The organism is Acinetobacter sp. ABJ_C5_2 (assembly GCF_044538485.1).
GTDB classification, from domain to species: Bacteria; Pseudomonadota; Gammaproteobacteria; order Pseudomonadales; family Moraxellaceae; genus Acinetobacter; species Acinetobacter nosocomialis_A.
Map to the genome: position 1 here is coordinate 173,015 of NZ_JBIUCS010000001.1, position 391,283 is coordinate 564,297.

The 391,283-nt window shown below is 38.2% G+C and carries 347 protein-coding genes, 9 tRNA genes and 6 pseudogenes (1 of these 362 cut by a window edge); 199 read left to right on the forward strand and 163 right to left on the reverse strand.

Annotated elements, in window-relative coordinates; genetic code table 11:
- From ACH8JV_RS00845 to rapA, 3 genes are all read left to right on the forward strand, one after another.
- A protein-coding gene (locus ACH8JV_RS00845) for an acyl carrier protein (protein ID WP_396519209.1) crosses the window boundary here: on the forward strand, window positions 1-104 show its 3' end. 601 nt of this gene lie to the left of the window's left edge; only the last 104 of its 705 coding nucleotides appear in the window; its start codon lies off the left edge, out of view; the stop codon is at window positions 102-104.
- Between the two features lie 132 nt (window positions 105-236).
- Window positions 237-875 carry an RluA family pseudouridine synthase gene (locus tag ACH8JV_RS00850; RefSeq protein WP_396519211.1) on the forward strand — a complete coding sequence of 213 codons (639 nt, stop codon included), beginning with the start codon at window positions 237-239 and terminating at the stop codon, window positions 873-875.
- A gap of 144 nt (window positions 876-1,019) precedes the next feature.
- Window positions 1,020-3,857: an RNA polymerase-associated protein RapA gene (gene rapA / locus ACH8JV_RS00855; protein WP_209048392.1), complete on the forward strand. Its 2,838-nt coding sequence runs from the start codon at window positions 1,020-1,022 to the stop codon at window positions 3,855-3,857.
- A 55-nt stretch (window positions 3,858-3,912) separates the two neighbouring features.
- On the opposite strand, the gene ACH8JV_RS00860 is transcribed toward rapA, so the two are convergent.
- Together ACH8JV_RS00860 and fabR are read right to left on the reverse strand one after the other, a co-directional pair.
- Window positions 3,913-4,929: an AI-2E family transporter gene (locus ACH8JV_RS00860; RefSeq protein WP_343569171.1), complete on the reverse strand. Its 1,017-nt coding sequence runs from the start codon at window positions 4,927-4,929 to the stop codon at window positions 3,913-3,915.
- 168 nt (window positions 4,930-5,097) lie between these two features.
- The gene (fabR, locus tag ACH8JV_RS00865) at window positions 5,098-5,793 is read right to left on the reverse strand and encodes an HTH-type transcriptional repressor FabR (RefSeq protein ID WP_002052794.1); all 696 of its coding nucleotides are present in this window, start codon (window positions 5,791-5,793) and stop codon (window positions 5,098-5,100) included.
- A gap of 140 nt (window positions 5,794-5,933) precedes the next feature.
- Between fabR and ACH8JV_RS00870 the strand changes: the two genes are divergently transcribed.
- Both ACH8JV_RS00870 and ACH8JV_RS00875 read left to right on the forward strand, forming a co-directional pair.
- Window positions 5,934-7,004: a ferredoxin reductase gene (locus ACH8JV_RS00870; RefSeq protein WP_396519213.1), complete on the forward strand. Its 1,071-nt coding sequence runs from the start codon at window positions 5,934-5,936 to the stop codon at window positions 7,002-7,004.
- A 12-nt stretch (window positions 7,005-7,016) separates the two neighbouring features.
- A complete protein-coding gene (locus ACH8JV_RS00875; protein WP_212511055.1) occupies window positions 7,017-8,111 on the forward strand; it encodes an acyl-CoA desaturase in 1,095 nt (364 codons plus the stop codon).
- 32 nt (window positions 8,112-8,143) lie between these two features.
- Here ACH8JV_RS00875 and ACH8JV_RS00880 read toward each other — a convergent pair whose 3' ends face one another.
- Window positions 8,144-8,608, reverse strand: coding sequence for a hotdog fold domain-containing protein (locus ACH8JV_RS00880; protein WP_396519215.1), 465 nt, complete (start codon window positions 8,606-8,608; stop codon window positions 8,144-8,146).
- 118 nt (window positions 8,609-8,726) lie between these two features.
- On the opposite strand from ACH8JV_RS00880, the gene ACH8JV_RS00885 reads away from it, so the two are divergent.
- Window positions 8,727-9,359, forward strand: coding sequence for a TetR/AcrR family transcriptional regulator (locus ACH8JV_RS00885; protein ID WP_396519217.1), 633 nt, complete (start codon window positions 8,727-8,729; stop codon window positions 9,357-9,359).
- A 55-nt stretch (window positions 9,360-9,414) separates the two neighbouring features.
- Here the strand turns inward: ACH8JV_RS00885 and ACH8JV_RS00890 are convergent, their stop codons facing one another.
- Complete coding sequence (locus ACH8JV_RS00890) at window positions 9,415-10,116, reverse strand: SIMPL domain-containing protein (RefSeq protein ID WP_396519219.1); 702 nt, start codon at window positions 10,114-10,116, stop codon at window positions 9,415-9,417.
- A gap of 466 nt (window positions 10,117-10,582) precedes the next feature.
- Between ACH8JV_RS00890 and ACH8JV_RS00895 the strand changes: the two genes are divergently transcribed.
- The 3 genes from ACH8JV_RS00895 to ACH8JV_RS00905 all read left to right on the forward strand — a co-directional run bounded on the left by ACH8JV_RS00895 (window position 10,583) and on the right by ACH8JV_RS00905 (window position 15,208).
- On the forward strand, window positions 10,583-11,956 hold the full coding sequence (locus ACH8JV_RS00895; protein WP_263614313.1) for a diaminobutyrate--2-oxoglutarate transaminase: 1,374 nt from the start codon (window positions 10,583-10,585) through the stop codon (window positions 11,954-11,956).
- A 2-nt stretch (window positions 11,957-11,958) separates the two neighbouring features.
- Window positions 11,959-13,491 carry an aspartate aminotransferase family protein gene (locus tag ACH8JV_RS00900; RefSeq protein WP_346788974.1) on the forward strand — a complete coding sequence of 511 codons (1,533 nt, stop codon included), beginning with the start codon at window positions 11,959-11,961 and terminating at the stop codon, window positions 13,489-13,491.
- A gap of 286 nt (window positions 13,492-13,777) precedes the next feature.
- Complete coding sequence (locus tag ACH8JV_RS00905) at window positions 13,778-15,208, forward strand: aldehyde dehydrogenase family protein (RefSeq protein ID WP_396519222.1); 1,431 nt, start codon at window positions 13,778-13,780, stop codon at window positions 15,206-15,208.
- A 65-nt stretch (window positions 15,209-15,273) separates the two neighbouring features.
- On the opposite strand, the gene ACH8JV_RS00910 is transcribed toward ACH8JV_RS00905, so the two are convergent.
- Window positions 15,274-15,759, reverse strand: coding sequence for an Lrp/AsnC family transcriptional regulator (locus tag ACH8JV_RS00910; protein WP_000357090.1), 486 nt, complete (start codon window positions 15,757-15,759; stop codon window positions 15,274-15,276).
- Window positions 15,760-15,893: 134 nt separating this feature from the next.
- On the opposite strand from ACH8JV_RS00910, the gene ACH8JV_RS00915 reads away from it, so the two are divergent.
- From ACH8JV_RS00915 to blp2, 9 genes are all read left to right on the forward strand, one after another.
- Window positions 15,894-17,615, forward strand: a complete 1,722-nt coding sequence (locus tag ACH8JV_RS00915) for an alpha-keto acid decarboxylase family protein (RefSeq protein WP_396478345.1) — start codon at window positions 15,894-15,896, stop codon at window positions 17,613-17,615.
- Between the two features lie 139 nt (window positions 17,616-17,754).
- Window positions 17,755-19,134 (forward strand): amino acid permease, encoded by a 1,380-nt coding sequence (locus tag ACH8JV_RS00920; RefSeq protein ID WP_368568111.1) that lies wholly within the window; start codon window positions 17,755-17,757, stop codon window positions 19,132-19,134.
- Window positions 19,135-19,590: 456 nt separating this feature from the next.
- Complete coding sequence (locus ACH8JV_RS00925) at window positions 19,591-20,622, forward strand: substrate-binding domain-containing protein (RefSeq protein WP_002052826.1); 1,032 nt, start codon at window positions 19,591-19,593, stop codon at window positions 20,620-20,622.
- 100 nt (window positions 20,623-20,722) lie between these two features.
- A complete protein-coding gene (gene pstC / locus ACH8JV_RS00930) occupies window positions 20,723-22,102 on the forward strand; it encodes a phosphate ABC transporter permease subunit PstC (protein ID WP_002052700.1) in 1,380 nt (459 codons plus the stop codon).
- Window positions 22,099-23,496 (forward strand): phosphate ABC transporter permease PstA, encoded by a 1,398-nt coding sequence (gene pstA, locus ACH8JV_RS00935; protein ID WP_396519224.1) that lies wholly within the window; start codon window positions 22,099-22,101, stop codon window positions 23,494-23,496. Before pstC ends, pstA begins: the two co-directional genes overlap by 4 nt.
- Before the next feature lie 13 nt (window positions 23,497-23,509).
- A complete protein-coding gene (gene pstB / locus ACH8JV_RS00940) occupies window positions 23,510-24,412 on the forward strand; it encodes a phosphate ABC transporter ATP-binding protein PstB (RefSeq protein ID WP_004700130.1) in 903 nt (300 codons plus the stop codon).
- A 146-nt stretch (window positions 24,413-24,558) separates the two neighbouring features.
- The gene (gene sohB / locus ACH8JV_RS00945) at window positions 24,559-25,521 is read left to right on the forward strand and encodes a protease SohB (RefSeq protein WP_077169542.1); all 963 of its coding nucleotides are present in this window, start codon (window positions 24,559-24,561) and stop codon (window positions 25,519-25,521) included.
- Between the two features lie 136 nt (window positions 25,522-25,657).
- On the forward strand, window positions 25,658-26,275 hold the full coding sequence (locus ACH8JV_RS00950; protein ID WP_396519226.1) for a cytochrome b/b6 domain-containing protein: 618 nt from the start codon (window positions 25,658-25,660) through the stop codon (window positions 26,273-26,275).
- Between the two features lie 197 nt (window positions 26,276-26,472).
- Window positions 26,473-28,656, forward strand: coding sequence for an Ig-like repeat protein Blp2 (blp2, locus tag ACH8JV_RS00955; RefSeq protein WP_396519228.1), 2,184 nt, complete (start codon window positions 26,473-26,475; stop codon window positions 28,654-28,656).
- Between the two features lie 47 nt (window positions 28,657-28,703).
- On the opposite strand, the gene ACH8JV_RS00960 is transcribed toward blp2, so the two are convergent.
- From ACH8JV_RS00960 to ACH8JV_RS01000, 9 genes are all read right to left on the reverse strand, one after another.
- Entirely contained in the window at window positions 28,704-29,345 is a 642-nt protein-coding gene (locus ACH8JV_RS00960; protein ID WP_396519230.1) for a DUF2238 domain-containing protein, read from the reverse strand.
- Between the two features lie 80 nt (window positions 29,346-29,425).
- Window positions 29,426-30,814 carry an adenylosuccinate lyase gene (gene purB, locus ACH8JV_RS00965; protein ID WP_077169540.1) on the reverse strand — a complete coding sequence of 463 codons (1,389 nt, stop codon included), beginning with the start codon at window positions 30,812-30,814 and terminating at the stop codon, window positions 29,426-29,428.
- A 54-nt stretch (window positions 30,815-30,868) separates the two neighbouring features.
- Window positions 30,869-31,603 (reverse strand): high frequency lysogenization protein HflD, encoded by a 735-nt coding sequence (gene hflD, locus ACH8JV_RS00970; RefSeq protein ID WP_000229973.1) that lies wholly within the window; start codon window positions 31,601-31,603, stop codon window positions 30,869-30,871.
- A 13-nt stretch (window positions 31,604-31,616) separates the two neighbouring features.
- On the reverse strand, window positions 31,617-32,750 hold the full coding sequence (mnmA, locus tag ACH8JV_RS00975) for a tRNA 2-thiouridine(34) synthase MnmA (protein ID WP_031981789.1): 1,134 nt from the start codon (window positions 32,748-32,750) through the stop codon (window positions 31,617-31,619).
- Window positions 32,751-32,754: 4 nt separating this feature from the next.
- Entirely contained in the window at window positions 32,755-33,243 is a 489-nt protein-coding gene (locus tag ACH8JV_RS00980; protein WP_174722977.1) for an NUDIX hydrolase, read from the reverse strand.
- Window positions 33,244-33,363: 120 nt separating this feature from the next.
- Complete coding sequence (locus tag ACH8JV_RS00985) at window positions 33,364-33,909, reverse strand: gamma carbonic anhydrase family protein (protein ID WP_004707665.1); 546 nt, start codon at window positions 33,907-33,909, stop codon at window positions 33,364-33,366.
- Between the two features lie 89 nt (window positions 33,910-33,998).
- Window positions 33,999-35,147 carry a D-alanyl-D-alanine carboxypeptidase PBP5/6 gene (gene dacC, locus ACH8JV_RS00990; RefSeq protein ID WP_174722975.1) on the reverse strand — a complete coding sequence of 383 codons (1,149 nt, stop codon included), beginning with the start codon at window positions 35,145-35,147 and terminating at the stop codon, window positions 33,999-34,001.
- A gap of 126 nt (window positions 35,148-35,273) precedes the next feature.
- Window positions 35,274-35,696 (reverse strand): MCR_0457 family protein, encoded by a 423-nt coding sequence (locus ACH8JV_RS00995; protein WP_263614302.1) that lies wholly within the window; start codon window positions 35,694-35,696, stop codon window positions 35,274-35,276.
- 147 nt (window positions 35,697-35,843) lie between these two features.
- Window positions 35,844-36,215 carry an MCR_0457 family protein gene (locus tag ACH8JV_RS01000; RefSeq protein ID WP_263614301.1) on the reverse strand — a complete coding sequence of 124 codons (372 nt, stop codon included), beginning with the start codon at window positions 36,213-36,215 and terminating at the stop codon, window positions 35,844-35,846.
- Between the two features lie 102 nt (window positions 36,216-36,317).
- Between ACH8JV_RS01000 and surE the strand changes: the two genes are divergently transcribed.
- The 3 genes from surE (at window position 36,318) to ACH8JV_RS01015 (ending at window position 39,073) form a co-directional block, all read left to right on the forward strand.
- Window positions 36,318-37,085, forward strand: a complete 768-nt coding sequence (gene surE / locus ACH8JV_RS01005) for a 5'/3'-nucleotidase SurE (protein WP_174724179.1) — start codon at window positions 36,318-36,320, stop codon at window positions 37,083-37,085.
- Between the two features lie 114 nt (window positions 37,086-37,199).
- Window positions 37,200-38,042: a peptidoglycan DD-metalloendopeptidase family protein gene (locus tag ACH8JV_RS01010; RefSeq protein ID WP_311069369.1), complete on the forward strand. Its 843-nt coding sequence runs from the start codon at window positions 37,200-37,202 to the stop codon at window positions 38,040-38,042.
- A 101-nt stretch (window positions 38,043-38,143) separates the two neighbouring features.
- Window positions 38,144-39,073 (forward strand): LysR family transcriptional regulator, encoded by a 930-nt coding sequence (locus ACH8JV_RS01015; RefSeq protein WP_263614299.1) that lies wholly within the window; start codon window positions 38,144-38,146, stop codon window positions 39,071-39,073.
- Window positions 39,074-39,127: 54 nt separating this feature from the next.
- Here ACH8JV_RS01015 and ACH8JV_RS01020 read toward each other — a convergent pair whose 3' ends face one another.
- Window positions 39,128-41,746 (reverse strand): Lon protease family protein, encoded by a 2,619-nt coding sequence (locus tag ACH8JV_RS01020; RefSeq protein WP_396519233.1) that lies wholly within the window; start codon window positions 41,744-41,746, stop codon window positions 39,128-39,130.
- Window positions 41,747-41,912: 166 nt separating this feature from the next.
- Between ACH8JV_RS01020 and ACH8JV_RS01025 the strand changes: the two genes are divergently transcribed.
- The 4 genes from ACH8JV_RS01025 to rpmE all read left to right on the forward strand — a co-directional run bounded on the left by ACH8JV_RS01025 (window position 41,913) and on the right by rpmE (window position 46,029).
- Complete coding sequence (locus tag ACH8JV_RS01025; RefSeq protein WP_396519235.1) at window positions 41,913-44,102, forward strand: AmpG family muropeptide MFS transporter; 2,190 nt, start codon at window positions 41,913-41,915, stop codon at window positions 44,100-44,102.
- Between the two features lie 2 nt (window positions 44,103-44,104).
- The gene (gene gloA, locus ACH8JV_RS01030; RefSeq protein WP_002052709.1) at window positions 44,105-44,506 is read left to right on the forward strand and encodes a lactoylglutathione lyase; all 402 of its coding nucleotides are present in this window, start codon (window positions 44,105-44,107) and stop codon (window positions 44,504-44,506) included.
- A 133-nt stretch (window positions 44,507-44,639) separates the two neighbouring features.
- Window positions 44,640-45,611, forward strand: a complete 972-nt coding sequence (locus tag ACH8JV_RS01035; protein WP_006580654.1) for a bile acid:sodium symporter family protein — start codon at window positions 44,640-44,642, stop codon at window positions 45,609-45,611.
- A gap of 193 nt (window positions 45,612-45,804) precedes the next feature.
- A complete protein-coding gene (gene rpmE / locus ACH8JV_RS01040; protein ID WP_001200845.1) occupies window positions 45,805-46,029 on the forward strand; it encodes a 50S ribosomal protein L31 in 225 nt (74 codons plus the stop codon).
- Between the two features lie 62 nt (window positions 46,030-46,091).
- Here the strand turns inward: rpmE and ACH8JV_RS01045 are convergent, their stop codons facing one another.
- The 3 genes from ACH8JV_RS01045 to epmB are packed head-to-tail and all read right to left on the reverse strand — an operon-like array spanning window position 46,092 to window position 50,974.
- A complete protein-coding gene (locus ACH8JV_RS01045; RefSeq protein WP_396519237.1) occupies window positions 46,092-48,200 on the reverse strand; it encodes an EAL domain-containing protein in 2,109 nt (702 codons plus the stop codon).
- Complete coding sequence (locus tag ACH8JV_RS01050; protein WP_396519586.1) at window positions 48,197-49,942, reverse strand: GTPase; 1,746 nt, start codon at window positions 49,940-49,942, stop codon at window positions 48,197-48,199. Before ACH8JV_RS01050 ends, ACH8JV_RS01045 begins: the two co-directional genes overlap by 4 nt.
- A gap of 15 nt (window positions 49,943-49,957) precedes the next feature.
- On the reverse strand, window positions 49,958-50,974 hold the full coding sequence (gene epmB / locus ACH8JV_RS01055; RefSeq protein ID WP_151739151.1) for an EF-P beta-lysylation protein EpmB: 1,017 nt from the start codon (window positions 50,972-50,974) through the stop codon (window positions 49,958-49,960).
- A 73-nt stretch (window positions 50,975-51,047) separates the two neighbouring features.
- Here epmB and efp point away from each other — a divergent pair, with 73 nt between their 5' ends.
- The 10 genes and pseudogenes from efp (at window position 51,048) to ACH8JV_RS01105 (ending at window position 60,537) form a co-directional block, all read left to right on the forward strand.
- Window positions 51,048-51,617 (forward strand): elongation factor P, encoded by a 570-nt coding sequence (efp, locus tag ACH8JV_RS01060; protein ID WP_263614294.1) that lies wholly within the window; start codon window positions 51,048-51,050, stop codon window positions 51,615-51,617.
- Between the two features lie 164 nt (window positions 51,618-51,781).
- Entirely contained in the window at window positions 51,782-53,878 is a 2,097-nt protein-coding gene (locus ACH8JV_RS01065; protein ID WP_343569195.1) for a carbon starvation CstA family protein, read from the forward strand.
- A gap of 2 nt (window positions 53,879-53,880) precedes the next feature.
- A complete protein-coding gene (locus ACH8JV_RS01070) occupies window positions 53,881-54,183 on the forward strand; it encodes a YbdD/YjiX family protein (RefSeq protein ID WP_002052430.1) in 303 nt (100 codons plus the stop codon).
- A gap of 168 nt (window positions 54,184-54,351) precedes the next feature.
- Window positions 54,352-54,428, forward strand: a tRNA-Val gene (locus ACH8JV_RS01075).
- A gap of 111 nt (window positions 54,429-54,539) precedes the next feature.
- Window positions 54,540-55,133, forward strand: a complete 594-nt coding sequence (locus tag ACH8JV_RS01080; protein WP_396519240.1) for a DUF6714 family protein — start codon at window positions 54,540-54,542, stop codon at window positions 55,131-55,133.
- 114 nt (window positions 55,134-55,247) lie between these two features.
- On the forward strand, window positions 55,248-55,406 hold the full coding sequence (locus ACH8JV_RS01085; RefSeq protein ID WP_396519242.1) for a hypothetical protein: 159 nt from the start codon (window positions 55,248-55,250) through the stop codon (window positions 55,404-55,406).
- 186 nt (window positions 55,407-55,592) lie between these two features.
- Window positions 55,593-56,360 (forward strand): hypothetical protein, encoded by a 768-nt coding sequence (locus ACH8JV_RS01090; RefSeq protein ID WP_396519244.1) that lies wholly within the window; start codon window positions 55,593-55,595, stop codon window positions 56,358-56,360.
- A 293-nt stretch (window positions 56,361-56,653) separates the two neighbouring features.
- Window positions 56,654-58,536, forward strand: a pseudogene (locus tag ACH8JV_RS01095) (potassium transporter Kup).
- Window positions 58,537-58,796: 260 nt separating this feature from the next.
- Window positions 58,797-59,948 carry a hypothetical protein gene (locus ACH8JV_RS01100; protein ID WP_396519246.1) on the forward strand — a complete coding sequence of 384 codons (1,152 nt, stop codon included), beginning with the start codon at window positions 58,797-58,799 and terminating at the stop codon, window positions 59,946-59,948.
- A gap of 1 nt (window position 59,949) precedes the next feature.
- Window positions 59,950-60,537, forward strand: coding sequence for a hypothetical protein (locus tag ACH8JV_RS01105; protein ID WP_396519248.1), 588 nt, complete (start codon window positions 59,950-59,952; stop codon window positions 60,535-60,537).
- Between the two features lie 418 nt (window positions 60,538-60,955).
- Here ACH8JV_RS01105 and ACH8JV_RS01110 read toward each other — a convergent pair whose 3' ends face one another.
- The gene (locus ACH8JV_RS01110) at window positions 60,956-61,198 is read right to left on the reverse strand and encodes a hypothetical protein (protein WP_396519250.1); all 243 of its coding nucleotides are present in this window, start codon (window positions 61,196-61,198) and stop codon (window positions 60,956-60,958) included.
- Window positions 61,199-61,254: 56 nt separating this feature from the next.
- Between ACH8JV_RS01110 and ACH8JV_RS01115 the strand changes: the two genes are divergently transcribed.
- Complete coding sequence (locus ACH8JV_RS01115; RefSeq protein ID WP_396519252.1) at window positions 61,255-61,815, forward strand: TetR/AcrR family transcriptional regulator; 561 nt, start codon at window positions 61,255-61,257, stop codon at window positions 61,813-61,815.
- Window positions 61,816-62,433: 618 nt separating this feature from the next.
- Complete coding sequence (locus ACH8JV_RS01120) at window positions 62,434-64,053, forward strand: phosphodiester glycosidase family protein (protein WP_396519254.1); 1,620 nt, start codon at window positions 62,434-62,436, stop codon at window positions 64,051-64,053.
- A 308-nt stretch (window positions 64,054-64,361) separates the two neighbouring features.
- Here the strand turns inward: ACH8JV_RS01120 and ACH8JV_RS01125 are convergent, their stop codons facing one another.
- Together ACH8JV_RS01125 and ACH8JV_RS01130 are read right to left on the reverse strand one after the other, a co-directional pair.
- A complete protein-coding gene (locus ACH8JV_RS01125) occupies window positions 64,362-64,979 on the reverse strand; it encodes a nitroreductase family protein (RefSeq protein WP_396519256.1) in 618 nt (205 codons plus the stop codon).
- A gap of 40 nt (window positions 64,980-65,019) precedes the next feature.
- A complete protein-coding gene (locus ACH8JV_RS01130) occupies window positions 65,020-65,892 on the reverse strand; it encodes an EamA family transporter (RefSeq protein ID WP_396478387.1) in 873 nt (290 codons plus the stop codon).
- A gap of 70 nt (window positions 65,893-65,962) precedes the next feature.
- Between ACH8JV_RS01130 and ACH8JV_RS01135 the strand changes: the two genes are divergently transcribed.
- A complete protein-coding gene (locus tag ACH8JV_RS01135; RefSeq protein WP_396519258.1) occupies window positions 65,963-66,493 on the forward strand; it encodes a MarR family winged helix-turn-helix transcriptional regulator in 531 nt (176 codons plus the stop codon).
- Window positions 66,494-66,560: 67 nt separating this feature from the next.
- On the opposite strand, the gene ACH8JV_RS01140 is transcribed toward ACH8JV_RS01135, so the two are convergent.
- Together ACH8JV_RS01140 and ACH8JV_RS01145 are read right to left on the reverse strand one after the other, a co-directional pair.
- On the reverse strand, window positions 66,561-67,472 hold the full coding sequence (locus tag ACH8JV_RS01140; protein ID WP_396519260.1) for an ornithine cyclodeaminase family protein: 912 nt from the start codon (window positions 67,470-67,472) through the stop codon (window positions 66,561-66,563).
- 113 nt (window positions 67,473-67,585) lie between these two features.
- Window positions 67,586-68,554, reverse strand: a complete 969-nt coding sequence (locus ACH8JV_RS01145; protein WP_396519262.1) for a threo-3-hydroxy-L-aspartate ammonia-lyase — start codon at window positions 68,552-68,554, stop codon at window positions 67,586-67,588.
- Window positions 68,555-68,809: 255 nt separating this feature from the next.
- Between ACH8JV_RS01145 and ACH8JV_RS01150 the strand changes: the two genes are divergently transcribed.
- A complete protein-coding gene (locus ACH8JV_RS01150) occupies window positions 68,810-69,445 on the forward strand; it encodes a transcriptional regulator (protein ID WP_396519264.1) in 636 nt (211 codons plus the stop codon).
- Between the two features lie 319 nt (window positions 69,446-69,764).
- Window positions 69,765-69,929 carry a hypothetical protein gene (locus ACH8JV_RS01155; RefSeq protein ID WP_396519266.1) on the forward strand — a complete coding sequence of 55 codons (165 nt, stop codon included), beginning with the start codon at window positions 69,765-69,767 and terminating at the stop codon, window positions 69,927-69,929.
- Here ACH8JV_RS01155 and ACH8JV_RS01160 read toward each other — a convergent pair.
- Together ACH8JV_RS01160 and ACH8JV_RS01165 are read right to left on the reverse strand one after the other, a co-directional pair.
- On the reverse strand, window positions 69,926-70,612 hold the full coding sequence (locus ACH8JV_RS01160; protein ID WP_019457751.1) for a pirin family protein: 687 nt from the start codon (window positions 70,610-70,612) through the stop codon (window positions 69,926-69,928). The two genes, ACH8JV_RS01155 and ACH8JV_RS01160, sit on opposite strands and share 4 nt — an antisense overlap.
- 185 nt (window positions 70,613-70,797) lie before the next feature.
- On the reverse strand, window positions 70,798-72,042 hold the full coding sequence (locus tag ACH8JV_RS01165) for a L,D-transpeptidase (protein ID WP_263614277.1): 1,245 nt from the start codon (window positions 72,040-72,042) through the stop codon (window positions 70,798-70,800).
- Window positions 72,043-72,347: 305 nt separating this feature from the next.
- On the opposite strand from ACH8JV_RS01165, the gene hemE reads away from it, so the two are divergent.
- From hemE to ACH8JV_RS01185, 4 genes are all read left to right on the forward strand, one after another.
- The gene (hemE, locus tag ACH8JV_RS01170) at window positions 72,348-73,421 is read left to right on the forward strand and encodes a uroporphyrinogen decarboxylase (protein WP_396519268.1); all 1,074 of its coding nucleotides are present in this window, start codon (window positions 72,348-72,350) and stop codon (window positions 73,419-73,421) included.
- Between the two features lie 6 nt (window positions 73,422-73,427).
- On the forward strand, window positions 73,428-74,222 hold the full coding sequence (locus tag ACH8JV_RS01175; RefSeq protein WP_396519270.1) for a DUF817 family protein: 795 nt from the start codon (window positions 73,428-73,430) through the stop codon (window positions 74,220-74,222).
- Between the two features lie 143 nt (window positions 74,223-74,365).
- Window positions 74,366-74,836, forward strand: a complete 471-nt coding sequence (locus tag ACH8JV_RS01180; RefSeq protein WP_000914197.1) for a DUF3015 family protein — start codon at window positions 74,366-74,368, stop codon at window positions 74,834-74,836.
- 61 nt (window positions 74,837-74,897) lie between these two features.
- Entirely contained in the window at window positions 74,898-76,790 is a 1,893-nt protein-coding gene (locus ACH8JV_RS01185) for a DUF4105 domain-containing protein (protein WP_396519272.1), read from the forward strand.
- 68 nt (window positions 76,791-76,858) lie between these two features.
- Here ACH8JV_RS01185 and blaADC read toward each other — a convergent pair whose 3' ends face one another.
- The 5 genes from blaADC to trpD form a co-directional block, all read right to left on the reverse strand.
- Window positions 76,859-78,010 carry an ADC family extended-spectrum class C beta-lactamase gene (gene blaADC, locus ACH8JV_RS01190; protein WP_396519274.1) on the reverse strand — a complete coding sequence of 384 codons (1,152 nt, stop codon included), beginning with the start codon at window positions 78,008-78,010 and terminating at the stop codon, window positions 76,859-76,861.
- Between the two features lie 160 nt (window positions 78,011-78,170).
- Window positions 78,171-78,719 carry a GTP cyclohydrolase I FolE gene (folE, locus tag ACH8JV_RS01195; RefSeq protein ID WP_002118643.1) on the reverse strand — a complete coding sequence of 183 codons (549 nt, stop codon included), beginning with the start codon at window positions 78,717-78,719 and terminating at the stop codon, window positions 78,171-78,173.
- Between the two features lie 89 nt (window positions 78,720-78,808).
- Window positions 78,809-79,498, reverse strand: a complete 690-nt coding sequence (locus ACH8JV_RS01200) for a Smr/MutS family protein (protein ID WP_396519276.1) — start codon at window positions 79,496-79,498, stop codon at window positions 78,809-78,811.
- Window positions 79,499-79,507: 9 nt separating this feature from the next.
- Entirely contained in the window at window positions 79,508-80,314 is an 807-nt protein-coding gene (gene trpC / locus ACH8JV_RS01205; protein ID WP_311086855.1) for an indole-3-glycerol phosphate synthase TrpC, read from the reverse strand.
- Window positions 80,315-80,323: 9 nt separating this feature from the next.
- Window positions 80,324-81,373: an anthranilate phosphoribosyltransferase gene (gene trpD / locus ACH8JV_RS01210; protein WP_009498528.1), complete on the reverse strand. Its 1,050-nt coding sequence runs from the start codon at window positions 81,371-81,373 to the stop codon at window positions 80,324-80,326.
- A 357-nt stretch (window positions 81,374-81,730) separates the two neighbouring features.
- Here trpD and ACH8JV_RS01215 point away from each other — a divergent pair, with 357 nt between their 5' ends.
- Window positions 81,731-84,463, forward strand: a complete 2,733-nt coding sequence (locus ACH8JV_RS01215) for a TonB-dependent receptor plug domain-containing protein (RefSeq protein WP_396519279.1) — start codon at window positions 81,731-81,733, stop codon at window positions 84,461-84,463.
- A gap of 13 nt (window positions 84,464-84,476) precedes the next feature.
- Window positions 84,477-87,241: pseudogene (locus ACH8JV_RS01220) on the forward strand (M1 family metallopeptidase).
- A 96-nt stretch (window positions 87,242-87,337) separates the two neighbouring features.
- Here ACH8JV_RS01220 and ACH8JV_RS01225 read toward each other — a convergent pair.
- Both ACH8JV_RS01225 and ACH8JV_RS01230 read right to left on the reverse strand, forming a co-directional pair.
- Window positions 87,338-87,922 carry an aminodeoxychorismate/anthranilate synthase component II gene (locus tag ACH8JV_RS01225; RefSeq protein WP_005307201.1) on the reverse strand — a complete coding sequence of 195 codons (585 nt, stop codon included), beginning with the start codon at window positions 87,920-87,922 and terminating at the stop codon, window positions 87,338-87,340.
- Window positions 87,923-88,128: 206 nt separating this feature from the next.
- Window positions 88,129-88,779 (reverse strand): hypothetical protein, encoded by a 651-nt coding sequence (locus tag ACH8JV_RS01230; RefSeq protein WP_396519281.1) that lies wholly within the window; start codon window positions 88,777-88,779, stop codon window positions 88,129-88,131.
- 113 nt (window positions 88,780-88,892) lie between these two features.
- Between ACH8JV_RS01230 and ACH8JV_RS01235 the strand changes: the two genes are divergently transcribed.
- The 3 genes from ACH8JV_RS01235 to ACH8JV_RS01245 are packed head-to-tail and all read left to right on the forward strand — an operon-like array spanning window position 88,893 to window position 91,122.
- A complete protein-coding gene (locus tag ACH8JV_RS01235) occupies window positions 88,893-89,327 on the forward strand; it encodes a hypothetical protein (RefSeq protein WP_396519283.1) in 435 nt (144 codons plus the stop codon).
- 9 nt (window positions 89,328-89,336) lie between these two features.
- On the forward strand, window positions 89,337-90,653 hold the full coding sequence (locus ACH8JV_RS01240; RefSeq protein ID WP_396519285.1) for a LysM peptidoglycan-binding domain-containing protein: 1,317 nt from the start codon (window positions 89,337-89,339) through the stop codon (window positions 90,651-90,653).
- Window positions 90,643-91,122 (forward strand): hypothetical protein, encoded by a 480-nt coding sequence (locus ACH8JV_RS01245; RefSeq protein ID WP_002052431.1) that lies wholly within the window; start codon window positions 90,643-90,645, stop codon window positions 91,120-91,122. Before ACH8JV_RS01240 ends, ACH8JV_RS01245 begins: the two co-directional genes overlap by 11 nt.
- Window positions 91,123-91,249: 127 nt before the next feature.
- Here the strand turns inward: ACH8JV_RS01245 and ACH8JV_RS01250 are convergent, their stop codons facing one another.
- Together ACH8JV_RS01250 and ACH8JV_RS01255 are read right to left on the reverse strand one after the other, a co-directional pair.
- Window positions 91,250-93,052, reverse strand: coding sequence for an aminopeptidase P family protein (locus ACH8JV_RS01250; protein WP_396519287.1), 1,803 nt, complete (start codon window positions 93,050-93,052; stop codon window positions 91,250-91,252).
- A pseudogene (locus ACH8JV_RS01255) lies at window positions 93,049-94,610 on the reverse strand (peptide MFS transporter). Before ACH8JV_RS01255 ends, ACH8JV_RS01250 begins: the two are co-directional and overlap by 4 nt.
- 704 nt (window positions 94,611-95,314) lie before the next feature.
- Between ACH8JV_RS01255 and glnA the strand changes: the two are divergent.
- The 5 genes from glnA to ACH8JV_RS01280 all read left to right on the forward strand — a co-directional run bounded on the left by glnA (window position 95,315) and on the right by ACH8JV_RS01280 (window position 99,974).
- Window positions 95,315-96,730, forward strand: coding sequence for a type I glutamate--ammonia ligase (gene glnA, locus ACH8JV_RS01260; RefSeq protein ID WP_171057781.1), 1,416 nt, complete (start codon window positions 95,315-95,317; stop codon window positions 96,728-96,730).
- 125 nt (window positions 96,731-96,855) lie between these two features.
- On the forward strand, window positions 96,856-97,365 hold the full coding sequence (locus ACH8JV_RS01265; RefSeq protein ID WP_396519289.1) for a chorismate--pyruvate lyase family protein: 510 nt from the start codon (window positions 96,856-96,858) through the stop codon (window positions 97,363-97,365).
- Complete coding sequence (gene ubiA / locus ACH8JV_RS01270) at window positions 97,362-98,240, forward strand: 4-hydroxybenzoate octaprenyltransferase (RefSeq protein ID WP_396519291.1); 879 nt, start codon at window positions 97,362-97,364, stop codon at window positions 98,238-98,240. The genes ACH8JV_RS01265 and ubiA overlap by 4 nt, the downstream gene beginning before the upstream one ends.
- A gap of 115 nt (window positions 98,241-98,355) precedes the next feature.
- Window positions 98,356-99,663 (forward strand): alpha/beta hydrolase family protein, encoded by a 1,308-nt coding sequence (locus tag ACH8JV_RS01275; protein WP_396519293.1) that lies wholly within the window; start codon window positions 98,356-98,358, stop codon window positions 99,661-99,663.
- Between the two features lie 104 nt (window positions 99,664-99,767).
- The gene (locus tag ACH8JV_RS01280; RefSeq protein ID WP_396519295.1) at window positions 99,768-99,974 is read left to right on the forward strand and encodes a hypothetical protein; all 207 of its coding nucleotides are present in this window, start codon (window positions 99,768-99,770) and stop codon (window positions 99,972-99,974) included.
- A 3-nt stretch (window positions 99,975-99,977) separates the two neighbouring features.
- On the opposite strand, the gene ACH8JV_RS01285 is transcribed toward ACH8JV_RS01280, so the two are convergent.
- The 6 genes from ACH8JV_RS01285 to ACH8JV_RS01310 all read right to left on the reverse strand — a co-directional run bounded on the left by ACH8JV_RS01285 (window position 99,978) and on the right by ACH8JV_RS01310 (window position 102,573).
- Window positions 99,978-100,421 carry a DUF2726 domain-containing protein gene (locus ACH8JV_RS01285; protein ID WP_396519297.1) on the reverse strand — a complete coding sequence of 148 codons (444 nt, stop codon included), beginning with the start codon at window positions 100,419-100,421 and terminating at the stop codon, window positions 99,978-99,980.
- Window positions 100,422-100,477: 56 nt separating this feature from the next.
- A tRNA-Asn gene (locus ACH8JV_RS01290) sits at window positions 100,478-100,553 on the reverse strand.
- Window positions 100,554-100,734: 181 nt separating this feature from the next.
- Window positions 100,735-100,810: transfer RNA gene (locus tag ACH8JV_RS01295), tRNA-Asn, on the reverse strand.
- Window positions 100,811-100,818: 8 nt separating this feature from the next.
- A tRNA-Asn gene (locus ACH8JV_RS01300) sits at window positions 100,819-100,894 on the reverse strand.
- Window positions 100,895-101,040: 146 nt separating this feature from the next.
- Window positions 101,041-101,667 carry a superoxide dismutase gene (locus ACH8JV_RS01305; RefSeq protein WP_000208083.1) on the reverse strand — a complete coding sequence of 209 codons (627 nt, stop codon included), beginning with the start codon at window positions 101,665-101,667 and terminating at the stop codon, window positions 101,041-101,043.
- 147 nt (window positions 101,668-101,814) lie between these two features.
- Window positions 101,815-102,573 carry a Nif3-like dinuclear metal center hexameric protein gene (locus ACH8JV_RS01310; RefSeq protein ID WP_396519299.1) on the reverse strand — a complete coding sequence of 253 codons (759 nt, stop codon included), beginning with the start codon at window positions 102,571-102,573 and terminating at the stop codon, window positions 101,815-101,817.
- 194 nt (window positions 102,574-102,767) lie between these two features.
- On the opposite strand from ACH8JV_RS01310, the gene ACH8JV_RS01315 reads away from it, so the two are divergent.
- Window positions 102,768-103,943 carry a S1C family serine protease gene (locus tag ACH8JV_RS01315; RefSeq protein ID WP_151817802.1) on the forward strand — a complete coding sequence of 392 codons (1,176 nt, stop codon included), beginning with the start codon at window positions 102,768-102,770 and terminating at the stop codon, window positions 103,941-103,943.
- Window positions 103,944-103,993: 50 nt separating this feature from the next.
- On the opposite strand, the gene ACH8JV_RS01320 is transcribed toward ACH8JV_RS01315, so the two are convergent.
- The 6 genes from ACH8JV_RS01320 to ahcY all read right to left on the reverse strand — a co-directional run bounded on the left by ACH8JV_RS01320 (window position 103,994) and on the right by ahcY (window position 113,850).
- Window positions 103,994-105,232, reverse strand: a complete 1,239-nt coding sequence (locus ACH8JV_RS01320) for a multifunctional CCA addition/repair protein (RefSeq protein WP_396463047.1) — start codon at window positions 105,230-105,232, stop codon at window positions 103,994-103,996.
- 91 nt (window positions 105,233-105,323) lie between these two features.
- Window positions 105,324-107,594 carry an NADP-dependent malic enzyme gene (locus tag ACH8JV_RS01325; protein WP_151817803.1) on the reverse strand — a complete coding sequence of 757 codons (2,271 nt, stop codon included), beginning with the start codon at window positions 107,592-107,594 and terminating at the stop codon, window positions 105,324-105,326.
- A 236-nt stretch (window positions 107,595-107,830) separates the two neighbouring features.
- Window positions 107,831-110,683, reverse strand: a complete 2,853-nt coding sequence (locus ACH8JV_RS01330; protein ID WP_396519301.1) for a putative bifunctional diguanylate cyclase/phosphodiesterase — start codon at window positions 110,681-110,683, stop codon at window positions 107,831-107,833.
- Window positions 110,684-110,817: 134 nt separating this feature from the next.
- Window positions 110,818-111,540 carry a 16S rRNA (uracil(1498)-N(3))-methyltransferase gene (locus ACH8JV_RS01335; RefSeq protein ID WP_311069336.1) on the reverse strand — a complete coding sequence of 241 codons (723 nt, stop codon included), beginning with the start codon at window positions 111,538-111,540 and terminating at the stop codon, window positions 110,818-110,820.
- Between the two features lie 18 nt (window positions 111,541-111,558).
- Window positions 111,559-112,395 (reverse strand): methylenetetrahydrofolate reductase [NAD(P)H], encoded by an 837-nt coding sequence (metF, locus tag ACH8JV_RS01340; protein ID WP_396519303.1) that lies wholly within the window; start codon window positions 112,393-112,395, stop codon window positions 111,559-111,561.
- 72 nt (window positions 112,396-112,467) lie between these two features.
- Window positions 112,468-113,850 (reverse strand): adenosylhomocysteinase, encoded by a 1,383-nt coding sequence (ahcY, locus tag ACH8JV_RS01345; protein ID WP_263614252.1) that lies wholly within the window; start codon window positions 113,848-113,850, stop codon window positions 112,468-112,470.
- A 222-nt stretch (window positions 113,851-114,072) separates the two neighbouring features.
- Here ahcY and ACH8JV_RS01350 point away from each other — a divergent pair, with 222 nt between their 5' ends.
- Window positions 114,073-114,609: a cysteine peptidase family C39 domain-containing protein gene (locus tag ACH8JV_RS01350; protein ID WP_396519305.1), complete on the forward strand. Its 537-nt coding sequence runs from the start codon at window positions 114,073-114,075 to the stop codon at window positions 114,607-114,609.
- Between the two features lie 41 nt (window positions 114,610-114,650).
- Here the strand turns inward: ACH8JV_RS01350 and ACH8JV_RS01355 are convergent, their stop codons facing one another.
- The 3 genes from ACH8JV_RS01355 to lipA form a co-directional block, all read right to left on the reverse strand.
- A complete protein-coding gene (locus ACH8JV_RS01355) occupies window positions 114,651-115,031 on the reverse strand; it encodes a carboxymuconolactone decarboxylase family protein (protein ID WP_396519307.1) in 381 nt (126 codons plus the stop codon).
- 103 nt (window positions 115,032-115,134) lie between these two features.
- A complete protein-coding gene (locus ACH8JV_RS01360; RefSeq protein ID WP_396519309.1) occupies window positions 115,135-117,600 on the reverse strand; it encodes an acyl-CoA dehydrogenase in 2,466 nt (821 codons plus the stop codon).
- Window positions 117,601-117,881: 281 nt separating this feature from the next.
- Window positions 117,882-118,895, reverse strand: coding sequence for a lipoyl synthase (gene lipA, locus ACH8JV_RS01365; protein ID WP_001289255.1), 1,014 nt, complete (start codon window positions 118,893-118,895; stop codon window positions 117,882-117,884).
- A gap of 196 nt (window positions 118,896-119,091) precedes the next feature.
- Here lipA and sthA point away from each other — a divergent pair, with 196 nt between their 5' ends.
- Window positions 119,092-120,504, forward strand: coding sequence for a Si-specific NAD(P)(+) transhydrogenase (gene sthA / locus ACH8JV_RS01370; protein ID WP_004700414.1), 1,413 nt, complete (start codon window positions 119,092-119,094; stop codon window positions 120,502-120,504).
- 243 nt (window positions 120,505-120,747) lie between these two features.
- On the opposite strand, the gene ACH8JV_RS01375 is transcribed toward sthA, so the two are convergent.
- The 4 genes from ACH8JV_RS01375 to map all read right to left on the reverse strand — a co-directional run bounded on the left by ACH8JV_RS01375 (window position 120,748) and on the right by map (window position 126,046).
- Window positions 120,748-121,962, reverse strand: coding sequence for an MFS transporter (locus tag ACH8JV_RS01375; RefSeq protein WP_396519311.1), 1,215 nt, complete (start codon window positions 121,960-121,962; stop codon window positions 120,748-120,750).
- 170 nt (window positions 121,963-122,132) lie between these two features.
- Entirely contained in the window at window positions 122,133-123,479 is a 1,347-nt protein-coding gene (locus ACH8JV_RS01380) for an MFS transporter (protein WP_396519313.1), read from the reverse strand.
- A gap of 411 nt (window positions 123,480-123,890) precedes the next feature.
- Entirely contained in the window at window positions 123,891-125,015 is a 1,125-nt protein-coding gene (locus ACH8JV_RS01385) for an OmpW family protein (RefSeq protein ID WP_396519315.1), read from the reverse strand.
- Between the two features lie 206 nt (window positions 125,016-125,221).
- Entirely contained in the window at window positions 125,222-126,046 is an 825-nt protein-coding gene (map, locus tag ACH8JV_RS01390; protein ID WP_004707758.1) for a type I methionyl aminopeptidase, read from the reverse strand.
- 209 nt (window positions 126,047-126,255) lie between these two features.
- On the opposite strand from map, the gene rpsB reads away from it, so the two are divergent.
- The 6 genes from rpsB to ACH8JV_RS01420 all read left to right on the forward strand — a co-directional run bounded on the left by rpsB (window position 126,256) and on the right by ACH8JV_RS01420 (window position 130,625).
- Window positions 126,256-127,008: a 30S ribosomal protein S2 gene (rpsB, locus tag ACH8JV_RS01395; protein WP_001982118.1), complete on the forward strand. Its 753-nt coding sequence runs from the start codon at window positions 126,256-126,258 to the stop codon at window positions 127,006-127,008.
- Window positions 127,009-127,147: 139 nt separating this feature from the next.
- Window positions 127,148-128,023, forward strand: a complete 876-nt coding sequence (tsf, locus tag ACH8JV_RS01400; protein ID WP_396519317.1) for a translation elongation factor Ts — start codon at window positions 127,148-127,150, stop codon at window positions 128,021-128,023.
- Window positions 128,024-128,089: 66 nt separating this feature from the next.
- Window positions 128,090-128,572 (forward strand): DUF3465 domain-containing protein, encoded by a 483-nt coding sequence (locus ACH8JV_RS01405; protein WP_396519319.1) that lies wholly within the window; start codon window positions 128,090-128,092, stop codon window positions 128,570-128,572.
- Window positions 128,573-128,670: 98 nt separating this feature from the next.
- On the forward strand, window positions 128,671-129,495 hold the full coding sequence (locus tag ACH8JV_RS01410; RefSeq protein ID WP_396519321.1) for a helix-turn-helix domain-containing protein: 825 nt from the start codon (window positions 128,671-128,673) through the stop codon (window positions 129,493-129,495).
- Window positions 129,496-129,589: 94 nt separating this feature from the next.
- Window positions 129,590-130,306 (forward strand): AzlC family ABC transporter permease, encoded by a 717-nt coding sequence (locus ACH8JV_RS01415; RefSeq protein ID WP_396519323.1) that lies wholly within the window; start codon window positions 129,590-129,592, stop codon window positions 130,304-130,306.
- A 1-nt stretch (window position 130,307) separates the two neighbouring features.
- Window positions 130,308-130,625 carry an AzlD domain-containing protein gene (locus ACH8JV_RS01420; RefSeq protein ID WP_396519325.1) on the forward strand — a complete coding sequence of 106 codons (318 nt, stop codon included), beginning with the start codon at window positions 130,308-130,310 and terminating at the stop codon, window positions 130,623-130,625.
- Window positions 130,626-130,664: 39 nt separating this feature from the next.
- On the opposite strand, the gene ACH8JV_RS01425 is transcribed toward ACH8JV_RS01420, so the two are convergent.
- From ACH8JV_RS01425 to ACH8JV_RS01475, 11 genes are all read right to left on the reverse strand, one after another.
- Window positions 130,665-131,117, reverse strand: a complete 453-nt coding sequence (locus ACH8JV_RS01425; protein ID WP_396519327.1) for a DUF962 domain-containing protein — start codon at window positions 131,115-131,117, stop codon at window positions 130,665-130,667.
- Between the two features lie 573 nt (window positions 131,118-131,690).
- Window positions 131,691-132,308 (reverse strand): septal ring lytic transglycosylase RlpA family protein, encoded by a 618-nt coding sequence (locus ACH8JV_RS01430; protein WP_002052473.1) that lies wholly within the window; start codon window positions 132,306-132,308, stop codon window positions 131,691-131,693.
- Window positions 132,309-132,598: 290 nt separating this feature from the next.
- Window positions 132,599-133,600 carry a lytic murein transglycosylase B gene (gene mltB / locus ACH8JV_RS01435; protein ID WP_396519329.1) on the reverse strand — a complete coding sequence of 334 codons (1,002 nt, stop codon included), beginning with the start codon at window positions 133,598-133,600 and terminating at the stop codon, window positions 132,599-132,601.
- 19 nt (window positions 133,601-133,619) lie between these two features.
- Window positions 133,620-134,762: a rod shape-determining protein RodA gene (gene rodA, locus ACH8JV_RS01440; RefSeq protein ID WP_019457155.1), complete on the reverse strand. Its 1,143-nt coding sequence runs from the start codon at window positions 134,760-134,762 to the stop codon at window positions 133,620-133,622.
- Between the two features lie 126 nt (window positions 134,763-134,888).
- The gene (locus tag ACH8JV_RS01445) at window positions 134,889-135,539 is read right to left on the reverse strand and encodes a hypothetical protein (RefSeq protein ID WP_004700442.1); all 651 of its coding nucleotides are present in this window, start codon (window positions 135,537-135,539) and stop codon (window positions 134,889-134,891) included.
- A gap of 23 nt (window positions 135,540-135,562) precedes the next feature.
- Entirely contained in the window at window positions 135,563-136,375 is an 813-nt protein-coding gene (queF, locus tag ACH8JV_RS01450) for an NADPH-dependent 7-cyano-7-deazaguanine reductase QueF (protein ID WP_396478454.1), read from the reverse strand.
- Window positions 136,372-137,145, reverse strand: coding sequence for an ABC transporter permease (locus ACH8JV_RS01455; RefSeq protein ID WP_077165428.1), 774 nt, complete (start codon window positions 137,143-137,145; stop codon window positions 136,372-136,374). Before ACH8JV_RS01455 ends, queF begins: the two co-directional genes overlap by 4 nt.
- Window positions 137,142-138,077: an ABC transporter ATP-binding protein gene (locus ACH8JV_RS01460; protein WP_004700452.1), complete on the reverse strand. Its 936-nt coding sequence runs from the start codon at window positions 138,075-138,077 to the stop codon at window positions 137,142-137,144. The genes ACH8JV_RS01455 and ACH8JV_RS01460 overlap by 4 nt, the downstream gene beginning before the upstream one ends.
- 117 nt (window positions 138,078-138,194) lie before the next feature.
- Window positions 138,195-138,271 (reverse strand) — tRNA-Arg (locus ACH8JV_RS01465).
- Between the two features lie 101 nt (window positions 138,272-138,372).
- Entirely contained in the window at window positions 138,373-138,996 is a 624-nt protein-coding gene (locus tag ACH8JV_RS01470) for a hypothetical protein (RefSeq protein WP_396478457.1), read from the reverse strand.
- A gap of 153 nt (window positions 138,997-139,149) precedes the next feature.
- A complete protein-coding gene (locus tag ACH8JV_RS01475; protein WP_396478459.1) occupies window positions 139,150-139,836 on the reverse strand; it encodes a 3'-5' exonuclease in 687 nt (228 codons plus the stop codon).
- 247 nt (window positions 139,837-140,083) lie between these two features.
- Between ACH8JV_RS01475 and ACH8JV_RS01480 the strand changes: the two genes are divergently transcribed.
- Window positions 140,084-141,313, forward strand: coding sequence for an alpha/beta fold hydrolase (locus tag ACH8JV_RS01480; RefSeq protein WP_396478461.1), 1,230 nt, complete (start codon window positions 140,084-140,086; stop codon window positions 141,311-141,313).
- Window positions 141,314-141,421: 108 nt separating this feature from the next.
- Here ACH8JV_RS01480 and ACH8JV_RS01485 read toward each other — a convergent pair.
- Window positions 141,422-141,499, reverse strand: a pseudogene (locus ACH8JV_RS01485) (hypothetical protein); the annotation flags it as partial.
- A 60-nt stretch (window positions 141,500-141,559) separates the two neighbouring features.
- Here ACH8JV_RS01485 and glyA point away from each other — a divergent pair.
- Window positions 141,560-142,813: a serine hydroxymethyltransferase gene (glyA, locus tag ACH8JV_RS01490; protein WP_191028968.1), complete on the forward strand. Its 1,254-nt coding sequence runs from the start codon at window positions 141,560-141,562 to the stop codon at window positions 142,811-142,813.
- Window positions 142,814-142,857: 44 nt separating this feature from the next.
- On the opposite strand, the gene adeH is transcribed toward glyA, so the two are convergent.
- From adeH to adeF, 3 genes are read right to left on the reverse strand one after another with little or no spacing between them, the layout of a single operon-like run.
- On the reverse strand, window positions 142,858-144,306 hold the full coding sequence (gene adeH / locus ACH8JV_RS01495; RefSeq protein WP_396519331.1) for a multidrug efflux RND transporter outer membrane subunit AdeH: 1,449 nt from the start codon (window positions 144,304-144,306) through the stop codon (window positions 142,858-142,860).
- A gap of 11 nt (window positions 144,307-144,317) precedes the next feature.
- Window positions 144,318-147,497 (reverse strand): multidrug efflux RND transporter permease subunit AdeG, encoded by a 3,180-nt coding sequence (adeG, locus tag ACH8JV_RS01500; RefSeq protein ID WP_396519333.1) that lies wholly within the window; start codon window positions 147,495-147,497, stop codon window positions 144,318-144,320.
- Window positions 147,498-147,503: 6 nt separating this feature from the next.
- Entirely contained in the window at window positions 147,504-148,727 is a 1,224-nt protein-coding gene (gene adeF, locus ACH8JV_RS01505; protein WP_396519335.1) for a multidrug efflux RND transporter periplasmic adaptor subunit AdeF, read from the reverse strand.
- A gap of 197 nt (window positions 148,728-148,924) precedes the next feature.
- Here adeF and ACH8JV_RS01510 point away from each other — a divergent pair, with 197 nt between their 5' ends.
- From ACH8JV_RS01510 to ACH8JV_RS01530, 5 genes are all read left to right on the forward strand, one after another.
- Window positions 148,925-149,953 carry a LysR family transcriptional regulator gene (locus ACH8JV_RS01510; protein WP_396519337.1) on the forward strand — a complete coding sequence of 343 codons (1,029 nt, stop codon included), beginning with the start codon at window positions 148,925-148,927 and terminating at the stop codon, window positions 149,951-149,953.
- 176 nt (window positions 149,954-150,129) lie between these two features.
- On the forward strand, window positions 150,130-150,915 hold the full coding sequence (locus tag ACH8JV_RS01515) for an ABC transporter substrate-binding protein (protein WP_002049251.1): 786 nt from the start codon (window positions 150,130-150,132) through the stop codon (window positions 150,913-150,915).
- A 91-nt stretch (window positions 150,916-151,006) separates the two neighbouring features.
- Entirely contained in the window at window positions 151,007-151,696 is a 690-nt protein-coding gene (locus ACH8JV_RS01520) for a histidine ABC transporter permease HisQ (protein WP_311086896.1), read from the forward strand.
- Entirely contained in the window at window positions 151,693-152,406 is a 714-nt protein-coding gene (locus ACH8JV_RS01525; protein WP_065709337.1) for an ABC transporter permease, read from the forward strand. The genes ACH8JV_RS01520 and ACH8JV_RS01525 overlap by 4 nt, the downstream gene beginning before the upstream one ends.
- Before the next feature lie 9 nt (window positions 152,407-152,415).
- Window positions 152,416-153,192 carry an ABC transporter ATP-binding protein gene (locus ACH8JV_RS01530; RefSeq protein ID WP_013197223.1) on the forward strand — a complete coding sequence of 259 codons (777 nt, stop codon included), beginning with the start codon at window positions 152,416-152,418 and terminating at the stop codon, window positions 153,190-153,192.
- A 75-nt stretch (window positions 153,193-153,267) separates the two neighbouring features.
- Here the strand turns inward: ACH8JV_RS01530 and abeS are convergent, their stop codons facing one another.
- The 4 genes from abeS to ACH8JV_RS01550 all read right to left on the reverse strand — a co-directional run bounded on the left by abeS (window position 153,268) and on the right by ACH8JV_RS01550 (window position 156,990).
- Window positions 153,268-153,597 (reverse strand): multidrug efflux SMR transporter AbeS, encoded by a 330-nt coding sequence (abeS, locus tag ACH8JV_RS01535; protein ID WP_003650669.1) that lies wholly within the window; start codon window positions 153,595-153,597, stop codon window positions 153,268-153,270.
- Window positions 153,598-153,842: 245 nt separating this feature from the next.
- The gene (locus ACH8JV_RS01540) at window positions 153,843-154,094 is read right to left on the reverse strand and encodes a YfhL family 4Fe-4S dicluster ferredoxin (protein ID WP_267530801.1); all 252 of its coding nucleotides are present in this window, start codon (window positions 154,092-154,094) and stop codon (window positions 153,843-153,845) included.
- 2 nt (window positions 154,095-154,096) lie between these two features.
- Window positions 154,097-155,467 carry a tRNA 5-hydroxyuridine modification protein YegQ gene (gene yegQ, locus ACH8JV_RS01545; RefSeq protein ID WP_396519340.1) on the reverse strand — a complete coding sequence of 457 codons (1,371 nt, stop codon included), beginning with the start codon at window positions 155,465-155,467 and terminating at the stop codon, window positions 154,097-154,099.
- A 56-nt stretch (window positions 155,468-155,523) separates the two neighbouring features.
- The gene (locus ACH8JV_RS01550) at window positions 155,524-156,990 is read right to left on the reverse strand and encodes a PLP-dependent aminotransferase family protein (RefSeq protein ID WP_396519588.1); all 1,467 of its coding nucleotides are present in this window, start codon (window positions 156,988-156,990) and stop codon (window positions 155,524-155,526) included.
- A 229-nt stretch (window positions 156,991-157,219) separates the two neighbouring features.
- Between ACH8JV_RS01550 and ACH8JV_RS01555 the strand changes: the two genes are divergently transcribed.
- On the forward strand, window positions 157,220-158,089 hold the full coding sequence (locus tag ACH8JV_RS01555; RefSeq protein WP_396519342.1) for a PhzF family phenazine biosynthesis protein: 870 nt from the start codon (window positions 157,220-157,222) through the stop codon (window positions 158,087-158,089).
- A 53-nt stretch (window positions 158,090-158,142) separates the two neighbouring features.
- On the opposite strand, the gene ACH8JV_RS01560 is transcribed toward ACH8JV_RS01555, so the two are convergent.
- The gene (locus ACH8JV_RS01560) at window positions 158,143-158,922 is read right to left on the reverse strand and encodes a ferredoxin--NADP reductase (RefSeq protein WP_002118187.1); all 780 of its coding nucleotides are present in this window, start codon (window positions 158,920-158,922) and stop codon (window positions 158,143-158,145) included.
- A 104-nt stretch (window positions 158,923-159,026) separates the two neighbouring features.
- Between ACH8JV_RS01560 and tsaA the strand changes: the two genes are divergently transcribed.
- A complete protein-coding gene (tsaA, locus tag ACH8JV_RS01565) occupies window positions 159,027-159,755 on the forward strand; it encodes a tRNA (N6-threonylcarbamoyladenosine(37)-N6)-methyltransferase TrmO (protein WP_396519590.1) in 729 nt (242 codons plus the stop codon).
- A gap of 9 nt (window positions 159,756-159,764) precedes the next feature.
- On the opposite strand, the gene ACH8JV_RS01570 is transcribed toward tsaA, so the two are convergent.
- Window positions 159,765-161,033: an MgtC/SapB family protein gene (locus ACH8JV_RS01570; protein ID WP_396519344.1), complete on the reverse strand. Its 1,269-nt coding sequence runs from the start codon at window positions 161,031-161,033 to the stop codon at window positions 159,765-159,767.
- A gap of 288 nt (window positions 161,034-161,321) precedes the next feature.
- On the opposite strand from ACH8JV_RS01570, the gene ACH8JV_RS01575 reads away from it, so the two are divergent.
- The 4 genes from ACH8JV_RS01575 (at window position 161,322) to ACH8JV_RS01590 (ending at window position 165,635) form a co-directional block, all read left to right on the forward strand.
- On the forward strand, window positions 161,322-163,079 hold the full coding sequence (locus ACH8JV_RS01575) for an ATPase, T2SS/T4P/T4SS family (RefSeq protein ID WP_311086898.1): 1,758 nt from the start codon (window positions 161,322-161,324) through the stop codon (window positions 163,077-163,079).
- A 75-nt stretch (window positions 163,080-163,154) separates the two neighbouring features.
- Window positions 163,155-163,514, forward strand: coding sequence for a NirD/YgiW/YdeI family stress tolerance protein (locus ACH8JV_RS01580; RefSeq protein ID WP_263614171.1), 360 nt, complete (start codon window positions 163,155-163,157; stop codon window positions 163,512-163,514).
- Window positions 163,515-163,617: 103 nt separating this feature from the next.
- Entirely contained in the window at window positions 163,618-164,280 is a 663-nt protein-coding gene (locus ACH8JV_RS01585; RefSeq protein ID WP_263614170.1) for a response regulator transcription factor, read from the forward strand.
- Window positions 164,277-165,635 (forward strand): sensor histidine kinase, encoded by a 1,359-nt coding sequence (locus tag ACH8JV_RS01590; RefSeq protein ID WP_396519347.1) that lies wholly within the window; start codon window positions 164,277-164,279, stop codon window positions 165,633-165,635. The genes ACH8JV_RS01585 and ACH8JV_RS01590 overlap by 4 nt, the downstream gene beginning before the upstream one ends.
- A 65-nt stretch (window positions 165,636-165,700) precedes the next feature.
- Here ACH8JV_RS01590 and hemP read toward each other — a convergent pair whose 3' ends face one another.
- Window positions 165,701-165,871, reverse strand: a complete 171-nt coding sequence (gene hemP, locus ACH8JV_RS01595) for a hemin uptake protein HemP (protein WP_396519349.1) — start codon at window positions 165,869-165,871, stop codon at window positions 165,701-165,703.
- Window positions 165,872-166,007: 136 nt separating this feature from the next.
- On the opposite strand from hemP, the gene ACH8JV_RS01600 reads away from it, so the two are divergent.
- Entirely contained in the window at window positions 166,008-166,910 is a 903-nt protein-coding gene (locus ACH8JV_RS01600; RefSeq protein WP_396519351.1) for an NUDIX domain-containing protein, read from the forward strand.
- A gap of 22 nt (window positions 166,911-166,932) precedes the next feature.
- Here the strand turns inward: ACH8JV_RS01600 and ACH8JV_RS01605 are convergent, their stop codons facing one another.
- Window positions 166,933-167,484: a tetratricopeptide repeat protein gene (locus ACH8JV_RS01605; RefSeq protein ID WP_396519353.1), complete on the reverse strand. Its 552-nt coding sequence runs from the start codon at window positions 167,482-167,484 to the stop codon at window positions 166,933-166,935.
- 20 nt (window positions 167,485-167,504) lie between these two features.
- Entirely contained in the window at window positions 167,505-169,901 is a 2,397-nt protein-coding gene (mrcB, locus tag ACH8JV_RS01610; RefSeq protein ID WP_311069310.1) for a penicillin-binding protein 1B, read from the reverse strand.
- 185 nt (window positions 169,902-170,086) lie between these two features.
- Between mrcB and ACH8JV_RS01615 the strand changes: the two genes are divergently transcribed.
- Window positions 170,087-170,995, forward strand: coding sequence for an NAD(+) kinase (locus tag ACH8JV_RS01615; protein ID WP_002049094.1), 909 nt, complete (start codon window positions 170,087-170,089; stop codon window positions 170,993-170,995).
- Window positions 170,992-171,264: a YeaC family protein gene (locus tag ACH8JV_RS01620; protein ID WP_004643467.1), complete on the forward strand. Its 273-nt coding sequence runs from the start codon at window positions 170,992-170,994 to the stop codon at window positions 171,262-171,264. Before ACH8JV_RS01615 ends, ACH8JV_RS01620 begins: the two co-directional genes overlap by 4 nt.
- A 197-nt stretch (window positions 171,265-171,461) precedes the next feature.
- Here the strand turns inward: ACH8JV_RS01620 and ACH8JV_RS01625 are convergent, their stop codons facing one another.
- Window positions 171,462-172,472 carry a glycosyl transferase family protein gene (locus ACH8JV_RS01625; RefSeq protein WP_396519355.1) on the reverse strand — a complete coding sequence of 337 codons (1,011 nt, stop codon included), beginning with the start codon at window positions 172,470-172,472 and terminating at the stop codon, window positions 171,462-171,464.
- Between the two features lie 499 nt (window positions 172,473-172,971).
- On the opposite strand from ACH8JV_RS01625, the gene ACH8JV_RS01630 reads away from it, so the two are divergent.
- Both ACH8JV_RS01630 and ACH8JV_RS01635 read left to right on the forward strand, forming a co-directional pair.
- On the forward strand, window positions 172,972-174,327 hold the full coding sequence (locus ACH8JV_RS01630) for a dicarboxylate/amino acid:cation symporter (RefSeq protein ID WP_002049312.1): 1,356 nt from the start codon (window positions 172,972-172,974) through the stop codon (window positions 174,325-174,327).
- 159 nt (window positions 174,328-174,486) lie between these two features.
- A complete protein-coding gene (locus ACH8JV_RS01635; RefSeq protein WP_396519357.1) occupies window positions 174,487-175,632 on the forward strand; it encodes an acyl-CoA dehydrogenase family protein in 1,146 nt (381 codons plus the stop codon).
- A gap of 50 nt (window positions 175,633-175,682) precedes the next feature.
- Here ACH8JV_RS01635 and ACH8JV_RS01640 read toward each other — a convergent pair whose 3' ends face one another.
- Complete coding sequence (locus ACH8JV_RS01640; RefSeq protein WP_396519359.1) at window positions 175,683-176,309, reverse strand: hypothetical protein; 627 nt, start codon at window positions 176,307-176,309, stop codon at window positions 175,683-175,685.
- 426 nt (window positions 176,310-176,735) lie between these two features.
- Between ACH8JV_RS01640 and pheA the strand changes: the two genes are divergently transcribed.
- The 4 genes from pheA to ACH8JV_RS01660 all read left to right on the forward strand — a co-directional run bounded on the left by pheA (window position 176,736) and on the right by ACH8JV_RS01660 (window position 182,342).
- On the forward strand, window positions 176,736-177,845 hold the full coding sequence (gene pheA / locus ACH8JV_RS01645) for a prephenate dehydratase (RefSeq protein WP_002049199.1): 1,110 nt from the start codon (window positions 176,736-176,738) through the stop codon (window positions 177,843-177,845).
- Between the two features lie 108 nt (window positions 177,846-177,953).
- Window positions 177,954-180,200, forward strand: a complete 2,247-nt coding sequence (locus ACH8JV_RS01650) for a bifunctional prephenate dehydrogenase/3-phosphoshikimate 1-carboxyvinyltransferase (protein WP_396519361.1) — start codon at window positions 177,954-177,956, stop codon at window positions 180,198-180,200.
- A gap of 127 nt (window positions 180,201-180,327) precedes the next feature.
- Window positions 180,328-180,711 carry a hypothetical protein gene (locus ACH8JV_RS01655; RefSeq protein WP_005068294.1) on the forward strand — a complete coding sequence of 128 codons (384 nt, stop codon included), beginning with the start codon at window positions 180,328-180,330 and terminating at the stop codon, window positions 180,709-180,711.
- 170 nt (window positions 180,712-180,881) lie between these two features.
- Complete coding sequence (locus ACH8JV_RS01660) at window positions 180,882-182,342, forward strand: aminoacyl-histidine dipeptidase (RefSeq protein WP_396519363.1); 1,461 nt, start codon at window positions 180,882-180,884, stop codon at window positions 182,340-182,342.
- 19 nt (window positions 182,343-182,361) lie between these two features.
- Here the strand turns inward: ACH8JV_RS01660 and rtcA are convergent, their stop codons facing one another.
- The 5 genes from rtcA to ACH8JV_RS01685 all read right to left on the reverse strand — a co-directional run bounded on the left by rtcA (window position 182,362) and on the right by ACH8JV_RS01685 (window position 187,090).
- Window positions 182,362-183,423, reverse strand: coding sequence for an RNA 3'-terminal phosphate cyclase (gene rtcA, locus ACH8JV_RS01665; protein ID WP_396519365.1), 1,062 nt, complete (start codon window positions 183,421-183,423; stop codon window positions 182,362-182,364).
- A gap of 259 nt (window positions 183,424-183,682) precedes the next feature.
- Complete coding sequence (locus tag ACH8JV_RS01670) at window positions 183,683-184,141, reverse strand: DIP1984 family protein (protein WP_396519367.1); 459 nt, start codon at window positions 184,139-184,141, stop codon at window positions 183,683-183,685.
- Complete coding sequence (locus ACH8JV_RS01675; RefSeq protein WP_151749774.1) at window positions 184,138-184,587, reverse strand: hypothetical protein; 450 nt, start codon at window positions 184,585-184,587, stop codon at window positions 184,138-184,140. Before ACH8JV_RS01675 ends, ACH8JV_RS01670 begins: the two co-directional genes overlap by 4 nt.
- Window positions 184,588-184,591: 4 nt before the next feature.
- On the reverse strand, window positions 184,592-185,860 hold the full coding sequence (locus tag ACH8JV_RS01680; protein ID WP_002115268.1) for an RtcB family protein: 1,269 nt from the start codon (window positions 185,858-185,860) through the stop codon (window positions 184,592-184,594).
- Between the two features lie 255 nt (window positions 185,861-186,115).
- Window positions 186,116-187,090, reverse strand: coding sequence for a ribonuclease Z (locus ACH8JV_RS01685; RefSeq protein WP_396519370.1), 975 nt, complete (start codon window positions 187,088-187,090; stop codon window positions 186,116-186,118).
- A 67-nt stretch (window positions 187,091-187,157) separates the two neighbouring features.
- Between ACH8JV_RS01685 and rtcR the strand changes: the two genes are divergently transcribed.
- Window positions 187,158-188,756 carry an RNA repair transcriptional activator RtcR gene (gene rtcR, locus ACH8JV_RS01690; RefSeq protein ID WP_396519372.1) on the forward strand — a complete coding sequence of 533 codons (1,599 nt, stop codon included), beginning with the start codon at window positions 187,158-187,160 and terminating at the stop codon, window positions 188,754-188,756.
- A 59-nt stretch (window positions 188,757-188,815) separates the two neighbouring features.
- Here rtcR and ACH8JV_RS01695 read toward each other — a convergent pair whose 3' ends face one another.
- Window positions 188,816-189,448: an alpha/beta hydrolase gene (locus ACH8JV_RS01695; protein WP_016805219.1), complete on the reverse strand. Its 633-nt coding sequence runs from the start codon at window positions 189,446-189,448 to the stop codon at window positions 188,816-188,818.
- Between the two features lie 125 nt (window positions 189,449-189,573).
- Between ACH8JV_RS01695 and yaaA the strand changes: the two genes are divergently transcribed.
- Window positions 189,574-190,347, forward strand: coding sequence for a peroxide stress protein YaaA (yaaA, locus tag ACH8JV_RS01700; protein WP_396519374.1), 774 nt, complete (start codon window positions 189,574-189,576; stop codon window positions 190,345-190,347).
- Between the two features lie 19 nt (window positions 190,348-190,366).
- Complete coding sequence (locus ACH8JV_RS01705) at window positions 190,367-190,990, forward strand: metal-dependent hydrolase (protein WP_396519376.1); 624 nt, start codon at window positions 190,367-190,369, stop codon at window positions 190,988-190,990.
- Window positions 190,991-191,125: 135 nt separating this feature from the next.
- Here ACH8JV_RS01705 and ACH8JV_RS01710 read toward each other — a convergent pair whose 3' ends face one another.
- The 5 genes from ACH8JV_RS01710 to ACH8JV_RS01730 form a co-directional block, all read right to left on the reverse strand.
- Window positions 191,126-191,911 (reverse strand): thiazole synthase, encoded by a 786-nt coding sequence (locus ACH8JV_RS01710; protein ID WP_001154366.1) that lies wholly within the window; start codon window positions 191,909-191,911, stop codon window positions 191,126-191,128.
- Window positions 191,912-191,924: 13 nt separating this feature from the next.
- The gene (gene thiS, locus ACH8JV_RS01715) at window positions 191,925-192,122 is read right to left on the reverse strand and encodes a sulfur carrier protein ThiS (RefSeq protein ID WP_004700562.1); all 198 of its coding nucleotides are present in this window, start codon (window positions 192,120-192,122) and stop codon (window positions 191,925-191,927) included.
- 13 nt (window positions 192,123-192,135) lie between these two features.
- Window positions 192,136-192,501 carry a DUF423 domain-containing protein gene (locus ACH8JV_RS01720; RefSeq protein ID WP_114154511.1) on the reverse strand — a complete coding sequence of 122 codons (366 nt, stop codon included), beginning with the start codon at window positions 192,499-192,501 and terminating at the stop codon, window positions 192,136-192,138.
- 111 nt (window positions 192,502-192,612) lie between these two features.
- The gene (rpoH, locus tag ACH8JV_RS01725; protein WP_002049311.1) at window positions 192,613-193,479 is read right to left on the reverse strand and encodes an RNA polymerase sigma factor RpoH; all 867 of its coding nucleotides are present in this window, start codon (window positions 193,477-193,479) and stop codon (window positions 192,613-192,615) included.
- A 133-nt stretch (window positions 193,480-193,612) separates the two neighbouring features.
- Window positions 193,613-193,858, reverse strand: coding sequence for a sulfurtransferase TusA family protein (locus ACH8JV_RS01730; RefSeq protein ID WP_396519378.1), 246 nt, complete (start codon window positions 193,856-193,858; stop codon window positions 193,613-193,615).
- A gap of 374 nt (window positions 193,859-194,232) precedes the next feature.
- Here ACH8JV_RS01730 and ACH8JV_RS01735 point away from each other — a divergent pair, with 374 nt between their 5' ends.
- Window positions 194,233-194,445, forward strand: coding sequence for a cold-shock protein (locus ACH8JV_RS01735; RefSeq protein ID WP_000126912.1), 213 nt, complete (start codon window positions 194,233-194,235; stop codon window positions 194,443-194,445).
- 109 nt (window positions 194,446-194,554) lie between these two features.
- The gene (rhlB, locus tag ACH8JV_RS01740; RefSeq protein WP_396519380.1) at window positions 194,555-195,706 is read left to right on the forward strand and encodes an ATP-dependent RNA helicase RhlB; all 1,152 of its coding nucleotides are present in this window, start codon (window positions 194,555-194,557) and stop codon (window positions 195,704-195,706) included.
- 38 nt (window positions 195,707-195,744) lie between these two features.
- Here the strand turns inward: rhlB and ACH8JV_RS01745 are convergent, their stop codons facing one another.
- On the reverse strand, window positions 195,745-196,125 hold the full coding sequence (locus ACH8JV_RS01745) for a hypothetical protein (RefSeq protein ID WP_042077025.1): 381 nt from the start codon (window positions 196,123-196,125) through the stop codon (window positions 195,745-195,747).
- A 203-nt stretch (window positions 196,126-196,328) separates the two neighbouring features.
- On the opposite strand from ACH8JV_RS01745, the gene ACH8JV_RS01750 reads away from it, so the two are divergent.
- The 12 genes from ACH8JV_RS01750 (at window position 196,329) to ACH8JV_RS01805 (ending at window position 208,687) form a co-directional block, all read left to right on the forward strand.
- Window positions 196,329-196,904 (forward strand): nitroreductase, encoded by a 576-nt coding sequence (locus tag ACH8JV_RS01750; RefSeq protein ID WP_396519382.1) that lies wholly within the window; start codon window positions 196,329-196,331, stop codon window positions 196,902-196,904.
- A 34-nt stretch (window positions 196,905-196,938) separates the two neighbouring features.
- A complete protein-coding gene (locus ACH8JV_RS01755) occupies window positions 196,939-198,012 on the forward strand; it encodes an NAD(P)H-dependent glycerol-3-phosphate dehydrogenase (RefSeq protein WP_002049214.1) in 1,074 nt (357 codons plus the stop codon).
- A 56-nt stretch (window positions 198,013-198,068) separates the two neighbouring features.
- Window positions 198,069-198,524 carry a SixA phosphatase family protein gene (locus tag ACH8JV_RS01760; protein WP_396519384.1) on the forward strand — a complete coding sequence of 152 codons (456 nt, stop codon included), beginning with the start codon at window positions 198,069-198,071 and terminating at the stop codon, window positions 198,522-198,524.
- A 22-nt stretch (window positions 198,525-198,546) separates the two neighbouring features.
- Window positions 198,547-199,686: a type II secretion system protein GspL gene (gene gspL, locus ACH8JV_RS01765; RefSeq protein WP_396519386.1), complete on the forward strand. Its 1,140-nt coding sequence runs from the start codon at window positions 198,547-198,549 to the stop codon at window positions 199,684-199,686.
- Window positions 199,686-200,165 (forward strand): type II secretion system protein GspM, encoded by a 480-nt coding sequence (gspM, locus tag ACH8JV_RS01770; protein ID WP_396478520.1) that lies wholly within the window; start codon window positions 199,686-199,688, stop codon window positions 200,163-200,165. The genes gspL and gspM overlap by 1 nt, the downstream gene beginning before the upstream one ends.
- An 89-nt stretch (window positions 200,166-200,254) precedes the next feature.
- Window positions 200,255-201,259, forward strand: a complete 1,005-nt coding sequence (locus ACH8JV_RS01775) for a quinone-dependent dihydroorotate dehydrogenase (RefSeq protein WP_396519388.1) — start codon at window positions 200,255-200,257, stop codon at window positions 201,257-201,259.
- Between the two features lie 6 nt (window positions 201,260-201,265).
- Window positions 201,266-201,853 carry a CvpA family protein gene (locus tag ACH8JV_RS01780; RefSeq protein WP_263614145.1) on the forward strand — a complete coding sequence of 196 codons (588 nt, stop codon included), beginning with the start codon at window positions 201,266-201,268 and terminating at the stop codon, window positions 201,851-201,853.
- Window positions 201,854-201,878: 25 nt separating this feature from the next.
- Entirely contained in the window at window positions 201,879-203,420 is a 1,542-nt protein-coding gene (gene purF, locus ACH8JV_RS01785; protein ID WP_019457102.1) for an amidophosphoribosyltransferase, read from the forward strand.
- A 78-nt stretch (window positions 203,421-203,498) separates the two neighbouring features.
- The gene (locus tag ACH8JV_RS01790) at window positions 203,499-205,388 is read left to right on the forward strand and encodes a M48 family metalloprotease (RefSeq protein WP_396519390.1); all 1,890 of its coding nucleotides are present in this window, start codon (window positions 203,499-203,501) and stop codon (window positions 205,386-205,388) included.
- A 100-nt stretch (window positions 205,389-205,488) separates the two neighbouring features.
- Window positions 205,489-206,139 carry a hypothetical protein gene (locus ACH8JV_RS01795; RefSeq protein ID WP_396519392.1) on the forward strand — a complete coding sequence of 217 codons (651 nt, stop codon included), beginning with the start codon at window positions 205,489-205,491 and terminating at the stop codon, window positions 206,137-206,139.
- An 11-nt stretch (window positions 206,140-206,150) separates the two neighbouring features.
- On the forward strand, window positions 206,151-207,116 hold the full coding sequence (locus ACH8JV_RS01800) for a 2-hydroxyacid dehydrogenase (protein WP_396519394.1): 966 nt from the start codon (window positions 206,151-206,153) through the stop codon (window positions 207,114-207,116).
- Window positions 207,117-207,259: 143 nt separating this feature from the next.
- Window positions 207,260-208,687 (forward strand): M48 family metalloprotease, encoded by a 1,428-nt coding sequence (locus ACH8JV_RS01805; protein WP_396462906.1) that lies wholly within the window; start codon window positions 207,260-207,262, stop codon window positions 208,685-208,687.
- A 101-nt stretch (window positions 208,688-208,788) separates the two neighbouring features.
- Here ACH8JV_RS01805 and ACH8JV_RS01810 read toward each other — a convergent pair whose 3' ends face one another.
- Window positions 208,789-209,235, reverse strand: a complete 447-nt coding sequence (locus tag ACH8JV_RS01810; RefSeq protein ID WP_004700591.1) for a GatB/YqeY domain-containing protein — start codon at window positions 209,233-209,235, stop codon at window positions 208,789-208,791.
- Window positions 209,236-209,261: 26 nt separating this feature from the next.
- Complete coding sequence (rpsU, locus tag ACH8JV_RS01815) at window positions 209,262-209,477, reverse strand: 30S ribosomal protein S21 (RefSeq protein WP_001136722.1); 216 nt, start codon at window positions 209,475-209,477, stop codon at window positions 209,262-209,264.
- Between the two features lie 145 nt (window positions 209,478-209,622).
- Here rpsU and tsaD point away from each other — a divergent pair, with 145 nt between their 5' ends.
- The gene (gene tsaD / locus ACH8JV_RS01820; RefSeq protein WP_039254781.1) at window positions 209,623-210,633 is read left to right on the forward strand and encodes a tRNA (adenosine(37)-N6)-threonylcarbamoyltransferase complex transferase subunit TsaD; all 1,011 of its coding nucleotides are present in this window, start codon (window positions 209,623-209,625) and stop codon (window positions 210,631-210,633) included.
- A gap of 2 nt (window positions 210,634-210,635) precedes the next feature.
- On the opposite strand, the gene ACH8JV_RS01825 is transcribed toward tsaD, so the two are convergent.
- Together ACH8JV_RS01825 and ACH8JV_RS01830 are read right to left on the reverse strand one after the other, a co-directional pair.
- The gene (locus tag ACH8JV_RS01825; protein WP_396519396.1) at window positions 210,636-211,730 is read right to left on the reverse strand and encodes a DUF6670 family protein; all 1,095 of its coding nucleotides are present in this window, start codon (window positions 211,728-211,730) and stop codon (window positions 210,636-210,638) included.
- A gap of 103 nt (window positions 211,731-211,833) precedes the next feature.
- Window positions 211,834-212,715: an ATP-binding protein gene (locus ACH8JV_RS01830; protein WP_000190819.1), complete on the reverse strand. Its 882-nt coding sequence runs from the start codon at window positions 212,713-212,715 to the stop codon at window positions 211,834-211,836.
- A 178-nt stretch (window positions 212,716-212,893) separates the two neighbouring features.
- Between ACH8JV_RS01830 and ACH8JV_RS01835 the strand changes: the two genes are divergently transcribed.
- The 6 genes from ACH8JV_RS01835 (at window position 212,894) to ACH8JV_RS01860 (ending at window position 215,762) form a co-directional block, all read left to right on the forward strand.
- Window positions 212,894-214,402 carry a DUF3336 domain-containing protein gene (locus ACH8JV_RS01835; protein ID WP_004700599.1) on the forward strand — a complete coding sequence of 503 codons (1,509 nt, stop codon included), beginning with the start codon at window positions 212,894-212,896 and terminating at the stop codon, window positions 214,400-214,402.
- Entirely contained in the window at window positions 214,389-215,195 is an 807-nt protein-coding gene (locus ACH8JV_RS01840) for a protein kinase (protein WP_396519398.1), read from the forward strand. Before ACH8JV_RS01835 ends, ACH8JV_RS01840 begins: the two co-directional genes overlap by 14 nt.
- Window positions 215,196-215,297: 102 nt before the next feature.
- Window positions 215,298-215,382, forward strand: a tRNA-Leu gene (locus ACH8JV_RS01845).
- A gap of 53 nt (window positions 215,383-215,435) precedes the next feature.
- Window positions 215,436-215,509, forward strand: a tRNA-Trp gene (locus tag ACH8JV_RS01850).
- 27 nt (window positions 215,510-215,536) lie between these two features.
- A tRNA-Leu gene (locus tag ACH8JV_RS01855) sits at window positions 215,537-215,621 on the forward strand.
- Between the two features lie 67 nt (window positions 215,622-215,688).
- A tRNA-Trp gene (locus ACH8JV_RS01860) sits at window positions 215,689-215,762 on the forward strand.
- A gap of 81 nt (window positions 215,763-215,843) precedes the next feature.
- On the opposite strand, the gene ACH8JV_RS01865 is transcribed toward ACH8JV_RS01860, so the two are convergent.
- Window positions 215,844-216,386 carry an RNA 2'-phosphotransferase gene (locus tag ACH8JV_RS01865; RefSeq protein WP_396519400.1) on the reverse strand — a complete coding sequence of 181 codons (543 nt, stop codon included), beginning with the start codon at window positions 216,384-216,386 and terminating at the stop codon, window positions 215,844-215,846.
- 156 nt (window positions 216,387-216,542) lie between these two features.
- Here ACH8JV_RS01865 and ACH8JV_RS01870 point away from each other — a divergent pair, with 156 nt between their 5' ends.
- The 17 genes and pseudogenes from ACH8JV_RS01870 (at window position 216,543) to ACH8JV_RS01950 (ending at window position 236,563) form a co-directional block, all read left to right on the forward strand.
- A complete protein-coding gene (locus tag ACH8JV_RS01870) occupies window positions 216,543-217,073 on the forward strand; it encodes a hypothetical protein (protein ID WP_396519402.1) in 531 nt (176 codons plus the stop codon).
- Window positions 217,074-217,386: 313 nt separating this feature from the next.
- Window positions 217,387-217,770, forward strand: coding sequence for a hypothetical protein (locus ACH8JV_RS01875; RefSeq protein ID WP_396519404.1), 384 nt, complete (start codon window positions 217,387-217,389; stop codon window positions 217,768-217,770).
- Between the two features lie 655 nt (window positions 217,771-218,425).
- Window positions 218,426-218,986, forward strand: a pseudogene (locus ACH8JV_RS01880) (TetR/AcrR family transcriptional regulator).
- Window positions 218,987-219,190: 204 nt separating this feature from the next.
- Window positions 219,191-222,040, forward strand: a complete 2,850-nt coding sequence (locus ACH8JV_RS01885; protein ID WP_396519406.1) for a type VI secretion system Vgr family protein — start codon at window positions 219,191-219,193, stop codon at window positions 222,038-222,040.
- A 2-nt stretch (window positions 222,041-222,042) separates the two neighbouring features.
- Entirely contained in the window at window positions 222,043-223,722 is a 1,680-nt protein-coding gene (locus ACH8JV_RS01890) for a polymorphic toxin type 15 domain-containing protein (protein ID WP_396519408.1), read from the forward strand.
- The gene (locus ACH8JV_RS01895; protein ID WP_396519410.1) at window positions 223,719-224,405 is read left to right on the forward strand and encodes a GAD-like domain-containing protein; all 687 of its coding nucleotides are present in this window, start codon (window positions 223,719-223,721) and stop codon (window positions 224,403-224,405) included. The genes ACH8JV_RS01890 and ACH8JV_RS01895 overlap by 4 nt, the downstream gene beginning before the upstream one ends.
- 68 nt (window positions 224,406-224,473) lie before the next feature.
- Complete coding sequence (locus tag ACH8JV_RS01900; RefSeq protein ID WP_396519412.1) at window positions 224,474-225,160, forward strand: GAD-like domain-containing protein; 687 nt, start codon at window positions 224,474-224,476, stop codon at window positions 225,158-225,160.
- A gap of 75 nt (window positions 225,161-225,235) precedes the next feature.
- On the forward strand, window positions 225,236-226,381 hold the full coding sequence (locus ACH8JV_RS01905) for a hypothetical protein (RefSeq protein ID WP_396519414.1): 1,146 nt from the start codon (window positions 225,236-225,238) through the stop codon (window positions 226,379-226,381).
- 108 nt (window positions 226,382-226,489) lie between these two features.
- A complete protein-coding gene (locus ACH8JV_RS01910) occupies window positions 226,490-227,641 on the forward strand; it encodes a hypothetical protein (RefSeq protein ID WP_396519416.1) in 1,152 nt (383 codons plus the stop codon).
- 1,103 nt (window positions 227,642-228,744) lie between these two features.
- Window positions 228,745-229,311: an ester cyclase gene (locus ACH8JV_RS01915; RefSeq protein WP_396463620.1), complete on the forward strand. Its 567-nt coding sequence runs from the start codon at window positions 228,745-228,747 to the stop codon at window positions 229,309-229,311.
- 209 nt (window positions 229,312-229,520) lie between these two features.
- Complete coding sequence (locus ACH8JV_RS01920) at window positions 229,521-230,414, forward strand: DMT family transporter (RefSeq protein ID WP_396519418.1); 894 nt, start codon at window positions 229,521-229,523, stop codon at window positions 230,412-230,414.
- A 78-nt stretch (window positions 230,415-230,492) separates the two neighbouring features.
- A complete protein-coding gene (gene ada, locus ACH8JV_RS01925; RefSeq protein ID WP_343568274.1) occupies window positions 230,493-231,560 on the forward strand; it encodes a bifunctional DNA-binding transcriptional regulator/O6-methylguanine-DNA methyltransferase Ada in 1,068 nt (355 codons plus the stop codon).
- Window positions 231,561-231,682: 122 nt separating this feature from the next.
- Window positions 231,683-232,447, forward strand: coding sequence for an SDR family oxidoreductase (locus tag ACH8JV_RS01930; protein ID WP_396519420.1), 765 nt, complete (start codon window positions 231,683-231,685; stop codon window positions 232,445-232,447).
- A 329-nt stretch (window positions 232,448-232,776) separates the two neighbouring features.
- A complete protein-coding gene (locus ACH8JV_RS01935; RefSeq protein WP_396519422.1) occupies window positions 232,777-233,385 on the forward strand; it encodes a paraquat-inducible protein A in 609 nt (202 codons plus the stop codon).
- On the forward strand, window positions 233,382-234,191 hold the full coding sequence (locus ACH8JV_RS01940; RefSeq protein WP_396519424.1) for a paraquat-inducible protein A: 810 nt from the start codon (window positions 233,382-233,384) through the stop codon (window positions 234,189-234,191). Before ACH8JV_RS01935 ends, ACH8JV_RS01940 begins: the two co-directional genes overlap by 4 nt.
- 7 nt (window positions 234,192-234,198) lie before the next feature.
- A complete protein-coding gene (locus ACH8JV_RS01945; protein ID WP_396463648.1) occupies window positions 234,199-235,866 on the forward strand; it encodes an intermembrane transport protein PqiB in 1,668 nt (555 codons plus the stop codon).
- Window positions 235,856-236,563 carry a membrane integrity-associated transporter subunit PqiC gene (locus ACH8JV_RS01950; RefSeq protein WP_396519426.1) on the forward strand — a complete coding sequence of 236 codons (708 nt, stop codon included), beginning with the start codon at window positions 235,856-235,858 and terminating at the stop codon, window positions 236,561-236,563. Before ACH8JV_RS01945 ends, ACH8JV_RS01950 begins: the two co-directional genes overlap by 11 nt.
- A 60-nt stretch (window positions 236,564-236,623) precedes the next feature.
- On the opposite strand, the gene uraH is transcribed toward ACH8JV_RS01950, so the two are convergent.
- On the reverse strand, window positions 236,624-237,025 hold the full coding sequence (gene uraH, locus ACH8JV_RS01955; protein WP_000167346.1) for a hydroxyisourate hydrolase: 402 nt from the start codon (window positions 237,023-237,025) through the stop codon (window positions 236,624-236,626).
- A gap of 11 nt (window positions 237,026-237,036) precedes the next feature.
- The gene (locus ACH8JV_RS01960; protein WP_396519428.1) at window positions 237,037-237,525 is read right to left on the reverse strand and encodes a heme-binding protein; all 489 of its coding nucleotides are present in this window, start codon (window positions 237,523-237,525) and stop codon (window positions 237,037-237,039) included.
- 104 nt (window positions 237,526-237,629) lie between these two features.
- Here ACH8JV_RS01960 and ACH8JV_RS01965 point away from each other — a divergent pair, with 104 nt between their 5' ends.
- The 10 genes from ACH8JV_RS01965 to ACH8JV_RS02010 all read left to right on the forward strand — a co-directional run bounded on the left by ACH8JV_RS01965 (window position 237,630) and on the right by ACH8JV_RS02010 (window position 247,946).
- Entirely contained in the window at window positions 237,630-238,301 is a 672-nt protein-coding gene (locus tag ACH8JV_RS01965; RefSeq protein ID WP_311069649.1) for a heavy metal response regulator transcription factor, read from the forward strand.
- Window positions 238,298-239,701 (forward strand): heavy metal sensor histidine kinase, encoded by a 1,404-nt coding sequence (locus ACH8JV_RS01970; RefSeq protein ID WP_396519430.1) that lies wholly within the window; start codon window positions 238,298-238,300, stop codon window positions 239,699-239,701. The genes ACH8JV_RS01965 and ACH8JV_RS01970 overlap by 4 nt, the downstream gene beginning before the upstream one ends.
- A gap of 96 nt (window positions 239,702-239,797) precedes the next feature.
- Entirely contained in the window at window positions 239,798-240,361 is a 564-nt protein-coding gene (locus ACH8JV_RS01975; RefSeq protein WP_311088048.1) for a lipocalin family protein, read from the forward strand.
- A gap of 120 nt (window positions 240,362-240,481) precedes the next feature.
- Window positions 240,482-241,453: an acyl-CoA desaturase gene (locus ACH8JV_RS01980; RefSeq protein ID WP_396519432.1), complete on the forward strand. Its 972-nt coding sequence runs from the start codon at window positions 240,482-240,484 to the stop codon at window positions 241,451-241,453.
- On the forward strand, window positions 241,450-242,712 hold the full coding sequence (locus ACH8JV_RS01985; RefSeq protein WP_396519434.1) for an NAD(P)/FAD-dependent oxidoreductase: 1,263 nt from the start codon (window positions 241,450-241,452) through the stop codon (window positions 242,710-242,712). Before ACH8JV_RS01980 ends, ACH8JV_RS01985 begins: the two co-directional genes overlap by 4 nt.
- A gap of 21 nt (window positions 242,713-242,733) precedes the next feature.
- Window positions 242,734-243,525 carry a DUF1365 domain-containing protein gene (locus ACH8JV_RS01990; RefSeq protein WP_396519436.1) on the forward strand — a complete coding sequence of 264 codons (792 nt, stop codon included), beginning with the start codon at window positions 242,734-242,736 and terminating at the stop codon, window positions 243,523-243,525.
- Window positions 243,522-244,721, forward strand: a complete 1,200-nt coding sequence (locus ACH8JV_RS01995; protein ID WP_396519438.1) for a class I SAM-dependent methyltransferase — start codon at window positions 243,522-243,524, stop codon at window positions 244,719-244,721. Before ACH8JV_RS01990 ends, ACH8JV_RS01995 begins: the two co-directional genes overlap by 4 nt.
- Before the next feature lie 29 nt (window positions 244,722-244,750).
- Window positions 244,751-245,530: a DUF1295 domain-containing protein gene (locus ACH8JV_RS02000; protein ID WP_396519440.1), complete on the forward strand. Its 780-nt coding sequence runs from the start codon at window positions 244,751-244,753 to the stop codon at window positions 245,528-245,530.
- A gap of 8 nt (window positions 245,531-245,538) precedes the next feature.
- Window positions 245,539-246,588 (forward strand): SAM-dependent methyltransferase, encoded by a 1,050-nt coding sequence (locus ACH8JV_RS02005; protein ID WP_396519442.1) that lies wholly within the window; start codon window positions 245,539-245,541, stop codon window positions 246,586-246,588.
- A 29-nt stretch (window positions 246,589-246,617) separates the two neighbouring features.
- Window positions 246,618-247,946, forward strand: coding sequence for a sensor histidine kinase (locus ACH8JV_RS02010; RefSeq protein ID WP_396519444.1), 1,329 nt, complete (start codon window positions 246,618-246,620; stop codon window positions 247,944-247,946).
- Here ACH8JV_RS02010 and ACH8JV_RS02015 read toward each other — a convergent pair.
- The 4 genes from ACH8JV_RS02015 to yddG form a co-directional block, all read right to left on the reverse strand.
- Window positions 247,943-248,635 (reverse strand): response regulator transcription factor, encoded by a 693-nt coding sequence (locus ACH8JV_RS02015; protein ID WP_396519446.1) that lies wholly within the window; start codon window positions 248,633-248,635, stop codon window positions 247,943-247,945. The two genes, ACH8JV_RS02010 and ACH8JV_RS02015, sit on opposite strands and share 4 nt — an antisense overlap.
- 17 nt (window positions 248,636-248,652) lie before the next feature.
- Window positions 248,653-249,147: a chalcone isomerase family protein gene (locus ACH8JV_RS02020; protein ID WP_396519448.1), complete on the reverse strand. Its 495-nt coding sequence runs from the start codon at window positions 249,145-249,147 to the stop codon at window positions 248,653-248,655.
- Entirely contained in the window at window positions 249,114-249,686 is a 573-nt protein-coding gene (locus ACH8JV_RS02025) for a nuclear transport factor 2 family protein (RefSeq protein WP_213066062.1), read from the reverse strand. The genes ACH8JV_RS02020 and ACH8JV_RS02025 overlap by 34 nt, the downstream gene beginning before the upstream one ends.
- Window positions 249,687-249,972: 286 nt before the next feature.
- Window positions 249,973-250,884, reverse strand: a complete 912-nt coding sequence (yddG, locus tag ACH8JV_RS02030) for an aromatic amino acid DMT transporter YddG (RefSeq protein ID WP_396519450.1) — start codon at window positions 250,882-250,884, stop codon at window positions 249,973-249,975.
- Window positions 250,885-251,233: 349 nt separating this feature from the next.
- On the opposite strand from yddG, the gene ACH8JV_RS02035 reads away from it, so the two are divergent.
- A complete protein-coding gene (locus ACH8JV_RS02035; RefSeq protein ID WP_396519452.1) occupies window positions 251,234-252,580 on the forward strand; it encodes a PQQ-dependent sugar dehydrogenase in 1,347 nt (448 codons plus the stop codon).
- 193 nt (window positions 252,581-252,773) lie between these two features.
- Window positions 252,774-253,925 (forward strand): sterol desaturase family protein, encoded by a 1,152-nt coding sequence (locus ACH8JV_RS02040; RefSeq protein ID WP_022575474.1) that lies wholly within the window; start codon window positions 252,774-252,776, stop codon window positions 253,923-253,925.
- 40 nt (window positions 253,926-253,965) lie between these two features.
- Here the strand turns inward: ACH8JV_RS02040 and ACH8JV_RS02045 are convergent, their stop codons facing one another.
- Entirely contained in the window at window positions 253,966-255,168 is a 1,203-nt protein-coding gene (locus ACH8JV_RS02045) for an MFS transporter (RefSeq protein ID WP_396519454.1), read from the reverse strand.
- A 137-nt stretch (window positions 255,169-255,305) separates the two neighbouring features.
- On the opposite strand from ACH8JV_RS02045, the gene ACH8JV_RS02050 reads away from it, so the two are divergent.
- Both ACH8JV_RS02050 and ACH8JV_RS02055 read left to right on the forward strand, forming a co-directional pair.
- Window positions 255,306-255,866, forward strand: coding sequence for a TetR/AcrR family transcriptional regulator (locus ACH8JV_RS02050; protein WP_396519456.1), 561 nt, complete (start codon window positions 255,306-255,308; stop codon window positions 255,864-255,866).
- Window positions 255,867-256,346: 480 nt separating this feature from the next.
- Window positions 256,347-257,645 carry a dicarboxylate/amino acid:cation symporter gene (locus tag ACH8JV_RS02055; RefSeq protein ID WP_019458359.1) on the forward strand — a complete coding sequence of 433 codons (1,299 nt, stop codon included), beginning with the start codon at window positions 256,347-256,349 and terminating at the stop codon, window positions 257,643-257,645.
- 240 nt (window positions 257,646-257,885) lie between these two features.
- On the opposite strand, the gene ACH8JV_RS02060 is transcribed toward ACH8JV_RS02055, so the two are convergent.
- The 11 genes from ACH8JV_RS02060 to ACH8JV_RS02110 form a co-directional block, all read right to left on the reverse strand.
- Window positions 257,886-258,089, reverse strand: coding sequence for a hypothetical protein (locus ACH8JV_RS02060; RefSeq protein WP_000758190.1), 204 nt, complete (start codon window positions 258,087-258,089; stop codon window positions 257,886-257,888).
- Window positions 258,090-258,448: 359 nt separating this feature from the next.
- Complete coding sequence (gloB, locus tag ACH8JV_RS02065) at window positions 258,449-259,180, reverse strand: hydroxyacylglutathione hydrolase (protein ID WP_068933226.1); 732 nt, start codon at window positions 259,178-259,180, stop codon at window positions 258,449-258,451.
- 147 nt (window positions 259,181-259,327) lie between these two features.
- Window positions 259,328-260,023 carry a methionine ABC transporter permease gene (locus ACH8JV_RS02070; protein ID WP_022575478.1) on the reverse strand — a complete coding sequence of 232 codons (696 nt, stop codon included), beginning with the start codon at window positions 260,021-260,023 and terminating at the stop codon, window positions 259,328-259,330.
- The gene (locus ACH8JV_RS02075) at window positions 260,020-261,045 is read right to left on the reverse strand and encodes a methionine ABC transporter ATP-binding protein (RefSeq protein WP_004708029.1); all 1,026 of its coding nucleotides are present in this window, start codon (window positions 261,043-261,045) and stop codon (window positions 260,020-260,022) included. The genes ACH8JV_RS02070 and ACH8JV_RS02075 overlap by 4 nt, the downstream gene beginning before the upstream one ends.
- 75 nt (window positions 261,046-261,120) lie before the next feature.
- Window positions 261,121-261,993 (reverse strand): MetQ/NlpA family ABC transporter substrate-binding protein, encoded by an 873-nt coding sequence (locus ACH8JV_RS02080; RefSeq protein ID WP_396519458.1) that lies wholly within the window; start codon window positions 261,991-261,993, stop codon window positions 261,121-261,123.
- Window positions 261,994-262,464: 471 nt separating this feature from the next.
- The gene (gene purD / locus ACH8JV_RS02085; RefSeq protein ID WP_396519460.1) at window positions 262,465-263,751 is read right to left on the reverse strand and encodes a phosphoribosylamine--glycine ligase; all 1,287 of its coding nucleotides are present in this window, start codon (window positions 263,749-263,751) and stop codon (window positions 262,465-262,467) included.
- 125 nt (window positions 263,752-263,876) lie between these two features.
- Window positions 263,877-265,451, reverse strand: a complete 1,575-nt coding sequence (purH, locus tag ACH8JV_RS02090; protein WP_263614060.1) for a bifunctional phosphoribosylaminoimidazolecarboxamide formyltransferase/IMP cyclohydrolase — start codon at window positions 265,449-265,451, stop codon at window positions 263,877-263,879.
- Between the two features lie 88 nt (window positions 265,452-265,539).
- Window positions 265,540-265,809 (reverse strand): DNA-binding transcriptional regulator Fis, encoded by a 270-nt coding sequence (gene fis, locus ACH8JV_RS02095; protein WP_001086304.1) that lies wholly within the window; start codon window positions 265,807-265,809, stop codon window positions 265,540-265,542.
- Between the two features lie 376 nt (window positions 265,810-266,185).
- Window positions 266,186-267,028 carry a zinc-ribbon and DUF3426 domain-containing protein gene (locus ACH8JV_RS02100; protein WP_396519463.1) on the reverse strand — a complete coding sequence of 281 codons (843 nt, stop codon included), beginning with the start codon at window positions 267,026-267,028 and terminating at the stop codon, window positions 266,186-266,188.
- A gap of 13 nt (window positions 267,029-267,041) precedes the next feature.
- Complete coding sequence (gene prmA, locus ACH8JV_RS02105) at window positions 267,042-267,947, reverse strand: 50S ribosomal protein L11 methyltransferase (RefSeq protein ID WP_343568217.1); 906 nt, start codon at window positions 267,945-267,947, stop codon at window positions 267,042-267,044.
- 155 nt (window positions 267,948-268,102) lie between these two features.
- Entirely contained in the window at window positions 268,103-268,387 is a 285-nt protein-coding gene (locus ACH8JV_RS02110; protein WP_396519465.1) for a hypothetical protein, read from the reverse strand.
- 232 nt (window positions 268,388-268,619) lie between these two features.
- Here ACH8JV_RS02110 and mnmG point away from each other — a divergent pair, with 232 nt between their 5' ends.
- Entirely contained in the window at window positions 268,620-270,500 is a 1,881-nt protein-coding gene (gene mnmG, locus ACH8JV_RS02115; RefSeq protein ID WP_200027568.1) for a tRNA uridine-5-carboxymethylaminomethyl(34) synthesis enzyme MnmG, read from the forward strand.
- 386 nt (window positions 270,501-270,886) lie between these two features.
- Here mnmG and ACH8JV_RS02120 read toward each other — a convergent pair whose 3' ends face one another.
- Complete coding sequence (locus ACH8JV_RS02120) at window positions 270,887-271,894, reverse strand: YafY family protein (RefSeq protein WP_200027567.1); 1,008 nt, start codon at window positions 271,892-271,894, stop codon at window positions 270,887-270,889.
- A gap of 225 nt (window positions 271,895-272,119) precedes the next feature.
- Between ACH8JV_RS02120 and ACH8JV_RS02125 the strand changes: the two genes are divergently transcribed.
- The 4 genes from ACH8JV_RS02125 to ACH8JV_RS02140 are packed head-to-tail and all read left to right on the forward strand — an operon-like array spanning window position 272,120 to window position 275,822.
- Window positions 272,120-273,670, forward strand: coding sequence for a circularly permuted type 2 ATP-grasp protein (locus ACH8JV_RS02125; protein WP_396519467.1), 1,551 nt, complete (start codon window positions 272,120-272,122; stop codon window positions 273,668-273,670).
- A gap of 22 nt (window positions 273,671-273,692) precedes the next feature.
- Complete coding sequence (locus tag ACH8JV_RS02130; RefSeq protein ID WP_396519469.1) at window positions 273,693-274,289, forward strand: alpha-E domain-containing protein; 597 nt, start codon at window positions 273,693-273,695, stop codon at window positions 274,287-274,289.
- A gap of 2 nt (window positions 274,290-274,291) precedes the next feature.
- Entirely contained in the window at window positions 274,292-275,071 is a 780-nt protein-coding gene (locus ACH8JV_RS02135) for a transglutaminase domain-containing protein (RefSeq protein WP_396519471.1), read from the forward strand.
- 16 nt (window positions 275,072-275,087) lie between these two features.
- A complete protein-coding gene (locus ACH8JV_RS02140) occupies window positions 275,088-275,822 on the forward strand; it encodes a proteasome-type protease (RefSeq protein WP_263614053.1) in 735 nt (244 codons plus the stop codon).
- A gap of 59 nt (window positions 275,823-275,881) precedes the next feature.
- On the opposite strand, the gene alr is transcribed toward ACH8JV_RS02140, so the two are convergent.
- The 12 genes from alr to ppsA form a co-directional block, all read right to left on the reverse strand.
- Window positions 275,882-276,952, reverse strand: coding sequence for an alanine racemase (alr, locus tag ACH8JV_RS02145; RefSeq protein ID WP_396519473.1), 1,071 nt, complete (start codon window positions 276,950-276,952; stop codon window positions 275,882-275,884).
- A 32-nt stretch (window positions 276,953-276,984) separates the two neighbouring features.
- Complete coding sequence (gene dnaB, locus ACH8JV_RS02150; RefSeq protein WP_263614051.1) at window positions 276,985-278,430, reverse strand: replicative DNA helicase; 1,446 nt, start codon at window positions 278,428-278,430, stop codon at window positions 276,985-276,987.
- A 200-nt stretch (window positions 278,431-278,630) separates the two neighbouring features.
- Window positions 278,631-279,077, reverse strand: a complete 447-nt coding sequence (rplI, locus tag ACH8JV_RS02155) for a 50S ribosomal protein L9 (protein WP_000382591.1) — start codon at window positions 279,075-279,077, stop codon at window positions 278,631-278,633.
- Between the two features lie 8 nt (window positions 279,078-279,085).
- Window positions 279,086-279,313 carry a 30S ribosomal protein S18 gene (gene rpsR, locus ACH8JV_RS02160; RefSeq protein WP_000090661.1) on the reverse strand — a complete coding sequence of 76 codons (228 nt, stop codon included), beginning with the start codon at window positions 279,311-279,313 and terminating at the stop codon, window positions 279,086-279,088.
- 11 nt (window positions 279,314-279,324) lie between these two features.
- A complete protein-coding gene (gene rpsF / locus ACH8JV_RS02165; RefSeq protein ID WP_002049107.1) occupies window positions 279,325-279,708 on the reverse strand; it encodes a 30S ribosomal protein S6 in 384 nt (127 codons plus the stop codon).
- Window positions 279,709-279,889: 181 nt separating this feature from the next.
- Window positions 279,890-280,768: a heme o synthase gene (gene cyoE, locus ACH8JV_RS02170; RefSeq protein ID WP_151761964.1), complete on the reverse strand. Its 879-nt coding sequence runs from the start codon at window positions 280,766-280,768 to the stop codon at window positions 279,890-279,892.
- Between the two features lie 10 nt (window positions 280,769-280,778).
- A complete protein-coding gene (locus ACH8JV_RS02175) occupies window positions 280,779-281,108 on the reverse strand; it encodes a cytochrome o ubiquinol oxidase subunit IV (protein WP_000094534.1) in 330 nt (109 codons plus the stop codon).
- On the reverse strand, window positions 281,108-281,728 hold the full coding sequence (gene cyoC, locus ACH8JV_RS02180; RefSeq protein WP_002049203.1) for a cytochrome o ubiquinol oxidase subunit III: 621 nt from the start codon (window positions 281,726-281,728) through the stop codon (window positions 281,108-281,110). The genes ACH8JV_RS02175 and cyoC overlap by 1 nt, the downstream gene beginning before the upstream one ends.
- A gap of 4 nt (window positions 281,729-281,732) precedes the next feature.
- Window positions 281,733-283,724 carry a cytochrome o ubiquinol oxidase subunit I gene (gene cyoB / locus ACH8JV_RS02185; RefSeq protein ID WP_039251505.1) on the reverse strand — a complete coding sequence of 664 codons (1,992 nt, stop codon included), beginning with the start codon at window positions 283,722-283,724 and terminating at the stop codon, window positions 281,733-281,735.
- A 3-nt stretch (window positions 283,725-283,727) separates the two neighbouring features.
- Complete coding sequence (cyoA, locus tag ACH8JV_RS02190; protein WP_311087361.1) at window positions 283,728-284,780, reverse strand: ubiquinol oxidase subunit II; 1,053 nt, start codon at window positions 284,778-284,780, stop codon at window positions 283,728-283,730.
- Between the two features lie 317 nt (window positions 284,781-285,097).
- Window positions 285,098-285,853 (reverse strand): RDD family protein, encoded by a 756-nt coding sequence (locus ACH8JV_RS02195; protein WP_396519475.1) that lies wholly within the window; start codon window positions 285,851-285,853, stop codon window positions 285,098-285,100.
- 64 nt (window positions 285,854-285,917) lie between these two features.
- Window positions 285,918-288,305 (reverse strand): phosphoenolpyruvate synthase, encoded by a 2,388-nt coding sequence (gene ppsA, locus ACH8JV_RS02200; RefSeq protein WP_263614048.1) that lies wholly within the window; start codon window positions 288,303-288,305, stop codon window positions 285,918-285,920.
- 147 nt (window positions 288,306-288,452) lie between these two features.
- On the opposite strand from ppsA, the gene ACH8JV_RS02205 reads away from it, so the two are divergent.
- The 5 genes from ACH8JV_RS02205 to pgaD all read left to right on the forward strand — a co-directional run bounded on the left by ACH8JV_RS02205 (window position 288,453) and on the right by pgaD (window position 295,651).
- Window positions 288,453-289,289, forward strand: coding sequence for a pyruvate, water dikinase regulatory protein (locus ACH8JV_RS02205; protein WP_263614047.1), 837 nt, complete (start codon window positions 288,453-288,455; stop codon window positions 289,287-289,289).
- Between the two features lie 386 nt (window positions 289,290-289,675).
- Window positions 289,676-292,114: a poly-beta-1,6 N-acetyl-D-glucosamine export porin PgaA gene (pgaA, locus tag ACH8JV_RS02210; RefSeq protein WP_396519477.1), complete on the forward strand. Its 2,439-nt coding sequence runs from the start codon at window positions 289,676-289,678 to the stop codon at window positions 292,112-292,114.
- On the forward strand, window positions 292,114-293,943 hold the full coding sequence (gene pgaB, locus ACH8JV_RS02215; RefSeq protein WP_396519479.1) for a poly-beta-1,6-N-acetyl-D-glucosamine N-deacetylase PgaB: 1,830 nt from the start codon (window positions 292,114-292,116) through the stop codon (window positions 293,941-293,943). The genes pgaA and pgaB overlap by 1 nt, the downstream gene beginning before the upstream one ends.
- Entirely contained in the window at window positions 293,943-295,190 is a 1,248-nt protein-coding gene (gene pgaC / locus ACH8JV_RS02220; RefSeq protein WP_396519481.1) for a poly-beta-1,6-N-acetyl-D-glucosamine synthase, read from the forward strand. Before pgaB ends, pgaC begins: the two co-directional genes overlap by 1 nt.
- Complete coding sequence (gene pgaD, locus ACH8JV_RS02225; RefSeq protein WP_396519483.1) at window positions 295,187-295,651, forward strand: poly-beta-1,6-N-acetyl-D-glucosamine biosynthesis protein PgaD; 465 nt, start codon at window positions 295,187-295,189, stop codon at window positions 295,649-295,651. The genes pgaC and pgaD overlap by 4 nt, the downstream gene beginning before the upstream one ends.
- 40 nt (window positions 295,652-295,691) lie before the next feature.
- On the opposite strand, the gene ACH8JV_RS02230 is transcribed toward pgaD, so the two are convergent.
- The 4 genes from ACH8JV_RS02230 to ACH8JV_RS02245 form a co-directional block, all read right to left on the reverse strand.
- Window positions 295,692-296,255: a flavoprotein gene (locus ACH8JV_RS02230; protein ID WP_343568198.1), complete on the reverse strand. Its 564-nt coding sequence runs from the start codon at window positions 296,253-296,255 to the stop codon at window positions 295,692-295,694.
- Window positions 296,256-296,402: 147 nt separating this feature from the next.
- On the reverse strand, window positions 296,403-297,407 hold the full coding sequence (locus tag ACH8JV_RS02235; RefSeq protein ID WP_396519486.1) for an LLM class flavin-dependent oxidoreductase: 1,005 nt from the start codon (window positions 297,405-297,407) through the stop codon (window positions 296,403-296,405).
- Between the two features lie 134 nt (window positions 297,408-297,541).
- Entirely contained in the window at window positions 297,542-298,042 is a 501-nt protein-coding gene (locus tag ACH8JV_RS02240) for a hypothetical protein (RefSeq protein ID WP_396478729.1), read from the reverse strand.
- A 235-nt stretch (window positions 298,043-298,277) separates the two neighbouring features.
- Entirely contained in the window at window positions 298,278-298,697 is a 420-nt protein-coding gene (locus ACH8JV_RS02245; protein WP_002049123.1) for a glycine zipper domain-containing protein, read from the reverse strand.
- 398 nt (window positions 298,698-299,095) lie between these two features.
- Here ACH8JV_RS02245 and prfA point away from each other — a divergent pair, with 398 nt between their 5' ends.
- Window positions 299,096-300,184, forward strand: coding sequence for a peptide chain release factor 1 (gene prfA, locus ACH8JV_RS02250; protein WP_002049300.1), 1,089 nt, complete (start codon window positions 299,096-299,098; stop codon window positions 300,182-300,184).
- On the forward strand, window positions 300,184-300,999 hold the full coding sequence (gene prmC / locus ACH8JV_RS02255; RefSeq protein WP_396519488.1) for a peptide chain release factor N(5)-glutamine methyltransferase: 816 nt from the start codon (window positions 300,184-300,186) through the stop codon (window positions 300,997-300,999). Before prfA ends, prmC begins: the two co-directional genes overlap by 1 nt.
- A 2-nt stretch (window positions 301,000-301,001) precedes the next feature.
- On the opposite strand, the gene ACH8JV_RS02260 is transcribed toward prmC, so the two are convergent.
- From ACH8JV_RS02260 to ACH8JV_RS02270, 3 genes are all read right to left on the reverse strand, one after another.
- Complete coding sequence (locus ACH8JV_RS02260; RefSeq protein WP_396519490.1) at window positions 301,002-301,841, reverse strand: ABC transporter permease; 840 nt, start codon at window positions 301,839-301,841, stop codon at window positions 301,002-301,004.
- A gap of 3 nt (window positions 301,842-301,844) precedes the next feature.
- Window positions 301,845-302,819 (reverse strand): aliphatic sulfonate ABC transporter substrate-binding protein, encoded by a 975-nt coding sequence (locus tag ACH8JV_RS02265; RefSeq protein WP_396519492.1) that lies wholly within the window; start codon window positions 302,817-302,819, stop codon window positions 301,845-301,847.
- 240 nt (window positions 302,820-303,059) lie between these two features.
- On the reverse strand, window positions 303,060-304,088 hold the full coding sequence (locus ACH8JV_RS02270; RefSeq protein WP_396519494.1) for an AraC family transcriptional regulator: 1,029 nt from the start codon (window positions 304,086-304,088) through the stop codon (window positions 303,060-303,062).
- A 166-nt stretch (window positions 304,089-304,254) separates the two neighbouring features.
- Between ACH8JV_RS02270 and ACH8JV_RS02275 the strand changes: the two genes are divergently transcribed.
- From ACH8JV_RS02275 to ACH8JV_RS02285, 3 genes are all read left to right on the forward strand, one after another.
- Window positions 304,255-305,025 carry a 3-hydroxyacyl-CoA dehydrogenase gene (locus ACH8JV_RS02275; RefSeq protein ID WP_396519496.1) on the forward strand — a complete coding sequence of 257 codons (771 nt, stop codon included), beginning with the start codon at window positions 304,255-304,257 and terminating at the stop codon, window positions 305,023-305,025.
- A gap of 18 nt (window positions 305,026-305,043) precedes the next feature.
- Window positions 305,044-306,180 carry an acyl-CoA dehydrogenase family protein gene (locus ACH8JV_RS02280; RefSeq protein WP_000602467.1) on the forward strand — a complete coding sequence of 379 codons (1,137 nt, stop codon included), beginning with the start codon at window positions 305,044-305,046 and terminating at the stop codon, window positions 306,178-306,180.
- 220 nt (window positions 306,181-306,400) lie between these two features.
- Window positions 306,401-308,044: an AMP-binding protein gene (locus tag ACH8JV_RS02285; protein ID WP_396519498.1), complete on the forward strand. Its 1,644-nt coding sequence runs from the start codon at window positions 306,401-306,403 to the stop codon at window positions 308,042-308,044.
- 46 nt (window positions 308,045-308,090) lie between these two features.
- Here ACH8JV_RS02285 and ACH8JV_RS02290 read toward each other — a convergent pair whose 3' ends face one another.
- Window positions 308,091-308,669, reverse strand: a complete 579-nt coding sequence (locus ACH8JV_RS02290; protein WP_396519500.1) for a flavin reductase family protein — start codon at window positions 308,667-308,669, stop codon at window positions 308,091-308,093.
- A gap of 173 nt (window positions 308,670-308,842) precedes the next feature.
- On the opposite strand from ACH8JV_RS02290, the gene ACH8JV_RS02295 reads away from it, so the two are divergent.
- The 9 genes from ACH8JV_RS02295 to ACH8JV_RS02335 all read left to right on the forward strand — a co-directional run bounded on the left by ACH8JV_RS02295 (window position 308,843) and on the right by ACH8JV_RS02335 (window position 319,822).
- Window positions 308,843-309,619, forward strand: coding sequence for a HesA/MoeB/ThiF family protein (locus ACH8JV_RS02295; protein ID WP_396519502.1), 777 nt, complete (start codon window positions 308,843-308,845; stop codon window positions 309,617-309,619).
- Between the two features lie 58 nt (window positions 309,620-309,677).
- On the forward strand, window positions 309,678-310,976 hold the full coding sequence (locus ACH8JV_RS02300) for an AarF/ABC1/UbiB kinase family protein (protein ID WP_151761082.1): 1,299 nt from the start codon (window positions 309,678-309,680) through the stop codon (window positions 310,974-310,976).
- 15 nt (window positions 310,977-310,991) lie between these two features.
- Window positions 310,992-311,372 (forward strand): dihydroneopterin aldolase, encoded by a 381-nt coding sequence (gene folB, locus ACH8JV_RS02305; RefSeq protein ID WP_000338781.1) that lies wholly within the window; start codon window positions 310,992-310,994, stop codon window positions 311,370-311,372.
- A complete protein-coding gene (locus ACH8JV_RS02310) occupies window positions 311,329-311,781 on the forward strand; it encodes a 2-amino-4-hydroxy-6-hydroxymethyldihydropteridine diphosphokinase (protein ID WP_396519504.1) in 453 nt (150 codons plus the stop codon). The genes folB and ACH8JV_RS02310 overlap by 44 nt, the downstream gene beginning before the upstream one ends.
- Window positions 311,782-312,024: 243 nt before the next feature.
- Window positions 312,025-313,734 (forward strand): potassium-transporting ATPase subunit KdpA, encoded by a 1,710-nt coding sequence (kdpA, locus tag ACH8JV_RS02315; protein ID WP_396519506.1) that lies wholly within the window; start codon window positions 312,025-312,027, stop codon window positions 313,732-313,734.
- An 8-nt stretch (window positions 313,735-313,742) separates the two neighbouring features.
- The gene (gene kdpB, locus ACH8JV_RS02320; RefSeq protein ID WP_396519508.1) at window positions 313,743-315,782 is read left to right on the forward strand and encodes a potassium-transporting ATPase subunit KdpB; all 2,040 of its coding nucleotides are present in this window, start codon (window positions 313,743-313,745) and stop codon (window positions 315,780-315,782) included.
- A gap of 13 nt (window positions 315,783-315,795) precedes the next feature.
- The gene (kdpC, locus tag ACH8JV_RS02325) at window positions 315,796-316,401 is read left to right on the forward strand and encodes a potassium-transporting ATPase subunit KdpC (RefSeq protein ID WP_396519510.1); all 606 of its coding nucleotides are present in this window, start codon (window positions 315,796-315,798) and stop codon (window positions 316,399-316,401) included.
- A gap of 38 nt (window positions 316,402-316,439) precedes the next feature.
- Window positions 316,440-319,094, forward strand: coding sequence for an ATP-binding protein (locus ACH8JV_RS02330; protein ID WP_396519512.1), 2,655 nt, complete (start codon window positions 316,440-316,442; stop codon window positions 319,092-319,094).
- A gap of 11 nt (window positions 319,095-319,105) precedes the next feature.
- Window positions 319,106-319,822: a response regulator gene (locus tag ACH8JV_RS02335; protein ID WP_005128364.1), complete on the forward strand. Its 717-nt coding sequence runs from the start codon at window positions 319,106-319,108 to the stop codon at window positions 319,820-319,822.
- Window positions 319,823-319,896: 74 nt separating this feature from the next.
- Here ACH8JV_RS02335 and ACH8JV_RS02340 read toward each other — a convergent pair whose 3' ends face one another.
- Window positions 319,897-321,321, reverse strand: coding sequence for a glutamine synthetase family protein (locus ACH8JV_RS02340; protein WP_396519515.1), 1,425 nt, complete (start codon window positions 321,319-321,321; stop codon window positions 319,897-319,899).
- 407 nt (window positions 321,322-321,728) lie between these two features.
- Here ACH8JV_RS02340 and ACH8JV_RS02345 point away from each other — a divergent pair, with 407 nt between their 5' ends.
- Complete coding sequence (locus tag ACH8JV_RS02345; RefSeq protein WP_032050808.1) at window positions 321,729-322,277, forward strand: DUF2799 domain-containing protein; 549 nt, start codon at window positions 321,729-321,731, stop codon at window positions 322,275-322,277.
- A gap of 43 nt (window positions 322,278-322,320) precedes the next feature.
- On the opposite strand, the gene coq7 is transcribed toward ACH8JV_RS02345, so the two are convergent.
- Window positions 322,321-322,956, reverse strand: coding sequence for a 2-polyprenyl-3-methyl-6-methoxy-1,4-benzoquinone monooxygenase (gene coq7 / locus ACH8JV_RS02350; protein WP_396519517.1), 636 nt, complete (start codon window positions 322,954-322,956; stop codon window positions 322,321-322,323).
- Window positions 322,957-322,959: 3 nt separating this feature from the next.
- On the reverse strand, window positions 322,960-324,282 hold the full coding sequence (locus tag ACH8JV_RS02355) for an MFS transporter (protein WP_396519519.1): 1,323 nt from the start codon (window positions 324,280-324,282) through the stop codon (window positions 322,960-322,962).
- 165 nt (window positions 324,283-324,447) lie between these two features.
- On the opposite strand from ACH8JV_RS02355, the gene ACH8JV_RS02360 reads away from it, so the two are divergent.
- The 6 genes from ACH8JV_RS02360 (at window position 324,448) to ACH8JV_RS02385 (ending at window position 337,696) form a co-directional block, all read left to right on the forward strand.
- Entirely contained in the window at window positions 324,448-327,171 is a 2,724-nt protein-coding gene (locus ACH8JV_RS02360; RefSeq protein WP_396519521.1) for an autotransporter assembly complex family protein, read from the forward strand.
- A 26-nt stretch (window positions 327,172-327,197) separates the two neighbouring features.
- Complete coding sequence (locus ACH8JV_RS02365) at window positions 327,198-331,703, forward strand: translocation/assembly module TamB domain-containing protein (RefSeq protein ID WP_396519523.1); 4,506 nt, start codon at window positions 327,198-327,200, stop codon at window positions 331,701-331,703.
- A gap of 256 nt (window positions 331,704-331,959) precedes the next feature.
- Complete coding sequence (locus ACH8JV_RS02370) at window positions 331,960-333,195, forward strand: lactonase family protein (RefSeq protein WP_396519525.1); 1,236 nt, start codon at window positions 331,960-331,962, stop codon at window positions 333,193-333,195.
- 132 nt (window positions 333,196-333,327) lie between these two features.
- Window positions 333,328-333,690: a hypothetical protein gene (locus ACH8JV_RS02375; protein WP_263614020.1), complete on the forward strand. Its 363-nt coding sequence runs from the start codon at window positions 333,328-333,330 to the stop codon at window positions 333,688-333,690.
- A 257-nt stretch (window positions 333,691-333,947) separates the two neighbouring features.
- Entirely contained in the window at window positions 333,948-336,587 is a 2,640-nt protein-coding gene (locus ACH8JV_RS02380; protein ID WP_263614019.1) for a bifunctional aconitate hydratase 2/2-methylisocitrate dehydratase, read from the forward strand.
- A 98-nt stretch (window positions 336,588-336,685) separates the two neighbouring features.
- On the forward strand, window positions 336,686-337,696 hold the full coding sequence (locus ACH8JV_RS02385; RefSeq protein ID WP_396519527.1) for a hypothetical protein: 1,011 nt from the start codon (window positions 336,686-336,688) through the stop codon (window positions 337,694-337,696).
- Window positions 337,697-337,741: 45 nt separating this feature from the next.
- On the opposite strand, the gene ACH8JV_RS02390 is transcribed toward ACH8JV_RS02385, so the two are convergent.
- Window positions 337,742-339,199 carry a DASS family sodium-coupled anion symporter gene (locus ACH8JV_RS02390; RefSeq protein WP_396519529.1) on the reverse strand — a complete coding sequence of 486 codons (1,458 nt, stop codon included), beginning with the start codon at window positions 339,197-339,199 and terminating at the stop codon, window positions 337,742-337,744.
- 653 nt (window positions 339,200-339,852) lie between these two features.
- On the opposite strand from ACH8JV_RS02390, the gene ACH8JV_RS02395 reads away from it, so the two are divergent.
- Together ACH8JV_RS02395 and ACH8JV_RS02400 are read left to right on the forward strand one after the other, a co-directional pair.
- On the forward strand, window positions 339,853-340,287 hold the full coding sequence (locus tag ACH8JV_RS02395; RefSeq protein ID WP_000920876.1) for a hypothetical protein: 435 nt from the start codon (window positions 339,853-339,855) through the stop codon (window positions 340,285-340,287).
- Window positions 340,288-340,425: 138 nt separating this feature from the next.
- The gene (locus ACH8JV_RS02400) at window positions 340,426-341,409 is read left to right on the forward strand and encodes an ion transporter (RefSeq protein ID WP_396519592.1); all 984 of its coding nucleotides are present in this window, start codon (window positions 340,426-340,428) and stop codon (window positions 341,407-341,409) included.
- Between the two features lie 27 nt (window positions 341,410-341,436).
- Here ACH8JV_RS02400 and ACH8JV_RS02405 read toward each other — a convergent pair whose 3' ends face one another.
- Window positions 341,437-342,636 carry an MFS transporter gene (locus tag ACH8JV_RS02405; protein WP_396478770.1) on the reverse strand — a complete coding sequence of 400 codons (1,200 nt, stop codon included), beginning with the start codon at window positions 342,634-342,636 and terminating at the stop codon, window positions 341,437-341,439.
- Between the two features lie 226 nt (window positions 342,637-342,862).
- Between ACH8JV_RS02405 and ACH8JV_RS02410 the strand changes: the two are divergent.
- Both ACH8JV_RS02410 and ACH8JV_RS02415 read left to right on the forward strand, forming a co-directional pair.
- Window positions 342,863-343,290, forward strand: a pseudogene (locus tag ACH8JV_RS02410) (hypothetical protein).
- A 271-nt stretch (window positions 343,291-343,561) separates the two neighbouring features.
- Complete coding sequence (locus ACH8JV_RS02415) at window positions 343,562-344,482, forward strand: LysR family transcriptional regulator (protein ID WP_263614015.1); 921 nt, start codon at window positions 343,562-343,564, stop codon at window positions 344,480-344,482.
- A gap of 62 nt (window positions 344,483-344,544) precedes the next feature.
- Here ACH8JV_RS02415 and ACH8JV_RS02420 read toward each other — a convergent pair whose 3' ends face one another.
- Window positions 344,545-344,997 (reverse strand): DUF441 domain-containing protein, encoded by a 453-nt coding sequence (locus ACH8JV_RS02420; protein ID WP_002049035.1) that lies wholly within the window; start codon window positions 344,995-344,997, stop codon window positions 344,545-344,547.
- Window positions 344,998-345,251: 254 nt separating this feature from the next.
- Here ACH8JV_RS02420 and ACH8JV_RS02425 point away from each other — a divergent pair, with 254 nt between their 5' ends.
- Window positions 345,252-345,470: a hypothetical protein gene (locus ACH8JV_RS02425; RefSeq protein ID WP_396519531.1), complete on the forward strand. Its 219-nt coding sequence runs from the start codon at window positions 345,252-345,254 to the stop codon at window positions 345,468-345,470.
- Between the two features lie 101 nt (window positions 345,471-345,571).
- A complete protein-coding gene (locus ACH8JV_RS02430; RefSeq protein WP_311069708.1) occupies window positions 345,572-346,276 on the forward strand; it encodes a pseudouridine synthase in 705 nt (234 codons plus the stop codon).
- Here ACH8JV_RS02430 and ACH8JV_RS02435 read toward each other — a convergent pair.
- The 3 genes from ACH8JV_RS02435 to ACH8JV_RS02445 form a co-directional block, all read right to left on the reverse strand.
- Entirely contained in the window at window positions 346,269-346,712 is a 444-nt protein-coding gene (locus ACH8JV_RS02435; protein ID WP_002049009.1) for a GNAT family N-acetyltransferase, read from the reverse strand. The genes ACH8JV_RS02430 and ACH8JV_RS02435 overlap by 8 nt on opposite strands.
- Before the next feature lie 97 nt (window positions 346,713-346,809).
- Window positions 346,810-347,118, reverse strand: a complete 309-nt coding sequence (locus tag ACH8JV_RS02440; protein ID WP_396519533.1) for a type II toxin-antitoxin system RelB/DinJ family antitoxin — start codon at window positions 347,116-347,118, stop codon at window positions 346,810-346,812.
- A 111-nt stretch (window positions 347,119-347,229) separates the two neighbouring features.
- Window positions 347,230-348,138, reverse strand: coding sequence for a pseudouridine synthase (locus tag ACH8JV_RS02445; RefSeq protein ID WP_396519535.1), 909 nt, complete (start codon window positions 348,136-348,138; stop codon window positions 347,230-347,232).
- Between the two features lie 119 nt (window positions 348,139-348,257).
- Between ACH8JV_RS02445 and tsaE the strand changes: the two genes are divergently transcribed.
- The 5 genes from tsaE (at window position 348,258) to ACH8JV_RS02470 (ending at window position 353,218) form a co-directional block, all read left to right on the forward strand.
- Window positions 348,258-348,731, forward strand: coding sequence for a tRNA (adenosine(37)-N6)-threonylcarbamoyltransferase complex ATPase subunit type 1 TsaE (gene tsaE, locus ACH8JV_RS02450; RefSeq protein WP_311069711.1), 474 nt, complete (start codon window positions 348,258-348,260; stop codon window positions 348,729-348,731).
- Complete coding sequence (gene mutL, locus ACH8JV_RS02455; protein ID WP_396519537.1) at window positions 348,724-350,679, forward strand: DNA mismatch repair endonuclease MutL; 1,956 nt, start codon at window positions 348,724-348,726, stop codon at window positions 350,677-350,679. The genes tsaE and mutL overlap by 8 nt, the downstream gene beginning before the upstream one ends.
- Window positions 350,680-350,685: 6 nt before the next feature.
- Window positions 350,686-351,630, forward strand: a complete 945-nt coding sequence (miaA, locus tag ACH8JV_RS02460; protein WP_263614008.1) for a tRNA (adenosine(37)-N6)-dimethylallyltransferase MiaA — start codon at window positions 350,686-350,688, stop codon at window positions 351,628-351,630.
- Window positions 351,631-351,724: 94 nt separating this feature from the next.
- The gene (hfq, locus tag ACH8JV_RS02465) at window positions 351,725-352,231 is read left to right on the forward strand and encodes an RNA chaperone Hfq (RefSeq protein WP_000033651.1); all 507 of its coding nucleotides are present in this window, start codon (window positions 351,725-351,727) and stop codon (window positions 352,229-352,231) included.
- A gap of 129 nt (window positions 352,232-352,360) precedes the next feature.
- Complete coding sequence (locus tag ACH8JV_RS02470) at window positions 352,361-353,218, forward strand: EamA family transporter (RefSeq protein ID WP_396519539.1); 858 nt, start codon at window positions 352,361-352,363, stop codon at window positions 353,216-353,218.
- Between the two features lie 38 nt (window positions 353,219-353,256).
- Here the strand turns inward: ACH8JV_RS02470 and nfsB are convergent, their stop codons facing one another.
- Window positions 353,257-353,910 (reverse strand): oxygen-insensitive NAD(P)H nitroreductase, encoded by a 654-nt coding sequence (gene nfsB, locus ACH8JV_RS02475; protein ID WP_396519541.1) that lies wholly within the window; start codon window positions 353,908-353,910, stop codon window positions 353,257-353,259.
- Window positions 353,911-354,049: 139 nt separating this feature from the next.
- Here nfsB and ACH8JV_RS02480 point away from each other — a divergent pair, with 139 nt between their 5' ends.
- Window positions 354,050-354,268 carry a hypothetical protein gene (locus ACH8JV_RS02480; protein WP_396519543.1) on the forward strand — a complete coding sequence of 73 codons (219 nt, stop codon included), beginning with the start codon at window positions 354,050-354,052 and terminating at the stop codon, window positions 354,266-354,268.
- Here the strand turns inward: ACH8JV_RS02480 and ACH8JV_RS02485 are convergent, their stop codons facing one another.
- Together ACH8JV_RS02485 and ACH8JV_RS02490 are read right to left on the reverse strand one after the other, a co-directional pair.
- Window positions 354,269-354,988, reverse strand: coding sequence for a UDP-2,3-diacylglucosamine diphosphatase (locus tag ACH8JV_RS02485; RefSeq protein ID WP_396519545.1), 720 nt, complete (start codon window positions 354,986-354,988; stop codon window positions 354,269-354,271). It abuts the gene before it with no gap.
- Window positions 354,989-355,003: 15 nt separating this feature from the next.
- Window positions 355,004-355,513, reverse strand: coding sequence for a peptidylprolyl isomerase (locus ACH8JV_RS02490; RefSeq protein ID WP_004700945.1), 510 nt, complete (start codon window positions 355,511-355,513; stop codon window positions 355,004-355,006).
- A gap of 168 nt (window positions 355,514-355,681) precedes the next feature.
- Here ACH8JV_RS02490 and ACH8JV_RS02495 point away from each other — a divergent pair, with 168 nt between their 5' ends.
- Entirely contained in the window at window positions 355,682-357,409 is a 1,728-nt protein-coding gene (locus tag ACH8JV_RS02495) for a glutamine--tRNA ligase/YqeY domain fusion protein (RefSeq protein ID WP_396519547.1), read from the forward strand.
- A gap of 544 nt (window positions 357,410-357,953) precedes the next feature.
- Here the strand turns inward: ACH8JV_RS02495 and ACH8JV_RS02500 are convergent.
- From ACH8JV_RS02500 to ACH8JV_RS02520, 5 genes are all read right to left on the reverse strand, one after another.
- Window positions 357,954-358,676 carry a glutamine amidotransferase gene (locus tag ACH8JV_RS02500; RefSeq protein WP_396519549.1) on the reverse strand — a complete coding sequence of 241 codons (723 nt, stop codon included), beginning with the start codon at window positions 358,674-358,676 and terminating at the stop codon, window positions 357,954-357,956.
- 165 nt (window positions 358,677-358,841) lie between these two features.
- The gene (eutC, locus tag ACH8JV_RS02505; protein WP_396519551.1) at window positions 358,842-359,654 is read right to left on the reverse strand and encodes an ethanolamine ammonia-lyase subunit EutC; all 813 of its coding nucleotides are present in this window, start codon (window positions 359,652-359,654) and stop codon (window positions 358,842-358,844) included.
- A gap of 10 nt (window positions 359,655-359,664) precedes the next feature.
- Complete coding sequence (locus tag ACH8JV_RS02510; RefSeq protein ID WP_396519553.1) at window positions 359,665-361,050, reverse strand: ethanolamine ammonia-lyase subunit EutB; 1,386 nt, start codon at window positions 361,048-361,050, stop codon at window positions 359,665-359,667.
- 13 nt (window positions 361,051-361,063) lie between these two features.
- Window positions 361,064-362,500: an ethanolamine permease gene (gene eat, locus ACH8JV_RS02515; RefSeq protein ID WP_396519555.1), complete on the reverse strand. Its 1,437-nt coding sequence runs from the start codon at window positions 362,498-362,500 to the stop codon at window positions 361,064-361,066.
- A gap of 220 nt (window positions 362,501-362,720) precedes the next feature.
- The gene (locus ACH8JV_RS02520; protein ID WP_078225063.1) at window positions 362,721-364,232 is read right to left on the reverse strand and encodes an aldehyde dehydrogenase family protein; all 1,512 of its coding nucleotides are present in this window, start codon (window positions 364,230-364,232) and stop codon (window positions 362,721-362,723) included.
- A gap of 142 nt (window positions 364,233-364,374) precedes the next feature.
- Between ACH8JV_RS02520 and ACH8JV_RS02525 the strand changes: the two genes are divergently transcribed.
- Window positions 364,375-365,565, forward strand: coding sequence for a helix-turn-helix domain-containing protein (locus ACH8JV_RS02525; RefSeq protein WP_005068630.1), 1,191 nt, complete (start codon window positions 364,375-364,377; stop codon window positions 365,563-365,565).
- Here ACH8JV_RS02525 and ACH8JV_RS02530 read toward each other — a convergent pair.
- Both ACH8JV_RS02530 and ACH8JV_RS02535 read right to left on the reverse strand, forming a co-directional pair.
- Entirely contained in the window at window positions 365,562-366,530 is a 969-nt protein-coding gene (locus ACH8JV_RS02530) for an alpha/beta hydrolase (protein WP_396519558.1), read from the reverse strand. The two genes, ACH8JV_RS02525 and ACH8JV_RS02530, sit on opposite strands and share 4 nt — an antisense overlap.
- A gap of 196 nt (window positions 366,531-366,726) precedes the next feature.
- Window positions 366,727-367,899, reverse strand: coding sequence for an iron-containing alcohol dehydrogenase (locus ACH8JV_RS02535; RefSeq protein ID WP_396519559.1), 1,173 nt, complete (start codon window positions 367,897-367,899; stop codon window positions 366,727-366,729).
- Window positions 367,900-368,129: 230 nt separating this feature from the next.
- Here ACH8JV_RS02535 and ACH8JV_RS02540 point away from each other — a divergent pair, with 230 nt between their 5' ends.
- The 3 genes from ACH8JV_RS02540 (at window position 368,130) to ACH8JV_RS02550 (ending at window position 371,178) form a co-directional block, all read left to right on the forward strand.
- Window positions 368,130-369,842, forward strand: coding sequence for an AAA family ATPase (locus ACH8JV_RS02540; RefSeq protein WP_174725196.1), 1,713 nt, complete (start codon window positions 368,130-368,132; stop codon window positions 369,840-369,842).
- Window positions 369,843-369,885: 43 nt separating this feature from the next.
- Entirely contained in the window at window positions 369,886-370,245 is a 360-nt protein-coding gene (locus ACH8JV_RS02545; protein ID WP_396519562.1) for a 5-carboxymethyl-2-hydroxymuconate Delta-isomerase, read from the forward strand.
- Window positions 370,246-370,326: 81 nt separating this feature from the next.
- Entirely contained in the window at window positions 370,327-371,178 is an 852-nt protein-coding gene (locus tag ACH8JV_RS02550; RefSeq protein ID WP_396519594.1) for a GyrI-like domain-containing protein, read from the forward strand.
- Between the two features lie 28 nt (window positions 371,179-371,206).
- On the opposite strand, the gene thiM is transcribed toward ACH8JV_RS02550, so the two are convergent.
- From thiM to ACH8JV_RS02565, 3 genes are all read right to left on the reverse strand, one after another.
- Window positions 371,207-372,034 carry a hydroxyethylthiazole kinase gene (gene thiM, locus ACH8JV_RS02555; protein WP_396519564.1) on the reverse strand — a complete coding sequence of 276 codons (828 nt, stop codon included), beginning with the start codon at window positions 372,032-372,034 and terminating at the stop codon, window positions 371,207-371,209.
- 31 nt (window positions 372,035-372,065) lie between these two features.
- The gene (locus tag ACH8JV_RS02560; RefSeq protein ID WP_311070547.1) at window positions 372,066-373,223 is read right to left on the reverse strand and encodes a hypothetical protein; all 1,158 of its coding nucleotides are present in this window, start codon (window positions 373,221-373,223) and stop codon (window positions 372,066-372,068) included.
- A 151-nt stretch (window positions 373,224-373,374) separates the two neighbouring features.
- Window positions 373,375-373,632: a hypothetical protein gene (locus tag ACH8JV_RS02565; RefSeq protein ID WP_004700972.1), complete on the reverse strand. Its 258-nt coding sequence runs from the start codon at window positions 373,630-373,632 to the stop codon at window positions 373,375-373,377.
- 319 nt (window positions 373,633-373,951) lie between these two features.
- On the opposite strand from ACH8JV_RS02565, the gene pepN reads away from it, so the two are divergent.
- From pepN to ACH8JV_RS02615, 10 genes are all read left to right on the forward strand, one after another.
- Window positions 373,952-376,558 (forward strand): aminopeptidase N, encoded by a 2,607-nt coding sequence (gene pepN, locus ACH8JV_RS02570; RefSeq protein WP_263613993.1) that lies wholly within the window; start codon window positions 373,952-373,954, stop codon window positions 376,556-376,558.
- A 500-nt stretch (window positions 376,559-377,058) separates the two neighbouring features.
- The gene (locus ACH8JV_RS02575) at window positions 377,059-377,595 is read left to right on the forward strand and encodes a spore coat U domain-containing protein (protein ID WP_311087401.1); all 537 of its coding nucleotides are present in this window, start codon (window positions 377,059-377,061) and stop codon (window positions 377,593-377,595) included.
- A gap of 75 nt (window positions 377,596-377,670) precedes the next feature.
- Complete coding sequence (locus tag ACH8JV_RS02580; protein WP_396519566.1) at window positions 377,671-378,375, forward strand: molecular chaperone; 705 nt, start codon at window positions 377,671-377,673, stop codon at window positions 378,373-378,375.
- A 9-nt stretch (window positions 378,376-378,384) separates the two neighbouring features.
- Window positions 378,385-380,844: a fimbria/pilus outer membrane usher protein gene (locus ACH8JV_RS02585; RefSeq protein WP_396519568.1), complete on the forward strand. Its 2,460-nt coding sequence runs from the start codon at window positions 378,385-378,387 to the stop codon at window positions 380,842-380,844.
- Window positions 380,835-381,857, forward strand: a complete 1,023-nt coding sequence (locus ACH8JV_RS02590) for a spore coat U domain-containing protein (RefSeq protein ID WP_396519570.1) — start codon at window positions 380,835-380,837, stop codon at window positions 381,855-381,857. Before ACH8JV_RS02585 ends, ACH8JV_RS02590 begins: the two co-directional genes overlap by 10 nt.
- A 153-nt stretch (window positions 381,858-382,010) precedes the next feature.
- Window positions 382,011-382,883 (forward strand): DUF4882 family protein, encoded by an 873-nt coding sequence (locus ACH8JV_RS02595; RefSeq protein ID WP_396519572.1) that lies wholly within the window; start codon window positions 382,011-382,013, stop codon window positions 382,881-382,883.
- 251 nt (window positions 382,884-383,134) lie between these two features.
- On the forward strand, window positions 383,135-383,821 hold the full coding sequence (locus ACH8JV_RS02600) for a glutathione S-transferase family protein (RefSeq protein WP_396519574.1): 687 nt from the start codon (window positions 383,135-383,137) through the stop codon (window positions 383,819-383,821).
- Window positions 383,822-383,828: 7 nt separating this feature from the next.
- Window positions 383,829-384,590 (forward strand): SDR family NAD(P)-dependent oxidoreductase, encoded by a 762-nt coding sequence (locus ACH8JV_RS02605; protein WP_396519576.1) that lies wholly within the window; start codon window positions 383,829-383,831, stop codon window positions 384,588-384,590.
- A 9-nt stretch (window positions 384,591-384,599) separates the two neighbouring features.
- Window positions 384,600-385,283: an SDR family NAD(P)-dependent oxidoreductase gene (locus ACH8JV_RS02610; RefSeq protein ID WP_396519578.1), complete on the forward strand. Its 684-nt coding sequence runs from the start codon at window positions 384,600-384,602 to the stop codon at window positions 385,281-385,283.
- 78 nt (window positions 385,284-385,361) lie between these two features.
- Entirely contained in the window at window positions 385,362-385,919 is a 558-nt protein-coding gene (locus ACH8JV_RS02615; RefSeq protein WP_396463495.1) for a chorismate mutase, read from the forward strand.
- Window positions 385,920-385,947: 28 nt separating this feature from the next.
- On the opposite strand, the gene ACH8JV_RS02620 is transcribed toward ACH8JV_RS02615, so the two are convergent.
- The 3 genes from ACH8JV_RS02620 to ACH8JV_RS02630 form a co-directional block, all read right to left on the reverse strand.
- Window positions 385,948-386,433, reverse strand: a complete 486-nt coding sequence (locus tag ACH8JV_RS02620; RefSeq protein ID WP_031944456.1) for an Lrp/AsnC family transcriptional regulator — start codon at window positions 386,431-386,433, stop codon at window positions 385,948-385,950.
- Window positions 386,434-386,680: 247 nt separating this feature from the next.
- The gene (locus ACH8JV_RS02625) at window positions 386,681-387,298 is read right to left on the reverse strand and encodes a LysE family translocator (RefSeq protein WP_009392922.1); all 618 of its coding nucleotides are present in this window, start codon (window positions 387,296-387,298) and stop codon (window positions 386,681-386,683) included.
- A gap of 73 nt (window positions 387,299-387,371) precedes the next feature.
- Window positions 387,372-388,202, reverse strand: coding sequence for a sugar phosphate isomerase/epimerase family protein (locus tag ACH8JV_RS02630; protein WP_311070571.1), 831 nt, complete (start codon window positions 388,200-388,202; stop codon window positions 387,372-387,374).
- A gap of 1,147 nt (window positions 388,203-389,349) precedes the next feature.
- Between ACH8JV_RS02630 and ACH8JV_RS02635 the strand changes: the two genes are divergently transcribed.
- Window positions 389,350-389,688 carry a hypothetical protein gene (locus ACH8JV_RS02635; protein WP_343568135.1) on the forward strand — a complete coding sequence of 113 codons (339 nt, stop codon included), beginning with the start codon at window positions 389,350-389,352 and terminating at the stop codon, window positions 389,686-389,688.
- 165 nt (window positions 389,689-389,853) lie between these two features.
- Here ACH8JV_RS02635 and ACH8JV_RS02640 read toward each other — a convergent pair whose 3' ends face one another.
- The 3 genes from ACH8JV_RS02640 to ACH8JV_RS02650 form a co-directional block, all read right to left on the reverse strand.
- Window positions 389,854-390,333, reverse strand: a complete 480-nt coding sequence (locus ACH8JV_RS02640; RefSeq protein WP_396519580.1) for a hypothetical protein — start codon at window positions 390,331-390,333, stop codon at window positions 389,854-389,856.
- Between the two features lie 61 nt (window positions 390,334-390,394).
- Window positions 390,395-390,922 carry a hypothetical protein gene (locus ACH8JV_RS02645; RefSeq protein WP_396519582.1) on the reverse strand — a complete coding sequence of 176 codons (528 nt, stop codon included), beginning with the start codon at window positions 390,920-390,922 and terminating at the stop codon, window positions 390,395-390,397.
- A 282-nt stretch (window positions 390,923-391,204) separates the two neighbouring features.
- A partial coding sequence (locus ACH8JV_RS02650) for an IS3 family transposase (protein ID WP_146050574.1) occupies window positions 391,205-391,283 on the reverse strand: 79 nt, incomplete at its 5' end.

The window sequence follows — 391,283 nt, forward strand, 5'->3', positions numbered from 1 at the left end:
ATTATTTGGTGGAATTATGGCGTGCGAACGGTGCGAGTCTAAGCGCTGAAGAGCTGATGCAAACACCTACCTTGCAACATATTATGCAGTTATTGAAGCACTAATCGGCTTTAGCCATAAACTGAATCATAATATTTGCAAATTCTGTCGTTAATTTACCCGAACGGCATTGTAATTCGGACGTAAGCTTTTTATTATTGCCCGCTTGTTTTTCATCTTGCCTTGGGAATACAACTTTGAGTGATTTTCTAAGTGAACATCTGATCTATCGTGATGATGATTTTATGGTGATTCATAAACCTTCGGACATTTTGAGTGTGCCAGGGAAAGGTGATTTACATGACAGCGTTTTGACAAGACTGGTGGCAATTGAACCACGAACTTTGCTCATTCACCGCCTTGACCGTGATACCTCAGGTATTTTGGTTTTTGGTTTATCTAAGCGTGGACAAAGTACGATTGCACGCCAATTTCAAGACCGTCAAACTTCGAAAATATATGAAGCGTTAGTCGCAGGCCATCTAGACGGAGAAGGGACAGTTGATATCCCTGTAGTCTATGACCCGAGTCGACCACCTTTACATATTGTCGATGCTTCTCATAACAAACCTGCTTTAACACATTGGCAGGCGATTGAACATTTCCAGATTCAGGGACAACCGGTTACGCGTGTCAAATTAACACCGATTACCGGACGTTCTCATCAACTCCGTGTACACATGCAATATCTGGGACATCCGATTGTAGGTGATACATTGTATGCAACACCGGAACAATTACTTGTTCCTCGTCTGTGCTTGCATGCCAAACAGTTAAGCTTTAATCACCCTGTTACAGGGGAATCATTAACGTTTAACTGTCCTGTACCGTTTTAATGTAAAAACTTTCAATGAGTAATTTTTGTAGCGAAACAATTTAATTGGTTTCCGCTGCAAAATTTTGCTTTAAAGACTACATAAAAAGATGCAAAAATAAGCTAATTTGCATCGTACAATATGTAGTGCGAACTTGAGAAAAAGGTGGAAAAATTGCAGCAGTATGCTATTGGTCAACGTTGGCTATCAGATACAGAGACTGAGCTCGGTTTAGGCGTTCTTATTGATGTAGATGAAAGATCTGTCAGCATTTTATTCCCCAAAAGTGATGAAACGCGTGTCTATGCACGTAATAACGCACCGCTATCTCGCATCATCTTTAACACAAACGATGAAGTTCAAGATCAAGAAGGCCAGAAGTGGATTGTTGAGTCGGTTGAAGACCGCCATGGGGTTTTGCGTTATAACGTCGTTCGTACTTTAGAAAATGGCGAACAAGAACGTAAAGCGCTCAATGAAACTCGTATTGGTGCACAAATTCAGTTGTCAAAACCTTTAGATCGTTTGTTGGCAAGCCAGATCGATTATAAAGAGTGGTATGACTTACGCATTGAAGCCATGCTCATGCAATCGCAAATGCAAACCAGCCCTTTACGCGGCTTGGTCGGTGCACGTGTAGGTTTAATCCCACACCAGCTTTATATTGCGCATGAAGTAGGTAAACGTTTTGCACCACGTGTTTTACTTGCCGATGAAGTAGGTTTAGGTAAAACAATCGAAGCTGGTTTAATTATCCACCAACAGCTTAAAACTGGCCGCTCTGAACGTATCCTCATTTTAGTCCCTGATTCATTGCAATATCAGTGGATGATTGAAATGCGTCGTCGTTTCAACTTGCAATTTTCTCTGTTCGACTTAACCCGTACTGCATCTATTAAAGAACATGATCCAGAGCTTAACCCGTTCTTAACTGAGCAATGCATTATTGCCAGCGTAGATTTGATGGTGGACCATGATGATTTACGTGAGCAAGCATTAGAAGCTGGTTTCGATTTACTCGTTGTCGATGAAGCGCATCACTTGATGTGGAGTGAAGAAGAAGGCGGTAATGATCGTTATGATTTAGTTGAAGAACTTGCTGAAAATACAGCGGGTGTATTACTTCTTACAGCAACACCTGAACAGCTTGGTGTAGAAAGCCACTTTGCACGTTTACGCTTGTTAGATCCACAGCGCTTTAGCAGTTTAGAACGTTTCTTAGATGAAGAAGCGCAATATCAGCAAACTGCTCAAGTTGCAGAAGTGCTTATGTCGGATGAACCTTTAACTCAAGAGCACTTAACAGCTTTAGAAGGTTTATTGGGTCATTCAATTGAAGATCAGCCTGAGCAACGTTTCAGAGCGATTCATGAGTTGTTAGACCGTCACGGTACAGGTCGTATTCTATTCCGTAATACACGTGAAGCGATTCAAGGCTTCCCAGGCCGTGATTGCCAACCGGCACCTTTACCAGCGCCAGAAGATTGGTCAAAAGACGGTAAATTACGTGAGCAAATGTGGCCAGAAGAAGCACAACTTGATGGTTCATGGATGCAAAATGACCCACGTGTGCCATGGTTAATGGAAATTCTACGTAAAGAACTTAAGCACAAAAAAGTTCTTTTAATTGCACGTAGTGGTCCTGTTGTTGAATCTTTAGAAAGTGTACTTCGTTTGCATGCTGGTATTCGTACCGCAATGTTCCATGAAGGTATGAGTTTACTTGAGCGTGACCAAGCGGCTGCTTACTTTGCAGAAGAAAGCTATGGTGCTCAAATTTTACTATGTTCTGAAATTGGTTCAGAAGGTCGTAACTTCCAGTTTGCAAGTGATCTGATTTTATTTGATTTGCCTGCAAACCCAGATGTCTTAGAGCAACGTATTGGTCGTTTAGACCGTATTGGTCAAGAAAACCGTATTCAAATTCATGTACCTTACTTAATGGGCACCGCGCAAGAGCGTATGTTCCGTTGGTACAATGAAGCGTTGAATATTTTCAGCAATATTTCTCCAACAGCTCAAACGCTGCAAGAAAACTTTATTGTTGAATTAAAAGACTGCCTACTTTCAGACCAAGGTCAAACATTTGAAGATTTACTCGAAGAAGTAAATGTTCAACGTCAAGCTTTGGAAACAGAGTTACAAGCTGGTCGAGATCGCTTGCTTGAATACAACTCATGTCGTCCTATCGTTGCACAAGAAATTGTGCAAGCCTTAGAAGACTACGATGACAACACAACATTACCTATGTTTGTGAAGCGTTTTATGTCTTCAACCAATATTGATTTTGATGAGCAAAGTAACGGTACTGTTATTATTCGTCCGACAGACCAGATGCAAGTACAAGGTTTGGCATTAGACGAAGAAGGCATGACTGCAACGTTCTATCGTGATCAGGCACAAATGCGTGAAGATGCTCAATATCTAACTTTAGAACATCCGTTCATTGAAAGTGTCATGGAAATGATCCGTACACAAGCGTTCGGTAGTACCAATGTTGCTGTTCTTAAGTCAAATGCATTAAAGCAAGGTTCTGTATTACTTGAAGTTTGGTTTAAAGTTGATGTCGTTGCACCAAAAGCTTTGAACTTGCCATCAAGCTTGCCGAAACAGCTCATTCGTGTGTTGTTAAGTGAAAATGGTCAGGACTTATCTGAAAAGATTGATCCAACCATTTTAAAACCATATTTGCATCATTTAGATGGCAATAGCTGCCGCCAAGTGGTTAAAGCTCGCCGAGAAGTGATTGAAGAGCGTTATAGACAAGCGCTTGATATCGCTAAAGTAGGCTTGCCACAGCTTCAACAGCAGGCAAAAGAGCATTATGGTAGTAAATGGCAATACGAGATTGATCGTTTAACTTATTTAAAACAGTTCAACCCAAGTATTCGTCAAGACGAAATCGAGCGCTTACAGAAGTTGCAAAAAGAAGGCTTGAGCTTGCTTGATGGCTTAACGGTAACTCCGGAAGCAATTCAAGTACTCGTAGTGGTTAAACCATAAGTGATGAAATATAAAAAAGCGCCTTTAAGGCGCTTTTTTATTGAATAAATTTTAATTAAATCATTCGGGCATCTTTTAATTCTAGTTTTAAATAGGCATAAAAGATTGGTGCTGCAATTAGGCCACCTAAACCAAAAATTGACTCAAAAATTAACATTGCCAATAAAATTTCCCATGCGTTGGCATTAATTTTATGACCAATAATTTTCGCATTAATAAAATATTCTAACTTATGTACTAATACGAGGTAGAGCAGAGCAACACCTGCTAGGCCGAGTGAAACCGTAAGTGCAGCAATAAAAGTAAGCGTATTTGAAATTAAGTTGCCTAAAATTGGAATGAGACCAAACAAAAAAGTAAGAATGGTTAAGGTTTTGGCGAAAGGTAGGTGAACACCCCAAATCGGCAATAGTACAAACGCAAATAAGATAAAGAGCAGGGTATTAATTGCCGAAATTTTAATTTGGGCAAAAACTACATTCCTAAAAGAAATTGATAATTTTTGAATACGTTGAATGAGTAACGACTTAAAAATAGGCTGTGGTGTACGACGGTGAAAGCCATGAATAGCCACCAAAATACCAATAATAAGGCCCATAATCATGGTTACAAAGTTATGTAAGATATCGGAACTGGCATTTTTTAATGTCGTCACGTTATCTTTCATAAACGCGAAAATTTCATCTTTTAGTTCTGTAACACTATCTGGAATATAACCTGGAAGATATTTGCCAATTTCGCTTTGTAAGTGTAATAGCGTTTGATCGACTTTATTGTTGATATTATGGATACCTACACCCTTTAAGTCATAAACGACAAAGCTAATTAAACTTGTAATGAAAAAGGCAATAAGTGAAACCGTGATAATACTGAGTAAAATACTAATAAAAATGCGGGCTCTTTGACCATCAATATAACGTTCAACAATAGAGCTTAAACTAATAATAATTTCATAAATGAGAAAGCCAGCAAAAAAACTTGCTAAGAGATGCAAGGGGATAACCGAAAGCAAAAAAATGCCCATCAGAATATAGCTTGCAATCAGGCTTTGACGATTACTCAAACTTTGCATGTGAATCCCTAAATATCGTGGGGAAAAATGGGTATGTATTGCTAGAATAATAATTACTTATACTCTTGCATGTTGGTTGCTTCAATCTGTGAATTATATTTTTATCAAGAAATAGGTATGTCTGTATAAAAAATGGCTTGTAAAATCACAAACCATTTTATGTTGAATTTATCGTATTTTTGCTTCGTCTAGATGACGGGCACCTTCTAAAATCATTCTGATCATGATCATGGTTTGTTCAGCGACTTCCGCACGTTGATGAACTGGAAGATCGATCACCTTAGCACCCATGTGAAATACCAGTTGCGTAATTGCTTTTGCAACAAGTTCCGGATGGTATAGGTGGTTGTTATTTAATCGCTCTAGACGGATTAAATCTTCTTGTAGCTCTTGCTGGAAAAAGTTGAGCTGACGGTCTACCGCAGCTTTATAAGAAGCTGAACCTGTAAAGCCTTCGCGTAATAACAGACTTAAATTACCTTCATCTGCATCAAGCTGTTGAAGAAAAATTTCTACCGAACTACGAATAATGCTGTCTTGAAAAGATGCACGCAAACGAGCTTGACGAATAATCTTACGTAAAACGATACCAGCGCGGTCAATGAGTGAAATGGCTAATTCATCAATATCTTTAAAGTGGCGATAAAAGCTATTTGGTGCAATACCAGCTTCTCTCGCAACTTCACGTAAGCTTAATGAGGCGATACTTTTTTGTGGACCAATCAGGTTAAGTGCAGCCTGAAAAAGTTCGTCTTTCGTAATAGTCGCTTTTCTTCCAACAGAACGCGTTGCTGTTTTTATTTCAATGACATCTTGTGAAGAGGCTGTGTCATTTGGGCTCTGAGAAAGTGAGGTTTGGGTCATGCTTTTCAATATGTTCTTAAACTGTCTGGATTATAGCGTTAGACAGGGAACTTGTGAAATTGTAATTAAAAGTACAGGTGTATATACAAATATATATACATGTGTATAATAATTAAAAAAGAGCGACAGAGCCCTCAGTTATGCAAGCAATCGAAAAGAGAAATTCTCTATTCAATTCATTAACACAAGCTGTATTTGATAAAGATATAGCGAGTTTCTGGCTACAAAAAATAAATCCTTTATGGTCTGTGCAGCATGGACTAGTTCAAATTGTAAAAAAAGAATTCGTAGCTCATGACACTGTGAGCCTTACTTTAAAATGCAACCGTTTGGTTAAAATGGGAGCAGCAGGTCAGCATCATCCAGTGATTGTTGAAATTGCAGGCCGCCGTTATGAACGTACTTATAGCTTGACGCAAGTAGACGCAGAGCACTTACGTTTAACCGTTAAAAAAGTTGCTGATGGTATTGTCAGTAACTGGTTCATTGCCGAAAGTAAAATTGGTGATATTTTTGAGCTTGGTCAGCCTTATGGTGACATGCAACAAAATATCCAGACACCGAAATTAATTATGTTGGCTGCGGGTAGTGGTATTACACCAATGTTGAGCTTAATTACAGCAATTAAGCAAAGCCAGCAGTTAGAAAAAGTACAGGTTCAGCTTTTATATTGGGTAAAACAGCGTTCTGATGCTGCTTTTACAGAGTTTTTCGAACAAGTAGCAGAGCAAAATCCAAACTTCAGCTATCAGGTGTTTTACACACAAGAAACACCAAATGATGAGCGCTTAAATGCTGAACATCTTGCATTGGTTGATGATATTGAAAACAGCACGGTCTACGCATGTGGTCCATCTGGCTTTGTTTCAACTGTCGAAGAGCTTTTTGAAAAAGCGCCAGCCGTGTTTACTGAAGCATTTAGTTTAACTAATGAAAGCTCTGCAGATGACGTTGGTTATGTGAATGTCACATTAACACAGTCTAATAAAGTGATAGCAATTCCTAAGGGTCAATCAATTTTGGTGAGCCTAGAGCATGAAGGTGTTAAGCCAACACACGGTTGCCGTATGGGAATTTGTAATAAATGTGTTTGTAGTAAAACGCAAGGTTCTACACGTAACTTACTCAACGGTAGTCAAAATACAGAACCAAGCCAGTTACTCAAGATTTGTGTGAACTCAGCACAATCCGATCTAGTTATTGATCTTTAAGAGAGACCTCTTATGAATATGCCAGTGAAAGTCGAATATTTTAAAAATCCTAAAAATCGCGATTTGACTCCAGCGGAACTTGAAGCATTTGCAAAAGAGCTTGATCAGATCAAACAAGAAGTATTGGATGATTTGGGTGAAAAAGACGCAAAATACATCCGCCGTGTTTATGCAGCAGTTCGCTATAGCGGTCTTTTAGGCCGTGCATGTCTATTTGCAGGTTGGTTCCCGCCAGCATGGATTTTAGGTACAGGTCTATTAGGCTTCTCTAAAATTATGGAGAACATGGAGCTCGGTCATAACGTGATGCACGGTCAATATGACTGGATGAATGATCCTAAGTTTAATGGTCAAACTTATGAGTGGGACACAGTAGGTACATCGGATAACTGGCGCCAAACGCATAACTATAAGCATCATACTTATACCAATATTAAAGGTATCGATGATGACATTGGTTATGGCTTACTTCGCTTATTCCCAGAGCAACGTTGGAAACCAGGTTTCTTGCTTCAACCTGTTTATAGTATTCCGTTTTGCTTATTGTTCCAGTGGGGCGTAGCAATCCAGAATCTTGAAATTGGTCGTGTTCTTTATAAACGTAAGACTAAAGCAAAATTTTTGGAAGAGTTAAAACCAGTGAATAAAAAGATTGGTAAACAACTTTTTAAAGACTATGTTTTCTTCCCACTCATTGCAGGACCTGCTGCATTACCTGTATTTACAGGAAACTTGGTTGCAAATGGTCTTCGTAATATTTGGACATTCAGTATTATTTTTTGTGGTCACTTCACAAAAGATGCAGAAGTGTTTCCAAAAACAGTTTTACAAGATGAAAGCCGTGGTCACTGGTATATGCGCCAAATTCGTGGTTCTTCTAACTTAACTGGTTCGGAAGCATTCCACATTTTATCTGGTCACTTAAGCCACCAAATTGAACACCACTTATTCCCAGATATTCCTGCTCGTCGTTATCGTCAAATGGCTCCAAAAGTTGAAGCAGTTTGTAAAAAATATGGTTTGAACTATAACAATGCTAGCTTTGTTAAACAGTTCGGCCAAGTGGTTGGGCGTATTGCAAAATATGCTTTCCCATTTAAAAAATAAGATAAAAAAGCCCTGAAATTTCAGGGCTTTTTTTATTTCTTTTTAGAAATCCACATTGTAATGACCGCATGAAACACTTTGTCTTTATGAGTGTCGTAAACATCTACACTTACTAAATATTCTCCTGCTTTTTCCCAGTCATAATTAGTTTGTACAGGCGTCGCAATAGCGATGAGGTCTGTTTCTGCCTTTTTTAAATATTCAACTGTCATACCTTTAGGAATCCAGCGGTGTGTAGAAGGGACGGTAACTTCTGTCATAGTACCACCTGCGAGTTCTGCCATATTGCACATGGCAATTGCATGGATCGTCCCAATATGGTTAAGCACAGAGCGCTTCTTCTTAATAGAAATTTCGCAATAGTTCGGTTTTAACTCAATAAAAAGAGGGGAAATGCTACCGAAATAGGGCGCTTTTAGACACAGCATACGAGAGAATGTCCACTTTCCTTTAGGAAAAGCAGTCACTTTTTTCCAAAGTTCTAAGGTAGTTGGCATAATTTTACTTCCTATAATTTTAAATACAGAATATTATTCTGTTAAAGAATATAGTTCTGTTTACAAATAGGCGTCAAGTCATTCAAAATATCTCCGATGACTGGTCAGAGAATACAAAATGGTATCTGCTCAAAACTTATTAGAACGTTTGTATCCCGGAAGAAGGGCTGTTTTAAAACGACAAATATTGTTAGATGCTTTAGTCTGTTTTTTAGAGCATGGTATTGAAACGACCAGTATAGAAATGATTCGTGCCAAATCAGAAACGAGTGTTGGAGCGATTTATCATCATTTTAAAAATAAAGAGGGTATCGTCGCGGCATTATTTTTTTCAGCTTTAGATGACCAAACAGCTCTAAGAGATGAATACTTAAAACAGGCCAAAACGCTACAAGATGTGGTATTTGCTTTAATTCATAGTTATGTGGACTGGGTAAGTGAGCAGCCTGAATTTGCAAGATTTTTAAATTCAGCAAGTTTTAACATGATGAAAGGTGAAGAACACCAGCAGCTCGTCCAAAGAAATAAGAACAGAAACCAAAATATATTTAGTTTGATTGCAAATTTTGAAGAATTTAAAGCATTAACTTTAATTCCAAATGAGCTTTTGCTTTCATTGGTGATTGGTTCTACAGAAAGCTATTGCCGTGCGTGGTTATCGCAACGTGTAAAGTCCGACCCTAAAGTTTATAAAGATGTGTTAGCTAAAGCAGCTTGGAGTTCATTGCAGGATTTACGTTTGGAATCTTAATATCGAACAATAAAAAACCGCATTCTTATGCGGTTTTTTTAGTTTGAAAGATAAATTATTTAAACTGGATTGAACCGTTTGCATTTACGGTAATTTTAGACTCACCAGCAGCCATGTCTTGAGCTGGTACCGCTTCAGCAGCAGCGAACTTAGCTAGGCTGGCACGCATAACAGGTTGAGGGAAGTAATTGTTGGTATTCAAGTTCAGATTCACCAATGTGTATTGGCTTTTATTCCAAGCTTGAGTCAGCATTTGAGCACGTTGCTGGAAGCTTTTAGATGCTTCAACCATTAACTCATTTTCAACTTTTTTACGTTGCTCATCTGAAACACTAAAGTTAATTGATTGGGTTTGGAAGTTTTGCTGTAACTCATTAATCAATTGGCTTGCTGCTTTAAAATCTTTACTTTCTAAACGGATTTCTGCACGGCCACGCCATTCTTTTAACTTATTACTGTCATTGTCATAAATTGGATAAGTGCTTTGAGCACCAGTTTCCACTTTTACTTGCGGGTATTTACGTGAAGTCGCAAGTGCTTGATTCATTAACTGGTTAATTTGATTTGAAAGTTCAGCAGGTTGCTTGTTACTTTTTTCAATATATAAAGTTGCATGCATTTCATCGTTAGATACCTGACGAGAAGCTTCAGCTTGTACATTTACGATATTGTAGTGAAGTGCATTATCATCTTGGGCAAAAACCATAGGGCTGAGTACCGTACCAAGTAGAAGAGTAGATATTGCTAAAGTACGCATAAATTTATCCTTTAAAAATTAATATAAATTTAATTTTTTTCATTAAGAAATGTTAAACATAAGTTATGCATAACTTTTGCAGATTTTGTGGGGTATTTGTAATATTTAAATCAATTTTTTTAATTTTTGGTGCAAATAAAAGCTTTAAAAAATAAAAACTTAAAAATAAAGTATTTCAATGTAACTTAAAAAATCAAACTAATATAAAAAAAGAATATTTTCTTTAGGTTGTCACATAGTATGATGATAATTCATCATAACTATTGGGATAATACATTTTTTCAATAAGATTAGATGAGTAAAGTACACAAAAGACGTTTTTTTTCTTGCAAAATTAGGTATCATCGCGCTCCTAGTTACAAGATATAAAATATGTGTCTTCGCTAGTTCTATAAAGCACCGAGTCAAAGGACCAAAAGTCACCAGACTTATTTCTTTCTACCCTTATCAGAGATGGTAATCCGATATGAGCGTTACTTCTGTCAACCCTGCCACTAATGCTACCAACGAATATTATTTGACTCGCCAAAGTCAAATGGAATCGAATGTTCGTAGCTATCCACGTAAATTACCGTTAGCGATAGCGAAAGCACAAGGTTGCTGGGTTACTGATGTTGAAGGTACACAGTACCTTGATTGTTTAGCTGGGGCAGGTACATTGGCTTTAGGTCATAATCATCCTGCGGTGATTCAAAGTATTCAAGACACATTGGCAAGTGGTTTGCCATTGCATACTTTAGACTTAACCACACCTTTAAAAGATGCGTTTACTGAAGCGTTGTTAGCATATTTACCAGGCGGTAAAGAAGAGTACTGCTTACAGTTCTGTGGTCCTGCTGGTGCAGACGCGACTGAAGCAGCGGTTAAACTTGCTAAGACTTACACTGGTCGTAGTTCAGTAATCAGTTTCTCTGGTGGTTATCATGGGATGACCCATGGTTCACTTGCAATGACTGGTAACTTAAGTGCGAAAAACTCGGTTAATGGTTTAATGCCAGGCGTACAATTCATGCCATATCCGCATGAATATCGCTGTCCACTTGGTTTAGGTGGTGAAGCTGGTGTTGATGCTTTAACTTATTATTTTGAAAACTTTATTGAAGATGTTGAAAGCGGTGTAACTAAGCCTGCAGCTGTTATTCTTGAAGCAATTCAAGGTGAAGGCGGCGTTGTTACTGCTCCAGTAAAATGGTTGCAAAAAATCCGTGAAGTGACTGAAAAGCACAACATCGTTTTAATTTTAGACGAAGTTCAAGCTGGCTTTGCACGTTCAGGCAAAATGTTTGCATTCGAACATGCAGGTATTGAACCTGATGTTGTTGTAATGTCTAAAGCAGTAGGTGGTGGTTTACCACTTGCAGTATTAGGTATTAAACGTAAATTTGATGCTTGGCAGCCTGCTGGTCACACGGGTACTTTCCGTGGTAACCAACTTGCTATGGGTACTGGTCTTGTCGTATTAGAAACGATCAAGGGACAAAACCTTGCTCAAAATGCTCAAGAACGCGGTGATTTCTTACAAGCTGAATTGAAAAAATTAGCTACTGAATTCCCATGTATCGGTAACGTACGTGGCCGCGGTTTAATGATCGGCGTTGAAATCGTTGACGAGCGTAAACCTGCTGACCGTATCGGTTCTCATCCTGCTGACTCTCAGTTAGCGGCTGCGATCCAGACTGCTTGCTTTAACAACAAGTTATTGCTTGAAAAAGGCGGTCGTAACGGTACAGTAATTCGTTTACTTTGCCCGCTTATCATCACTCAAGACGAGTGTGTTGAAGTAATTGCCCGCTTCAAGAAAGCAATTGCAGAAGCATTGGTTGCAGTACGAGGCGCGTAAGAATGGTGGATTTTGCAGAACATCGTAAAGCGTTACTCTGCAATGATGCACAATCCATTGCTGACTATGAGTCAGCAATGGGCGAAGCGGTAAAAGCCGTTTCAGCATGGTTGCAAAATGAAAAAATGTACACAGGCGGTAGCATTAAAGAATTGCGTTCAGCAATTTCTTTCCAACCTTCAAAAGAGGGTATGGGTGTACAAGAATCACTTCAACGTATGATTGAGCTTTTCTTAAATAAAAGCTTGAAAGTACACCATCCACATTCATTAGCGCATTTACACTGCCCAACTATGGTGATGAGCCAAATTGCGGAAGTGTTAATCAATGCAACTAATCAGTCTATGGACTCATGGGATCAAAGCCCGGCAGGTTCATTAATGGAAGTTCAGCTTATTGATTGGTTGCGTCAAAAAGTAGGTTATGGTTCTGGTCAGGCTGGTGTTTTCACTTCTGGCGGTACTCAATCTAACTTGATGGGTGTATTGCTTGCTCGTGACTGGTGTATCTCGAAAAACTGGAAAGACGAAAATGGTAACCCATGGTCTGTACAGCGTGATGGTATTCCAGCTGAGGCAATGAAAAACGTCAAAGTCATTTGTTCTGAAAATGCGCATTTCTCTGTGCAAAAGAACATGGCAATGATGGGCATGGGCTTCCAGTCAGTTGTGACGGTTCCTGTGAATGAAAATGCACAGATGGATGTTGATGCTCTCGAAAAAACGATGGCACATCTTCAAGCTGAAGGTAAAGTTGTTGCTTGTGTTGTTGCGACAGCAGGTACAACCGATGCTGGTGCAATTGATCCATTGAAGAAAATTCGTGAAATCACAACGAAATATGGTTCATGGATGCACATCGATGCTGCGTGGGGCGGTGCACTGATCTTGTCAAATGACTATCGTGCAATGCTTGATGGTATTGAGTTGTCTGACTCGATCACTCTCGATTTCCATAAGCATTATTTCCAAAGCATTAGCTGTGGCGCGTTCTTGTTAAAAGACGAAGCGAACTATCGTTTCATGCACTACGAAGCTGAATACTTGAACTCTGCTTATGATGAAGAACATGGTGTACCAAACCTTGTGTCTAAGTCATTACAAACGACTCGTCGTTTTGATGCATTGAAATTGTGGATGACCATTGAATCACTAGGTGAAGACTTATATGGTTCAATGATTGACCATGGTGTAAAACTGACTCGTGAAGTTGCAGATTACATCAAGGCAACTGAAGGTTTAGAGCTTTTAGTTGAACCACAATTTGCTTCGGTATTGTTCCGCGTTGTGCCAGAAGGCTACCCAGTTGAGTTTATCGATAGCTTAAACCAAAACGTAGCAGACGAATTGTTCGCACGTGGTGAAGCAAATATTGGTGTAACAAAAGTGGGTAATGTACAGTCATTGAAGATGACAACATTAAGCCCTGTTGTAACATTCGAAAATGTTAAAAACCTTTTAGGTCAAGTATTGGCTGAAGCTGACCGCATTAAAGATGCAATTGCTTCTGGTAACTATGTACCACCAATCGACTAATTAAGTTGATAACAAAAAAAGCTCGGTTTATTGCCGGGCTTTTTTATTACATATTATTTTTATTAAAAGTGTGCATCGCAAGAGAATGAAATGCACAAAACATGCATATTTTCAAAAAACATAAATAATTATGCATGATTTATGGGGAGCAAATTTCTTATTGTATTGGTATGTTCCCGATATTTTGGGTCGCATTGATATATCAATATCGTACTCACTTTAAATAATCCCGCTTTAACTGAAAAAAGTAAGTGGCTGTAATTACAATTAAGACAAGGAAGAAGAAATGCAACAAGCGAATATGCTCAATGAATTTAAACTCATTATTGGCGGTCAACTTTGTTCAGGTGAACAAGGTGAACTAGAAATTCTTAACCCTGCTACTGGCTTAACTGCTGCACGTTGTGCAAAAGCTTCGGTTGCACAGGTAAATCAGGCAGTGAGTGCAGCCAAACAAGCATCTAAAGCTTGGCAACAAGTTTCTCATGATGAACGTAAGTCGATCTTAAATAAGATTGCAGATGGAATTGAAAAGCACGCTGAAATGCTCGCAGAGTTGGTAGTGCTTGAACAAGGTAAGCCACTCGCGCTTGCACAAATGGAAGTGCAGGGCGCAATTGGCTGGACGCGTTACGCGGCTGCTATGGATTTACCAGTTGAAGTAATTGAAGACAGTGAAACCAAGCGTATTGAACGCCATCGCCAACCATTAGGAGTAGTAGCTTCAATTACTCCTTGGAACTGGCCACTCATGATTGCGGTTTGGCATATCATGCCTGCTTTACGTGCAGGTAACGTTGTCATTAGTAAACCTTCTGAATACACGCCACTCTCAACTTTGCGTTTATGTGAAATCATTCAGCAAGAAGTTCCGGCAGGTGTGATCTCAATTGTGGTTGGTGCTGGTGAGATTGGTGAAGCATTATCTTCTCATCCAGATGTGCAAAAAGTCGTGTTTACGGGATCAACTCGAACAGGTCAGCACATTATGGCTGGTGCAGCTCAGCAGTTAAAACACTTAACTTTAGAGTTGGGTGGTAATGATGCGGGTATTGTATTGCCAGATGCAAATATCGATGAAATTGCAGCCAAGATTTTTAATATGGCGTTCTTAAACGCTGGTCAAACATGTGCAGCTTTAAAGCGTCTATACGTGCATGAAAGCCAATATGAGGCTTTATCTCAAAAGTTAGCTGATATTGCCAACGCTCAAGTTGTGGGTGATGGTATGGCGTCTTCTACAACATTTGGTCCAGTACAAAACCAAATGCAATATAACAAGGTAAAAGCTCTGATTACTGAAGCGATTGGACAAGGTGCAAAAGCACTGTCTGGACAACAACAGCTACCAGAGCAAGGCTACTTTATTGCGCCAACAATTCTGACTGAAGTTTCTGACTCTTGCCGCGTGGTACAAGAAGAGCAATTTGGTCCAGTGTTGCCTGTTTTAAAGTATACCGATATCAACGATGCAATTGCCCGTGCCAATGACAGCGAGTTTGGTTTAGGTGGATCAATCTGGTCTTCTGATATTAAAGCTGCTCAAACTTATGCTAATCAGCTTCAATGTGGCACTGTTTGGATCAATACCCATGCAGAAGTCTTACCTCATGCACCTTTTGGTGGTTGGAAAATGTCAGGCTTAGGTGCTGAGTTTGGTTTAGAAGGTTTACTTGAAAATACGATTGGGCAAACGGTTCATATCAGTAAAGTCTAAATATTAATTTTAAGGCGGATCTAGTATCCGCCTTTTTATTTTTATGGGAGAAAAGCTTCGCTTACTTATTGGGAGTGATGATAGCTCATGCTTTTAGGTTTGATTAAAAAATGATTCTGTTCTTTAATTTTTTTAAGAACAATGTAAGACTTTATGTGCCCTATAAAATTATAAGAAAGTAATCTTTCAGTCACAAATTGAGAAAGCTGTTCTAAGTTTTCAGCAACGACTTTTAAAATAAAATCCGCATCGCCACTAATTGAAAACGCATCTTGAATGTTGTCTTCAGCTTCAATGAGCTCTTGAAAAGCCTGTTGTGATTTTGCCTCGTGTGTCCTTAAATTAATGTGAATCATTGCTGTAACTTCCAGCCCTAGCGCCTGTTGTTGAATGCGCGCCGTGTAACCGAGAATCACACCTTTTTGCTCGAGCAATTGACGTCGTCTTGAACATTGCGAAGCAGATAAACCGATTAAGTCTCCAATTTCCTGATTGGTGAGCCGTCCATTCTTTTGTAGTGCCTGAATGATTTGCCAGTCGAACTTATCCATTGCATAAAATCCTTTTATGATACACAAATCATGTATTTTTATTAAAATGCGTTTTCATTATGCACGAAATCTAAAAGATAGATGAAATATTATTTTTCTATGGAATAAAAATTGGTCTCAAAGGATATAGAGCAATGTTCATAGAAATTGGTGAATTTTTAAATCTTCGTCTAAAACAAATGGGTATCCAACATCTTTTTGGTGTACCTGGTGATTTTAACCTCTCATATCTAGAACAAGTTGAAGCAGACCCACAACTCGAATTTATTGGAAATTGTAATGAATTAAATGCTGCCTATGCAGCAGACGGTTATGCACGAATTAACGGTTTTTCTGCCTTGGCAACCACTTATGGTGTAGGTGACTTAAGTGCCATTAATGGTATTGCAGGTGCCTATGCAGAAAATGTACCGCTTATTCATATCTCAGGTATTCCACCTTTACATGCAGTTCAAAAGGGCACTTTAATTCACCACACGCTTGTCGATGGTAACTACGACAACATTATGAACTGTATGAAAGAGTTCACTGTTGCCCAAACACGTTTAACTCCAGCAAATGCAGCCTTTGAAATTGACCGTGTGCTACGTCAGTGTTTCCTTGAGCGTCGTCCTGTACACATCCAACTACCAGGCGATATTACTCACGTTAAAATTGAAGTATCTGAGCGTCCGCTCGACCTAAGCTATCCAGCAGTTGAACCTGAATTATTGCAAAGTGTGGTAAGCAAACTTTGTGACATTATTGAGAATGCTCAAAGCCCAGCACTTCTTATTGATAATGAAGCTTCGGTTTTTGGTGTAACGTCGCTTTTAAATGATCTATCTCAAAAATGCTCAATCCCATTTGCAGGTATGAATACTGCAAAAAATATTATGGATGAAGGCTCGCCTCGTTATATCGGGACTTATGTAGGTGGGGCAAGCCAACCGCATGTAAAAAATATCATTGAGCAATCTGACTGTCTAATTGGTATTGGTGCACGCTTTACCGATGTTGGCTCAGCTGTATTTACTCATCAAATTGAGACCAAGAATTACATCGAAATTAAATCTTATGGTCTGAACATTTTCGGGCAAGATTTTCCGGGTATTGAAATTGGCCAGTTACTTGTTGAGCTAAATAAAAAAGTTGCACCACGTAAATCTTCAACCCCTCTTCTTGAAAAACAACCTCAGAAAGTAGTTGAAGCACCAGCTCAACAAAAGCTAAGCCAAGATGTGCTTTGGAATTATATTTCAGGGTTCTTAAAAGAAGATGATGTGATTATTGGTGAAGTAGGAACATCAAACTCTGCTTTGTCAGGTATAAAGCTTCCAGCGACAGCTAAATATATTGCTCAGCCGCTTTGGGGCTCTATTGGTTATACCCTGCCGGCTTTGCTTGGTAGTTTGTTAGCTGCTCCTGAACGCCGCCAAATTTTGTTTATTGGCGATGGTTCTTTCCAGCTTACGGTACAAGAGCTTTCTACAATTATCCGTCATGGTTTAAAACCAATTATTTTCTTGCTGAACAATGGCGGTTACACCATTGAGCGCCTAATTATGGGTGAAACTGCTGCCTATAACGATGTACAAAACTGGAAATACACTGAAATTCCAGCGGTATTTAACGGTAAGAAAGGCCATACAACTTATGTAGTTGAAACCGCAGGGCAGCTAAAGAGCGTTTTAGACAACGTTCAGCAAAATGACCAGTTAACTTTTATTGAATTAAAACTACCGGCAATGGATGCGCCAGTAAGTTTGAAAAAATTTGCTTCCGTGATTGCACGTTTTGACTACGGCGATCGTGGCTACGAAATTTTAAAGGAGCGTTCCCAACCGATTAAATGTAAGGATGCAAGCTCGTTTTAAATAGAAGATAGGACACGTCTTCTCAAAATTAAATGGACTCATATTAAAGCAACTTATGTCCGAAGGTCGGTTTCTGGCCTTCGGATATGGTGCTGAATAAAGGTGTACAGGAAGTGACACCAACATTGGAGATAATGTTATGGATGCAAACAATAAGCACGAGTTAAAACAAGGCTTATCCAATCGGCATATTCAACTCATCGCACTCGGAGGGGCGATCGGAACAGGGTTATTCTTAGGTCTTTCTCAAACAATTAAATTGGCTGGTCCTTCAATTTTATTAGGATATGCAATTGCTGGGGTGATTGCCTTTTTAATTATGCGTCATTTGGGCGAAATGGTTGTTGAAGAACCGGTAAGTGGTTCTTTTAGTTATTTTGCGAACAAGTATTGGGGCAAAATGGCTGGTTTTATGTCTGGCTGGAACTACTGGGTATTGTATGTGCTGGTGAGCATGGCTGAACTGAGTGCAATTGGTACTTTTATACAGTTTTGGTGGCCTGAAATTCCGACATGGATGACTGCATTATTTTTCTTTATTTTAATTAACGGCATTAACTTGGTAAATGTCCGCTTTTTTGGGGAATCCGAGTTTTTATTTTCCTGCATTAAAATTGTTGCCATTTTAAGTATGATTGGCTTTGGTGCTTATCTTTTACTTTCAGGCTCAGCAGGTCCGCAAGCGGGTGTTGCAAATTTATGGCAACACGGTGGTTTCTTCCCACATGGTATTCATGGCTTTATTATGGCCTTGGCTGTCATTATGTTCGCATTTGGTGGCTTAGAGCTTATTGGTATTGCTGCGGCAGAAACCAAGAAACCAGAAACAACAATTCCAAAAGCAGTGAACCAGATTGTGTACCGCATCCTGATTTTTTATATCGGTGCAATCGGTATTCTTTTATGTCTTTACCCTTGGAATATGGTGGCAGAAGGCGGTAGCCCATTTGTCATGATTTTCCAGTCACTCAATAGTAATGGCGTAGCGAATGTTCTGAACTTTGTAGTCTTAATTGCTGCTATTTCGGTTTATAACAGTTGTATCTATTGTAATAGCCGTATGCTGCATGGTTTGGCAGAGCAGGGTAATGCTCCGGCAATTTTGAAAAAAGTAAACAGTCGTGGTATTCCGGTTCCAGCAGCAGTTGTTTCTGCATCAATCACAGCAGTCTGTGTGGTGGTGAACTATTTAATCCCTGGTCAAGCTTTTCAGCTCTTTATGATGTTGGTTGTGGCTGCACTTGTTATTAACTGGCTTATGATTTCAGTCACACATTTGAAATTTACCAAAGCAATGAAATTACAACGTCGCCAAACCAAGTTCCAAAGCATTATGAGTCCATGGAGTAATTATTTAACTATTAGCTTTGTATGTTTCATTCTTATTATTATGGCAATGACGCCAGATATGAGACTGGCTGTAATTTTAGGTCCAATCTGGCTTGCTGTTTTAGCCATCATGTATTTCTTCAAGTACCGTAAAAAAATGGTTCCTATGCCAGAAGTACAATCAAACTAATACGCTAAATTGACAGTGATATTGCGGTTATCTGACAAAGAGCAGGTAACCGTTTATCTTTTTGTCATAATATTTTCATGTTAGAACGAAATAATTTTTTAAAAATAAATATGACATGTAAAAATCTGAGAAATATGTCAATAAATTAACTTTGTAATATCAATTTATTAAATTCTTTAAGCTTTTATAATTTAAGAATAATTGTAATTTTATCAATTTGGGTGATTGTCATATTTAATATAAAATTGAGGTAACACAACCCTTATAAAATAAGATTAAATGATTGATATAAAATAGATTTAGAAATGTGGCAATGAACATTATAAAAATCATGAAAGCGTCATAATACTGTAACTTATTTGTCATATTTTCTATTCACAATGCAGCTATCGAAGAGCGTACAAGCACTCAACAAAAAGTGACGTACAACCTATTGCATTAATGAGAGAGAACAGAATGCGCTTAAATCCACGTCAAATCGCAATTGCGTTAGCAGTAACTGGGGCCGCTGTAACAACGACTGCAAATGCAGCTCGTGATACGATTCAAATTGCTGGTTCTTCAACTGTATTACCGTTTGCCAGCGTTGTAGCTGAAGAGTTTGGTAATACATTCCCTCAATTTAAAACTCCTGTTGTAGGTTCTGGTGGTTCTTCTGCTGGTTTAAAACAATTCTGTCAAGGCGTTGGTGACAACACGATCGACGTTGCAAACGCTTCTCGTAAAATTAAAACTACAGAAATTGAAGCTTGTAACAAAGCTGGCGTAAAACAAATTCAAGAAATCAAAATCGGTTATGACGGTATCGTATTTGCGTCTAGCTCACACAAAGCAGCTTATAAATTAAAACCTTACCATGTGTTTGCTGCTTTAGCTGCACAGTTACCTTCAAAAGGTAAATTGGTTCCAAACCCTTATACAAACTGGAACCAAATTGACAAATCACTTCCTAACGAACCTATTACGCTTGTAATTCCTGCGTCTAACCACGGTACGCGTGAAGTTTTCCAAGAAAAAATGGTTGATGCTGGTTGTGAATCATACGAATACTTCAAAAACCTAGATAAAGATGCTCAGAAGAAAGCATGTTCGACTTTCCGTAAAGATGGCCGTGTAATTGAAATTGCTGGCGACTATACAGAAACTCTAGCTCGCTTAAAAACTTCTCCAAGTGCAGTAGGTGTATTTGGTTTAAGTTTCTATGACATGAACCGTGACAAGTTACGTGTAGCATCAGTAAACAACGTTCTTCCTTCTGAGAAAACTGTGTTAAATGGTACATACCCTGTATCTCGCCCATTATTCTTCTATGTGAAAGGCGAACACTTAAAATCAGTTAAAGGTTTACCACAGTATGTAGAATACTTCCTAAGCAAAAAAGCAACAGGTAAAGGTTCTAAAGCTGAGCGTGATGGTTTAATCGCGATGTCTGACGCAGAACGCGCTAAAGTCTTAGCTGACTTTAAAGCAGGTAAAACTGTTAAATAAATTGTTTTGAATAGGGGCTGGTGATCCCAAGTGATCATCAGCCTTTTTGTCTAACACGTTTTTCCCAAATTATGACAATTGAGAAAACAGTGGAGAATACATGAATCTGCTACTTATCGGTGTGTTGTTAGCCCTTGTGGCAATTGCATATCAACTTGGGCTGAGAAAAAGCCGTAACCTAGCAGGTAAGGGAAGCAACTCGGCGACATTACATTCTCGTCCTGGTTATTATGGCGCACTGGTTGGACTTTGGTGCGGTATCCCTGCTTTTTTAATTTTGATGATTTGGAACTTAGTTGAACCAAATATTTTAAATCATATTATCTTTAATAATGTTCCAGCTTCTGTGTCAGCTTCTCTTGATGAAGCAGCAAGAAGTGTACTTGTTGATCGAGTTCAAGCGATTGCTTCTGGTTTTGGGGTAAGTGATCATCCGGCAGCTTATGAGTTGGCTGCTGCTCAGCAATATGCAAAATTTCAAACGATTGGCTCTTTTGCCAAATTTGCCGTTGTTGTATGTGCTGCATTATTAGGTTTAGTCTGGGCAAAGAAAAAAATCAGCCAAGAATATCGTGCACGTAACCAAGTTGAACGTGCCATTAATGTTGGTTTGATCTTGTGTTCTGGCGTAGCAATTTTAACCACAATCGGCATTGTAATGTCGATGTTTGGTGAAGCAATGCGCTTCTTCCATTTTGTAAGTCCAATCGACTTTTTCTTTGGTACAGAATGGAACCCTGGCTTTAGTACTTCAGGTAATGCTGAAGGTAGTTATGGTTTATTACCATTGCTATGGGGTACGCTCATGGTCAGTGGTATTGCTTTATTAGTTGCTGTACCTGTTGGCTTAATGATTGCCATTTATTTAGCTGAATATGCTTCACCATGGTTACGCTCATGGGCAAAACCAACGATTGAAGTTTTAGCGGGTATTCCAACAATTGTTTATGGTGTTTTTGCCATGATGATTATTGGTCCATTCTTTAAAGCTGTGGGTGCTCATATTGGTATTGAAATTAACGCAACCAGTGCACTGACTGCTGGTTTCGTAATGGGAATCATGATTATCCCATTCGTTTCATCTTTATCTGATGACATTATTACTCAAGTTCCTCGTGCACTTCGTGATGGTTCACTCGGACTTGGCGCAACCAAATCAGAAACAATTCGCCAAGTGGTTTTACCAGCCGCTTTACCGGGTATTACGGGGGCATTTTTATTGGCTGTATCGCGTGCCGTGGGGGAAACCATGATTGTGGTTTTGGCAGCGGGGAACAGTCCACTTCTACATGCAAATCCGTTTGAAGCTGTTTCGACAGTGACTGTAACCATCGTAAAACAGTTAACTGGCGATACCGATTTTGCAAGCCCTCAGGCCTTGGTGGCATTTGCATTGGGTTTAACACTCTTTGTAATCACCTTGGGACTAAACATTGTTGCACTGTACATTGTGCGTAAATACCGTGAGCAATACGAATGAGTACATCAAATACATCGTCTCCTATGGATCAGAACGTATTTGATCCACAAGCTGCTGCTCAAGCACGTGATCGCCGTAAAAAAGTGATTGAAAAGTCACTGGCTAAACGTCACCGCAAAGAAAAAGCTTTCCGTTTTGCTGGTTTATCGGCAGTGGTTATTGGTCTTGCATTCGTAGCGTTATTATTTGGCAGTATTTTGGCAAAAGGTTTACCTGCTTTTTGGCAAACCAGTATGAATGTACCAGTTTACTTCGATCCTAAAGTGATTGATGCTGGTCCATTGCCAGCACGTACTCAAGGTGAAACACCTGCGCATTACCAAGAACGTTATGTAGCTTGGCAAACAAAAATGGGTATGGTGGATTGGGATAGCCTGATTGTAAATGGTATAGTCGCTAAAGACCCTTCACTTGAGTCGCAACGTGATTCTTTACGTAGCCTTTATGCAAGCTCAGAAGCTTATCGTTTGCGTGACATGGTATTTGCCGACCCATCGCTGATTGGTAAAAAAGAGAACCTTACTTTCTTGGGTGATGCTAACGTAGATGTATGGTTAAAAGGCAATATTGACCGCTCATTACCAGATGACCAGCAACAGCTTGATCCGGAAATCCGTAAGCTTGCAGATGATTTGAAAGCAAAAGGTATTCTCGAAAATACGTTTAATACCAACTTATTTAAAAATCCGGACTCTCGTAGTTCACCAGCAATTAGTGGTCTTGCAGGTGCATTCATGGGCTCGTTATTCATGATGCTGATTGTGATCATCATTTCGATTCCAATTGGTGTGGCGAGTGCTATTTATCTGGAAGAGTTTGCTCCAAAGAATGTCCTTACAGACATTATTGAAGTCAACATTAATAACCTTGCAGCTGTTCCTTCAATTGTGTTCGGTTTACTTGGTGCAGCCATTTTCATTGGTTGGATGCATTTACCATTGTCGGCTCCATTTGTCGGTGGTTTGGTATTAAGTTTAATGACATTACCAACAGTCATTATTACAACCCGTGCATCTTTAAAAGCTGTTCCACCATCAATTCGACAAGCTGCACTTGGTTTAGGTGCTTCTAAAGTACAAACCGTTTTCCATCATGTTTTACCTTTGGCGATGCCGGGCATCATGACAGGTTCAATTATTGGTGTGGCACATGCGCTTGGTGAAACTGCACCGTTACTTTTAATCGGAATGAGTGCATTCGTTGCAAGTATTCCAACAACTCCATTTGATCAAGCAACTGCTTTACCTGTTCAAGTTTACTTATGGCAGGGTAATGAGTTGCGTAACTTCTTCGAAGGCCGTACTGCTGCTGCGATTATCGTACTTCTTGCATTAATGATTGGTTTAAACAGCCTTGCAATTTGGTTACGTAAAAAGTTCGAAGTGCGTTGGTAATAGAGGATAAATAATGAATACTATTGATATTACGAATTCCTTAGAAAAGGATAAGTTAGTGAATACTGAACAATCTCAATTTACAGATAAGCCGCTGAATCATGGCACTTCATATGTTTCGCATTTTGAACCGCAAACTTCAAAAAAGCAGAACTCAACTGAAATCAAAATTAGTGCACAAGATGCCCATGTTTATTATGGCGACTTTGAAGCGATCAAAGGCATTGATTTAGATATCTACCAAAATGAAGTGATTGCATTCATTGGACCATCAGGTTGTGGTAAATCAACTTTCCTACGTACTTTAAACCGTATGAATGACACGATTGATGGCTGCCGTGTAACAGGTAAGATCACTTTAGATAATAAAAATATCTATGATCCAAATCTGGACGTTGTATTGCTACGTGCTCAGGTGGGTATGGTATTCCAAAAGCCAAACCCGTTTCCTAAGTCTATTTTTGATAACGTTGCATATGGACCAAAGCTACATGGTTTAGCACGTGACAAATATGACCTAGAAGAAATTGTTGAAAATAGCTTGCGTAAAGCGGGCTTATGGGAAGAAGTGAAAGACCGTTTGAATCAGCCGGGTACAGGCTTATCTGGTGGTCAGCAACAACGTTTATGTATTGCACGTACGATTGCGGTAAGTCCTGAAGTCATTTTGATGGATGAACCATGTTCTGCACTTGACCCAATTGCAACAGCAAAAGTGGAAGAGCTTATTTCAGAACTTTCTGATCAATATACGATTGTGATTGTAACGCACTCAATGCAACAAGCAGCACGTGTTTCAGACCGTACAGCTTACTTCCATTTAGGTGATTTGATCGAAGTAAACTCTACAGAAAAAGTATTTACGCAACCTGACCATCAATTGACAGAAGCGTACATTACTGGCCGTTTCGGTTAATTTCTAGCTGTAAAAGAAAAAGAGCCTTGTGCTCTTTTTTTATTTAATAAATGAAAATGAATCTATTTTGCAAAATCGCTATTGAATTTTAATCAAAAGAACCACATCTTAAGGCTATAAAGACAAACTTATGAGCATAGAATTTTATGTTATTCCATTTGCCTAAACTCCCTGCGGAAATACGTGTTAGTCATTTAAATGCACGTGTAAATGAACAGAGAAAAAAAATTGCACAAACGACAGCAAGCCGTTTAGAGCTTTTACAATTGGCTCAACAACTTGCGAAAGAAGCTAAAATCCGCCGTAAGAACAATCAGAAAATTTTTGTTTTAGATTTTAAAGGTGATATTCAAGCATCTGCGGTTGAAAACCTTCGTGAAGAAATCACACTTATTTTAGCTACAGCTAAAGCTGGACGTGACCGCGTAGTGGTACGTCTTGAAAGTCCGGGTGGTATGGTTCATGGTTATGGACTAGCAGCAGCTCAATTAGTTCGTTTGCGTGATGCAGGTTTTCATTTAACGATTTGTGTCGACAAAGTCGCTGCAAGTGGTGGCTATATGATGGCTTGTATTGCAAATGAAATTATTTCTGCACCATTTGCTGTTGTTGGTTCGATTGGTGTCGTTGCTCAGGTTCCAAATTTCAATCGTCTTTTAAAAGAGCATAACGTTGACTTCGAACTTTATACAGCTGGGCAATATAAGCGTACTGTGACTATGTTCGGTGAAAATACGCCTGAAGGTAAAGCGAAGTTTGAAGAAGAGTTACAACAAACACATATCTTGTTTAAGCACTTTGTAGAGAAGTACCGTCCACAGCTTAATGTAGACAAGGTTGCTACAGGTGAGCATTGGTATGGACAAGATGCGCTTGATTTAAACCTTGTAGATAAACTAGAAACTTCTGATGAGTATCTATTAGCGTTGTTACCTCAGCATGATGTCTATGTGATTAACACACGTAAAAAGGCAACTTTGGGTGAAAAGTTAGGTCTACAAGCGGCCCAAATGGCAGATAGTTTGATTCCGGCGGTAATGAATAAAGTTGCAGATACATTGGCAAAAGCGAATTCAACTTTAGTGCAAATGCGCGATACGAAGTTTTAATTAAGATATATTTTTAACGAAAGAGTACCTTTATAGGTGCTCTTTTTTTATGGGGGTGATTAAATAAATTTGATTAATATTTGTTTAAGTTTCAATTGCCAAAGTTGTGATTATTTTTGATTTTTTGAGTTTTGTAATGTCAAAAACGTTATCGCATATTGATATTCTTATAAGAATCTTACACATCATTATTATGGTTGCGTTTGTTGGTGCTTATTTTACGGGAGATAGTGAGGACTTACATCAGGTGCATATGATGTTTGGTTATATCCTCCTGATGAGTATTACCACACGGGTTATCTGGCATTTTTTAAGTCCACGTATTTCAAATACTGCGCCATTTGGCATAAAGAAGCGGAGCAGTATGGCATTCAACGCAATTAAAAAGTCGTTTAGTCATGCAAATTCAGTAAGTATTTTTTCGAAAAATTCAATTCAATTATTCAGTATTGGGCTATTTCAAGCTTCGATTGTATTTATTTTCATACTCATTCCTGTTGTTGTAGCACTTGGATACGGAACAGAGCACTTTACTTATTCTTTGAGAGACTTACATTCATTTTTCGCAAACTTATTTTTAGCTTTGGTTATATTGCATCTTTCAACGCTTATTTTAAATAGCATTCTTGCTAAACGCTTTCAGGGCTGGACTATGCTTAAAATGACATGGGAAGATAAAAAAATAACTAAATTTATGACATTGTTGGTGTTAGTTCTTGTCGGAGCTTTTAGCTTTGTTTATTTAAGAATGTAATATATAAGGTGCATATAAATCCTGTTTGAAGTTATATTTTTTAATGAGAATTCAAAAAATATTGTTGATAAATATACTTATTGAATTGTGATAGATAAGTGATTTTGATATTTTAGGCAACAATAAAATAGCTTTTAGATGTTTCATTTAAAAAGTTACACATTTAAAAATATAACTGAAATTCAGGATAGGAAATAATGACAAGAATAATTGTGGCATCCAAAGAGGGTTTGGACGTTCTGCAAGATGGTCAGCTCGATAAAGTAATTTTAAACCAGCCTACTATTATTCAAATTGGTGTAAGTCAAAAAGATATTGCATCGATGGAAAAACAGGGTGGACGCTTAGTCCTCCACTTAAAGAATGGCGAGACCATTGTTTTAGAAAATTTCTTTAATGAAGCAACGAATACAACAGAGCATTCACTTGTTTTTCCAACAGAGCAAGGAAAGTTTGTTGAAGCACAATTCGATGCCCAAGGCAAAGTGATCGATTATAAAGGCTTAAATCACGTTACAGATTTGGGCTATGCCAGTGCGAGTTCAACAGCTGCAACTATGGCAGTTGATGGTGATCCAAGTTTTTCGATGGGTAATGTACTCAAAGCAGGTCTAGCAGTTCTAGCTGTGGAAGGATTATATCTTTGGGCTTTTAAGAAAGATGATAAGGATGACTCAGCAAGTGCACCTGATTTAATCGCACCTGCTGCTCCTACCGCTACGCTTGCTGATGATACCGTGACAGTGACTGGTAAAACTGAAGCAAATGCAAAAATCTATCTTAAAGATGCTGCAGGCAATACAGTCGCATCGGGTGTTGCAGATGCAAGTGGTAACTACACGATTAAATTAGATAAGCCGCTAGTGAATGGGGACAAATTAAATGTTATTGCCCAAGATGCGGCTGGAAATAGCTCTAAAGCTACGGTTGTAACAGGTACAAAAGATACAATACCTCCAGATACTCCACAGGCTCAATTGAGCGATGATGGTTCATTATTGACTGGTAAAGCAGAGGCAAATGCAAAAATTACAGTTTATGATGCCACTGGCAAAGTACTAGGTTCTGTTTTTGCAAATAAAGATGGTATTTATTCTTTAAAACTTACTCCGCCATTAACTGGTGAGGCGGGCGGTAAAGTTATTGCTGAAGATGCTGCAGGTAATAAATCTGAAGAAGTTAAGATTATTGCGGGTAAAGACACCGTGCCACCAGCTTCTCCTTTTGCTGAAGTCAACAAAGAAGGGTCGGTAATTCATGGTAAAACTGAAGCCAATGCAAAAGTTCAAATCAAAGATGCCGATGGCAATGTCATTGGATCTGGCATGGCGGATGCCCAAGGTGACTTTCAAATTACGCTTTCACCTGCTTTAAAAGAGTCTCAAAAAGGCACCGTAGTTGTTGAAGATGCAGCTGGTAATACGTCTAAGCCTGTCGAAATTAAGCCAGGTTTTGACTCGATTGCACCAGATAAACCAACGGCTCAAATTAATACAGATGGTACTTCGGTAACTGGTACAGCTGAAGCCAATGCCAAAATTGAAATTAAAGATGCAACTGGTAAAGTAATTGGTACTGGAACAGCAGATGCGAATGGAAAATTTACCATTACTATTTCGCCAGCATTGACTGACAATAACCACGGTGCTGTTTCTGCGATTGATAGCGCAGGAAATAGATCTGAAAGTCTGGATATTGTGGGTACAAAAGATACTATACCTCCGACCAAACCTATCTTAAACAGTGTAGAAGATGATGTAGGTGACATCAAAGGCGCTATTGCGGCAGGTTCGGAAACTGATGATGCTAGGCCAAAACTTACGGGTTCAGGTGAAGCAAATGCGACACTTACGATTTATGATAATGGTGTTGCAATTGGGGTGGTGACTGTAACGGCTGGTAGATCTTGGTCATTTACTTTTGATAAAGACTTAACTCTTGGTAAGCACAGCATTACTTTAACCCAAACCGATGCAGCAGGGCTGACCAGTGAAGCAAGCTCTCCATTTACTTTTTATGTGGTTGCACCGAAGGTCGCGAGTCTGGCCGATGCTTCAGTCAATACCTTAAGTACAGAAGCTCCATCTTTGGCAGATAGTGTTGGGTTACATACTTTAAAGGTTGCGCAAACTACGACAACTGAGCCGACTAGTCAGCAGAAAACTGTTCCTGTAGATGATTTGCTAAAAAGCTCTTCTCTAAACGAATCAGATCCTGTCTCAAAACTTCTATCATCGACAGCATTAAAAACGACTCAGACTCCTGAGCAAAATGATGTGAATACTTCAATTGATCAGACAACAAATCTTGATCATCTTTTGCCAAATACGACCTCTTCACCTTTGCAAAATATTTTAGAGCAAACCTATCCGGTTGTTTAACAGGCCGTTTGGTAACAAATAAAAAGCGCTCAATGAGCGCTTTTTATTTACGGTTTATTGTCTAATTTGGGTGATGTTATCAAGGCGAAAAGCCCATAGAGGATTGCGCCAATTGTGGCGAGTAACATATCTTTATGAGCATCCCACATATCACCTTGTTGCCCATTATAGTTTTCTGCTTGTTCAGGTGATAACCCAATTGCGATTGCCCATTCAATTAGTTCATAAAAGACACTTGATGCCATCACGAATTGGACTACAAGTAAGAATAAAGAAAAAGGACGTGCAGTGGGTAACCATACTTGGAATACACGATAAATAAGAGGGTAGAGCAACGCACCATATGAAAAGTGGACAAGTCGATCATACATATTACGAGACCAGCCCATGTACTCATCTAAGTTAAAATGAAAGATGTGTTGAATCCAGTCATTATACGGAACGTATGAATAGAGATAATGAGCACCAATTACGTGGATTAAAAGAAACAGTAAATAAAAAGTAAAACTTAAAAAATCGAGTCCAATTTTTTTGAAAATAATAAAAAGCAGAATCACCATAAAAACAGTGCCAGCTTGATGAAGTAAGTAAGCTTCAAACTCCAGAGGGTTGATACCTGAAACAATAATGGCAATCAAAAGCAGGCTGATTGCAATATAGTGTTTAAGTTGAAAATTTTTTTCGATCATTTTATGGAAAACTTTATTTTGATGAGTATAAGTGTAATAAAAAAGCGAAGCCTAGGCTTCGCTTTTGATTAACTTTTTAATTAGATTTTACTAATTAATTCATTAATTTGTTTTGCTTGTTCAGCTGCGTTACCCGTATAAGTTGCAGGAGTAAGCTCAGCTAAACGAGCACGCTCTTCGCTTGGTACTTGAGCAAGTTCGTTACCATTTACGAAATCAACCATCATGTCGCGAGTCATTGCTTGACCACGAGTTAAAGCTTTTAACTTCTCATATGGTTTTTCAATGTTGTAACGACGCATAACTGTTTGAATTGGCTCTGCAAGAACTTCTTGAGCTTGGTCAAGATCTTCATTTAAACGATTTGCGTTAAGCTCAAGTTTACCAACACCTTTTAAGCAAGCATCAAAAGCAATTAAGCTTTGAGCAAAACCAACACCCATGTTGCGAAGTACAGTTGAGTCAGTTAAGTCACGCTGCCAGCGAGAAATTGGTAATTTTTCGCCTAAGTGAGCCAACACTGCATTTGCAATGCCTAAGTTACCTTCAGAGTTTTCAAAGTCAATTGGGTTAACTTTGTGTGGCATAGTTGAAGAACCAACTTCGCCTTCTTTAAGTTTTTGCTTGAAGTAACCTAAAGAGATATAACCCCATACGTCGCGGTTAAAGTCGATCAAAATTGTATTGTAACGACGTAATGCATCAAACAACTCAGCCATGTAGTCGTGTGGCTCGATTTGAGTTGTGTATGGGTTAAATGTTAAACCTAAAGATTCAACAAAAGCTTGTGCGTGAGCAGCCCAGTCAACATCTGGATAAGCAGAAAGGTGAGCATTGTAGTTACCTACCGCACCATTGATTTTGCCGAGTAACTCAACATTTTCAAACTGTTTGATTTGACGAGCTAAACGATACGCAACGTTTGCCATTTCTTTACCCAAAGTTGTTGGGCTAGCAGTTTGACCATGTGTACGAGACAACATCGGTTGTTCAGCATGAGTCGTTGCTAAAGCAGAAATTGCATTTAAAATTTGCTTCATGCTTGATACTAAAACTTCACGACCGTTTTTAAGCATAAGCGCATGAGACAAGTTGTTGATGTCTTCTGATGTACAAGCGAAGTGAATGAACTCACCCGCATTTTGTAATTCAGCAATACCAGCAATTTTCTCTTTCAAGAAATATTCAACTGCTTTTACGTCATGGTTAGTTGTACGTTCAATTTCTTTAATGCGATTCGCATCTTCTTCAGAGAAGTTGCTTACGATTGCATCTAGAGCTGCATTTGTTTCAGCTGAGAAAGGAGCAACTTCAATAATTTCTGGACGGTTAGAAAGCGCTTGTAACCAACGCACTTCTACAGTGACACGAGCATGAATTAAACCAAACTCAGAAAGAAAAGGGCGTAGCGCATCACATTTGCTGGCATAACGTCCATCTAATGGTGATAGTGCGGTTAAAGCGTTCATAACGATTCCTTAATGCTGGAATAAACATAAAACAAAAATAATCTCGTTACAGACTTAGATAACTTGGTACTGTAAGCGAGCAAGTGCTTGAATATCCTGTAGCAATTTACGTTTGCTAAAAATCATGTTCCATGAACTACCGCCGAGTTGTCGCCATAAATGAGCCATTTGTAGCCCTGTAAACAGACAAGCACGAATACGGTTGGTATGGTTGGTATCTTTAAATGCCTCAGCATTACCACGAACTAAAATGCGTGGATTAATTTGCCCAGCAGTATCAACATAGGTTTGCGCCAAATTGGCTAAAATACTTGGGTGTAAATAGTTATTATCGAAAAAAGAAAGCTGTTTTAAAATCTTCTGCTGCGCTTTTTCAATAATCGCCACATATTCAGGATTGCTATAGACCTTCTTTTCTAATTGCAAAAGTGACATTGCGTAAGACATAGGAAGCTTTGCACTACGCATTTTAGGTAAACGAGACTTAGGCGCATTGGTAAAAGGCTGGGTAATACAATTTTCGAGTGTTTTAAGACCTAACGAAATATCAGCCAGTTGATTAAAAAAATCTAAAGTCTGGACGGTATTATTATTTGTTGTCGGGCGAATATTTAAACTCGCCTTTATTAATAACTCAAAATAGAAGTTACCACTTTCACCAATACTTTGCTGACCTGTCATAGCAGTCATATGTGTAAGCTGGGTCGCTTGGAATACCCCAGCCAAAGCAAGGGCACGGTTTTGGCGAACATTCAAAGCTTGTGATTGTTGAAAGGGTAACTCCACCATGCCACTCATTCCCTTAAATAAAATTTGGTGTAGGGGCATTTGTATGGTGAATCACACCCCCGCCTAGGCAAACTTCATCTGAATAAAATACAACACTTTGACCCGGTGTAACTGCGCGTTGAGGTTCATCAAACTCAACACGAATACCGTGTTCACTATTTTCATCAATAAACACTGTGCAAGCCTGATCAGGCTGGCGGTAGCGTGTTTTAGCGGTACAACGTAATCCTTCAGCCGGAATATGTTGTTCACCTGCTACCCAGTCAATGGACTCACTCCAAAGCTGTGTACTTTGCATCAGTGGGTGTTCATGTCCTTGGCCTACAACTAAACGGTTATTGGCAACGTCTTTATGAAGTACAAACCATGCACCTTCTGCTGCACCTTTCATACCGCCTAGACCAATACCACCACGCTGACCGAGCGTATAGTACATCAGACCGTGATGTTCACCAACTTCTTTACCGTTATCCAATACAATTTTACCTGGTTGAGCGGGTAAATATTGTTTAAGGAAGTCATTAAAACGGCGTTCACCGATAAAACATATACCAGTTGAATCTTTTTTCTTCGCAGTTGCTAAGTCCAGTTCTTCAGCAATTCTACGAACTTCCGGTTTTTCAATTTCGCCTACAGGGAAGAGGGTTTTATTAATTTCACGCCCATGCACTGCATGTAAAAAATAGGTTTGGTCTTTGTTGTTATCTAAACCACGTAATAAAGGTGCATATGCTTCACCTTTAGAGTTGTAAGCAGTTTCAGCACGACGAGCATAGTGACCTGTTGCAATGAAATCTGCACCTAAAGTCATGGCATGGTCTAAAAATGCACGAAACTTAATTTCTTTATTACACAAGATATCTGGGTTTGGGGTGCGACCCGCTGCATATTCAGCCAAGAAGTGTTCGAATACACGATCCCAATATTCCATAGCAAAGTTTGCAGTATGGAGTTTAATACCGATTTTATCAGCTACTGCTTGAGCATCGGCTAAATCTTCCATTGCTGTACAGTATTCCGTGCCGTCATCTTCCTCCCAGTTTTTCATGAAAAGACCTTCAACTTGATAACCCTGTTGAAGTAAGAGTGCCGCAGAAACAGATGAATCTACGCCACCAGACATACCGACGATGACACGTTGTTGCATAGGACTAGGCATCCAAATGAGAAGTTAATGAGGGAGAGAAAGGGTGCTCATAAATAAGAGCTAAAGGATAATGGTGGCCTTTTATAGCATCTTCAATGGCTTTAATGACTAAAGGACTACGAGCACGGGCAGATTCTTGAAGCTCATCTAGAGTCATCCAGACAGCAGAAACAATACCTGTATCAAGTTTAGGGTCGCTTTCGACTTGAGTGACATGTGCTAAAAAGCAGAAGCGATAGTAAGTACGGTCCGGAAACATGGGTGGGGTATATGTATAAATACCAAGTAAGGCATCTATCTCAACATGATGACCCGTTTCTTCAAGTGTTTCACGAATAGCAGCTTCTGTTAGCGTTTCACCACATTCCACATGACCAGCAGGTTGATTAAACACAGTGTGTACAAAACCTTCGCTATGTTCTTCGACAAAAAGATAGCGTCCATCTTTTTCTACGACTGTAGCGACAGTGACATGAGGAGTCCATGCGGCCATAAAAAAGCACCATGAATTTAAAAGTCGTATGATACGAAATTTAGGGGTTTTTGGCTACGGTGATCTTACAAACGATAGAGCACTCTAAAAACTCTATCGTTTGAAAAACTAACTACGTTTTTAATTTGTTTGGTTATCTTTATGGTTATTTTGCACTTTTACATAATGTCTTGCTGAATAAGGTAAAAATGCCAATTCTTTTTCAGTTAGAGGACGTACTTGCTGTACAGGGCTTCCAACATATAGATAACCACTTTTTAAGACTTTACGAGGTGGAACTAAACTGCCCGCACCAATCATTACATCATCTTCAATAACGACATCATCTAAAATGACGGTATTAATTCCGACTAGTACGCGGTTGCCAATCGTACAGCCATGTAAAGTAACATGATGACCTACTGTCACATCTTCACCAATAATAAGAGGTGAACCATTGGGTTTCGCATCATTTTTATGGCTCACATGTAACATACAGTGGTCTTGTACATTACTGTTTTTACCAATTTGAATGCTATTTACATCTCCGCGAATGACTGCAAAAGGCCAAACCGAAACATTTTCGGCCAATTTAACATCACCAACAACCACTGACATTTCATCAATGTAACAGCTTGGATCAATTTGTGGATGATGATCTAAATAAGGACGGATGTTTTTTGTCATGAGAAGCATCAAAATAAAATTTAATCGAATTATAAAATAAAAAAGCACTCAAGCTAATAGCATGAGTGCTTAATCCAACTACTCTAAACTTAGAATAAGTTGCTGAAGAATTGTTTGATATGGTCAATCATACGTGCGAAGAAACTTGCTTCTTCAACTGGTTTTAATGCAACAAGAGGTTTTTCAGCAATGACTTTGCCATCTAAACTTGCAACAAGTTTACCCACCACTTGGCCTTTTTGTAGAGGTGCATTAAGGTTTGGTTGTACAACTAATTGAGTCTTAATGCCGCCAGCTTTGCCTTTAGGCATAGTAACGTTAAAGTTCTCTGCTAAACCAATTTGAACTTCATTTTCTTTACCGAACCATACTTTCGCTTTTGCAAGAACTTGGTTTGCAGGTTGAACATTTGCAGTTTCAAAGTTCGCAAAGCCCCAAGACAACAATGAACGAGTTTGATTAGCACGTTCATTAACGCTGTCGGTACCGAAAATCACTGAGATTAAACGCATTGGACCACGTTTACTCGAAGTCGTTAAGCAGTAACCAGCTTCATCTGTATGGCCTGTTTTTAAACCATCAACACTTGGGTCAGTGTAAAGTAAAGCATTACGGTTACCTTGCTTGATACCGTTAAATGTAAATTCTTTCTCAGAGTAAATTGGATAGTATCTTGAGCTATCTTTAATAATATGCTGAGCTAAAACTGCCATATCTTTTGCAGTTGAATAATGACCTTCAGCAGGTAAGCCTGTAGAGTTCATAAATTGGGTATTTGTCATACCAATACGTTTTGCTTCCTGATTCATCAGGTGAGCAAAAGTACCTTCATTTCCGGCAATGTGTTCAGCCATTGCTTTTGATGCATCATTACCAGACTGAATGATAATACCTCGAAGCATTTCTAAAACAGTTGCTGTGCCATTTAATGGTACATACATACATGATTCAGCGCTGCTTCCTTTACACCAAGCTGATTCGTTCATACGAACCTTTTCGTTCTCGGTAAGTTCACCTTTTAATAATTTTTGTTCAATGATGTAGCTTGTCATCATTTTAGTCATAGAAGCAGGAGCAAGCTTTTCATTTTCATTTTTAGAAGCGAGAATTTGTCCTGTCTCGTAATCCATTAATACATAAGACTTATTATTTAATTCTGGCGGAGCTGATAAGACAGTTGCTGCATAAGAAAAACTTGGTAAGAGGAGGAGTGCAGCAATAGCGCTTTTTCGAGTCATTCTAGGTAATTCCAATATCTTGTGTGAAGCAGAAGAGCCTAGCATTTTAGGACAAAGCAAAGCCGACTTCTATGGGGGAAGTCGGCTTTTTCAAACAGTATTGTAACTAGAGAGTTTTTAACTAATTTAGTTTTGCGATTGATAAGCTTTTACGTCTTGACAAACTAACGTATTTTGCTCGTTACCAGCAGCTTTTGCATCATTACGTGCTTCTTTTAAGACTTTCTTGAAACTTTTGTCTTTAGTACGTTTTTCTAAAGCTGCAACTGGATCTGCTTCATTTGGTAAATAGTCTTTAACAAGACGCTCATAACCTTGAGCAAATTCTGCATCTTTTTTACCAATCAAACTTGGGCAAATTTCAGAAAGTACTTGAATTGCTGCTAATTCTTCCGGTGTAGTACCTTTGGTCGGTGTAACTTCAACAACATTTTCATTTTCAGTTTTCTTTTCAGCTGTTTTTTTCTTGTCAGCAGCATAACCCACTGTTGCCATTGTCATGAGTAAAACAACAGAAAGTGATTGAACTAAGCTTTTTTTCATAAACATGGATAACCTGAAACAAAAATTTGAAATATGCCGATAGCTTAAACAATTTAAACGCTAAAAAAATGGAAAAAATGTATTGTTATGTAGGTTTTCTGCTTTACATAAACAGAAAACCCTCCAAAGAAAAGCGTATTGAACGAATTAAGCTTAGTCTTTGTAATTTACAACTTCTTCACAAAGTTCATGTTGCTCATGATGATCCATTTCTTTTGCAGCTTGGCGAGCTTCATTTAATAAAGTTTTATACTCTGCATCATTTTGCAGTGCAGAGAAGGTAATTGCTTTATTGGAATAACCGCCGAGGTACATCGCAATAATCTTTTTAGTATTGGTTTCAAGATTTTTATTTGCGCCAACAAAAGTCGGGCAAATTTCTTGTAAAACTTGAGTAGATGCAATGTCATCTTTAATTAAGCTGTCAGCTTCTTGTGTCGAGATACCCTCATCAGCAAAAACCGTTTGCGTACACAATGTGATACTGATCCCCAATACTTGAAAAAAAGGAGCGAAAGTTTTCATTTTTTCACAATTTTATAATGCTATGGAGGCATAAATATATATAATTCAACAAATAATTCAATTGAGAAAACCTTCGGGTTTATTTGTCGAGAAAGATTTTTTGTGAATATTCTAATTGCCAATGATGACGGTGTATTTGCACCAGGTATACAAGCTTTAGCTGAAGCGTTAAAACCACTAGGCCGTGTTGTCGTGGTAGCTCCAGAAAGTGAAAGAAGTGGATTTTCGAGTGCGTTAACGCTAGATCGTCCGTTACGTCCTATTCAAATTGCTGAAGATGTATGGGCAGTCAATGGAACACCAGCTGATTGCGTCTATTTATCCATGAATGGATTATTTGATTTCGAATTTGACTTGGTGGTGAGTGGAATCAACAGTGGCGCAAACTTAGGTGATGACGTTCTGTACTCAGGAACAGTCGGCGCTGCATTTGAAGGACGCTTAATGAAACAGCCAGCAATTGCGGTTTCTTTGGCTGGATCGGATGTACGCTCATACAACCATAAAGATGATTATGCTCAAGCAGCCAAGTGGGTGCATGACTTTATTGCCAAAGGTTTACCTGCGCTACCGCCGCGACATATTTTTAATATTAATATTCCGGATGTGCCACAGCTTAAAGGGACTCAAATTACTTACCAAGGCCGCCGTGCTCAGTCTAAGCCAATCACAAGTCATGTTGACCCAAGAGGAAGACAGGTTTACTGGATTGGTCTAGCAGGTGAAGCGGTTACGGACCCACAGCGTATTGCCAGCCAAGTTCAGTCTGACTTTTTTGCGGTTGCAAACGGTTTTGTAAGCGTAACCCCAATTCAGATGGATGCAACAAACTATGCGGTTTTAGAAGATTTGCAGGCAAGTCTGGGCTAATAATCTGGGTCAAATGTTATAACTTTGTGAATAAAGAAAAAGAGGAACATGTTTCCTCTTACTTTTTTGGTACTCTTAGCCGAAATGATTTGTAGCATTTAGTGAGGGAGATCGATGCATTTAACTGGGCAACAAAGCAGATCGCATATTCAAAGAGACAATATAATGAAAATTATGATGTTGTCTGTAGCTGTAGGTTTCACTGTTGCAATGGCAGGGTGTGCTTCTAAACCACAAATTAATAATAGTTCTCGCTATTCAATGGCTCCTAACTATTACACCGTCCGTTCCGGTGATACTTTAAGTGGTATTGCAATGCGTTATGGTTTGGACTACCTCAGTGTTGCAGAGATGAATGATATTGCTCCGCCATATCGCATTTATGTCAATCAATCACTACGATTGAAGAAATCTTCTTCACCAAAAACCGTGTCGACACAAGTCATGGCGCAACAAGAACCAATTAAGCGTCAAACCATTGCATTACCGACAACCACAACAACTCCACCAAAAACGACGGTGACTACACCGCCACCAAGAACGGTTGCACCAACCACCAATACTACAGTGGGTGTCTCTGTTCCAAGTTCCAGCTTGCGTTGGGTGAAACCAAATAGTGGTCCAGTGATCCAAGGATTTAATTTGGCGAATAATGTCAAAGGAATTCGTTACGGTGGTAACCAAGGTGACCCGATTTATGCCGCAGCTGATGGTCAAGTTGTATACGCAGCCGATGGTTTAAAAGAATATGGTAATCTCGTTTTGATTAAACATATTGATGGCTATATCAGTGCGTATGCCCACAATAGCAAGATGATGGTGAAGAGTGGAGATAATGTAACCGCGGGCCAAAAGATTGCTGAGATGGGGTCTTCAGGGGCTTCTCGTGTCATGCTTGAGTTCCAAATTCGCCTTGACGGTAAACCAATCAATCCAGCAAATCTTTTACCAAATTAGCTAATGCAATAAATATAGGTTTCCTCGTATAATGCAATTGGTTGCTTTCATTACAACAATAAGCATTTTTTATAAATTTAGAATTAGATTTGAGGAAACCTATGTTAGATCAGCTTCGTGCGATGGGTGTTTTTGCTTGTGTGGTTGAAAAAAGTTCATTTAGTGGTGCGGCACGTGAATTAGGCATTACAACAAGTGCTGTAAGTCAGCAAATACGTTCTCTTGAAAATGAAATGGATGTAATTTTATTACACCGTTCTACTCGAAAACTTAGTTTGACAGAGGCTGGACAGGCTTTTTTCTCAAGTTGCCAAGAAATGTTGGCAGCAGCAGAAAGAGGCAAAATCAGAATCAATGAATTGCGAGATGACTTGATTGGTGATTTGCGTATAGCAACTACACCTGATTTAGCAGTTCAGCACATTATTCCTGCGTTATCTCACTGGATGTCTGCCCATCGTGGTTTATCTGTTCATTTTGAAGTGGGGCATCGTTATATCGACCTAATTGAAGAGCGAATTGATATTGCAGTGCGCATGAGTTCTACACCAGTAGAAGAGAGTAGTACTGTAGTTCCTATGGCGTTTGTTGATCAGATTTTGGTAGCCTCTCCCAGCTATCTCAATCAATCAAGCCCGATTTTGCATCCGAATGATTTAAACAACCATGAATTGCTTTCCATCAATGCAATGAATGAATCACGCAGTTTTAGTTTTCAACATGCTAAAACCGGTGAAAAATTACATATAGAGATGGTAAGCCGTTTGCAAAGTAATAATTTGCAAGTTGCTAAAGCCTTATGTCAGCAGGGACATGGTATTGCCAGAATCTTATATTTAGATGCTCAAAAAGAACTTAAGGCTGGTTCTTTAATTGAAATCCTTCCAGATTGGAAACTCCCAGCTTTCACTTTATATGCAGAGATCGCAAAACACGATCAACAGCCAATGAAGATTCAGCGTTGTGTTGAAGCGCTTAAACAGTACTTTAGCCAATTGGCAGGCGGAAGAGCCATGCAAATTGTTCGCTAATTTTATCTTATTCATAAAAAAGGGCTTGTCATTACAAGCCCTTTTTTATTGAGGTTATTTTTGCTTCAGAGTCGCAACTTCTTCTTGAGTCTCTTGTGGAAGATCATCAGCTGTGAGCTCTTCATGCTTTTTGATTTTTTTCTTATTTTTCTTTTTCTTCTTTGGCTCCTCTTCAATTTCTGCACCATCTTCAATGGCTTGCCAATATTCGAGTTGTTCCATTACAGCAGCATAAATAGAGTGTTTACTGTACTTACCTTTTTTGTCGAGTGTACCGACAGGGCGGGCCATTAAAATCTCAAGCGCTTGATCAATGGTATCAATCGCATGGATATGGAATTGGCCACTTTGCACCGCATCAATCACATCTTGACGTAACATCAAATGTTGCATGTTTTGACGTGGAATAATGACACCTTGTTTGCCAGTTAAACCTTGTAATTTACACGCATCATAAAAGCCTTCAATTTTGGAATTTACACCACCAATCGGTTGAACTTGACCTAACTGGTTCATAGAGCCAGTAATTGCCCATGATTGATCAATTGGTATTTGGCTAATTGCTGAAATTAATGCAGAAAGCTCGGCAACTGTTGCACTGTCGCCGTCCACTTGTCCATAACTTTGTTCAAATGCAAGCGCAGCAGAGAAATGTAAAATCTGTTCACGGCCAAAGTGAGCTTTCAAGAAGCTAGACATGAGCAACACGCCTTTAGCATGTAGTGAACCACCAAGTTCTACACTACGCTCAATATCAAGAATATCGCCGCCACCTTGATAAACTGATGCAGTCAAACGTGAAGGTAAACCAAACTCAACATCTGCATAGTGAATGACGGAGAGGGCATTGATTTGACCTAAACGATGACCAGAAGTTTCGATTAACTGAGTTCCACGCGACAGATCTTGCCAGTAAAGCTCTCTTAAATAGCCTAAGCGATATTGTCTATGTTGTAGTGCAAGGTTAATGTGCTGGTCGGTTACAATCTTTTCATTGGCTTTAAATGCATGATGATGCGCTTCGCGAATGAGGTCACCCAAAGTTGAAGCATGTAACGACAACGAGCTTTGATCTTCTGCCTGACGGCTTGAATCGGTAAGTAAAGCTGCTAAAGCACTGCGATCAAACGGAAGCAATTTATCCGCTTGTACATAGTCAGCAATTAGCTGCATGTAAGCTTGTTCATTTTCGTCATTACGTTGTAATGTATCGGTAAAATCTGCACGAATTTTAAATACACTACCAAGCTCTGGTTCTACTTCTAAAATTTCATAATAAATTTCAGGTTCCGCCATAAGGACCACTTTAATATCAAGTGGAACTGCAGCAGGTTCTATCGAGATAGAGCCTGTTAACGTCAACATATGTTCAAGAGAAGACAGCTTGAGTTGGCCTGATTTTAAAGCACGCTTTAAACCTTGCCATGCATAAGGCTGTTCAAGTAATTGCTCGGCCTCAAGCATTAAAAAACCACCATTCGCTTGATGTAGAGCACCGGGGCGAATGAGAGTGAAATCTGTGGTAATTGTGCCGTTGTGAGTAAGTTGTTCTACATGACCAAGCAAGTTGTAGTGCGTTGGGAAATCTTCAAAAATAACCGGTGCACCGCTGTTTGGTTTGTTTGAGACAATCACATTGGCTTGATAGCGTGCTGGCACACGATTGAACATAGCTGGAGCAAAGTCATCTTCTTCTTGCTCTAAAATGAGCTCAACATTGTCAATTACATCTTGCGCATACTGTTTTAAATAATCTTCAAGGCCTTTGACTTGGCCATATTTATTTAAAATCAAATCCATGCGTGGCATAACCACTTGAGTTGCGATGTCTCGATTTAACACAGACACTTTGTCACGTGCGTCATCTTCTAAATCGCCTAAATGCAAACCAAGACGCTCGAGCTTTTTATCCATGTAACGAACATTAGCTGCGATCTCAGCACGCTGCTTGGTATTTAAAGCATCAATTTCTGTTTGAGTCAGTTCTTGCACCTGATCATCTTTTACTTGTACAGGTACAAAACCATGTTTCTCATTTCGAGAAATCAATTTTAAATCGAGCTCTTCGCCTTCTTTTGTTAACTCAACCAGCGCTTGTTGTTGTTCATCTCCAGTTTCTTCACGGATACGCTCAATACGGTTATGGTAAGTCTCGGCACTAAAACGGCGCTCAAGCTGTTTTAAAATAATTTGCCAAGTTTGGTGAAGAGTATGCTGAAACTTCGTTCCTTGCCCAGCAGGGAAGCGTAGAGCAATTGGTTGGCGTGCTTGCTTAAAATTATATACATATACCCAATCATCTGGAGTAGGCATTGTTTTCGCATGTTGTTGGAGTAAACGCTTAATCATGGTGCGTTTACCCAAGCCTGCTGTTCCTACTGCAAAAATGTTATAACCAGAGTAGGGTAAAGAAATGCCTGCTTCTACTGAAGCTTTGGCACGGTCTTGCCCTAAAAAGTTATTAAGCGGTTTTATACGTTTTGTAGAAGCTGGGATATTTTCGAAATTTGGAATATGCGTAAGTTGTTCGGGTTTTAAGGCTGTTTTATCCAAAGTCATTTTTATATCAGGTTGCTCAAAAGCTGAAGGAAATGCATTTATTGTGACGTTTGTGGTGTTTGTTTTAGCGAGTGATAAAGTTGAAGTTGTCACTTGATCAAGTTTTTGTGTCACTGTTGATATCCAGCAAAAGAAAACGAAGGTTGAAGATTAAAGGTATACAGGTTTAGCATAAAATATCAAGCAAACTTGCTGCTTTTATCACCAAAACAAAACTTGATTGCAGAAAGAATCTTGAAAGCAATTGTAAGAAGCGATTGAATAGGCGCATTTATAATTTATGGAAAATAAAAAACGAATGACCACACAAACCTCTGGTTGGGTCTCGGCGTTTAAAGCATTTTTAGACCGTCGTGCATTAATTATGCTATTTCTGGGTTTTTCTGCCGGAATACCTATTTTATTGATTTTCTCTAGCCTTTCTTTATGGCTAGGTGAAGCGGGTATCGATAAAAGTGCAGTCACTTTTTTCAGTTGGGCAGCTTTGGGATATTCCTTTAAGTTTGTTTGGGCACCCTTAATTGATGAGTTGCCAGTACCAGTCTTAACCAAGGCTTTAGGCCGAAGACGCGCTTGGTTGCTAATCGCGCAGTGTTTAATTGTGCTTGCGATTTGTACCATGGCTTTTGCCGACCCAGCTTTAGGTCATAGTTACCTTGTTCAAATGGCGGCAGGTGCAGTGTTGCTTGGGTTTTCGGCGGCAACACAAGATATCGTGATTGATGCTTATCGTATTGAGTTAGCTGAAACTGAAATGCAGACGGTGTTAGCATCTACTTATAATGCGGGTTACCGTATTGGTATGATTGTAGCGGGTGCTGGTGCATTATTTTTAGCAGCACATTTAGGAACAGCTAAAGGCAACTATATTTACGAGGCTTGGAAAACCACCTATTTAACGATGGCAGCAGTCATGTCGGTAGGTATTATTACAACCTTGCTTGTCCGTGAACCTAAGGTTAATCGCGTATATAAAAACTATAAAACCACAGATTATTACCGTCTGGTTCTAGTCTTCTTTGTAGCGGTCATTTCGTTTGTCATAACTTATATTTACTCAGGTCAAATTACTGAGGCAATTTCTAAAGCTGGCGATATTCAAGACAGCGCAGCTTTATTTGGCTTAGAAGCTTTAAGATTTTTAACAGCAACAGGTACTGCCATTTTAGTCGGTTACATACTGGTGAAAATAGGCGTGGTCAACCAACAAATGGCAAAAGAAACTTGGATTGCACCAATTCTTGATTTCTTTAAACGTTATGGTGTCAAACTTGCGTTAGTGCTTTTATTCTTGATTGGTTTCTTCCGTATTTCAGACATTATTGCGGGTGTAATTTCAAACGTCTTTTATCAAGATTTGAACTTTAGCAAAGAGCAAATTGCCGAAGCTGTAAAAGTTTATGGTGTTATCTTTAGCTTGGTTGGTGGCTTCTTAGGTGGCCTACTCGCGCAGCGTATGAACATCATGAAACTGATGTTTGTTGGTGCTGTATTAGCAAGCTCTACTAACCTCATTTTCATTGGTTTAGTAAAATCTGGCAAACCGCTTGATATGGTTGATGTTCAAGTGGGTGATAAACATTATAAAGCTCAGCCAGATGAAGTGGGTTATTGGAAGATTAAAGTCCCGAGTTCCACTTTTGATGGGACTAAACAAGTTGATGTAAAAGCTGGCTATGCTTTGCAAGGTCAACAAGCAGAGACCATAGTCCGAGTTCAACCATTAGTAACAACGCATGCTGAACATGTTCCTCTACAGATTTTACCTTTAATGGGAAGTGACCAAATCACTGCTAAATCTTCTGAAGGCAGTGTGGTTGTTCGTGGTCAGTACTTTGGCAAAGCTTTATCGCCTAACCAAAAAATTGTGGTGAATCTTGATGGACAAAATTTTGATGCAAAAATGACAGATCAAAAAGGCGTGTTTAACGCTGCAATTGATATGCAAAAATTATTGTCATCACCAAGCAAACAACTTACTGCTTCGGTGGTTGAAGGAAACCAAAAAGTATTATCAGTTTCACATCCATATGAAGTCGCCTCAAACTCTGCACCAAAAGCTGAATTAGATGTGAACATCGAACCTCTACCATACATTGACACCAAGTCAGGTCAAGAAGTTGAGATTAGCGGTAAAGTCATCAAGCCTTATAGTTCACTGTGGCTCTACTTCGCAATTGTTGTAGATAATATGGCTTCGGGTCTTGCTGGTGCAGCATTTATTGCATTCCTTTCGAGTCTAACCAGTGTGTCATTTACTGCTGTTCAATATGCGATCTTTAGTTCACTCATGACCCTTACACCAAAACTTTTAGGTGGATATTCAGGTACCATAGTGAGTAATATTGGGTACCCAAACTTCTTTTTGATGACCACACTGATCGGGATTCCAATCTTAATTTTAGTGGTTTGGGTTGGAAAACTACTCAAAGATCATCAAACACATGAAACAGAAAAGGCAGGTGAATAAACATGCGAATGCTTCATACAATGTTGCGAGTAGGCAATTTAGAACAATCTTTAAAGTTCTATACCGAAGTATTAGGGATGAAGTTACTTCGTAAGCGTGATTATGAAGAAGGTCGTTTTACACTGGCATTTGTTGGTTATGGCGATGAAGAAAATAATACCGTGCTTGAACTTACTCATAACTGGGATACATCAAGTTATGATTTAGGTAATGCTTATGGTCACATCGCAATTGGTGTCGAAGACGCTTACAAAGCATGTGAAGAAATTAAAGCACGTGGCGGTAAAGTTGTGCGTGAAGCTGGCCCAATGAAGGGTGGCGTTACGGTGATTGCCTTTGTTGAAGATCCAGATGGCTACAAAATCGAGCTCATTCAGCAAGATGCAAATGCTAGAAATAATTAAATAATTGACTTAGGTGCTTTAAGATTTAGGTCTTAAAAGCCTAGCTTTATTTTTATAGCCCAGTATGATGAAGGCTTGACCAAATGGTCAATTTATCAACTGGGTTTTTATTTGTCTAAAATAATCATAGGATGTGAACATGCTGAAGTTCTTGGCACTTGATCGATTTACAATTTTGTTGGTTGGTATGGTGCTACTAGCAACATTTTTTCCAGTCAGTGGTCAAGCTGCGCAGTATTTCAATACATTAACTACAGTCGCGATTGCAATTTTATTCTTCCTACATGGGGCTAAGTTGTCTCGTGAAGCTGTAATTGAAGGTATTTTGCATTGGAAAATGCATTTACTGGTATTTGCAATTACGTTCTTTATTTTTCCTGCTCTTGGTTTATTGGCTAAACCTATTCTTTTACCTTTATTGGGACAGCAGCTCTATTGGGGCTTTCTGTTTATGTGTTTCTTACCTTCTACGGTTCAGTCTTCTATTGCTTTTACTTCAGTGGCAAAAGGGAATGTGGCAGGGGCGGTATGTAGTGCATCTTTCTCAAACTTGGTCGGTATGTTCATTACGCCAGTTTTAGTCAGTTTCTTTATTTTAGGGCAGAGTCAGCACGGGTTTGATCCTACATCGTCCATTATAGAAATTACGCTGTTGCTATTAGTGCCATTTGTTTTAGGGCAATTGCTTCGTCCTTATGTTTTTCCATATATGGCAAAAGTACCAAGCATTGTAAAAGCATTCGATCAAGGTTCAATTTTGATGGTGGTCTATGGTGCATTTAGTGGGGCAGTAGTTGCTGGACTTTGGCATCAAGTGAACTGGAAAACCTTACTTCTTTTGGCACTTGCTTGCTCTGTATTACTGACTATTATTATGTTGCTTGCACTGTATTTACCACGTGCTTTTGGTTTTAGCCGTGCCGATCAGATTACCGTGTTCTTTTGTGGCTCAAAAAAGACCTTGGCGAGTGGGGTCCCAATGGCACAAATCTTATTTATTGGTCAGCCTTTGGGAATGATTGTATTGCCAATTATGATATTTCACCAAATACAGCTAATGGTGTGTGGAGTAATCGCAAATTACTGGGCTAAATCCCAAGATTAAGTCGCAAAAAAAAATTATATGGCGTATAATACTGTCCACTTGTTGTGCTTAGCTCTAACCCTAGAGGTTTCGGTGGGCCAAAAGAATGGTCTGTTGTGGTGTTGATCTGCTTGAAAAAGCCTGCCTCAATTTAATTGAGAGTGATCAATTGCGATGACAGCTTAAGCCTTTCTTCAATTAGGAGTAATCGACGATGCGCGCCGATATTCACCCAAAATATGAAAAATTAGTTGCAACTTGCTCATGCGGTAACGTAATCGAAACTCGTTCTGCTTTAGGTAAAGAAACTATTTACCTTGACGTATGTTCAGCTTGCCACCCTTTCTACACTGGTAAACAAAAGAATGTAGACACTGGTGGTCGTATCGACAAATTCAAACAACGTTTTGCTGGTATGTCTCGCTCTATCAAGCGTTAATACTTCAAAACGAAACAAAAAACGGGCTTATGCCCGTTTTTTGTTTTTAGCGTACAAGACCATTATTGGTCTTGCACATCTGTTAAGCGATCAAGCTTTTTCTGAAAATAATCACCTTGTAAGAAACGTGCTTCCACATTCCATGCATTAGCAAACAAGTTCATATCATTTAAATTAGCCAATAAAATTCCAATCGGTTTTACAGTCAAATAGTTCAGTACCTTTTCTTGCAAGCTATTAAGTCCTTGGTCTGAGCTTAATAGGTCAGTTTTGCTGGACTGTAATTTTACAAGCTGAATATCAAGCTGCTGCAAAATTGAATCGCTATATATAGAAGAAGCAAAGTCTCGGATTGAAACTTCCGCACCATGTTGACGTAAACGACCAATCAGCGGCTGAGCTGTTGGGAGGTAGTGCTGAAGTGCTTGTTCCGAAAATTGCAAAATTAGCGGGCTTTCAAGTTTGCTACCAATGATGGTAAGCAGTTTTGAAATCAGTTCAGGGAATGACTTATCTTTCAGCAAAATATCAATATTAAGGTTAATAATGAGTCTTGCTTTAGGATACTGAGCAATGAAGTTATGAAGCTGTTTACATGCTTCTACCAATATCCAGCGGTCTAGTTGAATTGATAGTTCAGCATCTTCTTTTAAGTCAGCTAAGTCATTTAAATCATGCCATTGTTCATCAGCAATAAAGCCACTCGTCACTTCATAGTTATGAGTTTCTTCATCATGCTTGTCATAAACTTGCTGATACTTCAGGTGTATTTGGCCCTGAGCTAGTTTTTGTCTTAACTGCTGCAGCAAAGAAGACTGCGAAGTCGCCTCAAAATGTTCAATCGTTAAATCAAGAGGAACAGCTTCCATGCTCGGCGAAACTGTTTTTTCTACGATAGGCGTTATTTCAAGCTGAGGGGTAACTTGAGGTAGGTTCTGCTTTTCAGCTTCATTAAGTAATGAGCTAAATGAAACCTCAGTGAGTGGTTGATTAAGCGGAGCATAGCCAAGCTTTAACTGTACCGAAAAGTTTTGCTCATTCACTTTTAACAAGTGCTCTTTTTGCAAAGTTTGCAAACTCGTCAACTGAGAGTTTAAAACTGTACTATTTTCAGCTTGTAAAATGCCTACATACGTACCCAAATCGACTTGGTAAATCGGCATTTGAGCATGGTCTTTTAAAAAACCATGTAGCTGATTGAAATACTGCCCCAAAGTCTGCCAACCCTGTTGAAAGAGACGTTCTGGGCACTGCGCAAGTCTAAATAGAACTATGGCATTTGCTTGGGCAGGGTGGGTCGATAAATGTCGGTTAATCTGCGGCCAAGCTGTGCTTAACCCAGTCGTTTTCTCGGACGGTGCCGTATTTGCTGGTGTTTTTAAATCAACTTGATAGTCGATGGTCAGCTGTACAGCATCTTCTTCTTGGCTTGGAATAAATTCCAGTTTTAAAGCATTATTACCAGAAATGGCTTGATGCTGACTTTGGATTTCGAAGCGTGCTTGATCAAACTGTCCTAAAGAAATTTTCTTAAAACGCTGTTTAAAAATATTTAAATCGTTGGGTTGTAAGACATCTAAAATTGGCAAACCAATAATATCTTCTTCTTGCTGAAAGCCAAAAAGATTCAAATACTCGGTATTTGCCTTAATGTGGATGCCTTCTTGAAAAATAGCGACCGCTTTATGGCTGTTATCGACCAATGTTTGCGTATGCGTATGAATGGTATCAAGCTCCGCCAAAAGGCGTTGTTCCTTTTGTAAAAGGCGGCTGTATGACAGTGCTCGAACAAGCGTAATATAGAAATAGTCCAGAGGTTCTAGCGGGACTACATCATAAATACCTTTTTGAATATAGCTTTGATATTGCTGCGCTTGGTAATCATCTGGTTGTAAAAGTAAAATTGGTAGCTGTGGCTGTTCTGAGGCTTGAACAAGGGAGAGAGTTTGTTCAATTTTCAAATCATATGCGCGACCAAAAATAATGACATCCCACGATGTATTGAGCTGCTTTTCAAAACTTTTTAAATCATCAAGTAATAAGGCATTAACTTGATAATCATTCCCCGATAATAAATTTAAAATTTGGTTATAACGTAATTGGTTATCATCAATAATGAGTAAACGTATTTCAGTACGTTTTAACCTTTTAGATAGTAAAGAGTTTCTCACTTTAATGCTTCCCATAAATCTTGGCTATTCACGTTACTATTCTTTTTCAGCATGAACTGATCAAGCAGGTGTTGCTGCTGCTCATTCAAAAGTTCAAATTGAAATTGAATAAAACTTTGAGTAATGAGTTGTGCTTTGAGTAGATACACTTTGATTTCTTCTGTCCCCAATCGTAAATGAATTGTTTGTTGCTCTCTAAAAATTTGAGACCCCGGTAAAATAAGCGTGTTTTGTATTTCTTCTAAGTTTTGAGTTTGTAGTAATAGTGCAGGGTGGTAATTACGAGTATGGCGCTCTGCCTGAATATGTACAGCACAAGGGAACATGGCTTGTGAAAGAATTTCTAAACCCAGTTCCAGACTTTTTTCTGTTGATTGTTTAATCCAGCGAATCACACCACCACGCCACTGACCATGCAGTGTTTCTTTGACTAAAATATATTCGCCAGTTCTTAAGTTTTTAGGCGCTTCACCAGACCATTTAATACGATAGCCATTAACACTAATATCAAGCACAGTGGTTTGATAAATGGTTTTACTTTCACGGCTTAAGCGTTGGTAAGATGAGGTTTGTTGCTCTTTTTTCTCTAGGTTTGATAAAACTTTCGATTCGCTTTGTAGATTATAGTTATTGTTAAGCTGTAGCGTTTCTTCAAAGTTTTTTGCTTTAGATAAGTAAAAATGAGCAGTACTTAACCCGAAACAGATTTGTAGTGCAGCATTATATTCATAACGTTCATGACGGCGTTGTGCTGTTGTGCCCAAAATGGTTTGAACGTGAAACTTTAACGCTGGGCTCAAATAAATCTTTTCGTTTTTAGACATGTATTGAGCATTTTTATGCATGGTAGCAGTGACATGCTCAAGCAATGCTTGCGTGCTAATAAAAATACTTGGATTGAAGTTTGAACTTTGCTTTTTGTTATATACAGGTGGGTGGTCTTTAGTTGGATCGACCACATACTTTGTTAAAGCAGAGTCTTTAGGCAAGATCTGAATCATGCGTGCCCAGTCGAAACTACATTGAAACAAAGCCTGAATTTCTGATTGACGAATCTGATTGGTATTAAAAATATCTAATAAAATAAGCTGTGCATAAGCCTGCGTAATATTCGCTAACGGGTGTTGCACGCCTTGAATATGATTAATATTGGTTAAATGGTATTTGTGCTGAACGGCTGTTTCATAAAGTTGATGTGCAATTAACCATTGGCCTTTTACAGGTTCGCTATAGAGCATATGCTGTTGGTATAAAAGATTGGTCAGTTGCTGCAACGCATGGAATGTCGCCAAAATACGCGCAGTTTGTAAGTTTTTCTTTTGTTTAAAAGAAAACAAAGAGAACTTCTGTTTTTGCAGCTGTTCGTGGCTGGTTTGCGCAATATTTAAATAAATGCTGGCAAAATAACAGCGCAACAGCATTGCCAGCTCAATAATATGCTCGTTGCGGTCTGTACTAATCACACCTTGGTTAAAGAAGTTCTTTTCTAAACTTGCCAAAACATTATTAATGGTTGGGTGAAGCGTTTGAATTAAGTCAAAGCGAAGCGTTTCACTGCAATTTAATTCATTTAACTCCAAAATTGCGGTAAATAGCGCTTTTGAAGTATCACCCAATTGCATAATAGAAAGGGTAGTGACCCATTCATTAAGGTCTTTAATGTTGGCTTCACAAAAGCTTAACCGTTCACGAGTACGTGCGGTTTGATTGTGAAAAATGTCCGAAAGTGCATTATTCATCATCACTTATTATATAACTCAAAAAGTTGTAGCCCCAAAAAGCGGTGTTTTATTCTTTTCGCCCGCAATTTCCCTGACGAGTTTAGGAACCAGATATCCAGGTAGGCTCGCTAACACGTCTTGATATATCGCATCTATTTCAGATGGCATTAAATCAAAATGTTGTGCACCTTTTACTTTATCTAATACGTGTAAGTAATATGGCATAACGCGAGCTTCAAATAGACGATAACTTAAATCAGTTAAAGTTTGAGCAGAATCATTGACACCTTTTAGCAATACCGCCTGATTTAGTACAGTAATGTGGTGTGAAGATAACTCTATCAACTTTGAACAAGTAAAGTCATCGAGCTCAGAAGCATGGTTCGAGTGTACCACCAGAATAATACGCAGCCTACTGTTTTTTAATAAAGAAATAAGCTCTTCGTCGATTCGATTTGGAATGACAATAGGAACTCGTGAATGAATTCGCAAAATCTTAACTTGTTTGAGAGATGATAAACGTTCTAGCCAAAGTGCAAGCTTACGGTTAGAAAGTGTAAGTGGGTCACCTCCACTTAAAATCACTTCATTAATGTCAGGATTGGCTTCGATATAGTTTTTAATATTGAGCCAATCATCATTTTTTGGCAGATTTTCCTGATAAGGGAAGTGACGGCGGAAACAATAACGACAATGCACAGCACATGCACCCGTCAAAGTCAGTAAAAAGCGCGATTTATATTTATGTAAAACACCCGGTAACTGGTTGGCTGCTTCTTCACCTAAAGGATCTGTAACAAACTCAGGATGTTCCTCAAGCTCTAAATGATGAGGTAATACTTGTAGTAAAAGCGGGTCAAGCGGGTTTTTAGCGTTCATTTTTCCGACGAACGCACGAGGAACACGCAATTTAAACTTTTCAGAAGCCAGAATCGCACCTGATAATAGCTGATCTGAGGATAACTCGAGTAGGCTTAGCAATTCAGAAGGATCAGTAATAAGGTCACTGAGTTGTGATTGCCAGTTTTGCTCTTGGTATAAATAGTTTATCATTTGACACGATTAAGATAATGCAACAACGCATTATATCGCATAGTTGACTTGTTAAGTTTGGAGTGTGCCTTTCATGGCCTATTATTCTACAAATGATTTCAAAGCTGGCCTTAAGGTTATGCTTGATGGTAACCCATGTTCTATCATGGAAAACGAATATGTAAAACCAGGTAAAGGTCAAGCGTTCAACCGTGTAAAATTACGTAACCTTAAAACTGGCAAAGTATTAGAAAAAACTTTCAAATCAGGTGACTCTTTAGAAGCGGCTGACATCGTTGAAGTTGAAATGGAATACCTATACAACGACGGTGAAATGTGGAACTTCATGGATCCTGTAACTTTTGAGCAAATCGCTGCAGACAAAATTGCAATGGGCGATGCTGCTAAATGGTTAAAAGACGATTCAAATGAAAAATGTACAATTATGTTGTTCAACGGCGTACCTTTAACAGTAAGCCCACCGAACTTCGTTGTATTAAAAATTGTTGAAACTGATCCGGGCGTACGTGGTGATACATCTGGCGGTGGCGGTAAACCAGCTAAGCTTGAAACTGGTGCGGTTGTTCGTGTTCCGTTATTTGTTCAGCAAGAAGAAAGCGTTCGTGTAGATACTCGTACTGGCGATTATTTAGAGCGTGCATAATAGTTAAAAAATAAACTATTATCGAAGGGATGATGTCAATCATCCCTTTTTTTATGCGAAAGTATAAGAGGAAAAAAGAAAAAGGAGGAGTAGAGTCACAGGGATTAAGAGAAACAGTACATAACAATATAAAAATGCTGTAGTTATTTATTGAGAGGTTAAGAATGGACACAATGCAAGCGAAATCTACGCTTCCCTCCAAGCTGGTCTGGAGCCTAGTGGCAATTATAGGTGCAATTTCTTTTGGGATGCTGGCACTCAGTCGTGGTGAACATGTTAACGCGGTTTGGCTTGTACTGGCTGCAGCATGTGTATATAGCATCGCATATCGATTTTATAGTCTATTTATTGCAACTAAAGTATTTGAATTAAACCCAAGACGTTTAACCCCAGCACATCGTTTAGCCGATGGTCTGGATTATGTACCCACCAATAAATATGTGCTTTTCGGTCACCACTTTGCTGCAATTGCAGGAGCAGGGCCGTTAGTTGGACCAATTTTGGCTGCACAAATGGGCTTTTTACCAGGCACGATCTGGTTATTGGTCGGTGTGGTTCTGGCAGGTGCGGTACAAGACTTTTTAGTCTTATTTATCTCAACACGCCGTGATGGTCGTTCACTTGGTGAAATGGCAAAGCAGGAGCTTGGTTCTTTTGCTGGTATTGTCGTAATGCTCGGTGCGCTTGGGGTAATGATTATTATCCTTGCAGTACTGGCGTTGGTGGTTGTTAAAGCACTTGCACATAGTCCATGGGGTGTCTTTAGTATTGCAGCAACCATTCCAATTGCATTGTTCATGGGCGTTTATATGCGCTTTATCCGTCCGGGACGTATTGCAGAAGTTTCAATTATTGGCTTTGTTTTAATGATGCTGGCAATTGTCTATGGTGGACATGTTGCAGCAGACCCGTACTGGGGGGAGTTCTTCACTTTAACTGGTACACAACTGACTTGGTGTCTCATCATTTATGGTTTTATCGCATCGGTATTGCCAGTTTGGTTGTTATTAGCACCACGTGATTATTTATCAACCTTCCTTAAAATCGGGGTGATTCTTGGTTTGGCAGTGGGTATTATCATTGCATTACCTGAATTGAAAATGCCAGCTGTAACTCACTTCATTGATGGTACAGGTCCAGTTTTCTCAGGTAGTTTATTCCCATTCCTATTTATTACCATTGCCTGTGGTGCCATTTCTGGTTTCCATGCACTTGTATCTAGTGGTACGACACCAAAACTCGTCGATAACGAAGCTGATATTCGTGTGATTGGCTACGGCGGTATGCTTATGGAGTCTTTTGTCGGGATCATGGCAATGATCTGTGCGACAGTTTTAGACCCGGGTGTGTATTTTGCGATTAATGCGCCAGCGGCAGTACTCGGTACAACTGTAGAAACTGCGGCAGAAGCTGTACGTAATTTAGGCTTTGTGGTTACCCCAGAAATGTTAACCGTATTGGCTCAAGAAGTAGGTGAAAGCTCGATTCTTTCACGTACGGGTGGTGCGCCTACCTTTGCTATTGGTATGGCTCATATCATTTCTGAAATTTTTAATAGCCGCCAAATGATGGCATTTTGGTATCACTTTGCCATTTTATTTGAAGCGTTATTCATTTTAACTGCTGTAGATGCGGGTACTCGTGCTTGTCGTTTCATGGTGCAAGACACGGTAGGTATTGTTATTCCTGCGGTTAAAGCATCAGGTTCATTCTTTGGTAATTTGGTTGGTACAGCCGTTGCAGTTGGTGGATGGGGCTTCTTCGTCTATCAAGGTGTGATTGACCCATTAGGTGGCGTTAATTCATTATGGCCTCTGTTTGGTGTTGGTAACCAAATGCTGGCTTCTATGGCACTCATTTTAGGTACAGTCATTCTGTTTAAAATGAAAAAAGAAAAATATGTATGGGTAACGATTATTCCAACTATTTTCTTGTTCGTGACCTGTATGACTGCTGGTTGGCAAAAGATTTTCCACGAAAACCCAAAAATTGGTTTCTTGGCGCAAGCGCATAAGTTCTCTGATGCGATTGCTCGCGGTGAAATTATTAAACCAGCCAAAACTATTGCTGAGATGCAAAACATTGTGATGTCGAATCAGATTAATGCTGCGCTTTGTGGCTTCTTTATGATTGTATCGATTGTCATGATTATTGCCTCAATTGGTATTGTTCGCCGTGCTTTAGCGAGTCGTACTCCGACTGTAAATGAAGCACCTGCGGTATATGCCGATCCTGAAGTGGTTACCACTCGAGGAGAATAAAGATGAATTTTAAATTTGCAAAAAATGGAACTGTCATTATTGCGAAAATCATCAAAATGACAGTGCTCTCGCAAAAAGAGCTATTACTTTCTCCAAAGAACTGGTCGCGTATAGCAACCTTGTGGCAGCGTTTGCAGCAAAGCTTTCGTCTCATGGTAGGCGTGCCGGACTATCAAACGTATTTGGAGCACATGAAAGCTCATCATCCTGATTTAACACCTATGGATGCGAAGACTTTCTACCGTCATTGTGTTGATGTGCGTTATCCATCGGCAGGCGGTACTTTAAAGAAATGCCCTTGTTAAATTGAGAGTTAAATTCAGCTAAACAAAACGGTATGTGGTTGAACCATGTGCCGTTTTATTTTTTTTGGAAAATGAAAAAAGTTTGCTTAAAGTCTGCTCATTTGTATTTTTTTCAATGGCAAATCTCTTGTTTTGCTTTTGAAAAATGAATATTATGCTTTCCATTCTAGGTGTATAGCTCAGTTGGTTAGAGCGCTACGTTGACATCGTAGAGGTCTCCAGTTCGAGTCTGGATATACCTACCAAGATTTATAAAGGGTTTACATCGTTTCATAACATGTAAGCCCTTTTTTTATGCCTGTTTGTCGCATTCTATATTTGGTAGAGTCGGAAACTAGGGATTTTAGGACAATAAAATGAATATCGATACTTTAAAGAATCAAATAGAGTTTGAATTTAAAAATGTTACTTTGGGGAATGCTTATACTCTGCCTGAGGAAGACTATGCCGATACAAGCTACTGGTACTTTGATAAAAGGCGCACCGATTTAAACTTAACTGAGGAAGAATGGGTAAAGCAGGAACTTTTCCTTCTTGAGACTGGTAATTGGTTTAGAGAAGACTTTAAAGAGGCTGTAAATGCAATTAAAGAAAAGAGGAAAATGAATAATAGGTACAGTAATCCTTTTGAAATACCTGTTTCATATTTAGACAACTACCATACGGGTTTTGGTTTTTTAGAACCTCAGGGATTTCTGTTTTATACCCCAGCTATTATGAGTTCTGTTTTAAAAGACGCCGAAGTTCTATCTTCACCTAGTTTTTTATCTTGGTTTTATCGTTTAAGAAGTTTAAATACTTTTGAAGAAACTCCTAAGTTATTAAATTGTTTTACCAAAGCACAAATAGAAATGTTAAAAGACTTTCTGTTATTTATTTCCACTCTATCTCTAGAGATGAAAGAAGGAGTAGATAAGTGTTTAAATAATATAAGTTTATTAGGATTCTGAGTGTAACGATAAAGGGGTTACATCGTTTTAATAACATGTAAGCCCTTTTTTTATGCCTGTTTGTCGCATTCTATATTTGGCAGAGTTGGAAACTAGGGATTTTAGGAAAATAAAATGAATATCGATACTTTAAAGAATCAAATAGAATTTGAATTTAAAAATGTTACTTTGGGGTATGCTTATACTCTGCCTGAGGAAGACTATGCTGATACAAGTTATTGGTATTTTGATAAACAACATTCAGACTCTAATTTAACATTGTACGAGGTATAGCGATTCGTGAATTAAGTTTGACGATTTAATTTTACTATCTCGCTATTTCTTATACAGTAAATGTCAGCAGATCCATATTAACAATATGGATTAATGCTTATAATAAACTCCCATAAATTGATCAAAATTTATTGGAGTTAGGGTAGTTGTACATCAAATATTGGATGCATAAAAAGTTGCTTGAAAATGATGAATAATAAATATAGAGCCATGCTATTACTACTTTTGTTGATTGTTGGCTTGAATGCATGTAGTAGTCCGCATTCACCTGAGGGGAAAATGGTTGTTACCGGTATATTGTTATCCCCAGTTCTTATTCCTATTGCTATTGTTAAGGGAACAACAAAAGCCACTCGTGAGACTTGGAACACAACAAAAATTTCAATAAAACATAAGTCTGCAATCAAAGAAAGTAATATAAAAGGCTTAATTCAAATTTTGGACGTCTATTCTACACATTCATCCAAAACTGATATTGAAAGTGCTGCAAATAAGATGGTGGAACTTTATCAAAATAATAAACTTGATATGACACAAATGGATCAAGTGCTCTATTTAGCATATTCATATTCAATATTAAGCAGCAAGGAAAATAAATATGGGTATTCAAAAATTGATAAGGAAAAAATATCAAAAGCTTGGGAAATCATAAAAATTTATAGTAAACAAAAACAGTTATATGATGAGGAAATAAAAAAACTAACAGCTTCGGGTAAACAGAAGGATTGTTTGTGTGATAAATATAATATTATTGGAGATAGTGAAATTTTTGACTCAATTCGCATCGGGTTATATCTTGCGGATTTAAATGACTTTGATGATGAAAAAAGAAAAGAAGTTGTTGAAAAATGTGAAAATAATATTCCAAACTATGAAATTATTTATATGGATAATGGCGGAATTAACGCTTATTTATTCTGCTCAAAGGTAAAGCACGCGTTATTATGGTTTTAGGAATGATTCAACAAATGTATATGAAATAGTCGTATGCGACTTTCTAAAATTAATTTTTATAAAGTGACATAGCTATCTACCTCATAAGTAGAAGAGGTAAAGTTGATAGAAGTATTCTGAATTCAAATACTATGAGAGTAGACTAATTTTGTGTTTATAGTCCCCCTTATTATAGGAAGTAATATCTTATTGATTATTAATGCTCTTGATTTTTATATTTTGATCAATGATATTGGGTTATAGGTGTTAGTACTTCTATATAAGAATAATAATTTCATATCAAGGAGATATGGATGAGTTCACATGAGATTGGACGTCAAAAAATGTCAGCAATGACATTGGGTGCTTTAGGGGTGGTTTTTGGTGATATAGGTACTAGCCCACTTTACGCTTTTACCCAATGTTTTCATACATCACATAATGTTCCTATAAATGAAGCGAATGTTCTAGGCATTTTATCCTTGATTTTTTGGGCACTGATGATCGTGGTGTCCTTGAAATTTAGTATGTTAATTATGCGTGCTGATAATCATGGTGAGGGCGGCATTTTAGCTTTATTAGCTCTTAACATGCACAATAAGCAAATTGGGCCTAAAGTGCGCTTTGGGTTAATCACGATAGGGTTATTTGGTGCTTCATTATTTTTTGGTGATGGCATTATTACCCCCGCTATTTCAGTATTGTCAGCAGTAGAGGGATTGTCCGTAGCAACCCCTATTTTTACACCGTATGTGATACCAATTACGATTGTGATTCTAATTGGATTATTTATGATCCAGAAGAAGGGAACTGGATCCGTAGGCCGTTTTTTTGGACCTATCATGCTAATCTGGTTTTTATCATTAGGTTTTATTGGCCTATCTCACATTATCAAGAACCCTTATATCTTGAATATGCTTAATCCGTATTGGGCTCTTCCTTTCATTGAAAATAACCCCGTGACTGCATTTGTAGTTATGGGAGCAGTTGTATTGACGATTACAGGTGGAGAGGCTTTATATGCGGATATGGGCCATTTTGGTCGTAAGCCAATTCAATTAGCTTGGTTTTTGGTTGCGCTACCGTGCTTGGTATTAAACTATGCAGGACAAGGTGCGTTGATTCTGCAAAACCCGCAGGCCATCGAGAATACTTTTTTCATAATGGTACCTAAAATAGCATTATATCCTATGATTGCTTTAGCAACTGCTGCGACAGTAATTGCCTCTCAAGCAGTTATTTCAGGTGTGTTTTCTATGGCACGTCAAGCTATCCAATTAGGTTATTTACCACGTTTTGCTATTGATCATACCTCTGAATCTGAAATTGGTCAGATTTATATACCAGCATTGAACTGGATGTTGCTTGGTATGATTATTGGTTTAGTGCTTATGTTTCAATCTAGTGCTAATCTAGCTTCGGCTTATGGTATTGTGCAGTAACTTTAACTATGTTCTGTGACACTATTCTAGTTGCTTTCATCATGTATCACTTATGAAAATGGCCTTCGTGGGTCATGTTGTTAATTGCGATACCTTTGCTAATTCCAGATCTCCTCTTTATTGCTTCAACTTCATTAAAAATTGTAGATGGCGGCTGGTTTCCATTAATGATGGGCGCAATCACTTTTATAATTATGACAACATGGCGCCGTGGACGTGAATTACTACTGCGCAAGTTGCAAAGTGACACTATGCCATTAGATTTATTTATTAAGAGCTTGGAGTCTAGTGCTTATATGGTGAGTGGAACGGCTGTATTTATGACAAGTAGTCCAAAAGTTGTTCCTCATGCTTTATTACATAATTTAAAACATAATAAAATACTTCATGAACGTAATATTTTGATCACCATAAATACTCGTGACATTCCATATGTAGATGAATCGGAACGTATTGATGTCGAAGTGTTAGATAAGCACTTTTTACGTGTCACTGCTTATTATGGATTTAAAGAGCAGCCAAATGTACCTCAAGCATTAGAACAAGCTTTAACTAAGTTGAATCAACCATATAACATTATGGACACAAGCTTTTTTGTATCACGTGAACGTGTAATTCATAACGTAGGTGATGGTATTGTTTCATGGCGTGAAAAACTGTTCATTTCTATGCAACTTAATACGAGTCCTGCTAGTGATTTCTTCCAGATACCAGCTAACCGAGTGGTGGAAATGGGGAGCCAAGTAGAGATTTAGGGACGCCTTGATTGATTTTATATGTGCAGAAATGAGAGGCTTTTAAAGGCTTAAATTTAGAAGATTTAAGCCTTTTTTTTTGCCTTTTTGTCGCATTCTATATTTGGCAGAACTAGTGATCCAAACTCGATTATTAATCGTTCCTTGACTGAGAATACAATCACAAGAAGAAGTCGATAATTTAAAGCCATTTAGTGGATTATTTTTTGTAGTTTTTAATCAAAAAGTAAAATAAAATATTTGAAAATAAGGGGAAATAAATGAAAAAACTATTTTTAGTAGCAATATTATTGGGGTTGACGGGATGTGGGGATAATAACCAGAGCGATACGTCTCAATCTGATACAACACAGACGACACAATTACAAACAACCGAATTAGCATTGCCAACAACATCTAATTACAAGTTAGCAGCTTCATCACTAATGATGAGTCCAGCAATATCACCTTTAGGTGGTTGGTCAATTACTAAGTCGACAACTATGGGGGCATCGACATTAGTTGATGCAGTTAATGATACTAGAGTTTCCGCAGCACTAATAACACCAAATGCGAAGCAAGTAGCAGAAGTATTACGTGGCGGGGTAGCTGGAGTTGCCTTAGCTATTGCAGTTGATCAATTACTTGATGCAGTAGACTGGGTTTTGGATCCTGCGAATAATAGTATTAAGTATAAGGAGCAACTACCCAATTACCCTACAGTTCCATGGATGTGGGCAACTGGTGCTGGTCAACAATCAGACTACATTTATCCTACAGCTGAAGCCGCTGGCCGAGCCATTTGTTCATATTACGGTGAAGGTTATAAAGAAATTTACTGGTACTCCCATCCTGTTAATGCACCTGTTGCATATGTTTGGTGTGTTACATCAGATGGTTATAGAGATCTTTGGGACATTCGTGGAAGAGCAAATCCTGCATATAATCCAAATGTAAAACTTGAGGAAAAATATCTCCCTCTCGAAGCCGTTGCTGAAAAAGTCATTTCCAACGCAGATACTGGTAGTTTAGACGCTCAAGTAGCAACTAATGCTGCAACGCAAAATATTTTAAATGATGCTATTCAGGCTGAACCTATTGTTCAAGAGCTTGAGAATAATGCTAATAATAACTGTCCAACTGATATGATAAATAATGGAAGTTGTTGGATATGTTCTAAAGAATCATATGTACCAATTAGGAGTAGAGTTGTTTATGCTAAAGAGGTTGTCTTTGGATTAACCAAATGTTCAGTTGCAATGAATTCTAGTCAATTATTAACTAGATATAAGGCATATTCTGAGCTTGGTTCAGCGCGTGATGCAGAGAATGCGTGTTGGTCTCCTTCAGATCCAGACCATTTAAATGAGGCGATAAAAGCTAAAGCTACAGCAGCAGAATGCAACACGTATTTAGGTGCGCTTGGTCAGTAGAATGAAGAACGAAAATTTATTACAGCTAATTGAGCAAGAGTATAAGGATGTTACTTTAGGTGATAACTATACTCTTGCAGAAGAAGATTATGCGGATACCAGTTATTGGTATTTTGATAAACAACATCCAGACTCTAATTTAACAGCAGAGGAATGGGCGAGCCAAGAGCTTGGTTTTTTTGAAACATGTGGGTGGCTTGCAGCAGATCAGGAAGAGGCTATTCAAGCAATCAAAGAAAAAAGGAAGATGGCTAATAGATTTAGAAACCCTTTAGAAATACCTTCATTATATCTAAATATGCACTTTACAGGTTTCAGTTACTTAGCTCCTCAAGCATATTTATTTTATACTCCTGCGATTATGAAGCACTATTTAAATGAACCAGATTTTTTTTATAATAATAGCTTCACATGGTGGCTTCATCGATTAGAAAGAGCTAATAGTCCTGATTTGATTAAAGCATTATTAGAATACTTTGATGTACAACAAGTTGATGTACTTGAAAAATTCTTATTGTATGTTTTTAAATCAAGTAATGAATACAAAGATATCAATATCGCTTTAGATAACCTAAGGCTTATAAAATAAATGTAGAGACTTAACCAGTAAGAAAGTAAAGCCCCCTCTAAATTAGACTATGAGTGTCCAACTTTCGGGGGGCAGTTCACTACTGATCATTTCCCACTTTATAAACCCTCATTTAACAATCACTTATCTATTATTTATTCTTACTTTTTAATGATCTAATTTAAAACAAATGTCATTTTGTGTGCTTGACTGCAACAGGGTTGGGCACTATTCTTTGCCTGCTGGCCACATTGCCAGGCAGTTTTGACAGACTGCTCATGAACTTCCGCATCAGAGTTATTCTTTCTGAGGTATAACTTTGTGTGGTGACTACTCGTCCCTTTGCCGTAGCGGTAGGACGGGAGAGGGACACCCTCGGGTGTGCTAGTCTGAGTTCATGCTAGTCTGTCAACCTTCTTCCGTTCTGCCACCATAATTCTTAAATGTCTGGCAGAACTCCCAATAAAAAAGGAGTTGGCTTTGCACATCCATTATTTCTTGGCCGCCGTTGCCAAAAGCTATAACGACACAACTTAAAATTTAAAGCAGCTTGATCACCTTTAGGGTTTTCAGGCTTTAAGTCATTACGGCTCAAAAAACTTGCATCAACTATAAAACTTGAGATGTGCCAAGCACAGTCTTTATAGGCTTTGCTGTACTTTTTTTCTCCCAGAAAGGGCACAGGCTTTTTTTATCTCATTTATATACAACAAAAATTTATTTTATAACGGTAAAACTATGCCAAATTTAATTCTCCCAACACGTGCTTTTGAAGTTGTAAAAAAAGGGATTAATCTGTTCCATCACGGTGGGTTTCACATGGTCGGTGTCGACAAAATTGTGAGAGAAACCGAAGTGAACAAAATGACGTTTTATAATTATTTTCACTCTAAAGAACGCTTCATTGAAATCTGTCTAATTGTGCAAAAAGAACGTCTTCAAGACCAAGTGATTGCAATGGTCGAGTACGACGATGACACCAGTACACTCGATAAACTCAAGAAACTTTATGTATTACATACCGACTTAGAAGGGCCGTATTACTTATTATTTAGAGCTATTTTTGAAACTAAAAATACCTATTCAAAGGCTTATAAAACCGCGGTGAGATACAGAACGTGGCTCACCAATGAAATTTATAGCCAGCTTAGACAACTCAAAACAGATGTTTCCTTTACCGATGCCAGAATCTTTTTATATATGATGGAGAGCGCCATTATTCAGCTTTTAAGCTCGGATGGGACAGATGAAAGTGAGACGGTGCTTGAGTATTTTTTGCGAAGGTTGGTTTTTGGTTAAGAAAAATTACTAGCTTTACATGACTTAAAAAGCCATAAACTATGAAGCTTCAGTGATATTTTGAAAAAGCCACGTTAACGAGTCTAAGAAAAGTTGGATCTTTTTGATTGATAAGGTGTTGTGGCATAAAAATGAAGTTTTGATGAAAAGATGTGTTTTGAAAAATGAATAATAAATTCGTCATTTTCATTTTTTTGCCAAAAAAAATCAGGGATAAATAAAATATGTTTTTTTTCTTACATAGATCAAAAAGGATTTCTAGATTATTGCAGATGAGTGGAGTGGGGAATTAATTTTTTAAATCTGACCTTGAATATTATAATTTTTTAATTATTTTGGGGTTTTATTTTATTCAAAAAACTAAATTTTATTATGTAAGTAACTGAAAAATGTTTTTTTATTTTTCAGCGCCTGTGGGCGTAATACTCATTTGACTCTCATATTGTTAAGTATATCTTATTTGTTTAATTAATGGTTGGGAATATATAATGTGGATAAAATATTTTTACCGTTTTATATATTACAAAAAAAGAATATAAATTCTTCTTTATATTCTTTTTTTTAAGTTATTGTTCTTTTTCTAATAATATAGCTCGACCAAAAGGTTTTATTTATTTCATGAAAAAATTTTTTATTTTAGGTGCATTATTCATTTCTAGTAGTTCTATTTATGCTGTTTTACCGCCTTTTACAACACAAAACTTATTGAAATATGAAGGTAAAAAAGTTGACCATCTATCGCGTTTAAGAGTTAACCTAACTGTTTCAAGTAAGACAGATACTGGTGAAATTAATGTTTCAGATTTAATTCTTTGCTCAGCCTCTTCATGCTGGAAAGCTGAAGTTAATAAGTACATACCTGTAGCTAATAGTAGTACTACTAGAGGTCAGCTCATAGCTGATGTACTCATTCCTGAAAATGAACAAATTAATCAAATTATCTTTGAACCGACTACGGGCAAACAATCAATAGAAGGTGAGCTCAAACTGGTTCAACCAGTAAAAATTGATTCTGAATATCAAGGAACTAATCTTTATATTGTTTTGAATAAAATAGATAAAGGTAATGGGGTAGCAAGATATCAACCAATGGCTGCGACGGCACTCCCTTATAATCCTGAAGCTAAATATTATTTAGTTGATCCTAAGTTTAATCAATCAATCAATTTAAATAGTAAAAGTTCAATTACTTTTCCTTCAAGTTTTCTAAATCATCCCCAACTTTACATAATCACTGAACATAATGTTGGCAAAAAATTTCCTATGCTTGATATTTATCCTTATGTGAAAGGAAATGGAAGTTTAAATATTAAAATTGCTGAAAAAGATAAAAAAGTGACTACCACAACTTTAAGTAGTAATACAGCAACCCCTATAGCTTACTCAGAAATTTCCGAGTCAAGTACTCGTGTAATTGAAGGCTCAGACTATCCCAGTAACGCCGCACAAAAAGTCACTATGGCTGCGGCTGCTACAACTTGTTCATCTACGATAACTGCAAATTTAGCTTCTTATAGAACTACATTACAATCTACTGGAGTAGCACGAATTTCAGCTTGTGAGAATATTGCACCTAATATTCATATTGCATTGATTAATGCAAAAGATACTCGGATCAAATATGCCTTGCCAGTATCAGTTTCAAGTACAGCATCTGTTCCCCATCAACTTAATCTAGTACGTATGACAAATTATGGAGGCATCGCATTAGTTAATGGTTTTATGTGGGATGGGGATGCTGGTGCTTTAAGCGGCGGTAAAGGCACAGCTAAGGGTTTTCTCAATACTGATAATGTTATAAGGGCTAAAAATACTGATGGCGGAAATAAATTAACTTTTGGAGTAAGTAGCACGAAAGGGTTAGGTTTCTTTGAAACGAGTAGTCCAACTTATAACTTCCAAAGTTATGGTTATAATTTAATTAGTAGCTCAACATCTGTGGTTAAAAACGGTGTTTGTACAACAAGTACTGAAAATAATAGATGGTCTGCAATAGGAGCTAACTTATCTACAGGTGAAATTGTTATGGTTTCATCTACTTCATCAGGAACAACAACAGCTGCTGATCTGTGTTCTGTATTTAAAGCATTTGGTATCAATTATGCAATTCGTTTAGATGGAGGACCTAGTGCAGCAATGATTATTAGTGGTACACATCTTAATCCTTTAACAGGAGCTTCTTATTTGAAATACGGAAGTATGAGATATATTGCTTATCCTATTCAAATCAAAAACTAAATTTTTTGATAGATATATAAAAAGCGTAATTCTATTATGCTTTTTATATATTAAATGATGATGAAAACTACTTTAGATTTTGTCGATCATCGAATGTTTAAATATTCAGTAAAAAAGAACTTGGACTGAGAAAATGTTAGCTCTATTTAAAATCTGATAGTCACACAAAAAATGATAACTATCAGATTTAAACGAGAGCAGTTCTATATGCTATTCATGTTCTATATGCTATTCATTAAAAACTAATGACTCATGACTATCTATAGAATGAACAACAACAGATACTTTCCATTGTAGTTATAGCTTTACTAAACAATAGTAAGAACTTCGGTTACAGGCTTACGTATTTTTTGCGCCCAATTATTGGTTGTTGGATAACCCACCGCAACAATCATGACAGGCAATTCATTCGCTGTAAGTTCAAAATCTTGAGATACTTGTTTTGCATCAAATCCACCCATGGCACAAGTTCCTAAACCCATTTCTTGTGCTGCGAGTATTAAAGTCATTGCAGCTAAAGATGCCGAGCGAATAGCCTCATCGCGCTGTAATATAGCGTTATCTTGATAAGCATGAGTCGCTTGTCTTACCCAACTATCAATCACTTTATGTCCCATAATATTATTTTCTAGGGATGGCTGAAGTGCGTTATGCAGTTGATGATGCGCATCAAATGTGCCGCAGATTATAAAGTTTACGGAAGCATCGGTAATTTTATCTTGTCCGAACGCTGCCGCTTTCAACAATTGTTTTGACTCTTCAGAACGTACCGCTATAAAGCGCCAATTTTGTAAATTATAAGCCGACGGAGCTTTAGTTGCTAATTCGACTAATAACTTGATGGTCGCTTCATCTAATGAGCGATTTGGCTGAAAGTTATTAATTGATGTGCGAGTTTCGATAGCGTGTTGTATAGAGATGTTCATATAAGCCTCAGAAAAGAGAAAATAATTTTAAAGTTAATCATTAATTACGACGTGCTGTGGTCCATTGCACTACGAACACACTAATGAGTACGATGACTAATCCTAAAAGGGCAGTTCCTGAAATTGACTGTGATAACAAAGCCCAACCCAGTACCACCGCAGTAAGGGGACTAAGTAATCCAAGGGATGCAACAGCTACACTCGGCAGACGGCTTATGCCTCTAAACCAAAGCACATAAGCCACTAAAGCACCAGCCAAGCTCAGATAAGCGTAAGAAATATATTGGACAGGTTTTAAAGTAGGGAGAGGTGCATCTACCATCCAAGCTATAGGTAGAAGAATTAAGCCCCCAATCACAAGCTGCCAACCCGTAAGAGCGAGTAATGGCATATCTAATTTCCAGCGAGATGTGAGCCACACACCACACGCCATACAAATAGCACCTAATAGGGCAGCTAAGATTCCAATCGGTTCAAATACGGTATTAGGCGATAACAGTAAGATTGCCATTCCAAACATACCTATGACGGCTGCCCATAATGTAGATCTGAGCGGTGACCGACCATCTACTACCCAAGCGATTACCATTACAAGTAAAGGCTGAATTGCACCAAGTACAGCTGCCAATCCACCCGGTAAACGATAGGCTGCTATAAACAAAAAGGCTTGGAAAAATCCTATATTGAGTGCCCCAAGTATGATGAGGCGCCACCAATCATTTTTTGCAGGCATGCGACGAGTCAACAAAAGTAAAAGTAAGCCTGCTGGTAATACTCGTATAAGTGCAGAGGTAAATGGACGGTCGGATGGTAAAAGCTCCGATGTCACAATATATGTGGAACCCCAAATGAGAGGAGCTAATGCGGTGAGTAAAATATCTAACCCGCGTGATGTTGGTAATGTATTTGACATATTGTTGTAATTTATCTTCAATTCAAGATATTATTATGTTGTCACACTAATTAGCTTGAAGTCAAGATAAATGAAAAATCAGAACGATAGTCTTGAAAAAGATGAAGTTGATAAAATTTTAGAACAATGGGCGAAAGAGCGACCAGATCTTGATGCCAGTCCTATGGGGCCTATTGGTCGCATTAAACGCTGTGCGACTCTGTTAGAACGGCTTTTAGAATCTACGTTCTCAACCTTTGACCTGAGTCTTTGGGAGTTTGATATGTTGGCTACCCTTCGACGTTCGGGATCCCCATATAGGCTAAGTCCAACTGAATTGTTTTCAGCATTAATGATTACTTCTGGGACAATGACACATCGTTTAAAAAAACTAGAGCAGAGGAACCTTATTGAGCGTATCGATAACGAAGAAGATGCTCGTAGTATGCTCGTTCAACTTACCAGTCATGGATTGGAACTCATCAATAAGGCAGTTGAAGCACATGTAGAGAATGAACGTCATATACTTTCGGTACTGTCGAATAATGAAATAGACAATATCAATACTTCTCTATCAGTACTGCTTCAATCTTTAGAGAAGTCTTCAAAAAAGGTTAAGTAAAAATATAAAAAAGAACTCTTTTAAATTTAACTGCATCAGCCTGAATGATGCAGTTAAATGATAAATATTAAGAAATTTCTAAAATTTTCTGGGCGATATATAAATCTTGTATAGATAAGCCTGAACTATCATAAATTGTGATTTGGTCTGGTGACTGCCTTCCTTGAGCATTTACTAAAAGCACATCACCTATATTTGTTAAAGTTGCAGACATAGGCGCATGTTGAAATTCACCAATGAGTTTAGACTGAACGTCAAGATCACAAAATAAACCACTATGTGAAAATAACTCTGGCGGAAGTTCTTGTTTGCCTTGTTTATCTGAACCCATAGATGAAATATGAGTACCAGCTTTAACCCATTCTGCTTTGAAAAGAGGAGTGTGGGAGGACGTGGCTGTCACAATAATATCGGCTTGTTCACAGGCTTCTTTTGCACCGGTAATGTTAAGCTTAACGCCTAACGGTTTGAGGTCTTCTGCCATTTTTTCAGCTTTCGTTAGGTCACGTCCAACTATCAAAATCTGTTCGAAATTTCTAATTCTCGCTAAAGCCTCGCATTCATATTTGGCCTGATTTCCTGTACCAAATATGACTAATACTTTTGAATCTTTTCTTGCAAGTACCTGGGTCGCAACAGCATTAGATGCCGCTGTTCGAAACGCGTTGACTTTGCCTGCTTCGATAGCTGCTGCCATTTTTCCATTGGCTTGATTAAATAATAAAATGAGTGCGTTATGGCGAGGCAAACCATTTTTAGGGTTATCTTCCCAAAAAGAACCAACTTTAAGACCAGCTAAGTGCTGAGTCGCCGATGACTTAACACTAAAGGTATTTTTGCTATCGGAACCTTGACCGTGAACCACAGGAAAACTTTTAGTGTCAGGTTGAGTTGCAGCAATTAAAGCTTGGTAAATGGCATCATAAGCCAGTTCATGATTGATGAGAGCAGAAGATTCAGACTCAGAAATAAATCTCATCACCATCTCCAAAAGTTTATTTAAATTAAGACACGAGCAAGTCGAGAGACGAATAGCATGTGATACCTATCTATGACGCATTAACGGACATCATAGATAGACATTGGCTTTTATTAAGCGGATAAAAACTCTACATATTTAGAAATATCGACATTCCCGCCACTAATAATGATGCCTATACGTTTGCCTTTTAACTCATGCTTTAAATTACGTGCAGCAGCAAATCCGAGACATCCTGTCGGTTCAACCACCATCTTCATTCTTTCAGCAAAGAACTTCATACAGCTAATGAGGTCTTCATCTTCTACTGTCAAAATATCATCTACATTCTTTTGAATAATAGGGAATGTTAGTTTGCCTAAATATTGCGTTTGAGCACCATCGGCAATGGTTTGTGGCGTGTCAATATGAACAATTTTTCCTTTTCTAAAAGACATTTGTCCATCATTTCCTAGAGCAGGTTCAACACCATATATTTTACAGTTAGGCGAGAGCTGGCGAGCAGACAGGGCAGAACCTGCCAATAAACCACCACCACCTAAACATACAAACAGATAATCTAGGTTACCCACTTCTTCAAATAACTCTTTAGCAGCCGTTCCTTGACCCGCAATTACATGAGGATGGTCATAAGATGGAATGAGTGTCAGGCCATTTTTTTCGGCGATCTCTTTTCCAATTTTTTCCCGATCTTCTGTATAGCGATCAAATTCAACAATATCGGCGCCGTATTCTCGCGTTGCTGCCATTTTTGCCGCAGGAGCATCTTGTGGCATAACGATTATGGCTGGAATACCCAGAGTTTTTGCTGAAAGTGCAATCGCTTGTGCATGGTTTCCCGAAGAGAAAGCAACTACACCCGCTTTTTTTTGAGCTTCACTAAATTGCAAAAGCGCATTCATTGCACCACGAAATTTGAAGGCGCCAACACGCTGAAAGTTCTCACATTTAAAAAATACTTCTGCTTCAAACTCATTGTTCACAGTACGTGAAGTTAAAACAGGAGTCTTATTTGCAAAACCTTTTATACGTTCAGCAGCGGCTGCGACATCTTCATAAGTGGGAAGGGTTAAATTTTTCATAATTAAACCTAATTCTATTCAATGTTTTCGGATGCAAGATTTGCTATTGCTCAAGTGACATACAATATATGGACCTTGTTTAGATAAAATATATAGATTTAGATAAAATGTCTAATTTTATTTTCTAATGTGATAACAATGAGATATAAGATTTTGATTTACATTAAGTTTAAAATTAGATAAAAAGTCTAAATTACTATTGCATGCTTTACGCTAGGACTTGAAATAGTAACTAAGTCATTTGGAGGAAATACCTTGGGCAATCGTGATAAACATTTACTCACTCAACTAGATACTATCGCGAAAGGGCTAAGTGAAACGCTATTTCCTTTTTGCGAAGTTGTTGTCCATGACTTAACAAATCCTGAGCATGCCATACTCTCTATACATAACAATTTATCTGGTCGAAAAATTGGAGATCCTGCCACTGAGCTGGGCTTGGCTAGAATCATGTCTCCAGAGTTTCCAAACCTCATTTCAAACTATGCAAACCAGTTTGCAGATGGTCGTCCTGCCAAAAGTACATCTATTGGGATTAAAGATGAAGATGGGCAATATGTAGCTGCTTTATGTATGAACATAGATTTAACCCTATTTAGGGGAATGCAAAGCGCTCTAGATCAGTTCACTAAAATTGAAACTGATAACATTATTGAAAATCTGGAACCGAATGGTACAGAAGCAATTCGAAGATATATCGATCAATTTGCCTCAAAACATGCTACGACACCGCGTATGTTAAAACTCAATGAGCGCAAACAATTAATACATGAACTCAGGAATAATGGCTTATTAGACATTAAAAAGGCTGTCGAGACGGTTGCTCAGCATTTGGGTATCTCTAGAGCAAGTGCGTATTTATATGTAAAGGAAACTCAAAACGATTTTTAATAATTTATAAAATGAGGGTGGTTTTATTTAAGCTATGTTGAGAGTGGTAGTGTGTAACCTTCGAGTTATTTTGAAAGGTTACTCATCCAGTTTTTTGCTTTAAAAGTTTTATAGTATTTATCAAAAAATAACTTGTTTAATCCTTATGGCTCATTTAAATAATTGAATAGACATAAATCAGGTTTGTTATAGCTGTACTAAGGAGGTGGTTATTTGAAGGTATTTATTATTGTATTTATTACCATTTTTTCCAGTGTGGGATTATTTCTGTTAATTGCAGCTCTTCGCTATCGAAAGAATTATTCATCATCGGGGGAGCATGATTATTCATCTTCATCAAGCCATTATGTTCATGACAATAGTAATCATCATAGCTCAAGCCATTCAAATGATTGTTCGTCATCTTCAGACTCAGGCAGCTGCGATAGCGGCGGTGGCAGTGATTAAAAAGCCCTTTTATATAAAAGGGCTTTTAGCTTTTTAAGGTAAATCAAACCAAATAAATTGACTGTCTTCAAGTGCATGAATCACGGCGTTATCTTCAAACACTAAAGCATCACCAGCTTTAACTTCTTGATCACCAATACGAATTACACCTGAAATTACATGAACGTAATTTACCCGTTTTGATGTTTCAACAGGAAGTTCATTTCCTTTTTCCAATACAGCAGATTTTACTTCTGCATTTTGGCGAATGTGCATTGGTGCATTTGCATCAGGTCCTGCAATTAAATGCCATTTATTTGGATCTTTACGTGGGTCCAAATTAATTTGTTGGTAATTTGGCTCGGCTTCTTTTACGTCTGGAATAATCCAGATTTGTAATAGATGTACGGGTGTATCAGTGTTGTTGATTTCACTGTGCGCCACGCCTGTACCAGCACTCATGAGTTGCCATTCACCAGCCTTAATTTGGCCTTCATTTCCCATGGTATCACGGTGTGAAATTGCACCATCGAGCACACAGGTTAAAATTTCCATGTTGTCATGAGAGTGCGTGCCGAAACCGTTATGGGCATCAATTCGGTCGTCATTAATAACGCGTAATGCACTGACACCCATATATTTAGGGTTATACCAGTTACCAAATGAAAAGCTATGGTAAGACTCTAACCAACCCGCTTTAACATGACCACGATCTTCACTACGATGCAAAAAAGCATTCATGATTTGATCTCCTCAAATTATTATTGATCTCTTGAGGACTATGTTAAACCTGTAGAATCAAGCTAAAAATAGAGTAGATGCAACATATTGTTGCGTTTTTAATATGATGAAATGTCTATAAATATTCGTTTTAAGTTTTAGATATAAAAAAAGCCTGCATAAAGCAGGCTTTTTTTTTTTAAAGATTATTCTAAGAATTTAACAGTAACACCAGAACGTACTTTATTACCTAAATCGTTAGCATCCCAGTTGGTTAAACGGATACAACCGTGTGATGCAGTTTTAGAAATTAAAGACGGGTTTGGTGTACCGTGAATACCGAATGACTTTTTACTTAAACCAATCCAGATATTACCTACAGGAGCGTTAGGACCTGGTGGTAAAGAAAGTGGTTTTAAGTTTTTACCTTGTACGAAGTTCGAAGGTGAATAGCTATACCAAGGGTTACGCGCAACACCAACTACCTTATAAGTACCGGTCGGAGATGGCGTATCAGTACTGCCAATTGTTGCAGGAAATGAGGCAATCATTTGATTGCGGCTATTAAACAGATACAACTGTTTAGCACCTTTATGCGCAATAATTAAATGAATGTCTTCTGGTAAGTCATTGCGTACGTTTGGAACGATAACTTTCTCACCAACTTTTTTGAAGGTTGCTTTCGGGTTTAATTTCTTTAAGAAACCTTCATCAATATGGAACTTTTCGCCCAACATTTCAGTCACACGCGTGTAGTACAAACCTTTCATTTTGGCTTGTAATGCGTAGTCAGAAGGAATTGACTCAGCATATGGACCTTTTAGGTCTGCATCTGTAATCGTGTATTCAATAAATGCTGGTTTTGTTTGTTTTGCAACAAGCGCATCCCAAGTTTCTTTAGTTAACTCGCCAGTAGGAGATAAACCATTCATTTGCTGGAAAGATGCAATTGCTTTTAGGGTATTTTTACCGCTCATGCCATCAATCGCACCCGGTGAAGCATGCGCGTTATTGAGCATGACGTGGGCACGTGCATAAACTGGTAATTGACCTTTACCAATATTTTCATACCACTCAGCATTATTTAAGCCATCTAATGTCCATGAAACAGCTGGAGCAGAAGTAGTAGACTTAGATGCTGTTGTTGTTTTAGCTGGTGCTGTCGGTTCTGAAGCAGCAATGCCTGAGTCAGCATTTGGGTCTTCAGCTTTTTGCAAATTTTGTAATGTTGTAGACGCTCGATTTAAGTCATTTTGTTCTTGAGCAGTAATCTGTGTCTGAGCTTGAGCTTTAACAGTTGAAGCAGCATCTACAGCAAGCGGATCAATCGGATCTTCTACAGGAGCAGATACTTTTTTAGGAGTGACTGGTTGCTCAGTTGTTGACGCAGCCAAAGCAACATTAGCAATAATACAACTTAAACTCATAGCGAGTAATGAGCGAACAAACATGTAATTCAACCTTAAGAATTTTCATATAAGCAATAGGGTAAGAAGACTGATCCTAATGTTTATAAAATCACCAAAAACGCAATGTGTGCGTATTTAAGTATTGGTGAATTTAAGCATTAAAGGAATATCAATAAACCCGATGTAACATGTTGCAAGTATTGCAGAAAACCGAGCTACTTGCAGTAGACTTTTGTGTAAATATGCATTTTTTAGTAGATTGACAAGTTTTTTGTATGAAATTGAAATTATAAAAACATTCACCTTTTTGATATGATGCTGCCACATGAAAAAGATAGAGATCGGCAATGACGACACTTAAAAATGATCGTTTCTTACGTGCTTTATTACGTGAGCCTGTAGATACCACTCCAATATGGATGATGCGCCAAGCAGGACGTTATTTGCCTGAATATCGGGAAACACGCTCAAAGGCAGGTGATTTTCTATCTTTATGCAAAAATACAGAATTTGCTTGTGAAGTAACTTTACAACCTTTGCGTCGTTACGATTTAGATGCAGCAATTTTATTTTCAGATATTTTAACGATTCCAGATGCTTTAGGACTAGGCCTTTATTTTGAAACAGGCGAAGGCCCTAAGTTTCATAAAACGGTTCGTACTGAACAAGACGTAGCAAACTTACCTAAGTTAAATGCTAAATCTGATCTTGATTATGTCATGAATGCAGTAAGCACAATTCGCTCTGCTTTAGGTGGTCAAGTTCCACTGATTGGTTTTTCGGGTAGTCCTTGGACACTGGCGACTTATATGGTTGAAGGCGGTTCAAGCAAAGAGTTCCGTTTTACCAAGCAAATGATGTATGCGCAGCCGGAAGTTTTGCATGCGTTGCTCGACCATTTAGCAGATTCAGTGATTGACTATCTAAATGCTCAAATTGATGCAGGCGCTCAAGCCATTCAGATTTTTGATAGTTGGGGTGGGGCTTTAGCACACCGTGAATATGTAGAGTTCTCACTGAACTATATGAAAAAGATTATTGCGGGCTTGCAACGTGAAAAAGATGGACGCCGTATTCCAGTGATTGTATTCACTAAAGGTGGTGGTCAGTGGCTAGAGCCAATGATCACAACAGGTGCAGATGCTTTAGGTTTAGATTGGACAACACCATTAAATACAGCTCGCACTACAGTGGCCGGACGTGTCGCTCTGCAAGGGAATCTTGATCCGGCTGTTTTATACGGTTCGGCTGCTTCAATTGAGAAAGCAGTGAAATTGATGATAGACGATGCCTACGCAAATGGCGAAAAGACCGGTTACATTGCTAACTTGGGCCATGGGATTACTCAGTGGGTAGATCCAGCGCAGCCAAAAATCTTTGTAGATACAGTACATGAGTATAGTGCTAAATATCTAGGATAGTTTTTTGTGCAATATCTGTTTTTACCTCTTCAATTTATTGGCAAGGCTGTTTCGGCAGCCTTGTTTGGTATTTTGCTATTAATTGCTTTTGCTCTGACAGCGCCGATGGGAAGCCATGAATATATGGGTTTTTATCGTTATGATTATTTACTCATCTATGCGCTCATTATTCAAATTTGCTTGCTGTATTTAAAGCTTGAGTCATGGCAAGAAGCCAAAGTCATTGCTTTATTTCATATCATGGCAATGGTAATGGAAATCTTTTTAACACATCCTGGCATTGCTTCATGGCAATATCCGCAGCCGGCTGTGTTTAAAATTATGACTGTGCCTTTATTTGCAGGCTTTATGTACTCGGCTGTAGGCAGTTTCTTTGCTCGCTCAATCCGTTTATTTCAGGTTTCGTTTGAGAAACTTCCAAGTTTTGGAAGCATGCTTTTTCTCGCATTTTTCTCATATATTAATTTTATGAGTAAATTTTTTATTCCTGATATCCGCTATATTTTATTTGCTTTTAGTGTTTATATTTTCTGGAAAACTACACTTTATTTTCAAATAAATGAACATAAATTTAAAACCCCGATGCTCCCAGTGTTGTTGACACTTGCGTTTGTTATCTGGGTTGCTGAAAATATTAGTACCTTTTACAAAATTTGGGTTTATCCAAGTCAGATTAATGCTTGGCATATGGTGGGATGGGGAAAACTCGGTTCATGGTATTTATTATTATTACTAAGTTTAGTATTAGTTCTTAAAATATTAGGTCATCGAGATAATCAAGGTAATTGGAATTTAAGATAAAAATTTCCTTTTCTCTTTTTATCATATTGTTTAATTTTTAATTGCTAAAAGACAAGCTTATCGTTATCTTTGAAGGGTGTAATAATAATTACACATAACAATACATAAGAAACAATCAATAATGATTTTTGGAGATATTCATCATGTTAAAAAAATTAGCTTTAGCTGCTTTGTTAGCAGCTGGTTCAAGTGTTGCTATGGCTGATAATGATGTAGGTTGTGGTGTGGGTACGCAAGTATGGGCAGGCAAAAAAGGAGTAGCGCCTAAAATTCTTGCTGCAACAACAAACGGTATTTTTACTAACCAATTATTAGGTATTACTTTCGGTACTTTAGGTTGCCGTCAAGGCGGAACAGTAACAGCTCAAGTTGTTACATTCACAAATGAAAATGCAGAAGCTTTAGCGCGTGATATGGCTGTAGGCCAAGGTGAAAGCCTGAACGTTCTTGCTGAGTTAATGCAAATCAAACCACAAGACAAAGACCGTTTCTTCAAAGTTTCAAAAGCAAACTTTGGTGAAATCTATTCAACAAATAACCAAAACACACTTCAAGTATTGGCATCATTACAAAACGTAATGGCTAAAGATGAAGTTTTAAAAGCTTACGTATAAGTTTGAAATTGAAAACCCTGTCATTTGGCAGGGTTTTTCTTATATTTAATGATAAAAATTGATGAGCTTAATGAAATCAGTTGTTTTAATTTTTGCCTCATTGGCAGTTAATATTGCGTATTCAGCAGAAATAAATCCATCTATTCAAAACTACTGGTCAGTTGCAGAACAAAAAAAATTAGACCAAGACATTACATGGCAAAGGCTCATGTATGCCAATAAAAACCATAACAGTGAAGTGAGTTATTCGGGTTATTTTATTGCAGCAAATGGAAAAAATAATTTAAAAGAAGAGTTAAAAGCCGATATTGCGGCATTGTTTACACCTGCACCAGATAACCAGTCAATTCGCTGTAAGTTTCCAGCTCGTAGTCAGTGGCTTATAAAGCAATTAGGCATTCAAGAAAATGAATTGCCGCAAGTAAAATGTCCTGAGTTTGAAAACTGGATTGGCCAAATTAAGCCTTATAAAGCGACCTTAATTTACGCGACAGATTTTATGGGGAACCCAAGCTCGATGTTCGGGCATACCTTATTGCGCCTAGACCCTAAAGATCAACAGCAGTTAAACCTCGTTTCTTACGCCGTAAACTACGCAGCAACTGTAGCAGGTAACGATAACTGGTCATATGCATGGAAAGGTTTAACAGGGCAGTATCCGGGTGAATATTCACTTATGCCTTACTACCGTAAGGTAAAAGAATATGGTGATTTCGAGAGCCGTGATTTATGGGAATATGAGTTAAAACTATCCCCTGAAGAAACACGCTTTTTAGTGAGTCATATTTGGGAAATGCAACATGTAAGCTTCCCTTATTACTTTGTGAGTGACAACTGTGCTTATCGGTTATTAGGCTTAGTTGATTTAGTTAAACCTAAGTCTAACCTCCAAGAAAAGTTTAATTACGCTTCTATTCCAATGGAAACCATTAAAGCGATGCATCAACAAGGGCTAACCAAAGCACCTGTGTATCGACCCGCTTTAGAAACTCAATTATTGGCCCAAGCTCATCAGCATGGTGCGTCTTTAGCAAAAGTTGCTCATAAAGTTACAATGATGCCAACAAAGCAATCTTTCGAAATACTTAAGTCATATAGTCAGCCAGATCAGGCCAAAATTCTTGAGATGGCTTACGATGATTTATATTTGCAATTTATTAGTCGCAAAGTTGAAGAAAGCGTTGCTCAACCACAGTTACGGCAGCTTTTGGCTTTAAGAAGCCAGATTGATTTAGATAAACAGCGTCAAGAACCGAAACGACCATCGACTGAGCCAACACAAGGCCATAATGCACGTAATGTTTCGCTAAAACTGGGCGAAGTGCAGGGTGATCAGTTTATCGAAATTGGACATAGACAGGCTTACCATGACTTGATTGATCCTCAAGGGGGGTATCGAGCTGGTACCCAATTGCTCTTTTTAAATGGTAGTGCGCAGTGGCGTAACGATCATTTAAAGCTAGAGCATCTTGATGTTCTAGAAGTGAACTCTTATAACCCGATTCAACCCTTTAAAACACCGCTTACTTGGGGATTTAACTTAGGTTGGCGTCAAGAAGCAGTTCATGACGGCGTTTATAGTGATGAAAAACAGCACGGGGTAGCTAGTTTTAATACCCAAGTCGGCTACAGTGTTGCAGACTATGAGCGTAAACATGTGTGCTATGGACAAGTTCAAGCTTATGTTCAAGCGGGTTCAAATTTAGATAAAGGCTGGCGTGTGGGAATGGGCCCAACTTTGGGCTGTATGAACCAATGGTTTGAAAAGTTTAACTCAGTGGTACAAGTTGAACTGCCATATTGGGAAGACCAAAACCAATGGAACTTACGCTTAAATACACAGTGGCAATATGCCATTAATAGCAACAATGCGATTCGTCTTAATTGGGATTATGAAAAACAAAATCATCTGGACTGGATGAAATCAAGTCTAGGATATGTTTGGTTCTTTTAAAGAATACGCCCATAAAAAAAGAGAAATGAGCAAGCTTATTTCTCTTTTTTTGTGTTTAGCTAAGGCGATTATTTCTTTATTGCATTCAACACAGCATAAGCCGCTTTAATGCGTTCTTCGTTTGGAATACGTTTATTGGTTAACATGACTAAGCCAATATTTTCTTTAGGAATAAATACGACATAGGTTCCAAAACCGTTGGTAGAACCTGTTTTATGGTACATCTTAACTGAAGGTTCTTTTGAAATAGCAGTCACTTTATTAGGCTTCATCACGATTTGTTCTGAATTACTGTCTAATAAAGTTTGTAAGGTTGCAGGATAAGAAAACTCTTCCCAACCAAGTGCCTGATACATGGTGCCCACTTGATAGAAACCTTTGTGAGTTTCATTAATTGCGCTTTGAATATCTGTCGGATATTTCTGTGGGTTCAGGTTGGCATGAATAAAACTTAGCATGTCAGGCAAGGTAGATTTAACACCGTATGCTGGAGCATCGAGTGGGCCAGGGGTAACTCGAATCGGCTGATTTTCTGGGTTGTAGCCAAATGCATAGTTTTGCATTTGAGATTTGGGCACATTGACATAGCTATGCTTTAAGCCAAGGTCTGGAAAAATTGTCTTTTCTAAGAACTGACTAAAAGGCTGATTCATCGATAGGCCTACAATTTTTCCAAATAGGCCAATACTTGGGTTTGAATATTGTCTATATTCACCAATTGGGTTTTTAGGTTTCCAATCTTTGAAAAAAGTTAAAACTTGTTGATCTGTTTGTACTTCATCTGGAAATTGCAGGGCAAGGTTACCACTGGTATAGGTGGCAAGTTGAAGTAGGTTAACTTGGTCAATCGGTGTATTTTTTAGTTCTTTCCAGTATTTACTTGGTGTGTCTTCAAAAGAGATTTTTCCTTTATTTTTGGCATAGGCACCTGCGGTTGCGGTAAATAATTTACTGACAGAACCTAGCTCAAAAATGGTATTACTATTTACAGCTTTTTTATCTTGAACGGACTGCAAGCCATAATACATTTCATACTTTTTATTATTTTGAATAACACCAACTGCCATACCGGGCACATTATATTTTTCTAATAAGGGTTTAAAGTTATGATCTACCAGTTGTTTAATTTCTTGGTCTTTAGAGGTGGTGCCTGCATAAATTGAGGTGTTAAAAATAAAGAGAGAAGGTAAAAGTAAGCAAGAAACTTTTTTAAATCGCATGATTAACTCATAAATTATTTAAAAAGAAAGATGCGTACTTTTATAACAAAAATCATCTAATTTAATTGTTATCTTTTATAGAGTTGGATTTGAACTTGATAAAATTAACCTATAAAAAAAGCCCAACATTGTCGGGCTTTTTTGTGCATTAACAACCAGATTAGTAGCTTTCTGGTACAGCACTTAAGAATTCACGGCGTGCTTCTTTATCGGTTTTAAAATCTCCGACAAATGAAACTGTACGGGTGGTAGATTCCTGTTTACCTACACCACGCATCATCATACACATATGTGCTGAATCGATGACTACAGCAACACCACGAGCACCAGTCACTTCAGCGACAGCTTCAGCGATTTGCTGAGTTAGGTTTTCCTGAATTTGCAAACGACGAGCAAACATCTCGGTAATACGTGCAAATTTAGATAAGCCAAGAACTTTGCCTTCTGGTAAATAGGCAACATGAACACGGCCATAGAAGGGAAGAAGATGGTGTTCGCAGAGCGAATAAAATTCAATATTCTTCACCAATACCATTTCATGGTTATCTGATGGGAAAACAGCATTATTGGTGACTTCTTCTAAAGTTTTACTATAGCCAGAAGTTAAATATGAAAAAGCTTTAGCCGCACGCACAGGCGTATCTTTAAGGCCGGGACGATCAAGATCTTCACCGACGGCAGTCAGAATATTTGCGTACGATTGCTGCATAGACATAAGAATGTTCACTTACACTGGTTGAACAAAACGGCATTCTACCAGAAAACTATCAAAAGACTGAATTCTGTAGAAAAAGCCGATTATTGTTTGTACTTGGGATTTTTTTCTGCTCGTTTAAGCAGAACGAGAACAGCGCCGGTGCCACCTTGATTTTCAGGTGCACTTACAAATGCCAAAACATCGCGATGTTGGCGTAGCCATCCGTTTACATAGGTTTTTAAAACGGCTTCAGGGCCTTTACCATGCACAATTTTAATGACATTTTGATTTTCATCTTTTGCCATCTGGATGATTTGTAAAACTGCTTCACGTGCTTGTTCAATGGTACAGCCGTGTAAATCCACTGCTTCAAACCAGCGCATTTTACCAGCTTTTAAGTCTTCAAAAACTTTATGCTGAAGAGTCGCTATGCGATAGCTTAAAGTGGCTTGGCTTGCGACCGGATTTAACGCTGCTTGAGTATCTGATAACTCGGCATGTTCAGCATCACGTCCGCCTTCAGCGGCTGCGCGTTTTGCTAGTGTTTGAGCATCAACTTTTCTGGCACGAGGTGGTTTTACATCAGCCACATTACTATTGTTGATGCGTTTAACACCTGCAACAGCCTGTTGAAACAGGTGTGTATCTTCCAATTCTTCAGTCTCAACCTGAGATTTTTTAGTCTCAGGCTGATTTGCGATTTTGCTTGAATGAGGATTGGAGATTTGCTTTTTAAATTGCTTCAATAACTTTTGTTGCTCTTTAGAAAGCGATGAATCTTTATTACTCATATATCTTCATTAAACCGTTTGAGGTTGTCCAAAAAGGGCAGTAAAAGCTTGATCTGGACGTGGTTGTTTCATAAAACTCTCGCCAACCAAGAAGCTGTGAATATCATGTTCTTGCATCATACGCACATCATCTGGTGTCGCAATACCGCTTTCAGTGATTAATAAGCGTGAAGACGGAAGTAACTTTTTCAAACGGATAGATGTATTTAAATCTACATCAAACGTTTTTAAATTACGGTTATTCACACCTAATAAACATTGTTCAGAAAGCTTTAACGCGCGTTCCATTTCTTCTTCGTCATGAACCTCAACTAGTACATCGAGTTGATGTTCAAACGCAGTTTTAGACATTTCTTCGAGTTGCTGGTCAGACAAACAAGCAACAATCAATAAAATACAGTCCGCATGCAAAGCACGGGCTTCAACTACATTATATGGATCGATCAGAAAGTCTTTACGTAAAGCAGGTAGGGCACAATGATTGCGAGCAATCGCAATATTTTCATCTGCACCCTGAAAGAAATCAACATCGGTTAGTACCGATAAACATGCTGCTCCAGCTTGCTCATATTGCTGGGCAATTTCAGCAGGATTAAAGTCCGCGCGAATAATCCCTTTTGATGGAGATGCTTTTTTAATTTCAGCAATTACACCCGGACGTTTATGTTTTAAAGCATTTGCAAAACCTCGAACTGGCGTTGCAGCTTTTGCGAGTTCTTCAACATCTTGCAAATTACGTTGTTTTAAACGTGCAGCAAGTTCCTCATGTTTACGGTCAACAATTTTACCTAAAATGGTATTTTGAATATTAATCATGAGAAGTCCTTAATCTGCCTGAGATTGTTTTAATGTTTTGGTAAATTCAGCCAAAACACTCATTTTTTCTAATGCTTGTCCGCCGTAAATAATATCTTGCGCAAATGTAACAGCCTGAGCATAAGTCTTGGTAATGCCTGCTACATAAATACCTGCGCCTGCATTAAGCGCAATCATGTTTGCAGCTTTTTCGCCAATGTCAGATTTATTTTTGCTTAAAGCATCTTTAATGAGCTTTAGACTTGCCGATGCATCAGCAACCACTAAACCATTTAACGTTTGTGACTCAATTCCGACATCTTCAGGGTTAAGTGTCCACTCAGTAACTTCGCCATCTTTGAGTTCGGCAACAGTGGTAGGTGCTGCAAGACTAATTTCATCAAGACCATCTCTTGAATGAACAACCATCACATGTTCGGCACCAAGTTGTTTCATTACTTCGGCAATTGGGCGACATAGTTCATCTGAAAACACACCAATCACAAAGCGTTTTACCCCAGCTGGGTTGGTCAGTGGGCCAAGTAAATTAAAAATACTACGAATACCAAGTTCACGACGTGGGCCAGCAGCGTATTTCATGGCTTTGTGGTGGTTTGGTGCAAACAAGAAACCTACACCCATTTCACGGATGCAGCGTTCGGTTTGTTGCATATCTAAATCAAGGTGAATACCCGCTTGTTCAAGTAGGTCTGATGAGCCTGATTTACTTGAAACGCCGCGGTTACCATGTTTTGCAATGGTTGCACCTGCTGCTGCAATCACAAAGCTAGACGCTGTAGAGACGTTAAATAAATTTTGTCCATCACCGCCAGTTCCCACGATATCAACTAAATGTTTGATATCACTCACATCAATTTTAATCGCAAATTCACGCATGACACGTGCGGCTGCCGTCATTTCGTCAATGCTTTCACCTTTCATGCGTAGGCCCATCATTAAAGCACCAATTTGTGCCTCGGTTGCCTCACCTTGCATGATGCTGCGCATAATTTCTTCCATTTGAGGCTGAGTCAAATGAATGTTCTTAGTAATGTGGTTGAGCGCCTGTTGGATATTCATAGTCATGATTTACAGCATTAATGATTAAAATTTTTAGGTGAAGTTGATCAAGAGTGGAAGGTTCGGCTTGTTGCGTTCCATGATTCACTAGCTATGGGGAGCTATGTTAGCAGAAAATAACCAAAGATTTTTGCTGTTCGATAAGAGATTTAAAAATTTTGCTCAGTGAAGATTTTGAGTCTATTCATAAACAAAATTTATTTATTGAAAAAGGTTTTAGTTTGTTGTGAGTTTTTATGATAAATAATTAACCATTTGGTATATATTAAACATAAATATATCTAGAAAAAATGTGTATAAATCAACCAAATAAAAGTAGATATAGTAGGGCGATCTTTATTTTGTCTACTAATAAATATGTATTTAAATAACTTGAAATATCTAGGGACGTTAAAAAATAAGCGCTCATTTATTTTTGTATTTGTTGCACTGTTTCATCCATTAGAAAGCTATGCACAAGAAACTGTAGAGCAACCACAAAACCAAACTAAACCAGATAAAGTAGTTCGTGTTGCTGTGACAGGATCTCGGATTTCAAAAGCACAAAAAGATGGCCCGACCAGTGTGACCGTTATTACCGCAGCCGATATTGAAAAACAAGGTTTTAGTAATGCATTTGATGCACTCAATAACTTGACGCAGAACACGGGTTTTGTGCAAGGTGCCGATTATGGAAATACTTTTACACCTGCGGCTAATGCCATTAGCTTACGAGGCTTAGGACCGAATCATACTTTAACTTTAATTAATGGACATCGGGTCGCAGACTATCCCGTACCTTATGATGGGTCTGTCAATTTCGTAAATTTAGCCAATATTCCAACTGCTATTATTGACCGTATTGAAATATTAAACGGTGGTGCTTCTGCAATTTATGGTTCAGATGCAATTGCAGGTGTGGTGAACATTATTCTAAAAAAGAAAACAGATGGCACACAATTTAATATCAAGGCAGGCGGAACCAAAGAAGGTGGTGAAAACTTACGTTTACAACTAAGTGGTAGTAAAACTTTAGACAAGCTCAGCCTTGTTTATGGGGTTGAACTCAGCGGCCGTGAACCGATATGGGCAGCCGATCGAGATTTTATGAAGAGCCGAACTCGTTTAGGAGAAAAACCAGACACGGTTGTGGGTCGTAAAAATGCTGATACTGGTAAATATCTTTCAATTGGTGGATGTCAGGCCTTTAATGGTTTATTTAACGGATCAGTCAATAATATTGGACAAGCAGGGGCGGACAATTGTGCCAGTGGTTTGGCTCGACCGACTTATTGGACTGTTCAAACTCAAAATCGCAGTCAAAATGGTTATCTCGGTTTAGATTATGAGTTAAATGATAAAACTCAATTATTTGCAGATTTTTTAATTGGGGCAAATCAAATTGAAAACAATACCCGTAGTCCGATATGGACTTCTCTTGGCGCATCAAGTGGTTATTTCCTAAATCAAGATTCGGGAAATTATGAAATTTGGAATCGCCGCTTTGCACCTGAAGAATTAGGCGGAGTAGAACGAATAAATAAAAAATGGAAAGAACTTTCTTCGAACTTAAACTTCGGAATTCGAGGCGATATTGGAGAAACGAGCTGGAGTTATGAGGCAGCCTATAATGGTTCCATCTATACCAGTCAGCTACGCCGCCAAGGCTTATTACGTTCGAATGTTGATGAGTACTTCTTAGGTCAGCAACTTGGTACAGATGCAGATGGTATTCCTATTTATTCACCTCATTTAGATCGTTTAAGTCGACCACTCACAGCAAGTGAATTTGAAAGTATTTCGGGCACAACAAAAGAAAAAGATAAGTCGTGGGCGCAAAGTTTAACCTTAAGCGCGAATGGTGACGTATTTAAGTTACCTGCAGGAACGGCCAAACTTGCGGCTGTAGCCGAAATTGGGCGTCAAGGTTTTTCAATTAAGCCAGATGAGGCGGTCGAAAATGGTGAATATTATAATTTAAGCTCTAGTGGTGAATATGGGGGAGCACGGACCCGTCAAGCGCTCGGTGCTGAATTATTCTTACCCTTAGCAAAACCGTTAAATTTAACCTTGTCTGGACGTTATGACCGTTATGCTTTGTCAGATAACAGTATTGATAAGCTAACTTTCGGTTCGGGTCTCGAGTTTAGACCACATCCGACTTTATTGGTGCGTGGTAACTACGCGACCAGTTTTCGTGCACCAGATATGAACTATCTGTTCTTAAATAAGCAAAAAGGTTATTTCGCAAGTACGACTGACTATTTACGTTGTAGCCAAACGGGACAACCTTTAGATAAATGTAGCTTTAAAGATTACGCACCTGGGGCGAACTACACTTTAACCGGAAACAAAGAATTGAAACCTGAAGAGGGTAAATCTTATGGTGCAGGGTTTGTTTGGTCGCCAACCAATAAATTTGATATCAGCGTCGATTACTGGGATATCAAAATTGATAATCTTGTGACCAACTTAAGTGCGGACAAAATTCTACGTTTGGAAGCAGATTGTCGTTTAGGCAACCAAGATATTAACTCTGCAGCCTGTATTGATGCATTAGCACGTGTGGAGCGTAACCCTGCAAATGCAGTTGTCGACCCAAATGTGATTAAGAATATAAATATCGTTCCGATTAATGCTGCATCCGACCATACCCGCGGGATTGATTTCACTAGCAGATGGCGCTGGAAAACAGACAGCTTTGGTAACTTTCTCTGGACGATCAATTATAGCCGTGTACTAGAACATGAATATCAACAATCAAAAGATGGCGAGAAAGATGACTATTTAAAAGATTTAACTATTCCGGATTGGCGTGACCGTTTTAATACCAGTCTCAGCTGGAGCTTTGGTGATTGGGCATCAACAGTATTAGTTAATCGTTATGGCAAAATTCCAAACGGCGACCAGACTGCCTATTTAAGCCCAACGTATTTGGTGAACTGGAGTGGTACTTATCAAATCTCTCCAAAAGCGTCTGCTTCAATCATTATCAATAACTTATTTGACAAAGTGAAACGAGATGACACAGGCGGTTGGCCGTATTATCCGATAGGATCATATTCACCATTCGGCCGTCAAGGTTGGTTGGAGTTTAACTATAAATTTTAAGAATGATGTATGGATGCAGCGAAGTGGTACAGCAATTGCTGCATCTTTTTATTTAAAACTACAGAGGATAGATCCCTTATGTCGGTCAAGCCTTCATTTAAAAAAAGATTACTACTTACAACATTATTATCTTTATCGGCAACACAGATTTTTGCATCGAATAACAGTGAACAAATCCCGATTGGTAAATTACCCGAGTGGGTCATACCCGAATCTTATGATTTAGATTTTAAGATTGATCCCGCACAAAAAGGCTATACCGGTAAAACCACTATTCATTTAAAGCTGGCTCAAGCTACAGATCACATCTGGATTCATGGTAAATCTTTGACGGTGAAAGATGTGAATATCACATCGGCTGAAGGTGCTAAAACGAAGGCGAAATATGAGCAAGCCTCCGAGGTTGATGGGGTAAGTAAAATTAAATTTGCCAAGACCTTGCCAGCAGGCCAGTATCAACTCGTTCTAGATTTTAATGCAGCGTATGACCAGCAGCTCGATGGTATTTATAAAATCGAGTTTGAGGGTAAACCTTATGTGATGACGCAAATGGAAGCAATTAGTGCACGCCAGTCATTCCCGTCATTTGATGAGCCACGTTTTAAAACGCCGTTTAATATTCGTTTGACGATTCCAAGCAAATATTCAGGGTTTGCCAATACCCAACAAACATCCGAGCAAGCCGAGAAATCGGGTTGGAAAACACTAAGTTTTGCACAAACTAAACCACTACCAACGTATTTACTTGCGCTGGCTGTTGGACCGTGGCAATTACAAAAAGGGCCAGATATTGGGACAACTTCATGGCGTAAGCAGCAGATTCAGTTACGTGGTATTGCGCCTGATGCTAAAGCTGAAAAAATGCAGCATGCCTTATCTGAAACGCCAGCCATTTTAAAAACTTTAGAAGATTATTTTGCCTTTGGTTATCCATTTGACAAGCTCGACTTACTTGCAGCACCAGACTTTGCTGCTGGGGCAATGGAAAACCCAGGGCTAATTACTTTTAGAGACTATCTAATGTTGCTAGATAAGGACTCGCCAGTCTCTTTTGTACAGAATTCATTTAATGTCAATGCACATGAGTTGGCACATCAATGGTTTGGTGATGTGGTCACGATGCCATGGTGGGATGATCTGTGGCTTAATGAATCTTTTGCCACATGGATGCAAAGTAAAATCACTCAAAAACTACATCCCGAATTTAATGCTGACCTAGAACGTATTGCAGATACTGCTGATGCGATGAAAAGTGACAGCTTGGTGAGTGTACGTCGTATTCGTCAGCCTATTTTAAGCAATGCCGATATTCAAACTGCTTTTGATGGCATCACTTACCAAAAAGGTGCGGCTGTTTTAAATATGTTTGAGAGCTATTTAGGCGAAGAAAAATTCAAACAAGGCGTACGCAATTATATTAATAAGCACCAATATGGTAATGCGACAGCCAATGATTTAATTAGCGCTTTAGCAGAGCAGTCTGAGCAAGGTGAGCGTTTTGCCAAAGCGATGAAAAGTTTCCTTGATCAACCGGGTGTCCCTTTAATCAATACTTCACTACAGCAAGAAGGCAATAAAGTCTTTTTAAATGTGAAGCAAACTCGTTATTTACCTGTGGGTTCAAAAGGTGATGCAAGAAGCCTTTGGGGCGTACCGTTATGTGTACGTTATGAAGTTCCAAATGCAGCCAGTAAGGTTCAGTGTGAGTTGGTAGACCAAGCAGAAGCCAAGATTGAACTCAAAGGTGCTAGCCTTGGTAGTTGGTATATTCCAAATGCAGATGCGGCAGGGTATTACCAATTTAGTTTGCCTCAAAAAGAATTTACTCGTCTGACTGCTGCTACAGAAAAGCTTTCTAACACTGAACAGTTGGCCTATGCCTATGCAATTTCAGCGGCATTTAACCATGGGGATATTAATTTGTTGGCTGTCGTAGATGCTGCGAAGAAATTTGCTAATTCGAATAGCCGACAAATTAGTACAGCTTTGTTTTCCCAGTTAAGTACCATTCATCGTCATGTGTTGAAAACAGATGCTGAACGTGAACATTTTAGAAAAGTCTTAGCCAATTTATATTTACCTAAATTAAATCAGTTGGGTTATGTCAGCAAAACAGGCGAATCAGCTGAAGACAGTTTATGGCGTAGTGAGTTAGTTAGATTTCTTGCTTTAGATATTCAAGTTCCTGAAGTTCGTACACAACTGTTAAAACAGTCAGATGCTCTCTTTGCTCAAAAGCAGCTTAATTTTGCGCAAGTAACCCCTGAATTATTGCCAACCATTTTAGCTGTACGTGTACAAGAAAAAGGTCAACCAGCTTTTGACCGTTTATCTGGTGAGTTACAACGCGTGACTCAACCGACACAACGTCTTGCAATTCTTACGGCCTTAGGTTCAGCAAATCAAGAAGCGACACGCCAACAAGCACGTCAATTGATTTTAAACCCGCGTGTTAAAGTCGGTGAAGTTCGTACCGTGGTTAACTCCATCAATAATTATGGAGATGAACAAGGTGGCTTATGGTCTTGGTTTAAGGTAAATCATGACGCTGTGTTTGATCGTTTAGGTAAATCTTCGGCTGGGCGTTTCCCTGCAATGTTTAGTGGGGCAGCATGTACCCAACAACAAGCGGTACAGTTAAATGACTTTTTTGCACCTCGAACTAAAGAGTTGGTCGGGGTAGAAAGAGGATTGAAACAGACTAAAGAGCGTATTCAACTCTGCGAATCGCTGGTAGCAAAACAAGATGGGTCAATTGTGCAACAGTTAAAGTTGTAATTGATTCAGCCATAAAAAAAGCCAACTGATCGTAGTTGGCTTTTTTATTAAGGGTTCTTATCAAATTACTTTAAAAACAATCTATTGATGGCTGGCTTATGCGTAGATATCTAAAAAGTTTTTAAAGATTTGATGGCCATGTTGGCTCAAAATGGATTCCGGATGGAATTGCACGCCTTCAACAGGAAGTGTTTTATGTTTAACGCCCATAATTTCTTCCATTGAACCATCTGCTTCATTGGTCCAGCACGTTACTTCAAGGCAATCAGGCAGTGTTTGCTGATCGATCACCAAAGAATGATAACGAGTTGCCGAGAATGGGCTAGGAAGATTACTGAAAATACCTTTATTGCTGTGGTACATATCAGATAAACGTCCGTGCATCACCGTTTTGGCTCTTACAATTTTTCCGCCAAAAGCTTGCCCAATACTTTGATGGCCTAAACACACGCCAAGCAAAGGAATTTTTCCGGCAAAATGATTAATTGCAGGAATTGAAATACCTGCTTCACTTGGAGAGCAAGGGCCAGGACCAATCACAAGATATTTTGGTTGCCATCGTTCAATATCCTCTAATGTGACTTGATCATTGCGAACAACTTTTACTTCCTGATCCAACTCGCCAAAATACTGGACGATGTTGTAGGTAAAAGAGTCGTAATTGTCGATCATTAGAAGCATTTTAGATTCAACTCGCTAATAAATAAGGGGATTCTATTTTGATGTGGTTTTTATACTCAATTTAGTACCCAAGATTGCTAAAGTACTCATGTATAAAATAAAGCCACCATCAATAGATGGCTACTATATCAGAATTTTTATATTCTTCGACTTTATCTTTTACATAGAAGCATACCAAAATAAGTACTTCTAAATTAGATGTTTAGTCATTTAAATATAATAGATGAAATTAAAAGCGGATTTTCAATATGTAAAGCAAGCCTTTGACCTGTCTGGCAAGACTGTAAATATAAATCAAATGCAGAAGTAACACTGGGATCAATTGAAGCTTGCATCGCAAAGATTTGTTTTAGTTGTTCAACATAACACATAAGGAATTGAACATTGCTATCGAAACTATTAAGACTCCGTAAATTACTTTGAAAGTTTTTTAGATACGATAAATCTGGAGGAGTATGTAGACAGCACACTTCAACTGTTCCTGGTTCAACTTTATTAAGGTAAGTATTAGACAGTTGTTTTTCAAGAAATGCGCTAATCGGTATTGAATATAATAAGGAATTCACACCATTAAAAATAGAAAATACAATTGTATTATTATTAATAAAATCTATAGGTAATCCTTCATATAATCTTCTATTTATTTCCTCAGCAATTATATCTATTTGTTTAATCTTTTGTTCTTCAATAGAAATATCAGCGAATCGCTTCATTATTCTGTTTATAAATACAACATCACCTGTTCCCGCAATTGCACCTCTGCACCATAACTGTATTTTATTTTCATTATTATGTGATACGCTTAATTCATTAGTCTCAACATTATAATTCATTGCCCTCTTATCTGCTGCAATCATAATAACATCACCTAAGTGAGCAGAAACAATCATGGTCATTGGGTTTAATTTTTAGATTTAATCAGATTATGCTAGTATAACTTTATATTCTAATATTAGAGAATAAAAAAAGTATGGCTGGTGGTACACGTATTGTAATTAATGATAAAGGTATTAGTTTGATAACAGGGGGTAAATTTGAAGTTAAAGCTGGTCAGCATATCTTTAATGATGGACAGCGAGTTAAAGCGGAACTTCCTAATTTACCTGTCGTTAATGAGATTAATAATTATACAAATAAATGGGATTTTTATGATTTATTTTATGAATCTAATTTCTCAAATGTGAAATACAAATTAATTAATAATAAAAACAATACTTATATTTCAGGAACGCTAGATGAACATGGTCGAACTCAACGTATAAATACTTCTACTAATGAAGGTTACGATATGCTGATTGGTATAGATGAGGGTTGGACTGTTTCAGTTGAAACTGGCAATGAAGATGATGAACATGATTATGAATGTAAATGTGGTTCACACGAAAATCATGAATATGGGGGGTGAGATATAATCATGGATTGTCTAGCCAATATAAAATTCTTAGATGCCCTGGGCCAACCAATAAATGGGTTAGCTCATCAACTTTGGGTTGGTTCCTCATTAATTTCTGAGTTTGTTACTACTGCCAATGGCGAATCAGTATGGATTAAACGTCCAGTTGGAACAGTTATTGATGTTCGAGTTAGAAGTATAGCCACTGGAGAGTACAACTCTAAAGTTAAAATACAACTAATTGGCGAAAAGACTATTTTTACTATACGTAGCCCTAAAGTCTTGCTTAAAGGTTTAAAGCTAACTACTAAAGAAGTAGCACAGGGAGGATATGTTAGATCAACTTATATTGTTGCTGAAGGAGATTATTTATCTCGAATCGCGAAAGACAACAATACAACTACGGATGAGTTAATAAGAATCAACAACTTAAAAAATGACCAAGATATTCATGCTGGGCAAGTCTTAAAGATACCTACCAATAAAACTGAGGCTTCTTCGCCTGCGCCTGAAAACAAGCCAAAACCCCCTGTACCACAGCAATATCAGGCAGAGAAAACTAAGATTATCGTAGCTCAGCGAACCGATACTTTGCCTTTAATTGCTAAACTTACTGGTAATAGCATTGACGAAATTAAGAAACTTAATGGATTAAGTGACGGTAAAATCTCACAAAACCAAACGATAAAAGTCTATGATCGTCAAATTAAGTCTACTGTGCCTAAACCACATACTGAGAAGAAAAAAGACGAGAATCGGCCTGTAACACCACCTAAAGTTGTTCAGGATGCCTCACAAAATAAGGAAAAGACACCAGTTGCAAAGGTATCATCGTCAACCTCTGCATCTTCAAAAGTTTCTGCAAAGAATGAGAGAGCTATAGCTAGATTACATCCACAAGTAAGGGACTTAATCAGAAAGTTCATCAATGAAGTGTATGTAAAGCACCAGGTACAACTTGTTATTGTTCAAGATTATCGTACCTATGCACAGCAAGATGCTTTGTACGCCAAAGGACGTACAACACCTGGAAGTATTGTAACAAGAGCACGAGGTGGTCAAAGTAACCATAACTTTGCTTTGGCTGTTGATGTTTTTCCATTATGGGAAGATGGTAAACTTCACATGGATGCAAAGTCGGATGCTAAAAATATTCAAATACTGAGAAAAGTCGCCCCTGTCGGGAAAAGTATTGGATTAGAGTGGGGTGGAGATTGGAAATCAATAGTTGATAATCCTCACTTCCAACTAAAAACTGGAAAAACTATGTCGCAGCTTAGACAACTAACCAAAGATGCAGGCGGTGATCCATTAAAGGTAGTATATAATGTTAAATAAACAAGGCACGATAATAAAACTTATTATTAGTTTTTTCTTTCTCTTAACAGGATGTAACTTATCCGCTAAAACTAACATGTCTCCAAAGAAAATCTATGAGCTGGATTTAACTGATCAGGGAATTAGTCCTGAAGGTGGCGGGATCGAATTGAAAAAAGAGAAAAATTATTGTTCTCTTATATTGAGTCTTTATGGAGAATCGGGACAAGAAAAATATAAGTTCAATTTTAAGAAGGATAATTTGATTAATACAAATTACCTAAAATATAGATATAAGAATGGTTTGATAGAAGCTAATGATGACTTAGATGACCTTATTGCTGATGATAGTAAAAAATCAAATAAAGGTGCTATGGAATTAATAGCAAATAAGTCATTTGTTGGAAACAAAGATAGACAAATTACAAAAAAGTTTGAACTCTATAAGAAAAAAGTTCCTAAAATTCTATTAGACAGAAACTGTAACTAAATAAAAAATAATAAACGGATTAGAATAAGTATTTAGTATGGTTTTTGATTCTTTACATATCTTATAGGATTTAAATCAAAGCCTTGGCTCTTTCAAGGCTTTGATTTGGTTTAATGCTATTAAATATTTAAATCTTACGTGTGTTATAAATCAACCAATCTAAAATATCGCCAGATAAGTGTTCAGCGAGTCTTTCTTGAACAATTTGATGATAACCATTTAACCAGTCTTTCTCTTCATTCGTTAGCATGTCAACGACAATACAATCTAAATGAATCGGGCAAAGGGTCAGCGTTTCAAACTCTAAGAAATCGCCGTAGGTTTTCTCAAACCCTGAGTGAAGTCTGTTTGCAACCAGATTCTCAATACGAATACCGTATTGTCCCTCATGGTATAAGCCCGGCTCGTTAGAAAGAATCATACCTTCACGCAACTTACTATAGGCATGTATAGGCGCGTAATAAGAAAGCACTTGTGGTCCTTCATGCACGTTAAGCGCAAAGCCTACGCCGTGACCTGTTCCATGACGATAATCTAAACCATGTTGCCATAAAGTATTACGACAAATTGAATCGAGTAGCGGTGCAGCTAAACCTTCTGGATAAATGGTTTTTGCCAAAGCAATATGACATTTTAAAACCAGAGTATAGTCACGTTTTTGTTGCTCTGTTGGTGTGCCGACGGGAACAACACGAGTAATGTCGGTAGTGCCGTCTACGTATTGTCCACCAGAGTCAATCAGTAATAGACCATCACCTTTAATGAACGAGTAGTGCTCTTCAGTTGCACGGTAATGGGGTAGAGCACCATTCGCATTAAAGCCAGCAATCGTTGAAAAACTTGGGCCTATAAAACCCTCTTGCTGAGCACGGAAAGCTGTAATTTTCTCATCAATGGTGAGTTCTGAAATACGTTGACCTTGATGAAGTGCTTTTTCTAACCAGTGGAAAAAGTGGCAAAGAGCGACTCCATCTTTAAGCATGGCATGGCGGATATGAGCTATTTCAGTTTCATGTTTACGCGATTTAAAAAGTGTACTCGGGTTGATGTCATATACAACCCGAATATCTTTTGCGATGGCTTGTTCATGAAAAATCGAGACTTTGGCTGGATCTAAAAGTACCGAGGTATCAGAAATATTCGATAAAAACTTAGCTGTATCTTCGTAGTCACGAATCTCAATGTCATCCGCTTTGAAAGCCTGTTGGGTAGTTAAATCAACTTTGTGGCTATCAATGAATAAAACAACCTGTTGAGTACTGATATATAAATGCGAAAGGAATACAGGGTTGTATTCTACATCTTGTCCACGTGCATTTAAGACCCAAGCAATATCATCTAAAGATGAAATGAAATGCCCTTCAATCGCCTTAGTTTTTAATGTTTCGCGAATTGCTTGTATTTTCTCTTTACGAGATAAGGCATTTAAGCCTTTAGGCATTAAATGAATCTGCTCTAAAGGAAGTTCTGGACGATTAGACCAGATTGAATCAATTAAATCTTGCTGTGTTTCAAGCTTAAAGCCACGTTGCTTTGCTGTATTTTCCAAGGCTTTAAATTGCTGGATTGAAAGCGTTTGTCCATTTACTGAAATAACCGAATCAGTTGATAAATTTTTCTCAATCCACGCGAGATGTGTTGAAGACTCATCACTGGTCAGTTTTTGTAATTGAAAGCCAGTTCCAACAAGTTGTTGTTCAGCTTGTACCCAATAGCGGCCATCAGCCCAGAGTCCTGCAAAGTTTTTGGTCACGACTAGAGTGCCAACAGAGCCACTAAAACCGCTTAACCACTGCCTTGCTTTCCAATAGTCTGGTAAATATTCAGACATATGGGGGTCTGCACTCATCACAACCAAAGCATCAACGTGTTGATTGGTCATGAGTTCACGAAGTTTTGCTAGTTTTTCTGGAACAGTTAAGTCGTTCATATGGTTTCCAAATCAGGTTGAACTTTGTTGGTGCTTTTGCCCATTAATTTATTCATTGGTTTCTTTAATAAAAATAACACGATTGCGCCAATAACCAAGGCCAATACACAGCGCATAAATAGGCTAGGTAAATGATTAATACCATCTGCCGATACATGTCCGCCAATCAAACCTGCCATGAGGTTGCCTAAAGCTGAACCAGTGAACCATAGGCCCATAATTTGACTGCGTATGACATCAGGTGCAAGTTTGGTCATGGTTGATAAGCCAATCGGGCTTAAGCAAAGTTCACCTATGGTAAGAAGAAATAAAGTGCCGACTAACCAAAATGGTGAAACTACTCCGCCATGAATAGCAAAATGACTGGCTAAAGTCATAAGCAAAAAGCCACCTGCTGCGAATAACAACGCAATAATAAATTTGCTGATATAGCTTGGATCTTTATTTGCTTTACCTAGTTTAGCCCATAGCCAAGCTGCAACTGGAGCAAAGATAATAATAAAAAGAGCATTAATTGATTCAAACCATACAGTTGGGATCTCAAATCCGAAAACAATACGGTCCGTATAATCTTGTGCAAATAAAGTAAAAGTTGTGGGTTTTTGTTCAAAAGCTGACCAGAATAGAGCAGATGCTGCTAATAAAACGAAGCAAATAACGATTTTAAATTTTTTATGTTGCTCTAAATTCAGGAAAAGTAGTAAGTATGCAAAATAAGCAATAATTCCAATGCTAATTCCTACAGTTAAGTAGGTTGCAACAACGACTGGGTTGATGTGAATAATCCCAAAGAAAGTTAATCCAATAACCACTGCAACAGCGAATAAAAAGCTAAATACAATTTTAGGCGCATTTTTATTTTCTACGACAGGTTTGCTACAGCTATTGGCTTCTTGGCGTAGCTCATTAAAAGTTTGGAGCTGTGGGACAGCCAAAAAGCGGAAAATTAATAAAGCAATGAGCATCCCAATGCCGCCAATACCAAAGCCTAAGTGCCAGCCATAATCGCGAGCTAATAGACCTGTAATGAGCGGGGCAATAAACGAGCCTGTATTAATTCCCATATAAAAAATGGAGAATCCGGCATCTCGTCTACTATCTTGAGCTTTGTATAAAGTTCCTACAATGACTGAAATACAAGTTTTAAATAAACCTGAGCCAAGAACAATCAGAACTAGACCGAAATAAAAAAAGAATTGATCAAAAATGGTGGTGAGGGCAATTGATAAGTGACCTAAAGCAATAATAATTGAACCGTACCAGACAGCACGCGCCTGACCTAACCAGTTATCGGCAATCCATCCACCAAAGACGGTCATTAAATACATGGAACCTGCAAATAATCCCACAATGGCGGCGGCAGTTGGTCGATCAAGTGCTAGCCCACCGTCATTCACCATAGCAACCATATAAAGAACGAGTAAAGGCCGAATTCCATAATAAGAAAATCTTTCCCAAAGTTCTGTAAAAAATAAAGTTTTTAGTGGTTTTGGATGACCGAAAAATGCTTTATCAGATTGTTCAAGTTCATGTTTCATTATTCAAATCCTTGAATGATTTTATGTTTTTTATAAACATAACTTTTAGTTTGTTTATTTATAACCAAAATTTATGTTTTTATTTTTTAGTTATTTTTAACAATAAAAGCAAATTTACCTTGTATAAAAACAGTGAATGAAAAAGAACATGAATAGTAGAGTTTGTTATTAGATAAATAACAGAAAGGAGCGTTCATTTGACAAATCGAAGAACTGTTAAGAAGCGAAATGATCTATAAGAATTCATAAAAATGAAAAGTATTTGGTAGATTGTGGATAAGCAATAAAGAACTTTTCAAACTTGCTTAGTCAAGAAACTTGAGTCTTTAAGAAGCGTAAAAAAGGGCGAAATCTGTAGCTTTTTAAGAGGTGTAAATATTTTTGTGTAATCTCATAAGAATCTCAACATTATATATAAGAAAGTATTATGATCAGGAACGACTGTTAGAAATTGATGCAGCGAATTATATCAGTGCAACAATTTTGCACTAAATTAGGGCAATAATGAGCTGTTTAAATATGCCATAATTTGAAAATGTGTGAATATGGTGCATTTGCACAAGCAAACAGTATAATGGGTTCAAGACAAGGGGCCTAAATCATGAATACTTATAAGTAATTCAATGTTTTAGGTAAGTCTTATAAAGTTGGTATGAGAATTGCTTAATAAATACCAGCAACTAACACGCACTTAACAAGTGCAACAAAATTTCATTGGAGCAAAATGAGCATGGCGAACAAGGTCCTTCAACTCATACAAGAAAGTGGCGCAAAATGGGTCGATTTTCGCTTTACTGATACTAAGGGTAAAGAACAGCACGTAACTTACCCAGCTGATTCTATTGATGAAGATACTTTTGAAGACGGTAAAATGTTTGATGGTTCTTCAATCGCTGGTTGGAAAGGCATTGAAGCGTCTGACATGATCTTACGTCCAGATGCAGAAACTGGTTTCATCGACCCGTTCTTTGCTGAACCAACTGTAGTTGTGACTTGTGACGTTATTGAACCTTCAACTGGTCAAGGTTATGAGCGTGACCCACGTTCGATTGCTCGCCGTGCGGAAGAATACTTAAAATCTACAGGTATCGGTGATACTGCATTCTTCGGTCCAGAACCAGAATTCTTTGTATTTGACGAAGTGAAGTGGGACATCGATATGTCTGGCGCTCGTCATACATTAATCGCTGAAGAAGCTGCTTGGTCTACTGGTAACAGCTATGAGTCTGGTAACTCTGGTCACCGTCCACGTGTGAAAGGCGGTTACTTCCCAGTTCCTCCAGTGGATTCTTCACAAGATATGCGTGCAGAAATGTGTGCAAAAATCGAAGACATCATGGGCCCAGGTCGTGTAGAAGTACATCACCACGAAGTTGCTTCTTGCCAGTTAGAAATTGGTGTGAGCTTCAACACTCTTGTTCGTAAAGCTGACGAAGTTCAACAGTTCAAATATGCTGTTTGGAACGTTGCACATCAATATGCAAAAACAGCTACGTTTATGCCTAAACCAATGGTAGGTGATAACGGTTCTGGTATGCACGTTCACATGTCTATCTCTAAAGATGGCAAGAACTTGTTTGCTGGTGATGAATATGCTGGCCTTTCAGAAATGGCGTTGTACTTCATCGGTGGTATCATCAAGCACGCTCGTGCATTGAATGCAATCACAAACCCATCTACAAACTCGTACAAGCGTTTGGTTCCTCACTTCGAAGCACCAATTATGCTTGCTTACTCAGCGCGTAACCGTTCTGCATCTATCCGTATTCCATACGTTTCTAGCCCTAAAGGTAAGCGTATCGAAGCTCGTTTCCCAGACCCAATGATGAACCCATACTTAGGTTTCGCTGCATTGTTAATGGCTGGTATCGACGGTATCCAAAACAAGATCCATCCGGGCGAAGCTGCTGACAAGAACTTGTATGATCTTCCTCCAGAAGAAGAAGCAAAAATTCCAACAGTTGCTCATAGCTTAGATATGGCTCTTGAAGCACTTCAAGCAGATCACGAATTCTTGTTAAAAGGCGGCGTGTTCACTAAAGAAATGCTTGATGCATACATCGAACTTAAAACTGAAGATGTACGTCGTCTTAACACGACTACTCACCCAGTTGAATTCGATATGTACTACAGCTTGTAATACGTATTTCATAAAAAAGCCTGCTTATGCAGGCTTTTTTATTGCTTAGAGTGTTGATTGAATTCTCTACGTTTTTTATCAAAAATTTGGGGTAAACTAGGTGCGAGTTTTCATGTGAGCAGATTATGCGTAAACGACAACCAGTACTTAAACAGGAACAAGTTTTAAATCCTGCATTGAAAACATGGTTGTATGCGTCTGGTTCTCTGACCCAACAATTGACTGAACTTGGCGGCGGACAGTTCAGCGTAAAGCCTTTTAAAGAACACTTTCAACGTTTAACTTTTGCAGACAGTCAATGGATGAGTATGCCTCATATCCACACTTCATGGGTGAGGGAAACCTATTTATATGGCTGTGAAGTTGAGCCATGGGTAAAAGCAAAAAGTATTTTTCCAATTCAAAGTTTACAAAAAAAAGCCCGTATATTTCAGCATATTGGTTCTAAACCGATAGGCCGTTTTTTATTTCAAAGAACAACACCTCTGTGTGATCGCCGTGTTATTCGCTTACCAGAAGGCTGGACGCGACAAAGTTGCTATACTTGGCATGGATGTAAATTTATTGTTCAAGAAACATTCTTACCGGCTTTTGAAGCTTTTTTATATCAGCAGCACGACAAGGAATTACTATGACGACTGCAACAGGCACAACATGGCGTCAGCGTTTAGAAGCTTATTATTATCTATGTCGATTTGATAAGCCAATTGGCACTGAACTGGTGTTCTGGCCAACCATGTGGGCACTTTGGGTTGCATCAAAAGGAATACCTAATTTAGGTGTTTTATTCGTCATGATTTTAGGCGTCATTTTTATGCGCGCTGCTGGTTGTGCGATTAATGACTTTGCTGATCGTAAAGTAGATGGTCATGTAGAGCGTACAAAAACTCGTCCTTTAGCAACGGGAGTTATTCGCGCAAGGGAAGCCGTATACGTATTCTTGGGCCTTGTTTTAGCAAGCGCATGTCTTTTGTTCTTTTTGCCTATAGAAACTTTTTATTGGTCATTTGGCGCATTATTTTTAGCGTTTATTTATCCATTTATGAAACGCTATACCAACTTGCCACAGGTATTTTTAGGAGCGGCATTTTCATGGTCTATTCCTATGGCTTTTACTGCGGTAGGTAAAACTCCCGATCTAACTTGTTGGTTGCTCTATTTTGGAAATTTGGCTTGGACAGTGGCTTATGACACTCAATACGCAATTACAGACCGTGAATATGATTTAAAAATTGGCGTGAAATCTACCGCTATTCTTTTTGGGCGTTATGACATCCAAATTATTGCACTTTTACAAGTAGCCAGCCTTGTTTTGATTGGAAGCGCATTATATTTAGAAAATATTTTATTTCCATGGGCGATCATTGCTTTAATTGTTGTGGCATTCGATTTTATATATCAAACAATTAAAACCAAAGACCGCAACCCTCAGGTTTGTTTCTGGGCATTTCGTCACAATCGCTGGGTTGGATTAATCATTTTTCTAGGAATATTTTTAAATTTCATATAGTAAAAATGACCGTGAGGTTGAAAAGTGTTCTATGCAGAGCACTTTTTTTATGTCTTAATATTTGTGCATAAGAAATATGCGGAATAAATAACACATAACATAAAAAGGATATTGTATGAAACGGTCAAACATTGCTTTAGCTATAACATTAACAGCTTCAACTTTTTTTCTTGCAGCCTGTGATGACAATGATGATGACTATACTGGTGTAAACCCTGATAAAACTTATATTTCAGAAAAAAACTATTCTCAGGACAGTTTAAGTGGCGCTGCATCTATCAAAGTGATGACCTATAACATGGAGAATGTACAAGGGAAAACTGCTCAAGCAACGGCACTTGTCATGTTCCCTAAAATTGCTCAACCTAAAGATGGTTATCGGGTCGTGGTCTGGGAACATGGAACAGTAGGTGTAGGGGATGGTTGTGCACCAAGCAATAATACAATTAATCCACGTTTCAAAATTTTAGCAGATACTTTATTGGCAGCTGGCTATGTTGTGATTGCCCCAGACTATGAAGGTTTAGGTACGCGAGGAATGCATCCATACCTTAATTTGGGAAGTGAAGCTAAATCTGCAATTGCAGCGGTTAAGGCTGCAAAAGATCATTATGGTAATCAGCTAAACGGTGCGTGGATGTCGATTGGACAGTCTCAAGGTGGGCATGCTTCACTAGGTACTGCAGAGTTTGCAAATAACGACACTAACTATAAAGGTGCAGTTGCAACAGCACCAGCTTCTAGCCTTGGCTATATTATTTCTACAGTTGCACCACAAGCAATCCAAGATATTCTTAAAAAAGAGCAAGCTGGTACAGCACCTATTGGTACGGCTGTAGAAGTTTATGCTGAGCTACTTGCATATGCTGCATATACCACGGTAGGTATTACGGCTTATGAGCCTAAATTTAATTATCGTGAAATTTTCCAACAACGTTCACAAAGTATAGCTGAGTTCGCAGAGGGTACTACAGGCGAAAATGGTATGTGCTTAACCGATTTACATAATAAATTTGCAGCTGATATTCGTGATTATCTTGCGACTAATGTTGGTAAAACAGTTACTGATTATCCTGGTTTAGCGGGTAATTTCCAAGAAAACCCAACTGTGAAAAAATTCTTGGTAGATAACCAACCTGCTACTAAAAAAATTAATTCACCTGTCATGATTGTTCAAGGTACTGCTGATATGGCTGTACCATATCCAGTCACGGATGCCCTGCAAAATGGTCTTAAAAAAATGGGAACTGACGTAACATTTGTGCCTGTTAACGGGGCTGCTCATACTCAAGCGATTGTATGTAGAAATGCTGAAATTTATCAATTTGTTCAATCTAAGATGCCAGCTAAAACCAACATAGTGCTCGATCCATCAGTAATAGATGCGAGTAAGAATTTCGAATGCACTGGTGTAGCACAATAATTTTTGTATTTAAAATATTCAATTTAAAAGAGTCCTAAAAAGGGCTCTTTTTTGTTATATTGTTACATATCTTAAAATTAACGATATTCGAGTTTAAAGCACTTATGAGCCAGCAACCTGTTGAAAAGAAATCTGTTCCTTGGTTATTAATGGGATTAGGTTTACTGATTCCCTTTTTGATTATTGCAATACTTTTCTTTGCTGCAAAGAGTGATGCTGAGAATAAAAAGCAATATGAGCAGCAACGTTTAGAAATGGAAAAAAGAATAGCTGAAAAACAAGCTACAAATTCTGAAAATAGACAACAGTAGCTTTTAATGAATATCTCTTTGTAATTGGCGTACGCTAGGAATGCTTGTATATCGTTTTACGATATAACCTGCTTCCGTAAGCATTTGATCACGGATACGGTCTTCTTCTGCTTTCTCAAGATGGGTAGGGTCATCTAATTCAATAATTGCGATGACTTCCATTTTGTCGTTTAGCACGACAAAATCGGTAACTTTGCGGTTGAACTGACTACGAATTTTATAGTCATTACTGGTAATTAACGCGCTAAAGGCCACTTGAGCTAAAACATGGTAACTTGGGAAACTCTGTTTTAAACGTATAAACATTTGAGTTTCAAAATTAGTAATGACAGGACGGGCAAAGAATTTTTGTTTTGGAAATAAATAGGGACGTAAACAAACAACAAGAAAAATGCAGGTGCTTAAGCAACCTAAAATAATAAAAAATAAATGACTCGATTCGAACATGGGATAACATCATACAAATAAAAACCCACTCGTAATGAGTGGGTCTTTAAGAATCTTGGCTCTCCCACCTGGGCTCGAACCAGGGACCTGCGGATTAACAGTCCGTCGCTCTACCGACTGAGCTATGGGAGAATCTGGAAAAGGATTTTAGGCAGGAAAGGGGGCTAGGTCAAGGGTTAATAAGAGAATTAAAGCGAATATCTAACTGATTGGCTTAAAAATACTCGAAACATTGATTTTATTCAAAATAATAGAAAATTATTAAATGATTAGAAAAGAAAAAGCCCGCAATAAATGCGGGCTTTTAGAATCTTGGCTCTCCCACCTGGGCTCGAACCAGGGACCTGCGGATTAACAGTCCGTCGCTCTACCGACTGAGCTATGGGAGATTAGTAGATGGCTCTCCAACCTGGGCTCGAACCAGGGACCTGCGGATTAACAGTCCGTCGCTCTACCGACTGAGCTATTGGAGAATCTGATGCGCATTTTATGGATGAAATCTAAAAGCGTCAATAAGAATATTAAAGAAAATGAATCGTTTGCTTGATTAATATGCTTTTGTTGTACTAAAAATAAAAAAACCACCCTAAAGAGGGTGGTTTTTTATAAAGAAATAAACTTATTTCTCTACACCAGCTGGTTGACCTGCAAGTTTTGCATTTGCATAGTCCCAGTTCACAAGGCTTTCTAAGAAAGTTGCGATGTATTTAGGACGTAAGTTACGGAAATCGATGTAGTAAGCATGTTCCCATACGTCAATTGTTAATACAGCAATTTGACCATGTGCAAGTGGAGTGTCTGCATTAGAAGTTTTAGTAATAGAAAGTTTACCGTTTACTTCATCAGCAACTAACCAAGCCCAACCTGAACCGAATTGAGTCGTTGCAGCAGCAGTAAATTCTTCTGCAAATTTTTCATAGCTACCAAAAGCTTCGTCAATTTTAGCAGCGATTGCACCAGTAGGCTTACCACCACCGTTTGGCTTCATGCTGTTCCAGTAGAACGTGTGGTTCCAAACTTGAGCAGCGTTGTTGAAAATACCCGCTTTAGATGCATCACCAGCAGTTGCTTTAATGATTTCTTCTAAAGTTTTACCTTCAAGGTCAGTACCTTTGATTAAGTTGTTTAAGTTAACAACATAGGTATTGTGGTGTTTGTCGTGATGGTATTCTAAAGTTTCTTTACTGATATGTGGCGCTAAATCATCATAGCCATATGGAAGTGCAGGTAAAGTAATGGTTGTCATGTTCCTATTCCTTGCATTTGCTGGGTTATACAATATTAAGTGGCTCTATTGTAAATGATTCTGTTCACAATAGGGCATCGTTTTAAAGAACTATACACAATAAAGATCTAATTAATACGCATAACACAGATTGAAAAAAAGACTTAATTAAATCGGATTATTCAATTCAAAATATTCACTTTCAACAGAGAACTGTTTTGAAATAGCTTGTGCCAAACGTTGAACACCATAACGTTCAGTTGCATGGTGGCCACAGGCAAAATAATGAACACCTAATTCTTTTGCTTCATAAAAAGTTCGTTCACTGACTTCACCTGAAATGTAAGCATCGCAGTTTTGCAAAGCTGCTTTAGCAATAAAATCTTGAGCGCCCCCTGTACAGAAGCCTACTTTTTGAATGCTTTGTTTTTCAGCTGGTAAGTGAATCACCTTAAAATCAAAACTGTTTTGCAGTTTTGCTTTAAATTCATCTACAGAAAGCGCTTGTTCTAAATAACCAATATTACCAATCGGATGTTTCTCGGTTAAATCAAGGGGTTCTAAATTTTGTAAGTTTAGTTTTTCTGCAATAGCGATATTATTACCTAAACTTAGATGCGCATCTAAAGGTAGATGGTAAGCCACTAATGAGATATTATTTTGAATAAGTTTTTTAATGCGATTGCCTCGCATACCAGTAATTGGATACGGTTCGCCCTTCCAAAAATAACCGTGGTGTACGAGTAAGAAGTCTGCATTTTGAGCAATCGCTGCATCAATTGCATCTTCAGAAGCAGTTACTGCACAAAGAATACGTTTTACTTCAGTTGAACCTTCAATTTGCAGGCCATTTGGTGCGTAATCTTTAAACTCTGCTGCTTTTAAGGTTTGGTCGCACCACTGAATAATTTCATGCAAATTCGCCATGATATTTCCTGAATTGAGTAGTAAATAGTTGCTAAAGCTATAGAAACATATTTTGTTGTGTAACTAAAGCTAGACAAATCTTTTTTGAGTTTTTTGTGTATATCGACATATTTAATTTAAAATGCTTAACTGAAAACTCTTTTTGTTCAATATATTAATTTAATTAAAAACTTCTTTGCGTAGAGGATATGAACGTGCGCCGCACCTTTACATGGTTACCTTGGGTGTTACTTATTATTGTAATTGCCAGTTTTATTGCATGGCAAAAATACCATCAGCCGAAACCAACTGTTGCAGTTGATGGGGTGCAAATGCCTGCTGAGAAAGTTGAGCCACTGGTGGATACTTCTCGAACGGGCGGGGTGGTGTCTTATAGTGCTGCGGTAAAAGTTGCAGCGCCGGCAGTTGTTAATATTTTTACGACCCAGAAAGTTAAACAAAATCATCCTTTATTAAGTGATCCAGTTTTCCGTGAGTTTTTTGGAAATCAGGTTCCCGAACAACAACAGCAAAATGAAAATAGCTTAGGTTCAGGGGTTATTGTTCGTGCTGATGGTTATATCCTTACCAATAACCATGTGATTGCTCAAGCTGACCAGATTGTAGTTGCTTTACATGACGGGCGTCGTGCAGAAGCTACAATTGTTGGAACTGATCCAGATACCGATTTGGCAGTCATTAAAATCGATTTAGATAAGCTGCCAGTATTGCCATTTAAGTTAAGTGGTAATGAGGTAGGTGATGTTGTTTTAGCAATTGGTAATCCGTTTGGTGTTGGGCAAACGGTAACCCAAGGTATTGTTTCAGCAACAGGTCGCTCAGATTTAGGTATTAATACCTATGAAGACTTTATTCAAACTGATGCAGCAATTAACCCTGGGAATTCAGGTGGGGCTTTAATTGATGTGGCTGGTAACTTGATTGGTGTGAATACGGCTATTTTTTCACAATCAGGTGGCTCTTTAGGTATTGGCTTCGCAATTCCTGCTAAGGTTTGTCAACAAGTACTCAACTCAATTTTAAAAGATGGTCGTGTAGTTCGTGGCTGGTTAGGTATTAGTTTACTTCCACCTACACAAGATGATGTATTGGCACCAAAACCACCAGTAGGTGTAGTTGTTGCTGATGTATTAAAAAGTGGTCCAGCGGCTTCAGCTGGGATTAAAGTTGGCGATAAAATTGTTCAGGTAAATAATGAACCGATTACTTCGGCTTCTCATTTGATTAATTACGTGGCTTTACAAGCGCCAAATAGCGAAATTAATGTGTTGGTTGAACGAGATGGGAAACAACAAAACTTTGTTGTGACTGTGGGCGAGCGAAAAGCGCAAAATACTCAATCTCAGTATATCCCGCTTCCTAAACGTTAAAACCTCATAAAAAAAAGCCTCACGATGAGGCTTTTTTTTATGACTACTGATTAAGAATGGCTAAGACTTTGATGTTGGTTTTTAAACTCAGCTAAAGCCTCAATTCGATATTGAATGAGCATTTCACCAATTTCCGCACCTTTAATGTTCTCTGGTAAATCCTGAACTTTAATAGAGCGAACAATCTGCATGGCTTCACGCATATATTGAGCTTGAGGATACGGACGATCTTCTAGTCCTAATCTTCCTTTTGCATCACACTCACAGGCTTGGACAAAAGCCTCGACTCTTTCTGGGCGACGTAAAACATCTAGGCGTTGTAATAGACGCCATAAAGTGCCTGGTTTTAATGACATAATCTGGTGGCATTTTAAATGTTCTTTACACACTGATAATGCCAATTGCTTGGTTTGTGTTGGAACTCTTAAACGCTCACATAATTGAGTAACCGGTTTAATTCCACGTTCTTCATGCATGATATGACGAGGAAGCTCATCGGCTGGAGTAAGCGCTTTACCCAGATCATGTACTAAAACAGCAAAACGTACATCGAGTGAATAATTCGATTTACAAGCTTGTTGCAGAGACATAAGGGTGTGAACACCACAATCCACTTCTGGATGATATTCAGGGCGTTGAGGTACACCGAATAAAGCATCAATCTCTGGGAAAAGATGTTTTAATGCGCCGCAATCACGCAAAGTTTGGAAGTAAATATCAGCATGAGTTTCCATTAAAGCGCGAGAAGTTTCTTTCCACACACGCTCTGGTGTTAATGCATCTAGTTCACCTGACTCTGCCATGGTGTGCATAAGCTGCAAGGTCTCAGGAGCAATTTGAAAACCATATGGGAAATATCGAGCTGCAAAACGAGCGACACGTAAAACCCGTAAAGGATCTTCAGCAAATGCTTCCGAAACATGACGCAAAATTTTATTTTCTAAGTCGCTTTGGCCACCATATGGATCGTATATTTTGCCGTCTTGATCCATGGCTATTGCATTAATAGTTAAGTCACGACGAATTAAGTCGTCTTCTAAACTTACAGTTGTATCAGTAAAAAATTGAAATCCGTGGTATCCCTGACCAGACTTTCGTTCGGTTCGTGCAAGTGCATATTCTTCTTTGGTTTGGGGATGAAGAAACACAGGGAAATCTTTGCCTACAGGTTGGAAACCTTGGGCGAGCATGTGTTCCGGCGTTGCACCGACCACAACATAGTCTTTTTCTTGATAGGGATGCCCAAGTAAATAATCTCGAACAGCACCGCCTACTAAATACACTTGCATGAAAAAACCTCTATTCTTCAAGCAATCATGCTACAGAATAGAGGTTTTCTCAAGTCATTAGAAAGGCTTTTCGTAAAAAGCGGTTTCTAAATTACTTTTCTTGTTGTTGAATCTCAGCAACTGTTAAAGCAGTCATATTGATAAGACGGCGAGTTGTCGCTGTAGGTGTCAAAATATGAACTGGTTTAGCAGCACCTAGCAAAATTGGACCAATTGTAACGTTGTTACCAGAAGTTGCTTTTAACAAGTTAAATGAAATGTTTGCTGCATCTAGGTTCGGCATAATAAGCAAGTTTGCAGAACCTTTAAAACGTGAACCTGGGAAAGCATATTGACGAATGCTTTCGTCTAATGCTGCATCACCATGCATTTCACCTTCAACTTCAAGCTCTGGAGCTTGCTCAGATAAAATACGATAAACTTCACGCATTTTTTGAGCGCTTGAATCAGTCTGGTCGCTACCGAAGCTTGAGTGAGAAAGTAAAGCTACGCGTGGTGTAATACCAAAGCGACGTACTTCTTCAGCTGCTAAAATTGTCATTTCAGCAAGTTGTTCAGCAGTAGGATTAGTGTTTACATACGTATCAGCAATAAACAAGTTACGGTCTTCAAGCATTAATGCATTGAGCGTGAAGAAGTTGTTCATACCTTCTTTAAGACCAATAACGTTACGCACGAAGTCAAGGTGAATGTTATAGCTACTGTAAGTACCACATAACATACCGTCTGCTTTACCAAATTTAACCAGAAGAGATGCGATTAAAGTTGAACGACGGCGAGCTTCACGTTGAGCATATTCAACAGTAATGCCTTTACGTTGCATTGTTTGATAGTAGTCTTTCCAAAACTCTTCATACATCGGGTTTTGTTCTTGATCTACAATCTCAATATTTACGCCGTGTTGTAAACGTAGGCCTAATTTTTTGATGTTTGCTTCAATGACTGCAGTACGACCAACTAAAATTGGTTTAGCTAAATCTTCATCAACTGCAATTTGAACAGCACGTAATACGCGCTCATCTTCACCTTCAGCGTATGCAATACGTTTAGGATCAGTTTTTGCTTGAGCAAAGATTGGTTTCATCAAGAATGCTGAGTTATAAACAAACTCAGAAAGTTTTTGACGATATGCAGAGAAATCTTCGATAGGACGAGTTGCAACACCTGAGTCCATTGCAGCTTTAGCAACAGCAGGTGCAATTTCTAAAATCAAGCGTTGGTCAAGTGGGCGTGGAATTAAGTAGTCACGACCAAATGAAGCAGATTTTTCACCATAAGTTGCTGCATCAGCTTCTACATGAGCCATACGTGCAATTGCGTGTACACATGCAATTTTCATATCTTCGTTAATGGTTGTCGCACCTACGTCAAGTGCACCACGGAAGATATAAGGGAAACATAAAGCGTTGTTTACTTGGTTCGGGTAGTCCGAACGACCAGTTGCCATAATGACATCAGGACGTACTTCATGTGCGTGTTCAGGTAAAATTTCTGGATCTGGGTTTGCCAAAGCAAAGATAATTGGATTTTCAGCCATTTGCTTCACCATATCTTTGGTGAGAATACCCGCAGCTGAAAGACCCAAGAACATATCTGCACCAGCCATTACTTCATGTAATTGCGTCGCTTTAATGTCTTGTACATAACGTTTTTTAGATTCATCTAAACCTTCACGTGAAGTCGTAAGTAGACCACGAGAATCGGCAACAATGATATTTTCTTTATTTACGCCTAGAGCGCAAAGTAAATCTAAACAAGAAAGGGCAGCAGCACCTGCGCCTGAAGCAACAATTTTGATTTCTTCAATTTTCTTGTTAACCAGTTGTAGAGCATTTAATAATGCTGAACCTACAATAATACTTGTACCGTGTTGGTCATCATGGAACACAGGAATTTTCATGCGTTCACGAAGTTTCTTCTCGATATAGAAACATTCTGGCGCTTTGATATCTTCAAGGTTAATACCGCCGAAAGTTGGTTCTAATGAAGCAACAATATCAACGATTTTATCTGGATCGTTTTCAGCAATTTCAATATCAAATACGTCAACACCAGCGAACTTTTTGAACAGAACGCCTTTACCTTCCATTACTGGTTTAGAAGCTAATGGACCAATGTTACCTAAACCAAGAACCGCAGTACCGTTACTTACAACAGCAACTAAGTTGCCACGTGCAGTGTATTTTGCAGCAGCTGAAGGATCACGTTCAATCTCTAAACATGGAGCAGCAACCCCTGGTGAATAAGCTAGAGCCAAATCTCGTTGGTTGACGAGTTGCTTACTAGGCGTGACGCTGATTTTCCCTGGATTTGGATATTCGTGGTAATTTAAAGCGGCCTGTTTTAAAGATTGATCGTCCATCTGAGTCTCTATTTGATACAAAAAAGCAAACTAGTCAAATCACTCATTTAGGGGGAGACAACTCAGTTCTTTTACTATGCTTTAATTTTTACCAATTAAGAGAATAGTAGACGAATTGCCAATAGCCCCGTAGTGAGCTAAATGCTAAAGAATATAACACTACTTCTTTATTTCTCACAGTCAAAAACGCTCATTTTTGGAAAAACCAGCGCATGTAAAATAGACTGTTAAAACAATTATGAAATATACGTATTTGATTGTAGATATTGAATAATCTGATTTGGATGGAGCGGGCGACTAAAGAAATAGCCTTGTAAAAAATCACATTGTTGTTTTTGTAGATAAATAACTTGCTCTTCAGTTTCAACACCTTCAGCAACCAGTTTAAGCCCCATACTTTTGCCCATTGCAATCATGGCATTGACAATAGCTTCTTGTTTTTGATCACCGATTTTCGAAATAAAGGCTCGATCAATTTTCAAAACATCAATTGGGTATTCGGTTAGATAAGCTAAAGATGAATAGCCAGTACCAAAATCATCAAGTGCGATCGAAATGTTGCGCTCTTTAATTGAGTGCAATAGTTTCTTCACATTATCGGTGTTGTCTAATAAAGCCGATTCAGTAATTTCTAGTTCTATATTTGAGCCATCTAGCTGATATTGCTCTAAGAATTCATCTAAGTCATTAAGTAACAGGCCTCGATGAATTTGTTGAGCTACAATATTTACAGAGACTTGAATATCTGTATAACCTGCATTTTTCCACTCTTGTAATTGTTTGCCGACTTTATCTAAAACAACTTTACCGATATCGGAAATAAGACTACTACGCTCGGCAAAAGGAATGAACATATTTGGCATAACTAGTCCTTTTTCAGGATGCTGCCAGCGAATTAAAGCTTCAAAGCCCTTAACCGATTTATCATTTAAATTAATTTTCGGTTGGTAATAAACCACAAATTCATCATTTTGAATGGCTTTACGTAGCTCTTGTTCTAAATCTGCTGTCTTATATGGATTTGTTGTTTTATTACAATAGTAGCTAATAGTATTGCCGCCCAAACGTTTTGCTTCGGATAATGCTTGTTCTGCGTGGTTGTTGAGATGGTCAATTTGTCTGCCGTGCTCAGGAAAACAAGCAACTCCAATAGAGGCTGTAATAAAATATTCTTGCTGATCAATATAAAAAGGGGCATTTAATGCTTGTAATATATTTTGGCAATATTGCTCAATATTTGGATGAATCGGTGATATTTCATAAATGATTGCAAAATCATCCCCATTTAAATAAGCAACTAAAATGGCATTAATATTGGTGAGTCGTAGACGCTGCGCAAATTGTTTTAGCAGTTCATCACCACTATCATTATTTAGAAATTCATTAAATGCTCTAAATCTATCAATATTAATTCTTATTAATGCCAAATTTTTAAAACTATAAGAGGGATTGACTAAATACTGATGTAATTGATTGTAATAGTAAAAACGGTTAGGAAGGTGAGTTAAACTATCATAATTTTTTAAATAAGATAAATGTTGCTCTTGGCGTTTTTGCTCAGTTAAATCACGTGCAAAACCAATATAATTAATAACTTGGTTGTGTTCATCTTTCACTGCATTAATATGAAGCCATAAATAAACACTCTTACCTGATGCAAACTTTTCATCAAATTGGCCCATATATTCGCCAGTTTTTAGAAGTTGTTGAGTAATTGAGTCATGAAACTGTTGTTGCTGTAATTTCTGATTTATTGCGATGCTAAATAGCTGCTGATTTAATAATTCAGACTTTGAAAAACCAGTTAATTTTTCATAATAGGGGTTAACATCAATATAATTAAGTTTTTCATCTAGAATAAAAATTCCTTCAGCAGCTTGTTCAAGCACAATAGCGCAGAGTCTTAGATGCTCTTGATCTTTTTTTTCCTGATGAATATCTCTGGTCATTCCAACCATGCGTAAAGCTTTATTGGTTTTAGGATCACGGCTAATGACACGACCTACATCATGAATCCAACGCCAAGAGCCATTACGACGTAAGATACGGAAAGTAATATTGAAATGATCAGATTTTCCTTCCAAGTGTTCTTTTAAACGCTCATCAAATAATTGTCGGTCATTGGGATGAATACGCTCTAATATGGTCTTGAGATGTAAAGACGTATTTTGCGTTTGTTTTTGCTGATCAAAGAAAGTGATTTCTAGTTTTTGTTTTTCAATATCCCAGTCCCACGGTCGAATACCTGCGGTTTCATGAGCAAATGCTAAATTATGATGATTGCTTTCAAGCCTCTCATTCATTTTAGTTAAGTCATATGTTCTTTCACGTACTTTTTGTTCGAGTAAATGATTATTAAATTGAAGCTGTGCCTCAATATCTTTAGATTTATTTACTTCTTGCTGAAGCTGTACACATAATTCTTCAGCCCATTGTGTATGCTGCTCTGCGACTTGTACGAGTTGTTTATTTTTAAATAGTAGTTGAGAGATTTTTTGATAGTTACGTTGAGTTGCATAAGCACAAAGTAAAGTTGCTACAAAGGCTAAGTTATAAGCAAAGTAAAAAGGAAGTTGCGTGATTTGAGAATGGGTAAATTGACTAATAATGAGTGGAACTGTACTTGGAATAAACAGCAAATAAAAATATCGGGGCTGCTGAGTCAGAAAGGTTAGGCCAATAATGTGTGCTGAGGTAATAAATAGGGCAATTAAGATATGAACATCAGAGACGGATATTAATGTAACTGGAAGCGAAAAATGAAGAACAATGATATTTATTCCCATTAAAATTCCAGAGAGCAAACAAATACCTTGCAGCGTTAAATCAGTTTTCTTAATAAAATTAATATCACGATACTGGGTTAAAAGTTTTGGAATAAATAATAGACAAGTAAAAGTTAAAACAGTAAAGCCAATTGACCAAATAAATTTAGTAATGTAAGAAATAAAGTAACAAGAGAAAATAATGGCTGAAATCAGACAAAGTAATATTAAGCTAATCAGATACCAGCGAATATATTGAATTGAGAGCCGGAGCTGTTCAATTTTGGTTTGATGCTGTAAATATTCTTCCTGAAGGCCAGACATAAGATTTTTCTATCCTATTTTTTTACATTTATACAGAAAGAATCTGATTTATCAGTGGAAAAAAATTTAAATTAATATTCATACAGTAAAAGTAAGTTAACTTTAATTGTTGATTTAATCAATGTTCAATTAGTTTATATGGATAAAAACCGATAATTTAAAATAGATAATGCAACAACAGGGGCAGTTTCAGTGCGTAATACACGGTCTCCAATGCACCAGTTCATAAAACCTGCTTGATTGGCTTGCGTAATTTCATTTTCACTTAAACCACCCTCTGGACCAATTAAGAGAGCAAGTTCGGGTTGGATCCCTGCCAATACATCTTTTTGTTCTTTTTCCGGAGCTAAAACAAATTTAGATGCAGGAAGATCAGAAGAACTTAACCATTCATGAAGAGAAACTGGCGCTAAAACTTCTGGGACTAAGTTAAGCCCACATTGTTCGCATGCTGCAATTGCAACGGCTTGCCAGTGCTCTAATTTTTTTTGATCTCTGTCATATTTTAAACGCATTTCACAACGTTCACTGGTTAAAAGCTGAATTTTGCTTACACCAAGTTCGGTGGCTTTCTGAATGGCGTAATCCATTCGGTCACCTTTACTCATGACCTGACCAAGAACAGCTTTAAAAGGGGCATTACGGTTTGCAGGATTAAAATTCTCAATGGTGACAAATGCATTTTTTTTATTAATTTCGGTCAGAGTTGCGAGATATTCGCCACCTTGTCCATTAAATAGAGTCGCTTGTTCTTGTAGTTGTGCGCGTAAAACACGCACCCAATGATGAAATACCGATTCAGTCAGTTGAATTGTTGAGCCAACTGTAAGTTCAGTTTCGATAAAAAAACGATTCATTGGGTACGCCTTACAAAATTAATTTAAACCAAGATCAACAACAAGTTGACGGGTTGGTTCGACTTGATTCATTGAATAGAAGTGTAAGCTTGGTGCACCACCTGCAATCAGGCGCTCGCATAGCTTAACAACAACTTCATGACCGAAAGCTTTAATACTTTCACTGTCATCGCCGTAGGCTTGTAATTGCTTACGAATCCAACGAGGAATTTCAGCACCAGTACCATCTGCAAAGCGAATTAAGTTACTTGCATTGGTAATTGGCATGATACCAGGAGCTACCGGAATGTTAATTCCTGCACTCTCCAAGCGCTCTATAAAGTAAAAGTACGAATCTGGATTAAAAAAGAATTGGGTAATTCCTGCATTAGCGCCAGCTTGTACTTTTTCAATAAAACGTTGGATATCTGAATCAAGGCTTTCAGCTTGAGGATGCATTTCTGGATAAGCTGCAACTTCAATATGAAAATGATCACCTGAGTGCTCACGAATAAAACGTACTAAATCTTGAGCATAAGGAAGCTCGCCAAGTCCAACCTGACCAGATGGTAAGTCACCACGTAAAGCGACTATACGGTCAATGCCTTGTGCCTTGTACAAATCAAGTAGTTCAGCAATACGCGTCTTATCATCGCCAATACAAGAGAGGTGAGGAGCAACAGGCGTGCCTTTACCGTTGAAATCATCAATGGCAGCAAGCGTACGCTCACGAGTAGAACCACCAGCACCATAAGTAATTGAGAAAAACTCAGGGTTTAATAGCTGTAATTCTTGGTGAACAATACGAAGTTTTTCAGCACCAGCATCAGTTTTTGGCGGGAAAAACTCAAAAGAAATAGGTGTACGTTTAGTCATGTCAAATCCTTGTAAACAGCGAAACATTATTTAGAAAAAAGGGCAGTCGGTTCACCGTCTGCCCTTAAATTCTTAGTATTTGTAAGCGTCAGACTTGAATGGTCCCTCAACAGCAACACCTAAGTAATCTGCTTGCTCTTGAGTTAACTGAGTAAGTACACCACCGAAACCTGCAACCATTGCCGCAGCAACTTCTTCGTCAAGTTTCTTAGGAAGAACTTCTACACGAATTTTTGCAGCTTTTTCACTTGCAGGAAGGTCAGCAAATTTCTCTTGGAATAAGTGAATTTGACCTAAAACTTGGTTAGCAAAAGAACCATCCATTACACGTGATGGGTGACCAGTTGCATTACCTAGGTTTACAAGGCGACCTTCAGAAAGAAGGATAAGGTAGTTGTTTTCGTCTTCTGAACGATAAACTTGGTGAACTTGTGGCTTAACTTCAACCCACTTGTAACCACGTAAATACGCAGTGTCGATTTCTGTATCGAAGTGACCGATGTTACATACAACTGCACCAGCTTTTAAGCTGTCTAACATTGCTGCATCACACACGTGGTAGTTACCAGTCGTTGTTACAACAAGGTCAGTGTTACCAAGAAGGTCGTGGTTAATATCTTCTTTTTTACCTGTTTGTACACCGTTTTTGTATGGAGATACAACTTCATAGCCGTCCATACATGCTTGCATTGCACAAATTGGGTCAACTTCTGTTACACGAACAATCATGCCTTCTTGACGTAAAGATTGAGCAGAACCTTTACCTACGTCACCGTAACCGATCACAAGCGCACGGCGGCCAGATAACAACATATCTGTTGCGCGTTTGATTGCGTCATTTAATGAGTGACGGCAGCCATATTTGTTGTCGTTTTTAGACTTAGTAACTGAGTCATTTACGTTAATTGCAGGTACTTTCAAAGAGCCGTCTTTCCACATTTCGATAAGACGTTGAACACCTGTAGTTGTTTCTTCGGTAATACCGTGAATACGTTCTAAAAGAGCAGGGTATTTGTCGTGAACAAGAGCAGTTAAGTCACCGCCATCGTCCAAGATCATGTTGGCATCCCAAGGTTGACCATTTACATTGATTTGTTGTTCAAGACACCATACATATTCTTCTTCAGTTTCACCTTTCCAAGCAAAAACTGGAATACCGCGAGCAGCAATTGCAGCAGCAGCGTGGTCTTGAGTCGAGAAAATGTTGCAAGATGTCCAGCGAACTTCAGCACCTAATTCAACAAGCGTTTCAATAAGAACCGCTGTTTGAATGGTCATGTGAATACAACCAAGAATTTTTGCGCCAGCAAGTGGTTTAGATGCTGCATAGCGTTTACGTAAGCCAATCAAAGCTGGCATTTCTGCTTCAGCAAGTTTGATTTCTTTACGACCGTAGTCAGCAAGTGAGATGTCAGCAACTTTATAATCTGTAAATGAAGCATTAACCGCGTTCATCAGGATCTCCTAGGAAAAAAATAGTATTGATCATTCTGTTCGCGGATGCCGTTGTTGGTTAAAACGAGTGTTTAACCGATCGTCGAGCCTGGCAAAATGATCTTTAGTGCCGATCATTTGTCGCAGCATCCCTCGACTAGCGAAACATTGTACTTGGAAAAGCTTTTAGTGCCAATCCAGTTTTGTTTATTATCTGCTTAATTACGACTTTAGATTTAAATTATGGCCTTAAACATTCCCGAATCTTTGGCAAACCTCGAGGCAAACAGTGGTGTTTTTGCAGTTTGGATGGTGCTAAAGCATTATGGGGTTCAAGTTGATATTGCTGAATTGATTAAAGTTTGCCGATATGAGCAAGATGGTACCTATACCATTGCTTTAGCTGTTGCTTTAAAAAAGTTTGGCTTTGATGTTTCATTTCACTCAGATAATGATCCTAACATTAGCCCAAGTGAACGCATGAGTTATAAAGAGGCAAAGATATTAAAAATACCAACTGGGCCAGCGCTGAGCTATCAAGATATTCAAACAGAGACGCATAATGGGAAAATGGTGATTGTGTACTACGACACTTTAGAAGGGGTAGGGAATCAGTCGCTCATTTATTCTATAGATCAAAATGAAATCTGCTTTTTTGATAGTTTTGAGCCGATGTCCGCAGCAGTTTTTGAGAATCAACGTAAAGCAGAAGGAATTTGTCGTCAGGCTATTGTAATTGGTGATCGTAATTTAAATATTCATTCGACTAAATTAAACTAGATCAAAGTGAGCCAGTAAAGTGCTGGCTCATACTGAAGTTATTATTGTTGATATTCTTGAATGACTTCTAAGGCAGTACGGAAAGCTTCTTGAGTAGCGGGAGCGCCGCAATATGGCAGACTGTGTAATAAAGTTTCTTGAATCTCTTCGACTGTACAACCATTGTTGAGTGCACCACGAATATGGCCTTTAAGTTCAGTTGGCGATTTAAGTGCGGTTAGCATAGCCAAAGTAATTAATGAGCGATATTTACGTGGAAGTACACCTTCACGTTGCCAAGTCGATCCCCATGCATGTTCGTTAATCCAGTCTTGTAAAGGCTGAGTAAAGGGTACGGTATTTTCTTGGGCACGTTTTACAAAAGCTTCTCCCATCACTTCTGTGCGTACTTTTAATCCATTTTCGTAATCTTGCTTAGACATTAATTTCTCCTAAAAATAAAAGCGTCGAGTGACGCTTTTATGGCTATTTATTAATTAATGCGAATCAAAAATGATTGCAATAGTGAATTGGTGGAGGCACCAGTCACACTATTTGATGAGGGTTTGACAAAGGTAGATCCTTATCGAGTTTTTCATCAAAAACATCGGTAAGCATGCTGTCAAATCGAATTGCGTTGTACTGCAATAATTGTTGAGCTTCGCTTTCAGAAATAAAGCCTTCTTTTATCGCTTGTGCAATATTCTCTTCAAAAGTAAGACCCGTAAACTTGCCTTTGGATTCAGCTTTCTTAAACTTATCCCAAAGCGGTTCAATGGTTCTTAAAATCTGGAATGTATGCTCTAGACGGCCAGTGACATCATTAGGTTCAGTTGAATAGTACACATGGCGTTTGAGTTGCTCTCTAAACGGATGTTCTTCCATCATGAGTTCAGCAACTTGCTGTTTTAACTCATCATCTGGTTTTGAAATCACGCGACCTAGCGGGAAACATATCCATTTTACAAATGCTGCTGGAAGCTTGGCTGGGAAGTTGTCAAATAATCCCCAAAATGCTTCCTGAATATTTAAGAATGCTTTTTGTAGTGCTAGTTTTGCATGCAGTTGTTCAGCTTCAGTTTTTTGCCCAGCCTCATAAAATTTTAAAATCGCAGTTGCAATAAACAAGTGTGCATGAATATCAGCTAAACGTCCCGATAGCATTTCTTTGCGTTTTAAATCTCCTGCAAGTAAGCCAAGCGACATATCAGAAACAAGGGCGAAGTTGGCACTAAAACGGTTAATGGTTTTATAGTAACTTGCCGTGAACTGATCTGATGATTGAGGTGCATCACTTGAACCACCAGTCCAACCATAAGCAAATGATTTTGCGCCACGATTAAAGGTATAGGCTAAGTGTTTAAATAACAGATCATCGAATTTTTGAACTGCATTGGCTTTGTCTTCAGACTGAAGTAATTGCAGCTCTTCAAAAAGATAAGGGTGACAGCGCATCGAACCCTGACCAAAGATCATGAGTGAACGGGTTAAAATATTTGCGCCTTCAACTGTAATTGCAATCGGAATGGCTTGATAGGTGAGTGCAAGGAAGTTACGAGGCCCCAGCTGAATACCACGTCCACCAGCGATATCCATGCCGTGATTAATGACTTTACGCATGGTTTCTGTTGCATAATATTTTGCCATGGCGGTCATCACGGCAGGGGTTCCGCCTTGATTTAAACCACATGTCACTAAATAACGGAATGCTTCAAGCATATAGGCATCACTGGCAATTTCACTGCTGGCTTCTTGTACACCTTCAAATTTACCAACAGAAATATTGAACTGTTGGCGAATTCTCGCAAAAGCACCGACAGTGAGATAACTCATTTCACCTGCGGCTGTGGCTAATGCTGGAAGGGAAATACCACGACCGACGCCTAAGCATTCCATCAGCATGCGCCAGCCTTTACCAGCATTTTCTTGTCCGCCAATAATCCAGTCAATTGGAATGAAGACATCTTCACCCTCTACTGTTCCATTCATAAATGGAGAGCCGGGATAATGGCGTGCTCCTATTTTTACACCTGCGTGGCTTGCAGGAATGAGGGCACAGGTAATACCGTACTCAGTTTTAGTTTTATCGCCGAGTAGACCTTCAGGGTCATATAGTTTAAATGCTAGGCCAACTACTGTGGCAATTGGAGCAAGCGTAATCCAGCGTTTAGAGAAATTCATGCGGAGTCCAAGAACTTGAGCTCCTTCATATTCGCCATAGCAGACTACACCTGAATCTGGAATTGCACCTGCATCTGAACCTGCTTCAGGACTGGTTAAACCAAAACATGGAATTTCTTCACCTTTAGCAAGGCCCGGTAAATATTGCTGCTTTTGCGCATCAGTACCGTAGTGCATGAGTAACTCACCAGGTCCTAAAGAGTTCGGAACCATACAACTTACTGCTGCAGTTAATGAGCGTGACGCAATTTTGCTCATAATACGGCTTTGAGCAAATGAGCTAAATTCTTTACCACCAAAGGACTTGGGGATAATCAGGCCTAAGAAACCTTTATCTTTAATGAACTGCCAAACTTCAGGAGGAAGGTCTTTTAATTGATGATGAATTTCCCATTCATCAAGCATACTACATAGCACTTCAACTTCATTATCGATAAAACTTTGCTCTTCTTGCGAAAGTGTAGGATAAGGATACTTTTCAAATTGCGACCAATCTGGTGCACCCATAAATAATTCTTTTTCCCACCAGCTTGTTCCTGCTTCCAATGCTTCTTGTTCGGTTGTACTGATGCTTGGCATTGAATTTGCCAGAGTTTTATAAGCAGGTTTTGTAATTAAGCTAAACCGTAAAGGCTTAAACAAAATAATAATGCTAAGAGCAATAAGAGGAATCCCTAAAAGCAGTGACCATGGCGTTAAAATGATTGCGGTAAGTATAGCTACCGCAATCATAAGAATGCTGCCAATGACTCTGTTTAGGTTAAAAAAGAAAATTGCCCATATTGCAGCGAGCTGAATCACAATACTTAAAACAAAGAGTAGGAAAATCATACTTGCTCCTTGCTAGATAAGCCCTCAAGTTGGAAGTTACAAAAAAGCGAGGAGAGATTTAAGGCTTAACTAGCTAATTTTTTAATGCTGTTTAAATTTAATTTTTTATGTCGCAATTGATGTATATGCTAGAGCAGGGATATATCGTGCTTTTAGATATAAGATATTTTTAAATGAATGTGTAATAGCTTGTTTTATCGATTTGTCAAGAAATGTTATTGATTTTCTTATACAAATAAAAAGCCCTCTAGTTTAGAGGGCTTTTAGAGATATTCAATTTATTAGGCTTCGACGACCTGAACCGCGATTTTTTTAGCAGGATCTACTTTACGACGAACTTCTGGAACTGGCTCACCGTGATATTGACGATCAGCAAAGTAACTTGAACGAACCATTGGCGCAGACCAGATATTTCTAAAGCCAAGTTTACGGCCATGCTCTGCATAACGTTCAAACTCTTCTGGTGTTACAAAGCGGTCAATTGGCGCGTGTTGTTTAGAAGGTTGCAAGTATTGACCAATAGTCACATAGTCGACATCGTGAGCACGTAAGTCATCAAGTAATGCAATCACTTCTTCTTCAGTCTCACCAATACCTACCATCAAACCACATTTTGTTGGGATGTCAGGACAGTATTCTTTAAACATTTTCAATAAGTTTAAAGAATGTTGGTAATCTGAACCTGGACGCATCGCTTTATATAGACGAGGTACAGTCTCAATATTGTGGTTGAAAACATCTGGTGGACATTCAGTCATAATGCGTAAAGCAATATCCATACGTCCACGGAAGTCTGGCACTAAAATTTCGAGTAATGTATTTGGACTAAGCGCACGAGCTTCTTTAATACAATCCACAAAATGTTGTGCACCGCCGTCAAGCAGGTCGTCACGGTCAACCGAAGTAATTACTGCGTATTTGAGTTTAAGATTGGCAATGGTCTCTGCCATGTGACGAGGTTCATCAGGGTCTAACGCATTTGGACGACCATGTGCTACATCACAGAACGGGCAACGACGTGTACAAATATCACCCATAATCATAAATGTTGCTGTACCACCACCAAAACATTCTGGTAGGTTAGGGCAAGCTGCTTCTTCACAAACGGTATGGAGTTTTTGAGCACGTAAAGTGGTTTTAATACGCTGAACTTCTTCTGGTGCCGTCATCTTGACACGAATCCAGTCAGGTTTACGCGGCACTTCAACCGTAGGTACAACTTTTACAGGAATTCTTGCGACTTTTTCTGCGCCACGAAGTTTTACACCCTGTTCAGGTTTACGGTGTTCTGACATATTTAACTTTTCCACTCGTTTATAGAGACATTGACATTGTATTATAGCGGAGTTCTTTGGTTAATAGCGGAAAATAACTATTCATATAATAAATGTGGTTATTCAGAAATATAGGGTTGAGAAATACATAAATTCACCGCATATTAGTCATAATCTATTATAAAATATGGTCATTCAAGAGAGGAAGGAGCTTTCAATGCCACGTAAAAAAGAGGTCGTTAGTGGGAATTTCGTTAAGTACGATGCGGTAGTTCTCGGTTCTGGACCTGCAGGTGAAGGCGCGGCAATGAAGCTTGCAAAAGCGGGTAAGCGTGTTGCAATTGTAGATGTACGTGATCAACTCGGTGGTAACTGTGCTCACGTAGGAACGATTCCAAGTAAAGCATTGCGTCAAACAGTTTCTAGTATTATTCGTTATCAGCGTGATCCAATGTTTCAAAAAGTAGGTGAATGGAAACAGTTCACCATGAAACAGGTGTTGCGTAACGCACACAAAGTGATTCAACAACAGGTTGATACGCATACACGTTTTTACGATCGAAATAAAATCGGCGTATTTCATGGCCGTGCATATATTCAAGATAAAAATACAGTTTTAGTTTTTAGCCATGAAGGCATTAAAGAAACAATTATCTGTAAGCAAATCGTGATTGCGACAGGTAGTCGTCCTTACCATCCGCAAGGTCTCGACTTTGACCATCCTCGTGTATTTGATTCGGACAAAATTCTTGATCTTGATTACTCAATTCAAAAAATCATTATTTACGGCGCAGGTGTTATTGGCTGTGAATATGCTTCGATCTTTATTGGTTTAGACCATAAAGTTGACTTGATTAATACTCAGCAAAAACTCTTAAGCTATTTAGATGATGAGATTGCTGATGCTTTGTCTTATCACTTACGTGAACAGGGTGTATTGATTCGTCACAACGAACAAATGGACCATCTTGAAACCTTTGATGACCATGTTGTATTACATTTACAAAGTGGTAAAAAGATTAAAGCCGATGCGATCCTTTGGTGTAATGGCCGTTCAGGTAATACAGAAGGTTTAGGTCTTGAGAATGTTGGGTTAGTACCAAACAACCGTGGTCAGCTTTCTGTAAATGACCAATACCAAACTGAAGTTGAAAACATCTATGCTGCTGGTGACGTGATTGGTTGGCCATCACTTGCTTCTGCTGCTTATGACCAAGGGCGCTGTGCTGGCGCAAACATGAGTGGTGAAGATGCGAAGCCAGTACGTGATATCCCAACGGGTATTTACACCATTCCGGAAATCTCATCAATTGGTAAAAATGAACAGGAATTAACGGAAGAGAAAATTCCGTATGAAGTAGGCCAAGCTTCTTTCCGTCATTTGGCTCGTGCACAAATTACGGGTGATACAGTGGGTGAATTGAAGATTCTTTTCCACCGCGACACTTTAGAAATTTTAGGTATTCATTGTTTTGGTAATAACGCTGCCGAAATTATCCACATTGGGCAAGCAGTTATGCACAGCCCAAACAATACCTTGAAATATTTTGTTGAAACAACGTTTAACTATCCAACCATGGCTGAAGCTTACCGTGTAGCTGCACTTAATGGTATGAATCGCTTGTTTTGATTTTAAATAAGTTTTTCATAAAAAAGCCCGCAAACTTGCGGGCTTTTTTATTTTCATTAGACCATACGATTTTTATATTTTTATGACAATGTACAGAGCGATTTTAGCGCCTCATCTCTCTAGTGTGCACAAAATGCTTGATTGAAATATTCAAATAAATCAGGTGTCTGTTTCCATAAAATAATAGAAAGAACCAGAAGAGCTATAATGAAGAAAGTCATAATTGTTTTCAAAAGTAAGGCATTATGCGTCATGAATAACAGCCTCCTCATTTACAAAGAAATGTACAATTACCCCTAATATACTCAAAGCTATTGAACATAGCCAAATCGCATTGTAATTCCCTGTTAAGTCATGGTTAACACCGCCAAGCCAACCGCCAAAGAAAGAACCGACTTGATGGGTGAAAAACACGATTCCGCTCAGCATTGAAAGATATTTAACACCAAACATATTTGCGACAATGCCGTTTGTAAGCGGAACTGTAGAGAGCCATAGAAGTCCCATGATGATGCCAAAAGCATATACTGTATAAGTGCTTAAAGGTAATAGTAGAAAGGCAATGATTGCGATGCCACGGCTGCCGTAAAGTGCCATTAATAATTTAGGTTTTGAGAAACGATCTCCTAACCAGCCTGCACCGTAAGTTCCTACAATGTTAAATAACCCGACCAAAGCAAGAAATACTGTACCTATGGCTGCATCAAAGCCGTGATCGATTAAATAGCCTGGTAGGTGGACACCTAAGAAAACAACCTGGAATCCGCACACTAAAAAACCTAAAGCTAACCACCAGAACGGCTTATGTTTTCTAGCAATATTTAGTACTTGTTTAAAGGTGAGCTGAGGTTGAGCAATTGCTTTTGGGGCTTGGTTGCTTGGCCCTTTTAACATCCATGCTAAGGGGATAATAAGAGCGATTAACAGCGCACTTACCATTAAAGCTGAAGACCATCCCACTGTTTTAAGTAAGAGAAGGGTGGAAGGCAGCATAATAAATTGGCCAAAAGAACCAGCTGCACTGGCAATGCCCATTGCCATACTTCTTTTTTCTGGTGGAGCAGCTCTGCCTACTGCACTCAGTAAAACCGTAAAAGAGGTTGCTGATAAAGCTAAACCAATAATAAGACCTAAGCTTAAATTTAAAATGAGTACACTTGAACTAAAAGCCATTAAGAGTAAGCCAAGGGCATAAAGTAACCCTCCAACAGTAACCACAACTTTGCTGCCATATTTATCTGCGACTGCGCCAGTAAAAGGCTGCACGGCTCCCCAGATTAAGTTTTGCATCGCAATTGCGAGACTAAAAACATGCTGTCCCCAACCAAATTCATGACTCATTGGGACCAAATAAAGTCCAAAACCATGACGTACCCCTAATGAAAGAGCCAAAATAATGGCACTACCAATGAGCATATAAATAAGTGATTGAGAAAACTGGTTGCTTGTTTTAGTCATTGTGAGTGGAAAGTTATAAGAATGTGATGAATCATTGTAGAAGATATATCGAATAATATCGATATATCTATAAAAATATTTAAGAAGAATTAAAAAGTTCGAAAGAAGCGTGGGGCATTATAAAAAAGTAAACAAGCAAAAATCATTTTGATTTCTGCTTGTTATAAAAGTTAAGCTGCAGAATTACGTTCAAGTAAAGCCTGTTCAAAAAGTACTTTTTCCTTTTCTTTATGCTCGGTTGTGAAGCGAATCAAAATTACGCTACAACCTGCAACCATAACCAGTCCACCTAAAATAAATAGACAGGTTTGAACATCAAGTACACCTTTTAACAAGAATCCTGCTGCAACTGCACCTGCATTACCACCTGCACCAATAATTCCAGCAACACCGCCTAATGCATTGCGGTCAATAAATGGTACAAGAGCATATGTTGCTCCGCAGGCCATGTGGGTAAATAGTGCAAAAATAGTCATTGAAAGAATAGCGAGAGTGACGCCGTTCATTTGAGAGAAAAGAATTAAGAATAAACCTTCGCACAAAATCATGAGTACAAGTACTTTAGTGCGTCCATCTAGTCCTTTTGTAAGTGCGACTTTATCGGAAATAATGCCGCCAAGCGCACGAGCGAATAATGCGAGAAGACCAAATATTCCGGCAGTTAAACCAGCAGTTTTTAAATCCATTTTAAACTGATCAACATAGTACATGGCTGCTACATTATGGATAAAAATTTCGATACCAAAGCATGCGCCATAAGCCAGAAATAAAATCCAGACGCGGTAGTTACGAGCAGCCTGCATTAAAATTGCCATACCGCCTTTTTTACCACTCCCAACTTCAATGCCTTGTGCACGAGCTTCTTTAAAATTTCCTTGGGGGCAATCTTGAGTGAGTTTCCAGTAAAGGATTCCAACAATCACCATCATTACACCAGGTACGATGAGTGCAATGCGCCAACCCATAGTCTGCTCAACACCAAACATGACAATTGCACCGAGTAATAAAGGCATTAACGCTTGAGTTGCACCGCCACCAGCATTGCCCCAACCAGCTGCTGCTGCATTTGCAGTGCCTACAACGTTAGGTGCAAACATAATACTTGTATGATATTGCGTAATGACAAAGCTTGCGCCAATTGCACCAATGAGCAAGCGGAAGAATAGAAAAGATTCATAACTGTTAGCAGCAGCGACACCAAATACTGGAATACTGCCGAGTAAGAGTAGGGCTGTATAGGTAATTCGTGGACCATATTTATCACAAAGTGGTCCAACAGCGAGTCGTACTAAGATCGTAATCGCAACGGCGGCAATATTAATATTGGCAATTTGATCTTTTGTTAAGCCAAATTCGCCTTTAATAACAGGCATTAATGGAGCGCAGGCAAACCATGCGAAGAAGCAGACAAAGAACGCGAGCCAAGACATGTGAAAGGCACGCATGGCTGGAGTTGAGAAACTAAATAATTTAATCTCAGTTGCTTTTTTTGCATCTAGATTGATATTTGAAGACATACGCCGTCCCCCTGAACTGAACGAAATTTTAATTTGCATGACAAAATAAATTGTCTATCTGCATACCGATCAGAGCGGACGTCATTGGCCGTCTTGGTTTATCCATTGAATCGCCATTGATTCATCATGATATAAATAAAGCAAAGGACGTGCCAAAAAATAATTTTTACTAAAAGGAAAACCTTAGTTTTTAATTTTATTAAATTAGTTAGAGGCTAAGAAAATGAATCATAAAATAAGCATGAAACGCAAATGCTAATAAGAATGATAGAAGCTAAATATTGCTAGAGTATTCATAGAAAGTGCTCATTTTTTTAGCATATTGGTTTAAAAAGAAGCAGGATTAATCTGCCTAATAAAAAAGCTATAAAAGCTTCAGTAAAGCTTTTATAGCTTAGGTTCTTTTAAAAATTAGAAGCGGTAACCTACACCTACATAGGTAATGAGTGGATCAATATCAATTTTGGTATTCGCTTTAATAAGCTCTTTACCTGTATTTTGGTCAGTAACATAAATTTTTGCTTCATTATTCATTTTTGAATAAGAAACGGAACCAACGGCAAACCAGTTCGGGTTGAAGTCATACGTTGCACCGACAGTAACAATAGGTGCAAAAGTATCGGTCGCTTCTAACTTCACAATAGGATTTGCTGAAGATGTTTTACCGTCTAATGCTGCGCCCGCTTTACCATCATGAATATTTTGAATCATATGACCAGCTTTAATTAAATCTGACTCAATCCCTGAATTCATTTTTAAGTCATTGAAATAGGCATACATGACGCCCGCACCTACATATGGGCGGAACTTATTCACTCCAGATTTACCAAACTGATAGTGCAGTTCTACAGCAGGTAACCAAGCACGTGCTGTAGCTGCTTTATCACCTTGCGTGAGATCAGTGATAAAAATATCTTGTTTTAAAGGGATATCACCAAGAATAGTACCAATACCACCAGGTTTATCTATTCCAGATAATGGAGCATAAATATTGCCTTTACCTTTTATATTTACCTTTGGAGGAACACCAGCTTTAATTTCCAGAGATAAATTATCTGTAAAATTATAATTCGCCATGATACCTACAGTATCAACACTCTGAGCTTCTAAACCAGTTCCTTGAGCTTGCCAGTTAGATAATCCATTAATTGTGGCATTACCTGCAATATTCGAATTTAGATATGTTTTTCCATCATCACCTTTATGGGTGATAAGAGGACTTATAAGTGGATTGCCAGTTAAGCTTTTTAAAGTATCATATTTTCTTTTACCATCCGCTGTAGACTGATCTATTGCACCTAAAACAGAATCAACAGTTACGTCGCCTACTTTAGAGGTGGTTCCTTCTGCAACACTGGTATTAATGTTGAATGGATTTGCGCTTCCTTGTGGCATGGCATGTAACCAGCCGGCAGAGACCGAAAAACGTTTAAAACCATCACCATCTTTTAAACTAAAATATGGTGAAGCAGCGAAAGTGACTGTAGGCAGAGCAAAAAAGGCGGCTGTCATACAAAATAATGACTTTTTCATCATAAAGGACTCCATGTCCGGACATTTGTTTACTGATTTTTATTGAGCCCACCATAACGCGTTTTATTAAAATGATTGTGTAATAAAAATTAATAATTGTAATGTTTTTGAAATATTTGTTTATATTTGGAAAGATTTATTAATAAAAAGTACAAAATAAAAAATAAAAGGCTACATAAAGTAGCCTTTTATTAAATTTAATTAAATTATTAATTGAAGCGTGAGAGGTCTTCTTCAGGACGAGCGGTTAACACTTCAATACCTGTTTGAGTGACCAAAATAGTATGTTCATATTGAGCTGAGAGTTTATGGTCTTTGGTTACAACAGTCCATTTGTCACCAAGTAATTTGGTTTGCCATACACCAGCATTGACCATTGGTTCAATCGTAAAAGTCATCCCAGCTTCTAAGCGCATGCCTGTACCAGGTTGTCCATAGTGCAATACTTGAGGTTCATCATGGAACACAGTACCAATACCGTGACCACAATATTCACGTACTACGCTAAAACGTTCTGACTCAACATATTTTTGGATGGCATGACCAATGTCACCTAAATATGAACCATCTCTAACTGTTGCCATTCCACGATACATCGCTTCTTGAGCAACTTTACATAAACGGTTTGCCAAAATAGAAGTCTCACCACCCACGATGTACATCATGTTCGTGTCGCCGTGATAGCCATCTTTAATTACGGTTACATCAATATTAAGGATGTCGCCGTTTTTTAAGATTTTATTTTCAGATGGAATACCATGACATACAACATGGTTAACCGAAGTACAGATAGAATGTTGAAAAGCAGGGCGTCCTGGAGCACCACCGTAACCTACGCAAGCCGGAATAGCATGCTGTACATTTTCAATATGATTACGACAAATCGTATCAAGCTCAAGTGTGCTTACACCGGCCTTAATATACGGCTTGATCATCTCTAGAACTTCAGCCGCCAGTCGTCCTGCAATGCGCATTTTTTCAATTTCATCTGGAGTTTTGATTAATCGACGTGGAGCTGTATAAGTACTGTTCATGATCTCTAAAAACTTTTGGTAATTTATAAGTGTATATGGTATAAATAGCCGCCCATTTTATCAAATGCTTTTCGTGAATATCTTTTACGAAGAATATTGATAGATGGAGTAAAAATCCGCACATATATCGTCACATTACTCTGGGTGCCCGTAAAAAGGTGGAGAATGCGGATATATGGAGGCCTAACCCAACTTTTAAGGTAAAGAAAATGGCAGATTACAACGTAAGCATGCGCGACCTTCTTCAAGCAGGTGCGCACTTTGGTCACCAAACTCGTTTCTGGAACCCAAAAATGCGTCAATACATTTTTGGCGCGCGCAACAAAATTCACATCATCAACCTTGAGCACACTGTTCCTGCGTTAAATGATGCTTTGAACTTCGCTAACCAATTAGCAAGCAAAAAGAACAAAGTTTTGTTCGTTGGTACAAAACGTGCTGCTTCTAACATCATCCGTGAACAAGCTCAACGCGCTGGTCAACCATATGTAGACCACCGTTGGTTAGGTGGTATGTTGACGAACTGGAAAACACTTCGCCAATCTATCAACCGTTTAAAAGATCTTCAAACTCAATCTCAAGACGGTACTTTTGCTAAGCTTACTAAACGTGAAGCTTTAGAACGTACTCGTGAGATGGAAAAACTTGAGCGCTCTTTAGGCGGCGTTAAAAACATGGGTGGTTTACCTGACGCATTATTTGTAATCGACGTTGATCACGAAGCGATTGCAATTAAAGAAGCTAAGAACTTAGGTATTCCAGTTATCGGTATCGTTGATACAAACTCTAACCCAGACAACGTTGATTACGTTATTCCTGGTAACGATGATGCGATCCGTGCAGTAACTTTATATGCTTCAGCTATGGCTGACGCAATTCTTGCTGGTAAAGAATACGCTCAATCTCAAGCGAACGCTCAAGCAAAAGGCGATGACGCTGCGAAAGACGCTTCTGAGGCTTAATGCGTTTTTTGACGCAGGCTTGTCATTTTTGCGACATGTAATGGTGGCAAATTAAGCGTCGAGAGTGCAAACGGCCCAGAGTTTCTTTGGGCCGTTTTTGTTGAACAGATTTATTTTCTACCGATTTTAGGAGATCAACATGACTGCAATTACTGCAAGCATGGTAAAAGAATTACGTGACCGTACTGGTCTTGCAATGATGGAATGCAAAAAAGCATTAACAGAAGCGAACGGTGACATCGAACTTGCTATTGATAACCTTCGTAAATCTGGTCAAGCTAAAGCTGCTAAAAAAGCTGGCAACATTGCTGCTGACGGTGCAATCACTATCGTTCAAGACGGTAATAAAGCGATCTTAGTTGAAGTAAACTGTCAAACTGACTTCGTTGCTAAAGACGAAAACTTCTCTAACTTTGCACACGCAGTTGCTGCTGCTGCTTTAGCTGCTGGCGAAACTGATGCTGCTAAAATCGCTGAATTAAAATTGGCTGATGGCCAATCAGTTGAAGAAGCTCGTATTGCGCTTGTTCAAAAAATCGGTGAAAACATCCAAGTTCGTCGCGCGAAAATCGTTGAAGGCGAAAACTTGGCTATCTACAAACACGGTTTAAAAATCGGTGTTGTAGTTTCTTACACAGGTGATGCTGACACTGGTAAAGGTATTGCAATGCACGTTGCTGCATTCAACCCAGTAGCAGTAAGCGCTGAAGCTGTTCCAGCTGACCTTATCGCTAAAGAGAAAGAAATTGCTGAAGCGAAAGCGTTAGAATCTGGTAAGCCAGCAAACATCGTTGAGAAAATGGTAACTGGTTCTGTTGAGAAATACTTAAACGAAGTTGCTCTTGATCGTCAAATGTACGTTATCGACAACGACAAAAAAGTTGCTGACGTATTAAAAGCGACTGGTACAACTGTTGCTAACTTCGTACGTTTCGAAGTTGGTGAAGGTATCGAGAAAAAAGCAGAAATGAGCTTCGCTGAAGAAGTTGCTGCTGCTCAAGCTGCTGCGAAGTAATTCGTATCACAATAAAAAAAGCCCCTATGGGGCTTTTTTTATCCCTATTGAAATCGGAATATAAAGATGACAAATAAAAAAAATCTAAGTATTGGTGGCATTATTGTCTTATTGATTGCTGCATATTTCGGTCTAGATTCATCTGGGCATAAGAAGAACCAAACATCATCACCCATTCCTGGCACTCAGCATACTGAAACGGCGCTTTCAAATGATGGGATAGATACTATAAAAGCTGCTTATGACCGCAGACAAAGTAATGTTCAAGTGCAGGGAAGTGGTCGAGTAAAAGCAATTTTAAGAGAAGATAATGATGGGACAAGACACCAGAAATTTATTCTTGTATTAAAAAATGGTCTTTCAATTTTGGTCGCATATAATATTGATTTAGCACCAAAAATTGAAGATTTGCACAAAGGGGATATTGTCGAATTTAATGGTGAATATGAATATAACGAGAAAGGTGGTGTATTGCATTGGACGCATCATGATCCACAAAACCGTCATGAGAATGGTTGGTTGAAACATAATGGACGTATTTACCAATAGAAAAAGGGATATTCATTTCGACCCAACAGCAATTTTGTTCTATGCATCTTTTTAAAACATGGTATGTTTTTTTTCAGATAAATAGATGAGATGTATATATGCACCGGGAACAGGCTGACTACTTGCATTTGCGAGAGTTAGGCGGTTTAGAATTATTAAAAGCACATTATCACCAAACGCAATTTTCAAAGCATACCCATGAAGGGTATTGTATTGGTGTGATTGAAGAAGGTGCACAGTCTTTTTTTAGGACGGGTCAACTACACGTTGCTCCTAAAGGTGACATTATTTTGGTGAACGCAGATGAAATTCACACAGGTTCATCTGCTGTCGAATCGGGTTGGCGCTATCGGGCAATTTACCCTACACCTGAAATGCTTGCTGAAGTGAGTCAGGATTTTTTTGAAAATTTTCATGGTGCACCTTGGTTCCCTCAAGCAGTTATTCAAGATTTGGGTTTATCTCAACAACTTTGCTTATTATTTGATTTATTAGAACAAAAAGATAATTTTCTGCTTAAGGAAACCATGTATTTATCAACATTAGCATGTTTGATGATGCGTCATGGGAAGTCGAGACATACCTTTTGTGAGCTACCAGAAGCTTATTCGAAAGTCTTAAAGATTAAAGATTTGTTGGCCGATATGCCTGAAAAGAATTTTTCTTTACAGGAATTGGCTGACATGGTTGGATTAAGTGCTTGGCATTTTTTAAGGCAATTTAAAAAACATGTGGGTTTACCACCTCATGCTTGGTTGGTGCAGGCACGTTTGCAAAAGGCGAGGCAGCTATTAAAACAGGGTATTCAAATTGTAATGGTTGCACAGCAATGTGGATTTTCTGATCAAAGTCATTTTAACCGTCACTTTAAAAAGGCGATGGGTGTTACACCTACCCAGTATGTAGCAAGCCTTAATCTCTAAAATTTATTTTCATTTCTAAATGCAATTTTGTTCAAGAGAAGCTAACCTGTATAGAAGAAAATCTATAAATATTTAATGTTATAGATGTCTAGAGATGAATACTCGTTTAAATCAATCTATTAGATTTTCTAAAAACCAACCTTCGTATCTTTTTTTACGAGGGGCGGTAGATATATTGCCATTGTCTATTTCGGTTATTCCGTGGGCTATTTTGGCTGGTTCAATGGCAATTCATGCAGGTTTATCATTTTATAAAGCATTAGCAATGTCAGGAATTGTGTTTGCTGGTGCTGCACAATTGGTCAGTTTGAGTATGGTGATGGAAGGTGCATCATTATTAACGATCTATGTCACGATTTTCTTTCTTACTGCACAGCATTTTATTTATGCATTAACTTTAAGAAATGATATTTCTATTTTGTCTTTACCCAAACGATTAAGTTTAGGCTTTCTATTAACAGATGAATTATTTGCGCTAAGTGCTCCGAACGAAAAAAGACACCCCCACTATTTATTAGGGGCCGGTATAAGTTTTTATTTATTCTGGGTAGTTTTTAGTCTAGTTGGAATTTTGTTGGCTACGGCGATTCCTAATTTATTGTCTTATCACTTAGACTTTTCGATTGTTGCTATTTTTGTGGCCATGATTGTTCCTATGTGTAAAGGAAAACCTGTCATAGCAGGAGTTTTAACAACTTGTGTTAGTGGTTTTGTTCTCAAATTTTTTCACATAGAAGGCGCCATTCTGATTTCTGGTTTATTGGGAATGCTTATTGCTGTTGTTGTAGAAAATAGAGTGGGAGAGAAATGAAATGTCATGGTTCATGATTTTAGGTGTGGCAGTAATTGTCTTTTTTAATCGTTATTATTTTTTAGAACCTAATGTAAAAGTAAAATTACCAGTACTGATGAATAAAATGTTGAATTATTCAGCGCCTTGTTTATTGAGTGCTATTTGTATACCGGTAATCTTTTTTGAAAGAAATGAATTGAGAGGGACTTTAGATAATCCATATTTATATGCGACAGTATTTTGTATTGTAGTTGCTTTCTATTTCAAAAAAGTTTTGCCCAGTGTTCTGCTCAGCCTAGCATTTTTCTATTTTATAAATTTTCTAATAAATCAGTAAATTTAAGCTGAATCTAAAAAAGATTCAGCTTTTTAAAAATTATTGAGTAATCAATTTATTTTGGCGACTTTTCCACTTAGGTAATATTTTTGCAAGATAGGCATCCATACACCAGACTGGGCCAATCAATAAAAATTGTAAATCTTTAAAGAAGGAAGGTTTTTTTCCTTCAACTTTATGTCCGTAAAATTGTCCAATCCAAGCAATTACAAAAAGAGCAATATAAAATCCCACCCCTACAGGTAAGACATAAATAAGCCAAGCCATCACAACGAGAAGTGCAGTCATTGCTACTGCAAGTACAAGATCGAGTCGAGCATAGAAAATTAGAGTCAGTACAATGAGTAAAGCAGTGAGTAAGGCGCTAAAGTGGGCAATGATTCCGATAATAGAAAATAAAATAGCGGGAACGCATACCCAGTGGATTTTTTTATTTGTTGGATTTTGATGACTTTCACTATATTCATCAAACCATTCATCAATAGATTTCATAGACCTTGTTCTCCGTGTCTAATTTTGAGTCATTCTTTTTATGTCTATATTTTATCCTGTTGTTAGGTGGATAGACAAGAAAGTCGCAAACTTCCTTCTCGTTCATTTATGTATCTTTAAAAATTTAATGACTCATTGTTTGGAAAAACAGGAGGGAAAAAGTTCAAAGTTGGACTTAAAAAAGAGCGAGATTTATTTAAGGAAAATCAGGTTAGTTATTTTTGGATTTTGAAGTGAGGAAATGACCCAGAAAAGCACTTTTTTATGAGAAGTGGGAAAATAATAGAAAAAGACTCAACTCAACTTGTCTTAAAACGCGATAAATAGCTCTTTTTAGACTAAAGTGGTACTAGGGTAGCGTAATTTTTTTAAAATGGCTGTAATCGAAAAATATAAGCAAAAAAAGATGGGTAAGAAAATGATGTGTTTTTGGGTTAAAAAATAATCAATTTTGTAATTGGAAAATGAGTAGAAACATAAAATTTTTGAACATAATTTTTTTATCGTGAACTCCAAAAATTAAAAAGCCACAAATTAAATTGTGGCTTTTTCATGAACTCTAGGAGTAAGCGCTTATGAAGTAGGACCGTCTACACGTTCAATACTTACTTTTGCAGTGCCTGCATTGGTAATACCAAGGCGTTTTGCTGCACCGTATGATAAATCAAGTACACGATTTGCATGGAATGGACCACGGTCGTTTACTTTTACAACCACACTTTTACCATTGTCTTTGTTTGTAACACGGATATAACAGTTCAATGGCAGACTACGGTGAGCAGCAGTAAGTGCATTCATGTCGAATGTTTCACCACTTGCAGTTTTACGACCGTGAAATTGACGACCATACCAAGATGCCATGCCAGTTTGGCTAAACTTACGAACAGTATTTGAAGCTACTGTGTTAAGTTTTTCAATCACTGAAGGCTCATCTTCAGGGATTTCAATTTTAGCTGCGATAGCTTGACGACGAATTTGATCGCCAGAACGTTCAGTGATTGAAAGACTGTTAATGTTAGAAAAACGAGAATTAAAGCTTTGAGTATCTTTACTCAACACACGGGCAGCTAAATTAGCATTTGGGCCATCTACATCACTGTTTAATGATGATGACTGCATCATTTCAGCGTGCAGCGGGGCCATACTTAAACTAGCCGTCAGTGCAAGAATGTATTTCAGCGATAACTGCATTTATATAAACTCCTGAGAACATGCTCTTTTTCTTTTAGCCGGCAGGCTAAAAATTGAAGTGAACATGCCTAATTATTCACTTTTGCAATTGCTTGATTGGGGTGGATAATATTCATCGCTTACGGAGAGTGTCTAGTCTTTAACGAGAAATAGTTACAAAAAGGGCAAAAACTTACAGTTTTAGATTAAAAAATAACCAAATATGTAACAAGGTATTTAAAATGTGTGTATTGTGATCGATTTAACAAAAATATTTATTGACTTTTACATAAACTAATCAAAAAGCTAGCCTATCGGCTAGCTACTTCTGTGCCTAACAACCATACAGCAGTCGCATACATTCGGCTTTTGTTATAAGTCGTAATTACTTGAAAATTCGGATAGGTTAAATAATAAATTGGACCATTATAGTCTTGTAATTGAATAACATTTACCATATCTAGGTCATCAATTTTAACTAAAGGGTTTAATGGAGAAATCCCTTGATTTTTAAGTACGCCATATGGAGAAGGTTGGGTCAGGTCTTTAGCAATAATACTTTCTGGATTTGAACCTGTGTAACGTGCCATAAAACCAATCGGCTGATCGCGCTGCCATCCTTGTTTTGCTAAGTAATTTGCGATTGACCCAATCGCATCTTCCGCAGAGTTTCGTAAATCAATGTGGCCGTTACCATCAAAATCGACTCCATATTTACTAATATTGCTTGGCATAAACTGTGGATAGCCAATTGCTCCAGCATAAGAGCCAACAATACTACTAGTTGGGTAGCCTTCTTTATACGTCCATGCAATCAGAGCAGCTAATTCATCACTGAAATAATCAGCACGGCGCGGATAGCCAAACGCTAATGTCGCAAGCGCGTCACGAGTGATGAAAGAACCTTTATTGGCTCCATATCCTGTTTCAACACCTAAAATACCCAAAATGACAGCTTGAGAGACACCAAATTGCTGTTCAGCTCGGTTAAGTGCATCTGCATATTGGTTTTTAAAACGGACACCACGCTGAATAGTGCCTTCAACTAAAAACATAGAGCGATAGTCGTACCAAGGCTTACTTTCACCTGGGCGAGTCATAATATTTATAATGTTTGGTAAATTTTTTGCACCGCTCATTGCGGCATCAATTTGTACACTACTTAGACCATAAGTGTTCATGGCTTTTTGTTTAAAATTTAAATAATTAGGATCATTTACAAAATCATTGGCCTGAGCAAAATGACTTGTGCTCACTAGGCCAGTACACAAGGCGAGTACTTTTAAAGTTTTATTAACAAATTGAGACAACATATCTTTTTAAAATTCCAAATTATCGATGTGTATGAATAGACATAACTAAACCAAAAGTGGCCATTAAAGTAATAATAGCGGTACCGCCATAACTCATAAAAGGCAAAGGAACACCCACTACAGGTAAAATACCACTGACCATTCCTGCGTTTACAAATACATAAACAAAAAAAGACAAACCAAAGGCGCCAGCAACCAAGCGGCCATAATTATGAAAGCTCTGTAAACCAATTTGGAATGTTCTAAAAATAATAGCTGAATAAAGAATAACTAATATAAGTACGCCAATCAGGCCAAATTCTTCGGAATAAGCCGCAATAATAAAGTCAGTATGACCTTCGGGTAAAAAGTGTAAATGTGACTGCGTACCTTCAAGAAAGCCTTTACCTGAGAAACCACCAGAACCAATAGCTGTTTTAGATTGAATAATGTTCCAGCCCGTTCCTAATGCATCTGCTTCTGGGTCAAGTAGTGTTAGAACCCGTTGACGTTGATAGTCGTGTAAAAGAAATTCCCACGCAATTGGAATAACAATAGCAGCACAGGCTGCTGCTGCGCCGATCATACGCCAAGATAGACCACTTAAAAATAGTACGAAAATACCACTCGCTAATACGAGTAGGGATGTTCCTAAGTCAGGTTGTTCTGCAATCAGTAGAAATGGAACACCAATTAACATTAATGATAAAACAACTTGAGAAAAGCTAGGGGGAAGTGGTTTGCGTGCTAAAAACCATGAAATCATCATTGGCATGCCAATTTTCATGAATTCACTGGGTTGCACACTTCCGAAACCCGGAATATCGATCCAGCGTTTAGCCCCCATACGAACTTCACCAAAGACCATAACTCCAATTAAGGAAAATAGTGCAAATAAATAAAAGTAGGGTGAAAAAGCTTGATAAACCTTAGGGGGAATTTGAGCAAGACCAATCATGACTAAAAAGCCAATACCAAAGCTCATGGCCTGTTTACTGACTAAGCCTACATCTTGCGCAGATGCACTATATAGTACCGTTAAACCTAACAGAGCATTTAGGAATAAAAATAGGCATAACCAAGGGTCAATATGAAGTTGCTGCCAGCGTGATGGTTGCATGGCAGTACTAAGACCATCTCGAGGAGCTTGGCGTAAAAATTTATATTGTGGACTAGGAGACATGCGGCTTTAACTAGGTCAATCAGTGCTTGGCGCATGCTAACATAAACCTGATTTATGGCAATGTATATCAATATTTTGCAATAAAAAAACCTGGCTCTCGCCAGGTTTCCGATAGTCTATTTTCTATTAGTTAAAGAATAGACCATCATGATATTCAGCCATCGCTTTTAGTTCAGTGCGATTTAAACTTGGAATGAGTTTATCGATCGCGATATGAACCGCTTTAGTAACAGCAGCAGCACCAATATCGGCTGCTTTACGCTTAATCATGCCTAAATCTAGTGTCTTGTTAAAATCAGACATAAAGTGTCTAACCATAGCATCGCCAAACTGCTTATATAGTTCCGCTAATGCTGCTTTATTAATGTCATTACCTGCTTGAAGCTCAGCAAAATTATGCTTCAAATTAGTCACTAAGCTAGCATCTAAAGCTACACCAACTTTATATTGACCTTGTGGATCTTTAAATAAGCTTTTCTCTGAAAACTCAACTGACTGTTTAACAACGTCATTTGGTGCTTTACTGAGTAATTGCTTTAAAAGTACGGCAACTGTAGATTTGACATAACCAGCAAGTTTTTCGGCAGTATCTCTTTTTTCACTCGCTGGGAAATGTTGTACTAACTGAATCAGTACATTATCAATAATTTCTTCATTGAGTTGTAAAGCAATTTTGTCTCGAAGTGGATATAGCGGTTCACTAGAATTTTTATTCGCAATTCCAGTCTGCATATCGTTCAATAAGCCTTCAGAAGGGGTAAAACCAAAAAACGGCATGGTGTATCCTCAAATTATTCGTTTTATTGTCGTGCCAATCGAATCGGTTTTGGCATCCATGATAGATCCGATACTCGGCAAGGATTGATATCAAGTCCACCGCGGCGAGTATAAGTTGCATAAACCATCAGCTTTTCAGGTTGCAAATTTTGCCAAACATCTGCAAAGATTTGCTCAACACACTGTTCGTGGAAACCGTTATGCTGACGGTACGAGATAATATAAGCTAAAAGACTACGATAACAAGGTTTTTTGCCCTTAAAACGGATAAAAACTGTACCCCAATCAGGTTGTCCCGTGACTGGACAGTTACTTCTCAAAAGATGAGAATACAGTTCAATTTCAACTTCTTCACCAGACTCATCTAATTTTAAAAGCGATGCATCGGGATGTTGTTCTAAACGTTCAGGTGTTAGATCATCAATACAAATACCTTGTGGCTTGGAAATATCGAGATCATCTACTTGAAATAGCGTTAGCTCAACTTTTGCGCCTGCCGCAGCCGATAAATCTTTTTCAACTGTTTCAATGAATAACGCTTTAGAGTCAAACTGAGTGAAGTTAAGACTATTGAAGTAAAGTTTTAATGACTTTGATTCAATCAAATTTGGTGAAGAAGCTGGCAGGGTAATTCTACCAATAGCAACCTGCGGAATACCGTCCGAGTTTAACCAAGATATTTCAAAAACATGCCACCAATCTTTACCTTGGGTAATGCCTTCAATATGTGAATAGTTTTCACGAGATTGAGCACGTGCGATTGGAAATAACACATCGGGTTGATAGCTGGTTGGATACTGGGTTTCTTTACCCAATAAAGACTGTTCGACACTCATTCACGCATTCCTGAACCACGAGCAAGTAAATAGTAAGCAACTCCGTAAAGTACAACACAACATAATGTCACAACGATTAAAGAGAACGTAACGTTCACGTCGCTATGACCTAAAATGCCAAAACGGAAAGCATTAACCATATACACAATAGGATTAATTAAAGAAAGTTTTTGCCAAAAAGGACCAAGTGCACTAATGGCATAAAACACACCACCTAAGTAGGTGAGTGGAGTAAGTACAAATGTTGGAATAATAGAAATATCATCAAAAGATTTTGCATAGACCGCATTAATAAAGCCGCCTAAGGAAAATAAAACAGATGTAATTAAGACTGTATATATAGTTACGAACCAGTTATGTATAAAAAGGTCAGTAAAGAACATACTCATCGCGGTAACAATGGCCCCAACTAGAACACCACGACAAATACCACCAATGACATAGCCCCATAAAATAATATGTAATGGCACAGGGCTCATAATGAGCTCTTCAATGCTTTTTTGGAATTTCACACTAAAGAAACTGGAAGAAACGTTCGCATAACTGTTGGTAATAACAGCCATCATGATTAGGCCAGGCACAATAAACTGCATGTAGCTTACGCCGCCCATTTGTCCAATACGTGAGCCAACCAAATTACCAAAAATGACAAAATACAAGCTCATGGTAATCGCAGGTGGTAATAAGGTTTGGGGCCAAATGCGAAGAAATCGGCGTACTTCTTTACGAACTAAAGTCCAGAGGGCAATTTGCAGTTGGTTAAAGTTCATTTTGCCTCTCCTTCAAGATTTTTCTCAACCATTTTGACAAATAGCTCTTCAAGGCGATTTGATTTGTTACGCATACTACGAACACGAATGCCTTGTGACTCTAAAAGTTGGAATAAGTCATTTAATGTATGTGCCTTATCCATTGTTACTTCTAAAGTGCTGCTATCAATTAAATTGAACTTCACACCAATAATATTTAACTGGAGTGGGGCAATCGGTTCTGCCAAATCGAAAATAAAAGATTCTTCACTCAGCTGGTTTAAGAAACTTTTCATGCTGGTATCTTCTTTGATAACACCACGGTCAATGATAGCAATTTGACGACACAACATTTCTGCTTCTTCGAGATAATGTGTAGTCAAAATAATAGAAGTACCGCTTTCGTTCATTTCGGTTAGAAAATCCCACATAGAGCGGCGTAATTCAATATCTACACCAGCAGTAGGTTCATCTAAAATAAGAAGTTTAGGCTCATGCATCATGGCGCGGGCAATCATTAGACGGCGCTTCATACCACCAGACAGCATACGTGCTTGTATATTGCGTTTTTCCCACAAGCCAAGTTTTTCTAAATAATGTTCGGCACGTTTTTCGGCAATCTTTTTGTGAATGCCGTAATAGCCAGCTTGAGTGACTAAAATATCGAATGCTTTTTCAAACTGCCCAAAGTTAAATTCTTGAGGAACAACGCCAAGCTGTTGTTTTGCCAAGGATGGATGAGTGTCGAGATTATGCCCAAAAATCTCAACTGTTCCTGAGGTCTTTTTTGTGAGGGAGCTGATAATACCAATGGTTGTTGATTTGCCGGCACCATTTGGGCCTAACAACGCATAAAATTCACCTTCAGGCACAGTGAGGTTAATACCTTTTAACGCCTGAAAACCATTACGATATGTTTTGGACAAATCTTTTAATACCAAAGCATCAGTCATGAAATTCTCACATTATGAAAGAGGGGTATATTTTGAGCGATAATGATTAATAAACCAAGTAAAATAGTCGGAATTTTATGAAATTGGGATAAATTTATGAAGTTATTATATATAAATTGGTGCGCCCGGCGGGGATCGAACCCACGACCCCAGGCTTCGGAAACCTGTACTCTATCCAACTGAGCTACGAGCGCACATGTGTGGGGCACATCATAGGAAAAAAACACTGGTAGGTAAAGCACGAAATACGTACCAAGTGAGTTTAATGCTTAATTAAACAGCAGCTTGTTCTATTTTAGACGCGTTGTTGAATAAGCTGAATTGAATAATTAATAGAATGAAGCGTATGTGCTAGCTCACGAGGAGGAATACGTGACTCCTGTAAACTGGTAATCCATTGCATTTGGCACATTTTAAGTTCTTGAAGCGTTTTTATTTGCTCTATTTTGTGAATAAGTGGTTTTGCCATAAGGCCACAGTACTGGCTCAAGCTTTGTTTCATTAATAGTTGTATTTCTTCAAAAGACAGTTGTTGAACTGGAATAGATGGCTGGCCATTTTCTATATTTGAAGACGTCTCAGATGTTGAGTGAGGAATCTGAATTTCTCCAACTAAATCATTATTTTTATTCTCATCAATATTTTTCTGATGTACTTCTTTAGTCGTTACAGATGACTCTGGGGGAGATATTTGTTCGGTCAACTCTAAATAACTTTCGTTAGAAGTAGCAATGAGTTTTAAATCAATGAGCTGTTGAATTAGCTCTGGTGGGGCAATCCGTTTCTTAAACTCGGGATCGAGGCTTTGAAAATCTTCATGGTCTATTAATAGAAGTAAACGTCTTTGTTTTGCATTTAACGTGATATTACGTTGTTGAAGCGCAACTCTTCCCAAATTGGTTCTATAAAAACCAGACATTGTATTTCCCCAATATAAAAAATGAAGCAGCCTGTTTGAATTTTTCTATCAAACAGTACTGTTCTTAATAAAATATAAATGGGGTTAACGATAAAACTCAAAAATGACAATATGATGAAGAATTTATGAATATCATCTATTTAAGTTAAGTCTTTAAAATGCGCTTTCTAGAGCCTTACGTAAATAGACATCTAGCTCGTCTTGACGTAGAAGCCATTGAATATAGTCTTTTGGCAGTTCAGAAATTGCCGTACCTTTATGCTTGCCAAAATTAATAGTCGTGGGGATGCGGGCTTCTTCAGAAACTTGGTAAAGCTCTTCAATATCTTGAATATTTAAATGATAGATAATATGCATCAAAATATTGGCAGTTAAAATAATGTCCGCATCGGCACGGTGTGCACCTTTGAGTAATTCTCGCGCTTTACTGCTGCCTTGAGAAATCATATAAATGAGAGCCGAAATATTATGAGCTTCAGCATCTGGCCAAGCTTTACGTGCTAAAGCTAGAGTACAAATCGGTTTGATATGAGATACATCAACGCCACAACGAGCAATGGCAGCAATATCATAATCAATGTTATGACCAATAATATAAGTCGTGCTATCAGGTAATTTAAAGGTTTTATAGTGAGGCTGGTTTTCTAGGTCAGACTCCAAGATGTGGTGGACCGCCATTGCAGCATAAGAGATCGGAGCTCCCACCTGATAGAGTTGATCAAACAATTTGCTTTTATCTAAAGTGAGTTTACCCACATTAAGTTCAATGGGAGCGTATGCAATTTCAATAGGCAAACCATTTAGTGTATGAGTTTCTGTATCTAAAATAATGGCTTGCATCTTTTGAACCTTTAAACAATTACAAGTAACCATCAATGTTAACAGTTGGCTATCTACTTTAAAACATGGAGTAAGGCTAGATGAGCTATCAAATGCAATTTATGTTAAAAAAGTAGAAAATTTAGCTGCTCATTTTGATTAAATATCACTTGCGAAAAATGAAGATTAGGCGTAATTGTTTGTAAGACATTTAAAATGTTCATTAAAAAGTAAAGCACAACAAAAATCGAATTTAAGGGATATATCAATGAAAATGAAACTGTTCATGACCAGTGTTCTTAGTACAAGTTTATTGTTGACGGCATGTGGAGATGGAAGTAGTGATGACAGTCCGGCAACTACTGATCCATCTGGTGCACCAGCCAATAATATTCAAAACCCAGTGGTTAAGGTAGATGCTTATACAAGTACTAACTTAGGATCAGTTGCTGCTGAAAGTAGTATTTTAACTTATAAAATGTTAGGTCAAAGTGGGCAAGAGGTTCAGGCAACCAGTTTAGTATTTACACCAACGACACCACCACCAGCAGGCGGTTGGCCAATTGTGGTTTGGGCACATGGCACGACGGGGGTTGCAGATGCATGTGCACCGAGTAAATCGGCATTAACAGACAGTACTAAAGATTTAATTAGTAAACTTCTTGCGGCAGGTTATGTAGTGGTTGCTCCAGATTATGAGGGCTTAGGAACCGCAGGCATACATCCATTCTTAAATGTTAAAAGTGAAGCTTATTCAATTACTGACGCCGTGGTTGCAACACGCAATTATTTATCTCAGCGTAATTTATTGACTTCGAACAAATGGGTCACCGTAGGTCACTCCCAGGGTGGGCATGCTGCATTGGGCGCTGCACAATATGCAAGCCGTGCACAGCTAAACTATAAAGGTACGGTAGTGGTAGCTCCAGCTTCTAATTTGGGATTCATTTTAACTGCAGGAGAACAAGCTGTTGCCAATGCAACTTTGGATAAAAAGATTCCGATGTATGCACAGCTTGATACATATACTGCTTTAGTTACAGCGGGTATTCGAAATACACAGCCAAGCTTTGATTACTCACAGGTATTTACTTCACAAACAGCAAGTACTGCACAGCAGGCAGAAACGATTTGTGCAGGGCCATTGGGCCAAGCCTTGGCAGTTAATATGCAAACCTACGCAGCAACACATGGCGGCACACTAGATGGTTTTACGCGTACACAACCTAACTTTATGGCTGTGCCAACCGTAAAAACATTCTTAGATAAAGATTCTCAACCTCTGCAGACAAAAGTATCTACCCCAATTATTATTTATCAGGGGTTAGCTGATACAACGGTTCCTAAAGTAGCGACTGATATTTTGATATCTAATGCCACTGTCGTGGGCACAAAAATTAATAGCTATGTAACGGGTAACTGGGACCATGAGACGGCTATGAGCAATAATGTAGATAACATTGTTGGGAATGTGCAAAACTTGTTGTCAGCTCAATAAGAGTAGTTGATATTTAAAGTTTTTTTGTTGTTTAGAGAAGTTAAATTTAACTTTAGAAAATTATTAAATAAAAGCTTTTTAAGTGTTTATAAATTATTTTAGATTTGATGGCTCATTTTTTATAAAAATTGAGCCATTTTTATTTAAAACTGAGCTAACTTGATTCTGTTTAATTATAAAGTTCATGCTACAATATGCCGCAATCTTAGCACGGCTTAAAAGCCCTAATTTATAGGACCCCCGCTAATGTTTGCCAATATTTCCATTTCTGAATTTGATCCAGAATTAGCTCAAGCTATTGCTTCTGAAGGTGAGCGTCAAGAAGCACATATCGAGTTAATTGCATCTGAAAACTATTGCTCTCCTGCTGTGATGGAAGCGCAAGGATCAAAACTTACTAACAAATACGCAGAAGGTTATCCAGGCAAACGCTATTATGGCGGTTGCGAGTATGTAGACGTTATTGAGCAAATGGCGATTGATCGTGCTAAAGAACTTTTTGGTGCCGATTACGCAAACGTTCAACCACATGCTGGTTCACAAGCTAACTCTGCTGTTTATTTAGCACTTCTTAACCCAGGCGATACAGTTTTGGGTATGAGCTTGGCTCACGGTGGTCACTTGACTCACGGTGCAAAAGTAAGCTTCTCTGGTAAAACTTATAACGCTGTTCAGTATGGTTTAAACTCTGAAACTGGCGAGATCGATTACGAAGAAGTTGAACGTTTAGCGTTAGAGCACAAGCCACGTATGATCGTTGCTGGTTTCTCTGCTTATAGCCGTGTTGTAGATTGGCAACGTTTCCGTGACATCGCGGACAAAGTTGGCGCTTACCTTTTTGTTGATATGGCTCACGTTGCAGGTCTTGTTGCTGCTGGAGTATATCCAAACCCAGTTCAAATTGCTGACGTAACGACAACGACGACTCACAAAACACTTCGTGGTCCACGTTCTGGTTTAATCCTTGCGAAAGCGAATGAAGAAATCGAGAAAAAACTTCAATCAGCTGTATTCCCTGGTAACCAAGGTGGTCCATTAATGCATGCGATTGCTGCTAAAGCAATCTGCTTCAAAGAAGCAATGTCTGATGACTTTAAAGCTTACCAACAACAAGTTGTGAAAAATGCTCAAGCAATGGCTGAAGTATTAATCGCACGTGGTTATGATGTTGTTTCTGGCGGTACAGACAACCACTTATTCTTGTTATCTTTAATCAAACAAGACGTAACTGGTAAAGATGCTGATGCTTGGTTAGGTGCTGCTCACATTACTGTGAACAAAAACTCAGTTCCAAATGACCCACGTTCTCCATTTGTGACTTCTGGTATCCGTATCGGTACTCCAGCAGTAACAACTCGTGGTTTTGGTGAAGCTGAAGTTCGTGAACTTGCTGGTTGGATCGCTGACGTGATTGACAGCAAAGGTGACGAAAAAGTTATTGCTGATGTAAAAGCGAAAGTTGAAGCTGTTTGTGCAAAATTCCCTGTATATGCAAAATAATTTGTATGTATAAAAAAAAGCGCCGTAAGGCGCTTTTTTTTATATCAATTATTCCAACCCCCACCTAAAGCACGGATTAAGTTTACACTTGCAATGATTTGGCCACCTTTCAGCTGGGCTGCCAATTGTTCTTGTTGCAAAATAGTCCGGTCGGAGTCAATCACATCAAGATAGCTAATCGCACCTTCTCGATAACGTAAATGAGACAATTGATTTGCATGGCGAGACGATGAGAGTGCTTGGTTTTGAGCCTGAATTTGCTGATCGAGAATTCTTTGATCAGATAAACCATTTTCAACTTCACGAAATGCGTTTAGTACAGTTTGTCTATAGTTGGCGACGCTTTCTTCATAAGCTGCTCGTGCTTGAGCAACGCCTGCTTTACGTTGTCCGCCATCAAATAATGGTAAAGACAAAATAGTGCCTGCGACTGGACCAAGCAAGAATGTACGGCTCGACCATTTACCCAACTCGCTTAAACTTGAAGATTCATAACCTAAGGCACCCGTTAGATTAACTTTCGGGAAAAAAGCTGCACGGGCAATTCCAATACGCGCATTATCTGCTGCCATAGCACGTTCAGCAGCGGCAATGTCAGGTCGTCTTTCAAGTAAACTTGAAGGTAAACCAGCTGGAAGACGAAGACTATTTGCAGTTAAAGGTTGAACAGCCAAGCTAAAGTCAGCTGGTGTTTTGCCTAATAATACTGCAAGCGCATGCTCTGCATTGGCTCTACTACGAGCAATGTTCAGTGCATTGGTTTGAGCTGTTGCAAGTTCAGTTTGTGCACGAGAAACATCTAATTCACTGACCAAACCATTCTTAAATCGGGTTTGAACGAGATCTCGTGTCTCACCAAGTAACTTAATAGTACGAGTATAAATTGCTTGTTCAGCATCAAGTTGGCGAATGAGAAAATAACCTTGTGCAACATCTGCTTGTAAGGCTAAAAGTGCCGACTGATATAAAGCTTCTTGCTGTTGTAGATCCGCTGTTGCTGCATTAACACTACTGGCGATACGACCAAATAAATCGAGCTCATATGAAACATTGGCTTGAGCACGCCATAAGGTTTGTGCAGATGTATGGGCATTGTCATCTAAACCCAATGAAGCAGGAGAGGGTTTTTGACGAGTTGGGCCAAAGCCAGCACCAATACTTGGCAAACGTTCAGCTTGTGCTGCCGAACGTATTGCACGTGAAGCCTGAATATTGGCTGCCACCGCTTTAAGATTTTGGTTGCCGGCAATCGCTTGTTGTTCTAGCTCGTTCAATTGAGCATCATTAAAAACACGCCACCATTCACCTCGAACTTGTTGGTCGGCAGGTTGGGCAATTTTCCAGTTGTTATCTTCAAGTTTAGGGTCTGACTCTTTAAATTTGACAGGAACTATCACTTTTGCAGGTTGATATTCTGGAGCCAAAGAGCAGCCTGCAAGGAGCAGGCTTCCCATGAGTGAGGACAATAACAAGCTTTGTTTTGCTGTAGTCATCAATGTCCTCCTTAATGATCATGTGGGGTGGATAAAGGCGCTTCATGAACTGCCGCCGAATGCAATTTATGTTTGCTGTTCAGTGTACGAATCAGGACATAAAAGGCAGGAGTCAGGAATAAACCAAAGAAAGTTACCCCGATCATTCCGAAGAACACTGCAACACCCATGGCATGACGCATTTCAGAACCTGCGCCAGTTGAAGTAACCAATGGGACTACACCCATAATGAATGCAATAGACGTCATTAAAATTGGACGTAAACGAAGACGACTTGCTTCAACGGCTGCTTTAAAAGCAGTTGCTCCTTGCATTTCGAGTTCCCGCGCAAATTCAACAATCAAAATGGCATTTTTACAGGCCAGCCCGACCAGTACCATCAGACCGATTTGGGTAAAGATGTTGTTATCTCCACTGGTGAGCCAAACCCCAGTGAGGGCAGCTAAAATTCCCATCGGCACAATTAAGATGACTGCTAAAGGTAAAGTTAGACTTTCATATTGAGCGGCTAAAACTAAGAACACCAGTAATACACTAATTGGGAATACCCAGAGTCCTGCATTACCAGCCAAGATTTTTTGGTAAGTTAAATCTGTCCATTCAAACTTAATACCACGTGGTAGAGTTTGTGCAGCAATACGTTCAACTGCAGCTTCTGCTTGGCTAGATGAATAACCCGGTGCAGGGCCACCGTTAATATCGGCTGATGTGTAACCGTTATAACGAACTACCATTTCTGGACCATAGGTTTGAGTTACATTCACCAATGAAGATAATGGCACCATTTGTCCCGCACTGTTGCGAGTTTTAAGCTGTAAAATATCTTCAGGGTTAGCACGGAAAGGGGCATCTGCCTGTGCTCGAACCTGATAAACACGTCCAAAGCGGTTAAAGTCGTTAACGTACTGAGAACCTAAATAAATCTGCATGGTGTTGAAAACATCTGTCACAGCAACACCTTGCTGTTTAGCTTTTACACGATCCAAATCTACGTTTAGTTGAGGCACATTAATTTGATAACTTGAGAACATTGGGCCAAGTTCAGGAGCTGATTGTGCTGCTTTCATAAAGTTTTGAGCAGCATCATTCAAGGCTGAATAGCCTAAGGCACCTCGGTCTTCAAGTTGAAGTTTAAAGCCGCCCATAGTTCCTAAGCCCATTACGGGTGGTGGTGGGAAAACCGCAATATAAGCATCTTGAATAGCTGAGTATTTCTGGTTGAGCGCACCAGCAATTGCATTTGCAGATAAGTCTTTAGCCTTACGTTCATCGAATGGCTTTAAGGTCACAAAGACAATACCGGCACTTGAGCTGTTGGTAAAACCATTAATTGATAGGCCAGGGAAGGCAACTGCACTTTCTACACCAGGCTGTTTAAGAGCAGTGTCACTCATTTTACGAATGACAGCTTCGGTACGATCTAAAGACGCGCCATTTGGTAATTGAGCAAAGCTAATCAAATATTGTTTGTCTTGAGCAGGTACGAAGCCACCCGGAACAATATAAGAAATACCAACGGTTAAACCTAGAAGTGCAGCATATACACCCATTGCCGATGCTTTATGAGAGATAACACGACTTACGCCTTTACCATAGTTGTTTGACGCTCTGGTAAATACGCGGTTAAACAGTGCAAAGAAACGTCCGAATACACGGTTCATAAGGCGTGTTAATGCATCAGGTTTGGCGTCATGTCCTTTTAGTAACATGGCTGCTAAAGCAGGAGATAGAGTAAGGGAGTTAAATGCCGAAATAACAGTTGAAATGGCAATGGTCATGGCAAATTGTTTATAAAATTGCCCTGTTAAGCCTGTCATAAAGGCAAGAGGTACGAATACGGCAACGAGCGTTAAAGCAATCGCAATAATCGGTCCGCTCACTTCTCGCATCGCGCGATAAGTTGCATCTCTTGGGCTTAAGCCTGCTTCAATATTCCTCTCGACATTTTCGACGACGACAATAGCGTCATCGACCACAATCCCGATGGCAAGTACCATCCCGAACAGTGAAAGTGCATTGATTGAGTAACCAAAAGCAAGCATGAGCGCGAATGTACCAATAATTGAAACTGGTACGGCAAGTAATGGAATGATTGAAGCACGCCATGTTTGTAAGAATAAAATAACAACCACAACAACCAGTGCAATCGCTTCAAGCAAGGTATGAACAACCGCTTTAATACTGGCACGTACGAACTGAGTCGGATCGTAAACAATGTCGTATTTAATTGAAGATGGGAAATCTTTTGAAAGTTCTTTCATCGTGCTACGCACTTGATCAGAAACTTGCAAAGCATTAGCGCCTGGCGCTTGGAAAATTGGAATGGCAACCGCTTGTTTATTATCGAGTAATGAACGTAAGCCATATTGTGAAGCTGCAAGTTCAACACGAGCAACATCACCTAAGCGAGTGACAGCGCCATCTGGTGCAGTTTTTAAAATGATATCTGCGAATTCTTGCTCAGTGGTTAAACGACCTTGAGCGTTCACTGAAAGTTGTAGAGGAGAATTTGTTGGCGATGCACCAATGGTACCTGCTGCAACTTGAATGTTTTGTTCGCGGATTGCACTCACAATTTCAGTGGCTGTGAGATTACGTTGCGCTACTTTTTGTGGGTCGAGCCACACACGCATTGCGTAGTCACCCGAACCAAATAAACCGACTTCACCTACACCTTGTAAACGAGCCAAGCGGTCTTTTACGTTGAGCACCGCGTAGTTACGCAAGTAGGTCATGTCATAGCGATTATCTGGTGAAGTCAGATGCACAACCATGGTTAAGGTAGGTGAACTTTTTAACGTAGTGACACCTAAACGCTGTACGTCTTCAGGTAAGCGAGGCATGGCCTGAGACACACGGTTTTGAACCAATTGCTGAGCTTTGTCTGGGTCAATACCAAGCTTAAAGTTCACCGTAATGGTTAAGTTACCGTCACTGTTTGCCTGAGACTGCATATACAGCATGTCTTCAACGCCGTTGATGGATTCTTCAAGCGGAGAAGCAACAGTTTCAGCAATGACTTTCGGGTTTGCACCCGGATATTGAGCACGTACCACCACAGATGGTGGAACAACTTCGGGGTATTCCGAAATCGGTAATTTAAATACCGACAGTAAACCGGCAAGTAAAATCAGTACTGATAACACACCAGCAAAGATCGGCCGATCAATAAAAAATTTAGAAATATTCATATGTGATTAACCTTTTGCCGGAGTTGATGTTTTATCTGTTGGCTGAGGTTGAGGAGGAGTAGTGCTGCTCGCAGTAATTTGTGCGTTTGGCATTGGAACAAGATGAGGTGTAACAGGGTCACCCGGACGAATCCGCTGTAAACCATTTACCACAATACGATCACCCGCTTGTAATCCGCTATTCACGATTTGCAAGCCATCTTGTTGGGCACCGAGTTTTACTTCGCGGTAAGCAGTTTGATTTTTCGCATCAACTACTACGACAAAACGTTTATCTTGATCGACTCCAACTGCGGTTGGGCTAATCAAAATTGCTGAACGAGGTTGACCACCACCTAAACGGATGCGTGCATATAAACCCGGCAATAAAACTCCGTTTGGATTGTCAAAGGTTGCGCGGACACGAATCGTACCTGAGGTGGTATTTAAGTTATTGTCGATTGAATTGATCGTACCTTCGCGAGTAAAACCTGTTTCATTGGCAAGTCCCATATAGACAGGAACTTGTGCTGAGTTACGCTGGTTGCTGATGTATTTTAGGTAAGTTTGTTCATCAACATCGAAAGATGCGTATAGGCGTGATACTGATACTAAACTTGTTAAAACCTGTGCGCCGTTACCTGCAGAAACCACATTACCAACGGTTACTTCGGCGCGGGAAATTCGGCCGTTGACTGGTGCAGTAATACGAGTGTATTCCAGATTTAAACGTGCAGATTGAACGGCTGCTCTAGCGGCTTGAAGGTTAGCATTGGCTGATCGTGCATCATTTTCTGCCAAATCTAACTCTTGGCGAGAAACAGCATTACTCTGAATTAAACGTTGAATACGAGAAAGGTTAGAACCCGTATAGGTTACTTGTGCCTCAGCCGAAGCAAGTTGAGCTTTGGCTCGATTGAGTTCTGCTTCGAAAGGACGCGGGTCAATGGTAAATAGTAAATCGCCTTTTTTAACCAGACTGCCATCTTTGAAGTGTACGGAAATGAGTTTACCTGAAACCTGTGGCCGAATATCGACTTGATCGATTGCTTCTAAGCGACCGGAATATTCTTGCCAATCGGTAATGGTTTTGCTGATGACATTAGAAATATCAACAGTTGCAGCTTGTTGGGCACTGGTCTGTGCAGCTTTTGCATCGGCATTTTCATGTAAAAACATAAAACTGCCCCCTGTAGCCAAAATGGCGACAAAGATGGCAGACAGTGCGAACTGTTTGCGAGAAAATGACATGAGGTGCTCCTAGTTATTTGGATACCTGTTTTCAGACTTTTAGTTTTGGTCCGTATGGGAGAAACAGGGTTTATGGGATGGACGGAGCATAAAAGTTTGTCAATCACGAATAAATATATTAAATTCGATAACACTATTCGTATTTTTATAACAATTGATGTGTTTGATTAAATAAATGCATTGATAGGAGTGTGCGTGTGGATCTATTTCATGCGATGAAAGTCTTTAACAAAGTTGTCGAAACAAATAGTTTCAGTTTAGCGGCTGACAGTTTAGGCCTACCGCGTGCTTCTGTAACGACAACCATTCAGGCTTTAGAGAAACATTTACAAGTTCGCTTATTAAACCGAACCACCCGTAAACTCAGTCTCACACCAGATGGTGCGGTTTATTATGAACGTACTGCACGAATTTTAGCCGATGTCGAAGACGTTGAATCGACTTTTCATGATTCGGAACGAGGACCACGAGGCCGACTACGTATTGATGTTAAAGCTTCAATCGGGCGGTTGATTCTGATTCCGATGCTGTGTGATTTTCATGCCAAGTACCCCGATATTGATTTGGTGATTGGCATGAGTGATCGTCCAGTCGATTTAGTTCAAGATGCGGTGGACTGTGTCATTCGTATTGGTCAATTGAAAGATTCAAGTTTAGTTGCACGTCGTATCGGAACAATTCAGTGTGTGACAGTAGCTGCGCCACGTTACTTGATGGAACATGGCGAACCAAGAACCATTGAAGACTTACAAAAACATCAAGTGGTACATTATTTTAACAGCCGTACCGGACGCAATATTGACTGGGATTTTATGGTTGATGGGGAAATTCATAGCGTTGGTGTGAAAGGGCGCGTTTCTGTCAATGACGGTGATTCATATATTGATTTGGCAGTACAAGGTTTTGGCCTCATTCAATGTCCATATTATATGGTGGCAAAACATTTAGAGTCTGGTGCTCTTAGAGAGGTGTTGACTGAATGGTTACCTGCGCCTATGCCAATATCAGTCGTTTATCTACAAAACCGTCATTTATCGCCTAAAGTCCGTGTATTTGTCGATTGGGTAGCCGAATTATTTGCAGGTTGTCCATTGCTGAGTGGTTGTTCAATGTCATTAGATCAAAAATGTGAATTTGCCAGTGCCAAAGAACATAACCATGAATACACCATTCGGACATTGGTTGAAAATGAAAATATGGCAGAGGCTTACACACTCAAAAACTAAATTAAAATTTGAGTGATTTTTCAACATTTAATGAGGTAATACGATCAGCTGTTTTGATAGTTTCATAAATCCTTAATTTACTGGTATAGAAATTGCAATTATTTCGGTAGAAGAGTAATTTAGAAATTGCTCAAGTTTTTTATCACCTTATTTGGATTTTAAGGAGAAGCTTCAAGATGGCAAGCTTTATGAAAAAAATGTTCGTTTCAACAACCTTGGTTTTGGCTGCTGTTGCAACGAATGTTCAAGCAAAGGATTGGAAGGTGATTCGTTTTGGTACTGAGTCGTCTTATGCTCCATTTGAATATAAAACACCAGATGGCAAGTTAACTGGTTTTGATGTTGATTTGGGTAATGCAATTTGTGCAAAACTCAAAGCTAAATGTGTTTGGGTTGAAAACTCTTTTGACGGAATGATTCCGGCACTTAAAGCGAAAAAATTTGATGGCATTCTTTCATCAATGACGGTGACTGATGAACGTGCAAAACAAATTTTATTTAGTAGCAAAATCTACAATACGCCAACGCGTATGGTTGCAAAGAAAGGCTCACCGTTATTGCCAACGCCTACTTCATTGAAAGGTAAGCGTGTAGGGGTACAACAGGGCACAATTCAAGAAACATATGCTAAAACCTATTGGGCTCCAAAAGGTGTGAGTGTTGTACCTTATCCAACTCAAGACTTGATTTACCAAGACATGATGTCTGGTCGTTTGGATGCAACTTTACAAGATGCAATCATGGTTGATGGCGCTTTCTTAAAACAACCAAAAGGTAAAAACTTCAGTTTTGCTGGTGGCAATGTGGTTGATGTCAAAACACTAGGTGTAGGCGCAGCTATTGGTTTACGCAAAGAAGATGCAGATTTGAAAGCGAATATTGACAAAGCTTTAGCTGCAATCATTGCTGATGGCACATACAAGAAACTCGAGAAAAAATACTTCTCTTTTAGCATTTACTAATGATGTGAAAAATGTCGGCTGAGTGCCGACATTTTTAAATCTATTCTCATCTCATCAATATTAGATATTGTTTTTAAGGAGAAGATGAGTCATGTCTTTTTCTGGCTATGGGCCACTCCTTCTCAGCGGAACATGGATGACCATACAGCTTGCGCTGTTATCACTCTTGCTTTCTGTCATTATTGGCTTAATTGGTGCGAGTTCAAAACTCTCTAATATTAAAGCCTTACGTTATATTGCGACCGGCTATACCACGCTCATTCGTAGTGTGCCTGACTTAGTGATTATGCTGCTGTTATTTTATAGCTTGCAGTTGGGGCTAAACCAAATTACTGAAGCACTGCAAATGGACCAGATTGATATCAACCCGTTTGTGGCTGGTGTGATTACTTTAGCGTTCATTTATGGTGCATATTTTACCGAGACCTTTCGTGGTGCATTTCAATCGGTTCCAACGGGTCAAATTGAAGCAGCAATGGCCTATGGGATGACGCCGTGGCAGGTTTTTCACCGTGTATTATTCCCTCAAATGATGCGTTTTGCACTGCCTGGCATTGGTAACAACTGGCAAGTTTTGATTAAGGCGACCGCACTGGTTTCTATTATTGGCCTGACTGATATTGTAAAAATTACACAAGATGCGGGTAGAAGTACCATGCAACTGTTCTTTTTCAGCATCGTCGCTGCTGCCATTTATTTGGCAATTACCACCGTGTCCAACCTGATTTTAATGTGGCTTGAACGTCGTTATTCTGCTGGTGTAAGGAAGGGACAATTATGATTGAAATCCTTCAACAATATTGGCAGGCATACCTTTGGACCGATGGCCTACAAATGACCGGTGTCGCGATGACTGCTTGGTTATTGGTGCTTTCTATTGGTATTGGCTTTGTGCTTGCTGTGCCTTTATCACTTGCACGAGTATCAGAAAATCTTTGGTTGCGTGGTCCAGTTTGGTTGTTTACCTATGTTTTTCGTGGCACACCACTGTACATCCAACTGTTAATTATTTACTCGGGCATTTATAGCTTTGATTATGTCCATGAACATCAAGCACTCGATGCATTCTTTCGAGAGGGCATAAATTGCACCATTTTGGCATTCGCGCTCAATACTGGTGCATATACAACTGAAATCTTTGCTGGAGCGATTCGCTCTATTCCACATGGTGAGATTGAAGCCGCCCAAGCTTTTGGAATGTCAAAATGGAAACTCTACACACGTATTATCATCCCATCGATGTTACGCCGTGCTTTACCGTTTTATGGTAACGAAGTCATTTTGATGTTGCACGCGACAACCATTGCATTTACAGCAACTGTTCCTGACATTTTAAAAATTGCGCGTGATGTAAATGCTGCAACCTATGACACTTTCAATGCTTTTGGAATTGCCGCGGTGTTATATGCAGTGTTGGCATTTATTTTGATTTGGATATTTCGTAAATTGGAAAAACGTTGGTTGGCATTTTTAAAGCCATCGAATCATTAGGAGACATAAATGGAACACGTTGCAAAACTAGTGATTCGTGATTTACACAAAACATTTGGCGATCATGAAGTACTAAAAGGGATATCACTTGATGCAAATGCAGGTGATGTGATTAGTATTATTGGTTCATCTGGTTCAGGTAAAAGCACCTTGCTGCGTTGTATCAACTTTTTAGAACAACCGAGCAATGGCACCATTAAACTCAACGGTGAAAAACTACGCACTGTCTTTGATAAAAAAGGCAATTTAAAAGTGGTTGATCCAAAGCAACTCCAAAAAATGCGTACCCAACTGATGATGGTGTTTCAGCATTTTAATTTATGGTCACACATGACAGTGCTTGAAAATGTCATTGAAGGACCAATTCATGTGCTTGGGGTAAAACGTGCTGAAGCAGAAGAGTGTGCACGGAAATATTTACGCAAAGTTGGATTGCCTGAAAGTGTTGAGAATAAATATCCGGCATTTTTATCTGGTGGCCAGCAGCAACGTGTAGCAATTGCTCGTGCTTTGGCAATGGAACCGGAAGTGATGTTGTTTGATGAACCAACCAGTGCACTTGATCCGGAATTGGTGGGTGAAGTACTCAAGGTTATGCAGAGTTTGGCTGAAGAAGGCCGTACCATGATTGTGGTGACACATGAAATGGGCTTTGCACGTCATGTGTCTAATCAGGTGATTTTCTTGCATCAAGGGAAAATTGAGGAACAGGGCCATCCTGATGAAGTACTCAACAATCCGAAAAGTGAACGTTTAAAACAATTTTTGACGGGCAGTTTGAAATAAGCTGTTTATACCGAGTAAGGTGAAACTTTTTAAAAAAGGATTCGCATCTTACTCGGTTGCTTTTTTAATTATATTTTATAGATGAGTATTTTTAGAAAACACATTAATAATGATAATACCTGCAATCATTAAAGTAAGACCAATACAGGCCGCCAAATCTAAATGCTGTTTGTAAAATATCCAGCCAATTGCAGAAATTAAAATAATACCCGCGCCCGACCAAATGGCGTATGCAATTCCGATCGGAATCGTTTTTAGCGTAAGAGACAATAAATAAAAAGCAATTGCATAACCCACAACTGTAATGATGGATGGAATAGGAACAGTAAAACCTTGAGATGCTTTTAAAGCTGAAGTTGCAATGACTTCACAAGCAATCGCAATTGCTAAATAAAGATAAGACATGGGGAGCTGCGCCAGAATGAGTTTTAATCAATCTACATGAAATGTTGAAATGGTTTGGCAGTTTTAACGATTGTTTAATTTTTTTGGTACAAAATTACCAGTAAATCAAACTGAACTGATAAATTGATTTTATCACTAGCAAAGTGTTCTCAGCTATTTATTCATTTATCTAATCATTGATCTGTATAGTCATTTAAGAGGATCAGTGACTTTAGCTTGATCCTCCATAGACTTTTAAAGATAGATTAGCCGAGTAAATTTAACCCTTTAAATTTCTCTAGCAGTTGCTCTTTGTTCTCAATATGCGCAGGGTCTGTTTTTATGCAATCGATAGGGCAAACCGCCTTACATGTTGGTTCATCGTAAAAGCCTACACACTCGGTACAACGGTGTGGATCAATTTCATAAACTTTGCTCCCTTCAAAAATAGCGATGTTGGGGCATTCAGGTAAGCACATATCACAGTTGATGCAGTCACTGGTAATCAAAAGAGCCATGTTTAACTCGCTGAATAAGCCAATGTAGATGCGGTAATACTTTCTTTCGCATGAGGCAAATTGCGTACGAGTAGGGCATAACTGATATCAACATTTTGTGAGAGTGGAATTTCAACAAAATACCCCGAACCTTTAGCATCTGTAATCGGGTTACCTTTTAAATCACGCATTGCGGCTAAGGTAAAGGTGATGTTGCCTTGAGGCGTCATGAGTTCTAGTGAGTCGCCAACCACAAAACGGTTTTTAACTTCAATACGAATATAATCGCCGTGACGTTCTAAAACCTCTCCACAAAATTGTTGATAGTCAAAATGTGATGAACCATCAGCATAGTTTTGATATTCGCTATGGACATGACGTCTTAAAAAACCTTCGGTATAACCGCGATTTGCCAACCCTTCGAGCTGAGTCATTAAGCTTGGGTCAAATGGTTTGCCTGCTAAAGCATCATCAATGGCTTTTCGATAAATTTGAGCAGTACGCGCACAGTAAAAATACGATTTAGTACGGCCTTCAATTTTCAGTGAGGCAATGCCCATTTGGGTTAAACGATCTACATGCTGTACCGCACGTAAATCTTTAGAGTTCATAAAATAAGTACCGTGTTCATCTTCTTCGGCAGCAAACATTTCTTCATCATTACGTTGTACAAGCAAAGTTTGAGGCGAGGTTTTTTCTGATTGTGCTGATGAGCAGCAAGACTTTTCTGAGGTGTTGAGTTGAGTGACTGGAATCACATCGCCGTTTGCATCTTCTTGGGCTTCATGCAACTTATAGTCCCAACGGCAAGCATTGGTACAAGCACCTTGGTTGGCATCACGTTTGTTCATATAACCAGAAAGTAGGCAACGGCCTGAGTAGGCCATGCATAGTGCGCCATGTACAAAAACTTCGAGTTCAATGTCTGGTACGTGTTGCTGGATTTCTTCTATTTCTTCTAATGACAACTCACGAGATAAAATCACACGGCTTAAACCGTAATCTTTCCAAAATTTAACAGTGGCCCAGTTAATGGCATTGGCTTGAACAGATAGATGAATTTGTACTTCTGGAAAATGCTCACGCACCATCATAATTAAGCCTGGGTCAGACATAATAAGAGCATCTGGTTGCATCGCTATAATCGGTTCAAGATCACGAATAAAGTTCTTTAATTTGCTGTTATGAGGCTGAATATTCACCACAACATAAAACTTTTTACCCAAAGCATGCGCTTCATCAATTCCAATTTTTAAGTTGTCATGGTCAAAAGCATTGTTACGCACACGTAAACTATAACGTGGTTGGCCTGCATATACGGCATCTGCTCCATAGGCAAATGCATAGCGCATGTTTTTTAGTGAACCTGCGGGAGATAGGAGTTCGGTTTTCATAAAATAAAAGGCATAAAAAATATATGGTTTTATTTTATTAACTCTGTATTTTTGATTCAACCTACTGAATTAGTAGGGATTTGATCTAAATCTCTTTGCGTGGGTAGCATATTTTTTGCTAGTTCTCCTAAGCGCATCAAAGCATTTAACATTTTAGGATTTAATTCGAAACACGCAGCTATACGTAAGCAGTGACTAAAACGTTTATCAGCCGAGCACAAAATTCCCGGCATACATAAGATTTTTTCATCCATTGCTTGGTGAAAAAGTTCTAATGCATCAATAGATTCGGGTAGTTCTAACCATAAAATAAATCCTGCTTGCGGTCGACTGACTCGAGTACCGAGTGGAAAATAACGACATATATAAGATTTGATGGTGTCAATTTGTTGTTGATAGCGTTTTTTAAGATGCCTTAAGTGTAGATCGTAACCACCATTTTCTAAAAAAAGTCCCAACGTTTCTGTGAGTAAAGCTGGCTCGGCAACAGTGGTTGTAAATTTAAGCTGCTGCACAATATTACGAAAGCGCCCAGCTTCTAGCCAACCAATTCGATAGTCGGGTGCTACGGTTTTTGTATAGCTACCACATACCAAAACCCATCCATTTTGGTCAAATGCCTTAATGTTGGGTAAGAGGGGCTCAGTCAATTGCAATTCGGCATACATTGCATCTTCAATGACGGGAATTTGAAACTGATTAGCAAGCTCTGCTAAACGACGACGGTTACATTCAGGTATGCTAAAACCGAGAGGATTGTGTCCTGTGGGAATAGTTAATATGGCTTGTACACTTTTAGATTTTAACAGTTCTTCAAGAGCATCTAGGCACATACCTGTATGCGGCGAAGTCGGCACTTCTACAATTTTTCGGCCTAAATTATGAAGAAGCGGGTACAGGTTATGAAAAGTAGGAATCTCAAGAGCAATGCTGTCACCTGCTTGGGTGGTTGCCATAATCGCAAGACTCAAAGCTTCCATTGTGCCATGAGTCAGCACAATGTCATCTGCAGATAGAAACATGCCAAGCTGTAAGCCTCGCCTCGCAATTTGTGTACGTAAACGTATAGAGCCGGGCGGTAAAGTATAGCTTTTAAAAATATCCGGCTGTGTTCGTAAAACCTGAGCAGTTAAACGTTTTAAGCGTTCAATTGGATAGAAGTTTTCTCCGGTAGGACAAGCCAGAGCCAAATTGACATAGTCGGGCTCCATCTGTTTTTTAACAATTTGTGCGAGAAAACAGCTAATTCCTGAAAGAGATACTTTTTCTTCACTGACATAACGCTCTTCGAGCTCTAGTAAGTTTGAAGGTGCATGACAAACATAGTAACCAGACTGTGGACGAACTGAAATTAAACCTTGATCTTCAAGCTGACGATAAGCTTCTTTTACGGTGTTAATGCTGACCTGATAATGATTTGCGCATTCGCGAATTGATGGTAAGCGTGACCCAATAGGCTGCCTTCCATTCTGAATTTGCAGGGTGAGGTCATCACTCACTTTTTTATATTTGTACATGTCAATTCATTAAAAATCCAAAACAATGGATACACTTTATCGTGATCTTTTATTCAACTCAAATATTGTGATTACTTTAGATTGGTCGATTTATTCATAATTTGAAATTAGAAACTGTGTCTATTATTTTTCATATTAACTGATACTGTGACCATTAAAAATAAAACAGTAAGATCAAAAAATGGTGAGGATTTAAAACCATAATTTTTAATTACAAAATCAGTAGGAGTGGTCTATGTCTGTTGTTGCATTTAAACAAGTTGATGTTTTTACTTCACAAGCATTTAAAGGTAATCCTGTCGCAGTCATTATGGACGCCAGTACCTTAACGTCTGAGCAGATGCAGGAAATTGCGAATTGGACGAATCTTTCTGAAACGACATTTGTGCTCCCTGCGACCGATTCTCAAGCTGACTATCAGGTTCGAATTTTTACTCCGCAAAGTGAGTTGCCATTTGCAGGACATCCTACAATTGGTACTGCCTATGCTTTGCTTGAGGCGGGCCTCGTGACAGCCAAAGACGGTAAGCTGGTACAGCAATGTGCTGCAGGTTTGGTGACTCTGACTGTAAGTGACTCAAAGCATATTTCATTTGAACTACCTAAGCCTAAAATTACACCATTAGATGCAATGCACACTGAGAAATTAGCAGAAATTTTAAAATGTCAGATTAATACTCAATGGAATGCCACATTGGTTGATGTAGGGGCGCGCTGGATTGTATTACAAGCTGTTAATGCTGAGGCTGTTCTAGATAGCCAACCAGACTTTGCCGCTTTAAAAGAACATGATTTAGAAATGAAAGTTACGGGTGCGACAGTTTTTGGTTTTCATGAAAATAATGATGAACAAAAACACATAGAAGTTCGTTCATTTGCCCCTTCATGTGGAATAAATGAAGATCCTGTTTGTGGTAGTGGTAATGGTAGCGTAGCTTCATTTATTCGTTATTATGGGATTCTTCCTGCACAAAATGATGTGGTGCTTTCTTCACAAGGTCGGGCTTTAGGCCGTGATGGACACCTGAAACTTGAATTGCATCAAGATAAAATTTTGGTGGGTGGAACCGCTGTTACCTGTATCGATGGCAGTATCACCTTATAAAAGAGGTATTAAAAAACCGAGGACTTAGCCTCGGTTTTTTATTTAGAAAAATCTTATTTTTCTACGAACGCACGCTCAATCACGTAGTCACCCATCTCACCCATACGAGGTGATTCAACTAAACCATGTTGGTCAAGTAATGCAGCAACATCTTTTAAGAATGCAGGGCTACCGCAAAGCATTGCACGGTCAGTTTCACGGTTGAAACGTGGCAAACCAATTTTTTCAAATAAAGCACCAGTTTCAATTGCTGTGGTTACACGGCCTTGAGTGTGGAAAGGCTCACGAGTAACAGTAGGGTAGTAAACAAGTTTGTCTTTAATACCTAATTCTTCAAAGAATTCATGGTTTGGTAATTCGTTTAAGATTAGGTCTTGATACGCTAATTCAGAAATATAGCGTGTACCATGAACAACGATGACTTTTTCAAAGCGTTCGTAAGTTTCTGGGTCACGAATAATTGATAAGAATGGCGCAAGACCAGTACCAGAAGATAAAAGGTATAAGTTTTTACCTGGTAAAAGGTCATCATGAACCAATGTACCTGTCGGTTTTTTAGAAACTAAAATTTCGTCACCAACTTGTACTTTTTGCAAAATCGAAGTTAAAGGACCGTCTTGTACTTTAATTGAGAAGAACTCTAACTCTTCTTCGTAGTTCGCACTTGCAATCGAATATGCACGCATTAACGGTTTGCCATTCACTTCAAGTCCGATCATTACGAACTGACCATTTTTAAAACGTAAGCTGGTGTCGCGTGTAGTTTTAAAACTGAAAAGGGTGTCATTCCAGTGGTGCACATGAGTAATGCGTTCAACGTTAAAAGCAGCCATTAAAGGTCTCGATCACGATTAAAAGAAAACAGATAGCTATTCTAATATAATTTCATTCCCGATAAACTGAATATATTTAATTGTGTTTATAAGAAAAAGTGATGATGAATTCTGTCACTCTCCCAATAGTCGGGCACATGTGCTCACCTTTTCGAGAAAAATTTGGTATTCCACGTCAGCCCAACTTGGTCATTATCGAGTCTTATATCGAAATGGTAGAACCTTATAATGACTTATTGGCTTTTGAGGGAATTGAACAATTTACCCATCTCTGGCTCATCTGGCAGTTTCATGACAATAAAAATCAGGAGACAGCAACTAAGTTTCGGCCTCAGGTTCGCCCACCACGTTTAGGGGGCAATGAAAAAATTGGTGTGTTTGCAACACGCAGCATGTATCGTCCAGCGCCTGTGGGTTTATCTGTAGTACGTTTAAAAAAGATTGAAAAAGTCGGTAAGTCATTAAGAGTGTATGTTACTGGCAGTGATTTATTAAATGGCACGCCAATTTTAGATATTAAACCTTATATTCAATACTCAGATGCCATTGTTGATGCTCAAAGTGGCTATGCACAGGCTGAACCAGAACGAAAGTCAGTCATATGGTCGGAAAGTGCACTCACTACCCAGCAATATCTTCTAAAAAATAAAAAAATTAACGGGCAATATCTGGATGAATTAGAGCAAGTTCTAGCTTTAGACCCTAGACCTGCCTATCAAGAAGACCCTGAACGAGTCTATAAAATGCAATTTTCGAGTTTTGATATTCATTTTAAAGTGAATGATAATGTAATTACAGTTGTTGATATGGTGGAAGATACTTCGTGTGTTTAAAAGTAAGATTTAAAACCAATGTATGTTCATCCATAGCAGGCTAATCAATATTGCCATATGAATCAGTTGGGCAGGAATAAAAGCAAGGGCGTAGTGTATTCCACCTGAAATAGCTGAGTTAATACTCTTAGCAATCGCATGCACAGCAAAACCGCCCATAAAAGCAATGAGTAGTGAGGTATGAGCGTTATTCGGTTCTCCTTGTACAATCACTGCTGCAATTGCTGCATGTATTTCGAATAAAGAGGCAAGTAAGGTCCCTGCAATTAAGCCCGCATCTCCTAAATATAGACTTAGACCATAAACACTTACCTGAATGAGGGTGAGTGTGCCGGCAATAATGACCGCTTCTTTTAAGCTGAACATTCTGGAGTCTAGCTCGGGTGAAGTCGTACTTGGTTCTGCCTTACGTAATAAAATAAAAGCCCACACTGCTAAAAAAGCCAATGCAATGAGTGTGGGAAATATAATGAATTTGAACCATGCTAAGCTAATTCCAATCACAATAATTAAGGTCTGAATGAGTGTGGAAACGCACGACATCAAGGCTGCACCTGCATTTGTTTTTGCATTTGCACGACCAGAACGGACTTCTAAACCTAGACTTGCGATAGTGGCTGTACTTGAAACGAAACCAGAGGCTAAGGAAGAGAGTAATAAAGCATTTTTAGAGGATAACAACCGCTTTGCAATATGTGCGAGCGCTTGCACAAATAAAATTAAAGTCAGTAATTTTAAAATCACATGTGGGTTTAGAACTGGCCCCCAAAAAGGTTTATTGGGGACTAACGGTAAGGCAATTAGAAGTAGAGCAAGTAAAAAAATCCCGTCACGCAATTCCAATTCGGTAATCCACTGACTGGCAATACCATGCATAGATTGTTTTGCTAACAAAATAATCGTCATGATGACGGCGAGTCCCGCAGCTAACGAGATATTCCAAATACAAAGTGCCCCTATAAAGTAAGTCATAATAAAGGCGAGTTCGGTAGTTACACCGGGGTCATTCGGCTGATTTTTAAGAGAGACAATACTGATTGCGCCAATAAGTAGAGCGCCTACAATTCCAATTTCAGTACCAAATAAAAAGCAGATTGCACCGAGTAGCGAACTAATTGCAAAAGAACGAAAACCTGCAAAAGTCTTATATTCGTGTTTGAGCTTGCTTCTTTCACGTTCCAGACCAATTAATAACCCGCAGCCTAATGCAGCAGCAATGATAGTAATAAATTCTTCAAAAGATGTGGTTTGTAATGACATGGTCATTGGAAGATTCATAATACTTCCTCTTTGGTTTATTGTTATATACAGAAGTTAATCATTTTTAAATCATATATTCATGTCCAGTTTATGCTTTTTATTGTATTGAGCCTAGTCTCTTTTTTAATCAAACTATCACAATAAATATTTTTATAAATATGATCTACGACACAAAAAAATACCAAGTTGAGAATTGGTTTAATTATTTGAAGTTAAAAGATATTTAAAAGCTAAATTTGAAGATTTTAAGGCCAGTTAAATCTAAAACATCTCTGCTATATTATAAAAATATATTGGGGATAACACATGAATGCACATGTAGAAATAGACGCACATTGGTGTCTAGAACAATTATTACAAGAAGGTCGTATTACTGAGCGTGACAAATTACTAGTACAAACGACAAATAGACAAAAAGATCAACTGAAATGGCATCCATTACAGTGGATTGCACATTTTAATTTAAAAGACCAACACCACGTACAAGCGCATTTAAGTTTAAACCGTCTGTGCCAATGGTTTGCCGATCGAGCACAATTACCTTTATTTGTGATTGATCCTTTAAAAGCGGATGTCAGCGCTTTAACTCAAGTCATGTCACAAGAGTTTGCGATTCGAAACCACATTTTAGCTGTAGAAGTCCATGCGGACCGAATTGTGATAGGAACAGACCAGCCTTTTCAAACAGACTGGCTAAACAATTTGGAACGGAGTCTGGCACCGAAAAAAATTGAACGGGTATTTCTTAATCCCGAACAGTTGCAACGTTATTTGCGAGAATATTATCAGGTTAGCCGTGCAGTAAACTCAGCTCAGAAAGACGCAGCTCATGACCGTGATAACAAAGGGGTAGAAGCGCTTTTACAACTTGGAGATAGCCAAAACCCTGATGCCAATGATCAACACATTGTAAAATTGGTGGACTGGATTTTACAGTTTGCGTTTGAACAAAGCGCCAGTGACATTCACATGGAACCACGAAAAGACAATGGTAAAGTTCGGTTCCGTATAGATGGCGTTTTACACACCATTTATAACATGCCTTCAAATACTCTGACCGCTGTGATTTCCCGAATTAAAATTTTAGGGCGGCTAAATGTAGCGGAAAAGCGTAAACCGCAAGATGGTCGCTTAAAAACACGCACACCTAAAGGTCAAGAAACTGAACTCCGTTTATCTACCTTACCAACAGCATTTGGTGAAAAACTGGTTATGCGTATTTTTGATCCAGATGTGTTGGTACGTTCTTTTCAGCAATTGGGTTTTGATCAGTCTTTATTACAACAATGGCAGCGCATTACACAAAATAGTCACGGCATTATTTTAGTTACTGGGCCCACAGGTTCTGGTAAAACCACCACGCTATATTCTTCTTTAAAGCAACTCGCAACTGATCAAGTCAATGTCTGTACCATTGAAGACCCGATTGAAATGCTAGAGCCTAGTTTTAACCAAATGCAGGTCAATAATGCGATTGATCTAGGTTTTGCTGATGGTGTGCGTGCTTTAATGCGTCAAGACCCCGACATTATTATGATTGGGGAAATTCGTGACCAAGATACTGCGAATATGGCCATTCAAGCTGCACTCACAGGCCATTTGGTATTATCAACTTTACATACCAATGATGCACCGTCTAGTTTGACCCGTTTACACGATTTAGGTGTACAACCCTTTTTAACAGCCGCGACTATTTTAGGTGTATTGGCACAGCGTTTAGTGCGACAGCTTTGTCCGCACTGTAAGCAACAGACTCATATTAATGAAGATGAATGGCAACACCTAACCTTTGACTACATTATGGAAATGCCCGAAAAAGTTTATCAAGCAGTAGGGTGTGAGCAGTGCCGACATACTGGTTATAAAGGTCGAGTCGGTATTTATGAGTTTATGCCTGTTAGTCTTGAGCTGAAGCATTTGATTGGTAGTCATGCGACATTAAATGAATTAAGAAGCCAAACAAAAAAAGAAAGTGTAGAGCCTTTGAGAATTGCCGGAGCGCATAAAGTCATAGAAGGACTTACCACTTTAGAAGAGGTACTACGCGTTGTGCCTTTAAATTAAATTTTTCTTAAGATTCACCTCATCTATGCTTGTTGTACTTATGTCATTCCAAGATGTAATCAAATAGGTGATTTTATGAAAATATTTAAAGTGATCTTGATGACTGCTGGTTTGGCAACTGCTGGCATGGTTATGGCAAATATACCCTTGAACCATGCAGCAATTACTCCAGCAACTGTAACGACTGTTAAGCAAGCTTTAACAGCAAAAGACAATACGCCTGTAAAACTGCATGGCCAAGTGGTGAAATCTTTAGGGGATGAAAAATATCAGTTCCGTGATAAAACGGGCACTATTACCATTGATGTAGATGATGAACTTTGGCAAGGTCATCCTATTTCCCCAACGACTAATATTGGTCTGGTGGGTGAAGTCGATATAGACCTTAAACCGTTAAAACGTGTAGAAATTGATGTAGAACAAGTCCAGTTCTAACACTGGATTTTACTTATACGATTTATAGCCGCACAAATGATGCGGCTTTGCTTTTTTAATAAAGGCTTGGCAAGATCAGGTCAGAATATAACAGGAAAAATAGATGAGAATTTTGCTTGCAGAAGATGATCGCTCTCAAGCGGAAAGTATTCAATCTTGGTTAGAGTTAGATGGTTATCAAGTCGATTGGGTTGAAAGAGGCGATTATGCCCTGACTGCCATTGAGCAGCATGACTATGACTGTATTTTGCTTGATCGAGGCCTACCGCAACTCGCGGGTGAAAAAGTTCTAACCACAATCCGTTATAAACAAAAAAATGTACCTGTCATTTTTATTACAGCACGTGACAGCATTCAGGACCGAGTAGAGGGGCTAGATTTAGGTGCAAATGACTACTTAGTTAAACCTTTTAGCTTAGAAGAGTTATCAGCCCGTATCCGCGCTCAATTACGCAAACAAACTTTGAGCCAGCAATCGGTTTTAACATGGGGAGATTTACACCTCGATACTCAAGCGAAAGTTGTATTATTTGCTGGCAATTCGATCGATTTAACAGCAAAAGAGTTCCAAATCTTACGCAAGCTGATGGTTCATCCTGAACATATTATTACGCGTGATCAGTTAGAAGAAGCGCTCTATGCATGGGGTGACGAGATTGAAAGTAATGCGATAGAAGTTTTTATTTATCAACTTCGAAAAAAAATCGGAAGTAGCAGTATTAAAACCATACGGGGACTAGGCTACCGTATGGGAGATTTAAAATGAAATCGAATCGTTCCTCTTTGCAATCCCAACTGGTTAAAACCACGATGTGGAGTAGTGTGGTGGTGGGGTTATTGGCATTAAGTTTACTCACCATATTTTCGATTTATCACAACATGTCAGTGCAAGATGAAATCATGGATGAAATTTCAGATACCTTGCTGGTTTCTGATCTCTCTAAACATTCTATGAAACAGTTTGACGAGCTCAGTGATGAATTTGATATTCAATATGAATTATTAAACTCTGGTCAATTGCTTACTCATTCTCATACCTATCAACACGAACTTTTTGAACAAGGCAATTTATCAAAAGGTTTTTCATACTTTTGGTTTGATGGTCAGTTATGGCGTAGTCTGGCCACACAACAAAAAGATTCAGAGTTGCAAGTTGAAGTCTTTCAGCCCATGAGTACTCGTGTAGAAGAGGTACTTAAAGCTCTTGCTGGATATAGCGGTCTTATGGTTTTGTTCTGGTTATTACAATGGGTGATTGTAAGTTGGCGTACCGAACAACAATTGGCAGCTCTCAATCTACTCTCTAAACGTATTGCTCAAAAAACTGCATCAAATTTAGAGCCTATTCAAGACCCAGATGTCATTACAGAAATCCAACCTGTTATAGATGCTTTAAACCAGTTACTTGCAAGACTTCAAAGAGCACTTGTTGCTGAACAGCGCTTTACCGCAGATGCTTCGCATGAGTTACGTTCTCCGTTATCTGCCATACAAATGCGCCTTCAGGTTTTACAACGCAAATATCAGCATGTTCCAGAGCTTGACCAAGACTTTGAACGCATCCAAGAAGACGTTTCAAGAAGTACAAAAATTCTTGAAAATTTACTCCTTCTGGCACGTTTGGAGCCTAATGAAACAGAGCAGCCCGATCTTTTTAAGAGTGTGATTGATTTAAACCATGTATTGGCTCGAGTAGTTGAAACTGTAAATATTGATGCACAAGCCAAACAAATGGTGATTGAGACAAATATTTTGTCAAATGAAACTAAAATGTTGGCGAACGAAGAATTACTGTTTATTGCTTTTAGAAATCTATTTGATAATGCTATTCGCTATAGTTCTACTTTGGGATTTATTCATGTTGAACTCAGTCAGTTCCAGCAACAACTGAAAATTTCTATAGAAGACACTGGAAATGGTGTAGATGATGAGGTTTTAAGACGTCTAGGACAGCGTTTTTTTCGTGTATTAGGTACACAGCAGCAAGGCTCAGGATTAGGGCTGTCAATTACTAAAAAAATTATTCAACTCCATGGTGGTGAACTGCAATTTATGCATGCAAGCCAAGGTGGTTTAAAAGTTGAAGTGACATTGCCTTTTAATCATGAAATACAAAAATAGCATGGTTGCCCATGCTATCCATTTTTTGTTTTCCCACGAATATTATTGAAACGCGAGGATCGTTTTTATTTAGTTAAAATGAGACGGTTATTGCGAGTAAGGCGTAAGCGGTATTCCTCGCCAGCATGCATAATTCGAATTTCACGACCTAATACAAATAGGTTGTTAGAATGCAGCATTGGTAAGGCATGAGCTGAGTCAGTGTTACGAGTAAATAAGCTAAAAGGTGCGTTCATTTGTTGTGCTCCGTGGTATATTCTTGAACGATTTAAATGATAATCATTATCGAATAGATCTGTCAATGAGATTTTAAAGAATTTATAAATTGATAAAATTTGCTTACACTTGGGAAAAATTTGAGTGAGTAGAAAAATGCCTAAACCGATAGTCGATGTCGCAATAGCTATCTTAATTCATCGCGGAAAAATATTAGTTGGATGGCGTGGAGAACAGCAGCATCAAGGTGGAAAGCATGAGTTTCCTGGAGGAAAGGTTGAGCAGGGTGAAACACCAGAAGAAGCTTGCCGCCGTGAAATTTATGAAGAAGTCGGCATTGGTTTAAAAGATTGGCATCAATTTGATTATATTCACCATGAATATGAAGACATTATCGTCAACCTTCATTTATTTCATAGCTATGTACCTGATGAGTTACTAAATCTTATTCATCAGCCTTGGGCATGGTATACACGTGAACAGCTAGTTAACTTAAACTTCCCGACAGCCAATAAAGACATTATTAAAAGATTGTATTGGCCGCATTTTATTAAAATTAACTCTACGCTGACACCAACCGAAAATGATGAAACTTTAATGTATTGGCGTAGTGAAAAAGATAATGTTAGTGAGGATAATCTAGAAAAATTAGCTCTTTTAGATACAGATCAGCTTTCAAAATTAATCGTGAATATCGATGTTTGGCACCAGCTAAAACCTGTGTTAAAAAATCATATAAAAACGGTTCATCTTAAGCAGTCTCAATTAATGAGTTTGCATAAAGGTGACTTAGAGGTGGGAGTACGTTTTATTGCCGCTTGCCACGATGCAGTTTCTTTACAGCATGCTCAGCAAATTGGCTGTGATGCTGTTTTTGTAAGTCCTGTCAAAGTAACAGAAACCCATCCAGATGCGAGCGCATTAGGATGGGATCGTTTAACTGACTTGATTGAGAAATGCCAGATTCCCGTATTTGCTTTGGGAGGCATGAGTCCTGATGATTTAGCCACAGCACAACAACATGGTGCGTATGGCTTGGCAGGTATTCGTAATTTTTAATAAGACATAAAAGCATTAAAAGCTAGAGCACTTTTAATGCTTGCTGTGCTTCCTGAACAGTTTTTGGGTTATTGCGTTGTTGCCCAGCTTTTAAAATGGTTAGCCAAAGCTGTTTTTTCATTGCTTGGCTTTGAGCAAAGCTTAAACCACGTCTAGCAAGAGATTCAGCATTAGCATATTGCTGTTTATGATTTGCCGTGAGTGCAAGAAATAAATAAGTCTCAGCCGCCTGTGGTGCTAAACGCTGCGCTTGAAGGGCATAGCGCTCAGCCTCCGACCATTGCTGGTTTTTGTAAGCTTGCTCAGTTTTTTGCATTAACGTTTTAAAAGCAGGTAACTGGCTTCCATCATCATTAAAGCGTTGGGACTTTTTCTGCTGAGGAACAATCACTTGTAAACTTTTACGTTGAATATCTGGATGATCATAAGGTGTAATTTTTACACCAGACGGCGTCTCAGTATTCTTTTTCTCGGTAACAGGCGGTGTTTTCTCTTTGGGAGCTGAATGATCCGGTAAAGTTGTACAGCCGACCATAAGTACAGCACCAATATAAAAAACACCTTTCTTTAACATATCCTGTTTCCTGTCAACGCTTAGTTGTTATAACTACCACTAGAAATCACATGTGAGTTATTCGACAGATCTTGTTCCATCTGATTTTCACTCTCACGAATATAGCTATCGCTATTATCCGGTTGAGAAGCTGGTGCTGTGTTATCACTTTGTGGTGCGTATGTTGGATCAACTTGATAATACGGTGCTCCACATGGCGTAGCACGATGCGGCACTGTATGCGTCAGCATAGGGATATACATCGCACCAGCACAAGCCTGTGCTGATAAATCACCTGTTGCATGGTCAATCCATTGCCACTGTACAGTGTCTGGCTGACGTAAATTTACCGGTGTTTGACGTAATTGTTTCATCACATTAATCCATACCGGTAATGCACCAGATGAACCTGTTAAGCCAGTCACTTTGTTGTCATCTAGACCTAACCATACTACAGCGACATGGTTACCCGAATAACCGGCAAACCATGAGTCACGTGTATCGTTAGTCGTACCTGATTTACCAGCCAATTTTAACGCAGGAGGTAAGCTATTGTACGCTGCACGGCCTGTACCTGAAGACATGACCTGTTGAAGGCCGTAGTTCATGATATAACCAACAGATGGATCAATCGTTTGTTGTACATTTAGACCATAACGATCAAGTAAACGGCCATTGGCATCTACCACAGAGCGAATCGCACGAGTTGGATATTTGAAACCACCTGTAGCGAAGTTTTCGTAAATACCGAGCACTTCCATTGGCGACATATTAACTGCACCAAGGAAAATAGAGGGGTAGGCAGGAATTGGTGATTCAACGCCAAATTTTCTTAAGTTGTTGGTAAATGTAGATAACCCAAATTCTTGACCTATACGAACAGCAGAAAGGTTATAAGAGTTTGCTAAGGCTTCACTTAAACTTACAATGCCATGACCACCGCCACTATAGTTTTTCGGTGTCCAGCTTTTACCGCCGTCTACAGGAATACTGATTGGTGCATCTTCAATTTTACTTGCCCAGTTATAACGTCCAGACTCAATCGCACTTAAATAAATCACTGGCTTCAATAAAGAACCGACTTGACGTTTTGCATCTAAAGCACGGTTAAAACCAGTAAAGTCTTGAGTTGAGCCAACGGCTGCAATTAACTCACCATTTTCAGGATGTGCAATCAGTACCGCACCTTGCAAGTTTTTCAAGCGGGCAGGGTTGCTTTGAGTCAGACGTTCTACAGAAGCTTTAAATGCATCTTGAACCTGAGTTTGAGCAATAGGGTCCAAGGTCGTAAAAATACGTAATCCTTGATTGGTTAAATCACTTTCTTGATATTCGGTACGTAACTGACGACGCACAATATCTAAGAAGTCAGGGAATTTTGCAGGACCTAAGCTTGGTTTGCTTAGCACATTTAAAGGACGCGCGATTTCAGTTTCATATTCTGCTTGAGTTAAATAACCCATTACACGCATGTTATTTAATACTGTATCGCGACGATTTTTTGCTCCTTCAGGGTTTTTCCAAGGGTTATATAAAGATGGACCTTGAACCAAACCGACTAAATAAGCTTGTTGCGCGACATTCAGTTCACGAAGTGGTAAACCAAAATAAAACTGTGAAGCTAAGCCATAACCATTAATTGAATAGTTACCGTTTTGGCCTAAATTTACTTCATTTAAATAAGCTTCTAAAATTTCATCTTTGCTGTAATGCAACTCAATGAGTAAAGCCATTAGAGCTTCATTTACTTTACGTTTTAATGTGCGTTCAGGTGTAAGGTAGAAGTTTTTAACTAACTGTTGTGTCAGGGTTGAACCACCTTGGCGACGTCCTCCAGTTACATTACTCACCAAAGCACGGGCCGTACCACGAATTGAAATACCGTGGTGGTGGTAGAAATTACGGTCTTCTGTAGAAATTAAAGCTTCAATGAGGGGTTTAGGAACATTATTGAGTTTGATTAGAACGCGGTCTTCATTATGCTGAGGATAAATTCCCCCAATCAGCATAGGTTCTAAACGAGCCACACCTGTTGAAGAAGGCTTGGTACTGCGTACCTCTGCAACTTGGTCGTTTGCAAAACTAAGTTCTAAAACTTGTTCAGGTTCTACACTATCACCATAGTCGAAACCGCGAGTATGTACATACATGTTGCTACCTTGAGCAACAAAGGTTCCAGACTTGTCATAATTACTTGAAGTTTTGTAACCTAATAATTTTAATTCTTGGGTAAAATTTGCTTGAGTAATAGGTGCATTATTATAAATTTCCAAAGGCCGAGCGAACACTTTGGCAGGAATGTCCCAGCGCTGTCCTTCAAATTTTTCACGGATAATATTATCTAAACGAATCAGATAGATACTAAGAGCAATAAAAGCACCAATCACCAATATGGAAAAAATTAGTGCGAAGAAACCGATACCACGTTCAAACTTCATATAAATGAGATAAAACCCTAAACAATACGTTAATGATGCGATAGCTTGTCATCAATTTGCAATGATAAAACTGTGAATAAATGGAAAACTTAGATTGAATTTTACAGCATCTTGTTGTTATGTTTTTTTAAATTAATCAGGTTAATGTTATGATAGCGTAGAATCGCAGCGGAGCTTACTCATTCGTGCAAATTTCACATAAGTCCTTCAGAAACGTCGGGTTAATTGGTCGACCGGATAAATCATCAGTTGTAGAAACACTATGTTTAATTCATGACCATTTGCTAAGTTTAGGCCTAAACCCCATTTTTGATCAGGAAACTGCCGAATTAGTGCCCTATGATCATGCACAAGTTGTTAGTCGTCACTTATTAGGTGAAGTTGCTGATCTGGTGATTGTAGTAGGTGGAGATGGTTCTTTGCTTCATGCAGCTAGAGCTTTAGTTCGCTACAATACACCTGTCATTGGTATTAACCGTGGGCGTTTAGGATTTTTAACTGATATTAAGCCTGCGGAAGCTATTTTTAAACTTGATCAGGTATTACAAGGTCATTTCCAACTTGATCGCCGTTTCTTGCTTGAAATGGAAGTACGTACCAATGGCGAAGTCATTTATGACGCAATTGCTTTAAATGATGTCGTACTACACTCAGGTAAGTCGGTACATATGATCGACTTTGAACTCAATATTGATGGTCAATATGTTTACCGTCAGCATAGTGATGGTTTAATTGTGTCGACACCGACAGGATCAACTGCTTATGCATTGTCGGGTGGTGGTCCAATTTTACATCCGAGTATGGATGCGATTGCATTAGTCCCTATGCACCCCCATACATTATCTTCACGCCCAATCGTAGTCGGTGGGCAAAGTGAAATTAAAATTGTTATTCGCGAAAATCGAGTGTTACCGATGGTGAGTGCAGATGGTCAACATAGCGTATCGCTCAATGTTGGCGACAGTTTGCACATCCGTAAACACCCATTTAAATTAAGTTTATTACACCCACCAGGTTATGATTTCTATATGGCTTGTCGTACCAAACTGGGTTGGAACCAAGATTTTGAATCTTTTCAAAGAGATGAATCATGAATATTGAACAAATGCTATCTGTTTTAAACCCTGAAATTGTAGAGCGTTTAAAAACAGCAGTAGAAATTGGTAAATGGCCAAATGGTGTTGTTTTAACGAAAGAACAGCGCGAAACATGTATGCAAGCTGTGATTGCTTGGGAGTTAAAGAACTTACCGGAAGAGCAGCGTAGTGGTTATATTGACCGCGGAACGAAAGAAGAGGGTGAAGAGTGTGATGATGATCATCACAAGCATGAACCTGAGTTTAAACCGATTCGTTTTGTTTAAAATCACTTTTCAAATAAATCTTAGTTAGTATTTGCTATCGAGTGGGCGACATGGATGTCGCCCGTATCACTGCGATACAAGGAAGTATCGTCAGTGATACAGAGGATTTTTGGTTACTTTTGATCCTTCAAAAGTAATAAAAGCCTATATGCAGTGATATAGGAAAAACATGCTATATAAGGCTGAATGGGCTATATTTAGCCTTCTGAGTTTGTATTTCGTGTTTCCCATAATACTTTTGCTTTTTGCATCGCTTCTTCAAAATTAGCAACAACACCCATGGTATATAACGCAATACCCATGGTTTCTGTTACTGCCATTTCACCATATTCATGATGCTGCTGACCAAGCCAGACAGCTTTAAACGTTGCTAAATCTAACTCTTCTTCAATTGGGCTACGTTCAGGGGTAAGCTTTGGTAACTCATGTTCATAGAGTTCACCATTTTTAATACCGCAAATGAGTGTTTTAGCATCTGGGTTTCGCTCAAATTCACCGCCTTCACCTTTAATGACTGCACTATTTTGATAGCCTAAGCGAAGCGCACTATGCTGATGAGAGGTTCTATAAGCCGGATGGAATATCGCTTGTAAGGTTGCTTTCGCATTAAATGGGTTAATCAGACGGGCTAAAGTATGAATAGGAGAGCGTAAACCCATGACATTTCTTAAAGAAATTAAATCACTTAAAACGGGTGAAATCACCTCTAAAGGTAAGTAAGCAAAATTCCGTTCTGCTAACTGTGTGCGTACTTCTTGTTCAGAATGGCAAATTTTATAATCTAAATATTCCAAAACTTGTTCGGTATAGACTCGGTTAATCGTATGTCCAGAAGCGCCGTGCATGACGATTTTATAGCCGTGATGAGCAAGTGTCAGGGCAGCCAATAAAAACCAAGGGTAATGTTTACGCTTGCCTGCATAAGATGACCAGTCTAGGTCAACGTCTAAAGGTTGAAAATTAAGTTGGTCTTTGGTGGCTTGTACAAAGCCCGCAAGCTCATCAATGGACTCTTCTTTAACACGTAGTAGCATTAAAAAAGCACCCAACTGAACATCAAGAACTTCGCCTTTTAAAATCATGGTAAAAGCTTGATAGGCTTCTTCATAACTCAGTGATCGAGATCCGGTTTTCCCCTTACCTAAAATACGGACATATTGCGCAAAGGGATGTTCAGCATCTTTATAGATATTACGTTTAGTATTCATGGCAATTCAAAACAGTAAAAATAAGGGGTAGGCAGCTCAAAATGAAATGTCTACAAGGACTTATCAATATGACATAAAAATCTGCTGAAAAAATATCAAAAGTGTTTCTCATACTAAAGTCTTAAGGCTGCATGAGTATTTTTTGTGCGTATTAGCCAAAATTTTAACCGAATCGTGATTTAATTCGAGTAAACTTTCATGTGCTTTTTTGAGCACTCATATCATAATTTTCTGTGATTCTCCTATATCTTCAGCTTTTTATTGAAAAAGTAAGAGGTTATTTCTGGCTACTCAAAGTGGTTGGAAACTTCAGGTATTCTCCTGTTTTAGAAAACAGCTTTTTTGTTTTCGTTGAGGTAGTAGGAAGGTTTTTTGTTATTAAAAAACCATTTCCCTTTTGCGGTGTTCATGTGAAAGGTTAGGGCTGTGTATTCGTAAAGAATAGACGTTTCATTTTGATATTTCCAACGGACTTGGAAATATAGATTGAAGTAAAGTTATGGCTAAAAAACCGATTTATAAATCACTTTATTTTCAAGTGATTATTGCGATTATTGCGGGTGTTTTGGTAGGGCATTTCTCACCAAGTACAACGCAAATTGTTAATGGTGTCGAACATCATATTCCAGGTTTAGGTGAGCAACTCAAGCCATTAGGTGATGCTTTTATTCGTTTGATTAAAATGATCATCGCACCTGTTATTTTCTGTACAGTGGTCAGTGGTATCGCTGGTATGGAAAGTATGAAGTCAGTTGGTAAAACTGGCGGTGTTGCGTTGTTATACTTCGAGATCGTTTCAACAATCGCACTTCTGATTGGCCTTGTGGTGATTAACATTGCAAAGCCAGGCGTAGGAATGAATATTGATCCTGCGACTCTGGACACTTCAGGTATCCAAAAATACGTCACTTCTGGTGAGTCACAATCTACCGTTGATTTCTTAATGCATATCATCCCAGATACAGTGGTGGGTGCATTTGCAAATGGTGAAATCTTACAGGTCCTTCTTTTTGCAATTCTATTTGGCTTTGCACTGCATAAGTTAGGTGATGCAGGACGTCCAGTATTAAAGTTAATTGATCAAATTGCACATGTGTTCTTTAACATTGTAAATATGATTATGAAGCTTGCTCCACTAGGTGCGTTCGGGGCAATGGCGTTTACCATTGGTAAATATGGTGTGGGTTCACTGGTACAGCTAGGTCAGCTCATCCTCTGTTTCTACATTACCTGTTTATTATTTATTTTCTTGGTATTAGGAACGATCAGCCGTTTAAGTGGATTTAGTATTCTTAAGATGGTGCGTTTGATTCGTGAAGAACTCTTAATTGTACTCGGTACATCTTCTTCTGAGTCGGTCTTGCCACGTATGCTACGTAAGCTTGAAATCGCAGGTTGTGAAAAGTCTGTGGTTGGTTTAGTCATCCCAACAGGTTATTCATTTAACCTTGATGGTACTTCAATTTATTTGACGATGGCTGCAATTTTTATTGCTCAGGCAACAAATACGCAGCTTGATATCCAGCATCAAATTACTTTGCTTTTGGTACTTTTAATTTCATCTAAAGGTGCGGCGGGTGTAACGGGTTCTGGCTTTATTGTTATGGCTGCAACTTTGTCTGCAGTAGGTCATATTCCAGTTGCAGGTTTGGCATTGATTTTAGGTATTGACCGTTTCATGTCAGAAGCACGTGCTTTAACCAACCTTGTTGGTAACTCTCTAGCAACGATTGTGGTTGCAAAATGGGTTGGTGCATTAGATAAAGATAAACTAAATGATGCACTGAATAATCCAGATGAAGTAGATAGAAAAATGCTTGAGCAAAAAAGTGTAATTGCTGAGGCATCTCACTAATCATTTATCGTAATAAAAAAGGAGGCTAAGCTTCCTTTTTTATTGGCTGACTGAAAAGTACAGTTTAAATGAGCAGCTATGCCATGACAGTAACTAAAAAAATGATTAGCATGCACAGCAATGAGATTCGATAAAACAATAAAGCCGAAGGAAAATATTATGTTGGCATATGATGCAGATTTAGAATTATTCCGTGATAATTTTAAACGTTTTATGAATGAGCATATTGCTCCACATTACGAGCAATGGGAACGTGAAGGAATTATGCCGCGTTCAGTGTGGAATCAACTGGGCGAAAATGGCTTTTTATGTGTAGATGTTCCAGAAGAATACGGTGGTTATGGCGTTCCAACTTACTATTCATTAATGTTAGTTGAAGAGTCTGCTCGAGCCGGTTTTTGTGCATTATCAACGGCTATTTCTTGTCACTCTGAAATTGCTGCACCTTATATTTTACATATTGGGACAGAAGAGCAAAAGCAATACTGGTTGCCGAAAATGGTAACTGGTGAAGTGGTTGGGGCAATTGGTATGACGGAACCGGGTGCTGGTTCAGACTTACAATCAATGCGTACCAGTGCCATTTTGCAAGATGACCATTATTTGCTAAATGGTTCTAAAACATTTATTTCAAATGGGCAACATGCTGACCTTGTGGTGCTTGCAGTAAAAACTGATCCTCAAGCGCGTGCGAAAGGGGTGTCGTTATTATTGGCAGATACTCATCTGGAAGGCTTTAAGAAAGGTACCAACCTAGACAAAATCGGTCTGCATTCTCAAGATACTTCTGAGCTATTTTTTGACAATGTTAAGGTTCCTAAAAACCAGTTACTCGGTCAAGCTGGACAAGGTTTTGCTTATTTAATGCAAGAGTTACCACGTGAGCGTACCGCTATTGCATCTACCGCAATTGGCGCTATTCGTGGTGCAATTGATTTGGCAACTGCTTATGTAAAAGAGCGTCATGCATTTGGGCAACCTATTTCACAGTTCCAAAATACGCGTTTTGTTCTGGCACAAGCAAAAATTGATGAGCTTGCTACAGCTGCTTTTTATGAGAGAAACGTTGCTCTATATCAAGAAGGTAAACTTGATGTTGAAACTGCAGCGGCGCTTAAAAGCTTCAGTACAGATATGCAAATGAAAGTGGCTGACAACTTGCTGCAACTTTTTGGTGGTTATGGCTATATGACCGAATATCCAATTTCACGTTTCTTTGTAGATGCTCGTATTCAGCGTATTTACGGTGGTACAAATGAAATTATGAAAGAAATCGTAGCGCGTGGATTAATTGGCAAAGCCTAATTAAATAGTTTCAAAAAAAGCCTACCTTTGAGTAGGCTTTTTTATATTACCTATTTGTTAGTTCGATGAATGACAGGATAGTCTTGTTGTTTGGGTAACTGATGTAAGGCCTGATTGATCTTTCTTAAAAACTCATCGGCTTCATCTTGATGAAATGAATCTTCAGTGTATTCACTACGTTCTTGAAAGACGACACCACAACCCGTTATTTTCATATTTTCAGGATTAAATGACCAGTCATTTGAATTCTTTAAGTTAATGTTTAAATCACTTTCACAGCTTTTCCATAGACGTAAAAACTCGTTTGATAATTCTGCTTTAAATCCTCGTGCTGGATAGACCGAAAAGCCTTTCATTTCGGGATTAGAAAACTGTATAAACATGTCTACTGGCATGCCACCCCAAATGATTGCTGTATTTTCTGGTAAAGTAATGCCGGATAAATTTTTCTCTTTTAAAGCATGTGTTTGCTCAAATTTCTGCCTGAAGTGTTGCGACTGATAGGTCAGCTTAGTTTGGGCTGGGATTGGAATACCACGAACTTGATTGTTGATAGTCGTCATATAGTACGGAGAATTATCCCTACCATTGCATCCGGCGATTATTGGACAACCGCCACAAGCCGTTAAACTAAAACTCATAAGGCTCAATAAGCCTAAAACAATAATTTTATTCATTCTATTTTACTGTTGTTATGACATATTGGGTCAGTATAACCAATCTATGCATTAAGAGGTCTATCTTTAAGAACAACGAAATAATCGTTTTAAAAGTTGAGTAATTTTTTATTCAGTAGTCTTGTGCTTCTACTCATCAATTAAAGATTTATAGCTTTCTAGGTTTTGACATGAAGCAAACATAAGTGCTTATGAGAAAAGCGGATACAGATTTGTCATCTATTGCTGAGTAGAGTTTTAAAAATACCGATAAGAAATAGAGTAAGTAAAATAATAAATGAAAATCATTATCAAATAAAGTAATCTTATAGACAGGTTCGAGAGCGATTAACGAAAAAAGCCAATACACCGATATTGCCTAACAAATCAAAGCCGACTATTGTTATACTCTCGTTTAAAAGATGATTTTGCTGAGGCTGCATTCCAATGATCAACGATGATCAAAACAAAACGACTTCTCTTAGTTTAGAACAAATTCGCGAAGATATTGATAGCGTAGATCAACAGATTCAAGAATTATTAAATCGCCGCGCAAGCCTTGCTGAAGCTGTTGCTAAAGCTAAATTTGCTTCCGAAGAGAATCCTTTGTTTTATCGTCCTGAGCGTGAAGCGCAAGTTTTACGTAAAGTTATGGAGCGCAATCAGGGGCCTTTATCTGATGTCACTATGGCGCGTCTGTTCCGTGAAATTATGTCTGCTTGCCTTGCTTTAGAAGCGCCGCAAAGCATTGCATTTTTAGGACCAGAAGGTACTTTTACTCAATCTGCTGTACTTAAGCATTTTGGTAAAGATGCAGTTGTTCGTCCATTACCAACAATTGATGAAGTGTTCCGTGAAGTCGAAGCGGGTAGTGCACATTATGGTGTGGTTCCGGTTGAAAACTCATCTGAAGGTATTGTGAACCATACTTTAGACTGCTTTAAAACATCGAATTTAAATGTAATTGGTGAAGTTGAATTGCGTATTCATCATCAATTCCTAGTCTCTGAAAATACGCGTAAAGACAGTATTAAACAGATTTATGCACACCAACAAACTTTGGCTCAATGCCGCCAGTGGTTAGATGCGCATTATCCAGGTGTTGAACGTGTTGCTTTAAACTCAAATGCAGAAGCTGCACGCCGTATTCGCAACGAATGGCACTCAGCAGCAATTGCATCTGATATTGCAGCAGGTATGTATAACCTTGAAATCTTACATAGCAATATTGAAGATAATCCAGAAAATACCACTCGTTTCTTAGTGATTGGCCGTGAAAAAATTCCACAAAGTGGCAATGACAAAACATCGTTATTAATTTCGGCACATGACCGTGCAGGTGCTTTATTAGAAATTTTAGCGCCGTTTGCAAAACATAATATTAGCTTAACAAGTATTGAGACTCGTCCAGCATTACCTGAAAAATGGGCATATGTATTCTTTATCGATTTAGAAGGTCATATCGATCAAGAGAATGTTGCTGCTGCAATCAATGATATTCGTCCAATGGTGAAAGAGCTTCGTATTTTAGGTTCTTATCCTGCTGCTGTTCTATAAACACTCATGTTGGAATAATGACATGTATCAAATAGAACATGTCATTATGCTTAAAAAACAAATTGCTCAAAGATTTAAATAAGTTTGAGCAAAAGCAAAGTTGAAGTTATGTCACAACCCCTATTTAAAAAAGTTGCATTTATTGGTTTAGGACTCATCGGGTCGAGTTTGGCGCGCGTTATTGTTGCAGAAAATTTGGCGACAACTATTGTGGCATCTACACGCTCACAGAAAACTTTAGAAGATGCAAAATCACTTGGCTTAATACAAGAAGGATTTTCTGATCCTATTGAAGCCGTGAAAGGGGCAGATTTAGTTGTTTTAGCCTTGCCAGTACGTGCGACACAAAAAGTGCTTGAGCAAATCAAACCTTATTTGTCAGAAACCACGGTTGTAACAGATGTGGGAAGTACAAAAGGTAATGTGGTTGATGCAGCAAAAGCTGTATTTGGTGAAGACTTACCAGCAGGTTTTGTGCCGGGACATCCTATCGCGGGTAGTGAGCACACAGGTGTTCATGCAGGTAAGGTTGATCTCTTTGCAAATCACAAAGTAATTTTAACGCCGTTGCCAACAAGTGCAGAATGGGCAGTTGAGAAACTGATTCAACTTTGGTCAGCTGCTAAAGCTGAAGTTATTTGTATGGATGTTGTCAAGCATGATGAGGTTTTGGCGCATACGAGCCATTTACCACATTTGATGGCATTTAATCTGGTCGAGCAACTTGCAAACCGTGAAGATAATCTTGATATTTTCCGCTATGCAGCAGGTGGTTTTCGTGACTTTTCAAGGATTGCGGCTAGTGATCCCCAAATGTGGCATGACATCTTCTTTGCCAATAAAACAGCAATATTAAATGCTGTAGATGGCTTCGAAAAGCAACTTACCGTACTTAGAAAATTGATTGAAAACGAAGATTCTCATGCATTAATGGGTTTACTCGGCCATGCTCAGGCAGCACGTCAGCATTTCAATCATATGTTAGCCAAAAAACCTTTAATGGAGAAAAATAAGGTGACACAGCAATTCAGTATCTTACCGGGAAATAAGGCATTTAAAGGTAAATTTACCGTACCGGGTGACAAATCTGTGTCACATCGCTCCATTATGTTTGGTGCTATTGCCGAAGGCACGACTCATGTCACTGGCTTCCTTGAAGGTGAAGATGCCTTGGCAACTTTGCAAGCATTCCGTGATATGGGCGTAAGCATTGAAGGCCCTAAAAATGGTGAAGTGACCATTCATGGCGTAGGCATGCATGGTTTAAAAGCACCAGCGAGTGCCTTGTATATGGGTAACTCTGGAACGAGCATGCGTTTGCTTTCAGGCATGTTGTCAGCACAAAAATTTGATTCAGTGATGACAGGCGATGCATCACTTTCTAAACGTCCAATGGAGCGTATTGCTAAACCATTGCGTTTAATGGGTGCGCAAATCCAGACAACAGGTGAGAAAGGTACACCACCTGTCAGCATTACGGGTAGCCAGCAATTAAAGGGCATTCAATACGATTTACCTATGGCATCTGCTCAGGTGAAGTCGGGTATTTTACTTGCTGGTTTGTGGGCTGAGGGTGAAACTTCAGTCACTGAGCCAGAACCAACTCGTGACCACACAGAGCGCATGCTTCGTGCTTTTGGTTATGATGTTAAAACCGAAGGCAACAAAATCTCACTCGTTGGTGGCGGGAAATTAGTTGGTACTGATATTCAGGTTCCCTCTGATATTTCATCTGCTGCTTTCTTTATGGTGGGTGCTGCAATTACTGAAGGTGCAGATGTTGTGCTTGAAGCGGTTGGTATTAACCCTACACGTACTGGCGTAATCGAAATTTTAAAACAGATGGGTGCTGACCTGACTGTTGAAAATGAACGTATTGCTGGTGGCGAACCTATTGCTGATATTCATATTAAAGGTTCACGCACACTTAAAGGCATCCATATGCCTGAAGATCAAGTACCTTTAGCAATCGATGAATTCCCTGCTTTATTTATTGCAGCGGCTTGTGCCGAAGGCCAAACAGTATTAACTGGTGCGGCAGAACTTCGCGTGAAAGAGTCTGACCGCATTCAGGTTATGGCTGATGGCTTAAAAATCATGGGCATTGACTGCACACCAACTGAAGATGGCATCATTATCGAAGGTAAAGGTAAATCTGGCGATTGGTCACCAATCTTTGCTGGTGGTGAAATCGAATCGCACCATGACCACCGTATTGCTATGAGTTTTAGTATGGCAGGTCTTCGTAATTCTGGTCCGATTACAATTCATGGTACTGAAACTGTGGCGACAAGCTTCCCGACTTTCACTGAGTTGGCGAATCGTGCAGGCTTAACAATCGAAGTTAGCCAATAACTTTTGACCTAACACATTTTATAATTGCTAACACAATAGCAACGGCAGCAGCGGGCTAAAGGCTTGGCTGCTGTTTGTTTATTGCTTATGCTAAGTGCAGATAATGATAAAAGTGTTAGGACAAAGGATGAAAAAATTACAATTTATTGCCAGTTGCCCACAACATGGGGTGCTTGATCATCCACCAAATGAATGCCATATCACTCAAGAATATGTAGCGGCTTTACTGTTTAAGCAATTGGGGCATTATGGTTTTGATGCGCAGCACATTGTGCATGAACATGAAAAAGTAGAAGTGAGTATTGATAATCATCTTTTGCCATTATCGATTACTTGCCAGAAAACAGACCATGAAGGGCATTTGATGTGTGAAATCTCTGCCAATCCTGATGAAGAACAAGACTGGTTTGAGAAAATCGAAACACAAAGCATTATTCGTCAGCTTGCACAGGCCGTTGAAAATAGTTTAAAGGCCGATCACAGCTTTTCAGCATTTGAATGGAAAAACTAAGCACACGATTGTTAAGACTTATTTATGAAGTACGGCTTTTTAGAAAAGTCGTACAATCTCTTTAGATTAAATATAAAAATACAAAATCTTTCCCTAAATCGCTACCTATCTTTAATGCATTGTGTATATTGAAATTATTACGATATTTACATAATTAGAGTGTAGTTTTCATGACACAAGTTGATATTGCAGCGTTATCTCCTCAAGTGGTTTGGCAGCATTTTCAAACACTTTGCACTATTCCTCGCCCATCGAAGCATGAACAGCAACTTCGTGAGTTTTTAAGAAACTGGGCCGAAAGTCGAAATTTAGAAACTTACGTAGATGAAGTGGGGAATTTGATTATTCGTAAGAATGCGACTCTGGGTAAAGAACATGTGTCTGGCGTTATTCTGCAAGGCCATTTAGATATGGTCACTCAAGCCAATACTGGCACAGTACATGACTTCTTTAAAGACCCGATCCGCCCAGTTCTTGAAGACGGCTGGTTGATTGCCAAAGACACTACTTTAGGTGCAGACAATGGCATTGGTGTAGCTTTAGCTTTGGCAGTTCTAGACTCAAATGATATTGCTCATGGCCCAATTGAAGTTCTTTTAACTGTTGATGAAGAAGCAGGGATGAGTGGTGCACGGCTTTTACAGGCAGGTGTGCTAAAAGGGAAATGGCTATTTAATATTGATACAGAAGAGTGGGGCGAGCTATATCTCGGATGTGCTGGCAGTATTGATGTTGAAGTTGAGCACCCACTCACGTATGAGACAATTCCTGAAAATCTGTATATTGTGAATATTCAGGTGGCTGGCCTTAAAGGTGGTCACTCTGGTGTAGATATTCATTTAGGACGTGGCAATGCCAACGTTATTCTGGCCCGCTTTTTAAATGAGTATTTAGCAAAGCTGGGTGGACACCTTGTTGAATTTACAGGTGGTACAGCTCGTAATGCTTTACCTCGAGAAGCATTGGCAACCATTGCTATTTCGTCTAACCAATTGCCTGAATTAGAAAAATTACTCGCTGAATATCAAACGGCATGGAAAAAACAGCTACAGGGTATTGATGACAATCTGCAATTAACTATTCAGCCTAATAGTACTGAAGTGACCGAAGTGATTGCTCAACAACAGCAAAATGAATGGTTGCAAGCTTTAGCAACAAGTCCTTATGGCGTTGCAAGTATGAGTCAGGTTCTATCAGATGTAGTTGAAACCTCAAATAACATTGGGGTGGTGAGACTAAATCGAGAAAGTGGAAAAGCTGTCTTAATGGTCCGTTCAATGGTGAACCAAGAAGCTCAAGACTTTGCAGAAAAAATTCAAAAACATTTCAGTCAATTTAATATCGGCTCTACACTTACGCCGTTAGTGTCGGGTTGGACACCAAATCCAGATTCGGCTGCTCTAAAGTGCTTACAGCAGGCCTATCAAAATGCATTTAATATTGAGCCAAATCTCAAAGTAATTCATGCAGGCTTAGAGTGTGGGATTATTGCTGAACATTATCCACATTTACAAATGGTTTCTTTTGGACCGGATATTCAAGGTGCGCATGCACCGGGTGAACGAGTCAAAGTTGATACTGTAGAGAAATGCTGGAAGTTGTTGGTGACAGCTTTGGCATCTGTAGAGTAATTGTTTAGGTTTAAGAAGCTCAGTCATGAGCTTCTTGAACTTTAACCTTTATATGAAAATGATCTGGATTTAACTCGATAAATTCGATTTCACAATCAATAAATTTTTCAATCATGGCTGCTTGAGTACGAGTGTGTTCGCTAATACATTGTGCGGTGAATTCACCACCTTGGCCTAATGCCAATGGTAGCAGTAACTGGTCTGCCAAATATTCATCTACCACAGCCTGTGAAGATAAATATAATTTTACATCTTTTGCTAAATGATCAGCTATTTGCTCTGCACTTTTGCGCATCTCACCTAAAGCTGTAAACAGTTGAGTGTGATATTGATGAGTAACTTTCACATAGACTGTATTGCCTTGGCTAATTCCATTTAAATGAAATTGTTGCTGAGAGCTTAAGTTTAGCTTTTTACTTAATGTGGTTAATTCACGTTGAGCAATTTGTGCTTCCTCTGAAAGATTTAATACTGCTGCAAAAGCTTCATTGCATTGCAAAGCACCACGATCTAATAAATTTAGCTTGTTTCGATTTTGCCATGGTTGAACGGTAATCTGAATTTCACCTGCACCAATTGGAAAAAAGCCAGCTTTATTTAATCTAAAATCGACGTTAATTCCAATCTTCGCTAGAGCTGGTAAAAAGCAGTGTTCAATAAAATCTGCTGTTGGTGCAAGTGGGTTATGTGTACCCCCTGAAATGGTGAGTTCGGTAGCTTCATTTTGTAACAACAAAACAGGTAGAAGCGTTTGTAAAACCAGTGTTGTACTACCCGCTGAACCGATTTGAAATTGATATTTACCACTTTGAACATGCTGAGGTGCGAAATATAAACGTTGACTATGTAATTCAGCACCCTCTACATAAGCTTGGCTAATTTGTTGAGATGCTTGTACACAAACCAAATGTTGACGCATTAACCCTGGTTTTTTACGTCCTGCACGTATATTAATTAATTCAAATGGTTGGCCTGTAATCATTGAAAGCGCAAGGGCAGTTCTTAAAATCTGTCCACCACCTTCACCTTGTGATCCATCAATTTGAATGGCTTTTGGCATATTTGCCAAAACTGTATTCACTTCTATTTTCCTTATTTTCTAATTTAATGAACATACTGTCAGTACATGGTAATGCGAAGTAACGTGTGACTTTGCTTTTGACAAAGGTTTACTAGGTGCATAGTGCTGAGCCTGATAAGTGAATATCGATGCACGGCTCACATGCTGCCATAGCCGCCTGAATTATTTTCAATCCCTCAGATCGGAGTAATGCAGGATCTTGTACTCGCCCAGTATGTCCAAACTTTGATTGTGAAAATGATTTCACAAAATTTATTGTTTAATCGATTAGATCAATTTGCCAATTAGCAGCCTGAATTTTTACGTTTAAGTCACGTAGTTTCGCACTGATATCATCCGCCTGCTTTTGTAAGCTAGAAACAGGAATGACTTTCTTCCACTTAATTTCACGTGAGCTATAACGATCAGGTTCTCGATGTGTATTGGCAATCGCATCGATTAAAATCTTATGCTGTTCAGCATAACTATCGCGCAAGCTTAATAGGGACAACAATACTTTGCCATCTTCCAGTTTTGCTTTTGCATTGGTCAAATGAATACGACAAATCAATTGATTGCTTTCTTGAGTTAAAGCAAATATCTGTTTGATCAGTTCATTTGGATCTTCACTAGGTTCATCACCGTCTTGTACCAATACATTGGCATTGATTCGTTGTTTTAACGAAGCGAGCTTTTTTTGTTGATCGCTTCGAAGTAAAAGTGCTTCTGCGAGTTTCATTCTTCTATCTCTATTTTATTCCAGTCAAAATTATCATCGGGTAAGAAATCTGAATAATGGGTTTGAGTATGCTGCATAAATTTAATAAACAAATTACTCATGTAATCAGGTTTTAAATGAATTAAGGCTGTTGCAGCAATAATGATTCGACTGATTGCAGCCTCTGTAAACTCTTGCTCACTTAGCTCGGTAAATGATTGATGACAACTCCCATGCTTTAACCAATTTCTGACTTTATTAATTTCTTTAGAAACTAGTTTTACTTGTAAGTTGTTTTTTATGGCAATATTTTCACTGACTTGATGAAATATATAGCCACTTTTAATTTCACCAAAAATACCTTCCGCAGCACCAGCTAAAGTAATAGCTGGTACAAATGCATTTTCATATAAATAGAGTTTTATTGCCCATTCAAATTGCACAATTCCAGTTTCAATTTGGTTCATTAGATCACCCTTTAACACACACTACTTGTCTTAATGTATAAACCACTTCAACCAAATCGCTTTGGGCTTTCATTACATCTTCAATCGGTTTATATGCCGATGGAATTTCATCAATAACTGCTGCATCTTTACGGCATTCCACACCTTCAGTTTGTGCAATCTGATCTTCTACGGTAAAGCGTCGTTTTGCTTCAGTACGGCTCATAACACGTCCAGCACCATGCGAACATGAACAGAAAGATTCCTGATTTCCAAGTCCACGGACAATAAACGACTTCGCACCCATTGAACCTGGAATAATTCCATATTCACCTAAGCGCGCACGGACTGCACCTTTACGAGTGACCATTACTTCTTCGCCGTAATGTTCTTCCTTTTCCACATAGTTATGGTGACAGTTCACTGCTTCCAAACGTGCCTGAAAAGGCTTTGGTACAATTGTAGCCAAGGCTTTAATCGCAGATTGCATCATGATTTCTCGGTTCTTCATCGCAAAGCGTTGAGCCCAACCTACCGCAAACCAGTAATCATCAAAGTGTTCAGTTCCTTCTACTAGGTATGCTAAATCTTTATTTGGCAAATTAATGAAATGCTTCTGCATGTCTTTACGGGCAAGTTCGATAAAATGATTACCGATAGCATTTCCTACACCACGAGAACCTGAGTGCAACATAATCCAAACATGATCATGCTCATCTAAACAGATTTCGACAAAGTGGTTGCCAGTACCTAAAGTCCCCAAGTGCTTGCGGTTATTGGTGTTTTTTAAGCGTGGATGTTTTGCACAAATGTATTCAAAATCTGCAACAAGATCGGTCCAAGCTTGATCTACCATTTCTGGTGGAGTTTCCCATGAACCACGATCACGTCCGCGCTTTGTCATTCCATGTGGAATTAATCGTTCTAGTTCAGTACGTAGAGCATGTAAGTTATCTGGTAAATCTGAAGCAGTTAAGCTTGTACGGGTTGCCATCATTCCACACCCAATATCTACACCCACAGCAGCAGGAATAATTGCCCCTTTAGTTGGAATTACGCTACCAATAGTTGCTCCTAAACCGAAGTGTACATCTGGCATGACAGCCATCCATTTATAAATAAAAGGCATTTGGGCAGTTTGCAATAATTGTTGTTTTGAGTTGTCATCAACAAGCACGCCTTTAGTCCACATTTTGACTGGCATACTTTTTTCATTTTGCAGAACTTCATAAGAACGTTGTTGCTGCTTTTGTTCAAATTGAGCTTGTTGGTTAATTTCTTCAATGACAGACATTTTCTTTTCCTTTCAAAGCCTGCCTGCCAAGCGTTTGCAGGCAGGTGTTATTCACAAGATCCCAATGATGTTGTGTGCTTTGTACTATTGCACTGAGTGTGCCAACTTTTAAAAATACACTTAATTGAAAATATAACTTATTGAAAATAATATATAAAAATAATTATTCTTTCTGCGCAACTAATTTCTGTTGGAAATTTTAATATTTAAAAGATATCTAAAAATATATTTAAATATCTTTTTGGATATATGTATTTAATGGATCTTCCTGTTTCTATCGATTTTTAAAAGCTGTCCAGCTTCACTTAAAGTAAATTCATCAAAATCATTGGCTAAATAAAAATGACCTTTATAAAACTGGCGAACTTCTTCGGTAATAGCTTGCTGCCCAGCTTTATCCTGATGTCTAGGGCTAAAGTGTGTCAGAATTAGATTACTTAAAGATTGCTGTTCTGCAAAATTAGCCACCATTTTTGCTGAGCTATGCATTGGACCTTTGCCGACTTTATCTAAAACCGTTTGTAAGTAAGTCGATTCGTGAATAAGGAGTTGGGCATCTTTGCAAGCGTCTGCTAATAGTTCTGGTTGGTCATTATCTCCACCTATAATTGCATGAACTTGTTGATTTTGAATTTTGATAAAGTCTTGAGCTTTTAAGGTTTGTCCTTCAAATTCAATATTGTAGCCTCGTTTCAAATGACCCCACATATCGCCTTGAGGTACGCCAAGCTGAGTTAGAGCTTGGGTATCTAACTTTTTCTGAATAGATTTGATATAAATGCTAAAAGCAAAACTTGGAACACGATGGTTTAGTGGGTGTGCTTGAACAATGAATTCATCAGTGATCTGTTGTGGCTGCATTGCTTCATTTACATCAATAAATTGTAGTGAATAGGGTAAATGTAAATCTGTAAGCTGGGCAGTGATTTCAAACCATTGCTGAATTTCTTTCGGTGCAATCACGATTAAGGGTTTGCTACGGGCATTCATGCCTGCACTTGCCAATAAACCAACTAGACCATAACAATGGTCGCCGTGAACATGTGTAATACAAATGGCAACTAGGTTTTGTAGTGAAAGTTTAGCTTGTTGAATGCGATGCTGTGTCCCTTCACCAGCATCAATTAAAATCCAGTCCTTATTCTTGCTATTACGAACTGCTAATCCTGAAACATTACGTGTCAGGGTAGGTACACCTGAAGATGTGCCTAAAAAAGTAAAATGAAGCATATTCTTGGAATTTTTTGGTTAAATGCGTATTGTATATTATAGACACTTATAAAATTTTATAGAAATTATGGCGGACGCAAAGAAAACAGTCGTTATTGGCTTTGTCGGTTCTACACTTGATCAGGGGAGAAGGCCAGATCGCTGGCAGCGTTGGCGTCCTACACTTAGCCTGTTAATGCATGAAGATTTGCTTGTAGATGAATTGGTACTTTTACATGATCGACAGCATCATAATTTAGTTAAATCTATAGCAGCAGATGCTAAAGAAATCTCTCCACAAACTGAGGTTTCTGGACATAAGATCAGTATTAAAGATCCTTGGGATTTTGCTGAAGTTTATGGTGCACTCTATGACTTTGTAAAAACCTATCCGTTTGATGTCGAAAAAAATAACTATTTACTGCATATCACGACAGGAACCCATGTTGCTCAAATTTGTTGGTACTTATTGGTAGATGCACATTATTTGCCAGCTCAACTCATTCAAAGTTCACCGAATCAACAAAAGACACCAGAAGGTGAATATAGAATTATTGATCTGGATTTGTCTCGATACGATGTTTTAAAGCAGCGATTCGATGATGAACAAAAACAAAATTGGCAACAACTTAAAGCCAATATTTCTACTCATAATAAAGCGTTTAATCAACTTATTCAGGAAGTTGAATTAGTTGCAACCCGCTCTAGTGCACCTATTTTAATTATGGGGGCAACAGGGGTTGGTAAGTCTCATTTGGCAAAACAAATTTTTCAGTTAAAGAAAGATAAATTTCAATTAAGCGGCCGTTTTATTGATGTTAACTGTGCAACCTTACGTGGTGATAGTGCCATGTCGACCTTATTTGGTCATATAAAAGGTGCATTTACAGGAGCAGCTGCATCTCGTGTTGGTTTATTAAAAAGTGCTGACCAAGGCATTTTATTTTTAGATGAAATTGGTGAATTGGGACTTGATGAACAAGCGATGCTGCTAAAAGCGCTAGAAGACAAAAGTTTTTTTCCTGTCGGAAGTGATAAGGAAATTCAGGCCGATTTTCAGCTAATAGCGGGTACTAACCGTGATTTGCGTAATGAAGTTCAAGCTGGCCGATTTCGTGAAGATTTATGGGCTCGTTTGAATACGTGGACATTCTTTTTACCTAATTTAAAAGATCGTGTAGAGGATATTGCACCCAATATTGATTTTGAGCTACAGCGTTTTGCTGCAATTCATCAAAGACAATTACGTTTTCAACGTGATGCCTTAGAAACATATTTAAAGTTTGCTAAATCGGCAGACGCATCATGGCAAGGAAATTTTAGAGATTTAGCAGCGAGCGTAACTCGTTTAGCAACTTTATCTCAAGGTGAGTTAATTCGTCTTGAAGCTGTAGAAAAAGAAATTGAGCGCCTAAAGCAACTTTGGCTTATTCAGGGTGAATCATACAAAGATAAAGATGCAGATATTCTTTTGAGCTATTTAAGCCCTGAGCAATTACAACAAATAGATGAATTTGATCAGATTCAATTACGAGGTGTGCTCAAAGTCTGCGAAAATTCAAAATCAATGGCAGAGGCTGGAAGACAACTCTTTTCGGTATCTCGCCAACAACGTAATACAACAAATGATAGCGACCGAGTGAAAAAATATTTGGCCCGTTTTGGGTTAAGTTGGAATAATTTTTAGCAGTTACAGCACTTATGAAATGATGGACACAGACTCAATCTATGCCCATCAAATACACTTTATTTCATGATAATAAAGCGTGTAATGATTTGACGAAGCTGTTTTAAATAACCTGTAAAGAAGTGATTAGCGCCCGGTAAAATCGTAATTGGATGCTTCTGCGGTTTTGCCCATGCAATTGCATCTGAAAGTAAAGTAATATCATCTTGCTCACCATGAATGAGTAGAATATCACCTTGAATTTCAGGGGTTTTATAGTGGCGTAAACCTACTACAGTAGCTGTTGGTAAGCCGCACAAAATTAACTGTACTGGTTGTAATTCTGGACTAAGCTGCGCATGACATTTTGCCAAAACATGTGAGCCGAAGCTAAAACCGCCTGCATAGAATGGCAAGCCTTCATGAAGCTTACGAACGTGTTCAATCACAGCTAAAATATCTTCAGTTTCGCCATGACCTTCATCATGAACACCTTCACTGCCGCCTAAACCACGGAAACTAGGACGGTAAACGATACAACCATATTCATTAAAGATTTGGGTTAAAAGAGCAGGGACTTTATGTTGAGGGGTTCCACCTTGCAATGGATGCGGATGGCAAACAACCGCAAAGCCTTTGATTTCACCTTCAGGGCGGTCTACAAAAAGTTCAATTTTACCAACTGGACCCTGAATGAAAATTTGCTCAGACATATAAGAATCGATAAATAACAATACGTATCTCTATTTTACCGATAGTCGTCATTGAAAACACGAGTTAGCATTAAAAAATATCTACTGTTATAGTTGGTATTAAGAATAATTTTTTCAGGTTATGTATGCTTGCTTTAATTTCTCCTGCAAAAACTTTAGATTATGAAACAGCGTTACCTACAGATGAGTTTACTCAGCCTCGCTTGTTAGAAAACTCAGCACAATTAATTGATGTTTGTCGCAAACTTTCTGCTTCGGAAATTGCGACTTTAATGAGTGTTAGTGAAAAAATTGCCACACTCAATGCAGATCGTTTTAGAGACTGGACTCCCGAATTTAATTTCTCAAATGCTCGCCAAGCAATCTATGCATTTAAAGGTGATGTCTACACCGGTTTAGATGCTTATCATTTAAAAGACAAAGATATTAATTTTGCACAGCAGCATTTGCGTATGCTCTCTGGTCTATATGGTTTATTGCGTCCTTTAGATTTAATGATGCCTTATCGTTTAGAGATGGGGACTAAATTAAAAAATACGCGTGGCCATAATTTGTATGAATTTTGGGGTGATATCATCACTAACCAGATTAATGAAGACTTGGCCGCAATTAAATCTGAGTTGTTGGTAAATCTAGCTTCAGATGAATATTACAAGTCTGTGAATGAAAAGAAAATTAAGGCTGAAATTGTGAAGCCTGTTTTCCTTGACCAGAAAAATGGCAAATATAAAGTCATTAGTTTCTATGCGAAAAAAGCACGCGGTTTAATGGCTCGTTTTATTGTTGAAAACCAATTAAATAAAGCTGAAGACATCAAAGCGTTTAATACCGAGGGTTACTACTTTTATGCTGATAACTCATCGGCAAAAGAGTTGGTATTTAAACGTGATGAGCAATAATCTTAAGCGTGGTTAATAGATGATGATGCAGCTTTATTTATCAAAACTAAAGCATGCTTGGTTTGAGCTGCATCAGCATTATGATTTTTCTGAACCGCACAAAATCTATCATGAACTTATTGCGATTTATAGTGAAAAGCAACGAGCCTACCATACCGTCCAACATTTATATGAATGTTTGAGTTTAATGGGGGCGGTTCAATACGAATTAAATGATCCGTATGCTGTTGCATTGGCTCTTTGGTTTCATGATGCGGTCTATGATCCAGAAGCTAAAGATAATGAACTTAAGAGTGTTGAGTTATTTGAACAAGCGATGGTGCAAGATTTATCATCCGATACTCTAGAGAAAATAAAGCGTTGGATTCTTGCGACTCAAAAGCATGCATTAACCGATGAAACAGATTTGCAATTTTTATTGGATATTGATTTAGCTATTTTGGCAGCAACACCTGAACGTTTTATGCAATATGAACAGCAAATTCAGCAGGAATATGCTTGGGTTGATCCAGAAGTATATGCAATTAAGCGAAAACAAGTTTTAATGCATTTTTATCAGTCTGAGCCGCTTTATCAAACTACATATTTCCAAAAGAATTTTGAGTTAAACGCCAAGCAAAATTTAAAGAAAATATTGGAATAGCCTAAGCTAAATATAAAATTTAGATCTGTTGATTGAATAAAGTTATATAGATTTTTAATCTTTTTTGAAAAGTGAAAATGGTTACATGAGAGGAGAGAGGAACCACTGAAAAAACAGTGATTCCTTAGAAATAAATTATTTAAAGAAATACCCTGTTTCTGGTGAGCTTGCATTTGCCATACGTTTGCGTGGCATACGACCCGCTAAAAATGCTTCACGTCCAGCTTCAACAGCTTTTTTCATTGCAGAAGCCATCAAAATAGGGTTTTGAGCAGCTGCAATGGCAGTATTCATCAGTACGCCGTCACAACCAAGTTCCATCGCAATAGCAGCGTCACTTGCTGTACCAACGCCTGCATCGACTAAAACTGGTACTTTCGCATTTTCTTTAATAATTGAAATGGTGTGGGGGTTTAAAATACCTAAACCTGAACCAATCAGACTACCTAAAGGCATAATTGCAACACAGCCCATACTTTCAAGTTCTTGCGCAATGATTGGGTCATCAGAGGTGTAGACCATAATCTCAAAACCATCATCAATCAAAGTACGAGCCGCTTTTAATGTCTCGGTTACATTTGGATATAAGGTTTTTTCATCACCCAACACTTCAAGCTTTACTAGGTTATGACCATCGAGTAACTCACGCGCTAACATACATGTACGTACTGCGCTGTCAGCATCAAAACAACCTGCGGTATTTGGCAAGATAGTATATTTTTCTGGTGGAATAACCGAGAGTAAATTCGGTTGATCTGGATTTTGTCCAATATTCACACGGCGGATTGCGACGGTTACAATTTCTGCACCACTGGCTTGAATAGCTAAATCCGTTTCATTTAAGTCTTTATATTTGCCAGTTCCTACCAATAAACGAGATTGAAAAGAACGTGAACCAATAATGAGAGGGGTGTCTTGCATGGATAACTCCGACTTAGCCGCCGCCAACAGCGTGAATAATTTCGATACGGTCATGTTGAGCAATCGTAATTTGCTCTAATTTGCTTTTAGAAACGATTTGCTGATTGTGTTCGACAGCAAAACGTTTTCCTTCAAGTGCCAACTCCTGAATGAGTTGCAACAGGTTTTGGCTAGGCGTGTCCGTTAATTCGCCATTTAAATAAATTTGCATGATCACATTCCGATTATTTTGCGTATTTGAAAGCATTCCAAGCCAAGATCAGCCATCCAGCAATCATTAAAGCTCCACCGATTGGCGTAATTGCACCTAATATTCTTGGTAATCCCAGCGCCATGATATAAAGCGAACCACAAAAAAATAGAATACCAATCTGGATAAATAAGAAAGATAACTTGATTGGGAAATGGGGAAGAACCTTACTTAAAATACCAAGTGCTAATAGGCCTAGAGCATGATAAAAAAAGTAGTCGGTTGCAGTCTGCCACCAAGCAAGTTGCTCGGGACTCGCGTGAGCTTTAAGACCATGTGCTCCAAAAGCACCCAACATGACTGCAAAAGCAAGATTAAGGGCTGAAATGGCAATCCACATAACAAAAAACGCAACTGAATAATGAAAGGCAACGTTACCATAGAATAGGTTGGCTAAACATAGCCAGATAAAACAAAAGGGCTTATCGCCCTTTTATTTTTTTCATTTACTTTAGCTTGCCGACATAGCGACTTTAATTTTTTCCATCGCATTTTTTTCAAGCTGACGAATACGTTCTGCCGAAACATTATACTCAGCAGCAAGCTCGTGTAGGGTAGATTTATCATCATCTAACCAACGGCGCTGCAAAATATTACGCGAACGATCATCTAACTGGTCCATGGCATCATGTAAAGCAGATGTACTTTGCTCTTCCCAGTCTTCATTTTCAACTAAACGAGCCGGGTCGTAGCGATTATCTTCAAGATACAACGCAGGGGCGGTATGTGGCGTATCATCGTCATCATCACCTTGCGCTTCAAAAGCAGCATCATAAGCAGTTAAACGACCTTCCATTTCCAGAACTTGTTCTGGAGTTACATTTAAGTCGTTGGCAATAGATTGTGCTTCTTCGAGCGTTAATTTTTTACTCGATTTTTTTAAACTACGTAAGTTGAAGAAAAGTTTACGTTGAGCTTTAGTTGTTGCAATTTTTACGATACGCCAGTTGCGAATAACGTATTCGTGAATTTCTGCCTTAATCCAGTGGACGGCAAAAGATACTAGACGTACGCCCATATTTGGGTCGAAACGTTTTACGGCTTTCATTAAGCCTAAATTACCTTCTTGAATAAGGTCGCCTTGTGGTAGGCCATAACCTGCATAGCTACGCGCAATATGAACGACAAAACGTAAATGCGACATTACCAGCATTTTTGCGGCATCAAGATCTTGGTCATAATAATAACGTTCAGCAAGTTCTTTTTCTTGCTCGGCCGTTAAAATAGGAATCTGATTGACAGTACTGATATATGCACCAAGGTTTACACCGGGCGCAGACAATGACAGGGGCATCAATTGATTGCTGCTGTCACTCATGAGTTCTCCTTATAGGATAGGATGGATTAACCAATAAATTCATCTTAATTTGAATTGCCTTCATAATTAAGGAAAATTGGGTAGAAAAATGTAAAATTTTATGCAGTTACTAATCTTAGATTTTAACAAAGAATCATTGAGTTTCAATTAAATAGTGAAATTCTCTTTCTGAAATTTGCATGGTTTGACATATAAAATGATGTAAATTGCAGTAACGCGTTACATCAATTTCACTATGAGGGTCAGATGATTTCAATAAAAATAGCTGCTTTCCTGATACTTTCTTAAGTTCACGTTTCAACATTAATAAAGGCATTGGGCATGGTTGACCAAGGGCATTAATTTCAATAGGCGTTACAGTAGAAGAGGTAGTGCTCATTCATTATAAAAACAACTAAAAAAAATATTCTAACAAATTTTTTGATGAACTCTAGGTGTTTTATAAAAATTAAAAGGTAAAGGATTATATAAAAATTATTGTAATAAGCTGTTTAAAAAAAGAGCTAAAAATAGGGGAAATATTTGAAAAAAATTCTATTAATTGTCATAAACCCGTGTTAAGCTCGAACCGTTTTAGGGATTACCACACAGTTAAATTGTTTTAATAACCTATAACAAATGGATGTAACCGGAAATTGTTGATAGTTTTACAGAATGATTACAAGCTTTAAGATTATAAAAATTTTAAATACTTGTTTACTCTGCTGTTTGCAACACCGGAAGGTCCTTTTTTCATCATCTGAGGATTGACTTATGACAGCTCGTGAACAAGGCGTAGTAAAGTGGTTTAATGACACTAAAGGCTTTGGTTTTATTCAACGTAACGGCGGCGACGATGTATTCGTTCACTTCCGTGCAATCGTAGGTGACGGTCACCGTTCTCTACGTGACGGTCAACGCGTAGAGTTTAGCGTTGTACAAGGTCAAAAAGGTTTTCAAGCTGAAAACGTTCAGCCTTTAGACTAAGACTAATTCATCTTTTTGATGAATGATGGACGCTCCAATTTTTGAATTGGGGCGTTTTTGTTTATAATGATCTTCTCATTCGAGAGATTGTTTGTTAGAGCGCGTATTTATGACATCTGGTTTTGAAACCTTGAATTTACATCCGCAACTTAAAAAGGCGATTGATGCTTTAGGGTTTACTCAAATGACCCCAATTCAGCAAAAGGTTTTAAAATATACATTAGCCGGGCATGATGCAATTGGGCGAGCACAAACAGGAACAGGTAAGACCGCTGCCTTTCTGATTAGTGTAATCAATGATTTACTCAATAATCCGATTAAAGAGCAACGTTTCCGTGGCGAGCCTCGTGCTTTAATCTTGGCGCCTACTCGTGAGTTGGCATTGCAAATTGAAAGTGATGCAAAATTCCTCACAAAATTCTCTAATTTACATGTCGTGACCCTATTGGGTGGTGTTGATTTTGATAAGCAGAAGAAGCAACTTGATGCTAATTTTGTTGATATTATTGTCGCTACACCTGGGCGTTTAATTGATTTTGTAGAACAAAAAGAAGTTTGGCTCGATCAAATTGAATTTTTAGTGATTGATGAAGCTGACCGTTTATTAGATATGGGCTTTATTCCTTCGGTAAAACGTATTGTTCGTTATTCACCGCGTAAGGAACAGCGCCAAACTCTAATGTTCTCGGCGACATTTAGTTACGATGTCTTAAATTTGGCAAGACAGTGGTTATTTGAACCTGTAACAGTTGAAATTGAGCCTGAACAAAAGACCAATAATGATGTCGAACAACGTGTTTACGTTGTGGCTAAACAAGATAAATATCGTCTTTTACAAGATATTTTACGTGAAGAGCCAATTGATAAAGTCATGATCTTTGCTAACCGTCGTGATCAGGTGCGCCGTCTTTACGATCATTTGAAAAAAGATGGATATAAAGTAGGGATGCTATCTGGCGAGATTGCTCAAGATAAACGTATGAAAATGTTGGAGCAGTTCAAACAAGGTAAGCATAACATCATGATTGCAACGGATGTCGCTGGTCGTGGTATTCACGTAGATGGCGTATCTCATGTAGTCAACTTTACTTTACCTGAACAATCTGATGATTATGTTCATCGTATTGGGCGTACAGGCCGTGCAGGGGCACAGGGTGTAAGTATTAGTTTCTTATCTGAAGATGATGCTTTCTATTTGCCGGAAATTGAAAAAGCAATTGGTAAGAAATTACCGCTTACCCGATTAGATGGCTACTGCTAATAAAAAAATCCCAATCAATTGATTGGGATTTTTTTTACTTAATTAATTTTGCAATAAAAAGTAAGGGTAGTTTGGTAGTCATCATCTTTAGCCAAAGACGCATTTTTACCGGTTAAAGTACCAATGACACCCGCAGCAGCTTCTACCATTTGACCAGTCTTTTCACTGACCACATCTTTTAATACGCCGTGATAAGAGGTTTTTTCATCTACAATAACTGGGCTTGTACTTTTAGAGCATGTTTTTTGTGCCGCAGTAACTGCATTATTCTTTGCAATTAAATTAGTTTTACCAATACCAGTCACTTCAAACTGATTATTTTCTTTTTGAATTGCTAGAGTATTTTTAGGGGTGGTTGCACAAGCACCTAGTAATAAAACAACGCCGCTCATTGCGCTCGCTAAAATTATTTTTTTCATGATTCACCTAAGTTAATCGCCAAAAGACATAGCTATTTGAACATAAGTTTTCTAATTGATTTTGAAGACGTTGTATGAGTTTTGAAGTTTTGTATTAAAAAATGTCAAACTATAAGTTCACTAGGTTTATAAGCTAGATTCAATGGTGGATTAACGGTAGATTATGCTAATCTATTTCGAATTTTTGAGTTAGATCAATATTAATGACGGATTCAGCAATACAAATAATTCACCAAAATATTCATCAGCGTCAGTCTATTGGCCAATTAATTGAACCAGCTCCAAACTCAGAGCAACTAGAGTTAGCTTTTCAGGCTGCTTTAACGGCTCCAGATCATCATAGACTTAAGCCAACGCGTTTTGTAGTTATTCCAGGTGAGCAACGCGGTGCTTTCGGTGAGGTTCTAACAAAAGCTTTGGCAGATTTAGGTGAAACTGATCCCGCTCAACTTGAACGTGTTAAGCAACATCCTTTTCGCGCTCCGCTACTTATTTTAGCGCTGACTCAGTTACAAGATCACCCAAAAGTACCACATTTTGAGCAAATCTTAAGTACAGGTGCGGCAGTACAAAATCTTTTGTTATCTTTGCAAGCTCAAGGGTTTTCAACCATGTGGCGTAGTGGAGCTGTTGTTGAATCAAATTGGTTAAAACAGTATTTAGGACTGCAACCACATGATTTAATTTCAGGTATTATTTACGTTGGCACTGCAGCTAAAGCAATTGCGCCTCGTGCAGATATTGAAAGTAAAGAATTCGTAAAAATTTGGCAGGCTTAAACGTCTGTAAAAGTAAGAAATAGGATAATAAAGCATGGCTGAATTTAAGTTTACAGATTTGGTGGAACCTGTTGCGGTCGATAAAAAAACGGCATTACGTATTACCGTTTTAGGGGGCGGTAGCTTTGGTACAGCCATGGCGAATTTAGCTGCTCGTAATGGCTGCGATACCATGATCTGGATTCGTGATGCCGAAACAGCAGAAGAAATTAATAAAACCCATATTAATAAACGTTATTTACCAGACTTCACTTTAGAATCTTCATTACGTGCAGTTTCTGATTTGGAACAAGCTGTATGTGATCGAGATATTATTTTGGTTGCAATTCCTAGTCATTCTTTCCGTGATGTCTTAAAACAAATTGCTCCTTATATTACTGCACAAGCGGTTGTTTCTTTAACGAAAGGCGTTGAAGCTAAAACGTTTAGTTTCATGAGCGATATTATTCGTGAAGAGTTACCAGAAGTTCCATATGGAGTATTGTCAGGTCCAAATCTTGCCAAAGAAATTATGGCGGGCATGCCATCTGGTACAGTGATTGCTAGTGATTCCGAGCTTGTTCGTTATGCTGTGCAGCATGCGCTTCATAGTGCGTTATTCCGCGTTTTTGGTAGTGATGATGTGCATGGAGTTGAATTGGGTGGAGCGCTTAAAAATATTTATGCAGTTGCAATGGGAATTGGTGCAGCATATAAAATTGGTGAAAATACCAAGAGTATGATTTTAACGCGTGCTTTGGCTGAAATGAGCCGTTTCGCGGTAAAGCAGGGTGCAAATCCACTTACGTTCTTAGGTTTATCTGGTGTGGGCGATTTATTTGCGACTTGTAATAGTCCATTAAGCCGTAACTACCAAATCGGATATGCGCTAGGTTCTGGTAAGACATTGGATCAAGCTAGTAAAGAGTTGGGTCAAACTGCTGAAGGGATTAATACAATTGTTCAGGTGCGTGGTAAAGCACAAGAACTGGACGTATATATGCCAATTACCAATGCTTTATATGAGGTGATTTTTGAAGGCGCTCCGCCATTAAATATTGCACTTTCTCTTATGAAAAATGGGCACCGTAGTGATGTTGAGTTTGTTTTACCACATCATGAAGTCTGACGAATAAATGTCATAAATTGTGGTTATAATGCAGGAATTATTAACAAGGAAATTTTATGCAACTGACATTAGTTCGTCATGGGGAAGCTGCTCCACCAGTAAATGGTAATGATATTAAACGTCCACTTACTGCGCGTGGACATGCACAAGCTGAACAAACAGCAATATTTTTAAAAGATATTGTAAAACCTGATATTTTTGTAGTCAGTCCTTTGTTGCGTGCTCAAGAAACATTGGCACATATTCAGACATATTTTAAAGATGTGCCTGTATTACTGTGCGATAAAATTAAGCCAGATGATGATGCAAAAGAAGCAATTGAGTGGTTGTCTCAAATTCCTTATGAGTCGATTGTGATGGTTTGCCATATGAATGTTGTAGGTCATATTGCAGAGTTGCTTACTCATGAAAATTTCAATCCATTTGCGCTTGCTGAAGCTAGAATTTATGATCAAGCTGTGATTGCAAATGGTTTATCAACACAAAAAAATCGTTTTATACCCACAATATAATTAAAAAGGTTATTTAGCCGACATGCTGTATATATGGATGCCTGAAACCAATGGAACATGGCATTGGTCTAACGGAGAAAGCTGGTTGCAGGCTGCGAGTCTCGATCAATTAATACAAGACTTGCAAATACATCAAGGAAAAGAAGCTACGGTCTTTTTTCCGAGTCGCCATGCTCAAATGCTTCAGCAATCTATGGCGAAGTCCCACTATAAACAGCTGGGGGCTGATGGGGTTAAATATCTACTTGAAGAGTTTGTAACTTTACCTATTGATCACATGAAAGTGGTCCACCATTTTCATGCGGATCAGTTAACTGTCTTAGGTGTTGCTCAAGGTATGGTTGAGACATGGCAACATTCCTTGGCTTTACTGCCAAGCAAACTTGTTGCTTTGTTACCTGATTTTCTGATTTTGCCTGAACCACAAACTGAGCAAGTTATTCTGTGTAATATTAACCATCAACTTTTGGTACGTGAAAATAAGTGGTTAGGTAATTCAATTGATGATTTGGGGCTTTTTTTAGAATTTCAGCCAGCTGAAATACATTATCAATATAGCAGTTTAACAGCAGAGCAACTAGAGAGTTTAGAAGCTGCCTCAAGCGCAGAGCAACGTTCTGAGTTTGTTTATCAATTTCAGTCTCTAGATAAAACTAAGCAGCATCCTTTTAATGTTTTGCCAAAATCAAAAGGTCAGGAGCGTACTTTCTCTGGTTATTGGAAAGCTTGCGCTGCTGTTGTTTTAGCAATTATTGTGGTGCAGTTTAGCTATGATTTATTGCGTTGGGTCAAATTGAAAAAAGTGGCGAATCAAACTGCTGACCAAACGATTGAACAATATAAATATTGGTTTGGGCCATCTAGTCGTGTAACTGAACAAAACATTAAAGGCCAATTTGAAAGCCATTTAAGAATGAGTCAACAAGGTGATACACAAGCACTTTCTTTATTGAGCCGTGTTGGCCCAATTTTAATGCAAAGACAGATTTTGGCTCAGCAACTTAATTATGATGCTTCAATTTTAACGATGGCATTAAAAGCAAAATCGGCCGATGATTTACAAGCTTTGACACAACAATTAAATCAGCAAGGATTTAAAGCTGAGCTAGGTAATGTCCAAGCAAATGGTGGTGGGGCAATTGGAGTGGTGAAAATACAATAATGAAAATGTTAGCTCAATTGCAAAATCGTTTTGATCAGTGGATTGAACAAGTTGTTCAATACCTAGATCGTTTAACTGTCCGTGAACGCATTATGGTGGTCTTTACTACAATTTTTGTTGTAGTCGCTATTGTTGGATCTTCACTTTGGAAAATGCATTCCTTGGCAGAACAACAGCAAAAACGCTTAAATGATTTAAAAGATTTGATGGTGTGGATGCAGAGTAATGCGGTTACTATGAAACCCGCAAATGAGCTTGAACTTGATAAGTCTGGAAAAATACAAAGGGTGGCTCAACAGCAAGGTTTAACTGTGACTTCTCAGCAAAATGGAGAGCAGTTACAAATTGTTGTAACACATCAGAATTATGCGGTTTTAGCTAACTTTTTAACACAACTTGCACAGATGGGCCTTAGTATTCAGAAGATGGAAATGGTTTCAAGCGAAGGTCAGATTAAATTAACAGCGACAGTTCAATAACATATTAAAATATGCTTATGTCAGGCATGGTGTTTTGCGCTGCCTGTGCCTATAATATGCATACCTAAAATCAGTAGACTGTGATTGGTATGTTATATTCACTTGCTCGCCCGATGTTGTTTAGTTTAGCACCAGAGCGTGCCCATGAATTAACATTATCCATGCTTGATAAAGCACATAAGCTAGGCATGATGCGTCAGGCTGTAGAAGCAAAACCTACTACATGTATGGGAATCGAGTTTCCTAACCCTGTAGGTTTGGCAGCAGGCCTAGATAAAAATGGTGCTCATATTGATGCCTTAGCTGGATTAGGTTTCGGTTTCATTGAAATTGGCACAATTACACCTCGCCCACAATCGGGTAATCCAAAACCACGTTTATTTCGTATTCCTGAAGCTAAAGCCATTATTAACCGCATGGGTTTTAATAATGATGGTGTTGATAAGCTGATTGAAAATGTTAAAGCTTCAAAGTTTAGAGGCATTTTAGGAATCAATATTGGTAAAAATGCTGATACGCCTGTCGAAAAAGCAGTTGATGATTACTTAATTTGTCTTGAGAAAGTTTATAACTACGCGTCATACATTACAGTTAATATTTCATCTCCAAACACTAAAAACTTGCGTAGTTTACAAAGTGGCGATGCGTTAACTGAATTACTGCAAACTTTAAAAGCGCGTCAACTTGAGTTGGCTGAGCAATATAATCATTATGTTCCTTTAGTTTTGAAAGTCGCTCCGGACCTAACAGCTGAAGATGTTGAGTTTATCTCTGCTCAATTATTAGATTTTAAAATTGACGGTCTTATTGTGACCAATACGACTTTATCGAGAGAAGGGGTGGAAAACCTGCCTTACGGTAATGAGTCAGGTGGTTTGTCAGGCGCTCCTGTATTTGAAAAAAGTACAGAATGTTTACGTTTATTTGCTCAATCATTAAAAGGACAAATTCCTTTAATCGGTGTGGGTGGTATTTTGTCTTGTGAGCAAGCTTTAGCGAAACAACAAGCTGGGGCAACACTTGTTCAAATTTATAGTGGTCTAATCTACACAGGACCAACACTTGTAAAGCAATGTGTTGAAGCTATGACCTAATTGAACATGAACACTATTGATATCATCATTCTAATACTTTTGCTCATTGGGGGGCTAAACGGTTTGCGACAAGGATTTATAAAAGCCTTTGCGAACTTGGTAGGATGGATTTTTGCATTAATTATGGGTGCAAAATATGCTGTTCTTCTAGCTCCATCAATGTCTGGTTTAAGTCAGGATCCGGTGGTTCAAAAGATTGCGGCTTTTGCATTTATTGCACTTATTATTGTTGTTTTAACTTGGATCGTCACTGCACTTTTAAATGGCCTCTTGAAAAGTTTGAAATTGGGGCCATTAAATCGTTTAGCAGGTGGTGCTTTTGGTTCGTTGAAAGGTTTACTGGTCGTTCTTATTACCATGCAAGGTGTAGGACCTTGGGTTGAAGGTTCAGCAAACTGGAAACAGTCCATACTTATACAATTTTTACTGCCTTATGCGCCTTTAGCTACAGAGCTTTCTAAAGACGCAGCAAGTGAGGCATATCATCAGATAACATCTGGAGGCGGTGTGTCTCGCACTTCTCCAAAACCAATGGACGAGTCGGAAGAATCAGAAATCCGACCCGACCATTCAACAAAGAATCCTTTTTATTAATTCCTAGCTTGTCTGCGAGGTTGCTATGTGTGGAGTTGTTGGTATAGCCGGTAAATCGCCAGTGAACCAAATGTTGTTTGATGCATTAACGATGTTGCAGCATCGTGGGCAAGATGCAGCTGGAATAGTAACCTGCCATGAAGGCCGTCTTTTCCTTCGTAAGGATAACGGTATGGTGCGTGATGTCTTTCATACTCGTCATATGAGAGCATTACTTGGTAATTACGGTATTGGTCATGTGCGCTACCCAACTGCGGGTTCTGCTAGCAGTGCTGAAGCTCAACCATTTTATGTGAACTCGCCATACGGGATTACACTTGCACATAATGGTAACTTGACCAATGCAGAAGAAATTCATGATGACCTGTTTAAAACAGATTTACGTCACATGAACACTGATTCTGACTCAGAAGTTCTTTTAAACGTTTTTGCACATGAGTTGCAAAAGAAAGGAACACTAAACCCTACAGCTGAAGATATTTTCCATACGGTTTCTCGTGTTCATGAGCGCTGTCAAGGTGCTTATGGCGTAGTGGCTATGATCACTGGTCATGGTTTGGTTGGTTTTCGTGATCCAAATGGTATTCGTCCACTTATTTACGGTTCGCGTGAAACTGAACAGGGCGAGATGGAATATATCATTGCATCAGAGTCTGTAGCGATTACTGCACTTGGTTTTAAAATCGAGCGTGATATTGCACCAGGTGAAGCAATTTTTATTGATTCTGAAGGTCAGTTATTCACTAAACAGTGTGCGGCAGAACCAAAATACCGCCCATGTATTTTTGAATATGTTTATTTTGCTCGTCCAGATGCAATTATTGATGGCATTTCAGTTTATAAAGCCCGTTTAAAAATGGGTGAAAAATTAGCGCATAAGATTTTGCGTGACTGGGGTGAGGACCATGATATTGATGTGGTTATCCCAATTCCAGATACAAGCCGTACTTCAGCATTAGAACTTGCAAATATTCTTGGTGTGAAGTTCCGTGAAGGCTTTATGAAAAACCGTTATATCGGTCGTACCTTCATTATGCCGGGTCAACAACAGCGTAAAAAATCTGTACGTCAGAAATTGAACCCTGTTGAGTTAGAGTTTAAAGGCAAGAACGTTCTATTGGTTGATGACTCTATTGTACGTGGTACTACGTGTAATGAGATCATTCAAATGGCGCGTGACTCAGGTGCGAAAAAAGTATACTTTGCTTCAGCAGCACCAAAAGTAATGTATCCAAACGTTTATGGTATCGATATGCCTGCTAAGACTGAGCTTATTGCTTCAGAACGCAGCGTAGAGGAAATCCAGGAAATTATTGGTGCTGATCGTTTAGTATTCCAAGATTTGGAAGACTTGAAGAACGCCGTACGTACAAGTAAGGTTCCTACATTGACTGAGTTTGATTGCTCTGTTTTTGATGGTATCTATGTAACTGGTGGAATCGATGCAGACTATCTGAATAATTTGGAGCAGAAGCGTAATGATTCTGCGAAAAAGAAAAAAGATGGTTATATTGATGTCAATATTGATGCAGCGTCAGTAGATTTGACGGGTATTAAAGAAGAATAGAAATAGCCGAAAAAAGCGGGTGTTTCCCGCTTTTTTCTTTTATGATGAAACTTAACAATGTAATTGGGATTATTTACATTGAAAGAAGTAAGCCACTATTTAATCGAAAATAAAAATATGGCATGGTCCATCACTATGTGTTTGGTCGCTGTGCTTTTAACTATTTTTATTTTAAATCTCATTTTAGGTTTACTTGTTCATTTTTTTGATTATAGCCAACCGATTTGGTGGCATGCTTTAAGTCCATATTTTGTTGCTCTTTTGCTTTTTATTATGGTTTGGTCTGTAGTGACCGAGCTTTATATTTTGCGTAAAGGTGGACACTCCCTTGCTAAACAGCTTAAAGCACGTCGTTTGGTGAAAGGCGAGAGTACACCAGAAGAGCATGCGGCATTAAAAATTACAGAACATTTGGCGCAAACATTTTCTCTTAACGTTCCAACTCTCTATGTTTTGCCTGATGAAGTAGGTGTAAATGCATTAACTGCAGGTTTTCACTCAAATGATATTGTCATTATTTTGACTTGGGGCGCTTTACAGAATCTGGATGAACTGGAGCTCTATGGTTTATTGGGCCATGAGTTTAACCAAATTTTATCGGGCGAAGCTGTAGAAAATACTAAATTAAAAATTTTATACAGCGGTTTAACGACTTTCAGTCAATGGGGTAGTAAACTCGCCAAGCAAGGTTTTAAACGCTATAGTCCCGGTTATAAGCATAAATTTGAAACGGTATTTGTAGCTGTCGGTGGTGTAATCTGGTTGGCGGGAAGCTTGGGTGTATTAATCACTCGTTTTATTAAATATTTAACATTAAGTGGCCGTACATTTCGCAATGACCAAAAAACCATGCGATTATTAAAAAATAGTACGAATACCCAAACATTATTACGTATTTATGTTCACCATTCAGGATCACAAATTCATAGTGCTTATTCTGAATCAATCGCGCATATGTGTTTTGCAAACTCACTTAGTCCCCAAAGTTGGATGAATATTCATCCAAGTATTCGTGAGCGCATTTACGAACTTAACCCAACTTTACTGCAAGATTTACAATTAGAAAATCTAAAGAAACTTCGCAATAGGCCTTTATTTAGCCTTTTCCGCTCATTGGAAGAATCTGAGACTGAAATTTATATTCCGTGGTCATCACCACAACCTTTGCCATTATTGCGTCTTTCTCCAATTAGTTTTGCATTAAATGATGCGATCAAGCCTTTGAGCATCGATATCCGACGTAATAAAAAGCGCCCAGAACTTATTCAGCGTGCATTGCAGACAGCTACTGGTTCGCGTGAGGTGATGGTTGCAATTTTAATGATTCGTCAATATCGAGAATTTATTCCGCAAGAAGCTCCGGTAAGCCATTCGATTGTCGATGCTTTGCTTAATCTGGATGGTCGTATTCATATTCAGATATTTCACGACGCTTGTAAAAATATTGGCCACATGCCTGCAAGTATTGCACGTCAATTTTTGACAAAACTGGCACTGATTATTCAGGAAGATGGCGAAATAGGACTGCTTGATGCGTTATTACTAGAGCGGGTCAAGTATGAATTGAATTTGATGCCACTTCATTTGCCAACAGCATTTGAAGAAGTGAAACCTCAAATAGTCCGTTTGATTGATGCATTGCTTCATGTGCAGCAAATTAATAGTCCAAACCAGTTGGAAGTCCGCGAACGTATTTTGCGCTCTTTACTTAACCCAGATGAAATGCATATTTATGATGAAATTTCGGATGAGCCTTTAGATTTGGCCGAAATTTTAAATGACATTGCTGGGCTCTTGCTTCGTGATCGTTTAAGTATTTTGGCCATTGCTGAGATGTGCTTATGGAGTGACCGAATTATTACGCAAGATGAACTGGATGTGCTTGAATTGCTTTACTGGCGATTTGGTTTCGAGTCTGATGAAATTGTAGAACAAATGCAGAAGAAAAATAGCGTTATGATTATTTAAGAAACATATGTGGTTTCCAATAGGGATCATTAAAAGAAAACGCTGAAAAAAAATCAGAAGCCCGTTAGAATGTGTGTAGATTAGAGGTACTGATTTAAACATGATTGGGCAGCAAAGAAATATACTGGCAACCTTAGGAATCGATGTATGGATTCCTAGAACACAAGTGTGCCAAAAAAATAATGCCCATACTGTATGGCGAGATCAGGTTGTCGAATCTCAAGCACCAATTATCGCACCTACAATAGATGTTCCTACTTTTGAAAAAAAGCCATCTAAGCCTGTGCTGCCTGAAGTTCCTAAAGTCGTAGAGGAGCCTTCAATAGCAATTGTAGATGTTCCACAGTCTGAAGTGGTTGTTGAGAAACCTATAGTTGTTGAGCAAGAGGCAATTGCTCCATTTGAGATGCAAGCTTATTGCCTTGAAAAGTGTGTAATCTTTGTTGATGTAACTGCATTAGAAAAAGAAGAAAAACAACTTTGGGCAAATATACAAAAGGCCAAAGTCGGGCACTATGCTGAATTAAAATGGCCTTTCCCGTTAGCTGCTTATCAGGATCAACGCGGCGTAGGTTCATATATTCAAGGTTTTTTAGATGCTGTGGCGGCAGAAAAAAAGATTTTATGTTTGGGTAAATGTGCCTATATTCAACATACAAATATTATTCATTTAGCTAGTTTAAAAGAAATGTTAGATAAGCCTCTCCTTAAAAAAAGGTTGTGGCAACTTATGCAAGATAACAATGAGTAGTAGGGATATACATGAAAAAGGTTGTGGTTTTTAGCCAAATCGATAAAGAAATTTTGTCACGGTTGCAGCAGGACTATCATGTTGTCGTATTAAACCCTAAATTGGGTGATATTAATGAACAGATACGACAAGAAGTGGTAGATGCTGATGGAATGATTGGGGCGGGCCGCTTGCTTAATGAAAGTAACCTTGCTCCAGCACAAAAATTAAAAATTATTTCATCTGTGACAGTCGGCTACGATAATTATGATGTTGCTTATTTAAACCAAAAGAAAATCTGGTTATCAAATACACCACATGTTTTGACTGAAACTACAGCAGATCTTGCCTTTACTCTATTGTTAAGTGCAGCTAGAAAAGTACCATTTCTAGACCATTGGACTAAACAAGGTGAATGGAAAAGAACTGTTGGGCCACAACAGTTTGGTCTGGATGTTTTTGGTAAAACACTAGGTATTATTGGATTGGGTAATATTGGTGCTGCAATTGCACGTCGTGGTTTTTATGGTTTTAACATGAATATTGTTTACCATAATCGACGTGAAAAGCCTGAATTGGCTGAGCCATTGAATGCTCAATACCTAGGTTTAGATGAGTTGTTACAGCAGTCTGATTTTGTAGTCACAGCAGTTGATTTAAATACAGAATCTAAAGCCTTAATGGGTAAAGCTCAATTTGAGCTTATGCAAAAGCACGCTATTTTTATTAATATTGCGCGTGGTTCAGTGGTTGATGAGCAGGCACTTATTGAAGCTTTACAGCAGGAAGTTATTTTTGCTGCAGGTTTAGATGTATATGAAAAAGAGCCTTTGCAAGATTCTGAACTTTTCAAATTACCAAATGTAGTTACTTTGCCTCATGTAGGTTCTGCTACAGCTGAAACACGCAAAAAAATGGCAAACTTAGCATATAAAAATTTGGTAGAAGCATTGGAAGATAAAACACCAAGATATTTGGTGAATCCTAATTTCGTATAAATATTGAATAACACTTCATTGCAAATATAGTCTATTTTCAATGTTATAGTGAAAGCCTGTTCATATGATGCAGCAAACTCAAGCATTCTATGAATGGGCTTTTTTGTTAGTTTAATTTTAATAGAGAAGAACTTTTGAAATTTTTGCCAGTTATTTTAAGTTTGGCTTTTATAACAAATGCCTCTTATGCTGACCCTTTTGATCCAAAGCCCGCTTCTGGACAAGTCGAAATTCCCAATATTGGTAGTGGAATAGGATTGCTTGACCAACAGAAAGAAAAATTTATTGGTGAAAAAGTTTTCCGTGAAGTTCATAAGCAAATGCCAGTCATACAAGATGTGTGGCTGGAAGATCAGTTTTTCCAAGTCTTCTCTAATATCTTGGGTGAAACACAACTTGGACAACCTATTGGGCTGGTTGTAATTAAAGATCCTCAAATTAACGCATTTGCTGTCCCAGGTGGGTTATTTGCACTAAATACTGGCCTTATTTCATCAGCTCGAAATATTGATGAGATTGCTGGTGTGATGGCACACGAAATTGCTCACGTTTCTCAGAGGCACTTTAGCCGTTCAGAAGAGGCTTTTAAAGGGCAGGCACTTTTAAGTTTGGCTGGTTTACTAGCAGGAGTGGCTCTAGCTGCTCAGGCAGGCGGAGATGCTGGAGCTGCGGTCATGTTAGGTACGCAAGCTGCGCTTCTTGATAAACAGCTCACTTATAGTCGTAATCAAGAGCGTGAAGCTGACCGGATTGGAATGCAGTATATGTATGCCGCAGGTTATAACCCACAAAGTATGGCAGATTATTTTGAAACAATGCACAGAGCAACTAGCCATGTAAGTTTCTTGCCAGATTTTTGGCTTACGCATCCCTTAACGACTGAACGTATGAGTGAAGCTCGTTTAAGAGCCAATCAAATGCCTAAGGTTAAAAGCCGAATATATGATGTCGATTTTGAAATTTTAAAATGGTACACCATGGTGGTCGCTGGAGAAGCTACAGAAAATCAGCTGCAGAGTTTAGCTTCGCAAAAAAATCTGGCAGGGATATTGGCTTTGTCGGCGTTTTATCTTAAACAAGGAGATTACACACAGGCTCAAACGACATTAGATCAAGTGAAATCTAGTGGTAAGCCACTAGTTACTCTAATTCAAACAGATATTTATTTGGGCCAAAATAAGCTTGATCAGGCCTATAATTCGATTGCCCCATTGCAAATGACCATACCTGAAAATAAGGCGTTTAGCTATAAGTTGGCTGAGGTGTTGTTGCGTCAGGGAAAATATGCGCAAGTACAGACGCTCGTGCAGCGTTTTATTAATAAAAATGCTCGAGATATTCAGGGCTGGCAACTATTACAGCAGGCTGCTAATTTAGATAAACAATCGCCATTAAGAGCGGTGAATGTATTGCGATATCGTGCAGAAGCACAGTATTGGTCTGGCAGTGAAGAAAATGCAATTAAATCTATGTTGCATGCGCAAAGACTAGCGAAGGGCAACCAAGCTATGTCGGCTAAAATAGATAGTCGATTAAAGCAAATGCAAGATGAGCGACGAATGAAAATTTAGTAGATTTAGTTTGATCTTAGGATTTTCGCAGATACAAATGTACTTAAACTAACAAATAAATGAAAGCTTAGTCTAAGAATGTATAAGGAAAGAGGAGGGAATTAAGCTAACTTAGCTTTAATTTTTGCTGAAACTTGAGCAGGATCGGCACGCCCGGCTATGATCGGACGTAGAGAATTCATCACCTTACCCATATCTTTCATGCTAGTTGCTTCTTGAGCAGCAATCGTTTGCTCAATGATAGAATCAAGCTCTTCCTCAGTCATAGCTTCTGGTAGAAACTGGGAAATAATCTCAGCTTCGGCTTGTTCTTTACTAGCTAAATCATCACGACCAGCACCTTCAAAGGCTTTGATCGATTCTTTACGTTGTTTAATTTGCTTTTCAATGACCGCAAGAACCTGAGCGTCGCCAAGCTCTATGCGCTCATCAACTTCGATTTGCTTAATTGCTGCTTGTAGACTACGCAAAACCGTCACTGTTGCCATATCTTTGGCACGCATAGAAGTTTTTAATGCATCAGTAATTTGGTCTTTTAAAGTAGTCATAATTTCAGCAGTCAATCACAAATTAATTAGTAAAGGCGAGTAGTACGTACAGATTCGCGAGCCAATTTCTTTTGGTAGCGTTTAACTGCAGCAGCTTTTTTGCGCTTACGTTCTTGAGTTGGTTTTTCGTAGAATTCACGCTTACGAACGTCAGCTAAAACACCAGCTTTTTCGCATGAACGTTTGAAACGACGGATAGCTACGTCAACTGGTTCGCCTTCTTTCAACTTAACTTGTGGCATGTAAAATCCTCTAGATTATGGATAAGATCAGGCACACCATTGCGCCGGATCACAAGTGAAGGTCAGTATTTTACTCATTTACAACTCATATCACAAGTCTATAATAGCGATTGCAATATTTTGACTCATATAAAAGGCAGTTTTGATGATTGTTTTAGGCTTGGAAACTTCTTGTGATGAAACAGGGTTGGCACTTTATGATAGCGAACTCGGCTTACGGGGACAGGTTCTTTATAGCCAAATAAAACTTCATGCTGAATATGGTGGGGTAGTACCTGAACTTGCTTCTCGTGACCATGTTCGTAAGCTCATTCCTTTAATGAATCAATTGCTTGAACAAAGTGGTGTAACAAAACAAGAAATTGATGCAGTCGCTTATACACGTGGCCCCGGTTTAATGGGAGCATTAATGACAGGTGCATTGTTTGGAAGAACTCTAGCTTTTTCTTTAAATAAGCCTGCGATTGGTGTTCACCATATGGAAGGACACATGTTGGCTCCATTACTTTCAAGTCAGCCACCCGAATTTCCATTTGTAGCATTGCTTGTTTCAGGTGGCCATACACAATTGATGGCAGCTCATGCAATTGGTCAATATGAGCTCTTAGGTGAGTCTATTGATGATGCTGCAGGTGAAGCTTTCGATAAAGTTGCGAAAATGATGAGCTTGCCATATCCGGGGGGGCCAAATATCGCAAAACTAGCGTTATCTGGTGATCCGTTAGCATTTGAATTTCCACGACCAATGCTTCATCAAGGCCTAGATTTTTCTTTTAGTGGTTTAAAAACGGCAGTTTCTGTTCAATTGAAAAAGTTGAATGGTGAAAACCGTGACGCAGATATTGCTGCTTCATTCCAAGAAGCCATTGTAGACACATTAGTAAAAAAATCAGTGAAAGCTTTAAAGCAAACTGGACTTAAGCGTTTAGTGATTGCTGGTGGTGTAAGTGCAAATTTACGACTACGTGAACAGTTAGAAACTTCATTGGCGAAAATTAAAGCTCAGGTTTACTATGCAGAACCTGCTTTATGTACTGATAATGGTGCAATGATTGCTTTTGCTGGTTATCAACGTTTAAAAGCAGGCCAACATGATGGCTTGGCTGTCACGACTACACCACGTTGGCCAATGACTGAATTATCTATTCCTGAATAAAATTATTTATCTGCAAAGGCTTGTTGGTTTTCAATATCTATATATTCGATATAACCACGGCCTTGCACTTCCTTACCGAAATAATTACCCGTAAATCTATAGCCACTTGCATAACCTCGCCCATGACCGTAACGAAATGGGCAATCAATTTCTGCCTGAATATTTAAAATAATTTGCTTTGCATCATTTCGAGCAATCCAAGAAAAGTATTTAGGAAGTCGCATCTTTTGCCCACTAGGTGAAACGAAGTCATCAACTTGATGCGAAATAATATCAAAACTGACATCTGTGTAAATTTCAGATAGCTGGTCCAGATGTCTAATATGCAGGGTGTATGTAGCTGTTTGTCCTGCAATATCGGCTTTGGTAAGAAGAAGTTGAGTGGTCTCATTTAAATTAATGATTTGATAAGTAAAAAAATCAAGGGGCAGCTTATAAGCATCAGGAATAAGTTTATTTGTGAATGAGTGGGGGCCAACTGCTCGAGCATATTCGTAAGTGCAAAGTCCTTCGCTTTCAATGTATTTATCTTGATAGTTTAAAAAACCTTTAAACTTTGCCAATAAACTCAAATGATCATAAACAGGCGTTTTTACAAACCATGAAACATGTGAGGTCACATCAATATCAAAGTCAAAATCTAGACTTTCATAATAGCCATTAATATGGATGTGTGGAAATTTTCCTTGAATTGAAATTTCCTGACCAAGTTCTATCAAACTTCCATCTGTATTAATTTTTGTATCTTTGGGAATGATATAGGCTTTCAATAACGCTTGTTTTAGAGCAGCTGTGCTTGACGCTGTTTTTCGAGGATTTCCATGAATTATGTCATCATGATCAAAAGCAAGCGCACCAGGTGTGCCTAATAAAATCATAATATTTAAATAGCGATGCGGCTCTGGCAAAAGTGGGAAAAAGATTCCGTAGTGGGTCCAGCTATAATATTTTTCATCAACTCGGGGCTGAATGATATGAGGCTGAGAAAAAGAAAGAGTTGAGTATTTTTCTGCTTTATCTATAACACTTTGCGCGAGCAATAAGCTTTGACCTAAAACTTTGCTGCCTATAGAAATTTTGGGCAATTGTTTTTTCATATATAACCTTAAATGAGTACAATCTTGGTTTTAGGTTATGAAAAACAACTGCCAAAGCTAAGCGGTTTACAGGCCAAAGCTAAGGCTTTGTGGGACATTTTACTTAATTGTTAGACAAATCTTTTAAGGCGTTTAAACCAATCCAATGCTTAGAAAACTGATAAGCAGCTCGACCAGAGCGCTGACCCCGCATTTGGCACCAACGCAAGCTTTCAGCACGAACTTCATCATTAAAAGGCATGTTTGCTTTATCTAGATAATGCTCTACGATTTCTAAATATAAGTTTTGATCCATTGGATAAAAAGATAACCACAAACCAAAACGGTCAGATAAAGAGATCTTTTCTTCAATCGCTTCTTGCGGATGAAGCTCGGTATATTGAGGCACATCTACTTTGGTTACAGGGGTGTTTTCATGCATGAACTCAGGTAACAAGTGACGACGGTTACTGGTTGCATAAATAATAAAATTTGTTGAACCTGACTGTAAGGAACCATCTAATACGCTTTTTAAACTACGGTAATTTTCATCTTCAGCATTAAATGCTAGATCATCACAATAGACGATGTATTTTTCAGGTCGGTTTTGGATAATTTTTTGAATTTTAGGTAAGTCTGCTAAATCATCACGCTCAATTTCAATTAAACGTAATCCTTGAGGCGCATATTCAGTGAGTAAAGCACGCACTATAGAGGATTTACCTGTACCACGTGAACCCGTTAACAGTACATCATTTGCAGGTAGGCCATTTAAAAACTGCAAAGTATTCTGAATGATTTTTTCTTTTTGACGTTCGATGCCTTTTAAGTCATCAAGATAAATATTCTTAGGCGTATAAATGGCTTTCAGTTGCTGGTTTTCCCATCTAAAAGCGGGTGCAGTAAAATCAGTTTCTTGTTTAGGTTCGGGTAAGACTTGCTGTAACTGATTTAATACAAGTGATAAGGTTTGAACTAAATTGTCGGGTAAATCAATGGTAGCCATGGTTAATCAATCATGTTAAACAGTAATTTACTAGGATACTAACACCGAAATTTGCATGCTGACAAAAAAGATACTGCCAATGCAGTTTATCGGTTTTGCAATTGATTGAAATGTTCAGACCGCGCATAGTGTTGTCATGTCTATTCAGTAAAATCATCTGTGAAGATGAGGACGAAATATGTTTGAAAAAATACGAAGTGATATGAATCCGCATCAGGCTTACCGTATCAAAAAATTACAACGTCAGTTAGACATGGCTGAATCTTATGAAGAGTGGAAGTCTTTTGCATTAAAACTGGATGAAGAAACAGGTGCACAAGAGTGGAAGTTCGATAATAGTTCACCTTATTTTGATGCTGAGCTTATTTCTTATCGTTACACTTTACTGAAAAGATATCGTCAGCAACATCGTACTTTAGATTTGATTTATCTTTTAAAAGAAGGGTTGACCTACGATATTGCAAACATTGGCCACCCTATGTTGTTTGCTGCAACCCATGTAGGTACAAAAAAGTTAATTGAAGATTATATTGAAGAAGTCAGCCAAAGCTTGGCTTATATTGCTTCTAGTGAATGTATTACCTTTCAAAGAAAAGAAAAAATCGAGTTTTTTGAAAATTGTGAAAAAGCATATGGACAGCCCGCGCTTATGTTTTCGGGTGGTGCAACTTTAGGTCTTTTTCATACAGGCGTATGTAAAGCTTTAATTGAACAAGACTTAATGCCCAAAGTCCTGTCTGGCTCAAGTGCTGGCGCCATTATGACAGGTATGTTGGGGACTTCTGCGAGTGAAGACGTTCAAAACTTATTAAATGGCGAGCAATTTTTTAGTGATGCGTTTCACTTTAGAAAGCTTCGTGAACTCATAAAAGGGAATGGGGGCATTGCGGATGTCCATTATTTGAAAAAATTCCTTATCGAAAACTTAGGTGATTTGACTTTTGAAGAAGCATTTAAAAAATCGGGTTTAAATATTAATGTGGCAGTTGCACCGTACGATGCAACAGAAAACCCAAGAATTATGAATGCAATTATGACACCCAACGTTTTAGTTTGGAGTGCTGTATTGGCTTCTTGTGCTGTGCCAGTTCTATTTCCGCCTGTGCGATTAACCAGTAAGCGTTATGATGGTGAACATACGCCGTATATGGCAAACACTAAATGGGTAGATGGCAGTGTGCGCAGTGACTTTCCACAAGAAAGAATGGCAAGGCTTTATAATTTAAACTACACCATTGCCAGCCAAGTAAATCCGCATGTTGTGCCATTTATGCAAGATGATGCACACCGTTTCCGTAAAGATCTTTTAAGTTGGCCTGAACGAATTTTAAGACGCCAAGGTAAAGTCTTGTCGATGGGAGTAATGGACTTCACTCGTCAAAGACTCGGTGCTATTTCTCCAGTAAGAAGATTGCTTGATCATGGGTATGGAGTAATAGGGCAGCGCTATTATGGCGATGTCAATATTATTGCCAAATATGGCCTAAAACATTATGCCTATACGTTACAAAACCCTCGTCCGCATTTATTTAAGCGTTTACAACGAGAAGGTGAGCGGGCGACTTGGCCGAAAATCTCTTCTATAGAAACTCATGCGCGTATTGGTAAAACAATTCAGCATTGTTTAGAAGTTCTACGTTTTGAAGAAAAGAGACAACAACCAGAGTCTTATTATGCTGAAGCATGATTTTGCTTCTCATATAGAAAACCTAAAATGCGTAACAAAACCTAAAAGTGCAGCTTTAGGGCGGCATCTATGGACATGTACTATAGATGCTCATCACTACTGGCTAAAATACCATTTGCCGCATGTACATGCTCAAAGTGAGCAAGATTTTTTGCATGAATTGCAATTCTATGAAGATATTCAGCATAAAAAAGTGAACTGGCTTTTGCCATTTAAAATATTTGATGTCAGTACTATTTCCGAATTACATGAGTTCGAAGGGAAAGCATTAATTTTGCCAGACACCGATTGCTGGTTTGGTGATTTAGATCAAAAGCAAAATTTAAAAGATATTCGTGAGATGATCTATACCTCGCTTATAGCTTTAGCAGAGTTTCATGAGCTAGGGTGGATTCATGGAGATATAAAAAGGGAGCACTTTCGAAATTTTGATCAAGGGCTCTATTTAATTGATTTTGAAAAAACACGGCGTATATCGAATCCTGATTCAATCATTGATGCTACGCCAAGATATATGGCACCTGAACTGTTCCATGGAGCCAGTAAGAGTATACAAAGCGATTTATATGCTTTTGGAATTGTGTTGTATGAATGGTTAATTCAAATACGTTTACAAGCAAATACTTATCATGATTGGGCTGTATTGCATTGTCAAAATTTAAACATTCAGTTGCCTGATTCAGTTCAATTTTTTTACCCTTTACTTGTAGGGTTATTGCAAAAACAACAGAAAAACCGTTTTTCAAATGCATTTGAAGCAATCAATTGTTTAAATGCGCTCTCAAACTTATAAAAATCATTGATCTAGTATCTGTATACAATTTACACGGTCAGTTTTTTTTAGAAAAAAAACACTTGTCACTGTTAGATCTTATCGCTAATATACACAGCCATCGGGGGCGTGGCGAAATTGGTAGACGCACTGGATTTAGGTTCCAGCGCCGCAAGGTGTAAGAGTTCGAGTCTCTTCGCCCCCACCACTTTAAGTTAAGTCTTAAAGTTGATTTGAATGTTAAGTCATTTAGATCTTGGAAGAGGATTGGTGTAATGGTAGCATGACGGTCTCCAAAACCGTTCGTCAAGGTTCGAATCCTTGATCCTCTGCCACATTTATTTTAAATAAATGTCCCAGATGGGGGCGTGGCGAAATTGGTAGACGCACTGGATTTAGGTTCCAGCGCCGCAAGGTGTAAGAGTTCGAGTCTCTTCGCCCCCACCATTGAAAGAAGCAAGACGATGATCTTGCTTTTTTTATGATTAAATCTAAAGGGTTTAATTGTACATATAGAGGATTGGTGTAATGGTAGCATGACGGTCTCCAAAACCGTTCGTCAAGGTTCGAATCCTTGATCCTCTGCCAAGATTCAAAAAAGCTCCTGTTATAGGAGCTTTTTTTATGTCTAGCTGATTTTTATAAAGTTGGTTCTTAGCTTGATACTATTCATTGAAAAACAATAAACTCTACTGGTACATGTTTAACCAACCATACTCCATTTTCAGCTTGGAAAAATTCAAATCCATTCTTATGCATTTCTAAAGCATGAATAATTAAAATCTCAGGTTTGCCATAACGTGTTCCCACGGATAGAGCAGTGTCTTTGTTTTCTGTTAGATGTACATATTGACGATCTTTAGAGATTAAACCTTGTTCTTTTATAGAGTTTATAAACCTTTGAGCTGTACCATGATAAAGAGAAATTGGCGGCACAAGCTTATTTAGAGTGATATCGACATTTGTGGTTGAGTGGCCTTGTACAGCGCGAATATATTTTCCATCATCAGAAATTTGAAAGCGTTTTTTATCGCTATTGCTCACAATTTTCTTAATAATTTCTTCGTCTAAAGCTACATTCTTGACTGGTTGTGACTTGGAAATTAAGTCTTCAATATTTGCCCAACCTTCACGATCTAATGTTAGATCAATTTCTTCTGGTTTGTGTCTTAGAATAAAACTTAAATATTGGCTAATTGCTTTTTCGTTCATATATCTACAAGATTATTAGTATTTTATATATTTTAGTGATTTTATTAATTTAAGGATAGTTTGTGGAATAGCTAAAAGATGCCAGCTATAAAATGAGGCTTATTTTGATGAATAGAGATGAGATACAATAGAAAATCATTAAATATTGAGAATAAAATGAATCACTTAGTGCCAGATTTCTATAAAGATATCGTTCCTCTGCAGGAAGCAGCAGGAATCTCATTAGGAATGAATTATGATGAATTCCGAAGTTTGGCACTTTGCCTTGATGCAGGAGAGGAAGAATATGAATCAGATCAAGAGCAAAATATTTGGTTAGTTTCTTATAGATGTGAGTTATTACCGTGGCAGGAGTGGATTAACGAAATTTACTGTTCATGGGAAAGTACTGTCACCTTAACATTTGATGGAAATTCAAAAAAATTAATACGAATTTTTGTTAGTGAAGGATATAAAGGAAAATTATTAGGTCTTTTAGAGATAGGTGACCGTTTAGATAGAGTTAAGGCTGATTTTAATTTCTATTTTGAAGGTGATGCACATTATTTAGAATATAAAGAAGATAGTGAAATGTCAGGTGAGCTTATTCCAGCAGAAATAACAACAAATTATAGGACCGCATATTCAGAAGAATATCCTGACCAAATTATTGAAGGTATTATGATATATGAGTTAAAAAAAGAATAAATAATTTAGATTATTAAAAGTTAGACGTATTACTTAATAGCTGATTCTTAAATATAAATGGACAAGTTTTAGAATAGTCATGGAGCGAATTAAATAAAAGAGTGCCTGCTGGCTCTGGAGGGGAATATATGTACTTTAAACGTAGTTTAATTACATTAGAAAGAATTGATAAAGAACATTTCAAGATTTTAGATTTAAGTATATTTTAAATGGTATAGGCTGGTGTAAAGTTATTGAGAACTCTATATATGCGGAACCAAATCCTAATTTGTGGGATACGGATCCTGATGAATATTAAAGCTATGGATAAAACATGAATTCAATAAATCGCAGTAGTAAGTTCTTTCTTGCAGTTTTTCTGATGATGAGTCTTTCAAATACATATGCAGCAAAGACACAGGTTGAAGAGGTTGATGCAATGGAAGCTGCTGGAGCAGAAGTGGCAGAGGCGAGTGGAGCGGAGATTGGTAGCGTAGAGGTTGGATGTCATGTTGATGAAGCTTGTGATGCGGTAACTTCTGTAGCTCCTGTTTCTGAGGATGAAATGTACGGTGGTATTGAACAGGAATATGTTGTAAAAGGCTGTAAAGTAACGGTCTATAATGATGGGCCAGTGAAAATGGTTGATGTAAAGACGGATCAACCATGTGATGCTCCACTTCCTAAAGCTCATAAATTCTCTAAAAAGAACCATTAATTATTTTATGTAGCATCTTTAAACGGGTGCTATTGAAATGAATTTACCAAGCCTCAAGCCAACTGAGAGTACGAGGCTTATTTTTCATATCCATTCTAATTGGGTACTACATAAATAGCCCAATCTTTTATTGCTGAACGCAATTATTTTTTAAAAAAACTATAGAAATAACAACATCTGACTTTACTCGTAGATTTTGTAGTTCATCTTAAAACCCACTGATTTATCAAATACTTTGTCTGATTTATTTTAAAACAGTTGTCACTTTTTGTGCTTGACGATAAATATACTGGCTATTATCCTTTGTATGCTAGGTCTTGAAGCCAGTCTGCGAACCCCTTTCGTTTCGTTCTGCCACCATAATTTTAATGTCTGACAGAACTCCCAATAGAAGGAGTTGGCTTTGCACATTCATTATTTCTTGGCTCTCGATGCCAAAAGCTATAACGACACCACTTAAATCATCTTTAAAAAGCTTGATGGCCTTTAGTGTTTTCAGGCTTTAAGTCATTACGGCTCAAAAATTTGTATCAACAATAAAATTTGAGATGTGCCAAGCATAGTCTTTATGGCTTTGCCGTGCTTTTTTTCTCTCAAAAAGGGCACAGGCTTTTTTCTCTTTTAGAAACAACAAGAATTTATAACGGTAAAAACTATGCGAAATTTAGAAACCTCTTCCAAAAAATTACACATTATCCGTACGTCTATTCGTCTATTTACAACTTATGGATTCCACACAGCAGGCGTAAATCTGATTGCTAAAGAGTCCGAAGTTCAAAAGGCTACGCTTTACAACTACTTTCGTTCAAAAGAGGGTTTGATTGAAATGTGCATTGCCTTTCAAAAACGCTTACTTAAAGAAGAAGTGCTCGCCATTATTTATTCGAGCCATTACCGCACGCCTATCGATAAACTAAAAGAAATAGTGGTACTACATGTTAACTCTAATAGTCTGTATCACTTGTTACTTAAAGCCTTTTTTGAAATTAAAGTAGCTTACCCGCAGGCTTAGCGTATGGCAGTTGAATATAGGAAATGGTTGTTTCATGAGATTTTTGATTTGATTTTTAGCTTAGAAATACATGCGTTAAAACCAGATGCTGAGATGGTTTTAAACCTGATCGATGGCTTAATATTTGAGTTTTTAAGTACAAATAGTTTGGAGAACAGGGATGTAGCCGTGGAGTGTTTCTTTAAGCCTATCTGTTTAACATAAATGAATTTTTTAAATTAATGGTAGAGCTTTGGATTACTGAAGTGCGAGCATTGTAGGTGAGTAGTGCTCACCATTAATTTAGTATTAATTGAATGTAATTCATCAGTATGTAAACAAACCTATTTTTAAATAGCATAAAATAGACAGATCTGTACGTATTTTATAAAATATAATAAATGAAGTCCTAAATTTATAAACAAAGTAATGTTTAACAATATTTCCCAAGTTTTAGAGAGTATTGGTTTTCTCTCACAACATCGTTCGGTGTATCTCCAGTTTTCAGATGCATCACTGAATAGTCAAGTTTTTTTACAACGTATAGATGGGCAACATTCTCTTAATCAGGGTATGACAGCCGAGCTGATTTGTTTATCAACCCATGCCCATATTGCACTCAAGACATTTATTGGAGTGCGGGTTGCTGTTGACCAAGTAACAGACCGAGGAAGCTTTTTCCGTACTACAGGTATTATTACAGGAGCATCGCAGGGGCAAAGTGATGGTGCTCTAACCTTATATAAACTCACCATAAGTGATCCAACTTATCTCTGGCATAAACGCAGAAACAGTCGTGTGTTTATGAACAAGAGTGTAAAAGAAATTAGTGAAATTCTGTTTCAGGAATGGCAGGGGAAAAGTCCATTATTTGCATCTAGTCTGACTTTAGATTTGAGCGGGTTGAAACAGACCTATGATGTCCGTCCTTTTGTTATGCAGCTCAATGAAAGTGACTACGACTTTTTAACTCGTTTATGGCGTAGTGAAGGCATGAGCTGGCTGATTGATGAAGCTGAGCTTACTGTAACGAGCAATACAAATCATATTCAGCCACAAAAACTACGTCTTATTGATGACAATAACCAATATCAAGCGTTAACAAGAAGAACAATTCGCTACCATCGAAGTCATGCAACTGAACAATTTGATAGCATGACCAGCTTAATGGCTAACCGTAGTTTACAGCCCACTTCTGTTTTTGTGCAGCGTTGGCAGTCAGATGTATTAGAGCAAACTGATGGGGTAGGCAGTGTCCAAAGTAAACATCAACATAGCTCTAACTATGACAACCAAAGTTTAAGCCTTGAAGATGCATGGCACTTTAGCCCGGCATGGATGCAAGATTTAAAAGGTGAAGATGGTGCAACCTCAGCAAGCAATCAACAATTAGAAAAGTTCAATCAGAACCTAAGTGCTTATTATGATGCCCAGTCTAAACAGTTTGTTGCTCAAACCACAGTACGAGATACTCAAGTCGGCTATTGGTTTGAGCTGAATGAACACCCTGAAATTGATCTTCATACCGGTGCGGATAAAGAGTTTCTAATCATTGGTAAGCATTACTATAACCAAAACAACTTACCGAAAGACTTAAACCAACAAATTCAAGCCTTAGTCCAACAAAGCCATTGGCAAGCGAGTCAAACAGATGAGCGCCAAGGCAATGAACTGATTTTACAACGTCGTAATATTAAAGTCGTTCCAGAGTATCAACCTTTGGAAAATCGACCTAAAGCCTCTGTACAACGTGCGCGTGTAGTTGGACCAGAAGGCGAGCAAATTCATGTTGATCAATGGGGACGCATTAAAGTTCGTTTCTTGTTTACCCGAGCTGATGACCACCGCCATGATGGTGGAGCAGGAAGTAACGACAATGACACGGATTCGGCTTGGGTTGATGTTTTAACCCCGTGGGCTGGAAAAGGTTATGGGGCACGGTTCTTACCACGCGTGGGTGAAATCGTTGTAATTGATTTCTTTGACGGTAATGTTGACCGACCATTTGTGGCGGGACGTATTCACGAAGCTGAACGCTACCCGACCCAGTTTGATCAGAAAGGACACCTACCCGACACTAAAAAGTTGAGTGGTATTCGCTCAGAAGAAGTAGGTGGCAAAGGTTTTAACCAGTTACGTCTTGATGATACGACTGGACAAATTAGTGCTCAGCTACAAAGTAGCCATGCGGCTAGTCAGTTAAACTTAGGTAACTTAAGCTATCCAAAAGACAAAGCGCAAAGTGATGGTCGTGGCGAAGGTTTTGAACTGAGAACTGACCAGTGGGGTGCTGTTAGAGCAGGTAAGGGTTTACTCATTACCACTCATAAACAAGACCAAGCTCAAGGCACACATTTAGACGTTGCCGATGCCAAGCAACAAATAGAAGGTGGTCTTAATAATGCTAAGGCACTTAGCGAAGTGGCTAAAAACCAGCAAACTGACCCATTGGAAGTATTAGATAATCTAAAAACTTTCTTAGAACAGATTGAACAGCAAGATAAAGACAAAGCGGCCGCTTTCAAGCAAGCCTTGATGGTATTAACCGCACCTAACAGTATTGCTGTAGCGAGTAATGAAGATATACACCTAAGTGCAGATGGTCAATTAAACCAAAGTGTCGGAGACAGCATTAATATAAGCACTCAAAAGAACCTGATTGCACATGCTCAAAATAAGTTAAGTCTATTTGCTGCCCAACAGGGAGCACGGCTGTATGCGGGCAAAGGAAAGGTTGAAATACAAGCTCAAGGCGATGGAGCAGATTTAATTGCCCGTAAAGGCATTCAGATTATTTCAACAGAAGACAAGATTGCTATTAGTGCTTCTAAAGAAATTGTTATTACAGCAGGTAGTTCTCAAATCAAGATTAATGGCTCAGGCATTTTCCCTGTCACTGGTGGTAAGTTTGAGGTGAAAGCTGGGCAGCATGTGTTTATGGGGGGAAGTTCATCAACACAGAATTTACCAATTTTACCTGCTTTCTCGATGCCTAAGAAACAGCTTGAATTTAGAAAGGTATATGCAGATGGTACACCTAGTCCAAATATTCCTTATACAATTCATTTGCCTGATGGAACTACACAAAAGGGTAAAACTGATTCGAATGGTATGGCGTTTTATAATGACCAGAAAAATGGACGTGCTGTCATTGAATATGGGGAGGATCGCAACCCATTAGGTTCAGCGTTAGAAATGAGGTTCGAGCAAGAAATAGATAACTTATTTAAAACTGAAATTTTTGTACTCCCTCTTGCAGATGATCAAGCAGAAGATTAATTATGGATATGTTACAGACATTTATTGGTTATCAAAGACAGCTTCAGAAAAGTTTTAATCAATCTGTCAATAGTTTGCAATCCAATTTTAATCAGACAGCGACATGGATAGAGAAAGAGCTTAATGAGCTTATTGCACAGTATAGTAAATCTTTAGACGGTGCTCAAAGTTGGGTTAAAAGTTTTATTTATGGGGAATTCAATACCGATGAGCGTCCTGTTTCTGTGATTGTCACAGAAATGCTTGCAGGTTTTGTTCCTGGGACGGTTCTTGTATTTAGTGCTCGTGATGCGGTTGCAGTTATTATGAGAATGCTAAATGACCCCAAGAAACAAGATGATGTACAGGAATGGATGTTATTAGCTGTTTATCTGCTTCCATTTGTTTTAGTTGGTGTGACTGCTACAACAGGTGCGGCAACTGGTGGAGCAGGTGGGGCTGTTTTTGGTGGTGTTGGCGCAGCTCCCGGAGCTGGTGTGGGCAGTCTTATTGGTGGGGCTGTTGGTAGTGAAATAGGTAATGTAGTTAAATGTGTGGGATTATTCCTTATTAAAAAAACACCTCATTTAGCGACGATAGTCTCTAAACTAAACGGTTTTATGAAAGGAAATATTATTCCGACACTGAAAAGGATAAAGTATTCAGATTACGCTACCTCTGTTACTAATATTATCACCTCAATACTTAATCAATTATTAGGTTTGGTAAAACGTGTTAAGTCACTGTTAAGCTATGGAGCTAAAATTAATTGGATGGGTTTAGGATGGGCTAAATCTATTTATGTGAGAATGGAGAGATTTGAAGCCGCTTTAGTTTCAATGATTCATAAATCAGCCATAAAAATTAAACAAGGCTTTAAAGAATTTGATGAGCATTTGCAAAACTTATTAAAGCAATCAGTTAAGTATGAACCTGCTTATGCTACTGTGGGTACAAAGGTGAAGCCTGTTTCTGCGCCTACCCAAACAGTTAGACCATCTTTCCCTCAAACTGCTCAGGCAAATGCTGCACATAGTGCAGGCACAGCTTCGAGTGCTGCGAGAAAAACACCTGAAAATGTACATCAGCCAAAAGTAAAAGAACCTATTACTAAAAAAATGAAGGAAACAAAGGTAAACTGTTTCAACCCTGTAAATACGGATAGCGCAAGAAAAAATGCAGCTAAAATGATTAAAGAGGATTATCCAAAAGGCAGTAAGAATTTAACAGTTGATGAATACTTAAAAAAAGAGACCGATTGGCAATTGGCGAACCAGCAAAAAGGCCTCAATGAAATGAGCGTAGAGGATTATCTTGAGGGGCGCAAAGCCTTTGATGATAAAGGAAGAGGTGGTGGAGGACCAGCAGCTGAAGCACGAGATAAATATGAAGAAACATTAATTAGAAAATATCAAAAAGAATATGAAAAACAAGGCATAGGGCCGAGAGAGGCGAAGAAACTAGCCTCTGGTAAATCCAGCCGTATTATGAATGAAATGGCAGCATTGCATAATCCAGACCAAATTGTAGGTGGGAAGAACAAAGTCGCATCAGATGCTATAGGTTTAAAAAATACTAATTCTTCAATCGGTAGCCAATGGAAAACGAGGGTTGAGGTATTAGATGATGCTGCGAAAAAAGTTCCTGTAGGTGAAAGAAGTAAAACAGGTATGAATGCAAAATTGGAAAGGTGTAAAAAATGAGTGAATTTATGATGGATGAAAATTTTGAAATTTTCTATCAGGATGAGGGTTTTGGTCCACCAATCTATTCAGAAAAAGTTTCCGAAGCAACCATAAAAAAATATCAAGGGAAATTACCTAATCAATTACTCGAATATTGGAAAGCTTATGGTTTTTCAGGATGGGGTAATGGATTGTTTTGGTTGGTAAATCCAGAGGATTACCAAGATGTTTTGGATGCTTGGTTAGAGCATATTGAACTCCCTCCTCACGAAGAATATTTTGTGATTGCCCGAACAGCCTTTGGTGATTTAAGTGTATGGGGGACTATACATGGGCAATGCTTTACTATTTCGCCACTTGTAAATCAAATATTTCCAAGTATGGAAATTATGGAAAAAGATGAGGGAGATTTACTAATAAGAATTTTTATGTCTTCTAAAGAAAAAAGATTTATAGATATAAAAGACTACAAAAACAAACCATTATTTGATCGGGCCGTTAAAAAATACGGTGAACTGACCAAGAACGAGATGTTTGGCTTTGAACCTGCATTAGTTTTTGGGGGTACAGTTAAGCTTGAGAATGTACGTAAGTTGCCAATTATTTCACATCTACAATTCTTAGCATCTTTAGATACACCACGAATGATGCTGGATATTGGCAAGTTTGTGGATGAACAAGGCCTAGGAAAGGATGATTAAAGCCCGTAAGGGCTTTTTTTTTATTCTATTTTTTTATTTTCTAAAAGTATGAATACGAACGTGGAAAAATGAGTGAATTTACGATGGATGAGCATTTTGAAATTTTCTATCACGATGAGGGTTTTGGACCACCAATTTATTCAGAAACTGTTTCCGAAGAAATTATAAAAAAATATCAAAAGAAACTGCCGAATCAATTGCTTGAGTACTGGAAAGCCTATGGATTTTCAGGATGGGGCAATGGATTGTTCTGGCTGGTAAATCCTGAGGATTACCAAGATGTTTTGGATGTTTGGTTAGAGAATGTTGAACTCCCCCCTCACGAAGAGTATTTTGTTTTTGCTCGTAGTGCATTTGGTGACTTAATTATTTGGGGAACTATACATGGTCGTTGTTTAAAAATATCTTCTGTCACGAATCAAATATTTCCAAATATGGAAGAAATGGAGCAAGGAGAAGAAGATTTTATATTACGAAATTACATTTCAACTCCAAATAAAAAAACATTTGATTTTAAGGACTGGAAAAATAAGCCTTTATTTGATCGAGCAGTAAAAAAATATGGAGAATTGAATAAAAATGAAACGTTTGGTTTTGAACCCGCTTTAATTTTAGGTGGTGAAGCAAAACTGGAAAATGTTCGCAAGTTACCGATTATTTCACATTTACAATTTCTAGCTTCTCTTGATACACCACGAATGATGCTTGATATCGGGAAATTTGTGGATGAACAAGGCCTAGGAAAGGATGATTAAAGCCCGTTAGGGCTTTTTTATTCTATTTTTAAATATATGAATGCAAAAGTGAAAAAATAGTGAAGTTATTGGGATATGAAAAAAACACCTATTACTTTTAATTCAGGATGTGCTATCTCAGATGATATGGTATATGTAGCAAGCTCAAGCTCACTGGATAACTTTGATGAAAATCAGCAATTTAGTCGATTGTTTATGTACGATTATACAGAAGAGAATGGAGGTGGATGGTATTATCATGATGTTAATTTTATTGTAGTTGATGTATGTTTTTATAATGTTGAAAATAATAAAAAGTTAATAGCATTAAGTGATGAAGGTGAAATTGAAGAGTTTGATGGTGAAGATAGTAATTTTAAACACATAGATGGAGCTGGTTTAAATCAAGAGTGGAGCAAAGATCGTGGTTATCTTTCCACAATAAAATTTCAAAATAACAAGTTATTTGCTTGTGGCTATGATGGGCAAGTTTATATTAACGAATTTAACTGGTTTGACTTATCAAATGGTCTAAGTCTTAGTAATAATCAAATACTAGATTTTGAATATCTTGAAAATGAGGATGATATTTCTGTTATAGATATATGTGAAATAAATGGTAATTATTTCTGTGTAGGTCGTATCGGAGATAATGGATTAATTGCTAATTATGATGGTAAGCGATGGAATGTATTGAAAAAAGTTACACCTGCTACATTATATTCAATTATTCCCAAAAAAGATGGAAAATTAATCGCTTGTGGAACATATGGAAATTTAATAGAAATTAATCAGGATGCTACTCTTAATCGTAAAACAAACTTAAGTATAAAAGATGATTTTTATTCTTTAACTGAATTTAATGATATTCTTTATATAGGTTCGGCATGCGGTTTATATAAATTTTATGAAAATGAAATTGCTAAAGTGTATATTCATGAGGAAATAGATAATAACCTTGTTTTTAAAGTAGATTCTACTGAAAATACATTATGGATTTTTACTAATAAACTTATAGGTAGATATGATGGAAATTTTTGGAAAATTTTTGATCATCCAGATAATAAAGAATATAAAAAAATATCTTTAACTGTGAGGGCAAATGAAAAATGTCCTAAAACTGGATATTGGTATACAGTTGCGAAACCTAATTCGAGAGCTTATTTTAAACAAGGCGATGCTTTTCCTCAGTTAGTAACTGATTGGGGGGAAGTTTATTGGTCTTGGGATGGTGAGAATTAATTGAATGCCTACAAGGGAATTTTATAAAGCACAAGATTTTTCTTTATCCTATTTTGTATTTTCCAAAGATATCAATGAAAATTTGGAAATAAGTGAAGTTATTGGAATATGAAAAAAATACCTATTACTTTTAGTTCAGGATGCGCTATTAGTAATAACAACTATTACCTTTCTGCTAGTATTGATGAATTAGATACATGGGATGCTTTTAGCAGAGTATTTATTTATCGACATGAATCCGATATAAATTGGTCTAGCCATGATTTAGATGGCTGGAAAGTTATTTCAGTGGCTTATTTAAATTTATTAAATAATAGATCTCTAATCTCGCTTGATAAAGACGGAAATGTAGAAATTTTTCAGCAGGCTGGTGAAGAGTACCAACAAATATGTCCTGATACTAATGAGCAGTTTATATATGGACAATTTAATCGATTACGTGTAATTCAAGATAATATTTATGCTTGTGGAGATGGTGCAAAAGTTTATATTTATGAAGAGAAAAACTGGAAGAGTATCGCCAATAACTTAGAAGAGAAACCTTTAGAAATTCCTAAAAATGATGAATTTTTTCTAAATAATGATCAAGATTTAGCTTTTAAAAAGAATTTTTACGATATACATGGTTTTGATAAAAATAATATTTATGTATGTGGAACACAAAATGATGAAGGTTTTATTGCATTTTTTAATGGCTTAAAATGGATTGAAGTTGATCGTATCACACCTTCTGCACTATATACGATAGTTCCATGTCCAGATGGAAAAAACATTCTAGTTTTGGGTCAGTATGGTACTCTTTTAAGAGGTAATATAGATGATGGATTTAAAAATTTAAAAGATATAAGTATTAATTCTACATTTTATAATGCTGCTTTTTATAATAATAAAATTTATATAGCTTCAGAACAAGGCCTTTATCAATATGACGCGGGAAGATATTCTTTAGTCTCTGAGTTAGAAGTAGTTCAAGGAGTAATATCGGTTGAGGTTAAAGAAAATATTCTTTGGGTGCTAACATATAAAAAACTTATACGTTTTGACGGAAATACTTGGGAAGTAATTAGCCATCCTGATAATGATGTGTTAGAAAGGCAGTTATTAAAGTGTGATGCTGGAGATGTTTGTCCACGCTCTGGAGATTGGTATAGTCCAGCTAATAATATGCAGAAGAGATATTTTACTAAAGGTGAAATTATGCCGGACATTAAAGACAATGCTTGGGGTGAAACTATTTGGTATTTAGATATTGAAAAATAATAACATTTTTATTTAAAAATATATAAGGCCTATCCAATAGATAGGCCTTTTCATGTATGGAAGTTAAATTAAGATGCAGTCAGTAGTAACATCTAAAGGATCAGTACAGGCATACCTCTATATAGTATCGAAACTTGAATTCTTCAAAACATGTTGAACATTACCAAAGATTGATTGTTTAATGATCTGTTAAAGAGGACAAAATGTGAAATTAAGTATTAAACTGAGAGCTAATTAAATTTGTTGATATATTAAAAATATTAAATAAAATTCAATCTTATAAAGTTTATCTAATTAATTGTAATTAACTTATTGATTTATAATTATAAATAGAGGAGTGCCTAAATTTTAATTAAAAAATATCATAGATAATATGTTTTATACTGAATTTTGCATTAACTATATAATAAATAATTAAATTATTTGATTTTATTAACCTTGAATGATGTATGTAACACCGCTATGAATTTATTTAAACCATCGAAAAAGGTTAATAATGTTTATTTTCGCTTTGGAGAACATCAGTTTGTTTTATTAGCAGTCTTTATTTTTGCTGCGTCCAAACAGAATTGGTCTAAAAGTGACATTAGTAAAGTTATAGAAGAAGCTTGTAGCAAGGATTATAAGCATTTAGTACATATACTTAGACATCATTCATAGCTCCTGTCAGATTGAAAAGGGTATAACCTCATATATCCTTTATACAGTACATTTGCAAAATGGTTAGATATTTGATTTTTAATTAATACTTAAAATATATTGAATAAAATAGAGTGGAAGGCTTTATTTTTAGTGGTTTTTTTTACTTTAAGTTCATAATAGGTTTATTTTGATCTAAAAAATGAGTTTAAATAAAAAGCAATCATGTAATTGAATTATTTGATAAAAGCTTTTAATCATTAAATTATTTTTTCATTTCACCTTTTAGGTGGCATACAAGTTTTTATGTATTTGACTGCATAAATCATCCCAAGCATACTCTAAAAAGCTACCCATTCATTAATAAATAGGTTTGGTAAAGCTTGTAAATAATAAATTGATAATTAAAAGAGTGTGAAAATTGTTTAACTACAAACCCACTCAAATTGTTGCCAGGAAAATATATGATGAAAAAATTAGGTGTATTTACACATATTGCTTTAGGCTTAGTCATGACATTGGGTACTACTGCTAGTCAAGCAGATTCGGTATTGTCAAAAAAAGATGCAAAAGAGCTAGCTCAATATAGAGAAGCAGAACGTATTGGTAAGGAACATCTCATTAAATTTGATACCTTAGATTTTGATGTTTATAGCAATCAAAAATGGGATCGTTTGAAAGAAAGCCATGCTGCTAACATTCGTGTGCATTATCCAGATGGAAGTACGACGGTTGGAATTCCAGACCATATTGTTGAACTAAAAAAAATGTTCGTTTTTGCCCCTAATACCAAAATCAAAACACACCCTATACGCATTGCTTCTGGAGAGTGGACAAGTGTTATTGGTGAGATAGAAGGTAATTTTAGTCAACCTATGCCAATTGGTAATGGCAAAACCATTCCACCTACAGGTAAAGCATTTAAATTTAAAATGGTGACGGTAGGTCATTGGAAGAATGGCACGATGGATGAAGAATATTTATTTTGGGATAACCAAGCATTCATGAAGCAAATTGGTTTAGAAAAATAAGAGTGTATGAACATTAGTAACAACGCTCAATTCAGTATGTTTTACAAGAAATTAGACTTTTGGGCTTAAGTTATTAAAAACCTAGTTTATTCAAATAGACTGGGTTTTATTTCTATTGAGATTCAAAGTCATATTTTAAGAAACTCTGGCCGACTAGATAAATATAAATAAGTCAATTAATTAACGATATAAAGGTATTGGAGAAAGTTGTGGACGATCACAAGTTAAAAAGAAAAGTCGGCACACTTGAAATGGTTGTAGCCATGCTGCTTTCAGGGAGTATTGGTCTATTTGTGATTAAATCAGGTCAATCGCCAATAAACATTGTATTTTTTCGCTGCCTTATATCAGCACTATGCCTAATACCTATCTGTTTGTTTTATGGGCACTTTAAAAAAGTATACTTTGGCAAAAAAGAACTATTTTTAATGGTGACTTCGGGCTTACTTATTATTTTTAACTGGGTTCTGCTGTTTGCTGCTTTCCCTAAAACCTCTATTTCTTTAGCCACGATTGTTTATCACGTAAACCCGTTTGTGATTTTATTTTTAGGGGCTTGGGTCTTTCATGAAAAGCTAAATAAAAATGATGTGCTATGGACCATAGTCGCTTTTATTGGGCTCATCGTAATTATAGGTTTGGGCAGTGCCTCGGTGAACTCTAATCAGTTAGTCGGTTTGGGGCTGGTTTTAGTTGCTACTACACTGTATTCAATATCTGTTCTAATGACTAAAAAACTAACTAACACACCGCCGTTATTAATTGTGCTTATACAAACCTTAAGTGGGGCTATTGTTATGGCTCCATTTATATCGGTTTTTACAAACCCACCAATAGGTCAACAATGGCTCTTTGTACTCGGGCTTGGAGTTTTACATACGGCATTTCTTTACTATTTAATGTACTCGGCATTTAAGAAAATACCTTTAAATAACATTGCGATCTTATCTTTTATTTATCCTATATCGACCATAGTAATTGATTATTTCTTCTTTGATCATGTGCTGACTAGTACTCAAATTTTAGGTGCAGGTTTAATTTTATTGGGTGTGCTGGGAGTAAAGTTGCATTGGAATGTTTTTGCGTTGAAAAGATTAAAATAGCAATACCAAGAGTTTTGCTTATCAACAAAGTTGCGAAAATGAGTCATCAAAGATTAAATTGCAATTGAGGTGAGCAAAATGAAAAATCAGTGGATAACAGACGAAGATAGATGGCAAGCAATTGTAGATCGAAATGCAGAAGCTGATGCATATTTTGTTTATGGCGTGAAAACCTCAGGTATGTACTGCCTGCCATCAAGTACAAAAAGGCTGCCTAAAAAAGAAAATGTAGTTTTCTTTGAGAGTGCTGCGCAAGCCGAGAAAAATGGTTATCGAGCAAGTCAAAAAATACAAAATAGACTCTCGAATGCACACGATCCAAAGCTTGTAGAAAAAATCGAGAAAGCTTGTAGATACATCGAACTACATGAAGAAAACTTGTCTTTATCGGACGTGGCAGATCATGTGGGAATGAGCGCATACCATTTTCATAGAGTTTTTAAGCAAATTACTGGTCTAACACCTAAAGGCTATGCCGATGCCCATAAAAGTAAAAAGCTAAGAGAAAACCTAGATGAAAATATCAGTGTGACTGATGCAATATTTAATGCAGGCTTTAATTCAAATAGTCAGTTCTATGAAAATTCAAATTCGCTATTAGGTATGACAGCGAAAGAATGGAAATCTGGCGGTAAAGGTGTACGTATTTTTTTCGCCATAGGTGAGTGCTCTTTAGGAGATATTTTAGTTGCTCAAAGTCAAAAAGGAATTTGTGCAATTTTATTAGGTGATGACCCTGAAAAGCTTTTAAAAGATTTACAAGATAAATTTCCAGAAGCCGACTTGATTGGGTGTGATGATGAGTTTGAGCAATTGATTGCGCATATTGTTGGGTTTATTGAAGCGCCACAAATCGGATTAGATTTACCATTAGATATTCAAGGGACTGCATTTCAACAAAGAGTATGGCAGGCCTTAAAAGAAATTCCTGCGGGGCAGACTGCGAGTTATTCTGACATAGCCCAAAAAATAGGTTCACCTAAAGCGGTTCGTGCTGTCGCAGGGGCGTGTGCAGCAAACATGTTGGCAGTTGCTATTCCATGTCATCGTGTCGTTCGAAATGATGGTTTTATTTCAGGGTATCGGTGGGGTGTTGAACGTAAACGTGCATTGTTAGAGAAAGAAGCAGAGCTGGCACGGAACTAAATTTGTTTTAGTTGGCTGTTTTTATAGAGTTAATTTTTTCAAAACAGCAAGAATCAGAGAGTCTCTTTTTATCTGTTTATTCAAAATATATCCATCAATTTAATCAAGATGGAATTGTGAGTATGACCAGATTAAAAGACAAAGTGGCTATTATTACGGGTGCAAGTTCAGGTATAGGCCTAAGTGCGGCATCGCTATTTGTAGCGGAAGGCGCGAAAGTTATTCTTGTTGCACGTCGTGAGCGTGTTTTAAAAGAGCTTTGCGATAGTTTGAATCGAGACGGAGTCGTTGCTCATTTTATCGCAGGTGATCTTAATGACCCCACAACCATGCAAAAAGCAATTGATATAGCTACGCAATATTATGGAAGGTTAGATATTGCATTTAATAATGCTGGCCTGTTGGGAGAGTATCAACTTACTCACGACACAACCGATGAAAATTGGAATTATGTTCTTCAGAATAATTTAACCAGTGCGTTTCAGTCGGCTAGAGAGCAGCTTAAAGTCATGTTAAAGCAGGGCTATGGCTCAATACTGTTTACATCTTCTTTTGTTGGTCATCATATCGGGTTCCCTCAAATGGCGGCTTATGCTGCAAGTAAAGCGGGACTCATTGGGCTAACCAAAGTGATGGCAGCAGAATATGCAACCTCAGGCATTCGAGTAAATGCACTTTTACCTGGTGGAACAAATACTTCAATGGGTCAAGAAGCGGCACCTTCTCCAGAAGTTTTAGAGTTTATAAAAAGCATACATGCCATGAAACGTTTAGCAGAACCTGATGAAATTGCGAAAGCGGCGCTCTTTTTAGTAAGTGATGATGCAAGCTTTATTACAGGAAGTGCTTTACTCGCCGATGGTGGAGTGACTATTTGTAAAACCTAGATAGGAATGAATAGATAGGTCGTAAAAAAGTGAGGCTGCTAGAGCCTCATTTTTGGATTTCAAATAAAGATCTGCTCGTTGTGCTGTCATATGCTGCTTACTTATGAGTGTAATTCTGTTAAATTTTGGTTTCTATTTCAATTCCACCACACAATCTCTACATATTATTTAGCAGTTTCAACAATATATTGAACACCACCTACGGTAATTTTTATTCTAAAATTTCCATTGTCTGATATAGCTTTTAGATTGATTTATATTTTAATTTATCTTAGTAATAAAAAGAGCGATATGTGACACAGTAAAAAGATAAACCTTAGAGTATAACTATGAAGCTTAAAGAATTAGCAGGTTGTGAGGAGTGCGATACCGTCTATCGTAGAGTCCCGCTTGCTTACGGAAAAAGAGCTTATTGTGTCTGCTGTGGTGCGGAACTTTATCGGCATACCAAACCGTTTACCACGTTGTTAGCTTTAATTTTAACGGCCTTAATTGTATTTGTTATTGCCAATAGCTTTCCGATTGTAAAAATTGAGTTGCAAGGCAACATATCCGAAACCACTTTATTGGGCGCTGTCTGGGTCATGTTTCATTATGATCGGGCTTTTGTCGGTGTCCTCATTTTAATCACTACATTTATAGTGCCGCTTTCATATTTGTTATTAATGGCTTATGTCCTTGGTACAGTCAGTATATTTAAAAGACGACCAAAATTTTTAGTTGGCGCCCTCCGAACACTGTACTTTATGAGAGTGTGGGGAATGGTTGAGGTATTCCTGATTGGAATTTTGGTCACCCTTGTAAAGTTAATGGGTATGGTGCTCGTTATTCCGGAAATTGCCTTATGGGCATTTGCAGTCTTAAGCCTATTGATGGTTTATATTACATCCATAAAGGTCAGTGACATATGGAATGAAATTGATAGGTCACCGTTATGAAAAAGATAAAAAACGTGACTGCACCGAAAAATGAAAACACTGATATGGTTCTAAAGCAGTATCCAAGGGCCAAAGATCTTTCGCTTATATTGTGTCACTGCTGTGGTTTATTAAACTCATCAAAACTAGATAAAACAGCCACTGGTAAAAAACATCAAGTTTTACGCTGTGTGAGATGCCATAGTGTATTGCATGAGCGTAAGCCGGGAAGTTTAAACCGTACCTTTGCGCTGGTGGTGGCTGCAACTATTTTGTATGTACCGGCAAACGTGTTGCCCATGACGATAACCGACTCACTTTTAGGTAGCCAGAAAGATACCATCATGAGTGGGGTGATTTACTTTTGGCAAAATGGAGACTATTTGGTGTCGGTGGTCATTTTTATGGCCAGTATTTTTATTCCGATGCTTAAGCTATTTATTTTGTATTTCCTGTTATTGGTTGTATATATACAGTCATCGGCCGCATGGAAATTTACCCCAGAGCAATGTATCAAATTGTACCGTATCGTTGAGTTTGTCGGGCGTTGGTCCATGATTGACGTGTTTGTGGTCGCTTTATTAACCGCACTTATTCAGATTCAATCGCTTGCGACGATTTTAGCAGGGCCGGGTTCTATTGCTTTCGGTGCAGTTGTGGTTTTAACCATGTTTGCATCTTTAAGTTTTGACCCGCGTATTATTTGGGATAATTTTTATGCGTCTCAAAATACCAACAAGCCCAACCGTTTTTCTACGGAAAAAACCACAATTATTCAAGACGAACACTCGCCGTTGAATAATGATTCCATTAATCCCAGTCAATAAAAGAACAATGAGTATGTCTGAAAATAAAACAACCGGCGATACCTCAGATCACCATGAGACAGATGTTGAACTGGAAAACATGAATGATTTACCCGAACCGCAAGAAAAGAAAAATCGGTGGAAACCTCTATTAATTTGGATAGTTCCGCTGGTTGCACTTTTAATTGCACTTTCACTGGCTGTAAAGGCGCTGCTGTCTAATGGACCAACCATTGAGGTGTCTTTTCGCACAGCCGAAGGCTTAGTCGCAGGTAAAACAACTGTGCGCTATAAGCAGGTTGATATTGGTGTTGTACGTCAAATTGATCTAGCCGATGACCGATCACATATTATTGCGCGTATTGATTTGCGTAAAAATGCAAGCAACTTTGCCGCGCAAGATTCACGTTTTTGGGTAGTACGACCGCGTATTGGGACAGGTGGCGTTTCAGGCATAGACACCTTATTGTCAGGTTCATATATTGAAGTAGATGGCGGTAAGTCACCCGAGAAAAAACTTGAATTTACGGGTTTAGAAATACCGCCAGTGATTACTTCCGATGTACCGGGTAAAGAGTTTTTCTTAACAGCCGATGATTTGGGATCTTTGGATATCGGTTCACCGATTTATTACCGCCGAATTAACGTTGGACAAATTACTGCTTATAAGCTAGCTGACGACGGTAAAAGTGTGCAGCTTCAGACTTTTATTCGTGCACCGTATGATAAGTTTGTGACTACAGATGCACGCTTTTGGCAAGCTAGTGGTATTGATGTAAGTTTGAATGCTTCAGGCTTTAATTTAGATACACAATCGCTTGCGAGCATTGTTGCTGGCGGTATTGCGTTTGGTTTCCCTGAAAATTCAAATGCGACTACTGCTGCCAATAAGAGTAGTTTTACGCTTTGGGATTCAAAATCTGAAGCTCTCAAAGAACCAGACGGGCAGCCGCGTGGTGTGATTATGTATTTTGATCATTCATTACGTGGGTTAGCAGCGGGTGCACCAATCGACTTCATGGGCATTGAAATTGGTAATATTAAATCCATTAATGCAGAGTTTTATAACAACTATAAGCAGATTCGTATGCGTGTTGAGGCGGTTATTTATCCGTCACGTGTTGAAAATGGCTTAGCACTCAATCCAAACAGCACTATCTTCAAAGATTTTGTTGAGCATGGATGGCGTGCACAAATGAGAACGGGCAACCTCTTAACGGGTCAAAACTATATTGCTTTAGATAAGTTCCCTAAAGCGAAACCGGCAAGTTTACAAGTCTTGAAAGATGGCCGTGTAGTGATTCCAACTACGCCAACAGAGTTAAGTGGTTTACAGGCACAGGTTTCTCAAATTGCTGACAAGTTAACCAAATTCCCACTAGTTGAAATTGGGCAAGATGTGCGTAAAACGCTTAACAATATGAATACTGCCATTGAATCTACAGACAAGCTGGTTAAACAGTTAGACGGTAAAGTCGCACCTGGTTTACAAGCAACCTTAGATGATGTTCGTAAAACTGTAAGATCATCCGAGTCTATTTTGTCGAGCGATGCGCCGTTGCAACAGGACGTCCGTAAGGCACTGCAACAAATGACCCGTGCGGCTGCTTCTTTACAACTCATGTCAGATTATATTGAGCAACATCCTGAATCTATTATTCGTGGTAAGAGACCAGAGGCCAACGATGAAAAATAAAAAGAACCAACTACTTCAACACTCTAAAGCAGCCAAATGGTTGCTTGGGAGTGGGGTACTTTTAACAGCAGTTGCCATGACAGCCTGTTCTAGTTCGCCAACGCCAAATTACTATACGATTAGCCCTAAAATTACTCCAGCAGTTAGCTCCAGTATTCGAGTCATTGAAGTTTTACCGGTTGGACTGCCAGACCGTTTAGACCGTGCGCCTTTGGTGCTCCAAGACAGCAATGGTAAATCGACTGTACTTGATAATGAACGTTGGACATCAACCATGAGTACGCAATTACGCGATACCTTATCGGCGGGTTTGCAACAAAAATTAGGAGCAATTGACAGTTATAGCAGCGGGCTGGCTGGAAACAATCAGCCTTTATATCGAGTTTCTACAGACTTCTCTCATTTTGATATTGTAGATAAGCGTGATATCAATATTGCGGTATCTTGGGTGGTGAAGCGTCAAATACCGCCGACTCAATTAGAGTCAAATAATGCAAAAGTCATTACCAATGCTGGATCTCAACTGAATTGTCGAATTGCTTTTAAGCAGCCGATTGATCAGAAAGCTAAGAAAATGGATGCGATTGTGAATGCTTCAAGTGAAGCGATGACTCAAATTATTAATACAGTGTCCGCTTCAATTGTTGCACTCGATTCGAATAAAAAATCAATTATTAGCAATGGTGTTTGTTCGTAAAACGAATCGCTTTTAACCAACCCCTTTATTTGTGTACAACAGATAAAGGGGTTTTCTATTTTAGTTGCCTCGATAGGTTGAGTAACCGTAAGGGCTAAGTAATAAAGGAATATGGTAGTGATTTACGCTTCCATCCACTTTAAAAATGACAGGTACTTCGGCAAAAAAAGTTTGCTGTTTGTTCTTTTTGAACCAGTCCTCAGTTTTAAAGGTCACTTTATAAATGCCTTGCTCTAGTTTTTTATTTTCTGGATAGAGTGCTGTAATACGACCATTTGAATCAGTCACTTGCTGGTTGAGTTTAACCCACTGGTTATTGGTGTTTTTTTCTAAAACTACTTCAACCTGAGAAGAGGGTAAACCCGTTTCTAGATTTAACACGTGCACACTTAGCGGATTAGTTTGTGCAAATGTAGCCGAAGCAATAAATAACGAAGATAAAGCAATAAATGATTTAGTCATGATGAAGCTCCTTATGAGTTAAAAACGGTTTCAATAGCTTTGCTTGCGCATTGATTGTCATTTTGTGCGCCGCCAGCACCCGCAACTCCAATCGCGCCGATCACTTGGTTTTCAAAACGAACAGGTACGCCACCGCCTAACAAAAGTAAATTTGCTACGGTGGTTAAATTTTTTGTATCGGGGTTTTGGTTACTGTTTTGGCTTAAAACTAAGGTCGATGTTTTGGTCGATAACGCGGTATACGCTTTTTTCTCGGCAGCCATTAAATTATGCGGGCCTACCAACTCATGCCGCTCGGCAGTTAAAGTATTACCGCCACGATCTACAACAACGACCGCAATATTTTGATTTAGTTGTTTACATGCCTGTTTAGCACTGTCGGCTAGCAGATGGGCAGTTTTAAGATCTAACGAATAAACTTGATTCAAAGCAGGGGGCTGTGCAAAAGTACTATTTGCAAATAGCACTGTTGTGAGTAGCAGCCAGTTTATTTTGTTCATAATGATTGCCTCTATGTCGCTTTGAAAATCTTAAACAAATTGCCTAATTTCAAGCATGACAATCACATTACAAAGTTGTCATTTTTCTAATGAGTCTCTACAAAATGCGTATTCTTATTATTGAAGACGAGATCAAAATCGCCACTTATTTGGTCAAAGGGTTAAAAGAATCCGGATACCAAGCCGAGTGCGTACATTTAGGGCTACAAGGTTTGGAAATGCTAAAGAGAGATCAATATGACTTGCTTATTCTTGATGTGATGTTGCCGGACATAGACGGCTGGAGCGTATTACAAGTACTACGTCAGTTTTCAAAAATTCCGGTGATTTTCTTAACGGCAAAAGATCAGGTCATGGATAGAGTGAAAGGGTTAGAGTTAGGTGCAGATGACTACTTGGCTAAACCTTTTTCCTATATTGAACTGTTGGCACGTATTAAAAGTCTGTTAAGACGACAGCAATATCTGCAAGAAAACGAGCTAGCTATTAGTGATTTAAAAATGGATGTGGTCAATCATAAAGTATGGCGTAATGGAAACTTAATTGAGCTGAGCAAAACCGAATTTAATTTGTTGCGTTATCTGTTACTTAACAAAGAGCAAATTGTGACGCGTAGACAAATTGGTTCCGAAGTTTGGAATATTAACTTTGACACCGATACCAATTTTATTGATGTCGCTGTACGCCGTTTACGAAGCAAAATTGATGAAGGCTATGAGTTAAAACTCATTCATACCATACGTGGCTTGGGCTATAAAATATCGGTTAGCTTATGAACTTTAAATTTCTACGTTCGCTTGAAGTCCGTATTACATTATTGGTCACGCTTTGTTCTGCCTTAATTTTATGTTCCGTCGGCTTTATGACCTATTTAGGCATTAACCAGATTTTATTAAAGCAGCAAGATAAAGCTTTAGCGGAAAGAATTAACCGTTTGGAAATTTTGCTGCAAGATAGCGAAAATGTAGAGCAAATCATTGCGCGGCCTAAGCTGTATCAAAACATGCTTGGTAACCAAGACAACTTGTTTCTGCTTATTCATAAAGGCAAAACTTTAATTAATATCAATCCGCTCCATATTCAGCTACCACAGCTTGCACAGCGTAATAACCTTCAGTTTCAAGATTTAGCTAACAACTCATATCCAACGCGCATTGCTTGGAAAACCATAAAAATTAATAACGAGCCCTATTTGCTCATTGCAGGTAAACAATGGTCGGAACGCATCAATATTCTTTTACCTTTTCAAGAAAATCTCTTGATGTATGTGGTCGGGGGCGTGTTTGCAATCTTTGTGCTTTGCATTTTAGTGTGTCATTTAGGTTTACGGTCACTACAACAGCTTCGTAAGCAAACTCATTCTATTAACGTAAATCAGCTCCAGAAAAGATTAAACCTCCCAAATTCACCTTTAGAAGTTGAGCTGCTTTCTAAAGATATAAACCATATGCTTGAGCGTATCGAAAAGGGCTATACGCAGCTCAACCGTTTTTCTGAAGATATCGCTCATGAGTTTCGTACGCCTTTAAATAATCTGATTGGGCAAACCGAGATTGCTTTAACTGGCGAACGCTCGGTTGAGCAATATGAAGATTTGCTGGTGTCTCATTTAGACGACTACCACAGATTAAAACGCATGATTGATAGTATGCTTTTCTTGGCAAGAGCCGATCAGAAAATGGTGCTTGTAAACAAACAGGAAATAAACCTCCAAGACGTTATAAATGGCCTATGCCAGATTTTTGAATATCAAGCTGAAGATCAAGACTGTCATTTTAGTTTTAACTTAGAAGCTCAAACGTTATTTGCAGATCCTGAGCTATTTCAAAGAGCCGTTTATAACCTTGTGTTAAATGCGCTGGTTCATGGTGGTAAAGGGCGGACTATTTATATCGCAACTAAAAAACAAATGATTGAACATACGCAATGGGTGAGTCTGACTGTGGTAACGGGTGGGGTTTCAATTGCTGAACATCAACTTGAGCATCTTTTTGAAAGATTTTATCAATGCCACTCAAGCCGAACTGATGAGAGTCAGACTGGTGGTTTAGGTCTTTCTATTGTGGCTTCTATTATGGATTTACATCATGGCTCATACCGTGTTTATAACACGCTCAAGGGCGTGTGTTTTGAGCTTGATTTTCCAGTTTTAAATACATCAAAGACTCTAAATTAACGATTTAATAGTACTTCTTAATTTTTAAAATTCACACTTTGTTCACAACCCTCTGGCGTATGTTTAAACATATGAAATAAATAGAAGAGGGTAATGATGAAATTATTATTTAAATCACTGGTGATGAGCAGTGGTCTGGCCGTAGTTAGTCTAGCAGCCTCTTTGAGTACTTATGCAGGTCTAACGACTAACCCAGTGGCTGTTGATTCTATCGATATTAATCAATACGCAGGTAAGTGGTATGAAATTGCACATTTGCCTATGTTTTTTCAGCGTAATTGTATAGCCAATACAACAGCAACCTATTCGATTAACGCAGATAAAACCGTGGGCGTTTTAAATAGTTGTACGACTAAAAAAGGTGAAGTGATTTCATCTGAAGGTGTAGCTTATCCGCAAAATGAAGGTAACAGTAAATTAGAAGTAAGCTTTTTACCTTCTGGCCTCCGATGGATTCCTTTTACCAAAGGTGATTATTGGGTGTTAAGAGTTGATCCAGATTATCAAGTCGCTTTAGTGGGCGGACCAAGTACAGACTATTTATGGATTCTTTCTCGTAGTCCTCAAATTGATCAGGCGACATATAACTCCTATTTGCAAACAGCAAAATATTATGGCTATGATGTGTCCAAACTCATTAAAACAAAACAAACGAACTAATGAAGTTGCTGATTATGTTGGTTTTTAGATTTAGCTCATAATCTTGTGATCTTCACATAAAATTCATTGTGCATTTTCTAAATTAATAAATAAAGAAATGCTTTAGATCAGGAAGAATCAATGTCTAAATTTTTTCTACGCTGGATCGATAGCTGGTCAGATTCAGAAAATGCGCAGCTTACTAGTTCGGGTGAATATATCATTGAAAAGAAAATTCAATGGTTAAGAATCATACCTTTTATTTTATTGCATATCGCTTGTTTAGCCGCTTTTTGGGTGGGGGTGTCTTGGTTCGCTGTGGTCTTCATGCTTGGTTTTTATTTTCTTCGCATGTTCGCAATTACTGCTTTTTTCCATCGTTATCTTTCGCATAAAACTTTTCAAACCTCCCGTGTTGTCCAATTTATTTTTATCTTGATTGGAACCATGAGTGCACAGCGCGGACCGTTATGGTGGGCAGCACACCACCGTTATCACCATCACTTTACCGATACCGATCAGGACCCGCATTCAGCGAAAGCAGGTTTTTGGTATTCGCATGTAGGCTGGTTTTTGAACGAGCAGAATTTTGCCACTCGAAAAAAGGTCATTAAAGACTGGTTGAAGTATCCGGAACTGATTTGGCTTGACCGATTTAGCTTACCTATTGTGATTTTGACGGCCTTAGCAATTTACGGTTTAGGTTCATGGCTGGCGCAGCGTTTCCCTGCGTTGGGTACCAATGGCTTACAGCTTTTAGTGTGGGGATTTGTAATTTCCACTGTTCTGTTAACACATGCAACCTTATGTATTAACTCACTTGCTCATCGTTATGGCTCACGAGAGTTTAATACTCCAGATGATAGCCGTAATAATTTCTTTCTCTCTTTAATTACCTTGGGTGAAGGATGGCACAACAACCATCATTTTTATGCGGGTAGTGTTCGACAAGGTTTTCATTGGTGGCAGATTGATATCACCTTTTATATTCTCAAAGTCATGTCTTTATTTGGTTTGGTATGGGGGTTAAAACCCGTACCGAATAAAGTTTACCAATATAAAAAAATTAAAGATCTACCGATAGAAAAAATTGAAAATGGGGAAGTGTTATGAAGATTGCCATTATTGGTTCAGGTATATCGGGGCTTTATGCTGCTTGGAAATTGTCAAAACAGCATCAAGTTACGGTATATGAAAAAAATAACTATTTTGGTGGTCATACTGACACTCACGAGCTAGAGATAGAAGGTGCTAAAGTCGCGGTAGATAGTGGTTTTATCGTGTTTAATGACTACAACTATCCGTTATTTACCGACATGCTTAAAAAATTAGGCGTCGAAACTCAAAGTAGCGATATGAGTTTTTCGGTAAATAATCTGGTCAGTGGACTTCAATATAATCCTTCAAAAAAGTGGTCGCTGTTTGCGTGTCCACAGAACTTTTTAAACCGTAAATTTCTGCAAATGCTCTCAGATTTGCTACGTTTTTATGATGACAATAAAGATATAGACGTGGCAGATATTGATCCTAATTTATCGATTGAAGAATATTTAGACCTCCATAAATATAGTCATGAGTTCCGTTATGAGCATCTTTATCCGATGTGCGGCGCATTATGGTCGGCTCCCGTTGAGCAGGTAGGCCAAATTCCATATCGATTTGTGGTGAGTTTTTTTCAACATCACCGCATGTTACAGCTAAAAGAGCGGCCGCAATGGCAAACAGTTAAACATGGCTCGGCAAGTTATATCCATGCTATTCAAAAGAACTGCCCATCCCTTGAATGGAAATTTGCAGAAGTAAAAGCTGTGAGCCGTTCACCAGAAATAGTGTGGATCGAAACTTCAGAAGGGCGAGCACAATATGACTGGGTAATTTTTGCCAGCCATGCTGACGATAGCCTAAGTTTAATTAAAGATGCGTCAGAACTTGAACGGGAAATATTAAGCCAATTTGGTTATCAAGATAATCGAATGGTGGTTCACCGTGATCTTTCCATTATGCCTAAAAGCCGTTTGCAGTGGGCAAGTTGGCATGTACATGTAACGCCAATATCACAAGCTCAAAACGATGAGTACGACATACATTATGGTTTTACCTACTGGATGAATAATTTGCAGAACTTACCCTGCAAAACTCAGATTTTTTGTACTTTAAACCCGAATATGAAAATTAAAGCTGAAGACGTCTTGGTTGAGCGTAAATATCGTCATCCTGTATTTGATGCAAAAGCGATTCAAGCTCAATCTCGTTGGCACGAAATTAATGGGCAAAATCGGACTTCATTTTGTGGGGCATATTGGGGTTGGGGCTTTCATGAAGATGGGGCCCGTAGTGCAGCACGTGTTGTAGAGCAACTCTTAGCGTTATAAAAATAAATAAGGAGCTATCAAATGTTATTAAATAAACTTGCTATCGCTCCTGCGTTTATTCGTCATCGGCGTTATAGCCCCAAACCACACCAATTTACCTCGACCTTAAATTATTTGTGGTTCGATCCAGATCAACTAAATGAAATTACAAAAGATTGTTCACTCTGGTCGACGGATCACTGGAATGTATTAAAACTATCCGAAAATGATTTTTTAAATATGTACAGCGGTTCTATTAGGGAAAAAATAGAAAAAGCATTATTGCAAAATAACAACTTATATATGGGTTCAGATTGGCAAATCAGAGTATTGGCTTTGCCTCGTTGTTTGGGTTTTCGGTTTAATTCAGTCGTATTTTATTTTGTTTTAAGTCAAACAGGCCAACCGCTTTTTATTCTTAGCGAAATTACCAACACCCCGTGGAATGAACGAAAAGTCTATACACACGACTGTATAAAACAACAAGGTCAGGTGGGTGATTATCAGAGTTTCGATTTTAACTTTGAAAAGTCATTTCATGTATCGCCGTTTATGCCCATGCAACTCACATATAAATGGCGATTTAGTTTTTCCGACTTTCAAAATGTTATTCATATGCAGCTTTTTGAGGAACAAAAACAAGTCTTTGATGCCACTATGCGTTTTGAGCTTAATGCCATCACATTTCCTTCACAGCAATATCGATATGCTCTTATCAACAGCCTAGCGCCTTTTAAAATGCTGTTTTCCATATATTTAGAGGCATTTAAGTTGTGGCGAAAAAAAGTTCCATTTTATCGTCATCCTAAAAAGATCAAGGTAGATAAGACATGATAAAAACATTTCTTTATGGTGAAGATGACTCACTACCGTTACTGCTCAAGAGTCTTCTCAAACTACGTCATGGACAGATCACTTTTCAGGGCACGTGGAATGGGACGGTCGGTGAAGTTTCAGACTTACATGCTGTGATTGAAGTTCACAATCCTTTATTGATGGATCTTATTTTAAAAAATGGTGTTTTGGGAGCAGCAGAAGGCTACATTCGTGGTGACTGGAGCAGCGAGCACCTTGTCGAGTTGATTCAGATCTTGGCACGTAACCGAGCTGTATTGGACCAAATCAACCAGAATGTTATTGCTCAAGCGAGCCAGTTTTTGCTCAAGGCTTGGTATAGAAATAGAAAGAATTCTATAACGGGTAGCCGTAAGAATATTGCTGAGCACTATGACTTAAGCAATGACTTTTTTAAACTCTTCTTAGATCCATCTTTAATGTACTCAAGTGCAGTTTTTGAACATGAAAATATGACACTTGAAGAAGCATCTGACTTAAAAAAAGACATTATCTGTAAAAAGCTCGATTTAAAACCATTAGATCATTTGGTTGAAATTGGAAGTGGGTGGGGTGGTTTTGCAATTTATGCAGCTCAACACTATGGCTGTAAAGTGACCACAATTACTATTTCGCAAGCGCAATATGATGAAGCTGTTACTCGTGTAAATGAAGCTGGCTTGGCACATCGAATTGATGTGCAACTCAAAGACTACCGTTTGCTTGAAGGAAAGTTTGATAAGTTAGTGTCAATTGAAATGGTTGAAGCAGTTGGTGCGCAATATTTGTCGACATATTTTGATCAGTGTAAGGCATTGTTAAAACCGAAAGGTTTGGCATTTATTCAAGCTATCACCATTGAAGATTTTCGCTATAAAAAAGCACTAAATACAGTCGATTATATTAAACGCTATATTTTCCCTGGTAGCTTTATTCCTAGCATAGCGATATTGACCCAAACCGCCTCTGAAAGTGGTTTGAGGTTAAAACATTTAAATGACATTGGTCTAAGTTATGCACAAACAATTCATCACTGGAGAGAAAGGTTTTTAGCAGCCCGAGAACAGGTTTTGGCTCTGGGTTTTGATGAAAACTTTATTCGAATGTGGGATTTCTATTTATGTTATTGCGAGGGTGGCTTTAAAGAAGGCGTAATAAGCAATGTTCACTTGTTGTTTGAAAGTACCAGTTACTAACCCAAACACATCAAGCAAGGAGAATGCTCATGTTATGGAATTTACTGATTCTGGATTTACTCATCATGTTGCTGAGTTGGCTACTCGCCACTGCAAATGGTCGTGCTGGGATTGTGGACGCCGCATGGAGTTTCTGTCTGGCAGTAAACATTATTGTGTCTTCTTTACTCATTTCAGTTGCTCCTGTTGAAGTACGAATTTTTATTGGTCTTTTTAGTGGCCTATGGTTTTTAAGATTATTTTGGCATCTGTTAAGACGTTATCAATCTGAACAAAAAGAAGATGGCCGTTACGCGAGTATGCGTAAAGCGATGGGAAAGTTTCAGTATTTTGGCTTCTTCTTATTTTTTATCTTTCAAACACTTTTAGTGCTTTTGTTCTTCTTACCAATGTGGATGCTCCTCAATGTAGAAGCAACTGAATGGAGTAGTGGATATAAAGTCACTTTAGTGATTGCGGCCGTCATCATGGCGATTGCCTTTATTGGAGAGCAGCTCGCTGATCAGCAACTATACCGATTTAAATTAAATCCAGATCATCATGGCAAAACCATGGATCAAGGCTTATGGCGTTATTCACGTCACCCCAATTATTTTTTTGAATGGTTACATTGGTTTGCCTATCCAATCATTGGTTTAGCTGCGGGCCAATATGTATTGTGGATTTATCCGTTATTGATGTGGCTATTTTTATACTACGTCACAGGTATTCCATTTAGCGAAAAACAGGCAATTAAAAGTCGCGGTCAAAATTATCTTGATTATCAACAGAAAACATCAATGTTTATTCCGCGAAAACCCAAAAAATAGGTGCGCATATGGATTTTATCGTTCATCAGTCTTTGAAAATTGTTGAAAGTGGTGTTGTTCCAGACCATGCAATCAGGGCTGCAATTCGTGCTTTAAGCAAAAAGCGTTTAATTCAAGAAGGCCGTTATGACCCTGAGCAAGGGGCACAGCGCTATATGGATGTGCTTAATATGCTGAAGAAGAGCGAAATCGCTGTTGAAACAGACAAGGCAAACGAGCAGCACTATGAATTACCGACTGAGTTCTTTCAGGCGGTGCTTGGAAAAAGACTCAAATATAGTGCATGTTATTTTCCGACTAAAACAACAACTTTAGATCAGGCAGAGAAGCTTGCACTTCAGCTTTATTGTGAACGTGCACAACTCAAAAATGGTCAACACATTTTAGAGCTAGGCTGTGGATGGGGTTCTTTAACCTTATGGATGGCAGAAAACTTTCCACATTCACAGATTACGGCTGTTTCAAACTCTGCAACGCAGAAGAAGCATATTCTTGGGCAAGTAGAATTGAGAGGTTTGACTAATGTTGAAGTGCTCACCTGTGATGTAAATGTACTTGAATTAGATAAAGGCCAATTTGATCGTGTTGTATCGGTCGAAATGTTTGAACATGTCCGAAACTATCAACGTCTATTTGAGAAAATTCAGGGATGGTTAAAGCCTGGCGGCTTACTCTGGTGTCATATTTTTTGTCATCGCTTTTTGCATTATCCTTTTGAAGTAAAATCAGACTATGATTGGATGTCCAAGTATTTCTTTACTGGCGGTTTAATGCCTTCAACTTCAACTTTTCTACATTTTCAAGAGCATTTAGAGTTGGCTCAGCACTGGCAGTGGTCCGGTGAGCATTATATGAGAACTGCGAATGCTTGGCTTGAAAATATGGATAATCAAGAGCAAGAGCTTAAGCCGCTATTTAAAAAAATCTATGGAAAAGATGCCAATATTTGGTGGCAACGCTGGCGTATTTTCTTCATGGCTTGTGCCGAGCTTTTTGGTTTTGAACAAGGACAAGAGTGGGTCATTGGTCACTATTTATTTAAAAAGCGATCATTGTAATTTTGACAGCCTATTCCGGCGATAAAGATATGATAAGAACTCGAAACGATGGCAAAGCTAGTCATCCATTAGCCCAAATGTTCAATCGATATTATTGGTTGCAGATAGGTCTAATTGCCTTATCAATCGTGGTCGGGTTGGCATGTAGTGCTTGGGTGATTAAAGGCTCTTTACTTAAAACGGCTTTAGAGCAGGAAATGGAGCATTATTGGTTGCGTATAGATCGCAATCCCAATGCAGACCTGCCAGACACTAAAAACTTATATGGATATCGGTGGAATACACAGATCGCTCCTCAACCCTTTAAAGATATGCATTTAGAGAGTGGGGTACATCGAATCTTTATTGATGGTAAAGAACGTATGACTGTATACGGTGAGCGAAACGGCCAGCATGTACTGTTGGTGTTTGGCGAAAGTAATGTCAATAAGTTGGTCTGGTTATTTGGACTTGCCCCGCTCATGTTCAGTTTGTCTGTTTTATATAGCTTTTTGTGGTGGTCAAATCGAAGAGCGAGGCGCTATTTTTCTCCTATTACACGTTTAGCAAATGCGTTAGAAAATATTGATTGGGCACATCAAGACACACAAGCATCTCCATTTAAAGATATAAATACCAATGGCAATATGGAAGCAGAGTACTTAAAACAGGCTCTGGAAAAATATCATCAAGTTTTAAGTGAATTTATTCGGCGTGAAAGAGAGTTTACCGGCGATGTTAGTCATGAACTGCGCACGCCACTCACCATTTTGAAGGGTAATGTGCAACTTTGTCAGACCAAATATGGAGAAGACAAAGCTTTAACTCGTCTTCACAATACAATCGAAGATATGCAATTGCTCGTCGACACTTTACTTGCGATTGCGCGTAATACGGTAAAAAGTTTACCGTCTGAAAAGAATTTATTGTCTGAAATTGTGGAGGACTTAGTCGAAAGTTTAGAAGGCGTAAGTGTGAGTAAAGGTATACATATGCATATTCACCCAGACTCAGCCGAACAACCACGCTGGTTATATCCATCTATGACCAAAATGGTTTTAAGTAATATTTTGCGTAATGCTCTTAATTATTCCCAAGGTTCACAAATCGATATTATCCAACAAAAAAACAGCCTAATTATTGCGGATAATGGCATCGGAATTTCGTTACCAAATGATATGAAGGTTCAGGAACTTAGTGATTCACAACTCTCTTTAAAAGCTAAAGGTCATGGCATTGGGTTACAACTGGTACAGAAGCTTTGCAAACAATTAGGTTGGCGAGTGGAATTGTTTGATCGGCAATATTACTTAGCGACCCATCCTGATCTGGACTTAGAAATGACTACGGGTTTAATAGTTGTAGTTTATTTAAGTTAATCAGCATCATCTAAAGCAATTTTTAAACCGACACCTGCTACCGTGTGTAATAGTTTAGGGTCAAAAGGTTTATCTACCATTTTCCTTAAATTATAAATATGACTACGTAAAGCATCGCTTTCGGGCTCTTCATCTCCCCATAGTTCCATCATAAGTTCTTGTTTGGTTACCACTTTCGGAGACTGGCGCATCAAAATTTTTAATAGTTTAAATTGGATAGGTGGCAATTCGATACTGTTTCCAGCACGAACAACTGTTTGAGTTGCGCTATCAAGAATTAAGTCGTGAATCTGAATTTTATGATTGGCGACTTCACCCGCGGCTCTTTTAATTAAGGCACGAATACGCATCACTAATTCATTAAAATCAAAGGGCTTAACTAAATAATCATCTGTACCAGCAGTAAATCCTTTAAGTTTGTCGTCTAAGGTGTCTCTTGCTGTCAGCATCAGCACAGGAATATCAACCCCTTGTTCAGTACGTAGCCAATTACATAGGTCATAACCTGAACCATCGGGTAAGTTTATATCAAGAAGTAAAAGATGATAGTGCTGCGATTTAAGAAAAGAACGTGCTGCATCTAAATTACGGGCATGATCAATGACATAACCGTGTACTTCAAGAAATTCGCAAACGGTTGCCGCCAGTTCAAAATGGTCCTCAACCATGAGGATAAAGTGATTACCCATAAGATTTTATTAAGCCATTAATTTAATAGTTGTTGTTTTAATTTAGCATTAAATGGTTCAGCACCAAACCAGATTTTAAAATATTGATTTGCATTTGGATTATTTATAGAACCCAGTAGCTTCTGGTTTAATTTTAGCTCTAGTTTTTGATTTTCATGTTGATAAGAGAGACTATATAAATCTCCGCTCTTAATTGGTCTATAAAGGTCATTAATGTGATTAAGCGGAGATTTTGTATCAAATCCACTAATATTTTTCTTCAAATAATGGGCTGCTGCTCGTTTAAATGCCCATTCGGGAATATCTCGGTTATAGCTAAAATCCATTTTTATGCTTTGTTTTTGCCAATTTTTTAGGCAATCCTCAGCAAAGTAACTGACATTTCCTACTTTTTGACTCGTTACTGTTAAAGGTGCTGAACTACATTTTTTCAGTTCAGCCGCATTTGCGTGGGATGCAATTAAAATACCCAGAAGTATTAAGATTCGGCTTTTTTGAACGGCAATATCCATTTATAAACTCCTCCAAATACAGGTAAAGAACGATAAAGACCGTTTGCTGGGTCCCAGAAATCTTGTTGGAAAATAATTTTTTGTTGATCATTAATTTTGATTTGACTAATTCCATAAGAAGCCATGGTTTTTGAGCGCCCTAGCATTTTAAAGTCATAGGTCATGTACCAATGGATGTAGGCGCTATCTTGATGATGAGTTGCACTTATGAGTTTGACTGTGACGTTACTGACGCGTGTGTTCATACCCTCAAAGTGTTTAATCAAATCTTTTTTCTGAGAAAACTGTGAGAGGGTATCGTTGATATACAGTTGATCTGCATAAAGATCGCTTGCATTCTTTACAAAAGATGGTGTGCCCAAAGTGTTAAACGCAGCAACAAAGTGATTACCAATCTCTAGTGCTTGCTCATCATTTAATGTAACACCAGTAATTTGTTGTTCGGCTTTACCATAATCACCTGAATAACTAGGCACACTTTTGCATGCTGTTAGACCTACTAAGGTAATCAGCCCTAAGGCAGTAGTTATAATTTTCATGTATAAATCCTAGCCAACTTTATAAGATTAAATTAAAGAGCTAGTCGTGAAGTTTGCGTGAATTCTTGAGTTTTTCACGTTGAAGGGAAAATCACTGATTATTGTTCGCTTGTTTGAAGATATTTTGAGGTTCTAATATTTTTTAATATTAAAAATAACTAGGCTAAGAAAAGATAAACAGCAATTTTCTTCTAGTCATGCAAAAGAAGCTGTAAATTTTGCTTTAGAGCAAAAAACTAAAACTAACTCTGTTGCTGATAAGTCTGTATCAGTATGACCTAAGCTTTTAATTCTTTTTGAAGTAAGTACTGATAACTGCCCAATTTGTTGAAAGCCAGCAAATGAGAGAACCTGCTGTAACCATAGCCGTTCCTTGCCAAAAGCTGATTGATAACTCTGTTTGTAAAACCAACATGGCAAGCAAAGAAGAGATAATGGGCGTAAAGTAAGAAGCAACCACCAGCATGGTTGTGTTGCCATGAATAATGCCAATATTCCATGCTGCATAACCTAGCCCAATTGCAGTGGATGCGAAGACTAGAGATAAAGTTGTATTTAAATCGAGTGATGGCAAAACAACTTGACCACTAAAGAACAACTTTAGCCACAAAGTTGCAGCAACGCCAATAAAGAAAATAGAAATAGGGTTTTGCCCTTTACCTATTTTCTTAGTCAAAACGCAGTAAAAAGCCCAAATTATGGCACCTATAAATGCCAAAATATAACTTAGAGGATTGCTATAAAAGTTTTCAATAACTCGGCTTAGACTAAAACTTCCGTTTCCAGTTTGAATAAAAATAATACCGAAAATTGAAATGATTAAGCCTAAAATAATAAAAACATTAAATTTTAGCTCTCTAAAAATGACAAAAGCTAATACCGTCAAACTTGGCCAAAGGTAGTTCACGATACTTACTTCAATCGCTTGTTGTGCCGTCTTTGAATAAGCAAGAGCAAACGAAAAACATAGCTCATAAGCAATAAATAAAATGGCACCTAAAATTAAATATTTTTTAGAAATTAACTTAAAATTTGGCACTCTAAAAATAATAAGGAGTAGCAACGCACTTAAGGAGTAGATCAGTGTAATTCCAATATCTGGTCCAATCACGGTCGTGATATGTTTTACAAAACCCACCATTGAGGCCCACATTAGGATGGCACTTAGACCAATCAATGTTGCTAATTTTTTTGACATAGGAAATAAATGAACTTAATTAAACGCCTGAGCTACCGTGAAAGTTAAAAATAGTTAAAGTAGGTCAGGTTAAAGGAATTTTTAATTAAAAAATAGGCGAGATCGACAAAATTAGCTAATAAGTTATTATCAGTCAACATAAATACTTTACGTAATAATCCTAATGCGAAGTTTTAATTTGTAGTTATGATGAAGGGGATTTAAGTGCCTAGAAAACACTCGGTTATGTATTAAAATTTTTAAAATATAGACTGTACTGCTCAGCACAGTTAAATAAATAAACTATAAGTCTCTCTTCTAAAGCATTACCCTGTGCATATTGCGAAAAAATAAGAAATGGAGATAAAAGATGCTTACACGTTTTTTACTGCCGATTTTAGGCACGACCGTTGTAGTTCTAGTTACAGGGCGTGCTTCATCCTCTCAATATCCGATTGCCGAGAGTTATGGCCCCGAACCAAAGTTACCCGAACCAAAAACGAGCTTATTACCAACCGTAAATATAGCACCCGCGCAAGGGTGGCCAAGTGGTGTTATGCCAACTCCAGCAGAAGGCTTAAAAGTAAAAGCATTTGCTAAAGGACTTGAACACCCACGTTGGCTCTATGTATTACCAAATGGTGATGTGTTAGTTGCTGAAACAGATGCTCCTCCTAAACCCGAAGACAGTAAAGGCATTAAAGGTAAAATCATGACGTTTGTGATGAGACGGGCAGGGTCATCTCATCCGAGTGCTAACCGTATTACTTTACTCCGTGACACTAATGGAGACGGAGTTGCCGATCAGAAAACTGTATTTCTTCAAAATTTAAACTCACCATTTGGTATGGCGCTAGTCGGTAATAATTTATATATTGCCAATACGGATGCACTTGTGCGTTTTCCTTATCAAGAAGGCGAGACAAGAATTACTGCGAGTGGCACTAAAGTATTGGACTTACCTGGCGGTCCTTTAAATCATCATTGGACCAAAAATGTTATTGCTAATCGTGATGGGACAAAGCTCTATATTACCGTCGGTTCTAACAGTAACGTTGCTGAAAATGGTCTAGATCAAGAAAAAGGCCGTGCACAAATTATGGAGTTTGACATCGCAAGCGGGCAGTCACGTCCATTTGCAACTGGACTGCGTAATCCCAATGGTATGGCGTGGCAACCTCAAAGCGGTAAACTCTGGACGGTTGTTAATGAGCGTGATGAAATTGGTAGTGACCTAGTACCCGATTATATGACATCGGTTCAAGATGGAGCTTTTTATGGCTGGCCTTATAGTTACTATGGTCAACACGTAGATGTGCGAGTCAAACCACAAAATCCAGCAATGGTCGCTCGTGCAATTAAACCTGACTATGCACTAGGCAACCATACGGCTTCTTTAGGTCTTACATTTTATGCAGCCGAGCTGATGCCACAATTTAGAGGAGGTGCATTGATCGGGCAGCATGGTTCTTGGAACCGCAAGCCGCACAGTGGGTATAAAGTCATTTTTGTTCCATTTAGAAGTGGTCAGCCTTCTGGTCCACCGCAAGATATTTTGACTGGATTCCTCAGCGATAAAGGCAAAGCCTATGGACGCCCTGTGGGGGTAGCAATTGATTTTTCAGGAGCTGTTTTAGTCGCAGATGATGTCGGTAACACAATTTGGCGTGTTTCACCTGTTGCTGAAACAACCTATGAGACTCCATATAAAAAATAAATAGCCTATTTCCACGTTCTGAAATAGATAAATATTTATAATAACTAACCAATTAATCCTATTTTTGGGTTGATTGGTTAGTTTTATTTATATATTTATTTTTAGTCTGAGTTAAATAAGGTTCTTTTTACAATTAATAATTAAATTTTGTTAGCATGCGCGGCATAGAGAATAAGAACTGTTGATATGAATTATGACCGATCAATTAAGAGCAAGATTTGAAAATTTAGAGCTTAATGCGGGTTTAGGAAAAATTAGTGCTTTTATATCCATGGCATTAAGCTTACTTTGCTTATTTGGAGCTTTATGTTTTTTGTTTCCCAGTGTGCTGACAACTCCTGAGTTACGTCCACTTTATGCAAAGCACTATAGTCTTTTTTATTATGGACTGATCACAGGCATTATTATTAGCGCAGGTTTTGGAGCATTTAGTGCAATCATCCGACAAAATCGATATGGCTTTTATGGTTTATGCTTTGCACTCATCGCAGCAGTATTAGGCTGTGGTGTTATTCATGCTCCAGTCATTCCAAGCGTACCATTTTATGCAGGCATTGATTATTTTGTACTTACCCTAGTCATCTTGGCTTTTATTTTTATACCCCTTGAAGGCTTTTTTGCTAAAAACCCTGAACAAAAGATCTTAAGAGTGGGCTGGGTGACCGATATGAAATATTTCATGGTCAGCCATATTGGTATTCAACTATTTAGCTTCTTAACGGTTATGCCAATTCAGTATTGGATTACGCATTTACCTGATAACCCAATTGTGCCGTATGTTCAAGCTCAGCCAATTTGGCTGCAATTCATTGAATTGCTTATTGTGGTTGATTTTACGGTGTATTGGTTACATCGAGCCATGCATGAAGTTAACTTTTTATGGCGTTTTCATGCGATTCATCATTCGACTGAATATATGGATTGGCTAGCATCTTCCCGTTTACATGTTGTTGAAGTTTTAATGACTCGCTTTATTGCTACCCTACCAATTTTTCTTTTAGGGTTTCATACTTCTGCTGTTTTTGCCTATTTAATTTTTATTTCATTTCACGCTATTTTTATTCATTCCAATGTACGTTTTCGATTTCCATATTTACGTTGGTTTATTGCAACACCGGAATTCCACCATTGGCATCATTCTTCTGAAAAACCTGCGATTGATAAAAATTACGCTGCTTTTATTCCACTTTATGATGTTATTTTTAAAACCGTATATATGCCAAATCACTTGGCGAGCGTGTATGGAACGGTTGGCTATAAAATTCCAAATAGTTTTATAAAACAGTTTACTTGGCCATTTAAAAAGTATGTAAAACGTTTTTTAAAACGCTGGCGTGACCAGTAAATGTTAAAAAAAAGCCTCAGTTCGAGGCTTTTTTATATAGTTATTTATTTTTAAAATTTTTAAAAATCATGAAAAGGGCAACAAGTGATAGTAAGACAATAAAACAGATGTAGCTATTTGCTGTATGCATCAGTCCAAGCTTACCCACAAAATAGCCAGCTAAAATTGCAGGAATACTAAAAGCCAAATAACTTTCAACGAAAAATGCTGCCATAAGTCCAGCACGTTCTTCTGGAAGAGCCAGCGGCATTACACTACGAATGGCTCCCATAAAAGCCGTACCAAAACCAACGCCAGTAATAATAGAACCTAAAAATAAAACTACAGCATTAGTTAGGTTAATGGCGATGAATAAGACAATGGCACCAATAGCAATCGAGAGCGTACCGGTTAATAAAATACGAAAATTTGTCGACTTTCTAAGCGTTAATATACCTGCCGCACCGGAAAGGGCGAGCGCCATAAACATAATACCGTTTAGCCATGCCGATGAAGTATGGAAAATTTTTGCTAGTAAAGATGGCATGAGTGACAAGAAGAAACCACTGACCATCCAAAGTGCAATATTAATTGGGCTAATAGTTAATAAAGCACTTTTCGTTTGCGTAGGAATAGCCATCGCAGGCTTTAAAGAAGCAAGCGCACCAGCTCTTTTTTGTGCAGTCTCTGGGGTAAGAAAACTTAAAATGAGTTCACAAATAAGAAGAAAGCATAAGAATTCAAAAACAAGCTGTAAGGGGTGAGCGGAAAGCTGCAAAATAGAACAAGTCAGGAAAATCCCAACAGCCATACCTATCATTGGTGCGATACTATTAATCAGTGAGCCATGGAGCTTACTAAAATCTAAAATGGCTGCTCCTATAGCTGAAACAGCAAGCCCTGTTGCGATTCCTTGTAAACCTCGAGCGATAAATAACATCGAAACATCTGAAGCAAATAAGAAGAAGCTCATTGAAATAATTTGCAGAGAAATGGCTGCAATAATGACTGGTCGACGTCCAATATAGTCAGACAAAGAACCAATAATCAGTAATGATCCCAGCAGCGTAAAAGCATAAGTTGCAAAAATTAAAGTTAATGTGACCGGTGAAAATTGCCATATCTGTTGGTATAGGCGGTAGAGCGGCGTTGGTGCACTAGATGCAGCCATAAATGTCATAAGCGTAATTGTATTGAGTGTCAAAGCGCTTACAGAATCTAATTGAAAAACAGCTCTTGACCGTTTTGAACTTGAATTGTTCATAGAACATGAATAACATAAAAGCGAATATTTAGCTTTTATACATTATTTTGACACTAAAGCAAATCCTTAGCTTTAGTGTATTTTGTATATAGATATAAATATTTATAAATTTTTTGATCCCTTTACAGAGTTTATAAATGGCAAAAGTTGTTACTGGATTACGCCCTGGTGGTCGCAGCGAGAGAATACAAACTGCGGTACATAATGCTGTAAAAGAATTACAAAAAGATTTCCAGCAAAGCCAAATTACAATTCCAATGATTGCAGCACAAGCAGGAGTAACACCTTCAACCATTTACCGTCGATGGGGCGATATCAATCAGCTATTTTCAGATGTAGCTTTAAATGAACTCAAACCAGACATGGAGCCCAAAGATTTGGGTTCATTTGAACGAGATATCACAGCATGGGTTGAACAATATTTTGAAGAATATGCTTCTGAAGTTGGGCAAGATTTATTACGAGACGTACTCTATACGTCAAATTCGGATTCTAATAATGCGCGTAAATGTGAAACCTTAATTATTCAACAACTCGACATTATTCAAAATCGAGCAAAATTACGTAATGAGTTCACTATACCGAACCAAGAAATAATCGAGACTGTAATCGCACCTATGCTATTTCGTATTTTATTTACCAATCAGGAATTAAGCCTAGATTACATACATGGTCTTTTAAAACGCCTATTTGTTTAAAGTAATAGGCGTAACTCCCTATTTTTAGATAAAAAATAGCTCATTTAAATAGCTCACCAAATAGGGTTTTGTTTTTATTAAATAACTATATATCAATATTTCTTATTATTTAAAAACTAAATTCTCATAATTCAAAATAAACATGAAATTGTTTTAATCATTTATTTTAAAAATAGTGATTTTGTTGAATTAAAAACAAAAGATAAAAGTCCTTAAAGAAGTGGTTAATAAAATTAATTAAATAATAAACATGTGGTTAGGTGTGTTTTTAAAGTTTTTATATAAATTTTAATTTTAAATAATGTAGGAAAAGACAGACTTTATATATGAAAATATACATGGTTTTTAAATTTTACATTTTCTAAATTTATAACACAGGGTATTTTTTATTCTTTACAATGGCTTCACTTCCTTTAAAGCAGCTTGTGGTGCACGCTTTATATTTTATTTTTTTATCCCCATCGAACAGGTATTTAGATAATGGATTTCAATACCCTTGACCAAGAAACCGTACAGAAAAAACAGAAATTTCACCAAATTTTGTATGTACAGGTCATCTTTGCAATTATTTTAGGCGTTTTAATTGGTCATTTTTACCCTGAGCTTGGACAGAGCTTAAAACCGCTCGGTGATGCATTCATCAAAATCGTTAAAATGATTATTGCTCCCGTAATCTTTTTGACTGTGGTTACCGGTATTGCCAGCATGACGAACATGAGTCGGGTTGGACGCGTGACTGGTAAAGCAATGCTGTATTTCATTACTTTCTCAAGTCTTGCACTTGTGGTTGGTATGATTGTGGCAAACATCATTCAACCGGGTAAAGGTCTAAACATTGACCCAGCAACCTTAGTCAGCGATAAGGTAAATACTTACGTTGAGAAGGCTCATGCCACCAATATTACTGACTTCTTCATGAATATTATCCCGCAAACATTGGTAAGTCCGCTTGCTGGTGGTGAAATTTTGCAAGTTCTATTTGTGGCAGTACTATTTGGTATTTCTTTAGCTGCTTTAGGCGATCGTGCACGTCCAATCACTGATTTCCTAAATAACTTAACGGCACCAGTTTTCTACTTGGTTGGCATGTTAATGAAACTTGCGCCAATTGGTGCTTTTGGAGCTATGGCATTTACTATTGGTGCTTATGGAATCGAATCAATCGGTAATTTATTACTGTTGATTATGACTTTCTATATCACGGCTGTACTGTTCGTATTAATCATTTTAGGTGCTGTAGCGCGTTACAATGGCTTTTCAATTATTGCTTTAATACGCTACATCAAAGATGAGCTTTGGTTGGTTTTAGGTACAAGTTCATCTGAAGCAGCTTTACCGTCTTTAATGGATAAAATGCAAAAAGCAGGCTGTGAAAAATCTGTAGTGGGCTTAGTTATTCCTACAGGTTATTCATTTAACCTTGATGGCACTAACATTTATATGACTATGGCTGCTTTATTTATTGCGCAAGCATGTAATGTGGACTTATCTATTAGCGAACAACTTGCATTACTTTTAGTGGCAATGGTGAGTTCAAAAGGTGCGGCAGGGGTAACGGGTGCAGGCTTTATTACACTCGCTGCTACTTTGTCAGTTGTCCCATCTGTACCTGTGGCAGGTATGGCGCTCATTTTAGGTATTGACCGCTTTATGTCTGAGTGTCGTGCATTAACTAACTTAATTGGTAATGCATGCGCAACAATTGTTGTTGCTCGTTGGGACAAAGCTCTGGACAAGGATGTTCTAGATAAAGCATTAGGTAAATCTAAAACGAATTAATTATTTAAAATTTTAATTCGAAATAAAAAACCTGTAGCAATTGGCAATTTGGGAGAGGCGCCATGCTACAGGTTTTATTTTATCTAGTCGAAAATTTAATTTAAAAAACTATCTTGTATGTAAATGCTTAATTATGGGAGGCCAATATAAAATTTTCACAAACTCTCATATAGATCTACTTTGAAAGCAAAACTTTTAAGTTGCCTATACTGAAAATAGTATATGCAAAACAGCTCAAGCTTACGCTTTTAAGTGATCCTCAAACTCTTCACCTAATTGCATCGCTAAGGCGTTACCAGCCAAATCACACGTGACTAAGCCATACTCTTTTTTAAAACTGAAAGTGAAACCTTTTCCATCGGCCAAGTTTTTAACCGAATACCCTAATTTTTCTAACCAAATACGGAACGCAATTAAATTTTTAGCTTTAACAACCTTTTTCACGTGAGAACTCCTTCTTCTATCCGTGTCTTACACCTTATTTATTAATAGGGATTTACCTAGATTTTTTAAAGGGGGAAAACTTTGTTTTATTTTGCAACTTGTAAAAAAAGTAAAAGAGATAAAGTAATCTTCTTCATTTTATAAATTTATTCAGTTTTTATGTAATCAATTTTTGTACTAATAAAATGTAAGTATTTAATTTTTATGGTTATTTAAAAATAAAAAGATTAGGATAAAATTTAATCAAAATAAGTTAATTTAAAATCAATAAATGTAAAAAATAATTTCATGAAACATGCTTTATTCAAAAAGATACAGTTCTTAAAATGAAACTGTATCTTTCTATAGAGCCCATAAATTTAGAAATTATCTTTTAAACTACGTAAATGAGCGAACTCATCTACACTTTCAGCACGTAAAAATGGATTAGTTGCCAATTCAAGTTCAATACTACTTGGTAGGGTAATTTTACCTTCTGTGCGAAGCTTACGAACTTGTTCTGCACGTTCTTGTAAGGCATGATTTTCAGGTTCTACGCTTAAAGCAAACTCAGCATTAGAAAGTGTATATTCATGCGTGCAATAGACTTTGGTTGTGGTTGGAAGGGCTGCAAGACGATTTAATGAGTGATACATTTGCTCTGCCGTACCTTCAAATAGTCGGCCACACCCCATTGCAAACAAAGTATCTCCACAAAAGAGCGCATTCAACTCTTCAATAAAATACACAATATGTCCCAGGGTATGACCTGGTGTGGCAATAATCTCTGCCTTTAAATCATTAAATTTTAGATGGTCATCATGTTGAAGGGGATGAGTAATACCAGGAATTTTACTTAATTCATCTCTTGGACCATATACAGTCAGAGTAGAGTTAGCCGTTAAATCTGCAACGCCACCGATATGATCTTTATGCCAATGTGTAAGCCAAATTTGCTTTAAGGTTAAATGATGGTCATTGCAAAATTGAGTGACTAACTCAGCTTCTGTTGGATCAACTGCAACGGCTTCATGAGTTTCAGTATCTTCTAAAATCCAGATATAGTTTTGTAGGGCATTTTGCACATCAATAAAATGAATTCTATAACGCATTGTTTTATCCTGAAACCAAATCCAAAGAGTAACCACTAATTTTGATAATAACAGAAAATGGCATTAAGCCATGCACTCAACTTTTTAATGACAAGAGCTTATAAAAACAAAAAAGCCCCCGTTTAGGGAGCTTTCTATATAAATGACTTAACGAATCTTAGAGAGCCAGTTGCCCAAAGTCTGTACAATTTGGACTAAAAGCAAGAGGATAATGACTGTTAAAATCACAACGCTTGTATCAAAACGTTGATAGCCATAAGAAATGGCTAAGTCACCAATACCACCAGCACCAACTGCACCAGCCATAGCAGTCGCACCAATAAGGCTAATCGTGGCAGTTGTTAAGTTCAAAATAAGAGAACTACGAGCTTCAGGTAAAATAAAGCGTGAAATAATCTGCCAAGGTGTTGCACCCATTGCTTGAGCAGATTCGATAATTCCTTCATTTACTTCAAGTAGGGAAGTTTCAATAAGTCGGCCCATATATGGTCCAACATAAATCGTTAAAGGAACGATTGCCGCCCATGTACCAATCGAAGTACCTACCAAGAACTTGGTGAGAGGAATAACTGCAATAAGCAAAATAATAAATGGGAGAGAACGCAGAGCATTTACAATTGGGTTGAGTAAATGATAAATGAATCTGTTTGGTAAGATCCCTTCTGGGCGAGTTACAAGCAGAATAATGCCTTGGATGAAGCCCCAAATACCACCAAATATAAGCGCAAAGAACACCATATTAAAGGTTTCTTGTAAGGCAGTTACAAACTGGTCCATAGAAAGGGAACTGTGCCAGAAAGGCTGAGTAAGTTCAGTTAACCATTGTACGATTAAATCTCTCATACTTGATCTCCTGATTGAACTACGCTCACTTCATTTTTCTCTAAAAACTCAATCGCTTGACTGATCAACTGCGGGTCACCTAAAAGCTGTACAAACATTTGACCAATCACTGTGCCATTAATTTCAGTCATATTGGCAAATAAGATATTTAAACTAATATCATATTGTTTAATAAGTGACTGAATCACAGGTTCTTGAGCCGAACGTCCTAAGAATTGTAGGCAATAAATGCTGTGGTGATGTTGATTTTCTAATTGATTTAGAATGTTAACTGGCAACTGTTGATGTAAAACAGTTTGTATAAAGTTTTTAGTTGTTGGATGCTGAGGATTACTAAAAATATCAATAGTTGAGCCTTGCTCAATCACTTTACCAGCTTCCATAACTGCAACATGGTCACAAATAGATTCAATGACATCCATTTCATGTGTAACCATAACAATTGTGATTTTCTGTTCTTGATTGATTTTCTTTAAAAGCTCTAGAACTGATTGAGTGGTTTGCGGATCTAGTGCAGATGTGGCTTCATCACATAATAAAATTTTAGGATGATTTGCCAAAGCACGAGCAATACCCACACGTTGCTTTTGACCGCCAGACAGTTCATCTGGATAGGCATCTTTTTTATGCTTAAGATCAATAAACTCTAATAATTCATTTAAACGCTTTTCACGTTCTGCTTTTTTGTAATTTAGCAGGCGCATTGGCATTTCGATATTTTCAGCAACTGTTTTGGTTTGAAGCAAATTGAAATGCTGAAAAATCATACCAATATTTGCACGCTCCTGACGTAATGAACGTGCATCTAAAGCAGTGAAGTCCTTTTGATTAATAATAATCTGACCTTCATTTGGTCGTTCGAGTAAATTAATCAGGCGAATTAAAGTACTTTTACCTGCACCACTATAGCCAATAATGCCGAAAATACTGCCCTCTGGAATCTCTAAATTGATTTGATCGAGTGCGCGTATGGTTTGGCTTTTGAGCTGATAGTGCTTTGAAATGTTTTTAAATTGAATCATATCGTCAGAAACTATGCTTGAAAGAAAAAACAGGCAAAGATAATTTGCCTGTTTCACGTTTGGGCTATTATATTACTATTTAGCTTCTGAGAGATAGCTGATTGGTTTGTCTACGTCAACTTTTGTTCCACCAAAGTGTTCTTCAATGTATTTTTTAACAGCTGCAGTGTGGTAAAGCTTACCAACTTTTTGCAAGACAGGATCATTTTTACGTGATTCAGTAGTTGCTAGAACGTTTACACTAATTTTTGAGATTTGATCAATAGATTCATAGAACATAGAATCTTTGAGTACGTTTAAACCTCCCTCGAGTGCTATGGTATTATTTAATACAACTGCATCAAATTCATTTTTAAGACGTAATGCAGTTTCCATTTTGATTGGTTTGATGTTGATCTTTTTAGGATTTTCGATAACATCAATTGGACTGCCCTGAACAGGATTATAGTCAGCTTTAAGCTTGATTAAGCCAGCAGTTTGTAACAAGAGTAGCGCACGAGATTCGCTGGCAGCATCATCCGGGATTGAAATAATTGCACCTTCAGGAAGTTCTTCAATTTTTTTGTATTTACTTGAATAAATCCCCATTGGCTCAATATAAGTGGTAGAAACCGCTGCAATCTTATCCGGGTTTGAATTATTAAATACAGTAAGATAAGAATAAGCTTGGAATGCGTTCAAATCTACTTCTTTATTTGCAACTGCTGTATTCATTGAAACGGAGTCTGAGAAGTTTTTTACTTCTAACTTCAGTCCAGCAGCTTGGGTTTCAGGTAAAGATGCGATATAACGCCAAATGTCAGCATCCGAACCTGTAGAGGCAATTACTACCGTTTGTACTTTGGTACTATCATTGTTTTGTTCGGCTTGTTGAGCATTTTCTTGTTTGCTACATGCTGTCAATAATACTACTGACATGCTTAAAAAAAGGCTGATCAGCTTTTTCATTTAAAAAAGTCCTGATTAAGATATAGAACAATAACGATTGATCTATATCAATATGAAAAGAGAGGAGTTGGAATTACAACTAGTCTAAACTCTGTGATCTTTTTCTGGGGTTCCATAATTTGCTTGCATATTTTGGCTATAACAGAGGGTAATTGTTTAATAAACAAAAACTGTTTCCCCAAACAGTTCATCCCCAACAGTAGCCAAACGAGCATTCATAAATTTAGAATATTAAAAAACTCTCTACAGGCATAATTTGTAGAGCAAGTCTTTATGGAAATTATTAAAACAGCAGTGTCTGATGACAGTTACAACTATGTACTAATGATAGCAATAAAAATGTAGTTGATATAGAGGGCTTTTTTCTATTTGTTGATATCTTAATAAATCTTATAAAAATTTATATCATTTTCTTTTATTGGTGTACAAAATAAAAAAGCTCCCTAAATAGGAAGCTTTTTTTGCTAACTTTTATTCAGCTTTTTCACGTGCAATCGCGCGGTAACCGATGTCACTACGGTATTGCATACCTGTGAAAGTTACTTGGCCGCATACTTCTAAAGCATTAATTTGTGCTTCAAGAACGCTGTCACCTAAAGCAGTTACGCAAAGTACACGTCCACCAGAAGTCACAATGTGGCCATCTTCACGAGTTGCAGTACCTGCATGGAAGATTTTAGTATCTTCAGGTGATTGGCCGATACCAGAAATCACATCGCCTTTACGTACGCTATCTGGGTATCCTTCTGCTGCAAGTACAACACCGATTGACTTACGCTCATCCCACTCAGCTTCTTTTGGTAAATTACCTGCAATACCTGCTTCAACCAAATCAACAAGAGATGACTTTAAGCGCATCATGATTGGTTGAGTTTCAGGGTCACCAAAACGGCAGTTAAATTCAATTACGCGTGGTTGACCTTGTTCATCAATCATTAAACCAGCATATAAGAATCCAGTGTAAACATGTCCGTCAGCAGCCATACCATCAACAGTTGGACGCATAATTTCCGTCATTACACGTTCAAAAACATCTGGAGTTACAACTGGAGCAGGAGAGTAAGCACCCATACCACCAGTGTTTGGACCCTGATCACCTTCAAAAATACGTTTGTGATCTTGTGAAGTTGCCATTGGTAAAATATTTTTGCCATCAATCATACAAATGAAAGAAGCTTCTTCACCAGCAAGGAACTGTTCAATTACAACACGCGAACCAGCATCACCAAACTTATTACCTGCAAGCATGTCATCAATTGCTGCAAAAGCTTCTTCGTTGGTCATTGCAACGATTACGCCTTTACCAGCCGCAAGACCGTCAGCTTTAATAACGATTGGTGCACCATTTTTTTCAACGTAAGCTTTAGCTGCATCAACTTCAGTAAATACATCGTAAAAAGCAGTTGGAATGTTATGGCGTTTTAAAAAGTGCTTAGCAAATGCTTTTGAGCCTTCAAGTTGTGCTGCATATTGAGTCGGTCCCCAAATTTTTACACCAGCTTCACGTGCAGCATCTACTACACCATTTACTAATGGTGCTTCTGGACCAACAACAACGAGTTCAACATTATTTTCTTTAGCAAAAGCAATAATTGCTGGGTTGTCTAAAATATCAAGTTGAACGTTAACGCATTTTTCTTCTGTTGCAGTACCAGCATTACCAGGTGCAACAAAAACTTGAGTAACTTTGGCATCTTGCGCGATTTTCCATGCTAAAGCATGCTCACGACCACCGCTACCTAAAACTAAAATATTCATTTTTAATTTGTTCCTTAACTTTAATCCTTTTTCATCCCCCTCTATTTCTCGAAGTGGAGAGATAGTTCCATTATTGTGGAAAACCCTCCTGAATAAAAGGAGGGTTAGGGAGGACTAAATTTAAATTAGTGGCGGAAATGGCGCATACCAGTGAAGACCATTGCAATACCAGCTTCATCAGCTGCTGCAATGACTTCTTCATCACGCATAGAACCACCTGGTTGAATAATGCATTTAATGCCAGCTTTAGCCGCATTATCAATACCGTCACGGAACGGGAAGAATGCATCAGATGCCATAACAGCGCCTTCAACAACCAAACCAGCATGTTCTGCTTTAATTGCAGCAATACGCGCTGAGTTAACACGGCTCATTTGACCCGCGCCTACACCAATAGTTTGACGGTTTTTTGCATAAACAATAGCGTTTGATTTTACATATTTCGCAACTTTCCATGCGAAAATAAGGTCATCAATTTCTTGTTCAGTCGGTGCACGTTTAGTAACTACTTTAAGATCATCTTTAGTGATCATGCCCAAGTCTTGGTCTTGAACAAGTAAGCCACCGTTAACGCGTTTATAGTCAAGTTGTGGAGCGCGTGCATCAATTGCAGGTAATTCGCCACATACTAAAACACGAACATTTTTCTTCGCACCAGTTACTTCAAGTACGCCATCAGCAATGCTTGGAGCAATAATAACTTCAACGAATTGACGATCAACAATTGCTTGAGCAGTTGCAACATCTAACTCGCGGTTAAATGCAATAATGCCACCGAAAGCAGATTCTGGATCTGTTGCATAAGCTAAATCATAAGCAGCTTTAATGCCGTCTAAAGAAACCGCAACACCACAAGGGTTAGCATGTTTTACGATTACACAAGCTGGTTTAGCAAATGATTTAACACATTCAAGTGCAGCATCTGTGTCAGCAATGTTGTTATAAGACAATTCTTTGCCTTGTAATTGTTTTGCTGTAGAAACAGAAGCTTCTTTTGCGTTTGCTTCAACATAGAAAGCAGCAGATTGGTGTGGGTTTTCACCGTAACGTAAATCTTGTGCTTTGTTTAATTGAGTGTTGAACGTACGAGGGAATAAATCAGCTTCACCTTCGGTCTTACCAACGCGAGCGCCTAAGTAAGAAGCAATCATGCCATCATATTGAGCTGTATGTTCAAATGCTTTAACAGCTAAATCGAAGCGTGTTTCATAAGAAAGTGAACCAGCAGCTTTTAATTCGTTAATCACTGTATCGTAATCTGAAGCATTTACAACAATACCCACAGAAGCGTGGTTTTTAGCAGCAGCACGCACCATTGTTGGACCGCCGATGTCGATATTTTCGATAGCATCAGCAAGTGAACAGTTCGGTTTAGCAACTGTAGCTGCAAATGGATAAAGGTTAACTACAACTAGATCGATTGGATCAATGTTGTGTTCTTGCATAACTGCTTCGTCTAGACCACGACGAGCTAAAATGCCGCCATGAATTTTTGGATGTAGTGTTTTTACACGGCCATCCATCATTTCTGGGAAACCAGTATGTTCAGATACTTCAACAACAGCAATGTTATTATCTTTAAGCAACTTATATGTGCCGCCTGTAGATAATAATTCTACCCCTAAAGCTGCAAGGTTTTGAGCAAATTCGACAATTCCTGTTTTGTCTGATACAGAAATCAAAGCACGTTTAATAGTCATGATGTTCAAGTCAACAATTTCAAGTCTACGGATTAAAACCAATTAGAAGCATAAAAAAATGCCCACGACGTCGTGAGCATTTTATCATTTATTCACTCATTAAACCGTGAGCTTTTAACTTTTTGCGTAAAGTGCCGCGGTTTAGTCCAAGAATTTCTGCGGCACGTGTTTGGTTGCCACGAGTATATTCAAGAACTACAGATAAAAGAGGTTTCTCCATTTCTGCTAGCACCATGTCATATACCTGAGATGGTTGCTCACCTTGCAATTGTGCAAAATAATGACGAACTGCGCGATCCACGTGGATGCGAAGAGCAACATCAGATTGTGCAGTAAAAATAGGAGATTTGCTATTCATGCGAGTTAATCCGAAAATCAAATACTAGCTTGGGTAAAGTAGTATATAAATGTGGTCTAAAAATACGGAGTCCTGTTTTAGATCCTAAAACAGTGACTCTAAAACATAAGAACAATTAGCTTGCCATAATTCTTCGTATTGAGTAAAAAATAAGCGTAACAATAGTTAAATATTTGTTACAGCCCCCTCAAAAACAAAAAAAGTTAGGCTATGTGCTTAATGTAGAAAAGCACACATGCTTAACAGTATATTTTTTGAATTGAGAGCGAGGAGTATATGAGTCAAAGCTTTCGTGGCGCGTATCATACCATTGTCTAGGAAAAAGTGAGCAAATTAACTGCATTTTTTTTTAATTTTTTTTCACTTTTTTTACAATTTAGGGGTGGACAATTTCTAATCGATAATTTACTAGGCTTTTTTTGCTTTTATTTAAATCAAATTGAAATCTAAAAGGTGTATTAGTGGGGATGCGTTGAATGCCACGTAAATTCTCAACCAAATATTCCTGCGGTTGAAAAATGATTTCTTCTTGCTCGTCTTCTTTACCAAAACTTAGTTTTAGATTAGGCAACTCAATACTTTTATTATTTTGATTGATTAGAACACCAGAAAATTGGGTATGTTCTGTATCAACTCTACGTAGTTTTACCTTTTCTATATAAAAAAGTTGATATTGTTCAGCTGACTTACTGCAATGCAATATTTGACAGACATAATTAAATGCATGACTAATAGCAGGACTCTGCTGCATGAGTTTCGGGTTGAACCAGAGAATCTGAAAAGTAAAAACCAAAATCAGTATCAGATTCGCAAAACTCCAAAGCGTATAGTACAACCAGCTATGCTTTTTACCATTATCTTGTTCAGGTGAAGTTGCTTGTTCAGCTAAGTTGAGGTTGGGGAGTGCATTGATTGGCTCGTTATGAAAGTAATTTAAATTATTTAAATACGTCAAAAGATCAATATTAGAGTTTTCAACTTTTTGATCAAAGATATCTAACACATGTGAATGAGTCATATATCGTGTTTGAATCGAGCCGTCAGCTAAAACAGATGAGTTTGTTGCTTCTGGAAGTTCAACATTAACTAAGTTGGTTAGAGCATTAAAATTTAAATTACATTTAGGGCAACAAACCATGCCCTGAGCAACAGTTAACTGGGTCAGAGAAACTTTATAAACTGTTAAACATTTAGGGCAGCGGGTTTGTTTTTCATTCATGAGTTAAATAGTCTCAATTTATTGTTTTGCGTTTTCCTGATATGCGACACCAGTTTTCTTCGCGCTTTTCGACGTCTAATATATCAAAAAATTCAGAATAAACACCTGAAACATCAGCTACTTGCTCTTCAATTACACCAGCAAGTGCGAACTCACCATCAGATTTAAGTAATTTTGCAAACTCTGGCGCAAGTGCCATTAATGGTCCCGCTAAAATATTTGCCACCAAAACGTCTGCTTGTTGAGGTTTGAATTCTTGATCAAACTCTTCAGGAAGGCCAACATATAGGCGATCTAATACCCCATTAAGTTCAGCATTTTGTTTTGTTGCTAAAACTGCTTGTGGATCGATATCTGTCGCAAATACTTTTTTAGCGCCTAATAATAAAGCTGCAACACCTAAAATGCCTGAACCACAGCCATAATCAATGACGATCTTATCTTTTACATCGGTTTTACCTAACCATTGTAAGCATAAGAATGTACTTGCATGGTTGCCTGTACCAAAAGCAAGGCCTGGATCAAGTTTAATATTGGTAGCATCTGCTTCTGGTGGTTCTAACCATTCTGGCACGATCCAGAATTTTTCCCCAATTTGAATCGGTTCATAATAATCCATCCATGCGCGTTCCCACACTTGGTCTTCAAGTTCTTCATGACGCATAGGTACATTTGGAAGCTGAGCTTTTAAGAAAGCTTCTAAAGTGTCAACATCAATTGGGTCTTGTTCGTCTTGTTGATAGATACCTGTAACAATGACTTTATTCCATAAAGGTGTTTCACCTGGTAATGGTTCAAGTAGAGCCTGATCTTCGGCATCATCCAGAGTTACGCTTACCGCACCTAGAGACATTAATAGTGTTTCTGTGAATTCAACTTGTTCTTGATCAACGGTAATGTGTATTTGTAACCACTTCACGAAAAGGACCTAAAATTTTATTTAAAGGCATATTGTAGCTGACTAGGAGGCTTTAAAAAAGAAAACGGCCCATCTTTAATGGACCGCTTTTGAAAATGATGATCTGGTATAGAAGAAAACAAAGTGATTTCTTTATACCTTAAGTCAAAACTATATTAAGGAGCAGGGGCTTTAAATTGTAATTTGCCATTTTCATTTGGTTGGCAAGTACCATTAAAGGTTACCCCATTATGGCTGTAAGACACCCATTCGCCCTGACGTTTTTTAGCACAAGCTCTCAGTTCTTTTTGCGTTACTGATGTACCTGACTCTGTAGCATGCTTAGTTGTTTTAGCAGTATGAGTCGATTTAGCCGTATGATTAGTCGCAGCGTGGGTCAACGTTACGCCTGAAAAGCAAAGGAGAGATGCGGTTAAGATTTTTAACATGGTACTTTTCATTTTGTGTTCCTTCTAGTTGCGTTAGTTTTAAAGTCATAGAAGTGCTGTACAATTTTTATTCTAAAATGAAATATTTGAAAAAACATTCACTTTGTATTGAATTCATGCAACAAAATGTCAAAACATGTGGTGTAGCGTAAATCATGTGATGACAATTTTGTAATTATGTACATCAATAAGCAGATAATTTTGCTATAATGTTCCGTCTTTTTTTTCTGGTGTTTTTGTACTCATGCACTATCCTAAAGTTTATGATGTTATCGTTATCGGTGGCGGTCACGCAGGTACGGAAGCGGCACTTGCTGCGGCGCGTATGGGACGACAGACTTTGCTTTTGACCCATAACATTGAGACTTTGGGTCAGATGAGCTGTAACCCAGCAATTGGTGGTATTGGTAAATCACACTTAGTTCGTGAAATTGATGCACTTGGCGGCGCAATGGCTTTGGCTGCCGATAAAGGTGGTATTCAATTCCGTATTTTAAACTCGCGTAAGGGTGCGGCAGTACGTGCAACGCGTGCTCAGGCTGACCGTGTTCGCTATAAAGCTGCGATTCGTGAGACTTTGGAAAACCAAGCAAATCTTGATATTTTCCAACAAGCGGCCGATGACCTGATTGTTGAAGGTGATACTGTTAAGGGTGTTGTTACCCAAATGGGTATTCGCTTTGACGCAAAAACTGTTGTGTTGACTACAGGTACATTCTTGGGTGGTGTTATTCACGTTGGTTTAGAAAAATCAAGTGGTGGTCGTGCAGGAGATCCTCCTTCTATTGCTCTTGCTCAACGTCTGCGTGAATTAAAACTACCAGTAGGTCGTTTAAAAACAGGTACTCCACCGCGTATTGATGCCCGTTCAGTTGATTTCTCTGTCATGACACCACAACCAGGTGACTTCCCGTCTCCAGTAATGTCATTCATGGGTGACGCTTCTATGCACCCTGAGCAAGTAAACTGTTATATTACTCATACAAATGAAAAAACCCACGACATTATTCGTGGCGGTTTAGACCGTTCACCAATGTATACAGGTGTCATTGAAGGTGTAGGTCCACGTTACTGTCCTTCAATTGAAGACAAGATTCATCGTTTCTCTGATAAAGACTCACATCAGGTATTTTTAGAGCCAGAAGGCCTAGATACACATGAGCTTTATCCAAATGGTATTTCAACTTCATTACCATTTGATGTTCAGTTTGAGCTTGTACGTTCAATTCGTGGTATGGAAAATGCCCATATCTTACGTCCGGGTTATGCAATCGAATATGACTATTTCAATCCACAAGCATTGAAATTTACCCTAGAAACCAAAGCAATTAACGGTTTGTATTTTGCTGGGCAAATTAACGGTACTACCGGTTATGAAGAAGCGGGTGCCCAAGGTTTGCTTGCAGGTTTAAATGCTGCGCGTCGTGCATGGGAACAAGAAGAATGGACACCTAAACGTGACCAAGCTTATATGGGCGTATTGGTTGATGACTTGATTACTTTGGGCACAAAAGAACCATACCGTATGTTTACTTCACGTGCGGAATATCGTTTGATGTTACGTGAAGATAATGCCGATCAACGTTTAACAACTATTGGCCGTGAGCTTGGTTTGGTTGATGATGTTCGTTGGGCTGCTTATTGCGAAAAAATGGAAGCAGTTGAGCGTGAAACATCGCGTCTACAGCATTTGTGGGCAGCGCCTAACAACCCAATGGGTAAAAAGTTTGTCGAAATGACTGGTGCTGACTTGAGTAAAGAATGTAGTGCGATTGATTTACTCAAACGTCCTAATATTAATTTTGCTCAAATTGCAGAGCTTACGGGTTCAGAAGTCTCAGAACAAGTTGGTGAGCAAATCGAAATTGCTGTTAAATACGAAGGTTATATCAACCGTCAGCATGAAGATGTAGCTCAATTAAAGCGTCTTGAAGAAACTAAAATTCCTGCCGATTTTGATTATGATGTCGTTTCTGGTTTATCTCGTGAAATTACTCAGAAGTTAAAAACTGTTCGTCCGGAAACATTAGCTCAAGCGAGCCGTATTCCTGGTGTTACTCCAGCTGCTGTTCAGCTAGTAATGATCACGATTCGTAAAAATAACATGATGAAAAAAACAGCTTAATCATTTAAGTATATAAAAAAGCCCAGTTAAGACTGGGCTTTTTTATTTTCTGATCAAAAAATATATTAAAACTTCCTAAGGAAGAAAATAGATTTCACTTCCTTTTTTTCTTATTTCACATGTTTAAAAGCGAAGGTTATATTGAATTCACGTTCAAACAAGAGGGCTTTAAACATGACAATGAAATCAATTCGCTACAATGGATATGATTTGGCATGCCAATGCTCATGTTCAATATAGCGCAAAAGAAGAAGCAGATCAGTTTTGGTGGGGGAGAACATATTGATCTGAAAATAAATAAAAGTATAAATGCCAATATAAAATTAAGAAAATTACAATTCAAAATCTAAAGAGAACCATATGGTTCTCTTTTTTATATCTACTGATTATTTGCTCTCAGTTTCGATTTCTCGTACTGCATTGTGTACTTGAACTGGTTCAATATGTAGCAACTTTTTACCGAAACTTCGTAACCACCAGACGAGTTGAGATGTAAAAGGAACAGTCGCCGTAACTTCGACAATGTTTTCTTCAATTGGAGTAATAGTCTGGTCTTTACTTAACTGACTTTCATAAAAAGTTTTGGCAGTTTGTTCGGTCATGGTTAAGGTGAGTTGAATAGACTCCGTAGGCTGGTTGTAATCTACTCTAAAGCCTAAAGCACCCGAGTCAATATAATGGTCAATATCAAAATTAACGGGATGGAGCGCACGACTTTCTAAAACCTTAGCGGATTTGAAGCGGTGTAGAGCAAAGGTTTGCACTTCAGTTTTGTCGTGTCGGGTGCAAATTAAGTAAATAACAGCACCTTTTTGGACCAGCGCGAGTGGATTTAAAATATAAGTTTTATCTTCACCTTGATTTACGCGTGCCTGATAAACACATTCAATTTGTTTGTCTTGTAATAAACCTTCATAAATTGCCTGTTGAGCAGCACGGTCGACTACAGGTGGAATGAGTGGTTGGCTTGCTGGCACAATCCGCACACGATTAATCCATTGCCTTACATTATTTTGTGTAGAAAGACTGCGTTTTGCTAAATCAAACCAAGGTCCCATCTCATCAAGTAGGCTTGGTGGGAGCAAATGTTTAAGATGTTCTTCAACCATCATAAAGGTTACTGCTTGAGAGCTTGTCATATGTGGTAAGCTTTGAATTGGTGCATCTGATTGCCAACGCCAGCCTTGAGGCACAGCTTTGTTACTTTCAATTGGAAAACGCTGAGCAATTTGATTTAAATCACGCTGAATTGTCCTTAAACTGATTTCAATACCTTCACGCTCAAGCATTTCTTGCAATTCTCGAGTCCCGATCCATTTACCGGTAGGAAGGCGAGATAGAATCTGCCACTGGCGATATAAACTATTTGAAGTTTCTTTTTCTATTACAGACATAAGCGTAATACATCTATATCCAATTACTTTGGTGTCAACACAATAAAAAAACTTTACACATTTAGCAAGTTTGTCAGATTCGGTTTATGGCTACTTTTACAATCAATGCTAAAATTTAGAAGAAAGTTATAACAATGAAAGCCAATAAGCATTATAGATATATAAGTGGCACTGAAATTGCTTATTTAAAAATGAAATATAGATAAATGATAAGACGAGGTTGCTATGTCAGAACAAGAGAAAGACCTACAAGCCGATATTGATTATTTTTTACAAGAGCAGGCGACCAACGCATTACTTAACCAAACTTCGTTTATAGAAAATCTTTCGGTACAGACGAACTTATTTGAACAGCTAAAATCGCAGTTTTTTAACGAAATGCTAGATGATGTGACATCTAACGGTGCCGCTTCTAAAAAAATTGAGCAATGGTTGAGCATTCGCACTTTAGATGAGCTTAAACAGTTAAATACGGAGGCCAAACAACATTTTCTCTATCACGGTATTACATTTAATGTTTACGGTGATAAAGAGGGCGCAGAGCGAACAATTCCTTTTGACTTAATTCCAAGAGTAATCGAAAAAAAACAATGGGAGAAAATAGCCGCTGGCTGTGCACAGCGAGTGAAAGCTTTAAATTACTTTTTAGATGATATTTATCATGGGCAGCATATTTTAAAGGAACAGTTAATTCCAGAAAGTCAGATTATTTGTCATGAAGCTTTTCAGCCGCTTATGCTCAAGCATACGCTCAAAGGTAAAATTTATTCTCAAATTAGTGGGATAGACATTATTCGTGACGGTGAAGGTGAGTTTTTTGTACTGGAAGATAATTTAAGAACGCCTTCTGGTGTATCGTATATGATTGAAAGTAGAAATATTAGCCAACAACTTATGCCAGAGCTTTGTGCTGCTAATAATTTACAAGGAATTGAACACTACCCAAACTTATTAAAAGAAATACTTCAAGAAAATTCAGATATTGATCGACCTTTCATTGTGGTTTTGACCCCAGGGCGTTTTAACAGTGCTTTTTATGAACATGCCTTTTTAGCACGTGAAATGGATGTGCCACTGGTCACTAACCGAGATTTATTCGTAGAAAATGATCAAGTATTTGTAAAAACAATTCGAGGACGTCAAAAAGTTGATGTGATTTATCGCCGTTTAGATGATGATTTTTTAGATCCGCTTGCGTTTAGACCTGATAGTGCTTTAGGTGTAGCGGGCCTAATGTCTGCTTATTTACAGAAAAATGTAGTGATTGCTAACGCACCCGGTACTGGAGTAGCTGACGATAAGTCGATTTATCCATATGTTGACCAGATGATTCAATATTATTTGGGAGAAACACCAATTCTGAAAAATGTACCCACTTATCAGTGTCGTGAAAAAGAACATTTAGACTATGTGCTAGCTCATCTAGATCAATTAGTGATTAAGGAAGCTCAAGGATCTGGTGGGTATGGCATGTTAATTGGTCCTAAGGCGAGCTCATGTGAAATTGATGAATTTAGACGAAAACTGATTGCTACACCGCATGAGTATATTGCACAGCCAACTTTAGCTTTATCTGTTGCACCGACTTTAACCACATCAGGAGTGGCTGAGCGCCACATCGACCTACGCCCGTTTGTATTGAGCTCTCCATATCGCACAGAAATTGTGCCCGGAGGCTTAACCCGAGTAGCCATGCAGGCAGGATCTTTAGTCGTAAACTCCTCACAAGGGGGAGGTATTAAAGATACATGGGTCGTTGAAACGCTACATTCCTAATGGCTGGTTAAAGAGGACATTTATGGTTTTACTCAATTCGAGTGCGCACCACATTTATTGGTTGGGCCGTTATTTAATGCGGATTAAATTTGCTGTATCACACTTGCCATTTACAGATGATGAAAAAGCAACTCAATTTGCAGCAGCATTTGGGCTGGTCATTGATCAAGCAGAATTACTGAATTGCTATATGTTAGATACGAAACAAACATATTCGTTACTGAACCAATTCGTTATTGCTAAAGATAATATTCAGGAATTAAGAGGAATATTATCTTCGAGCGCTTATGCGGAATTGAATCATACGATTAAGTCTATTCAAGCTCATCCTAATTCATTAAGACAGGCTCTAACTAAATGTAAGCAAATACTTGATGCTGAACATGAAGATATAGCGTTATTCTTACATTTAGGACAAAAGATAGAACAATTCGATATACAACTACGTTTTCAGCAAGATCTTACAGGTCTTTTACAGGAGCTAGATAAATTACTTCAACGGTTGAATGATTTAGAGTGGAATAGACTTAATCAATCGTGGCAATTATTAAAAGATCATCCGACTTGGGATGCTTATTATAATTTTACTCAGCAGCTGGAATATATGTTCGAGGCATGATTATGAAATTGATGGTTAATCATCAAACGCATTATAACTATACTGAAACTGCGAAAAACAGCATTCAGTATATTAAAATGATGCCTCAAACATCGCTGCATCAACATGTTGTAAATTGGGCAATCAGTGTTCCTGGTGATAAAACACTGAAAAGAGATATTTTTAATAATGTCTGGTTAACTGCTACTCAGCGTTATGAATATCAACATCTCACTTTCATGGCGCAGGGTATTGTAGAGCTTCTAAATACAGAAATAGGTGGGGTAGATGTACCTATACCAACCAATCTATTTCTTCAAAGTACAGAAGTGACTAAATATGATTCTGAAATGTTGGATTTTGCCCAGAAAATTGTAACTGTTAAAGATCGACAGCATATTGCCTTGCTTAGCGAAAATATTTTGCAAAAGATGCCATATCAACCAGATAGTACATCTGTTCATACCACTGCTACACAAGCTTTTCACACAGCTCAAGGGGTATGTCAAGATCATGCACATGTTTTAATCGCTATGTGTCATGCGTTACAATTACCAGCACGTTATGTCTCTGGTTATCTATTTGATCAAAACTATCCGCACCTAGCCAGTCACGCTTGGGCGGAGGTATTTTTAGATAATCAGTGGTATTGTTTTGATGTAAGCAATCAATTGTTTACGCCAAAGCATCATATTTATCTGGCAGTTGGTCGGGACTATCTTGATGTTGCCCCAATTCGGGGGGTGCGAGAGCAAGGTGGTATTGAAAATATGATGTCTGTGGTTCAAGTGCTGGCTTGTTGAATGTAAAGAGAACGAAATGACCTATTGTTGTGCGCTGAGATTAGAACAGGGTTTGGTGTTTATAAGTGACACTCGAACTAATGCCGGGGTCGATCATATTTCTGTGTTTCGTAAATTGCATACTTTTGGTGTGACGGGAGAGCGGTTTATTGCACTGCAAACAGCAGGTAATTTGGCAACGACACAAGCGGTTATTGGACATTTGCAAAATGCGCTTACTTTGCAGCAAGAGCCTAATTTATACAGTATCAATACCATGTTTGAAGTGGCCGATTTAGTCGGTAAAACTTTAAAAAATGTTTTAGAAGATATTAGCTCAGATACTCAAGAACAAATGAATTATGCTTGTAGTATTTTGGTGGGTGGGCAAATTAAAGGCGGCGATATGCAGCTTTATAATGTTTATCCGCAAGGCAATTTTATTTGTGCTACAACGGATACACCTTACTTTCAAATTGGTGAAAGTAAATATGGTAAGCCTATTTTAGATCGTGCTTTATATTATGCGATGCCGTTGGATGATGCACTGCGTTGTAGTTTAATCTCGTTTGACTCAACACTGCGTTCTAATGTTTCGGTAGGTTTGCCATTAGATGCGCTGGTCTATAGCAAAGATAGTTTTGTGATCCCTATGGGTAAACGAATTAGTGAAGACGATCCGTATTTTTCACAAATTAGTCGTCAATGGTCGGATACTTTGCGCCGTGGTTTACAAGAAATGCCAAAACCTACAGATGATTACTGGCGTTAAAAGTGATTTCAAATAAAAAAAATCCAAGCTTGCTTGGATTTTTTTTATTTATTCAATTATTAAGAGCTTTGACGGACTGGACGAGTACTTAAGCGGCAAAGTAGTTCATAACCAATTGTGCCGTTTGCTTCAGCGACATCATCAACCAAACGTTGATTGCCCCAAAGTTCAACTTGGGTACCAAGCTTTACTTGAGTATTTGTGACATCAATTGCAATCATGTCCATACTTACACGACCGACCACTGGACAAAGTTTGCCATCAATAGCAACAAAGTTTTGCTTTACATAAGCTCGTGGATAACCATCCCCATAACCAATAGAAACTATTGCGATTTCCATAGCCTGTTGAGCGCAAAAAGTAGAACCATAACCAACGTGTTCACCAGCTTGAATGTGGTTTAACGCGATAACTTCTGCTGTGAAAGTCATGACTGGTTTTAAATCAAGCTCATGTACTGTTTTATCTGCAAAAGGTGAAGCACCGTAGAGCATAATACCCGGCCGTACATAGTCAAAATTCAGTTCTGGCCATTTAAAAATAGCAGCTGAATTACAGCAAGATGCTAAAACTGGATCACAAGCTTGTTTAACATGCAAAAATTGCTGTTTTTGCTGCTCGTTTAATGGGTGGTCTACATCTGCGTTTGCAAAATGCATCGCGAGTACACATGTGAAACCTTCAGATTTTAAAGTTTTAATCACTTCAATAATTTCAGGATTTTTAAAACCTAAGCGGTTCATACCGCTATTTAGTTTAACCCAAACTTTTAAGCCTTGAGCGATATAGGTTTGTTTGTGTTTAATTAACCACTCAAACTGTTGTTGATGGTGAATTACACATTCAAATTTTTCTTCAATTGCGATAGGCATTTCATCTTCAGAAAATACTCCCTCAATTAAAGTCACGGGTTGCGTGAATCCGAGTTGTCGGATTTCTAAACCTTCTTGTAGACAGGCGACACCAAAGGCATCTGAGGCATTTAAGGCTGCTAAACAGTCTTTGACTCCATGTCCGTAAGCATTAGCTTTTACCATACTTACAATTTTTGAATTTGCTGCGAGTTGTTTGACACGGTTTAAATTATATTGAAGCGCTTGGCGATCAATATAAACTGTTGCTTGACGCACCCTCATTTACTCCTTTGGGCTAGAGATAGAGCTTATTCTTCATCATCATATTGGCTGTAATACTCAGGAGAGAGATTACTAAATCGGGTATATTGGCCTTCAAAGGCAAGACGAACAGTACCAATTGGACCATTACGCTGTTTACCGATGATAATTTCTGCGGTGCCTGCTTCTTTAGATTCTTTGTTATAGACTTCGTCACGGTAAATGAACATGATTAAGTCGGCATCCTGTTCAATCGCACCCGATTCACGTAAGTCAGACATTACTGGGCGCTTGTTTGGTCGGTTTTCCAGACTTCGGTTAAGCTGAGATAGTGCAATCACAGGGCAGTTCATTTCTTTAGCTAAAGCTTTTAAGCTACGTGAAATTTCCGAGATCTCGCCAACACGGTTGTCACCCATACCCGGAACTTTCATGAGCTGTAAATAGTCGACCATGATACAGCCGATTTTACCATCATGCATTTTGGCAACGCGGCGAGCACGGGCGCGGAGTTCGGTTGGAGGTAAGGCTGATGAGTCATCAATATACAAATGCATTTGCTGAAGTTGCAGGATGGTACCTGTAACTTTAGTCCATTCATCAGCATCTAAGTTACCTGAACGTAAATGTCCTTGGTGAACTTTACCCATTGCCGAAATTAGACGCATTGCAATCGAGTCTGCTGGCATCTCCATAGAAAATACCAGAGCAGGGAGTTGGTTGTATTGTAAAACACTTTCAACCAAGTTCATTGCAAAGGTAGTTTTACCCATAGATGGACGTGCAGCGACAATAATTAAATCTCCAGGTTGCATACCGGAAGTTTTATTATCAAGTTCTAAGAAGCCAGTCGTTAAACCGGTAATATTTCCATCGAGTTTTGAAAGCTCATCAAGTTTGCTAATAACGTCAGCAGTTACAGAGCTAATTGCTTTAGGGCCAGAATCTTTCTTATTGTTATTATGCTGTTCTGCTAAAGAGAAAATACTGGTTTCAGCCAAATCTAAAATTTCACTAACACCTCGACCTTTTGTGTCATAAGCATTCTGTAAAATTTCCGTACTGACTTTAATCATGCTACGTAAGGTGGAAAATTCTTTAATTTTGGTTGCATAAGTTTCAAGATTATAGAAACTCGATGGTGAGTCAGCCATAAGCTGCATCAAATATTCTTCGCCACCGATTGCACTCAGTAAATTTTGTTTTAAAAGCCAGTCATTCACTAAGACCGCATCGTACGGTGAATTTTCCTGTGCTAGTTTTTCAATCGCGCGATAAATATATTTATGACGAGTGGCATAAAAATCATTTTCTTTGAGTAGATCACTGACTTGCTCAAAAGATTCAGCAACCGTCATCAGCGCAGCAAGCACAGCTTGCTCGATGGCTAAATTGTGTGGGGGAGTGCGAAACTCTTTAAGTTGGCCTGATTCACTCGTCTTATTTTCTGTTGGAGATGAAAGCGTTAAAGAAGTGGCATTCGCCTGAGACATAATTAGACCTGATGATAAAATGTGTGCACAAAAAGGGTTTTAAGCCGAGAACTATCTTAAAACAAAAATAAATAAACTACCTAATTAAAAAACCAATTAAACTGAAGAACTGATCAGGAATTAATATATCTAATTTTATTGCATAAATTTAAGAGATAAAAAAAGAGCATGCGTGAGCATGCTCTTTTTTTGATGAGAAATTACTCAGATACGATAGTAACGAGAACTTCTGCAACAACATCATGATGCAATTGGATTGCGATGTTGAATTCACCAGTGTGACGAAGCGCACCGTTTGGTAAACGAACTTCTGCACGGTCAACTGTAAGACCAGCATTCGTTAACGCGTCAGCGATGTCACGAGTACCGATAGAACCGAAGAGTTTACCTTCGTCACCAGCTTTAGCAGTGATAACGATGTTAACTTCGTTCAATTGTTCAGCACGTGCTTGAGCAGCAGCTAAAACTTCAGCTTCTTGCTTCTCAAGTTCAGCACGACGAGCTTCGAAAGCAGCAGTGTTAGCTTCAGTAGCTGCAACTGCTTTACCTTGAGGGATAAGGAAGTTACGGCCGTAACCAGCTTTAACTGATACTTTATCGCCTAATTTACCAAGGTTCTTAATGCGTTGTAATAAGATAACGTCCACAGATCACCTCACTTATGGTTGTCAGTGTACGGAATCAAAGACAAATAGCGAGCTTGTTTGATAGCAAGTGCTAATTGACGTTGATAACGAGCTTTAGTACCAGTGATACGGCTAGGAACAATCTTGCCGTTTTCAGTGATGTACTGTTTTAAAGTGTCGATATCTTTGTAGTCGATGTACGCAACATTCTCAGCTGTAAAGCGGCAGAACTTGCGACGACGGTAAAAACGTGCCATTGATGTTCTCCTTATTCAGCTTCTTGAGCAACTTGCTGTGCTTCTTCACGTTGAGCTTTACGCGCACGCTTTTCTTCAGCACTCTTAGCAAGCAATGACTCTTCAGTGATTGCGTGTTCACGACGGATGATAAGGTTACGAATGATCGCGTCGTTATAACGGAATAATTCTTCTAACTCATCAAGCGTAGTTTGACCACATTCAACATTCATAAGAATGTAGTGCGCTTTGTGAATTTTGTTAATTGGGTAAGCCAATTGACGACGGCCCCAATCTTCTAAACGGTGAATTTGACCATCAGCTTCTTTGATCTGAGAGATATAGCGTTCAACCATACCTACAACTTGATCGCTTTGGTCTGGATGTACCAAAAGTACGATTTCGTAATGACGCATTGTCAGCTCCTTACGGTTTAAACAGCCCCTAAAAAATTAGAAGCAAGGAGTCATAGCTAAAATAATAGTAGCTACGTCGCAAAAAATGCGAAGGCTGAATTATAGGTAAAAATTAGACTAAAAACAAATCTTTTGATAAGAAATATAAAAAGTTGTTTTTGAGGAGGAAATCCTCCCTTAATTAAAAGAGAGGAAGATTTGGAGCAGGGGATTGATAGGTAAAGCTAAAGCTCAAACTTAACAGGGTAATTAATATGACCGAGTAGAGGAAAAAACGTTTAGCCCATAGTTGGTCGTTTTCGGCTTTGAATCCAATAATCGATAAATAGAACCAGTATGCAGTCAAAGCATTAAAGGTAATTAAAAAGAATACATTGGTATAACCAAAACAATATAACCCATTCAAAACAGCTGCAAATAACAGGATATATATTACACATTCAATTTTCGTACGATAAATAGAACGTGCTACAGGCAAGATTGGAATTCCCGCATTTTTGTAATCATCAAAACGATAAATTGCAATTGCCCAAGAGTGGGGCATTTGCCATAAACCGTATGCTAAAAACAAAAGCAAGGCTGCCACATCAAATTGATGAGTTACTGCTGTATAACCAATAACAGGAGGACTCGCTCCGGAGATACTACCAATAACGGTTTGATGGATTGAGGTACGTTTGGTCCACAAGCTATAAAAACCGACATAGACAACAAAACCAATTACTGCAAACAAAAATGCGTAGCCATTTACACCAAACCACAAAATGCCAAAACCAATTAATCCAAGTACGAATGCATATATAAGTGCAACAGTAGGAGAGATGGTTTTTTTAACAAGGGCGCGGTTTTGAGTGCGCTGCATCTTTGTATCAATATCTTGATCAATAACATTATTGACGACACAACCTGAAGCAACAACTAACGTTGTTCCAATAAGAGTGAGCAATAATAATAAGATGTCTATAGAGCCTTGGGCGGCTAAGAAGAAGCCGCCCAAGGTGGTAATGAAATTACCGAAGAGAATTCCTGGTTTAGTCAGGAATAAATACTTTCTCAACATGACAATCAGTTTAGATCATCATATTGTAGTGAAGGTAATTCATAATCCACACAGAACCGATTAAAAGTACAGCGATACATAGGATTGTGTAGATAAATGCAATCATATTCCAACGTTGTTCAGATGATGTATTCATGTGTAAGAAGTACACAAGCTGTACAAGAACCTGAGCAACGGCAGTAATTGCAATCACTGTAACTAAAAGACCGCGGCTAAAACCACCTGCCATCACCATCCCGAATGGGATGATGGTAAGAATAACAGATAGAATAAAACCTACAGTGTATTGCTTAAAGTTACCGTGTGACGCACCAGCAGCATTATGCTCATGACTACTCATTAGAGAACTCCCAGTAAGTAAACGACGCTGAATACACAGATCCAAACGATGTCAAGGAAGTGCCAGAACAAGCTTAAACAAGCAAGACGACGTGTATTCGGTAAAGTCAAACCTTTAGTTTTGATTTGATACATCAATACTAACATCCACACTAAACCAGAAGTTACGTGGATACCGTGCGTACCAACCAAAGTAAAGAACGATGACAAGAATGCACTGTGAGTTGGACCATGACCTTCCTCTACAAGGTGATGGAATTCATAGAGCTCCATACCGATGAAGGTTGCACCAAAAAGGAATGTAATAAATAACCAAGTGATCACTTGATTTACATTCTTTTTATAAGATGCAAGTACAGCAAAACCGAATGTTACCGATGAAATCAATAAGGCAAATGTTTCAGTTAACACATAGCCTAATGAGTTATGGAACAGGTCATATGCACTTGGAGTCCCTGCTGGAACATGACTGCTTAATACAGCGAACGCAATGAAGAGTGATCCGAAAAGAATCAAGTCACTCATCAAGTATGTCCAGAAACCAAAGACCGTTAAATCTGTATCATCATGTTCATGATGACCATCGTGGCCATGGTTGTCGTGATGAAGTACTTCAGCCATTTCCTTAGTCCTTCTTCAAGTGTTTTTCAAGTAAAGCATAGCGTTCGTTTTCAATACGCTCAACTTCAGCAGCTGGAACATAGTAATCAACATTCTTAGTGAATGAGCTTACGATCAAGCTAATAACAGCTGAAGCGAATGAAACAACAACGAGCCACCAAATATGCCAGATGAGTGCAAAGCCAAGAAGAGTAATGAACATTGCAATGACAAAACCAGCAGCACGATCAGTCGGCATGTGGATGTCTTCATATTTAGTATTACGTGCGTATGCTACACCATTTTCTTTGTCAGTCCAGAAACGGTCAACACCGCTTGCATCTGGTTCATGCGCAAAGTTATAGAATGGAGCAGGGGAAGAAGTTGCCCACTCAAGCGTACGAGCATCCCATGGATCGCCTGTAAGGTCCATGTTGTCTTTGCGTTGTAAGAAACCAACGATGATTTGCATTAAGAAACATGCAATACCAATAGCAACAAGAACAGCACCAAATAATGCAATTGCAAGGTATGGGTCCCATTCAGGGTTGTCATATGTATTCAAACGACGAGTCATACCCATGAAACCAAGGATATAAAGTGGCATGAATGCAAAATAGAAACCAAAGAACCAGAACCAGAACGCAGCTTTACCCCATGCTTCATTGAGCTTCCAACCAAACATTTTCGGCCAGTAGTAAATGATGCCGGCAAACATACCAAACACCACACCACCGATAATTACGTTATGGAAGTGAGCGATCAAGAATAATGAGTTGTGTACTAAGAAGTCCGCAGGTGGAACAGCCATAAGTACACCAGTTAAACCACCGATACCGAATGTTACAAGGAAGCCAAGCGTCCATAACATTGGAGTAGTAAAGGTGATGCGACCTTTATACATGGTGAATAACCAAGAGAAGATTTTCACACCAGTAGGAATCGCAATAACCATGGTCATGATACCGAAGAACGCGTTAACGTTCGCACCAGCACCCATGGTGAAGAAGTGGTGAAGCCATACAACGAACGCAAGAACAGTAATCGCGATAGTTGCATACACCATAGATTTGTAACCGAACAACGCTTTACGAGAGAAGGTTGCAACGATTTCTGAGTATAGACCAAATGCTGGTAATACCAAGATATATACTTCAGGGTGACCCCATGTCCAGATCAAGTTCACATAAAGCATTGGGCTACCGCCAAGCTCATTTGTGAAGAAATGGAAGCCGAAGTAACGGTCGAGAGTAAGCATTGCAAGTGTACCTGTTAATACAGGGAATGATGCAATGATTAATACAGCCGTACAAAGTGAAGTCCACGTGAAAATAGGCATGTCCATTAATTTCATGCCAGGTGCGCGCATTTTAATGATGGTAACGAAGAAGTTAACACCAGATAAAAGTGTACCTAGACCAGAAACCTGAAGTGCCCAGATATAGTAGTCAACACCTACACCAGGAGAATATTGAATGCCAGATAGAGGAGGGTAAGCCATCCAACCAGTCGCAGCAAATTCACCTAATACAAGTGAAAGCATCATTAAACCAGCAGCACCAGCGAATAACCAGAAGCTTAAAGAGTTTAATAATGGGAAAGCAACGTCACGAGCACCAATCTGTAAAGGTACAGAGATGTTCATCATACCTACAACGAGACCCATTGCTACGAAGAAGATCATGATTACACCGTGTGCGGTGAAGATCTGGTCGTAGTGGTCAGGATGTAAATAACCTTCGCCGCCGCCTTTAGCGAGGAAAAGTTGTAAACGCATCATGATCGCATCGGCGAAACCACGCAAAAGCATGACAACAGATACGATGATATACATGATACCAATTTTCTTATGGTCTACTGTAATAAACCACTCATTCCACAAATATCCCCATTTTTTGAAATAGGTGATACCGCCAAGCACTGCAATTGCACCAATTGCCATAAGGACCATGGTGACAAGTACGATTGGCTCTGTCGGGATAGAGTCCCAACCCAGTTTACCAAAAATCATATCCATGTCTTATTCCCCTTGAGCAGCGTGTTCAGCTGCAGCATGAGTGTCAGCTGTTGCATGTTCAGCAGAGTGGTCAACACCATGATAGTTACTCATATAATGGTTGATAACTGTTTCAAACAGTTTTGGTTCAACTGAAGAGTAATAAGTCACAGGGTGCGGCTTAGTCGGGAACGGTTTCATCGCTTCTGCTTTAGCAAGCGCTTCTTGGTCACCAGCAGCTTTAGCACGATTTACTAAATGCTCGATTTGGTGCTTAGAACGATCGCCATCACGTAAGGTTGCCAATTCAGCTTGGTCAAGCGTAGCTTTTTGAATTGCTTCTGGATTAATGGTTGAACCATTACCTGCTTTAACAGCTGCTACCCATTCGTTGAATTGTTGCTCTGTAACGCTATGCGCTTTGAAACGCATTTGAGAGAAACCATAGCCTGAGTAGTTAGAAGAGAAACCACGATATACACCAGTTTCATTTGCTAACAAATGAAGGTGAGTTTGCATACCTGCCATTGCGTAAATCTGACCGCCTAACTGTGGAATGAAGAATGAGTTCATTGTGAAGTTAGAAGTGATTTTGAAGCTTAACGGAGTTTTTTCTGGGAAACGTACTTCGTTAACAGTCGCAATGTTTTGTTCAGGATAAATAAAAATCCACTTGAACTGTTCAGCAATAACCTGAATAGTTAAAGGTGCTTTATCTGATTCTAAAGGACGGTATGGGTCATACTTGTGGGAACCCCACCAAGTTAACCAAGCTAAAATACCAATAATAATGACAGGGATACCCCATACTACAACTTCAATTGCAGTTGAGTGTGCCCATGTAGGTTTATAGTCTGCATCTTTATTTGACGCACGATATTTCCAACCAAACCATAATGCCATGATGATTGAAGGAATCACCACAAGTAACATTAAATAGATCGCAGTCATCATAAGGTCACTTTGACCTTGACCAACTGGACCTTTAGAGTTTAGAAGTACCATATCACCACCACACCCAGTCAAAAGTGCGGCAAGCGTTGATAAAGACAATACAGCTAAAATCGTTTGTCTCATTTTACAACCTCGGTGAAGAGTCCCATTCCCTAATTAAATATGGGATAGCGATTAAAGTGTCGCATGATTGAGAATGCTAGTCTTAAAAAATTAGACTTCTCAATGATGCGACACCGCTACGTTGTAGGGCATTATGCCTCATATCGACAAACTAAGCTACACATAAAGCAGCTTGAAATAATTGTTTTAAAACCCGATTTTTTTTGTAGGGTATCGAATCGCGATAGAGCTTTTATTTAAATATCAACTCTCTATAGAAAAAAAGGAGGCGGGGTGCCTCCTTTTTTTTAGACATTAAATGAATGAGTCATTCACTATCATTTGATCACTTTTGTTCTTGCAATTTTGTCATGTAGAGCTTGACGCTTTTGACCTAATGCAAAAGCATAGTCAATAATTGTACTAATTGGCATAAACAGTAAGTTTAATATAATGAAAACGATACTTCTGAGTAAGAAGATACGCGTTAAATTAACTTTGCCATTCGTTTCAGCATCGACAATCTTAATTCCGACAATTTTTTTGCCAATGCTTTGTCCAAATTTGGTCAACAAAAATGCTTGAATAGCGAGCATTATTACTACATATAGTAACATTGTATGCCACGCTTCAATTGGAATAAGTGTAAAAAACTGCTGTTGAAGTTCAGCTGCTTTAGTTGATGCAACTTCTGCAGACTGCATTTGTTTTTGTAGCTCAAAAAGTTGTTTATATTGAGCTTCGTTAAAGAAAAAAGATGGAATGGCTGCAATAGGTAACCAAAGTAATAAATCAATAATTTTTGCAAGCGCACGAGATGAAATTGAAGCAAGCTCATGTGGTTTAGCTTCAACACGAATTTGCTGAATTGTCTCGTTATAAGGCGTATTTGTATTTGCTGAAAAAGCAGAATAACCCGTAGGTTGATATACAAGTTTACCTTGGGTTAATTCTCCTAAAGCTTTCCATTCTGTCATGCCTTCATGCCAAGCTAAATCAGTGAGTAAAACTTGTTGGCTTGCCAACATTTGATTTAGTTGTTCTAAGGTATAAGGCCCAGCTTGTTGATTATTACGTGCCAAGTAAATTTGCATAAGTAAAAATTCTCTATTCTAAAGATGAAAAAAGACCCACGGATGGGTCTTTTTCTATAACAAATTAGATTTGCTTGATTTTTTCTTCAGCAAGGAAGAACCATGTATCTAAAACTGAGTCAGGGTTCAGAGATACTGATTCAATACCTTGTTCCATTAACCATTTCGCAAGGTCAGGGTGGTCAGATGGTCCTTGACCACAGATACCCACATATTTACCAGCTTTACGACAAGCATGAATTGCCATAGAAAGAAGAGCTTTTACGGCTGCATCACGTTCGTCAAACAAGTGAGAAACAATACCTGAGTCACGGTCAAGACCAAGTGTTAATTGAGTTAAGTCGTTAGAACCGATAGAGAAGCCATCGAAGTGTTCAAGGAATTGTTCAGCTAACAATGCGTTAGTTGGTAATTCACACATCATGATAACTTTTAAGCCATTCTCACCACGTTTCAAGCCATTTTGAGCAAGTAATTCAATTACGCGTTTTGCTTCAGATACGGTACGTACGAAAGGAATCATGATTTGGATGTTAGTGAGACCCATTTCATCACGAACTTTCTTAAGTGCACGACATTCAAGTTCGAAGCAGTCACGGAAGTTGTCCGAAACATAACGGCTTGCACCACGGAAACCAAGCATTGGGTTTTCTTCTTCTGGCTCGTATAACTTACCGCCAATAAGGTTTGCATATTCGTTTGACTTAAAGTCAGACATACGAACAATGACTGGTTTGTCAGCAAAAGCGGCTGCAAGTGTTGCAATACCTTCAACTAGTTTTTCAACATAGAATTCTACAGGTGATGCATAGCCAGCTGTACGTGTCATTACAGCAGCACGAGTTTCACGAGGTAAGCTTTCAATGTTAAGAAGAGCTTTAGGGTGAACACCGATCATGCGGTTAATAATGAACTCTAAACGAGCAAGACCAATACCTTCGTTTGGAATTTGAGCAAAGTCAAAAGCACGGTCAGGGTTACCTACGTTCATCATAATTTTGAATGAAAGTTTCGGCATAGACTCAACAGAGTTACGTTGAACTTCAAAGTCTAACGCACCTTCGTAGATGAAACCGGTATCACCTTCAGCACAAGAAACAGTAACTTCTTGACCATCAGTCAATACTTCTGTTGCGTTACCACAACCTACAATTGCCGGTACACCAAGTTCACGTGCAATAATTGCAGCGTGACAAGTACGGCCACCACGGTTAGTAATAATAGCAGCAGCGCGTTTCATTACTGGTTCCCAATCTGGGTCAGTCATGTCTGATACAAGCACATCACCATCTTGTACTTTGTCCATTTCTTTAATTGAGTTAACAATACGGACTTTACCAGAACCGATACGTTGACCAATTGAACGACCTTCACAAAGTACTGTACCTTTTTGCTTGAGAAGGTAACGTTCCATTGTGCCAACATTTTGACGGCTTTTTACAGTTTCTGGACGAGCTTGAACAATATAGATTTGACCATCGTCACCATCTTTTGCCCACTCGATATCCATTGGGGCGCCATAGTGCTGCTCAATAATAAGCGCTTGTTTAGCTAACTCTTGTAATTCGTGGTCATTTAATGCGAACTGTTGACGTTCTTGTTTTTCAACGTCGACAACAACAACAGATTTACCTGCTGAACCTTCTTCACCATAAATCATTTTCTGGTGTTTAGAGCCTAAGTTACGGCGTAATACCGCATGTTTGCCCGCATTTAATAATGGTTTAGATAGGTAGAATTCGTCAGGGTTAACTGCACCTTGTACAACCATTTCACCTAAACCGTAAGATGCAGTAATAAATACGACATCACGGAAACCAGACTCGGTATCAAGGGTAAACATTACACCCGCAGCGCCAGTTTCAGAGCGCACCATACGCTGAACACCTGCAGACAATGCGACAACATCATGATCGAAGCCTTGGTGTACACGATAAGAAATAGCACGGTCATTATATAAAGAAGCAAATACTTCTTTGATGGCGATAAGAACGTTATCAATACCGCGAATATTCAAGAAAGTTTCTTGTTGACCCGCGAAAGATGCATCTGGTAAATCTTCAGCAGTTGCAGATGAACGAACGGCAACCGCGATATCAGGGTTGCCGTTAGAAAGTTCTGTAAAAGCGGCGCGAATTTCTTGTTCTAAGGTTGCAGTGAGTGGAGTCTCTACAATCCATTGACGAATTTTAGCGCCTGTTTCTGCAAGTGCATTTACGTCATCAACGTTAAGCTGTGCAAGTTCTGCTTGAATTCGAGCGTTAAGACCGCTTTGGTCTAAGAACTCACGATAGGCCTGAGCAGTAGTTGCAAAACCACCAGGTACCGATACACCAGCATTTGATAAATGGCTGATCATTTCACCCAAAGATGAGTTTTTCCCACCTACGAGTTCGACATCGTGTTTCCCTAATTTTTCTAGACCGATTACGCGCGCTTCCAAAGTTTTCACTCCACTTTTGCAGTATTAATGTCTATCTTGGCATGAAATTATAAAAATAAAGTGCTTAGTTGAGAATTATACTAAGCGACAGTCATGTAAGATCAGTTTACTATAAAGATTATATAGCACTAAGACAAATGTTTAAGGAGAATTTTAATGTCAGAAAGTAAACAGTTTAGACGGAGCGTTTTTTTTATTTCTGATGGAACTGCAATTACTGCCGAGACTCTTGGACATTCGTTATTAGCCCAATTTCCTAATGTGGATTTTGATATTCACATCATGCCTTATATCACAACTGAAGAAGCGGCAATGGCGGTTGTGGTTGAGATTAATAAATGCCAAACCCGAGATGGATGCCTACCATTAGTATTTGATACTTTAGTTGATCCGCATGTGCGAGAAATTATTAATACGGCTAAAGCGGTTAATTTGGATGTGTTTGAAGGATTAATTAGTAAGCTAGAGCAGGAACTTGGCACACCACCAACGACACTGGTTGGGCAAACACATGCGGTAACCGATTCAGAATATTATAAGGCTCGTATTGATGCCGTTCATTTCGCGCTTGATAACGATGATGGTGCACGCACCCGCCACTATGACAAAGCTGATTTAATTTTAATTGGCGTGTCTCGTTCTGGAAAAACACCAACTTCTATTTATCTGTCTTTGCAGTTCGGTATTCGTGTTGCTAACTATCCTTTGACCGAAGAAGATTTAGATGATAACCGTCTACCAGCGGTATTAAGAGAACACCGTAGCAAGCTTTTTGGTTTGATGATTGATGCGGAACGTTTAGTTGCTATTCGAAGCGAGCGTAAAGCAAATAGTCGATATGCGAGTTTTAGTCAGTGTCAAATGGAATTAAGAGCAATTGAAGGTATTTATATTTCAGAAGGTATTAAATATTTAAATGTCACTGAAATGTCAATTGAAGAAATCTCTACTCGTATTTTACAAATGACTGGTTTAAAACGTCGTATCGGTTAATTAAATCAATTATTTATTTTAACCATTCAATTCGAATACTATTAATGTAATCGGATTGAATGGTTTAAAATTTATGAACATATTAAAAATAAAAGTTTTAAATATAAAACGCTAAGTTAATAAATGGTTTCTAATTAGTTAACAGCACGTAGACTTTTTACATGGGGTTTGTGAAATAAAATAAGCTTTTTGAAAAGAAATGTATGGAATTGATATTGCCTAAAAATCCTAATTGTTTATTTTTGCTAAATATTTATTAAAAAAATTAACTTAATTCATAAAAATTAAAAAATGTTAAATAGATCACACTATTTTGTATTTGTGTGACTTAATTTTTATATGTCCTATAATTTTCCATCTCGATATGGGACTATCCGATTATCAAAATGCTAAAAAAATGTGTTTTTTCATTGGTATATCTCTTGCCAATTCATTTATACGCAGCTCAAGTTGATGTATTACGTGAGCAAGCTATTCAAAATTATAGAGCAGGGCAAACTCAACAAGCTGTTTCTCAATTAGGTCAATTGTTAAAACATTATCCATATGATCAAAAACTGCTTGCTGATTATTTAGTTATTATGTCAAGTGAAAAAAGAGACCTGACGAATTTTACAGAATTTTTGGTAAATGTGAATTATGTGAATTTTCCAGAATATGCACAGTTACCTTTAATTCAAAATTTTCGTGATTTTAAACACTTTAAAACTGCAATTGATTGGTCAAATAAATTCAATATTCAAAAATCAGTCGAAGGACGTATTTTATTATCAGTTTTGTATGCTGAAGCTCAAGATACGGCAAACGCGAAAACTCAATTATCGAATATCAACATTAAAAGTTTAAATGCTGATCAGCTGGTGCGGGTTGCCTATGCTTACCGTTTGATAAATTTACCCGTAGACGCTTTAGCTACAGTTGAGCATGCTTATCAGCAACAGCCAAAGTCGTCAGCTGTTTTGCAAGAGTATTTTTATGATTTGGTTGCTATTGGAGCATATCAAAAAGCTCAGCAATTACTCCAAGCAAGCGAAAAAAATCAGCAAACTGAGCAATTACAACAAACTTTACAAGTCAGTGAATTTTCTCAGCATGTTAATAATGCAATTGCTCGCTATAAATATTTAAATCGTCAAGGTTTATCAGATGCAGAAAGCTTTGCTGAGTTAGATAGCGTGTTGGAACAAGGGCAAAAGATACAAAAGCAGATGAAACCTGATGACCCTAACTATTTAAGGTTTCATTATGATTATTTATATGCATTAGATTTCAGAGGACGAGCGAAAGCAGTTTTAGAGAATTTTACTCAATTAAATATTCCACTTGAAAAATTACCTGCATATGTACGTCATGCAATTGCCGATAGTTATTTGGCTGAACAAAAACCGAAGCAAGCTGAACTTGCTTATAAGACGCTTTTAACCGAAAAAAATTATCCGGATATGATCGTCTATAGCGGGTTGTATTATTCTTATATTGAACAAGAAAAATATAAGGAAGCTGAACAGCTTTTGGCAAAAGTTGATCACCTTATTCCGACTTATAAATATAGTCAGGCAAAGGGTGTAGATAAAACTAGCCATCCTGACCGAGACGATTATATTGCATTAAAAGGGATGCATTTAGCTTATGCCAATCATTTAGATCAAGCTGAAAAACACTTTCAAAAAACAGTAGAACAAGCACCTGCAAATGAGAGTTTGATTAATAACCTTGCCCGTGTAGAGCGCTGGAGGGAAAAGCCTCTAGAAGCAAAAAAAACAATTTCTCGTTTAAATGGTATAGATCCGATTGCTAAAGATACTCGCATTAATGAAATGCAAAATGCTCAGGCTTTAGGTGATATCCAGACATGGCGTAAAACAACTCAAAACCTAGTGCAGTTTTATCCTGATGATAGTGGCGTTATTAAAAGCCGCAAAGAGTTGGATGATCGTAATAGAGCTACGATTTCACATTCAACGACTTGGGGCCAAAGTAAAGCTAATAATAGCGATTCTGTAAGTGGACAAAACGGTTTAAAAGACCGTGAGGTGGAAACTCGCCTTAATAGTCCGTGGATAAAAGATAATTATCGTTTATTCGCTTGGCATCAAGATCGTTATGGCGAATACAATTTTGGTGATGTCCATAACCAACGCTATGGTGTTGGGGCCGAATGGCAAGCTAATCGTAAGGCATTGTCGGCGATTTTGTCGCAAAGTACAGATGGCGGACAAGCTGGTGTTCGGCTTGATTGGTCACAGTGGCTAAATGATCACTGGCAGTATCAATTGCAATATAACAGTCAGGCTGACATTCCTTTACAAGCGATTGATGCAGGAGAAGATGGTCAATCTTATAGAGCTGCATTGACATGGCAAAAGGATGAATCACGTCAAATTGGCGCAAGTTACGGTTTGACTGATATTAGTGATGGCAATAAACAACAAGAATTTTCAACTTTTTGGCGTGAAAGACTATTTGCAGCGCCGCATCACATTACTTATGGCACTGTCCGTGGTTTTTACGGCAGTAATAGCCAAGATCAAACCGCTTATTTTAGCCCAAGTTCGCATTACAGCGCCGAGTTAAACTTAAGTCATGACTGGGTGACTTGGCGTGAATATGAACGTTCATTTAAACAGCATTTCGAGGCTGGGGTGGGCCTTTATAAACAAGCCGATTATTCCACTAAGCCAACCTATTCTTTGCAGTATCAACATCAATGGCAGCTATCACGTACATGGCAACTCAATTATGGAATTGGCTGGCAATACCATCCTTACGATGGACATGCTGAACAGCATACCTATGGTATTTTCGGATTTGAAGGGCGTTTTTAATGAATAATTTATTTTCGAAAGTGTTGGGCTTTGCTTTGGCCTCGACATTGTTACCTCTGCAATTTGCATATGCCCAAATAGAAAAAGATTTACCAAAAAATCGCACAGTTTCTTTAACTTTTCATGACGTCAGAGATGATGTTTTAAAAGAGGGCGATCGGGATATATATGCAATTCAAACTAAAAATTTAGCGCAGTTCTTTGACTGGCTCAGTCAATCTGACTGGAAGCCAATACGTTTGAAAGATATTGAAGAGGCTCGTAAGCAAGGCAAAGAGCTACCTCATAATGCCATTTTGTTAACCTTTGATGATGGTGCTTTAAGTAGCTACAGTCGTATATTTCCACTGCTTAAGCAATATCAGATTCCGGCAGTTTTTGCACTCCCAACCAGTTGGCTAAATGGTAATACAAAAGCTGGCTATGAAGCCTATGGACAAGGAAACTTGGTCAATTGGAAGCAAGTACGAGAAATGCAGGCTTCTGGCTTAGCTGAGTTTGCAAGCCATAGTGATGATTTGCATCATGGTGTGCTTGCTAATCCTCAAGGGAATGAACAACCCGCGGCAACTTCTTATATGTATTTAAAATCACAAGCGCGTTATGAAACGGACGCGGAATATCAACAACGTATTTTGAATGATTTAAAAAAATCTCATAATGTCTTAAAAAAAGAATTGGGTGTAGAGCCGAAAGCAATTGTATGGCCGTATGGTGCGGTAAATCAGCAGTTAGAGAAGCTAGCTCAACAAGCAGGTTTCACTTTTTCCTTTAGTTTAGGGCGTGATGGCGTAAATCAGATTAATGATCTGACCTTTAAGCGTAGCCTTATGGTCGACAACTCTACCGCTGAACAGTTGACTGAGACGTTACTTAATATTTTGAATTCGGCCGAGAAAGATTTATATAAGCAGCCAAAACATTTTGTAAGTATGGACTTAAAGCAATTAGCTGCTTCAAGCAATACTCAGTCAGATGAAAAACTAGGGTTATTGTTATCCAAACTTTATAGCTTAAAAAACAATACGCTGATATTGAAGCCTTTAGATGACCAAGATGGAGATGGGCAATATGACGTTGCTTATTTCCCAACAACTCAAATGCTAGTTAAGCAAGATATTTTGAACCGTAGTTTATGGCAGGCACAAACTCGTGCAGGTCAGGCGGTTATTTTAGAACTACCTATTTATCCTCAAAAAAATAAACCATTTTTGGTGGCAGATTTAGCTAAAGATATTGCGCGTTTTAATAGCAATTTAAGTGGTATTCAGCTTAATGCCGGAACTGCTTTAAATTGTGCAATGCAAAACACAACGCTGAACGAAAGTAACTGTGTTGAACAAGTAAAGCAATTATCACAACTGAGTCAACTGACTCAAAAAGCTGCAAAGCCTTATTTGAATATGAGTAATCAGGCCCAGTTTAGTTTGTTGCTAACACCAGACTTAGAGCATATTGAACAGTTACCAGTGCTTTTAAAATCACTATTAACCCAACATGATTTAGTGAACCTAAAATTTAATATGGTGGGTAAGCAAAAACAATTTAAACAAGCCTTAGAACTTTTAAATACTCTTGATGCGAAATACAAACAACGAATTATGCTGACATTAACATTGCCAGAAAATGACCAGAGAAATGCTTGGCAAGAAGTAAAACAAGGCCTTTTCGATATTCAGCGCATAGGTATTCAGAAATTTGGTGTTGAGGGCTATAACACTGAAAATGCAAAAAATGTTCATGAGTATTTATATAACCCAATGAGCTTGAATTCGAGTTCGGTGATGTATCAGCCCTTTGCAGGTTTAGCAACGGAGGGGAAAAAGTAATGAGAGTATTACTCGATATTCTATTTGCTTTTGCCTTTTTATATCCGCTGCTTATGGCTTGGACATGGATGGTAGGTGGCCTTTGGTTTTTCTTTAAGCGGGAATACCATGAGCAACAGTTACCTGAGCCGTCAGGTGAAGGGTGCAGTATTATTATTCCTTGCTTTAATGAAGAAGCCCAAGTACGGCAAACCATTCGTTATGCCTTGCAAACAAAATATCCAAATTTTGAAGTCATTGCTGTAAATGATGGTAGTAGTGACAGAACTGCAGAAATTCTTGATGAGTTAGCAGCACAAGATGCTCGTCTGAGGGTCGTTCACTTAGCAGAAAACCAAGGTAAGGCAGTCGCTTTAAGATCTGGAGTATTGGTCAGTAAATACGAATATTTAGTTTGTATTGATGGGGATGCTTTACTACATCCTCATGCTGTACTTTGGCTCATGCAGCCATTTCTAAAATTTCCGCGTATTGGGGCTGTCACTGGTAACCCTAGAATTTTAAATCGCTCAAGTATTTTAGGAAAATTACAGGTTGGAGAGTTCTCTTCAATTATTGGATTAATTAAACGTGCGCAGCGAACATATGGTCGTATTTTTACAGTATCGGGGGTAATTGTAGCGTTTAGAAAAACTGCTTTGGTTCGTGTCGGTTTTTGGTCTGATGACAAAATTACTGAAGATATTGATATCTCTTGGAAACTTCAAATGGATCACTGGGATATTCAATATATTCCTCAAGCTCTTTGTTATATCTACATGCCTGAAACTTTTAAAGGTCTTTGGAAACAGCGGTTACGCTGGGCACAAGGTGGGGTAGAAGTCTTATTAGAATATATTCCTAAAATGTTTAAAGTTCGCTTGCGCCGTATGTGGCCAGTCATGCTTGAAGCTTTAGTCAGTATTGTTTGGTCATATGTGATGATTATGATCTTTATTTTATTTTTTGTGGGATTATTCCTCGACTTACCTCAACAGTTTCAAATTAATTCACTCATGCCGCAGTGGTATGGCGTGATATTAGGTGGAACATGTCTCATCCAATTTTTAGTCAGTTTATGGATCGATCATCGTTATGACCGTGGGCGTCTTTTTAGAAATTACTTTTGGGTAATTTGGTATCCATTGTTTTTCTGGCTACTAACGTTATTTACCAGCGTGGTTGCGGTACCTAAAACTATATTTAACACGAAAAAACGTGCTCGCTGGGTAAGTCCAGACCGAGGATTCCGTGGAGATAATTCATGAAAAATGAAGAAAATACTGACGTAGAAGTTTTAGATATACCTGAATATATTGATCAGCCTGAATATGTAAAAAATAAGACCGCGAACTATACCTTACAAACAATAGGTTGGTTTTGTTTAATGTGGTTACTTTTTCCGCTGGCTTCTTTATTTTTGTGGTTTTTTGAAGGACATCTTATTTATGACTATGTGTGGGTAGATCATATTTCGGAAGTGAAAACCTTATTACATTTACTCCTTTTAATTGGTCTAAGTGCTTTAGTTTTAATTCTATGGGCGAGTTATAACTGGCTTAGATTTCATGGCGATGACCGTCGTAGTAAAGCTCCGAATAGTTCTGTTGAGTTATTGGCTTCACAATTTATGGTAAATACAGAATCTTTATCAGAATTACAAAATGCACAACGTGTGGTCTTACATTACGATGATCAGGGCCATTTAAAACAGTATGATTTGAAATGAGTGAAAAAAGCATGGTCGATCAACCATGCTTTTTTTATTTTTAAGATGTTGTTCTAATAATGATATCAACAGGATGTTGAGTACCATCCATACTATAAATAGCGGTTTGAGTAACTTTGATAATTGGCCAAGTTTGCAATTTACAATTTGATCTTTGCAAGGCTGAATAGTAGCTATCAGATTTAAAAAAGGTTTTATTGGCTTGTGCTGTATTAGGCATTAAAAGTCGTCTCAGCCATGTTTCATTTACTTGAGTTTCAAGAAAACGTAGAGCTAGGATGCTTTTAACTCGATTGTTAAATAACCTCCGGTTTTTGGCAATAAGCGGGTGGGTAATGAGGCGATGTATGCCGATTTGACTATGGGGTAAAATAAAATGTGGTGTAATTTGAAATACAGTTACAAATTTTGCTTGTTGGCAAATTTTTTCTAAGTGCGTGACAGTTTCCTGATCTGTTCCAATAATCGCTACATTTAAATTAGAAAAATCATATGCTTTGATTGTATTTGATAAAAGAATTTGCCCAGTAAAGGCGTCAAAATCCTGAACTGCATTTTGAAAAGTAGCTGATTTGGCAACATTATTTTTAAGTTCAATACTCATTTTCCAAAAGTCCTTTTGGTTTTCATTTATGATGATTTTTTATCGTTTTAATATAAATAACCAAGCAAGTAGTTTGGGTAAAGTATTTTCAGATAGGTGGTTATCTCATGCTTGAAACCTTTTCAAGCATGAGACTTTGTGTATATATTAATTATTTGATTTTAATTGCATTAATTGAGTAAAGCTGTCTAAACGTTTATTTGTATCATAGACATCACAAGTAAAAATAAACTCATCGACTTCATATGTAGCCAAAAGCTTTTCTAAACCTGAACATACTGTTTCAGCAGAACCGATTTGTGCCATCGTATAGAAATTTTCAACTGAAAGTTGTTCTGCTGTGTTCCATAGTCCTTGCATTGAATTAACCGGTGGCTTCAGTTTCAAACTTTCACCACGAATTAATCCTAAGACACGTTGGTATGCGCTTGTTGCTAGGAACTGAGCTTCTTCATCTGTATTGGCAACCACAACAGGTACACCCATGGAAACATAAGGCTTGTCCAAATATTCAGAAGGCTCGAAATTTTCACGATAAAGTTCGATCGCTTGACCAAGCATGCGTGGTGCAAAATGCGATGCAAATGAATAGGGTAATCCTAGTTTCGCAGCCAATTGCGCGCTGAATAAGCTTGAACCTAATAACCAGACAGGCACATGAGTATTTTGTCCTGGAGTGGCAATAATTCTTTGGCCGGGTTGAGGTGCTTTAAAATATTGCAAAATCTCAACAACATCTCTTGGGAACTGATCTTCCGTTTCCTGATGCCCGCGACGTAAGGCACGCATAGTGACCTGATCTGTACCTGGAGCACGACCTAAACCTAGCTCAATACGATTTGGATATAAGGTTGCTAATGTACCGAATTGTTCTGCAACCACTAACGGTGCATGATTTGGTAGCATGATACCACCTGAACCTAAGCGAATGCGCTGGGTATGAGCCGTGATAAAACCAAGTAAAACAGCGGTTGCTGAACTCGCAATTCCATCCATATTATGATGTTCTGCAAGCCAAAAACGGTCATAACCTAATTTTTCTGCATGTTGGGCGAGCTCTAATGCATGACGTAATGAAAACTCGATTGTTTTATCATCACGTATAGGAGCAAGCTCCAAAATTGAAAATTTGGTGTCTTGAAGTGATCGCATGCGATATTCTCAAAAAACGTTATATCGAAATAATACGATATAAATGGAGTGATGTATATCGGTTTTTTTCGATATAAATTTTACTCCCAAATAAAAAAGCACCGCTAGGGTGCTTTTTAATATCTGTATACCAATTAGTGGTGTTTATACCAACCACGGTGTAAGCCATTATCATGACGATAATAAGCACGATCATCACGATCATAGCGACGATCGTAACGGCGGTCGTCACGATCATAACGACGGTCATAACGGTCATCATAGTTACGGTCTTGACCAACTTTACGACCTAAAGCAGAACCACCAGCTGCACCTACTGCTGCACCGATGTATCCACCGTTTGTACCACCCATGTTTTTACCAACGGTATAACCAGCACCACCGCCTAAAGCACCACCAATAGCAGCTTCTGTACGGTTACGACGGTCACTTGCTGCAGCCGCACCACCAGCACCACCTAAAGCAGCACCAATTGTTGCGCCAGATGTACCACCGATACTTTTACCAATTGCTGTACCTACTACACTACCTAGAGCAGAAGTTGCCGCTACACGGGTACCATTATCTGCATGTGCAACTGACACCATAGAGGTTGTTGCGATTAATGCACTTGCTAACCAAATATTCATTTTCATTTTGGAACTCCATGCTCATTTTGCTGAAGAGCAATCTTTATATCTTGAGCTAAATGTAATTAAAAATTTCGTGAAAATTATGGAGAAGGGCCATGCTGATACGATAGTTTTGTGTCTGCTTTGTATGGTTTATATTAAGATGTGAATAAATCATGAACGATATATTGGAGGATGGCAAAATTTTGACTATAAAAAAACACCCGAAGGTGTTTTTAAGTCTATGTCTTTACTGTGATTAGTGGTGATGACGGTGTTTTTTCTTCCAGTGTTTAGAAGATCGATCATAATCGCGGTCTTTAGAAATTTTATTACCTAAAGCACCACCACCTGCCGCACCTAAAGCAGCACCGATGTATCCACCGTTTGTACCACCCATGCTTTTACCAACAGTATAGCCAGCACCACCGCCTAAACCACCGCCAATTGCAGATTCTGTACGGTGACGACGATCACTTGCAACTGCTGCACCACCAGCACCACCTAAAGCAGCACCAATTGTTGCGCCAGATGTACCACCCATGCTTTTACCAATTGCAGTACCAGCAACACTACCTAAAGCAGAAGCAGCTGCTACGTGAGTTGTGTTGTCTGCATGTGCTACAGTCATCATAGAAGTAGCTAAAACAGCACTACATAATAAAGTATTTAATTTCATCATTTACTCCATGTCCCAAGTTGCAGGACCTTATATCTTTCGTTACGGCAAATGTAACAAAACACTTCTCTTCAAATGTGGAGAACCCTCACTCAATTATTGGAGTTTAGTGTCTCGTTTGTATGCTTTCTATTAAAAAAGAATGAAAAACCATCAATCTTATCTAAAAACTGAACAATAAAAATTAGTGAACGTAAGTCATAAGTGTTTGAGAGGGACAATATATAATTTAATAGGTTTACAGATGATGGATAGACCTTTCTAAAGTTCAGGAATTGAAGGATTACATATGTCATTTAATCAGCATAATCTGTAAACTATGCGCTATTTTTATGATTTGGCTTATCTTCTTATATTTATCTAGATAAGTTTTTTGGACTTTTGAGATATTTCCTCTTATGAAAGCGTCACTCCGTTTACGACTTGATCAACTCTGTGATCGTCATGAAGAACTTACCGCATTGCTTGCTGATGCTGAAGTGATTTCCGATAACAAACGTTTCCGTAAACTGTCTCGTGAACATAGTGATTTAACTGAAATTACAGAAGTTTGGGGCAAATACCGTCAAGCAGAAGAAGACATTGAAACTGCTGAAATGATGAAGTCGGACCCTGACTTTAAAGATATGGCAGAAGAAGAAATTCAAGCGAATAAAGCATTGCTTGAAGAGCTAGAAAGCCAGCTCAATATCTTGATGATTCCAAAAGATCCAAATGACTCTAATGCTGCGTATTTAGAAATTCGCGCTGGAACGGGCGGTGATGAAGCTGCAATTTTCTCAGGTGATTTGTTCCGTATGTACAGCAAATATGCCGAGACACAAGGCTGGCGTATTGAAGTCCTTTCTGAAAATGAAGGCGAACATGGTGGCTTTAAAGAAGTCATTTGCCGTGTAGATGGTGATGGCGTGTATGGCCGCTTGAAGTTTGAAAGTGGTGCTCACCGTGTACAACGTGTGCCAGCCACTGAATCACAAGGTCGTGTACATACTTCAGCTTGTACGGTTGCGATCTTGCCTGAAATTGATGTTGATACTAATGTTGAAATTAACCCAGCAGATTTGCGTATTGATACTTACCGTGCGTCAGGTGCCGGTGGTCAGCACATTAACAAAACTGATTCGGCAGTGCGTATTACTCACATTCCAACGGGTACAGTCGTTGAGTGTCAAGAAGAACGTTCACAGCATAAAAACAAAGCCAAAGCGATGGCCTTGTTAGTATCGCGTTTAGAAAATGCGAAACGTGCAGCAGCCGATGCAGCGACTTCTGAAATGCGTCGTGATTTAGTGGGTTCTGGTGACCGTTCTGAACGTATCCGTACGTATAACTACCCACAAGGTCGTATGACGGATCACCGTATTAACCTAACTTTATATAAGTTAGACGCGATTATGGAAGGTGATTTAACTGAATTGCTCGATAGCTTACATCGTGAATATCAGGCAGATCAGCTTGCAATGCTTGCACAGGAAAATGGCGGCTAATGAATATTGCTCAAGCGCTTGCAATTCGTGGTGAGCCTGACAGTTATGAACGACAAGAAAATGCTTGGTTACTTGAGCATTTTCTAAAAATCAATTCGCTTGAATTAAAGTTTAGACTTGAGCAAGAGTTAACAGCCCAACAAGAACAAGATTATTTGGCTGGTCTTGAGCGTATCCAAAACGGTGAACCTTTAGCTTATGTGACGGGTTCGCAACCATTTTGGACGCTCGATTTAAAAGTAACATCTGATACTTTAGTACCTCGTCCGGATACTGAGGTTTTGGTTGAAACTGTTTTAAATCTAAATTTGCCAAATAATGCAAATATTGTTGATTTAGGGACGGGGACAGGTGCAATTGCACTTGCATTAGCGAGTGAACGTCCGGATTGGTTCGTCACAGCAACTGATATTTATGCGCCTACTTTAGATGTCGCAAAAGAAAATGCACTAGCTCATAATTTGCAACGTGTAAAATTCGCTTGCGGCGCGTGGTTTGAGGCACTAGAGCCACAAAAATTTGATTTAATTGTTTCTAATCCGCCGTATATCGACCCTGAAGATGAACACATGCAAGCTTTGGCAACAGAACCACGCCGTGCATTGGTTGCAGAGCATCAGGGACTGGCTGATATTGAAATTATTATTGCTCAAGGGAAAAACTGGTTAAAACCACAAGGCTGGATTGTACTAGAGCATGGTTATGATCAGGGGCAAGCTGTTCGCGATCTTTTCACAGAGCATGGTTTTAGCCAAATTAAAACTATTCAAGACTATGGCCAAAATGATCGAGTCACTTTGGCATGCTGGATTTAAAATTACTTTTGAAGTGTATCCCGCCAACGTAATAACCAGTTTTCAATAAGTTTCATAAAGGTATCGGTTACTTTACCCAATAGGGCTAATAAAATAATTGCAATGATAACAATATCTGGTCGAGAGGTTTCTCGGCCATCACTGAGTAAATAGCCAATCCCTTGAGTGGCTGCAATCAGTTCAGCTGCAATCATAAACATCCAAGATAAGCTTAAGCTGTTGCGTAAACCTGTTAAAATGCCCGGAGATGCTGCTGGTAAAATAATAGATATAATCCGCTGAAAAGCATTAAGCCGATAAACTTTTCCAACTTCAATGAGCTTTCTATCTACATTATGAATTGCTGCAACTGTATTGGTATAGGTTGGAAAAAATGCTCCAATTGCAATAAGCGTAATTTTTGAACCTTCGTCAATTCCTAACCAAAGTAATAGCAGGGGGATCCATGCAAGACTTGGGATCGACTTAATTGCTGAGAAGGTCGGTTCTAAATAAGCTTCTGCTTCTTTACTTAATCCCACCCAAATCGCAAAAATTAAACCTAAACCGCTTCCTATAATAAAGCCCAATAGAACACGCCATGTACTAATATAAATATGAGCAAATAGGTCACTATGAGCTAAATCTAAAAAAGATTGCCATAAACTAGTCGGTGCAGGGAGTAGATAAGCATCGATATAGCCATTTCTGACTAAAAACTCACAAGCTGCTAAAAAGATGAGGGGAATGAGTAGCGCTTTAAACCACCGTGTGAATTTGTTGTTTAGATGCTTTTTCTGGGATTTTAAAGCCTGCTGAGCTAAGAAATGATTTAGCTCAGCTTTGTTAAGTGAATCACTCATATACTATTTCACGACTTTTTGAGCAAAACGTGGGTCTAACAACTGATCAACCACTTGATTGACATTGGTGCCTTTTCTAACCAAGTCTTCTTCTGTCAAAATTTTTCCAGAACGTTTTAGCGCTTGTGCTTGAGTTGCCGTTGGAATGCTTTGATCAAAGTTGGTTCGGCTCAGTTGTAGTTTAGCCACAGGTAGAGGGAGTTTTGATTCTTGAGCTAAAAGTGCTGCCACTTTATCTGGATTGGCTTTTGCCCATTTTCGGGCTTGTTCGTAGGCTTTAATAACGGCTTCTACCGCTTCAGGGCTTTGCTTTGCAAAGTCTTCTTTAACACTCAGTACGCTATAACTATTAAATGCCACATTACGATAAAGTAATTTCGCACCCGATTGAATTTGAGCTGAAGCCATTAATGGATCAAGCCCCGCCCAAGCATCTACTTGGCCACGTTCTAATGCGGTTTTGCCATCTGGATGTTGTAAATGGACCAGTTGTACATCGCGTTTGCTTAAGCCTACTGTTTCTAGTGCTTGTAGTGTAAATAAGAATGGATCGGTTCCTTTTGTCGCTGCAATTTTTTTACCTTTTAAATCTTTTAAGCTTTTAATTGGTGAGTTTTTTGCGACAACAAGGGCGGTCCACTCCGGTTGGCTTTGTACATAAACTGTTTTAATTGGACTACCATTCGCTCGGCTTAATACAGCAGCCAATCCAGCAGTAGAAGCAAAATCGATGCTGTTACTATTGAGATATTCTAATGAGCGGTTGCTACCTTGACTGAAAACCCATTTAATTTGAGTATTTGGGAGTGCTTTTTCAAGAAGCTTTTGATCCTTTACTACCAAACTGGTTGGTGCGTAGTAAGCGTAATCAAGCTTAAGCGTAGTCGGAATTGCTGCGAAAGTAGATGAAGCAAATACAAACCCCAATGTTGATGCCAACAAAGTCTTTGGTACAGAAAATTTTGATTTTAAAGACATGATAAAAATGAAACCGAAATAAAATAATAAATCATCCTTTCATGTGTTTAGAGGCTTACAAACTTAGTTATTTTGATTTGTAAATCAGTTTGAAAGATAAAAGTTTAGATAAAATTATAAGTTAATGTTTTATAGGCATTATTAAGTTTTATATAATGCGTTATATGAAATATTCAATTTAAAAGACATAAATATCATAAGCTTAAGCCCTAATGCCTTAAACTTCAGCCGATGTATATGTTATTGCTTAAATGTTGTTAAGTTATCTCGGTAAGCACCTGGGCTGATACCTGTCCATTTTTTAAAAGCACGGTGAAAAGCACTCGGGTCATGGAAATTTAAGTCTTCACTAATGTCTTGTATTGAATCATTGCTTTTACTTAAGCGTTCAATCGCAATATCACAGCGAATTTCATTTTTAATTTGCTGATAACTTACTCCTTCATGTTTGAGGCGTCGTTGAACAGTAGCTTCTGAAATATTGAGTTGCTGCGCGACATCTTTGAGTTCAGGCCATTCGGCTGGGTGAAGTTTCAATAAATGACGCCGAATAAGAACGCTCAAGGCATTTTCATTTTTAAAGCGAACTAAAAGATTTTGTGGAGTTTGCTCTAAAAAATCATAAAGCGCTTTTTTATCTTTTTTAATTTTAATATCTAGATAGTGGGCATCAAACTCAACCTGATTTATCTCGGCATTAAATTGTATATCCTCACAGAAACGAACTAGATAATCTTGAATATCGTTTGGTTTTGAACAGCGTACAGCAATACTGTTTAAACTAATTCGCTGGTCTATTAACCAGCACATAAGCCCATGTACCAACATTAAAAAGGTTGCGTAAGTAAACATACGTTTAGGTTGTTCACGATCACGAATGACCAAATAAGCTTTTTCTTGTTCTCGAATGAGTTCTCCACGTATATCATCAAGCACAAAATTAAAAAAATTCAAAATATCGTAGAGAGCCTTTTCTAAAGTTTCAGCCGTACTGACGAGTTTTGTAAGTAATTTATAGCTGCCACGACGCATAGGGTGGCTATCCATCCCAAAAAACTCGTCATTCATGGCATTAGCAAGTTCTATCCATAATTGTGCATACGTTGCTACCGGAACACGGGCTTTGGGTGTCATGAGCAATTCAGCAGGAATGCCAGCTTTATTCAAAATGATTTGAGTATTTAACCCTTTGGTATAAGCCGCACTTAATGCTTCATGTACCAGTGCAATCGAAATTGTTCCTTTACTTAAAGAAGATTGGACAACCATGTCAAAGACTCATTTTTTTACGTATTTCAAGTGAAATATTTCATATTCAAAATTTGGATTGATCAAAAGCTGCAAGCATTTTGAGGTTTTTTGAAATTGTATCGGAAAAAAACAACTTTTACTCTCACTACTAAGGTTAAAGAATATTTCTATAGGACGTTACATAATGAAAATTCAAGGAAAACATTTCGTGATTACAGGTGGTGGCTCTGGTTTAGGGGCTGCAACTGCTGAGTATTTGGTAAAGCAGGGTGCCTCAGTCACATTAGTAGACATGAATGTAGAAGCAGGTGAACAGCAAGCAAAACAGCTAGGGCCAAAAGCTGACTTTGTAAAACTTGATGTAACTGATGAAACTGCTGCTGAGCAGTTCTTTAAAGATGTCTTAGTCAAACATAGCCATTTACATGGTTTGGTGAATTGTGCTGGTATTGGCCCTTCTGCGAAAGTAGTTGGCCGTGAGGGTGTTCATGACTTGGGGTTATTTGCAAAGACTTTAAATATTAATGTCACAGGTACATTTAACATGCTGCGTTTTGCAGCAGATGCAATGAGTAAAAATACAGTTGAAGCAGGCGAAGAGGACCGTGGTGTCATTGTTAACACTGCTTCTGTTGCAGCATTTGACGGTCAAATTGGTCAGGCAGCGTATTCTGCATCAAAAGGCGCTATTGTGGCGATGACTTTGCCGATTGCTCGTGAGTTAGCGAGACATGCTATTCGTATTATGACCATTGCACCGGGAATTATGGAAACTCCAATGCTTAAGGGTATGCCACAAAATGTACAAGATGCTTTGGGGCAAATGGTTCCGTACCCATCTCGTTTAGGAAAACCAGAAGAGTTTGCTCGTTTGGTTGCGCATATTGCTGAAAATTCCTATTTAAATGGTGAAGTTATCCGTTTGGATGGTGCAATTCGTATGGCAGCAAAATAATAAAATAAGGATGTTGAAATGATTCTAAATGCTGAACAAAGCATGGTTCAGGAGATGATGCGTAACTATGCGCAAAATCAGTTAAAACCAACAGCTGCACATCGCGATAAGACCCATGAATTTCCGGCTCAGGAGTTAAAAGATTTAGGTGCACTAGGCGCTATGGGAATGACTGTGCCCGATGAATGGGGCGGTGCCGGAATGGATTATGTATCTTTAGTACTCGCAATTGAGGAAATTGCTGCAGGTGATGGTGCTATTTCGACAATCGTCAGCGTACAAAACTCTTTGATTTGCGGTATTACACTGGCATACGGTTCAGAGCAGCAAAAACAAACCTATTTGCCAAAATTTGCTTCTGGTGAATGGCTAGGGTGCTTTTGTTTAACTGAACCACATGTTGGTTCCGATGCGAGCGCGATTTTATGTAAAGCCGAGCGAGATGGCGACCATTGGGTACTCAATGGCGTAAAGCAATTTATTACCAGTGGTAAAAATGCTCAAGTAGCTTTGGTGTTTGCGGTTACAGATAAACAAGCTGGTAAAAAAGGCATTTCGTGCTTTCTTGTACCGACCAATACCCAAGGCTACTTGGTGACTCGTATTGAAGACAAAATGGGTCAACATGCTTCAGACACCGCAACCATTACGTTAGAGGACTGCCGGATTCCTTTAGAAAATTTGGTAGGGCAAGAGGGTGAGGGTTATAAAATTGCGCTATCTAATTTAGCGGCTGGTCGTATTGGTATTGCGGCTCAATCTGTTGGTATGGCAAGAGCGGCTTTTGATGCTGCTGTCCAATACGCAAATGAACGTAAGGCCTTTGGTGTAGAGCTGGTTCAGCATCAGGCGGTTGGTTTTCGCTTAGCTGATATGGCAACTCAGATTGAAGCTGCACATCAGCTAGTTTTGCATGCTGCAACTTTAAAAGATGCGGGACTACCTTGTTTAAAAGAGGCCTCAATGGCGAAACTCTTTGCATCCACCATGGCTGAGCGAGTATGTTCGGATGCAATCCAGATTCATGGAGGTTATGGATACGTCAGTGATTTCCCTGTTGAGAGAATTTATCGGGATGTTCGTGTAAGCCAGATTTATGAAGGTGCTTCTGATATTCAACGCTTGGTGATTGCTCGTGAAGTGGCTCAAGTTTAGATCATAAGATATTGAGTTTTTAAACTTAAAACTGCAAGAAGCCGCACACTATGTGCGGTTTCTTGCAATTGAAATGATGTATTTTTGCTATTAGTTTTGTTTGAAATAGATAGGAAAGTTGAAGAAATATTCTTCGAGCTTTAGCTAAAACAATAACAGTCAGGACAGATTTTGTGGCCTTACACAAAATCAATCATCAAACGGAATGAAGGTGAGCATCATGAAAACTTTGGCAGAAGCTTATCAGCAATTTGATCTTGAAAAACTCATTGAAGAGCAACTTGTTGGGCACCCCCAAGCGATAAATGCTTATGTTGAGTGCTGTGAGCGTTATGTAGGAAAAAATAAAACAGCGCTCTTTTGGGAAGGAAAAAACGGACAGGCAGAGCACTATACGTTCGAACAACTTGCTGAACTTTCTGGAAAACTTGCTAACTTCTTTAAAGCACAAGGAATTCAAGCTGGAGATTGTATTGCAGGGCTTTTACCGAGAACGCCTGAGTTATTAATTACAATTTTGGCAACGTGGCGCATAGGTGCTATTTATCAGCCTTTATTTACTGCCTTTGAAGCAAAATCGATTGATCACCGTATTACGACTGCTCAAACTAAATTGATTGTGACCAATGATGAACAGCGCCCTAAACTGAATACTTTAAATGTTCCGGTTATTGTCACTGTTCATCAGACTGGTCCTTTATCTGAACATGACTTCGATTTTTGGCAATCTTTACAACGCTATTCTGAGCAATGTGAACCAGTCAGCCGTAGCTTTGACGATGACTTTTTAATGATGTTTACCTCTGGTACAACTGGTCTTGCCAAGTCCGTACCAGTTCCTTTAAAAGCAATTTTGACATTTAAAGGTTATATGACTCATGCTGTCGATTTGCGTGAAGAGGATATGTTCTGGAATTTGGCAGATCCGGGGTGGGCGTATGGTTTGTATTATGGCATTACAGGCCCTTTAAGCTTGGGACATAGCATTATTATGGATGAGCGTTCGTTTAATGTAGATCAGGCAATTGAGTTAATTAAAAAGTATAAAGTAAGTAATTTAACTGGTTCGCCTACAGCATTTCGTATGTTCTTTGGATTTAAGGAAAAATTTGACCCTTCAATTAAACAACATTTACGCGTAGTGAGTAGTGCGGGTGAGCCATTAACACCTGAGGTTGTGAACTGGTTTAAACAGGATTTAGAGGTCAATATTTTTGATCAATATGGACAAACTGAACTCGGCATGGTGATTGCGAACCACCATGCGCTTGAGCACCCATTAAAAGTAGGTTCAGCCGGTTTTGCAATTCCTGGGCATCGTTTTGCTGTGTTAGACCAAAATTATCAAGAATTACCAACAGGTGGTGTTGGTATTTTGGCAATGGACTCGGAGCAATCCCCACTAATGTGGTTTAAAGGTTATGGTGGCAATAATCGCAAATCATTTGTTGGTAAGTATTATTTAACAGGAGACACGGTCACTTTAAATGAACATGGCGGCATTGATTTTGTTGGACGTGCTGACGATGTCATTACAACATCGGGCTACCGAGTTGGACCATTCGATGTTGAAAGTACTTTATTAGAGTGTGAGGCGGTATTAGAGTCAGCCGTAATTGGTAAGCCAGATCCGGAACGAACCGAAATAGTAAAAGCTTTTGTGGTACTTAAGCCTGCTTATCAAGCATGTGAAACATTAAAAGATAAACTACAGCAATATGTTCGTAACCGTTTATCTCGTCATGCGTACCCAAAAGAAATTGAGTTTGTGGATAGTCTACCGAAAACCACGAGCGGAAAAATTCAAAGAGGATTATTGAAGCAGCAAGAAATTGCAAAAATGCAGCAAGCCTATGCAAGCTAAATTGAACAAAGGGAAATATTTAAATATTTCCCTTTATTTTTTTATATTAGAGATCGGCTTTCACTTCTTCACCAATTAAGTAAAACGTTCCACCTGCAATATAATGCAGGCTTCGAAGTTCTTTTGGCGCATCTTGAAAATACCAGTGCCCATCTCTAAAAACGCGACTATCTGCCCATGCACCTACAACAGAACCAATAAATAAATCATGAGCTGACTGATTGTGCGGTTCAGGAATAAGTTTACAAACCAGCCATGCGATACAACCTGATACAAGCGGGCTACTCAGGCCTTCTTGATAAAACAGTTCAACATCGCAGTGTTCAAGTTTTTGTGGGTCATCCAACTTACTAATGGTGCCAAGTTGCTTGGTCATATTGAGCTGTGCATAGCAAGGAACTTGTAGGGTGAAGTAACCGCTTTGCTCAACAAGCTGTCGAGTTTTCGTACTTTTATCTAAAACTACAGACACTTTGGCAGGTTTAAACTCTAATGCACATGCCCATGCGGCAGCCATTACATTGCGGTCATCACCATGTTGTGCAGAAACTAGGACAGTTGGACCATGATTTAACAACCGATAAGCTTTTTCTAACTCTACAGGTGCAATATATGATTGCGTCATATTTAGCCTAAGTAATAAAGAAAATAGATATTTCTATTGTTGCAGAAAGCTTGATAGATGCAATGTTGGTAAATAAGCTTTATTAGAATAAAAAAGTTGTTTCTATTTTATAGCTTTCATAATAACGAACTTAGTCATAAAATCATTTCGCTTCTAAGTGAAAGGATTAACGCGTGACCGAGCTTCAAGATATCGATTTTGTAGAGTTAAGTGATGAAGAAATGCATCTCTATAGCCGTCAGATTTTACTTGATGGATGGGATATTGAAGCTCAGGAAAAACTCAAACTTGCCAATGTACTGATTGTCGGTGCTGGAGGAATAGGCTGTAGCAGTGCAGAGCTACTCGCACGAGCAGGAGTTGGAAAAATTACACTCATTGATGCAGATACCATTGAGATAAGTAATTTACAGCGTCAAATTGCATTTGGTCATGAAGATATTGGTCGTTATAAAGCTGAAGTTCTGGCAAAACGGTTACAGAAAATTAACCCTTATATCTGTGTTGAATACTTTAATGAACGTTTAGACGAACATAACATTGATAGACTTGTTGAACACCAAGATGTAGTGCTGGATGGCTGTGATAACTTTACAACTCGCTATTTAGTAAATAGTGCTTGTAAGAAGCATCAGGTCGCATTAATTAGTGCTTCTGCAATTGGCTTTCAGGCGCAAATGTTTATGGTAGAAGATGATTCAGCTTGTTATGAATGTTTGTTCCCAAAAGAACAGCATGACAATGAAGGCCTGCGCTGTGCAGAGTCAGGAGTGCTTGCAACAACTCCTGTAATGATAGCGTCATTACAAGCACATCACACTTTGTTATATTTAGGGCTTAATCACACTCCTTTGAAACAAAAACTGTTACTTTGGGATGGATTAAATATGACACAACGTATTGTTAATTTTGATAAAGATATAAATTGTCCACTTTGTCAGGCAAGCTAATCAGCAAATAAAGCAAAATTTGCTACACTTGAGACGAATATTCTGGTTCTAAAGAAATATGAAAAAAAATATTTTATTTGATGGATTGCGCTCAGTTGCCCGTATCGGTGAAACCGCAGTGGTTGCTGCTAAAGCTGGTATTAAGTACGCAACTGATAAGCCAAGTAATGCCAAACTCATGCGTGAGACTTTTGAGTCGCTTGGCTCAACATATATTAAGCTTGGTCAGTTTATCGCGAGTACACCATCGCTATTTCCGCGTGAATATGTAGAAGAATTTCAAGGTTGTTTAGATCAGACACCAACTCTGCCATTTAGTTATATTCAAGGCGTACTTGCTTCTGAATTTGAAGGGCGTGATTTAAACCAGATTTTTAGCTACATCGATGAAAAACCTTTAGCTTCTGCCTCAATTGCTCAGGTTCATGCAGCTAAACTGACGACCGGTGAAGATGTCGTTATCAAAGTACAAAAACCTGGTGTTGAAACCATTTTGTACACTGACTTAAATGTGGTGCATTGGGCAGCCAAACTACTTGAGCGTGCAGTACCTAAAATCAAGTTTGCTGCTCTTTCTGATATTGTCGATGAAATTAAAACCCGTATGGTGCGTGAAGTCGACTTTATTGAAGAAGCCCAAAACTTAGATGACTTTATAGAATATTTAAATATTTCTCAAAACCATGCTGCGACTGCACCTAAAGTTTATCATCAGTTTTCTACACGCCGTGTGTTGACCATGCAGCGTTTATACGGTGTGTCTTTGACAGATTTTAGTGTGGTAAAACAATATGCTAAAGACCCATCACAAGTGCTAATTACTGCCATGAATACATGGTTTGGTAGTCTTATGCTCTGTAAGAGTTTCCACGCTGACTTACATGCTGGAAACCTAATGTTGCTTGAAGATGGCCGAATTGGTTTTATCGATTTCGGTATTGTGGGTCAGTTAAAACCAGAAGTCTGGACAGCATGTATTGCGTTTATGGATGCGTTGCAAAAGACTGATTATCAAGCAATGGCTGAAAATATGCTGAAGATGGGCATGACCCATAACAAGGTCGATGTTGATGTATTGGCACAAGATTTGGAGCGCTTATTTAATGGCGTATTAATGGCCGATCCACAGCAAATTCTGTCTTCAAATCCAGCCGATTTAAATGACATCATGATGGATATGGTAGGGGTTGGTGAGCGCCACGGTATTAAATTCCCTCGAGATTTTGCCTTATTATTTAAGCAAATGCTTTATTTTGATCGTTTTATGCGCGTACTCGCACCATATACTGATATTTATGCAGACCAACGTTTGAAAATGGTTCAAAATATGGAACCTGCTTCGTTGTTAAAGCACTAAGGTCAGTTTAAATTTATGGATGCCATTATTATTGAAGGCTTGAAGGTTGAGACAGTAATTGGCTGTTTCAACTGGGAAAGACAAATCATTCAACCTTTAATGTTGGATTTGACCATCCATAATGATTTGAGCCGAGCTGCAGCGTCTGACAAGCTTGAGGATACACTCAACTATGCGCAGATTTGTGAGTTATCGGCTCAAACCATTCAGCAAGCTAAACCTGAGTTAATCGAGCACGCAGCTCATCTGGTTTTGCAATGTTTATTTGAAACCTTTCCAACAATTGAAAAAATTACCATAACCATCCGTAAGCCAGCCATCATTGCAGAAGCAAACGCTGTAGGAATTCGTCTTGAACGCACCAGAAACAATTTTTGCGCTCGCCCTAGCGAGTAATTTAGACGCAGATCAGCACTTTACTTTTGCTTATACGCAATTAGCAACTTTGGGGAAAGTGCAGTTTTCATCTGTTTATCAAATTCCATGCCGAGATGGTATTGGAGATGATTATTGGAATTCAGCATGTCTATTAAAAAGCACTTTATCATTTGAACAAATTGAATCTTTTCTCAAGAAACTTGAGTCAGATTCTGGACGTGTTCGACCATCGCATCATATTTCTTTAGATGTAGATTTGATTGCATGGGGAAGTGATTTGGACCATATGCAATTTAATTCTAAAAAATTACCTTTGGCGCTCGATGTAAAAATTCCTTTATATGAACTTTGGCATTGTGAAAAACTAAAGGCTGATAGTACGCTTTACCCAGTTGTTAATTTTAAATTTCAAGGTCTTTCAAACTAAAATTTACGCAAAATTTACGCGGCCTTTGAGTTCCTCAATAGAGAATTTACGAGCATTTTATCCATACTGAAATTCACTAAATTAGTGTTACTTCAGGACAATAAAGATGCTTATAAATTCTCAAATGCGCATCTTGCATCAGTCTGGCATAGCCTTATGCGGACTCAAAAAAAGTGATATTTCTTCATCTCTCCTTATTTCCATTTTGGCAAATCAAGCCAAGGGGTATAGAGGAGAATAGCCATGTTAGAACTTATCCTTGTTTTATTTATTGCTATTTTTTTAGCATGGTGTCTCAGCAAATATCTATCCAAAGTGATGACAAATCAGCCGATGGTTGGCGATGGATTATTTCGTTGGATTGAAAATCCTGTATATCGCTTGTTAGGTATATCTCCACAACAACAAATGAACTGGAAACAATATTCTTTAGCATTTGTTGTTAGCTGTGTTTTTCTAGCTATAGCCGTTTTTGCTATTTTTATGACGCAAGCATGGCTACCATTAAATCCAAATCATGCACCAAATATGAGTTGGGATTTAGCGTTACACACGGTTATTTCATTTTTAACAAACACAAACCAGCAGCATTATTCTGGTCAGGCTCAGTTATCTTATTTGTCGCAAATGACAGGTATTGTGGGGCTGCAAGTCATTACTCCAATGATGGGGCTGGCTTTGGTTGTTGCGACATTAAGAGCTTTCTTTTATCAGCGCCCAAGCCATATTGCGGCCGATGTTGCCGAGCAGCCAGATCAAATTTTAATTGGTAACTATTGGGCAGATGTAATTCGTCCTACAGTCCGATTCTTGCTTCCGCTCTGTTTTGTCTGGTCTTTATTGCTCAACAGCCAAGGTGTACCAGCAACTTTCCAAGGCGGGCCAGAAATACAGCTGATTGATAAAGCCAATACATTACAAACCCAAAAAATTCCTTTAGGGCCAGTTGCGCCAATGGTAGCGATTAAGCAATTGGGTAGTAATGGTGGCGGTTGGTATGGTCCAAATAGTTCTGTGCCTTTAGAAAATCCAACACCATTTTCTAATTTACTAGAAATGATTGCGATCTTACTTATTCCAATCACAGTCATTTTTATGGTCGGGCATTTTACTCAGCGTAAAAAGTTTGCTTACTTTGTGTTTGGTAGCATGCTTTTGATGTCGGTTATTTCAGGTGCGGCAGCTGTCTGGTCTGAAAGTATGTCATCGACCGCATCTCAAATTGCAGTAATGGAAGGTAAAGAGCAACGTTTTGGACCTGCAGCATCAGCAGTTTGGGCTGCGCTGACTACACAAGTGAATAACGGTTCGGTCAATATGATGCACGATTCTTCTGCGCCGCTTACTGGGCTGGTTGAACTCATTAACATGTTGATTAATGCCATTTGGGGCGGTGTGGGCTGTGGTCTGCAACAGTTTATGATTTATCTGTTACTCGCTGTATTTATTGCAGGCTTAATGACAGGCCGTACACCTGAATTGTTTGGACGCAAAATTGAAGCAGCAGAGATCAAGTTACTTGCGATTATTATCTTAATTCAGCCTCTTATTATTCTGGCTTTTACAGCATTGAGTCTTAGTATTCCGGGATTATCAGGTATCACAAACCCTGGACCACACGGTATTAGCCAAGTGTTCTATGAATATGTTTCTGCGTTTGCTAATAACGGTTCAGGTTTTGAAGGCCTTGGAGACAACACCGTATGGTGGAATGTCACTTGTAGTCTTGCTCTTCTTTTAGGACGCTTCCCGACATTAATTTTGCCATTAATGATTGCGACACGTTTAGCAGCAAAAAGAAAAGCACCCGAAACAACAGGTAGCCTTCAGGTTGAAACGCCAACCTTTGCCTTAACGCTGATTACGATTGTTGTATTGCTTACCTTATTACAATTTATGCCAGTTCTTGTCCTTGGGCCAATTGCCGATCAACTGTTGTTGGTTAAAGGCTAAGGAGGCGAGTGAAAATGAATACACAAACTCATGTAAATAGCCATAAAACAACTGTGGCAGTACCAAGTTTTGAAGTTTGGAAAAATGCTTTTATAAAATTGCTACCCCAGCATGCAATTAAAAATCCAGTCATGGCAATTGTATGGCTTGGAACAGTGGTTACTGCGCTAAGTACCGTAATGGGATATGCCACACTGTTGTTTGGTTTGGTCGTCACAGCAATTTTGTTTATTACAATTTTATTTGCTAACTATGCTGAAGCGGTTGCAGAGGCTAGAGGTCGTGGACAGGCATCTTCATTGCGTGCAGCAAGAGAAAACTTGACTGCCCGAAGACTTAATTCTTTGACAGACCGTCAAACCACTCAAATTGCAGCTACTGAACTTCATTTAAATGATTATATTGAAGTTCATGCAGGTGAACTTGTTCCAGCCGACGGTGAAATTGTAGAAGGCTTTGCCACCATTAATGAATCGGCGGTTACAGGTGAGTCAGCACCCGTGTTACGTGAAGCTGGAACTGACCGTTCAGGTGTTATTGGCGGGACTAAAGTTCTTACAGATCGTATTGTTGTGCAAGTGACCGCTGAATCTGGCCAAAGTTTCTTAGACCGTATGATTGCTTTGGTTGAAGGTTCAAATCGTCAAAAAACACCGAATGAGATTGCACTTGGCTTCTTGTTAATGGTGATGACACTTACATTTTTAATTGTGGTGATTAGCCTACCATTTATTGCTCATTATTTGCATATTGAGCTCGATCCAGTTGTACTCGTGGCGCTATTGGTCTGCTTAATTCCAACAACGATTGGTGGCTTGTTACCTGCGATTGGTATTGCAGGTATGAACCGTGCACTCAAAGCCAATGTTTTGGCGAAATCAGGTAAAGCTGTCGAAGTTGCAGGTGACATTGATGTGCTTTTACTCGATAAAACAGGAACCATTACTTATGGTGACCGTCAAGCAACTTCATTTTATCCTTTAACTTCGGTAACCGAATCTGAGTTGAGAGCTGCTGCTTGGGTGAGTTCACTTGCCGACCCAACACCAGAAGGGAAATCGATTGTTAAGTTAGCAAAAGAACAAGGTTTAAAACAGCAAGAACCTGAGCAAGCCGAATTTATCTCTTTTAGTGCTTCGACTCGAATTTCTGGTGTGAATTTACCGAATGGTGAGCAAATTCGTAAAGGTGCTTTAGATGCAATCTTGAAATTTGTAGATGAAGATTATTCTCAAGATCTAGAGTTAAAAGCACGTGTTGAACAAGTTGCCAAAAAAGGTGCAACACCATTGGTTGTCGCAAATCAACATCATGTATTAGGTGTGATTGAACTTTCAGATGTGATTAAACACGGCATTAAAGAACGTTTTGCCCGTTTAAGAGAAATGGGCATCAAAACTGTCATGGTTACAGGTGATAACCCATTAACTGCTGCTGCGATTGCTGCTGAAGCGGGTGTAGATGACTATATTGCCGAAGCAAAACCAGAAGACAAATTGGCTTGTATTCGCACCGAACAACAACAAGGTCGTTTAGTTGCAATGGTCGGTGACGGAACCAACGATGCACCAGCATTAGCACAAGCCGATATTGGCTTAGCCATGAACTCAGGTACACAAGCTGCAAAAGAAGCCGGCAATATGGTCGATTTAGACTCAGATCCAACCAAACTTCTTGCTGTGGTTGAGATTGGGAAACAGCAGCTGATTACCCGTGGTGCTTTAACAACATTTTCGTTAGCAAACGACGTCTCTAAATACTTTGCCATTTTGCCTGCATTGTTCGCTGCTGCGATTCCACAAATGCAAGTATTGAATGTAATGCACTTAGCAAGTCCAAGCAGCGCGATTTTATCTGCATTAATTTTTAACGCGATTATTATCCCGCTATTAATTCCAATTGCATTACGTGGCGTCAAATTTAAACCTTCAACTGCAACTCAGTTACTACGTCGAAATATGTTGATTTATGGGGTGGGCGGTGTGGTTCTACCATTCATTGCCATTAAAGCGATTGATGTTGTGATTGTTCAATTATTTGGTTTGTAATCTGGAGTTTGAAATGAAAACTTATGCACAAAATTCAGAAGCAAATTTGGGTCAGACCTTAAGAGCATCTTTCGGACTTCTAATTTTTACCCTTGTCGGTTGTGGTGCTATTTATAGTGCGATCGCTACAGGCGCGGGACAGGTTTTATTCAACAATCAAGCGAATGGTAGTTTGATTGAAATAGATCATAAAGTTTTAGGGTCAAAATTAGTCGCTCAGCCATTTGTTGGAGAGGCTTATTTTCATCCGCGTCCTTCAGCAGTTGCTTATGACCCGATGGCGATGGCAGGTACAAACTTAGCTCGTACTAATCCTGAACTACAGAAACAAATTGATGCTCAGATTCTTGCGGTGATAAAACAAGACCACACGGGCAATACACCGATTCCAAGTGATTTGGTGACTAAATCAGGTAGTGGTATCGATCCACATATTAGCCCTGAATCTGCTCAGTTGCAGGTTGCCAGAGTGGCTCAAGCGCGTCATTTAGCCCCTAAAGTTGTAGAACAGTTACTCCAAAAGCATATTGAACCAGTTCAGTTTGGTGTACTAGGGCAAGCTCGTGTTAATGTATTAGAGTTAAATATCGCTTTAGATCAATTACAATCTACACATTAACTTGAAAATAAAATTGTTAGTTTACCGGATGATATCAAGTGCAAAGCAATCGCGAAAATCAGGCTGAAGCCTTATTAAATCATGTGAATAGATATCAAGCCGGTCGACTAACGGTCTTTCTCGGTGCAGCGCCTGGTGTTGGAAAAACCTATGCCATGCTCGCCCGCGCTAAAGAACTATTTCAACAGGGCACAGATGTTGTTGTTGGTATTGTTGAAACCCATGGAAGAATCGAAACTCTAAAAATTTTGGAAGGTTTGCCTCAGATTGCTAGAAAGGAAATGCAATATCAGGGGCATACTTTAGAAGAAATGGACCTGGATGCTATTTTACTCAGGCATCCGCAAATCGTTTTGGTTGATGAACTGGCTCATCGCAACGTCCCAAATAGTCGTCATGAACGGCGGTGGCAAGATGTTAATGAATTGCTAGACGCAGGTATTGATGTATTTACGACCATTAATATTCAGCATTTAGAAAGCCTAAATGATGTGGTCTACCAGATTACGGGGATTCGAGTAAATGAAACGGTACCAGATCGGGTATTTGATCGTATTCGAGACATTCGTTTAATTGATTTACCAGTCAGTGAGCTTATTGAAAGGCTCCATCAAGGAAAAGTCTATGTACCAGAGCAAGCAAATCTGGCATTACAAGGCTTTTTTAGCATTTCAAATTTAACAGCATTACGTGAACTCGCAATGCAATGCGTTGCTGAGCATGTCGATTTAGATTTAAAACAGAGTTACACCTCTAAAGGTTTGAAGTCTATCTCGCTACAAAATGAATTGATGATTGCGATAGATGGACAAGGTTCTTCTGAATATTTAGTGCGGGCAGGTTGTCGATTAGCTGAACGCTATGGGGCAACATGGACTGTAGTGAATGTTGCTAAAAGTTTTGACTTTGGACAGAGCTCAGGAAATTCATATAAAAAAGAATATATTGAGATTGATCGGGCATTTGAGCTGGCTCGACAACTCGGGGGGCGAACAGAAGTTTTATATGGGCATAGAGTTGCGTCAGTATTAATGGATGCCGCGGTTGACCGAGGAATTTCGAATCTGGTCATTGGCAAAAGTATTTCGCCGTGGTGGTTAAAGTTATTTAAGAAAAATTTAGCTCAGCAATTATTAAATCAAGAAAATTCGATTGCTTTAACGATTTTGCATCCAGAACAGGGCACTAAAAAGACAACTCAACTTGAAAAGCCATCATTTTTATCATTAAAAGAAAGTGTTTTTGTTTTAGCGGTTACTTGTGTCAGTATTTTTATAGCTCACTTTGCCGAAGTTCTATTGGGTATTGAAGACTTTTCTGTCATTTTTATTATTTCAGTTTTAATTGTAGCAACGAAAACGAGAATGCTCGCTGCAGTAGTGGCAGCCTTAATCTGTTTCTTGGCTTATAACTTTTTCTTTATTGCACCACGTTTTACATTTCAAATTTCAGCACACCAAGGGGTGGTTACCGTTGTTGCTTTTTTTGCGGCAGCTTTAATCGCTGGGCGGTTGGCTTCTCAGTTACGTCAGCAGGTTTTGTCTTTAAAAGCTGCGAATGCCTACACCACAGTGATGCAAGACTTGGCACGTAAGCTTTCTAGTGCGGTGAATCTTGAAGAAGTCATGCAAACAGGACGTATGACTTTAGAAACCCAGCTGCAAACTAAGGTGTGGATTTCTATTCAAGATAGAGTCATTTCATCTGATATTGAGCTAAATGATAAAGAAAAAGTAGCCGCAGAATGGTGTTTAAAACATCAACAACCGTGCGGGCGTTTTACCGATACTCTTAGTCAATCAAACTGGTGGTTTTTACCTCTTTTAGAGCAGAAAAATAGCCTAGGTATAGTGGGAATTTACTTTAAGGATGACGTAGTTTCTCTAAATTTTGAGCAAAAGAAATTGACGGAAAGTGTAATTGAATATATTGCACAGGCAGCACTTCGAACCCAATTGGTCAATGAACTTGAACAAGCAAAAGTCACCAGTGAGACAGAGCGTTTACGTTCTGCTTTATTATCTTCGGTATCGCATGATTTACGTTCACCACTTGCTTCTATTATTGGCGCAGCAGACACACTTGCGAATTTTAAAGCTGATATGTCAGAACAAGACCAGCAAGATTTACTTGAAACAATACATTTAGAAGGTGAGCGTTTAGACCGTTATATTCAAAACTTGCTTGATATGACGCGCTTAGGCCACGAAGGTCTAACCTTGAAAAGAGACTGGATTGGGGTAGATGAGTTAATTGGTTCGGCAACCCGCCGTTTAAAGCGCTATAAACCAGATACGCAAGTAGTGATTCAGTTACCTGAGCAACCGATTAGTTTGTATGTTCACCCTGCACTGGTAGAGCAAGCTATTTTTAATGTTTTAGAAAATGCCGCAAACTTTTCACCTCCCGATGAACCAGTCATGATTCGTGCTCACCTTTCATCAGAAGATGAAGTAAAAATTGAAATTGAAGATAGAGGTGCGGGAATTCCTGAAGACGAAAGACATCGCATTTTTGATATGTTTTATACGATGGAACGAGGAGACCGTGGAAAGTTTGGTACTGGTTTAGGGCTTACAATCGTAAAAGCGATTATTGGTGCTCATATGGGTACAATAGAAGCATTTTCAGGGCGCCAAAATAAAGGTACTTTAATTCAAATCAGATTACCCATTCACCCAGTAAAAGAATAAGTTGTAAATTCATGATAAGTTCAGAAACATCACCTGTAGAAACACGTATTGTGATTATTGATGATGAGCCTCAAATCCGTAAATTTTTAGACATTGCTTTAAGAACTCAAAAATACAAAACCACGCTCTGCGAAACGGGTTACAAAGGCCTAGAGGCTTTGGCAACCCAAGGGGCTGACTTAGTTATTCTAGACTTAGGCTTACCCGATTTAGACGGGAAAGAAGTCCTTCAAGAATTACGTAGCTGGTCAAATGTGCCAGTTATAGTCCTATCTGTACGCGCTGATGAATACGAAAAAGTTGCTTTGCTAGATGCTGGCGCAAATGACTACATGACCAAGCCTTTTAGTGTTCAAGAGCTTTTGGCACGCATACGTGTCATCTTAAGAAATCAACCAATCCAGCAAGAAGCACATGTATATGACGATGGTTATCTTAAAGTCGATGTCACACAACGTTTGGTTTGGGTCGAGCAGCAGCCAATTACTTTAACTCGAAAAGAGTTTCAACTTTTAACGCTATTAATGCGCTATCAAGGACAGCTTTTAACACAGCCACAGCTCTTAAAAGAACTATGGGGGCCAACTCATCAGGAAGATACGCATTATTTGCGTATTTTGGTAGGCAAGTTGCGCAGTAAACTAGGAGATAATGCGATTCAACCACGTTATATTGCTACTGAACCTGGTGTTGGATTGCGTTTTTTAGCTAAACAGAAAAATAATTAATGAGATATAAAAAACCTTAGGGTATTTCTCCCTAAGGTTTTGCAAAGTGGTTTATAGTTTTTTTGCTTTTTTATTTATATATCCCAATGTTGTTCTGCTTCAGTCATTTGGCTGTAAATATTTTGATATTCAGCTTGTTTAACTGTGTACCAATGTTCGACAAAGTCAGTTCCTAAATACCCTTTTAAAATAAGACTTCCTTTAAATATTTTTAAGGCTTCCGGCTGATTGTTGGCTAATAAAATGTGCTCATCTTGAAATTTTAAAAGATGTGCAGGTTTTGGTAGCGGTAACTTATGAGATAAGCCGTAAGATACGCCAGCTAAAATAGTCGCTGTAACGAGATAGGGGTTACAGTCAGCTCCAGCAACCCGATATTCTAAGCGTTGATTTTGTACATCTGAGCATGGAATTCGGATTGCAACATTACGATTATTGGTATCCCAATTGGCTTCTAATGGCACGTGATGACCAATTTTAAAACGTCTATAAGAATTAATATTAGGTGCTAAAATCGCCATAGATGCAGGCATTAACTCAATTAGGCCACTAATCGCGCTCAATAATTTGGCTGAAAGCTCATCTTTTTGTACTTCTGAGCTAAATATATTTTGATGGTATTGATTAAGCAGACTCATATGAAAATGCATACCACTACCAGCCTTTGCCAAGTTCGGTTTCGCCATGAAACAAGCGGTTAGGTCATGCTTTCTTGCAACTTGTTTTACAATTCTTTTTAAGGCATTAATTTGATCGCATAGCTTTAAAATGTCATGGCTGTGTTGAAGGTTTAATTCATATTGTCCAGGTGATGATTCTGCAACAATAGCGGTAATTTCAATTGATTGTAGTAGGGCAGCTTTTTCAACTTCATCTAGGACTTGCTGATAGTTATTTGGCGCATCTATATCAAAACATTGGTTTTCTGAACATATTTCAGATTGATGCTGAGGTGAGAAAAGATAAAACTCTAGCTCGGCAGCCATGACAGGGAAATAATTATTAGCATGTAACTGATTTAATAGTTTTTTTAATATATTGCGTGGTTCATAGCGACAGTCTGAACCATCTTCTTCTTGCATGGATAGGTAAAGCTGAGCATTTAATTCTGGGGATAAGGCATTGGGTTGCAAGCTGCCTAAAATGGGCAGGCAAAGTCTATCTGGTTCACCAATATATTTTCCCAGTCCTGTTTCTTCAATCACTTTTCCATCAAGGCTCATGGCATAAACAGAAAGAGGAAAATAACATCCATTCGATAGATTTTTGAGGCTCTTAACGTCAATTCGTTTGCCACGAATATGCCCGTTTAAGTCATGTAGACAAATATCAATGTGCTGAGTGTGAGGATATAAACTTAAATATTCATCAACTTCTTTCAAAAAAAGCTCTGATTTGAACGTATGAATTTGCATTTGTGGAATAAAATCATCTGATATTTTAAATGCCTTAAAGTGAGAGTCTTTTAAGTTTAAACTTGGGTAAATAAGCGTACTCATTATAAAAAACCTTGGTGGTTATTTAGCTAAAATCCTACCTTAGCCTTTGAAGTTAATCTCGTAAAAAAAGAGTAAAAAGACAAAGGGTTTTTTATAAATAATTTTGGATTTTTATTTTAATAATTAAAAAGTTAATTGGTGCTTTTATGATAAGTCTTTAAGTAAAATTAACGTATAAGGGCCATCAAAGAGTTGTCTGATCGTTCATGATTTCGCTTTTAAAAATTAAACATAATTAAGAATTGTGATCCTTAAATTTGGTGAGATGGTCAAACTGCTTTAAACTTAAAATCTTATCCAGTTAAACATTTATGTATAAATCTTGAATTGAGCAAGACTTATATCGTGTATGTACTGGAATTTTATTTTTTGCGTTTTTTTAATTTTTATTTTTGAGTTCTCTTAATATGAAAAATATCGGTTTAGCCATTTTAGTAATCAGCCTTTCAGGTTGTGCTGCAATGAGCGTAGAAGAATGTAAGACTGCGAATTGGTCATTAGTGGGTGAGAAAGATGGTTCGAAAGGTTCTTCGCCACGTTTAGATCAATATTACAAAGCATGTGGAAAAGCCAATATTGTTCCAGATCAAAAGTCATATGAACGTGGGTATAAAGAAGGCCTAGGTTATTATTGCCAGCCAGCAAATATTTTTTATAACGCTTTAGAAGGTAACGGTAATATTAATGTATGCCCAGTTGAGCAGCGTAATCGTTTAAGACCTTATTATCGAGCTGCCTCAGATTACTACAATGCAAAAGCTGAATATGAGCGTTATGATGAGAAGTTTAAGCAATATTCTGACAGTGCTTATAACGAAAAATTAAAGCCAGAAGAGCGTGAACGTTATCGTAAGCTTTTAAGAGAACTACAAATTGATCGTGACCGTATTAATCGCAACTATTGGAACTCAATTCGAGATATTGAACGTTTCAAATATGATCATGGCTTAAAATAATATTTGAAAAGGATTGATCTAAATGAGATCAATCCTTTGTTTTTTAAAGATAATAACTCGTTTTAGTCATTAACTTTGAAATAGCGGTCATACTGATTTTTACTGCATAAGGTAATTCAACACCACCTGCTTCAAGCGCTGTATGGCGATGATGTAATTCATCTTCATTCATTTGCTCTAAAATTTTACGAGAACGTTCATCTTGAGCTGGTAATTGGTTTAAATGGTCTTGCAAATGCATGCTTACCTGACGCTCAGTTTCAGCAACAAAACCTAAGCTATATTTATCACCAGCAATACCAGCAAGAGCGCCCATACCATATGAAAGGCCGTACCAGATTGGGTTCAATAAACTTGTATGGCTATTCAACTCTTTTAAACGGTCTTCGCACCAAGCTAAATGATCTTGTTCTTCAATCGCTGCCTGTTGCATTTCACGGCGTACGTTCGGTAATTTCGCCGTTAATGCTTGTCCATGATAAAGCGCTTGAGCACATACTTCACCACTATGGTTAACACGCATGAGGCCTGCAACATGGCGAGCATCTTCTACACCAAGTTGTGTTTCAGCCGATTCGGCCGGATTTTGGCGCTGAGCTGCTGTTGCACCCGGAACAAGACTACGTAATGCTTGATCAAAGGAGTTAATAAGTTGATCAATTCCCGTGTAGTGGCGCATAAATTAGTCCTCCAAAGAAAGATGTGCTGTGGCAAGCATTGGTTTTAGTCGGGCAAGAAGCCAGATACTAAAGATTGCACTAAGTACAGCTGTAATAATAAATAGTATTTTAATATCAATTTTTAAAACACTTAATATTAAGATTGAGAAAATTGCAGAAGAAACCATGAATACAGCATTTAAAATGTTATTCGCTGCAACTACTCGGGCACGATGGGAGCGTGGCGAATAAGCCTGCATCATGGCATACAAAGGAACAATATAAAAACCACCACTAATACCCAATAAAGTCACAGCAATCATGACGTGGTAGTAAACCCAACCTTGAGTAAAAATATCTTTTAAAGTCAGTAATGCACCAGTTCTTTCGGGTACAAAAGCTAGACTGGCTGCAAGATAAAGCGCAAAAACAGTAAGGCCAATTGCACCGATTGGTACCATTTTAATATTAATTTCTGAACCACCAATTTTGCGGCAAAGTAATGAACCGACACCAATTCCGACTGAGAAGAACGTGAGTAGTAGGCTAACCACATTTTCTGATGCATGGAGGTTTTGCTGAGTCAGCTGCGGAATTTGCGTTAAATAAGTCGCCCCATAAAACCAATACCACGAGTTACCTAATAAAATTGTGAACACTAACGGTAAGCTTTTGGCATATGTAATGGTTTGGAAGCTTGTACGAATAAAGTTCCAATCAATATCTAAATCTGGCGCAGCAACTTTTTGAGGCAGAATAAAATGACTAAACACATAGCCTATACAAGCAATAGTGACTACAGTCAGACTAATCCACAGTAAATTACCTTCTGATGATGCAATTACGGCACCACCTAAGATCATTCCGAACAAGATTGCCATCGATGTACCTGATTGAAATAAGGCATTGCCCGACATGAGTTCATTCGGTTTTAAAATCTCAGGCAAAATTGCATATTTAATAGGTCCGAAAAATGTGGAATGAGTTCCCATTAAGAATAAAGCGAGAAGAAGCAACCATAAATGGCCCAATAAAAAACCAGCAGAGCCAATGAGCATAATGATGATTTCTAATATTTTTATACCACGCACAAGCTGTGCACGTTCATATTTGTCTGCAATTTGCCCAGCTGTTGCCGAGAAAAAGAAATATGGCAATATAAACAGTAATGCTGCTAAATTATTGAGTGTACTTACTGGGGCAGATTGTTGTTGAATCCAACCATACGTAATGACTAACAATAAAGCTTGCTTAAAAACATTGTCATTTAATGCGCCAAAAAACTGTGTAAAAAACATCGGTACAAACCGACGTGATGTCATCAGGGATTCATCTTGTTTCATCATGTGCAAGCTTCATTGAGTTTTATTAAAAAATGTGACGGAGTGTTAATTTGCATCGAAAACCATGTATGATATTTTTAACGCTTGATTAAATGAAAAATCAATGGTTTCGAGTGAGTTTTATCCTCATATTGGTGCGTTTATTAAAAAATAAGTTTAGAGTTTTCCATGCCTTCTAAAATTAAGTTTAAACAGTCAACTCTTTCTCACTCTATGCATTTAATCTTGAAAATGCAGAGTATACCTAAACTTATTTGTAGCAGCCTATTGTTAAGTTTATGTGTTAATCCTTGTTATGCTCAAAGTTCGGCTGATACTGTAACACCAGTCGCAAACCAGACGGTAGCTGATTCATCATTACAGCAAACAAATACAAATAACCCAAACGATGTTCCGATTACTGATATTGCTACGCTGGTAACTCAAGCACAGCAACAAGATAGCTTGGCTATATTGCAACAACAAGAACAATTTCCAAATCAGATTGAAGAATTTAAGCCAATTACGCTCGATAACCTTGAAGACTTACCGGTTATGCCTGTTGACCAGAACATGGCAAATGAAATTTATCGGGTAGCAGAAGAGGCAAAGACCGAAGCTCAGAACTTCCAAAATGGAACGCAAAAACGTCCAGAAATGGTGGTCAATGATGCATCTCAAGCAGAACTACATGAAATTACTCAAGCACCTGTAAATATTGACCAACTCATGAGTGAGATTCAATCGGATAGTAAGATTGTAGTCGAAGCCAATGAAACAGGGAAAACTTTACCCGAGCTTACAGCTGCGACTGAAGAACCACCCGAAGAAAAAGGTTTCTTTAAGCGAATAATAAATAAAATCCGTCCACCGCGTGTGATTCCGATGGAACAAATTCCTCGTATTACTGCTGAGGTCAGTGGAGCTCCAGATGATCTCGCTAAAAATATTAAAGGTAAATTATCTACATTTACCCAAGAATCATTTGAAGATTTTAATTCCGCGTTACCTCAGCTTAGAAGTTTAAGTAACCAAGCTGCCCAAGCTGTGGGTTATTATAATGCTGAGTTTCGTTTTGAAAAATTAAGTGCAAGCCGCGTTCGTGTTAACGTTACTCCAAATGAGCCTGTACGAATTAATGAACAAAACATTGAATTTAGTGGAGCTGGTGCAAAACAGCCACAGTTTCAGGTTATTCGTTTAGTGCCTGACCAAGATGTAGGTGATATTTTTAATCATGGTCTGTATGAAACAACCAAAAGCCGAATTGTCGATGCTGCATCGAATAACGGTTATTTTGATGCATACTGGCGTTTACACGACGTGAAAGTAAGCCAACCTGAAAACAAAGCAGATATTAATCTCAAGTATGAAACAGGTGAGCGCTATAAGCTTGGTAAGGTTGAGTTTCGTATGAGCGATCCTTCAAAACCATTGCCAATCAAGTTAAAAATTCTGGAAAGTATGGCACCTTGGCAAGAAGGTGATGACTACACATTTTGGCGTGTAAATGCTTTAGCCAATAACCTAACTAACTCGCGTTATTTTAACTACACGCTGGTCGATTCAATTAAACCTGATCCAATTGAAAAACCACTTGAATTACCGCCAGATTTGCAAGCATTGGTCGATCAGCAAAATGTCACTATTGATGAATCGAAATTACTTTCTCCGGAGCAACAACAGCTTGCTAAAGCACGACAGTTAGCTTCATCTAGTAAAGAAGTTACTCAAAATGTCGTGGACGAAAAACAATTTGCCGGAACTGAAAATGCACAATTAGCTGCGGCGCCCGCTGCTTTAAAAACTGCTGCAGTACAACATGCAGAGCAAGAATCAGAACAAGACCGTTTACAAGCCCAAGCACGTGAAGAAAAACGAATTCCTGTGATTGTGACTTTAAATGCTGACAAACTAAATAGTCTGGAAACGGGTGTTGGTTATGGTACTGACACGGGAGCTCGTTTACGTAGTCAATATCGCCGCTCGATTGTCAATGAATATGGTCATTCATTTGACGCCAACTTTGAACTTTCCCAAATTCGCCAGTCCATAGACGGCCGTTATAGTATTCCTTATAAACATCCATTAAATGATTATTTTAATATTGTGGGTGGTTATGAGCGCGAGACTCGAAATAATATTGGTCCCGATGTAGGTTTGCTAACTGAATCGGCTGTATTCGGTGGTGAGCGAGTTATTAAAAAGCCATTAGGCAACTGGCAACATACGATTGGGGTACGTTACCGTCTGGATCGTTTAACTCAAAAAGGGGATGTTGATATTTCTGAGTTACCAGATGCTTTTAAAGCTGCTGCATCAGAGCAAGAAGCCTTGTTATTCGGTTATGAAACATCTAAAACTTCAAGTAATACACGTTTAAACCCAACAAAAGCATTTAAACAAAGCTATAAGATAGAACTGGGAAGTAGTAGTTTACTTTCCGATGCTAATATGGCGATTGCAACAGCGGGTTGGAGATTTATTTATTCTTTAGGTGAAAACGATAACCATCAGTTTGTGGGGCGATCTGATCTTAGTTATATTTTTACCGATGAATTTGATAAAGTTCCCTATAATTTAAGATTCTTTACTGGTGGTGATCAGACAATTCGTGGTTTCGATTATAAAAGTCTTTCACCAGAAGAAAATGGATATAAGATTGGTGGACAAGCTTTAGCTATTGGCTCTTTGGAATATAACTATCAATTCAAAGAGGGATGGCGAGCAGCTGTTTTTTCTGATTTTGGTAACGCTTACGATAAGAATTTTAGTAATCCGAGTGCTTATAGTGTTGGTGTCGGTATTCGTTGGAAGTCACCAATTGGACCAATTCGTTTAGATGTGGCTTCAGGTATTTCTGATGATAATCATCCGATTCGTTTGCATTTCTTTATTGGTCCACAACTTTAAAAATAAAATTTTATTAGGTTTATTTTATGGCGGAAGTAGAACAGCAGCCCACTTCGGCACCTGACTCTCCTAAGAAGCGACGCATTTTGCGTAGCTTCTTGCTGACGATATTAATCATACTTTTATTACTTGTTGCTTCTATCATTATTATGATGTCGACTGACCGTGGAAGCCGTTTCTTATTAGACCGTGTTTTACAGGCGCAGCAAGTTATTAAATATGAATATGAAGGGGGTAATTTACTAAAAGGAATTATCCTTAAAAATATTATTGTTCAGTTAGCAGAAGTCGATGTTACTTTAGATAGAGCTGATGTTCGCTTAGGGTGGCGTTCTTTAATCTTAGAAAAAGAAGTGCATTTGAGTAATGCAGATGTACGTAACTTAATCATTATTAATAAAGCTCCGCCATCAGATAAACCATTTGGATTTAAACCCATTAAATTGCCATTTGTGCTGCGGGTAGATCAGGCAGATGTCGATCATTTAGAAATTAAAAATTCAGGTTCTGTTGTAAATTTCCATGATGTTCATCTAAATGATGCGTTGTGGTCAGAGACAAAGCTGAAGTTTGAAAATTCAAGTATGGATATGGGGTATCTTTCTGTTCATAACGCAACAGGAAATATGGACTTTAGAGGTAAATATCCACTTAATGCGACTGCAGATTTAAGAATTCCTTCTTTAAAAAGTTTAAACATTCAAAATATTAAAGTGGCAGCTCGAGGAAGTTTAGACACTTTACAAGCTGGTGTAGCAACGACAACACCAGATTTATTAACAGGTTGGGTCGTTTTACATCCTGTTCGTCATGAAGTACCTATGCAAGGTGCATTGTTATTCAAAAACTATCACTTGCCTTTACTGGTCGAACAAAAATTATTTGCTAAAAATGGTGTGATCAAGTTTCAGGGTGATGTGAAACAACTGAACTTAGCACTTGATACAGATTTAAAAGGTGAGAATTTACCTGAAGGCCAATACAACGCCTTAATGAATACCGATCTGGTTCACCAGTTGAATATTACTGACTTTAATGGTCAGGTCATGAAAGGTGCAATTAACCTTAAAGGGTTAGTGAACTGGAAAGATCATGTCACTTGGGATGTAAAAGGTCGTTTAGATCATATTAATCCTAAAGATAAAGCGATTCCTCAAGTCGTTCAGGATTTCTTGCCACCAAGTTTAGATGCAGCCGTTTCTTCAACGGGTTCTTTAGAAAAAGGCACTGAAGTATTAGCTAATGTAGACTTTGACCGATACGAGTCTTGGAAACTTAAATTAAACCAAGCTCCTGAAAAGAATAAAAAACCTCAGCCAATGTTTATGAATGTGGCTTGGTCAAAAATAGACCGTGCTATGCCATATATAGGTTGGTTAAGCAGTGATAGTGGTCAAGTTGATCTGACTTTGCGAGATGGTCAGCAAGATATTAAAGTCTCGACAAAAGTATATCAGCATGAACAGACTTTATTACCAGCAGGGCAATATCTGGCAACGTTGAATGTTAAAGATAATATTCTTAATGTTCCTAGTTTTAATTTTGTGGCTCAAAAAGGTAGCCTCTCAGGTCAGGCCAAAGTTTTCTTGCCTACTGAAAAACGTCAGCTGGCATGGAATGCCTTATTAAATGCAAAAGACTTTAATCCACAAAGTATTCATGCAGCTGCACCGGTTAACCTACTCAATGGGTCAATCAAAGCAAATGGCTTTGCGAAGCCAAATCAACAAATTATTCAACTTGAAAAAATTGATTTAAAAGGTCAATTGGCTCAAGCAAACCAAGAAAGTGTTGCGCTAGCTGGAAAAAGTACAGCAGCTTTATTATTTAATGATGTTAAAGCTGGTGGTGGTTTTAAAGGTTTTGCCGTTAATTATGATGGATCTTTAAAAGCACTTAATCAGGCTAATGGCTTATTAAAGTTCTCTATTGCAGGTACTCCAGAATTTATTCGAATTAACCAGTTACAACATGATGGTGTTGCTGGAAAAATCTATGCGACTGGATCATTAAATTTAAAAGATCGTATTGCTTGGGATATCAATAGTTCGCTTGTGCGTTTTAAACCTCAATATTTTGTTTCTAGTGTAAAAGGCGAAATTTCAGGAAATGTAAAAACGCAAGGTGTTTGGTCTGATAAGCTAAAGCGTATTGATATTCAACAATTGAATCTTGCAGGATTTTTGAATAACAAGCCAGTGAGAGGTAAAGGTAACTTATCTGTACTTATGGATTCGAACCAAAAGGGCTTTTTACCTCAACAATTTGAAGCGAATAATCTATTTTTAGTGTATGCACAGAACCAGTTGCAAGCGACTGGTAATGCGCAGAATTTAAAAATTAAGCTCAATGCACCTGCACTTTATGAGTTGTATCCTGGTTTAAGTGGCCGTGCGTATGGAGATTTGAGTGTCCAATCTCAACCTCGCCTAAAAGCTACAGCTAATATTGCAGTTGATAACTTTGCCTACACTAATTTAGTGAGTATTAAAAAACTGCGTGTACAAGGTGAACTTCCTACTTCTGAAACAACACCGACTCAACTCACCGCAAAACTAGATAATTTACGTAGTGGTAGCCGTCTAATCCAGTCTGCTGAGCTAAATTTGGCTGGAACACGAAAAGCGCACTTATTAAAAGTGCAGGCGAATAATAATGTTTCTAAGTTCTATGTGCAGTTAGCAGGCGGTTTTAACCAGAATAATGATTGGTTAGGTCAAATTCAAAAAGGTAGTTTTGATTCACGTCGAATTCGTTTAGCACAAAATCAAAACGCACCTGTTGTTTTCTCATCAGCACGTTCTGAGCTATATGTGGGACAACATTGTTGGCAAAGTAGAAACAGTCAATTATGTCTTGACCAACCTGTACGTGTAAGTAAAGCACAGGGCAATATTTCATTTGTTACCCAAAATCTGGATTTAGGCGATTTTGCTGCGTTCATGCCAGAAGGTTTGGCAATGACGGGTCAACTCAATGGCTATGCAAAAGCTTCTTGGGTAAATGGTGGACATCCTAAACTTGATGCACGTTTAGTGACACGAAAAGGTGAGCTAGGTCTAGCAGCAGAAGACCCTCAAGACCCACCAACCACGTTGACTTATGATGAACTGAGCGTAATTGCGAAGAGTATTTCAGAAGGTTTATTATTCCGTGTCGATGTAAAAACACCTGATATTGGTACTGGCTATGCAAATGTCATTATTAATCCATACCAACCTTCTATGCCAATGCATGGTGAGGTGGCCTTTAACGATGTACAGTTAAAAGTTTTAAAACCATTCATTCAAGATGTGCGTTCAATGAGTGGTACCTTAGCCTTAGCAGGTAAAGTGAATGGTACTTTAACCCAACCGCAGTTTACGGGTGAAATGCGTTTGAAAAACGGGGCAATCAGTATGATTTCCCTGCCAGTGAACTTAACCAACGTACAAGTGTACTCGTCTATTCGTCAGGATATGGCAACAATTGATGGTGCATTTAACAGTGGACAAGGGGTAGGTTTACTTAAAGGTAGTTTCGACTGGAAAGATTCACCACGTCTACAGTTGAACTTAAAAGGTGATAACCTACTGGTACGCCAAGCACCTTTAATTACCGCAATTGCAAATCCGAATTTGTCACTCGATATGTATCCTTTCGATAAACGTCTAAGTTTGAAAGGGTCTGTAGATGTTCCTCGTGCACGTATTTCAATGCCTGAAACAACGGCACCTGTCATTAATACATCTTCAGATGTTCGTATTGTTCGTCAAGGTCAAGATCCACTTGCAATTTTACGTGCAGCAAAACCGTGGGATATTCGTGCCGATATTTCGGTAAATATTGGTAATCAGGTTATCTTCCAAGGCTTTAACAGTAATATTCCTTTAGTAGGTCGTTTGAACTTAACTCAGCGTGGTTATGAAACTGCAATGCGCGCAATGGGTGCTATTGGTGTGAGCCAAAAAGTGAAAATTGAAGCCTATGGTCAAAGCTTGGATTTAAACCGTGCAATTGCTCGTTTCAATGGTCCGTTGGCAAACCCGACTTTAGATATTGATGCGAATAAGAATGTTCAGGGCAGTATGGTGGGTGTTCGTGTCACAGGTACTGCATCATCACCAAACATTCAAGTTTATAACGATGCAGGCTTATCTGAACAAGAAGCATTAAATGCATTGGTAACAGGTCGTATTAATGAAGGCTCTAGCGGTTTAAGTAATTCAGAAGGTTTTAAATCTGATGTAAACAATACAATCGCTGCGGCCGGTATTAGTATGGGCTTGGGCGGTACTCGTGCTTTAACGAATCAAATTGGTCGTACTTTTGGTTTAAGTGGACTTGCATTAGATGCTCAAGGTACAGGGGATGATACTCAGGTAAGTTTAACTGGATATATTACCCCTGACTTATTTATTCGTTATGGTGTTGGTGTATTTACGCCAGTTAACAAGCTTACCTTGCGTTATCAAATGAACCGCCGTTTATATTTAGAAGCAAGTCAGTCTTTAGAAAGAGCAATCGACTTATTCTACAATTGGCGCTTCTAAATGTATGAATTAAGAGCTCACTTTCAGTGGGCTCTTATTTTATTACATCCTTATAATGTTTTTTTAAAGTTGGATATTAATCAAATAGATCATCAATTTTTTGACAGGAGTCACGCTTTAAATAGGTTTTTTATTAAAGAAAATTCACTTGAAAACTGCAGTTTTATAAATTAATTTTCAGAATCATTAAATGAAATTAGATAGATAATGCCTTGTTGATCATTGCAAATAAGGTGAGTTTTCCAAGGAAATGCCAGTGAAAAAAGATACTTGTGTTGAAATTAAAGAGAATAGGGATAACGAGCCAAATGTTAAATATCGTGGGCTAATTCAAAAATTAACAACAACCTTATCAGTGACGTTTTTATCACTTGGTTGGGGTAACGCTGTGAATGCTGCAGATCAACAAATCGCTTTAGTTGGAACTTGGACATCAATTCCTAATGCACCACTTGTGCAAAAACCAAAACAGGCCAGTGAAGGTTTGTACCAGCTTCAAGTGCATAGCGATGGGACTTTGACTCCTGTTAAAGTATTAAAAATGAAAAGTCCTTCATGGATTGTGAAATCGAAAGATGGCCGTTTTGCATATACAACAAATGAAGAAAACTCAGGGGAAGTCACTGCTTTATCAGTTCAAAACGGAAAGGTAGAGGTACTGAACACAGTGGATAGCCATGGAGGACATCCAACACACGCCTCAATCAGTTTAGATGGTAAATTCCTGTTTGTATCGAACTATTCTGCATTCGATAAAGGTCGTGGTGGTGTAGCTGTTTTGCCAATTTTGCCAAATGGACATTTAGGTGAAATGGTACAAAATATTGTTTTCTCAGAAGGTTCTGGCCATGTCAAAGGTCGTCAGGAAAGTGGTCATGCACATTCGACAACTTTCAGCCCAGATGGTAAGTATTTATATGCGAGCGATCTAGGAAATGACAAAGTCTATGCCTTTCGTTATAACCCAAGTAAAACGCAACCACTTGAAGCGGATAGTAGCCGAGATGTGACGTTTATTCATGGGTCTGGTCCACGTCATATGGTCTTTTCACCAAATGGCAAGCATGCATACATTACCGCAGAAATGCGAAGTGAAATTGTGGCGTTTAATGTACAAGATGGACATTTGAAAAAAATTGCTGAGCTAAAGCTGGTACATGAAGATAAAACCCCCGAATTTAAAAGTGCGAGTGGAATTATCCTTAGTCCAGATGGCAAATATGTAATTGCTGCCAATCGTGGTGCAGACAACAAACTTTTGGTATTTAAAATTCAACAAAATGGCTTGCTAGATCAACCAGTCGTTTATAACGCTAATGGTATTGAACCACGAGCTTTCTCATTCGATGCGACTGGTAAATATCTGTATGTGACGAATGTATACAGTAATAATATTAGTTTGTTCCGCTTTGATGCAAAAAGCGGTAGCTTAAAACCTGCTGGCGATGCTGCAAAAATATCTACGCCTACTGATATTAAATTTTTTAATTAATCTGAATTGATAAATCAGTATTTCTAACACTTCCTATAAAAGACCGAGAATTTCTATCTCGGTTTTTTATGGCAGTTTTTGCAAAGTTTGTCAGATTCAGTATGATGTGGGCAGCTTAGTCTGTGTAGAGTAATGATGAAAAAAGTTTTATTTGTTTTGATGGGTATGTTGTTAGTCGGCTGTACAGAGAAAAAACCTTTAACACCTGAAGAACAATGGCATGGCTTTTGTACAAGTGTTGGAAATGCAGCTAGAAGTATTGTGTTTGATCGTCAGCAAGCAATTGAAAAGACTCAAGCGGTTGAACATGCAAATAAAATTGAAGATGAGATCACCAAAAAATTCATCTTGAATATTATTGAAAAAGTTTATGCTATTCCACAAGATGAACTAAAAACTAACCCAGAAGCCCTACAAGAAAAAATTAGAAAACAAATGGCAGATGAGTGCTTAGTTACACCACACGACAAAATGCCAAACTACAAAAAGTTCTAAGTGTACAAGACATCGTCAACACTCCACTAAGGTGGAGTGTTCTTTCAAATCAAAATATCGCATGATAAGTCAGTCATTAAGATCATTATTTACACAGGGGTATTTAGTTACAAAATAATGGGCATCACGGAGAAACACCCCGCGCGCATTAACTTTTAGCTTGAACTCTAGTAAAATTTTGTAGTCCATATTACTTGTGAAGCTTTGTGAAAGCTGGAATTTACAAGTAATTTTTTAAAAAAAGAGGAATGAACACCGTGCTAGAAGCTTACCGCCAACACGTTGCTGAACGTGCCGCACTCGGAGTCCCACCGAAGCCACTTGATGATGCTCAAACTGCTCAACTTGTTGAGTTATTAAAAAACCCACCGGCAGGTGAAGAAGCATTCTTGGTTGATTTGCTTGAAAACCGTGTTCCTGCAGGTGTTGACCAAGCAGCTTACGTAAAAGCAGCTTTCTTGGCAGCGATTGCAAAAGGCGAAGCGACATCTCCGCTAGTTTCTAAAGAACGTGCAGTTTATTTACTAGGTACTATGCTTGGTGGCTATAACGTAGCACCTTTAGTTGAGCTTCTAGATGATGCTGAATTAGCGAGCTTAGCTGCTGAAGCATTGAAAAAAACTTTACTTGTATTTGATGCGTTCCATGACGTAGCTGATAAAGCTAAAGCTGGCAATGTTAATGCAAAAGCTGTTTTACAGTCTTGGGCTGATGCTGAATGGTTCACTAGCCGTAAAGACGTACCAGAAGAAATCAAAATCACTGTGTTCAAAGTAACAGGTGAAACAAACACTGATGACTTGTCTCCAGCTCAAGATGCGTGGAGCCGTCCAGACATCCCATTACACGCAAACGCAATGTTGAAAAACGAGCGTGACGGTATCAACCCTGAAAAACCAGGTGAAGTTGGTCCATTAAACCAAATTAAAGAACTTATTGCTAAAGGCAACCAAGTTGCTTATGTAGGTGACGTTGTTGGTACAGGTTCATCTCGTAAATCTGCAACAAACTCTGTGCTTTGGTTCTTTGGTGATGAAATTGCTCACATTCCAAACAAAAAAGACGGTGGTGTGTGCTTAGGCGGTAAAATTGCTCCGATCTTCTTTAACACAATGGAAGATGCTGGTGCATTACCAGTAGAGATCGATGTTTCTAACATGAACATGGGTGACGAAGTTACTCTTAAAATCGATCATGCTGCTGCAAAAGTTACTGCGTTCAAAAATGGCGAACAAATCGCTGAGTCTGAACTTAAAACTCCAGTACTTTTAGACGAAGTACGTGCTGGTGGTCGTATTAACTTGATCATTGGTCGTGGCTTAACTGCTAAAGCACGTGAAGCTTTAGGTTTAGCTCCATCTACATTATTCCGTACTCCAGTACAACCAGCTGACACTGGCAAAGGTTTCACTTTAGCTCAGAAGATGGTTGGTCGTGCATGTGGTCTTGCAGAAGGTCAAGGTATCCGTCCAGGTACTTACTGTGAACCTAAGATGACTACAGTTGGTTCTCAAGATACAACTGGTCCTATGACTCGTGACGAGTTAAAAGACTTAGCTTGCTTGGGCTTCTCTGCTGATTTAGTAATGCAATCTTTCTGTCACACTGCTGCTTATCCAAAGCCAGTTGACGTACAAATGCAACATACACTTCCAGACTTCATCATGAATCGTGGTGGTGTATCTTTACGTCCAGGTGACGGTATTATCCACTCTTGGTTAAACCGTATGCTTCTTCCAGATACAGTAGGTACTGGTGGTGACTCGCATACTCGTTTCCCAATTGGTATTTCGTTCCCAGCAGGTTCTGGCCTTGTAGCTTTCGCTGCTGCAACTGGTGTAATGCCACTGGATATGCCTGAATCAGTTCTTGTTAAGTTCAAAGGTAAAATGCAGCCTGGTATCACTTTACGTGACCTAGTACATGCGATTCCTTACTATGCAATCAAAGAAGGCGATCTTACTGTTGAGAAAAAAGGTAAGAAAAACATCTTCTCTGGTCGTATCTTAGAAATCGACTTAACAGAAATGGAAACTGACTTAACAGTTGAGCAAGCATTCGAACTTTCTGATGCTTCTGCTGAACGTTCAGCTGCTGGTTGTGCAATCACACTTTCTGAAGAGAAAGTTGCTGAGTACTTACGTTCTAACATCACAATGCTTAAGTGGATGATTTCACAAGGCTATGGTGATGCTCGTACGATGGCTCGCCGTGTTGAAAACATGGAAAAATGGTTAGCAAACCCAAGCTTACTTAAAGCTGATGCTGATGCTGAATACACTAAAGTGTATGAAATTGATTTGTCAGACATCAAAGAACCTATCCTTTGCTGCCCGAACGATCCAGATGATGCAAAACTTCTTTCTGACGTTCAAGGCGACAAAATTGATGAAGTATTCATCGGTTCTTGTATGACTAACATTGGTCACTTCCGTGCTGCTGGTCAGTTACTTGAGAAAGTACCAAGCGGTTCATTAACAACTCGTTTATGGTTGGCTCCACCAACACGTATGGACGAACATCAGTTAATGGAAGAAGGCTTCTATAACACTTATGGCCGTGCTGGTGCACGTACAGAAATGCCTGGTTGTTCATTATGTATGGGTAACCAAGCACGTGTTGCGCCGAACACAACTGTTGTATCGACTTCTACACGTAACTTCCCTAACCGTTTAGGTCAAGGTTCTAACGTTTACTTAGCGTCTGCTGAGCTTGCATCTGTTGCTGCTGTACTTGGTAAATTACCAACTCCAGAAGAATACCAACAATATGCAGCTCAAATTGACAGTATGTCTGCTGACATCTACAAATATTTGAATTTCGACCAAATGGGCGAATATACAAATGCTGCTGATAAAGTAGATACTAAGAAAATTGCTGCTGCTCAATTGACTTAATTGACTAATTAGCCTTAAGAAAATCCCACATAATGTGGGATTTTCTTTCTTTTATAGAATATTCTTGATAATAAAACTGTAATTTAGAAATTAGATTTATGAAACTAAAGAATTTATCTCTTATATTATTAATATTTTTTTCTACACAAACTTTTGCACAAGTAGCATATACAAAGTTAGCTCACATAAAGTTAGTAGATCAAAGTACTTATCCTAAAAAAAATGAAACTTTGTCTGATGTTGAAGACTTGATTAAAGAAAAAAAATTCCAAGAGATTTCAAAGAAAGCACAACAGCTTTTAAATAGTGAGGAATATAATTATGACGGTAAATTTAAACATACTAGCTATTTGGATTCTTTTCTTGGTATTGTAAATAAATATAAAGTAACTTCACCAAACTATTTTAAAGATAATATCGTAGTTGCTCGACAATGGATTCAAGCTGAACCGGAATCTCCATTGGGTTATATTTATTATGCACTTTGGATTAGAAAACAGGCCTGGAGTGTTAGAGGGGGTAATTATACTTCACAAATCGCAGAAAAGAAGTTGCAATATTTTTCTGAACAATCTGTTCAAAATTTGAATTTTTTATTGGAAAATTATGAGGTTGCTTCTAAAGATCCATTTTATTACTATGTTGTTCTAATAATTTTACGTGATTTAGGACTTGAAGAAGATTATTTAAAGGCATACCAAGATGGTATTACTAAATATCCTAAACATAGATTAATTTATAATACTTTTATGGAAAGCTTTGAACCAAAATGGTTCGGAGAGAATTATGATGCAATAAAGATGATTGTTGATGATATTCAAAGGTTGAACCCTAAGGAAAAGAACTTTTATTATTATCATATTATGTATACGGCAAATCGTAATAATTATGATTTAAGAGAACTTAAAGTTGATTGGAATAGAGTCGAACAAGGTGCGGTTGATTCTTTAAGTAAACTTGCTTCATTAAGTAAAATTAATGATATTAAAGAGTTATATTGTTCATACCCTGGAAATAAAAAAAGGTTAGAAAAATTATTTAATGCTTTTAAAGACGGTCAATTAGACCCGAACTATGTACAAATCAATATCGATACCTGCCAAGAATAAATGAAAAGCCCCATCACAAGGGGCTTTTTTAAAACTAAAATAATTCTACCAATACCCCAACACTTTCCACCAAAGTCCGCCAATCACCACAAAGATGATGATATTAACAACGCTCATGACAAAGCCAGCTTTCCACCATTCACCAAGTGTGGTGTAACCCGAACCGAACACTACAGGGGAAGTGCCAGTGGCATAATGGGTTAATGTCATCATAATACTTGAGGCTGCAGCCATCATTAAAGCAAATAACATTGGCGGTGCGCCGAGTGCAAGTCCTGCTGTATAAAAGGCTGCAAACATTGCGGTAATATGCGCCGTGGTGCTAGCAAACATATAATGTGCGTACAAATAGGCGAGCATTAATAATAGACAAGCAGGCATCCAGCTTAGACCTAAATGACCAATACTAGTTTCTAAAACACTCGAGAACCACGTGATTAAACCGAGCTTATTTAAATAAGTCGCCATCATGACTAAAGCAGCGAACCAAGTAATCGTATCCCAAGCATTTTTCTGCGCAAGAATATCATCCCAAGTTAAAACACCTGTAAGCAGCAATAATCCTAAACCAATAAAAGCAGTTGTTGTTGGATCAACAGCCCAAGCGGAGCCAAAAATCATGGCGGGAACACCTGCCCATAGCATCAATAAAATTCCGAATACACCAAGCATGATGATTTCATTTTTACTGACAGGACCCATTTCTTCTAATTTAGTTTTAGCAAACTGAGCTGCGTTAGGCGTTTCTTTGACTTCTGGTGGATACATCAAATACATAATCAAAGGCATAATAATTAAAGCAATCAAACCAGGCAATAACATGGCCAATGCCCAAGTGCTCCAACTTAATGAAATTTCACTATTGGTTGCCTTTGCTACTAAATCAACTACTAATGGGTTAGGGGCAGTTGCCGTAATGAACATTGCAGAGGTAATAGGGTTAGCTTGGTAGTTAACCAATGATAGATATTTTCCCATCCGACTTTCTGTACCTTTAGCAGGATCAGAATCATAACTAGTAGAAATTGCCAGTACAATCGGATGAATAATTCCGCCACCACGAGCCGTATTACTTGGTGTTACAGGGGCGAGAATGAGTTCTGAAAGTACCATGCTATAGCCAATCCCGATGGTTTTTTTGCCCCAAACTGCGATAAATAAATAGCCTAAACGTGCACCCAATCCAGTTTTTTGCAAACCTTTAGAGATCATGATGGAGATACCAATCAGCCAGATTAGTGGGTTAGCAAAGCTACTAAGGGCATCTTGAATTGCACCGCTTGGGCTGGTGTTAGTCACACCAGTAATAGCGACCAAAGTTATTGCGATAATCGCAATAGCACCAATTGGCATAGCTTTACCAATGATTGCAGCAATTACACCGACAAACATCGCTAACAAATACCATGCATCAGGATCAACACCAGTGGGCACAGGAACTACGAACCAGATTAACAATGTAATAAATAAAGATATAAGTGTAGGGAGGGCTTTAAATCCCATGTAATTTCCCCTTGTTTTCATATGATTAAAAAATAAAGTTCTTTATGGGTAAATCGCTAAAGACATAAGTATTAAAGTTCTATTATCGATTAAATGATTTAAAAATTCAAAACACAAGAGATAAGTACTAGTATTTCTTTCAATGAAATAGATCATTCTTCTAAGTTAAGTTTTTCTTAATTTAAACATTAATCGTTAAGTTTATCTGAAATTTAGTTCTAGAATTGATAATCAAATTATGAGTTTTCTGTACAAATATTACTCTAATAAATGGTACTTACTATGGTTAATTTTAGAAAAAGCTATAAGGATAACTAATTAAATATATATTCTAATAGTAATTTTTAGAAAATGTTAAAGGTCAAAAAAGAAATTATGTATCTGGATTAAGATATGAATAGCGTGAAAATTATTAAATAAATTAACTTGTATATAATAATGGATAAAAATTAGTCTTTCTAAATTGTTATTTTTGCATGAGGTGCGAATCAAGTCATGGTTTTCTTTTAAAATGCAAAATATATCATTTTTAAATTCGATGTATAAAAATTAAATATAATAGTAGAAATTAACGGGTTTTTTGCTTTAAAATGTTTCCATGAACTTAAAAATAATTAAAAAGAACATGGGTATTTTATATATGGAACTTAAAAATGCTAAAGACAATTGTTGAATTTAAATTTGATGATTATCATCTATATGATCAAAATTTATCAGCAGAAGACGGAAATACGTTAGTACAGAAAACTGAAGATATTGCACAGTATATTTATAGTATATTGAAAAATAGATATCACTTAAGTATTGAATTAACTGCTGAACGTTGGGGCTGGGAAATAGAAGTACCATTACCTGAGATCACCATGTATATCGGTATTAGTGTGTATGAAGAATACAGTAATGGCTTTGCGATATTCATTTCACCAAATACACCAATTTTGAGAAGATTTCTTTTTAGAAAGTTAGATATTACTCACCATATTATGCTGCTTCAAAATTATATTAATGTCATTTTGAAGTCACATGCGGGTATTTATGATGTGCAATGGTGGGAAGAAAATGAGTTTAGATATGTCGCTGCTCATTAAAATATAATTAGAAAATATGAAATATTATTTATGATTGTTTAGTTAATACAATTAATAAAATATTCTATTGGTCACTGTAGTGGTGAATTTACGTATGTGAGCTTAATATATGTTCAATATAATGTGGCTCAGAACCGTATGCGAATTTTAGCTTGGAAGACATTACGTAAGTTCTTCTATAACAACCTTCATGACCATGATTACGAAACAACAGTGAGTAGGTGTATTAACTACTTCTTGGTTTTCTTAATTATTGGGAATGTCATTGCGGTATTGCTAGAAACTGTAAACGATCTGTATTACAGCTATCGTATATGGTTTGACTACTTTGAAAATATTTCAATCACGATTTTTAGTGTTGAATACTTCTTACGCCTCTGGAGTGTAGTAGAGCGTGATCCTACACAAGCTGCATGGAAGCAGCGTTTAGCGTGGATGAAAAGCGGAGAGGCGCTGATTGACCTCATGGCAATTTTGCCTGCATATCTAAATTTCTTTGTACGAATAGACCTTCGTATGCTCAGAATTTTACGATTACTTCGACTATTAAAATTAACTCGCTATTTTATCTCTTTGCAAATATTGCTATGTGTCATTAAAAGAGAAAAAGGTTCGTTTCAGGCAGTGATTTTTATTTTAATCATTATGATTATTATGACTGCCTCTGGTATTTATGTGGTTGAGAATAAAGCGCAACCGGAAGCTTTTAGCTCTATTCCTAAAGCAATGTGGTGGGCGGTCGTTACCTTAACCACAGTCGGATATGGTGATGTCACACCTGTGACCAGCTTAGGAAAACTACTAGGGGCTTTAATTACAATTTTAGGGGTAGGGATTGCTGCTTTGCCAGCTGGTATTCTAGCTTCTGGTTTAGCCAATGAACTTAACCAGCGTAATCAGCGCCTTGAACAAGAGTTCCGTGAGTTACTTCAAGTGCGTGGTATTGATATCTTGCATGATGAAGTTGAAATAGAACGTATTCGGCAAAAAGTAGGGCTACCAAAAGAACAAGCGCATAATTTGATTATCCAAATTATGCGAGAAAAGGTATTAGAAGAAAAAGAATCTGCGAGAGAGAAGAAATGCTATTGTCCGCACTGTGGCGAAAAATTAACAGACTAGTATTTCAGCAAAAAAGCCTGACGAGAATCAGGCTTTTTGAGTTGCTTTTTCTACAGCAAATGCAATGAGTAAGATAATAAGACCACCAAGGCTCAGTACGAAACCTACCCAAATCGGTGCAATCCAACCCATTTGATGACTCAGTACCCAACCACCTAAAAATGCTCCTAATGCATTTGCCATATTAAAGGCAGAGTGATTAAGTGAAGCTGCTAGCGTTTGCGCGTCGCCTGCAACGTCCATCAGGCGTGTCTGTAAAGCCCCACCTAAACCCATTACAGTTAGTCCGATTAAGAATAAAGAAGCAATCGCAGTATAGATATTACTCATTAGGAAACTTGCAACAACAAAGGCAATTGCTGAGCTAATGAGTACGCCGACAATGGTTTTATTGAGATTTTTATCTGCTAGCCAACCCGCGGCTAAACCTCCAATCACCATTCCGATTCCCCATAACGCTAGCGCAATAGGAACAATTTGGATATTAACTTTTGTGTATTCTGTGAGAATGGGTGAGACATAGCTATATACCGAGAACATACCTCCAAAGCCAATTGCACCAACTGCAAGAGTTAACCACATATTTATATTTTTAAGCCCAGCTAATTCTGTTTTTATGCTAGCAGTAGCTTGAACTGGGATATTGGGTACAAAGCAAGCTACGGCAATTAAAGTAAAAAATGCAATCGTTGCTGAAAATTCAAAACCTGCTCTCCAACCAAAATGTTGACCTAACCATGTGGCTAAAGGTACGCCAATAACAGTAGCAACGGTTAAGCCCATCATCATTTGTGCAACCGCTGAAGCTCTGCGTGATGGGCCTGCAAGTTCGGCAGCTACGAGGGCACCGACCCCAAAATATGCGCCATGAGGTAAACCTGCAATAAAACGAGAAACTAAAACGGTCTCTGGTGTGTGCGCTAAAGCGGTACAAGCATTAGCAATACCATAAAACAGCATTAAACCGAGTAATAACGTTTTTCTAGGAACTTTGGCACCTAAAATAGCAATAATAGGGGCACCAATAACCACACCTAATGCATAAGCACTAATAAAATGCCCAGCTTCAGGTACTGTAATGTTTAAGTTATGAGCAATTTCTTGAATAAGTCCCATTGCGACAAATTCTGTAGTTCCGATACAAAAACCGCCTACTGCGAGTGAAAAAATTGCTAAAAAGAGTGAATAATGCCGATGTGTGGATGAAGAAGATTGGGGTGACGCCATAATAAATTAAAAAAGAGACTCAAAAATGAAAGTATAAGGGAAAAGAGATCAAAATAATAAAAAACTAAAATATTGAGAGTATGTTTGCACATCTTAAGCAAAAGCATTTTATCTTTATTTTGAATAATTTATCGAAATTTCTTAATAAATTATATATGATGATTGAGTAATACTTTAAGTATTACAACAAGTTGTATAAATATTTAAAAAATAGAGAATCTAAAGCGTGAGAAAATTAAGTATTGCCTGCCTTATGGGGTTGGTTATTTTATCTATGTCTGGTTGCTCAGTCTTTATGGCGGGTAATCAACCAAGTAAAAAAATTTAAATGTTTTAAATCCGGGTAGTTCTCGCAATTATGTTATTGCTGAGTTTGGAGCACCTGTACTTTCTGAATATCGTGATGGTACAAGAGTCGAAATTTATACTTTCCAGCAAGGTTATCCAAAATGGGCGAAAGTCAGCCGTGCATTTGGCCATGGCATAGCAGATGTTGCCTCATTTGGGCTATGGGAAGTATTTGGAACACCAACTGAAGCATATTTTAGTGGTAAACCAACTTCTTACGAAGTAACGTATGGACAAGATGACTTGGTGAAAAGCTTTAAGCTTATCGATTTTGAGCAGGCATTTCCCAAAGCAAAAGCACAATGATGAAATGAAAAGGGCCATTAGGCCTTTTTCTTTGTCTATATAAAAGGTTTACTAGTTTCTATTTAGAAAGAATACTTAACTTTAAAATTATGAAAATTCACTTCTTATAAAAATAATGAAGCACAGTTCATGTTGAGGTAAATTAATTAATATTGTGATAACATGAATACTGTTCATTAATAATGATTTATCTAAACTGACTCTATTTGCTGCTAAATAACAGATGAGTTTAAAAATTAATAGATAAATCAATTTGTTCAGGCTTTTGCCCATGTTAGAAATTCGTCATCTTAAAACTTTAGTTGCTTTACGTGAACATGGTTCACTTGTTGCGGCTGCTAATGATCTGTGTTTAACACCGTCTGCTATTTCTCACCAATTAAAAGAATTAGATCATTGGTATGGTGTGGAAGTGGTGAATCGACGAAGTAGACCTGTTAGCTTTTCGAATGTTGGGCAACGTTTACTCAAATTGGCTGACGATGTATTACCGCAAATTCAGATCACACAGAGTGACATTACGCGAATTGTTCATGGACAAACAGGCAGAATTATTTTTTCCTCAGAATGTCATAGCTGTTTTGACTGGCTAATGCCTTTGTTAAATCAATATCGACAACAGTATCCAGACGTAGATTTAGATTTTGCTTCGGGCTTTGAAGCAAATCCACATGAGCTTTTACAAAACGGTGAGTTTGATTTACTTATTACAGCCGATCCTATTGCATTAAAAGGAATCGAGTATTTTCCAATTTTTGAATATGAGTCACGTTTGGTTTTATCAAATACTCATCGATTGGTTCGTGCTGAAAATATTACAGTTCAGGATCTTGCAGAAGAAGTTCTCATTACTTATCCAGTTGATAAGCACCGTTTAGATATTATGTCGAAACTTTTTATACCTGCAAATATTCAACCAAAACAGATTCGAACAACAGATTTAACTCAAATGCTGATTCAACTTGTAGCAAGTGGCCGCGGTATTGCTGCTTTACCAGATTGGGTCGTGAATGAATATGAACAAAAAGGTTGGGTGACTAGCCGCCGTTTAGACTGTGTTTCTTCAGTTGGTTTAAGACGTACATTATATGCAGGCTACCGAACTGAAGAAAAAGAAAAGAGCTATTTTGAAGGATTTTTAAAGCAGTTAGAAAAGTTCTCGTTGAAACGAAATGCCTATTATTCTGGATAAAACAAATAATTTAGCCTAAGTATCGAAAAGGTGCGATTAAGCACCTTTTTAATATCTATGATTTATTTACCAATGAATAAAGACAGCAGGCCGGCAGCAATTAGTGGACCAACAGGTACACCACGGAGTAAGGCAACGCCCGCAACTGTTCCAATAAGTAAGCCTGCAACTACATCAGGTTGGCTTGACATAAGTTTCACACCACGACCACCTAGCCAAGCGACAAGTAGACCAATAGCAATAGCCAACAAAGATTTAAAACTAATAAAGGATTTTAAAATACTCTCTCCACTAAGCTTACCACTGGCAATGGGAGTCAGTACGCCAATGGTTAAAATGAGAATTCCTAAGTTGAGACCATGAGCTTGAATATAAGGAAAAAATTGATTTAAAGGTGTGATTTTAATGACGATTAAGATGCCTGCGGCGATAGTTACAGCTGCATTTTGACTTAGTAAACCGCAGATAAGTAGAACTAATAAAACCACTAAATTAACATCGAATTGGGCAAGCATGAGAGGCGGCAAGAAAAGCAAATAATTTGAATTGTATAATAATTGAGAGCCAAAATGTGAGAGCTTTTCAAAAGCGATAAAGTATAAAAATGGCCTTTTTAATAAGAATTTTAATGTATCTGCCTCAATGATAAGAAGTTTTATTTTTAGTTACGCTTGGACACAATGTTATATAAATTAACAACTTAAAAAACCTTCTTTTGAGAGAGTATGATATAAAAATAATCACTACTCATGATTTCGGAGTTAGTCGTATGGATATTATAGATATCAAGATTAAAGATCAGTTCGACAAAATTCATGATGCAAAAGCTCAATTAAAGACAAATTTAGTTGAACATGGAAATGAGCCTTTAAAGCTAAGTCAGCGTATTGAACATATTATTGTGGATAATGAAGTGATCTTACCTACCACTGAATTATTATTTGAAAGTGAACAAAACGAAAATATTTATCGCGTCATTGAAGAATAACTCAAAATTAATGGACATTAAGTACAAAGATGAACAAGCAAAAAGTAATAAAGCTCTGAAACTGCGTTAAAATAATGGTTTCGTTTTAAAGAGAAAGCTTTATGCTGCTGGAAAAAATTTTGCAATCACAAGGGTTTGGTTCACGTAAATATTGCCAGCAGTTAATAAAAAATGGTTCTGTAAGTATTAATGGGGAGGTAGTGAGCGATCTTAAAAAACAGTTTTCCCCTGAAAATTTAGAGTTTTCTCTGTTTGGGGAAACCTATCAATATCGAGAAAAAGTTTATATTGCTTTAAATAAGCCGCAAGGTTTTGAATGTTCACACAATCCTCAGCATCATCAAAGTGTTTTTAGTCTACTCCCTGAAATCATGATTCAACGTGGCGTGCAAGCCATTGGTCGTTTAGATCAAGATACAACGGGCTTACTCTTACTCACAGATGATGGTAAATATCTTCAAGCTTTAACTCATCCTCGTAAACATGTTCCAAAGGTTTATCATGTTACGACGATAGATCCAGTGACACCTGAGCAAATTGAAATGCTTACTCAAGGTGTTAATTTACACCAAGAAAAGGGTACATTTGCTGCGACAGATGTGGCGCTATTAGGAACTCATCAGTTAACAATGACCATTCATCAAGGTGTATATCATCAAGTCAAAAGAATGATTGCAGCTGTTGGCAATAGAGTCGAAAAATTACATCGATATCAAATAGGTCAATTGGTTTTACCTGAAATTGAGGAAGGGGATTGGATGTATTTGTCTGAGCAGGAGAAACAACTCGCTCAAAATATTATTTAAGAAAACAGTGGAAAGTCTGAAATTCACTGTCTCGAATAAATCCCATTTTTTCATAGAGACGGTGAGATTCATGATTATTCGTTTGAGTCTCTAGGCTAATACGTAAAGCATTTTCTTGTTTTGCAAATAAAATCGCTGTATCTATGAGCTGTTTTGCTGAACCCTGACGACGGAACATAGGGGTAACATAGACATCATCTAAGATATAGTAAGTTGAGCAAGCAACTGAAGAAAAGCCTAAATAAAGTAAAACGAAACCTGTGATTTTTTCATCCTTAATATGGATAAAAAACACGCTTTCTTTATTCTCAAAACGTTGTTTTAAAAAATGATGTGATTCATCAAGATTAGAAGATGCACCATAAAATTGACGGTATTCATCAAATAGAACAGCAAGTTGACTTAGATCTTCATAGGTCGCTCGTCTTACAATCATTAGGCGCTCCTTGTATTTATGTTTATATTTTTACAAAGAGAGCATAACTAAAAAACCAACCAACTGACGTTAAAAGTTGTTTAAAAATGCAACACCGTTAAGTGTTGTCACTTTCACCTAATAGAGCATTTAGCTCTTCAAATAAATCTTCATGGTCATCATCTTCATTTAAAGTTGAAGAGTTCTGATTTAATGAAGATGCTTTCGCTTTTCTCAGTTTTAATAATTGTTCCATATTAATGTTCTGATTTTCGATCGCAAAAGGAATAGATTTAGTTAAGACGACTTGTTTAAAGAACAGTCGCACTGCTTGGGCAGGGGTAATCCCCAATTGTTTAAAAACAGCAAAAGCCTGTTTTTTCTCTTGGGAGTCAAGTCGAACCTGATAAACTTCTGTTTTTCGCATGAATAACAAAACCAAATGATTTTTAATTTTTAGGGATTTATTTTAAACCATCGCAATGTAATTTCAATGTCTTTCAGCATAAAAAATAATCTTTTTGTCATTACGGCGTGATTACAGTGTCAATTCAGACTGAGAACTGAACACCATTTCCTGTTTTGTCAGTGGATCTATGAAAGAAATTTGTTTAGCTAAAAGCTGTAGTGGCTGAGAAAAATCATCATCGGCTTTATGTTGAACTACTGGATAAAAAGGATCATTTTTAATCGGAATTCCCAAATAGCTTAAATGCACACGGAGTTGATGTTGTTTTCCTGTAGTGGGTGTTAAACAGTATTTAGCCCAAGATTGGTTATGCTCAAGCAACTCAATTTTTGTTTCTGTATTGGTTTTAGTATGGGGGATAACGCACATTGTATAAAAGGGGGTACCTTTATCTAAATATAGTTTTAAAGTCTGAGGAAATTTTAATTCAGCTTTATATTGAGCGATTGCGTGATAAATCTTATGAACTTGACGATCTGCAAATAACTGTTGGTAAACCCCGCGTGACTGTGGTCGTTTGCAAAATAAAACGACTCCCGCAGTTTCACGGTCTAATCGATGGATTGGAGTTAAAAACTCATTGCCCGTTTGTTTTTTTAATCTGACTAATAGCGTTTCTTGTACATATTGCCCTGTTGGGCTAATGGTTAAAAAATGAGGTTTATCTATAACAAGCAAGTCATCATTTTCAAATAAAATTTGATGTTCAAACGGAACATGGGCTTCATAGGCAAGAAATCGATAATAAAAAATATGAGTGTTTGCTATATAAGGGCTGTCTAATGTTAATTTTTCGCCATTTGCCGCGTAAATAAGCCCCTCTTGAAAACGTTGCTGCCACTCTATTGCTTTTATATGAGGAAAATTTTCACAAAGAAATTGATAGATGGTTTGTGCTGTTGTTTGCGATGGTAGATAGACTTGGCTTGCGCTTACGCCATCAATCATAGGTGGGAAAAATTCAATCGGACTAGACATAAAACTGTGTCAATATTTAATAAATGTGGTGTAAAAAAAGCCAACTTTAAGGACTTAAGTAGGCTTTAAAGCAGGGCAATGGTATCATATCGATTATTTTGAATCATGTTATGTGTGTTATGTCGTATTCATTGAAAATGGTCTTAAATCATGAAGAAGATACCCAGCGTTTAGCTCAGGCATTGGCGCAGCATGTTCAAGCTGGCGTTATTTATCTGATTGGAGATTTGGGTGCCGGTAAAACGACATTGACCCGTTATTTTTTGCAGGCTCTAGGGCATAAAGGCTCGGTTAAAAGTCCAACTTATACATTGGTTGAACCCTATAAAATTAATAATAAAGAAATTTTTCATTTTGACTTATACCGTCTCAATGATCCGTACGAACTTGAATTAATGGGAATCCGTGATTATCTAGATATTCAGGATGCTCTATTTTTATTTGAGTGGCCATCGAAAGGTGGAGACGAAATCCCTGAGGCAAATATCGTTATTGATATTCAAAAATCAGATGATGAACTCAATCGTTTTGTCACCTTAACTTTACCAACAGAGCATTTGTACCAGACTTTGCAGGAACAGCTTCATGACTGATGAAAAGCTAACACAACGTCGTATTCATACATTAGACGCCGCGTTAGCCAACCAGATTGCTGCCGGTGAGGTGATTGAACGCCCTTCATCGGTTGTAAAAGAATTATTAGAAAACTCAATTGATGCAGGTGCAACGGAACTCATTGTGCGGATTGCACAAGGTGGTTCAACACTAATCGAGATTATTGACAATGGACATGGGATTCATCCTGATGATTTACCATTGGCAGTGATGCGCCATGCAACAAGTAAAATTAAAACAGCAGAAGATTTACACGCGATTGTTAGCTTAGGTTTCCGTGGTGAAGCACTTGCTTCTATTGCAGCAGTTTCACGATTGACTTTAACCAGTAGCCAAGATGAAAGCGGAATTGGTCATCAGGTTGAGGTGAATGGTACAGCCTTTGATCATCAACAAGTCCAGGCTGTTGCTGCACAAAAGGGCACTCATATTCGAGTTCAGGACTTGTTTTTTAATGTACCTGCTCGCCGTAAATTTTTAAAAAAGCCAACCACTGAATTTGGGCATATTGAAGAAATTGTACGCCGTTTGGCTTTAACACATTTTGATATACGTTTTGTACTTGAGCATAACGATAATATTCGAATTAATTTACCAATAGCAGATAGCGGTGAATTAAGATTTCAGCGTGTACAGCAATTATTGGGTCAACAGTTTGTTCAAAATGCTTACTGGATTGATGCAGACAGTATTAACATACGTTTGTCGGGTTGGTTAGGACATCCTTCAGATGCACGTGCTCAAGCAGACTTGCAATATGTGTATGTAAATGGCCGAATTGTTAAAGACAAAACGATTTCGCATGCTTTAAGAATGGCTTATGACGGAATTTTACATGGTCATCAGCATTCATCTTATTTACTTTTCTTAGAAGTTGATCCTGAAAATATTGATGTTAACGTTCACCCAACGAAACATGAAATTCGTTTCCTAAATCAACGCGAAGTACATGAGTTTGTAAGACATTACGCTAAAGAAACACTAGCACAATTTCAGACAGCGAGTGCTGATTTAGCACAAGCCATGAAAGTGGATGATACACAGGCTTCATTTGTACAGCCTCAGCCTAAATATCAAGAACAATTCACCTTGCATCGCACAGAGCAAGCTGTGGATACAACACTAGACAAGCCTAGTAGTTATCAGCCCTCTACTGAACTTTTAACTGATTTTAATGACAGTCGTCCACAAGCTATTCACTATGCAGAACAACCCCCCAAATATAATGGTTCTGCGCAGTTAAATAATGCATTAAAGACTTACTTGGCCCCGTTACGCGATCAACCTGCTACCAATTTTTCAGTTAATGAAGATATTGAGCCTGTCGCTAAGGTAGATGAATTTCCATTAGGTATTGCCATTGCTCAGCTTCATGGAATTTATATTCTGGCGCAAAATACTGAAGGTCTGATTATTGTTGATATGCATGCGGCACATGAACGTATTTTGCTGCAACAAATGAAAAATGCTTGGGATAAACCTGAGTTTTGGACATCTCAACAGTTGCTTATACCTAAAGTGATCTCAATTAGCCGTATGCAAGCTGTACGCGTTGAAGACTTAAAACCTCAACTTGAGCGTTTAGGGTTGGAAATTGATTTGTATGGCGATGAGCAAGTCATTGTGCGTGGTGTACCAGCTATTTTGCAAAAAGCAGATTTTGAAAATCTTATTCCCGAGCTTCTAAATGATTTAGATCCAAATGATGAAGCTCAAGGTTTACTACAAAAGCGTGATGAGCTATTGGCTGGTATGGCATGTCATGGGGCAGTGCGAGCGCATAGACAACTCAGCCTTTCAGAGATGAACGCATTATTGCGTCAAATGGAACAAACCGAATTTGCGAGCCAGTGTAACCATGGTCGTCCAACTTGGCGTGCATTTCCATTATCTCAATTAGATAAATTATTTGCTCGAGGAGAGTAGTTTTACATGTCAAATCAATTGCCCGTCATCAATTTAATGGGACCAACTGCAAGCGGAAAAACCGCTTTGGCATGTGAACTTTACGAGCGTGGAAATTTTGAGTTAATTTCGGTTGATTCTGCACTTGTTTATAAAGATATGGATATAGGTACAGCTAAGCCAACTCGCGAAGAGCAGGAATTATATCCACATCATTTAATAGATATTATTACTCCACTTGAGGTCTATTCGGCTGCCCAGTTTGTTGAAGATGCTTGTGTTCTAATTGACGAGATGCATTCACGTGGCAAAACTCCTATTTTGGTAGGAGGAACCATGTTGTATTTCAAGGCGCTGTTAGAAGGCTTATCAAGCAACTTGCCAAGTGCGGATGCAAATGTCCGTGCAGCAATTGAAGAAAAAGCAGCGAATGAAGGATGGCAGGCTGTTTATGATGAGCTGGTTGCTGTAGATCCAGCCGCTGGAGTGAAGTTTAAGGTTTCTGATAAACAACGAATTATTCGGGCGCTGGAAGTTTACCGTATTACTGGTGAACCTATTACCAAATTGCAGGCAGAACAACCAAAAAACGTACCATATCGATACATATTTCATAACTACGCTTTACTTCCAGATCGGTTAGAATTACATCAACGCATTGAGCAAAGATTAAGCAAAATGTGGGATATCGGTTTTTTGAGTGAAGTTGAATCTCTAATTGAAAAATACGATTTAGATGAAAATTTACCCTCTATGCGTTCTGTTGGTTATCGACAAGCTCTCGAATTTCTATTAAAAAGTGATATGAGTCTCAAAAAAAAGCAGGAAATGGAGGATAAAGCCTTATTTGCAACACGACAACTTGCCAAACGTCAATATACGTGGTTACGTTCTTTGCAAGAAATACACGATTTTAAAACTTACTTGACGATAAAGCAGGCGAAAGAAGACTTGCGAAACTCTTATGGATAAAGCAAAATTTGCACACTGTCTTTTTATAATTTTTAGTTGAAAAATAAAGATAGTTTTTTTGCGCTGATTTAAAAATTTTTTTTTGGAGTTAAAAATGTCTAAAGGTCAAACTTTACAAGATCCGTTCTTAAATTCTCTCCGTAAAGAACGTATCCCAGTTTCTATTTTCCTTGTTAACGGTATTAAATTACAAGGTCATATTGAATCTTTTGACCAATATGTTGTTTTATTAAAAAATACTGTAAGTCAAATGGTTTACAAACACGCAATTTCTACGGTTGTTCCAGCTCGTAACCCACGTCCAGCAGGTGCACAAGGTGCAGGTTTCCCAGCTCAGGGTGGTAGTCAAGGTGGCTTCGGTGGTCAAGGCGCTGGCTTTGGTGGTGCTCAAGGCGCTGGCTTCGGCGGTCAAGGCGGCTTCGGTGGTCAAGGTGGCTTCGGTGGTCAAGGTGGCTTCGGTGGTCAAGGTGGCTTCGGTGGTCAAGGCGGCTTCGGTGGTCAAGGTGGCTTCGGTGGTCAAGGCGGCTTTGGTGGTCATCAAGGTGGTTTCGACAACGATTCTAAATTTGAAGATGGTCAAGACGACGAAAATAATCGTTAATTGATTAGCTTAGAAAAACCAGTCAGTGATGACTGGTTTTTTTATGGCTTTAAAAATATAAAAAGTATATTAAAGCTATCTGTGGTTGATCTCTCTTTCTTATAATTTAGGTTAATAGGTTCTTTGCAAATGATATTAATATTTGCTGCAGCACTGTGCAGTGTTCTGGTTTCTGTACTACTAAAAAATTTAAAGAAAAAAGGATATCAACCCATGCAGATGATTGCATGGAATTATGCAAGTGCTAGCTTGTTATGTTATTGGTGGTTTAAGCCAGATATTCAGCATATTTCTATACAACACACGCCTTGGTGGCTCATTGTCGCTTTAGGAATCATTCTACCGAGTATTTTTTTGTGTCTTGCTAAATCATTAGAATATGCCGGTATTGTTAAAACAGAAATTGCGCAGCGACTATCTGTGGTACTTTCTTTATTAGCAACGTATTTCTTTTTCCAAGAGCAGTTTACTTCTCTTAAATTATTAGGCATAGGTTTAGGAATTTTTGCTGTTCTTTTAATTGTATTTGGGCAATTCACTGCATCTTCTGGGCATCAATCAAAAAAAGCAATTTTCGCATTGATGAGTGTCTGGTTTGGTTATGCAGCAGTAGATATCTTATTAAAATATACGAGTAGTTTAGGTTTACAGTTTACATTGGCTTTGAATCTAATTTTTATAATGGCCTTTGTTTTATCAATTATTTATTTATTACTCCAAAAAAAGCCAGCATGGCATTTTAAAAATACATTGGCTGGATTAATGCTTGGCGTTTTGAATTTTTCAAATATAGCTCTATATGTTAAAGCACATATTTTACTTAAAGACTCTCCAGCAATTGTCTTTGCCAGCATGAATATTTTGGTCGTATTGCTTGGGATGGCTTGTGGTGTAGTTTTATATAAAGAAAAATTAAAACTGCCAACAATGTTAGGAACAATTTTAGGAATAAGTGGTCTAGTGTGTTTAGCATTTACCATGAAATAGGAGTTCAAGAGAAAGTTCTTTTGAACTCCACTAAGTTCTTATAAATGTGTAAAAATAACTTCATCCGGCAGGCGAGATTTTGGCAACTTGGCATTGAAATCATTTTCACTTCTGTAGCCAAGTGAAACAATTACAGAGCTACGTAAGCCTTTTTCTTTTAAGCTAAATTCTTCATTTAAAATATCTTCGTCAAAGCCACCCATAGGTGTTGCATCTATTCCTTCTAGACCAGCTGCAAAAAGTAGTTGTCCTAAAGCAATAAAAGTTTGATTTTCCATCCAACCAAATAAGTTTTTTTGCTCATTACGATAGAACTCGACGTAGCCATGGCGAGTATCTTTTTGGCCGAGTTTTGCTTTTTCATCTTTGAATCGGCCACTTAAATCATCTTGCTCAAGTAACTGGTTTAAAAATTCAGGTGAAATATCTGTTCTTGTGCAAAATACAAGTGTGTGTGATGACTCAAGAACTTTTGGTGCATTATAGGCATATCGCCCTGTTAAAGCCTTAGCAATACGTTCTTTAGCCGCAGGATTGTCAGCAACCAAGAAGTGCCAAGGTTGAATATTCACTGAAGAAGGGGTAAAGCGTAAAATTTCTAATAACTTATTGAATTTTTCTTGAGGAATTTTTTTCTCAGGATCATACGCTTTTGTGGTGTAGCGACTTTTAACCGTACTTAATAAATCCATACTTTACTCCATATTAATCTTATTACAATGGAAGGGTTCTAATCTTTGGCATCATACGCGATTTTAGAGAAAAACATCTGCATTTTAATGTGATAAAGAAATATAATACTTATATAAATTTTTTAATAATTTATTGAGAATGTTTGATTTAATGCCCAAAGATGCAAAGAGTAAGCTGCGAGAAATTAGAATTGTTAAAGCCTTTCTAATTTTTGCATTTGTATTGTGTCTTTTAATTTTATACATCGAATATCAAAAATATGGACATATAAACTGGAAATTTGTATTCCTTACCTGTCTATGTATGATCTGGGATTTTGATTTAAATAAACAATCTAAGTATTTGGAAAATAACTAATTAATAATTCCAATCAGTTAGTTTGATTTGCTGCAGATGTGAGGAGGGATCAATTTCTAAAATTTGTGCATGATCTTCTTTCCAGTCACCTAGTACAATCCGTTGTTTGTGCTGTACTTCATGAATAGCTGGACGGTGAGTATGGCCATGAATAAGTATGTCGACATCTTTTATGGCAGAGAAAACAGCTTGTCTATTCACATCCATAATCTCATAACTTTTGTGTTGTTTGTCCGAATGACTTCTTTTGCGGAAACCATTGACAAGTTTCGTACGGAAACTTAGAGGTGTTCGTCGTAAAAAAGCGACTAAAAGCGGGTTTCGAATAATTTTTCTAAATTTTTGGTAGGAAATATCATCTGTGCATAACGCATCGCCATGTTCTAGGCGATATTGGTGACCTGCGATATTAAGATAATAGATATCAGGGAGTAATACACCATTAAACTTATTGAGGAAAACCTGATTTAAAGCAAAGTCTCGGTTACCCACTTGGAAATAAACGCGATTACCTTTTTGGTTAAATACTTTTAAAGCCTCGACAATTTCGTCGAGCCAAGGCGCTGAATAGTCATCACCAATCCAAGCATTAAACCAATCACCTAAAATATAAAGCTGTGTTTGTTTATTTTGATAATGTACCAACAAATCTAAAAACCCTCGAACGAGTCGAGGGTGTTCAGGTGACAAATGTAAATCTGAAATAAACAGATAGGTCACAGCTTTATCCTGAAATTATTCAGAAATAATTTTAGCAGATTCGATAACAACGTTTTCTAAAGGAACGTCAGCGTGATAACCACGGTTACCTGTACGTACGCCTTTGATTGCTTCTACAACGTCCATACCTTCAACAACTTTACCAAATACAGCATAACCCCAACCTTGAGCAGTTTTTGAAGTATGGTTCAAGAAAGAGTTGTTTTTTACGTTAATGAAGAATTGCGCAGAAGCAGAGTGAGGAGCTTGAGTACGTGCCATAGCAATCGTACCAACATCGTTGCTTAAACCGTTGTCAGCTTCGTTTTCAATCGCATCGCGAGTTGCTTTTTCTTTGAAGTTTTCATCCATCCCGCCGCCTTGGATCATGAAACCATCAATGACACGGTGGAAAATAACGCCGTCATAAAAACCGTCACGTACGTATTCTAAAAAGTTTGCTACTGTTTTTGGTGCTTTTTCAGTATTTAGTTCAAGAACAATACGACCTTTATTGGTGTTTAATTCGACTTGAGGAAAACTCATTACATTAATCTCCTAAACATGGGCTTATGACCATGGGTTTTTTGGTTGAGAGAAGCATAAGCAAACTGTAAACTACAAGGCAAGTAAAAAACGTTAAAATCTTTGTGAAAAATGAAGATAGCGTTTATTTTTTCGAAATTTTATCTACAAAGAAGTGATTGATACACTATGAAGCCTAATGATGTTGTCTCGAACCTGCCAAACAACCCGACACCGAATACTCATGCCTCTGTCGATTCTGCGCAGCAAGAACAACAGGCTGGATTAGATTTTGTTCGCCAAGTCATTACTGATGATTTGGCTGCCGGACGTGCAAAACAAATCGTAACGCGTTTTCCGCCAGAACCAAATGGTTATTTACATATTGGTCACGTAAAAGCAATCTGTCTAAACTTTGGTGTTGCTGAAGAGTTTGATGGTCTCTGTAATTTACGTTTTGACGATACGAACCCGGATGCAGAAGAACAAGAATATGTTGATGGTATTGCCAATGACGTGAAATGGCTTGGTTTTAACTGGAATGGTGAGCCACGCTATGCTTCTGGTTATTTTGATCAATTATATGCATGGGCTGTTCAACTCATTGAGCAAGGCGATGCTTATGTTGATTTGCAATCTCCAGAAGAAATCAAGTTAAACCGCGGTAGTTTTGTTGAACCAGGGAAAAACTCGCCATATCGCGATGCTTCTGTAGAAGAGAACCTTACTCGCTTTGAACAAATGCGTAGTGGTGAACTGAAAGAAGGTGAAGCAGTTCTACGTGCCAAAATTGATATGGCAAGCCCGAACGTGCATATGCGTGATCCAATTTTGTATCGTGTCTTGCATTCAGAGCATCACCAAACTGGTGATAAATGGAAAATCTACCCAATGTATGACTATGCTCATCCATTGTCTGATGCAATTGAAGGAATCACTCACTCACTTTGTACATTGGAATTCCAAGATCATCGTCCGTTTTATGACTGGATTGTTGAAAAGGTTAAGTCTAAAGCCGTTCCACACCAATATGAATCTTCTCGTTTGAACGTAGACTACACCATTACTTCTAAACGTAAATTGCGTAAGTTGGTTGAAGGTGGTTATGTAAATGGTTGGGATGACCCACGTATGCCAACGGTTGTTGGTATGCGCCGTCGTGGTTTTACACCGGAAGGCTTACGTGATTTCTGTAAACGTGTAGGTGTATCTAAAACTGACGGTATTGTTGATGTTGCAATGCTTGAGTTCTGTATTCGTCAATCTTTGGAGAATACTGCAGCACGTGGTATGGCGGTGTTAGATCCTTTAAAAGTAACACTTACAAACTTGCCAGAAGATTTAGATCTTAAGCATGCTCGTCATCCAAATGTTGATATGGGTGAACGTGTTATTCCATTGACTAAAGAAATCTATATTGACCGTAAAGATTTTGAAGAAGTGCCACCAAAAGGCTTTAAACGTTTAATTCCTGATGGTGAAGTGCGTTTACGCCATGCTTATGTGATTAAATGCGATGAAGTCATTAAGGATGCTAATGGTGAAGTGATTGAGCTGAAATGTTCAATCGATCCTGAAACTTTAGGTAAAAATCCGGAAGGTCGTAAAGTAAAAGGCGTAATTCACTGGGTATCTGCTACTAAAGGTATTCCTGCTGAAGTACGTATTTACGATCGTTTGTTTACTGAAGCAGCACCTGATGCAGATGATGACTTTTTAGCGAATTTAAATCCGGATTCTTTAAAAGTTGTTCAGGCTGTGATTGAACCTGCTTTAGCTCAAGCGAGTCCTGAAGACCGTTTCCAATTTGAACGTGAAGGTTATTTTGTTGCTGATCAACATGATCACACTCCTGAAAAACCAGTGTTCAACCGTGTTCTTGATTTGAAAGACAGCTTCAAACCTGAGAAAAAGTAAGAGATTGATTATCTCTTACTTTTTCGCAAGACGAGCAACATGTTGTGAGTAGAGAGCAGAGATTGATTATCTCTTACTTTTTCGCAAGACGAGCAACATGTTGTGAGTAGAGAGCAGAGATTGATTATCTCTTACTTTTTCGCAAGACGAACAACATGTTGTGAGTGAACAGCAGATATCAAAAAAGCCCAACTGTAAGGTTGGGCTTTTTATTCGGAGGTCTTCTCATAATATTCTTTTTCTTTATGATTCCACTTCCTTGGCAAAAGAGCTTAGGTAGGATTAATCACATAAAAATAAAGAACTAATAATATGAGAAGCATACTTGAAAGCATTAAATAAGTATTGACCGTATTAAAGCTTTTAATAAACTTCCAGATATCCATAGTAAATCAGCGTATATTTTATGTTACAAATTAATAATACACTGAAATTTTTCTGAAATGTTTCTAAAAATAAAATATAAAGCTTTTTTGTTTAAAAAATAATCAAAAAATGCGAGATGATAAAAAGCTATATTCGATGCAGATTAGAAACTGTTCATTTATGCACTATAACCAATTCTTTTCAAGAATTTTTGAATTACTTCAAATGCAGCTTGTTCAAGTGCAGATGCATATTCGATATTTTGCTCGCGCAATTTAGGAATTGAAATTCCGGCATGGCGAAGTTCACATGTATGACCAATGAGCCATTTTTCAAAATTTTCTTGAGTCGTTTCAATGTGAAATTGTAAAGCAAGAATATTATTACCGACTTCAAAGGCTTGATTGGTATAAATATCTGAGCTAGCCAAAAGGGCAGCATTTTCAGGAAGATTGAAAGTATCGCCATGCCAATGTAAAACATGAACATTATTAAGCAAAGGAGATAATACCTGATTAGGGCGTAAACTTAAGCTGAGTGGACTCCAACCGATTTCTTTTTGATGACCAGCATATACTTTGGCACCCAGTGCATGAGCAATTAACTGTGCACCCAAACAAATACCAAGTGTAGGTTTATCCGCTGCTAAACGTTGTTTAAGTAAAGCAATTTCATCTTTTAAAAATGGATAATCTTCAGTTTCATAAACCCCGATTGGACCACCTAAAATAATAGTTAATCCATCGTGTGCAAAAGCAGCTGTTAAATCATCAACACCCGCTTCAAAATAACGGACGCGAAAGCCAAGCTGATAAAAGACATCTTCTAATGAACCTAAGTCTTCGAAAGCAAGATGCTGAATGGCATAAATAGTTTTAGGGAAGGCGTTTGTTGTGCTCATACAAATGATTCATAGAAGATCAATAGGTGGAGTATAGCGATAAATATAAAGAAGAAAATATCCATATAAATCGTCAATACCTGAAAATTGATATTTTTCGTTAAGATAATATTGTTATGCATAAGTATCTTCTATTTATCACCATAGCTATGCATAACGTGCCTATTAAAATAAAAGTTTAGGTACCTCTGCACAGTCTATATTTGAGAGTTGATGTTCATCTTTTAAATTAACGCCTGAAAAGCCAAGTTGTTTTGATTTTTTCATGAGTGCCATTAAACGTTGTACTGCCACAGGAATACTTAAGCCTGCCGAACGGACATTGGAAATACAATTACGTTTGGCATCGAGGCAACCTGAATATGCATTCCATGTGTAGTAAATTCCCATACTGTCAGGAGAGCTTAAACCTGGACGTTCTCCAATAAGCATCACTAGCATGGGGGCTTTAAAGATTTCTGCGACTTCATCACCTAAAGCAACCCGACTACCTGTTGCCAGTGCAATGGGCGCAAGAGTCCAGTTTTCTTGCTGAACTTGTTCACTTAGCGTTGTAATGAATGGGATGGCATTCGCTTCAATCGCTCTTGCTGAGAGTCCATCACCGACCACAATACAAACATCGTATCGTTGAGGGTCTTCTGCATACTTCTTAATTAAGCCTTTTGATTGATCTGAAAGCTGACGACCTAAATCTGGACGTTTAAGATAGATTTCCTTATTAGGTGCGTTGCTGTGGACATGAAGACTTTGTAGCTGTCTTTGCGCTAATTGCTCAGATAAATAGGAAACATCCATATCTTGATAAACCGCATCTTTTGCTTGCGCATGAGACAACTGGAACTCAAGTAAGGCTTGTGTTGGGATGCTACAACCAGCACGGCCCAGAGCAATACGGGCATCGGTAAACTGTTTGAGTTTTTCCCACTGGTCTTGATGAGTAGAAGATGGATATTGAATATCACGGTTCAGTATCATGGTGTTCTCCCTAGTTCATGAGCAGACGAGAGAATTGGTCAGGCATGTGGTCTGCCCAACAAATTTGAGAGTTTTGCTGTTTAAAAATACCTTGCTGTTCAAGCCAAGCTGAAAACTCTGGGGCCGGTTTTAAACCGAGGAGTTGTCTTAAATAGAGGGCGTCATGGAACGAGGTCGTTTGATAATTGAGCATGACATCGTCTGAACCCGGAATTCCCATAATAAAATTAATGCCCGCAGTACCAAATAAAGTAAGGAGAACATCCATATCGTTTTGGTCGGCATCTGCATGGTTGGTATAGCAAATGTCGCAGCCCATTGGTACTCCAAGTAACTTGCCGCAGAAGTGATCTTCTAGTCCCGCACGTATAATTTGTTTACCGTTAAAAAGATATTCGGGACCAATAAAGCCAACGACTGTATTCACTAAAAGCGGATTGTATTTACGGGCCACTGCATAAGCACGTGTTTCTAATGTTTGCTGATCGACGCCGTGATGTGCATTGCTGGATAAGGCACTGCCTTGACCCGTTTCAAAGTACATGACGTTTTGTCCAATGGTTCCACGCTTGAGTGCGAGTGTGGCTTCATATCCTTCTTGTAGTAAATCGAGAGATATTCCAAAACCTTCATTAGCCAGCTGTGTACCAGCGATTGATTGAAACATTAAATCAATTGGCACATTTTTTTCAGCTAGTTGAATGCCTGAGCTGATATGGGTAAGTACACAAGATTGCGTCGGAATTTGATATTCCTGAATGACATGGTCAAGTAGTTTCAGTAGTTCTGATAAATTATGAAGATTATCAGTGGCAGGGTTAATGCCAATCACGGCATCGCCATTGCCATACATCAAACCATCTAAAATACTGGCAGAAATACCGAGCACATCATCGGTGGGGTGGTTCGGTTGTAAACGGGTAGAAAGATGACCTTTTAAACCAATCGTGTTGCGAAATTGGGTGATTACTTCACATTTGCTGGCGACATAAATTAAATCTTGATTGCGCATAATTTTGCTGACAGCAGCCACCATTTCTGGAGTTAAACCTGATGCTAATGCTTTTAAACTTTGAGCAGTGGCTTCTTCTCCAAGTAACCAATTTCGAAAATCGCCTACTGTAAAGTGTGAAATAGGGGCAAAAGCTGCCAGATCATGTTCATCAATAATTAGTCGTGTAATTTCATCAGTTTCGTAATCGACCACAACCTCATTCAAAAAAGTTTTAAGTGGTACATCGGCCAAAGTCATTTGTGCCGCAACATGTTCGGTTGCATCTCTGGCCGCTACACCTGCTAATTCATCGCCAGAACGTAACGGCGTTGCTTTTGCCATCAAGGTCTTCAAGTCAGCAAAGTGATACTGTTGATTGGCGATAATATTGCGATAACTCATAGTTACATCCTTTTTATAGTTCTTGTTCTGCGGCTTTAATATTTGCAAACTCTTCTTCTGGTGTGCCTTTAACTAAATGATAACGGCTATAGAGTAAAAAGTAAGCAATAAATACGACATAAATAGCGGCAGCAATAAACCAAACTTTTGGATTAACAACAAAGCCCGCAACTACAGCAGCGACTGCTAGAACTAAGGCAATACTTGAAGTAACGATTCCTCCAGGAGTTTTATAAGGACGAGGCATGTCGGGTTTAGATAGGCGTAGTTTGATGTGGGATAAAAGAATCAACACATAGGAAATGGTGGCACCAAAAACCGCGATTAAAATCAGTGAATCACCTTCTTTGGTCAGTGAAAGCAAGAACCCAATAATGCCTGGAATAATAATTGCGAGATAAGGCGCTTTATTTTTATTGGTTAAAGAGAGTGAAGTAGGTAAGTAGCCAGCACGAGAGAGTGCGAAAATTTGACGTGAATAGGCATAGATAATTGAAAAGAAACTCGCGATTAAACCTGCTAAACCAACAAAGTTAACAAAAGTCGCAAGCCAAGTATTGGTACCATAAACTTTAACCAGAGCATCGACGAGGGGAGCGCCTGAGTTTTGCAAAGTACTTGCACCAGCTGCGCCCGCACCCAAGAATAAAATGAGCATGGCAAACGCCGTTAAGATGAGCATTGCACCGATTAAACCGCGTGGGAGAGATTTTGCTGGATCTTTTGCTTCTTCGGCGGCTAATGGCACACCTTCAACTGCAAGGAAAAACCAGATTGCAAAGGGAACTGCGGCCCAAATGCCTAAATAGCCATGAGGTAGAAAACGACTTGCGCCAGCTGCTGTGCCAACAGGAATATCGAACAGGTTTTGTGTATTAAAATGTGGAACCATTGCGACAATAAACACAACCAGAGCAACTGCTGCGACAAGCGTAATGGCAAACATGATTTTTAAGGCTTCACCAGCACCTTTCAGATGTATGCCCATAAAAATAGCGTAGCAGGCAAGGTAAATCATCCAGCCATTAATGCCAAATAAAGATTCGCAATAACCGCCAATAAATACGGCAATCGCCGCAGGAGCAATCGCGTATTCAATTAAAATAGCTGTTCCTGTTAAATAGCCGCCAAAAGGACCAAAAGCAGCACGTGCAAAACTATAACCGCCACCTGCCGTCGGCATCATGGTGGACATTTCTGACATAGAAAGACATAGACATAGGTACATCAAGGCGGCGAGGGCAGTGGCAATAAACATCCCACCCCAACCACCTTGAGCAATACCAAAGTTCCAACCGGCAAAATCACCTGAGATCACATAAGCTACGCCTAAACCAATCAGGAGTAACCAACCAACCGTACCTTGTTTGAGTTGACGCTGAGCAAAATATTCTGCTGATGAGACTTCTGTGCTTGAAGAAATGACGGAAGCTGTTTCTGGTTGATTCATACAATACTCCTGCGAGTGGGTTTGTATGAATCAATGCAAAAGCAATGCCTAAATGAAGCACTTCAGAGAGTAGATGGCACTTTTTTATTCTAAATGATAAAAATTCAAGCTTAGCAATCATAAATAAAGAAGCCAGCAATCTAAATTACTGGCTTCTTATACAATTAATGATCTTACTTCTTTCTAATGTTGATAATTTGGTATCAACTTGGTGCGAAACTTAGAAGAAGCCCATAGGTTTAGTTGAATAACTCACCAACAGGTTTTTGGTTTGTTGATAATGATCTAGCATCATCTTATGGTTTTCGCGACCAATACCAGACTTCTTGTAACCACCAAATGCAGCATGTGCAGGGTAAATGTTATAGCAGTTTGTCCAGACACGGCCCGCCTCTATAGCACGACCAGCACGATAAGAAATGTGAGCTGAACGTGACCAAACACCTGCACCTAAACCATACATGGTGTCATTGGCAATTTTAATTGCATCGTCAAAGTCTTTGAACGTTGTCACAGCAAGTACTGGTCCAAAAATTTCTTCTTGGAAAACTTGCATGCCGTTGTGGCCTTTAAAAATAGTTGGATCAACATAGTAACCATCGCCTACTTCTTTACGGCCGCTACCGCCAAGTAAGAGTTCTGCACCTTCTTCACGACCAGTGTTAATGCAACGCAAGATTTTCTCTTGCTGTTGTAGAGATGCTTGAGCACCAATCATCGTTTCAGTATCAAGTGGATGACCAGTTTTAATACGTTTTACACGCTCGACAGCCATCTCTAAGAACTGATCAGCAATGCTTTCTTGTACTAAAGCACGAGAAGGGCAAGTACATACTTCACCTTGGTTTAAGGCAAACATAGCGAAACCTTCAAGCGTTTTTTCTAAGAAGTCATCTTCTTTATCCATGATATCTTCAAAGAAAAGGTTTGGTGACTTACCGCCAAGTTCTAAGGTAACTGGAATAATATTTTCAGTCGCATATTGCATCACCATTTGTCCAGTTTGAGTTGAACCTGTGAACGCGATTTTTGCAATACGTGGGTTTGTCGCTAACGGGCGGCCAACTTCTGAACCGAAACCATTAACAATATTAAGTACACCCGGTGGTAAAATGTCTTGGATCAATTCAGCCACCAACAAAATACCCACTGGCGTTTGCTCAGCTGGCTTAATCACAACACAGTTACCAGCAGCTAAAGCAGGTGCAAGTTTCCATGCCGCCATCAAAATCGGGAAGTTCCATGGAATGATTTGACCAACTACACCGAGTGGTTCGTGGAAATGATACGCAATGGTATCTTCATCAATTTCAGAGATGCCGCCTTCTTGAGCACGAATACATCCAGCGAAATAACGGAAATGGTCAATCGCAAGCGGAAGGTCAGCTGCTAAAGTTTCACGGACTGCTTTACCGTTATCCCAAGTTTCTGCAACCGCAAGCATTTCAAGATTTGCTTCTAAACGATCGGCAATTTTTAAAAGTATATTTGAGCGTACCGTTGGAGATGCTTTATTCCATGTTACTTTGGCTTTGTGCGCTGCATCTAGCGCGAGCTCAATATCTTCGGCACTAGAGCGTGGAATACGTGTAAAGGCTTTTCCGTCAACGGGAGATACATTGTCAAAATACGCACCCTTTACAGGTGCGACCCATTCACCGCCAATAAAATTTTCGTATTGTGATTTAAATTGAACTTTTGAGCCTGGTTGATTTGGATCGATATAGCGCATATAAATATTCCTTTGCTTTTTAGGACTAAAGACTAACAAGAACCCTGTCAGTAGGTACTTTCGTACTTTGTATAATTAGGATATAAAGAAGAAGGTTGGAGAAAGGTTGGAATAGAAATGTGGATATATAAGGAATTTACAAATGTTCACAAAAAAGGATTTATTGCAGCAACGGACGTTGATTGATCAACTGCGCACGCAAAATAGTCTCTCTCCTCAAAACGCTGCCAAACTCGGCCAAAGTATTGCAAGCTCGTGGGAACGATCAGCTTCTGCTGCGATTCCTAAAGAACGTTTTGCGGCTCCATTAGTCGAGAAAAAAACTGCTTCACAAAATGCCTTAGATATGGCTTTAAGCCAATGTGCCGATGACTTACGACATATTGCAGAACAGTCTTCAATGGTGATTGCTGTCGGTGATATCGGCAGTACGATTATCTGGACGGCACCAAGTGCTCAAATGCAAAGTGCTGCTGAACGTGTACATTTTGTACAAGGTGGGCAGTGGCGTGAAGAATTTGTAGGCACAAATGCCTTGGCTTTATCCTTAAAAACTCAACAATCAAGCTGTGTTTTTTCAAATGAACATTATATGGAATCGATTCATGATTGGGTGTGTTATGCCGCGCCGATTATCGATCCATACTCGAAACAAACTCTTGGTGTCGTTGATTTATCAACTACATGGAAGAACCATAATAGTTTAGGAATTCTGGCTGCTGAACGTTGTGCATCAATTATTCAATCTGCTTTGCTAGAGCAGCAGCGCCAGCAATTACATATCCGTGCATTTTCGACGCCGCAAGTTAAATTTAACGGCAAAAGCTTGCTATTAACACCGCGTCAAATTGAAATTTTAACCATATTGGCATTATGTCCACATGGTTTAACCTTAGAGCATCTTTATCAGGCACTTTATGGCGAACGTAAAGTCAGTATGGGTACGCTTAAAGCTGAAATGTCTCAACTACGAGATATTTTGGGTGGTTTACTTGGTTCACGTCCATATCGTTTGCTGGTTCATGTTGAAGCTGATTTTTTACAAGCTGAACAAGCGCTCGATGCGGGATATGCAGCCTCGGCTTTGCAGCTTTACACAGGTGTATTTCTAGCAAAAACGGAAAGTCCGTTTTTATGTGCATGGCGTGACTGCCTTGAATCACGTTTAAGCGATGCCATTTTTAAAACCCAAGAAACAGATTTATTACTCAAGCATTTAGCTCATTTTCCTGAAGCAATTGATGCGGTAGAACGTCTGATGGAACTCTTACCGAGTGAACATCCTGCGCATCAACTACTAGTGAAATACCTTGACTCACCTAAGCTGAGTTAAGTAATTTTTTGATCCAGCCACTGAAACAATTGTTGATAGGCTTGTTCTCGTACTGGCTGGGCCGAAAGGACCAAATCATGCAACCCATTATGAATAGAGACAACAGCGACATCGCCTTTGATTTTTTTACCAAATTTTTCAATGTCTTTAACGTCTAAAATTACATCGCTTTGAGTCGCATCTGGCCCCCATTTTTTAGGGTTTTTAGTCTGATGAGAATGCATAATCAGCGCGGGAACATTGAGTTTAACCCCGCGATGTATCTCTTTTTGTGCTGTATGAATCGCATGTACAAAGCTGAGTTGAACTGTAGGGGCAGAGGTCGGTTTCCAGTCCAGATTAAAGTCCCATTCGCCCTTGAGCTGTTTGTGAAGGCTCGCGGTGTACCACTTGTTTAATTGACTTGGGAATTTAACTTTTGGCAGATATTTTCCTACTCGACTGAGTACTGGAATACCAAATTTTTTCTCGACCAAGCTTAAATTAAAATCGTAAAACGGGCTGTTTGCCCAAAGTCCTTTAATCAGAGGGTGGTTTGGGTTATGGGCAGCATAAAGCGTTGCTGTCAAACCGCCAGTCGAATGTCCTGCAAGCAAGACTTGGGTGTGTTGTTCTTTGCCAATAATCTCTAATGCTTGAGTAATTTCAGCATCGTATTCATTTAAATCAAGCACATTATAGAAAATTTGATGAGGCAGCTTTGAACGGCCGTATTTTCTTAAATCCAAGGCATAGAAGTCATAACCATGTGCATTGAATTGTTCAGCCATTTCGGTTTGAAAGAAATAATCTAAAAAACCATGAATATACAGCACGGCTTTTTGAGTCGATTGAGCTGCCTTTTTACGCACTAAGGTAGCTACAACTTTTCCTTCGTAATCATTAGGAAAGTTGAGTGTAAGCTGTTCGTAGCCAGCACCTAAAATATCTGGGACATAAGTTTGATTAGCTAAAGATGTATTCATTTTTATCGAGCTATTGTAATTAAGACATGCTGAGTATCCTTCAATGAAATGGGAGAATTGTCAATTAGGTTTGGAAAAGGTTGGAGTATAGGTTCTAAAAAAAAGGGAATACCGCTGGAGCTAAGTATTCCCCAAAAAAGTAAGTCAACGGTCGGAGGGATTTGACTTACTACAGGAACATACCATCAGGCTCGTATTAGAGTGCCGCTTTAAAAATCTCCACAACTTGTGCATGATTTGCTTTACGAGGGTTGGTTAACATACACGCATCTTTTTGAGCATTATCTGCCATCACTGCAAGGTCTTCGGTTTTTACGCCAAGTTCGGTTAAGCCCGATGGGATACCAATCGATGCAGACAGTTTACGAATGGCGTCAATTGCAGCATATGCAGCTTCTGTTAGAGTCAGCCCTTGAGTATTTACACCCATTAACTCAGCGATTTTTGCATAGCGATCTGGGCAAGCAATTAAGTTAAATTCGCATACGTGTGGTAACAAGATGGCATTACACACGCCGTGAGGTAGGTTGTAGAAACCACCCAACTGGTGAGCCATTGCATGAACATAACCTAAAGATGCGTTGTTAAATGCCATACCAGCCAAGTACTGTGCATAGCTCATCGCATCACGCGCTTCAATGTTTTCACCATTTGCGACAGCAGGTTGGAGCCATTGGCTAATCATGGTGATGGCTTTTTCTGCACACGCATCAGTAATTGGGTTTGCCGCCGTAGAAACATATGCTTCAACTGCATGGGTTAATGCATCCATACCTGTTGCAGCGGTTAAACCAGCCGGTTTTGCGATCATGAGTTTAGGGTCATCAATGGCAATGAGTGGGGTACAACGCCAGTCAACAATCGCCATTTTTACGTGAGTGTCTGTATTGGTAATAATACAGAAACGGGTCATTTCAGATGCAGTACCAGCTGTTGTGTTCACTGCAATCAGTGGTGTCATTGGCACTTTGCTTTTATCAATACCTTCGTAGTCACGAATATGACCACCACCAGCAGTAACTAGGCCAATCCCTTTTGCACAGTCATGAGATGATCCGCCACCTAGAGAAACAATAAAGTCACAGCCATTTTCGTTATAGGCATTTACACCGTTATGAACATTAATATCGGTTGGGTTAGGTTCTGCACCCGGGAAAATATGGCTCGCAACGCCTGCTTCAGTTAAATAGTTTGCGATAAGGTCTGCAACGCCAAATTTAAATAAGCCTTCATCGGTCACAATTAATGCTTTTTTTGCGCCGAGGTTTTGCGCCTTCGTACCAATTTCTTTGGCACATCCTGGTCCAAAGAGTGATACGCAAGGAATATAAAAACCGTTTGTTTGATCTGCAATATTTTTAAAAGCCATGGAGTGATTCCTTCTTCCATAAATCCATTGTTTGTTATTACAGGTGAGCCTCACCATGGGCTTAGTATTGTGATCTGAAGATTATTTTCCTACCTACCAAAAACCTACCAAATATCACTTAGGATTTAATTATTGATTTTTAATGACTTTATATAAAATTTGGCACATTCATTTAATTTTTTCGGGAAAATCGTTAAGCTATGGGCTGTTGAAGATGTACATATGAGATTATGAAACAGGAAACTGCGCTTAAACTGCTCAAAGCAGGTGAAAATGTTTTTTTAACCGGTTCGGCTGGTGCAGGGAAAACCTATACACTTAATCAGTACATCCAATACCTAAAAGCACGTAAAGTGCCGGTAGCTATTACAGCGTCTACAGGTATTGCGGCAACGCATATGAATGGTATGACCATTCATACGTGGGCGGGCATCGGTATTAAAGATCAGTTAACTGATGACGACCTAAAACGTATGAAAGAGCGTAAATACCTCAAGGAACACCTTGAAAATGCGCAAGTTCTTGTCATCGATGAAATCTCAATGTTGCATGCAAAGCAGCTTAATCTGGTCAATCAGGTTCTAAAATATTTTAAAGAAAGTGATGAAGCTTTTGGCGGTATTCAAGTCATTGTGGCTGGAGATTTCTTCCAGTTGCCGCCTGTAGGACGTAACGGTGAAGCCAACCGTGACAAGTTCTGCTTTATGTCAGATGCATGGGTCGAAGCCAAATTCCGCGTATGTTATTTAACAGAACAACACCGTCAAGACGATGAAATTCTTAACCAGATTTTAAATGCTATTCGTGCGCAAAATATTCAAGCAGATCATTTGCAAGCACTGCGACAATCACGCTCGCATGATATTGGCGAAACCTTTACTCGTCTTTATACGCACAATATGGATGTCGACAATATCAATTATCAGCATTTAAATGAAATTGATAACGAAGGGCATCAATTTAATGCTGTTTTAGATGGTAATGAAAAACTACTAGAAACTTTAAAATCTTCAGTTCGTGCACCAGAAGAACTAACTCTTAAAAAGCATGCGAAAGTCATGTTTGTCAAAAACAACTTTGATATGGGCTATATCAACGGAAGTCTAGGTGAAGTCATCGGCTTTGAAGAAGATGACGAAAATGGCTTATTGCCGAAAGTAAAACTGACTGATGGCACGACTTTGCTGGTTGCTCCTGAAACTTGGTCCGTTGAAAATGAAGCAGGCAAAGTGATTGCAAGTTTTCAGCAAATTCCGCTTCGTTTGGCTTGGGCGATTACCATTCATAAAAGCCAAGGGATGACTTTAGAAGCCGCTGAAATTAACCTGATGAATACCTTTGAAAAAGGTCAGGGTTATGTTGCATTGTCGCGCTTAAAATCTTTAACTGGGTTAAAGCTATTAGGGATTAACGAGCAAGCTTTAGAGTTAGATAGTTTAGCTGTAAAAGCGGATCGTCGTTTCCAAGAACTTTCAAAAGAGGCCGAAGACAACTTTGCAGATGTAGATTTAACTGCTCAGCATAAAGCCTTTATTCGTCACTGTGGCGGCACTTTAAATGAAACCGAGATTTCTCGTAATGAGAAGAAACTCGCAAAAGGTGGCAAGCAAAATTATGCTACGGCAACTTTAGACGAGACACGTGCCTTGTTTGAAGAAGGCTACGAGATTGAAGATATCGCGCATGAACGTGGTCTGACGCCAGCAACGATTATTAATCACTTGGCTCGACTTCATAAAGAACAAAAGCTGGATATTTCGGTTGCCCATCCGGGTGAAGAAGTGGTCGAAGAAGTCCGTAAAATTTATAAAAAATTGAAAAAACGTCAAAATCCAGATCATTTTTCTGATGATGGTTCGATCAAACTAAGACCAATTGTTGAAGCAACCAGTCCTCGAATGGGATATGATCAGGTTCGATTAGCTTTATTATTTATTGAATAAAGTTTAATTGGCTTAATTACTTATTACATAAATTGAGGTGGCTATGCCGCACGTAGTAGTCGATTATTCAGAAAATTTAACTGGATTGAACGCAAAACAATTACTTGAAGAAATTAATAGCACACTGATTGAGACAGAGTTATTTAGTCCAGAAGACATTAAAAGCCGTGCGCGTAAAGATGATGTTTTCCTCATTGGCTTAGGGGCTGATCAAGCTTATATTCATGCAAAGGTCTATATTTTGTCTGGAAGAACGGCTGAACAAAAACAGCTTATGGGTGAGCAGTTATTAGCGGCACTTAGCAACAAAAAATATTTACAACAAGAGTTTAATAAAGAAATTCAATTGTGCGTTGAGCTTGTCGACATGCCAAGAGAAGATTATTTTAAGCAAGTTGTATAACTATAAAAAGCGCAATTTCGATCAAGAATAGAGATCAGCACTATGTAAAAGTAGTGCTATCGAATGAACAGACATGAATGTATGGCTGTATATACACAAAAGCTGCAACTGGTTTGCGACTATATTCAAAGACATTTAGATGAAGATTTAGATGTTGATCGATTGAGCCAGATTGCGGCCTTATCTAAGTTTCATTTTCATCGTATTTTTGCCATTCATATTGGCCTAAATGTGATGAAATTTATTCAACTTTCTCGTTTGAAGCGAGCCTCTTTTCAATTGGCTTTTGAACCCGATCTCAAGATTATTGAGATTGCATTGCAAGCAGGGTTTGATAGTCCAGAGGCATTTACTCGTGCATTTAAGCGTTCATTTGATCAAACTCCTCGGGCTTTTAGAGATAAACCAGACTGGGAATCTTGGCACCAGAAGTTTGTTTTTACACTTCCAAAAAGTGAGCTAAAAATGAATGTAAATATTGTTGAGCGTCCTGCTGAAAAGATTGCCTATCTATCGCATTTAGGAAGTCCCGATAAAGTCTTGGAAACGGCTGCGCAGTTTATTGCTTGGCGTAAAGAAACTGGCTTATCGCCTGTAACCAAGTCTAGAACTTATGGTATTCCGTTTGCTGACCCCGATCAGACACCAGCAGACGAATTTCGGTTTGATATAGCAGGTTCAATTGAAAAAGATGTACCTGAAAATCGTTACGGCGTACAGACAGGTGAAATTCCTGCGGGGCGCTATGCAACCGTAAGACATTTGGGTAGCCATGAACAGATTAAAGATAGCGTCTATTACATCTTTAGAAACTGGTTACCTGAGCAACCAGAAGAAGCAGGGGATTATCCGGTTTTCTTTCACTATCACAACTTTGTGCACGAAGTGAACGAGTGCGACCTTGTTACCGACATTTACTTACTTTTAAAGTGAGTCTAGGGTGATACAGGCATAGCTTAGGTTATGCCTGTATGTTTAAAAGTTTGATATCTGCATATTGTTCAATCAGGTTGTCATCTAACATATGGATATAATCCATAAAGATGCTACTAAAGCTTCCCATAGTTTGTGCCTGATTTGCTGCAAGTTTACCTGCAATTGCAAAATGTACATGAGCTGAAAGAGCAGCAATAGTTGGTGTTGTCACAGCGCTATATGCTGCAATTAACGCACCTAAAGCACAGCCTGTTGCAGTAATTTTTGGTTGTAAAGGACTTCCGCCGTTTACTTGAATCACTTCATCTATTTCATGAGACAAGATATAGTCTGACTCGCCAGAAATAGCGATACAGCTTGCATGTGTTAAGAGAGAAAAAGCTTGTTGATAGGCTTGGTTGCTACTTAAAGTACTGTCTACACCTTTTGATTGAACCTGATTGCCTGCAAGCGTACTGATTTCTGAGGCATTACCACGAATAACGCTTGGCTTGAACTGTAAAAGCTCGTCTGTCATTTGACTGCGCCAAGCTAATATTGGTCCATAACCGACTGGATCAAGTACCCAAGGAATATTGTTAAGCTGTGCTGTTTTGGCAGAGATTTGCATGGCTTGCATTTGTTCTGAAGTAGGTGTCCCCAAATTAATGCTTAAAGCTGATGAGATCTTGGTAAAGCTTTCTGCTTCATAAGGATTATCAATCATCGCAGGTGAAGCACCGGAAGCCAGTAATACATTGGCTGTATAGTTGGCTGCAACAATATTGGTGATGCATTGTACAAGAGGCGCTTTTGCCTGCATGTTTTGCCAAGCTTCAATCACCTGTTCAATGAGGTTTGATGTTGAAGTCATCTGATTATCCTTATTAAGCCAGAGATAACATTTAACGGGTAAAATAGTGGTCTTGATGCTTACATCTTTCGCAAATCAAAGAAACATAATCTGCTGCATCATAATCAACACTTAAATCATTTGAACCACAATGCATACAACGTTTAACTGAGTAAAAGTTTAACCGAGGTTCAATTTTCCGCCATGCTTTCCATACAGGTTGTACAAAAATTTGCTCGTCATAACCTAAAAAGCGGTTAAACAAAATGTGGCTCATTTTACTGTAAGGAATATTGTAAGGGCGTGGCAACATCGAAGTTTCCCACTTTTCTGCCAAAGCTCTTTCCCGATATTGCTCTAAAGTTTTCTTTAATAAATTAGTATTAATAAACTTTTCATTACGTGGCTGTAGAGCTTTTTGCTTATAAAGATATTCAAGCGCGGTTTGAATCAAATAATAAATTTGACCAATGGCCAATGAGTCCATTAAACGATAGCAAAAAGTTTGAAAGTTAGAGCTACCAGCAATTTGAATACCCCATGTTCGGCAGTAGAACTGCATAAACTGGATAATTTCTTGATAGAGCACCTGAAACAAGACATCTTTCACTTCATCGGCACTACGGAACGGAATACCAAGACTTAAGTTTTCATAAAACCAGTGGCGTAATTGCTGGGCTACACTAAATAAGCTTGGGTCACTATAACCATCTAAACGAATGTTTAAATAAAAGCACTGTGGTTCGTCAGATTGATCCTGTGCATTTAAAATCCCATCTTTATGAAGCTGTTTAATGAGATGGTTTTGGAACATCCAGTTGGGTGTAATAGGTTGATATTTTATTTGATCCCAGTGAATGTATTCGTCATGCGCAACATCGTCACGTGCATAGTCATCAAGCAGGCTAAGCAGAAAAAGTTTATTTAAAAAACTCAGTTGCTCCAAACTGCGCTGAGGTTGGTCTTTTGACTTAAACTGGCGTTGTTCTTGTAGGCGGGTTTGCTGTAAAAGCTTTTTTCTTTGTTTAGTGCATTGGTCACAATGGCACGTCATTTTTGTGTCTTTAAATACACGGTGCTGGCAATGACTGCATTCATGAAACTGAATGTCTTGCTCAAATTGTTCGGCATCTACCCAGTACATTGAAGCTTGGCAGAGTGGGCAATGGCTACTTTCATCTAGCTGTTTCTGTAGAATTTGTAAGGCCATTTCGCTCCGAACACTTAAATCAATCATGATTGACCTATTATACACAGCCGCATTGCCGATAGCTGAGATTGTCTTTTTGTTTGGTGCAAAAATAGAAAACCTAAAATCTTTATTTTGATTTTAGGTTTTTATAAGGGGTTAAAAGTTAAGATTAAACAGGGCACGGCAAGCTCTCATCATGTTGTCCAAGTTTTTTAGCATTGATAAGCGCCTGTACTTTTTTGCTTGGTAATTTCACTTTACCTAATGCGTCATAAGTATTAACGATAGTGGTCACCTCCTGAGCAGTCATTGAAATACCTTCGGCAGTTAAAAACACGGCAATCACATGATGGTCGAGTCCTGCTGCGTCTAGATCATGAATAGCTTTAATATTTTCTAAGCGATGTAAATAAGTTTTTAATTCCATAGCGGCTACCTCTTGTTCTAATTGAAATACTTATACTGGTATATTAGTTAAGGCAAGAACCATGCCCAAAATGTAAGCAGCTCCTAAAAAATGTTAAAAGCGAAAGGAGTTTTATTTTTATTGTATAGATTGATTATATAAACAACGATTATCGTAATTTTGGTCTAATCTGTGCTAATAAAACCAAATTCTAATTTGAAATGTATAAATGAAGTCCCATTAATTTTATAAAGGTAAACAAACACAGTATGTATGAATGTGTATGATCAAGTTCATAAAATTCGTACTACGGTTTCCGAAAAGTATATAAGGAATAAAGATGAATATTGCGGCACAGCCTCCAGTTCAGGCAGATCAAACAGTTTATTTAAAAGATTATCAAAAACCTTCGTTCTTGGTTGAATCCATTAATCTTGATATTCAAGTCTATGACGATAAAACAATTGTTGATTCAACTTTAGTCATGAAGCGTCAAACTGCTGGAGACTTGGTGCTGTTAGGCCGTGACCTTGAGTTGCAATCTATTCAGCTCAATGGTCAAGAGCTTACTCCTGCACAATATTCACTCGATAGTGAGCAGTTGGTGATCACTAACGCACCAGATGAAGTCATTTTACAAACTCAAGTGATTATTCATCCTGAAACCAACACTCAGCTTGAAGGTTTATATAAAGCTGGCGATTTGTTTGTTACGCAAAACGAGCCTGAAGGCTTCCGCAAAATTACCTTCTATCCAGACCGTCCAGACGTACTTTCAGTCTTTACGACTCGTGTAGAAGCAGACAAAAAATACCCAGTATTACTTGCTAATGGTAACTTGCTTGAAACAGGTGAAGCGGGTGAAAACCGCCATTTTGCGATTTGGCAAGACCCAACTAAAAAGCCAAGCTATTTGTTCGCTTGTGTTATTGGTGACTTAGCTGTACTGAAAGATCGCTATACGACTTCTGAAGGACGTGATGTTGCTTTAGAAATCTATGCCATTGAGAAAGACATTCCAAAATGCCATATCGCAATGGAAGCTTTAAAGCATTCAATGCGTTGGGATGAAGAACACTACGGCCGTGCGTATGACCTCGACAACTATATGATTGTTGCGGTAAGCCAGTTCAACATGGGTGCAATGGAAAATAAAGGTTTAAATATCTTTAATACGTCATGCGTGCTTGCTGATGAAGAATACACGACTGACGCAGCGATTATGCGTGTACAGTCGGTGATTGCCCATGAATATTTCCATAACTGGACAGGTAACCGTATTACTTGCCGTGACTGGTTCCAACTATGTTTAAAAGAAGGTTTAACGGTATTCCGCGATCAGTCTTTCTCGGAAGATTTACAATCTGCTGCGGTTCAACGTATTGATGACGTTGCTGTACTTAAATCACACCAGTTCCCTGAAGACGCAGGTCCTTTGTCGCATCCACCACGTCCAGACCACTTTGTAGAAATTAATAACTTCTATACAGCGACAGTCTATGAAAAAGGTGCGGAAATTAACCGCATGATGTCGACCTTACTTGGTAAAGAAAAATACCGTAAGGGAACAGACGAATACTTCCGCCGTCATGACGGACAAGCCGTAACTGTAGAAGACTGGGTTGCTGCATTATCAGCAGGTTCGGGTGTCGATTTATCTGCATTTTTAACTTGGTATAACCAACCGGGTACACCAAAGCTTGAAGCAAAAGGTGAGTACGATGCAGCAGCACAAACTTACCGTTTAAGCTTTAAACAAAGCCTAAAAGCACATCCTAAATATCCAAATTTAAAAGCTGTTCCGATTCCTGTGGCTTTAGCGCTATTTAATGCTAAAACAGGCGAGCAATATACATTGCACAGTGACAGCTTATTCGTAAATGATGTTAAAGATGGCGTGTACTTGTTTGATCAAGACGAGGCAACCATTGAGTTTACAGGCGTGACTGAACAGCCAGTTGTTTCGTTACTCCGTAATTTCTCTGCGCCTGTAAATCTTGTATTTGACTATACCGATGCAGAATTAGCTTTCTTAATTCAACATGAAACAAATGGCTTTAACCAGTGGCAAGCAACGCAAACCTTGCTTGAGCGTATTTTGTTAGAAGACCATTCTGCCGATGCGTACATTCAAGCTATTCAGAGCACTTTGCCTGAACTAGTTGGCCGTGATCCACTTTTAGCATCTCGTTTGTTTGATGTACCAAGTGAAGGTTATTTAGGTAGTCGCATCGATCAGAACTATGCACCAGCCGATGTTCATGTAAAACGTGAGGCCTTGCTGAATCGATTAGCACAAGAGTTAGGTTCTTTCTGGAAAGATACTTACCTTACCCTTGACCCAGACCAACAAAAAGAATTTTCTTTAGCGATGGGTGTACGTGCATTAAAAAATATCATGCTGATGATGATGGCTCGTCAGGGCGACCAAACTGCATTTGAATTAGCACATGTGCAATACCAAAACACAGGCAATATGTCTGAACGTTTAGGTGCGTTACGTGTATTGGTTTGGCAAAATGCACCTCAAGCTCAAGATGCCCTAGCTGATTTCTATGACCGCTTTAAAGATGAAGCATTGTCTTTAGATCAATGGTTTATGATTCAGGCAGCAAATCCAAATGCTACTGTTGAGACGATTGAATATCTCACTCAACATCCTGATTATGACCTCACGACGCCAAACCGTATTCGCGCCGTAAGTGGGGGCTTGTCAAATAACCCTGAAAATACTTGGGGCTTTGGTGTAGTGCACTTTATTAATCTTGCACAATATCTTGATGAGAAGAACCCGATTTTAGGTTCACGCCTATTACAGGTATTGTCACGTTGGTACACACTTGCAGAGCCTCAGCGCACTCAAGTACAACAAGCTTTAGAGGCATTGCAGCCTAAAGTGAAATCTAAAAACGTTTCTGAAACTTTAAATAGTATGTTAAGCGTTTAATTATTTAAATATACTTAATAAAGGCCTCGTATGAGGCCTTTATTTTTACCCTTATTTTATATTTCTTTAAATTATGTCCTTTATTAATTTATATTAAATGTATTTTTTAAATATATTAAAGAATAAATCAATTTAATTTTAAGTTGAAGCATTGCATAAAAAAGCTATTTTTTGTGATTAATTACCGGAAAAGAAAGATGACACATTTACTTAAATTTCTATGAATAAATTTTTTGATAGAATGGTTAAATTAATTTAAATCAAATGCTTATGATTTGTTAATGTTGGTTTTTATATTTGTGGAGTAACTTTAAGTAACTATATTTTATTAAATAGAAATAAAAATAATAACAAGTTTATGCATTTTAATTATTTTTATGTATGATATTTAAAATAGGATAAAAAATAAGCTTTAAAAGAGCAGTCAAATAAAAAATGATTGTAAGAATAAGAGTTAATTTTTTTATATCTATTAATTCGACAATTTAATTTAAAAGGTTTTGGCCATGAAAAAGACTTTTTTTTATTTATCGGCAATAGCTGTAGGGTTATTTTCCCTGAACGCAGCAAATGCCGCTACAGCGACGGGGACATTAACTGTTAAGGCGACAGTAACAAATAGTTGTGTCCTTAATACCTCTGCAACAGGTACTACAACAAATGCGGTTTTGGACTTTGGTACTTTGAGTTCTCTCACTACTAATGTTGATGCAGATACCTCAACTACAGGTGGTACTTCAATTAAAGTTCTTTGTAACAATACTGTTCCATGGACTTTGTCGTTTGATGGTGGTCAAAATGTTTTATCAACCCAACGACGCATGATTGGTGGGGCAGCAAGTAATGAATATATTCCTTATAACCTGTATTCGGATACAGGACGTGCCACTGCAATTGGTATAGCAACAACCGCTTATAGCGGAACAGGTAGTGGTGCAGTACAAACAGTGAATGTATATGGTCGTCTTCCTGCTGGCTCAGCACTGCCGAGTGCGGGTAGTTATGTTGATACGGTAACAATAACGGTAACTTATTAAGTTGTATAAATTAGAAAAGCTGTTAGCCCTTTTGAAAGGGCTAATATATTAAAAAGATATATATTTGAGTAAAACATGAAAAAAAATATTTTTATTATTACGGGATTATTCTTATCTTTATCTAGCACTATTCACGCCGCCACAATCCGCCTTTCACCAGTAAGTGTAGAAATTTTAAGTCATCAAAAAGCTTCTTCAATTAGTCTATATAATCAGTCAAATGAAAGTGCTGATTTGCAGGCACGTATATTTGAATGGACTCAAAATAATGGACAAGATCAATTAACACCTACAGATGAAATCACTATTAGCCCACCTTTTCTAAAGTTAAAACCTAGCGAGTCTTATAATTTACGGGTAGTCCGAATTAATCCGGAACCAATTTCTGGTGAAAAAACCTATCGTATTATTATTGATGAATTACCAAAACCAGTTGATAGCCGTAAAGCTTCTCAAGGTGTAAATGTATTACTTCGTTCGTCATTACCTGTATTTGTAGTCAATAAAGATGCGATTACTCAACTGAATTGGAAAATTGATACTCATCAAAAGGAAGCTTTCTTAAATATTAGTAATATTGGCAACAGACATGCACTTTTAAATGACTTAACACTTGTAGATAACACCGAAAATAAAAGTTATCCGATTAAAGTGAATACAGTGAATGGCTATATTCTTGCAAACCAAGCACGAAGCTATTCAGTTAATAATTTTACATATCAGCCCAATCATAAATACAACATTTCTCTGACAGTTAATGGTAAGAAAACCACACTTTAAGAGGCTTATATGAAATATATTATAGGTGTCTTATGTGTTGCGTATTTTCCAACGTATTCTTTTGCTGAACAGTTACTAGATCATACAAATACTGCAGTTCCTAGTGTTCCTAAGTCTATAGGAAGTAATAATAAATATATGCATGAAAAGACGAATGGACAGCAGCAAGAACATGATTTTACTCAGCTATTTTTAAATATTTCTATTAATTCAAATACTTCTGAAGATTTGTTTTCCGTAAAACAATCTAAAGATGGAAAGTTATATATTCGTTCTGGTGACTTAAAAACGCTAAGAGTGAAAATGGATGAACATATCCCTGATAGCCAATGGGTATGTCTTAACGAACTTAAAGCAATTCAGTTTAAGTACTTAGAGAATGAGCAGTCTCTGAACTTACAAGTTCCGTCAAACATGTTAATGGGTTACTCAGTTGATTTAACTGGTCAACAGATCACTAGCTCTAGTCTGCTAAAAATGAAACCCTTAAATGCTGCACTCCTGAATTACAGCCTGTATCACACCATAACCAATGATGAGAGTATTTTCTCGGGTTCGGCTGAAGGGATTTTTAACAGTGCCATCGGTAATTTTTCATCAGGCGTTTTATACAACGGTAGTAATGAAACGAGCTATAGCCATGAAAAGTGGGTACGACTGGAAAGTAAATGGCAATATGTAGACCCTGAAAAAGTCAGGATATATACCCTAGGTGACTTTATTTCCAATAGTTCTGACTGGGGCAGTAGTGTGCGTCTTGCCGGTTTCCAGTGGTCGAGTGCTTATACCCAGCGTGGTGATATTGTTACCTCGGCATTACCGCAGTTTTCCGGTTCAGCGGCACTGCCTTCAACACTAGACTTATACGTTAACCAGCAAAAAATTTATTCAGGCCTTGTTCCTTCAGGTCCATTTGATGTTAAACAGCTGCCGTTTATTTCTGGAAATGAAGTCACGCTGGTGACCACCGATGCTACAGGTCAGCAAACCATTACCAAAAAGCCTTACTATTTTTCATCGAAAATTCTGGCAAAAGGCATCAATGAATTTTCAGTAGATGTTGGGGTTCCACGCTATAACTATGGGCTGTATTCAAACGATTATGATGATGCCACCTTTGCGTCGGGTGCGATTCGATACGGCTACAGCAACTCACTGACTTTAAGTGGTGGTGTAGAAGCTTCAACAGATGGCCTGTCGAATCTAGGCACAGGTTTTGCCAAGAATGTTTTTGGTGTTGGAGTAATTAATGCCGACATTGCAGCAAGTCAGTATAAGGATGAAAACGGCTACTCGGCTCTGGTCGGTTTAGAAGGGCGTATTAGTAAGAATATTTCGTTTAATACCAGTTACCGCAAAGTATTCGATAACTATTTTGACTTAGCCCGTGTGTCTCAAATTCGATATTTAAAAGAAAACCAGATTACTTCTGAGCCACAAAATTATTTGAGCTACAGTGCACTGGCAGATGAGATTATTAGGGCAGGGATTAACTATAACTTTTATGCGGGCTATAGCGTTTATGTCGGCTACAACCAAATTAAATATAGTGATAACTCGTATAAGTTGCTATCTGCTAACTTAAGCGGGAGTCTGAACAAGAACTGGGGCTTTTATAGTTCAGCTTATAAAGACTATGAAAACCATAAGAACTATGGCATTTACTTTGCGCTGCGCTATACGCCATCTACCAGAGTGAATGCTATTTCTAGCGTATCTAACGATAGTGGCAGATTGACTTATCGACAAGAAGTATTTGTTCTATCGGAACCACAGATTGGTTCATTTGGATGGGGCGGATATGTTGAGCGAGATCAGGATGCACATAACAATAATGCATCGATCTATGGTTCTTACCGAGCACGGGCTGCATACCTAACAGGTCGCTATAACCGAATTGGAGATAACGATCAAGTTGCAGTTTCAGCGACTGGATCATTGGTTGCAGCGGCAGGCCGTATATTTGCGGCCAATGAAATTGGAGATGGTTATGCTGTTGTTACCAATGCCGGACCGCAAAGCCAGATTATCAATGGTGGGATAAATTTAGGAACAACTGATAAGTCCGGAAGGTTTCTTATTCCAAGCCTCATGCCCTATAGAGAGAACCATATTTATTTAGATCCATCTTATTTACCTTTAAATTGGAATGTTAAATCTACAGATCAAAAAGCAATGGTGGGATATCGACAAGGGACTTTAGTTGACTTCGGTGCACATCAGGTCGTTTCTGGGTTAGTGAGACTCGTTGATAAAAACAATTCACCATTATTACCGGGTTATAGCGTTCGAATTAATGGGCAGCAAGATGCAATAGTGGGCTACGATGGTGAAGTATTTGTTCCCAACCTATTACAACAAAACAAATTTGAAGTAGATCTTCTCGATCATGGTTCATGCCAAGTTGACTTCACTTATAACAGTAATCAGTACTCAACTAAGAAATTGGGACCTTATATATGTCATTAAATATTATGAATAAGGCTCAAATAGAGAGCTATAAAAAAATTTTCTTATCTTTAAAATACTTTATAGGCATTTGCTTACTTTATCTCGTTTATGCGTTTTTGAGTCCAACGAATGCTGCCTGTACGGTAGCTGGAACGACCAATAATACGTTTACTTACACGGCAGCAAATATTAATAGTGATGCAACTGTAAACTTTTCAGGAACAATTACTTGCACGAATGGAGGACTAATACCTCAAATCTCTCCGTTTATGTGTATGAAGACAGTATTTACAGGAGCAACCACTACAAATAATAGCGTATCGTTACCGTATACAGTCACTGCAACTGTTGGTGGAGCCGGTTCTTCTACCACCAACCAAACTTCCAATGTTTGGTATGGTCCAGTGGTAACTGTCGCTTCAAATAATATTCTTAGTTACTCGGTAAATGTGAAGGTACCGGCACGTACAGGATCATTAATTGCCTATCCTCAAGGAACCTATACCGCTACGGTTCAACTCTTTTGGGATATGGATCTTCTAGCGGTGTTATGTTTAGGTGATTTACTCAGCTGGGACTCTGGAAATGTAACGCTAACAGCGAACTTTGTGGTACCGACGCTTTGTCAATTAAACTCAACGTCAAACGTCGATTTCGGCAATATTAATGATATTGGTATTACTAAGCGTGACTACACGACTCAAGGTGCTGTAAATACGACATGTAACTCTGGAACGCCATATTCGATTTATTTAGGGGATGGCAATAACCGTATAAGCGGAGGGTTCAGGCGTATGGCCAATAGTAATAATGAGTTTATTCCCTATCAGTTATACAAAGATGCTGCTTATAGTTCGGTGTGGGATGCTACGGGTGGAGTGAATAGCGTTGGGGGAACGGGAGGAGTATCTGGCACTGGAACAGGTAATGCTCAAACCACTACAGTTTATGGAAAAATTCCGCAAGGTACTACGATTGCAAGTAGACCCGGTAGCTACTCTGATAGTGTTGTTGTTACAGTGACTTATTAATTGCCTCAGGCACTATTTCTTCAAAAGAGATAGTGCTTTTTTAGAATTAATAAATATATTGTTGTCCTATTAAAAATGCCGTTTATCAGATTTAATCAAATTATTTATGTATTTATATATACTAAACGTTCAAATATAAAAAAGGATAATGACGTGAAAAAGATAATATTAGCAACAATAATAGGTATGTCGGGTATGAGTAACTCTTTTGCTGAGTGTACCTATAGCTTTGATGCTAGCTTACAAGACTTAAAAGCTTTTGAAACGGCAAAGGCTGGTACCTCAACTAATTATCGTTATGTAGAGCAAGTCGCTAATATAAATAATGCAAATCAGTCAGGTTATGATGTTATACGTTATTACTCAAATAAAGATGTCGATACACTTTTAGCTTCTAAAAAATATATTCAGTTTAAAACCCAATATCCATTTGATACACCAGACAATGTTGTCATAGTTGATAAAACAATTGGTAGTTCAGATATATTTGCTCAGGAGTTTATTTTTGATGTGAATAACTTAAAGGTTAACCTCGGCAATAATTCCCAGATGTATGAGTATGGTTTTGTTATTACTGGATCTTCAGAGTCTAAGGTGGAATTAACACTAAATTTAATGTTTGCAAAAGGTAATAACTATTCTGGTGTTCTAAATGGAGATGCAATCGCTTCTTTAGGCGCTACATATAAATCTGATGGAAATGGTCATTTAACATATTTAAGTGCCAATAGAACTAATAACCCAGTACAAGTTCCAACTGATGGAAAAGTTAGAGTAGGTATTTATGTAAATCAAAATACTAAACAGATTGGATATATTGTTAATGGTGTGAATTATGGCTACTTGAACCTTACGATGGAAAATAAATTAAAATATATCAGCTTCATGGGAGCAATTAACCAAGATCATTTCGCTAACTCTGCCTTAACTGGTAAAACAGTGGGTCTTCAATTAATTACAGATAAATCAAAAATGCAGTTTACTTACCCAACAGGGGCAAAAGATATTTGTGGTATAGCTTTATAACAAAACATCACTCAAAGCTATGTATCTTAGTTTTTTAGAGTACATAGCTTTGCGAAAGACTATAAATTAAAAGATAACGTAAACACTCAAAGCTCTTTTTAATCATAATAAAAATCAAATAATTCTTAGTTTTAGAAACTTGACCGTCATCAAAAATGGTTTGACTTAAAAAGGTATTCTGTATATTTATTGATTAGTTCTAAAAAAGAACTAGTAAGTAAAACAGGCAATTAAAAATAAAGGATGAACCAATGTCGGATATTATTTTGCACCAGTGGGAAATTTCTCCGTTTTGTCAAAAAGTTGCAAGGGCTTTGAAATTTAAGGGTATCTCATTTGATACAGTAAATTATAACGGCATTCTTGGTGCCAAAGTTCCTTTGCTGAGTAAAGTGGGCAAAGTACCTGTCATTGACCATAAAGGACAACGTATACAAGACAGTACTCGTATTGCTCGCTATTTAGATGAAGCATATCCAGAAACACCGCGACTTTATCCCGCAGATCCAAATCAAAAAGCACTTGTCGAACTGTGGGAGGACTGGGCAGATGAGTCTCTTTATTTTTATGAAGTGTATTTAAGGGTAAATGATTCGGAAGCTTTAGAGGAAGCCATCCGTATTAGTAGCATTGGTCGCCCAGCGTATGAAAAGCCGATGGTGAAAGCTTTTATTCTAGCCGAATTAAAAACACAGCTTTTCTTTCAGGGCTTGGGCCGAATGAAAGCCGAGGATGTTGAAGCAGAGTTTATTAAACACTTAAACCGTATTGAGCAGGTCTTATCACAAAGTGAATGGTTGGTGGGAAATAACCAGACGATTGCAGACATTGCCGTGGTTGCCCAACTTGGTGAAGTCGTTCGTACAAGTAAAAAGTTTAGTAAAGAAATTTTGAATCGTCCGTTTATTGCTTTATGGTATAAAAAACAAACAGGGTGAAACGACTATGTCATTAGCAACACAGGATAAAACACGAGATTGTGCAGTTGTTATTGGTGTCGGGGCTTCACAGGGGATTGGTGCAGCTGTTTGTCATCGTTTTGCAAAAGAAGGCTTAAAAGTTTACGTTGCTGGGCGAACTTTCCAGAAAATTGAAGCAGTCGCTGCCGAAATCCATGCAAAGGGTGGTGAAGCTGTTGCGTTTCGTTTAGATGCCGAAGATATACATCAAGTACAGGCCCTATTTGACACCGTTACTAGTCAAAACGAACGTATTACCGCTGTTATTCATAATGTTGGGGGGAATATTCCCTCAATTTTTTTACGCAGCCCGCTATCGTTTTTTAATGATATGTGGCAATCCACATTTTTATCGGCTTATTTGGTTTCTCAAAGCTGTCTAAAAATTTTTAAAGAGCAAAAACACGGTACGCTTATTTTTACGGGAGCGAGTGCTTCTTTACGCGGAAAACCCTTTTTTGCTGCTTTTACGATGGGTAAATCTGCGTTGCGAGCTTATGCATTAAATCTAGCTCAAATATATAAAACACAAGGCATTCATATTGCTCATGTCATTATTGATGGAATGGTAAATGGTGACAGAATTAATAAAGCTTTATTTGGTCTGGGTCGTTTAGCGCGTCTTACACGGGGAACGGGTGGACTTAATCTTGATGCAATAGCAGAAAACTATTGGATGCTTTATCTGCAAGGCCCTGAGCTTTGGACACATGAGTTAGATTTACGCCCATACCAAGAAAAATTTTGAGGGACTCCTATGCTAAAAACAATATTTCAGAAGTTTCAAAAAAAGCAGGGCTGTGTGGTTGTGGCTGGTCATGATATAGAACTACTCGACCATGATTTTGTAATTTTGGATAAAAACCATCAAGCTCCATTACATGTTTATCAAGTCATACATGATTCTACTGTTCGAAACATACAAGTAAGTTACATAAATGATGGCATGACGAGTGTCCGCTTAAACTTGATAAAAACTAAGCATTTAAAAAATCTGCTGAAATATATAACAGAGCATCGTCATACCATTGAGTTATGCGTGTTTCAGCCAAATTTTTCATCTGCACCAAATATTGAAGCTTTATCTTTAGAAGAAATTGAGCACAGTTGGCAGACCACAGGTTTAAGTGCTGTGAGCGTGTCGCAGTTAGTACTTAAACCCATGTTAAAGCAGCAGCGGGGTACAGTTATTTTTCTTGGAGCGCCATCTCATCATTCTGCTCACCACGATGTATTAAGTCAAAGTATGTTTGCGAGTATTCGAGCGTTATCGCAGTCGTTGGCAAGAGAATTTCAGCCCAAAGGCATACATGTCACGTATTGCATGTTGGAAAAATGGGATGGACAAAACCCGCACTTTATTTCATCTGTTAAACAAGTGTGTCAGCACATCTATCACCAATCTGATTCTGCATGGAGCCAAGAGCTCAGCGTATCGTGAGATTTTACTTTCGAGTGTTCTTAAAATAGAGTACTGCTTTGGAATGACAGCACAACAATAATTTCGATAGGTACTCAAATGTTAAATATTAAGAATGCTCAACAAACGGTTAAGGTAGCGACTACAGTGGCAGCTTTGATGTGTTTTTCTTCACTGGCACAAGCATATCAATATGATCAAACCGCACGTTTAGTTAACGAGCGCTTATCTTATATGAAAGATGTTGCAGGCTATAAAGCAGAGCAGCATTTACCGATTGAAGATTTAACTCAAGAAAAGAAAGTACTCGATCAATCACTTTCTGAGGCCGAATCTTTTGGACTGAACAGTGAAACGGTAAAGCCGTTTATAGTGACGCAAATGAATGTAGCGAAAGCTATTCAGTACCGATATAGAGCAGATTGGTTGTCTAGCCCTGAAACCAACTGGAAGCCTCAAGACTTAAGCGAAGTGCGTTTAAAAATTAGTTCTTTAAACACCGAGCTTCTAAAAAATATTGCCTATGAACTCAAGAAAAATAATAACAAGGCGCCTCATGGCTGTAGCTATATGTGGCCAGTTCAGCACCCTCAACTTAAAGAAGCCGATAAAAAGGCTTTATGTGTAACATTGAATAAAATCAAATTAAAACAATGAAACACCTAAAGCGGTTTATATAAGTCAATTATTCAATCAACATTAAGTCGGCAGTATTGGCAGATTTAAGTGGTCGTAGGGCAAAGGTTGAACGCGTATGCCGAATACCTTTAATCGAATAGAGCTTTTTACGTAAAAAGCGTTCGTAATGTTCAGCATCTTTTACGGCCACTTTCACCAAGTAATCATAGTCACCGGTAACTAAATGTGCCTCGACTACTTCGGGAATGTCTGCCAAAGCTTCACTAAAGTTTTCTAGCATTTCATCGTCGTGGCGTTCTAGCGTAATTTCAATAAAGAACAACTCGTGAATGCCAATCGCTTTTGGGTTTACGTTTACCGTATAGCCCTCAATAATTTTTAGAGTTTCTAAACGCTTGAGTCGAGTCCAGCAGGGCGAAGATGAAAGCCCAACTTCTTCAGCGAGCTGCGCAACCGTTAAGCGTCCATTTCCACGAAGGGCAGATAATATTTTCCGATCTATGCGATCTAGTGTGTATTCTGTGCTGTTCAAAATATAAACCAAAGAAGATTCTTCTGTTAATTTTTAATATACGTGATTTTTATGCTGAGATCATTTAAAAAAACTGAAAATACAGTAAACATTTTGAGGTCGACAGCCATACACTATTTCTATGCATCGAACTCTACTGGATAGGAGTTGTGATGAAGCAAAGAGCACTGTTTCAGTAAGGGTGACTAAACAGTGCTCTTTGCGGATCTTATAAAGAATTGATATTAAGACAAAATCGTAAGTTTACTTATTGAACAATTAATAAAACAGCGAGAATGAAAAATATACAACCACTGATTTTATTTAATCTGGCAAAGTTATTTCCAGATAGCATTTTTTCTTTAAAGATTGAGGAAAAATTAGCATACACCAGATGGATTAAGAATCCGATCAGGCAAAAGGTTAAAGATAATACTAGAAATTGATTTATTATTTTTTCTTTTATATCAATAAATTGTGGAAAAAGAGCAATAAAGAAAACAATAGTTTTAGGGTTTAGAAGAGAAGCGAATAAACCTTGATAAAATAATTTGGACTTTCTAACCGTTTTTTCACTTGTTTCGGTATCTAATAAGTCTTGAGAAGGGGATGTTTTTACAAAGTTCTTATAGCCTAAGTACATTAAATAGAATGCACCTATAAATTTTAAAACAGTAAAAATAGTGGGATTACTAGTAATAATTAAACCAACGCCACTAGCCGAAATGACTGCAATAACAAACATACCAATAATTAAGCCAATAATGCCAAATAATGCGGTACGGACACCGTAATTTATTGAATTTGTCACTGTAAATAAGACACCAGGTCCTGGGCTTGATAATGTAAGAAAGGCAATTGTTATGAAAACTAGTAAACCACTCACTTAATATATCCTTTTAAAAATGAATTCTTTATATTTAAAAAGCCTTCTGGTGTTCCTCAGAAGGCTTTTAATTTTATGCGCTTGCTAATTCTTTAACTGAATCTAAAGTACTTTTATCTCTTACCTCAAAGGCAACAAGACCTTTCCAATTATTTCGATTAATAGTCTCGATAAAATCAGAATAATTTACAGTACCGCGGCCAATACTAAAGTGTTGATCTTGCTCACCATTGTTATTGCTAAAAGAAATACCCTTAATTTTTTGGTGGTATTTTTCTACAACAGCAATAGGGTCACCTTCGCCCACATTTGCATGGCCTGCATCTAAAAAGAAATAGACATTTTTATGATCAATTTTGTTGAAAACATAATCGTATTCTTCCATATGGGTAAAGACATAATGGAACGGACGATAGTGTTTATAGTTTGATAAATTCTCTAAATAAATATCAACTGATTTTTCAGCCGCATATTCAGCGAGTTCTTTAATAGACAAAATATAGTTATCTAGAGCTTTTTGTTTTGCGAGGACAATTTTTTTAGGTTCAACAATACCGCCGCCATGAATCACTAAAGGTGCACCAATCTTTGCAGCAATATCAATTTCTTGTTTAACATATGCCACAGCAGCTTCACGTAAATAATCTACATCGCTACCTAATGGGGCTTTAAAATTACCGTGGAAAATAGGTTGAACATTATATTTTTTTATTAAGTTATTTAGATTTTCAATTCGTTCAGAAGACCAATCTGGAACCATTTCTCCATGTAAACTTCCATCTACATACCAGTGAGTACAACCATCATTATATGCCTTAACAATCCCTTCTTCGGCTGGTAAATACTGCTGATGTGCAATTCCAGATGCAAAGTTAAGATAATTATTCATTAAAGGCGAAGTCATTGTTATGTTCCTGATTTATTAAAGATATTCTGGGTATAATTATTTATTCACTGTCTACCCAGCCGCCATCTTATTTTTATTCTGCTATAAAAACATCAGACTAAAGTCGAATTTTTATAAGGCATATAAATCTCTATATGGACAGAGCCGTATATTGCACAAATGATCAAAATATTTGGATTTTCCCTTTTTATTATTCTTTAGTCATACTAAATTATATTAAAAATATTGTATATTTTAATATAATTTGTCATTAATTATCATATTGGGGATTTAAAATAATTCCTTATAAGTGGCATTAGATTACAAAAAATTATTTGTATAATTAATGAACTAATAGAATTTCTAGTTATCTGTTAGTTTAAATTGTATTCATAAAACCAAATATTATATGATCTACCAAAGTTGAATTATTAAACTATAGTTTAAAATTTGACCATAAATTAATATGAGTTTTTATTTTTTAGGGGTGAATATGAGAATTATTTTCTTATCTATATTAGTTTTATTACAGATAATATTTTTAACTCAGGCCGAGGCGCGGGGAGGTCGTGGCGGAGGAAGATCATTTAGTAGTCATAGTTACTCATCTAGTAGTCATCATTACTCTTCAAAAAGTAAATTATCCCACGGACGAAGTAGCTATGGGAGTTCTAGTAGTAGCTCTTCTAGTAATAGTTCTTCCGAGTGTCCTTGTAGTGGATCAAATAATTGTGTTGGGCCTCGTGGAGGGACTTACTGTATTACACCAAGTGGTAATAAAAAGTATCGATAATCAGTAAAATTGCCGAAATGATAAAAAAGCTCTTGTTACTTAAAGAGCTTTTTTATATTCAAAGGTTTGTTTCTTTAGTCTAAACATGGAAAATTCAAAGTTGCTATCAATCAGCTTTATTGAAAATAATAAGAGCACATTCTTTACTAATGTTTAAAGATGGGCATAAAACAAATCAAATATCATCTATTTGATAAAGGCCAATCCCATTTATTAAACTTAATTCCATAATTTTAATAAGGTGATGAAATATTCAAAAGATAAGAGGATTTATCTAACTTTCTTATTATTAATAGACACTTATAAACAATTATTATTTAATACACCCGCAACATTGCCACTTATACTTTTAATAATTTTATCGGGGAAATAATGCGTAATTTTTTAGTAACAGCTTTCACTTTATTGGTAGGTTCATCAGTTTATGCTGCTCAAGAGCCTAAAACTTATCTACAGCGAACAACTTGCGAGAGAACAGTACAACTACATGGTTTTTTAAGCCGTGCTCAACTTGATTGTAATTATCACTATACTTCACAAGAATTAGTTCATGAATCTGAAAAATGTACCAAACATGAACTAGGTGAAAAGTATGGTAGAGAGGTGATGAGATTAGGTATGGACCAATTTGAAGCACGCAAACGTGAAGATATGAAAGGCCAATTATGTAGCACGGTTTTAAAAGAGTTTCCAAACTATATTAGAAAATAAAATGGAATCTTAAAAAGCCTCTGTAGGCAAGCCGATAAAATGGATTTAATTATTCATTTTATCGGTGTATCACAGTATATAACTATCAATTAAATCAGAAAATAATTATTAAGAATGTAATCAATATAAAAATTAGCTAATTGGGGATCTATTAATGATCATATTTTAGGTATGAGAATGAGTCGAAGATGAGAGGTATTCTTTTAACTCTAATTTAAAATTTTCCCATAATGTTTCAGGCTCTAATTGTGAGTAACCTAGAAATGCCACATCTAGTTGACTCTCATATGAGCGAATTAACAAACCTAGTTCTGCATTTTCTAAATAATGAATCAGGTAATGAGTATTCTGAAAGAAAGAATCTATCTGATCTTTATAATTCCAAGTATTTAAGTGCTTAAAAATATAATTTTCCAAAACTTTTATTGCTAAGCGATCTCGTGAATAAGAACAAAATTCACTTTTTTCTGTGAGTCTGAAGTATTCTAATATTTGATCAGTGTTTGATAAAAAACAGATGTCTAAAGCTAGCTCATTTGTTGGATCATTCTCTAGTGCATGCACGGCCCAGTTCTGTATCTCTTCAGGCGTAACTAATTTTAGATCTAGCTCCATTTTTAATTGAAATTTATAACTATTAGACATTTATATAACCTAAATTTATTACATGATATTTAGAGAAAGTAAGAGCAGCATCTTTCAAAAACTAAATAAAACCTTCACTCCATTTTTTGTCTAATTCTTTTAAATCATTATATGCTTTTTCAAATTCACTCAACGAAAAACTTAATTGAGGAACAGAAGTCGAGGTTTTCCAGACTACGGATGTCACAACATCGTGAATATGGTTAAATGCGTAACCAAAACGAGCCCATACGACTTGATCTGCTGAAACAATTTGTTCAACCATAATTACGCTACATGTTAGATCTAAATCATCAGGGCAAATTAAGATTGGAACCACTGTTGAAATAGCTACATTTTCATAAGCTTCTGGTTTAAGAAGTTTCCATGCGTTACTTAATGCTAACTCACTATCATGATCATATAACCAACCTTGCGCTGGAACTAAATCATTCATTTCGTCAATAACGCGCGCATTTTGATGCATCCATATATTTAATGGAATATTATCAATTGCGAGAATAGGAAATGGTTTAAAATTACCATTTGCATCTTTTATACATCCTTCAATCAGATGTTCACGTAAAAGAGTAGCTGAGATCGTATTCATATTTATAATTTAAAGTGCGTTAAGCAAATATAATATATTCTATTCAATAGATTAACGAATCTAATCTAATGAAAAACAAAAAATTATTTATCCATTTTCTAGCCAATATCACATTGACACCCCAAATCTCTCCGATTATCCTTTGCCTGCTGGCCTACATTGCCAGTCGACTTTGACAGGTCGGATAGCCAACGCACACGAAAAAGTCTCTCTTTTTTGTGGGCATCCCTGCCTGCCCCCTCTGCGGTGGAATGATCTGACCCCATAAAGTTGGACAGTTAGTTAAGCAGTTTTTATAAACTGGTTTCTATATTGTACAGGGGATAAACCTTGTAGCTTTACCTTGATTCTCTCATGATTA

Excerpts from the sequence above, each read along its gene's own strand:
- ACH8JV_RS01675 (WP_151749774.1), bottom strand. The coding sequence starts at position 184,587 with ATGAACCAAATTGAAACTGGAATTGTGCAATTTGAATGGGCAATAAAA.
- yaaA (WP_396519374.1), top strand. The coding sequence starts at position 189,574 with ATGCTTGCTTTAATTTCTCCTGCAAAAACTTTAGATTATGAAACAGCG.
- kdpC (WP_396519510.1), top strand. The coding sequence starts at position 315,796 with ATGAAAACTTATGCACAAAATTCAGAAGCAAATTTGGGTCAGACCTTA.
- rpmE (WP_001200845.1), top strand. The coding sequence starts at position 45,805 with ATGCGCGCCGATATTCACCCAAAATATGAAAAATTAGTTGCAACTTGC.
- ACH8JV_RS02520 (WP_078225063.1), bottom strand. The coding sequence starts at position 364,232 with ATGCGCTATATCGATCCAAATCAACCAGGCTCAAAAGTTCAATTTAAA.
- ACH8JV_RS01165 (WP_263614277.1), bottom strand. The coding sequence starts at position 72,042 with ATGTTTGTTCGCTCATTACTCGCTATGAGTTTAAGTTGTATTATTGCT.
- ACH8JV_RS02645 (WP_396519582.1), bottom strand. The coding sequence starts at position 390,922 with ATGAATACGATCTCAGCTACTCTTTTACGTGAACATCTGATTGAAGGA.
- ACH8JV_RS01950 (WP_396519426.1), top strand. The coding sequence starts at position 235,856 with ATGAAAAATAAAAAGAACCAACTACTTCAACACTCTAAAGCAGCCAAA.
- ACH8JV_RS02040 (WP_022575474.1), top strand. The coding sequence starts at position 252,774 with ATGACCGATCAATTAAGAGCAAGATTTGAAAATTTAGAGCTTAATGCG.
- ACH8JV_RS00905 (WP_396519222.1), top strand. The coding sequence starts at position 13,778 with ATGCAACAAGCGAATATGCTCAATGAATTTAAACTCATTATTGGCGGT.
- ACH8JV_RS01455 (WP_077165428.1), bottom strand. The coding sequence starts at position 137,145 with ATGAACTTTAACCAACTGCAAATTGCCCTCTGGACTTTAGTTCGTAAA.
- ACH8JV_RS02390 (WP_396519529.1), bottom strand. The coding sequence starts at position 339,199 with ATGGGATTTAAAGCCCTCCCTACACTTATATCTTTATTTATTACATTG.
- ACH8JV_RS01185 (WP_396519272.1), top strand. The coding sequence starts at position 74,898 with ATGAGCTTAATGAAATCAGTTGTTTTAATTTTTGCCTCATTGGCAGTT.
- mnmA (WP_031981789.1), bottom strand. The coding sequence starts at position 32,750 with ATGCAACAACGTGTCATCGTCGGTATGTCTGGTGGCGTAGATTCATCT.
- ACH8JV_RS01680 (WP_002115268.1), bottom strand. The coding sequence starts at position 185,860 with ATGTCTGTCATTGAAGAAATTAACCAACAAGCTCAATTTGAACAAAAG.
- ACH8JV_RS01160 (WP_019457751.1), bottom strand. The coding sequence starts at position 70,612 with ATGAATGCTTTTTTGCATCGTAGTGAAGATCGTGGTCATGTTAAAGCG.
- ACH8JV_RS02545 (WP_396519562.1), top strand. The coding sequence starts at position 369,886 with ATGCCGCACGTAGTAGTCGATTATTCAGAAAATTTAACTGGATTGAAC.
- ACH8JV_RS01575 (WP_311086898.1), top strand. The coding sequence starts at position 161,322 with ATGAATGCACATGTAGAAATAGACGCACATTGGTGTCTAGAACAATTA.
- ACH8JV_RS02230 (WP_343568198.1), bottom strand. The coding sequence starts at position 296,255 with ATGAGTATTGAACTTAAAAATAATGTTGCCAAATCAGCTACTTTTCAA.
- queF (WP_396478454.1), bottom strand. The coding sequence starts at position 136,375 with ATGAGTGTCGAACAGTCTTTATTGGGTAAAGAAACCCAGTATCCAACC.
- ACH8JV_RS01520 (WP_311086896.1), top strand. The coding sequence starts at position 151,007 with ATGTCTTTTTCTGGCTATGGGCCACTCCTTCTCAGCGGAACATGGATG.
- ACH8JV_RS02470 (WP_396519539.1), top strand. The coding sequence starts at position 352,361 with ATGATATTAATATTTGCTGCAGCACTGTGCAGTGTTCTGGTTTCTGTA.
- ACH8JV_RS02025 (WP_213066062.1), bottom strand. The coding sequence starts at position 249,686 with ATGAAAATTATAACTACTGCCTTAGGGCTGATTACCTTAGTAGGTCTA.
- ACH8JV_RS02050 (WP_396519456.1), top strand. The coding sequence starts at position 255,306 with ATGGCAAAAGTTGTTACTGGATTACGCCCTGGTGGTCGCAGCGAGAGA.
- map (WP_004707758.1), bottom strand. The coding sequence starts at position 126,046 with ATGAACAGTACTTATACAGCTCCACGTCGATTAATCAAAACTCCAGAT.
- ACH8JV_RS01245 (WP_002052431.1), top strand. The coding sequence starts at position 90,643 with ATGTTAAATAAACAAGGCACGATAATAAAACTTATTATTAGTTTTTTC.
- ACH8JV_RS01235 (WP_396519283.1), top strand. The coding sequence starts at position 88,893 with ATGGCTGGTGGTACACGTATTGTAATTAATGATAAAGGTATTAGTTTG.
- ACH8JV_RS02405 (WP_396478770.1), bottom strand. The coding sequence starts at position 342,636 with ATGGCGTCACCCCAATCTTCTTCATCCACACATCGGCATTATTCACTC.
- ACH8JV_RS01430 (WP_002052473.1), bottom strand. The coding sequence starts at position 132,308 with ATGCAGTTATCGCTGAAATACATTCTTGCACTGACGGCTAGTTTAAGT.
- thiM (WP_396519564.1), bottom strand. The coding sequence starts at position 372,034 with ATGACTTCAACATCAAACCTCATTGAACAGGTGATTGAAGCTTGGCAA.
- pstC (WP_002052700.1), top strand. The coding sequence starts at position 20,723 with ATGAATCTGCTACTTATCGGTGTGTTGTTAGCCCTTGTGGCAATTGCA.
- sthA (WP_004700414.1), top strand. The coding sequence starts at position 119,092 with ATGCCACGTAAAAAAGAGGTCGTTAGTGGGAATTTCGTTAAGTACGAT.
- ACH8JV_RS01050 (WP_396519586.1), bottom strand. The coding sequence starts at position 49,942 with ATGATGAATAATGCACTTTCGGACATTTTTCACAATCAAACCGCACGT.
- rpoH (WP_002049311.1), bottom strand. The coding sequence starts at position 193,479 with ATGAGTGACAGCAGCAATCAATTGATGCCCCTGTCATTGTCTGCGCCC.
- ACH8JV_RS01215 (WP_396519279.1), top strand. The coding sequence starts at position 81,731 with ATGTATTTAAATAACTTGAAATATCTAGGGACGTTAAAAAATAAGCGC.
- ACH8JV_RS02510 (WP_396519553.1), bottom strand. The coding sequence starts at position 361,050 with ATGAGTTATCGCAATATTATCGCCAATCAACAGTATCACTTTGCTGAC.
- rpsF (WP_002049107.1), bottom strand. The coding sequence starts at position 279,708 with ATGCGTCATTACGAAATCGTACTTTTGGTACATCCAGACCAAAGCGAT.
- ACH8JV_RS01080 (WP_396519240.1), top strand. The coding sequence starts at position 54,540 with ATGAATATCGATACTTTAAAGAATCAAATAGAGTTTGAATTTAAAAAT.
- ACH8JV_RS01935 (WP_396519422.1), top strand. The coding sequence starts at position 232,777 with ATGAAGCTTAAAGAATTAGCAGGTTGTGAGGAGTGCGATACCGTCTAT.
- tsaA (WP_396519590.1), top strand. The coding sequence starts at position 159,027 with ATGAATTCTGTCACTCTCCCAATAGTCGGGCACATGTGCTCACCTTTT.
- ACH8JV_RS02285 (WP_396519498.1), top strand. The coding sequence starts at position 306,401 with ATGAAAACTTTGGCAGAAGCTTATCAGCAATTTGATCTTGAAAAACTC.
- ACH8JV_RS00925 (WP_002052826.1), top strand. The coding sequence starts at position 19,591 with ATGCGCTTAAATCCACGTCAAATCGCAATTGCGTTAGCAGTAACTGGG.
- ACH8JV_RS01530 (WP_013197223.1), top strand. The coding sequence starts at position 152,416 with ATGGAACACGTTGCAAAACTAGTGATTCGTGATTTACACAAAACATTT.
- ACH8JV_RS00985 (WP_004707665.1), bottom strand. The coding sequence starts at position 33,909 with ATGACAAAAAACATCCGTCCTTATTTAGATCATCATCCACAAATTGAT.
- rpsR (WP_000090661.1), bottom strand. The coding sequence starts at position 279,313 with ATGGCACGTTTTTACCGTCGTCGCAAGTTCTGCCGCTTTACAGCTGAG.
- hfq (WP_000033651.1), top strand. The coding sequence starts at position 351,725 with ATGTCTAAAGGTCAAACTTTACAAGATCCGTTCTTAAATTCTCTCCGT.
- ACH8JV_RS02415 (WP_263614015.1), top strand. The coding sequence starts at position 343,562 with ATGTTAGAAATTCGTCATCTTAAAACTTTAGTTGCTTTACGTGAACAT.
- ahcY (WP_263614252.1), bottom strand. The coding sequence starts at position 113,850 with ATGAACGCGGTTAATGCTTCATTTACAGATTATAAAGTTGCTGACATC.
- ACH8JV_RS01780 (WP_263614145.1), top strand. The coding sequence starts at position 201,266 with ATGAACACTATTGATATCATCATTCTAATACTTTTGCTCATTGGGGGG.
- ACH8JV_RS01445 (WP_004700442.1), bottom strand. The coding sequence starts at position 135,539 with ATGCCGTTTTTTGGTTTTACCCCTTCTGAAGGCTTATTGAACGATATG.
- ACH8JV_RS00900 (WP_346788974.1), top strand. The coding sequence starts at position 11,959 with ATGGTGGATTTTGCAGAACATCGTAAAGCGTTACTCTGCAATGATGCA.
- ACH8JV_RS01010 (WP_311069369.1), top strand. The coding sequence starts at position 37,200 with ATGCATTTAACTGGGCAACAAAGCAGATCGCATATTCAAAGAGACAAT.
- ACH8JV_RS01635 (WP_396519357.1), top strand. The coding sequence starts at position 174,487 with ATGTTGGCATATGATGCAGATTTAGAATTATTCCGTGATAATTTTAAA.
- rpsB (WP_001982118.1), top strand. The coding sequence starts at position 126,256 with ATGGCAGATTACAACGTAAGCATGCGCGACCTTCTTCAAGCAGGTGCG.
- ACH8JV_RS02195 (WP_396519475.1), bottom strand. The coding sequence starts at position 285,853 with ATGCAAATTTACTTGGCACGTAATAATCAACAAGCTGGGCCTTATACC.
- ACH8JV_RS02535 (WP_396519559.1), bottom strand. The coding sequence starts at position 367,899 with ATGGCTTTTAAAAATATTGCAGATCAAACAAACGGTTTTTATATTCCT.
- ACH8JV_RS02055 (WP_019458359.1), top strand. The coding sequence starts at position 256,347 with ATGGATTTCAATACCCTTGACCAAGAAACCGTACAGAAAAAACAGAAA.
- ACH8JV_RS01310 (WP_396519299.1), bottom strand. The coding sequence starts at position 102,573 with ATGGCGAATTTGCATGAAATTATTCAGTGGTGCGACCAAACCTTAAAA.
- ACH8JV_RS02430 (WP_311069708.1), top strand. The coding sequence starts at position 345,572 with ATGCTGCTGGAAAAAATTTTGCAATCACAAGGGTTTGGTTCACGTAAA.
- ACH8JV_RS02275 (WP_396519496.1), top strand. The coding sequence starts at position 304,255 with ATGAAAATTCAAGGAAAACATTTCGTGATTACAGGTGGTGGCTCTGGT.
- ACH8JV_RS02420 (WP_002049035.1), bottom strand. The coding sequence starts at position 344,997 with ATGCTTGCCCAATTCGATGTTAATTTAGTGGTTTTATTAGTTCTACTT.
- folB (WP_000338781.1), top strand. The coding sequence starts at position 310,992 with ATGGATGCCATTATTATTGAAGGCTTGAAGGTTGAGACAGTAATTGGC.
- ACH8JV_RS01525 (WP_065709337.1), top strand. The coding sequence starts at position 151,693 with ATGATTGAAATCCTTCAACAATATTGGCAGGCATACCTTTGGACCGAT.
- ACH8JV_RS02080 (WP_396519458.1), bottom strand. The coding sequence starts at position 261,993 with ATGAAAAAGCTGATCAGCCTTTTTTTAAGCATGTCAGTAGTATTATTG.
- ACH8JV_RS01385 (WP_396519315.1), bottom strand. The coding sequence starts at position 125,015 with ATGATGAAAAAGTCATTATTTTGTATGACAGCCGCCTTTTTTGCTCTG.
- ACH8JV_RS00895 (WP_263614313.1), top strand. The coding sequence starts at position 10,583 with ATGAGCGTTACTTCTGTCAACCCTGCCACTAATGCTACCAACGAATAT.
- ACH8JV_RS02560 (WP_311070547.1), bottom strand. The coding sequence starts at position 373,223 with ATGGCCTTACAAATTCTACAGAAACAGCTAGATGAAAGTAGCCATTGC.
- yegQ (WP_396519340.1), bottom strand. The coding sequence starts at position 155,467 with ATGAAAACCGAACTCCTATCTCCCGCAGGTTCACTAAAAAACATGCGC.
- ACH8JV_RS01795 (WP_396519392.1), top strand. The coding sequence starts at position 205,489 with ATGATTGGGCAGCAAAGAAATATACTGGCAACCTTAGGAATCGATGTA.
- kdpA (WP_396519506.1), top strand. The coding sequence starts at position 312,025 with ATGTTAGAACTTATCCTTGTTTTATTTATTGCTATTTTTTTAGCATGG.
- ACH8JV_RS02605 (WP_396519576.1), top strand. The coding sequence starts at position 383,829 with ATGTCATTAGCAACACAGGATAAAACACGAGATTGTGCAGTTGTTATT.
- ACH8JV_RS02580 (WP_396519566.1), top strand. The coding sequence starts at position 377,671 with ATGAAAAAAAATATTTTTATTATTACGGGATTATTCTTATCTTTATCT.
- ACH8JV_RS01905 (WP_396519414.1), top strand. The coding sequence starts at position 225,236 with ATGAAAAAAACACCTATTACTTTTAATTCAGGATGTGCTATCTCAGAT.
- glyA (WP_191028968.1), top strand. The coding sequence starts at position 141,560 with ATGTTTGCCAATATTTCCATTTCTGAATTTGATCCAGAATTAGCTCAA.
- ACH8JV_RS01835 (WP_004700599.1), top strand. The coding sequence starts at position 212,894 with ATGTTTGAAAAAATACGAAGTGATATGAATCCGCATCAGGCTTACCGT.
- rpsU (WP_001136722.1), bottom strand. The coding sequence starts at position 209,477 with ATGCCACAAGTTAAGTTGAAAGAAGGCGAACCAGTTGACGTAGCTATC.
- mutL (WP_396519537.1), top strand. The coding sequence starts at position 348,724 with ATGACTGATGAAAAGCTAACACAACGTCGTATTCATACATTAGACGCC.
- ACH8JV_RS01555 (WP_396519342.1), top strand. The coding sequence starts at position 157,220 with ATGTCTGTTGTTGCATTTAAACAAGTTGATGTTTTTACTTCACAAGCA.
- ACH8JV_RS00980 (WP_174722977.1), bottom strand. The coding sequence starts at position 33,243 with ATGGCCGCATGGACTCCTCATGTCACTGTCGCTACAGTCGTAGAAAAA.
- ACH8JV_RS01705 (WP_396519376.1), top strand. The coding sequence starts at position 190,367 with ATGATGATGCAGCTTTATTTATCAAAACTAAAGCATGCTTGGTTTGAG.
- ACH8JV_RS00885 (WP_396519217.1), top strand. The coding sequence starts at position 8,727 with ATGGTATCTGCTCAAAACTTATTAGAACGTTTGTATCCCGGAAGAAGG.
- ACH8JV_RS01580 (WP_263614171.1), top strand. The coding sequence starts at position 163,155 with ATGAAAATATTTAAAGTGATCTTGATGACTGCTGGTTTGGCAACTGCT.
- tsf (WP_396519317.1), top strand. The coding sequence starts at position 127,148 with ATGACTGCAATTACTGCAAGCATGGTAAAAGAATTACGTGACCGTACT.
- ACH8JV_RS01915 (WP_396463620.1), top strand. The coding sequence starts at position 228,745 with ATGATGAAAAAATTAGGTGTATTTACACATATTGCTTTAGGCTTAGTC.
- tsaD (WP_039254781.1), top strand. The coding sequence starts at position 209,623 with ATGATTGTTTTAGGCTTGGAAACTTCTTGTGATGAAACAGGGTTGGCA.
- ACH8JV_RS02365 (WP_396519523.1), top strand. The coding sequence starts at position 327,198 with ATGGCGGAAGTAGAACAGCAGCCCACTTCGGCACCTGACTCTCCTAAG.
- ACH8JV_RS02130 (WP_396519469.1), top strand. The coding sequence starts at position 273,693 with ATGGTTTTACTCAATTCGAGTGCGCACCACATTTATTGGTTGGGCCGT.
- ACH8JV_RS01625 (WP_396519355.1), bottom strand. The coding sequence starts at position 172,472 with ATGAATACTAAACGTAATATCTATAAAGATGCTGAACATCCCTTTGCG.
- ACH8JV_RS01320 (WP_396463047.1), bottom strand. The coding sequence starts at position 105,232 with ATGCAAGTGTATTTAGTAGGCGGTGCTGTTCGAGATTATTTACTTGGG.
- ACH8JV_RS01350 (WP_396519305.1), top strand. The coding sequence starts at position 114,073 with ATGGCCTTAAACATTCCCGAATCTTTGGCAAACCTCGAGGCAAACAGT.
- ACH8JV_RS02000 (WP_396519440.1), top strand. The coding sequence starts at position 244,751 with ATGTTATGGAATTTACTGATTCTGGATTTACTCATCATGTTGCTGAGT.
- ACH8JV_RS01000 (WP_263614301.1), bottom strand. The coding sequence starts at position 36,215 with ATGAAAACTTTCGCTCCTTTTTTTCAAGTATTGGGGATCAGTATCACA.
- ACH8JV_RS02205 (WP_263614047.1), top strand. The coding sequence starts at position 288,453 with ATGTCAGAAAGTAAACAGTTTAGACGGAGCGTTTTTTTTATTTCTGAT.
- purH (WP_263614060.1), bottom strand. The coding sequence starts at position 265,451 with ATGACTATTAAACGTGCTTTGATTTCTGTATCAGACAAAACAGGAATT.
- eat (WP_396519555.1), bottom strand. The coding sequence starts at position 362,500 with ATGAATCAACCAGAAACAGCTTCCGTCATTTCTTCAAGCACAGAAGTC.
- ACH8JV_RS01745 (WP_042077025.1), bottom strand. The coding sequence starts at position 196,125 with ATGAAAAAAATAATTTTAGCGAGCGCAATGAGCGGCGTTGTTTTATTA.
- ACH8JV_RS02015 (WP_396519446.1), bottom strand. The coding sequence starts at position 248,635 with ATGGGTAATCACTTTATCCTCATGGTTGAGGACCATTTTGAACTGGCG.
- ACH8JV_RS01870 (WP_396519402.1), top strand. The coding sequence starts at position 216,543 with ATGAATCACTTAGTGCCAGATTTCTATAAAGATATCGTTCCTCTGCAG.
- pepN (WP_263613993.1), top strand. The coding sequence starts at position 373,952 with ATGAATATTGCGGCACAGCCTCCAGTTCAGGCAGATCAAACAGTTTAT.
- lipA (WP_001289255.1), bottom strand. The coding sequence starts at position 118,895 with ATGTCAGAACACCGTAAACCTGAACAGGGTGTAAAACTTCGTGGCGCA.
- ACH8JV_RS01070 (WP_002052430.1), top strand. The coding sequence starts at position 53,881 with ATGAATTTTAAATTTGCAAAAAATGGAACTGTCATTATTGCGAAAATC.
- ACH8JV_RS00915 (WP_396478345.1), top strand. The coding sequence starts at position 15,894 with ATGTTCATAGAAATTGGTGAATTTTTAAATCTTCGTCTAAAACAAATG.
- ACH8JV_RS01605 (WP_396519353.1), bottom strand. The coding sequence starts at position 167,484 with ATGTTAAAGAAAGGTGTTTTTTATATTGGTGCTGTACTTATGGTCGGC.
- ACH8JV_RS01900 (WP_396519412.1), top strand. The coding sequence starts at position 224,474 with ATGAGTGAATTTACGATGGATGAGCATTTTGAAATTTTCTATCACGAT.
- ACH8JV_RS01750 (WP_396519382.1), top strand. The coding sequence starts at position 196,329 with ATGACGGATTCAGCAATACAAATAATTCACCAAAATATTCATCAGCGT.
- mltB (WP_396519329.1), bottom strand. The coding sequence starts at position 133,600 with ATGTTGTCTCAATTTGTTAATAAAACTTTAAAAGTACTCGCCTTGTGT.
- ACH8JV_RS01360 (WP_396519309.1), bottom strand. The coding sequence starts at position 117,600 with ATGATTTTCCTACTCTTTGTTTTAAGTATTGTGATTCAGCTCGCTGCA.
- ACH8JV_RS01085 (WP_396519242.1), top strand. The coding sequence starts at position 55,248 with ATGAATATCGATACTTTAAAGAATCAAATAGAATTTGAATTTAAAAAT.
- ACH8JV_RS01145 (WP_396519262.1), bottom strand. The coding sequence starts at position 68,554 with ATGAAAAATTTAACCCTTCCCACTTATGAAGATGTCGCAGCCGCTGCT.
- ACH8JV_RS00880 (WP_396519215.1), bottom strand. The coding sequence starts at position 8,608 with ATGCCAACTACCTTAGAACTTTGGAAAAAAGTGACTGCTTTTCCTAAA.
- ACH8JV_RS01655 (WP_005068294.1), top strand. The coding sequence starts at position 180,328 with ATGAAAAAATTACAATTTATTGCCAGTTGCCCACAACATGGGGTGCTT.
- adeH (WP_396519331.1), bottom strand. The coding sequence starts at position 144,306 with ATGACTACAGCAAAACAAAGCTTGTTATTGTCCTCACTCATGGGAAGC.
- ACH8JV_RS02480 (WP_396519543.1), top strand. The coding sequence starts at position 354,050 with ATGTTTGATTTAATGCCCAAAGATGCAAAGAGTAAGCTGCGAGAAATT.
- blp2 (WP_396519228.1), top strand. The coding sequence starts at position 26,473 with ATGACAAGAATAATTGTGGCATCCAAAGAGGGTTTGGACGTTCTGCAA.
- ACH8JV_RS01275 (WP_396519293.1), top strand. The coding sequence starts at position 98,356 with ATGAAACGGTCAAACATTGCTTTAGCTATAACATTAACAGCTTCAACT.
- ACH8JV_RS01890 (WP_396519408.1), top strand. The coding sequence starts at position 222,043 with ATGGATATGTTACAGACATTTATTGGTTATCAAAGACAGCTTCAGAAA.
- efp (WP_263614294.1), top strand. The coding sequence starts at position 51,048 with ATGGCCTATTATTCTACAAATGATTTCAAAGCTGGCCTTAAGGTTATG.
- pstB (WP_004700130.1), top strand. The coding sequence starts at position 23,510 with ATGAATACTATTGATATTACGAATTCCTTAGAAAAGGATAAGTTAGTG.
- gloA (WP_002052709.1), top strand. The coding sequence starts at position 44,105 with ATGCGAATGCTTCATACAATGTTGCGAGTAGGCAATTTAGAACAATCT.
- ACH8JV_RS01970 (WP_396519430.1), top strand. The coding sequence starts at position 238,298 with ATGAACTTTAAATTTCTACGTTCGCTTGAAGTCCGTATTACATTATTG.
- ACH8JV_RS01965 (WP_311069649.1), top strand. The coding sequence starts at position 237,630 with ATGCGTATTCTTATTATTGAAGACGAGATCAAAATCGCCACTTATTTG.
- ACH8JV_RS02615 (WP_396463495.1), top strand. The coding sequence starts at position 385,362 with ATGTTAAATATTAAGAATGCTCAACAAACGGTTAAGGTAGCGACTACA.
- ACH8JV_RS01730 (WP_396519378.1), bottom strand. The coding sequence starts at position 193,858 with ATGAGCACTACCTCTTCTACTGTAACGCCTATTGAAATTAATGCCCTT.
- ACH8JV_RS01335 (WP_311069336.1), bottom strand. The coding sequence starts at position 111,540 with ATGAATCGTTTTTTTATCGAAACTGAACTTACAGTTGGCTCAACAATT.
- sohB (WP_077169542.1), top strand. The coding sequence starts at position 24,559 with ATGTTATTCCATTTGCCTAAACTCCCTGCGGAAATACGTGTTAGTCAT.
- ACH8JV_RS00860 (WP_343569171.1), bottom strand. The coding sequence starts at position 4,929 with ATGCAAAGTTTGAGTAATCGTCAAAGCCTGATTGCAAGCTATATTCTG.
- ACH8JV_RS02600 (WP_396519574.1), top strand. The coding sequence starts at position 383,135 with ATGTCGGATATTATTTTGCACCAGTGGGAAATTTCTCCGTTTTGTCAA.
- miaA (WP_263614008.1), top strand. The coding sequence starts at position 350,686 with ATGTCAAATCAATTGCCCGTCATCAATTTAATGGGACCAACTGCAAGC.
- ACH8JV_RS01640 (WP_396519359.1), bottom strand. The coding sequence starts at position 176,309 with ATGAATAAAATTATTGTTTTAGGCTTATTGAGCCTTATGAGTTTTAGT.
- ACH8JV_RS01660 (WP_396519363.1), top strand. The coding sequence starts at position 180,882 with ATGACACAAGTTGATATTGCAGCGTTATCTCCTCAAGTGGTTTGGCAG.
- ACH8JV_RS02375 (WP_263614020.1), top strand. The coding sequence starts at position 333,328 with ATGATGAAAAAAGTTTTATTTGTTTTGATGGGTATGTTGTTAGTCGGC.
- dnaB (WP_263614051.1), bottom strand. The coding sequence starts at position 278,430 with ATGTCTCAGGCGAATGCCACTTCTTTAACGCTTTCATCTCCAACAGAA.
- ACH8JV_RS01650 (WP_396519361.1), top strand. The coding sequence starts at position 177,954 with ATGTCACAACCCCTATTTAAAAAAGTTGCATTTATTGGTTTAGGACTC.
- ACH8JV_RS01125 (WP_396519256.1), bottom strand. The coding sequence starts at position 64,979 with ATGAACATCTCTATACAACACGCTATCGAAACTCGCACATCAATTAAT.
- ACH8JV_RS01470 (WP_396478457.1), bottom strand. The coding sequence starts at position 138,996 with ATGTCTGGTTTTTATAGAACCAATTTGGGAAGAGTTGCGCTTCAACAA.
- ACH8JV_RS01600 (WP_396519351.1), top strand. The coding sequence starts at position 166,008 with ATGCCTAAACCGATAGTCGATGTCGCAATAGCTATCTTAATTCATCGC.
- adeG (WP_396519333.1), bottom strand. The coding sequence starts at position 147,497 with ATGAATATTTCTAAATTTTTTATTGATCGGCCGATCTTTGCTGGTGTG.
- ACH8JV_RS02005 (WP_396519442.1), top strand. The coding sequence starts at position 245,539 with ATGGATTTTATCGTTCATCAGTCTTTGAAAATTGTTGAAAGTGGTGTT.
- ACH8JV_RS02530 (WP_396519558.1), bottom strand. The coding sequence starts at position 366,530 with ATGAATACATCTTTAGCTAATCAAACTTATGTCCCAGATATTTTAGGT.
- ACH8JV_RS01480 (WP_396478461.1), top strand. The coding sequence starts at position 140,084 with ATGAAAATGAAACTGTTCATGACCAGTGTTCTTAGTACAAGTTTATTG.
- ACH8JV_RS01240 (WP_396519285.1), top strand. The coding sequence starts at position 89,337 with ATGGATTGTCTAGCCAATATAAAATTCTTAGATGCCCTGGGCCAACCA.
- ACH8JV_RS01460 (WP_004700452.1), bottom strand. The coding sequence starts at position 138,077 with ATGACTGATGCTTTGGTATTAAAAGATTTGTCCAAAACATATCGTAAT.
- ACH8JV_RS01265 (WP_396519289.1), top strand. The coding sequence starts at position 96,856 with ATGCGTAAACGACAACCAGTACTTAAACAGGAACAAGTTTTAAATCCT.
- ACH8JV_RS01305 (WP_000208083.1), bottom strand. The coding sequence starts at position 101,667 with ATGACAACCATTACTTTACCTGCACTTCCATATGGCTATGATGATTTA.
- ACH8JV_RS01325 (WP_151817803.1), bottom strand. The coding sequence starts at position 107,594 with ATGGACGATCAATCTTTAAAACAGGCCGCTTTAAATTACCACGAATAT.
- ACH8JV_RS01090 (WP_396519244.1), top strand. The coding sequence starts at position 55,593 with ATGATGAATAATAAATATAGAGCCATGCTATTACTACTTTTGTTGATT.
- ACH8JV_RS01280 (WP_396519295.1), top strand. The coding sequence starts at position 99,768 with ATGAGCCAGCAACCTGTTGAAAAGAAATCTGTTCCTTGGTTATTAATG.
- ACH8JV_RS01590 (WP_396519347.1), top strand. The coding sequence starts at position 164,277 with ATGAAATCGAATCGTTCCTCTTTGCAATCCCAACTGGTTAAAACCACG.
- ACH8JV_RS02270 (WP_396519494.1), bottom strand. The coding sequence starts at position 304,088 with ATGGTTGTCCAATCTTCTTTAAGTAAAGGAACAATTTCGATTGCACTG.
- nfsB (WP_396519541.1), bottom strand. The coding sequence starts at position 353,910 with ATGGATTTATTAAGTACGGTTAAAAGTCGCTACACCACAAAAGCGTAT.
- ACH8JV_RS02300 (WP_151761082.1), top strand. The coding sequence starts at position 309,678 with ATGAAAAAAAATATTTTATTTGATGGATTGCGCTCAGTTGCCCGTATC.
- ACH8JV_RS01910 (WP_396519416.1), top strand. The coding sequence starts at position 226,490 with ATGAAAAAAATACCTATTACTTTTAGTTCAGGATGCGCTATTAGTAAT.
- folE (WP_002118643.1), bottom strand. The coding sequence starts at position 78,719 with ATGCAGCAATCGTACGCAAATATTCTGACTGCCGTCGGTGAAGATCTT.
- tsaE (WP_311069711.1), top strand. The coding sequence starts at position 348,258 with ATGTCGTATTCATTGAAAATGGTCTTAAATCATGAAGAAGATACCCAG.
- ACH8JV_RS01960 (WP_396519428.1), bottom strand. The coding sequence starts at position 237,525 with ATGAACAAAATAAACTGGCTGCTACTCACAACAGTGCTATTTGCAAAT.
- trpD (WP_009498528.1), bottom strand. The coding sequence starts at position 81,373 with ATGAATATCCAACAGGCGCTCAACCACATTACTAAGAACATTCATTTG.
- abeS (WP_003650669.1), bottom strand. The coding sequence starts at position 153,597 with ATGTCTTATCTTTATTTAGCAATTGCGATTGCTTGTGAAGTCATTGCA.
- prmC (WP_396519488.1), top strand. The coding sequence starts at position 300,184 with ATGAATATTGCTCAAGCGCTTGCAATTCGTGGTGAGCCTGACAGTTAT.
- purF (WP_019457102.1), top strand. The coding sequence starts at position 201,879 with ATGTGTGGAGTTGTTGGTATAGCCGGTAAATCGCCAGTGAACCAAATG.
- ACH8JV_RS00875 (WP_212511055.1), top strand. The coding sequence starts at position 7,017 with ATGAATATGCCAGTGAAAGTCGAATATTTTAAAAATCCTAAAAATCGC.
- ACH8JV_RS01285 (WP_396519297.1), bottom strand. The coding sequence starts at position 100,421 with ATGTTCGAATCGAGTCATTTATTTTTTATTATTTTAGGTTGCTTAAGC.
- ACH8JV_RS02020 (WP_396519448.1), bottom strand. The coding sequence starts at position 249,147 with ATGGATATTGCCGTTCAAAAAAGCCGAATCTTAATACTTCTGGGTATT.
- mnmG (WP_200027568.1), top strand. The coding sequence starts at position 268,620 with ATGCACTATCCTAAAGTTTATGATGTTATCGTTATCGGTGGCGGTCAC.
- ACH8JV_RS02610 (WP_396519578.1), top strand. The coding sequence starts at position 384,600 with ATGCTAAAAACAATATTTCAGAAGTTTCAAAAAAAGCAGGGCTGTGTG.
- ACH8JV_RS01990 (WP_396519436.1), top strand. The coding sequence starts at position 242,734 with ATGTTATTAAATAAACTTGCTATCGCTCCTGCGTTTATTCGTCATCGG.
- fis (WP_001086304.1), bottom strand. The coding sequence starts at position 265,809 with ATGAATAGCAAATCTCCTATTTTTACTGCACAATCTGATGTTGCTCTT.
- ACH8JV_RS02260 (WP_396519490.1), bottom strand. The coding sequence starts at position 301,841 with ATGAGTGATTCACTTAACAAAGCTGAGCTAAATCATTTCTTAGCTCAG.
- pstA (WP_396519224.1), top strand. The coding sequence starts at position 22,099 with ATGAGTACATCAAATACATCGTCTCCTATGGATCAGAACGTATTTGAT.
- ACH8JV_RS01810 (WP_004700591.1), bottom strand. The coding sequence starts at position 209,235 with ATGACTACTTTAAAAGACCAAATTACTGATGCATTAAAAACTTCTATG.
- ACH8JV_RS02035 (WP_396519452.1), top strand. The coding sequence starts at position 251,234 with ATGCTTACACGTTTTTTACTGCCGATTTTAGGCACGACCGTTGTAGTT.
- ACH8JV_RS01515 (WP_002049251.1), top strand. The coding sequence starts at position 150,130 with ATGGCAAGCTTTATGAAAAAAATGTTCGTTTCAACAACCTTGGTTTTG.
- ACH8JV_RS01200 (WP_396519276.1), bottom strand. The coding sequence starts at position 79,498 with ATGAGTAATAAAGATTCATCGCTTTCTAAAGAGCAACAAAAGTTATTG.
- ACH8JV_RS01885 (WP_396519406.1), top strand. The coding sequence starts at position 219,191 with ATGTTTAACAATATTTCCCAAGTTTTAGAGAGTATTGGTTTTCTCTCA.
- prfA (WP_002049300.1), top strand. The coding sequence starts at position 299,096 with ATGAAAGCGTCACTCCGTTTACGACTTGATCAACTCTGTGATCGTCAT.
- ACH8JV_RS02395 (WP_000920876.1), top strand. The coding sequence starts at position 339,853 with ATGCTAAAGACAATTGTTGAATTTAAATTTGATGATTATCATCTATAT.
- pgaA (WP_396519477.1), top strand. The coding sequence starts at position 289,676 with ATGCTAAAAAAATGTGTTTTTTCATTGGTATATCTCTTGCCAATTCAT.
- ACH8JV_RS02445 (WP_396519535.1), bottom strand. The coding sequence starts at position 348,138 with ATGTCTAGTCCGATTGAATTTTTCCCACCTATGATTGATGGCGTAAGC.
- ACH8JV_RS01375 (WP_396519311.1), bottom strand. The coding sequence starts at position 121,962 with ATGACTAAAACAAGCAACCAGTTTTCTCAATCACTTATTTATATGCTC.
- ACH8JV_RS02585 (WP_396519568.1), top strand. The coding sequence starts at position 378,385 with ATGAAATATATTATAGGTGTCTTATGTGTTGCGTATTTTCCAACGTAT.
- yddG (WP_396519450.1), bottom strand. The coding sequence starts at position 250,884 with ATGTCAAAAAAATTAGCAACATTGATTGGTCTAAGTGCCATCCTAATG.
- ACH8JV_RS01330 (WP_396519301.1), bottom strand. The coding sequence starts at position 110,683 with ATGTCTGGCCTTCAGGAAGAATATTTACAGCATCAAACCAAAATTGAA.
- purD (WP_396519460.1), bottom strand. The coding sequence starts at position 263,751 with ATGAATATTTTAGTTTTAGGTAGCGGTGGTCGTGAGCATGCTTTAGCA.
- ACH8JV_RS01230 (WP_396519281.1), bottom strand. The coding sequence starts at position 88,779 with ATGATTGCAGCAGATAAGAGGGCAATGAATTATAATGTTGAGACTAAT.
- ACH8JV_RS01735 (WP_000126912.1), top strand. The coding sequence starts at position 194,233 with ATGACAGCTCGTGAACAAGGCGTAGTAAAGTGGTTTAATGACACTAAA.
- ACH8JV_RS00890 (WP_396519219.1), bottom strand. The coding sequence starts at position 10,116 with ATGCGTACTTTAGCAATATCTACTCTTCTACTTGGTACGGTACTCAGC.
- ACH8JV_RS02500 (WP_396519549.1), bottom strand. The coding sequence starts at position 358,676 with ATGAGCACAACAAACGCCTTCCCTAAAACTATTTATGCCATTCAGCAT.
- ACH8JV_RS02635 (WP_343568135.1), top strand. The coding sequence starts at position 389,350 with ATGCGTAATTTTTTAGTAACAGCTTTCACTTTATTGGTAGGTTCATCA.
- ACH8JV_RS02045 (WP_396519454.1), bottom strand. The coding sequence starts at position 255,168 with ATGAACAATTCAAGTTCAAAACGGTCAAGAGCTGTTTTTCAATTAGAT.
- ACH8JV_RS01895 (WP_396519410.1), top strand. The coding sequence starts at position 223,719 with ATGAGTGAATTTATGATGGATGAAAATTTTGAAATTTTCTATCAGGAT.
- ACH8JV_RS00910 (WP_000357090.1), bottom strand. The coding sequence starts at position 15,759 with ATGGATAAGTTCGACTGGCAAATCATTCAGGCACTACAAAAGAATGGA.
- ACH8JV_RS02640 (WP_396519580.1), bottom strand. The coding sequence starts at position 390,333 with ATGTCTAATAGTTATAAATTTCAATTAAAAATGGAGCTAGATCTAAAA.
- ACH8JV_RS01155 (WP_396519266.1), top strand. The coding sequence starts at position 69,765 with ATGATTATTCATCTTCATCAAGCCATTATGTTCATGACAATAGTAATC.
- ACH8JV_RS02175 (WP_000094534.1), bottom strand. The coding sequence starts at position 281,108 with ATGAGTAGTCATGAGCATAATGCTGCTGGTGCGTCACACGGTAACTTT.
- coq7 (WP_396519517.1), bottom strand. The coding sequence starts at position 322,956 with ATGCGCCACTACACGGGAATTGATCAACTTATTAACTCCTTTGATCAA.
- ACH8JV_RS02385 (WP_396519527.1), top strand. The coding sequence starts at position 336,686 with ATGAAACTAAAGAATTTATCTCTTATATTATTAATATTTTTTTCTACA.
- ACH8JV_RS01940 (WP_396519424.1), top strand. The coding sequence starts at position 233,382 with ATGAAAAAGATAAAAAACGTGACTGCACCGAAAAATGAAAACACTGAT.
- ACH8JV_RS01830 (WP_000190819.1), bottom strand. The coding sequence starts at position 212,715 with ATGGCTACCATTGATTTACCCGACAATTTAGTTCAAACCTTATCACTT.
- ACH8JV_RS01105 (WP_396519248.1), top strand. The coding sequence starts at position 59,950 with ATGAAGAACGAAAATTTATTACAGCTAATTGAGCAAGAGTATAAGGAT.
- ACH8JV_RS01225 (WP_005307201.1), bottom strand. The coding sequence starts at position 87,922 with ATGCTTCTAATGATCGACAATTACGACTCTTTTACCTACAACATCGTC.
- ACH8JV_RS02245 (WP_002049123.1), bottom strand. The coding sequence starts at position 298,697 with ATGAAATTAAATACTTTATTATGTAGTGCTGTTTTAGCTACTTCTATG.
- ACH8JV_RS02125 (WP_396519467.1), top strand. The coding sequence starts at position 272,120 with ATGTCAGAACAAGAGAAAGACCTACAAGCCGATATTGATTATTTTTTA.
- ACH8JV_RS02400 (WP_396519592.1), top strand. The coding sequence starts at position 340,426 with ATGCGAATTTTAGCTTGGAAGACATTACGTAAGTTCTTCTATAACAAC.
- ACH8JV_RS01980 (WP_396519432.1), top strand. The coding sequence starts at position 240,482 with ATGTCTAAATTTTTTCTACGCTGGATCGATAGCTGGTCAGATTCAGAA.
- eutC (WP_396519551.1), bottom strand. The coding sequence starts at position 359,654 with ATGATACTGAACCGTGATATTCAATATCCATCTTCTACTCATCAAGAC.
- ACH8JV_RS02140 (WP_263614053.1), top strand. The coding sequence starts at position 275,088 with ATGACCTATTGTTGTGCGCTGAGATTAGAACAGGGTTTGGTGTTTATA.
- ada (WP_343568274.1), top strand. The coding sequence starts at position 230,493 with ATGAAAAATCAGTGGATAACAGACGAAGATAGATGGCAAGCAATTGTA.
- ACH8JV_RS02110 (WP_396519465.1), bottom strand. The coding sequence starts at position 268,387 with ATGAAAAGTACCATGTTAAAAATCTTAACCGCATCTCTCCTTTGCTTT.
- thiS (WP_004700562.1), bottom strand. The coding sequence starts at position 192,122 with ATGCAAATTTATTTAAATGGCGAATTAACGGACACGCCTAGCCAAAAC.
- ACH8JV_RS01995 (WP_396519438.1), top strand. The coding sequence starts at position 243,522 with ATGATAAAAACATTTCTTTATGGTGAAGATGACTCACTACCGTTACTG.
- ACH8JV_RS01025 (WP_396519235.1), top strand. The coding sequence starts at position 41,913 with ATGGAAAATAAAAAACGAATGACCACACAAACCTCTGGTTGGGTCTCG.
- ACH8JV_RS01775 (WP_396519388.1), top strand. The coding sequence starts at position 200,255 with ATGTTATATTCACTTGCTCGCCCGATGTTGTTTAGTTTAGCACCAGAG.
- ACH8JV_RS02240 (WP_396478729.1), bottom strand. The coding sequence starts at position 298,042 with ATGAAAATGAATATTTGGTTAGCAAGTGCATTAATCGCAACAACCTCT.
- ACH8JV_RS01685 (WP_396519370.1), bottom strand. The coding sequence starts at position 187,090 with ATGCTTCATTTTACTTTTTTAGGCACATCTTCAGGTGTACCTACCCTG.
- mrcB (WP_311069310.1), bottom strand. The coding sequence starts at position 169,901 with ATGAAGTTTGAACGTGGTATCGGTTTCTTCGCACTAATTTTTTCCATA.
- cyoB (WP_039251505.1), bottom strand. The coding sequence starts at position 283,724 with ATGGATATGATTTTTGGTAAACTGGGTTGGGACTCTATCCCGACAGAG.
- pheA (WP_002049199.1), top strand. The coding sequence starts at position 176,736 with ATGATCAACGATGATCAAAACAAAACGACTTCTCTTAGTTTAGAACAA.
- ACH8JV_RS01945 (WP_396463648.1), top strand. The coding sequence starts at position 234,199 with ATGAGTATGTCTGAAAATAAAACAACCGGCGATACCTCAGATCACCAT.
- ACH8JV_RS01865 (WP_396519400.1), bottom strand. The coding sequence starts at position 216,386 with ATGAACGAAAAAGCAATTAGCCAATATTTAAGTTTTATTCTAAGACAC.
- ACH8JV_RS01695 (WP_016805219.1), bottom strand. The coding sequence starts at position 189,448 with ATGTCTGAGCAAATTTTCATTCAGGGTCCAGTTGGTAAAATTGAACTT.
- ACH8JV_RS02525 (WP_005068630.1), top strand. The coding sequence starts at position 364,375 with ATGTTCACAAAAAAGGATTTATTGCAGCAACGGACGTTGATTGATCAA.
- ACH8JV_RS01800 (WP_396519394.1), top strand. The coding sequence starts at position 206,151 with ATGAAAAAGGTTGTGGTTTTTAGCCAAATCGATAAAGAAATTTTGTCA.
- ACH8JV_RS01540 (WP_267530801.1), bottom strand. The coding sequence starts at position 154,094 with ATGGCTCTTTTGATTACCAGTGACTGCATCAACTGTGATATGTGCTTA.
- ACH8JV_RS01570 (WP_396519344.1), bottom strand. The coding sequence starts at position 161,033 with ATGAATCTTCCAATGACCATGTCATTACAAACCACATCTTTTGAAGAA.
- rhlB (WP_396519380.1), top strand. The coding sequence starts at position 194,555 with ATGACATCTGGTTTTGAAACCTTGAATTTACATCCGCAACTTAAAAAG.
- ACH8JV_RS01760 (WP_396519384.1), top strand. The coding sequence starts at position 198,069 with ATGCAACTGACATTAGTTCGTCATGGGGAAGCTGCTCCACCAGTAAAT.
- ACH8JV_RS01560 (WP_002118187.1), bottom strand. The coding sequence starts at position 158,922 with ATGGCTGCTTTTAACGTTGAACGCATTACTCATGTGCACCACTGGAAT.
- ACH8JV_RS00870 (WP_396519213.1), top strand. The coding sequence starts at position 5,934 with ATGCAAGCAATCGAAAAGAGAAATTCTCTATTCAATTCATTAACACAA.
- ACH8JV_RS01420 (WP_396519325.1), top strand. The coding sequence starts at position 130,308 with ATGTCATGGTTCATGATTTTAGGTGTGGCAGTAATTGTCTTTTTTAAT.
- ACH8JV_RS02340 (WP_396519515.1), bottom strand. The coding sequence starts at position 321,321 with ATGAGTACGCTTATTTACCCAAGTTTAAACTTAAAAGACTCTCACTTT.
- ACH8JV_RS00995 (WP_263614302.1), bottom strand. The coding sequence starts at position 35,696 with ATGTTTATGAAAAAAAGCTTAGTTCAATCACTTTCTGTTGTTTTACTC.
- adeF (WP_396519335.1), bottom strand. The coding sequence starts at position 148,727 with ATGTCATTTTCTCGCAAACAGTTCGCACTGTCTGCCATCTTTGTCGCC.
- ACH8JV_RS02565 (WP_004700972.1), bottom strand. The coding sequence starts at position 373,632 with ATGGAATTAAAAACTTATTTACATCGCTTAGAAAATATTAAAGCTATT.
- ACH8JV_RS01720 (WP_114154511.1), bottom strand. The coding sequence starts at position 192,501 with ATGTGGATTGCCATTTCAGCCCTTAATCTTGCTTTTGCAGTCATGTTG.
- rodA (WP_019457155.1), bottom strand. The coding sequence starts at position 134,762 with ATGTCTCCTAGTCCACAATATAAATTTTTACGCCAAGCTCCTCGAGAT.
- ACH8JV_RS01380 (WP_396519313.1), bottom strand. The coding sequence starts at position 123,479 with ATGTCTTCAAATATCAATCTAGATGCAAAAAAAGCAACTGAGATTAAA.
- ACH8JV_RS02360 (WP_396519521.1), top strand. The coding sequence starts at position 324,448 with ATGCCTTCTAAAATTAAGTTTAAACAGTCAACTCTTTCTCACTCTATG.
- ACH8JV_RS02550 (WP_396519594.1), top strand. The coding sequence starts at position 370,327 with ATGGCTGTATATACACAAAAGCTGCAACTGGTTTGCGACTATATTCAA.
- ACH8JV_RS02440 (WP_396519533.1), bottom strand. The coding sequence starts at position 347,118 with ATGCGAAAAACAGAAGTTTATCAGGTTCGACTTGACTCCCAAGAGAAA.
- ACH8JV_RS01180 (WP_000914197.1), top strand. The coding sequence starts at position 74,366 with ATGTTAAAAAAATTAGCTTTAGCTGCTTTGTTAGCAGCTGGTTCAAGT.
- ACH8JV_RS02435 (WP_002049009.1), bottom strand. The coding sequence starts at position 346,712 with ATGATTGTAAGACGAGCGACCTATGAAGATCTAAGTCAACTTGCTGTT.
- ACH8JV_RS01475 (WP_396478459.1), bottom strand. The coding sequence starts at position 139,836 with ATGCAAGCCATTATTTTAGATACAGAAACTCATACACTAAATGGTTTG.
- ACH8JV_RS02070 (WP_022575478.1), bottom strand. The coding sequence starts at position 260,023 with ATGAGAGATTTAATCGTACAATGGTTAACTGAACTTACTCAGCCTTTC.
- glnA (WP_171057781.1), top strand. The coding sequence starts at position 95,315 with ATGAGCATGGCGAACAAGGTCCTTCAACTCATACAAGAAAGTGGCGCA.
- epmB (WP_151739151.1), bottom strand. The coding sequence starts at position 50,974 with ATGATAAACTATTTATACCAAGAGCAAAACTGGCAATCACAACTCAGT.
- hemP (WP_396519349.1), bottom strand. The coding sequence starts at position 165,871 with ATGAACGCACCTTTTAGCTTATTTACTCGTAACACTGACTCAGCTCAT.
- ACH8JV_RS02630 (WP_311070571.1), bottom strand. The coding sequence starts at position 388,202 with ATGACTTCGCCTTTAATGAATAATTATCTTAACTTTGCATCTGGAATT.
- ubiA (WP_396519291.1), top strand. The coding sequence starts at position 97,362 with ATGACGACTGCAACAGGCACAACATGGCGTCAGCGTTTAGAAGCTTAT.
- ACH8JV_RS02235 (WP_396519486.1), bottom strand. The coding sequence starts at position 297,407 with ATGCGATCACTTCAAGACACCAAATTTTCAATTTTGGAGCTTGCTCCT.
- gspM (WP_396478520.1), top strand. The coding sequence starts at position 199,686 with ATGAAAATGTTAGCTCAATTGCAAAATCGTTTTGATCAGTGGATTGAA.
- ACH8JV_RS01115 (WP_396519252.1), top strand. The coding sequence starts at position 61,255 with ATGCCAAATTTAATTCTCCCAACACGTGCTTTTGAAGTTGTAAAAAAA.
- ACH8JV_RS01015 (WP_263614299.1), top strand. The coding sequence starts at position 38,144 with ATGTTAGATCAGCTTCGTGCGATGGGTGTTTTTGCTTGTGTGGTTGAA.
- ACH8JV_RS01410 (WP_396519321.1), top strand. The coding sequence starts at position 128,671 with ATGCACCGGGAACAGGCTGACTACTTGCATTTGCGAGAGTTAGGCGGT.
- cyoA (WP_311087361.1), bottom strand. The coding sequence starts at position 284,780 with ATGAGACAAACGATTTTAGCTGTATTGTCTTTATCAACGCTTGCCGCA.
- cyoE (WP_151761964.1), bottom strand. The coding sequence starts at position 280,768 with ATGTTGAGAAAGTATTTATTCCTGACTAAACCAGGAATTCTCTTCGGT.
- ACH8JV_RS02540 (WP_174725196.1), top strand. The coding sequence starts at position 368,130 with ATGAAACAGGAAACTGCGCTTAAACTGCTCAAAGCAGGTGAAAATGTT.
- ACH8JV_RS02490 (WP_004700945.1), bottom strand. The coding sequence starts at position 355,513 with ATGAGTTTTCCTCAAGTCGAATTAAACACCAATAAAGGTCGTATTGTT.
- ACH8JV_RS02425 (WP_396519531.1), top strand. The coding sequence starts at position 345,252 with ATGGATATTATAGATATCAAGATTAAAGATCAGTTCGACAAAATTCAT.
- ACH8JV_RS01975 (WP_311088048.1), top strand. The coding sequence starts at position 239,798 with ATGAAATTATTATTTAAATCACTGGTGATGAGCAGTGGTCTGGCCGTA.
- ACH8JV_RS01825 (WP_396519396.1), bottom strand. The coding sequence starts at position 211,730 with ATGAAAAAACAATTGCCCAAAATTTCTATAGGCAGCAAAGTTTTAGGT.
- ACH8JV_RS02335 (WP_005128364.1), top strand. The coding sequence starts at position 319,106 with ATGATAAGTTCAGAAACATCACCTGTAGAAACACGTATTGTGATTATT.
- hemE (WP_396519268.1), top strand. The coding sequence starts at position 72,348 with ATGACGACACTTAAAAATGATCGTTTCTTACGTGCTTTATTACGTGAG.
- metF (WP_396519303.1), bottom strand. The coding sequence starts at position 112,395 with ATGACTAAACGTACACCTATTTCTTTTGAGTTTTTCCCGCCAAAAACT.
- ACH8JV_RS01425 (WP_396519327.1), bottom strand. The coding sequence starts at position 131,117 with ATGAAATCTATTGATGAATGGTTTGATGAATATAGTGAAAGTCATCAA.
- ACH8JV_RS02355 (WP_396519519.1), bottom strand. The coding sequence starts at position 324,282 with ATGATGAAACAAGATGAATCCCTGATGACATCACGTCGGTTTGTACCG.
- purB (WP_077169540.1), bottom strand. The coding sequence starts at position 30,814 with ATGAACGCTTTAACCGCACTATCACCATTAGATGGACGTTATGCCAGC.
- pgaC (WP_396519481.1), top strand. The coding sequence starts at position 293,943 with ATGAGAGTATTACTCGATATTCTATTTGCTTTTGCCTTTTTATATCCG.
- ACH8JV_RS01585 (WP_263614170.1), top strand. The coding sequence starts at position 163,618 with ATGAGAATTTTGCTTGCAGAAGATGATCGCTCTCAAGCGGAAAGTATT.
- ACH8JV_RS01840 (WP_396519398.1), top strand. The coding sequence starts at position 214,389 with ATGCTGAAGCATGATTTTGCTTCTCATATAGAAAACCTAAAATGCGTA.
- ACH8JV_RS00920 (WP_368568111.1), top strand. The coding sequence starts at position 17,755 with ATGGATGCAAACAATAAGCACGAGTTAAAACAAGGCTTATCCAATCGG.
- ACH8JV_RS02345 (WP_032050808.1), top strand. The coding sequence starts at position 321,729 with ATGAAAAATATCGGTTTAGCCATTTTAGTAATCAGCCTTTCAGGTTGT.
- hflD (WP_000229973.1), bottom strand. The coding sequence starts at position 31,603 with ATGGTGGAGTTACCCTTTCAACAATCACAAGCTTTGAATGTTCGCCAA.
- ACH8JV_RS01710 (WP_001154366.1), bottom strand. The coding sequence starts at position 191,911 with ATGCAAGACACCCCTCTCATTATTGGTTCACGTTCTTTTCAATCTCGT.
- ACH8JV_RS02290 (WP_396519500.1), bottom strand. The coding sequence starts at position 308,669 with ATGACGCAATCATATATTGCACCTGTAGAGTTAGAAAAAGCTTATCGG.
- ACH8JV_RS02280 (WP_000602467.1), top strand. The coding sequence starts at position 305,044 with ATGATTCTAAATGCTGAACAAAGCATGGTTCAGGAGATGATGCGTAAC.
- ACH8JV_RS01985 (WP_396519434.1), top strand. The coding sequence starts at position 241,450 with ATGAAGATTGCCATTATTGGTTCAGGTATATCGGGGCTTTATGCTGCT.
- ACH8JV_RS01065 (WP_343569195.1), top strand. The coding sequence starts at position 51,782 with ATGGACACAATGCAAGCGAAATCTACGCTTCCCTCCAAGCTGGTCTGG.
- ACH8JV_RS01355 (WP_396519307.1), bottom strand. The coding sequence starts at position 115,031 with ATGTCTAAGCAAGATTACGAAAATGGATTAAAAGTACGCACAGAAGTG.
- ACH8JV_RS00950 (WP_396519226.1), top strand. The coding sequence starts at position 25,658 with ATGTCAAAAACGTTATCGCATATTGATATTCTTATAAGAATCTTACAC.
- ACH8JV_RS01930 (WP_396519420.1), top strand. The coding sequence starts at position 231,683 with ATGACCAGATTAAAAGACAAAGTGGCTATTATTACGGGTGCAAGTTCA.
- ACH8JV_RS01630 (WP_002049312.1), top strand. The coding sequence starts at position 172,972 with ATGGCTAAAAAACCGATTTATAAATCACTTTATTTTCAAGTGATTATT.
- pgaD (WP_396519483.1), top strand. The coding sequence starts at position 295,187 with ATGAAAAATGAAGAAAATACTGACGTAGAAGTTTTAGATATACCTGAA.
- ACH8JV_RS01130 (WP_396478387.1), bottom strand. The coding sequence starts at position 65,892 with ATGTCAAATACATTACCAACATCACGCGGGTTAGATATTTTACTCACC.
- ACH8JV_RS02590 (WP_396519570.1), top strand. The coding sequence starts at position 380,835 with ATGTCATTAAATATTATGAATAAGGCTCAAATAGAGAGCTATAAAAAA.
- gspL (WP_396519386.1), top strand. The coding sequence starts at position 198,547 with ATGCTGTATATATGGATGCCTGAAACCAATGGAACATGGCATTGGTCT.
- ACH8JV_RS00960 (WP_396519230.1), bottom strand. The coding sequence starts at position 29,345 with ATGATCGAAAAAAATTTTCAACTTAAACACTATATTGCAATCAGCCTG.
- blaADC (WP_396519274.1), bottom strand. The coding sequence starts at position 78,010 with ATGCGATTTAAAAAAGTTTCTTGCTTACTTTTACCTTCTCTCTTTATT.
- cyoC (WP_002049203.1), bottom strand. The coding sequence starts at position 281,728 with ATGGCTGAAGTACTTCATCACGACAACCATGGCCACGATGGTCATCAT.
- ACH8JV_RS02120 (WP_200027567.1), bottom strand. The coding sequence starts at position 271,894 with ATGTCTGTAATAGAAAAAGAAACTTCAAATAGTTTATATCGCCAGTGG.
- dacC (WP_174722975.1), bottom strand. The coding sequence starts at position 35,147 with ATGACTCGAAAAAGCGCTATTGCTGCACTCCTCCTCTTACCAAGTTTT.
- uraH (WP_000167346.1), bottom strand. The coding sequence starts at position 237,025 with ATGACTAAATCATTTATTGCTTTATCTTCGTTATTTATTGCTTCGGCT.
- rtcR (WP_396519372.1), top strand. The coding sequence starts at position 187,158 with ATGGCGGACGCAAAGAAAACAGTCGTTATTGGCTTTGTCGGTTCTACA.
- ACH8JV_RS01120 (WP_396519254.1), top strand. The coding sequence starts at position 62,434 with ATGAAAAAATTTTTTATTTTAGGTGCATTATTCATTTCTAGTAGTTCT.
- trpC (WP_311086855.1), bottom strand. The coding sequence starts at position 80,314 with ATGATTAATATTCAAAATACCATTTTAGGTAAAATTGTTGACCGTAAA.
- ACH8JV_RS02495 (WP_396519547.1), top strand. The coding sequence starts at position 355,682 with ATGAAGCCTAATGATGTTGTCTCGAACCTGCCAAACAACCCGACACCG.
- ACH8JV_RS01250 (WP_396519287.1), bottom strand. The coding sequence starts at position 93,052 with ATGAACGACTTAACTGTTCCAGAAAAACTAGCAAAACTTCGTGAACTC.
- ACH8JV_RS01755 (WP_002049214.1), top strand. The coding sequence starts at position 196,939 with ATGGCTGAATTTAAGTTTACAGATTTGGTGGAACCTGTTGCGGTCGAT.
- gloB (WP_068933226.1), bottom strand. The coding sequence starts at position 259,180 with ATGCGTTATAGAATTCATTTTATTGATGTGCAAAATGCCCTACAAAAC.
- ACH8JV_RS02265 (WP_396519492.1), bottom strand. The coding sequence starts at position 302,819 with ATGTCTTTAAAATCAAAATTTTCTGTACCAAAGACTTTGTTGGCATCA.
- ACH8JV_RS02010 (WP_396519444.1), top strand. The coding sequence starts at position 246,618 with ATGATAAGAACTCGAAACGATGGCAAAGCTAGTCATCCATTAGCCCAA.
- ACH8JV_RS01135 (WP_396519258.1), top strand. The coding sequence starts at position 65,963 with ATGAAAAATCAGAACGATAGTCTTGAAAAAGATGAAGTTGATAAAATT.
- ACH8JV_RS01620 (WP_004643467.1), top strand. The coding sequence starts at position 170,992 with ATGAATATTGAACAAATGCTATCTGTTTTAAACCCTGAAATTGTAGAG.
- ACH8JV_RS01875 (WP_396519404.1), top strand. The coding sequence starts at position 217,387 with ATGAATTCAATAAATCGCAGTAGTAAGTTCTTTCTTGCAGTTTTTCTG.
- ACH8JV_RS01415 (WP_396519323.1), top strand. The coding sequence starts at position 129,590 with ATGAATACTCGTTTAAATCAATCTATTAGATTTTCTAAAAACCAACCT.
- ACH8JV_RS02135 (WP_396519471.1), top strand. The coding sequence starts at position 274,292 with ATGAAATTGATGGTTAATCATCAAACGCATTATAACTATACTGAAACT.
- ACH8JV_RS01405 (WP_396519319.1), top strand. The coding sequence starts at position 128,090 with ATGACAAATAAAAAAAATCTAAGTATTGGTGGCATTATTGTCTTATTG.
- ACH8JV_RS02100 (WP_396519463.1), bottom strand. The coding sequence starts at position 267,028 with ATGAATGAAAAACAAACCCGCTGCCCTAAATGTTTAACAGTTTATAAA.
- ACH8JV_RS01100 (WP_396519246.1), top strand. The coding sequence starts at position 58,797 with ATGAAAAAACTATTTTTAGTAGCAATATTATTGGGGTTGACGGGATGT.
- ACH8JV_RS01140 (WP_396519260.1), bottom strand. The coding sequence starts at position 67,472 with ATGAGATTTATTTCTGAGTCTGAATCTTCTGCTCTCATCAATCATGAA.
- pgaB (WP_396519479.1), top strand. The coding sequence starts at position 292,114 with ATGAATAATTTATTTTCGAAAGTGTTGGGCTTTGCTTTGGCCTCGACA.
- ACH8JV_RS01670 (WP_396519367.1), bottom strand. The coding sequence starts at position 184,141 with ATGAAACTCGCAGAAGCACTTTTACTTCGAAGCGATCAACAAAAAAAG.
- fabR (WP_002052794.1), bottom strand. The coding sequence starts at position 5,793 with ATGACCCAAACCTCACTTTCTCAGAGCCCAAATGACACAGCCTCTTCA.
- ACH8JV_RS02075 (WP_004708029.1), bottom strand. The coding sequence starts at position 261,045 with ATGATTCAATTTAAAAACATTTCAAAGCACTATCAGCTCAAAAGCCAA.